This is a genomic window from Paenibacillus sp. ClWae2A, from assembly GCF_032452295.1.
Classification (GTDB): domain Bacteria; phylum Bacillota; class Bacilli; order Paenibacillales; family Paenibacillaceae; genus Paenibacillus.
In genome coordinates, this window is the sequence record NZ_JAULSQ010000002.1 from 173015 (window position 1) to 634387 (window position 461373).

Sequence of the window (461373 nt, forward strand, 5' to 3'; positions counted from 1 at the left end):
TACATGAGATTGTTATCATATATATATCCTTTCACAGTCTATTTCGTCTAACGTTCTTGTATTCACGAACCCGAGAACCTTAAACGACTATAGGGATTGGGTCGAAGACTTAGGCTTGCTTGCAGGGTTGTCTGACTGCATCTGCTTTCTGCTAAATCTCCAGTCAGACCAAGGGGCGAATACCACATTGCGTGAATATGTTGTTATACGATGATTTGGGCTACCACGATTACACTACAAAATTTTCTTGAATCCTAATTCCTTACATATGACAAATGACTTTCCTAATATTGCTACTTTTAATTCTTCATGATCTGATTCGAGTTGTATTATGTTTGGATTAAGATGATTACTTTCTAGCACTTCCTTGTATGTTTTAATAATTGTCTCTGGTCCTTTGGCCAGCAGTCCCTGTTGTTGGTTTAGGAGCCATTCAAGTGATCCATTCATAAAATGTTGAAATTCAATCCATTTGTCTGTCACTTTTTGATGTTCAATTAATAGTTCTCCAATGACTTTAAAAACTTCATTTGATACCCCTTTGAAATATAATTCATTCGTTGGTTCAAGATATTCGAGTAATAATGGATGATTAGTCTCGAGTTCTATATCTTCAATAAAATCTAAAGTAATTTTATAATCTCTAACTTGTTTAAATTCAACTTCCCATTTTTGAATGATCAAATCGGTAAAATATAAAAAAACATGGAACTCAACAATTAAGTCTTCACCCGTCTCTTTTGTGATGACTGGACGAAGATAAACGTCATCTTCAAATATCGCATTTTGAAACTCCTTTTGAAATATCTGATAAATGGTTCTTCACCAACTTTCCCAAATTGTCGTATAACATTCCTGTATTCAAGACGTCCGACGAAGTCGGATGTGTCTGCTGAAACGCTTCCACAAAATTCACCCAGCAGACCAAGGCTCCAAAGGAGCCGCAGCGTGAATATTATGTTATAAGACGGAATCACATCTTCGAGTTAACCAACATCCTCTTATATTCTATTCTTTCATTGGTCTGTTAGATGTTCCAAAAGATCTCCAGGTTGGCATTCCAATGCCGTACATAATTTATCAATGACTTCTAAAGATACATACTCATTCGTATTGAGTTTTGCCATCGTTGCCGATGAAATCCCCGTCATTTTCAATAAATCCTGCTTCTTAATCTCCCTGTCAATCAATAATTTTTGAAATGGTTTATAACTTATCATCTGGTACTCATTCCTATCTAAATTGAATTTTTCTTTAATTATATAAAAATATATTTCCCTAATCAAAAATATCTTTGATATGTCTTGACTATAATCTTCGTTATGATAAAATAATATTCAATAAGTTGAATTTTTATTCGTAAAATAAAATATAACGGACGGTGATCATTTATGCACAATTCTTTAGAAGTCTTACTTGATTCGTTGATTCGTAATCGAATTGAAGCCTTATATAGTGATTTTCTCAAGAATAACACCATTTATAATCAATTCTCATCTGATCGAAATCTTTACTTCAAACAGTTACATGAACTTCTACCTCAGAATATGCATAAAACTCTATTTCTTTACGATGATGCAGACCTCTCAGTTCAAACAATTCTAGAACGTGAAATCTACTTGCAAGGTTTTAAGGATGCTCTTCAATTACATAATGAATTAAATATAACTTCTAATTGAGAGCCAAACGGCTCTCTTTGCATTTGATTCTGTCGTATAACGTCTTTGTATTCACGAACCCTTACTGGCTCAAGGGCGTCAGCCCGGGTCGTCAGACTTAGTCAGTGCAGGGTTGTCCGGCTGATCCTACTTTCCTGAAATCCCCCTGCCGGACCAAGGGCGTATGACGGATGCGTGAAAATATTATTTGAGATACCCACACGTTCTTAAATTTACTGAAATATTAAATTAGCGATGTTTTTAGTAACATCGTCTACATCTGTGGTCGAGAGATTATTCAAAACAATAATACATACTTGTTCATCCAGATACCTGGTTATTCTATTTTTAAAGCCTACAATTCCACCTCCGTGGTAAACACTCTTACTAGCTTTATTATTAAATAGTTCTTCTTTAACAAACCAACCGTACCCATAACCAAATCCATAATCAGTAAACAGACGCTGCATTCCTTTATTTGAAACTAATTGGTTTAAAGATAGTGCAATTTCCCATTTGTACAAATCTTCTGTGGTCGATAAGAGATCTCCCCCACCTGATGCAATGGACATATCAATAAAATCAGAATTAACAATATCATTTTTATGATCGAACTCATACCCGGACGCTCTTTGTAATATAATCTCCTTATATTTATCCGATCCTGAACAATTCATAGATAAAGGGCGGAATATATTCTCTTTCAAAAACTCTTCATAGGACTGCCCTGTTACCATTTCAATTAAGTAAGCCAACAGTAAATAACCAGAATTCGAATATTTAAATTGAGTGCCAGGCTGAAAATCTAACGGGAGTTTCATTATTAACTCTGTACTTATAAGTAACGGAGTATATTCCTTCATTATTTTTTTGAAATCTTGGAGTTGAGTAATATTAGGGATTCCTGATGTATGAGTTAAAAGATGATGGATAGTTATACTTTCGCTGTAGGGACAATGAGGAAAGAACTTGGCTAGTCTATCACTCTCGCTAAGTAAACCTCTCTCAAAAAGAATCATAATGGCCATTGAAGTAAATTGTTTGGTTATCGAACCAATACGAAATCTAGTTTCGGTTGTACACTTAATTTGATGTTCTCTATTTGCTATCCCAACTCCAGCATTAAATAATATTCTGTTGTTCTTGGAAACCAGAACAGCACCGCTAAATTCTTCTCTCTGGTATTTATTCTCTAAATAATCATTTATCTCGATTGTTAATTCATTCACCAAATCACCACTTTCGGGAATAATAACGTTTCTTAAGGAAACGATCATCGAGCTTTCACCTAACGTTTTGTGTTCAAGAACTTGCGTAGCAAGTTGTCATATGAATCACTACTCTACCAATCCCCATCATTGTGACCAAGGCGTAGCCGATGCTTGAATATATTGTCATATAGATGTTGGCGCCTTCTTGACTTACTCACACGTACTATAAATTAAATCCATCTTTAATTAATCTTGCAACTTCATCTGCACTTAAATTTGTATTATTGATTCTCAGATAGTTCTCTCTAGTAATTTCTCCCTCTTTTGAATTGAGTCTATGTTTTTCCATCGTTTTGATTAAGTCCATTTCAGAATGTTCAATATTTCTTTTTGTTGGTTTTTGATCAAGTCTAAACGCCGTTGTATTTCGTTTTAATCTTTCTTCTATATTTGACTCTAATTCAACAAAATAAATTTCTGCTCCTTTCGATTCAAACATGTTACATGTTTGCTTGACGAATTCCCAGTCCTCCTGAAGATCAAACCCCCAAACGTAAGTGAAAATAAGTCCATACTGGTTGCTGCTTGCGAAAGATTCAAAAAGCTCTCTTCTTACGATACTTGATAACCTCCAAGTTTCAGTACCAAAACCAAAAAAGGGATGAAACAGCTCGATCGACATGTGATTGTGAAACAATTTCAATTCCGTTATTTTCGTTAATTCATGACCAACCGTCATCTTCCCGACAGCCTGTGGGCCAAATATCAGTATGAACTTAATAGTAATCACCCCTGTTCTTAATATCTTGTGCCAATTTCTTATAACGTTCTGTATTCACGAGCCCGAGAACCTTAAGGTAGCTTCAGCTGCCGACCGCGATGCGGTTAGGTCCGCAGTGTTGTTCGCCTGAACCCCACTTCTCTGAACTCCTTCGGGTGAACAGAGGACCGTCAGGTCCGATGCGTGGATATGATGTATATGCTGTACCGACTTCCTCAATCCACATCTACATTCTCATTTCATTGCACTCTACAAAACTGTTATTTTTCTTTATAGTCATTTGCTGCTTCTTTAATTTCTTCATTTTTAGAATTAATCCCCAATTCAATTCCCCAATCTAGCAATTTTGGAATTGCCTCTGAAAGTAGCTCTAACAATCTACGATACTCCCATTCATCGTCAAGACAAATTGCTGTTTTAGCTACATTAGGAAGATGTTCTATTAGCCAATCGGAAGGAATTGTTTTAACCTTTTTCCTCGCTATTTCAATTGGGTGGGTATTTTGTGGCTGGCAAGCCCATTCAATAAGGATCGTGAGTATTTTTATTCCAAGCCCCGTAGGGATACATTCAATATCTTCTAGTCTAGTTGATATATTGGGAGATATTTGATTAATTTCATAATCTATTTTCAGTTCTTGCCATGATGCCATACCATTATTCATCATCCTTCCCTCCTAATACATTCATCCTCAATTGGAACCTAAATCTCCGGGATTGCATATAACGTTCTCGCATTTACTAACCCTAAACAGCTAATGCGCGAATGCGCCGGGTCGCTTCGCCATTTAGCCTTGCAGGGTTCGCCTGATTTCATTCATTTCCCAGCTGCATCCGGCGAACCAAGGGACGAATGTCCCGCTTCGAAAATGTAATGTTATAAGATGTCCAGGGCCTCTTTGAGTTATCTAAACCTTGGTTTTAATATCTTTATTAATTTCTTAGAAAGTCAGGCGTTCGCCCCATAAATTTGCCGTTGTCCTTTGCAAATTCATAACCTTCATACAACCCATGTGCATCCCTTGTTCCAAGAATACCAAATAGATTCCTATATTCTTCTGCTGTTGTAATGCTTTCAATTAATTTCTTGCCGATCCCCTTACCTCTGTATTCCTCATCAATGAAAACATCGCATAACCAGTAAACGGTCGTGTAATCTGTAACCAATCTAGCTATCCCTATCTGTTTTTCACCCTTATAAACACCAATACATTCTGAGTTTTCAAATGATTTTCTAATTTTCTCTTTTGATCTTCTATTCGCCCAGTAGCTTCTTGACAAGAAGCTACTGATGGTTTCGATATCCAATAATTTTTTGTCATCCGTGATAAGATATTCATCAAATTCTATATGCATGTCCAATTCCCTCTTTCATATGTAATATGGTTTTCCAGGTCTTCCGTCGATTTCTTATAACATTGCGCATTTCTGACGTCCAAACGGCTTAAGGACCGGAGGCCCGGGTGGCTTTGCCACTTAGCCGGTTGGATGTGTCGCCTGATTCCACTTCTCCGAAATCCCTCTTGAAGACCGAGGAGCATCAGCGACGAAGCAAAAATGCATTGTTATACGCTGCCCCTTCTTCTTCGATTCCACATCCTTATATGTCTTGTGTGTTTTATGTATTTAATATGTCTTTACGTGTTTTATCTCTTGGTTCTATCTTTTGCTCCTATCAAATCCGTTTCCGCATAGGAAAGATCCCCTCATTTACTCTCGTACGCCTTCAGCAGTATCAACTTTGGTTTGTGTAGTAACTTCATCCAATGAACGCTAGCCTTATAAGAGGCTCGTGTTCCTCGGACCGGAGATTTGCCGATGGCTTCATTCAGATTCCTGCTCACGTTGGACACCCCTGCCTTAAGCTATGGCTGACTTCTAACCTCAACATTCGGGACTTAATCCTTGATATAGAATACATGCTGAACGCACAATCAAAATTTAAGAGGATTGTTGTCCTCCCTTTAATTCGCAATAGACAAATATGTATTAATGACATGCACAATACCAAAAAGTACTGTTGGTATAATAGCCAGATAATTTTGAAGCCAAATCTCAGCTAATATAAAATATATTACCGGGAGAACGGCCATCCCCAAAAAAATAATCGAGTTTGCGTTGCCTGTAAAATACAATATCCATAGCCCATAATAAAAAATCAACATTATTGCCATACCAATTATATACGGCCATCGCATTTCAGATACTTGTTTTCTTACAACAAATATCAGAAGAAAGAAAAATATCGCCTGACTTCCGTGCTCCAAAACATCTAAGATCAAATGGCTATTTGCATTGTTTCCTGATATATCTGACGCAGGAATTAAAAAATAAAATATATTTGGTATCATTGGCAATAAAAGGATGATCAGACCCTTCCATGAAAAACCAAAATGATAATTCATTTGATCCTCTCTCTCTCATAATAGAAATATTCTTTAGTTTGCACTTTATTATGAATCCGCTTCTCTGGTATTCCTCCTGATGACAAGGAGCATAACTAACGATGTGGAAATTTATTGTTATATGGTACACCTTCTAATATTCCGCTCATCCTGGTTTTCAACTGCTACGTTGTAAATTTATTCTTTCACCAATATTTATTATTGTTATTAATTGGTTGCATGGTTTAACATTCTTAAGGGGTTGCGTATAACGTTCTGTATTCACGAACTTGCGCAGCAAGTCGTAACATGAATCAACTCCCCTGCCAAAAACATCATTTTGAACAAAGGGTAACCGCAGCTTAAATATGATGTATAGGATTTCAGCGTCTTCTTCGATATAATTACAAAAGCATTCTATTTTCCCTGATGTTAAAATATATTTTTTAATTCAAGTAAGTCGTCAATAATAAAATCCGCTTGTGCCAGCTCCCCTTCTTGGGCAAAATCAAATCGACAACCAATAGCCTTCAACCCATTGTTTTTTGCGGCATTGAAATCAGAAATCCTGTCCCCAACTACAGTTGCATTGCTGATGTGATGTTTTTTAAGAATATGACCGACTAAGTCATCCTTATTTTGAGTTCCTATTTGTTGGATGCTATAAGTTTCTGCCACCCACTTATCTAATTTGTAGCAGTTAACGATGGCATTGAGGTATTCGTTTAATCCATTACTTGCAATAAAAATGAAATAGCCTTCATCTTTCAAGTAATTAAAAATTTCTTTGACATGCGGATATAGGGCGCCATTGCCATTATTAATATTTGCAATTAACTTCTCAAGGAAGATCTCATCCACAATTCGTCTGATTTCATTTGAATGGTTCGGCAATAACGTTTCCCAAACTACTGGTAGAGGAACACCCATTATTTCACGATATTTTTGAGTTGGAGTCTCACTCGACCATTCATTACGAGACCTCAAGACAGAAAACGTTTCTTCTAACGACAACTCTAAGATTTTGTTTGTTTGAAATAGTGTACCATCCATATCGAAAATAACCGCTTCCAGCATGATTTCACTCCTATTCAAAAATAAAATAATGAATTGTTATACTGTTTTTACGCTGATCACCTATAAAGTTCTGTATTCACGACGTCCCACCGAATTAAGACTCCGTCAAAAGACGGCCGCGATGCGGTTAGTCGGTGCGGATGTGTCCGCCAGATTCCACTTCCCTGCCAATTCCCTTCGGGCTGACCGAGGGAGCGTCAGGACCCAAAGCTTGGATATAATGTTATCTGACGTAAACCTCTACTGTGAATTAGCTATAATCTTCTTTGTTAAGTTAAACTCATGACGGCATTCATAGTAATAACTTTTGAGTTTATATCCCCCAGCTTTAAATACACTCTTATGTTGATACCACACTATAATTAGCGTTCCTTCAAAAAGGATTCTACGAAGGATATAAACTATTCTGTTAAAGAAAACGCTTCTATTTTGAGCAAATTTATGAAGTGTTTCAGATTGAAACTGAACATGTTTCTCCTCATCACTTAAAATTTGATTACATATATCTATTAATACTTCTGACTTTGTAGATTTTTGCAAGGCTTTATAGTACAACTTAGCAATGATCTCAGCAGTTAATAGAACAATGACTGATTGTTCTAGACTCGCATATAGACGTAATCTTCTAAATACATTGTCCACCCAATGTCTACGAAGGAGTGGGATTCCCTGTACCTTCATAAATCTGCCTAGATCTCTAGCGTGTCTCTGTTCTTCTTTAATGAATTCTATAAGTGCTTCATAGTAATCCTGATCTTGTGTCTGATGTACATATTCTTGCGCACGTTTAATTAGATGTTTACCTTCAGAGTTTTCTCCTAATTGAAACTGTTGAATTGACTTAATGATTATTTTTCTTTCATTAGTTGTTAATTTATAGTTGTCATCCCAATGAATATATTTGAGATTTTGATTATTTCTCCGATAATATTGAACCCATTTCGAGAAAGTGATCTTCATTATTTGCTCCTAAATGTAATAGGTTTATGTCAGATAACGTTCCTGCATTCACGAACCCGAGAGCCTTAAGTGGAGCGAAGCGCAACGGGTCGTCAGACTTAGGCTCGCAGGGTTGTCAGCAGGATCTACTTCTCTGCCAATACCTCTGCTGACCAAGGGACGGATGTCCCAATGCGTTAATGTTTTGTTATCCGATGGACTTGCCACCTTGAATTTACTTTCATTATCTATACTTTTATTTTCATTCATTTATATATTCAAGAGCTTTTGGAAAGTAATCTGCGATTGGTTTCGATGAATCTACTACTATATACTTCTCTTCTTCTGGTTTTTTACTGTTTTTTATAGTCCTATAAAATCCTTCTTCTGATGATGGTGCTTCGATTTGACTCAGAAGTCTTTCTCGATTTTTTAATCGATTTCGTATTATTTCAATGTCTTCTATATAACATTCCACATACTTATATCTCTTTTTGTGTTTTCTCGCTAATTCAAGTCCGGTTTCTAATAAATTTTTGTACAAACAAGGACTATCCATAATGACACTGTGTCCATTCGATAAATGAAAATCCACCAACGACCAATCTACATCATAGGATAGTTGTCCTATTGCTTTACCTTCCATCGTGTTTCCTTGTGATGATAACGATTTTAAAATTGCTGTTTTGGAAATGTCATGATCGACAATGACAGCTCCAGTTGCTTGGCTAATCTGTCTTGCTAATGTTGATTTTCCTGATCCTAGGAATCCTGACATCTGTAAAAAGAACATACTTACACCTCTATCCTCAAATGTAGTATTGTAAGTCTTTCGGATAACGTTCCTGTATTCACGAACCCCAGAGGGGTTGTCTGCCGAAACGCCTCCTCGAAATCCATCTAGCAGACCAAGGCTCCCTCGGAGTCACAGCATGAATATCATGTTATACGAAGCACTTCGCTTCATTGAACTGCATTCAAAATCTCAATGACTAAAATAGCTTCTTCTTTATAACCTTCAAGATCGTTTAGTTTAATCCATTCAGGTTCATGATCTCTAAATTGATAGAATCTAATTACCACATCTTCTCCTTCGATTGTAGAACTTAAAATTAAAATAAAGTCTTTTTCAGGATAGTTCCACTCTAAATTCTCTTTCCAATTCGATATGAGTTTTATTCCAGTGCTTAAATGCTCTAGATGGTAATGATTTATTGAGGCTTCTAGTTCCGTTCGATCCTGATACATGGATTCTTCAATAGAATCTATCTCTCTTAAACTTGAAGCATCAACTAAAATGCAATTCTCCCATTCATGAAAAGTAGGGTTAAATAAATTCGAACTGATCGATTTGTTTGATTGAGCAAGCTCATTCAATAAATTTCTCATCGCCTTATTTGTTCTCATGTTCTTCCTGCTTTCGAAGTGTTTCGTATAACGTTTCTGCATTCCTGACGTTCAAGCGGCTTAAGGCACGTAGTGCCGGGTCGCCAGACTTAACTGATTGGATGTGTCGCCTGATTCCACTTCTTCGATATCCATCTTGGCGACTTAGGAGCATCAGCGACGACGTAGGAATGTTATGTTAGAAGATGTCGTCGACTTCCTGAATTACTTTCAAATATGTCTATTCTTTGCTAGTCTTTCTATTAATTCATTTACCTGTTTTCTTGTTTTTATAATAATCACTTGTTGATGTTCTTTTACCTGCTCTAGTTCCTTTATTGTGTTCATTCGACTTCTTGTCCTATAATTCCAAACCCATTTAATAAATTCCCAATCTAATTTTTCTTTGCATCCTGCATTCATATCAGGTCTAGTTTTGTTATGATACATAATTCGCCGTTTAATAATTCGATAACTACATAGAAGTCTTGGCATGTCCAAAAAAATGATTAAATCCGCTTTCTTAATCCTGATATCCATCGTCCTTGAATAGTTACCATCAATTATCCAATGATCTCCATTAGTAAATTGTTCAACGATCTTATCCCACTCTTCATTTGGTTTAGGTACCCACTTAGGATTCCAAAAATAAGTATCCAAATGTATGACTGGGAGGTCAAGTATGTTACTGAGCTTTTGGGATAAGGTTGATTTGCCTGATCCACCTGATCCAATAACCAATATTCGGTTCATATTTTCTCCTTAGACTATGTTTTACGACGATTTCCTCTAACGTTCCTGTATCTACGAACCCGAAAGGCTTAAAGGAGCAAAGCGACTGGGTGGCTCCGCCACTTAGCCTTGCAGGGGTGTCTGCCTGAATCCACTTCTTCGAAAATCCTCGGGCAAACCAAGGAGCGATAGCGACGCAGCGTAGATATGTTGTTATAAGATGTATCCGCCTTCTTTGAATTACCTACAAGTATTTTCTTTACAACACTCAACTACTGTGTCCTGTTATCTTAACGCCGTCCCCATAGTGTGACTGTTTATATAGAGTACACTTCGTATTCTTTTTCCATTTTGTAACCTAATTTTTCTGCAAGAGCAACTGACTCTAAATTGGCTGCATCCCAGTTTGGGTGGATATTTCGGCTCATGCACTCAAGAATCAATCTTGATGCGCAAGCTAGTGCCAAACCTTGGCGCCTGTACAAGGGATGTGTCCCAATTGTAACTTCAATACACCCTTCATGATAAGTATAAGAAGAAGCACCAGTAATAATCTGATTATCCTTGAGGATAACAAATCCAATTCCATGCTGCATAAATTCTTCTAAGGAAGAGAAGAAACAACAAAAATCTGCCATAAAGGAATCTTGCAGTACCATTGGGTAAATATGTTCATCTATGGGTACGATTTTGAAAGCAGTATCTATCATTTTTATGTTCTCTTCTAACTGTTCTACTTGGAAAGTCGGTTCTTTCTTAAAGGAATACCGGCTAAACTTTTGAAATGAATCTGAGTAATGTTGAGATAAAAGGGATATCCAAGAAAACTCATTTGTAATTATGATTTTCCTCCTGCATTCTTCAAGAACAAACCGCAATGGAACATCTACTTCTTTCAATGCTTCGACACTTCCAAGTAAGAATGCGAAATCTCCTGCAATAATCACGGAGTAAGTGGGCTTCTTCTTACTATCAATCCATGTCCTTCCTATCTTTCCTTCTATATTTGCAAAAAGAACTGTATTACTTATACCGCTGCATAAAAAGCGAGCCGTCTCGAGCTCATTCATCGCTAATTCTAACACCAATTATCCCCTCCACATTCAAGCAAGTTGCCCTTAAAAATTACTGATAATCTTCACTTTACCATACAGATAGCTCGTTGAAGTTCAAAAATGTATTAAGTTGGTTTAACTTAAAGTACATCTGAGCTTTGATGAAAGGTTTTATTCTTTGCGGCTATTTCTTATAACGTTCTTGTATTCATGAGCCCCGAAGGGGTTGGCTGGTGAAATGCCTCCCCTTGAAATCCACCTCGCAGACCAAGGCTTCAACGGAGACGCTGCTTGAATATTTTGTTAAGTGATGTTCCTGTCTTCCTCGAATCCCCACTCAATCTCTTATGTCTTTTATCTCTTATGAACGAAGTAATTTAAATTCCTTTAGATCAATATCAAATTCTCCTTCCGTCAGTACATCTAGTCCCAAAAGTCCGTTAATGTTGTGATATTTAAATGAAGTAAAGTCTATGTATACATCCTTTAAAATAAAATCTCCTACCTGTATACCGTCGATTCGCTTACTGAAAGCAAGCTCTTTACCTCCAATTCCGTAGCTTGTTATAATTTCATCGTCCATACTCACTAGTATCCCAATCTCATCCACTTCATCTTGTGAAATCAAGCTATGACTGGCTCCTGTATCAATCGCGATGATCGATATCACTTTCTTCTGCTTATTAAAATGGACTGTTATTTCCGTGAATAACAGCCCATCTCTATATTCAATATTCATTTAAAGATTTCTCCTTAATCCTATATTTTTCCGAACCTTCACAACGATTTGATCTTTGGATGTATGGTAAACCAAGGTTTTGTCTCTACTGTTCAATAATTCGCGAGTCGCTTCTTCATCACTGATCGGGCCAATCACGGCCACATCATCAATGATCTTGTGATTGTCTGTTTCTTCAGAATGAAGAACTTCGAATTTTACGAATTGGTTCGGGAAAATCTGTTGAACTTCTTGCCATTTCATCATTGTCCCTCCTCTGTTTTGATGGTTATATTATACCATTTTACAAGCCTTTAGCTCTCACTGGAATTTCACTTAACGTTCCTGTATTCACGAACCCCAAAGGGGTTGTCTGCCTGAAACGCTTCGTTGAAAATCCCCCCCAGACCAAGGCTCCGAAGGAGACGTAGCTTGAATATTATGTTATGAGATGTTATTTCCATCTTTGAAATCTCTCTCAAGTTGGTTCCCATGAAATGCTTTTATCATAAACTCTCTGTCTGGAACTTTTAACTGCTCAAAAGACTCCAAAAATGCTTTATTATCATATGTGATTCCTATAAGTTGAATATTCACTGTTCTTTTTTTCAGTTCTACTACCGCGTATCTTGCAATCGCATGATCATTACAACCTAAAGCTCCAGGATTCAAATAAACTCTTTGATCTGTCTTGAAGTAATGGATTGGATGATGATGACCAAAACAAACGAGAGTATACGGTGAGCCTTCATACCTTGCGTCTAATTTTAATCCCGAAGGGGTTTCATCTATTATTTCTCTTTCTTCTTTCTTCATATGGTAATGCGTTATTAATATTTTTTTCCCTTCTATTTCAACTTCTAATGTCTGAGGGAGATTTTCTATAAACTTGATATTTTCTTTTTTTAGCTGCTTACCGACCCACTTATGATGTTCAGCAATCATTTCATGACCTGGCAAGGTATCTTTCCCTTGCAGTAGTTTTAAAACCGCTTCTTCATGATTACCTGAAACCGCCGATACATCCTTTCGATTCATTATCTCTTCAAGCACTTCGTTAGAGTTAGGGCCGATACCAATCATATCACCCAGACAATATGTATGTTCGATGTCCCCGCGGAAAACAATATCAGAGAATACGGCACTCAATGCCGGATAATTACCATGTATATCAGTTATAATTGCAATCTTCATTTAGGATTCTCCTTCAATCACTTTTATTTATCTTTGATATTTTTTCTTGCAATAATTTCTCATAACGTTCCTGTATTCATGACGTCCGACGAAGTCGGATGTGTCTGCTGAAACGCTTCCACAAAATTCATCCAGCAGACCAAGGCTCTGTTAAGAGCCGCTGCTTGAATACTATGTTATACGACGGAATCGCTTCTCGAAACGGCTCTCACTATTTATTCTCTTCTGGCACATATTCGATCAAATCAGACAACTTACAATTAAACGTATCACACAACTTGAATAGTGTTTCTAATTTTGTTGTTTCTATATTCGTCTCTCTATATAACTTGTTGATTGAGTTCCGACTTAGACCTGATTTCACCATCAATTCCGTTATATCATCTATTCGATGTTCTGCCATGAGTTCTCGTATATTACACTTGATTACTTTCATTTCTTCCCCTCCATAACTCTATCTTATCTTCCACATTAGTAATCATCAACGAAAAGCGAGTTTTTAACTCTATAAAATCAAATATTCACCTTGAAATTAACTTTATAAGGTTATATAATAACTCTATGGAGTTAATTGAAGGAGGAACATGATATGGCTAATACATTAGAATCGCTAACAGAACCGCTTATAAGAATACGTCTAGAATTACTCTATACTGAGCTTCTAGGATGTCATGCGGAATACAATCAACTTTCTGCGGAGACAGATCAATACTTTAAAACACTTCGTGATGCTTTGCCCGATCAACTTCAACATACGGTTTTTCTCTACGAAGACGCTCAAATTTCTCTTCAATCCATCTTAGAAAGAAGTATCTACATACAAGGTTTCAAAGACGCTCTACAACTCTTTAGTGAATTGCAAAACTCTAGCATTCAGAGGATCATATGATCCTCTTTTCTATTGTGTTTGATTCTATCGTGTAACGTTCCTGTATTCGCGACGCCCGGGTGTGTCCGGCTGTACCTACTTCCTAGAAACTCATCACTTCTTTTAAGGACTTACCATACTTAGCTTCTACTAGCTCTTTGTATTCTTTATTTGTCATCACGAGTTCCCTCCTTTAAATTCTATCATCGCACTGTCATATAACGTTCCTGTATTTACGACTCAGCCCATGCTGAGTGTCCGGCTGAATGTCGGACCAAGGGCGTATGCCCTCAGCGAGAATATTATGTTATACGGAGTCATCTTCTTCTCGAGAAACATGCACTAATGTCCATGCATTTCTTGAAAAAGCATTATCGATAGCTATGATATTTATTAAGTTATATATCTCCATCGGGGCAGAATATAATTCCATGAATTTATTAACTTTGACAGGCAAGAAATTCTTGGTCGAGGCGTGCCATGACCACATATTTCTATCTTTAAATTCTTTCATAATATTCAATTTAGTTTCAAAGATAAATCTATACGAGTTTCCTCTCCATTCTTCTGGGAGATGAGTTAATATTTCATTCAATCCAGCAGCAATCCAAATCAGAGCTTGTTTTTCATTATTTTCTTTGTTTTCCCATAACATTTCAGCAGTTCGGTTAAAACCTACTACCGTATCCCAATCAGCCCCTAGGATACCTCTATCATTTAACTTTTTTGTTCTATATTCAATTTCATTAGTCGGCCACCAATCTATTATTCCAGTTCCAATGTTAAGATTAGGATTCGATTGTGATTGTATTTGAACTTGTTTGAAGATCGGATCTTTAATAGATTTATAGCTATAATTTTCAACAAAATATTTCCAAGACGAGTAGACTTCTGTCCATGAAAAATTTTCAGAATTCATTTTTGATCTCCCTTTTATAAAATGCTTTTCTATGAGATTCTGTCGTATAACATCATATCTACGAACTTCGTAGATACCTCTCTTTTTAACGAATATCCGAACTACATATAATATAACCCAAATTAATCCATCTGCGAAGTCACGAAAGTACTCAAAAAAAAGCAGCCCCAGTGCGAACTGCTCCATTTGTTAGAAAAGACTAACCTGTTGGATGCAGTTTTACATTTGGGCTGCTCTTTCTTCACTCAACAAAAGAAGATTTACGGATAATCTATAGTAATCAACCTTTGCTCCCCTTCACCTAAAACATTTACTTCGCTCCGCTGCTCCACACCACGCGCTCGCTCATCGCTTTATGTTGTGCAATCAGACAGAGTTCTGCCGCTTTGAAGGCATGTTCCTGTGTCATGGCTGTCTCGGTGCGATCCAGGCAATCGCGAATGAGTTGGCCGAAGAACGGGTAACCAACCTTGCCTTTTACATTGTAGCGGTACTCCCCTTCATGATTGACCAGGTACACCTGATCCCCCTGAGGTTCCCTTGCGATGTCGATATACTTCCGCAGTTCGATATAACCGTCCGTTCCCAGAATAACTGTACGCCCATCGCCCCATGTGCCCAGACCATCCGGTGTGAACCAATCTACTCGGAAGTAACCGGAAGCTCCGTTATCACCAATCAGAGAAGCTTCGCCGAAGTCTTCCAGTTCCGGGAACTGTGGGTGATTGAAGTTATGCACACGACTGAACCCTACCTCAGCGTCCGTACATGATGCAAACGTCAGAAATTGTTCGATCTGGTGACTCCCGATATCACATAGAATGCCGCCATACTGCTCATGCTTGAAGAACCAGTCGGGTCTTCCTCCGGCATTTAAGCGATGCGGGCCTGTACCCATAACTTGCACTACTTTGCCGATTGCCCCCTGTTCAATGAGCTGCCCAGCATAGATCGCACTTTCTACATGCAGTCGTTCACTGTAATACACCATATACTTTTTGCCTGTTCGCTTCACTTCTTCTCGTGCAAGCTTTAATTGCTCCAGCGTGGTAAATGGGGCTTTGTCTGTAAAATAATCCTTGCCTGCGGCCAGAACTCTCATACCAAGCGGCGCACGATCTGAAGTGATCGCTGCACTTGCCACCAATAACACCTCATCATCGGCAAGCACCTCTGCTTCAGATCCAGCGACTTGAGCCTGCGGGAACTGCTTCCGAAATGCCTCTACCTTCGCCGGGTCCGGATCATACACCCACTTGAGAGTAGCTCCAGCCTCCAACAATGCCCCAACCATGCCGTAGATGTGTCCATGATCCAGTGCAACAGCAGCAATCGTGAACTCACCCGAACCACATACGACCTCTTTTGTAACACTTTTCGGTGCATAGAACATCCCGTCTTTAGCCATGTCATCCCATCCCTTTTATAAAATGTTGATTACAATGAATTCGTCTTACATGACATCTTCATTTAAACGTCTGACTCAGATCAGCAGGTTGACTGCCACTGAATGCCTTATCTTTCTTTGTCGTGGAACCAGCAATACGTTCTTGCAGATGCTCATAGAACAGATCCTCATCGATCGGCAGATCCACCCAGTTATCCGTCCAAGTGGACAGCAGCATCGCATTGGATAACGTCAATCCGTGTATACCATCTTTACCGGGAGCAATAAGTGATGCGCCTGTACGAATCGAGTCAACCCAGTTACGAATCAGGCCAGGGTGACCCGTTTCCACACCTGTAATCGGGATTTCACATTTCCAGCATTCTGGCTGTCCAAAACCTCCGGTAAACCGCTGATTGAATTCGGGCTCAGATTCCCGAAGTCGCCAGAACGTAAGCTTTCCATCTTCGATTACGATTTTACCTCGGTCTCCGTTGACCTCAAATCGGTTCGTACCCGGTGCTTCGCCAGTAGTCGTTACAAATACACCTGTTGCTCCATTTTCATACTCCACATAAGCCGTTACATCATCTTCCACTTCAATATTCCGATACTTGCCAAACGAACAGAAAGCACGCATGCGCACCGGCATCATGCCAATGGTCCACTGCCACAGATCCAGTTGATGCGGGTCCTGGTTAATCAGTACACCGCCACCTTCCCCTGCCCAAGTTGCCCGCCAGCCGCCGGAATCATAGTAACTTTGGGATCGATACCAGTTCGTAATAATCCAGTTGGTACGCCGTACCTCGCCCAGTTCTCCCGAAGCAATCAAGTCTCTCAGCTTAATGTAGAGTGGATTGGTCCGCTGGTTGTACATCATGGAAAAGACTTTGCCACTGGCTGCGGCCGCTTCATTCATCTTGCGTACCTGTTTCGTATATACACCGGCCGGCTTCTCGATCATGACATGCAAGCCATGCTGGAAAGCCTGAATGGCCTGTTCCGGATGGTCATAATGCGGCGTTGCAATAATGACTGCATCAATCGTACCCGAAGCCATCATCTGCTCAGCATCCTGCCAATAGGTGACCGTTGCCGGAAGATGACTGGATACCCAGCTCTCCATCTCTCTTCTTACATCACATACGGCGACCAATTCCGCACCGGGTACTTCTCCAGCCACCAACGTTCTGGCATGTGCTGCTCCCATGTTTCCAATACCAATCACCGCTACTCGTACGATACTCATGACTGCTCCTCCTCGTCCACACGTCGCTCAATTTCGGCGAAAATGTCTGCAAAATGCTGTAACATCGCCTTGGATTCCAAGGCACCACTAAAGTCCTCAATTCCGTAGTATCCGTCATACCCAACGGCACGAAGATCCCGCACCATCTGTACCCAATCGACCATACCTTCAGTCAGCGGCGTCCAGTGACATTTCCAGGCTGTATTCAGAGCCACTCCGTTGCTCTTCTCAGTCACATTAGCCTTTTGCAAATCTTTCCCTTCTGCTTCAAACCACCCGGCATTTTTTACATGTACATGAGCCAGATAAGGGCCCAGCAACTCAAGTCCCATCCGATGATTCTCATATCCTTCATGCACCATATTGCCTGGATCGTACAATACACCCACATGCTGCGGGTCGAGCGATTGCACAAGCCGATAGGCCAGCGATGCCGTCGGTGCAATCGTCTGGTGATGTGTCTCTACAATCGCCTTGATGTTGTACTGTTTGGCCAGATCTTGTACTTCACTCAGGTAATCAACGGCCTTACGATACAACTCAGGATAACTGGTCTTGCGATCATATCCAGGAACACCCACACGCATCATAGATGCTCCTAAACCAGCCGCAGCCTGAAACGCTTGCTTGGTGGCAGACAGATCTTCACAGTTCAGATACGGTACAAGTGCGATGGATTTTCTACCTTGCCCCAACGCTGCTTCACGAAAAACAGGAACCTGTTCCTCCCAGCGGCTCGGATCTACCGAGCATCGATTATTTCTCCAGTAAGAAGGCTCTTCAGACATAGCATCTTCAGGAATTCCACGGAATCTCCACTCAATCCCATCAATCCCCGCTGCTGCCGCAGCCGATGCCAATTCTTCTGCATTCAGATCAGGGGTAGCCACGGTGAATACAGACAGTTTCATCATGATCCATCTCCTTATGTAAACGTATTCATTTCATGTCGTAAAGGCATTGTATCACTCCACTTAACTTCACCATAGGGGAAAACGCCAACAGATGAATGACAGATAACGAACAGAGCACATTCCCCATTCAGAGATAACTTCCCGAGAGAATGATGTGATCTCAAATCAAAAAAGACATCCTTGGAACAGAGTTCAATTCTGTTCAAAGATGCCTTGTACAATAATTATATATAAGATGAAATTTAAAGAAAAGGTTCCCTGTCAGTTATCAAGTCGCGACTTCTGTAGCTGGCTTTGGTTCTTGTACTCGTCCAACTTGCAACCAGCGCATATCTCTCTAATCCCGATCAAAGAACACATGTTCAGCCTGTATTTTCCCCTGATCTATTGTCATGATGCCAAATGAGTATTGCTTCTGAAAACGCTTATCCGTAGGCGACCCCGGATTAAATACCAGTGTGTTATCCACGGTATGCATCACCGGGATGTGTGAGTGTCCGTAGATCACAGCATCCACATGCTGGCCTGCAAAGGTATGAATTGCATTTTGCTCCGTACCCTTTGATCCCAGATGACCGTGCACAAGCCCCAGACGAAGTCCTTCCACTTCAACAATACGGGAATACCCCAGTTTTTCAGCGATTTCGGACGGGTCCGTATTACCAGCTACCCCTTCAACAGGTGCATACTCGCTAAGCAATGGGTATACGCTCCAATCCGACCAGTCACCGGCATGAAGAATGAGATCGGCACTCGGCAGTACATCAAGGAGCCTAACCGGTAATTTCTGTGATTTACGTGAACAATGCGTGTCAGAGATTACTACAATTTTCATATAACAACCCACCTTTCCTTTAAGAGGTCGTTCAAAAAGTCCGCTTTTGATTACGAAGGATGCCTAACGGCATCGCAGCATCGAATATGGAATTCAGCCGAATTAAGCATATGCTTACGAAGGTTGTTTCCTTAGGAAACATTGTAGTTGCTCACGTAGTTTCCTACGCTCCGCTACTCCATTTCTAACTTCATCCCATCTTCTCGGTACTTAAAACCAACATGAACTTTTCGTCTTACTGCAATTTACTCTGTCTGTGATGGAACAGCTTGCATCTGAGTACAGGAGCGTTCCATATCTTCGAGCGTAATGGATGCAAAGAACTGCTCCACCTTCGCCTCGGCAACCTGATACAGATTAGTCAGCAAGCTGTCTATATGCAAGCCCACTTCACAATCCGGGTTACAATTGCCGTGAATCGGGAACAATGGACCTTCGTCCTTGGCAGCCTGATAGATCATCGCTAATGTGATTTCACTTGATGGCTTCGCTAAGTAGAAGCCTCTTGTTCCAGGAGAGGAGTTCACCAATCCTGCCTTTTTCAGCCCGCCCAGAATACGTCTGACGACGACAGGGTTGGTATTCACGCTACCTGCAATGTGTGCAGACGTGATTCGTTCAGGCGCGCTGAGTGACAATAACAACAAACAATGCACACTGACCGAAAAATGAGTACTCATGATTAACCACCTTTATTTAATATAATCCAGGACATGCTGACGTTATTCAGAGAACAGATCCTTTTCGGGACGTGCTCTGATCTTGAGCTGTCGCACACTGTATTCCAGTTGTTTCACAATATCATCCAGCTGTTTGCGATCAATCTTGGTCGGATCTTCAACCGGTTTCGCGGACGACTTGAGATCGCGGATCGTTAACTGCTGTTCTTGCCATTTGTCCATCAGATCTGCAATATTGGCATAGAAACGTTCGTAATCTTTGATGACCAGATCAAGATAAGCATCTACCTCATCCGGATCATAACCACGAAGTTTATAATTAAATTGTTTTTCATGAATCGATAACGCATCTAGCTGCACACCCAATTGTTTAAACAATTGTCTCTGTTTATCCAATCTTCGTTTCATATGTTCATCCATATTGACAACCTCCATTATAAGCCAAGCCGTGGTTCTATTTCCTGTAAATATCATACGGCATTTTCTCTCTCTATTTTTTATAACACATAATCCGTCAGATATAAAACGATACAGCCCTATTCCTCACGAAAATGATTGCTTTTCATCCAATTCGGGTAAAGACTCACTACACCCCACAACGGGAAAGGAGCATGTCCTTATGAGTACATTAACTAAAGATCAACATCAAATACTGAAAAACGCCCTTTTGGAGCAACGTGAAAACTTGCAGCGTCATTTTGAATCCAGCATGGAAGACGGTGCTCCAGTCGAGTCGCTGAAAGATTCAACCGGTGAGCTGTCCTCCTATGATAATCATCCAGCAGATGCCGGTACAGAAACATTTGAACGTAGCCGTGATCTGGCGATTGACGATACATTAACAGACGAATTCAATCAAGTGAACGATGCATTGGAACGTATGGAGCAAGGTACATATGGAACCTGTGTAACGTGCGGAGAAGATATTCCCTTCGAACGACTTGAGGCTATCCCTTATACCGCTTACTGTATTGACGACACACCTAATCGGGAGATCAGCAACGATCGGCCCGTTGAAGAGGAAGTAATGACCATGCCTCCGAGTGGTGCTGGAGAAGGAAGACAGCAGCGGGCTGGCAAGTTCGACAACGCAGATGCCTGGGAAGCGGTCGAAGAATATGGTACATCCAACTCCCCCGCAACCGCAGCCAAACGTGATGTGAAGGGCTATGATGAGAACATGTAACTTCGTTATGAACTGAAACGGTAAGCGAAAAAAATTGAATTGGATTCCATAGGCTGCTCCACCATTTGCCTTCCTTATCACGCATTAAAAAGCCGCCATTGGGCGGCTTTTTCTAGTTTTCTCCGAAGCAGTCTCTCACGTTTGCCGTTACTTGCTTCCAGCGATAACGCTGAACCCATGGATTCCATCCATTCATTTATTCTTTCGATTCACTATCAGATGATGCAGACTCCTGCCGCTTAGACACAGATCGAGACGTTTTCGGAGTTGATTTGCCCTTATTAGACGTAGCTTTCTTCTTCTCTTTTGCATCTGTCTTGGAAGCAGGTATTTTCACTATAGGTTTAGAGAGAGCAGAGAATAACTGAAAGACCTCATGTTCCCCCTGTCGATTCTCTTTTGTTGTATAGGGTTCACAGAGTTTTATGATGTTTTTATACAACTGCTCTACTTCCTCACGGGTTGCGTACAGCGTGATATCCGAGAGAAACATCCGATCTTCGTTTTCCGCCTGATGCATGAATCGCTGACGACTTTGTTCGAACATCTCATTTAATAATTTGAGCGTCTCGGACCGAAACACCTGTTTCAATGGAGAGTTTTCCTTGTCTTCATCTTCGTGACGGAGATGGATCTCTCCGGTGAATGGTTCGTAGTATTTTGCGATAATCCCATTAATCTCACGTGTGGAAACGATCGTCAGCAGACCGATTTTCTCCAGCTTTTTTACATGATAGTGAACTTTGGCTGGCACCTCACCCATCTGGTCGGCGATCTCTTTGACAGTGGATGGTCTGCCCTGCTTGTTAAACATATTCATAATCTGTATCCGATACGGATCGGAGTAGATTTTAATTTCTTCAATTGTTGAAAGAACCTTGTGCTCCATCCCTGTATCCTCATTTCCGGGGTACCTGTTGTCCATCGATGTCTCTATTATACCGCTGCGTCAGGACTTCGGTCAAAACGAGCCGGAAATGACTTGATACAGAAAATCGGCTAATGATCACATCTGGATATCTTCACAGAGCACTTCGAAAACTTTTGCTAAATAACAGCATACCTGCTGACATGGCAAGCATAATACCAAAAACGATAAAAAGAACAGGCATGGTCAGCCAATCTGCAAGTGCTCCCGAAGCCAGGCTCCCAAGGGGTGCAACACTCAAGACAAGCATAGTCTGAAGGGCATACACTCTGCCCAGCATCTCCGAAGGGGTAACTTCCATCAGATAGGTAGCCAGCGGTGTTGTAGCCAGCGGAATCCCCATACCCATCAGTAGACAAAAGGCCGCTGCAACCGACAGTTGGAAGGAAGTCATGTAAGCGGGTAGTGCCGTCATCGCATAACTGAGACCCAACATGACAATACCACTGATGACCAGCACACTTTTACGATAATTCGCTCCCCTTTGTGTCAACCATACACCACTAAGCAACATACCTCCCACCATCAGCCCACTGAGCAGACTTAATCCCCCAGCGCCAGCATGCAACGTTTCAATGACATAGGGTGTACGGAGAACATTGAACGGCATCAGGCAGAAATTAACGAAGGCAAACAGGATGGAGACAATTAACAATAAGGCATGTTTACGGAGAAAATGAAAAGCTTCCGCCATTTCGGAGAATATACTACTTTTTTCGGATGAAAGAGAATTCATTTCAGTTAATATTTTATCTTCATTGTTAGCAGATGTTGAGACTTCAGGGTAGCCTACTCGGCTCATAATTAAAGCACTTAGCGCAAACAACCCCGCATCAATCAGGATCGTCCAGGCAATGCCTATTGTAGCAATAAGGGCACCCGCCACTGCAAGTCCTGCGAGTTCGGCCACTCTGGTTGCGGAAGAGGACATCGCATTACCTGAAAGCAGCATTGATGGGGGAAGCAATCGGGGGACACTGGACACTTCCGCAGGAGTAGTGAAGCATTCCAGCAAAGAATTCAGAATTGTAATGACAAACAGATGCCAGACTTCAAGTTGGCCCAATCCAAACAGCAGAGCTGTAATCCCCACAAACAACCCGCGGCCCGTATTCGTAATCACAATCACTTTTTTGGGAGACATGCGATCAACCAAAGCCCCGGCGAACAGACCCAGAAGGATATTGGGCAAAAAATTCACCGCCAGCAACGTACCCATCAGCACTTTCGAACCGGTTAGAATGTACACCATCCAACTGTAAGCAATCGAATCAATCGAATCACCAAATCTGGAGACAACTTTACTAAGCATAAATTGCATGTATGGTCTGATTCGTATTAACTCACCCATACCTTGCTTGCCAACTGCTGTGTTATCGTTCATGACTTTCCACTCCCTAACGTTAAAATATTTTTCATGTTAATTTTATTTTAACGTAAGTTATGCAGAAATCAATACCTTCGTGAAAATAATTTTAACGACAAGTGAGCAAAGTAAAATCTCGCTCTACTTTCAGATGATTCGTAATCAACACAAGGACTTTTTGAACAACCTCCTATAACAAACAAAAAAAAACAGACCACATGTGGTCTGCTCGGCTGGACGGATTATATTTGAACTGCCTTTATTTGCTGCCTACTCCTCAACACGCAATTGAAATCCAGCCTGTTCAGCCTGTACCTCCAACATCAAATCACGTACCCGGCCTGCTTCATTCCCCAGTCGTTCTTCGCTGATTCGGTAGTTGGTCCATCTTAGCTCTACTGGAAGTTCAATCGTACCCGTCAGGCAATCCCATAGAGCGTCGAGATTACCCCCATAAAAATCCGGCAGCTTCAACTTATCCTTTAATTGCTGATGAAGTTCAGCGCTACTAGCAAAATCTTCTCCATCCAGAATCACGGTGTTCATGGCTGCTCCTTCCACCTATTTCATGCGTGTAAATGATGCATAGTGATCTGTCGTTTTGTAGATGAGTCCATCATTGGAGTACACAATCCGATCCGAATTACGGAAGCCGGAAGTATAGTTAATATCTGCTTCGCGCCATGTACGTCCACTTGCTGAAGGCAGAAGCCCCTCCCGATTGCCAAATACGTCTCCGCCGATGCTTTTCCCAGGAGCCACTACAGCCAAGTTTCCTTGTGAAGCTACCCAGCCGAGTCCTGTTGCCTGTGATTTGGTAATAAAGTTACATGGCAACGTTCCGTTTGCACTCAAATAGTTTGCTACACCCGTAAACGTATTGATGATGGTACATGTTGCAGCAGATGCCTTCTGCTGTCCGACTGGAGTGAACTGTGAACCTGTGAGGAAAACAAATGTTAACAACAATGCCAGTAATGCGGTGGATATCAACTTTTTCATCAATCCGGCCTCCCGATCCTTCAAAGTAGATGAACGTTGTCACGATATGCATAACTGCAAGCTGTAACTTTCTAGTTGTTCGTTCTGCTAGATTATAGTAAACAAGTCATCTCATGACTATTTATATCACATCAATTTGGTATAAATATCAAATTCAGACGTTTAAATTGTAAAATATTATAATTGTAACATTTTAAGACAGAAAAAAAGACTCTCATCCTAAAGATGGAGTCTGCGTTTTCTAGTATGTGTAAACTGACTTAATCTAATCGATCAGTTGCACACGTTGACGAGTTCGAGCCGATTCCAGGCACGCATCAATCACGCGCATGTTTTGAATGGTATTTTCCGGACTGAAAGGTAGAGCTGCTCCATCAAGCACAGCCGTTGCAAATGTCTCCACCTGAAGCACATAGGAATTCGACACGGATACACGTTCCTCACGGCTGACCGAATCAGTGTGCACAATAATCTGAGGTGGAATATCGCTGTTCTCCCAGCCAAATACTTTGGGAAGTTCAATCCGCCCTTCCGTCCCGAGAATCTCCATCTCCGCTCGACCTGAAGCCCACATGCCACAGTCAAAAGTTAAAGCTACCGAATTCGGAAATTCTACCAGTCCCGACGCCATCATATCCACGCCATCATGCTCGTCCGAGAATAGAGCGTGAACTGTCACCGCTTCCGGTTCCTGTCCCAGATACATCCGGGCCGCCGAGATCGGATACACGCCAAGATCAAATAATGATCCGCCGCCCATCTCTCTTTTGAACCTTACATTCTCCTTGTCATCAGCGGTATTACAGGTAAAGTTACCATGGATGGCTCTGACAATGCCAATCTCTCCACTAGCTATAATCTCTTGCACACGTCTGTGCTTGGGATGATATCGATACATAATCGCTTCTGCAAAAAGAATACCATGCTGCTCACACGCCTCAATCATTTCTGCTGATTCATCTGCATTCAGGGCAGCTGGTTTCTCACACAACACGTGTTTTCCAGCCTGTGCCGCTTTGATGGTCCATTCTTTGTGCATATGGTTAGGCAAAGGAATATAGACAGCTTCAATGTCTGGATCAGCGATGAGCTCTTCATAACTGCCATATGATCTGGCAATGCCGAGTTCTTCGGCAAGGGTTTCCGCTTTTTCCTTGCTGCGGCTGGCAATCGCCAACACCTCACCACGTTCAGACTGCTGGATTGCCGGAATGACTGCATTTTTGGCAATGGTTGACGTACCGAGTACCCCCCACTGTAACTGTCTGTTCATGCTCATCTTCCTTTCGTACCGTAATTGTCCTCTTCTGCCTTGTGTAACATGCCGAGACAACGATCCAGATCCGTTTTGACCTGTTTCTTGTATAACTCAGCTTTTTCCGCACCATCATCCGTAAAATGATATAGAACGATTTCCTGAAAATCGACCTTTGGATCATTGCCTTTCAGCTTCTTCGTGCGATAAAAAACTCCTTGCTGTACCAATTCATGCAGTGCCCGATATACCTCGCTCTGGGGTGGTACATAACCGTAGTCTTTGAATTCCTGCTTCATCGCCTCCAGCATCTCGTAACCATACCCTCTGTGCTGTTCAACCATCGTAATCAGATACAGCTTGATAAATGCCCGCTGTGCAATCATAAAAGCCACGTTCATTCCCCTCCTGTCAGAACCTATATATCTAGTATTATAAAACTTATGTTCGGGTTCTGCCATCTTTCTCCGCTTTGCCTCCCTTTTATCTATCTTTAAGGAAGGCAAGCAAGAAATAGTGTGAATACGCGTTAGCCTGGGTGAGCACAGAAAAAGGTTTACTTTTGTGAATTTTTCATGTAATGAAATTTAATTTATGTTCAAAAGTTTTTTATTTCAGGGTTCAGGGAGTCGTGAGATCGAATTTTAATGACAAGAAAGTCTGTGCAAAAGCTGTAATACCTGTGCTCCTGTATCTTGTGTTCGTATACTCTCGACTCTCGTACACCTGTTCATTCCTACACAGCTGTGATTCTGTTGTGAATTTTTCATATGTTGATATATTCATTCATTTCGAGCAGGCTTGGGTACAGTCCCCACAATCCATTTGCCCCAGCTTACACGAGAGATAAGCCATGTCACTACACAGGATAATGTAAGAGCCAACAACCAGGTGATGATCATTCGGATGACAGGGTTCCAGCCCATAGCAACGTAAAACAACTCATCCGGAATGTAGCTATACCGCAGCATCAACATATGCATCAGATAACCGCCATACGATACACCACCAATCCATCCCAGCAATCGTGTAGCCCTGAGGTTATGCAGTTTCCCGGCCAGCTGGTACATGACCATAATGGAAGCGATCAGAAAGAGTGCCATATCAGGGCGGATCAAGCTGACTGTGTAGAATGTAATTTTGATTCCTTCCGGCTTTTGAAACTCCAGCATTAATAAATAAGTAAACCGCAGACCCAGAACAATAAACACTGTCCAGTATATCCAGCGCAATCGATGAATCCATTCATTCCAGTGCTGGATGGATAACCCCGCTGCTGCACCTAGCACAAAATAAATAAAAAAATAAATGAAATTACGGTCTGCATACGTTGTAAAAGCATCTGTCAGCACTGGGATATTCAGCCGTTCCATAAACTTGGCGATGTTTCTTAATTGATCCGCAAGTACAAGATACACCACACCAGAAATCAATAATGCGATCAAGCGCCCCTTGGCCTCATATCGGTTATATACATAACGAATGGCTCGCAAAAAGAGCGGAAATAACAGATAAAACTGAATCAACATAATAATGTACCAAAAGTGTGAAGTCGTTTTGCCCGTAAGCAACTTCAGGCCTAGGTCTGGGATGTCATTCCATCCAAATCCGGTCCAGCCCCGCGGTGCAAGTGTAAAATAAATGAGTGACCAGATCAGGTAAGGAACGATCACGTCGTTTACTCTTTTTCTCATAAACTTGCCGTAATGCAGCTTGTCTCCCGTGTTATAGAAGAGCACCATACCTGTTATGAATATGAATAAAGGAACTGCAAATTTGGAGAGCATCAGCAGTATGGCCAGTAACACGCCATCCTCCAGTCTTGTTTCCGGGACTAATGAGTAATGTGCGATGGAATGCTGGAGAACCACCGCTCCAAAGGCAATTCCCCTTAAGCTCTCTATTTCTGTAATTCGTTCTTTGCGAGGCATACATTCAGCCATCCTTTCTTGGTTTTGCGATAAGAGATATAATGAAAATGAAGCCGTAGATTTAATGAACGGAGTTGATTCACATTTCTTCCACAGACAAAGACGTAACCACTACCGATTCCAAGTATGTCCAACAACATCTGGCTAACGAGCGAACTTTTCTGGCCTGGGTACGCACGGGTATTGCCATGGCGGGCATCGGCTTTCTTGCTGCCGGATTCGGCTTCAATTCCTCGGCGTATGATCGGCTTGCACATATTGCGGCGATTATTACCGGTATCACTTCTCTGATTGGCGGCATATCCATCATTGTGTATTCGGCAGCAGCGTATCATCGGAAGCGTACACAAATCAATGAGCAAACGTTTCAGGCATCGACCGGATTAATTCGGTTTCTCACTTTGATGCTACTGGTGATTGGACTCGCTTTGGCTGTACTGTTATATGTATTGTTATTCCCTGCTTGACTGGGTAAAAACACCATCCGACATTATTGACACCCACCCATATGCAACACAGGGACAAAAGCCGGCTTCCCTTAAGGAAACCGGCTAATGACCATCTGGTGGATCATATATGTCATTCCATTTTGCAGATAATAAGTCATTGGGTTTTATTTCATATCGATTAAATTCGCGGCAAGATTACAGGAATGTATTGTTACCGAATCGCGCTGCCTTGTTTTGAGCTTCCAATCTGCGTTCTTCCATATCCAGATCCGGACGATCGGCTGGCACATCTCCGCGATGAGTTGCTTCGGCTCTGTCTCGGTTAAGCTGGCTGTTGCCACTGAACACATCGTATACATCGGAGTCCCGATCCGTAGAATCTACGAGCAGCAGGATTTTACCATTCTGTACATACTCCTCATACTGTTTAGCGTCCTCTTCCGGAATACCAAGACCCACAAGTCCACCCACCAATCCGCCAGCTCCTGCACCCACAGCTGCACCGGTAAATGCTGCTGCGATAGGGCCTGCGGCCAGAATCGGTCCTATGCCGGGTATGGCTAGTGCACCGATACCTGCGAGCAGACCGGCTACGCCACCAAGGACACCACCTGTTGCTGCACCAGCAGCCACGCCTTCAGGGGCTTTGGTACCTGTCTCTTCCCGAATTGCCTTCAGTTCGTCCCGATCTTGTGTAACAACGGAGATTTCGTCTGAAGTGAAGCCTTGTGCCTTCAGACCCTCGATAGCCTGCGATGCTTCACGTTCTGTATTAAACACACCTACGATTTTCTTCTGCATAGTGAATCCCTCCTCATATTATTGAGTGGTTCGTTATGTTATTACCCGCCTTCGTTTCTTTCAAACGTTTGCAAGTCAATATCGTATGTGTTAATAGCAATGAATTGCTGGTTATTCAACTAAACGTGTTTCAGGATTCCTTAGAGTGCTGCGAGCGCTTCAAATTACTGAATAAGACTCACAGGTTTGTTAGCGCTCCGCTCTTTGGTCTGATCATACGTTTAAGAATATGTCAGGGGCCAAATCATATTGAAGTAGAGGCTGTGTAATCCTAGCGATTTTCCAGGAGATTTTCTAAGGAACCGAGGACGTCTTATTTTGCCTTCGGGTCCTCATTTTATTTTGTAAGGAACATGAGACACGTTATTTACCAAAATCACCTGACATACCCGTTGTAAACGGCTGGTTATTCAAATATAGCGTGTTTCAGATTCCTTAGATTGCTGCGGGCGCTTCAAATCGCTGAATAAGACGTCACAAGTTCGTTAGCGCTCCGCTCCATGGTTCTGCTCCATATTCAGCTCCCTAGGCACGTGCAGTTACGCTTCGGCTTCGGCAGGTTTGAAGATACGCTCTGGGGCGCGCCTTCCACCTCAAAAGAAGCAGATTTTGCCAAGTTATCGTTCCATGCCGGAAGTTTTCAGCAGGCGTGCCGGGGCACATCAAGGGAAGGTAACGCAGCATGGAGCGAAAAGGCAAAGTGACGTAACATTGGGCGAAAAGGCAGTGAAATATGCACTTCAGCGAGTTTTGAGACACGTCCTAGTTAATGAGTGATGCTTTAAGCTAGAGAATTATCGAACAGCTACAAAACCTACCGTTGTTCCAGCACAGTCTAAGCCTGATGAAGAGCGCCCTTTGGGAGCCAACTCTTGATATCTGAAAAAACGAAATAATTCATCTATTTCCCCCGTGGTTTGGCCCGATTAGTGGCGACCGCTTCAAGTGGATTATCCGGCCAGTAATGCTTCGGATAACGACCTTTCAGGTCTTTTTTGACGTCAAAGTACGTCTCTCGCCAGAAATTGGCCAAATCTCGTGTAACCTGTACAGGGCGCTGAGCCGGCGATAACAAGTGGATGGTCAACGGGACTCGCCCACCAGCTATACGCGGTGTCTCCTGTTGTCCAAACATCTCCTGTAATCTCACCGCCAGAGCAGGCGCCTCTGGACGGCTGTAGTCCACAGGAATACGTGAACCACTAGGCACCTGTATATGCGTCGGAGCTTCATCGTCCAGTTGTTGTCGTTGCGCCCAGCTCAGGCCACCAAGTAATACATCTTGCATCGACAATCTCTTCAGATCGGCTGCCGATCGCATGCCTGTCAGATAAGGGGTAAGATGTTCTGCCAACTCTTCGGTCAGATCATCTTCGATCAGGTCAGGCCACTCAGGTAAATGGAGATGCAGGAACCGCAGCCTGTCCGCAAGTTGTTTGGACGTTTTTGTCCAAGGCAGACAAACCAGCCCTTCCATTCGTATTCCGGTTAACAGTGCTTCCAGCACCTGATCTTCAGGCGGCTGTGCAATACTGCTCTCTTTAATCACAAGGGCTCCAATACGAAGTCTCTTATGTGCTCGCACGCTGCGGGTATTGGAATCCCAGGCCACTTGCACTTCATTGTGAAGCAAGTGCTGACCTGCCTGCAACAATGTCTGCTCCTGCAACGGCGCAGCCAGCAGGATGCGCGCATCTGCGCCCTGGTCGTCTGCCTCGGCTGCGACCAGATACGCTGAACGGCTCAGCGATTCTGTCGCTGCGAGCCGTACGCCGCGGCCGCTGCTCAGCAGGTAGCGGCCGTCCTCCCGGCGTTGCCCGATCCGGTCCGGATAGGCGAAGGACAGCAGCAATCCGCAGCTGTCCTCATCCGGCCGTACCGGATCGGCCGACGGGCCGAGCGCCGAGCGCAGCTGGCGGCTCTCCTGGAGCATGCGCCGCACGGCCGCACCGTCTGCGACAGCTGCTGCCGCTTGCGGCATACCGCTGCTGTCCGCGGTCAGCAGCGCTTCTACGCGCGGGCGGAGGTCCGTGCCCGCGCCTGCACTGCCACTGCTGCGGAGGCCCGCAGGCTCCTGCAGCAGTGCCGCCAGCATGCTGGCGTAGCTGGCCAGCCCAAGCTCCGCCGCGCGGAGCAGCATGCTGGCCAGTCGCGGATGCACGCCAAGCGTGTTCATCCGCCGCCCGAAGGGCGTGATGCGGCCTGCGTCGTCCAGGCCGCCCAGCTGGCGCAGGAGCGCCTGTGCCTGGCCGTAGGCGGCGTCAGGCGGAGTGTCCAGCCATTGCAGCTCTGCTGGGGACTGGGCACCCCAGACGGCAAGCTCCAGCGCCAGCGGCGCAAGGTCCGCGGAGGTGATCTCCGGGCGAGCTGCCTCAGGCAGTCCCCCATGAACCTCTTCGCTCCATAGCCGGTAACACACGCCCGGGGCAATTCGCCCTGCACGACCCCGCCGTTGATCAGCTGACGCCTTGGACACCGGCAGGGTAACAAGCCGGCTCATGCCCGTGCGCGGCGAGAATGCCGATGCTCGGCTCAGCCCCGCATCCACCACAATCTTAACTCCAGCAAGTGTGAGGCTGGATTCCGCAATGGAGGTGGACAGTACCACTTTGCGTGTGCCCTCAGCAGCCGGACGTATGGCCTCATCCTGTTGTTCCACAGGCATACTGCCATACAGAGAATGAACTTTCACATGTCCAGGAAGAGAACCGTTCGATAACTCCCGCTCTGTACGGTGTATCTCTCTTGCGCCAGGAAGGAAAACAAGCACGTCGCCCTCCTGTTCGGCTAATGCCCTCGTCACCGTCTGAGCCGTGAATTGTTCCAGCGGCATGGCTGCTGGTCTCGGCACATATCGTGTTTCCACCGGAAACGTGCGACCCGGACAATGTATTGATCCTGTACCTTCGCCAAGCAATGCACAGACAGGAACAGGATCAAGGGTAGCCGACATCACCAGCAATTTCAGATCTGGACGTAACATCGCTCGGGATTCCAATGCCAGAGCCAAGCCCAAATCCCCGTGTAGGTGACGCTCATGGAATTCATCAAATATAATCATCGCCGTATCCTCAAGACCCTGATCCTGCTGCAACATCCGGGTCAATACCCCTTCCGTCACAACTTCAATACGCGTCGCTTGACTCACCCTGGTATCCATGCGTACACGATATCCTACGGTCTGACCCGCTTTTTCCCCTAGTGTAGCCGCCAGTCTCGATGCAGCCGAACGCGCAGCCAGCCTTCGGGGTTCCAGCATTATGATTTTCCGTCCCGCAACCCACGGCTCCTCCAGCAAAGCCAGCGGTACAACAGTTGTTTTCCCCGCCCCCGGCTCTGCAATTAACACACCTGTATCTTGATCCCGAAATAACTGTCTTAACTCAGGAATAATCTCTTGTATCGGTAACTCTATATGCATATGATCGCTCCTAATGAATGTACCCTACTGCTCTTCAGTATCTCTATTCGAATGTTAGCATTATAACAAAAAAAGCCGTTCCAGAGGAACGACTATCGCAGACACACCCTAAGACACGCCTTAGCAAAAATGAAATTTATTCAAAACGCTCCCTTAACTGAGCAATGACTCGGCACCATCAATAACGATCTCTGCTCCGGTAATATGTCTGGATTCGGAAGATGCGAGGAAGCTTACCAGATCGGCAACATGTTCCGGCTGACCCGGACCGTCCGCAAGTGGTTGCTGCCCTTCCGGGAACTCCATCGGAATAATGATCTGTTGCAGATCATCCGTTTTGACCGTACTTTGATCGATATTTGTCGCAATCGCTCCTGGGCAGATCACGTTTACACGTATCTTGAACTTCGCCAGCTCAAGCGCAGCCATCTTCGCAAAAGCAACCTGCCCTGCCTTGGACGTGCTGTACGCCGACATGCCAAAGCTTGAGAAGCGTTGATTGCCATTAATCGAACTCGTGATGATGATACTGCCTCCACCCCGTTTTTTCACGTGAGGCAATGCATATTTAATGGTGAAAAATGTACCATTCAGGTTGGTTGTAATAATCTGCTGCCAATCTTCAACCTGAATCTCTTCAATGGGTGCCGATACACCGTTAATGCCCGCATTGGCAAAAACAATATCCAAACCGCCGAATAACTCAACCGTTTCCAGCACAGCCTTTTCCACACGTGCCGGGTCGGAAATGTCTACATCAAATGCTCTTGCCGCATCGGGGTGCAGCGCATTAATCTCTGCTTCCGTCTCCGAGATTCGATCATTCACCAGATCAAACAATGCAACATGTGCACCCTCTTTAGCCAGCTTGACCGCAGTGGCCTTCCCAATACCGGAGCCTGCTCCGGTAATAATCGCAACCTTGCCTTGAAACCGTGACTTGCCATTATGTTGTGTCATCATCCATTCCACTCCTTTGATTAGCAATTATGTAAGAATGTACGCTCAAGCTCATCGTTAAAGAGGTTGTTCAAAAAGTCCGCTTTTGATTACGAAAGGTGCCTAACGGCACCATCAGCATCGAATATGGAATTCAGCCGAAATAAGTGTGGGCTTACGAAGGTTGTTTCCTTCGGAAACATTGCGGTTGCTCACGTAGCTCTATCTACGCTCCGCTACTCCATTTCTAGCTTTATCCCATCTTCTTGGTACTGAAAACCGACCTTTTTGAACACACACTTAAAATCAATTCTTCACAAGATTACCCAAAAAGAGTGTCTTTTAAATCAACACCAACAAGTTTTTTCACGTTTGGACTGCACTAATGTCACAGCTTCATCTGGATCGATCCACAACTTGATAACCGGCGCTCACCATTCCAGCTCAATGAAAGCGGCATCATCTTCAAGACCGCCGGTATGTGTAGCATCCAGCAGTACCTGAATGTGTTCATCGGGGACATAGGCCTGAATCGCATCCAAGTCGTTCAATCCATCCGTATATAACTGAAGACGCAGTGAATCGTTTACAGACCCTTTTGTCTCATAGATGTGCGGCTTACCACCAACAGGTCCTTCAAGTGTAGACCAACGCTCATTGGTCTTGCAGTGAGTCTGAAATAATTCAGACTGCTCCTGGCCATTACGCCACAGACGAATGCGGGAATCTCCTTGCCACGCAAGCCACACCCGACTTTTGCGTCCGCCTCCCGTAAGCTCAATCCGTCCACATACATACATGGCTTGACTGCCCCGACTTCGCTTTTCCATCAACACTTCACGCAGCAGCAAAGGGGAACTTTCCAGTGGCTGTAATTTCTCCAGTTGCTCGGATGCCGGAAGGGTCAGGTCATGAAGAAAACGCTCCACGGCATCCTCCGTCGGATGCTGCGTCATCTCCAGCCAATCCAGCAAGGCATTCCCCAGAAAACGCGCTGCAAAATCTCCCAGGTAACTCATGCCTACCCCATCACACAATACAAAATTGCAGACATTTCCTTTCATACGTACCGCAGCAAAGTCCTGTCCGGTATCTCCCTGATGTACCGTCTCAGCCGCTCTGCCATAACCATATCTGCACTTAAATGTGCCCTGATAGCGGGTTAGTGGCTGTTCTCCCGTCTGTACACTCACATAGCGAAAGTTGCCATGCCGTTGCTCGGCATGGCCCCCCTTATCTCCAGCAGACAATGTTGCCAAACGCATCCCTCTCATGATTCCCCTCCTATCTCACAGGCGTAGCAGCGGACATCTGGAACCCAATCGATACCAATTCTGCGCAGGTACCTGGCAGCATCATGAGTGCACCGGGTGCAAGCAAATAATCAGCTTCAACAAGCATTTCCCGATAACTTTCGGGCAGGACGGATGACATATTCCGCAGCTTCTCTCCATGTTCATCCTGTAGATTTGTTTCCGAAGAGATTCCCTTCCATCTTCTAGGTTCAGCAATTGGCCCTTCCAACAGATGATCCGATATAAAAATATTCTCTACCAGCACATTGCCGTCAGGTACACTCATGCCCATGATTCTTTTCGCAATGGGCTCGGGATCTTCACCTGTGGCTACCCCATCGGTCATGTGGCACACAAGTGGTGCAGGACAATCCTGCATATTCGGAATTTCGGCCTGCAGAATCTTTTCCGCCTGCAGGAAAGCCTTCGCAGAATCCGAAAACCGTTTCGGTGTCAAGTCAGGCAGAGACCCAACTGCAGCGATCTCGTCAATTCCTTTGATACCGTTCAACAAGTCATATACATCATCGCTGTATGCCAATATGGCTATGCGATAGCGAGGTGTCAGACGATTACCCTTTGTAGAGCGAAATACCATTTGGCGGATCGCGAGAGATAAGGCATCATAGACGACGTCAATCCGTCGACGATTTTCCAGAACCATATTCATGGAGGCGCTAATATCAATTAAATATATAATAAGTGCAGGTGTACGCTGTGATGCTTGAATCGTGTAGTTCATCTAGGGTGAGTCACCTCCGTCATTCATTCACGTGTTATTTTATAAGTTGGGCAACGTATAACTGGTGTTGCTCAGAAATTTGTTAATGGCACTCATTCGAGCCGCCACTTTGCCGACCCCTTTGAAATAAGCAGCGTCGGTATTGTACAGATTTTTGAAATCACGGGCATACGCTTCCGCATTTTCAATCTTTCTGCCTTTTTGTGCGTTATACGTTTTATTGTAATGAGCAATCAGCGTGACCACATTCTGGGCACGTTTTTTCTTAAGCGCGGCTTTCCGAGCAATCTCCTGTTGACGTTTAACTTCAGCTGCCGCTTTACGCTCCGCTTCCTGTTTGGCAAGCTTGGCATCATTCTCTTTTTTCCAGACCAGATAAGCTTCATATTTTGCCTGTTTATCGTACTTTTCCTGCTGCGCTCTCTTGGCAGCTTCTTTTTTCTGCTGTTCCTGCTTCACCAGAAAAGCCTCATATTTCGCCTGTTTGTCGTACTTGGCCTGTAATGCCTTGCGTTCTTCTTCTTTTTTCTTTGCTTCCGCTTCCTTCTGTTTGGCTTCAGCGAGCTTTTTCTTTTCCTCTGCATCCAGTTTCGCAGCCTCAGCGGCCTTTTGCTTCTCTTGCTCTTCCTGCTGTTTGAGCGCAGCTGCCTTTGCAGCTTCAGCCTCTTCCGCAGCCTTGATCTCTGCCAGTCGTGTGGCTTCCTGCTGTTCTTTTTGCTTCACCTCTGCCTGATCGGCGAGTATTTTGACCGTTGGCACGCCACCTGCCAGCAACACAATAAGCACAGCGGAGGAAATCATGAACTTTTTGGATCTGTAGAATGGCACAGGTACAGGCTTGTCTGTGTCTTCTTTTGGATTAAGCTTGGCATCCAGTTCCTTAATTGCAGCCTCAACTTCCATCTGCATCGCGCTGTTATGAGGAATAAAATGATAAAGCGAGCGGTACACTTCCAGTGCTGCAGCCGGTTTATCTTCATCCTCCAGGGCTCTTGCTTGCAGGAACAGACGGTTCACAACCGCTTCCTGATCGGGAGAGTGTGGCGTTTGAGGAATGTTCCCGTCCTGCGTATTCACTGGCTCACTTACCGGTTCTGAGCTCTTTGTCAGATTCACGTCAGCTTCGGACGGATTGGTATCTTCATCTTCCGATGTCACAGCAGCAGCCGCATTGGCCTGATCCACGTCTACCGCAGCCAATGCAACATACCACTCACCAAACGTCGGACAGCTGCTCAGATCGTGACTTTCCCATGCTCGAATAAACAGATCGGACAGTTTAGAACCCCAACGTTTCTCAAGGGACTCTCGCATCGCATAATACCGTTCACTCACCGTTTGCATTTCATGCTGGTCAAAATAACTTTCGCCCCACGCTTTTTCTACAATCACAGGGTCCGACCAACTTAACATTTCAGCAATGATAACAGCTCCGGCAAATCGGTCAGCATATGAACTCCACAAACCGCTGTGCACTGTTCGATGGGCTGCATAACCGGGTGACCCGGCAAGCAGGGCATCCGGACGATCCATCTTGGAACCGTACATCTGCTCGACATCCACAAGTTCTACCGCAGACGTCTTCCCCAGCTTCTCCACTTCGGAAAAAAACGGAATCATTACATTGGGAGCGGACATATCGCAATGAGCCAGTCCACGTTGTTCCATAGCCGAACCCGTTCCAGCAAGCGCTCTGGCCAGCTTCAGACTCTCTTCAGCCGTCAACTGTCTCTGATCACTAATCACATCGAACCAGGTCTGACCTTGCACCCATGGCATCAACACCGCATATAACAGATCGGGATGTTTTCCAATGAGCGCTCCGTTTCTTTCCGGAGTGAGCACATCACGCTTGCATACCTGCAAACCTGGCAGTTCACTATAAGACTCCATATGCTCAGACTGATATACCATAGCCGGAATACGGAATTTAGGAAAAAAGACTTTTAGTGCTTTGGCCCCATGAATGGAACCATTTCGGGGTAACAACTGATAAACAATCCCCTGCCTTCCGGCTTGGGCATAAGCCAGACCCGGCGCAGCCGGATGTTGCCCAATCGTATAGACAATGTCGTTAATCACCACTTCATCCCCGGGATTTGGTTGAAAAGACATGCTTATCCCTCTCTCTGTCCTAGTGTCATAGTTGCAGCAAAAACCGGGTGTTGTGACAACGCCCGGTTTTTGCTGTAGTTGTACATCTTCAGCTTGCTATCCACCTATAATTCAGGACGAATTCAGACTTCACATCGGCCTGATCTATGTAAAGCAGATTAACGAGCTTGGTCAGCTGTACGGAATTTGTTAGCAATAGCTGTAAGTTCAGCGCTGATGCTGTTCAGCGTTTGAACGAATGATTGCATTTGTTTGCTAGCTTCTTGGAATTCCTGGAAGAAGCGTTGCTTTGTCATACCTTCCCATTGTCCTTCCATACTTGTGATGGATTGAGTCAATGTAGATACGATTTGCTGACTTTGCTCACCGCTTTGTTTAAATTGGTTGGAAACCTGATCAAGCTGCTCTGGGGTAACTAAAATACGTCCTGCCATTGGTAAATTCCTCCTTGGTTTGTGCAATAAATTTTTACTTGTTCAAATTGTACTATACCAGGATCGATCGGACAAAAGCCGAAGGACCTAATCCTATTTACCCCATTTTCAGCACTTGAAACTTCTCCTAACAGCCTATTTACAAAAAAAGATTCACTTTCTGCTGTTACTTTTATTCACCCTGTTCAGGAAACAACAGGCTCGGTCCCTCTTCTTCCCCGAAAGGAAGGATCTGTGAATCTCCATGCTACAGGCTCAGGCTGCATAGCCTGCACCAGTGTAGCCGGGGAGCCATCAGGCGGAGCGGCATCCTGTACACGATATACGGCCGCCATTGCGGAAAGGGGATCGGATACTACAGCTACAGTTGCAGAATGTGCAGGCATGATTTCTCCTGTACGATTGTTCTGAAGAACATTCAGCATATTGACCGCATTACCATAGGCTGTGTTCACATGACTCAGCACGGAACGATACTCCATGTCTGCCTGCTGGAATAACAACGCTTTGCGTCCCAGCTGTACGCTTAAGTCCATTAATCGACGAAGCGCATCCTCGCCCAGTCGTTTACTGTGATTCCATTCATTCATCACCGCTGCGCGGGATTCAACCTCCCACTCCAGCGAATGAATCGCCTGATCCAACACTGTCATCTTTTGCTGTATTTGCTCCGCTGCATACTGAATCTGCTTGCTCAGTGCCCGAAGCACATCCGGTTCCACACGAATGCGCATTTACCATCACCTTTCCTCTTCCCCTGCAGGCTGTTTAAGCCAGTCCAGCAGCATCTCGTGAAACTGTTCTCTAGTCGTCAGTGCTGCAACTAGCCAATCATCTGAAGCCGCAGTGCTCATCCGGAACAACCAGTTGGATACCGCACTTGCAGCAAAGGCTGCGGACTGCGACTTCCACCCATCTTCATTCCATACGAGCAACCTAAGCTCCCCGTCTGATTCCTTACCCACCAGACAGCGTGCCAGTGCAAGTGAGCCCTCAGGATCACTTGTCTCCTGTTCGAGTTCCTCTGCTACGGTCTGCACTCCGCTGTTTTCAAGCTCATTCATGACATCATAAAATTTTTTCTTGGAGCACATTAGGGCCGGTTTCTCCGCAGGAGAATGGCCGCTCCATTTCATCCGCTCTATCAGAACATCAATGGCTTCACGAACACTTCCTAGATCGCTGAGCCGGAACGAGTCCGGTACGTCGTCAACACGGGAAACTTCAACGACCCGCTCATCCGTGCAATGTATATAACTCTCATACGACTTGCCGTTGATCGTGTAGCGAATCCAACAAGCTCTGTCGGACAATCCGGCAATGGCTACCCTCGAGAAAACGGTCGGTGTCATGATCAGCTCATCGGTATCCTGATCCCGAATCAGATATCCTTTGTCAAGCAGGGAGGTTTTGACACGCTCCCACTCCATCGCGATATCCTCCGCCATATAGCCGCGAAACGGATCTTCCACACCAAGCAGTCGGTCTGAACCGAGAATGCCGGCTAGGAAAAAAAGTTCTTTTGTTTGTAACGTGACTACCTTTTGCTTAGAATCATGAACCGTCAACATTATGAGCCACCTCCCCTCAAACTACAACATGCCATCGGTCACGAATTTCAGAAATCCAATCGGTCATTTTCCAGCTGTCATCACATGGAACTGCACCTTTAACCCTGGAATATTTACGTTTTACATAATAACCTTGACCCGGAGGCAGTACCTTCAGCCCACCTGAACTACCTCCGGATTCGGAATAAGGTATACGGAAGAACGAGAGATCGTTAGGGTCTAAAGTCCCGAACAGCATTCCGCTCTGGGAAGCCTTCACATCCGTTACCCAGTCAGAACCAAAGGTCGGGAAGTCTGCCGGAACCCCGGATAAAATCACGTGTACACCGCGATCCCTTCCTTGACGAACAATCGCTCCCAATTGATCTTTTACATTAAAATCGTTTAGCTGCTTGGACAAGGTGTCCGCATCGTCGATGGCGAGCACAAGTTCCGGTCCACCGGAAATCTCGCCTCTTTTCAGAACTTCATCGTACAACTGTTGAATCACAGGTGCAAGCTGTTCTTCTCGCGATACATGTCCACGGACATGGGGCAAACTGCTGATTTCCCCCAGCCCACCTGAGCCATAACGCATATCTACTGTGTATATTTGCACATCTTCCGGAGAAGCATGATAAGCCAGTGATAACATCCATGTCAACAAAAATGTCGTTTTGCCGCCTTCCATCGGACTCGTTACCATGAAATGCGGACCTTCACGCAGATTAAGCTGGAATGGTTCCAGATCATCCGTAAGCAGTCCCACAGGGACAGTTACAGACGATGTATCCCAAGCCTGACCATATGATCCTGTCCGAATGAGCAGATCCTTGAGTTTGATCTCTTCCGGAAGCGGAGCAATCTGCGGCGCTTCTTCCCCTGCCCAGCCTTGGCGAATCTCAGCGATCGTGCGGCGCAATGCCGATGAACGTTTGCCCTCATCTGCCCCAGAAGAAGGTAATGCCGCCTGGAACATCAACGGAGGCACTTGCCCTTTGACCAGACCTCTTCCTGGGGGAAGTTGGCTTGGTGCCTTGGAAGGTCTTCCCACGGCATAATAATAATCACTTGGATCGGATAACTCAAATGAAACCGCATTGGGAATATTACTTCTGAATTTTTCAAATACATCGGTTACCCGATTCGCAGTAAGCACAAAGGTGATACCCAGACTTCCGCCTTCACGCAGGATCGTCTCCAGAAGTTCATTTTCTTCCGGATAGGCATTGCGGAATGAAAGATAACCATCGATAACGACCACAACCTGCGGGACAGCCGCGTGAGCTGTCCGGCGGTACGCCGAAATCGTTTTAACACCCGCCTCCGAGATGATATCTTTGCGCTGTGCTGACAGCTTGAGAATATAGCGGAATAACCGCTTGATCCGGTCTTCCTCTTCAGCCATCATCACGCCACCGATCTGAGGTAGTGCTGCGAAGTCTTTCATCATGCGACCCATATCGATAATGTAACCATGCCAAGGCTCAGTTCTGTGAGAACGGGCCAGAGACATAAGCAAGGTCTGAACAAATGTTGTTTTTCCGAGTCCCGGCATGCCGTAAACGACCAGATGGCCTTGATCCACAGGCAATGCGAGGGGTTGTTGGCGCTGATTAGGAAGATCATCCAGCAAACCAACCAGTGGTTTCAGACCACTGGCCCCGCCATCAAGCAGCAGATCCCGATTCTCTTCTTCCTGCCAATCCTGAAGACCTTCCCATTCCAGTGTTTCTGGCAAGGGTGGCAACCATGGGCCTGGCAAACGACGGATACCCGCATCCGCTGCAGACTGCGCAACATAATCAATAAATACCTGAAGCTGTTTCGGAACATCTTCACCTTTGAGAACAGCTCTTCGCTCTCCAGTTAACAGAGGCTCTCGTTTACCGTTAAGGCGCACCTCCATAACAGGCAATACCGTCGTTGAATCCTCCTGCTGGTTATACGGTGCACCACTCCAGGCGAATTGCATCTCTTCAAATACTTCATCACTACCAACCTGGAAATATCCACGACCCGGCTTCGTAATCCAGGCAGCATTTGGAATCTTGATCATGTCCCTGCTATCTCCCTCACTCTGTACGCGAAGGCAGATCCGGAAGCGTGAATTACTCCATATTTTATCGTCCACAACACCAGCTGGCTTTTGGGTTGCCAGAATTAGATGAACCCCAAGTGTCCGGCCAATGGCAGCGATACTGATCAATTCATCCATGAATTCCGGCTGATCTCGCTTCAATTGAGCAAACTCGTCAATGATAATAACCAGATGTGGAAGTGGCTGTTCATGTCTGGAACGCAGAATCTTGTAATATTCATCAATATGCTGGAGGTTTCCCGCATCATTTAATATTTTTTGCCTTCTGACCAGTTCCGCACGAAGTGAGATATTCGCCCGCTCGATCAGATTTCCATCCAGATTGGTGATCGTCCCCACCACATGAGGCAGATCAACAAATGTATTGGACATCCCGCCACCTTTATAGTCAATCAGCATGAAGGCCAGATCATGGGGATGGAATTCAGCAGCCAGTGAAGCTACGATGGATTGGATGACTTCACTTTTACCTGAACCGGTTGTACCTGCAATCAGACCATGGGGACCATGACCCTGACGTTCAATTTTGTCATGCAGGTTTATCGCAATTTTTTTGCCGCCAGCGCGTACACCCATTGGTACGGGCAGCGTATCAGGATATCTCGTCTGTCCCCACCTGGACACCACATCCAGATCTTCTACACGTGATGTGCTTAGCATATCTAATAACGGAAGCACTTGCGGGATATCTGAAGCAGATGACCGCTTTAAGCGGATCGGTGACATATAACGGGAAAGCGCCTCTGCCATCTCCTTAGAGATCACATCAGGCTTGTACGTTTGTTGAATAACATCTGCATCTTCCGTTTTTTTGATATACACCCCTTTGCCTTTGGAGGCGTCCATAATCAACTGACAATGCATCGGCAGAGACTCTTTGCGATTTGCCAGTATGATGGTACATACATCAATCTCATGAGCCGATTCCAGCAGCAGCGGAAGCAACGGTTCTTCTTCAATTAATTGCGTATCGGAAAGAATCACAACGTAACACGGCGTTTGCACGTTTTTCTTGTAACGGTCTTCCTTATTGTTACGACGCCGGTTCAACACGGAAAACAAGCTGTCCGCCAATTGATGCGCACCGCTGTGCCTGTCGGCCATATAGCGTTGTCCTTGGTCTTCATCCCAGATATGGGGCATCCAGCGAAGCCAATCCCATTCCTTGCTGTCCTTTTCTTCATAGAAAGCAGCAAGCTTCAATTCATCCGGGGAATGGCGTACCGTCAGCTGTGAGATGATGACTCGCAGGGAAGCAAGCACTTCCTCCCGATCACCGACAAGTCCCATAACCTTCGATTGGAACAAAGGCAATGTAATGGAAGCATCCGGTACCGTCTGGAATTCAGCCGCAAGTTCATGGGCGGCTTCAATCAACTCATCCTTCTCGTAACCGTCAATCCGCGGAACCTGAAGTTTGATGCGGAATGGAATCTCTCCCGTACCAATGCGCACCTGAAGGAAATCATCATCCTCTGGTGAACGCTCCCACAAGGAACTGTTCCGGTTCTTCACCACTTGAAGACACACACCCGGATCACCATGAATTTCGTACAGACTTTTCACTTGCTCCGCCTGAGCTTCCTTCAGTTCTTCCCGGTGTTTGTCCAGTTGGGCAAGATACATTGTTTTTCGTTCTTCCAATTTTTTGCGATATGATTTCTTGTTGCTCAGATACACGAAGAATGGAATGGTGTAAGAAGTAAGCATCATCATGACCGTCATCATCTGAAACATCATATAACTGCTGTTGTTCATTTTGCCGGTCATATTGATATATACGTAGAAACCAATGCTGACCATGGTCATCATGATCGGCACAATAATGGATATCATGGAAAACGTGGGTTTGCTCGGTTCTGTTGGAGGCCTGAGTATTTCGAGTCCTTCTTCCTTGAGAACCGGTGTCATTCTTGGAGAACGCTGATATAACACATTCACGAAGAGAAGACCTCCTTTAGAAGGTAATATGAAATTGATTCATTAACTAATGAATGTATACGTTCAAAAGCCCTATTCGTTGCTGTCCTGTTGAAACAATGAACGTCTTCCATATACAGGCGCTTCTTCCGAAGTCGTTGAAAAAGCCCGCTGGACACGTACGCAACTGCCTTGTCTCAGCCCTGTTTCCATTAACTGCTGTGCGTTCTGTGGAGAAAACCACAGACCTTCCGGAAACTTGGCTTCAAGGATGTACTGAATGCCGTCGCCCGGTGCCTGTCCAAAAATGCGAACGCCGAGTAATGTCTTCAAATGTTCAATGGTACATTCGTCCGGAACATCGATGTCGAACCATTCTCCTTCCTCGCGGCCGGAATACACGGTTAGAATCATCCGAATCCCTCCCATGGTCTCATATGTAAATTGTCCTAATGTCAGATTAAATCAAAAAAAAGAGAATGAATCGTTATATCAACCCTATTTTCTTACATAAACACCCTGTTTGCAATGTACCACCTGTAATTTTGTTACATATGACCCACGTATATATTAAAATATCGTACATTTGACTCAGAACTTTTGTGGCAGTTATGCATTTAAAACTTGCGAGGATACGAAACTTTTTATTTTTTGTTCCATTTAAATGGTAATTAATTTTCGTTTTTCAGGACTTTTATTCCTTCGCTCACAATTGAATTGTGAACACTTTTCAAACATTACCCACCTTTATGTTTTCATAAGCTGATTTTAAGGTAATTTTAAGCATTGGTATTTAATATTACCTGTATGAAATAACAACCGTGAGGTGATTTCAAGTGAGAACCCTAATAACCTTTCAAAACAAATCAATCCCTGTATATTTTAATCAAGAAAACAAACAACCTATGCAGAAGACATTAAGATTGCTTAGCAGTGCTCTGGAGCATAAGATTAGCAACGGTAAACGCGCCATTCAAAAATGTCTGCATTCTTTAATTAGTATTGAGATTGTGAATGGAGAAGCCATTCTCCACAGTCGAAGTGAAAACGACTCCCTTGCTTTATCGTTATATTAAAAGGAGTCCCTCAAGCCACTTTCATTACAAGACATGAAAAAGGAAGCTGTCGCTAAAGACAAGCTTCCTTTTTTGAGTTGTATGCTCTTGAACAGCCAATCGCAATCATGATCAGCCATCACTCAGTGCAGTTTGCTCAGGACATAGGCGGCATCATGTTCTTCCGCAATCTCAGCTTTACGAATACGAATGACAAACAGCCGAACCAAATTGGCACGTGTATGTTCTTCCTGACAGGTATTCAGTTTCCTCAGAATAAAGCGGTCAATGGACATGAATTTAAAGCCCCTTTGCCATTGGATTTACGGATCGATTCTCCCGTGTATCCATAAATAACCAGATAGCTTCAGCCCCAAACAGCTTTTCCGTTCTTATATTAAGCCGTATTTTGCTGCGGTGTAAAATTGTGCAAAAAGCCCGTCCCACCAAGCTGGAGAAGGACTTTCGCATGATTTGTCGATCTTTTTGCAGCCCATTCTAATCATTCATAAATGCCTCTGCCAGTTCACCCTTTTTCGACTTATTTCACTCCCGGATATTCCCGATATTGGTGCTGAATGCTGATCCAACGAGTACGTGTAAACTTCTCAATGGCCCAATCCCCACCGAAACGTCCAATCCCTGAAGCTTTTTCACCGCCAAACATCACATGCGCTTCATCGTTCACAGACTGATCATTTACATGCACCATACCCGATTCAATGCGCTGGGCAACCTCATATCCTCGATTCAGATCTTGGGTGAATACGGACCCACTAAGTCCATAAGGAGTATCATTCGCCAAACGTACAGCTTCCTGCTCATCTTGAGCCTTCATGATCACTGCCACGGGGCCAAATAATTCCTGCTGTACGATATCTTGTTCAGGTTTAACATCGACAAGTACAGTAGGAGACAGCACACTGCCTTTATTGGTCCCCCCGAGCAATAACCGTGCGCCTTCGGCCTTGGCTTTGTTCACAAGCTCCAGCAATCGTGTTACCTCTTTTTCCCGAATGAGAGGACCCACGAGTGTTTTGGCATCCGCCGGATCACCTGCCTGGACATTTTTTGTTTTGGCAACAAATGCATCGACGAATCTGTCGTAAATATCGGCGTGCACAATGATACGATTCAAAGCCATACAGATCTGTCCCTGATGCAGAAACTTGCCAAAGACCGCGGCTTCGGAAGCACGTTCAATGTCCGCATCTTCCAGCACAACCATCGCGTTGTTGCCGCCTAGTTCCAGTGCCGTTTCTTTTAAATGTTCACCCGCCAGTTTACCGATCCCCTGTCCAACTTCTGTGGAACCCGTAAATGAAATCACTTTGGGAACCGGATGAGCAACAAAGTAATCCCCGATCTCGCTGCCACTTCCGGCAACCACATTCAGCACGCCCTCAGGCAGACCCGCTTGTTCAAACAAATCAGCAATGAGCCAGCCTGCCGTAATTGGAGTGTCTGATGCTGGTTTAATCACTACACCATTACCAAGAGCAATCGCTGGAGCTACGGATCGAAGGCATAGATGTAATGGGAAGTTCCATGGCCCGATAACACCAATCACTCCCTTCGGCTCCCGAACCACACGGTTCTCTTTGCCAGGGGTATTGGACGGGATGATCTCACCCTTCATGCGATAAGGAAAAGATGCTGCTTCATCCACAATGCGTTTAGCGGCTGCAAACTCCGCCTCCGATTTGATTCGGGTACTTCCGGATTCCGTGATCAACAGTTGAATGATCTCCTCTTTTCGCTCTGCCATCAGGGATGAAACTTTACGCAATATCTCTTCTTTCGCAGCAGGTAATGACTTCGACCATTCAATCGAATTTTTCTGAGCTGACTCATAAGCCTTATCTATGTCTTTTTTATTGGAAGAGCGCCATGTGGCAATAACTTCTCCCGTGTAAGGGTTGATATTCTCCATTGTTTTCTCACCGGAGCCATCTACCCATTTGCCATTAATATATTGTTTCGTCCATGTTGTATGTTCAGTGTCCATTAAAGTCATCTGAATACGCCTCCTGATCAAGATTAAATGTCACACCTGCACAGCGGTGTAATACATCATTAACCTTGTTCAGAATTACGCAAACGTGCAGACCTGAATTAGCTCTTCCATTCTTTAAGCTTAAGGAAACAATACAACCCAGAGTATTCTGTCGCCATCTGCACGTCTTTCATCAGTCGGGCAGGCTCTTATCTCCAAAGAGGCTCAAGTCTTCCCATCCGTAGCCAACTTCGATTAGATCTTGACCAGCGATGCGGATAGACTGTGTATGGACTGGTGTGCCTCCCATCTTTTCATAGAAGCGACAAGCTGGATTACGCTCCAAAGCCCATATGATCAAACGTTTCATATTTTGGATTTGCAGATGATTAACAACATGTGTCGCCAGTTGCTGACCTATCCCCGCTTGTTGCACTTCCTTCAGCAAATATATAGCGTACAACTCTCCATCATAAGGTAATTTGCCTTCACGCTCCTTACCCCCACACGCAAATCCGACAATGTTCCCATCATCCTGTTCAGCTACCACCAGAATCTGATCCTTTTCGCCAGAACGAATGGTCTTCTCCCACTGAGACAATCTTGATTCTATAGTCAAATGATCCAAAAAATCTTCGGGCACAATTCCCCGATACGTTGTCTTCCAACTCTCTGTATGTACATGGGCTATACCTTGCGCATCCCCTTCACGCGCCGGCCTGATCAGCATAGCTATCACTCGCTTTCTCTCGTAACTGCCATAGTTTTACCATATTATATGTTCTTCTTTCTATAATTCCAAATTCATCCACTTTGGTCCCTCTTATAAAGTAAAATCCGGCCCTACGGCCGGATCGTTACTCTCGTACCTACAGATACCTTGGAAGACAGATCCAGTACATCCGAGTTGTACATGCGTATACAACCGTGGGAGACAGATTTGCCAATAGACCAAGGCTCATTGGTTCCGTGTATGCCATAATGGGGAGCAGACAGCCCCATCCACAACACGCCAAATGGCCCACCTGGATTAGATTGTTTGTTAACAATAGTGAACTCCCCGTTTGGAGTCTGTGTGAGCATCTTGCCGGTGGCCACAGGATAGCCCTTAATCACCTGATTGCCGTCTAGAAGATATAACATGTGGTCAGACAGATCTACAATAATCCTGTAATCTGGCATAATGACATCCCTCCTGACCTATCTTATGCAAGATACCGGATGATGCCCGCCTGATTTCAGGCTTCCTCCCACTCTTTCACACTACGGGAGTGCTTGGGTTTGCGACTATTGGCTGGTTTACTGGAAGCAGTACGCCTTCTGGATGCCACTTCTTCCTTGCGTTGCTGATATTGCAATTCCTTCTGCATTTTCAGATAATTATTCAGTCTTTTCTCATCCAATGAACCATCCTGTATGGCCTCTTTCACTGCACATCCAGCTTCCCGTGTATGACTGCAATCCAGAAATCGGCACGTGGCGGCAAGTTCTTCAATTTCTCCAAACGCATGCGACAGCCCATCATTGCCCTCATCCCAGAGATTAAGCTCGCGCATTCCTGGAGTATCGATCAATACGGCTCCCTGTGGAAGTACAAACATCTCTCGGTGTGTTGTCGTATGTCTCCCACGGCTGTCTCCCTCGCGGACGGATTGCGTAAGCTGCACATCCTCACCCATCATCCAGTTCACCAGCGTAGACTTGCCACTGCCAGAAGATCCCGTGAGCGCAACAGTCAACCCTGGTTGCAAATATCGTTCCAGTAACGATTTGCCTTGACCCTCCACTGCAGATATTGCAAGCACTTCAACACCTGGAGCTATTCCTTCTACACTTCGGATCTGTTCTTCCACATTGTTGCACAGATCACTTTTGCTCAAGACAATGACTGGCCTTACGCCACCATTCCAAGCCATCATCACGTACCTTTCGAGTCGTCTAAGGTTGAAATCATGATTAAGTGCAGCCACGATTAACAGTGTATCTACGTTGGCGGCGATTAATTGTTCCTTGGTCACTGGACCTGCCGCCTGTCTCGATACCCTGCTCTGACGTGGCACCAGATTGTGAATAATTGCTTCTTCACCTGCCTGACCTGTAATCGCCACCCAATCTCCAACCGCTGGTACCAGGCTGGTCTCCAGACTATCATGACGCATTCGGCCCGATATTCTTCCCCAGCATTCGCCCTCTTCTGTAATCAAACGTTGCAGATGTCCATGGTCTGCGACAATTCTGGCTGGCTTTTTCTCCTGCTCTTCCATTCCTGTCTCTTGCCACAGTTTCTGCCACTTTGCAGACCAGCCGTACTTCTCAATATGATTATCTAAAATAAAAATTCCTCCCAAAATAAGTTTGTTTACTTCATTCAAGCCGAGTGAACAATCATCTCCGGTTCAGATCAAAACAAAAAACCACGAGTAGAAATACACCCGCGGCAATAAGTAGTTAGCCGAATCAAAGATCATCCCTTCTCGTAGATATACCGGATAGCATACATAGCCATCCGCTATAAACAATCCAGGACCCCCTTTTATCGGCAAACAAAAAAGCCACGGGTGCGTCACCCGTGGCTTCATCTGAGCATGTGATACTTCACGTTAAAATGGATACTACTATCCAACTAACGCAAAATTACATGCTTTGATCCGTTCCGGAGACGCTGTTCATATTCAAATTAACGTATACTGCATTTAAGTTTGTCATAAACAATCGCCTCCCTTGTAGAATTATCCATTATGTTACACACTGAGCTTTGCAGTTGTCAAGCCCAAACTATTTTTACCCGTCTACTTTATTTGACCTGATCCCAGCGTGTCCACATCTCCTTCGGATTCAATTCATAGATCTCCTCTTCCCGATACATGAACTGATGCATGATAAATTCCCGCCGAATCGTGGCAAAGTCTTCATGGTATTGCTTTATAAATGTATTGATTTCTTTCTCCGTATACTTCCGACCAAATTCAAGCTGTTCGACCAGATGACCAAGTACAATCAGTTTTTTCTTGTATTGAGCCGGAATCTGACGCAGTCGCCCATCTTTGGAGAAAAAATTCCTCATGACCGACGCTTTCAATGTTTCGTTCACATCACTCATATCCGTAACCTCCTCTCGCTTAAAAATAAAATCAACCGAAGCCTGTGCATTCTCGCGGATAAACGAAGGATTGAGTGTGAAATACACTGTATTTTTCTCCCGTCGTTCCTTGATCAGCGCCGCCTCTCTCAGCTTGGATGCATGATGTGTCACGGTTGGCTGTGACAGATTCAGCCGCTCGGCAAGTGCCTGTCCGTGCAGTTCACCCTGTGCCAACAACAGCAGCATGCGAAGCCGGGTTGGGTCAGCCAATGCTTTATGATAAGCCACAATTTTCTCCAGCTGCATCATCGTTCATCTCGCTTTCATTTAGATATATATCTAATTTGATATTAGTCTTTTCTTCTTCCCACGTCAACTCCTTTGGATTCAAATAAGCTTGTCTGAGTTAAACTCATGCTTGAACTGGCATTGGCTCGTTATTTACGGTAGGATTATATTGCTTGAAATAAGGAGGATTAAGAACATGGAAGATGTTATTATTATCGGCGGAGGCCCATGCGGTCTGTCTGCTGCCATTGAATGTGAGCGGCTGGGACTGTCCGCTGTAATCGTTGAGAAATACAATATCGTTCAATCTATTTATCTGTATCCAACCCATATGCAGTTTTTCAGCACAGCCGAGCTGCTTGAGATCGGGAACGTTCCGTTCAGCACACCTAATGATAAACCGTTTCGTTATGAAGCACTTGCCTATTATCGCAGGGTAGCCGAACATTTTGGTCTGCGTGTTCATAACTATGAGGAAGCCCGTGAAATTAAACGCAAGGATGATGGCACGTTTGAGGTACATACGCTCAATCGCCGCGGGGAAGCCATCGTACATGTTGGACGCAATGTAGTTGTAGCTACCGGTTATTTTGACCATCCTAACTATCTGGGCATCCCTGGAGAAGATAAAGATAAAGTAACCCACTACTTCCGGGAAGCCCACCCTTATACCCGTACACGTGTCGCCATTATTGGCGGAAGCAACTCCGCCGTGGACGCGGCCATGGAACTGGTTCGGGTCGGAGCGCATATTGATATGGTTTATCGCGGCAGTGGTCTGTCCCAGCATATTAAACCATGGGTACGTCCGTTATTCGAGAGCATGGTGACAAAAGGTCGTATCACACTCCACCTGGAATCACGCGTGAATGAAATACTGGATGATTCGATTCGTCTGATACACACGGATGGTTCCACTCGTGAACTGGATAATGACTTTGTTCTGGCAATGACCGGTTTCCGTCCAGATCGTCAACTACTCACGTCAGTTGGTGTGGAGATGTCTGATGATATGGATAAACCTCTATATGATGCACAAACGATGGAAAGTAGCGTACCTGGTGTATATGTGGGCGGAGTCATCGCTTCGGGTCGTAATGCCAATGAAGTCTTTATTGAATCCGGGCGCTGGCATGGACGTTACATTGCGGAACATATCGTTAGCAAACAACGTGGACAGACCGAAGGGAAATGAAAACAATGGATATGACTTCCCTGCTGTTGCTCGTATTTGCGGCTCTCGGGATTATCAGCAGCAACACACCTGTGACCGTAGCGATGGTATTTCTGTTGTTGCTACGAGTCCTGAACCTGAATCAGGCATTTCCATGGCTTGAAAAATACGGACTTACATTGGGCATTATCATTCTGACCATTGGCGTGATGGCACCTCTTGCCAGTGGCAAGATGAGTCTGCAGACGATCGGTGAGTCTTTCCTGCACTGGAAATCACTGCTCGCCATTGGCGTAGGATTACTCGTGGCCTATCTCGGAGGACGTGGTGCTACGCTGATGGGTACACAGCCAACTGTCGTTGCAGGGCTGTTAATCGGAACGGTACTTGGCGTTGCCCTGTTCAAGGGTGTACCTGTGGGTCCATTGATTGCGGCGGGAATTTTATCATTGCTACTGGGCAAATCCTGATTCAAGTTGTGAGGGTTGTGACCTGACATGCTATGCAGATTGGCTGTATTTCCCACCGTTGTGTGATATACTTCTATTCATGCAAATCATGTACACGAGTCTACAGCAGAATAATGCATATTAGAGGTTGTTCAAAAAGTCCGCTTTTGATTACGAAGGATGCCTAGAGGCATCATCAGCATTGAATATGGAATTCAGCCGAAATGTCTTCTCGGTACTGAAAACCATCCTATTTGAACACGTACTATCATGGTTATGCTGTTGCATGAAATTATAGATTCACTTTGCAACTATTAATGGCGCAGGAGGATTAAGGAACCATGTCACGTCAGTTTATTACAGAAGCCGTGATGGTGGCCATTTACGGTCAATTGCTAGCGCCGCCCGCGCCTGTTGAATATATTGTTCCTTATACCACCATCCTTGAGCTATATGAATTCCAGACCAGTCCTGATCCCATGATGGATAACCCGGCAGATGATCAGCATGTGAAATCCAAAATCAATGAAATGATTTCTTATTTTGAGGAACCGCTGAATAAGAAAAAAATAGAGCGTGCGTTACTTGTTCCATGGGCCAAAAGCCCCTCCATTTTATTTGGTGACCAAGTATCCATTGCCATTATCAATGCAATAGATACGGCACAGTACGGGGAGTATTTCGATCCCATTGAGACAGAACTGCTGCTGACATCTCAGCGCCTGAGTATCCCGATTCTCACCGATCAGGTTGAACTGATTGCACGCATAATTGAGTCTGAATCACCTGTACAGGTATTCGATATTGATGATTTTGATTTTGCGATGGATGATGAACCTCTGGATCAGGTGTAATTCATGTTCTGAGCACATGATTCGGATTTTTTTAAAAAAATGACCTTGGCACCCACTTTATCGTGGATGCCAAGGTCATTTTTTGCGTCAACACTTATTTTATTCTGCAATATCCCGTGCTAACAGAATTCGGCTAATCTCATTCAGAGGTGGTAACGACTCCAGAGCAAAAAACTTCAGACCTGCATCACTATTTACACGCGACTCCACAAGGTCATCCTGAATGATCACTGTCCGGAACAGGGCAATGACATAATACTCTTCATCTCCGCTCGAATGCAAATACCGAAGATCAGGCCCCGAATAGAGACCTTCCAGAGTCATGGTATCAACAGTCCAACCTGTCTCTTCCCATAACTCCCGATGTGCAGCATCTTCAATGGCCTCCCCCGGGCGCATCTCACCGTCTGGCAACCGCCAATGACCGTGCCCCGCATGCTGAATCAGCAGTAATTCACCTTGTTCGTTCTCAGTCCGCACCGCTGCTTTTACAACAATATGAGAGCGTTTTGCGATATACTGGGCCAAATCTCGTGGTGGCAGATTCACTGCTTATCCCCTCCTCCTACTCGGAAGCCGGTGGCGACCTGAGATCCATCTATTGCTTAGCAATACTTCAAGAATTAGATTTCGGTATAACGATATTCGATATCCTGACCTTCATCAACGATATCCACATGCAGTTGGTGCCCTTTCAGATACCAATAATCGTGATCTTCCATAAAAAATTGAATCCCCGACACTTCGGTTTGATCTGCAGGATGTCTTGGTTTCTCCACAGCAATACCTAGCGAAAATCCAGGGTGAAGACCTCCGCCAGAGCTATAACGGGCAAAAAATCGAATGCTGTCTCCCTCGTTCAAATTCAGTTCTTCCTTGTACCAGCGAGCAGCTTGATCGGATACATGTATGGTACTCATTTGGTGTCAGCTCCTTCTGTATATATATGTTCCATCATATCTCGACAGGGACTTGAATACAAACCCGAGAGAGCATATGAAGACAAATTAAGTTGTGAAAAATGTTTGACAGATTGTAAAAGCTGGTGTTAAGATGCAAACATACGAGGTCTACATTGTATTTATTTCCAAAAAAGAAAGGGTGATTACGGTGTTTAACAAAGATATGATAGGTCAATTCAGCACACAATTAAATACCGGAGCACACACGAAATCATTATTCCGTTCATAAGTCGGCATGACAAGGCGTTCTTTCATTAGAACCTCTGTGATGTTTACTCACAATCGAACTTATGTATGGTGGCGGCTCTGTTCTCGGAGCCATGCTGCCGTATGATCATATGAAGACATACCGCCTGCGTGCGGTATGTCTTTTTTTGTGGGTACATTTCGGCATACATGAACGGAATCTGCATTTCTCGGACATCGAAAGGAAGGGATAACACTTGTTCTCTGTACTTAAAAACCTGGCCTGGTTCTTCCGGCTGGAACGCAAACGATACCTAACCGGTGTCATCTTGCTTATTCTGGTGGGCATTGCCGAACTGCTGCCCCCTCGTCTTCTTGGCAATGCCATCGACGAGATTGTGCGCGGTTCCATTACCGGCACCTCACTTACCCGTTATATTTTGCTTATTCTGGGAACGGTCATCATTATCTATCTGGTTACATACGTTTGGATGCACAAACTGTTTGGTGGTGCCAACCTGGTGGAGCGGCTGCTTCGTTCCCGCTTTATGGACCACTTGTTACGGATGACTCCTCCCTTTTTTGAGAAAAACAGAACAGGAGATCTGATGGCTCGGGCCACCAATGATCTTCGTTCCATTGCCACTACAGCAGGCTTCGGCATGCTGACCTTAACAGACTCTACAGCCTTTCTGGCCACCGTATTGTTCGCCATGGGTTTCCTGGTTAGTTGGAAACTGACCTTGGCGGCAATCCTGCCATTACCTTTTATCGCCATTGCCATGATGATCTATGGTAAAGCTGTACATCAACGTTACACCCTGGCACAGGATGCATTCGGAGATATGAATGACCAGGTGCTGGAATCCATTGCCGGTATCCGTGTCGTGCGCGCCTATGTGCAGGAACGTCTGGACGAGAAACGGTTCGCCGATGTGACCGAAGATGTGTATCGCAAAAATCTGGCTGTTGCCAGAATGGATGCCCTATTCGAACCCACCATCCGCCTCTTTGTAGGACTCAGTTATGTGATTGCACTTGCCTACGGCATATATCTTGTATTTCATAATGAAATTACCCTGGGGGATCTCGTATCGTTCAACATGTACCTGGGGATGATGATCTGGCCCATGTTTGCTATCGGCGAATTAATTAACCTGATGCAGCGCGGTAGCGCTTCACTTGATCGGGTCAACGAGACTTTGTCGGTAGAACCTGCTGTACAAGATGTGGAGCAACCTGCTCACGTTATGAATCCCGAAGAAATTGCGATGCAGGATGTTACATTCCGTTATCCCAGCTCCACTGTCGACAATCTCAGTCATATCAGCTTTTCGCTGCGGCGGGGGCAAACATTGGGTGTTGTGGGTCGTACGGGCAGCGGTAAGTCTACTTTGCTCAAACAACTGCTTCATGAATACCCTGCCGGTTCGGGCACTTTAAGCATCTCGGGGCATCCGATTCAGGATATCGCCAAAGATGACTTGCACAGCTGGATCGGGTACGTACCTCAGGAACAAGTTCTGTTCTCCAAATCAGTTCGTCAGAACATTCAATTCGGTAAACCTGGAGCCAGTGATGAAGTTATCATGGAAGCCATTCGTACCGCCGCTTTTGACGGGGATCTGGGAACCTTGTCCGATGGACTGGATACACTCGTTGGTGAAAAAGGAATCTCTCTGTCCGGTGGACAGAAACAACGGGTATCGCTAGCGCGTGCCTTTATTGCTAATCCTGATATTCTGATCCTGGATGATGCCTTATCTGCTGTCGATGCACGTACTGAAGCCAAAATTATTGAAAATATACGCAACAAACGCTCGGGCAAAACCACGCTGATCTCGACTCACCGCCTGTCTGCTATTGAACATGCTGACCGAATCATTGTACTGGAGCACGGGAAAATTACGGAAGAAGGCACTCACCAGGAATTGTTAGCCATGAACGGCTGGTACCGTGAACAGTATGAACGGCAACAGGTCGAGTCCAATCTGTCCACGTAGGAGGTCAATTCATTGAAGTCTAATACAGGCAAAAGGCTGCTTGATTACGCCTTGAAAGCCAAAGGAACATTTATCGCTGCATTAATTATGCTTACCATTGGTGTTGCGGCCGAGCTTGCCGGGCCGTTCATCGCCAAATCCATGATCGACAATCACTTGCTCGCGATTGAGCAGCCTTTCTATGAGACGACAGCTTCAGATGAAGCCGCAGTCTACAACGGTAAGAATTACAAACGCGAAGGCTTGTTCGAACCGGATGAAAACAAAGGTTCCGAAGTGCGGGTATTACAAGCCGGAAGAAGTTTTTATTTTGTAAATGAACCGGTCAATGCACCTGACGGGGACCGCACATATGCGGATGGAACCCTCACGGTTACACGCGCAGGTGAAGTGACAGGCCAATATGCGGCAGCACCCTTGTCCGCTGGTGAACTGTTTGCTTTTTACAAACCAGAGATGCCCAGCATCTATCAATTAATTGTGTATTACATGATCTTCCTCGTGATCTCGGTCATTATGGAGTTTGGTAAAACATTCTGGCTGCAGTCCTCGGCCAATAAAGTCATTCAAAGACTGCGCAACGATGTGTATGCCCACATTCAGCGACTGCCGGTACACTTTTTTGATAACCTGCCCGCAGGTAAAGTTGTATCTCGGGTCACAAACGATACAGAAGCCGTCAAGGATCTGTTCGTTGCCGTTCTTTCGAACTTTTTCTCAGGAATCATCACAATTACGGGTGTGTATGTCGCACTCTTCCTGCTTGATGTCCGCCTGGGTCTAATCTCATTATTCGTTGTGCCTATGCTCATTACATGGATTGTGCTCTATCGGAAATTCGCCACTCGTTACAACACGATCATTCGATCACGACTGAGTGAGATCAATGCAATCATTAACGAGTCCATTCAGGGGATGTCCATTATCCGCGTATTCCGCCATCAGAAACAAACCAAACAGGAATTCGAAGATCTGAATGATGACTATATGAAACACCAGAACAAAATGCTCAACCTGAATGCCTTCACCTCACACAACCTGGTTAACGTATTACGGAATATCGCCTTTGCGGTGGTCCTGTGGTACTTCGGTTCCAGTGTGCTGGATGGCACAAGTATTATCTCCCTGGGTGTTCTGTATGCCTTCGTTGATGTTCTGGGCCGTTTGTTCCAGCCAATCACCGGCATGGTGAACCAGCTCGCCAACCTGGACTCCTCCCTCGTATCTGCTGGTCGCGTCTTTGAGCTAATGGACGAAAAAGGAGAGCCCGTAACCGATGGCTCCATGCCAAGATACAAAGGGAATGTTGTCTTCGATGATGTATCCTTTGCCTATAAGAAGGACTTCGTACTCAACAATATCTCGTTCAAAGCATCCCAAGGTCAGACGGTCGCTCTGGTCGGTCACACCGGTTCGGGTAAAAGCTCAATCATCAACCTGCTGTTCCGGTTCTATGATCCGCAAAAAGGCAAGATCACGATCGATGGTGAGAACGTCAAAGATCTACCTAAACAGTGGATTCGCGAGCATATGGGGATTGTACTGCAGGACCCGTATCTGTTCACAGGCACCATTGCTTCCAACGTCAGTCTCGGCGATGAGAAGATCTCCCGTGAACGAATTGAACAGGCGCTGCGTGATGTAGGCGCGCAGCGTATACTGGCTCATTTGCCTCAAGGCTTTGACGAACCTGTCATCGAAAAAGGAAGCACATTGTCTGCTGGACAGCGTCAACTGATCTCCTTCGCTCGGGCACTGGCGTTTGATCCGGCCATCCTCATTCTGGATGAAGCTACAGCCAATATTGATACGGAAACGGAAGCACTAATTCAGAACGCACTCGAAGTCCTCAAAAAAGGACGTACGACCTTCATCATTGCTCACCGTCTCTCCACTATTCGTTCGGCAGATCAGATTCTGGTTCTGCATCGCGGGCGTATCGTTGAGCAAGGTGCACATGATGAACTGATGGAGCTTAAAGGCCGCTATTATAAGATGTATCAGCTCCAGCAAGGTGCGCAAGCAGTAGCGAGTGCAACCAGTGGGAATCCGTCGGGTGAGATCATTCCAACCTCAACCTCCTTTGCCGGAGGCAATGCATAACAGAGTAAAACAGAAAGCTCTTTAAGTAACCAGTCAAAAATGATGTACTTGACGGAAAACAAAAACCGATCTACACAGCTACCTCAGGGTTTGCGGTGTAGATCGGTTTTTTGTATTTTCATCGGGATTCATGTTCCGTTACTGTTTATTTCGTCCAGACAAAAAAATAATCCGCGTGCAACCTCATGGGCTACTGCGGATTGTCTATCCATCCTTTGATCGTATATCCCATGTACATCACGGTCTCTCTTGCGAGAAAAGGAAACTTGCTGCGCCAGGTTCGATACGCCGTAGTTCGTGTCGGAGAGGGTACGGCATCCATACCAAGTCCGGCAGCCAGCTTCATGGCCCGTTTCATATGTAACGGATCACTCACAATCGTATAGGTTTGATAACCGGCCTGTTCACCAATCGGAATTGAATTGATCAGATTCTCCTCGGTAATTCTGGATGTGGTCTCTATGCGAATGTCCGCAGGATCTACGCCATGTGCGATGGCATACTTCTGACCCACTTCAGCTTCCGTATGTTCTCCATCACCACTTGAGCCACCTGTGAAAAGCAAATTACGAACGGTACCCTGACGGTATAATTCAATCCCGTGTTCAATACGTTCGCGAAATACAGGTGAAGGGTTATCCCCCTCCACGGCTGCACCCAGAATAATGGCTGCGTCCGATATCCTGGACGAATCCTCATCCGTATATACAGATATTCGTACTGCCGTAACCACAGTCCACAGGATTCCCACTAATACTACAGCCAGAGCCGTCATTAATATCCAGCGTTTCGTTATCCGTTTGCTTGTCATTCATCCTCTTCCAAAGCCCTTGCTTGCATACTCTCGGTGTGCATCCGCTCCAGCGTTTGCAGAGCTGCTGCGGATTCGGCATCCAGACCAAGCTCTGCAATCCAGGCACCCGTATATTGCTGAAGACGGATCTCCAACTCCTGTGCACGGTCTTTGAAATCCTCCAATTCCTTAATCATACGTGAGCGTCCTTCCGGACTGAATGTCTCGTGAATTCGTTCCTTGAAATAATGATGTACGATACGGTTACGTTGCTGCCATAACTCATTCAACTGGCGAGTCTCTTCCTCAGAGAATGTAAAATGATGGCGCACTTCGTGAATGAGCTGCCCCAGTGAACTGCTCATCTTTCGTTCGTACAGATCTTCCAGATCCTCTTCAGACACGGCTTTGCCCTGAGACATTTTCATTAATAAAATCAGATTGACCAGCTGCTGTTCAAGCGCCTGCCCGTAGTACACTGCCAATCCGTAATAGGCAAACAATTCCCTGGAGTGTTCGCTGTCCAGCATGTCACCATTCTGGATATCTGTATTTTGCATATGCGAGCGCCCCCTTCAACCGTACAATGTTAACCATTCCATGTCCCTCTATCCTAACCAAACCAAGAGCAACATTCAAGTTATCGGGAAGCGCGTCTTCTAACTCCGTAGATCTCTTCTTCCGGACAGCCACACATGGATGATTAGTAACCCTAATGCATAGAGCACAGTCCACAGCATAACCGAAACAAAAGAGTCCATCTTTGATTCACCAAATAACATCATCTCACGAACCAGATAAAAAGCTGGCGGAAGAATGCGGCCAAGCCATTCTAACGATTCAGGCAAACGTTCACTTAAGGAACCTTGGATAAACGATAGTAATAATACAATAATGAGGGCAGGCATACTGCGACTAAGCAAGGGAATGTACGATTTTTGAAAGAATACACTGATGCCCAATCCCAGCAGCGATAACCCCAGATGTCCTAACCAAGTCATCATCCACTCCTCACCTGTGGGTTGTCTTTCGAACATTCCCGCGAACACGGGATACAGCACAGTGATTGCGGTGAGCATGAATTGCATTATCCAGGCACAGATGAGTTGACTTATTACAACCTTACGCCTGCTTCCTGTATGAAGGACCAGTAATTGATACTGCTTCGCAGGTTCGGTATTCATCACCATTACTCCGAGCCAAGCAGCTGCCAGAAATAACAGCATAGCCGTGACACTGTAACTGTCCGCAATAGGGTTGGGTTTGTAGGAATAGATCAGCAGCATGGCGATGATATAAAAGATAACCGGTGCAAAATATTTCTGAGAGCGAATGTGATGCCTTAACAAATATCGAGTCAGATAGATCATTTGGCTTCTCCCCCCGCATCAACCATGGAAAAGTTTAAGTCCACAGATTCTGTGACACCTCCACGACTCGCATGTACAGCTGGATGTTGTCCTTCCAGCAGACTTTCCATATGTAATTGACTTTCCTCCTGTTGTACAGACACAACCGAACCTCCGGATGCCAAAATCATTCTGAGGACATCATCTGTTGAATGTTGAACCACTTTCCAATCCCACAACCAAGCATTGGATATCCCTGAGCTTGTATTACGAACTAAAGACAGTACTCCTGGCTGTTGTACAACGGATAGATTGTTAGCCAGATCCTCTCCAGCTTCCGTCAGACTTTGTATACGTACAACTGGTTCGCCAGCTTGAAGTATATCTTCACGACTCCAGTAGCGGAGCACGCGGCCTTTCTTCAACACAATCACCTGGTCTGCCAAACGTTCAATAAGCAACGGTTCATGACAAGCTGTAACGATGGACGTTCCTTCAACCTTCCATTGCCCCAGGAAGGATACAACTGCCTCTTGAGCTGGAATATCCAAGCCTGACAACGGTTCATCCAACAGTAAAAGACCACCCGGTCCAGGTAACAGAGCCTGAATCAGATTCACTTTTTGCAGTGTGCCCTTGGACAGTAGGGGTAACTTCTGATCGATCGCGGTATCCAGATATAAAAGTTCACTAAGTTCTCTAATCCGCCCACGCAGTACTTCGGGGCGAATGCCCCGAATCCGTCCCATCTCCCACAAGTACTCTCCAGAGGTAAAGGGTAAACGTGGCAGCCCATCTACTGCATACCCATCAGAACCCTTCATTGTGCGCTGGATCGATCCTGTATCGGGTAACAAAATACCTGCCAACATACGTAGCAATGTGCTTTTGCCAGAACCGTTTCTGCCAACAAGCACAGCACATTCGCCTTGCTTCACTTCCAGATTAATTTGATTCAGTACCTGAGTATTACCTAATCGTTTGCTCACTTGTTGAAGCATTATCCCTCGACCTGTTGAGTCTAGTGCAGCTTGATCGGGCTTCTTGAAAAGACCACGTGTACTCCATGTCATTGTGATCACATCCGTTCTGGAGCCTGCACACCAAGCAAGTACAGACTGTACGCGAGACGTTCGGCAGTCCGTTGCGCCAAGGCTACCCGGAAGGACCTTACATCAGATGGCGCATCCGCAATCCGTTCGGCGTGATAGAAGCGGTTGAACGCTTGAGCGACATCTATTGTATATTTGGCAATGACCGAAGGCTCATTCCGATGAATTGCTTTTTCCAGATACTCGGGATATTCACCGAGCAGTTTCAGCAATGCCCATGAGGTATCTCCGATAATGTATGAAGTGGTCACTGTTTCATTATCACCATCCGCAAGGCTGGGGTTAGTCAGATGGTTTTCATTTTCCACGCAGATCGCCTCTTCTGCCTTGGCAAGCACACTTTGAATCCGGGCATGGGTATACTGCACATAAGGTCCGGTCTCCCCCTCAAAACTCACCGCATCTTCCAATGAGAAGTCCACATCGTTTAACCGATTATTACGCAGATCACCGAAGATAATGGCACCGACACCGACCGCCTCAGCCACCTTCTGAGGGTTCTCCAGATTCGGGTTTTTCTCTTGAATAATCTGCAAGGCACGAGCAACTGCCTCATCCAACACTTCCTGCAAGAAGACGACTTTACCGCGACGTGTAGACATTTTCCGTCCCTCAAAACGCATTAAGCCAAACGGGATATGTTCACACTTCGCAGACCATTCATGCCCCATCCGGGATAGGACCGCAAATACCTGCCGGAAATGTAGCTTCTGCTCGCCTCCGACCACGTATAACAACCGATCTGCCTTCATCACCTCATGACGATACACCGCCGTAGCCAAATCCCGTGTAGGATAGATTGTTGTTCCATCTTTTTTGATAATCAGGCATGGGGGCATGTTCTCGTCCTCCAGACGTATCACGAGTGCTCCATCACTCTCTTCAAGTAAACCTTTTGCCTTGAGTTCTTCAACCACCGCGCCCATCTTGTCATTGTAAAAGCTCTCTCCCAGCGTATGGTCGAACTGTACATTCAGACGTTCATACATCCGGTTGAATTCCTTCATGCTCACTTCCACAAAGAACGCCCATAACCGCTGTGCTTCATCATCCCCTTGCTCCAGCTTGCGGAACCACTCGCGTGCCTCAATCTCAAGAGAAGGATCGTTCTCCGCCTCATCGTGGAAGCGCACATACAGCTCCAGAGACGTACGGATGGGGTCTGCCTGCAACGCTTCATCATTGCCCCACCGTTTATATGCTGCGATCTGCTTGCCAAACTGGGTTCCCCAGTCTCCCAGATGATTCACACTTACGGAGGTATAACCCGCTTCGTTATACAACCGATACAGTGCTGCACCGATTACAGTAGAACGCAAATGTCCAATTCCGAAGGGTTTTGCGATGTTAGGGGAAGACATATCAATCACAACACGCGAACCTTGACCAAGCTGAAGCTTACCAAATCCGGCATTCCCCAGTTCTTTCAGCAGATTCGGCGCGAGCTTCTCCCGATTGAAACGGATATTTACATACGGACCGGCGGGAGTCGCTTCAATTCCAGATGCCTGCAATCCCGTTGCGAGCTCGGTCGCAATGACTGCCGGTGCTTTCTTTAATGACTTCGCCAATGCAAAACAAGGGAAGGCTGCATCACCCATCTCCGCCTGTGGTGGGACTTCCAGTAATCTCAGAACCTCTTCTTCATTTAACCCCGTTAAAGGGGCAATATCGGCCGCAGCCTGCTTCATCAACATGTCGAACACTCCTTATCCATTCATTATTGGCTGAAAATAAACATAAAAAAGCTCCCGTCTCTAAATAAGAGACGAGAGCTGACTTAACAGTTCCCGCGGTACCACTCTAGGTGAACAGCTGCTATTCATATGCATCAACATGCATACCAGTAGAACCTGTTCCGCTCGATGCGTATAACGGTCGCAAGCCGGATTACCCTCAGACAGATATAGTACATCCACGCTCAGGATGCATACATCTTTTCGGATAACCATCTCACGGGTGCGGTTCACTCAGGTCATGTCATACCGGCTTCCACCTCTCCCGGCTCGCTGTCATGTATGGATCTGGCTACTCTCCCGATCATTGATATTCTTCGTTTCAATTCATTGCCATCATTATACATACCACGATCAGACTTGGCAACCTGCATTAAAAATCCCCTACTGAAAGGCAACACATAGGCACATCGTCTCAGATGCTTGTGTTCACTGCCTTCCCTTAGGGGACAACGGTCATTATCGGTTTTAATTATATATCCAGCGAAATAATATTTACGCCACTGCTGCCATCAACCGGCATGCTTCTGCACATCTGCGGCAAGCCTCTGCACATGCTTGGCAGTGATCATGCTGGTGTTTGCCACACTCTGCGGCGCAAGCTTCACAAGCTTTCACACACAATTCGCATATTTCAGCAATGAAATCACTTCCACGTGTCATCGCTTGTGCAGCAAAACTGCAGATCTCCGCACATTCCCGATTCAAACGAATGCAATCACGCAACATCGCCAGATCATATTCTTTCAGACTCGATATGTAACATACGTTGCAAGCATTCATGCACTCCAGGCAAGCATCGATACATTGTTGATATTGTTGTTGTGTCATTTAAAGTTACCTCCCAGGCAAAGTTTGCTATGCATCTTAATACCCAGTTCGGAGGAATATTGAATCATCTAACCTACTTTATCGCTTCCAATTCCAGTAATTGGTCACGAATGACAGTTTGGTCAAAATGTTCACCTATAAACACTGCAACATTAGGGACATCTCCCTGAGGTGTAATCTTCATGTAATCCGATTCACGGTAGGCATACTGGAACCAGAAGCGGCTCGCCGTGTCACTAAACGATAAGATACCTTTTGCTCGATATACATCTCGTGGCAAAGCAGATACAAATTGTTCAAACGCCTCGCTGTTCACCGGATGACTAAAATAATGCGTATACACCATGACATGTTCGTGTGATGCATGAGGAGCGGAATGCTCGTGACTGTGGGCATGGACATGCCTATGGGATGCGTCAGTATTCGTATCATCGCCTTGGAGTGTATGATCTGTATGTTCATGACCATGATTGCAGCCATGTGTACCACAGGCTTCCGTATGCACATGATGCTCTTGGTGAGCCGGCTTACCTGCTTCAGAAGCTGAATCACGTACGTGCACGTCTGCCCCACTGCGAAGCAACAGATCCATCTCCACCTCACATTTGACCGTAGGAATTACAGGTGCGAAGCCATTCCATTTTGCCAAAAGCTGCTCCAGATCCTTCAGTTCCTGCGCACTCACCCGATCCGTTTTATTCAAGAGAAGCACAGACGCACAACGAATCTGCTCCTGCATCAGTTTGAACGTCTGCCCCTTCTGCTCCTGATACAGGCCAGACAGATGTGCTGCATCCACAACAGTAATGAGACTTTTCAGTTCCAGTCGCATGTAGAGTGAGGTCTCCGTTACCGCATCCAGAATCTCCATTGGATTCGCCGCACCGGTGGCTTCAATGATGATCACATCCGGTGATTCCTCTTGAACGAGATCAGCAAGTTGCAATCCCAAGTCACCACGTACGGTACAACAGATGCATCCACCTAACATCTCTGTCATCGGAACGGTGGAATCCACAATCTGTCCATCCAGATTGACTTCACCTAACTCATTCATCACTACTGCGGGACGCAAACCCCGCTGTTGCCAATGTTCGATCAACTGAACAAGCAGTGTTGTTTTGCCACTTCCCAAAAAACCTGACAGTATATATACAGGTATGGATTGTTCTTTTAAAATCGTTTCATTCATGCGTATACACCTCTCTGATTGTCCTTCTTGTAACCTGATCTATCTATATCTAGCGAGTGTACACCATCCCGCATTCGTTGTGCAATAATGTTCAACTCTTCCCCAGTACATTGCCTGTTTCTAACAGATGGTCTATGCTATGAGGACATGTTGATTGAAGGAGGAAGTTTCATGACTAATTCAGTGGAACAACATCGCCAGGAAGCTCCGACCACGGTATCGTGCATGATTGTTACAGTGTCTGACACGCGAACTAAAGACACTGATACCAGTGGCCAACTCATGCACCAGCTTCTGAGTGAAGCGGGTTATCCGATTGTTGAATACATCATTACACCTGATGAAACAGAGAACATTCGAAGCATCCTCCAAGAGGCAGCCGTTCGTGATGATATCGAAGCTGTGCTGCTTAGCGGCGGAACAGGAATTGCACCCCGAGATACAACCTACGAAGCGGTGTCCTCACTACTCGACAAGGAACTCCCGGGTTTTGGTGAGATCTTCCGTTTTCTCAGTTACACCGAAGATATCGGTTCCGCTGCCATCCTGAGCAGAGCTGTCGCTGGAACGATCGGACGCACAGCCGTATTCTCCATGCCGGGTTCCAAAGGAGCCGTCAAATTGGCCATGGAAAAACTCATTTTGCCCGAGCTGCGGCATGTCATGCGTGAAATATATAAACCCGTCTGAAAGATCAGACGGGTTTTTCGGCTTTATTTTCAACTGTATGGTAAATTACGAAGAATATCTCTCTACTTACCTTAGTTGCCCCAGCACATGTTGGAACACCTGCAACACATCCTGTTCATACTTGTCCTTTTCCCCACCCGAAGCTGTATATACGAGTGAGACGTATCCTTTGCTGCGAATCGTTGTCCGGCCAAGCGCATTCTCCAAGACAGCCTCATCACGATTCTCACTATACATTTGTTTCATGCTGGCAGCCCGGGTTGTCGCATCACTGAAAATATGGACTTTCACGATATGTCTGCCACTTCCATTCAACAAATACATATAAGAGATCCCACCATGGCCGTCATCGGCAGACATATTATTCATCAACTGAATGCCTTTTGCTTCAAAACTCTTACTGATCTCGCTCACCAATTCACCGTTTAATCCGTGTCCTTGACTCTGTGCCCGCACATTTCCTTCATCTGTCGCTTCGCGGGTGTAGACCTTCCGCTCCTGTTCAATGGACGATGCCGAACAAGCCACCAGGGACCAGATACTCGTGATCAACACTCCACTTACAAGTACCAACTTCATTGTTCTTCCAATCAGATTTCGCCCTTTTCTACCAATCCACATGCCAATCCTTCCTTTCCAGCCACGTGTACTGTGACCCAATCAGGTAGAATTAGCATGTCTAAGGACTTAGAATCTTATGCGGATGGCAGATCTGATATTGTTTTGACCACAGTCCGACCTACTGCACCACCTTGGAGTATCGTCTCCAGCGTATGAGGCAACTGATCCAAGGAAATTTCCCGGATTCCCAGTTCCAGCGCACGCTCCGGTTTCCATTCTCCGCCGAGCAGTTTCCACAATCGTTCCCGACGTTCCATCGGACAATATACAGAGTCAATACCAATAAGCTGGATGCCACGCAAAATAAACGGAAGTACCGTGGATTCAAAAGCTGTGCCTCCAGTTAACCCGGATACCGCTACCGCACCTCCGTATTGAATCTGTTTCAATCGCTCCGCAAGAGCCGGTCCTCCTGTTGGATCAACAACTCCCGCCCATAGCTGTTTCCCCATGGCTCCTTTAGCTGGAGCATCAGCTTCTTCACGAGTAATAACCTCTGAGGAGCCCAAGTTTCGGAGCAATGACTCCTCCTGATCCTTCTTGCCTGTGCTGGCTGTTACCTCGAAGCCAAGTTTCGCCAGAATCGCAACCGCCATACTGCCGACACCACCTGTTGCACCCGTAACCAGAATCTTGCCCATCTCCGGTTTCACTCCAGCCTGTAACAGCGCATCTACCGAAAGTGCAGCCGTAAATCCTGCGGTTCCAATCGCCATGGCTTCTTTCTCACTAAGGCCCGGTGGCAGAGGCACCAGCCATTCACTGCGCAGACGAGCATACTCGCTGTACCCCCCGTAATGGGATACGCCAGGTTCAAATCCTGTACTGATCACCCGATCTCCTGGTGCAAAACGTCCACTGACCGACTCCTCTACTGTTCCAGCCAGATCAATTCCCGGTACCATCGGATATTCACGAACGACACCACCCTTTTCAAGCGTCGCGAGTCCGTCTTTATAATTGACACTGGAATATTGCACCTTTACCGTAACATCTCCATTTGGCAGATCTTCCTTCTTCAGTTGCTCTATAGCAGCGTTCACTCCGCCCTGTTCTTCTTTACGGACAACGTATGCGTTAAATTGATTTTTCATTGATAGCCACTCCTTCTTTGAATTTTGTATATTTTTCCATTAAGCACATGAATTGTTCGTATTTCGGCTTAACGGTTACCTTTTACTTTTGGATTCTTCCTCATGTTAATGATCAAGCTCTGTCTCTCCTGAGCGTCAACAGATAGATTAGTGGACCCACAATAGGGATGATGCCTGCCGCGGTCCAAGCTGCTGAACGTCGACTCACTTCAGTATCCCTGTATATCGCAATCATGGAAAGTAAGGTCAGCAGTACAAAATCAATCGTCATGATATGTACAAAGGCAGATTGATTGAATGCTTCCATAAATACATCCGGATGACCTTGCGTCATGGCATAGAATGCCGTCCCCAGCGTCAACAGCAGAAGGATTACATGCGTCAACTTATGGGCTACTACCCGTCCAATTCCCGACTCCCGCTGACGACCAAAATGCAAGCTTGTGTAACCCGAAGATCTATTCGCGGATGACGACCATGCATAATAGGGAAGCAGCGCAAAAGCACCCAGTCCAAAAGAAAGTATGACAAAAGGCCAAGCCGGTACACGGCCACCTCGTTCTTTCACAGATGTTCTTAACAGCATACAGGCATAAACTGCCGGGAAAATACCTAACCACGAAAACACAGTAAGTAACCAAGGCTCTTTGCTTTGCATGGTGATCAGTTCTTTGAATATCGGATCACTTCCAGGTGACTGCCCCGGTGCCAAAAACAATGCATAGGCAATAAAAGCGATCCAGACCAGTCCTAATATCCATCTCATGTCTGCACCTCCTCTTACTTTCATCCCCTACAGCTGTGGGATTGAATCAATAGTTGCAGAATTTGGCGTCTCCTGCGCTTTCCCGAGAAATAATTACTGCTTTCCCCCTACAACCTCTTGAATTGGGCATGACCATTTCCAGTATAGCCTGTTACCTTGGCAGTCTGTCCATGAGATTTCTTACATCACTGGCCCATCTCATCGGGATCATATAAGAATAACGTCTATCAACTATCGGCGTACTTTCACAGAAGACAGAACCCGTATAGCGGAAATTTTGCTTGCGATCATCGAATCGTTCAACTCCGCTAAGAACGTATATATTTTATAGGCATCAAAAAGGCATAAGCCAGTATTCCTCACTGGTTATGCCTCTCTGTAATTCTTATGTGTAGATCATTCCTCTGTGGATTTCACATGTTCCGCAATGAGCTTCTGCTTCATATTCCATGCCGCAGGGCTGATATTCACACGGTAGATCTCGGGGTTGAGCTTCCGCTGGTATTCAGGCCAGAACAGATTCATCTGTTCCTTATGATAAGCACGAATCTCATCCAAATTAGGCAACTCATACACTTTGCGTCCGTTCACAAAGATCGGCTCCAGCATATTGATCGCTTCGTAGCGGGTAACCGTCTTTTTCAGGTAAGGGTGTAGCGGGTTGAACAGCTTGAGCGGTCCGCCCTGTAGTGGCTGCTCTTCTTCTGGATAGCAGATATAATCTGCAATCGCTTTGCCATGTTTCGGATCAATGATCCGGAACACTTCCTTTTTACCTGGAGTGGACACCTTTTCAGGATTGGCAGATATTTTGATCGTAGGCAGCATGGCACCGTCCACTTCACGCTCCACCAGTTTGTACACTCCACCCAAAGATGGCTGGTCAGAAGCGGTAATCAACTGTGTACCAACACCCCATGTATCGATCCGTGCTCCTTGAGCCTTCAGGTTGAAAATCGTATTTTCATCCAAATCATTGGATGCAACAATTTTCACATAATCCAGGCCAGCCTCATCCAACATCTGACGTGCCTGAATCGACAAGTACGCCAGGTCACCACTGTCCAGACGAATGGCATTCATCTTTTTGCCTTGGCTCTCCAACTTCTTGGCTGTCTTGATGGCGTGAGGTACTCCACTGTTCAACGTGTCAAAGGTATCAACCAGCAGTGTAACCTGATCAGGCAACACTTTGGCATACACATCAAACGCCTCCTGTTCGCTCATAAAGCTCTGTACCCAGGAATGGGCATGTGTACCTGCTGTTGGGATTCCGAAGCGCTCTCCGGCCAGCATGTTGGACGTTGCATGGAAGCCTGCTACATACGAGGCACGTGCACCCCAGATGGCAGCATCCGCTTCCTGTGCACGCCGTGTGCCGAATTCGAGCAACGTATCCTGCTGTGCTACCTGTTTGATCCGCGAAGCCTTGGTTGCGATCAACGTCTGATAATTCATGAAGTTAAGTATCGCCGTCTCCACCAATTGTGTCTCCATAATGGAGCCTTCTACCCGAATGAGCGGTTCGTCAGGGAAAACAATTGCACCCTCCTTCATGGAATGAATCGTCCCCTGAAATGAAAACTGGAGCAACTCTTCCAGAAAGACCGGATCGTAATTTTCCTCTTGTTTGGATAAAAATTTGATGTCGTCCATCGTAAACCGAAGCTGGCTGATATAGTTCACAATCCGTTCCAATCCGGCAAATACCGCATATCCGTTGCCAAAAGGAAGCTTACGGAAATACGCTTCAAATACCGCCTTCCGCTTGTGAGTACCATTCACCCAATGGGCGTACATCATGTTGATCTGATATTTATCCGTATGTAAAGCCAGGCTAGTTGTCTGCATTTGTCTCATCCTCTCTGACTTCCGCTCGTGCCCCCAGATTTCATCTGTGGACACGGGTTAACATATGGAGACTTATTCTTCATGATTCTGTTCATCCGTATTAAACAAACAAGTCTCCCGTAAAACTCTATACACCATTCACCACATTCATCCGGTTCCTAACATGAAGTCAACCAAACATGACTATGGAGCAAATTAAGCCAAGACCGTCTCACTCGCCTTAACCACCGAAGCACCAAGGCTGGAACGAAAATGTCCAAGTGCCCACTCATGCCCTGCCGGATTGAAGCTGGCAACAGCATCTTCATATACCGTAATATGAAAACCTTTATTGTAAGCGTCCACTGCGGTATGCAATATGCAAATATCCGTGCATACCCCAATTAGTGCAATATCCGTAATACCACGTGCACGCAGTCTGAGTTCCAAGTCTGTACCACAGAATGCGCTATATCTCGTCTTATCCATCCACTGTATATCTGTTTTCCGTTCTTCCATCACTTGGGCAAGACGACCATATAACTGTCTTCCCTCCGTATTTCGGATGTTATGAGGTGGGAAAAGTACAGTCTCCGGGTGATACGGATCATTTTCCTCGTGCAGATCCACGGCCATGATTACCTCATGTTTGTTCTTACAATAGGCCTCGGTTACAGCTGCAATCGTCTCTTCGATCTCTACTGCTGGCTGACCTACAGGCAAAGAACCTGTCACAAAATCCTTCGTAAAATCAATGACAATCAGTGCTTTCATCGTCAACACTCCCTTAGCCCAGAAATGGTTGATCCTGATTCAATCAGATTGACACATCCACACCTTATTACGTATAGATGGACAGGCGTGGTACAAGTTCTGTAAAACGATATAACTGCGCCGGTCGCTGCGAGTACTGGTTGGAACTCACCAGGTTCCCTTCTTCATCTCTTACTTCTTCCACAATGCCTTTACGGCTGCGGGTAGACGTAATCTTGCGAATGAAGTTTGGTTCTTCAAAATCCGGTACAACACTTTGAATAACCTGATATAATTCACTTAATGTAAAATCACGTGGCAGGAACTGACGAGCAATCGTCGTTTCCAGCATCTGCTGTTGAATACGTCGATAAGCATCTTCGATGATTGTTCTGTGATCAAAGGCCAGTTCCAGTTCTTGCAGCGCCTCCTGAATCGTGAACAATCCAACATCCTCAGCATCATCTGCTGCTTGGCGTTGATCCAGCATCCAATCTTCCACAAGCGCGAAAAATGCGTGAGAGATAATCCAGCCCCTTGGGTCACGACCCGGCTGACTATATACATTCAAGTACTCCAGATGTCCACCGTCTACACCTGTCTCTTCCATCAGCTCACGCTTTGCTGCACCGTAGATGGATTCATTCTCCTGACAAAATCCACCGGGTAATGCCCATCTGCCTGCAAAAGGCCAGCCTTTGCGCTTGATCAGCATCACTTTCAGTTCCCGAATGGGAAGTGTCTTCGTCACCGTCTTGCGCTCCCGCTTGGTTAAGGTGAACATAACGATATCCGCAGGAACACCATCGGGGGTACGATATTTTTGGGAACTATAAGCACGTGCTGCTTGTTCGTCGCTCTCTGCATTGAAGTGTTCGTAGTTTTCGCTCATGGGCACCACCGACTATTTTCATTTTGATATTTTCATTATGACATAATAATATCTTTTGTCAACCGCAGGATTCGTGCGTTACGTTCTAGGGCGTGCTATGCGGAATGTCGCCGTTGCCATACATCCCAACGTGCCCGATGCATCACGAACCTCCGATTGAGTCGTAACACTGCGTCCTGCTTGATGCAGTACCGTAGCTGTCACCGTTAACTCCCCTTGTTTCATCGGTGCAAGAAAATGCACGTTCAGATTCGTTGTCACACAGCCGTCCACTTCCATTGCTGCTGTTGCGACCATCCCCATCGCCTGATCCATCAGTGAAGTCAATACACCCCCATGAATAATCCCCATGGAGTTCGTATGATGTTCGCCTGCTGTCAACGCGATCTGTACTTCTTTGCCATCTCCTTTAATATATCGACAGCCTAGAAATCCCCAGAATCGTCCGTCTCCGTCTTCCACCATTTTGTCCAAAATACTCATGATTCATTTCTCCTTTATTCACTGTACGTATCAAGCTCTCTTGATGTCATGTGCCTTTATCATTAAAAATCAGTTGCGCCACACAAAATAACCCCACAGCGTGGAGCTTTGCTTGGAATTATATTCCGAGTACTTGGCGATAGCCACTCCACGTTAGCGGTTATGTAATGTAAGAAAAGCTTCTGATCGAAGCCTTATCGATGATGCCACATTCGTGGTTTAGCAGTTGCTTTTCTTGCGATTATCGAATCCTTCAGCTCCGCTGAAAACTTATAATTCTATAATCGTCAAAAAAGGCGCGGACAGCGTCCGCACCCTTCCGTCATTTAACCGCAACTGGTCGGAGGTGAATCCGTTCCAGCCTCCACGTTTACTTTTTCAGAAACCGTATCCCGGATTACAGAGATCACTAGTTGAAGCAAGTAGTTGATGTCGCTCTGGCTCTGCTGGAATTCCGTAACCAATGGAATACTGTCCAGTTCGCTTTGCAGATCGTCAATTTCCTGTTCAATTTTGCTGACCATCTCCACATTTTTGAAGCTTTCAAAAGCAACGATTTCTTTTTGTTTTTTCTTGATCGTTGCAATCAACTGCTGGATGCGCTCATGGTCACGAATTTTGGTTTCAGCCTGTTGAAACTGTCTAACTTCCTCACTCGTTCCGAGCATATCAGCCAATTCTTTGGCTTTTCCCATAATGTCGTCGCGTATGACCAGATTGCGCGTATCGTAGGTTGGCATTCCATAATGGTTGTACTGCACTTCTTCCTGCGCCACTGAAATCGCTCCATTCTATGAGATGATATAAGATGAATACTCGACGTTGCATTAAGCTCAGTTGACTGCTCAGTGACCGCTACGGTGCCGGATCGTTCTTTTGATCGCTGTTGTCTCCGAATTTTTTCGATTGAAATTGTTCAAGGTTAAAATTCGGAGACAAAGGCGAACGCTTCGCTTCTACAGAATCGATTCCGTCACCTTCGCTACGCTCGGCCGTAACCCGCTAATTGCAAAAAATATTCATCTTATTGGTGTGTGTATTACTGATTGGCAGCTACCGGCTCAGAGAGCAGGTTGCCCCGAATATAAAAAGTCATCGGATCGGTGATTTCCACTTGTACGAAAGTACCGATCAATTCTTTGGGTCCTTCAAAATGCACCAGCTTGTTGCTGCGCGTACGTCCTGCCAGAACTTCGGAATTCCGTTTGCTCTCGCCTTCAACGAGTACTTCAACGATTTTGCCGCGTTGCTCTTCATTGCTTCGGTGGCTGTATTCGTTGATCGTTTCGTTCAAGCGCTTCAAACGTTCCTTCTTCACTTCCATCGGTACGTTGTCTTCCATCACCGCAGCCGGTGTACCTTCCCGTGGGGAATAAATAAAGGTATAGGCAAAATCATACCCTACTTCACGGACAAGGGAAAGTGTATCTTCAAACTGTTCTTCCGTTTCCCCCGGAAAACCAACAATAATATCCGTTGTCAACACAACATCCGGGATGGCCTTTTTAATTTTGTCAGCCAGCTTCAGATAGTGTTCCCGGCTATACTTGCGGCTCATACGTTTGAGTACTTCCGAACTGCCAGATTGCACCGGAAGATGAATGTGCTCCACCAGATTTCCGCCCTTGGCCAGCACTTCAATCAAGCGGTCATCGAAATCACGTGGGTGACTGGTTGTAAACCTTACTCGCGGAATATCAATTTGGCGAATGGCGTCCATCAAGTCACCAAAGCTGTAGTTCAGGTCGGTGAAGTCCTTGCCGTACGCATTCACATTTTGACCAAGCAGCGTGATCTCCTTAAAGCCTTGTCGTGCCAAATCCCGAACTTCGGCAATGACATCTTCAGGACGACGGCTGCGTTCTTTGCCCCGCGTAAACGGAACGATGCAATATGTACAGAACTTGTCGCAGCCATACATAATGTTCACCCAGCCGCGCATACCCTCACGTTTCTTCGGCAGGTTCTCAATGATGTCGCCTTCCTTGGACCACACCTCAACAACCATTTCTTTGCTGAACAACGCTTCCTGGATTAGATGTGGCAGTCGATGCACATTATGTGTACCAAAGATCATATCCACAAAGCCATGCTTCTGCATGATTCGGTTAACGACGCCTTCTTCTTGGGACATACACCCGCATACGCCAAGTAACAATCCCGGACGTTCGAGTTTTAGCGTTTTCAGGTGACCCAGCTCACCAAATACTTTATCTTCCGCATTTTCTCGTATGGCACACGTATTGAGCAGAATAATATCCGCTTCTTTGCGATCCTCTGTAGCCTGATATCCCATAGACTCAAGCAGTCCTTTGATGGTCTCCGAGTCATGCTCGTTCATCTGACATCCATACGTATATACAATATAGTGTTTGCCTTTCCCTATGTTTTTCAGTTCATCGGGAACGGCATTTTCGTAAAGCACCTGGACGTCTTCCTTGCCCCGCTGTTTCTCCTGACGATGATTTGGTTCCGATTTGATGTTAATCTCACGGCCCCGGATTCTTATCTTTTTGCTGAATTCATCTTGCGAAATTACTTTGGCATCGGAGAAATCAAAATATTGGGAGTAATCCTTTTTTGAGTCTTTAGCCATTTCCTTCGGTCACTCCTTACAGCCTCTATTAATAAAAAATCGTTCATTCATCCCTGTTCCACGTGAATTTCTTGCTTGGAACATTAAAAGAGCATTACAGCAAATTATAGCATGAATTGGGCTGTAGTTCCACATCCAAACCGCATGTCCCTTCGTCTAATCCGAAACATGCCATGCTCAGAAAAACACTCAGAAAATACAAAAACCTGAGCCTTGCCATCAGGGCTGGAATTAACCGACCCCTCTTGGCTGTGCTCAGGTTTATATGTTATTCAGACCGCCATAATTAGGGGCTGAAGCTATTACATGTAATTAATCGATGATTTCAGCAGTGTCGCCATTACGAGCGCCAGCAGCGTTAGCTTCATCTGTATCAATATGCATGTCCAATGCGAAAGAATCGGATACACGAGCCAGTACATTTTCCAGTACCAGACCACGATCTCCGCCGAGGCGAACTTTCAGCATTTGTTTGTCCTCAATACCCCATTTAGCAGCATCAGAAGTATGGAAGTGAATGTGACGAGCAGCGACAATAACACCTTTATCAATCGTTACTTCGCCAGCAGGACCTTTAATTGTGATTCCTGGTGTACCTTCAATGCTTCCAGATTCACGTACAGGTGCTTTAACACCAATAGCAAATGAATCTGTCATAGAGATCTCCAGTTGTGTTTCAGGGCGAACAGGTCCAAGGATACGCACTTTATCAAACTGTCCTTTCGAACCAATTACCGCTACAGTTTCGTTAGCAGCGTATTGGCCAGGCTGGGACAGAGGTTTAAATTCAGTCAGTTCATAACCTTTGCCAAACAAAATTTCAACGTGCTCTTGGGATACATGAATGTGACGGGCAGATACGCCCACAGGTACTGTTTTACTCATTGTAAATTTCACTCCTTGTTTATCTATGGCCTGTACTCAGGCTCTTAACAATCCAATGGTATTATACCCCTTTTTGGAGTGAAATGAAAACGAACTGGTGAAAATTCATGAAATACACTTATTTCACCATCATTCCCGTCCTTTATTTGGAAAACTAGTTTCAATTCAACACATTCAACGCACACACCAGTTCACTATTTCACGGACGCCCCCTTTATCTTCGGATTGCTCTCTGGCAAGTGTTCCCCCAGATAACTCATTGCATTCCCCCACAACCAGCCACGAACCAGATGTTCCTCATAATGCTTGAGCAGGATTTCCGTCAGTCTCGGATAATGTCCTGAATGTTCAAGTTTCTGAATATACGTTGAAATCCCATCAAAATCAGATCCCATCATCAGATGGTGCTGCCCGCCGAGAGAACAGAATTGCTCAATATGAGGCAGCAGATCTTCTATACGTACCTCACCTTCCTGCTTTACAAACCAGGGTACAAACGTCAGTCCAATCCGCCCTTCCCGGGCAATGATAGCCTGAATCTGATCATCTTTCAGATTACGCACATGGGGACATACGCTATAACTGTTGGAATGGGAGGCGATAAAAGGACGTTTACTCAAGTCAGCCAGTTCCCAGAAACCTTTCTCCGTCAAATGTGACACATCTAACAGCATTCCGATTTCATTACACTGGCGAACCAGTTCTTTCCCTTTTTCGGTCAGACCCGCTCCACGCTTCTCCATTACTCCGTCAGCCGCCCAATTGGCATAATTCCACGTTAGTCCAATAATTCGAACGCCCATCTGATAACATAACTCCAGATAGAACAGGTTGCCCTCCAGGCCATCCACACCCTCCAGTGTGATTAATCCCCACGGACCCTCTGTTTGCCCCACCTGAGCCACCTGTTCACGCCATAACAACGTCTGTGTACCACCAAGCCGCTCCTGACTTCTCTCTACACGTCTACGATAAATCTCCAACTGCCCCATCACATGTTCAAACTTGCCTCTGCCCAGCACTTCGGGTAAATAGATGGCGAACGCCTGCAACCCTACATTCCCCTCTTTCAAACGTTGCAAATTCACATCCAGTTGTGGAGCATCTTGGAATGAAAGAGCAGGCTGCATCAAAATTTTGCTCAGTGCATCACAGTGAAAATCAGCTACACGCCAATCAGACATGGACATCTTAAACCCTCCTCAATATCCTATTGCAAAAAAAACGCAAAAAAACCTGTCTACATCGTAAACAGGTTCAATGCATACTGCATGTATTATCTGGGCTCCACAATCAGCTTAATGGCCGTTCGGTCCTCGCCGTCGATCACAATGTCTGTAAAAGCTGGAATACAAATCAGGTCAACTCCGCTTGGTGCTACAAATCCCCGGGCTATCGCTACCGCTTTAATGGCTTGGTTCAGTGCTCCCGCTCCAATTGCCTGCAGTTCAGCATTTCCACGTTCACGAAGAACCCCTGCAAGAGCGCCGGCTACAGAATTAGGATTGGACTTTGCTGAAACTTTTAATACATCCATGGTAAGTACCTCCCTGGGAATGTTGAAAGTTTGTTTCCACTTACTAGATGTTATTCGCGGGAGGCAAAAAAATTCCTTCTTTTTAGGCGGGTTTCCCTGCAAAATGGGACAATACCCCTATTCCATGCGCCACTCGTCCTCCATCAGACGAATTTTTTCGATGCGTGTTGCCGCACCTGTAGCTTCATCAATTTCAACAAAAACACCATGGAAGTGCCATTTGCCATCATCCACAACAAAACGTACAGGTAGCTGGGTGTAGAACTTACGCAGCACGGCCTCACGCTCCATACCCAATATGCCGTCACGAGGTCCTACCATGCCTGCATCCGTCAAGTAAGCTGTTCCTCCAGGCAAAATCCGATCATCGTTACTCTGTACATGCGTATGTGTACCTACAACGAGAGACGCACGTCCATCCAGATGCCATCCCATGGCAATCTTTTCTGACGTCGCTTCAGCATGCATATCGACCAGAATACATTTATAGTCTTGGCGCAGCTCGTCTACAATCTCATCAGCTACACGGAATGGACAATCCAGAGCAGGCAGGAACGTTCTTCCTTGAAGATTGACAATCGCTAGCTCTTTCCCTTCACCTTTGACAACCGTATACCCTCGTCCTGGTGTGCCTGGTGGAAAGTTCGCTGGACGAATCATGCGGGGCTCATCATCTATAAAATCAAAAATATCCTTATTGTCCCAAGTATGATTACCAAGTGTAATACCATGTACACCCCAGTTGAAAAACTCATTCGCGATTGCACCGGTAATGCCGCGACCTGCTGCCGCATTTTCACCATTCACAATCACTACATGTGGCTTATACTTCGATTTTAGGTACGGTAAATTTTCCTTTAATGCCTTACGTCCCACGTTACCTACAATGTCACCAATAAACAAAACTTTCATTGATTACTGCCTCCTCAATTCCTGCAAAGTCCTCTTGCTTCAAATGTTGAACCTTTGCAGGACTCTATCTCATGCTCCATGATGTGTAGTTGCCTTTTAACAGGCTATCAACAGGAAAAGTGGCCCACTACTGCGGCCACTTTTCCGTAATGCTCTATTTTGCGTATTCAACCGCACGGGTTTCCCGGATGACGGTGACTTTGATGTGACCCGGATAGTCGAGTTCATTCTCAATCATCTTCGTGATGTCACGGGCTAAGCGGAAGGCTTCAGCATCATCGATCTTCTCAGGCTGTACCATAACGCGAACTTCGCGTCCGGCCTGAATGGCGTACGATTTCTCGACACCTTCGAAGGATTCTGAAATTTCTTCCAGCTTCTCCAGTCGTTTGATATACGTTTCCAGCGTTTCGCGGCGTGCGCCTGGTCTTGCTGCGGAGAGCGCATCTGCTGCGCCAACCAACATGGCAATGACCGAAGTCGCTTCGCAATCTCCGTGATGGGACGCGATACTGTTGATTACAACCGGATGTTCTTTGTATTTCTTCGCCAGTTCCACGCCAATTTCGACGTGTGATCCTTCCACTTCGTGATCCAGCGCTTTACCGATGTCATGCAATAGACCTGCACGTCTTGCCAGAGTTACGTCTTCTCCGAGTTCGCCAGCCATCAATCCAGCCAGATAAGCGACTTCCATCGAATGTTTCAAGACGTTCTGACCGTAACTTGTACGGAACTTCAACCGGCCCAAAATTTTGATCAGATCCGGATGCAGACCATGCACGCCCACTTCAAAGGTAGCTTGCTCACCGTATTCACGGATGCGCTCATCCACTTCTTTGCGGGATTTCTCAACCATCTCTTCAATCCGTGCCGGGTGAATACGGCCGTCAGCCACCAGTTTCTCAAGGGCAGTACGGGCGATTTCACGGCGAATCGGGTCAAAGCCCGACAGAATAACAGCTTCTGGCGTATCATCGATAATGAGGTCAATCCCTGTAAGGGTTTCAAGCGCACGGATGTTACGTCCTTCACGACCGATAATCCGGCCTTTCATTTCTTCATTTGGCAGGGTAACAACAGATACCGTTGTTTCCGCTACGTGGTCAGCCGCACAACGTTGGATGGCGAGTGTAATAATCTCGCGGGACTTTTTGTCCGCTTCTTCCTTCGCTTGTTGTTCAATGTCCTTGATCATTTGAGCCGTCTCATGACGAACTTCCTGTTCTACGTTGGACAGTATGATACTGCGTGCGTCTTCCATGGTGAGGTTGGATATACGTTCCAACTCTGTCACCTGGTTTTTGTAAATCATTTCGATCTGCTGCTGAGTCTCATCAATTCGTTTCTCTTTGTTAGCCACTTGCTCTTCTTTACGTTCGAGTGATTCCAATTTTTTATCCAGCGACTCTTCTTTTTGCAACAATCGTCTTTCTTGTCGTTGAATTTCATTCCGACGTTCACGAGTGTCTTTTTCAGCTTCAGCGCGAATGCGATGGATTTCATCCTTCGCCTCCAGCACCGTTTCTTTCTTCAGTGCTTCTGCCTCTTTCTTCGCGTTCTCCACGATTTGTACGGCAGCTTGTTCCGCACTAGAGATTTTAGCCTCTGCAAGAGATTTGCGAATAAAATATCCTACTCCGAACCCAATGAATAGCGCGGCTGCAACGAGAGCGATCGTGATTGCAATTTCCATACTGTTCACCTCCTCGTTGGTTCCTCCAAGGCATTCCTTGGGTCAATTTGCAGTTTTCATACCTTACATATGTTTGGGAATAACGAATACTCACGGCGATCCCCCGCCGATTTTCATTTCACATGTACATGTTTCCACGTACTATTCACTGTTTCCAGTGAACCCATAATTAAGAATGGTATAAATCTTAAGAAACCGAAACCGCTTTTTTGGAAGGAAAAAGGGTTGTCCATTTCTTACAGACTCATGTCCATTTTAGTATTTGACGAAAGAAATTGTCAAGAGAATGCAGTATAGAGACTCCAGTCTGCTAATCCCATAACAACGCTTCCTCATCTTCAGGGTCCCCAGCCTCATCTTCTTCAATTAAACAATTCACGACCCGGCGCACCATATCCATTGAAAAACCACGTCTAATTAAGAAGGGAAGCGTTTTATTTTTCTTCTCTTTGACGTCCCCTTTGACCTGATTCCATTTTTTGCGTCCGGCACTCAAGGCAGTCTCAAATTCCGCATCTGTACTAATACCTTCTAGTGCCTCAACAATGAGATCATTGGCAATGCCCTTTTGACGCAACTCTTGCCTTATCCACAGTTTTCCCTTCCGCTTGCCCTCCATACGCTGTCTTGTCCATTCCTTCGCAAATAGATCGTCATCCACTAATTTCTCCTGCTCAAGTCGATCCAGCGTCTCTTCAATTAATGGTGCAGCAAACTCCTTCTGACGAAGTTTCTGACTTAATTCATGGCGCGTACGTGGCTTATGCTCCAAAAAGCGCAGAGACTGTGCATACGTCCGCTGTCGCTCGTCAGCTACAATGATTTCTTCCAGATCCTTCTTCATAAACGTATTGCCTTGAGTCATCCTGTATTTAATCATCACATCTTCAAGAACCGTAATGGAGTGGATTCCAAAAGTGATTCGATAACGAGCTTGCCTGCTCTTCGTTCGTTCTACACGTGTAATAATAAGTTCTTCGTTGTCCGGAAATTGGGATAGGCCGTCCTCTTCTGCTTCTTCATATAAATCCTCGTCATGTTGATCCATTCAGGTCTCCCCTTTCATAACATTTTCATTCTGACTAAGCCAAACACATCTTCACATAAGACAGAGAACACTAATAATACAAAAGACCGGGAACTCTGCCCGGCCTTTACTCCACAGTTAGCGTGCCAACAGCCCCTGTCCATTGGGACAGGGGCTGTTGGACAGAACGAGTACTCCCACTACAATCCATTATCCAGATTGATCCAAGCTCAATCAGATAAGTTTAAGGAGTCCAGTGGGGAACACCCTCAGGGTCCTCCCTACAAGGGAGGTTTTGAGAGATTACTCGTTGATTTCAAACAGTTCTTGTTCTTCTGCTGCTTCTTTTTGTTGCTCTTCACTAGTTGGCGCAGGAACTGCAGTAACCAAGTTACTGGCTACACGAATTTTTTGTTCAATGATGTCAGCAATATCTTTATGCTCTTTCATGAACTGCTTTGCGTTCTCACGACCTTGTCCTAAACGTTCGCCTTCGTAGGAGTACCATGCACCACTTTTATTAACGATGTCCAGCTCTGTACCAATGTCAATGATACTGCCCTCTCTCGAAATACCCTCGCCATACATGATATCCACTTCCGCTTGTTTAAACGGAGGTGCCACTTTGTTTTTCACAACTTTAATACGAGTACGGTTACCAATCATGTCATTGCCTGATTTGATACTCTCAATACGACGCACATCCAGACGTACTGTAGAATAAAACTTCAGAGCACGACCACCAGGTGTTGTTTCCGGGTTACCAAACATAACGCCGACTTTCTCACGAAGCTGGTTAATGAAGATTGCGATTGTTTTGGATTTGCTGATTGCACCAGACAGTTTACGCAGCGCCTGAGACATCAAACGCGCTTGCAAACCAACGTGTGAATCACCCATTTCGCCTTCAATCTCTGCTTTTGGAACCAATGCGGCTACAGAGTCAATAACGACGATATCTACTGCACCACTGCGTACAAGAGCTTCTGCAATTTCCAGCCCTTGCTCACCCGTATCTGGCTGAGACAGAAGCAATTCATCAATATTAACACCAAGTTTGCTTGCGTATTGTGGGTCAAGAGCATGCTCGGCATCGATAAATGCAGCTTGTCCACCCGCTCTTTGTACTTCAGCGATAGCATGCAATGCTACGGTTGTTTTACCTGAGGATTCAGGTCCATATATTTCAACAATACGGCCTTTAGGCAAGCCGCCTGTTCCTAATGCAATATCCAAAGCCAAGGAACCACTGGGAATAATTTCCACATTCATATGAGTGGACTCACCCAGTTTCATGATGGATCCTTTACCAAATTGCTTCTCTATTTGACGGAGCGCCATATCAAGCGCGGCACGACGGTCTGACAATAAGCTCACACCCTTTACTGTTTATAAGATAATGATACCTTGTTTTAACACGTTTGCCAAGCTTTTTTTCGAACATACATTCGTTTTTTTTGTAAAGGCCGAGGCGCCTCTTCCTCAAGGAAACTTTCCATTAAACAGAAAAAAGAACCGTAAACAAGGCTGTAAAGCCTAATTCTACGGTTCTTCCGTCTTCCTTAATTATACTTGCTTGGAACTGTAAATGCAATCGAAGCTATTAACTAATCAATCTATCGCCACAAGTTTTTGCCATAAGCGATAGAGAATCGTTTTGGCTGAACGAATGCGAACCGTCTCGCGATTACCATTAATACGCAGCTCATGAATTTCCGTCTCTTTTCCACGTTCAGCAAGAGCGATGAAGACAAGTCCGGGTGGCTTGCGTTCCGAATATCCCGGTCCAGCTACACCGGTAACAGCCAAGCCAAAATCAGCATCGCCAATCATGCGGATCTGCTCAGCAAGCACTTTTGCAACCTCAGGACTTACCGCCCCAGGTGCATCTTCACCTTCCAGATAATCATGAGGCACATTCAGCAGCTTTTCTTTAATTTCATTGGAGTAACAAACAATTCCACCTTTGAGCATTGAGGCACTTCCGGGTACAGAGGTCAGACTTTGCATGACAAGCCCTCCTGTACAGCTCTCAGCAGCGCTAAGCGTCAGCCCCATGTCAGACATAATGGTTACAATCGTATACTCTATAGGCACATCCTCGTTCGCGTAGAGATGTTCTGTCAAACGTTCCCGAATCTGAACTTCCATCGTATCCAGCTTCAGCTTCGCCTCTCCCTCACTCGCAGCCTTCGTGGAGACACGTACCGTAACTTCGCCTTCACTCGCGTAAGGAGCAATCGTAGGGTCTGTCTGCGCGTCAATCAGATCCAGTAGTCGATCTTCCAGAGCAGATTCACCAATACCTGCGAATTTGAGCATTCGGGAATAGATTGGCATTTCTTCTGTGAGTACATGCTGGAACAGCCAAGGCTTAACTTCCTGTTCAAACATTGGAATCAACTCTTTAGGCGGTCCAGGCATCACAACATAATGTTTATCATTATCAGAAATCGCATTTCCTGCTGCAAGGCCCGTTTCATTGGCCAGAGGTGTTCCGCCATCAATAACGATCGCCTGACGTCGGTTATTTTCTGTCATATCCACATTACGATCTCTGAAAAAGCTCTCAATTTTGTCCATAGCCATTCGATCTGTATGCAGTTTCCGGTTAAGAACAGCTGCGAGTGCATCCTTGGTCAGATCATCTTGGGTAGGTCCGATGCCACCGGAAAATAAAATAACGTCTGCACGGCTCTGCGCAATGCGAATAGCTTCACTAAGTCGGTTCAGGTTATCCCCAACCACCGTTTGGAAATATACATCGATCCCCATAGCAGCCAATTCACGGGATAGGTATCTGGCATTGGTATTGACGATTTGTCCAAGCAGTAGCTCTGTGCCAACTGCAATAATTTCTGCCTTCATTGAGCATCCTCCTGTACACGTGGTGAGTGATCAAAGGGCAATAGGATAATTTCCTATTGCCCCTGACCCAATGCTTCCTTCATGATTACCCATTTTAAGAACAAACCATTATGCTTTTGTTAAATGAAGCAGGTTTTTGTTTTTGATAAAGTAATCGATACCCGACCAGATGGTAATAAGCGCTGCTGCCCATACCGCGATAATATCGACGTGAATACCCGTGTATGAAAACGGGAAATTGTTCAACAGCAACAGCACAATCGCCACAATCTGCACTACAGTCTTCAGCTTGCCCCAAGCACTAGCGGCAACAACCGAACCATCCAGCAATGCGATTTGACGCAAGCCGGTAACTGCGAATTCACGACTAATAATAACAACTGCAATCCAGGAATCCAGCTTGCCCATCTCCACAAGCGAGATCAAAACTGCAGTAACCAGCAGCTTGTCTGCGAGTGGATCGAGCAGTTTTCCCAGATTGGTAACCATGTTATTTTTCCGCGCAAGGTATCCATCAATTCCATCTGTGCTTGCGGCGATGATAAAAATAACAGCAGCAATCAGTTGATTATACGGAAGCGATAAGCTTCCAAGCTGCAACGGCTCTGGATAAAATGGAAAATCCACGAGCAGGAACACCATCAAAAAAGGGATTAAGCAAATTCGTGCAAGCGTAATCCGGTTGGGTAAATTCACAAGACGCCCTCCCTCATATCCTCCATTACTCCAAACAATCATCATAATCCCGTTATCATCATCCGGAACATGAAATGTACAGTTTCAATGTCAATCCATATTAACATGATCCCACTATGTAGAAACGCAAAAAATAAAGTCAACCGCTCAAAAGCAAAACCGCTTTAAACGTTCCGGTGACTTCCAGAAGATGTACTGCTTTTCACAAAGTCAGCAAACGATGAGGACTGGACTTGATGCTTGACTGCCAGCAATGCACACTTAGTATAATATACGCCCAATACCGTGTCAAAAAACACTTTTGCTACAAAAAGGCCATATTACTTGAAATTTGTATATTGCAAATCCAGAGGCAGGTTAGCACCATTTAGCAGCTGCATGACTGCTTGCAAATCATTTTTACTCTTACCAGTTACCCGGAGTTGGTCTCCCTGAATCTGACTCTTCACCTTCAGCTTGGAATCCCTAATCAAGATATTGATTTTCTTGGCGATGTCCTGATCAATCCCCTGTTTAAAATTCAAACGCTGGCGGACTGTACCAGAAGACGCTGGCTCTACCTTTGCGTAATCAATGTTTTTCAATGGTAGACCACGCTTCGCCATTTTGGATTGCAGCACGTCAATAACAGCCTTGAGTTTGGTCTCATCATCAGATACGATCGTTAACGCATCCTTATCCAGTTTCAGACTGCTCTTGCTGCCCTTGAAGTCATAACGAGTGCCAATTTCCTTCTCGGTTTGTGTAACGGCATTTGTCAGTTCTTGCAAGTCCATTTTGGACACGATATCAAATGAATTTTCTGAACTCAAACCAGTCACCCTTTCAGTTAATCGTATGTTCTGTAACATTATAGAGGATACCTTAAGCAAAAGTCTAATTTCAAGCTGTTTTGCACAAAGAAAAAAGCATTTTTGGCTTCCACTTGAAGTGGCTGCCAAAAATGCTTGCTGGTCCAGCTTCCAACTAATAGCGGCTGCGGTTGGGCTGTCTGAACATATCGAGCACACCCAAAAGCACATGTGCAAGTCCAAAACCCAATATTCCGTAACCCCAAGCACTTGGAGTCAGGTAATAACCCAGGAGGCTGACAATGATCCCTAAACCCGTTACGATCCAGCTGACTGTCACAGCCATCCACCTCACTTCACCAAAAGTTAACTGCAAGTTAAGACACGATTATTGTCTCCTGCAGTTGACCCGGTTATTCGCTACCAGTGGTACCTCCTGAAGCGTCCGTTGATCCATTTTCAACACCTGTGGAAGAAGTAGCACTACTACTGTCTTCACCAAGCTTCAAACGGATCCGATTGGTCGCCTTGCCATCCGTTACAACTTGCCCGCCAACCTCAATCGTGGTCGCTGCAGCGTAACCGGACTTAATATACATGCCTGCACTATCAAGCTCAAAGGTGTAGCTGTCACCGTCGGCTGTGTTACCATACTCCAACTTTTCTCCGCTGGAGTTCTCGCCCTTATACACTTCCAGCCAGCTATGACCTGTGGCTTTGATCGTAACCGTTACAGGTTGCCCTGCACTTCCGTTAACTTTGAAGTTCGTAATATTTCCTGATTTCCCATCTTCTGCAACACTCACATTAGACGGTGAATTGTCAGTTGGTTCTTTCTCAGTTTCATCCGTCTGTCCGTCCGTTTGGCCATCAGTTTGACCGTCCGTCTGTCCTTCCGTGTCTGTACCGCCACCGTTACCACCAGCGTTGCCCTCACCAGTACCGTCAGTACCTGAATCTGTCGCAGGCGGATTAGATGCCTGTCCGTTGTCGGCAGGTTGATCCGGTTTGTCCTCAGGCTGTTGTTGACTGTCTGTAATTTTGACCTGATCAAGACCCGGATTATCTGATTCATCACCATTGTTATACACCACGTATACATACAACAGTACTACAATCAAAACAGGGAATGTCCACATCAGCGCGACAGACATCCACCGATTACTACGCTCAACCGGACGGCTGGAACGCTTCTGAATAACCGGTTCCATCGTTGCTTCCGTCTCTTCTGCCGGTACGTCTTTTTTGTGTCCCTCCAGCAGCTCATCAGGGTTCAGTCCCACGGTCTCCGCATAGGTTTTAATGAAAGCACGCACATAGAAGCTGCCCGGCAGCACTTTATAGTCTCCTGCTTCTATGGCCTCCAGATACCTCTTGCGAATTTTTGTCATTTCCTGTACATCGTCAAGACTCATCCCTTTTTGCAGCCGGGCCTCCCTTAACTGCTGACCCAGTTCAGACATGCCATCTCCTCCTTATGTTTATCTCTTGAGTTGTTTCTAATCTATTTCATGATTCCGTACGGTTCCTTACAATTCGTCGGTGTAGCTAGCCGTAAACGTATCATAAATAATTTCTTCATTGGGAATGTTACGCAATTCAATAATAATATCAAAATCATTAAAATCATATTCAGATTCCTGTACAAAAATATCCGGATGTTCGATAACCTTTGTACTTGGCATTGACATAATATCCTGCAACAAATTGTAATGTCGCTCACTGGAACGAATCGTACTTACAATTCCATCAATGATGAAAACATTGTTTGGGTTCAATTCATCTTCGGACATTTGACTCCTTATCGTCTGACGAAGAAGTGTGGAGGAAACAAAAGTCCATCGCTTCATCGCACATACGCTGCCCGCAATAATGGATTCCGTTTTGCCAACACGAGGCATTCCGCGCAAACCAATGACCTGATTGCCTTCCCTCTTAAATACTTCACCCAAAAAGTCCACAAGTAACCCAAGTTCATCTCGTGTGAAACGAAATGTCTTGCGATCATCCGAGTCACGGTCAATGTATCTGCCATGACGCACGGCCAAAATATCCACCAATTTAGGTTGACGCAAAGCCGATACGGTGATGCTGTTGACTTTGCCAAGCATTTCACCAAGCAAACGGATTTTCTCATCATCATCCGATTCAAGCAGCATACCACGAGTTTTGCCTTCCACACCGTTAATGGTCAATATATTCACTTCAAGCATCCCCAGCATAGAGGCGATATCGCCTAACAAACCGGGTCTGTTCTTATGTATTTTATATTCCATATACCATTGTTTAGATTCCATTTCAACACCCCGTAATGCATTATTCCACATTATTCGACAGCAACAGAACGTGTCCACTGGACAACAATCTGAGACATCTTCTAAAAATGGGTCACGTTAATGATATATAAAATGAAAATGAATTACAAGAACAGCTCTGTAATCCGTTTGTAATCATTAGAGAAAAGCCCCCTTGCGGGAGCTCTTCATCTGTAATCTTATGCGTTTTGTTTGGCCAATTTGACCATCAGGCACGCAATCGTACGACGCTCATCTGCATCGCCGACATCCCATAACTCTTTCAATGCCCGGTTGGAATGGTTCGCCGGATCGACTTTCTCATCAAGGAAGTCGCCGATTTCATACGCAAGTTTGTTGATGGTTTCTTCACTCATCCCCATCTTCTCTGCTTGCAGTACGCGGTCACCCAGGAACTTCTTCCATGTGTCAAAACTGGAGAGCACTGTTTTTTCTGTTGACATGATAAATCCTCCTTAGATGACGCATGAGATTTAAAATCAACAGTTGTAATATGTGCTTTCGAGACATTTTATATACGAGCATTTTGAAAATAATCGAGAAGACGGCTGCATCTCGGCGACTTTCACCTGTTTCGTTCATAGCCCGTCAAGTTTTTTGCTTTTTTACGTTAACCAACCGCCATTTGGACTGATAATCTGCCCATTGATATAACCCGATTCAGGGAGGGCCAGAAAATAAACCAGTGATGAGATTTCATCAGGTTGAGCAAGTCTTCCTGCCGGAATTTCCTCTTCCAGCATCTTCAGTTCACTCTGATCCAGATGGTTAAGCATGGATGTCTGAACGGCGCCAGGAGCAACGGCATTTACGGTTACTCCGGAAGGTGCGAGTTCTTTTGCAAGCGCTTTGGTGAATGCATTCACCCCACCCTTGGTTGTGGAATACAGCACCTCACAAGAAGCACCAGACAGTCCCCAGATCGACGATACATTAATGATTCGGCCATACCTTTGGGAGATCATGTGAGGCATCATTTCCTGTGTACACATAAACGTGCCTTTGAGGTTAATCGCCATCACTTCATCCCAGATCTCCTCTGTAACATCAGACAACATCCCATAGTGCGAGATTCCTGCATTGTTCACAAGGATATCTGGCATGAGATTGTGTGACTCCAGTTTCTCACGCATGCGCTCAATCTGTTCCCGGCTGCGAAGATCCGCAGACACGGTCATGATTTTCCCACTGCCCTGTTCCATGCACCGTCTGGCGGCTTCATTCGCTGCTTCATGCGATTTCATATAGTGTATAACAACATTCATTCCCACTCTGGCGAAGCGTTCTGCGATAGCCGCTCCGATGCCACCGCTTGCGCCAGTTACCAGTACAGTCATTTCCCCGATTGCCTTCAATTGTCCTGTTCCCCTCTCCATATCAAGGACTCACGACTAGCGATACAGCCAGTTGATCCCAGCGTATATGTTCTCTCAGTCTGAGATTAACATCTTCCAGTGTAATCGATTCATAGAGCGGGAGCATATTGAAAAAATCACCGCCACGGAATTGCTGACGTGTAAATTCATGCGCAATGTTCTCTGGTGAATTGAGCATACGCAAATATCCGCCTATTTTCTTTTTGCGTGCACGTTCAAAATCCGTAGATTCGAACCCTTGTTCTACAATGGCATCCACTTCTTCACGTATACGCGCGAGCAATTGATCCGGGTCTTTCGTATCGCCACCAATGGCTGAAAACGCGTATTGCGGCGAACTGTTATACTCATGTCCAAAGCTGTCCGAGATCAGATCTTCATCATAGAGTTTCTGAAATAATCGGGTGCTTGAGCCAAACAAAAGATCCATCATCAGCTGCGTTGTCATATCTCGCCGTAACAATTGTTCTCCAGTAAGTCCAAGGTCCGTCTCCTTGAATCCAAACAGACATTTGGGCAGTGAAACAGCCAGTTTTGCTTCCCGTCTGGCTTCTCCTACCTGCTCAGGCTCCGGTTCGAAGAAACGTTGAATACTCCCCTGTGGCTTATAATCCTTCTGTTTTTGGTTCGAACGAACCATATCAATCACTTCCTGTGGATCTACACCACCTACCACGAATAAAAGCATATTACTCGGGTGATAGAAGGTGTTATAACACTCATACAACATCTCTTTGGTAATCGTACGGATGGATTCCACCGTTCCTGCAATATCGATATGCACCGGATGTTTTTGATACATGGCTTCAATCAATCCAAAATAAACACGCCAGTCCGGATTATCAGCATACATGTCAATTTCCTGTCCAATAATGCCTTTTTCCTTTTCCACATTTTGATCCGTGAAGTAAGGATTTTGCACAAAGTCGACTAATGTTTGTATATTTTCATTCACATATTCGGTCGCTGAAAACAAATAAACCGTCTGATCAAAGCTCGTAAATGCATTAGCTGAGGCACCGTGAGACGCAAATGTTGCAAAAATATCGCCTGTTGGTTCTTCAAACATTTTATGCTCCAGGAAATGAGCAATCCCATCCGGAACCTTCACTGCTTCCTGTCCTTCAACCTGAAAATGATTATCCACCGATCCATACTTGGTTGCAAACGTAGCATACGTTTTCTGGAATCCCGGTTTAGGCAAAATATAGACATGCAGTCCGTTATCCATTACTTCGTAATATAGTGTCTCCTGCAAATGCTCATACCGAATGCTCTCCACCGATTATTCCTCCTTCTCGTCCCGCAAGAAATAAATCGTATCCAGGCGGAATTGTTCTGCCGCCTCACGCACATCTTCCTTGCTAATATGTTCTACTTGAGCCAACAGTTCTTCAGCCGTTCTTTCTTTGCCAGACAACTGTCGATTGAAGTCATAAGCGATCATCTCAAAAGCAGAATCCTGCATTTCCTTAAGCAGGTTACGAATCATCGCTTTGGTCTGGGACATTTCCAGGTCACTGATTGCACCGCTTTTCATTTCTTCCAACTGCTGCTTGATGATCGTGACGGCCTTCTCATAATTAGGGATTTCAATCCCGGATTGAATCGTTGCAATGCCCTTATGTCCGTCATATCGTGAAGACGCGTAATACGCCAGGCTTTCTTTTTCACGAACATTTACAAACAGTTTGGAATGAGGATAACCACCGAGAATCCCGTTGTACATTAGTGCTGCGGCATACTGAGGATCTCCATAAGTGATAGATGTGCGGAGTCCCATATTAAGTTTTCCCTGACTCACATTCAGTCGCTCAACAACGGTCTCTACTTCCTTATCTCCTCGAACCGCTGCCTGTGTCTGGTAATCGGAGGAGGACGTTCGATCTACATTGAAATGACGTTGAACAAGGTTCTCAACCTCTTCAAGTGTCGTATCCCCTACCACATACAGATCCATATTTGCCTGTTGCAGCCACTCCTGATAAGACGCAGTTAGTGTGTCAGGCTCAATCCCGGGCAGATCCTTTCGCTCACCCAGTGGGTGAAGACGGTACGGCTCGTTCTTGCACATCTCCTCAATACTGCGTTCAGCGGCATAGCGCATTTTATCATTCACGATGGATTCCAGCTTTTTACGAACAGTCTCTCGCTCCGCCTGCACATAAGACGTCCTGAAATGTCCATTTTCCTGTGCAGGTCGGGTAAGAACCTCTCCAAGAAAGGCAAATGAACGATCCAGTAGCTGCTCATCCCCTCCAACAAAGGAATCATTAATCGTATCCATCCGGAACTGTACAATCTGGTAATCCCCGCGTTTATAGACGTCAAAACCAAAACCTGCACCATACAGATGCTCCAGTTGCTCACGGAATTGCGTTGTTTCCGGATAGGACTCTGTGCCGCGTCGCAGAACAAAAGGTGTCAGCGCTACTTTGGTTACTGTATCTTCCCGTAAGGGAACTCCGGCATATAGCGATATAGCGAACGTTTTGAAACGTTTAGTCGGAAGCACATGTATACGAAACTCTCTCTTGCTACCTCGTTCGAATCCTGATGTATTCAAATGTCAAAACCCCTTTACGGCGTCATTTGTCATGCAATCGTATTAAACTAAACGTAACAACCATTTTAACCCATTCAAAAGGCAAGAAGCAACCGAAGTCACGCCTTCTGGTTGCTTCCAACATCATCACATACAAAAAATATGCTGTCCGATTGTTTTCACTTGTGGGCGGGTCCAGATCCATTTGGATGTTGCTGTCTTCGGGTTAAAATAATAGAGGCATCCACCGGACGGATCCCAACCATTCAGGGCCTGCTCAACTGCCTTTTTGGCTTGTGCGTTTGGTTCCAGATAGATCTGTCCATCCGCTACAGCCGTAAATGCCCCCGGCTGAAAAATTACACCAGAAGGTGTATTTGGAAAGCTTGGTGATTTTACGCGATTCAGTATCACGGCTGCTACTGCAACTTGACCTTCAAATGGCTCACCACGAGATTCCCCATATACAGCGTTAGCCATAATTTTGAGTTCATTCTCTGAGAGACCAAGTGCATTGGCAGATCCCATATTGTCTTGCTCTTTATCTGCCGTATTGTTGCCGCCTCCATCCCCACCTGAGGATTCCTTGTGTAGCGGCGGTTCTGTTGGCGACCATTTGGTTGACGCATTGTACAGCTTTAGCTTGGTCTCAGCTCCAACCACACCATCTGCCTTCATGCCAAACTCGGATTGAAACCATTTGACGGATTTCAGCGTGCTGCTGCCAAAATTACTGTCGATTTTACCATTGTAAAATCCCAGGTACTTCAGACGCCCCTGAAGCTCATATACATCCTGACCGTAACTTCCATATTTCACTGTATTGCTGCTAAACGTAGGCAAGGCCTTTTCTTCTACCTGCGGTGTACGCTCGGCTGAACTTTCAGTTGCTGTATTCCCAGGAAGCAAATAACGAATTCCCAATGCGGATATCAGCAAAATAGCAGTGAAAAGCCATAGGTTCATTTTTCGCATCGACTGTGCTCTACCTTTCTCTTGTGGGATTATCAGAATCGCTAAGGTTATTATGACAAGCCTGCTTGTTTCCTATGCACCAAATCATCCGATCTTTGGAGTAGATGGCAAAACTTCAGTCCGATGGGTTAGCAAAAAGCCCTCAACCAATAAGGTTGAGGGCTTCAACGATTCGTTATAACCATGTTACATGTTACACTACGAGCTTATTTTATTCTGTTGATACTGTTCAAGTGAGACCAATACTTCCCGTGGTTTACTACCCTCGTAAGGACCAATTACACCCCGGGCTTCCATGGAGTCAATTAAACGCGCTGCACGTGTGTAACCAACTCGCATGCGACGTTGCAACAGGGAGACTGAAGCTTGTTTTGCCTCCAAAATAATCTGTACAGCTTGCTCATATAACTCATCCTGTACTTCATCTGCTGCCTGAATGGAATCATCCACTTCGGGTACAATGGACTCATCATACTGCGCTTCACCTTGACCACGTACGTAGTTTACAATATTCTCGACTTCTTCATCGCTCATAAACGCACCTTGTACACGAACCGGTTTTGATGCGCCCATAGGCATGAACAACATGTCTCCACGACCCAGCAGCTTCTCAGCCCCACCCATATCCAGAATCGTTCGGGAATCAACTTGTGAGGATACGCCGAAGGCAATCCGCGATGGAATGTTAGCCTTGATTACCCCGGTAATAACGTCAACAGAAGGACGTTGTGTGGCAATAATCAGATGGATGCCGGCTGCACGAGCCATCTGAGCGAGTCGTGCAATGGCATCCTCCACATCTCCGGCTGCAACCATCATCAGATCTGCAAGCTCATCCACAATGACAACGATATAAGGTAGAACAGCTGCAGGATTATCTTTCATCAGATTATTGTAGCCCTCGACGTTACGCGTCCCTGATTTGGAGAACAGTTCATATCGTTTCTCCATCTCAACCACGATTTTTTTGAGAGCAAGTGACGCTCGTTTAGGATCAGTTACTACTGGTGCCATCAGATGCGGAATACCATTATATACGTTCAACTCAACCATCTTGGGATCGACCATCAGGAACTTCACTTCATCCGGCTTGGCCTTGTACAATATGCTGGTAATAATTCCATTAATACATACCGACTTACCGGAACCCGTAGCACCCGCGACCAGCAAATGGGGCATACGAGCCAAGTTACCAATAATCGTCTGTCCCGAGATATCTCGGCCAAATGCAATGGTCACTTTGGATTCTGCATCCTGGAACGTCGCTGTCTCCATTACCTCACGCATCGTTACAACTGACACCTCGCCATTAGGTACTTCGATACCAATAGCAGACTTTCCGGGAATCGGTGCTTCCATCCGAATATCTTTTGCCGCCAGAGCCAACGCGATATCATCAGTCAGGCTGACAATCCTGCTGACCTTGACACCAATATCAGGCTGGATTTCATACCTTGTAACAGCAGGCCCCCGAACCACTTCAAGTACTTTGGCACGAACACCGAAGCTTTCCAGTGTAGCTTCCAGCTTGCGTGCTGTCTGCATATAATCCTTCTGGTCACCCGCCTTGCCCCCATTGTTCGGCTTGGCAAGGAGACGGAATGATGGCAGCTTGTACGGCTTAGGAGGTGGCGGTGGTGGTTTCAACGGTTGTGCGTCCTGCCCTTCAGGAGTTGGAGTATCTGTTCCCTGCATTGCATCATTAGGTACTTCTTCTCCACTCTGAATCTCATCCGCAGCATTCATCCTGTCCGTACCCGCATCCGATGCAGACCACTCTGTTTCTACCAGTTCATCCGTTATTTTAATGGCATGCTCGCCCTGTTGCACTACGTTTGGATCGGCCAGATCATCCGGGAAAGGATAAGCATCGTCCAGATCATCGTCAATACTTGCCTCTTCTGCTCTGACGTGCTCAAAAAAGTCTCGAATGATCGGCGCTGAGTTAGGTTTAGCCTGAACAGGAACACGTGATGAAGTTGATTTGTTGGCTACGTCTTCGGTTGCATCCTGCCACGCCTCTACGTTGTGATCTTGTTCGGCACGGTATACAATCTGTTCTGTTTCTACCGAATCGACCTCATCCATTTCACGTCCAGATGTCGCCTGTTCCCGATTAGCTCCCCATTTTCCAAATAGTTGGAAGAATATTGGGGCTTTTCGTTTAGGCAGATGCTGTTCCTCTAATTCATCCTCATACTCGTCTTCATCATCTTCAACAGGAACAGGTACCGCTTTACGAGCGTTACCTTTTTTCCTGGCATCAGACGCTGAAGCAGAACGTACAGAGGGCCTCGACTCCAGCTTCTTGTACATCGAACTCCCGGCATCCCAAATCTTTGTACGGAATATTCGAATTAGATCCACATAAGATAGACTGGTAATCAGCATAAAACTGATGATAAACATAACAATCATGATGAGTCTCGCGCCAAGGCTGCCGAACAGCCACAGGAAAAGAGCAAATTGCCCAGCTCCGAGATAACCACCGCTGATATCCTTGTTAAGCATGGAGTCTCTCTCCCCTGGTGCAGCAGGGGTTAACAACTCGGTTTGCATATCATTATGTACCTGTGTAATCACAGCACCAGGCTCAAGCGCACCAACCGGAATGAGCTTCTGGTGCATTGCAGAGACGGTACTCATCAGGGTTAAGGCAAAGACCAGCAATACCAGTCCTGTTTTACGTGTGGTCCAACCACTCGGCCACTTCCGGTGAATCATCACCATGAGACCATAATAAATACCAACAAGTGGAATCGCAAAATAAAACTTACCAAGCATCAGTCCGAACATCTTGGAAAGCGAACGTCCAACGGTGGCTTCACCCGATAATGCAATTACAGCAAGGGTAATAAGCACAATCCCGTAAATTTCATATTTTAAAACGCCGCTAAAACCAGCGCCCTTTTTTTTCCTCTTTTTTCTTCTGGCCAAAATCAGGTCACCCCCAGAAGAATATTATACCATACAAATATAATCCGTACATATGTTCTTTTTCTGCTCAATTTGTCTGAATTCGTCGCGTTATGCTGATCCCAAGTTACCTGAAAGCGGAATGGTTGAACCGGGCATATTAGCAGGATTGAGATAGGCTTCAAGTGGACAATCCAGCAGGCGTACAATAACAGCTTCATTGTCATTTACAGGTCTCACCTGCATTAATAAACCATTCATCTTGATCTCCCTTGTATCTTCGCCCTCTTTCCACATTCCCGACCAGAGTTGTTCCGGGGGCATCACCGTATATAACGTCATTGGGTATAACCTCCCGCTTGCAGAGTCTGTCTCTTGTCTCCTATAAGCTGATTTAACTGAGCAATGGCTTGCCCAATTCCACCTACCGCATCCATCAATCCATATTTCACTGCATCTGCGCTTCCTACAGCTGTGCCGATGTCCCGATTCAACTCACCAGTCTTAAACATCAGTTCTTTGAACATCTCTTCAGAGATATTCGAATGAGAAGTCACGAACCGAACAACCCGTTCCTGCATTTTCTCCATATACTCAAACGTCTGAGGTACACCAATGACAAGGCCGTTCATACGAATCGGATGGATCGTCATCGTTGCACTTCCGGCAATCAGGGAATACGTTGAAGCTACAGCAATCGGTACTCCAATGCTATGCCCGCCTCCAATGACCACAGTAACCGTAGGTTTGCTCAGAGAAGCAATCATCTCTGCAATGGCCAGACCCGCTTCTACATCTCCACCTACCGTGTTCAAAATGATCAGAATACCTTCAATACGCTGATTCTGTTCTGCAGCCACCAGCTGTGGAATGATATGCTCATACTTTGTTGTTTTATTTTGTGGTGGCAAAATCAAATGCCCTTCGACCTGTCCAATAATGGTCATACAGAAAATATTCGATTCACCTGCCGGCGACTGTGTCTGCCCAAATTGCTGAATCGTCTCTGTCACGGGAGAGATGGCCTTTTCCTCCTGAATCGGGATCTCCGGTGCTTCAACCTCCGGTTGATTGGATCTTGATGCCTGCTTGCCATTCATACGTTCATTCATTTCATTAATCCCCTTCTCCAGAAACATTTAATGTATTTCCTTAGTATGGGGATTTTTCCAACCGCCTTATACCCGCTACATCAAATTGCTTCACATATTGATTCTATTGCCGATCTTCCTGAAAAACGCAAAAAAAGCCCCTTCTCTACGAGGAACCGTCCAATATTACTCGTAGAGAAGGGGCGACTGTGTGCCTGAATATATGTTTTTGTTTAGCCTATTTTAAACTTCCATAATGATTGGCAAAATCATCGGTCTACGACGAGTTTGCTCATACAGGAAGCGTCCAAGTGCATCTTTAACATTCGTTTTGAGTGAAGCCCACTCGTTAACGTTCTCACTCATCAACTTCTGCAATGTGCTGCTAACGATTCGGTTGGCCTCATCAAGAAGTCCTTCCGATTCACGTACATACACAAATCCACGAGAGATGATGTCAGGACCGGAAACAATTTTTCCATCCTGTTTGCTTAGTGTTACCACAACAACAAGGATACCATCTTGTGACAACAATTTGCGGTCACGCAGTACAATGTTACCCACATCGCCTACACCCAAGCCGTCGATCAACACGTTACCTGCAGTGACTTTACCTGCTCTACGTGCTGCTCCACCTTGAATTTCAATCACTTCACCGATGTCCGTGATGAAAATGTTTTCCGGTTCTACTCCTACAGATTCAGCAAGAACCGCGTGGCGACGCTGCATACGGAATTCACCGTGAATTGGCAAGAAGAATTTCGGTTTCATCAGGTTGAGCATCAGTTTCAGCTCTTCCTGGCTACCGTGACCAGATACGTGAACACCACTGTTAGCACCGCTGTAATGCACGTTAGCGCCCAGACGGAACAGTTCATCAATCGTACGGCCTACATATTTTTCATTACCTGGAACCGGTGTTGCTGCGATAATAACGGTGTCGCCTGGCAGGATGTCCACTTTACGGTGTGTGGAACGAGCCATACGTGTCAATGCTGACATCGGCTCGCCTTGACTTCCTGTGCAGAGAATCACGACACGATCAGCTGCCATCTTGCCTACTTCTTCAGGTTCAATGATCATGCCATCCGGAATCTCAAGGTAACCCAGTTCTGAAGCAATACCCACCACATTCACCATACTGCGTCCGATAACTGCAACTTTACGTCCAGTCACTTCTGCTGCGTTGATGACCTGTTGGATACGGTGTACGTTGGAAGCAAATGTCGCTACAACAACACGTTGACTAGCTTTACGGAAGATATCTTCCAGAACGATACCCACATTTTTCTCCGATGGTGTGAATCCAGGTTTCTCAGCGTTCGTACTGTCGGACAACAGCGCTAACACGCCATTTGTTCCGATCTGTGCCATACGCTGAAGATCTGCATATTGACCATTGACTGGAGTATGGTCGAATTTGAAGTCACCTGTGTGAACAACTGCACCTTCCGGTGTTTCGACACATACCCCAACAGAATCCGGAATACTATGGTTAGTAGCGAAAAACGATGCTTTCAATGCAGTTCCAAGTTGAATCTCGGAATCCGCATCAATCAGAATACGTTTTGTTTCACCCAGCAAATTCGCTTCTTTCAACTTGTTTTCTACAAGTCCAAGTGTAAGTCTTGTTCCGTATACAGGTACATTCAGATGTTTGAGAACATATGGCAGACCACCAATGTGATCCTCATGTCCGTGAGTAAGGATGATTCCTCTTACTTTGTCACGGTTCTCTGTCAGGTAAGAAATGTCAGGGATGACAATATCAATACCAAGCATATCTTCTTCCGGGAATTTAAGACCAGCATCTACGACTACAATGTCGTTGGCGTATTGGATGACGTACATATTTTTACCAATCTCGCCTACGCCGCCCAAAGCAAAAATCATCAGTTTATCGTTATTATTTTTCTTAGACAAATGAATCTAAACCTCCTATGGTAGTTGGACGTCGTACCTTATTATTTATTGTAAGTTAAGAAAAGTAGTCCATACATCACATACCCATCTATCGGGATGAATGCAAAAGAACACCTTTATTCACGATATTTGGAAGAAGTTCTTCGAAGTTATTCCCTTTTTACCAACAAGTTGGATTTGAAATTCCCTCTTAGCCGTTCCTTCCTTTTTCACCGCAAAGCTACACCACGAAACGATGTCGCTTTCAATTTCAAAAAAATACCGCACCCAGTCACTTGACATCATTATACATGATTAAAAACAAAAAAAACAAGTCACTCTCTCGTTAACCTGTAGGTTTCCCCTTAGCAGTGGAAAAGAAACCTCACATTACTCGTTAAAAAAAGAACCGCAACCTCTACGAAGAGGCGCGGTTCTTTTGCTGATCTGAAGGATATTCCCATGATTAATAAAATAGTGCCATATACAACCAAAATGATTACAAATTAAGCAGACCTTTGATATAATCCTGCTCCTCTTCCGTTGGAGGAATAAGGGGCAACCGTACGGAGCCAACGTCCAGACCACGCAATGTCAGCGCATATTTCACCGCTACCGGGTTCGGTAGAGGTTGTGGACAATCAAACAGGCCTTTAAACACAGGGAACAGCTGCTGATGAATCTGAGCAGCCTGAAGAGGTGCTCCGCCATAGAAGGCATCAATCATTTTCTTCATTTCTGCCCCTACGACATGACTGGCCACGCTGACAATTCCATGTGCTCCAACCGCAATCGCTGGTAAGCCTGAAGCATCATCACCGGAATAAACTCTGAAATGTTCTGGAGCACTTGCTGCAATCAGCGTAACCTGCTCCATAGACGCACATTCCTTCGTAGCGACGATATTAGGAATCTGTGCAAGACGAAGTGTTGTCGCTGCTGACAGGCTGGTTACTGTACGCCCAGGCACGTTATAGAGCATAATTGGCAGCTTGGTGGAGCCTGCAATCGCTTCAAAATGTCTGAACAAACCTTCTTGGCTTGGTTTGTTGTAATAAGGAACAACCAACAATATGCCATCCACTCCGGCACGTTCAGCTTCCTGTGTCAAATGGATGGAATGTGCCGTGTTATTGCTTCCCGTTCCGGCTATAATTTTGCACCGACCGGCCGCATGTTTCACTGCAAATTCGAATAATTGAACTTTCTCAGTATCACTAAGTGTTGGAGACTCCCCTGTTGTTCCGGAAACCACAAGCGTCTCCGACTTCTGATCTACAATTAGATAGTCGATTAGACGTGCCGTTTCCTCCCAATGAATCTCTCCTTGTTCATTGAACGGAGTGACCATTGCTGTAATCAATCTTCCAAAGTCCAATTCGATTCCTCCTTCAAAACAGGTTTGGCTCCTCTAACTTCAGTTAATTACAAATGAAGTTCGAATGAGGCATGAAGTGCCCTCAGGGCCTGAACCATATCTTCTTTTTTTACGAGTACCCAGATCGTTGTATTCGAATCTGCCGATTGCAGGATCTGAATGTCAGCCAGAGTCAAGGACTCGACGATTCGAGCCATAATTCCAGGTACACCATTAATACCTCCGCCAATGACGGACACTTTGGCACATCCGGAGAGGCTTTGTGGCTTGAGACCTATCTCCTGCAATACCTGTATGGCTTTCTCGGAATCACTGTCAAAAACCGTATAGACAACTCCCGAGGGGGTAACATTAATAAAATCAACGCTGATCGAATTCTCAGCCATGGTTTTGAACACTTTTAGTTGCAATCGATCTGCACCACCAGGCACATCCACCGTAATTTGCGTTACATTGCTCACGTAGGCGATACCTGTTACATAACGGTCAACAATGCCTGTCTGCACATCCCGAAATCCTTCCGGATGTGTAACCAGCGTTCCTTCCGTGTCTGCAAAAGTAGATCTCACCCGCACTGGAATCTGGGATTGCATGGCAATCTCGACCGCACGTGGATGAATTACCTTGGCCCCGTGGTGGGCCATATTACAGATCTCAGCATAACTCACAACAGTCAGCGGACGCGCATCCTCAACAATTCGTGGATCGGCAGTGAGTATCCCATTCACATCGGTGTAGATATCCACCATTTCAGCACGTAATGCTGCACCTAGAGCTGTTGCAGACGTATCACTTCCCCCACGACCCAATGTCGTGAAGTCTCCATTCTCCGTCTGACCCTGGAATCCGGTTACAATAACGACACGGCCGAGCTGAAGTTGCTCCAACACACGAACAGGACGGACATCCAATATCCGGGCATTCCCGAAATTGTCGTCCGTCACAAAACCTGCTTGTGCACCGGTCAGCACTGTAGTTGGAATGCCTTCATGTTCGAGTAAACTGCTTAAAGTTGTCGCAGATATGATTTCACCACAGCACAGCAGTAAATCCTTTTCGCGTGCGGATAGTGCGTTTCCGTTCTGTGCAGCCCAGTCCAGCAACGTATCGGTCGCATATGGCTCGCCGCGGCGCCCCATTGCAGACACAACGATGACTAGACTTAATCCTGCCTCAAGTTCACGTTTAACGTGACGGAGCACATGCTCTCTCGCCTGAACAGTGGAGAGAGACGTGCCTCCGAATTTCTGTACCATGATACGCATCTTTATTCCTCCATTTGTGTACGCAAGAAGACTGGACACGGGTCAAATCAACAAATGGATCACTCTAGGGAGCGTTCTGATGCGATAATTTCAGCATTTTATACGGCATTCCATGCCGCTCCTTGTTTTTTGTAATTGTCTGGGACAATCACAAATCAAAGGTGGCGGTTGTTATCGAGATCATGACGCATACATTCACAATAGACCTCTCCCGCTTGCTTAACCTTTACTGCCCGCAAGCAGGAATGCCTTATAGACAGGAACGTGGACACAAGTAGCTGTTCAATCCAGCATATCGTCCCCCATGATTTTCTTTGTCTCTCAAACCCCTTCATTTCTCCAAGCGCATAAACGTTGTCACCAAATTAATGATCCTTTAAGCTTGTGAAGAACGCTCCACAATCATCGGCTGCAACTGTTTGCCCTCAAGGGCACTCCAGCAAGCCTCAGGAATCAATTCCATTTTGGCAACTAACGAGTTTGGTTTCTTCACTGGATCGTCCTGCCCAAATGGCACAAAATACAAGTATTTGGCCACGAGCAATTTGGCGATATTCGCAGCATTCAAGCCCAGACCGTCATTCGTGGAAATCGCAAGCACAAGCGGACGCTGATTGCGCATCTGAGCTTTGGCTGCCATTAGCACTGGACTGTCGGTCATCGCATTAGCCAGCTTGCTTGTTGTATTCCCTGTGCATGGAGCAATCACCAGCACATCAAGCAGCTTGGAAGGCCCTAATGGCTCCGCTTCAACAATTGTAGAAATGATATCATTACCTGTTATATCTTTCAACTGTTTTTGCCAATTTTGCGCCGTACCGAAGCGTGTATCGGTCGTCAGAACCGAATTCGAAATAATCGGAATGACGTTGGCACCTTCAGCCACGAAGCGGCTAATAACCGGCATAACCTCTTCAAACGTACAATGAGAACCTGTAATTGCATAACCTACCGTTTTTCCCTGCCAGTTCATGATTTAACCTCCCGTGCGTTCTGTTCTTCCAAAAGCAAACGGATCAACGCGTCGGCAATAATGCCGCCAGCCGTTTTGGGAGCAACAATGCCGGGGAGGCCAGGCGCAAGTAGCGCTTTGATACCGCGTTTGTCGGCATACCTGAAATCACAGCCGCCAGGAGCAGATGCGAGGTCGATAATGACAGCCTTTTGCGGCATTCTGGACAGGATTTGTGCTGTGATTATCATAGTCGGTATCGTATTAAAAAGCAAGTCAACTTCCCCGGTTTGAGCGGCCAAATCCGTTGTCATGAAAGGCTTCCAGCCCATTATTGTAGCGCGGGCAGCATCCTCTTCCCGCCTGATTCCCACCCGTACATTTGCTCCAAGTCCCTGCAGTGTTTTGGCCATTGTAAATCCTGTTCGACCAATGCCAAGCACAATGCATTCCGAACCATGGATTGTGAAGTCCGTCTCCCGAATAGCTATAGCGATGGCTCCCTCAGCTGTTGGAATAGAGTTGTAAAGTGCAATATCATCACGATCAAGTACTTCAATAAGTCGCAGCCCATTTTCAAGACAAAGTTCGCGCAAGAACGGCTTTGCCATACCTGTGAACACAATACAATGCTCTGGTAATGCTGCAATATGTTCCTTTTTCAAATAGATCGGTGTATCACTGAATGAAGTACTTACTTTCCCCTGATCATCGCAACCGACGACAGGCAGTACCAGTACATCTGCGGAAGCAAACACTTCGTCCTCCAGTTCCTGGTGCTCAATCCCTGGAATGGAACGCTCTATTTTATCGAAACCCACCACACTTACCGTTGCATCCAGCTCAGCGCACTTTTGAATGACTTCAAGCTGCCGCGCATCTCCGCCCAGGACTACAATCCGGACTCCGGTCAGCATCGGGACGTCACTCCTTTCACCACATGTATGCCTTATCGTATGCAGGGGCCCACAGGGGGGTGAAAACAATAATTGCATTCCACCTTTCGTTTCTCAAATGTAAAAAAGAGCCGCCCCTGTCAGGGACGACTCTAAAAAATGGGTATATTTACGATGATTATTTCCCGGTATGACCGAATCCGCCTTCGCCACGTACCGTTTCCGAAAGTTCATTCACTTCCGTCAATTCAACCGCAGGCACGGTCTGGAAGACGATCTGTGCGATGCGCTCTCCCCGTACAATCGTGAACGGTTCCTGACCCAGATTGATCAACAGCACTTTAACTTCTCCGCGATAGTCCGCATCAATGGTACCCGGTGTGTTGAGGCAGGTAATTCCATGTTTGAAAGCCAGTCCGCTCCGAGGACGAATCTGTGCTTCCAATCCAGCTGGCATTGCCATTGCAAGTCCGGTAGGAATCAGCGTACGCTGACCCGGCTGCAAAACAACGTCTTCCTGAAGTGCAGCTACTACATCAAAGCCGGATGCCAGCTCCGACATTTTTTGGGGCAGTTTAATATCTTCATTGCCCGGCAGTTTCTGTATTTGAACGTAATGCAACAAAATCATCCCTTCTCAATCCAGCGATCGTCTTATCTGAAGCGCCAACCATAGCAAGTGCAAAAGGCTCAGCAAACATCAGATCAAGTACCGCGTTAATATCGTCCATGGTAACTTGCTCAATTTTGGTGATCATCTCATCCAGCGTATGGTGTCTGCCCAGCATCAGTTCATTTTTACCCAGACGGTTCATACGACTGCCTGTGCTTTCCAAACTTAGAATCAAGCTACCTTTCAGCTGTTCTTTTCCTTTACGAAGTTCATCTTCAGACAAGCCATTTACAGCCAGGTCGCGCAAAACCTCTTTGGTCAGGTCAAGCACTTCTTTGGTCTGTTTTGGTGCTGTACCCGCGTATATCGTGAAAAGTCCACTGTCCGCATGAGAGCTATGATAGGAATACACGGAGTACGCAAGACCCCGTTTCTCACGAATTTCCTGGAACAGTCTGGAGCTCATGCCTCCACCAATGGCGTTATTCAGAACAACCATAGCGAATTGCAGCGGATCTCCGATTTTACAGCCCGGGAACGAGATACAGATATGATTCTGTTCCGTTTTCTTTTTGTGAAAGAGCTGTCCGCTTTGGAAGGCTGGCATCGTGACTGCTTCCGTTACTCCATTTACATCAAAAGCACCAAAATGCTTCTCCATCAGATCAATTACACTGTCATCAATATTACCCGCGATACTAATGACCGTGTTCTCAATCGTGTAGTGCTCCTTCATATATGCACGCAGATGGCTGGAATCCATCGCTTTGAGGCGTTCTTCTGTACCCAGGATTGGGTATGCGAGTGGATGCTCACCATAGGCGGCCAAGGCCATCAGATCATGAACCATATCATCAGGCGTGTCTTCATACATCGAGATTTCTTCCAGAATGACGTTTTTCTCCTTGATCAATTCACCATCATCCATTTTGGAGCGGAAAAACATATCAGACAATACATCAACCGCAATCGGCAAATGTTCATCCAACACTTTAGCATAATAACACGTGTATTCTTTGGAGGTGAACGCGTTCACGTTACCACCGATCGCATCGAACTGCTCCGCAATCGCCTTGGCATCATAACGATCTGTTCCCTTGAACAACATGTGTTCAATAAAATGTGATACTCCGTTACTTGCAGGTTGCTCATTGCGCGAACCTGTCTTGACCCATATTCCGAAAGACACAGAACGGCAGGTCGGTATCTGTTCCATGACAACTCTGAGGCCATTGCCCAGCTGAATTTTTTTCATGGTTGGCCCTCCTACATCTCTATAATTGCCTTGATCTCAACCTTGAAATTGAAATCGACATTTGGTTCCAACTGTTTGATATTAACAAAAAAACAACGTTCACTCAACCGCAGACGTATTTACACGTTCCGAAGACAACGTCTCACTTACCGTTCCGAGCACGAGACCTTTGGCCCGAATGGATTGAATCATACCCTTTAAAGCTCCCGAAGAAGCAGCTGTAGGGTGCATTAGAATTAACGTGCCTGCCTCGGTATTTTTCGCAATTTTGGCAACAACAGCATCCGGGCTTGGCTTACGCCAATCCACCGTATCTACTGTCCATAACACGGTGTGCAGTCCCATGGATGAAGCAATGTCAACGGTCTTCTGATTAAAGTCACCGGAAGGCGGAGCAAACCAACGATTCTCTACGCCCAGCGTTTTATGGAGCAGATCCTGAGTTTTGCTAATTTCCAGCTTGGCCCGTTCTGCGCTCAATCGACTCATATTAGGGTGAGAATATGCATGGTTGGACATCTCATGCCCACGCTTCTGAATTTCTTTGGCCAGTTCAACATTTTTGCTTAACCAACTTCCATCCAGAAAAAAAGTAGCCTTCACTTTCTCGGCATCGAGCGTATCCAGCATCGGTATGATATATTCGTTCCCCCAGGCCACATTAATCATAAAAGAAACCATCGGTTTGTTTGCATTCCCCCGATAGATCGGATGTGCACCCAAATCTTTAAGCTGAATCTCCGGCTCAATCTGACGGTAGACATAAGCAATTTTGGTATTCAACGTTCCACTCAGCGCCTTACGGTATGTCGCTTCCACATCAATCTCCATGCCATTATAACCAGGAATCGCTTTCCATACCCGATCCACTCTGGCATTCACCGGAGCAATTTTCGTTTCAGCCGCTTTATCTCGAATCGCAGACAACAGCGCATCTTCTCCAGTTGCCTCCTTAAACATGTCAAAAGCATTTTGCGTACCTGGCCCATCACGGATCTCCGTAATGTATGTACGTACACTGCCAACTTGTCCGATCAATATGACCGCAGTCACACCCGCCAGAACAGCCGCCAGCTTTTTGGATTGGTTTCCCACAGCTCCATCCTCCCGCCGTCTTTGTCCCCATCATATGAGGACAAGGGCAAAAATATGAATGCCAAGCCATGGTTTCATCCTTGCTTTACATATTTAAACGTTAAAAAAAGAGCCAGAAATTCACATTCTGTCTCTTCATTCAATCTATCCATTTATAACCTGTCGCTTCGGTATCCTAGGATTGAGCCGGAGCTTCAGCAGTCAAAACTGCTTTACGGGACAAGTTGATTCGACCTTGTGGGTCAATTTCCGTTACTTTTACCGTAATGGAATCACCGATAGCTACAACATCTTCCACTTTGGCAACACGTTCAGTTGACAGTTGCGAGATGTGTACCAGACCTTCTTTGTTCGGAAGTACTTCAACAAATGCACCGAATTTCTCTACGCGTTTTACTTTGCCGACATAAATCTCGCCGACCAATACTTCGCGCACAATACCTTCGATGATCGCTTTGGCTTTATCATTCATCTCCTGGTTGGAAGAAGCGATAAAGACACGTCCATCCTGTTCAATATCAATTTTAACACCGGTTTCTTCGATGATTTTATTGATAATTTTACCACCTGCACCGATAACATCACGGATTTTGTCCGGATTGATATGCATCGTTGTAATTTTAGGCGCATATTGTGATAACTGCTCACGTGGAGTTTTCAAAATTTCGTTCATTTTGCCCAAAATGTGCATACGACCTTCTTTGGCTTGCGCCAATGCATCAGACAAAATTTGACGGTTAATACCGGCAATTTTAATGTCCATTTGAATCGCGGTTACGCCTTCAGGTGTTCCTGCTACCTTGAAGTCCATATCACCCAGATGATCTTCCATACCCTGAATATCACTCAGAATGGATACATGGTCACCATCTTTGATCAGACCCATAGCCACACCCGCAACCGGAGCTTTGATTGGAACACCTGCATCCATCATAGCTAAAGTGCTGGCACAGATACTTGCCTGAGATGATGAGCCGTTGGATTCCAGAACTTCAGATACCAAACGAATCGTGTACGGGAAATCCGTTTCGGAAGGGATCACTTTGGAAAGAGCGCGCTCACCCAGAGCACCATGTCCGATTTCGCGACGACCTGGAGCACGCAATGGACGCGCTTCGCCTACGCTGAATGGTGGGAAGTTATAGTGATGCATGAATCGTTTCGTTTCTTCAAGACTGATTCCGTCCAAAATCTGAACATCACCCAGTGCACCAAGTGTACAAACGCTAAGTGCTTGCGTTTGACCGCGCGTAAACAGTCCTGTACCATGTGCACGTGGCAGCAGAGATGTATCACATTCAATTGGGCGAATTTCAGCAAGTCCACGTCCATCCGGACGAACTTTATCATGCGTGATCAGACGACGCACTTCTTCTTTGACGATATCGTGCAGAACTTCCTTCACGTCTTTGAACAATTCCGGACTTTCAATATATTTCTCTTCAAAGTGAGCAACGGTTTCGTCATTCACTACATCGATTGCATCTTGACGAGCATGCTTCTCGGCGATTTTAACCGCTTCGACCAGACGAGCGCTGGCGAATTCACGCACACTGCTGTTAACTTCAGCATTAACAGTACGCAACTTAACAGCCATTTTTTCTTTTCCAGCAACTTGCACAAGTTGTTCGATTACAGCAATAATATTTTGGATCTCATCATGTCCAAACATGATTGCTTCGAGCATCACTTCTTCCGGCACTTCGTTTGCTTCGGCCTCAACCATCATGATGGCATTTTTGGTTCCTGCAACGACCAGTTCAATATCACTGACTTCAAGCTGTGCAATCGTTGGGTTAATGATGAACTCGCCATCAATACGTCCCACTTTCACGCCACCAATCGGTCCGCTGAATGGAACATCCGAAATGCTCAATGCTGCTGATGTACCAATCATTGCAGCGATTTGCGGTTCGCAATCCTGATCCACACTCATAACGATATTCAGAACTTGTACATCATTCCGGAAGCCTTCCGGGAACAAAGGACGAATTGGACGGTCTGTCAGACGGCTTGAAAGAATGGCTTTCTCACTCGGTCTGCCTTCACGTTTAATAAATCCTCCCGGGATTTTACCTACGGCGTACAATCTTTCTTCATAGTTCACCGTTAATGGGAAAAAGTCCAGATCTTTCGGCTCACTTGATGCTGTCACGGTACACAATACCACGGTATCCCCGTATGTTACCTTAACGGCAGCATTAGCCTGCTTGGCCAAACGCCCGGTCTCAAGCGTAAGCTTTCTTCCACCAAGCTGCATTTCAACACGCTGTTCCATGAAACCCCTCCTTTTATTCGTTCCTAATTCAATGGATTCTGCATATTCACAGTATTTCCTGCTTGTCCTGCATTCATTAGCTATGTATGGATCTTTCAACATGCTAACCTGCACAACAAAAGCTCCTCACGGAGCCCCATCTACAAATATATGGCAACATGTTCATCTACAAAACAACCCGGCTGTAAGTTCCGCTTGTCCTTTTAGACAAAAGAATGACGGATAACAGCCAGGTTGGTTTTGAAAACATGTACGATAATTAACGACGCAATCCGAGTTTTTCGATCAGTGCGCTGTAACGTTTAACATCTTTGTTTTTCACGTAAGCCAAAAGCTTACGACGTTGACCTACCATTTTCAAAAGTCCACGACGTGAGTGGTGGTCTTTCTTATGCGTACGCAAGTGGTCTGTCAAACTTCTGATGTTTTCCGTAAGGATAGCAACTTGCACCTCTGGAGATCCTGTATCGGACTCGTGAGTTTTGTGCTCGTCGATCAGTTGTTGTTTACGTTCTTGAGTCAATGCCATCCTGTTCACCTCCTTCAATATAATCGCCATTAGCCTCGTCACCGCCGGTGAGAGCAAGCAACCAAGCCAAGGTTAATGTTGTCTCAATCGACAACGTAGTACAGTATATCATAATTGCCTAGTTAAAGTAAATGTAAACATGCATTTAATCCTGAGCCTTTAAGATAACAGGCGGCCGGCAGTTAATGCATCTTCACGAATCTGGCTAATCAATGCATCAATGGAGTCAAACTTTCGTTCTGCACGAATATAGTGAACGAGCTCAACCTTTAGTTCCTGGTCATACAAGTGTCCATCAAAATCAAGCAGGTGTACTTCAAACGTAGGTTTCATCCCGCTTTCATGAAACGTAGGTTTCACACCGAGATTCATTACGCCACGCAGTTCCTGTTCGCCATACTGCACACGAACAGCGTAAACACCCTTCGACGGGGTAACGTAATGATCCGTGAGTTCAAGGTTGGCTGTAGGAAATCCAATCGTTCGTCCACGCTTCTCCCCGTGAATGACGGTTCCTCTGATGCTGTAAGGTCGGCCAAGCCATTGACTTGCCTCATCCATCTCCCCACGCTTCAACAGGCCACGAATGAGAGAGCTGCTCACTTTTTCACCATTTAACAAGAAAGGAGGAACGGTTTCCACCGTCATCTCTCCTTCTCCCAAAGTACGAAGAAGCTGTTCATCTCCTGCACCCTTGTGACCAAAACGGAAGTCAAAGCCCACCACTGCTGTTCGAGTCTGAAGAGGAATCAACAGGTCGTGTACGAATTGTTGCGGCGTCAGCCGTGAGAAGTCTTCATTGAACTCCACCACATAAAGCACATCAACGCCCATTCCTGCCAAGATCTCTTCTTTATCTCTCAAGGGAGTTAAATAACCCTCGTAATCCCCTTTGCGCATAACTTCCTTCGGATGTGGATGAAAGGTCATGACCGCTGCCTGCATGCCCGTTTCCCGCGCAATGCGGACAGCTGATAAAATGACACTTGCATGTCCGAGATGCAGTCCGTCGAATTGACCAATCGCAAGCACTTGGGGCAGTGTGCTCAGCTCAGTCGAATCTAACGTCTGCGGATAGGTTAGCATTACGGTTTTCACAATCATTCACCTGCATTTCACTAGATAGGCCAAGCTTGAGCATCACCACAACTCCAAGCTCGAAACCTCTTTATTCCGGCAAAAAGACTTTAACTGCCCTCACCGTTGGTTTTAGTTCATCCCGTTCAAATATCCCCAGAAACGTACCATCCTGAGCATACAACCGCAATAAACCAGGTTGCTCTACAGGCGGTTCCAGAAGACGTGCAGACAGTTTCTGACCTTGAAGTGCTCCTTTGGCTTGTTCTTCTCCAACCTTGTGGGATGGAATTGAAGCAATAGCCTCGTCAACAGGAATCAGCGCCTCCGCCAAAGTCCCGTCAGCCATAAGTTGTTCCACTTCTTCAATACGAAGACAACGATCTGCAGAGATACCTGCCGATATCGTACGCTCCAGTTGAACCATGGTCGATGGATATCCGAGTTGTCGGCCAATGTCTACACACAACGTCCGAATATAGGTACCTTTTGAACATAAGGCCCGGAAAGATATATCGGTCGTCTCGCCCTGAGTCTCAATCCCTGTAAGCTCAAGCTCATAGATTGTGACCTCACGGCTCTTACGCTCTACCGTTTTCCCTTCACGAGCAAGCTCATAAAGACGTTTGCCGTCTACCTTTACCGCAGAATACATGGGTGGTACCTGAGAGATCGTGCCCATAAACTGCTCAAACACCTGTTGAACCTGATCTTGTGTTACTTCCACGGTCGTTTCAGCCCGCTCAATAACTTCCCCTGTCATATCCTCTGTGTCAGTGGACAGTCCCAATCTAAGCGTAGCCAGATATTCCTTCGGAAGCTCCTGCATGTACTCCACCACACGTGTCGCACGTCCAAGACAGAGCGGCAGAACGCCTGTAACTTGTGGGTCCAGTGTGCCAGTATGCCCAATGCGCTTCATCTTGAGAATGCGACGCATCTTGGCTACAACATCATGAGAAGTAAATCCCGCCGGTTTATATACCGGAAGTACACCTTCAAATGGCTTTACCATTGTGAATTCACCTGCTTCAGTACTTTTGCAACAATATCATCAATTCTGCCTTCCAGACGACATCCGGCCGCGAGCACATGCCCGCCTCCGCCAAAGGTCTGTGCTAATGCAGCAACATCAATCTTGCCAGCCGAACGCAGAGAAACCTTGACGGCATTCTCGTTGATAACTTTGAAAAAGATGCCAACCTCCACACCCTGAATGTTGCGCGGATAGTTCACTACACCTTCAAGATCTTCATTAGCTGCTCCGCAAGCCACCATATCATCTGGTGTAATAACAACCCAGGCTATCTTGCCATCATCTGTCATCTGCAGGCTTGATAGGGCCTGATGCAAAATCCGAACTTGTGGAAGAGTCACCTGCTCCAACAAGGTCTGGGCGAGATAGGGTCCATCCACGCCATGTTCAAGCAGTCTGGAGGCCGTTGTCATTACATTTGGACTGGTGTTGGCATAGCGGAAACCACCTGTATCCGTAAGCAATCCTGTATAAACTGCCGTCGCAACATCTTTATCCCAGGTTATTTGGAACAGGTTAAGAAAATCGAACAAAATTTCAGCCGTTGCAGCAGCATCTGACTTAATGATGTTGACTGTACCATAACCGTCATTTGTAGGGTGATGATCAATATTTAAAATAACAGCATCGTCTTCGAAATAATGACGTGTCAAACCTACTCTGGCAAAGTCTGCACAATCCACACAGATAACAGCTTTATATTTTCGCTGCGGTGGTTGTTCGGTCATGTTCACAATGTTGCCTGCTTCCCACAAAAATTGCATGCGCCCGGGGATTTCACCTTCATTAATCATCGTGAATGTCTTACCCAGACATGACAGCAGCCAGCCCACCGTTACCGTCGAGCTGACTGCGTCACCGTCCGGCTGTACATGCGACACGACCAGGTAATCATCATGCTCCAGCAGAAATTGCTTTCCGGCCTGGAGCGCCTGTTCATAAGTGTGCATTGCCGTCTCCTCTATTCTGTTACTGGGATTCGTTCTTGTCGGAACCAATATCGCCAAGCAGCTTCTCAATTCGGCTACCATAAGCGATGGATTCGTCAATCTTGAATATCAACTCGGGAACATGCCGGAACCGGATACGTTTGCCCAGCTCGGAACGCAAAAATCCATTTGCTTTTGCCAGAGCTTTGAGCGTGTTATCTTTTTGTTCCTGTTCACCGAAGACACTCAGATAAACTTTGGCTTGCGACAAGTCTCCTGTCACTTCGACTCCCGTTACGGTAATAAAGCCGATACGTGGATCTTTCAGTTCAGACTGGATGAGCAGACTTATTTCTTTCTTGATCTGCTCGCCCACTCTACCTGTACGAATCTTAGCCATCGTTGTTCACCTCATGCTTCCTTGCTTATCGTTGTACTGTCTCCATAATGAAAGCTTCGATAACGTCGCCTTCTTTGAGATCATTATATTTATCAAGTGTGATACCACACTCGTAACCTTGTGCTACTTCTTTGGCATCATCTTTATAACGTTTCAGGGAATCCAGCTTACCTTCGTAAAGGACAATGCCATCACGAATCAGGCGTGCTTCCGCAGAACGCGTAATTTTACCCGAGGTAACCATACAACCAGCGATGGTACCCACTTTACTGATCGAGAACGTGCTACGAACTTCAGCATGACCGATAACTTTTTCTTTGTAGATCGGATCAAGCATACCTTTCATTGCTTGTTCAATTTCTTCGATAACACTGTAAATCACGCGATGCAGACGAACGTCTACTTGCTCTTGATCTGCAGTTGTTTTCGCCTGGTTATCAGGACGAACGTTGAAACCAATCACGATGGCATTGGATGCTGCAGCCAAAATGATATCGGACTCGGTGATTGCACCAGCGCCGCTATGAATGATTTTCACACGCACACCTTCAACTTCGATCTTCGCAAGGGAACCTTTCAATGCTTCAACCGAACCTTGTACGTCACCTTTGATGATTACGTTCAGATCTTTGATCTCGCCATCTTTGATGTGCTGGAACAGATCATCCAACGTTACGCGAGTATGTGTACCCAGATCGGATTCACGTTGCGTAATCGCACGTTTGTCAGCGATGGAACGCGCTTTGCGCTCATCTTCAAACACCATGAATGGATCTCCCGCACCTGGAACTTCAGTCAAACCTGTGATTTCTACAGGTGTTGAAGGTCCAGCCTCTTTCAAACGACGACCTTTGTCATTGACCATCGCACGGACACGACCGAAGCAGTTCCCTGCTACGAAAGCATCGCCGACTTTCAATGTACCGTGCTGTACGAGGATACGTGCAACTGGGCCACGTCCTTTATCCAGCTCGGCTTCAATCACTGTACCACGAGCACGTTTGTCCGGGTTCGCTTTGTATTCGTTCACTTCTGCAACCAGCAGAATCATTTCAAGCAGACCTTCCAGACCCATTCTTTGTTTCGCTGACACGTTAACAAAGATGGTATCTCCGCCCCACTCTTCAGGAACGAGTTCATAGCTGGTTAATTCTTGTTTCACTTTGTCTGGATCAGCGCCCGGCTTGTCAATTTTGTTGACAGCCACGATGATTGGTAGCCCAGCAGCTTTGGCATGGTTAATCGCCTCAATGGTCTGTGGCATAACACCGTCATCCGCAGCTACGACAATAATCGTCATATCCGTAACCTGTGCTCCACGTGCACGCATAGCGGTAAACGCTTCGTGACCCGGTGTATCCAGGAACGTAATTTTTTTGTTGTTGATTTCAACTTGATATGCACCAATATGCTGTGTGATTCCGCCTGCTTCTCCATCGGATACATTCGTGGAACGAATGGCATCCAGCAAAGTCGTTTTACCATGGTCAACGTGACCCATGATCGTAACTACTGGAGGACGAGCTTGCAAGTCAGCAGCATCATCATTCTCTTCCAGTGTTTCGAAACGGTCATCTTCAAGCACAATCTTCACTTCAACCTCAACACCGAATTCACCTGAAAGCAGAAGGATCGTTTCGATATCAAGCTCTTGGTTGATTGTTGCCATAACGCCCATAGCGATGAGCTTTTTGATAACTTCGGAAGCATCCTTATGAAGCAACTTCGCTGTTTCACCTACGGTCATATCACCACGAACGATGATTTTCTTAGGTGTGTTATCAATTTTCTCACGTTGTTGGTACTGTTGTTGATTTCTGTTGCGGTTGTTCTTACCACCACGGTTACCACGGAAGTTGCCACCACGATTGTCATCATAACGACGTCCACCGCCACCGCTGTTCGAACGGTTGCCACTATTATTGTTGTTGCCTGTAGTGCCACCTGGGCCGCTTCTGCGTTGGCCTTGTCCTTGGCTCTGACCTTGGCCACCGCTACGGTTGCCGCCAGTACCTGTATTACCACCGCTGTTAGGGCCTGAAGTTCTTACTTGACCGCCCCCGCTGTTATTCGGACGTTGGCCCGTTCCTTGCGGACGGGATGCAGTACTGCTTTGTCCACCTTGAGCCGGTCTTGGACGGTTAGTTGATTGTCCTCCTTGGCTTGAGCCTTGGGAAGAGTTCGTTCTGTTGCGGCTGTCTTGGCCGCTGGGTCTTGGGGTGCCATTGTTATTGTTGGAATTTGGTCTATTGTTCATACCTACCTGCTTTTCCTGTTGTATTTTTGTTTGTACGGGACTACCGGATGGGTTACTGCTATTCGGCGTGTTCACTCCGCCGGCCGGCTTGTTGCTGTCCACTGGTTTGTCACTGCGTACTGCCGAAGTAGCAACTGGTTTTGCTTCGTTGCCTTTTTTGGAAGCAGCAGTGGATTTTATATCTTTAAAAAATTGTTCCACCTTACCGACTGAACCATTCTCCATGACACTCATATGATTGTTTACGGGAATTTCCAGCTTTTTAAGAATGGTTATAATTTCTTTACTACTCATATTAAGGGACTTCGCATATTCATAAACCCGCAATTTATCCTTGTTTTCCTGTTTACTCAATATACTCCACCTCCGACATTATACCGACTTGCTTGGAGATCATTTTTGCAAACCCTCGATCCGTTACTGCAAGAACAACACGCGTGTCTTTACCGATACTTGAGCCCAGACTATCCCGGTCAAATCCGATCAACAGAGGAACCTTATAAGTTCCGCATTTATCGCGAAATTTCTTTTGTGTATTGGCTGAGGCGTCACCCGCAACAATAACCATTTTTGCTTCGGAAGATCGGATCGCTTTAAGTACAATTTCTTCACCTGTTACAAGTTTACCTGCACGCATAGAGAGTCCCAGATAAGACAGCGTTTTAATATTAGTCATGTTCACGCTCCTGTGCTGCTTTGAATTCATCCTCAACCGCGATGAAGTCAGCTGCTAATTGCTCGTAAATTTCAGGTGAGACTTTGCCTTTTAACGCCCGATCCAAAGCTCGGTTTTTGAGTGCGAGCTTAAAACAGGACTCTTTGCCGCATAAATAGGCACCACGTCCGGATTTTTTGCCAGTCAAATCGATCAGCACTTCATCCTCTGGCGTTTTAACGATGCGAATCAGCTGCTTTTTGGGCATCATTTCTTGGCATGCCACACATTTGCGCAGCGGCACTTTTTTTGGTTTCATACGTCAGCGCCCCCCGTACTTTACTTTAGTCGACGGAGACGGAATCCTGATGCATTTCAGAAGAAGAATCTTTTTCTCTGCCGAATTCCTGTTCCGCCTGGCTCTCGCTCTTAATGTCGATTTTCCAGCCGGTTAATTTGGCTGCCAATCTGGCATTTTGGCCTTTGATACCAATTGCGAGCGACAGTTGATAGTCCGGAACGATAACCCGAGCCATCTTTTCTTCCTCAAATACATGAACTTCCAATACTTTGGAAGGACTCAGTGCATTAGCAACATATTCGTCTACCTGATCGGAGAAACGAACGATGTCGATTTTTTCACCGCGCAGCTCACCCACAATGGTCTGCACGCGCATTCCCTTAGGACCTACACAAGATCCAACTGGATCAACTTCCTCATTGCGGGAATGAACGGCAATCTTGGAGCGGAACCCTGCTTCGCGAGCGACGGAGCGAATTTCAACTACGCCGTCAAAGATCTCAGGCACTTCCAGTTCAAAGAGACGTTTCAAGAGGCCCGGATGGGTACGGGACAAAATGATTTGCGGCCCTTTGGTCGTATTCTCGACCTTGGTGATATACGCCTTAATACGGTCACCATGAACAAACTTCTCGTTCGGCATCAATTCGGTCAGCGGTAAAGCCGCTTCGATTTTGCCCAGATCGATGTAGATATTGCGCAAATCCTGACGCTGCACCACTCCCGTAACGATATCTTCTTCCTTATCTACGAAAGCGTTGTAGATCAGGCCGCGTTCGGCTTCACGAATCCGCTGGGTCACTACCTGTTTGGCAGTCTGTGCGGCGATACGTCCGAAATCACGCGGCGTAACTTCAATCTCCGCAATATCTTCCAGCTGGAAGTGTGGGTTGATTTCTCGTGCAGCAGGCAATGAAATTTCGGTACGTGAATCAAGGACTTCTTCCACGATCAATTTACGGGCATACACCCGAATAACTCCCGTATTACGGTTCATGTCAACACGCACGTTCTGGGCCGTGTTGAAATTCCGCTTGTAGCTGGAAATTAGTGCAGCCTCGATCGCTTCAAACAGCACATCCTTGCTGATCCCTTTTTCCCGTTCCAATTCATTCATTGCTTCAATAAAATCCATACTCATGAATGTTGATCCCCCTTTCAAACATGGCATCTCATACGTAAAACGGCGAAAGGCTCTGAACTCATGAGCACCTTGCCGTTATCGTGAGATGTGTCTTTTTCATTAATAAAGTGAACAAGGCACTTAAAACAAAATAGCTAGGCGCGCACTGGCAACCTTATCATAAGAAATGGCATGCTGTTTTTTGCCTGCTTCGATCACGAGTTCCCCGTCATCAAAGGAAAGCAGCTTGCCTTCAAATTCCTTCAATCCGTTCACCGGCTCGTAGGTTGTAACAAAAACATTTTTGCCTACAGATTTGGTAACGTCCTCAGGTTTTTTCAGTGGACGCTCCGCACCGGGAGAAGACACTTCAAGGAAATAGATGGTTGGAATCGGATCGTTCTCATCCAGCTTGGCGCTCAGCTTTTCGCTGATCAAGACGCAATCGTCGATGTCGATGCCACCCTCTTTGTCGACATACACCCGTAAAAACCAGTTGCTGCCTTCTTTGACGTATTCGATGTCAACCAGCTCGAAGCCTTGTTCGTTCAAGTAGGGTTGGATCATTTCTTCCACGGTAGATTTAATGTTCGTTGTGCTCAAAACCAATAACCTCCAACTTAGGTTACACCAGCAAAAAAGCACTGGCAGATTATTCAATACCCAAGATTCTTGTATACCAAAGACTAAAGAGTGGGTTTCCCCACTCTTTAGAAATTCGTACTATCTCGTTCACTTCAAAAATTATAACATAGTCTGGTAATAGTGACAAGTAAGCGATGATTCAGTCGGTTTACTTACTAATGAAGGAAAAATTATGTTCCCTCCATCCATCACTATTTTAAGCTCCAAATTTAATCCTAGAAAAGGGAAAGCTGATTGCTCTCTGGCAAGCCGCGGAAACATCCCATATTCGACAGGAGTTCAACAATGGTCTTACTTGCTTTCGACTTCTGCTGGAAGTCCTCAACCGACAGAAACTCACCATGATCTCTCGCTGCAGCAATATTGCGAGCAGCATTATCCCCGATTCCTGCCAACGCAGAAAATGGAGGAATTAGTGATTTTCCATCAACGATGAACTTTGTCGCTTCCGAACGGTATAAGTCAATGGATTTCAGCGAGAATCCACGTGCTGCCATTTCCAGACCCATTTCCAGAACAGGCAACATGTTTTTCTCTTTCGGAGGTGCCTGGAAACCTAATTGCTCAATCTCCGTAATCTTCCGATAGATCGCGTCATACCCCTGACACATCAGTTCAATATCAATCTCATCCGCCCGAACGGTAAAGTAAGTTGCGTAATATTCAATCGGGTGATATAGCTTGAAGAATGCTGTACGTACTGCGGAAATAACATAAGCGGCCGCGTGAGCCTTCGGGAACATGTACTGGATTTTGAGACACGAATCAATGTACCATTGAGGCACTTTACAATTCTTCATCTCGTCAATCCATTCCTGGGGCAGACCCCGTCCCTTACGAACACTCTCGGTAATCTTAAAGGCAAGACTTGCGTCCATTCCCGTTTTATAAATCAGGAACAACATGATATCATCCCGACAACCAATTACTGTCTTAATGTTGCACGTTCCGTTCTTAATCAGATCCTGAGCGTTTCCGAGCCATACCCCTGTACCATGGGACAATCCGGAAATCTGCAGTAAATCGGCAAAAGATGTCGGTTGGGATTCAACAAGCATCTGACGAACAAACTTAGTTCCCATCTCCGGCACGCCAAATGTCGCGACTGGTGACCTAATCTGTTCCGGTGTAACACCCAGAGCTTCGGTTGAGTTAAACATGCTCATGACTTTGGGATCATTCATCGGAATGGTCGTTGGGTCGACCCCTGTCAGATCCTGCAACATCCGCATCATCGTCGGATCATCGTGCCCCAGAATATCAAGTTTCAGCAAGTTTTCTTCAAAAGCATGATAATCAAAGTGTGTTGTTTTCCACTCCGCATTAACGTCATCAGCAGGGAACTGAACTGGTGTAACGTCTTCGACTTCAATATAATCAGGTACTACGACAATACCGCCGGGGTGCTGTCCAGTGCTCCGTTTTACCCCTGTACACCCTGAAGCCAATCGATTCAATTCCGCTCCGCGCCATTTCTTGTGATGTTCTTCCTCATATTTCTTGGCAAAACCAAAAGCTGTTTTCTCAGCCACCGTACCAATGGTTCCCGCACGGAAAACACTTTTCTCACTAAATAGTACTTTCGTATAGTTATGAGCATGAGGCTGATAATCACCAGAGAAGTTCAAGTCAATATCGGGAACTTTATCTCCTTTAAATCCAAGGAAGGTCTCAAACGGAATATCTTGACCTTCTCCTTTAAGTGTGCCACCACAATCCGGGCACTCTTTCTCCGGAAGGTCAAATCCACTCCGAACACTGCCGTCCAGGAACCACTCGCTGTGTTTGCATTCCGAATTCACACAAATATAATGAGCAGGTAATGGATTAACCTCGGATATACCCAGGAATGTAGCAACAACAGAGGAGCCTACAGATCCCCGCGAACCTACGAGATAACCATCCTGATTCGATTTTTTAACCAAGCGTTCCGAGATCAGATAGTTGGCAGAAAAACCGTATTTAATAATTGGAATGAGTTCTTTCTCTAGTCGCGCCACAATTACTTCTGGTAATTCCTCGCCATAGATGGACTTGGCAGTGTTATAACAGGTATTACGGATTTCTTCGTCCGCACCTTCCAGAATCGGAGTAAACAGTTTGTCCGGGAATAACTTAATTTCCTCAAATCGATCAGACAACTCCACCGTATTTGTAACAACGACCTCGTATGCTTTGTCCTGACCCAGGAACTGGAACTCTTCCAGCATTTCCTCTGTCGTTCTAAAATGTGCATCCGGTTTACGCTGATCTTTCAGTGGACTAAATCCTGTAATTCCGTGAATGGTGATATCCCGATATAACTTGTCACGCGGTTCCAAATAGTGCACGTTACCTGTGGCTATGACCGGTTTATTAAGTTTTGCACCTATATCAATGACTTTACGGATCGCTGTTTTGATTTCTTCGGGTGTAGCCACCAACCCTTTATCCACTAAATGCATATACATGGTAAGTGGTTGGATCTCCAGTATGTCATAGAACTCAGCGATCTCTTCCGCTTCTTCGAGCGATTTGTTAAGAACCGCTTCGAAAAACTCACCTTTTTCACAGCCCGATATAACTACAAGGCCTTCACGCAAATTAATCAGTTTTGATTTGGGAATGCACGGTACCCGCTTGAAATGTTCCGTATGAGAGAGAGATACCAGCTTGTATAAATTTTTCTTACCAACATCATTCAGTGCATAGATTCCACAATGGAAAGGTCTTGTATTCGACAAGTCGACACCCACATAATCATTCAAGCGATCAAGCCTTGTCAAACCTTTCATCTGGGCAGCATCATTTAATAATCCGATCAGTATACCTGCGAGTGCAACCGTATCATCAATGGCACGGTGATGGCTTTCGAGTCCAACCTTATATTTATCCGCCATCGTATTCAGACGGTGGTTCTTATTTTTTGGAAATAACAATCGTGCCAGTTCCAACGTATCTAGAACCGGGTTAGGAAGCTCCGGCATTCCAATTTGCTTCAGGGAAGCCTGGATAAAGCCCATATCAAAACGTGCATTATGGGCAACAAGTACACCATCTCCCGCAAACTGTACAAAATCACGGATAACAGGCTCAAGCTCAGGTGCATCTTTTACCATTTCATCATTAATATTGGTCAATTGCTGAATGTTGTAGGGAATGCGTTCATGCGGATTCACAAACGTCGCAAACCGGTCGACTTCTTTACCATCTTGCATCTTCACGGCAGCAATCTCAATGATTTTGTTCTGCGTTACCGACAGACCCGTGGTCTCGATATCAAATACGATGTATGTCGCTGTTTGCAGATCCAAAGGCTGCGGAGCCATTACAACGGCAACAGAGTCATTGACGACATTGGCCTCAAGGCCGTAGATCATTTTGATCCCGTTTTTCTTAGCTGCCTTGGAAGCTTCGGGATATACCTGCACCCCACCATGATCACTGACAGCAATCGCCTTATGTCCCCACTCCGCTGCCATTTTCACGTATTTGTCGATTGAAGTTACAGCATCCATCGTACTCATCGTAGAGTGCAAATGGAACTCCACTCGTTTCTCTGGTGCATTATCTTTGCGAGACGGCGGTGCTTTAACTTCAATCAAATCCGAAGGAATCATGGCGAGTTCAGGAATTTGCATAAAACGGTCATACTCTACACGACCACGCACTTTCACCCATTTACCGTTAGCCAGCAAACTGAGAATTTTAACGTCCTCTTTGGTTTTGGCAAACATCTTCATTTGCATGGAGTCCGTGAAGTCGGTCAGGTAGAAGGTAAACAACGTATTTCCGTTTCGCAGTTCTTTACGATCCAGACCAAATACCGTACCTTGAAGCGTGACCTTTTTCTCCTCATCCTGGATTTCCTGCATAGGTACTGCTGGCTCTTTGATATCATAACCCATTTGCAAACGCAGATCGCCCTGCTCCTCATCCACCGGGATTTCTGTGTCCACTTCACTCATCATCTTTTCGATGACCTCAAGTTCCTCTACACGTTTTTGGGCCTGGAACTGTTCCATGGCCTCTTTATTGCTTCCCACTTCTCCCACTTGCATCTTGATGCGAAGAGATAGTTGAAAGTATTTTTCATAGAATTTTGTAATAGCCTGATCAATCTGTTTCTTGCGAGCCAATTCCATCGACGTTGCATCACTCATTGTCAGTTGCAGGAGATCCTCTTCACATTCAAAGGTTGTCCGGTTCATCCAACCATTTACAGATGGAATCTCACGGGTAACCCACTCCAGAAACAGATTCCAATATTCACTGACGATATCACCATTTTGTACCTGGTCCGTGTATTTGAAACCAAATGAAATTTTGGCGATATGATTCATCTTCTCTTGAATATGCAGGCAAAATGTGCGATAGATTGGAGCGGGTACCAGCGTATCCTTCGCAATCAGAATATTCCATTCCCGATTACTTCGATTGGTCTCTACTTGTTCAATCCATCCATCCAAAAAATAGGGCTCTAACAGACCAGACGGAAGCTCTGCCTGTTTCATCAACAACTCAAACCGTTTTCTCTTCTCCTCGAATCCGCTCATCGTGTTCCTCCTTGTACCCCCTTAAAGCATGAAAAGCCCCTGCATTCAAAAATGTCACCGATCCGAACTCGCACCGACTCATTTTATCCGACAGAAGCTCTTCATTCATTACTCTTACAGTCCGTACGTGTCATTATATACATTGAACAAAAAGATATTTACACTTACCACTCCGATAACAGAACAACCTTCCGATCACTGTTATCCCCAGATTTTTTGATTCCCTTTTAGAAAGGGGAAAATCCGGGGCTAAAGGCGCAGCGTATGCTTCCGATGTAGCTTTCTTTCAGAAAGCTTTTAGCTCCGCTTCTTCAGGTTATTTCTGTTCTCTACGTTCTCATGTACATGTTTAGTCCAGTGTATATAGTCAAGTGATCCTGACTTAATACGCTCTTGCAAACACAACCGTGTGTTGTGCCTGCTCACCACAAGCCAGGCACGTATGCTTTTCTTCCGCAGGCTGGAACGGAATGTTCCGGCTTGTTGCACCTGTGACTTCTCTTACTTTATCTTCACAAGCTTCTGAACCGCACCATCCAGCCAGTGTAAACCCGCGTTTATTTTCCATCAGTTCTTTCATCTCATCGAGTGTATCCACGGAGTAGAAGTTATCCGACATAAATGTGCGAGCACGTTCCAGCATATCTACCTGGATCTGTGTCAGCATAGCCTGGATTTCCTCTACCAGGTTTGCTTGTTCTACCACTTTCTTCTCACCTGTGATGCGTGATACGAGTACACAAACACCATTTTCCATATCACGTGGACCAATCTCCAGACGAATCGGAACACCGCGCATCTCGTATTCATTGAACTTCCAACCTGGGCGAACATCGCTGCGATCATCCATTTTCACACGGACTCCAGCTTTTTTCAACTCAGTGAACAACTCATCTGCACGCCCAACAACAGCATCACGCGTTTTCGGAGGTCCAATTGGAATCATAACCACTTGTGTCGGTGCCACTTTAGGAGGAAGTACGAGACCACGATCATCTCCGTGAACCATAATTAATGCACCGATCAAACGTGTGCTTACTCCCCAAGAAGTAGTGTAAGCTAGCTCCAACACATTATTGCGGCTAAGATACTGGATTTCAAATGCTTTTGCAAAGTTGGTGCCCATGTAGTGAGATGTACCTGCTTGTACAGCACGTCCATCCTTCATCATGGCTTCGATCGAGTACGTATCCACCGCACCCGCAAACTTCTCGGATTTGGTTTTCTGACCCACAATTACAGGAATAGCCAAGTACTCCTCAACTACTTCACGATAAATCTCAAGCATTTTCATCGTTTCTTCACGTGCTTCTTCTTCCGTCTCATGCGCAGTATGACCTTCCTGCCACAGGAACTCACTTGTGCGAAGGAACGGCAACGTTCTTTTTTCCCAACGAACTACGTTAGCCCACTGGTTGATCAGTACCGGAAGATCCCGATAAGATTGAATCCACTTGGAATACATGTGACCAATAATCGTTTCGGATGTAGGACGGATTGCCAGACGTTCTTCTAGCTTCTCTCCGCCAGCTTCCGTAACCCATGGTAATTCAGGGTTAAAACCTTCCACATGCTCTTTTTCCTTTTGAAAGAAGCTCTCAGGAATGAACATCGGGAAATAAGCATTGCGATGACCCGTTTCCCGGAAACGACGATCCAACTCATCCTTAATATGTTCCCAGATTTCAAATCCGTCTGGTTTGAACACAATACAACCGCGTACGGGTGCATAGTCCATGAGATCAGCTTTTTTGATAACATCAATATACCAGCGTGAGAAATCCTCACCCTGTGGTGTGATTTCAGTCACGAACTGTTTATCATTTTCCTTTGACATAAGACTCCCGCGTCCTCCCATAACGACTATCTCTGAATGTCCAGAGCATAGTCCAACCGTAATTATCCGTTAATTAAACGTAATATATCATTGTATGTTACTGCCAGCATCAACACAAACAACATCGCAAATCCGATGAAATGCACCATGCCTTCGCGATTGGGATCAACAGGTCTGCCGCGCAGTGCTTCAATTCCCAAAAATACCAGACGGCTGCCGTCCAGTGCAGGTATTGGTAGCAGGTTGAAAATTCCTAGATACAGACTCAAAATCGCTGCCCATCTCGTTAACTGCTCAATCCCTTGTTTAGCAATCTGCCCTGTCACTTCAAACGTACGAACTGGACCACCAATATCGTCCATGTTGAATTGATTGATCAGATGTTTAAAACCTTCAAATATCACTTTGGTTGTATCAACCATGGCCACGCCTGAGACTTTAAATGTCTCTACAAATCCAACAGATCGAGTTGGTAACGTAGGTACGATTCCCACTTTACCGCCCTCTTGTCCTTCTACAGCACGTGGAGTAATCGTTATATTAAACGTATCCGCCCCCCGGCGCAGCGTCCATTCCATCGGCTTGTCTTTGGAATCGGCAATCATCGACACCATTTTTTGTGAATCTGTACCAATAACAGTACCATTGATTGTCTCGATAATATCGCCCTTTTGCATGTTTGCCTGATCAGCTGCCCCACCTTCAAGCACTTCACCAATTTCAAGGTTTTTCGGATTTTCCACCGGAACCCCTGCCATCTGCGCATATACAGCAAACAACACAAAGGCCAAGATAAAGTTCATCAGCGGTCCCGCAAAAATAGCCAATGCACGCTGTCCAACAGTTTTGCTGCCGAATTGACGATCTTTCGGTGCAATCTGCGTTTGTTTGCCACGACTTACCAACATTGCTTGAGGATGTATACGATACGCCTGAATCTCACCATCTACATCCAGTTGAAGCTTCAGTGCATTCTCCATATCAATGGAGATGACTTCACCACGTATTACATTTTTACGGTTATCCAGCTGATCCAGATAGATCATCTTCACCTGGTCATCTGCAGATCTTACCGCAATGGTCTGTCCTTCCTGGATCTCAACCAGTTCCGGATCTTCCCCTGCCATCCGTGCATATCCACCAAAAGGCAACAAACGCAATGTAAACTGGGTCTCGTTTCTTTTATATGAGAACAATTTGGGACCAAAACCGATCGCAAATTCCCGTACAAGAATACCGGCGCGTTTGGCAAAATAATAATGCCCCCATTCATGAACCGTCACGATGACAAAGAACATGAGCACCGTTAGAAATACCACTTGTATGGTTTCCAATCCCTATCCATCCTCCTTCACGGCACATACCGCAGTCTGTCCCTCTAGATTATCATTATTCTCTGATGCCGCACAAGAGAATCACTTCTTCCAATTTGTTATGAAAAAAGAGATTACAGACTGGCCGCAAGCTTACGGCTCTCCTGATCACAACGGGCGATCTCCTGCAGATCAGGCTCGTCCACATTGTGGTGTGCTTCCAGCACAGAAGCAATAATATCTTCTATTTTAAGGAATGAAATCTCTTTACGCAAGAAACGAGCTACAGCAACCTCGTTGGCTGCATTAAACGCCGTTGTTGCGGTTCCTCCCATTTTACCACACTCATACGCCATTCTTAAACACGGGAACCGTTCCATATCCATCTCACGGAAATGTAATTTCCCAGCTTGAGCAAGAGACAGACGCTGTGCTGGTGATGGCAAGCGGTCAGGGTAAGTCAGTGCATATTGAATGGGAACTCGCATATCTGGATTCCCCAGTTGAGCGATGATGCTGGTGTCATCAAATTCCACATACGAATGAATAACGCTCTCTGGATGAAGCAATACATTAATCTGATCATATCGAAGACCAAATAACCAATGTGCTTCAATGACCTCAAGTCCCTTGTTAACCATCGTTGCCGAGTCTATCGTAATTTTGGACCCCATTGACCAATTTGGATGTTTAAGCGCATCCTCTATAGTCACGCTCTTCAACTGTTCACGGGTAAGATCACGGAATGACCCTCCTGAAGCAGTGAGCGTGATGCCTGTCAGGCGTTCTCTGTTTTCACCATTCAAGCATTGGTATATCGCAGAGTGCTCGCTATCGATAGGCAGTAAAGAGACTCCTTTGGCAGTCGCTCTAGTAGTAACAATATGCCCCGCCGTTACCAATGTCTCCTTGTTGGCCAAACCGATCTGTTTGCCTGCGTCTATGGCAGCAAGCGTTGACTCCAATCCAACACTCCCCACCACCGCTGTAACAACCGTATGCGCATCGGTTCCTGCCGCAACTTCTACGAGTCCTTCTGTGCCATAAAACAGTTGCGTTCCTGCAGGCAAATGTGGAGCTACCTTTTCCGCCAATTCTTTGGACCCCACCGATACCTTCTTCGGTCGGTAACGTTTGGTTTGTTCGATCAGCAGGTCTGTATTGCCTCCGGCAGCCAGTCCCTCCACTTGAAAGAGTTCTGGATGCATGTCAACTACATCCAGCGTCTGGGTTCCAATGGAACCGGTTGACCCGAGAATCGCAATTTTTTTCATGCTGCACCTCATCTTTAATTATCCAATGCCTACGGCGAACAATGCTGTTATCTCAGACTCATGTTCTTCTTTAGTAGGGCAGTAGCATTAGTATATGTACGAATGGAAAAACAACAATCCAGCTGTCGCACCGATCAAGAATGCCTCCATGCCCTGGGAGAAGACTGCCTGAATCCTTGATATTATATACACGTTTGTATGCAGACTGGATCAAATCACCCATCTGACCTACGACTGCACAGGCAATTCCGATCACAATTGCTCTCTGCCAGGAAAGCAAACCATCTGATACTAATGCAAAAATAACAGAAGTAACAATTGCAATCACGATGCCACCCAGTGCCCCCTCTATAGTCTTGTTTGGACTGATGGAAGGCCACAGTTTGTTTCTACCAATCAGTTTCCCTACAAAATAAGCTCCTGCATCACTGGCCCATATGGAGCCCAGCAACAGGAACGTCCAGAACAACCCATGATGCAGATGTCTGGATTCTGCAATGTAATAGAAACCGATCCCTATATACAACACGCCGAGGAAAAGCATGGCCACTGTATTCACGGGAACCTTATTCTTGGTGACAACTGAAGCTGTCATCAGTACCAGCATTACAATCCAGATGACCTGAAATAAAGATAGTGGTCTTGCCTCCCAAAGCATTTCCCAAGGAAACACAATGGCAAAAACACCAGCATATCCAATCAGGGCCACACCTGAAAAAGGCATCACCCCGGTCATTTTAACAAATTCATAATAACCGATGAGAGCCATAAGCAATACCAAACCATGGTACCAGGGTCCGCCCAGCATGCAAAAACCTAAAAACAACACACCTGCTATGATTCCTGTCGTTAATCGCTGTTTCAACGGCTTCATCCTCCATCTATTTCAAACCGCCGTAACGCCTTGTTCTGCGCTGATATTCGGCTACTGCTTCAAGCAAATGCTTTTTGCCAAATTCGGGCCAGTATATATCCGTAAACCATAATTCACTATATGCAAGCTGCCAAAGCATAAAGTTGCTTAATCTCAACTCTCCACTCGTCCGGATCAGCAGATCCGGATCGGGCATGTCAACCGTCAGCATATGTCTATCAATGAGTTCAGGTGTTATGTCCTCTGCCGATAGTTCCCCCGATTTCACCTGCAGAGCGATCTGTTTAACACAGTCCGTCATTTCACGACGACTTCCATAGTTCATTGCAAAGTTTAAAACGAGACCTGTATTATGTTCCGTAAGACGAATGGCTTCCCGCAAGGCATTGATGGTATGAGAAGGTAAATGTTCCTCTTGGCCCATCATGCGAATGCGCACATTTTTTTCTATAAGTTCATCCAGCTCTATGGCTAGAAATTCTTGCGGAAGTCGCATCAGAAAATCCACTTCTTCTTTTGGACGCGTCCAGTTTTCTGTCGAAAAAGCGTACATCGTCAGATATTTGATGCCCAGTTCATCCGCCGCGATGGTCGCACGTTTGACCGCCTTCATGCCATTTTGGTGCCCGGCTATACGCGGGAGTCCCAAACGTTTGGCCCATCGTCCATTGCCGTCCATGATGATGGCGACGTGCTGCGGGATATTGTCCTCGGATATAGTCAGCGTTTCCTGCTTGTCAGCCCCATTCCACCACGACCGAACCCGTTTGATCATTCCTGTTCCTCCAAAATCCCTGAAGTTTCTTTATCTGAAGCTTGGAAAAAGAGACAAAACCCCACCGTATTGGAGGGGCTGCGCTTGTCTTACACTTCCATGATTTCTTTTTCTTTGGCAGCGAGTACCTTATCGACCTCAGCAATAAACTTGTCGGTCGATTTTTGGATATCGTCCTGATGTCTCCGTGATTCGTCCTCGGAAATATCTGACTTCTCCATTTTCTTGATGTCATCATTCGCGTCACGGCGAATGTTACGAATCGCTACTTTACCTTCTTCACCGAACTTCTTCGTCAGCTTAACAAGTTCCGCTCTACGTTCTTCCGTCAATGCCGGAATAGACAAACGGATCATGCTACCATCATTGGCTGGAGTAAGACCCAGATCCGATTTCATGATGGCACGCTCGATGTCACCCATGGAGGATTTGTCCCAAGGCTGAATCATCAGTGTACGGGAATCCGGAGTACTGATATTAGCGAGTTGATTCAATGGCGTCATTGCTCCATAATACTCTACCTGAATTCGGTCCAGAAGAGCTGGAGTTGCGCGGCCTGCACGCAAAGTAGCCAGGTCACGACGCAATGCTTGAATTGCTTTTTCCATACGCTCTTCGGCATGTTGTTTAACCGCTTGTGGCATTAATCTACACTCCCTTTAACGATTGTTCCGATACGTTCGCCCAGAACAACACGTTTGATGTTACCTTGTTCCGTAATGGCAAATACGATCAACGGGATGTTGTTGTCCTTACAAAGCGAGGATGCCGTTGAATCCATTACACCAAGGTCTTTGTTAAGAATATCCATGTAAGTCAACTGATCAAATTTCACAGCTGTACTGTCCTTAAACGGATCTGCTGAGTATACACCATCAACTTTATTTTTGGCCATCAAGATAACTTCTGCTTCAATCTCCGCTGCGCGCAGTGCTGCTGTTGTATCCGTGGAAAAGAACGGGTTACCTGTACCTGCTGCAAAAATAACGACCCGGCCTTTCTCCAGATGGCGAATAGCTCTACGACGAATATAAGGCTCTGCAATCTGTTGCATTGCAATAGATGTTTGTACACGCGTAGGTACTTCAATCTGTTCCAAAGCATCCTGCAGTGCCAGCGAATTCATTACTGTCGCCAGCATCCCCATATAATCGGCAGTTGCACGATCGATGCCGTTTTCGCTACCGGCAATTCCACGCCAGATGTTTCCGCCGCCACATACAATAGCAACCTGTACACCAAGTGCAACAACCTCTTTTACCTGTTGGGCAATCGACGAGATCGTAGCTGCATCAATACCGTAGCCGTTTTGACCGGAAAGGGACTCTCCGCTGACCTTTAAGACAACACGTTTAAATACTGGCTGTTCCAATTATTCACCCTCCACTTTGAATTGAACACGTTCGGTGTTCAACCAACAAAACTTCTCGCGCATGGCCTCCTGCTTAAAAAGAAAGGAACACAGTTGTGTTCCGCTCTTTTAGGAAAAACGTTTGACCGGTAAGGCACTGTTTTCCTGAGATATAAGGGAGTTTACGCTTCGAAGTTTTATCATTCTTATATCTTCGAAAATCAATTCTGCTTACCGGTTTATAGAAACCGTCTTATTTGTTTACTTGGGACATTACTTCTTCTACGAAGTTGTCTACTTTTTTCTCAAGACCTTCACCCAGTTCGTAACGAACGAAACGACGGATGGAGATGTTTTCACCAATTTGGCTGATTTTTTCGTTCAGCAATTGGGAGATCGTTTTGTCTGGATCTTTAACGAAAGTTTGTTCCATCAGGCAGTACTCTTCGTAGTATTTACCGATACGGCCTTCAACCATTTTTTCAATGATTTTCTCTGGTTTGCCTTCGTTAAGAGCTTGAGCTTTCAGGATTTCTTTTTCTTTTTCCAGCTCATCTGTAGGAACTTCTTCGCGTTTAACGAATTTAGGATTAGCTGCAGCGATTTGCATAGCTACATCTTTAACGAAATCCTTAAATTGATCCGTTTTACCAACAAAGTCAGTTTCACAGTTAACTTCAACCAAGACACCAATGCGTCCACCAGCGTGGATGTAAGATTCTACAACGCCTTCAGTTGCTGCACGGCCTGCTTTGCTTGCTGCAGCAGAAAGACCTTTCTCACGCAACAATTCAGCTGCTTTTGTTACATCACCGTTTGCTTCTTCCAGTGCTTTTTTACAATCGAGCATACCAGCGCCCGTTCTTTCGCGAAGTTCTTTTACTGCACTCGCATTAACTGCCATTATAAATTCCCTCCAACATTAAGTATTGTACGTACACTCTAAAAAAAGGGCAGTGAGAGGTTATCCACCTGCCAACCACCCTTTTCATTTAGTTTATAACATATGTTCGAATCTATTAAGCGGAAGTTTCTTCGCCTTGGTTAGCTTCGATTACTGCGTCAGCCATTTTACCTGTCAGCAATTTAACAGCGCGGATCGCGTCGTCATTACCTGGGATAACATAATCGATCTCGTCCGGATCGCAGTTAGTATCAACGATACCTACAATTGGGATACCCAATTTGCGAGCTTCCGCAACAGCGATACGCTCTTTGCGTGGATCGATGATGAACAGGGCGCTTGGCAGGCCTTTCATATTTTTAATACCGCCCAAGAATTTCTCCAGACGATCTTTTTCTTTGCGAAGCAAGATAACTTCTTTTTTAGGCAATACAGCGAATGTACCGTCTTCTTCCCAAGCTTCCAACTGTTTCAAACGATCAATACGTTTTTGAATAGTTTGGAAGTTAGTCAGAGTACCGCCAAGCCAGCGTTGGTTAATGTAGAATTGACCAGCACGTTCAGCTTCTTCTTTAACGGAATCTTGAGCTTGTTTCTTAGTACCCACGAAAAGAATTTTACCATTCTCTCCTGCGATTCCTTTAACGAAGTTGTAAGCCTCTTCGACTTTTTTCACCGTTTTTTGCAAGTCGATGATATAAATTCCGTTTCTTTCAGTGAAGATATAACGATCCATTTTTGGGTTCCAACGACGAGTCTGGTGACCGAAGTGTACCCCAGCTTCGAGAAGCTGCTTCATGGAGATTACTGCCATCTTCACACACCTCCTAATATGGTTTTTATTGTGTCCTCCGCCGGCATCATTTTTCGCCAAGACTCTCCATAAGGAAAGCACCCTCAACAAAATTAGCACATGCGTGTGTTTTAACACCGTTATCTAATATAGCACAACTGACTGTCTGATGCAACAGTCTTTGAAGCTAAAAACTACTTTTTACTTTTTGCTAGTATCGAATCATTTTAAACTTGATATGTAACTCAAGCGCTAATTATTATCAAGCTTTGAAAATGTACCGTTTAATACGCAAAAACCGTCCTGTCCGAGCATGCTCAGTTTGACGGTTCTTTCGTAATTTTTGCGATAATGGATTTGAAACTTTCGCCTTTTTCAAGCGCATAGGTACCCACTTGGATTTTCGTATTGATTCGCGCAGCTTTGCCAGCCTTTATGAATGCTTGAGCATCATCTACGATTCCCGCGGTTTTTAGGTTTGCTGCAACAATCGCCAGACTATTTCCTGAACGTACTTTGAATGATACTGTTGCGCCTTTCGGATTGCTCGGCGTTACAGGTTCTGTTGTCTTCGGCTCAGTTATCTCTTTCTGCCCTTCACCTTCACTTGCAGCAGGCTCTTGTGGCTTATCAGGCTCTGCAGGTGTCTCCGTAGAGGTTACTGTCTCAGGCGGTGTTGCTGTATTCCCCTGCAACTTACTGCTCTCCTGCTTTTTCTTCGCCACCCACTCTGCTTCTGTGTACAGTTCCTCTTCAGAACCGACCAACTTCATATCCAGGCTTTTCGCGGCTGTTTCAAGCTGTTCTTTGGTCATATTGGCAGTCTGCTCGGGGTCCAGATTACTATCCGATAATGCATTTTGTCCAACTGTGGCCAGTTGAAGCAAAACTGCACCAATAATCATGCCGCTCCCCAGACCAATCCATAAGGATCGCTTGTCCATGACTTAGCTTTCCTCCCGTTCTGCCAGTTGCAGTATTAACTGTACCTCACCACGCTGAATGCCTGTCTGCTTGGATATGGCATCCATCGACTTACCTTCAGCATGTAGATTAAAGAGTTCTACATATCGATCTTTAATCGATTCACGTTGTGGCAAAGATTCGACTCTGCTGGTCTGTAGGTCTGCTTCTAACGCCTGCTGGGCCGCCTCTGCTTGTACACTTTTCACGAGTGCTTGAGCTTGCAAACCTTCGGAAGCTTGTACGGGTACATCACCTAAGTGTGGCACAGGTGACGCGACAGGTTCGTTCTTTTTGCTCTGTTCCAACTGATCCAACCGCTGCTGTAATTCCTGAAGTTGCAATTGCATACGCTGATCGGCTGCTGTCGCTTCTCCCTTCATTTCAGCCACACGTTGAATAAGAGCATCATTATCATTTTCGATCTCGGTCATGTAGTGTTCAAGCGTAGATTCCATCTCCTGCACCAGTTGATGCCCGGGCTCTTGCGCCTTGTTTTTACGAGGCATGATATAAGCGTAGGCGATGGCGCAGGCCCCTAATATGACAATAATGATCCATGGTGACAAATTGGGTTCTCTCCTTCTGATTCAACCATCGGTGCGCAAGACTGCATATCCATAACAACCATCTATTATAAAGACAGATCTATGTGTTTTCCTTTGTACGGGTGTTCTGCTGGTTTGACAGTTTCTTGAGCCTGAGCAGTGTCCTGTCCATCGGAACCACTCTGCTGATTCCCATCATGGGTATGACCATCACGCACCGAAGTCTGTGAAGTTTCGTCCATTGCTTCACTACGTTGCCTTGCTTCATTTGCTTCTTTCGACGTTTGCTCTGCCAAAAGATTCTGATCCGTAATCGGTCGCTGCTGGGCTTCACTTTGATAACGTCCCGCTTCGCTTGTTCGTGGTACCGCAATCTGCAACTCCACTGCTTTGAAACTCATACGCTCACCTCACGGTTTCGAATGGATTTCTTCCTGTGCCTGAATGCTGTACTTAAACGTATGGAACCATCGTAATATCGCCATCGTGATAATAAAATGAAATTCGACTCACTGGATCTTTAATAAATTTCGTGTATCTGCCGATAACTATTTTAGAGCCTCCATAAATCATCTTCAGAATATCAACACGAGCCTTACTTGTATCTTCAAGTGCCTTTTCAATTTCAAAGATACGCATTTTCGTTTCTTCACTTATACGAAGAGCAGATTTCTGCGTAGCATTCAGCTTGATCCGCATCGACATCTTATCTGGACTTAGTTGTCCAGCCGCAGCTAACTGGTCTAACAATGTCAAAGCCTTCTTTGTTTTGTCCAGCGAGTCCATCTGTTCTCTGGCTTCCTTGCGCAAATCATTCAGTTCGTTACGCAGCTTTGGCAGCACACCAACTTCAATGGAAGTGACCGTGGACATGCTGTTGCCCACAACACGCGCTGAGACGTTCTGACCCGCCTGGATCGAGCCACCAACGATAAGACCTTTAGTTCCTGCACAGATGACACCATGGCCAGCACGAATATTGGAATGCATAATACTTTGTGAAACCAAAACATCTTCACCGGCATCCACGTTGCCTTCTTGAATAAAGCTACATTTAACATTATGGCCTGCTTGTACCAGTCCTTTGTTATAACCAATAATACCACCGGTAATTTCGATTGAGCCGCCTGCTTCCAGTTCAGCTCCTTCGACACCTCCGACGACACGAATGTCACCTGCTGCTTTTACTTTAAATCCGGTAAGTACATTGCCTCGTATGACAACCGTGCCTACAAAGTCGATATTACCGTTATTGTAATCAACGTCACCATTGACTTCATAGACCGGAAACACATTCAGTTTGTTACCGTCCGTTTTGGTAACCAGCCCATCCAGTGCAGCATACATCGCAGAACCATCCGGGTTAATCACAACGTTTTTCCCAACTTTAAACCGAGCTTCTTTTCCCGGACGATAAGGAATTTCCTCACCCGTTACTGCCCTGCCTGGTATGCCCTCACAAGGAGCGATTCGCTCTGCAATGATCTGACCACTACGGACATTGTTTAACCGGGTCACTTCTTTGTAATCGACGGTTCCATCTTCCGATTCGAGCGGTCGCCGTTCGTTCGTATCGTCCATTCCAACCAGAATCTTGATGAAGCCATCTGTTCCCTGAATAGGAGCGATACCTTCGGCAATCTTGTATTTATCTTTTAAATAGGTTTCAGGGTTGCTCACAAAAAGTAATAATGCCTCTCGTGATACACCTTGTTTGATGCCCTTGTTCCCAACAAATTGTTCAAGTTCATCGATCGTGCAGGCAAAGCCTTCTTCCTCTTTGGAAAATTCAAGGTAGGCTGTGCATTTGTCGTCCGATAAAACAATGTTTAAACATTGTTCCAAAGCAGTCCGCTGTGTCACTCCAGTTCTTCCCCCTTTTAGACTTTCCACTCCCCAAACTCCAATGATATTACTTCTCTATATTAATCTTTACGCATCAACAAATCTTTCTGTTTGTCCAACGTGCCGCGTAATCGTAATATTGCCTTGGAATGTAACTGGGATATACGAGACGGAGAAAGAGACATAACCTCAGCAATTTCACTAAGAGAAAGATCTTCGTAATACAAGAGTGAAACAACCGTTCTCTCTTTTACCGTCAACTTGTCAAGCCCTTGCACCAAAGCTTCCTTCAAATAAAACTCATTCACTTTATAATCCGGATTTTTGGCTTTCTCATCCACCATCAAAGACAGACGAGTCTCAGACTCTTCTTCACGAATTGGGTCCTCCAGCGAGCAAAGTGACATGACTGCCACTTCCTGAAGCATATGTTGAAAATCTTTAGTGGACACGTCCAGATACTCGCTCATTTCCTCATCACTAACGGACCTGAGATAACTTTGTTCCAGCTGTTGATAGGCGTCTTCGATTCGCTTGGCCTTCTCCCGCACAGAACGCGGAACCCAATCACCTTGACGCAGACCGTCAAGAATGGCTCCGCGGACCCTCCATGATGCATAGGTTTCAAATTGCAGACCACGTTCATAGTCGAACTTCTCCAATGCATCAATTAACCCCATAACGCCATTGCTCTCCAAGTCATCCTTGGGAACATTTTTGGGCAAACCAACAGCCAGTCGACCGGATACATAATTTACAATATGAAGATACTTTTCAATCAAAGATTTCTTGGCTTCAAGATCTCCATGTTCTTTCCACTTTTCCCACAGATCAGAATGGTTCAAATGTGAAGCTTTACGCTCGTTCAATTGCTTTCACCCTCCTTATTTGTCTGTCAGGTGACGAACGGCCTGCGCCAATTCCTCCGGATCCTTGGTCCGGACAAGTTTAGGCGGATCCAAAGGGGCGAATCCCGTTGGAGCTTTCGTCTCAGATGGAGGAAGATCGTCCCCAGATGAAGCGTTCTGTCCACTTTTGAGCAAGTCATTCAGCTCTTGTCCATCGTCATCGATTTTAATGTCCACCTGTGAACCTCTTTGATCTTGAGCACTTGGTGAATCATAACCATACCCATTCCCCTCGATCTGAGGGTACAGCAGCAATCCCAATCCCCAGCGTAAACCATATGCAAGGACAAACCAGGCTACGAATCCGATCAATCCGCGAATTAAACTGGTCATCAGCACATTGCTGCTGTATGCTACAAAAAAAGTAAGAATAAATCCAACGATGCCTGCTCCAAGATTAATGCGGTAGTTTCCTATCATAGTCTTATAGTTCCTTTACACCCATTTGGACACTTCGAATAGTCAAAAGCCCAGTTTCACAATCCATCTCAATCGTTCGTCCATAATTCCCACCCGTATCTTCTGCTAGAAGAGGGATATTGAGTTTTTGAAGCCACTCTCGACAAGAATCTGCATTCCGTGGTCCAATGCGCATGGTATCCCCAGCGCCAGCAAAGGCAAACATCTGAGAGCCTCCGGCCATTTTAGAAACAATACGTGAGTGAGAAGCGCCTAGTTTTATCATCTTTTCCAAAAGCTCAGGCAACGCCGTATCCGCATATTTTGCAGTGTTCAGTTTCCCTTCACGGGCGATCTCTGAAGTAGGAAGCATGACATGCGCCATTCCAGCCAGCTTCAAATGTGGGTCATACATTGTTAATCCCACACACGAACCCAAGCCAGTCGTACGGATTACACCAGGAAGATGAGCGATGTTTAAATCCGCCATACCGACTTTAACGACGCTTTTGTCCTCAATCATGGCTCAGTGGCACCCCTAGCGATTCAAATATCTTTGCAAAGGATGGCGGATCCGGAATGAGGAAAAACTGACCCTCAACTTGATCTTCACCTTCAAAGAAAGATGTGTCAATCAATAATGCAGCGTCACCCATCTCGCCAAATTGCAGCAAGCCATAGCTTAGAATAGCACCCGCCATGTCGATGGCAAGTCCAGGAACAGTTGGATACATAGACAACTTCGTGAAATCCGCCAAAGAAGAAAGATAGGATCCAGCCAAAATATTTCCAATCTCGGAAAGCGCTGATTGTTCCATATCTGTAAAAGCAAGTCCTTCTTTCAGATCAAACCCGGCAAGTCTATTCAACAACATTTTAGCAGCCTCGGGTGTCATCATAAAGAAAAGATTTCCTGGTGCTTCCCCTTCTACACGAAGAAACACGGTAACCACGATGCGTTCATCTCCGCCCACTTTTTCGGCAACTTCTTCAAAAGGGAGCATTTGTACTGTAGGTACACCCATGTCAATCGGTCTGTTGAGGAGTTGAGACAACGCCGTTGCGGCGTTGCCTGCTCCAATGTTACCGACCTCTTTGAGCACATCCATCTGGAATACCTCAAATCGGTTGAACATCTCCACGGTACTAGCCCTCAACACTTTCCAGCTGTACAATCTCGCTTTTATTTAATACTTCATTCAAGTTAAGCATAATCAGCAAGCGTGAATCCTCCAATTTAGCAACACCTCGCAGGTATCTCGCTTTGACGCCGCCAACCACTTCTGGCGGGCTATCGATCGCACTGCTCTTGATATCAATAACATCATTAGCAGAATCTACGATAAAGCCAACTTGCATGTCGTCTACACCTACGATAACAATACGAGTCTGATCTGTGTACTCCGATTCCGGAAGGGAGAAACGACCGCGTAGATCAATAACCGGAATTACGACACCGCGTAGATTAATAACTCCTTTTACAAAGGAAAGTGTCTTGGGAACACGGGTAATTGGCATCATGCGCTCAATCGTCTGAACCTTGTCTACCTCAATACCATACTCTTCGGAACCCAATTTAAAGACGATGACTTTCAACTCTTCTTCCATGTAAAAAACCTCCCTATTAAATGTAAGACTTAGCTCTATGCTTATTTAATAAATGCATTAGGATCAAGAATCAGGGCTACTTGTCCATCTCCGAGAATGGTTGCTCCAGAGATTCCTTCAATAGCAGGAAGATAGGTTCCCATTGATTTGAGAACAATCTCACTTTGTCCAATAAACTCTTCGACAGCTACGGCTGCAAGACGGTCGCCTTTGCGAATCACGACAATTTCTGTCTCCTGCTCATCAGCGTCATTGAAATCCGGTACGGAGAAAACTTCGCTCAAGGACAAGTACGGAATCAGTGACTCACGGAACGTTATCATTTTATTACCGTGAATATTACGAACTTGCTCACGTTGTACAATGGCCGTCTCTACAATGGAGGATAACGGAACAGCGTATTTCTCTGAACCAAGTCGTACAAGCATTGCAGCAATAATGGATAGAGTCAACGGAAGCTGAACAGAGAAGTTCGTGCCTTTGCCTGGAGTTGAATGAATCGTTACATTACCGCCAAGCGAAGTGATCTTCGATTTTACTACATCCAAGCCAACGCCCCGGCCAGAGATATCCGAGATAATATCAGCAGTACTAAAACCAGGTGCGAACAACAGTTGATTCACTTCATCGTCACTCATCTTGGCACCTTGTTCTTCGGTTACAACACCACGTTTGATTGCGGTTTTCAAAAGCTTGTCGCGATAGATACCCTTACCATCATCTTCAATCTCGATAAATACGTGATTTCCACTGTGGAAGGCACGCAGGTTTACTGTACCCATCTCTGGTTTACCTGCAGCTACACGCTCTGCAATGGATTCCACACCATGGTCAACCGCGTTACGCAGTAAATGCACAAGCGGATCACCAATCTCATCAATTACCGTACGGTCCAGTTCCGTCTCAGCACCTGTAATGACCAGATCGATTTTTTTATCAAGTGTCTTAGCCAGATCACGGATCATACGCGGGAATCGGTTAAATACGGTATCTACCGGAACCATCCGCAATTTCAGTACAATATTTTGCAAATCTGTGCTAACTCGACTTAAATGTGCTACTGTATCGGATAAATCATTGTTGCCTGTCTCACTGGCCAGTTGCTCCAGACGTGAACGGTCAATCAACAATTCACTGAACAGGTTCATCAATACATCGAGACGTTCAATATCCACACGAATGGTACGTGAAGGTGCAGCAGCTTGCTTCGGTGCAGCTGTTTTAGCTGGTGCCGTCGTGGCTTCTTCTTTGGCTACAGAATTCTTATCCGGCGAAGCAACCTCAGCTACATCTGTTGGTGCGGGTGGCGCTTCAACTGTAGCTGCTACCTGATTGGCCATCTGCTGAAGAGTCTCCTGATCCAGTTGAATGAGCTTCGCACTTTCAATTTCAGAGATACTCATGATGCCTTCTTCCAGTTCGTGCGCCTCTTTAGTTGTTATGTAATACAACGAGAAACTGCGCTCAAACTTCTCCTGCTCAATATCCTGAACGGATGGGTAAGCCTTAACGACTTCACCTGAACGTTCCAGCATATCAAAGACCATATAAGCCCGTACACCTTTTAACTGGCTATGCTCGCTAACAAGCACATCCACGTAGAACACACGATGACCTTCGGCGATCGACTGATCCAGCACTGAATATTGGAATTCATCCAGCTCGACAGCCGAAGAGATTGAAGCGTTACCCGGCTTGTTTGTTTCCGTAGCAGGTCCATCTCCGCTTGTCATTTCACCATTTTCAATAGCCTGAAGTGAAGCTACGATTGACGACACATCTGCTTTACCTTGTCCACCTTCGGTAATATCCTGAACCATGGTTTCCAAAGCGTCCAGACTCTTGAACATGGTATCAAAAATGTAATCCTTCATTTTCAACTTCTCATTACGAACCAGATCCAACACATTTTCCATTTTATGTGTCAGTGATGCCAAATCTTCAAAGCCCATTGTTGCTGCCATACCCTTCAAGGTATGAGCAGAGCGGAATATAACCTGAACTATGCCCAGGTCTTCCGGATTGCCTTCAAGTTGAAGCATGTTTTCGTTAAGCGATTGCAGATGATCATTAGACTCATCAATAAACATGGATAAATATTGGTTCATGTCCATTGTGAGGCACCTCCTTCGTGAGTTACACTCCGTTATTTCACTGCTTGAACAAGTTTAGAAGCAATCTCCTGCAATGGCAGAAGATGACGAACGCATTGCAACTCTACAGCAGAACGCGGCATACCATATACAACACATGTTTCTTCATTCTCGGCAAAGGTTGATGTAACTCCAGCTTCGTATAATCTCTTCATCATACGTGCTCCATCACTTCCCATTCCCGTCAGCAAAACAAGATGCCTTTGTAAAGATGTAAACGGCAGAAGTGACTCAAACATCGTATCCACTGAAGGTCTATGTCCATTCACTGGTTGATCTTCAGTCAGCTTCACGATAAACTTCCCGTCTGCTGTTTTGTTAACTTTCACATGGAATCCGCCGGGTGCTATATAGGCGGTTCCTTTTTTCAGAACCATACCTTCTTCAGCTTCAACCACATGCAGTGGACTGAACGTATTCAATCGTTGAGCCAGAGAACGTGTGAAATTGGGCGGCATATGCTGCACAATAATGACCGGTGCCGGCAAATCAGCAGGCAACTGCTCGAGCAATGTCTTGAGAGCTCTCGGTCCACCCGTAGAACAACCTATTGCCACAAGCTTGTTGAATGTTCCTTCCAGCCCCACTGCACCTTTGGGGACAGGATTAGGCTTGATTACATCCTTCGCTTTTGCAGAGGCAGAGGTTGCCGCTATTTGATCAGCCGCCACTCTAGCTGCATTTGGTAGTCGAACTTCCTTTTGTGTCTGTAGTGGATTAGCTGACCGCACTGCTTTTTCTGCATTCGTCCCCGAATTACGCCCTACCTTCGGCAATGGCTCCGGTTTATTCTCTACTCGGCCTGGTTTCGGAGGTGATAATGGTTCAATTGGTTTCTTTGATTTAGCCTGAAAGACTTCAGTCCGCTCCCGAAGAGAGCGTTGACTCGTCTGGACAGGTTCGATCGTTTTTTTTACAGGCTCCGCTGGCTCCCTGGCCGGCATTTCTTTCTGCACTGGCTGAGTTGGGGGAGCAACTGCTCCTCGGAACATGTCTCTATTTTTCATGGATAACTCACGATCAGCTTTTCGTTTGATCTCATTCATCGCAGCACGCATGCGCTCAACCAAGGCTTTACCGACTTGAGCAATATCCTGGTCATGTGAAATAGATGGTTTGCGAATGAAGTCAAATGCCCCAGCTTCAAGTGCCATAATGGTTTCTTTCATGCCTTGTTCATTGATACCAGAGAGCATAATCACAGGAACGAAGGATTCCTTCATAATTGATTTTAATGCGTCCAACCCATTCATTTCGGGCATCTCAACGTCCATTGTAATAATATCGGGTTTCAATTCTAGTGATTTTTGAATCGCTTCTCTACCGTTTGATGCCGTTGCCGTGACCTTGAATTCCGGATCCGCTTGGATCAAATCCGTAACAATCTTACGCATAAAAGCGGAATCATCGACAACCAATACTTGATACACCGCCATGTTGTGTCACCCCTGTTTCCTTTATTCAGAAATCATGTTGTCCGTTTAAGCCACTTATTCATAAATCCCCTGATTCCTGTCAAGGTTCCGGATCCCGGAGTTGCAGGTACAGCCAAATAACGAAGAGCAAGTTTCTCTATATCTTTGGAGGCTTTGGCATTGGGATAAGCCAGACTATAGGGCATTTGCCTTTTAACCGCCTTGACTACCTGGGCGTCTTCTGAAATATACCCAAGCAGCGGAATATCCGTCTGCAAAAACCGCCTTGCCACTCCAGCTATTTTATCTGCCACCCGTTCCGCTTCTCGTTCGTCTTCCACCCGGTTAACGATCATCCGAAAGGGCGTAGCATTTTCCTGGCCGTGCATAACTTTGACTAAAGCATAAGCATCGGTTATTGAAGTCGGTTCAGGTGTGGTTATAATCAGGCATTCATCGGCAGCACCGATGAACTTCATATTCTCTCTGGAGAGTCCTGCCCCAGTGTCAAAGATGACATAGTCCATTTCCTGGGCAATATCCTCCACTTGACTGGCGAAGAACTCCAGATCACGATCAGACAATGAGAACAACTCTTTCATGCCCGATCCTCCAGCAATGTAAGGCAAGCCACTGGCACCCAGTTGTATGATTTCCCTTATAGATTTTTGTCGGTATAATAGGTGGTAAAGATTATAGGAAGAAGACGTACCCATAAGAACATCAATATTAGCCATTCCAATATCGGCATCAAACACAAGTACCTTTCTCCCCAAAGCCTGCAATGCCAAGGCAAAGTTCAGTGTAAAATTGGATTTACCAACACCTCCCTTACCACTGGCCACAGTAATGATTTTCGAGGATCGAATATCTCGCTCATTGCCTTCCAATTCCAATGGCGCGGTGACCATACTTCGAAGTGCAGCTGCCTGATCCTTCATTGTGACCATTCTCCCAGCAACTGTTTAGACAACGAATCTGCATCCGGCTTCAACAAATCGTCAGGAACATTTTGTCCATTTGCCACATATGCGAGCTTGAGTGGAAAACGGTGCAACAAGTTAAATAGCGGACCGCAGCTCCCAGTCTCATCCATTTTGGTGAAAATCACCTTATCCAGACCATATTTACTGAAATGTTCCGTAATCTGAACCATATCAGCACTTTTGGAAGTCATACTCATGACCAGAAAGGTTTCGCTATTCTCTACAGGAGCAAGCAAGCTTTGCAGTTCCGAAACAAGTAATTCATTTCTGTAATTTCTACCCGCTGTATCCATAAAGATCAAGTCACAATTCTCTAATCGAGAAATGGCACGTTGTGTATCACCGGGCGATTGCACCACCTCAAGTGGAACATTCAGTATAGATGCATATGTTCTAAGCTGTTCTACCGCCGAGATCCGATACGTGTCTGATGTAATGAATCCAACTTTACGCTGTTTTTTGAACATTTGTTCAGCAGCCAATTTTGCAATTGTCGTGGTTTTCCCTACACCGGTTGGTCCAGCTACATAGACGATTCGCGTGGTAGGAAGAATGCCTTCTTCAATACGTTGCTCCAAAAAATGCGTGACCTCAAGCTTCATTACTTGTTCTACATCCTGCTCTTTCAATTCATCCTCAGAGAATTTTGCTTGAATTGAATCAAACCAGGATTCCCATACTTCAGGCCATACATCTTGTTCTGTCAAACGTTCTCGGATCGTATGCAGTTCCTCTGGCACAGGGTCCGCAGAAGTACCTTGCTTTGAAAGCCTGGTCACCATCTGTTTAAGATCCTGCAATTCAGTCATCAACTTATCCTGCTGCAGGTCTGATCCTGTTGGCTTCGTGCCAGTTGTTGAACCCGAAAAATCCGCCCCTTGCGGTCGCGGTTTATGATCGGTGCTCGAAGAACCTGAGCCACTGTCCATGTCTGAACCGATATTCCGCGATTCAAACACAGACGGCGCAGCCGCAGATTTGTCCTGTACACTTTGATCTGCTGTATTCGTTGTAGCCGACTCATCATAAGCCGCAACAAACGAACGAGCTGTTTGCCGATAAGCCTCAGGTACATATGCACGAGGTACTGGTGTGAATTGATTTTGTACTGGCTTTGTTGTTTGCTTGTTTTCTTCCTTATCCACTGCAGCTACAACTTCGATCCGTTTTTTGCGAAACATTCCCATCACACCGCCCACCTTAATCTCTTTGGTCGACAGAATGACGGCATCACTTCCCAGGTCTTTGCGAATTTGAAGCATAGCTTCGGGCATGGTCTCAACAACGTATTGTTTTACTCTCATAAGTTCACCACCCCGATACTTTGAATTTCAACATTCGGCTCCAACTCGCTGTAGGAAAGCACTGGAATGTCCTGCATAGTACGTTCAATAACCTGACGCAGATACATCCGAATGGTTGGAGAAGTTAACACAACAGGTTGTTGACCCGATTGAATCAAACGGTTCACTTGTTCACTCAGCTTCTGATACACACTTTGTGTAGAAACAGGGTCTAGCGCAAGATAGCTGCCTTGATCCGATTGTTGCACACTTTCAGCAATTTTCTTCTCAAGACCAGGTCCAACCGTGATCACTCGAAGTGTTTCACCTTTCTGTGAGAACTGCTGAGTAATCTGACGTGAGAGGGATTGTCTGACGTATTCAGTCAGCACATCAGGATCCTTCGTATACGTACCATAGTCAGCCAGTGTCTCAAAGATCGTAACCATATCCCGAATAGATATTTTCTCACGCAATAACTTGGCAAGCACTTTCTGTACATCACCAATGGAAAGTAGAGAAGGGATCAGTTCATCCACAAGGGCAGAATAGTTCTCTCTAAGATTATCCACAAGTGCTTTTGTCTCTTGTCTTCCAAGTAACTCATGCGCATGCTTCTTAATCAGTTCTGTGAGATGTGTAGCTACAACGGAAGGCGGGTCTACGACTGTATATCCTGCAAGTTCCGCTCTGTCCTTGGTTACTTCATCAATCCAAAGTGCTGGAAGTCCAAAAGCCGGCTCTGTCGTTTCAATACCTGTCACGGACTCCTCATCATAGCCAGGACTCATGGCAAGGTAATGATTCAACAACAGCTCTCCTCCGCCTACCACATTACCCTTGATTTTGATAACATACTCATTGGGTCTGAGCTGGATATTATCTCGAATCCGTATGACCGGAACGACCAACCCCAGTTCAAGAGCACACTGCCTCCGAATCATAATGATCCGATCCAATAAGTCCCCACCCTGCTGATTATCAGCAAGCGGGATTAAACCATAACCAAATTCAAACTCAATAGGGTCCACCTGAAGCAGGTTAATTACACTTTCAGGACTTCTAACCTCTTCAATCTGCTGTTCTTCTTCCAACTGTTCTTCCGCTACTTGTTTCATATTCAGATTATTCTGCATACGCCACGCGGCATATGCCAACACACCTGCTAACGGAAGCGTAGTAATAACATGAATTGGTGTGAAGAAACCGAGCATGGCAATAACGAAAGCTACGATATAAATAAGTATTGGATATGTAAACAGTTGCCCCGTAATATCATCTGCCAAGTTTCCTTCTGATGACGCTCTGGTGACGATCAGTCCTGCTGCTGTGGAAATAAGGAGAGCAGGGATTTGGCTTACCAATCCATCTCCAATGGTCAATACAGAATACGTTGACATTGCATCTGCGAAAGCCATACCATGCACAGTCATACCGATAATAAATCCACCAATGAGATTGATCAGGAGGATGATAATACTTGCAATTGCGTCACCTTTTACGAATTTACTTGCTCCATCCATCGCTCCATAGAAGTCGGCTTCACGTTCAATTTTGGAACGACGCTCACGAGCTTGTTGCTCGTTGATCAGACCCGCATTCAGATCCGCATCAATACTCATTTGTTTACCAGGCATCGCATCGAGGGTGAATCGGGCAGCAACTTCAGCTACACGTTCAGACCCCTTTGTAATAACGATAAACTGAACGACAACGAGGATCAAAAATACGATAAATCCAATCGCAATTTGCCCTCCAGCAATCCAACTACCAAAGGTAGCAACTACGGCTCCGGCATCCCCTTCACCAAGGATTAGCTTGGTTGTCGAAATATTCAGTGCCAGTCGGAATAGTGTAGTGATCAACAGCAAAGCTGGAAAAATAGAAAACTGCAACGCTTCTTTGCTATTCATTGCAACGAGGAGTATCATCAGAGCAATTGAAATATTGACGACCAGCAACAAGTCTAACAGCCAGGTCGGGATCGGAAGAATCATCATCAACACAATGCCAATGATACCCGCAAGGACAGCTATATCTTTAATCTTCAATGAATGTACGGCCTCCGATCCCCTTTTATTTCGTTCTGCCCTTTAGTTTATATACATAAGCCAGCACTTCGGCTACCGCTTGAAACAAATCGGCCGGTATGGCGTCACCAATCTCGGCTCTCTGGAACAATGCCCGTGCTAACGGCTTGTTTTCCATCGTAATAACACCGTTTTCTTTGGCAATTTCCTTAATACGCAAGGCGACATAATCCTGACCTTTGGCAATAATCTGCGGTGCCTCCATCTCGGAACCTTCATACTTTAACGCAACCGCAAAGTGGGTCGGGTTTGTGATGATTACATCCGCATTCGGTACTTCCTGCATCATACGCTGCATAGCCATACGACGCTGGCGTTCCCGAATTTTACCTTTGATCAGCGGATCACCTTCCATTTTCTTATACTCATCCTTAATGTCTTGCTTGGACATACGGATCTTCTTCTCATGGTCATACTTCTGATACATGTAATCAAATATCGCAAGTATCATCAATGCCGCTGCAATCTTGATACCAAGACTTAAAGTGATCGACGCAGCGAAATGTAATATAGCATCCAATGAAAAATGAGAAAGTGAAGCAATATCTGACTGGTAGCCCTTAATTGTACTGTAAACGAGATAACCGATAATCGACATTTTCAAAATGGATTTAGCAAATTCCACTAATGAACGGAGAGAGAAAATATTTTTGAAACCTTTAATTGGGTCCAGTTTCTCAAGTTTTGGCTTCAAACCTTCCCCTACAAGAAGAAAACCAACTTGCATGTAGTTAACGATCAAAGCAACCAGTACCGCACCCAGCAAAACGGGAGCAATCAATAACAAAACTTCAATGCCATAGCGCATCATAAGCGCCATCACATTCTCTCCAGTGATTTCCATACTCAATCGATTGATGAAGATATCTGTGAACAGACGAACTATACGTTCTTTATAGAAATTGCTGAATACCATCATGATCAAAAACGCGAATAGAAGAATGGATGCGCCAGATAGTTCAGCGCTTTTGACAACCTGTCCTTTTTTTCGTGTATCCTGTCTCTTTTTCGGGGTAGCTTTCTCCGTCTTCTCCCCTGAAAACAACTGGAGGTCGAGTTGAAGTTTCATCCGTGTCTTTTCCTCCGTTTCACTCAGCCGGGCCTTTGTCCAATGGTTCCAAGCAATTTTTCCATGGATCTGAACATTACTTCGAACAATTGACTAAATACAAAGGAGAAACTGGGAACCAGCAAAAGCAAAATAGCAACCCCGACGAGTACCTTAAGTGGCATTCCGACAGCAAATACATTAAATTGAGGAGCAGTCTTCGCAAGAAACCCCAATCCCACATCCGTCAAAAACAAGGCAACTACAATCGGTGCAGACATCTGAAAAGCCAGCATAAATGATTCACCTAACGTCCGAACCAAAAATTCAGCAATACTTCCATCTGCCAACCGCAGGAAAAATGCGTTCGATAATGGAATCCACCGGTAACTGTATACGATGGCATCCAGCAGATGATGGTGTCCGTTCATTGTCAGAAACAGCAGCATAGCAAAGGCATACTTGAAGTTACCTGTAAGCGGGGCTGATGCACCTGTCATCGGATCATATACGTTAGCCATAGCGAATCCAATCTGAAGGTCAATAAAGGTACCTGCAGTCTGAACAGCCGTCATCAATAGATAAGCCACAAAACCTAAAAGCAGGCCAATAAGAATCTCTCTGATGATCAATAAAACATAGCTCAGATCGGTGGGTACGGTCTGGTCTACTCCATAAATCAGATAGACAGACAATGTGACAAATGCCGAGATGCCAATTTTAACTGAGGCCGGCACATTTCGAGCCGAAAAAACTGGCGCAGTTACAAAAAATGATGTGATTCGACAAAACATAAGCAGAGCGACAGGGAAACTTTGCAACAATGTCTCCATCTGCTAAAGCCTACCCTATGTATCTGTATAGATTATCGAGAATGTTGAACGTAAAATCGACCAAGATATTTAAGATCCAAGGTCCAAACAAAAGTACTGCCAGAAGTACGGCAACAATTTTGGGCACAAAAGCTAATGTTTGTTCCTGAATTTGAGTTGTCGCTTGAAAAATACTGATTGCAAGTCCTACAACCAGAGCTAGTATAAGCATGGGTGCACTGGCCAGCAATGACGTGTATACCGCTTTCCCGGCCAGACCGATAATAAATTCCGAAGTCATGACCGTCCTCCTTTAACTTTCCGGATCAAGTGTTAAAACTCAGCAACAGTGACTTGACAACCAGATACCACCCGTCCACAAGGACAAAAAGCAGTATTTTGAAAGGTAATGAGATCATGACCGGCGGAAGCATCATCATCCCCATTGCCATGAGTGTACTCGCGACAACAATGTCTATAACCAGAAACGGAATAAAAATCATAAACCCCATCTGGAATGCTGTCTTCAACTCACTGATTACATATGCCGGCACCATAACAGTAATTGGGATATCCTGGTAGGTCTTTGGTTGTTCAGTCTGATTGTACTTCATAAACAGCAACAGATCTTTTTCTCTGGTGTGACTAAACATAAATTTCTTTATCGGGTCCGCTGCTTTTTCAAGTGCCTCGGTTTGTGTAAGGTCTCCCTGAAGATAGGGCTGAAGCGCTACCTGATTTATGGAAGACAACGTCGGCGACATAATGAAAAGTGTCAGAAATAGTGCCAAGCCAACCAAAACCTGATTGGGTGGCATTTGTTGTGTACCCAAAGATGTACGTACAAAACCGAGCACAATCACAATCCGAGTAAAACTGGTCATCAGCACAAGCATTGCTGGTGCAATGCTAAGCACCGTAATTAACAGAATGATGGACAATGAACTCGTGCTTGGTGTCCCTCCGTCACCGTTTCCGATTTGAATATCAATATTCGGAATGGGCTCGGCAAAGGCAACCGTTACAGATGCCAGACTGATAAGTCCTAGCAAGCAACACGCTAACCAAATCTTTTTCTTCATGAATCCCTCGACCGATCTGTAGTATTGTCTTTATCCAGGAGTTTCTCCATCTTCTCTTTACGGTTAGGCATCTGCCGAAGTTTGGATTCAAACATTTCGTGAAAAGAAGTTGTGTCCTCTAGTTCCATTTCCCGCGGCGGTTCATCTTTACGGAAGCGTTTTGCGAGCTTGGCAATGAGAGGCGAAAAACTTCCTTGTTGTGCAGCAGCATCTCGTTCGAAGGAATCTATGATCCTTTGTGCCTCTTCCAGATCCGAAACCTTATCTATCAACTGGATGTCTTCACCTACACCAAGCAGATACACACTCCCACCAATTTCTATAATTTGCAGCGACTTGTTTTGTCCCAGTCCGACCCCGCCAAGGGTACGAATTGTGCCGTGCCGGAACATTTGCTGATTCCGTTTGTTTAAGAACCGGATCAGATAAACAATAAGGACCAGGATGACGGCCAGGACAACAATCACCCATACAAGCTGTAAATAATAATTGGCTCCCGCGCCAGCTGCTTCTGGAAAATCACCCTGAGCCATCATCATGTCTCTTAAACGCCCAGTGTCTTGCTAATCGCTTCGATAACCCGGTCAGATTGGAACGGTTTAACGATAAAGTCTTTAGCACCTGCTTGAATAGCGTCGATTACCATCGCTTGTTGACCCATCGCGGAGCACATAATTACTTTAGCGTTAGCATCAATCTTCTTGATTTCTTTCAAAGCCGCAATGCCATCCATCTCAGGCATCGTAATATCCATTGTGATCAGATCCGGACGAAGCTCTTTAAATTTCTCAATTGCTTGTGAGCCATCCTGTGCCTCACCAACAACCTCATATCCATTTTTGGACAAAATGTCCCGGATCATCATTCTCATAAATGCAGCGTCGTCTACGACTAAAATTCGGTTTGCCATCTTGATTCAAGTCCTCCCTAAATTGTGCTTATTGTAATTTCTGAATTCGGTCCCATTGGCTAACGATATCTATAACACGAACACCAAAGTTTTCGTCAATAACAACAACTTCTCCCTTGGCGATCAGTTTGTTATTCACCAAAATATCGACAGGCTCCCCGGCTAACTTATCCAGTTCGACAATCGAACCCTGTGACAGTTCCAAAATATCTTTAATTTGCTTCTGGGTCCTTCCTAATTCTACGGTGACTTTAAGGGGAATGTCCATCAATAAATTCAAATTGTTTTCGTCTACCTGACCATACGCCCCATTTTGTAAATTGGCGAATTGAACTGGTTGTACGTTAACATTCCTATTTGGCATTCCACCGTAATGTTGAGGTGCACCATAAGGTTGCTGTGGGGGCATGCCATACGGCTGCTGTGGCGGCATTCCTTGCGGCATCCCCATCGGTGCCTGTCCATATCCGTTATAGTCCTGAACAGGCTGCTGAGGAGCCTGTGGGGGCTGTTGGTGTTGAACGGGCGGCTGCTCCGCAACTGGTGGTGGCGTTGCTGGTACAGCTGCTGGCGCAGGTTCAGGTGTTGATGCCACTGGTGCGCTGGCAGTTGACTCCTGAGCGCCTCCAATCAGCATATCTACCATGTTTTTGGCAAAATGCACTGGAAGCAACTGCATCAGATTGGAATCGATCAGATCCCCGATTAACAAACGAAATGAAACTTGGATGAGGGTCTCATCTGCTGGAAGATTACTCACACCCTCTCCACTCTCCAGATTGAGAATATCGATTCCCGGAGGGGAAATATTCACAAAACGATTAAAAATCGTGGACATTGAGGTTGCAGAGGAACCCATCATCTGGTTCATCGCTTCCTGTACCGCACTAATATGGATTTCATTCAGTTCTTCATCGACCGGATTTCCTTCGCCACCCAGCATCAAATCAGCGATGACTTGAGCATCTCTCTTCTTGATAACAAGTGAGTTAATGCCTTCGAATCCATCCACGTAATTCACATGAACGGCAACATGCGGCTTAGGAAAAGCTTCTTCAAACTGCGTTCGACTAATGATAGAAACTTTAGGTGTTGTAATATCTACTTTGAGGCCTAATAGCGTGGATAAGGCTGTTGCCGCGCTACCAAATGTAATGTTACCAATCTCCCCCAAGGCATCCTGCTCCAACTCGGTCAAAAAATCATCAACCGTCTTTTCAGCGGGTTCCGAGCTGTTTATCGATTCCGATTGCCTGAGCAAAGCATCGATTTCTTCTTGGGATAAATAATCCTTACTCGTCAAATTCTTCAACTCCTTCGGTGACAATCTTGTCTATTTGCACAGCCACACGGTCTTTGATTGTCCCCGGACTGCCCATGTATTTCAGTTTGTCACCCACTTTAATGGAAAGTCCCTCATCAACCGGTTTGTTCAACGTAATGACATCACCAACGGACAGACCCAGAAATTCTGCAATTGAAATTCTCGATTCTCCCAATTCCGCAACGATTGGTAACTTGGCTTTGTTCACACGCTCTTTTAGAGCATCATACTCCTCCGGAGCTCTCGTTTTCTTCTCCGAAACAAACCACTGATGAGTTGACAACCGTGACATAATAGGTTCAAGAACGACATGCGGTATACATAGATTGATCATGCCTGTCGTGTCACCAATTTTGGTACTGAGCGAGATCAGAGCAATGGTCTCATTGGGAGATACAATCTGCATAAATTGCGGATTGGTCTCGAGCGCTTCCATCCTCGGGGTAATATCCAACACGGTCTTCCATGCTTCCTGCAAACTTTCAAACGCACGACTGAATATCCGCTCCATGATGGTCGTTTCAATCTCCGTCATCGATGCAATCTTTGTTGGAGCACTCCCGGTTCCACCGAGGAGGCGATCCAACATCGCATATCCCACGTTCGGATGGACTTCCATCACCATTCGTCCCTGTAGTGGCTCCGCTTCAAAAATGTTCAATATCGTCATCTTAGGAATAGAACGGATAAACTCATCATAAGGCAACTGTTCGACCTGAACGACATTGATTTGAACGAACGTCCGCAGTTGGGCTGAAAAATAAGTGGTGAGAAAGCGTGCAAAGTTTTCATGAATACGAGTCAAGCTTCTGATATGGTCTTTGGAAAAACGCACTGCCCGCTTAAAATCGTACGATCTGATTTTCTTCTGAGTTTCTTCCTTCTTCAATTCTTCTGCGTCCATTTCACCAGAAGAAAGGGCTGCTAATAGGGCGTCAATCTCATTTTGTGATAATACATCCACCATGTTCTCACCCCCTTACAGGTCTACAGCGTGTTCTGTTCATTACATTGGTGCTATAACAATGTCTGAAAAACTGGTGCTTTTCAATTTCGGCTCAGGCAATGCCTCATTAATTAGTCCTGTCAGTCTCTCATTGAATTGTTTCATACCCTTAGCCGAGCTCAGTTCCTCAGCCTTGGTGTCTGCAAGTGCCTGAATAATAATGGGCTTCACCGTAATGCTTTTAATTTTTTCAAAATCTTCTTTGGCTGTTTTGTCAGATAACCTGAAAGAAAAACTAACCATAATAATACGATCCGGATCGGCCAGATTCGTTTTAATCTGTGCAAGCTCTGATGATACCTCTACAATTTCATCCGCAGTCATTTTTTTTTCTTCAGTGGCTGCCGCCGTATGTGTGTCGTCCTTAGTCCCATTCGGTCCATTCATAAATACAATCACAACCACCACAATTAGTGTTATTGCAAGCAACATCGTTGCAAGCCAGGGCATCATTTTTTTCATCAGGATTCCTCCGTTTGCTGCACTTTAATAGTGGCTGCCTGGACCCCGATTTCACGGTTGTAATCTTTAATCTTGGAAATAACGTCAGCGGCTTTTTCAAGCACAATCAGTCTCTTTCCAGTTACCAGAGTAATATACGTATCCGGCGTCTCTTCCACAATTTCAACCATCAGCGCATTTAACCACATGGGAGAACCATTTAACCGCGTAACCGAAATCATGCTAAGCCCCCTTGATCAGAGTGGGAGGAGCAAGCTCCCCCACGTTTTAAAAATTCATTAATCAGCTATTAACGTTTCAGGTTAACAACTTCCTGAAGTATTTCATCCGACGTTGTAATGATCCGGGAGTTTGCCTGGAATCCACGCTGAGCAACGATCATCTCAGTAAACTCTCCTGTCAGATCCACATTAGACATTTCGAGCTGTCCAGCAATGATCGCTCCTGTTCCGTCCTCAGCACTGTTCGCTGTCAATGGTTCCAGTGCCCCGTCCGGATTCGCGTTGGCTGTCATACGGTACAGGTTACCGCCGATCTTCTCTAAACCTTCCGGATTGACCACTTTTCCGATACCAAGTTGTGCTCCAGCTTCGATAGTTCCGTCTGCCATGGTCTGGTTAATCGTTCCATCCTGACCAATCGTAAAGGAGACGACATCGTCTGGAATGGTAATATTTCCGCCACCGTTATCCAGAACGAACAATCCATCCGATGTCAGAAGGTTACGCGCAGCATCCACATGGAAATCTCCCGCACGAGTCAGGTAAGGTACTTCCTGATCTTCACTCAAACGTACCAAGAAGAATCCATCACCGTTAATCCGAAGATCTGTTGGATTGTTCGTTGTCATTGGGCTACCTGCCAGATGCAGCGTATCAATTGAACCTACGGATACACCAAGGCCGATTTGTTTCGCATTGACACCACCACTTGCATCGCCAGGGGCAGTTACGCCTGCCGTAGTTTGGCTCATAATATCTTTGAACATAACTCGACTACCTTTGAAGCCAACCGTGTTTACGTTCGCAATATTGTTACCAATTACGTCGAGTTTTGTTTGAAAACCCCGCATCCCGGAAACGCCTGAGTACATTGATTTCAACATTATTAAAAATCCTCCCAGTCTTCATTTGGTTACCGCATCAGTCGGTCAGCGGCATTCCGGCTCCCGAGAAGGGCCAGCCGGTCAAGAAATGATTACGGCACTATCAATTTGAGTGAACACATTATCCTTCATGCTCTCACTATCCATAGCTGTAACCACAGTACGATTTTTGACATTGACGATAAAAGCCATATCTTGCATTAGAATCAATGACTCTTTGGCTCCTTTGGCAGCAGCTTTGTCCAAAGCAGAACCAATCTGTTCCATTTGCTCGGTCTTGAGTTCAATACCACGCTGTTCCAATCGTTTGGCAGCATGATTGCTCAACTTCAGAAGATTATCTTCCAGCACCTTTGCAAAAGGTTTTTCGGGGGTAGCTGATGCTTCTCCCGTTTTGGGTCTTTGAAGCATATTCGGGGTAATCGGGCCTGCATATAATTGTCCAACCGTTATGCGATCACTCATATCGTTTTCCCGCTATCTTCCGTATCAGCCGGTTCAGCGGATGATTCAACTTCCTGGCTCTCGTTCGTTTCAGGGGCTACTCCCTGAACGTTCTGAACCGGAGTCTGACTCTCTTCTGCCTGTTTTGGATAATTTACCTGAATGATCTCATCCAGCTTAATTTCGTCTTTGCCCACTTTTGCGTATTGAACGCTATCTCTTACAATGATGGAATCTACAATACCCTGACGAAGAGTTCCGTTATCCTCTTTATTAGAAGAAAGCCAACTTACCTCCATGCCAATCATGCCGGATACAGCACCAAGTGACTGGTTCAATGTTTTAAGCTGTGTAGAAATATTGACCAGTTGTTCCACTGAGCTGAACTGTGCCATTTGAGCGATAAATTCCTTATCCTCCATCGGCTGCATCGGGTCTTGGTTTTGCAGCTGGGTAATCAGGATTTTTAGAAACTGATCTTTACCTAATTCTTTTGTTGCAGCACTTGTGGTTGCTTTATTAGCTGCCGAATAGTTCGGCCAAGTATTATTCGTTGAAACAATTTCATTAGCCATTTGCTCACCTCATTTCTGTTTAAGCCTTAGCACTGAATGTATCTCTCTGTAATTCATTTCCTTCAACTTGCTCGCTACGCCAGTTACGCAATTCTTCTTGAATCCCTGCTGTAGCTATAGCATCATCCGATTGTTCCTCACGCTCACGCGAACGGCGTTGTTGTTGAGAGTTACTTCCCGACTGACGGCCTCCGTCCTGATACATCTGTGATCCGATTGAACTGTTCTGGGTAACCTCAAGTCGTTCCACCTGAATTCCCTGGGCTTGAAGTGAAGAACGCAGCTGCGTCATTTGTTGTTCAAGCATGTCTTTAGCCATCGTATGCTCAGTCATAAACCGTGCAACCAATTGCCCGTTCTGCAAAGTAATTTGCACATCCAACTTACCTAGATGCTCAGGCCGAAGTGAGATGGTCGCCTCAGAAAATCCTTTTTGCTGTACAATATCCAGCTTGTTAACAACAAACTGTGTCATTTCTTTGGCAAACTGTGATGTTTGCATTACAGGTTCAGCCGGTTTTCCTGCTGTTGTACCTGATGAACGCAAGGACAGCTCTCCTGCAGTAATGATGGTTGAGTGTTCCACTTCTCCACCTGCATTTGAAGCAGATGTTGTCTCAGCCTCATCTTTCACTTGGGTTCCAGAATTCGTCACTGCTGCAACAAGAACTTGTGGTACGACAGAATCCTGTTTGGATGCTTGAAGCAAAGTACTTGGAGCGACTTGTGCAGTCTGATCCTTAACTACAGTCAATGTATCCAGTATGGATTTCAGTTCAGTCCACCCTTTGTTACTAGTTGTATCCACTCCAGCCTCTTGAAGCTGACTTTGCAGAGACTGTAGCAACTGCTTGAATTCCAGAGCATTCTTCGAAACGTTACTCTCTGGATCATTCATTCCGGCTACTAATTGTGTAAGCATATCTTGCAGAACAAAACGTACTGCTGCCGGATGCTGCGACAGTTCAATTGCAGGTACTGCATTTACGCTTTCGGCTCCGGTCGAAGACTCGTCTGAACCTTCTGCATTAGTATCTGAAGGATTACTTAATTGTGTATACATCTGTTGAATCAGAGTTTGCAAACCTGCAAGTAGAGCTGGGTCATTTTCCAAAGCTTCGTCAAGTGAATCCAAGTCCTTGAACAACGAATTCAGTATATCCTTGATTGATGTCGCTTCCCCTTCCTCACTTGTAGCAAAGGAAAACACCAACGGATTGGCAGTTAAGCTTCCAGTAGTGCTTGAACCATCACCTTCTGTAGCTCCTCCGGATAATGACTGTGCAAGAGTTTGGAGAAATTCACCGCTGGCACCTGCAGCTGAACCTTTCGATTGTGCTCCAGTCGTCTGACCTGTTCCCGTTGCTTTTGCAGATGCTGTGGATGCCATTTGATATACAATCGACATTTATTTTCACCTCCTCTCGGTTATACAGTGTAATCAGATCTACTTGTTACCCATTAATCTGTTCAAAATTTTTGCAGTTGCAACCGAATCCTCTGAAGACATGTTCTCAAGCAATTGAGAGCGTGTTGCATCATCTACCGAATTCAGGATGGTCAATGTTTTGTCAGGACTTAACTTATATGTTTCCAATAGTAACTTGGCACCACTTGAAGCAGACATCGAAGCAAATGTTTGACTAAGCTGGTTTTTATCCAGGTTTTTGCTTGTCGTTGTGGATGCAGTTGAAGTTGCTGCGGTTTCTTTCTTCAATCTGGATTGCAGTGCATCCAGTGCCAGATCCCCGGACGGTTTGGCATCCTTCATCATCATGGTGACATCGGCTGCTGTTTTCGGGTCCATCTTTTCAAGCACCTTGGTCCGAGCAGATGACTGCATGGCATTTAACAACAATACCATTTCCTCATTCGTCATATTTTGCAAAATCGGTGCAGCTTTGCTCGGGCTCATGTCAGCATACATTTTAGCCAAATCTTTGATTTGCTTTTGATAATCGGATTCCGTTTCCGGCGTTGCCGCTGCAGTCGTTTCAGCCGCTTTTTCCGCATCATCCAACTTCTTCTGAAGGTCCGTGGCTTTCTTCGCTTCGGTTGTTGTTGCTTCCTGTGCTACCTTGAGTTCTGTTTCTTTGGCAGTTACCTGGGATTTCAGCTTTTCGATTGTGGCTTCAGCACTTTCAACCTGCTGCTCACTCTTCTCCAGCTTCTTTTTCTCCGGATCCAGTACAGGATCAGGTACCCATTCCTTGACTACCGGTATCTTGTTGGCGAATTCGAACAAATTATTACGAATATCTACATTAAATAGCGTAAGTAATACACCTAGTAATACTACGGTGAATACAATCGGGATTGAAATCATGAGAAATTTCTCCCAACCGCCTCCCGACTCTTTTTCCATGTCGCTATCATCTTTAACAGCCATCGTTCATTCCTCCTTCACGAGACAACTTCGCATCCGGCTCACATCAATTCGCGCGTCCGGCTTTGGCAGCGAAGCGTACAGTAGCCATCTCGTCCAGATCGTTCTGTTCCCGGAGGAGCATCTCCTGCTGAAATTTGATTTTGGCCTTGTCTCTCGCTCCAACCCATACTTTTTCGTCAATCATCTTACCGTTGAGAACTGTCTGATTCCGCTGCACATTGACCTGAGCATGTTTAACATCACTGTTTTTGCGTGAAATGCACTCGTCAAGGTGATGTACATAACGCTGCATCTCCTGCAGACTGTTTACAGACGCTGTATTTTCCGTAGCAGATTGGATAATGCCGACCAGATTACTTCTATCATTAAGAAGTTGTATCAGATGTTCTTCCTCCGTCTGAAGTTTACCGATCGCTGTGGATAACATCCACTCTGCCTGTGTTTTTTCATTACTCTTCAGGTCAACAACTTTCTGGAAATGATATCGAAATTTCATCGTTTACCCATTCATCTCCTTGCAAATTCAAGAATCAAACGTTCCTGTACTTCACTTAAGGTGACTTTCTCGTCGACTTTCTGCTTGGTAAAGTTCCATATACTATCAATCTGATCTATCGATTCATCTATGGCTGCATTTGATCCCCGCTGGTAAGCCCCAATATTGATCAGATCTTCCGATTCTTTGTACACAGCCATCAAACGTTTCATATTATTAACGGCTTCCAACTGCTCTTCAGGAGCAATATCCTTCATAACACGACTTATGCTGGCTAACACATCAATCGCTGGAAAATGACCTTTATTCGCAATGGATCGATTTAACACAATGTGTCCATCCAGAATACCCCTTACCGCATCCGCGATCGGTTCATTCATGTCATCCCCATCGACCAGAACAGTGTAAAAGGCTGTAATCGAGCCCGTAGGTCCTGTACCCGCCCGTTCAAGCAGTTTGGGCAAACTTGCAAAAACCGATGGAGTATATCCTCTCATTGCCGGAGGTTCACCCACGGCCAGACCAACTTCCCTTTGTGCCATCGCATATCGAGTTACCGAATCCATCATAAGCATCACGTTCATTCCACGATCTCGGAAATACTCTGCAATCGTGGTCGCAATAACTGCTCCCTTGATCCGAATCAAAGCAGGCTGATCTGAAGTTGCAACAATGACTACGGAGCGTTCCAGTCCTTCTGGACCCAGGTCCCGTTCAATAAAGTCGCGTACCTCACGTCCACGCTCACCCACAAGCGCGATGACATTGACATCTGCTGCTGTATTACGAGCAATCATGCCCATCAGTGTACTCTTACCAACACCAGAACCGGCAAAAATACCTACACGCTGTCCCTTACCTACGGTCAGCAATCCATCGATAGCTCTTACACCAACACCCATCGTTTCAAGTACACGTGGACGATCCATTGGATTGACCGGCGTATTGGAGGTAGAGTACATCGGCATTCTTGATGGAAGGAGGGAACCGTCCAACGGTTGTCCAAGTCCGTCCAATACTTTACCGAGCAATTCGGATCCTACCTGAACACCGAGTGGTTTACCCGTACCTACTACATCGCAACCAGGACCGATGGATTGAAGTTCACCCAGTGGCATAAGCAGCACTTTGTTATCTCGAAACCCAACAACTTCGGCTTGAAGAGGCTTGGCCGATTTACCAGGATAGATATAACATACGTCACCGATACTTGCATCTGGCCCTTCTGACTCCACCATAAGACCAATGACCTGAGTAACTTTGCCGTTAATACGAACAGGATCGAACTGCCGCAAATGTTCCATGTATCGCTGTGAACTAAGAACCTTCATGTTGATTTCTTCGCTCCTCATCCTCAAGTGCTATGCGGACCAGTTCTTTTTTAATCTCGGCAAGCTGTGTATCAATTCTTGCATCTACACTTCCGAACGAAGAACGAATGACACATCCCTTATCTTTGACCGTCGAATCAGGCAAAATCTGCAGTTCTGCCTGTGAGTCAATGGACAGAGACAATTCTTCACGAGCTGCCTGTACAAATGTAAACTGATCAGGAGCAACACAAAGTGTGATTAAACCCTGCTCCCGTTTACGTGACAAACTCTGACGAATCAGTTCCAATGTATGATCGGGTTCAATGGTAAGTTGTTTATCAATGACCTTCTCAGCGATCCCGCAAGCGAGATCTACAAGAAACGGTTCGGCTTCCTGAATGATCTGATCTTTAGCTACATAAGCTTCCTTGAGCACTTCCTGGGCTTCAATCATCATCTTATCGATCTGCACCTGGAGATCCAGTTCAGCTTGTACTTTACCTTCTTCAAAACCCTGTTGGAAACCTTGTGAACGAAGCGCTTCAGTCAGATGTTCATCCTGTTGTCGTTGTTCCTGCCACCAGCTTTCGATCTGTTCACGGGCCTCTTGAAGCATGCGTTCTGCCTCTTCTGAAGCTTCACGTACTTGCTTTTCTGCAAACTCCTTGGCATCTTCCAGCATTTCTGCGGTAAGACGTTGTGTTTCTTCGTCCACGCGTGCTTGAAGTGTTTCTGCTTCAGAACCTTCAACACGATCACCGTATAATTCCGTTTCAGACTCCTCAGCACCACCATAATGATGATGATTTTCAAGTTTTTTGTGGTCATCAACGGGTACATACTGGAAAGATTTAATCAAATTAGACAATGATATCATCTCCTCCACCGCGTGCGATAATGATCTCACCGGCTTCTTCCAATCTGCGTATCGTTCCTACAATGCGTGTCTGAGCTTCCTCAACATCACGCAATCGCACAGGCCCCATGAACTCCATCTCTTCTTTGAATGTTTCGGACATCCGCTTCGACATGTTCCGGAACACAGCATCCCGAACCTCTTCGCTTGCCACCTTGAGTGCAAGTTGCAGATCTGCGTTGTCGATATCCCGAATAATACGCTGGATCGAACGATCATCCACATTGACGATATCTTCGAATACAAACATGCGTTTTTTGATTTCCTCTGCAAGCTCCGGATCCTGAATTTCAAGCGAGTCCAAAATGGTACGTTCTGTACCACGATCGACTCCGTTCAGAATCTGAACGATCGATTCGATACCACCCGCATTGGTGTAATCCTGCGTTACGGTAGAAGATAACTTCTGCTCCAGAACCCGCTCCACTTGAGAGATAACTTCTGGCGAAGTACTATCCATAACTGCCACCCGGCGAGCGACATCTGCCTGCTTCTCTTGTGGCAAGGATGACAGAATCGCTGCAGCCTGTTCGAACTGAAGATAAGACAGCACCAGCGCGATCGTTTGCGGACTTTCATTCTGAATAAAGTTCAAGATTTGATTTGGATCCGCTTTGCGTGCAAAGTCAAACGGTCTGACTTGCAGCGTAGCTGTCAAACGGTTAATAACTTCAAGTGCTTTTGAAGAACCCAGAGCTTTCTCCAGGATTTCTCTCGCATAATTGATACCGCCCTGAGAGATATATTCCTGCGCCAGACAGATCTGGTGAAACTCGGCCATGATCATGTCCTTTTCGGAAGAATCAACCTTGCGAACGTTGGCAATCTCCAACGTAAGTTGCTCAATCTCCTCATCACGCAGATGTTTGAAGATCTGAGCCGATACTTCCGGACCTAATGTAATCAACAAAATTGCTGCTTTTTGTCTGCCAGTCAAACCTTGACTGCTTGCCTTCGCCAATGCGTTCACCTCTATTCGTCAGCCAGCCATGTACGCAGCAGATTGACGAATTCGTCTGGCTTTTTCTTGGCCAAACTCTCCAATTGTTTGCGCACCTGACTTTCGTTCGTTACACTGTCCAGCGTAATGGACGGGAACTCTGTTGCTATTGGAAGAGGAATCTCTTCTTCTTCGACTTCGTTTTGTTTGCGGCGACGGCGTACTAACAAAATAACTACCGCTGCGATCAATGCCGCTATGAGTGCCCCTCCACCCCACATCATCGTTGAGGAAAGTTGGAAACCTGTATTGTCTGCAGAGGCAGTCTGGAATCCTTGTGACATGACTGAAACTTTCTTTGTCAGATCGGCGTCACTTATTACAGTGCCTGAGTCTGCCAGTGAAGCACGAACAATGTTAACCAAAATGTTCTCAATTGCGTCCTGAACCGGTCCCTGTAATTCTGTTTCTCCATTCGGTGGTTCAACTGCAACGTTAATGGTTAAGTCTTTTACAGTATATGGACTGGAAATAATATCCTTGGCGATTCGATTAACATCGTAGTTTATAGTGCTTGATGATTCTTCGGAGGTAGAGTTACCGTTTGCATCAGATGATGGATAACCCGGAACTTCCTCTTGTCCTGTGCCAGCAACTCCACCTGTTGGGTTGCTTGCGCCAGTGTAGCTCTTTTGAATCTCCTGCACACTGATCTCGATGCCTTTCATATTATCTACATCAACAGGTGTGACCAGATTTTCCTTACGTGTTTCTTTGTCAAAATTAAGCTTGGAGGCTACCAAAACATTAACTTTGTCTTCGCCTACAATCTGGGAAAGAAATTGCTTCACGTTATTGCGGACATCGTTTTCAAACTTTTTCTGTAATGCCATGTTTTCTTGAACTTCGGAAGACAACCCGCCACTGCCACCTCGGGCAGTTGGAATCAATTCTGCTTCATCTGTGTTCGTAATCGTGATGTTCTCAATAGGCAGATTAGGAATTGCAGTCTTAACCAAGTTAAAGTAGCCATCTACCGCTGCCTGATTGGGGTGATAACCCGGTTTGAATTGAAGAGCTACCGATGCTGATGCTTTGTCTTGTTCTTCTAAACCAGCAAAGATGTTATCTTTCGGCATATTGACCAGCACTTTAGCGTCCTGTATCCCTTGCATCCGCTGAAGCAACTGTTCAACTTCTCCGTTTATAGCGTTGTTGTACTTTACATCAAACTCTTTATCCGTCATCCCGATCGGGGATGATGACTCCTCGAATGACTTATACCCTAATGAACCATTCTGAATAATTCCTTGAGATCCGACATTCACCTTTGCAATTGCAACACTTGTACTCGGTACGGATATGCTCTTGCCATCTGAACTTAGTTTGTATGGAATGCTAGATGAATCGAGATAACTGATAACGCCCGCTGAATCACTTGCATTCAAATCTGTAAAAGCAACTTCATATTCGGTCTTGGACAATTGCATCGTGAGTACAACTGCAGCCAAAATCAGAAACAAGAAGGTCGATATAAATAATACTTTTTGCTTTTTGCTAAAACTATTCCAATACTGGGATGCCTTATCCCTGTACTGGGCAATTCTCTCATTCACTCTGTCACCCCATCCGAAACTTTGCTTAGTCTGTCCTTACTCAACCCTAGCCGTTTCATAGGTTGACGATCAGGAGCAGCATCGCAGCTGCTTTGTTGTAATGATCAGCGCTATTATCGAAGCGCAAGTAGGCTATTTTATAACTGCGTTCGCATAACTTCCTGATATGCTTCGACCACTTTGTTTCGGACTTGAGTTGTGAGTTGTAGGCTTAACAAGGCCTGTTCTGAAGCAATCATCACCTGATCCACATTCGCTTTGCCGACCAAAAATTGATTCGACATTTCATGCGATTGAGTCTCCTGAGCTGCGACGGACCCTAATGCATTCTGTAAGTATGTACCGAAGCTCTGAATGGTTTCGGCTGGTGTAGAAGGCTTACTTTCGGTTACACTCTTCATCTGTAGCGGTTGTATCCCCTGTGTGCTAAACATGTTGTTCTGAATCATTAATGTCCCTCCCCTTCATCCCTGGTTTGTATTTTTCTTATTTTCATTTCAAAGCAGATTATCTTCCAATCTCCAAGGCTTTGGAGATCATCGCTTTGGTTGAATTCAGTGCTGTTACGTTTGCTTCATAGGAACGCGAAGCAGAGATCATGTCGACCATTTCTTTCGCAATATCCACATTAGGCATATATACATATCCTTCTGCATTGGCATCCGGATGAGAAGGGTCATACACAGGCTTCAAAGGTGACTGATCCTCGCGAATCTCCGTTACTCTTACGCCATCTCCTGAACCGCTACCTCTCATCTGATTTTGCAGCATCGTACCAAATGACGTTTTATTCGGCTCAAGCACAACCATTTTACGTTTGTAAGGAACTGCTTCACCATTGGATACGCTCGCTCGCGTCGTCTCTGCGTTGGCAATGTTGGAAGATATAACGTCCATCCGCAACCGTTGGGCTGTCAGAGCTGAGCTACTGATGCTAAAACTATTACTAATGTTCAATTTAGGTTATCTCCCTTCCACGCCAACACGCATGATTTTAATTTGTTCGTTCACTTGCTGAATATAAGCGTTATAACGCAACTGATTCTCCGCCAGAAGACTCATTTCTCTGTCGATATCGACATTATTTTCGTTGTTATTCATGGAGGTTGACTGGTCCATATTAACTACTGGCGTTGGTACGGAAGAGGAAGGACCTATGACAAAATGCCTTGCATCAGTTACTTTACCTTTAAGAACAGGCATATCTCCATTCATTTGCCCTTGCAACATTTCTTCAAAAGAAACGTCCGAGCGCTTGAAATACGGGGTATCGGCGTTCGCGATGTTGTCAGCAATCGTTCGTTGTCTGATATTGGACGCATCGAGTGCACCTTGCAATCTTTTAAAGCTGATATCGTTTAAAAGATTCACAATCCCCCTCCTCTCTTTAGAAGTTATGGAAAAAGATTGAATCTTTCCCCTTAAAAATTCTTATGTTTTTTTCGACAAAAACATTCGTCTTTACACGGTTTTCTAGGACTTAAGTAGAATTAACTCTGATGTTGTCGTATAACATAAGTTTCTTCGAGTTTGGGATTTATTACAATAAGAAAAAAGCCCTATCTTTTCTGAAAGACAGGGCTTTTTGTGTATTTTCTGCAAATTATGAATTTTTTCGTAAATGTTCGGGCCCAAAACAAAAGTATGTTAATACTCTCCCTGATTGTTCTTAAACATTCTTAAAATAAAAAAAAACTTTCGAGTCTCAGCATGAACTTATAACGCCCGTAATTATGTATATTTCCGAATATTTCATAATTGATAATGTTAGAATTTTTTGCCGTTGTACTAAGGGTTTATGGACAATATGATAGGTATACATACAAAGCTATATATTAATCAATTGACAAGTTATCTTTCAATGATGAAGAAAACTAGTCCTTCCTACACAACACTTTCTTAACAATTAAGTGGAGCCTATATATTTTAATTTTAAGAAAACAATTAGTGGCTTCACACTTTTCTACAATTCATCATTTTGCGCATTTACGCAACATTTACCAACCTGTCGACTAAACCGATGACCAGACTTGGAATAAGAAAAATTCTTTTAATGGGAATCATTGGGTATGGAATGGAAGAATAACTACCACTCCGATATGTTTTAACTCCGTATACATGCGGCACAAGTCCTAGGTTTTGTCGATCCGTATAACATCCACACATCTTTTATCGGTTGTAACATCAAAATCCTTTAGATAGAAACAAAAATAAACGATATGCGTCAAGTAAGAGGGCCTTTGTGGATCACACAAATGTTCTCTACTTTCTTGCATACCGTTCATTTATAGCATCATTTTAACAACTACATTGCTAGTTCCATGTTACAGGATATACTGACTCAAATCACGATCAAGCGCAATATCATTTAATTTCTCCCGGACATACTCCGGAGTGATCACCATACGTTCCAGTGTAAGCTCAGGTGCCTCAAAGGATAAATCCTCCAAAAGCTTCTCAAGAATCGTATGCAATCGACGAGCACCTATATTTTCTGTATTTTGATTGACGGATTCAGCCAATTTGGCAATCTCGCGAATGGCCTCATCCGAGAACTCGATTTCAATATTTTCGGTACGCAGCAGATCAACATACTGCTTGGTCAGTGCATTTTGAGGCTCAGTCAGAATGGATACAAACTCCTCCAGTGTAAGACTGCTCAGTTCCACACGAATCGGGAAGCGCCCCTGAAGCTCAGGAATCAGATCAGAGGGTTTGGCGACGTGGAAAGCGCCAGCTGCCATAAACAGAATATAATCCGTTTTGACAGGACCATACTTCGTCATTACTGTAGAGCCCTCTACGATAGGCAGTATGTCACGTTGCACACCCTCACGGGATACATCGGGACCACTACCGCGCCCTTGACTGGCAACCTTGTCGATTTCATCTATGAAAATGATACCTGTCTGCTCCGCCCGACGAATGGACTCTTGTGTAACATCATCCATGTCGATCAATTTCCCTGCTTCTTCCTGGATCAACACTTTACGCGCTTCTTTAATAGCGAGTTTACGTTTTTTCGTACGACGAGGCAACAAGCTACCAAACATCTCCTGCATGTTCATGCCCATCTGATCATTACCTTGACCAGCAAACATGTCCATCATGTTAGGCGCAGTGTCCTCAACATCGATTTCAATGATGTCATCCTCCAACTTGCCAGATAACAGGTCAAACTTAATCTTACGTCGACGCTCCGCAACCCCTGTATCGGGTTCTGGCTCATCCTGCTCCTGAACGTTGTTACCATTATTACCAAAGATCATCTCAAAGGGATTACGCTGATTCTTGGACTTAGACTGTGAAGGAGCCAGAATATGTACAATTCGTTCGTTGGCAGCTTCTTCAGCTTTGTCTTTCACTTTTTCAGTCCGCTCCAGCTTCACCATCCGCAGTGATGTCTCAATCAGATCACGCACCATCGATTCAACGTCACGGCCAACGTAACCTACTTCGGTGAATTTGGTAGCTTCCACTTTCACAAATGGCGCACCTACCAGTTTAGCAAGGCGACGGGCGATTTCCGTTTTACCTACACCGGTAGGTCCAATCATCAAGATGTTTTTAGGCACAATGTCGTCCTGGGTGTGCTCAGGCAAAAGGCTACGCCGATAACGATTACGAAGGGCTACGGCTACCGATTTTTTAGCTTTCTTTTGACCTACAATATACTTGTCAAGCTCTGCAACAATCTGTCTCGGTGTTAACGCTTGAGTATTCATATTGCTTCCCTCCTACCAGTATGTTGAATTATTTTACCTAACAAGGACAAAGAATCCCCTAGACGTCCTGGAGCAGATTACAGAATCATGCTCCACTACGGGAGATTTCTTTGGCTTATAACTCTTCTACAATAATATTACTATTGGTATATACACATAACTCCGAAGCAATCTGAAGTGATTCACGCGCAATATCTTTCGCTTCCAGATTTACTGCATGACGTTTCAACGCACGCGCAGCAGATAAGGCAAAGTTTCCACCTGATCCGATAGCAATAACGTCATCATCCGGTTCGATAATCTCCCCGCCGCCTGAAATGAGCAGCATACCTGATTTGTCCATCACAATCAACAGTGCCTCAAGCTTACGCAAGATCCGATCCTGACGCCAATCCTTGGCAAGCTCTACAGCAGCACGCTGCAAGTTACCATGGTGCTCCTCCAGCTTGCCTTCGAATTTCTCAAACAGGGTGATCGCATCCGCCACAGAACCAGCAAAGCCAGCAACAACCTGTCCGCGGTACAAACGTCTTACTTTCTTGGCTGTATTCTTCATCACAACACTTTGGCCCATGGTCACCTGACCATCTCCTGCGATTGCAGCCTTACCATTATGACGAACAGCACAGATCGTTGTAGCATGAAATGACATATCCATGATATCAGCATCCTCCCACGAATAATTTATACGCGTTCTGGAACAGTTAGACCTTCTGCCGCAGCAAAACTAGTGATGCCATCCAGGGCACGCTGTGCAAGAGCTTCATTTTTTTCCTTTTTGTTACGAATCTTCGTTTCAAGCTTCGGCAACAAACCAAAGTTTGCGTTCATTGGTTGGAAGTGCTTGAAGTCAGCAGTTGTAATATACTGAGCCATACTGCCAAGTGTTGTTTCTACCGGCAATACTACCAGTTCCTGCCCAAGTGCTGCTTTGGCTGCGTTCATGCCGGCAATAAGCCCTGATGCAGCAGATTCCACATATCCTTCTACACCCGTCATCTGACCTGCAAAGAACAGGTTTGGACGCTCTTTAAACTGATACGTCGGAAGAAGTAGTTTAGGAGAGTTAATAAATGTATTACGGTGCATTACGCCATAACGAACGAACTCTGCATTTTCAAGTCCAGGAATAAGGGAAAAGACACGTTTCTGTTCTCCCCATTTCAGATGCGTCTGGAAGCCCACCAAGTTATACAGGGTTCCAGCTGCATTGTCCTGTCTAAGCTGAACGACCGCATGTGGCAACTCTCCTGTATGAGGGTTAACCAGACCTACCGGTTTCATTGGACCAAACAGAGCCGTCTGTTTTCCGCGTTTCATCATCACTTCGATTGGCATACAGCCTTCAAAGTAGATTTCTTTCTCAAACTCTTTCAATTGAGCGACCTCAGCAGTAATGAGAGCTTCATAGAAGACATCAAACTCTTCTTCTGTCATCGGACAGTTCAGATATGCCGCTTCACCCTTATCATAACGGGAGGCCAGGTACACCTTGTTCATATCAATCGAATCTTTTTCAATGATCGGTGCTGCTGCATCATAGAAGTAGAAATATTCCTCACCCATAAGTGCCTTGATTTGCTCAGACAATGCCGGTGAAGTCAAGGGACCCGTGGCAACAACAACGATGCCATCTTCCGGCAGGGAAGTTAGTTCTTCGTTCACTACTTCGATGAGTGGATGCTGATGCAACGTAGACGTAATCTCACCTGAGAAGCCATCACGGTCCACAGCAAGTGCCCCACCTGCGGGAACGGCATGCTTGTCTGCCGCAGACAATACGAGAGAATTAAGCATTCTCATTTCTTCTTTTAACACACCCACTGCATTGGTCAATCCATTCGCACGCAGCGAGTTGCTACATACCAGTTCTGCAAATTTATCTGTATGATGAGCTGGCGTTTTCACAACAGGTCTCATCTCGTATAATTTTACGCGTACGCCGCGACTTGCAATCTGCCAGGCCGCTTCTGTTCCTGCCAGCCCGGCACCAATAACGGTTACTTGTTGTTCATTCGTCAAAATCATTTACCCCCATAAAGCAATTTCATATTTCACTATAATTGATTCACATATATACTAATCTGCTGATTCGTCATCCGGTTCATCCACCGGCTCCTGATGATCACATGAAGTGCACTGCAATCGTGCTCCCTTTTTGTTCCGCTTTTCAATCATTAGCGATCCGCAACTTGGACATGGTTTGGCTGAAGGTCTGTCCCATGAGACAAAATCACATTCAGGATATTTGTCACAACCGTAGAAAATACGTCCCTTTTTACTACGACGCTCAACAACATGACCTTCCTTACATTTCGGACAAGTCACGCCTATATCCTTGATAATCGGTTTGGTATTCCGGCAATCAGGGAAGCCAGAGCACGCAAGAAACTTGCCAAAACGTCCGAGTTTATAAACCAGCGGTTTGCCGCACTTCTCACAGATCTCATCCGATACTTCGTCTTCAATCTCGATTTCTTTCATTTCTTCTTCCGCAAACTCAAGGCGTTTCTCAAAAGATTCATAGAATTCTGCGAGTACTTTGACCCAATCCTCGGAACCTTCCTCTACATGGTCAAGATCACCTTCCATGTTTGCGGTGAACTCTACATTCAGGATTTCCGGGAAAAACTCTTCCATCTGTTCGATGACCAGTTCGCCAAGCTCGGTCGGCATGAATTTCTTTTCCTCTATCGCAACATATCCGCGCTTCTGAATGGTCTCCAGCGTTGGCGCATATGTACTCGGACGCCCTATACCCAATTCCTCAAGCGTCTTAACCAACCTTGCCTCCGTATATCGGGGTGGCGGTTGTGTAAAATGCTGTTTTGGCTCAATCTCCTGCTTCTCAAGTACATCTCCACTTTTCAGCGGAGGCAGCAGACGATCTTCATCGGTGGTACCATCGTCGTTTCCTTCAACATATACCTTCATGAAACCTTGGAACCGTACCTTCGAACCTGCTGCACGGAAAATGGTGTCCCCCGCAGCAATATCTACAGAGAGTGTATCCAGGATAGCCGAAGACATCTGGCTCGCTACAAAACGTTCCCATACCAGTTTATACAACCGGAACTGATCGCGACTCATGAATGACTTGATTGAGTCAGGATCACGCAGAATTGAAGTTGGACGAATCGCTTCATGCGCATCCTGAGCATTAGCTGCTTTTTTAGAATAGTTTCGTGGAGTCTCAGGTGCAAATGGCTCACCATACTTACCAACGATATATTCTTTGGCTTCTTCTTGAGCAGATGCCGCAATTCGTGTGGAGTCCGTACGCATATACGTGATGAGACCTACTGTGCCTTCTTTTCCAAGGTCTACACCTTCATATAGTTGTTGGGCGACCGACATCGTCTTGGAAGCTCTGAAATTCAATTTACGCGCCGCTTCCTGTTGCAAAGAACTCGTCGTAAACGGGGCGGAAGGGTTACGGCTCCGTTCTTTCTCTTTAACTTCCTTGATCGTAAAGTCTGCACCTTCGATCTGTTTCAGGATCGCTTGCACTTCCGCTTCACTGCCCAGCTCTGTTTTGGCCCCGTTCAGTTTATGAAACTTGGCTTCAAACGGATTGCCGTCTGCTGTCAGTTTGGCGGTAATGCTCCAGTATTCTTCCGGCTCAAAATCATCAATTTCATTTTCACGATCTAAAATGATTTTAACAGCCACGGACTGAACCCGGCCTGCAGACAAACCTTTTTTCACTTTCTTCCATAATAACGGACTAATTTTATATCCAACGAGCCGATCCAGAATACGTCTTGCCTGCTGCGCGTTAACCAAATCCATATTGATTTTCCGCGGCGTTTTGAACGCATCTTTAACCGCCTGTTTTGTAATTTCATTAAATACAACCCGGCAATCTGCCGTATCGTCCAGTTCAAGGGCATGGGCCAAATGCCATGCGATAGCTTCACCTTCGCGATCCGGGTCAGCTGCGAGATACACTTTTTTCACTTTCTTCCGTGCATCCTTCAGTTCTTTCAAGATTGAACCTTTGCCGCGGATCGTAATATATTTCGGATTAAAATCATTCTCTACCTCAACGCCGATCTGACTCTTTGGCAAATCGCGAACATGCCCCATCGAAGCTTTTACGATGAACTTGCTGCCTAAATATTTGCCTATCGTCTTCGCCTTTGAGGGCGACTCCACGATTACGAGTGCATCCGCCATAGGTTCATCCTCCTCTCAGTCATGAAACTGTCATGAAACTGTTTCTGTAAGCTTATGCATAGTTAATAACTTCTGCTAATTATATATTTCCATGCACTACGTAGGTTGTAGCTTCGTCATACCCTCGCGTATTTAGTGCCTGGTAATTGGCTAATCTGCTTTTTTATGATTAAAGATAACAGAACTGAATGCAAATGTCCAAAATCCCAACCAAGCAGCTCAACCAGTTGATCCAATGATTGTTCTCCCTGTTCCAACAGATAAATCACGCGTTGTTCATCTGGAGAGAGCTTAACCTCAGCGAATATCCCTCGCCCGGAAGGCTCGGTTGTTTCGGTCGAACGTCCTCTATTGTAAGGAAGTTGTTCTGCATTTGGCAAGCCCAATCGATACTCTTCCAATACATCTGCTGCACAAGTGACCAATTTGGCCCCTTGACGGATAAGATTGTGTGCTCCCCGACTTTTCGGCGATGTAATAGGTCCAGGGACTGCAAATACATCCCTGCCTGCTTCAAGCGCAGCATCTGCTGTAATGAGTGAACCACTGCGAATGTCAGCCTCAACAACCAATGTTCCCAGTGTCAGACCGGCAATGATTCGATTCCGTTCCGGAAATAATCCCTGGCGCGCTCTCGTACCTGGTGGATATTCCGACAAAAGCAGACCCGTCTCCGCGATTCGCTCGGCGAGACTTGTATTTTCGGGTGGGTATATATTATCAATTCCGGTTCCGAATACTGCAATCGTTTTTCCTTTAGCATGTAGTACTGCCTCATGACACACGCTATCAATCCCGCGGGCAAGCCCGCTTACAATCGTCAGTCCTGCATTGCATAATTGCTCTGCCAGCTTTTCTCCAACTTTGCGGCCATACACAGTCGGCATACGAGTTCCCACCATGGCAAGGGACGAGTTGTGTAACAAACTTATATCCCCTCGACCATACATTACCCAGGGAGGCTGAACGGTTTCCTTCATTAATATGGGATAATTCTGATCCAGGTAAGTAATAACCTCTATCCCCTGATTGTAAAGGGATTCTCTTTTACTCTCAATCCAGTCGATATTAAATTGACTAGCCAAGCGGGCAGCCTGATCTTTGCGCAAACCTGCCGCAGTCCAGTCACCTTCCTCATAATTCAAAAGATCGGACATTTGATGTTGTCCCAGAATCAGTTTAGAGATTGTTTTCTTGCCAATACCCTCCATCTCATGCAACCCAAACAAGATCCATCGTTCTTCCATACCATAAACCTCCCAGAGCGGGAAGAGAATCTTCCCTCATATTGTGTGTTATGTGATCACGGAATGCAAGCGTTTACGCAGATGAGGGGCAATTCCTCCCCCTTTTCCCATAAAAAAACGCAAAAAAGCAACCCTTCGCCCTGTTCAAGGACAAAAGGTTGCTTACCTTTTCCGTAACCATAATAGTCGGTCTACCAGAAATAAATCATTTCCGAGCCGTTTCTTCTATTATAACGAAAAAGAATTAATGTGTCGTGCACAAATTCAAAATACCGCGTTCCTCAAGTACACTCACCAAAGTCGAACCCATCTCAGCAGGAGTTGGGGCTACTTTGATTCCACATGATTCCAGCTTCGCAATTTTCTCTTTGGCTGTACCTTTACCGCCAGAGATAATAGCGCCAGCATGGCCCATCCGTTTGCCTGGAGGCGCTGTTACGCCACCGATAAAGCCAACAACCGGTTTGGTCATGTTTTCACGTACCCAATCTGCAGCATCCTCTTCAGCAGTACCACCAATCTCACCAATCATGATGACCGCATGAGTCTGTGGATCTTCATTGAACCGTTTGAGGATATCAATGAACTCGGAGCCTTTTACAGGGTCTCCCCCGATTCCTACAGCAGAAGATTGTCCAATGCCACGTGTCGTCAGTTGATGAACGGCTTCATAGGTAAGTGTTCCACTACGGGAAACAACGCCTACGTGCCCTGCCATATGGATATAACCAGGCATGATACCAATTTTACATTCGCCTGGTGTAATGACACCTGGACAGTTTGGTCCGATCAGGACGGTATTTTTACCTTCCATGAAGCGATCAACCTTGATCATGTCAAGAACCGGAATACCTTCTGTAATACAGATTACGAGGTCCAATTCAGCATCAACAGCTTCCATAATGGAATCTGCTGCAAATGCAGGAGGAACGTAAATGACGCTCGCTGTTGCGCCTGTAGCTTCCTTCGCTTCCTGCACAGTGTTGAACACCGGAAGACTAGCTACTGTACCGTCTTCCAACGTGATATCCACATTAGTTCCGCCTTTACCCGGTGTAACTCCGCCTACCATCTGGGTTCCGTAGTCCAATGCGCCCTTCGTGTGGAACATTCCCGTTGAACCCGTAATGCCTTGCGTAATGACTTTTGTATTTTTATCGATCAAAATACTCACGTTGCTTCACATCCTTACGGTTATTTTTCAATTCCCGGACAGCTCCGGTACTAAGGAATGAACTTATTTTACGAGGGCAACAATTTTCTGTGCACCATCGGCCATGGAATCAGCAGGAACGATATTCAGGCCAGATTCACCCAGAATACGTTTGCCAAGCTCCACGTTAGTTCCTTCAAGACGAACAACCAGCGGTTTGGTCAGGCCAAGCTGCTTCGCGGCTTCAACAACACCATTGGCGATAACATCACAGCGCATGATGCCACCGAAAATGTTAACAAAGATCCCAGCTACTTTGGCATCTGACAAGATGATCTTAAATGCTTCAGTCACCTTCTCTGTTGTCGCACCGCCCCCAACGTCAAGGAAGTTGGCCGGGTCTCCACCGTAGTATTTGATAATGTCCATCGTTGCCATCGCAAGTCCCGCACCATTGACCATACAGCCGATGTTGCCATCAAGTGCTATGTAGCTGAGGTCGTATTTGGAAGCTTCGATTTCTTTTTCATCCTCTTCATCCAGGTCACGCAGTTCCAAAATGTCTTTGTGACGGAACAGTGCGTTGGAGTCAAAGTTCAATTTCGCATCTAGCGCGATAACGTTTCCATCTCCGGTAACAACGAGAGGATTGATCTCGGCAATAGAGCAATCTTTTTCGACAAATGCAGTGTACAGCGCAAGCATGAACTTAACGGCTTTGTTTACCAGTTCATTCGGAATCTTAATGCTGTAAGCCAGTTTACGGGCCTGGAACACTTGCAATCCAATAGCAGGGTCAATGATTTCTTTGAAAATTTTCTCAGGTGTAGCTTCAGCTACTTCTTCAATCTCAGTACCGCCTTCTTCGGAAGCCATCATAACTACACGGCCCGTGGCACGGTCCACAACAACACCCACATAATACTCTTTGCGGATATCGCATCCTTCTTCAATCAGAAGACGTTTCACTTCTTTGCCTTCTGGTCCAGTCTGGTGTGTTACCAATACTTTGCCCAGAATTTCTGAAGCATAGGCACGAACTTCCTCCGTACTCTTCGCCACTTTTACGCCGCCGGCTTTACCCCGGCCACCTGCGTGAATTTGCGCTTTAACAACAGTCACCGGACTGCCCAGTGCCTCTGCGGCCGCAACCGCTTCATCGACTGTATAAGCAACCTTTCCGTTTGGAACGGTAACTCCATACTGTTTCAGTACTTCTTTTCCTTGATATTCATGGATATTCATTCTCGAATCCTCCTATCAACATGACTGCAACAAGGCGGGTTGGTAGACTAACAAAAGACAAATGTTGACTATTTTCACTTAAACCCAATTCATTGTAACACGTTTTTAAAACGCTTTCCTTAAAAAATTAATGGTTAATAGACAGTATTTTGATATGAGTATGATCCCATATTGTGAATGCTTGGGTATATATGGAAAAAACCTCAGCTAAAAGCTAAGGTTTCCTTGATGTAAAACTACATTTTATTTTTTGGCTGCGTTAGTGTTGGTTTCGTGAACTTTCTCCAGCAATCCTTTGAACTGACCCAGCAATGTTTCAAACTCTGTACTGTTCAAACACGCATCTCCCTGAATGGATTCAGGTATAGATAATGCCTTGTTCCGCAACTCACGGCCCGAGTCGGTTAGTGTAATTAATACTTTTCGTTCGTCCTGAGCTGAGCGTTCGCGATTAATAAGTCCTGCTGACTGCAAACGTTTGAGAAGTGGTGTCAACGTTCCCGAATCGAGATAGAGAGCCTCCCCGATCTCCTTAACCGTACATTCTTCACGTTCCCACAAAACCATCAACACTAAATACTGGGAATACGTTACGCCAAGTACCTCCAGATAAGGCTGGTACATCTTAGTAATCTCACGTGAACAAGCATATATGGCAAAGCATAATTGGTTATCCAGCTTCAAACTGTCAGTCTGCATATGTCTTTCTCACCTACCTATTGTGCATTCTATTCCTTATAACACAGGAACTATAAATCTATCTTATCACAAATTAGAAAAAAAACAGAATAATTGAGCACAAATGATTTTACCATTCAATTTAATTATGTTAAATTAGATTGTGTAAAATATAATAACAAATAGATGACCAGCATTACATCCTCTTGATTTAACAACAATAATAGATAAGTCCAGCGAACAGATTCACGCTTTCTCAGGCCAAATTTAATAACCATAATGCAAGTTCATACTTAAAGCATTTTCACCAATGCTATCTAATGATTTCCTTCCAGAACTAAAATTCAGGGATCAGGAATGATGACTACAACAATGATAATGACAGGTTGACTCCATGATTCCTTTTATATAAAATGCTTAGTAGAAGCTGAGGAAGCACCTTAATTCGTAGACTGGCCCGTGATATGCGGAGTCAAGAATCGAGTGAGGTGTTTCTTTGTCATGTACGGGAAATTACACAGTGCGTGTTTGTACGGAATTGATGGCGTTCTAATCGAGGTGGAAACCGATTTATCCAATGGTCTGCCACAGACATCCATCATCGGTTTACCGGATTCAGCTATTCGTGAGGCCGTTGAACGTGTTCGTGCAGCGATCAAAAACTGCGGATATCAGTATCCTTTACAGCGGATCACAATCAATCTGGCCCCCGCTGATCTGCGCAAGGAAGGATCTTCCTTTGATCTAGCCATTGCTATTGGTTTACTTATGACAAGCGGCCAGCTTGCACTTCCTCCCCAGGAACGGACACTAGTGGTTGGCGAACTGGCGTTGGACGGTTCGATCAGGTCCGTGCCCGGCATTTTATCCATGGTGGATTTGGCCAAACGACAAGGCTTTACTTCCGTGCTTCTGCCTTTGGATAACGTGGAGGAAGCTTCACTGATTCGAGGCATCCAGGTGTTTGGCATTCGTCATTTACAAGATATTGCTCCAGAAAACCCAGATCAACCCGCTAGTTCAACGGGAATACCAAATAATTCAAATGCAGGACCAGTCGTGTTGAAAAATTATGCTCATCTCGTTGCTCCTATAACAGATAATACTCTCAAGATGGTGGATAAAAAGTCGAATCAAACACCATTATTGGCAGATGACTATAGTGATGTTCTGGGTCAGCATCATGTAAAACGCGCGCTTATGATTGCTGCAGCAGGCATGCATAATATACTGCTCGTTGGACCGCCAGGCACGGGCAAAACGATGTTAATCAAACGTTTGCCTACCATCCTTCCGCCTTTGTCAGAAGATGAAGCGTTAGAAGTAACTAAAGTATTAAGTGCCGCAGGCAAGTTAAAAGAAGCGCCTCAAGGCCTGATTGCAGACAGACCTTTTCGCTCGCCTCACCATACAATATCCACCTCCGGTCTGATTGGAGGCGGTGGTATCCCAAAACCGGGTGAAGTAAGCCTTGCCCACCGGGGCATATTGTTTCTGGATGAATTACCTGAATTCCAGCGCCAAGTGCTGGAGGTATTAAGACAGCCGTTAGAGGATCGCACAGTGACAATTAGCCGGGCACGGGCTGCATTCACCTTTCCGGCCCAGTTCATGCTTGCATGTTCCATGAATCCCTGTCCCTGCGGATATTTGTCCGCTCATTCGGAGGAGCAACGCTGCATATGTAGTCCAGCACGTGTTGCCGCGTACCGAGCTAAAATTTCAGGACCACTGCTGGACCGCATTGATCTTCAGGTTGAGGTTCCTCCACCAGGCGAGTGGCGCAAGTCTGCTGTTTCCCCTTCCTCCGAAGAAATGCAGGCAAAAGTGATCCATGCTCATCAAATTCAGGCTACACGTTATGCAAAAAGTTCGGTTCGTTGGAATAGCCAGCTTTCCGGTACGCTTTTGCGAAAAACGATCCATCTCCCTCAAGAGGCAGAGCAACTGTTAGAGCAAACGCTGCAAACGTTAAACCTGAGCATGCGTGCACATGATCGGATTATCAAAATGGCACAGACCATTGCCGATCTGGACCATGAGGGTGAAATTGTGACAGCTCATGTGGCTGAAGCCATCCAGTATCGTCAATTGGATCTGAATTTATTTTGAGAAGCATATGAAGGAAGGGAAGAACAGGTTTTCCTACCAAAAGGCAGTGAAATGGGCATGAGCCTGTAGACAACAGAGGAAGATCGAGAAGGATTTCTTATGCAGATTCTACACTACAAATGCGCCAACATGACAAAAAACGTACAAGCCCTCCTCTTCTGTGAAGAAAGGTACTTGTACGTAGATTTCCCTGAAACATAAGGGGATCGTATATAGCTAAGTTTACAATAATTTATTATTCGAAAAGAGTGAGTTTGTCCTTCGCTGGGGTGCGTTCTTTGGCAGAAGGAATAACATCAGGGTACCCCATATAAATCATGCCTACAATCTTCTCTCCCGCCTCTATTCCAAGTGGTTTGCGGAATTTGGGAGCGTACAAGAATGGCTTGGTCACCCAGAATGTACCAATGTCTTCACTCCAGGCTGCAAGCATAAAATTCTGAACCAATGCACTGACCGCAGCGAAGTCTTCGTCCCAGATATTCTGTCTTGGATCTTCTTCCAGCACGACAAGCATAACAGATGGAACTTGCATAATATTGGCTGAGAATTTGTTGTCTTCACCCATTTCTGCATCAATAGCCTCAGCCAGTTTCTTCCGTCCATTTCCGGTAAACAACAAAAATCTCCAAGGTTCACGCAGTTTATGGTTCGGAGCCCAGACTGCGGTGTCCAGCAACTCTATAATCTGCTGTGTCGGAACAGCTTCTTTTTTAAATTTTTTCACCGTACGACGGTTTTGAATCGCATTTCTGACTTCATTCGTTGTTTTCGTAGCTTTACTCATCGGCCGTACCTCCTGTTTATAAATAACATATGACATCACTACATCAATAGACCGTAGTAATACTCGCTTGACTACGATAAATCTTAAAGAATTATTTTATATATTCAAACTACATCCTTAATTATACACTCTTCTCAACTCGAGATTCAAAGCAGCTGAGTTATTTAACTGAAATAAAAAAAGCGACTCTTCATTGAATCCTCGGAAGGTCGATTGGAGTCGCTAGTTAACAGTATTCTAATTATAAATATTTCGAAAGATGCAATTATAAAAAAATAAGCATTTATGATTAAAATTCAATCTTTTCAATCTTTTCAACAAATTCACCCGATCCTTCAAACGTACCTTACTATAATATTCGACCGTTTTGACATCAGGTGCATAGAATTTTACAGGTTCGTTGTATGTGATCCATTTTCCTCCGTTGATACGATACTGTGTTGATTGGATCTCTGTCCCATTTAGTTTATCAGTTGAGCTATGTCGGGTGTATCCATCAGCTGTAACGAGAATTATAGCTGATGGATACACCCGCTTACCAGATAATCACCTCTCGCATCAGTCACTGCTTCTCCATTGACACTAACCTTGGCAGCAGCAATTGGCCTTCCATTCTCATCTACAACCTTCCCTCGAACATGTGCGGCTTTTTCCAATATCACATTCAATTTACGGGTTACTCCCGGACTAATCCCTAAACGATCCTGAACATATGGAACATACTCCTCTTTGTCTATCCATATTGCAATGTTTGGATTATAGTCATAATCAATACCCGTAACCGTGTATATGCCTCTTTGATTTGTTTTTACGGGCTTGTCGTACAGACCAGTTACTTTAACTACTGCGCCAGCCACAGGATTTCCTTCATCATCTGTGACTGTGCCCACCATTATGGATGGTTCATAAATATAAAAATCAAGGTGATCAGTACTTGATAGCTTAACAACAGTATTTTCTTTGGCCGCACTGGCAGTTCCAGTGTGCACGACACTAAACAATACAGAAACTAAAAAAAACATTACAAAACGAACCATCCATGGAGAACGATTAGACATCACTGATTTCTCTCCTCATCCAATTTATTTAGCAAGACGTTTAAGTACTTAAGCTACTCTTTGTCTAGCTCACAAGTAATTCAAGTTTCCAGAACTCCCCATCCCAGACATATTGCCAAATGCTTTATCCTCCGTTCATGGTTTTACTAATATCCAGCACTTCCATCCGAGGGCACTCCCATACTTGTTTTACTGTGTTTTTCGAAGTATTCTGAAGCTCTTTCATACAACTCACCAACCTCTCTTTAAATTTCAACTTTCTTAGTTCATTACAAATGATACATTTTGTATCTATAAATTTCTGAAATAAATGATTTTATTATTGATACTCTTGTCTTCTGTTTTGTGATTTCATAGTTAAATCAAAAAAACCGTAGCTCCTGTATGGCAAGGAACTGCGGCTTTATTATAGTAACTAATTTCAAAACTAAAACAAATGCAAAGATAAGACATAATTAAATTTGTACTTTGAAATAACTTATGGATTCATATCAAAATGTTACACTTCGTATCTCCCGATACATCAACGACTTTGAGTGTAATTCTTAAAAAGCATTAATAATATGATTCACAGAGACAGTCTCTCCTGCTCGGTCAAGCATTACGGCAATTACATCAAAACGGATCTGAAATTCCGTCTCTCCCGTCATTTGCAAATAAACGGATGCGGTTGAACGTACCTGCTGCATTTTACGCATATCAACCGATTCCTGAGGTGTACCGTACTGAGCGGCTCCACTTCTGCTTCTCACTTCTACGAAGACAATCAGCCCCTCGCAGGAAGCAATGATGTCAATTTCACCGCTACGGCAACGCCAGTTCTGTCTAATGATCCGATAATCATTCTCTCGCAACCATTGACAGGCAGCCTCTTCACCTAATCGGCCCTTCTGCTGTCGTGTGAGCTTCATTCCCGGCTCCTGGCCCAATCTACGTTCTACCATGACTCATGTTCCTCGCGTCCTGAGGCCATTCGATCTGCACGGTAGACATACGTTAGCACCTCCGCGACCAGTTGATACAGTTCAGCTGGAATCTGTTCATCCAGATCCAACTTAGAGAGCACCTCCACAAGTGCTGCATCCTCCTGAACAGCCACACCGTTTTCTCTGGCTTTATCCAAAATGGCTTCTGCCACTTTGCCGCGCCCCTTGGCTACAACAACAGGTGCTTCGCTCTCTCCAGGAACATATTTTAGGGCAACCGCCTTTTTGGAGAGCAGGTCCGGTTGTGACGACTCGTCTTTCATACCTTCAAGTCCACCCCTTTGTATCGTTCAGGACTATAGTCCGAGGCCCTCGTTTTTCGTTCCGCTCCCGCTTCCTGACCTACAGGCCACGGTTCCGCCTTGAAGGTCAGCAGTTGATAGCCCAACTTGTCCAATGCCTGATGGATTACCTCTCGTCCACTCTCCAGGAGCGGCCCCATTCCTTCGCGATCATTTAATACACGCAGACTGACAATGTTATTAACCACATGGACATCTACCAGAGTAGGCCCCAGACTTTTCATGTCCAGATCGAACCACAGACGGCAGTTGGACGCATCCAGCTCTCCACGTGGTCCACGACGTGACTGAATCTGAACAGACGCCGTTTCTTCCCCGTCCGGTCCGGTGATCGGAATAAACCAGTGCATCTGTGCAAATGTAGCACTGCGATCTGTCGTCAGCAATAACTGCTGCCCTGTCAGATATTGCACAGCCTGTCCCGCGGCATCCTTGAGCGCCGCTGGTGCACCTTCGCTGCTGGCAAGCTGCAGCAGCAAGCCCTTCAGCGTGTCCGTATTCGCCGGACTCGCCGCATCCCCCACGCGCGGCTGCGCTGCCGCGCCGTGAACGGCCTGCTGCTCGTGCTCCGCACCGAGCAGCTTCAGTACGCGCCCCACCCACGGGTCCCCCTCGTGGGTGACAGGCGCGTGCACTGCAGCAGCTCCCGCAGGTGCTGCGGCACTACCGCCAGCCGGCGGCGCATCAGCGCCGGCTGGCAACGGCTGCGGCACGCCTCCGGCAGCCGCAGCCGCCTGGCCGCCCTGCGATGCAGGGGCGGCCTGTGCTGCCGCACCAGGCTGTACCGGTGCGGCAGTGGACGCGCTGCGCAGGGCGTCCAGCAGCGCCAGCAGCTTGGGCGCCAGCTGCGCTGCCGTAGGCGCTGCTGGCGCCGCCTGGCCTGCTGCGGACGGCGTCCCCGCAGCAGCAGGCGTTTCAGCGCGGCCGTCAGTCCGGCCGACCGCTCCTGCTTCAGGCTGGCCTGCACTTGCACGGCCAGCCACAGATTCTGCGGCCACCCCTGGTGTACCCGGGCGGCTCCCAGCTTGGCCCGCGTCAGCCCCGCGCGGGCTCTCTCCAGGTATTCCGGTTCCAGACGGAATACCTGAGCCCCCTTTGCCAGCCGTTTCAACATTGCTGGCAACTGCCTTCGTCGCGGCTTCAGCATTTCCTGCGCCTCCACCGGTCTGCAAGTTTCCTTTCACCGCAGTACCTGCATCCTCTGTCCCGCCATCCGTCATGGATATAGACCCTGCTAATGCCGCTTGTCCTTGTTGCGTTGACAAAGCAGGTGTTGCGGTCCCAGTCACCTGACGACCATTGCCTAATGCAGCCAATCCTTCTTCCGTCTGTGATGCATTGGGTAATACAGGTGCGCCAGCCACGACTGCTGGTTTCAACGTAGCAGATTGTTCTCCAGGCAATAGCGGTTTACCTGTTGTTTGAGTCAGCATCGTTTCCAACTGATCAGCCAACCCGCTTAATAACTGGTGCAAAGGGGGGCCAAACACCGTCTGGTGTAATCCTTTTACTGTTTCCGCCGTAACCGGAAGGCCACGCTGAAAAGCAATCCCTGTCGCCTGCACCCATTCTTCCACAGGGACCTGTGCAGGTTTGGCAGTCATCATATTCTGGACCATAGCCACATTATCCTTCGTGAGCGGCACTCCGCTACGCTGCATGGCAAGCAACAGTTCCCGGTTCCCTTTTGTATCCGGCAGTCCTACATCCTTAAGCAGGTTGTTCAGCGAAGCTTGTGGCAGTTCAGCAAGTGTACCCGACATTGGCTTCATAACCGTTATGCCATTTTCACCTGGAGGTTGCACTTGAAGCAACGTGGTCTCACCCGGACGGAGTGGAGTCTCCAACTTGGCGCGCACCTGCACACCTTGAATCTGCAGAACTGCTTCTCCCCCATCATCGGATACACTAACGACGGAGCCACGAACCACCTGACCTTCCTTTAATTCAAGCGGTTTGGCATTGCCGGGCTTACTGTCTCCCATTAACCCCTTTATCATGGAACCGATATTCAAATCTCTCCCCTCCTTTCTTCAAACCTGTGTTAAAACAAAGATTGCTGCTCTCCAAGCAGATTGCCCAGAAAACTGCGCCGATGCATCGGGGTTGCCCCCAACGCCATAATTTGCTCCCGATGAACTTTTGTTGCATATCCTTTATGTATCGACAAACCATATTCCGGATATAACGTATCCCATTCTTCCTTACATAGTCGATCTCGCGTTACCTTGGCAATAATAGATGCCGCTGCGATCGATTGACTATTAGCGTCACCTTTAATGATGGACAGTTGAGGTACATTCACATCCACCTTCTCGGCATCCACCAGCATATAATCAGGAGTTTCTCCCAATGCTTCAACAGCACGTTTCATCGCGAGTCTCGCAGCCTGCTTGATGTTAAGCCGATCAATCGTCTCTGCATCTGCGTACCCGACACCTACCGCCAGCGCTTTTTCCATAATGACGTCATACAGTGCATCACGTTTTTTCTCCGTTAATTTCTTGGAGTCATTCACGCCTTCCAGGATGAGATCCTTCGGTAAAATAACCGCGGCTGCGACAACATCCCCAAACAAACATCCCCGCCCTACCTCATCAATACCAGCAATACGTTCAAATCCACTGTCCCAATACTCCCGCTCATAGAGCAACAGGTCTCGAGGTTCACTGGCTTCTTTTTTCTTCTTTGGTCCAATCGGGGTATCCAGTAGATTCAACCCGATTTCTTCATTTTTTTCAACCATAAAGCTCATCTCCTCTACCCACACTTTTTCAGCATGCGTATCACTTACAACTTTTTTTTATAATATAGACGTAGATCCTCTGTCTTTGTTCTGTACAACCTGTCTCTCTCAGCAAAACTTTTCCATGAGGTTTACAATAATAAAGATAGTGATGTCTTCATTTATCGGTATTTGATGGTTTAAATTGAATATATCAGACCTCGTGTATTCTAATTTGCACCACCATTCATCATAGCACGATTCAGACGCACCTGATATATAGGTCAGCCAATTCCATAAAGCGTACTGTTCATCAATCCTCTTCCATTTTATCGTTTTCGACGTATATTCCATCTCTACTTCCGCGTTTGTATACACAAAAAACGACCGCTCCCGGTAATCCGGTAACGGCCGCTTCTTTCGGCACTTGTATATATGAAATGAACAGATAATGATCTTCATCGTGTAAAGTCCATTTTTTTTAATAGGGAGCTTCCATAGAAAAACGTCCCATTTTACCCGCTCGCAGTTCACGCAGAAATGCTCGTGATGCCTTTTCCAGGTCAATGCGCCCACCGCTTACAACACAACCACGGATACGGCCGACTTGTTCCATAATCGCAATAACACTGTCTGAATCATCAGCATCCTTGGAGAACTCCTGAAGTCCGTATCTCTCTTCCAGAGCGTCCCAGTAATAACGCATCAGGTAACTGATTCCAAAAAAGGCGATATCCTCTGCATTCAGAATTTCCTCTTTGATTGCACCAGTTACGGCAAGACGATAACCTACATTCTGATCTTCGAACTTAGGCCACAGAATACCCGGAGTATCCAATAACTCCATTTCTTTGCCTACCTTGATCCACTGTTGCCCCTTCGTCACACCAGGACGATCTCCTGTTAACGCAATACTCCGTCCAGCCAGTCGGTTAATCAGTGTTGATTTACCTACATTGGGAATCCCTACGATCAACCCGCGAACCGCACGAGGATTAATCCCTTTAGCAATTTGACGGTCAATTTTTTCTTTAAGAAGAAGCTTGGCCTGCACGGGAATATCTTTAACATTGGTTCCCGTCGAAGCATCTACAGGAAAAGCGGTAATTCCTTCTTTTTTGAAATATTCAATCCACTCTTGCGTCACTTTAGCATCTGCCAAATCCGATTTGTTCAACAAAATCATCCGGGGTTTATCCAGCAATATTTCGTCAATCATCGGATTACGGCTGGAGACAGGCAGACGGGCATCCAATAGTTCGATGACCACGTCGATGAGCTTTAACTTATCCTGAATCTGGCGTCTGGCTCGAGTCATATGACCTGGAAACCATTGTATCGTCAACTTGTCTTCACCTCATTATTTACTTCTATTTCAGTGGTTGATCCACTTAATCTCACCGATCGGCCAGAAAATAACATCTGCACGACCAATAATATCTTTTAACGAAACATAACCGATCATACGGCTGTCTGTACTATTTGGACGGTTGTCTCCCATGACAAACACATGACCTGCCGGCACTTTGCCATCAGGGAACTGTTCATTCGGGAAATCCTTCACGTTATAGGTTCCACCATTTGCTTCAGCTGCATCAATGGCTCCTTGAATATATGTTTCATCAACCTTTTTACCGTTAACCATCACGGTATCGTCTTGAACCTCAACGGTATCACCTTCTACAGCAATAACACGCTTAATGAAATCTCGACCTTCTGATGGTACGTGGAAGACGATAACTTCACCGCGCTTCGGTTCTCTGATATCATATAAGATTTCGTTGACGATCACACGTTCACCCGTTTCAAAGTTCGGCTGCATGGACGGACCGTCCACAACAAACGGTTTGAAGAGCAACCACCGAATCAGAATGACGAGAACTAATGCGATAACAATGGCTTTAAGCCATTCAACAATTTCATTTTTGGCTTTTTTAGATCGACTGTTTTTCTCTTCGGCAGGATTGCCCTGGTCATGTTGAACTTCTTGTTCCATTCAAGATCTTCCTCTCTTCACAGTACATGTTTATAGCAGTACACACATCCAGCATTTTGTATCGTTCCAATAACTCAATGGATGGATACAAAACATATCACATCAGTTATGTAATCTTACACCAAGCATTACAGTACATTTAATCCACAATTCAAATGCCTTCAAGAGGTTGTTCAAAAAGTCGGTACTGAAACCGGTCTTTTGAACACGCACTTCAATAACTGATTTTACAAGCCTCCCGGACTATTCACCGCATGTGTTGCCATACCATTTTACTCGGAAGTGTACCTCCGGTTCAACTTTTCCCGGACAAAAACGAAAAGGGCTTGTCTCCAAGCCCTTCCCGGTATCCGTTATATTAACGAATTTCTTTAATTCTCGCTGCTTTACCGCGTAGTTCACGAAGATAATAAAGCTTCGCACGACGAACTTTACCACGGCGAGCCACTTCGATTCTATCGATTTTAGGGGAATGAAGCGGGAAAGCTCTTTCCACACCTACACCGTAAGAAATTTTACGAACTGTAAAAGTCTCACTGATTCCACCACCACGGCGTTTAATCACAACACCTTCGAACAATTGGATACGCTCACGAGTTCCCTCGATTACCTTAACGTGCACTTTCAAAGTGTCACCAGGACGAAAACTCGGAATATCCTTACGAAGTTGTTCTTGTGTAATCGCTTGAACGATATTCATCTATGACTCCCTCCTTCCGTACAGGCGTTCATACTTCTTCCAGAGATCACCTTGTCTCCTTCATTATCCATAGAGGACCGCCGTATTCCACATAACAGACTTATTGTATCACGCAGCATATCAAAACACAAGAGAAATTAAACAAAATGCCTATTGATCAATCAGCAACGCTGATACTCACCCATCACATGTTGACTTCATTCTAAAATACATTCTCCCATATGGACCGTGAATCAACGCTCTCATCCGCAAGTCAACCTGATACAGGAAAAAATACTGTAACTTCCCGTGTAGAAATATCGTCTATGATATAACTTATTGAACCACTTTAAAAGGAGAACCCTGAGACTTATGAAATATTGGAAAAAGATCACACTGGTTTTACTCGTCATGCTCACATGCTCCATTACACTGTATGCATATGCCGTAACCCATCCAACGAATGCACTGTCACACAAAGCCTGCACATCCTGGGACATCGTTAAACGCAAAGCATTCCAGCTGTCACACACTGATTTTTCCAGCCCATCTGCGCTGGATCGTTCTACCTTCAAGATTGAACAAGGTACCGCTACAGAAGTTCCTGTACTGATGTATCATTACATAGAGCCCAAACTGAATAATCACGAGACAGGTAACAAATCCATCATTAATCTGGAGGATTTCGAGCAAAATATGAAATACCTGCACGATGAAGGCTACCATACGATTACACTGGATCAGCTTGAGCAATATGTTAGCGGGAAGATTTCCCTGCCACAAAAAGCTATTGTGATTACCTTTGATGATGGATACCAGAACAATTATACATTAGCTTACCCTGTGCTTAAGAAATATAATTTCCACGCCTCGCTGTTTGTCATAGGCAGTAAAATTCAGGATCAACCTTCGGAATTTGACCCTGCCAAAAAAAGTTTCATCTCCAAGCCAGAGATGCAGGCGGCAACTGACGTATTTGAATTTAACAGCCATACCTATAACCTGCATCACAAGGGATTTATGCGCTGTGGTAACAGTGTGCCTGTCGGTCTGGACACCAGTCTTCTGGATGATGATATCCAGCATATGAAGCAAACCGGAATAGACACACCTTATCTGGCCTATCCTTTTGGTTATACCAGTACACAGATGATCTACAAGTTACAGCAACATGGATATCGCATGGCCTTTACCGTAAAGTCTGGATTTGTGCATCCAGGAGATCACCCCATGAAGCTGCCTCGCTTGACGGTCACGACAGGTACTGATTTGGCAACCTTGCTTCAACCCGAATCCAGTCCGCAGAGCGGATTACCTGCATCGGAGAATGACCAGTGAAACCTAAACTTTAACTTCACCGCCCGGATACAGAGTCGAGCTATACAGCCTTTTAAGCTGTGGCTTGGCTCTTTTTGCATCAGTAAGTGATAATGTCATCGGAGAACTGGAATAAATCACTGCTTCCTCTGCGTCATAGATGATGATCTGTTCATGTCCGGTCTGAACCAGATCTGCATGTACCACATATCCCTCTTTTGGGAATTCAGTAACCGTTTTCATATTTCCATCTACCAAAGAAGGCAACACATCTCCACCTCGGCGATACGCCAAAATATAATCGAGTCCACCTTCATCCCAGTTACATACAGGCTCTATAATGGTTAACCAGCCACGAGTCGTGCGATTTTCTTTCCATATTTCTTGCCCTGCACTATCCAGCATGAACATCCCATCCTTACCATTCTCATCCCCCCGGACAATCCGGTCCAGACCCGCAATCTGTAAACCTTCCATTCCAGTACAAAAATGACCTAACGCAATATGCTGTGATTCAATCGAATCTTCATAACGCCACTTCTCATTACCGTAGCGGTCCATCATGACCGTGACACTCCCACCGATAACAACCTCAACTTCCCCATCACCGTCAACGTCTCCAAACCATATACAGTCAGCATGATCATCGAGATTATGACAAGACCATAATAACGTGCCATCATGATCCAGCATGTCATATCCGGCCATCACTTCATCTTTCCCATCTCCATCGATATCATATACCCATGGAAAATGTCCCGGATTCCCTTCATGCATCCATAACAAATTAAAATCATGGTCGAGTGCCCATAACGTCTTATAGCGGTCTTTCAGAATAATGTCCATTCTCTGCTGGTTACCCGTCAGGTTGGCGAGAATAATGCAGTCATGTGCTTCATCACCTGGCAGATCACGTGTTTCTTTGATCTCTCCGGTCCGGCCATCCAACACGAGAAATTGTTTGTCCATGACACACAATACTTCATTATTTCCATCTCCATCCCAATCGGCGATCTGAGCGGGATAGTCTGAACCCGGACCACCTGCATCGGGATCAGGAGTTCCAACCTGCCAGAGTAATGTTCCTTGCAGATCAAACGCAGTCAAACAACATACCTGATGTGGGACATACCGATCGTCTATACCCCCATCTGCCTGTACCAGCAACATTTCAAGTCTGCCATCCCCGTTTAGATCTCCCAAAAGCATTTTGCAGCGTTCTCCGGCTTCGCTAATATCTACTCTGGCCATTTCATAAGGCTGATTGCTCATCATCTTCCTCCTCAGCTTATCGTTGTTATTCAAATCCAGCTGAGTTCACCATAAATAAAACCCCAGTTTTTCACAACCCTATTATGTGGTCATGCAAAAATGTTCAAAGCTGCAAAAAAGTGCCTACGTAATTAAACAATTTAAACAAATCATTTAAACCCACTCTAAAAACTCAAGACGATTGCCAAAAGGATCATTTATATAGAAACGTCTTACACCTTCATCTGCCCTTGCTTCGTCATCGACAATATGAATATGGTTATGAATCAGATGATCACGCAACTGATCCAAATGCTGTACATGAAATGCCGGATGAGCTTTTGTAGCGGGAACAAAATCTTTTTGTACGCCAATATGCACATGGTGTCTGCCACACTCGAACCATACACCACCCCGTTTTTTCAGAATTTCAGGTTTGGCAATCTCCATCCAGCCCAACACGTTATTGAAAAAATGACGTGCCTTCGCTTCACAACCTTCTGATGCTGCGAGCTGAATATGATCAAGACCAATAATATTGTAAGTCATTCATACACCGCCTTTTGTTTCACTTAATGAAACTTAGTTTTAAAATATACCTCCATTTTATAGAATAACCCAATGAATATCCAGCTTTATTTACAAAAAATATAATAAAAGCCAACCTTTGGTATCAAGGTTGGCTTTTTCAAACTCTCTAAAAAGATATATTTACGTGTTTATACGATACATATACTTACTTTGTGCTATGTTTACGATCTGAGCGTATCTTTTTCAGCCAAATTCGTTCTTTCTCCGTCAAGTCGGCCGTTTCCAACATCTCCGGTCTGCGGTCCAGTGTACGAAGCAACGACTGTTCCCTGCGCCACGCCTCAATGTTAAGGTGATGTCCAGACAACAGCATATCCGGTACTTTCATGCCCCTAAACTCGGGTGGACGGGTGTAGTGTGGGTATTCGAGGAGTCCAGTACTGAATGAATCCGTCACCGCACTTGTCTCATTGCCAAGCACACCGGGAATTAGGCGTACGATGCTGTCAATCGCAACCATAGCAGGTAACTCCCCACCAGTGAGTACGTAATCACCAATGGATAGTTCATCCGTTACGAGAAATTCGCGGATTCGCTCATCGTAACCTTCATAATGTCCACATATAAAAATCAGATGATCTTCCTGTACAAGTTCTTCTGCTTTTTTCTGTGTAAACGTCTCACCTTGCGGACACATTAGAATGATACGCGGAGCTTTCATCGATGCCGCAGCTTCTCCGCGTTGCTCCAGAACATCTTCTACAGCAGCAAAAATCGGATCTGGTTTTAATACCATACCCCCACCCCCACCGTAAGGAGCATCATCGACCGTATTATGTTTATTGGTCGCATAATTTCGGAAGTTGGTTGCACCGAGGGATACGAGACCCTTCGTTTGAGCTTTGCCCAGAATGCTTGCTCCGAACACACCGTCAAACATCTCCGGGAATAGCGTTAATACATCCACTTTCATGTTACAGCAGCCCTTCCATCAGGTGAATCTTCACTTGCTTCTGTTCGATGTCCACATCAAGTACTACATCATCAATAACGGGAATCAGCACCTCTTTGCCCGCTGGCGTTTTAACAACCCACACATCATTGGCACCCGGCGTCAAAATTTCAGAGATGGTTCCGAGCGTTTCACCCTCTTCGGTGATGACCGAACACCCAACGATTTGATGGAAGTAGTATTCACCTTCGTCCAGCTCAGCCAGGTTCTCTTTTAACACTTTGGCCATGCCGCCTTTAAACTTTTCTACTTCATTAATATTGCCGTACTCTTTCAGACGAAGAATATACATATTTTTATGCAAACGTGAAGATTCCACGTTAACCATGACGGGATGATTATCGGGTGTAAAGAAAAACAACTCTGCATTTTTCGCGAAACGCACTTCTGGGAAATCAGTTAAAGGCATGATTCTCACCTCACCACGAATTCCATGCGTATTGACGATTTTACCTACATTCATAAACTCTGCCATATTTCCTCCTACGAAATTAAATCAAACTAAACAGCTACTTCGACTCTCATACGGTCGTTCCGGCGACGATTCGTTCTTTCGATCGCTGTTACCCCCTCATTTTTCGAACTTACTTTAAAAGGTGAAAATGAGGTGATAAAGGCGAACGCTAACGCTTCTCCAGAATCGATCCCGTCCCCTGCACTGCTCCGAAGTCACTCATACCCCAAAATATTTTAATTCAATATCTAATTCAACATATTAAGTTCAGCATGCACGAAAAGGGGCTAGGACATGCATCCTAACCCCCTTTCGTATATCTTTAAGATATGATATCAACGGTAACCCGTTTATCCATCTTAACTGCTGCTGATGTGACGACCGTACGAAGTGATTTCGCGATTCGTCCCTGTTTACCAATTACCTTCCCGACATCGTCAGGATGAACGGTTAACTCATAAACGACAAGCCGGTCTTTCTCAACCGTCCGAACCGCCACATCTTCCGGATGATCGACTAAAGCCTTAGCAATTATGCTTACTAATTCTTCCATAGATGACCCTCCGAATCAGCACTTTATTTAGATAATTTAGACTCGTGGAACTTCTTCATCACGCCCGCTTTGCTAAGCAAGTTGCGGACAGTGTCAGATGCTTGTGCACCGTTTTGAAGCCATGCCAATGCTTTATCTTCATCGATCTTAACAACAGCCGGTTGTTCAACCGGGTTGTAGTAACCGATCTCCTCGATAAAACGACCGTCACGTGGGGAACGGGAATCCGATACCACTACGCGGTAGAAAGGAGCTTTGTGAGCACCCATACGTTTCAGACGAATACGAACTGCCATTTGAAAATTCACCTCCTTCAATGAAATCTGTATATGATCCAGCTTCGCTTAAATCAACGGAAAGGAAACTTCATTCCTTTACCCATACCTTTAAGCTGCTTCATCGCTTTATTTTTACCGCCTTTAGGTCCCATCATATCCGAGAACTGTTTCATCATGCGGCGCATCTCATCAAACTGTTTGATCAGACGATTAACTTCAGCCAGAGATGTTCCGCTTCCGGTAGCAATACGCTTCCGGCGGCTATGGTTGATCATGTCCGGGTTGCGTTTCTCTTCGGTCGTCATTGAGTAAACGATCGCTTCGATCCGGCCCATCTGTTTATCATCAACCTTCAGGTCCTTGGCTTGTTTCATCTTGCCCATGCCGGGGATCATATCCATGATCTGATCGATTGGTCCCAGCTTTTTCACCTGATCCATCTGCTCCAGGAAATCTTCAAACGTGAATTCTGCATTACGCATCTTCCGTTCCATTTCCTTGGCTTTATCGGTATCAATGTTTAATTGTGCTTTCTCAATCAGAGATAACATATCACCCATACCGAGGATCCGTGAAGCCATACGTTCCGGGTGGAACGGCTCCAAAGCGTCAAGTTTCTCTCCAAGGGAAGCAAACTTGATTGGACAACCCGTAACTGCTTTGACAGAAAGCGCAGCACCACCACGAGTATCTCCATCCAGCTTCGTCAGGACAACACCTGTCAGATTAAGCTGCTGGTTAAAGTGTTCTGCTACGTTAACCGCATCCTGACCCGTCATGCTGTCTACGACAAGCAGTACTTCATCCGGATTCACTACGCTGTGAATCTGGCGAAGTTCTTCCATCAGTTCTTCGTCAACATGCAGACGTCCAGCTGTATCGATAATAACATAGTCATTACCGTTATCTTTGGCATGTTGAAGACCTTGACGTGCGATCTCAACAGGGCTTGTCTGATCTCCCAGTGTGAATACCGGCGCTTTGATCTGCTCGCCAAGTACTTGCAACTGTTTGATCGCTGCCGGACGATAAATATCTCCTGCAACAAGCAATGGTCTGCTGTTTTGCTTTTGCAACATTTTAGCCAGTTTACCCGATGTGGTTGTTTTACCAGCACCCTGCAAACCAACCATCATCAGCACCGTAGGCGGTTTGTTCGCTTTAGCCAGTTTCGCTTGGCTTCCACCCATCAAATCCGTTAGTTCCTTGTTAACGATGTCGATGATGACCATTCCTGGCGTGAAGCTCTCCATCACTTCTTTGCCAACAGCCTTCTCTTTCACCTTGGCGATGAATTCCTTGACCACTTTGAAGTTTACATCCGCTTCGAGCAATGCCAGACGTACCTCGCGCATAGCCTCGGCTACATCTTCATCAGACACCTTGCCTTTGCCGCGCAGCTTGCTGAACACATTCTGTAATCGGGTCGTTAATCCTTCAAATGCCATGATCCCACCTCCTTAAGCTTTAATACTGTTTTCAAGACCGATACGTTCCGCTCAGCCAACTTTTCATTCACTAAGCTGAGCAACGATATCGTGTATTTGTTTGTTGTTATCAATGGAAACGCCTGCGCGTTCCAATGCATTTTGCAAATCTTCAAGATTGCGATTACGCCGTTCATGCTTTTCCAGCAAGCCCAGCTTGCTTTCGTAATTTTCCAGCACTTGTTCGGCACGCTTGATATGCTCGTATACCGCCTGGCGGCTGATCTCAAACTCGGCTGCAATTTCACCAAGTGAGAAATCGTCATGAAAGTAATACTTTAGAAAAGTCTGCTGTTTCTCGGTAAGTAACAATTCATAAAAAGCAAACAGCAAGTTAATCCGGTTTGTCTTCTCAAGCCGATTTTCTTGACTCACATCGGGGCACTCCCTTCGTCAAGGAAAAACACTTTACACTCTTGCAACGTTCCTAATAATACCTAAAACAAATCAGGTTGTCAAGCAAAAATACTTGTCACAATAAAAACAGCTCTGATGAGTTGTTATTTCGATGTTTAACGGGTGGTTTATACCCTTTTTTACAACAAGCAAATCCTATCTGTATCTCTGCAATCCACCTCTATGTAGAAGAAAAAACGAATGCGTCTCAGTTCGTGGAGATGCATCCGTTTTTGGTGTTCTATCGAAGTGGTGTCAGATACAGCAGCACCATAAAGAAATGAAGAATACTGCCTGCCAACACAAAGAGATGCCAAATCGCATGGTGGTAAGGAAATCCACGCCACATATAAAAAAGCGTACCCAGTGTATACATCAGGCCTCCAGCAACCAGCAGCACAATGCCGCCTGTAGGAATGGCAGCCATAAGCGGTTGCCAGGCAATTACAATGAGCCAGCCCATCGCAATATAGAAAATCGTGGACATGAATAGAAACTTTTTCGTGAAAAACGCCTTAAAGATCACGCCGAATAATGCGACTCCCCAGATTATACCGAACAGGGTCCATCCAAGTGTACCCCGAACAGCAATAAACAAAAGCGGAGTGTACGATCCCGCAATAAACAAATAAATGGATGAATGGTCGAAAATCTCAAATAAATCTTTCACTTTTCCATCTTTCCATGCATGCACGAGTGTAGAACTCGTATAGAGCAGCAGCATGGTGATCCCGTAGATCGTGAAACTGACCACATGCCAAGCTGTGCCTTTCATACTTGAAAATACAATCAATATCACCAGTGCAGCTACACTGAGTGCAGCGCCGATTCCATGTGTCACCGCATTGGCGACTTCTTCACGGCGAGAATAGGTATGAGTATTGGCCATTTTCAACCGTCCTTTCTAACCCTTTAGCATTGCCTGCTTTATTCTCATTATACACGTATTGCCAGTGACATTACACGTGACACTTATCACGTATATCACTGGCAATTACGTTTAATACTATTAAATTCAACCTATTTATTAATGCTTCTAGGAATTAGATTCCTCTTCTTCAGCACTTTCCGCTGGCTGTTCCTGGATTAATCCGGCGAATAAAGCATGCACAAATTGCTCCGAATCAAACGGCTGCAGATCATCAATTTTCTCACCCAGTCCCACGAGTTTCACTGGCAAGTCCAGCTCCTGACGAATCGCAACAACGATCCCCCCTTTGGCTGTTCCATCCAGCTTCGTCAGTACGAGGCCGGTTACGCCGCTTTTCTCTCCGAAGAGCTTGGCTTGGTTCAAGGCATTCTGACCTGTGGTCGCATCCAGTACCATCAGTACTTCATGTGGAGCTTCAGGAATCTCACGCTGAATGACACGATATATCTTGTTAAGCTCGTCCATCAGGTTCGATTTGTTTTGCAGACGACCTGCTGTATCACAGAGGAGAACATCCGCACCCCGTTGTTTCGCTGCCTGCACCGCATCATACATAACCGCTGCTGGATCAGAACCAGATTGCTGTTTGATAACATCGACACCAGCGCGTTGTCCCCATACTTCCAGCTGTTCGATGGCTCCGGCACGGAACGTATCTCCAGCTGCCATGATGACTTTTTTACCTTGCTGTTTAAATCGATGTGCCAGCTTGCCAATCGTTGTTGTTTTACCCACACCGTTAACACCAACGAACAAAATGACGGTAATGCCATCCGGGTTCATTTTCAATTCGTTATTCTGTTCACCGCGAAGAAGACCCGTCAGTTTCTCGGACAATACAGGCTGCAGCTCAGCCGCGTCCTCAATTTTGCGTTTTTTCACCTCAACGCGCAGGTCTTCGATCAGATTCATGACCGTATTCACACCAACGTCTGCTCCGATCAAAATCTCTTCCAGTTCTTCATAGAACTCTTCATCGATTTTTTTGCGGCGGATTACGAGATCCGACACTTTTTCCACTAACCCTTTACGTGTCTTTTCCAATCCATCCTTGAACTGTTTGGTGACCGACTCCGTTTTGCTTGCAATGCTGTCTCTAAGCTTTTTAAAAAAACTCATAAAGCCCCTCCATCGTGTACATAATCTAAGCGCTTTTGCAAAAATGCTCAATCTGAATGATTTTCAATGATTACAATGAGTTCATTGGTCTCGCAAGTTTGGACCAGATCAGGCAATTACTGCTTCCTCATCTTCCAGTTTAACCGAAACAAGCTTGGATACTCCGCCCTCTTCCATTGTAACACCGTACAGCACATCTGCCTCTTCCATCGTACCTTTACGATGGGTAACAACGATAAACTGTGTCTGTTCGGAGAATTCACGCAAGTACTGGGCAAAACGTACCACGTTAGCTTCATCCAGTGCTGCCTCTACTTCATCCAACACGCAGAATGGTACAGGTTTCACATGCAGAATAGCAAATAATAAAGCCATCGCCGTCAAAGCCCGCTCCCCACCGGATAACAGTTGCAGGTTTTGCAGTTTCTTGCCTGGTGGCTGAGCAACAATGTCTATTCCCGTTTCAAGCAAGCGCTCCGGGTCCATCAGAACAAGGTCAGCACGTCCCCCGCCAAACAGCTTGGTAAACACGGTACCGAACTCACGGCGGATGGCATCAAACGTGATCTTGAATCGCTTCGCCATCTCGTCTTCCATTTCCCGAATAACCTGATACAACGTTGTTTTGGCTTCCACCAGGTCATTCTTCTGTTCACTCAGGAACTCATATCGCTCATTGACCCGCTGGAACTCCTCAATCGCTCCCAGGTTCACATCACCCAGGGCGGATATACTGCGCTTCAGCTTCTGTACCTCTGCCTGTGTATGCTCCACATCTTCCGGCACAGGATAACGCTCTTTGGCCAGTTCATAGCCCAGTTCGTATTCATCCGTCAGCTTTCGCAGTATATTTTCCAGCTCAACATCCAGCCGGTTTACGGAAATTTCCGTCTGTCGCATCTGCTCTTCCACCGCTTTCAACTGCGTGCGCTGTTCCTTCGTTTCGCTCTCGGCAAGCTCAAGCTTTTTCGACAACTCACTTCGGGCAGCACGTTTGAAGTCCAGTTCCTGGGAAGCTTCCGCTTTTTTCAGCTTGTACTGGTTCAGATCTTCAATCTGCTTGACACTCTCGGTCTGTGTTTTCTTGAGATCTGCTTCCATTGAAGCCAGCAACGTGCGATTCTGACGCAGATCTTTGACCAGCGACTCCACTTCCCGCTCCAGACGTCGCAATTGTTCCCCATTGGAGAATCGTTCCTGATCAAGCTTGCCTTCGCGTACTTTCAATTCGGTGAGTTGGCTCTGCAATTCTTCCTTCGCAGATTCATTGGCTTTCCGAGCAAACTCAGCTGCATGAATGGCACGATGAGTGGCTTTTTCTTCCTCTTCAAGCTGCTCCAGCTTCTTCACAGCGACGATGCGAGCCGTATCCAGCTCTTTGATCTCTTCGGTGAACCCGCTCTTCTCCTGCCCAGCAACGGCAACCTGTTCAAGCACATGGCGAAGCTCATGCTCTACCTGCTTCATTTCCATCGAAGCCTGCTGTTCTGCATTTCGGGTGTCGTCACCGGACTGACGAAGTTCATCCAGTTTGTCCTGACACTGCTCCAGTTGAACTTTTACATCATCCACACTGCGATGCAGTTTCACGATCTGATTTTCGGTATCCAAAATATCCTGGTCGAGCTGATCCAGCTGCCGTTTCCGGCTGAGCAGACTCACATTTTTCTTGTGCTGGCTACCACCCGTCATGGAACCACCCGCATTGACCACGTCACCTTCAAGCGTCACAACCCGGAAACGATACTGGCAGCGAGCCGCAATTTTGTTGGCGACCTCCAACGTTTCGGCAATAATAACATTACCTAACAGACTGCCAATGATCGAAGCGTACTTGGATTCGAATTGTACGAGATCAGCACCAATCCCCACAAAGCCTTCCATACCTTCGATCATGGAACGTTCAGCCGCTCCAATGGCACGAGGACGAATGACATCCAGAGGCAGGAACGTTGCACGTCCCAACTGGCGCTGCTTCAGGAAAGCGATTGCCTGTCTGGAAACTGATTCATTTTCCATGACCACATGCTGCAAGGATGCTCCCATTGCTGTCTCTACCGCAAGTTCGATCTTCTCGGGAACTTTAACGAGTTCAGCCACAGCTCCATGAACACCGCTCAGCGTACCTTTACGTGAAGCCTTGAGGACTTCCTTGACACCCAGCATGAATCCGTCAAAATCATCCTGCATCTCTTTCATCGTATCGCGGCGGGAAACTTGAGCTTCACGCTTCTGTTCCCATTTACGGACCGTACCCCGACTTTCTTCGAGCAGCTTCTGCAGCGACTGGAGTCGTTCACTTTCCGTAATGTATCCACCACGTAGATCACTGATTTCTTTGCCCAAACGAACAACTTTTTTCTCAATGTCCGCTTTACGACTTTCCAGTATCTCTTTTTGATCTTCCCATTTGCCCGATTCCTCAGCCGCGCGATTCATTCTGCGCTCCAGCGTTTCTTTCTGCTGGTCCACGTAACGAATTTCATTGCGTGTCTGAGCCATCTGATTCATCAGTTCCAGCAAGTTGCCTTTGAGGCTTTCCTCTTGCTGCTGACTAATGCCACCTGTAACACCGATGAGTTTGGCTTCTTCCTGGGACAACTGATTTCTCACATCATTCAGTTCATGCTCAAGCTTGCCAAACTTCTCACGTAGTGCAAGCAGCTCGGTTTCCCGTTCGGAATGTCTCTCTTCACTGGCGGCAAGCGTTACTTTGAGCTGCTCCTGATTCGTTTGCAGATGGTGCGAGCGCTCCTTGAGCAATTCTCCAAGCCCTTCACTTTTCTCTGTCGCTTCACTGAATTGCAATAAAGCGGCTTGCAGTTGCTCTGTCTCTGTTTCCAGGATACGCAGCGCATTCCGATCATTTTCCAGCTTGGCATCATGCGTAGAGACAATCGCTGCGAGTCCAACCTCTTCCTGTTTTAGCGATTGCAGGCGCTCGTTTGCCTTACTCCAGGAAGCATGAATCTGTTCGATCTGGTACACATACATGGAGATCTCTTGCGATTTGAGCTGTGAACGAAGTTCCTTATAGTGGATCGCTTTCTCCGATTGTTCCTTTAGCGGTCCAATCTGATCTTCCAGTTCAGTCACCAGATCATGAATACGCAGCAAATTCTGCTCTGTCTCATCCAGTTTGCGCGTCGCATCCCGCTTGCGGGATTTATATTTAACGATACCTGAAGCTTCTTCAAAGATACCTCTGCGATCCTCTGAACGGGTACTCAGAATCTCTTCGATTCGCCCCTGTCCAATAATCGAGTAGGCTTCCTTACCGATGCCAGTATCCATAAACAATTCCGTGATATCCTTCAAGCGACAAGATTGCTTGTTAATAAAATATTCACTATCTCCGCTGCGATGTACACGACGAGTCACCGTCACCTCACCGAAATCCAATGCAAGTGCGTGATCCTCGTTATCGAGCGTTAGCGACACTTCTCCGAAATTAACGGCCTTCCGTGCATCACTGCCTGCAAAAATGATATCTTCCATTTTGCCACCACGCAGCGACTTGGCACTTTGTTCCCCCAGAACCCAACGGATTCCGTCCGATATATTACTCTTGCCACTTCCGTTCGGACCTACAACAGCCGTAATGCCACGAACGAACTCCATCTCCGTTTTGTCGGCGAATGACTTGAATCCACCCAATTCAATCCGTTTTAAAAACATAGGGTTTCTCGTCACCTCCTCTTGCAAATTTCAAGTATTGCATTCCAGCGCCTAAATAAATTGAACCAATTGCTATTACACATGACTACTCGATTGCAGTACCATCCTCCGATCGCCCTTATCCCCAGATTTTCTTGATTCCCTTATCCAAGGGAAAAATCCGTTGATAAATGCGGAGCATATGCTTCCGATGTAGCTTTCTTTCAGAAAACTTTTAGCTTTGCTTCTTCAGATTGGTTCTGCACTCTTCGTTTTGTGTAAAATAAAGTTCAACTTATTAGTTAAGATCAGGCAAACTCCCCCTGAACCTCTTTACAAAAAAAAGAGCAAAAAGCAGTCCGGCCGATTACTACCGCCGGGGCGGACCCGCGGGCTGCTCTTTGCTCTTCGTTTGTCTATGCGCTATCGGTTAAGCTCCGGCTTCCGGAAGCTTCAGTCGATCAAGTGCTGCAGATGCAGCCTGTTGTTCCGCTTCCTTTTTGGAACGTCCTGTACCTCTGCCAAGCCGTTCTTGACCCATATGGACCTCCGAGACAAACTCACGTTCATGGGCAGGTCCCCGTTCCTCAACGATACGGTATTCCAAAGCTCCCATATTGTGATGCTGAGTAAGTTCCTGCAGTTCCGTTTTGTAATCACTCATTTGCAGCTTGCTACCCAATACGATTAATGGGAAGACATGCTGGTCGAGAAATGCCCGGACAGGCGCAAGCCCCTGATCCAGATACAATGCACCAATGAAAGATTCAAACACATCTGCCAGCAGAGCCGGCCGTGTCCGTCCTCCAGTTAGTTCCTCACCTTTACCAAGAAGTACATACTGCCCAAAACCCAACGCTTCAGCAAATTTGACGAGGGAAGGCTCACAGACAATGGATGCCCGCAGCTTAGTTAATTCGCCTTCCGGACGGTTAGGATACAAATGATACAAGTATTCCGATACAGTCAGTTCCAGCACGGCATCGCCCAGAAATTCCAGACGCTCGTTGTCCTGATGCTGACTGAACCGGTGTTCGTTTACATAAGAAGCATGGGTAAACGCTTGTTTTAAAAGCTGCCTGTTGTCAAATTTGATTTGAAGTTTATGTTGTAACTGCTTCAGATCTTCACTCAAACGAACTAGCCCCTTATGCTTCAAATTTTTTGAGAATAATGGTGGCATTGTGACCGCCGAATCCAAATGAATTGGACATGGCAATATTAACTTTGGTTTGACGTGGAACATTTGGAACATAATCCAGATCACATTCCGGGTCCTGATTTTCCAGGTTAATCGTTGGAGCCAGTGTCTGATGTGTCAGTGACAATCCGCAGATGACCGCTTCTACACCACCAGCAGCGCCAAGCATGTGGCCCGTCATGGATTTAGTGGAACTCACGGCGAGCTTGTACGCATGATCACCAAACGCCTTTTTGATGGCAAGCGTTTCGGATCTGTCGCCTACAGGCGTCGAAGTTCCGTGTGCATTAATGTAGTCCACTTCTTCAGGCTCAATACCCGCATTACGAAGTGCCATCTTCATGCAACGTGCTGCTCCGTCCGGATCTGGTTCTGTCATGTGATGTGCATCACCTGTCAGACCGTAACCAATCACTTCACCATAAATGCGTGCACCACGTTTTTGAGCATGCTCCAGGGATTCCAGAATCAGAACACCAGCGCCTTCGCCCATAACAAAACCATCACGTTCTGTATCAAAAGGACGGCTTGACTTCGCAGGATCATCATTACGTGTAGACATTGCGCGCATCGCACAGAACCCTGCAAGACCCGTTGGTCTGATTGTTGCTTCCGCACCACCACAGATCATGGCATCTGCATCACCATTGGCAATCAGCTTGAAGGAATCTCCGATAGAGTGTGTACCTGTTGCACAAGCGGTAACAACGTTAATGTTAGGACCTTTCGCGCCAAGGGAAATGGACATTTGGCCTGAAGCCATATTGGAGATCATCATGGGAATAAAGAATGGGCTTACCCGTTTTGGACCTTTTTGCAACAATGCATTATGTTGGTCCTCCCACGTACCCAATCCACCAATACCTGATCCGATGGATACACCGAAACGCTCTGCATCAATATTCTCGTTAATTTTCAGACCACTGTCTTCAACGGCTTTGAAGCCTGCTGCCACAGCGAACTGTACAAAACGGTCCATTTTGCGAGCATCTTTGCGATCCATATATTCTTCCGGGTTGAAATCCTTGATCTCGGCTGCAATCTGTGTCGTGTATTCACTAACATCAAACGCCTCAATCTGAGAAATTCCGGACTTTCCTGCCATTAAACTGCCCCAGAACGTTTCCAAATCTTTTCCGAGCGATGTCATTACGCCCATTCCGGTAATTACTACTCTTTGTTTCAAACCGAGTCACCTCTATATCGACTGCATTACGCAAGTATTTTGTGGGAATATCCGCAAACAGACATCCATTCAACCAAGATAAGCCTGCTTGAGTAGAGCTGCTTGCGGAATGAGAAAAACCAATGAATGATGAGAAGTCCCGCCTGTTCGAAAACATGTGCGGGACTAAAAATGACTTTAGGTATGAGATTGTATGTAGTTTACAACTTCACCTACGGTCGTGATTTTTTCTGCATCTTCATCAGAGATTTCCAAATCAAATTCATCTTCCAATTCCATGACCAATTCCACTACATCCAAAGAATCAGCACCCAAATCTTCTTTGAAAGATGCTTCAAGTGTAACTTCAGCTTCGTCTGCGCCCAAGCGGTCGACGACGATGCGTTTTACACGCTCCAATACATCGGACATCCGGTTCACCTCCTTCTTTGGTATTATACGAGAATCGCAGGCAAAATGCCATAGAAGACATATGCGGCTCCCGGCCGGGGAACCCGGCCTTTTTCCGGCATTTCGGATCGTCCAGCGCCTGTTCCCCGACTATTGTTCAAGTCCGGGAAGAATTACATGTACATGCCACCATCAACATGCAGCGTCTGCCCTGTCATATAAGATGAAGCCTGTGAAGCCAGGAACGTGACTACACCGGCGATTTCATCCGGCTGACCCAAACGGGACAACGGAATACCACTTAGCATACCGTCCACCAGCTCCTGGGACAACTCTTTTGTCATATCTGTCTCAATGAAACCTGGTGCAACACAGTTAACTGTGATTCCACGAGAAGCCAGTTCACGAGCAGATGCCTTTGTCAGGCCAATAACTCCTGCTTTGGCAGCAACATAGTTCGCTTGTCCAGCATTACCGAGCACACCTACAACCGAGGAGATATTGATAATTCTTCCCGACCGTTGTTTCATCATTGGACGTGTAACCGCCTTAAGGCAATTAAACACACCTTTGAGATTGGTTTCAATAACCTGATCGAATTCTTCCTCTTTCATACGCATGATCAGATTATCACGGGTAATTCCAGCATTGTTCACCAGAATATCAACGTTGCCCCATGCTTCGAGTGTAGCTTTGACCATTTGTTCAGCTTCATCCATCAGGCCAACATTGGCTTGAAGTGTAATCGCCTTGACTCCTTTGGCACGAATCGCTTCCGCCACTTCCTCAGCTGCCGCTTGGCTGCCCGCATAATTCACGGCTACGTTCGCTCCAGCTTCTGCAAGTGCCAGTGCAATACTGCGCCCAATGCCTCGGGATGCCCCGGTAACGAGTGCATTTTTACCTTCTAATGGTTTAGACATAATCATTCCTCCTTTCCCCAAATCTATATCAGTTCAACCAAAGAATGTTTACACTTGCCACTCCGATGACAGAATAACCTTCCGATCGCTGTTATCCCCAGATTTTTTGATTCCCTTTTCTAAAGGGAAAATCCGGTGATAAAGGCGAACACTCCGCTTCTTCAGGTTTTTTCTGTCCTCTCCGTTCTCGTGTAAAAAGTTTAGTTTAACTCATATAATTCCTTCTAATTCACTTGCCGTTGCTTCGAGCGTTTCAAGACTGTTCACATTGTACAGTTTTACGGTTTTATCTGTTTTTTTAATCAAACCGGTCAATACACTGCCAGATCCAATCTCGATGAACGTATCCACTCCTTGCTCAATAAGCCATGTCACACTGTCTTCCCATAATACAGGAGAATAGACCTGAGCTGTCAACAAATCCTGAACCTGTCCATCCTCTGCAGGTCTTGCAGTCACATTAGCGACTACAGGGACCGCTGCCGGTGAGAACGTAACGGTTTTCAGTTTCTCTGCCAGCTTCTCAGCTGCACCCTTCATCAATGAAGAGTGGAACGGACCGCTTACTTCAAGTGTAATAGCGCGTTTACCGCCTGCTTCTTTCACTCGCTCCGCAACTGCAGCTACGCCTTCCTTTACACCAGAAATGACGATTTGTCCCGGACAATTCATGTTGGCAAGTTCAACCGCATGACCACTTTCAGATACGTCACGGCAAAGCACCCCCAGCGCTTCCCGATCCGCACCCAGCACAGCAGCCATCGCTCCTTGTCCACCCGGTACTGCCTGTTCCATATACTGACCACGTGCCCGTACAGTGCTCACTGCGTCAGCAAACGAAAGAACGCCCGCTGCCACCAATGCACTGTATTCTCCCAGACTGTGTCCAGCCGTATAGTCAGGCTGAATTCCTTTTTCTTTGAAAGCTTCAAGCAAGGCAATACTTGCCGTCAACAGAGCCGGTTGTGTATTTGATGTCTGTTTCAACTCGGTCTCCGGTCCTTCAAATACAAGGTTGCTCAGCGAGAAACCCAATGTTTCATCTGCTGTGCGAAAAATCTCGGTTGCCGCAGGCACGGACTCATACGCGTCCTTGGCCATGCCTACAGCCTGTGATCCCTGTCCGGGAAATACAAATGCTATTTTACCCATCTCATTCATCTCCCAGATGTCTATTTTACCAAACGAGTACCGATGCTCCCCATGTCAAACCGCCACCGAATCCAACCATCAGAACGGTATCTCCGGCTTTCATGCGACCTTCCTCCGCAGCTTCTACCAGAGCAAGCGGGATGGATGCAGCCGATGTGTTTGCATACTTATCCACGTTGACTACAACCTTTTCTTCAGGAAGTTCAAGGCGTTGCATCGCAGATTGGATAATCCGAATATTCGCTTGGTGAGGAACAAACAGATCCACATCCGTACGCTCCATACCAGCCTTGCGTAATACCTCAATGGTAGCTGTCCCCATGACACGTACCGCAAACTTGAACACTTCACGACCGTTCATGTTGATGTAATGCTTTTTATTTTCAACGGTCTCTGCAGTAGCAGGCAGACGGGAACCGCCGCCTTCCATCTGAAGAAGACTACCACCAGCACCTTCGGCGCCGAGATCAAATGCTTTGAATCCGCGACCTTCCGGAACTTCACCAACAACTACCGCCCCTGCTCCATCACCAAAGAGGACACAAGTGTTACGGTCTGTATAATCCGTAATACGAGACAAGCAGTCCGCACCAATAACAAGTGCATTGTTGTACATACCGCTTTGTATGAAGCTTGTAGCACTAGCCAAACCGTATACAAATCCGGAACAAGCAGCCGACAGATCAAATGCCGCGGCACCTTTCGCACCCAATTTGTCCTGCAAGATGCAGGCTGTCGATGGGAACGAAGAATCTGGAGTAATGGTTGCTACAATAATCAGATCGAGATCACTGCCTGTCATACCTGCAGATTCAAGGGCTTTAATAGCCGCTTCGTATGCCAGATCAGAAGTTGCCTGATCGGGTGCAGCGATGTGACGCTCTTTGATTCCTGTACGACTGACGATCCACTCGTCATTGGTATCGACCATTTTCTCCAGATCGCTATTTGTCAAAATTTTCTCAGGCACATATTTTCCTGTACCAATAATCCCTACTGGGCGCAAATTATTCATATCGTCACTCACTTCCCGCTAATTTCCTTAGATATGCTCTCTACCAGCTGATTCTGCACTGCGATCCGTGCTTGGCGCACAGCATTTTTGATGGCATTACCATCAGCAGATCCATGACTTTTCACAACCAGTCTGCTCAAACCGAGGAGTGGCGCTCCGCCATGCTCCGTATAATCCAGCTTCCGTTTCAACCCACGCAGCTCAGGCATCAGTACAGCCGCTGCCAGTTTACTTTTGAGAGAAGATGAGAATTGTTCCTTAAGCAAGGCGAAAATGGCACCTGCTGTGCCTTCCAGCGACTTCAGCAGTATATTTCCTGCAAAACCGTCACATACAAGCACATCACAAGCACCAGTCAGCACATCACGTGCCTCAACATTACCGACAAACCGAATTGGAAGTTGTTCAAGCAAAGGATATGCATGCTTGGTTAACTCATTTCCCTTGCCTGGCTCTGTTCCTACATTGAGCAAGCCCACTCGTGGGGACTCTATACCCTGTACTTTTTGCCGATACAAGCTGCCCATCAGGCCATATTGTGCAAGATGCTCCGGTTTGGCATCCATATTTGCTCCGAGATCCAGCGCAAGTACACCCACATCATCAATCGTTGGAATCATAGGCGCTAGCGCTGGACGTTCAATGCCTTCCATGCGACCTACAACAAGCAAACCCGCTGTCATCAGCGCTCCAGTATTGCCCGCCGAGATCATCGCGTCCGCTTCGCCCTCTTTCAGCATGCGACCTGCGACCACCATAGAGGCATCCTTCTTGCGACGCACTGCTTTGACGGGTTCATCATCCGAACCAATAACTTCGGAAGCATGCCGGACCGTAAGATTGGCAGGTCTCACACCTGACTGACTCAAAAGAGGCTCCAGCTTGGCTTCATCGCCGATCAGGACGATCTGTGTATCCGCCCATTCCGTGGCTGCGGCAATCGCACCTTCTACCGTTGATGCAGGTGCATTGTCGCCTCCCATGGCATCAATGACGATTTTCATTCCAAATGACCTCCTTCTCCGCTGTCTTCTCCACCTGAATGGTAGATTACAAAGTTGCCTTGAAACACCATTTCTTCACCTACATAAGTGAATACTTCCACTTTGGCTTTGCCCTTTTGACCCGGAATCGATCTCACATAAGCCTTCGCAATACATTTCTCACCCAAATGAACCGAACGGACAAAGCGAATGTCTGCTGATGCAGTCAACGCGATCTCGTCATTAATAATGGCTACAGCCAAGGAGTTAGCCTGCGCAAAGACATAGTGTCCACGTGCAATGCCTGTTCTTGAAAACACGTGTTCTTCCTTAATCTCAAACAGGGAAATCCCGCTCTTGTCCAGTTGTAGATCCACAATATCACCGATAATCTCATGCAAGGGCAACGAGCGTACCTGATCATACGAGCGCTCTGCCATCAGTTTCATCCGCTCCCGAAGTTCGGGTATTCCAAGTTCCAGTCTGTCAAGACGAATCGTTTGAATACTCACCTTCAATTGGCGTGTAAGTTCCTGATCCGTCACAAACGGGTTCTCTTCTATCATTTTGGTTAACTGCTGTTGCCTCTGTCTCTTCGGTACACGTTCGATGCCTGACACCCCCCGCTGTATCGTTTACGGAACCGTCCCATCCGGCCAGTTCAACCATTCTTTCGTGTTGCTTCTATAGTTGCATCCCTGGTCACCAGGGTCGTTCTCAAACGGATTATGGTTCTTCTATATGTAACGTCAAATCTTAGAACCTGGTACTAAACTATAGTATATCTCATCCCGTGTCAAAAAGAAAGACTGGCCTAACAAAAACAATTCACCCTTGTGGAGCAAGGATTTCATGCTAGTTAGCTCACTCTACCCACTCCCTCTAATCCAAAAAAAGTAGCACCTCATCGAAATGAAGTGCTACTTAGTGTCCAACTATTATTGAGAGATGATCTCTCTTGCTTTGTACGTTCCGCACACTTTGCACACGTGGTGACTAAGTTTAAGTTCGCCACATTGTTCACATTTCACCATGCCCGGTACAGCCAATTTAAAGTGAGTGCGACGTTTGTCGCGACGCGTCTTGGACGTTCTCCGTTGAGGTACTGCCATTATTCCCACCTCCTTATCAAAATCAACCTTTGCAGGTAGTTGTTACAATGTTCGATTTTCAATCATGCTCATTTAAAAAAATCCTTGAGCCCTGCAAGCCGCGGATCGATAACCTGGTTATCACAACCGCAGTCACCTTCGTTCAGCTCATGGCCACACTTAGGGCATAACCCTTTGCATGTATCGCTACATAGCGGTATAAACGGAAGATCCAGCAGAAAAGCTTCCTCGGCATAACCTTTCAGATCAACGCTATCCCCATCCACATAGAGCGTATCGTCGTCTTCGTGTAATTCCTCTGGCTGTTTTCCCTGCTTGAATTGCTCATGAAAATCAATATGAAAATGTTCATTGATCGGCTTAAGACAACGGGAGCACAACATGTCCATTCCTACTGTCAGCTTGCCATGAACATCCACAACGTCACCTTCTCTGATTTCTGCAGATAAATCCGCAGTCAGGGGGGTAACGGCTGTGATATCTTGTCGGTTAGAAACCAGTTCCTTGATATCCCACTGTTCGTTAAACTTCAGGGGACCATCACTGGTAGCCACTTTGCGAAATGGCATTAACATTTCCATCACTCCAAACGAAACCAATTTCATAATTCATGTCAAACGTATCACGACAGTTATACAGGTCAAGCCTGCTTTTGTAAAGCAATAAATCCTGACTGTATGTATTCTGACGATTCATCGTTAAAAGTATTATGAAATTGACTTAACAAACAAAAATCATTATACCGATTTTTCAAGACGTTTGTCAACACTTTTAACTTTACACCCTATTTTAAACCAATCGCTCAGAACCGTTTGCTCCATCTGATCTATTATAGACTCACATCACGATAAACTACAAGTCGTCATTTTAGTTGCAGTTCCTTGCAAACAGCGGTCACATTTCGTTAACGTTTAGTGTGATCTATATCACACAGCCCCTCTTTGCCCCTACCTATACTTGCTATAAACCAAAGCACGATCAACCCCATAACCGTTTATTATCCAACGATCTCATATCATATCTGGAGGGAAAATGTATGTTAAGCGAGCACACCATTAGAGTCATTAAATCTACAGTCCCCGTTCTTGAAGTCCACGGCGAAGCGATCACACGCCATTTCTATGAAACGATGTTTACAGCACATCCGGAACTGCTCAATATTTTTAATCACGCAAATCAGAAACAGGGACGGCAGCAAGCGGCTCTTGCCAATATGGTATACACTGCTGCCCTGCATATCGATAATCTGCCTTCCATCCTGCCTGCCGTTCGACAAGTTGCACACAAACATCGCAGCCTGAGTATCGTTCCGGAGCAATATGCGATTGTCGGCACCTATCTGCTTCAAGCCATCAAAGATGTACTTGGAGACGCGGCAACGGATGAAATTATCACGGCGTGGGGTGAAGCCTACAATGTCATTGCAAACGCCTTTATCGGGATCGAACAGGACATGTATGCGGAAGCGGAAAACCAGACGGGTGGCTGGGAAGGATTTCGTACCTTCAAGGTTGCCAAGAAAGAGCAGGAAAGTGAAGTCATCACGTCCTTTTACCTCGTTCCAGACGATGGTCAGCCTATCGCAACCTATGAACCAGGACAATACATCAGTATCAGAATCAAACCAGAGGCACAGTCATTTACCCAGATTCGTCAGTATAGCCTTTCAGATACCCCGGGTAAACCTTACTATCGCATTTCCGTTAAACGCGAGCGAGGTGTATTAGAACGTCCTGACGAAGTTATCTCTACGTATCTCCATGATCACATTGAAGAAGGTAGTCAAGTGGAACTATCCGCTCCTGCTGGTGACTTCACAATGAATGCAGACGATAAACGTCCTGTTGTTCTCCTGAGTGGTGGTGTCGGTCTAACGCCCATGATCAGCATGTTAAATACACTTGTTAATTTGAATGAAAATCGCACAATTACATTTTTGCATGCAAGTCCCAATGGGCGATCTCACGCGTTCCGTGATCATGTGAACAGTCTGGCCGAACTTAATGAGAGCGTTAAAGCTTATTATTGTTATACACAACCTGAGGATGCTGATCATACGAGCAGTCATTTTCATAAGGAAGGTTATATGGATGCGGTCTGGCTTCGCCAAGTGATTGAGGAACTGGATGCCACCTATTATCTGTGCGGACCCGTTTCGTTCATGCGGTCAGTGTATACGGAGCTTCTGGCGCTTGGAGTTGCAGCAGACAACATTCATTATGAATTTTTTGGGCCGAAAGCTAGTCTCTCTCCCGCGCTGGAAAGTGTCTAAGGGTTCTGAGATTGTAAGATGTGATTGGCCTAACTTCCTAATGTATAAGTGTATAGGTAAGTGTCCTATAAGTTGATTTATTAAGATGAAGAGGTCATTCTCCAATTATCGAAAAAGTAATATACAATAGATTTGCAGGCACAGGCTGGCATCCGTTGATGTTGGATTTGTGCCTTTTTCTTGTCTGAATTGGTGCATGATTTGATCTAATACATAACATCCCCTATGATGGAATGGATGTTATACATACTCGGTTATCCAATCGAAAGGAGTACCTCTAATCATGAAAGCCGTAGGCGTCATTGTTGAATATAACCCCTTGCACAATGGGCATGTTTATCATTTGCAAGAAGCTCGGCGGCTAAGCGGAGCAGACGCCGTTGTTGCCGTCATGAGCGGCCCTTTTCTCCAGCGTGGCGAACCCGCCATCGTGGGTAAAAGGGCGCGCACCGAGATGGCGCTGCACGCAGGCGCGGATCTCGTGCTTGAACTGCCGGTTGCGTACGCGGTCCAACCGGCGGAGTGGTTTGCCTTCGGTGCGGTATCCTTGCTGGACCGCACCGGCGTTGTGGACTCGCTCTGCTTTGGCAGCGAGTCCGGCGACCTGGACAGCCTGCAGCGCATTGCGCGCGTGCTGGCTGTGGAGCCCGCAGGGATGCGCGAGGACATCGCGCGCCGTCTGCGGGAAGGCGCCAGCTACCCCGCCGCGTACGCAGGCGCGGCGGCGGCGCTGGCGCCCGGCGGCGTCGATGCTCACGACGCCGCTGCACTGCTGGAGCAGCCCAACAATTCGCTTGGGCTGCACTACCTGATCGCGCTGCAACGACTTGGCAGCGCGATCCAGCCCTTTACGGCGGCGCGTACCGGTGCCGCGTATCATGAGGCGACGCCCGGCCCGGGGGCGATCGCCAGTGCCACAGCCGTCCGCCGCCTGCTGATGGCGGACGGGCCCAGCGCCGCCGCGCCATACGTGCCGGCGGCCACTCTTGCCATTCTGCATCGCGAATGGCAGGAAGGGCGCGCTCCCATACACTGGGAGCGCTTTGCACAGCCGCTGTTGCACCTTGCGGCCACCCGCCGTGCCTCCGAGCTGGAACGCATCGCCGAAGTCACGGAAGGCCTGGAACACCGGCTGATCCGTACACTCGCTCAGCTCCCGGAGCCTTCAGTCGAAGCACTCCTGAATGCACTGAAGACCAAACGATACACACGCACCAAACTCCAGCGTATGCTCACCCACCTGCTCCTGAATCACACCAAAGCGGAGTGTTCACCAGAGCAATTGGCTGCCGGACCCGGATATCTCCGAGTCCTCGGATTTAATACTCAAGGGCAGAGCCTGCTTAAACAAATGAAGAAGACTGCATCGCTTCCTGTTGTGCTGAAACCGTCGACGTTCACACACAATCAACTTGAACTGGATATCCAAGCTCAGGTTGCGTATGGGCTCGCTTGTGAGCATAGGGACACACGCAGGATGTTCAGTGACTACTATGAGTCGCCTGTGAGAGTGTAATCCGCTTTTGACCAAAAAACTTCATCTCATATGGAGCTTTTCATTCCACCATTTTCGTATCATTGATTTTCAATTATTCGACACTCAACTATATAAGTAAAAAAAATCCCCTTGCTGCGCGCCGCTCAGGCACATCGCAACAAGGGGATTCTCTCATTAACCTGATACGCTCATTTCTCTTGATCACACTTCATTCGCTGCAATCCATTCTTTCTGATATCAACCGTACTTATTCATCCGTTTCAACTCGACTCCATCTCTTCCCGCCCCATCATAATCCTATGATTTCACGGACAAGGTTTTCAAATACGCCAGCGCATCATCCACCGTGCTCACAGGCACAAGTTTCATTTTGGTGCCGATCTGTTCAGCCTTGGCTGCTGCTTCCTTATAGTTATCCTTCGGCACAAAGAAGATCTCCGCTTCTTTCCGGTCAGCAGCTACAATCTTGTGCACTACACCACCAATGGCACCCACCACACCGTCCTTCGTAATGGTACCTGTACCCGCAATTCGATGCCCCTTAGTCAGATCTCCAGGTGTTAACTGGTTGTAGATTTCCAACGTAAACATCAAGCCGGCAGACGGACCACCAACCTGAGTATCTGTGAAGGAAATCTGTTTGTTCGGATCTTCAGCTTTCACCTTCTGAACCGCACCAATCATTACTCCGAGTCCCGGGCGGGTTTCGCCCGTTTTATTGTCTTTTACCTGAATCAGTTTCACGTCCCGGCTAATGGTCTCTCCACCACGTTCCAGTTGCATTTCGACCGTATCTCCGACCTTTTTATCTTTTAACTGGGCAGAAAGCACCGTATTATCCGGCGTAGCTGTTCCGTTCACTCCCAGAATGATATCTCCTGGAGCAATATCTCCTTCCGGTTTTGGATCTTCGGACAGGCCAAATACAAAGATATGTTCAGGTACAATAGAGTAAGCCACACCAGCCTGTTCATATGCAGCCTCCATTGCGGAGGATTGTGAGTCACTCATGAACCACACCTGTTCGGCAGAGTATTCCGCTTCGCTTTTGCCGCGCAGTCGGTCTTCCTTTTTATCCACTTGAGCATTTTTATTGAACAGAGAGGTTCCTAGCAAAAACACATTGGCATATGTTGCCGACACGGTCGTCATCATGAACACACCGCGTTCTTCCCGGTCTCCGCCCTTAACGGTCACCATTGGTTTTACTTCATCTGCACTGCCAGGCATATATATGATATACGGCGTTGGCATGTACACGGCAACATAGACGACCAGAGCCACCACGATCACAAAGATCGAAGCTCTGAATCCGCCAGATTTCCGAATCCGATTCATCGCATGAGCCTCCGTTCTTTGTCTCTCTATATAAGCTGAACTCTACACTAAAAAGGGATCGTAATTCCACCTTGTGAATACTTTCATTCGTCGGTTAGATTCACGCTCTTTATCATGCAGATACTCAGCTCATCTTGTTTAATCATTTTTTTCAAGTCTAACACTCTGGTCCCTGTGCATACAATGGTACAGGCCGGATAGGCCGCTGTATACAATAGCCTGTCCGGTCAAGGCCGAACCGCCCTTCGGGCGTCATTCGGCCGTCCATAACGATTCAGATGCCAAATCGGCGTTATCTGATATGAGGTGAAACGATGACATTACAGAGCGAGGTTAGAGATTCTGGCCCGTTACGAACGATAATCCTAAGTACCGGCGCTTTAATGCTGGTCATTGCGGTAGTTGCTTCCCCAAAAGAAGCGTTTGATGCCTCTATTCAAGGTCTGGATATATGGTGGAAAATCATCTTTCCTGCCATGCTCCCGTTTCTCATGTTATCCCAAATGCTCACTGCGTTTGGCTTCACCCACGCGATCGGCGCCTTGCTCGGACCGTTAATGCAACGCTGGTTCAGACTCCCTGGCAACGCAGGTCTGGCAATTGCCGTTGGCATGTGCGGTGGATTCCCCGCAGGAGCAGATGCGGTGTCCCGTTTATTTCAGGATAGACAAATTACCGCCAAGCAGGCGGTTGTCCTTGCGGCGGCATCTCATTTTGCCAATCCAATGATGATCATACTGGTCGTTGGTGCTGCTTTTCTTCACCAGCCAGCGGCCGGATATTTTCTACTCTTGGTCCACTGGATCAGCGGCTGGATTGCGGCCATTCTTGCCACGCGTCTCCTGCCTACACCAGGTAACCAGACAAACAGGGTTGGCTCAACAGCTGTGCAAGCAGATAACAGCTCTCTTGGCACTCAGCCTGCAAGTCCTGCAAGTCCTGCAAATTCCACAAGTCGCTCATCTGCACCCCATCACTCTACGCTTAAACGACGCAATCTATGGTCGGAACTGATGATTGCAGCAAGAGAAGCCCATCGTCGTGATGGAAGAGGGTTTGGCAAACTGCTCGGTGACACCGTATCCCAAGCTGTGCAGACCTTGATGATGACTGGTGGATACATGATCGGTTTTGCCGTATTTATCCGGTTGGTCTCCCTATATCTGACTCCCGGGTCCTCTGCTGCGCTGTGGCCAGCCTTCTTTGAGCTTCACCTGGGCACCTATCATTTGAGCCAGACTTCAATTACACCCGCGCTGCTCATACCTCTACTTGCAGCCGTTCTGGGATGGGGTGGTTTATGCTCCCATCTGCAAGTCTCCGCTGTCCTGAAAACAACGGGTCCAAGCAGCAAATCGATGTTGTACTTTGCCGGAGTTCGTCTGACTCATGGATTAATCGCATTTTTCATCAGTCTGTTCCTATGGATGCCGTTCAGCCGTTATAGCACAGAAGTCTGGACCACTTTACAGACGAATGCAGAGAAGGACCTCTCGACACCATTCGGTTGGTTATTCATACATAGTCCAGGTAACACATACCCGATCAACACCATTTGGAGTGTCTTCCCTGCTGCATGTATAGGTCTTGCGTTACTTCTTGCATTGATGATTAGTCTGTCAGGTCTTACCTTCTGGTTTAACCGCCGGTTTTCTCGCTGATTTTCTGACGGAGGGCAGCTTCCACTTCAGGTGAGACAAGATCTGTAACATCTCCATGATAATGAGCGATTTCTTTGACGATGCTGGAACTTAAATAGGAATACTTCGGATTCGTCATCATAAATATCGTTTCCGCATCCGGATTCAACTTGCTGTTGGTCGATGCCAATTGCAATTCGTATTCAAAATCAGTTACCGAACGTATACCACGAACGATGACCTGAGCTTCCTTTTGCCGGACGTAATTGGCCGTCAGATCGCGGAAACTGTCCACCTCCACATTGGGTAGATGGCGGGTTACTTCCGTAATCAGTTCTTTGCGTTCCTCCACCGTAAACAGCGGATTTTTGCTCATATTGTTCAACACAGCCACAATGACGCGATCAAATTGCTTCGACGCTCTGGCGATAATATCGAGATGCCCCATCGTTACGGGATCAAAACTTCCAGGATATACGGCAATCCGTTCCTGTCGATGTATCATTTCAGTCATGAGGAGCCTCCTCTTCCGGTGTAATGGCTTCTCCATCTTCAACTGCTTCAGGCGCATAATAATAGATGGATACTGCCGTCTCCCCATACAAAGCCTTGCGCGTTTGTTCAAACGGGCCGAATTGCTCAGGGTAATCATGTTTGGATTCATATTCAAGCACGATGGTTGCTTCGGGTTCCAGAAGATCCAGTTCGTGCATGGTCAGCATCAACTCGTGCCCGTTCTTCATGCGATATGGCGGGTCGAGAAACACCAGATCAAACGTTGTGCCTCGCTTGGCGAGTGCCTTCAACGCACGACCTGCATCATTACGATATACAGCCGCCTGGTCTTCCAGCTTGGTCGCCTTCAGATTCATGCGGATGACTTCAATACTTTTTGATTCCAAATCAACAAAAACAGCCTTGTCCATGCCGCGGCTTAGTGCCTCAATACCGAGACCTCCACTGCCTGCAAACAGATCCAATGCTGTGCCGCCCTCAAAATAAGGACCAACCATGCTAAATAACGCTTCCTTCACCTTGTCGGTGGTCGGTCGCGTGCCTGTGCCAGGAACAGCCTTCAGCGGCCTGCCTTTTGCACTCCCAGATACCACTCTCACTGACGAGTCACCTTTTCTCTATGTAAGTTTATTGATACGGCTATCGTACCACACTCGGGTTCAGTTTGAAAAATGTGCAGTCTTCATTTCCCTTGGAAAATTGTTGACGAATTGTTGACGCATATGTATAAAAAGGAAACAATCGGGCGATTCTATAATTATCGACATCACAAGTGTCGTAGACAACCGCGGAGAAGACTTACGTTTCCCCATAAGCTCTTCGTCCGGTTTCTCCTCTCCCATGAAAAGTAGGCCCTCGAAAGAGGGCCTATTTTTGTTGTATAAGTTTTCATTTATTTTGTTAGTTATACTTTTCTTCAAAATCACTTATTTCGGCTTCCTCTTCGGTCTGCAACCATCCAATCTCCCTTAGCCACATCCCCATATCTGCGATAAATTCATTTGTGTTTAGATGTTCAATCTTGTATTTCTTGATCTTTTCACTTAAAAAAGAATAAAACTCATGGCTTAATACATACCGTTGTTTGCTTTTGCTTAATGTCTTATACCGATCCTCGCTGACCACCAGATCAAAATAGATGACATTCTCCTTCTTCACATGCCTGACCTTGGACCTTCTCTCGTATTCCTCAGGGAGACACCTGAAAACAAAGAATAGTTCAATATCAACGATTTGATATTTGCTTTCTGCTTGATCAAAAACAGACTGCAACTCATCCGAGAGATTGGCAACCTGCGTTAACCCTGACGTGTCCGTTGATTTGCCCAAGATCATGATTAAGCTCCTTCTTGTTTATTTTCCCAACTTAACAAGACCTTACGAGTTCAGCTCTCGATGTTTCCGATTGGAAAGTCGCAAATTGATCAATGGAATGATGAGTAAAACAACTGGCAAGAGAAGATTTATTGAACGTGTCTTAATCATCATGAAGGTAATAAACAGCACGGCGAGCCAGGTTATAATCTCCGTCATTTCATATTTGGTTAACGTCAGCTTGAATGCTTTTCTCGAAATGAAACGAACCAAGAAATAAGCGATTAGACTGTAGAACAGGATCATTCCCAAGATGGCAACAAGGATTATGAGGTACATATCCACCATAAAAATCTCACCCGACCCTTATATCTTTTCCTTAATTTTACCATATAAGCAATAGGGTGTCATTCCTAATTCCGAACCAGCGCTTCTTCAAGACTGGCAATCTACGCTTTACTTCTCTTCAACAACAATCGTTGCATTATAGATCACAACGCGTTTCCCATTAAGATCGAATAATACTTTATTTCCGTATTCCGTATCTTCCACGTCGATTTTGCCATCATAGGTCTGAATCAATTCACCATTATTGCTGTACACTTTAACAACCCTCTCCAGGCCGCCCGAGTTATTGGACCTCATCGTTTTGAGTGCACGTTCACCCGAAGCGGTATTGAAATACCATATGAAGCATCCAACAATGATGCCCAGAAAGACCAACACCGTCACCCATATACCTGTCTTTGCTTTTCTACTCATCTTGAACCCCCTCTTATGTTTCCTGTCTCGTACATTACGAGGCCGGAGAGAGAACGGTTTCATACAATGCCTCTCAAGCGGTTCGTTGACATAACAAAACAGAGGCCTCCGACGAGCGAAGACCTCTGTTCTTTATTTAATACATTCTTTATTCTGTACGATTCTTTTGCTTACAGTGCACGAATGACGAATTCAAATGTCAGTTCGCCGTCCGAAGGGATCAGGTATTCCGGATGAACTGGAGCACCCCAGCTGTCATCACCGCCAACACCCATTTGTTTACCCGCTACAGTCACAACCGTATAGTGCACAGGTGGCAATTCATACGCATGTTGTGCGTTCTCCAGCTCAAATGCCGTATATGGTGATACATTCAGCTCAACTGGAGTTCCGGATGCCTCAATTTTAAAGCCACGTCCCGCGTTGTCTGTCAATTTGGCCCAACGTACGCCCGTACGGTTGCCTGATTCCTGTGGTACAAGATATGGAGCCATGGTATCAGCTACCTTGCTGCCATGGATGCCCAGACGTGCGCCAAATGCGCGGTCTGCATAATTTTCTTCTGGTCCCATCGCGAGCCATTCCACGTTTTCGTAGTCAGGTGATGTTCTGAAGGACAATGCATGAATTGGCAGGTTTGGCAATCCGGCTGTACCTTTGTACGTATTATGCACGCGTACGCTTCCATCTGCATGAACGGTATAGACCACTTTCACTTGTACATCCTCCGAAATGTTGAGTTTGTACGTGAACTCGATCCGGTATTGATCCGGTTTCTGTTCCGCTTTCCACTCTACAGAACGTGGCATCAAGCTCGCTGCATACCAGGCACCCAGTTCGAAGCCCATCGCCATACCTTTGTCATTATCCGTCATTGCACGCCAGAAGAGCGGTGCAGGTGGTACGGCAATCGTCTCACGACCGGACAATTTCAGGGAAACCAGTGTCCCGAACTGTTTGGAGAACAGCGCATGCGTCTTGCCAGCACGAACACCAATGTTAACGTCACCTTCAACCACCTGTACATCACTTACATGGTTCAGGTCCGTCTGGGCTGCATCATTTACCTGATCCTGTGTGAAAATAAACTGTCCAAATGCCACTTCTTCGCCTTTGTCAGCCCACAGCGTAGCTTCTTTTAACACAAATGCAGTGTTCACAGCGTACTCGCCGCCCGCCAGAGATTCTGCGCCCAGCGGAAGTTTCACTACCGTCTCGCTTTGTGCATCCACGTTCACTTCCAATGTTCCACGCAGCACTTCATGTCCCTCGCGCTCCAGGCTGTATACCAGTTCCAACGCAGATGTATCTGCGAACAGGTTACCGTTCACGATTTTGACGCCTTCACGATCCGGGAACAGCTTGATGTTCTGATACAGGAATTTAACCTCCTGCATTTTTGCAGTTACTTTACGATCAGCATGAACGATACCGTTGCCACAGAACGAATAGTCAGATGGTCGATCACCGAAATCTCCGCCATAAGCGAGGAATTCTTTGCCGTAACGATCTTTTTTATAAATGGATTGGTCGATGTAATCCCAGATGAATCCACCTTGATACATCGGGTATTTGTCTTCCAACTCCGTATATTTGTGCATACCGCCAATAGAGTTACCCATAGCATGCATGTACTCACAGCTAATATAAGGTTTGGTCGGGTTGGCATTCAGGAATTCTTCAATGTCCGCCGGTTTGGCATACATGCGGGTCTCCATATCACTTGTCTCATCGAAACGACGATCATGGAATACACCTTCGTAATGTACCAGACGTGTTGGATCAGCTGATTTGAAGTATTGGGATACTTTGTAGATGACTTCACCGCCATGAGATTCATTACCACAAGACCAGATCAGAATGGACGGATGGTTTTTGTCACGCTCGACCATGGATACAGCGCGGTCCATAACGATATCATGCCATTCCGGTTTGTCCCCTGGAATAACCCATGAAGGCTCAACGGCACCAAGTTTCTGCCAAGATCCGTGTGTCTCCAGATTCATCTCATCAATAACATAGAGTCCATATTCATCGCACAGCTCATACCACAGACTTTGGTTTGGATAGTGTGACGTACGTACGGCATTCATATTGTTTTGTTTGATGGTACGAACATCCCACAGCATGTCTTCCTTCGTAACCGCACGTCCACGACGCGGGTTGAACTCATGACGATTCACACCTTTGAATACGATACGTTTACCATTAATGTGCATGACTTTGTCAATCATTTCAAATGTACGGAAACCAACGGCTTGAGGAACAACCTCAACAAGTGTACCCGCAGCATCATATACACGAATATAAAGGCGGTACAAGTATGGAATCTCTGCGCTCCACAGATTTACTGTACCGATATCTTCACGAAGACTTACTTGTCCATCGTTAACCTTGGATTCAAACGTTTTAACGGTATTGCCTTCACGATCACGAAGTTCAGCCTCTACATGTGCTCCAGCAACCGCTTTTCCTTCCAGTTTCAAATCTAGTTGCAATGTACCGTTCGTATAAGACTTGTCCAGATCTGTGCGAACATGAACATCACGTACGTGTGCAGCAGGGACCGTATACAGATACACATCTCTGAAAATACCGGAGAAACGCCAGAAATCCTGATCTTCCAGCCAGCTGCCTGTGCTTCGTTGATACACCTCAACTGCGAGCTTGTTCTCTCCATCCTGAAGGAATGGCGTCAGGTCAAAGTCAGATGGCGTAAAGCTGTCTTCCCCGTACCCTACGAATTGTCCGTTAAGCCATACATAAAATGCAGACTCTACACCTTGGAAAGAAATATATACCGGATTCGACTCCCAACCTGTTGGCAGGTGGAATGTGCGAATGTAACTTCCAACAGGGTTTTTATCCTGCGGCAATGCCGGCGGACGAATTTCGTTCAGACCATCCCAAGGGTATTGTGTATTTACATATTGAATCTGTCCGTATCCTTGAAGTTGGATATGCCCCGGAACTTCAATATCATCCCAGCCTTCACTGGAAAAATCGGATGTATAGAAAAACTCAGAACGGCTGTCTGGACGAATCGCATAGTTAAATTTCCACGTACCATTCAGATCATAACGCATGGACATCGCGCCTGAACCTACAGCCTCGTCCATTGTTTGGTAATAACGGTGATCGGAATAGGCATGAAGACGGTTCACCTCAAATACACTTACATCTCCCAACCAGTTGATATCTGCCTTTGTTGCTTTCATCGGCTCTCTCTCCCTTTAAAACGTTATAGTTTGACTTATTCAAGGTTTACTCTGGATTTCCTTTTTGCTTTACATAAACAAAAAAGACAGAGGTACGCCATAACAGCGCCCTCTCTTCTTTCCTGCACCCGTCATTTGCACGGATTATGCTGTTTTCATTACTTCACGGAACCTACCATACCTGCAACAAAATGTTTCTGCATGATGAAGAATACGATTGCTGTAGGCAGTGTTGCAATAACGATTGCTGTCATGATCACTCCATAATCCGGAGCATAACCAGCACCAAGATTTGAGATCAATAGCGGAATCGTTTGTTGGTCAGGCGTTTGCAATACAATGAGTGGCCACAGATAGTTGTTCCAGCTACTCATAAATGTAATGATTGCTGCCGCTGCATATGTTGTTTTCATTGTTGGCATATAGATCTTCAGGAAGATGCCGAGTTCACTCAAACCATCAATACGTCCAGCTTCCAGCAAGTCTTTCGGGAACATTTTGGTGTTCTGACGGAAGAAGAAGATCAGGAACGCTGTTGCAATGGTTGGCAAGATAACTGCTGCCATCGTATTGATTCCGATAACCGGTGCAACTCCCGAGATTGTTGCAAACATGCGATACAGTGGTACCATGATTGCTGCAAACGGGATCATCATGGACAACAACAGGATATTAAACACGATATCACGGGACTTCGTACGGAATACCTCGAAGCCATAACCTGCCATGGAACCAATCAACAGCGCCAGAGCAGTCGAGACCACCGAGATAATAGCCGAGTTCCCGAGAGCCTGCACGAGATTTGTCGAATCAAGCAGTTTGTTGAAGTTATCAATGAAAGCTGAACCCGGTAACAATCTGCCTTTGGTTACATCGACGGACGCATTCGTTGAACTGACCAACATCCAGAAGAATGGAAAAATGGATACAAAAGCGACGATGGACAGGAACACATAAGTGAAAACTCGTTTTGCTTTAAATTTAGCCATTTTTATTATCACCTGCCACTTTAAACTGGATGATGGACAATACAATAATCAAAATTACGATGGAATACGAAACGGTTGCTGCATAACCGAAGTCCGGTGAATATTTGAACGAAAGGTTGTAGATGTATTGTGAAATCGACATGGTCGCGTTACCCGGACCACCCTTCGTAATATTCATGATCTCATCGAAGATTTGCAATGTACCAATCGTTGATGTGATCGACGTAAAGAGGATAATCGGTTTGAGCAAAGGTACTGTGATTTTGAAGAATTGTGTAAAAGCATTCGCTCCGTCAATTCTTGCAGCTTCATAGATCGATTGATCGATGTTTTGCAGGGATGACAGATAGAAAATCATGTTATATCCGGTCCAACGCCAAGTAACGGCGATTATGATCGTAATTTTAGCCCAGAACGGGTCTGTGATCCATTGGATTGGGTCGCCTATAATGTGCAGACCCATCAGGAATTGATTCACCATTCCATCTGGTGCGAACAAATATTTAAATACAACAGAGTATGCTACCAATGAAGTTACACAAGGCAAGAAAATCGCTGTACGGAAGAAACTCCGGAACCGCAGTGTGCTGTCATTCAGCAATACGGAAATAAACAATCCGAGAATAATCATTACAGGCACTTGAATGATCAAGTAGATGAATGTGTTTGATAATGCTGTGCGGAACGTTGTATCAACTAACAATCTTTTGTAGTTCGCAAGGCCCGAAAATTCAAGATTGGCACCTTTGCCAGACTTGAATGATAAGAGCAGCGCTTGAATCATCGGATAGAAGTAAAAAGCTACAATTCCGATAACAGCCAGCAAAACAAAAGCCCATCCAGTCAAATTATTTTTCTTTTGGAGACTGTCTCCTGTATTTATGGCTTTCACAGTATGGCTCCTCTCTCTCCACGGAACATGGATAGAACCCACAGAGCCTCTCGCCTTATCCGGTTTGACTTGCGCCAGACAAGGGAGACGGCTCCGAGTTACCTAGGGTTCTATAAGTTACCTTGGGTGTCCTAGTTTAATTGTGCTTCAGCTTGTTTTTGTGCTTCGGCCAAAACTTCGTCAATTGATTTACCATTCAGATACGCTTGCATTTCAACAACCAAAATGTCTTCAATTGCATATGTGTTGCTACCATAGTTTACGTTTGGAATTTCTTTGGTCCAATTTGCAAAATCACTGAAGATTTTTTGACCGCTGAAGAACTCATCTGGCTTGTTGTACGCATCACCATCTGTAGCCGGTTTGTACGTACCAATCGCACCAATATTTGTCAACAAGTCTTGGTACAATTGTTTGTCAGAACCAAATGTTTTTGCCATGAAGTCAGCTGCTTGATCTGCACCAGGAACATTGTTCATAACATACCAGGAGCTGCCACCCAAGTTGGATGCATGTACAGAGTTAGGTTGACCAGCCATTTTCGGCATTGGAGCTACAGCCCATTTTCCGGATTGGGAAGCTTCTTGACGTACAGATGGTGAGAACCAGTTCCCTGTAGGAATTGTTGCTACGCTACCGTTATTGGCGTTGGCAACGAATTGACTCCAGTCAGAGTGCAATTTAACAATGTTGGCATCCATCATTTTTTTGTACGTTTCGAAAGCTTCTTTCAATGCAGGGTTAGTGCTAATGTCAGGTGTCTTGCCATCTTCTGCAGTGTACCATTTGCCTGCTGTTTGGATCATCATGCGAATGATTCCAAGATCATTCGGGTCAAGAGACAGCAGCTCTTTACCTGTTTTTGCTTTTACGTCTTTACCGATTTGGATGTAATCATCCCAAGTGATGTCTTGCAAGTCAGCAGCCTTGTAGCCCGCTTGTTCCAGCAAATCCGTTCTGTAGTACAAACCTGCTACGCCGGAGTCAAATGGAACTCCATATTGTTTGCCCTCATAGGATGTTGGTCCAATTTTGTAATCTGCAAAATCGGAAGCTTTAATCGTAGAAGACAAATCTTTGAACGCATCCGGATACGCACTCAGGAAGCTTTGTGCACGATAGTCTTCAATCAAAACAATGTTTGGAAGACCGCTGCTTGTTCCAGAGTTCAATCCTGTGTTCAGCTTCTGGATAATCGCATCTTGAGCATTCTCAATGATGTTGATCTTCAAATCAGGATTTTCTTTTTGATAAATTTCTTTTGCTTGTTCAAGAGCAGCGACGTTAAATGCTTTGTCCCAAGCCCAAATCGTAATTTCGTTTGTCTTTTCATCTCCACCACTGGCAGCTTTACCTCCACCACCGGATGAACATGCGGACAACAGCAGTACTGTAACGAGCATCAATACCCACATTTTTTTCAAAACATTCAACTCCCCTTCGACCTCTTTGTGTGTAACTTGTTTGCGTTTTCTGAAAGCGGTTGCTTTCGATGTATTCATCTTATCATTCCCATATCTCCATTCGTTAGTAATAATTTTGTGCGGATTTGTCATCTTATTGCCACAATGAAAACCTTTACAGAAACCGTTTGCATTAAATTTGTTTTTTTGTAATTTCTTTTGATTTTGTATTATCTTGATCTTGAAATCGTACAAATATGTGCGTTTACTTCAACTCTGACACAACAAAATCCCCCGTTGCTGTAGAAATACAGCGACGAGGGATCTCAAATTTTGATTGTATTCAATTGAAATAGGCTACCATTTAACTCGTGATTAATGGCAGTGTAACGGTGACTCTTGTCCCTTCCCCGACGGTACTCATAATGGTGACACCATAGGGTGAACCATATAATAACTCAATACGGTCATGCACGTTGCGAATACCGATACCGCTGAATAGTTGACGATTATTCTTCGGATTGGGCAACGTTTCTCCCATGACAAGCCCTTCAATTCCATCACCATTGTCCATGATCTCACAGATGAGTGATTCTCCCGCTCTGGAAACCATGACATGAATCGTGCCCGTCTCTTTTTTGATAAATCCATGGAAAAATGCGTTCTCGATAAACGGCTGGATCACCAGTTTGGGTACATGATAGTGTGTACAATCCGGAGCGACGTAGAAAGCAGCTTTAATCCGGCCACCATATCTGACGTGATTAATGAAGACATAATTTTTCAAATTCTCGACTTCTTGCTCCACTGTAACCGTCTGACTCACATCACTGATCGTATTTTGCAGCAATCCAATTAATGCATTAATGGTCTCCGCAGCCCTGTCTTTGTTGCCTTGTTGCACCAGAACTTTGACAGATGCAAGTGTATTGTACAAGAAATGAGGATTAATCTGACTCTGTAATGCCGCAAGCTCTGCGTTACGTTGTTCATGCTGCGTCTGTACTAATTGATCCACATAATCATGCAGTTCATCAAGCATATAGTTGTACGCATGGCCCAGTTGCCGACTCTCGTAACTGCCACTAACCGGTATATAGTTATCCAGATCACTTTTCGTGATATTAGACATCTGCTTCACCAGTCTGCGCAGTGATTTGGTGATTTGGCTGGTAATCAGAAACACCAGAACAAGCGCACCGATAACGATCGCTGTACAGATCAGCGCAACCGTCTTCATGTCAATGAGCTGTCCCATCGCCATATCTTTATCCACTACATTAATCAGGTAAAACCGATAAAAGGGCAAATACTCGGATAGAATAATGCTATCCTGCCCCATGACACGGGCATTAATACTTTTCGAAACGTCCACACTCAAATCCTTAGCATATGTGAGCAACTCCGGCTGAATTGTACCGATCCAGTCAAGACGGTTTGAAGATATAATTTCGCCCTTTTCATTCATAATAACAACATCATTACCTCGACTCGTGAAACTAGAATAGAACTGTTGGAACTCCACTTCTCTCATAGTAACGTAGAGTGTCCCGTATATGTGATTTCTTGTTCGATCCGTCAATGCCTTTGTTGCAGAGATCATCTGTAGCTCGCCTTCACTGGTATCACTGCGGTAATAGTCAAAGATTAGCCGACTCGGCGATTGAATTGCTGCTTTGGTAATAGGCTCCTGCTTCAATTCGTCCCCTGTCTTCTTAATGTAAGCCGGATTGGTGGAAAAACTTCGTCCGTTCACTCCCACAATGGTAATACCTACTTCATAAGACTCAATAATGGTTTGAACCCGATTCATTGTTTCACGCATATTATAGAAAGATTTGGCCGTTGAGACTGAGTCTGCATCCCCCTCAGACAGAAATCCCCGAATGGCACCACTTTGAGCTACATTATTGGTAACCGCAGCGATCGATTCATTAAAGGATTCAAAATTTGTCTTAATCTGATTTAGCACCTTGGAGTTTGTGATACTGAACGTCTCGGTAAAGAGATTGGTTGACATGTGAATAGTCGTCCACAAGATGAGTACAGAGACGAGAACAATACTGATGACCATAACCAGAAACAACTTGGGAAATAATCCGAGACGAGATAATCTGTTCATCCATTTCTTCATGATTTTATCCTTCTGACTTTATGCCCAGAATTTGCGCCGGTATCGGCTTGGTGATAGTCCGGTGAATTTTTTGAACACTTTGCAAAAGTAACTATGATCGGAATAGCCAACCATACTGCTAATCTCAGAGATTGTTACATCATCGGATCGGAGCAGTTCCTCGGCTTTTTCAATCCGAATTTTATTCAAATATTCATTAAATCCTTCTTTTTTGTGAGATGAGAAATAACTGGATAAATACGATGGGTTAAAATGAAAGTGCTTGGCTACTTCAGCAAGCCCGAGCGGCTGATCAAAGTGCTCATGCATATAATCCAGCAACATCTTCATGTTGGGATCACTTCGTTTTGCACCCGCACCAACGGTGCACTCCTGAACTTCCGTCATGAAATGGTCGAGCACATTCATGACTTCGTCCAGGCTCGAAGCCCCATCCACATTTTTAAAATACGTATATTTGCTCTCTTCCAGCCCCGCAGACTGAACATCCATATCCGCGAGGGTAATGGTCACGTTGAAGATCAAGTTACCAAGAAATGATTTGATCTCAAACACATCGGCAATATAATCCCGCCCAAGTGTGGTAGCATGATCTTGTAAATACTCCCTTGCCGCTTCGACCCGGTTACGCTTCACATGCTGCAAAAACATATTCACATTAAACTGGTAACCTGCGGGATGCATTGGAGGCAGTTCACCATACACCAGGATTGGTCGATCCTTATAATAGAAGCGATATTCCATTAGCTTAATCAGACGTTCCCGGTAGACAACACCCATCTGTTCAAATGAAGTAAAGCTTTCACTAAGCACCCAACCAGGACTGCCTTCTCCTGCTGCATTTTCACTGGCCAACTGTCTGATCCGTTCAAGCATCCATTGATCTCTCGCAGGATCGACATTAAGAAGCATCACAGGAAGTGTACCCTCTGCGGGAACCATTGCACATTCTACTTCAGGCAGATCACTGCGGAGCTTGGATTCAATCTGTTCCTTATCCAGCTTCAGTGGATTCCCTCCAGCACCCATGGGTTTATACACAAGCAAACGAAAGGATTCGTATGGAAAGGTATCTCGAATCATCGGCATTTCGCTATCTTCGTCCAGTGTAAATCCGGACAGCATCTTTTCCATCAGTTGTCCAAGTCTCCAGCCATCGTGCGACGGTTCGAACTGTAGCTCCGGAATTTTACCTGCGGTGCGTTGAAGGACCTGCAATAATTCATTCGTATCCAGCTTTGGTTTCAGTATATAATCGGCTGCCCCGTGCTGAAGCGTAGAACGTACATATTCGAACTCACTGAAGCTGCTAAGTACAATAACTTCAATCTGCGGATTACTGGCTTTTAGTGTACGGACAAACGTTTCACCATCCATGACAGGCATGACAATGTCGGTAATCACAATATCCGGTTTTAACAGATTCACCTGCTGTAATCCTTCTTCACCGTTGGAAGCTTCACCCACAATGATAAATCCTTCCGCTTCCCAGTTCATATGGTGCTTTATGCCCTGTCTTACCAGAAACTCATCGTCAACAATCAGCACCTTGCACAACCGGTTCATGATCGCGACCCCCTTGTCTAATCTTTCCTCTATATCTGTACAGGCTATACCAACTATTATATATCGGTTATAAACACTTTCCAGTGTTAGCGGTTACATTAATTTTAAATTGATTGTACATCTTTTTATATCCTAAAACGACCCTTTAAGCAATGGTAACTATCTATAGTTTACACTATATTTCGACAAAATAAGAAGTCCTGAATCGCCTTTCGAACATTTGGCGAATCAGGACCCCTATTTTCAATCCTTTATTTCGTTTAAATCACTCACTTATGGTTCAATACCCCACTGGAGACTTCCCGCGATATAACCGGTGACTTTGGTCCAGTCCGTATAGGAAGTCTGACTACCTGCAAAAGAATAATCATCCGTTTGCGTATAGTTGGTCCAATTGTTCTTGGAGATGCGAGTATGGATTTCTGTGCTTTGTCCCGCATTCAATGTTCCAGCCGAAGCCGTGAAACCGATCTCAAGCACGTGATCAGCACCTGTCCGTACTGGATTGAGCGCACTGAACGTGCCTGTTACATTCGCACTGCCAGCAGTCGCCCAGTCAGCAAAGAAGTTCTGAGGCTGTTCGCCGTCTATCGTGTAATAGTATCTGATTTTCACATCAGACAGATTCAATGCTGTAGTCCCCGTATTTGTCAGTTTGAATTTAGGGCTAATCGAACTGCCCGTCGCTGAAGTGTTGCTGTTAAACATCTCAATGCGTATGGTTCCAGCAGGTGCAGCTGTCGTGTCTTTAATGAGCAGATTCAAGGTCGCAGAAGCGCCTGCGCTGAATTGAAAGGTTATCGCCGCTGTGCCATTTGGCAGGGAAGCAAGATAGTTTTTACTTAATACGACCTCATTGCCTGTCAACGTGTAATCTGTACCTGAAACCAGCGTTGCATTCCCGTTACGAATGGATACAAGTGTATTGCCGTTCAGCGTTAACGTGATTGGAATATTAATCTGATTGCCTGCTTTACGATCAAATTCGGCTGTAGCCGGTGTAATCGCAGAGTTGGTCACTGGTGTACCCCCGCCATTGTTACCTCCAACACGGTCAGCATACAAAATTCCGCGGCCATTTGTTCCGAGATATACTCTTCCATACAGACGCGGATCACCCGTAATTGTGGTTACACGGGCATACTGATGCTGATCATCATTGATACGAACCCAATTGCCCCCACCGTCATCGGAGCGGAAGAATCCACGTGTTCCATCGATCTGTGCAACCGTGTATAACGCAACAACGTTCTGCCCAGGAGCCGCTTTACCAAAGCCGATACTGTCTGCTTCCTCTACATTGGCAAGCTTCGTGAATGTCGCCCCTGAATCCGTGGAATGCCATAATCCGTAAGGACCTTCTTCCTCACTACCACCTGCAAACCAGAGTTCACCTTCAACACCCGGAACGGCATCCAGATCGGCATTTCCTTCTATCGGAAGCCCAGTCGCAGGTGATGCTGTGAAGGTAGCACCACCATTCACACTCACATAGATTTTACCCGCTGCAAATCCATAGAATATGTTAGGATTGACACGATCAGAAATCACTTTCGCCTGTGCAGGTATCCCCGTACTTGCCGTCCATGAATTGCCGCCAGTCGAATAATGTACGCCTTTATCTGACGTGCTCCATACGAGTCGGTTACCATTCGCAGAGATGGCTACGGTCCCCCCTCCGGTTGTGCCGGCAGGTTCTGCATTGGCCTTATACCACGTAGTGCCTCCATCACTGGACAAACCAATGGATTTTGCATTTGGATCAGCAGCATAATCTGCTTTACCGACGCGAACCATCGTATTTGGACTTAACTCTGCAAAATCCAGACTTTCTGTGGAAGGATAGTTCGGGCTCGTAAATATGGTAGCTGGAGCCTGGTCCAGATTGTTATGACGGAATCCAGAGACATCCCCCAATCCGCTTATCAAATGTGCACCACTTGGCGGGCTGATCAGATCCAGCACAGCAATCTCCTCAACACCCTTCGCCATCACTGAAATATTGATTTTTTCGTCATCATCCCAGTCTGTCAGGTTCTTCGTTCCATAGATCGTAGCACCCGTTCCATACATCATGCGATCCGAATCAAACGGATCAATCTCCAGATCACCGATCATCCAGCCCAGTTTTGGGGTTGTTTCGGGTGGGGCAGGATTGGTGCCAAATGTGAGCCATGGCGCTGCCGAGATATCCTGTGTATAACGTAACTTCCGGTTCGGATATCCTTCAAATTCCCATATGCGTGTCCATGTCGCTCCGCCATCTGTACTGCGGAACAAGGTGGCATCCGGCCACCAGGAATTCAATGTCGCAACCATCAATGTACCTGGATTCTGTGCATCGACAGCCAACCCGCCATATCCAAAATAATTATCCGTGCTGCTGCTTGGAACAGGGCTGATGTTGGTCCATACACCTGTCGACGTGTTCAGTTTCCACACGTCACCTTTTTCCCCATCATAGGGTCCAACACCATCGCTGTACGTAATATAGAGGCTTCCGTCTGAATCAAGCACACCATGATGTGGGATATAACCTGTAGGTTGACCAGCAACCGCTGACCAGGTCATGCCACCATTTGTGCTGCGATACACGCTTTGATCTTTATCCGCAACACCCACATAGATTGTCTGGGTTGCCTGCCCTGGCGAACCTGTTGTTTTGTCAAACGTAATCCATGCCAGACCTACGATATCACTGGTATACTCATTCGAAGGGTCTTGCACATAATTTCCCGGATTCGGGAAGCTTGTGACTTCGTTCCAAGTCACACCGTAATCGGTACTTTTCCATAACCCATGACCACTTCGTGCACCGAAATACAGGATACTGTTATCATTCGGGTCTACGTTCAGGCGTTCTCCCATTGAACGTCCCGGCATGTTACCGCCCACTTTGAACGGAAGTGTTGTGGTCTGCCATGTATCTCCACGGTCCGTAGAGCGCAAGATGGAGCCATTATTTTTGTCCCACGAATTCGTATACGTCCCAACTGCCATATACACCCGATCGGGATCAACCGGGTCCGTAGCCAGTGCGTCCACACCATTCTTGTTCCAGTCATCCCAGCCGACGAAATCCGTTAAGGGTATCCACCTCTCGTCAGCCGCATTCCAGCGATAGGCTCCCCCGATATCCGTACGGGCGTAGATCAGATCCTTTTCCGACTCGTTGAAAATAATGCCCGGTACAAACCCGCCTCCTGCACCAGTCACCACATTTTTCCACTCATAGGCTTCACTCGGTGCCGCCGCTGTAGTTCCAGCAAGTCCTCCCAGCGAAGCGGTTACTACGGCAACCGTCAAGCTCATTATTCGTAATTTTCCCATAAACGTTCTCATATCAACTTATCCTCCTCTTCTACTTCGTTACTGCATTTCGGTCTATCCCCGCTGTCTCATCGTGCTGATGATGGCGTGCCAGACGAATCAATGCATCCCTTGATACAAGAAGCCTCACCCCCTTCCGGTCAGATTTTTAAGCGCTTACATAATTGTTCTTAATTCGCGGTTATCTGGATAATACTTTCAATAAATAACATTCGCTAGCAACCCCCAAACCCCTCTGTCGAAATTCCGATTTTTGTAAAATATTTTCAGTGTTTAAACTTGTTTATACACCAAAAAAAGATGCTGTTAGAACAGCACCTTTCGACATTTATATAAGAGTAAAAATGGAATTTTTTCTTACCTGGCATACCAGGAAGAGGTTCACTACATGACTGGCACCTGTTTATTTCTGGCTACCATAAGCGTGAGTCTCCTGCCCTTTAACCCCCGGTCTGATGACAAAAAGTGAGCCCGCATCCGGTGTCTCTTTCAGACGTTCTTCCTTAATCCCTATACGTGCTGTTGTAATGTATAACTCTTCGAGATCTGGTCCACCAAAACAGCAGGATGTTACCTGATCTGCTGGCACCTCGATCTGTTGCAACAGTTCTGATGTATGCGGGTTCCAGCGAGTGACTCTTCCTCCGCCCCAGTGCGCAACCCACAGCATGCCCTCACCATCAACCGTCATCCCGTCCGGAAAACCGAATTCCTCCGGTATGTGAATGACACTTGTCCGATTATGTATCGTACCTGCCGTCAGATCAAAATCAAACCGGTCAATAGAACGTGTCGGGGTATCAATGTAATACATGGTCTGCCGATCCGGACTCCAGCCCAGGCCGTTAGATGTAGACACACCTTGTACCATTGTGCGAACGGGTTGCCCTTGCTCCAAACAATACAACGAACCGGCTTTGCTCTCATTATTCATGCTCATCGTGCCTGCCCAGAAGCGGCCCTGCGCATCACATTTTCCATCATTAAAACGATTGGTATCCTTATTTTGTTCAGGGTCCTCAATGGCAAGCAACTCACCCGTATGCAAGTGATACGTATAGAATCCACTGCGTAAAGCAACCACAACTTCGTCACCACGATAAGGAACAACAGCCCCGACATGTTCACCGACATCATAAGCCTGATCCTGCCCTGTAGCCGGATCATACACATGCACCTTGAAGCTCTCAATATCTACCCACAATAATCGATTGTTCTCCGCATCCCAGCTTGGGCCTTCCCCCAGTAATGCCGGGGTTTGTACTGCTACAGTTACGTTGCTCATGCCATCACGTCCTTATTCAGATTTGACGCCGCCTGACCATTCGAATCCGATGGCATCCAAGAATGCTTTGGACAGTACCATATGACCCGTAGCATCCGGATGTACCCGGTCATAAGTCAGCACAGACGTATAGAAATGATCCCAAAATGGAGCAAATGCAGCCTGTGTATCCACATACACTGCATCATACTCACTAGCTACCCTGCGTACCGCTTCTCCGTAGATATCCATCGTTGCCCGCATCGGATCTTCCGGATTGGCCTCAAGATAATAAGGCGTCATCAGTACCAGACCTTTCAGGTTGGGACGAACCGAAGCCACCAGTTCACGTAATGTGGATTCGTATTCTTCAAGAAACACATGTGATTCTGTTGACAATGGGTTGTCGAATTGACGCCATACATCGTTAATGCCGATCATGATCGTCAGCCAGTCCGGTTTAAGGTCAAGCACATCACGATCCCAGCGCTGTTTCAGATCACGAATCGTATTCCCACCATTACCCACATTCTGGATACGCAACATCAATTCCGGATAGATGGACCGCAGCAGGGCATAAACTTGCGCAACATAACCGTGGCCCAGACCTGAACTGCCTTCGCCTACAGGATGTTCCCGACCACAATCTGTAATCGAATCGCCAATAAACAGAAGCTTGTCATTTTTCTGCAATTTCATCGTCATTTTCTCCTTCGCTCTAAAGCGCTAATATACTTACCAACCTTGATTCTTGAGCCATGTGAGACACAGATCTGACCATACCCGAATCGCATGGTTGTCCTCAGCCAATCCAAGTCCATGAGAGCCTTTCTCAAAAACGTGCAAGTCATAGGGAATACCATGCGCACCCAATGCAAGTGCGTAACGCAAGCTATTCTCTACAGGCACTGCCTGGTCATCGCTGGTGTGCCAGATGAACGCTTCAGGAGCATCCGCTCTCACCTGCTGCTCCGCACTGAAAGCCTTGATCTGCTCGGCAGACGCGTCAGACCCAAGCAAATTTTCACGGGAACCGGCATGTCCATAGGACTCCATCGTAATTACCGGATAACAGAGAATAACTCGGTCCGGGCGTGAACTTTGGCGTTCAATGAGGTCCTCATGATCCGGTTGTCCCTCATCATACAGCGTTCCCAGTGTTGCTGTGAGATGTCCGCCTGCGGAGAAACCAAGTACTGCAATCTTGGCAGGGTTGATGCCGTACTGCTCGGCATGCGCACGAACATAACGTATGGCACGCTGACCATCTGTTATCGGTGCAGGATGCTGGTGAGGCGCCACCCGATATTTCAGGACAAATGCACTGATGCCTGCACGATTCAACAATTCGGCTATTGGAGCACCTTCATGATCAGCCAAAAATCCATAGCCACCCCCTGGACATACAATGACAGCGCTCTCGGAACCAGGCTGAATAAAAGGAATCAAATGTGGCATTTCGTCTTCATGGCCCTGGGCTGCATAAGGTGCAGCATGATCCCATAAGGGTATAGTTGTTGTCATCTTCAATCATCCTCTCCAAGTAGAACGGAACCATGGGTCCGTTTAAACGTTTTCGAATCTCAGGAATCGATACCATCATAACGGTAATGACCCTAACGCATCAATACCTTCCTGGCATCACTTTTTGTTCAATTGGGTACATGTTAGTACAAATTACGGAACTGTTCAGGAGTCACCCCCTCAATCCTGCGAAAGGTGGCAACAAAATGACTTGCATCTCGAAACCCTACCCTAACTGCAGTTTCCCTAATCGTGGGTCTATGGTCTGCGGTCATGATTTCCTTGGCTTTGCGGATACGCAGCAAAATGAAATAACTATAGGCTGTCATGCCAAAGGACTGCTTGAACAAGGTGTTCAGATGTCTGGATGAGATCCCCGTTACGGCAGCCATATGTTCGAGCCCAATCTCGGGATTCGCATATTGCTGTTCCATGAATGCAATGAGCGGAGCGAGTCTCTCCACGGCATGTGAGATGGAAGAACGATTACCCGTCATGCCATGTTTTTTGAGCAAAATCAGAAATCGGTATATATCCGCTGATGCTTCGAGTCCCGACAAATCTTGATCACTGCTGATTGAATCCAGCACTTTCTGGCCGTAATCGTTAAATGGGCTGCTCTGCTCCCACTGATAGAACGCCGCTTCACCCAGACTAAGCGACTCCATGATTGCCGGACACTGGGAACCACCAAATGTAATGTAAAGTGTCTCCCACTCTCCTTGAGCGCGCACATATTCATGCGGTTCATTCGGCGGCAGCAAAATACCGGATGCTTCCCCCAGTATGACCGTGGACCCGGCAAATCTGAATTCACCGGCTCCCTTCACGGTCTGAAGCCAATGGTAACAGGGGTACCCCACAGGTCTGGACACTTTCTCCTGATTGCCGTTATAACCTAGGCTCTCAATATAAAGGGGCAGCGGCTGATCACGTGATGTCATGAAATATCGTTGATGTCGGGGTGAGATAAGCATGGGATGCCTCCTTGGGTATAAGCTGAAATACACTTCCGTATTCTTATATCAGTCATTACTTTTATTATATTTTAAAAGTCATATGTATCATATAGTATAGGATTATTCTTATACAAGAGGTGAACACATTGATTAGCAGCAAACTACCCAAAATGTTCTACGGCGGCGATTATAACCCGGAACAGTGGGACCACGAAACCCACCTTGAAGACCTGCGCATGTTCCAATTGGCAGGCATTGATATTGCCACAATCAACGTATTTTCATGGGCACTGATTCAGCCTGATGAAGTTACTTACCGTTTTGAAGAACTCGACCAACTGATTAATCGTTTATATGAGAATGGTGTCTATATATGCCTTGCAACGAGCACAGCTGCCCATCCGGCCTGGATGGCGAAGAAATATCCAGACGTGCTTCGTGTAGATGCCGATGGACGCAAACGCAAATTCGGTGGGCGCCATAATTCCTGTCCCAACAGCCCGACCTATCGCAAATACGCTGAGAAGATTGCTGATAAACTGGCTGAACGATACAAGGATCACCCCGCTGTTCTGGTATGGCACATCTCCAATGAATATGGCGGTGACTGTTACTGTGACAACTGTGAGAAAGCGTTCCGCGTGTATCTGAAAGAACGCTATCAGACTCTGGAACAGGTCAACAAAGCTTGGAACACCAATTTCTGGGGGCATACCTTCTACGATTGGGACGAAATTGTATTACCGAACAACCTGAGCGAACACTGGGGCAACAACAATTCAACGTTCCAGGGAATCTCACTGGACTACTCCCGATTTAACTCCGACAGCATGCTGGATTGTTATCTGTTGGAATACGATGCGATCAAAAAACACATCCCGGAATCCGTTGTGACTACCAATCTGATGGGATTCTTCAAGCAATTGGACTATTTCAAATGGGCAAAATATATGGATATCGTCTCCTGGGACAGCTATCCCGGTCTCGCAACCCCCGTCAGCTTCACGGCAATGGCTCATGACCTTATGCGCGGACTGAAAGATGGTCAACCGTTCATGCTGATGGAGCAAACACCAAGTCAGCAGAACTGGCAGCCGTATAACTCACTGAAACGTCCAGGTGTAATGCGTCTGTGGAGTTATCAATCTGTTGCGCACGGGGCCGATACGATCATGTTCTTCCAGCTTCGCCGCTCCATCGGTGCCTGTGAGAAGTATCATGGTGCAGTTATTGAGCATGCTGGGCATGAGAATACACGTGTATTCCGCGAAGTCGCTGAGCTGGGCAAGGAATTGCACATCCTTGGAGATACCACGCTGGATGCATCTGTTGAATCCAAAGTAGCGATTGTGTTCGACTGGGATAACTGGTGGGCCATCGAAAAATCAAGCGGACCTACGGTTGCCCTGAACTATGTGGATCAGATCCATAAATACTACGCAGCCTTCTTCCGCCGCAACATACAAGTAGATATCATCAGTGTGGATACGGATATGAGCAAATACGACATTGTCCTTGCCCCTGTTCTTTACATGGTTAAACCAGGGTTTGCCGCCAAACTGGAGAAGTACGTTGAAGCAGGTGGAACATTCCTGACAACCTTCTTCAGTGGCATTGTGAACGAGAACGATCTCGTGACCACAGGTGGATATCCGGGAGAGCTCCGTAAACTGCTCGGAATCTGGGTGGAAGAGATTGATGCCCTGCTGCCTGAGCAAAAAAATAGCATTGTCCTCAAAGAAGCCTACGGTGATCTTCAAGGAGAATATGGCTGCGGTATGCTGTGTGACCTGCTGCACAGTGAAGGAGCTGAAGTCATCGCGGAGTATGGAGACGACTTTTACAAAGGCATGCCTGTTGTGACACGTAATACCTTTGGTCAAGGTGAAGCCTGGTACGTTGCATCCGACCCGGATGAACGTTTCCTGGATGGTTTGCTGGGACAGCTTGCAGCAGCCAAGAACGTAGAGTCCCTGCTTGAGACACCAGATGGTGTTGAAGTAAGCGCAAGAACCAAAGACGACAAACCCTACCTGTTTGTCATGAACCATAACGCAACCACGCAATCCTATGATCTGGGAACAGCTAAAGCACGTGATCTGCTCACCAATCGCGAGCTTTCGGGAAATGTTGAGATTGAAGCCCGCGGGGTGCAATTGCTCGAAATGAAATAAGCGATTTCGCTTAATTGTAATAATTCGGAATAACACTATGCGATAAAAATGCCCGTGATACAAAGTGTCACATATTCATTCCTTTTGTACTTGTTATTGTCTTCAGCGAGGATATTGGTATAGATTTCAGACCTTTATCGTCTTCTTCAAGCCAAAAGCTGCTACTTCCCGTATCCGTCTACACCGGATGCGGGTTTTTGGCATTATATGTGGTCTTTTTGATAGAAGGAAATATCAGTATGCAAAGCGAATTGGACGAGACACACATTTTAACAATGCCTGCCGGAACATGCTTGTGAACCCTGTTGCTGATTAATTATAAAATTATGAACAGCTGAAATATTGGTGACACTTATGATGTCACTTATTCGTTGTTACAATAGATGTATAACTACGACATCACTTTCCGGCGGCGCAGATCGAAACGGAGTGGCTGACATGAACAGAACAAATCGGCTTGCTGCCATCGTAATGGCATTACAGCATGGTCACGAAACGGCACACTCATTAGGCGAGAAATTTGAAGTTTCCCGTCGCACGATTCTCCGGGATATTCAGTCCCTCTCCGAGATGAATGTGCCCATTATTGCCATTTCCGGTCCGGGAGGCGGTTTCAGACTTATGGAAGGTTACGTATTGCCCCCATTACAGCTGGACCCGGTAGAGGCAGCGACGCTCATATTCGCTCTTGAGGGTCTGAGTCACTACGCGGACACCCCCTTTCATGAGAAACGCTGGACCCTGATGAATAAAGTTAAGGCCATCATTCCGGATGATATCATGTCCCGAATTGATCCTATGCTCAAACAACTGCATCATCATATTCCAGACCGCAATTACATTCTTCCTCATCTGGACGCACTGCTGGCATGCCTACCCGAACACGGGTGGCTGAGTGTGCTGTACCGCTCCGTATCGCGTCAGCGATGGTTGCATATCTGTCCCACACGGGTGTATGCTTCCTCTGGTTTCTGGTACTGTGAAGCATATTCCCTCGAACATAGTGAACAGCGTCTGTTCCGGGTTGACCGAATTATCGAAGTCAAGGCGATCGAACCACAGGATGCACAGGTGCTTAACGAACAGGCGGAGCAACAGCAGAGTAAGCCGCTCCCTCCAGAACAGCCGCCAACCCTGATTAGGGCACATCTGAGTTATCGGGGAATGATTGAAGCCGAACAGGACGAGCACATCGGCGAAAAGATGACTGAAATTGCCCCGGATCTCTGGGAATTGTCATTCCTTTGTCCACCAGGGGAATGGGACTGGGCCGTCCGATTCTTTTACCGATTGGGACGTGAAGCTGAAGTGATTGAACCCCTCCAACTTCGCAGTGAGATTCGTCAGCATGCCGAGGAAGTGAGCCAAAAATACCTTGCTTCAACCAAGTCGTAGCCTGACTACACACAAAAAGGAGCCTACTGATATCATGACATATGAACCCGTTATAACGTACGAAGAAGCAGTACAGCGTATCCAGTCTATTGGGCTGCTGCCTCTGGCCCCCCTATTTGCCGAATATCCTTCTCTGTCATCGCTAACCCCCAAAGAACATTGGCACAAGGATGATGAACTCGATCCTTGGTTATGGCGTTCACGCTTGGCTGAAGAGGGCATTGCTGCATATGGAAAATTTGTCAAAAAGAAAGCGCTTCTTGTCTCATCTGAATACTTCCCTTGGGTACACAGACTGCTTGCCGACTCCAGAACCATCAAGGAACAGTATGAAGCGGGTCTGCTCTCCCGTGAAGCGTTCAAACTCCATGCGTTAGTTGCAGAACAGGAAGGCATCGATGGACGTGCTTTGCGATCACAAGCCGGTTTTGGGGCAAAAGAGGACAAAAAAGCATTTGACCGTGGGCTTCTGGACCTTCAGGGCTGTGCAGCCATTGTGATCAGTGGAACCAAAGAAAAAGAGGGGCTCGCAGAAGGCAAAGTCGCATGGAACAGCTCCGCATATGAGACCGCAGATCACTGGATGCAACGTCATGGCATTAAACCATTTGAAGGCAGCGTAGAAGAGGCACGTGAACTGCTGGTTACGCAACTACAGCAACATGCTTCACCCGCCGCATTATCAAGCATCACCAAAGCACTTGGCAGCCGATGAATCTAAAAAAAGCCAATCCCGGTTGTAGTGCAGATTTCAACCGGAATTGGCTGTGGTTCACCCTATAATGCAACCCAGACGATTAACAGCCTCCATCCTGAATGGATTTAGAGAATTACGCCATCCTTGAATATGGCAATCTCCCGGAATCCATGCTGCTCACTGAGTGTATGTGAACGTCCTGAAGCAATGTCAATCAGCTGGCTGAACAGCTGTACTTTGACCTCATCCATCTTCTGCCCCTCCAACAGCTGGCCTGCGTTGAAGTCAATCCAGTGTTTTTTGCGATTCGCCAGATCGGATTGAGTCGCAATCTTGACGGTAGGTACCGGACCTCCGAAGGGAGTGCCCCGCCCTGTTGTGAAGAGTACAATATGTGCGCCGGCCGCAGACAGTGCCGTAACAGATACCAGATCATTGCCAGGTGCTTCTACAATGTTCAGACCGGTTTGAGTTACACGTTTGCCATAGCGCAGAACGTCAACTACGGAAGAACGTCCTCCCTTTTGTGTACATCCAAGTGACTTTTCCTCCAGCGTTGTGATACCACCAGCCTTATTACCAGGTGAAGGATTCTCATAGATGTTCTGGCCATGGTTTACAAAATATTGCTTGAAGCCGTTCACTAAATCCACCAAATCGTGAAATACCTGCTTATTGGCAGCCCGGTTCATTAAGATCGTCTCCGCACCAAACATCTCAGGAACTTCAGTCAGAATAGCCGTACCGCCAGCAGCAACCAGCATATCAGCAACTGCACCGACCAGTGGATTGGCTGTAATGCCGGATAAACCATCGGAACCACCACACTTCAGTCCAATCTTGAGTTTGCTTAGCGGAAGCGGCTGCCGTTGTTCATGTTCGGCGATCTCCACAAGTTCTTCCATCAGCCGAAGCCCTTCCTCAAGCTCGTCATCTGTTTCCTGTGCTTTGAGAAACCGTACTTTACCTCGGTATTCCGGCGCGATACATTCACGGAACTCGTCAACCTGATTGTTCTCACAACCCAGACCAATCACCAGCACGCCTCCTGCATTCGGATGCTCCACCAAGGAGGCTAGCAGCTGTTGTGTATACTTCAGATCATCACCAAGCTGTGAACACCCCAATGGATGTGGAAAGTGAAACACACCATCTACCCGGCTTCCAAACTGGGACTGACCCATGCGTGCCAAAGCTTCACACACTTTATTGATACATCCAACCGTATTCACAATCCAGATTTCATTACGAATACCTGCTTCACCATTGGGGCGCAAATATCCATCGAATGAGCGTAGATGTTCCGGAGGCATGTCCGTCTGAACCTGGGCTCCCGGTTGGTACTCATATTCAAGCAATCCGTGCAGACCCGTCTTCAGGTTGTGACTATGAATCCAGCTTCCCTGCTCGATCTGCTCTTGGGCAATGCCGATGGAGAAACCATACTTCATCACATCATCCCCTGGCGCCAGGGTATGCACAGCAATCTTATGTCCCTTCGGTACGTCATCCAGCAGTGTAAAGGAAACACCGTCCGGCAGTGTAATACGTTCTCCTTTGACATAGTCCCGAAGCGCTATAATAACATCATCCTGCGGTTGAATGGCAATCCAGTCATTGATTGTAGTTGTTTTGTTCATTTCCCTTCACCTTCCAACAAACCGATTTCACGAACAAGTGCTGCACGCAGCCCTTCTCTTGCATCCAGATTTTCGCCCCAGATCAGGGTATCCGACAACACAGCCGCTACCCGGTTATCCAGTTGCTTCTGATCCCTGTTAAGCGTGTCATAACCGTCCCAGTGTGCAGCCAAAGCAGCCAGGACATCCGGGTCATCCCGCAGCAGAATGTCATCCCCATTCAGTCGTTGTGCCTTGTAACCTTCTGGCGTATTTACTGGACGATAGAGACACAATAATCCAGCAAACCCTTGAACTAAACGTTCTGGCCATCTTCCCTGATTTTGCTCGTAAGACAAAAGTGTAGGCAGCACACGCACCTTGAATTTTCCGATCGTATTCAAAGCAATATCTTGCAATTTGTGATCAATATACGGGTTAAGGAACCGTTCGAACACTTCTTCTGCATACTGGTCCAGCTGATGATCAGGCATATCCAGAGCAGGCAGGATCTCCTGATGCACAGCTTCCCTGATCCATGAGCCAAAATGCGGATCTTCCATCGTTTCTCTCACATGTTGCTTGCCTTGCAGAATGCCGAGGGATGACATTAAGGTATGTGCCCCATTCAAAATACGAACCTTGCGTACCTGAAAAGGCTTCAGATCTTTCACCCAATGTACATTCAGACCTGCCTGCTTGAGAGGAAGTTTTTTGTCCAATGATTCATCACCCTGAATGGCCCAGAAATGATATGGCTCTGCCGTATTAATCAGCTGGTCCTCATACCCCCAGCGATTCGTCAGGGAATCGGCTTCCTCCTGGGTCGGCGCACCTGTGACAATTCGATCTACCAGATTGTTCAGGAAGTGATTATGGTTCTCGATCCATGAGCGGAAACCATCTGAATACCCATAATCCTCACTGTGCCGGAGGACACAGCTGCGCAGGACATCACCATTGCCTTCAAGCAGCTCACATGGCAGATGAATCAAACCTCTGGATGGATCACCTTCAAATTTCAAATATCGCTGATGCAGGAAAACCGTTAATTTCCCTGGAAATGATTGAATGGGTTCACCCTCGATATAGTCCGCATACGTATATTTCAATCCTGATTCGGTTGTATTGGAAATAACGAACTCAAGTGAAGGCAGTTCCGCCAAGTTCAGAAAGGCATCCCATTCCTCATACGGATTGATACACTGTGAGAAAATGGAGATCAACTCTGTCCGCTCAACTGGCTTCCCTTGAGACAGACCTCGCGTAATCATCGTATATAATCCGTCCTGATCACGAATCTGCTCCAGCTTGCCTTTGCCTCCCGGACGTGGTTGGGTAACAGCTACACTTCCATGGAATTTGCCTTGTCTGGCACTCTCATGAAGCATCCAGTCTGCAAATCCCCGCAAGAAATTACCTTCTCCGATCTGCAAAACCTTCACGGGACGCTCCATAATCTCCTTGCACTTGCGCTGACCATCGCTCCCCAGTAAATTCAGCTTCAACCTTGGCCGTTTCGTGCTTGCCGACATGGACACTCACCTCATCGATTATTTGTACTATCGGAATGCAATGCAAAGGCTTCGCACCCTTTTATTGTAAACGCTTTAAATTCATTGTATCATCAATAAAAGGAAATTAAATTGCTTATATTGCGGTAAATATACTCTCTAATGACCAGATATAACATCTCGTTGAAGACGTTGGTCTGGAAAGGAGCATCCATGGAGCGTTCACCTGTTCGTACGACTATTCAGGCAGAATCAGGTATTCCGTTCCGCCTGGTGTACAGCGACACCAAATCCCCTCAGAACGAATTGCCAGATCACCTTCACGACTGGCATGAAATTATCTATGTATATCGTGGACAGGGAAGCATCTTTATTGATACGGGTCTTGAGAATATGCAGGAAGGAGATCTGTTCATTATACCTGGTAGCACGGTTCATCGAGCCTTGCCGGATGCGGGCAATCCTGTTACATCTTCCGCATTGTTCTTCAGCCCGGGATTGCTGGCATCCACCGCCGGAGGCGCTGCTTCTTCCTTGCTGAGTCTGTTTGAACGTTGTCGCAGACAACGCGTGTATAAGAGACATCTGAACACAGAGGAGCAATCTCAGGTAGCCGCCCTTATTGATGACATTCAGGCCGAATTTCAGCTCGGTCATCATCTAAGCGCACATGCGGCCCTGTTAAGGCTGCACCTATTGCTCATTTTTCTGGAACGTCTGGAAGCCGCGGGACCTGCGAATCCAGGTAAATCCGCTCCGGGTCCCTCATGGCTCTCTTCTACGATCTCTCATATTGACGATAACCTTCGGAATGGCCTTTCCCTGCATGAACTGGCTCAGTATGCCTCGGTATCCCCTGCCCATTTCAGTCGTGCCTTCAAACGATACACGGGAATGACTTTGACGGATTACGCATTAGCCCGAAGGGTCATTATGGCGAAAGAGCATCTGGTGCAAGGCGATGAGACGATGGCAGCCGTGGCCGATGCTTGCGGGTTCGACAGTCTGCCCCACTTTTACCGTCAATTCAAAAAATTAACCGGTACAACTCCCGCAGCTTATCGCAGAACCATGAACAGTTCACGTTAAAATAGAACCAGTCCAGAACATAGGTCCACGACTCTAGGGCGTGTCTGAAAACTCCGCTAGTTTGGGACACGCCCTAATCATATATATCCACATATTCTTTCATATGGAAGATGTGGTATGATAATCTCGGTTTGTATTACATCATAAATGGAGTTGAACCTGTGCTTATTAAATTTCTTATCTTTGGTCTTCTATGGCGGATTGTAGGTAATCCGTTCATTGCCATCCTCATTTTACTCGTTATACTGTATTTCCTGGATCGTCGTTACGTTGGGGTATTCCCAAGCTTCACAAAACCTCTCAAACGTATGCGTAACATCTCACGGCTTCGGCAGCAGCTAGCCATGAGTCCCAATGAAGTTTCTTCCAAGCTGGAACTGGCTCGCCTGTTAATTGAGCGCAAGCGTTACAATGAGGCACATGCCTTATTGCTTGAACTGGAGCGGCCTTACGAACAATCAGCTGAGTACTGGGAGGCACTGGGGACGACTGAGCTTCATCTGGGTAACATCGAAAAAGGCGAACGTCATATTTTGCAAGCCCTCGAGATCAACCCCAGAGTCAAGTACGGACGCCCGTACCTAACCCTTGCTGGAGCCTTCAAAGATACGCATGAGGACAAAGCGCTGGATTATGTGCATCAGTTTCAGGAGATTCATTCCTCTTCCAGTGAAGCTTATTATCTGCTCGGCTCGGTTCACCGTTCCCTCGGGCGCAATGCTGATGCAAAACAGGCTTACGAGCAATCGTTGAACGTTTATCGTTCGTTGCCCAAATACAAAAAACGTCAGGAGCGCCGCTGGGCTGTCCGCAGTTGGTTCCGCAAACGTGGATTGTAATGTCATCCGCTATACGCCGTAATCTTCATATATCACTTTTCTAACCAATAAAAGTGCACTGATCTCTGCCCTCATATGAGCAGAAACAGTGCACTTTATTCATAACAGCGATATTAATATACCAATATCTCACGCAATCGTTCTTCATGAACGGACATCCAGTCGATTCGCTGTTTGAGTTTCACAATTTGCTCCACAGCCACTTCCGGTTCATCTGTACCCTCGAACATCCGACTGATGAAATGCATGACCACATCCAGACTACGCAGCAGAATCAATCGAGGTATGGCCAGCAACTCTTCAGGTTCCAGGTTGACCTGTTCCCGAAATCCCCTGATCAGTCCCTCCTGTGCCTGCCACATCCAATCTTCACTCTTGTCCATGGTAAGGAGGTCAGACATCGGAACAGCCAGCTCCATTACCCGCAAATCCCATGTCGCAAATTCAAAATCCAAAATGGCACAGATTTCACCATCCTGCTGATCTGCCAATACATTCGAGGCATTCACGTCCCCATGAACCAATTGATGCGGCAACTGTTCCATCCCTCGCAGGGCTTCAAACAAATCTGGCAACGCATTCCTCAGTTCTTTCAACTCATTCGCACAGGCGACCAATTGCTCCGGCGGCGATGTGCATAGCTGTAATAATCGTTCTGGAGTACAGAGCGGATACGCATCCTGAATTCGATAGTATGGTGGATACACAGGTTCAAGTGATATATCCAGCGTAGCCATAACAGAAGACAGGGCACCCGCCGCTTTACCGAGCCCGATCAATTGATCTGGTGTATGCCAGGTGGGATTGACGCCTTCCCGATAATGAAACAGAGTCACTATTTTGGTATGACCTGTGAGGGTATCTTTTACAGGAAGGAACGTACCTCCCTCACCAGATAACCGCCTTACAGGTGAAGGTGTATCAAGCTTAAAGTTCGAACGTTGGAGGGCTTCCAGCACCTCGTGTTCAAAGGCGATTTTCATCGGATCATTATGTGTTTCATATTGTCTCATGACGTAATTAGTCCCGTCTACATGGAGCATGTAAGTAGAATTATTCATCCCACCCTTTCCACGCTCGCCTTTCCAGTCCGATGTGAAACCATATAAGGCCAACACTTCGGATATACGCTGCTGCTCTGAAGGATGGAGGGAACCGGAATCGATGTTTTGCACCAAAAATTAACCCCTTTATCTCACAAAATGGAACTGTCTTTTATTTATCTTAAAGGAAGTCCATCGCTCGGTCTAGTTCAGTTCCGAAACTATCAAGAGAATGGATAGTATCCAGTCCGATTAAGCTGCTCTGCAATGACACGATATCCTCTTGCATTGGGATGTACTCTGTCCCAGAACAACAGTTCACGCTCACGACCTTCAAACCTGTCATATACCTGAGCACACGCATAGTTGCCCGATCCCGCTCCATTCAGAAACGAATTATATTGGCGCACCCAGTACGCAGCTTCCGTCGCTTGTGGATACGGGTTGTACAATCCGATGGATCGGACCATATACTCACTGTTGCCCTTTAACTGCCGAATGTGCCGCATAATCTGGGATACATTACTACGGGTTTCTCCGAGCACCTGTGTCATTTTGCTGGCATTTGGAATGCCATTACTTGCTTTGAACGTACGAATCAGATCATTCCCGCCAATGGAGATGGTAATGATATCCGCTTCACGGAGCGATTGCCGCACTCGGGGATGCGAAGAGATCATCTGCAACATTTCCCCCGACGTCAGTCCATTCACGCCCATATTTTCCATGGATACAAACGTACGAACATTCATTTCTGCCATTCGCCGATATAAAGGAACAAAGCCGGTGCCCAGCAACGCTCCTGTACCTACCGTTAATGAATCCCCTATAGCCACATATCGATATACCATCCCGTCGCCCCTCTCTGCTGTGATTTCTCTGAACAATAATGAACTGCTCTATATCTTATGATGAGTGGCAAGACAAGGCGCGGGATGGTGTCCTTAGGCATGCACCTTTCTTTTGCATAAAACCATATTTCTTCTCTGTAAAGGTAAAAAAAGAAAAAAGCCCTACCGCATAACGCGGCAGAGCCTGATTCATTGCAATGCATTACATGCCTATAGTCCGATCCGAATCAACGGAATCTGATTGTTCCTTGTTCGGGAACGGCCACCAGTTGGCCCGGCCAAACATCTTCACCATCACTGGGACGAAGAATGGCAGGAACAACAGAGAATACAAGATCAATCCGCTAAGGACTACTGTGGCAATCTGCATCATCGAAAGAACACCGGATGGATACATGGCAGCAAATGTACCGCTCAGAATGACCGCTGCAGATAGAATAACGGTGCCCATGTTCTTCATCGCGTACAACATCGCATCCTGTACTTTCATGCCTTTGTTCTCATTGAAACGGTCCATCAGGAAGATGCTATAATCCACACCAAGTGCAATCAGCATAACAAATCCGAAGAACGGAGTAACCCAGCTGATGCCTGCGAATCCGAGGATATTAACAAAGATCACTTCGGTTAACGCCATCGATGTGAAATAAGCCAGTAATAAGGAAACGATCAGATACAATGGCATAATGACCGAGCGAAGCAGCACGACGAGAATAATGAATGTACCTGCCAGCATCAGCATTACAGTACGTGTATAGTCGTTATTGGAGATCTCCTGCAAATCTGCAAACGTACTCGTAACGCCACCTATGGCGATGTCTGCTTTTTCAAGCGTACTGCCTTGTACCGCACGATGTACTGCGGCCTCAATGTCAGGAACACGATCAATGGCTTCTGTTCCGTATGGATTTTCGGTGAAAATAACATCAATCGTCATCGTTTTCCGATCTTTGGACAAATACGTATCAAATACCTGTGTGAAGTCTTTGCTGTTCAGTGCTTCATCAGGAACGTACCAGCCTGCCAGATCGGAATCTGGTGAATTTTGCAATTGCGTCAGGTAGTCCTGGGCTGAATCCAGTCCCCCGGATACCTGTTTAATACCATCGACACTTTGATTCAAGCCATCTGTCAGTTGTTTCAGCTGACCACTCAGATCCGAGAAGCCTTGCTGAATTTTCTCCTGACCACCCTGAAGCTGGCCAAGTCCATCCTGAATGGAAGGAATTTCACTAATCACTTTGCCCTGACCATCCGCAGCCTGTTTGAGACCGGATTGCAACTGACCAATTCCCGTTACAATCTGGCCCAGACCATCGGCAAGCGCCTTTTGTCCGGCTGCTGCAGAGGCAAACCCTTCATTGGCCTGATTAATTCCAACAGCGGCTTCTCCCAGCTTGGTCTTAATCTGACCCAAACCTTGCGCAAGCTGCGCTGTGCCAGAACCTGTTTCACCAATCGTACCTTTGATACGCTGGTAATCAGCATCTTGCTGTAATTCAGGATACCGCTCTTCAAGTGCTGTGAAGGATTCGGACAGGCTGGTTAGAGCTGTTGAAACCCCGTTTAGCTGTTGTTCCAGTTCGCGGGTTCCATCCCCCAGTGCAGCGACCCCTGCTCCCGCCTGACGATAGGCTTCAAGCAACTGATTGTTCGCCTGCGCAAGCTGATCTGCACTCGTTTTGGCTTGCTGGAGCCCTGCTTTCAGATCCCCTGCACCTGCCGAGCCATCTCGAATGCCTTTTTCAATCTGCCCAAGTCCCTGACTGAGCTGCGTGATACCCGATTGCAGCTGGGAGGTTCCTTTGGTAAGTTCACCTGCTCCATCAGCAGCTTCTTTTAACTGTGGTTCATTTTTACTTAGCTGACTGCTGGCATCACTCAGGCCATCACGGATTTTGTCCAGACCCGTCTTGCCTTCACCCAGTCCATCCGATAATGTTCCGACTTGCTGTGTAACTTCAAAATCTTTAATCTCATCACCCGTAGGTCGTGTCATACTGCGGACACCAGAGACTCCAGCTACTTTCTCTACTTCTCGGCTAATTTTCTCGGCAACAGCCATATACTTCGCATTATCCATCGCTTCATCGTTCTGGATGACGATCTGACCCGGCAGCGATTCACCCGGACCGAAGCTGTCAGAGATAATGTTGAATGCTTTTACGGAATCATATTTCTCACCAATCTCATCGAGACTGTTGAACGACAGTTTGCCATCGTAGGTTGCCAGAAGTGGTGCACAGACAGCTGCAACGATGAGCAGCGCAGCCCATGGACGTTTTAGTGAAAAGCGACCAGCTGCACCATAGATCTTGCTCTCCGCATGTTCAAGTGAACCCTTTGACGGCCAGAATAACTTCTTGCCCAGCACCGCCATAAAGAATGGTACGATGGTCACCAAGGCAAGCATCATCACAGCAATACCCACAGCTACGGCAACCGCAGAGCGGTACAACATAAACTGGGCAAACCCGATCGCAATGAATCCAACCAGCACGGCTAGTGCTGAGAAGAGTACCGTTTTACCGGCAGTACGATAGGTGGCAATGATGGCATCCCACGTATTCTCATGATGAGCCAGTTCTTCCTTGAATCGACTGATCAGCAGGATGCAGTAATCCGTACCAATCCCAAACATGACGGCGACCATAAAGATCTGTGTAAACGTGGATATCGGGAAGTCCAGCCCATCCACCAGGAATGCAACAATCTGTTGCGATACAATGTAACTGATCCCCACCGTCAGCAGCGGGACAAACGGAGCTACAAACGAACGGAAGACCAGGAACAGAATGAGTAAAATAAAGACAACTGTAATATATTCCGATTTCTTAAGCCCCTCTTGTGAACTTTCAATGGTGTCCTCATCAATCAGACCTTTACCGGTTATGTAGTGCTCCACATTGACGGACTTCAATGCTTCATTCAGGTCTTCCCGCATTTCCTTGACCGTACGATCTCCCTGATCAATGGATAGCGATGTTAGAATCGTTTTGCCATCAGCCGAGATCATCTTCTCGGACAATTCAGGTTGAGAGAAAGGTTCCAGAATGGACAGAATGCCCAACTTCTCCTTGTCGGCCTCCAATTGCTTAACGGCCTTCTCTGCCTCTTGTTTCCCCGTGGTACCCAGACCTTCCGGATTATAAAATACAAGGGCAATCTGGCTGCCTTGCTGCTCTCCTTTTTGTGCTGCAGCTTCATTCAGAATCGCCGCTGCCTGTGTGGAAGAATAGCCTTCCGGAACCGAAAACTGTCCCTTTTCTCGAATCAGTTCACTCATGTTAGGGGCGGTAAACATCAACACGGCAGCTACAACAACCCATAGCCCCATTAACCACCATCTTGCTTTTAGTATCGTTCTCATTCGTTCTCCCGTCCTCCTTCATGCGATAGCAAAGCTGCAAGCTTCTCAAAAGATTCAATGAAAATTCGAACCTCTTCCGGTGTAAAATGAACCAGATACGGCTCCAGAATCTGCTGTATTTCCTGTTCAGTTTCCCTGTACACCTGTCTTCCGGTCTCTGTCAGCGTCAAATACACGACCCGACGGTCACGTTCATCTCCGGCCCGATGGACCAGATCGCGATCTACCAACTTGTTGACCAAAGCGGTAATGCTGCTCTTACCTATGCACAGAAGCTCTGCCAGATCAGAAGGTGTGCAAGACTGCTTCTCATTAATGAGTCGGAGTGAACAGAATTGATCCATCGTCAAAATCTGCCCTACACGTTCACGTATTCTGGTATCAAATCGTTTAGTCATCAGAAAAGATGCATCCAAATAGCGATTAATAAGACTTTTAGCATCCGGTGTGCTCATTCATCATTCTCCTTTCCGAATCAATATAGTTCACTTAACGAACTATTCTTCTGTGAAACTATTCTATAATGAAACAATCTTACAAAGCAATACTTTTTTCCTGCTTTTTTGATGAAAACGACAAAAAAACAGGACGTCCGACTCAGCTCATTGCCAAATCCAACATCCTGTAATGATTATAATCCATATATTTCTTAAAGTAATAAAAGGCCTCTGTGCTACTCTTCGTCTGTATCTTCCTCTTTTTCAAGCACGCAACGGAATCGCTCCACACCTGGGTATAATTCACCCAGACTATATACGACAAACCCCGTATTCCGATAAAACTCGACGGCTTCCAGGTCTGTCTCCGCAATCAGTCTATCAGGATTGTATGTTGCCAACAGTTGTGAGATCATACCACGTCCATAATTTTTAAAGCGGTTTTCAGGCAAAACCGAGATATGATGAATGGTAACCTCACTTGTTCCTGTCTTCTCATATCCAATCAGACCGATCAATTGTCCCTCATCTTCGTAACCGCCCATTTGCAATTCGTCTTTCTCTACATATTGTTGCAACGCACGGTTCAAATGATCCGGATCAGGAAAGACCGAGTAGGACAACAGTTCCTGTACTTCCGGCTCCTGTATGCGTGATTTCAGATTAATTAACACCTTGATTCCTCCTATACCTTGCTTGTTTCCGTTATCGTATTGTAGTCGTTAGCCTCTAAAAGTTCAAGTCGTGTGCCGATTCAGCTCTGATTGAAGCACAATTGGGATGTTATCCGATACGTTGATCTGCGCCAAATGATAGGCATCCAGCAGTGCGCCCCCAACTGCCGGCAAGTTACTGGGTATGTATTGAATTTTTTTGCCTTCGCGCATATTGGCAGCATCCAGTCCTTTCTGAACAGCCTCCACCATATATGGTGATTTCAGACAACTTCCGGTAAGCGTCATGGACACTGTGAACTGATCGAAACAGGATGCAAGCATCAGGATGCCCACAACAGCCGTGTCAGCAGCCGAGTCGCACACCCTAACTGCGAGGGGAATATTCCGATCAGCAGCTTCAGTCACCATAGATGCCATCTGACCAAATTTCCGGTTGGTCGCCTGTTTATTTTCGGCAAAACCCGCTATTCCCAGCGCAACGAGCTCTCGAATTGAGGCAACATTCCAATATTTCAACACCTGCTCAATCCATTCTTCATCCTGCAACTCATAACGTCCCGCGAGGATCGAATGAACTGTGTCGTAAGCTAAAAAACGTGCTGCTGTCGGCGCATAATGACCGAACTGATCGTTGCGGAGCCAAGCTCCCTGTTCGGTTCTGCCAAGGATCAGGGAGCCCGTACCTCCAATGGCCACAATGCCTGGCTCACCGTTGAAGGCCGCTGTATGCGCGATATGTGTATCATTTACCGCACTGATTCTGCCTGTAATCCCCGTACGAGCGAGTAATGCCTCCGCCCAAACTGTATCTTCAGGCCGATTCAGACCCGCCATTCCTGCCTGAATGGCAGCGATCTGATTTGATTGCACTCCAGCCTGAGTTATGGCTTCAGCGATACCCTCCAGCACATTTTGCTCAGCATTGGTATCGTGATAGCGGTTGCAACCATACTTTTGCACATAGGATAAAATCTTCCCGTTTTGATCTGCGACAGCCACACGCGTGTGGCTCCCTCCTCCATCCATCCCTATTACATATGTATTCATTCTTAACGATCTCCCTTCCGACCACACATTAAGAGTGCCGGGTCCATTGTCAGGTCCCGGCAGAGAGTTTATTGCTTTTGCACAGCGAAACGAAGCAGTTCACAACGAAATTGTGTCGGTTCATCATACTTTTCCTCTTCAATCGTCTGTGTAACATGTTCCTGAAGCAGAATATTCCAGCCTTTGTAGGCATCCTCCAGCAAAGCGATCGCTTCAACTGTCGACAAGTTCAGTTCAATTAATGGTTCAATATCCTTGCCTGTGTTAATTTCTTTCTCCTCCACATTGGTGCTCATCGTAATACAATGAATGCCACCTGTTCGAGTTCCCGCTTGTAATCGCTCTAGCGCTTCCATGAAAGCTTGCTTATTCGATACATGTTCCAGACATGAGCAAGCAGCTACATAGTCAAAATAATCCTTCTCAATTGCATAATGCTCAACGTCTGCTTTTACAGCCTTCACGAGATGATCAACCTGATATTCTTTCGCATACTTGCGAAGTCCATCTACAGCCTCGTCCAGCAAATCTACACCGATGACTTCACTATTCGTTTGTGCAAGACGCTGTGCAATCGGTATCGTATGCCTTCCTACACCGCACCCTAGATCGAGGACACGCAGTTCCTCCTTGTGAGCAAGTAAACGTTCCAGCATATCCATAACCATAGGCATTGGCCTGGACATCCAAGTACCAGAGGCGAATAATTCATTATTCTGATAGAAGTTGGAGTGATAACCTGCCTCTGCTTTTCGCGCAGCCTCAAATTGTTCATTTCTCATCAAGACACCCCCATAGTTTAGAAGTTATTTCTGTCCTATCAATGAATACCCACAATACAATATGGGAATCAATTGATTACGGATTCTGGTTGCGACAGATTTTTCTTCATAAAGGATTCCAGTGCCGCCTCATATCCGGTGCGATCGACTTGAAACGCTGTACCATGACCCGCACGGGGGACGGTCAGCAACTCCTTTTCGGTTGGGCAGGCTTCATACAACCTGTACACCATTTTCGTTGGTACAAACGTATCAGCCTCTCCATGGATGAATAACACGGGAACGTTAACTTTGGCAAGCTGCTTGAGAGCCGAAGCCTCTCTAAAGGAATATCCTGCTTTCCACCGGGAGATTAGACTTGTGACAGGTATAAACGGAAATGCAGGTAGCTTGTATAATTGCTTTAACTGGAACGTCAGTTCTTCTTCCACGGATGTATACGCACAATCAGAGACAATCGCTTTAACCTGAGTCGGCAGGGCTTCACCACCTGTCATCAGTACGGTTGCTCCTCCCATGGATATGCCGTGCAATATGATTTCCCCTTGTGTACCCACTTTTTCAAGCACCCAGTTGGTCCATTGGACATAATCCTTCCGATCTAACCAGCCAAAACCGATGATATTACCTTCACTCTGTCCATGACCTTGATCATCTGGCATCAGTACGTTATAACCGTGCTTTTCCGCATAAAACCGGGCAAATCCAGCCATTTCTCTGCCTCTACCCGAATAACCATGTGCCAGAATAACCGTCTGATCCGACCCTTTATTGGAACCGAGCCATGTACCATACAGTTTTAATCCATCATGTGATTGAATAGATATCTCTTCTGTAGGCTGAGCATCCAGCCACTTCAGGTCAGAAGCACTGCTAATGATTTCATTGTCCGGTTCAGGCATCAGATTCGGATTATCTACCAAAAACGTTTTTGGCGTACGGCGAATGGCCGTTTTGAAAAAATAAAGCCCACCTGTCCACAGAAGAGCAAGAACGATCAGTACCAATGCTGCAAGTACGTAGAATAACATGAACGGGTCCTACCCTCTTTCCTTATTAAGATATGTTCAATCCTTACTTACTCGTTGCAGTGACGCACATGCTGCTTGATAGGCGGGTAACAAAGCATCCAGCAAAGGTTCTGCTTTCCGTGACTGACCTTCCTTGGCAAACTGTTCTATCTGGGCAAACAAAGTTGATAAATAACGAATCCCCAGACTCAGACTCCCTGATTTCAAATCATGGGCTACCTCGGTTGCAGCAACATGGTCTCCCGACACAATATGTCTACGCAGCACCTCAATCTTGCCAGGTGTCTCGGTACGATACATGTCCAACAACATACCCAGGAGTGTACGATCGCCATCGGTGTTTAATTCCGCAATCTCATGTACAATGCTCATATTTAGTACCTCGGTCGGTTCGGAAGATTGCTGCCACTTCTGGATCATCTTACTCAGAATTTCCAGCGTGAAGGGTTTGCCAATAAAGTCATTCATCCCGGCTTCCATACACTTGTCTTTCTCTCCCTGCATGACATTACCTGTCATTGCAATGATTGGTGTGGTATGACGCATTTCATCCATTTCTATCGAGCGGATTTTGCGTGTTGCCTCCAAACCATCCATCACTGGCATCATATAGTCCATGAGAATCAAACTGTATTTTTTGCTGAGAAAAGCAGCTATTGCCTCTTCCCCATTCACTACAGCGTCCACTTGGGTTATTCCCAGTTTTTTGAGCTGCAACATAACAAGCTGCCGGTTGATGACATTATCATCGGCCAGCAATACAGATACAGAAGGAGCTTCATCATCCATATCCTGCCCCTGATGCTCTTGAGCGGAAGCAACAGACTGGTTACCGTCTTTCTTACCAAGTGTAAGTTCGAACCAGAATGTTGATCCTTCACCCTCCTGACTGTCTACTCCAATCTGACCTTCCATCAGTGTAACGAGCGACTTGCAGATCGATAATCCAAGGCCCGTTCCTCCATACTCACTTGAGCGTCCTCGTTCAGTCTGCACGTAGGGTTGAAATAACTGGTTCTGATCTTCTTCCGAGATACCAATCCCCGTGTCTTCGACTTCAAGTCGGATCATTTGTGTAGTCTCATCATCTTTCATAAGGGCGACTCGTATCCGCACCGTACCTTCTGATGTGAATTTGTTCGCATTCTGAATGAGATTGATCAGTATCTGTGTAATCCTCGTTGAATCCCCTTCAAGAAGAGTAGAGATTCTAGGGTCACAGTCTATCGATAACTGATTTCCGTTCTTTCTGACTTGGGGTTCGAGCAAACGAACAATATAGTTTATCGTCTCTTGAATATCCACTTCTCCCAGTTCAAGTCGCATCTGCCCCGCCTCAAGTTTGGACAGATCCAGAAGATCCTGAATCAGCTTAAGCAGCAGTTTGGCAGCATCCTGTATAACGGAAACGGAATTTTCCTGTTCTTCAGACAATGGAGACAACTTCAGCATCTCAGCCATCCCCAATATGCCATTTAATGGCGTACGAAAATCATGACTGATGCCTGCAATAAATGCGATTTTTGAATCACCTGCATCTACTGCTTGCTGACGTGCAGCTTCAAGACTGTTATTGTTCTTTGCAAGCAGACGCTGGAGTGTCACCATTTCATTATTCATATCTGAGAATTCCGTAAGTGTGCGTTCCTCTTGCTCTTTGCTCCGGATCATCTGATCCGATAACTGCTCAATCGTTCTGCGTAGTCTCTGTATCTCTCCGTTCTCATTAGACATTACATCATCCCTTTCTTAATCCCTAACCATATCAAGATGATTACATGTCGCTGGCTGAGCCAGTAATTGTTCTGCAACCGCTACCGCTTCATCGGCTCCTGGAGCATAACCGTCAGCTCCTATCGTTTTCCACAACTCCTGATCAATATTAAAGGGATATCCCCCAACCATAATCTTCACATGTGCCGTTGCCGGATGATGACGGATCAGATGAATCAACTCTTTGGCCAGATGAAGGTGATACGTCATCGTAACTGAAATCGCAACAACATCGCCCTGATGCCGCTCTATAGCCTCTATGACACTTCCATTGGGAACATTGGCTCCCAGATAGTGCGTATCCCAACCTTCCATCTCGAACACATCTGAGAGCATACGCAGTCCGATCTCATGTTGTTCACTGCCTACACAGGTAGCCACTAGTTTTTTATCCTGACCCGTATGAATCAACCAGCGGGAATAAAGACGTGATATGAATGACTGGGTCGCTGCCGTACAAAAGTGTTCTTGCCCCACACTGATACGATGGCATTGCCACAATCGTCCAATTTCATATTGGGTGGGCTGAAAGATATATCGATAAATATCACGAATCGTCACCCCGGCTTCTAACTGGGCTTCAATGATCTCAAAGGCTTCTTTCCGTTTATTCTCAAGCAAGCACTGCAAGTACGATTGCGCGGCATCTCCATATGGCATGGATTCGTTGATGTAACCCGCCTGTGACTCCATATGTGTTGTTCTATATATTCCCATCTCCAGATACTCGAGCAGAAGCGCCTTTGACGGATGGTCAAATTCTTCTTCCAATGTCTCTTTGATCAGATTGAGATTAATCGCCAGATCTTCTGGTGATACCTTATAACCCTCAAGTAGAACTTTCAGCCAGGCAATATAATGAGTAAACAGACCTTGACTCTGTACGAGCGCACTTTCTGCCAAATAGTTCAAGCTATACTCCGAATCCTGTTTGGTGCGCATTTTTCCATTCTCGCCAAATCGCTCAAATAAATCGGGCTGTCTGAGATACTGTTTCTCCGTTATTTTATCAGCTAAGTTCGCAGATTCCTGGAGCAAACGTTCTCCTGCTTCTTGATGACTCATAGATGCACCTCTCCTCTACCCGCATCACATCTCCATCATCATTCGTGACTACTCCAGAATGAGATCGATGTTAGCTAACTTGCAATCGGGATAGGTTCTTCTACTTGATCCAATCCATCCATTCCGCTCTTAATCGTTCTGTTCCATTATACATGAACTTTCGATGCTCATGTTTTACACACGATGAATGTATAGAACAATCTTCCTATATTATGGAGGGCCTTGCAAGCCAGTCAGCCAGTATTTTTCGAGTTCCACAAAAAAACTGACCTGCGTTATGAACGCAAGTCAGTTTTCCCTTCTGCCGCCAGTCCCAGCTTCTTCAACATCTTAATCGCATCCACTTTCTCGGAAGGGTCAAGTCCTTCCAAAGCATCAATGATGACCTGATGGTGTTGAGGAAATATCTGTGTGAACAATTCTCTTCCTTCATCCGTTAACTCAGCATAAATGACACGCCGATCTTCCTTGGATGGTCGACGAAACAGCAGATTTTTATTTTGCAACTTATCTACAACATACGTAATATTACCACTGGACATTAGCACCTTTTCACCAATCTTTTGCAATGCCTGCGGTCCCTTATGATATAACAAATCAAGCACACCAAATTCTGACGTATTCAGTCCGTTACTCTGGATATCCCGATTGGAACGTGAGGTCACAGAATTGTAGGCCCGAACAAGAACCACGAATAATTGTAAAGACAGTTCCCGGTTGTCCTCCGTGTTCAGCATTTCAATAATCCTCCATCAGTTGTTTACATTTCGGCTCGTATGAGGGGCCAGCTTCTGCTGCCACTCCTCACGGAGCATCCCCATACGAATTGAATCATAGTATTGCCCGCGAACGATACGACACTTCCGCATTCGCCCCTCCACCTGTAATCCGGCTTTTACAGCCGCACGCATCATTCGTTCATTACCGGACCAAGTAGTCAATCCAACCCGAACCAAAGGCAGCTGTTCGAACAAATGACTTGACCACATCACAAGTGAACGTGTCCCAACCCCGCGTCCCCACTGGGCAGATCTGTATATTACAATCCCCATTTCCAGCCACATGGATAACTCATCTTCTATGTAATAGCTGATTGTGCCCACAATTTGTCTGTCGGATTCAATGATACGGATCGATGCCGGTTTGGAATCACTTGGATCAACGTCCATACGTTTGAGCATACCTTGTTCGAAACTTTCATAACTTTCGTGTTTGAGTGGGTAATAGGGTGCATCCCACTGCTTCCATTCAGGTACGTCATCACTGTAGATCAATTCATAGAGTTCTTTCAGATCCTGTTTCTCCACACACCGGAGAACAAGTTCACCATCCACGATTGGTAGTTCTTTCATACGATGCAACGCACCCTCTTCCATATTAAGAACGATGAAGCTCTTCGATACTGCCGTCCGCATTGGCAAGAATGACTGTACTAGCCATATCAACAAATAGTCCGTTATCAACAACACCTGGTAGCATGTTCAATTGAACATTCAGGTCCGCAGCATGATCAATTGCTTCCAAGTGACAATCTGCTATCAGGTTTCCGTTGTCTGTCAGATAACGTTGCTGTCCATCCATACGCCACTGTGGTTGACACCCCAATTTTTCGAGCGCCTGGAAGGTCCACTCAGAAGCAAATGGAACAACCTCAACCGGAAGCGGAAATTTGCCCAACTTTTGCACGGCTTTGCTGCCATCCGCTACAATAATCAATTTGTCACTATTGGCCGCCACAATTTTCTCACGCAAAAGAGCCCCGCCCCCTCCTTTAATTAGGTTAAATTCGGGATCTACTTCATCAGCACCATCAATGGTCAGATCCAGACGTCCAATCTGGTCAAATGGGATGATGGGAATCCCCCATTCACGGGCAAGCTTGTCCGATGCCTCTGAAGTGGCAACCGCTTGAATGTTCAATCCATCACGTACCCGCTCACCGATTCGGCAGATGGCATAATAAGCTGTTGAACCTGTACCCAATCCAACCTTCATTCCATCTTCAACATATTCTGCCGCACGCTCTGCTGCTATCTGTTTAAGATTCATCTATAAACCCCCGCTGCTCATAATTTGAGAAATGCATATGTAGTTATTATAGATAAAACCGCTTCCGATGTATATCCGTGCCTTCTGTTGCATCTTTGCCATCTTATTTTTGTATTTGTTGAAGGATGTATTTTTACCCACCATGTTATAGAATACAGAATGAAGCTAAAAAATGGGAAATTTTAAAATAAACAGTTCTAAATACCTATAAACCATCTGATATGTCCATAAATACGTAAATTATTAAAAAAAATTTAACGATACTATTCAATTTAACGACATTTTATACGACATATTAATTATAGATGTGTTTTAATAATTAGACACCTATGGTTCATACGGTACATAAGTCTCTACGAAAGCGACTGATAAACCAAGACCATGGTCGCATAAATTTCCTTTGGAGGGGATCACGGAATGTTCTAGTTCACTGTACCAAATCAACCCTAAAGTTTCTTAATTTAAAGAAGATCAGGAGTGGAATTTAGTGAAATCATTAAGTTGGAAAAGCATGTCGTTTTTCTCCAAAAATTTGTTACTCTCATTTACCAATATCGTTATCATCGGGGTAGCACTTATCGCAAGCAGTTACTATTTTCAAAAAACAGTTCTTGTTGATCAGCTGCATGGACAGGTGGAACAAATTACCAAAAAGTGGGCTGAAGATATCAATCCTGCCGAGGTACAGGCCGCTATTGCAGAAGGTAGCTATGATGGAGCAACACAAACGAAATTACGAGCGTATTTCGATGAAATGCAAGAATATTATCCTAACATTGCACAAGCCTACATCTTCGGTGTTGAGCTCGGTGGCGATAACAAGAGATTAACTTCCCTTGTAGCGATGCCGACCAACCTAAGAGAGGCTTTTCAAAGTGAGAACGTAAATATCGGTGACATGTATGAGCAGCCAGTCGTTGTAGCCAATGCACTGAAAGAAATGCTGAATACGGATCGCCCAACATTCACAACATTCTATTCCGATGATTTCGGAACATGGACAACCATTGCATATCCAATTAAAGACAGCAACGGTAAGATTTTCTCATATTTTGCCATTGATGCAGATGCATCAGCCGTACCCGCAGGACTTAACTCCTTGCTTAAAAACGGAATTATCATCCTTGTGGCCTTCTTGCTGTTATTCCTGATTATCCAATACCTTGTAGTTAAAAACACACTTTCCCCTATCCGTCACTTGATCAAAGGAATTGATGACGTCAGTCGTGGTAATTTGAATGTCAACATTCCGACAGGCAAAGACGATCTGGGACTCGTTAACGAGAAGTTCAACACCATGGTTCGCAAAATCAACGATACTATCGTTAAAGTGCAAATCACATCACAAGAAGTAAATCAGTCTGCCAAAGAGCTATATGAAGTCTCCGAACGCAACAGTGAGAATGCAGATTCTATCAATAACAATGTGACTCAAATCACTTCCAACATTCGTTCACAGGAACAGGCAACCCGGGATAGTGCACGTGCCATGTCCGAGATGGCTACCGTAATCCAGACCATTGCCAGCAGTTCGGCAAGTGTAGCGGATGAAGCCTATGAAATGGAACGTCGATCGCAACAAGGTAACAGCGTTGTCCGTCAGGTATCTGAACAGATGAATCTGATTACGGAATCGGTTAAGAATACCGCTTCTGCCATTGAGGTTCTGGAGAGTCGTTCACAAGAAATCGGCGATATTCTCAATATCATCTCGGGAATCTCCAGCCAGACTAACTTGCTTGCGCTTAATGCCTCCATTGAAGCAGCACGTGTTGGTGAAGAAGGAAGAGGATTTGCAGTTGTTGCAGGTGAAGTACGCAAACTTGCCGAGCAGTCTGAACAAGCGACCAGCCAGGTTGGTGTATTGATCCAAGAGATCCAAGCTGGAATTAAACAAGCTGTACGTGCTATGGAACAAGGTACGTCAGAGGTAGATACAGGGCTCAGCGTAGCCGATCAAACAGGACAACTGTTCGAAGATATTTTAGAAGCAGCGAAAAAAGTATCCAATCAGATTCAGGAAGTATCAAGCGCGACGGAAGAAATCTCTGCGGGTACGGAGGAAATGACCGCTACAGCGGATGACTTGTCTTCAAGCGTAAGTAAAACAGCAAACAGCAGTGAACAAATCTCCTCATCTGTTGATGAGCAAAAAGCATCTTTGATTACACTGGTAGATTCCTCCACACGCCTTAACAGCATGTCTGAGGAACTCCAAGAACTTATCTCTCATTTCAATGTAAGCAAACAATAATTCAAATCCACAAACATTCGGTTTGAACCAAGGAGGATTAACTGAAGTGATTGAAAACCAACCATCTTCTTCCCAATCCATGGAATCTAGCTTTCCAGTTTTGCAGATTCCACTGGATTTTGGGCGACGTCAACAATCATTCTCTTATCAGTCTGCTCAAATCACATTACATGCTTCTCTGAGTCGTGATCTTAAACAGAAGTATGGAGAACAGATGGTGTACCCGGTACTCCTCTCAGCTTATGCAGCCTTGTTATTCCGATTGTCAGCTGAACAGGAACTTGCCATAGGTATACTTGCGCCCGATCAGGCAGCTTCCTATCTTTCATTACAGATTCAAGGCAAATTGACCTTCAGCCAACTATGTCATCAGGTATCAGAGCAGCTCAAGATTGAATACACGTTGCAAAACGGTGGATACCCTGAAACGTTTTTTATGCTGAATAGCGTGCAGTTGCCTCAAGCTCCTCAAATATTAAATTGGAATGTTCGAGATGATCAGAATATGCTCATCCTCGATCTGTTCTATGATAGTTCACTGTTGAAAGAGTCTACCGTGCTGAGATATGCAGAATATTATCAGACTCTTCTACTCGCCCTCTTGCGTGACGGTGAGAAAGCAATCGGTACGGTAGATATTCTTTCCGCCTCAGATCGATTGCTTTACCGTGAAATGAATGATACTTCCGTTCTCGAACCAGAGAATCAGACGGTTCATGGTTGGTTCGAAGCAACGGCAGCAGCATATCCGGATTCACCGGCGATAACATCGCCATCCAAAAGTTATACGTACAGAGAATTAAATGAACGAGCTAATCAGGTTGCACGTGTTCTGTTGTCCAATGGATTGCAGAAAGGTGAATTCGTCAGTATCTTTATGGATCGAAGTCTGGAGACCATCATCTCCCTGCTCGGTATTCTAAAGGCAGGTGGTGCATATGTTCCGATCGACCCTGAGCACCCACAAGAACGTAACAGTTATATTGTGGAAGATACAGCGTCCTCATTCGTGCTGACAACGGAAGCTTCCTTTGCCCAAGCTTCCAGCTTGTTCTCCAGTATAGCTACGGTCCGTCAAATTCTCGCTGTGGATGGTCGTTTAGCCGGATTTGCAGCAAGTAACCCCAATCTGGATATTCAGCCAGATGATCTTGCGTATATTATCTACACGTCAGGGTCGACCGGTAAGCCCAAAGGTGCACTGATTGCACACCGGGGCGTAACCAATCTTGGCAGTGTGGTTCAGCGTGATTGTGACATTCAACCAGGTGATGTATTAACCCAGTTTGCTACATACAGCTTCGATGCATCCGTGTGGGATACCATTGGCGCCTTGTTCTATGGAGCAGAATTATATCTGTTGTCTGCGGAAGAACGTGTATCCGTTGAAGAATTCGCAAGTGCAATTGAACGGACAGGAACAACGATCATTACGATACTGCCTACGATTTTCTTCAATCAGCTTGCTTCCTATTTATCCGATGAAGGTTTCCACAAGCTGGCCAAAGTCAGAATCATTACTGTAGCCGGGGAAGCGCTCTATGGTGAACAGGTTCGTGCCTTCCAGCGCAAATTCGGAAACCAGATTGATATCGTTAATGTGTACGGACCTACCGAATGTACAGTAGCCACAGCCACTCACCGCATCAGTGAGCAGGTTCCGGAACATGTGGTGAACATTCCCATTGGTAAACCGATTCATAACTATAAAGTATACATTGTGAATGAAGAACAACAACTCTGTCCGGCAGGTGTACCTGGTGAGGTATATATTGCTACCCCCGCACTGGCCAAAGGTTATCTGAATCAGCCAGAACGTACAGCGCAAGCATTCATTGAGAACCCGTTTGCGATAGGTGAGAAAATCTACAAGTCTGGCGATATTGCCAAATTGCTGGATAACGGATTGCTGGAATATGTTGGTCGCAGTGACTCTCAGCTAAAAATTCGTGGTCACCGGATTGAGATCGGGGAGATTGAAGATCACTTTGCACGGCTTGATCAGATCCAGAACGTTGCCGTCATTCCGAAGAAAGAATCTGACGGACAAAATATGCTGGTTGGTTACTTTACATCGAAGGATGGCAGTACCCTCTCTGTTCCGGACATCAAGGCAGAACTGACGGAGAAACTTCCTTCTTATTTTGTACCGAAGTGGATCTGTCAGCTGGATGAAATGCCGATTGCACCGACTGGGAAAATCAATCGCAAAGCGATGGTATCCCTGCCTCATGTGGAACGGCATGAAGATCGCCCTGACCGGGTCATGCCTGAGACGGAGACGGAATCCATTATCCTGGACGCATGGAAAGAAATCCTTCAGCACGATGACTTTGGTGTCGAAGACAGCTTCTTCAGTATCGGTGGTGATTCACTCCGGGTCATTCATGTACTGGTCATTCTGAAGCCATATTATCCGCAGCTGAAAATTGCCGACTTCTTTGCCGAGAAAACAGTCCGCGCTCTCGCTCGTCGCGTGGAAGTATTGTCTCTCAGTGCTGCAGAAGTTACGGATTCAGTGGTGACCGAAGGCATGATTACACAATTATCCGAACACCCTGTGGAGCTAACATCCCAGTTGGGTTATCCGCTCATTCGTGAACCTGAGCATGTGTTACTGACCGGAGCGACTGGTTATCTGGGCTCTCATGTGCTGCAACAGTTAATTCTGAATTCCAGTACACGAATCTACACCCTTGTTCGTCGTCCATCCAATGGAATAACTGCAATGGAGCGTTTGACTAAAGTGCTGGAAGGATATTTCGGCAAACAACTGACTGACCATCTCTCCGCTCGTGTGGAGATTATTGAAGGGGATCTCGAACAACCTAATCTCGGTCTGTCGGTTGAACAAATGGCTTATGTTCAGGAACGAATTGACCGTGTCATCCACTGCGCTGCAGACGTACGTCATTTCGGAGATGCCGATCAGTTCGCCAAAACAAACGTTGAAGGAACGGTCGCATTGTTAGACTTGATTCGCAGCAAACCAGGTGCTTCCTTCCACCATGTATCCACGATGGGTATTCCGGAAGATCTGGCACTCAGCGGACAATGGGAATCCTCTCTGCAATACGATCGTTTCCCGGCTGACTTGCATGTGGACAACCTGTATTCGGACAGTAAGCTTGAAGCTGAGAAAGTGCTCATGATTGCCGCACAGGAAGGTGTGCCTGTCAGCATCTATCGTGCAGGTAATCTCACTTGCCACTCCGAAACTGGACGCTTCCAGTCCAATATTGATAGCAACGCCTTCTATCGTATGATCAAAGCGATGTTATTGCTCGGCAAGGCTCCTGCGGCTGACTGGATGGTTGATTTTACACCAATCAACTATGCAAGTGAAGCCATAGTTCATCTGGCCTTACGTCAGGATACCGCCGGTCGTGTATTCCACATCTGTAATCCGGAGCCGATCCGCTATGATGAGCTGATCCGTTCTGTGAATCGGGCTGGTTATGAAGTCGAAACGCTACCTTTAGCGGATTATACACGTTGGTTGTTCGATGCGAGTATCAGCAAGGAGCCAGAAGCTCTTCAGTTGGCTATTGCGCAGCTTGAAGGCGACGGTGCGAAGGATTCAGCTTATGTCTATGCTTGCCCTGTCACAACTGCTTATGTGGAACCAGCCGGTATCTCATGTGCGAGAACAGATGATCGCTTCATCTCTGCCATGTTAGACTACGCTGTTCAGATTGGGTATTTCCCCGCCGCAATTCGGGACCATAAGGGCACTTCTACAGCAATGGAGTAAGTTCACTCTATCATCAGCATTTGTTAATAAATAAGGTCACACGAAGAGAAGCCATCTATCGTCATTCACTGACGATAAGATGGCTTCTTCACTTCGCATTTTTGGATCATTCTTTTAGACCCATCGGATGATTGCAATAATGGCGAGATGAGCTGGATAGAAATAGCGCCAGACCCAACGTGGCCCCTTCATACGGAATCCCGCTTGATAATACTGAGCAATAGCAATGCCGGCGGTTGCGAGCACACTATACATTTGCACAGAGCTGTTATGCAGCAGAAGATATAGTGCATTTAACAAGACATGTGCCACGACAAGTACAGGACCCTGGAAATAACGGAATAATAGAACCAATAACAACCCGTACATCCCGTAATCCATTTGGCTAATTTCCATGAACCAACCTGCTCCAATTACAATCGGAATACTCAGTAGTTTGGATGGCAATTTATCGATAACCAATAGTACCAACAGGGCTGACCACAACGTCCATACCACGTTCAGAGAATAATGATTAAACGCAGCCATGAACGGCACCTGTGATATGATCGCAATCCAGAACAGCCGCCATATGTATTTTTGCACGTCTCGTGTATGTTTATAACCGATATACACTGCAAAAGCATAGATTGGAAAAGCAATACGACCTATAATCCTCAGTTCTATAATATGTGGAAAAAAGACAGCCCCTATATGATCAATTAACATCGTGATCATGGCAATCCACTGCATCATGTTGCGACTCCCCTCCCTCGTTCCCTACTACAGATATGCCATTCATTTTTATAGTGCGTCTTTTTGAGCAACCTCTTATACATTAATTTCATAATACATGAATTTGGTATCCCGTGCATATCCTTCGGATTCATATAAAGCTTGCGCCTGCGTGTTACTTAACTCAGTAGAGAGTGATATACGGAGAACTCCACGCTCAGATGCCAATCGCTTGGCCGCTTGCAGCAGCTTCCTCGCAATGCCTTGCTGACGATAATCAGGATATACAAATAGATCATTAAGCACCCAGATAGGCCCCATCGATACCGAACTGAAACTGGGATACAGCTGAACGAATCCGGTGCAATTCTGGCCCTTCGAGTTTGGATCCGGTTCTGCTACCAAAATCACCGATTCATGGCGTTCCATTCGTTCTCTAATATACTGACGTGCTGCCTCAATGTCAGCATTTTGGTTGTAGAACATCCTGTACTCATTAAACAATCGTCCCACTTCATTACAATCAGGAAGATCCGCTTGTCTGATTCGGTGCTGCATTTCACTCAACTCCTCTGGGATGGAGACCATCGTCCCATCGTTTGTATTTCTTTTAATTGTAAAACAGTCCTTTCCTTTTCCCCATTCATCATCTGCATCAAAGTTTGTAGTATCTTGGCATTGAGCTGAATATTCATTCATACACGCTTCCAGTTTGCATCTTGCTATCGAGTCCATGCCAATTCTTTACGTTTTGTTATATTGACTTCGTATTGGCAAACATAAAAAGGCGACCAAAGCATCCGCTGCTCCGTCGCCGTAAATATTCAGTTCGATTCAGCATTATGTTGTTGCTGACCAGGATCAGCATCAGGGAAAATGACGCCTTTCTTCAAAATCAGATTGGCATATTGCGCGCGCTCACCTGTTGCAACAATCACATAGGCATTCGAAGCCCGTTTATAAAAATCAAATCGCTCTTCATGATCGAAAGCATCCGTAATGCCTTCGTATTCTTCAATCAACCGGCGATAGTCTTCCCATATGATCGGTACCACCTGATCCCCTTTCACAACCTGCATAACAGCAGCGGGGCGTTCGGCATAGGTATCCAGTGGATATAGTTGCAGGATGGCTTCAAGCAGTTCGACGACTCCCAGCGCATCACAGCGTACCAGTCGCTTGGCATGACTCGCTGCCGGGAAATTGCCATCAGCCAGAACCAGCTCGTCCCCATGCCCCATTTCAGACATGATTTTGAGCAATTCTGGAGGAATTATTGCGGGTATATTCTTTAGCATACACAGCTCTCCTTGGTCATCTCCAACATCAGTTAGAGCAAATTGGTTTTCTTCATTTTTCAAAAACTCTAGACATTGACTCCATAGAAGCGGTTTCATCTCCATTCTACCAGTATTTTTGGATCATTGCATAGCGTACACGTATGTTCAATATTTGCTTTTTTCATTTTGACAAAATTACTTGTCTAACATATACTTGTTATAACAAGTAATTGATTGGAACATTTTATTATGGGAAGCGAGGTCTAGTAATCATATGGACTATACACTAGAGCAATCTGTTGGATTCATGCTGGGTTTCACACATCGTAAGGCTGTGGCTTTACTTGCGACGCGATTCAAACCTTATGATATTACGACAGAACAATTTTCTGTCCTCTTTAATGTTGACCGCGGTGAAGGTGTGAATCAGAAGGAGCTCGCTGCACGTGTCTTCAAAGACCAACCCACCACGGCCCGGATCATTGATCTGCTTGAGAAAAAAGGCTGGGTAGAACGCCGGACCAGCGAACAGGATCGCAGAGCCTATCTGTTATATCTCACCAAGGAAGGCAAAGCGTTAATTGATATCCTCGTTCCGATTGAAAGAGAAATGAATAAAGAACTTGCTGAAGGTATATCTGAAGACCAGATGGAAGCATTTAAACATACTCTTTCCCTCATTAACCGCAACTTGTAATGAATCACAACTCAGGGGGAATACATCATCATGAAAGAACAATCTACACAACAAGTTAGACTCTGGACCACCGATTTTATTCTGCTGATGCTGTGCAACTTCTTGTTGTTCTTGCAACTGCACATGATCGTCTCACCACTTCCGTCTTACGTTCAGGAGCGATTTCACGCTAATGCGTTTGAGGTCAGCCTCTTCACCTGTCTGTTTGCACTAAGTGCCATTGCAGCCCGTCTCTATTCCGCGAAAGCATTGGAGAAGGGCCTTCGTAACGCCATGATCTATATAGGCCTGTCCGTAGCCCTGCTGGCAACGCTCGGCTATTATTTTGCTGCAGGCATAGCCGTGCTCTTGTTGCTGAGAATGTTATTTGGTATCGGGTTCGGTATGAGCAGTACCGCTTTTCCAACGATGGCCTCGGACATTGTGCCCGTCAAACGAATGGGTGAAGGTATGGGTTACTTTGGTCTTTCGACTAGTCTGGCTATGTCTATGGGCCCAATTATTGGGGTTACTCTGCTCCAGGGTGCTGGATTTGTAACCCTCATGTTATGTACTGCGGGTGTCCTCGCTGTGATCTATCCACTGAGTTATTCGCTGACACGCAAAAAAGCAGTCAGAACTGATAACAATGAAAATATCATGCCACAAGTTACAACAAGTGCTTCAGGATTTAACCCAAAACAGAAGACACCTTTCAACCGCAAGCTGATTCTGCCCAGTGTGCTGAATTGCCTGTTATCCATCACCTATGGCGGGCTTGTCGGATTCATCGTCTTGTATGGCAAGGAAGCCAATCTGGCCAATCCTGCGCTGTTCTTTTTGTTCAATGCACTCGCCGTGTTATTGGTTAGACCATTTGCAGGGCGAATCTATGACAATAAAGGTCCAAAAGCACTGCTCATTCCAGGGGCAATATTCATTGCTATCGGCCTCGTTCTGCTCTCATATGCAACCTCCATGTCGGTCCTGTTTATTGCTGCCTTTATCTACGGGATCGGTTATGGTTCCATGCAGTCGTCTCTGCAGACCTGGATGATTCAAGTTGTATCTCCTGCTCAACGGGGGATGGCTAATGGCATGTTTTTGAACTCGCTGGATCTGGGGATTGCAACCGGTGCCCTTCTTCTTGGCGCCATTGCGGCCATAACCAGTTATACCGATATGTACCGATATTCCGTGATGTTTATGATTCTGTTCTTGCTTATATATCTGATTCAGGGTAAACGAAGCGGCAGCTTCTCCATTGAAGCCCATGCTCTGCTTGCTCATACTCATATCAATGCAACGGACTCTGAATCAGATCAAGATCAATCCAAGAGTTCAGAATTTGTAGCCGGCAACACCGAAACTAGCCCGTCGAATAAAAGCAAACACGAATGATTGGTTAAAGTCATTCTGCTCATAGAAACGAGAAACGCGTTTACACCGAGAAAGCAAATTCATCCGCTTTCTTAGGCGTAAACGCGTTTTTTATTGGAACAGATCTGAATGTTAAACAAAATTAAGACTGCTTGAGAATGAACGCAACATACAGCACCGTCTATCTAAAATGGACTTTTCTTGCGACCTATGGGAGCATACCCTCTACTCGTCTCGATCACGTCCATAGATGTTTCATCCTTTTTCCGCTCGCTTCCTGAAGTAGGTTGGTCCCCCTTATCGGGCTTGACTGCGAATAATGTGAGCAATCCGCCCACTGCGCCAGAAGCGGCGAGCACACCAAAAAGCAGGAAATGATGAGAACCGATCAGCAAAGAGACGACAGGTGGACCCAGAGATACCCCAATGAATCGCATGCTGCTGAACAGTGCCGTGATTGTGCCCCGCTGTTTCTTGTCCACGCCTTCTGTAATCAAGGCATCCAGACAGGGTAACGTTGCGCCTATTCCGGCACTTCCCAATGTGAAAAGACCTACTACAACATAGATATTATCAAATAAACCTATAACGCCAAGGGATACCGTCAGAAGCGCAAGTCCTGTGAAGCCAAGCCATTTCATTCGCGTTTTGTTCTTCCCAATCCACTTCCCTGCCAGGAATGAAGACAGACATAACGCTGCCAGCGGAATCGCAAGGACAAGTCCTTTAAAAATACCTTTCAAGGCAAATTCGCTCTCCAGCGTCTCGGATAGATAATATAACACACCAAAAATGACAAACATGCAAATACCACCGATTGCAAACAACGCATACAACCAGCGTCCCTTTTCTTTCAACACGTCACGAATCGATGCAAAAAATTCAGGAAAGGTGGGGGGCTTTTCTTTTTTCCGAGGAGTCTTCACCAGGAAAATAACAAGGACCAGCGAAAGCACACAAAGTATAGGAATAGCCATGAATGGCGCATACCACAACCAGACGGCCAGCGCTGCACCCAGAATCGGACTTATAACTTTACCAAACGTATTCGAGGTTTCAATGATACCCAGACTTTTGCTTACTTCATTCTCATCATTGAACATGTCCCCAACCAATGGGATAACAATGGGAAATGCACCGGCAGCACCTATTCCCTGCAATAACCTGCCACCCAGAATGGTCCAGTAGGCTATGTTTCCGTTCAGCATCCATGCTGCCACACCAGCGACAGCACCTCCGACGGCTGCAATGACGAGGCTGGGAATGATAATTGCTTTTCTGCCAAAACGATCCGACAAGTACCCTGCAAGAGGAATAAGCAGGATGGCAACTACAGCGTAGACTGTAATGAGCATACTGACCTTAAATGCAGATACCTTCAACTCACGTTCAATCTGTGGCAGGATCGGTATAAGCATGGAGTTACCCAAGGTCATAATTAAAGGGATGGAAGCAAGTGCGACGAGGTCCCACTTTTTATCGTTCATACCACAACCACCTTTACAGATTCTACACACAACAGCATTATTGTGCTTGTTTCGGAGGTTGATTATTCAGGACATGTTGGATGTTACCGCTTGTTCACACAAAAAAAAGCTGACTGCACGTATTCGTGCAAGACAGCTTCTTTGGTTCAATGATGTCTACAACTATAACAATCTAAAGTGCCGTAACGCTGCTCCACCTTTGAAAACAAAATACATCTCATTCACCTTATGTGGCGCCTGCGAATTAGTTATGTCCAAGCTGCTTCCATTGCTCCAGTAAATCCAGCGTACGCTGGCGATACTTCTGACCATCTTCAGGTTGATTGACCTGATGTTCATGAACGTAGGCATTAAAATACGAAGACAGTATTCGGTACGCATGCCTGCGTGTCTGTCCTTCAGCAGACGAGTCCAGAGGACGATCATATCCTTCATGAAAAGCCGCTGATTCTGTCGACAATATGGCTTCAAACTCCCTGTCGGCAAACATGGAACGATCTCCGTCAATGATCGCCGCAATGTTCAGTTCACCATTTACCTGATGAACAAGTACATTTGCTTCCCACAGGTCATTATGAACCAGTACCGGACGGGTCACTTGATCAAATAAGTCTTTATTTTTGATGAAAATAGCAGCGATCTCTTCTCCCACACCTGACATATAATCGGCTCGTGCCGCTTTAAGTGCTGTTTCTTCTGCAAAAGAGTGTAGCACCTCGGACCATTGATCCGAGCCTTTAATCGTCCCATCTCCCTGCGGTCAGCCAAACGATGTACCCTCGATCTGATGCATGATGGCGGTATAGACGCCAAGCTGATGATACAATCGCTCTTTGTCTATGTCTGAAATCGATGCGTGATCCAGCTGCTTACTCGGGATAAACTCCATAAACATGTACGTTCTTGGAATGATGGATCCGCTGTCATCACAGGCGATAATGTTTGGAGCAGGAATGCCTGCCTTACGGTAATATTCATACACGATCGGTTCAGCCGCCATCATGGTGCGTTCGAACGAAAAAAGGGGATCACTCGCAGAACCCGCTACCATCTCTCCACGCTCTGGAGCCAAACGTAAAATCACATCCGTATATGTTGTATGTTCAAGTTGAATCCGATAGGTTGTATTAAAAAGTCCACCTTGCAGGAGACCAAACGCCTTCACTTTGGTATCGCTTCCAAAATTAATCTCTACCAGTTGATGTAGCATCTCTGCTGATATCGTACAGTGCAAACCCGAATTCATTGTACTCATTTCATTCAATCTCCTATCATCGTAGACAAACAGACGGCACCTTTCGGCACCGTCCTTTTCTTTTACTATATCATTTTACAGTTGGATTGTAAGCGCGCTTGCGCCTGTGGCTGCCGTAACAACGACACCATTGGCACCAGACACTTGGGAACCACCTTCAACGCTGGATACACTCTCAATGCCGCGAAGCACCAAGTTCCATGGTTTTCCTGCACCTTCAGCACGAACGTCCAGTACTGATCCATTACGTGTAACGTTAACTGTCAACTCCTGTTCAGCCGCTTGGTTCACAACGACCGCTTGAGCCGTTTGACCATCAGCCAGTTCGAACAAGTGCAAGGACACATCATTTGCAAAATCGTAATCCGGTTTACTATCCACCGCACCCACAGCGATCAGACTGTTTGGCTTAATCATCATTGGCAGTGTTTTGAAGTCATGGTTTTCACTGATCCAGCGTCCACCTTGTACTTTCGCTCCTGTCAGATAGTTCGTCCAAGTTCCTTCAGGCAGGTAATAACGCACATCGCCTTCTTTGTTAAAGATTGGAGCCACGAGAATCGAATCACCAAACATGTATTGGGTATCCAGACTATAGGTTGTTGGGTCCTCTGGGAAGTCCAGCAGCATAGCGCGCATCATCGGAATACCTTTTACCGTTGACTCCACCGCAGAATTGTACAGGTACGGCATCAGGCTGATTTTGAGTTTGGTAAAGTCACGGACAACGTCCACGGATTCCTCGTCAAACAACCAAGGCACACGATATGAAGTGCTTCCGTGCAAGCGGCTGTGTGAAGATAAAAGTCCGAATTGTACCCAGCGTTTGTATACGTCAGGGCTCGCTGTACTTTCAAAACCACTGATATCATGGCTCCAGAATCCGAAACCGGAAAGTCCGAGCGAGAGGCCACCGCGAAGCGATTCAGCCATGGATTCATACGTGGAAGAACAGTCACCGCCCCAGTGAACCGGGAATTGTTGCCCACCTGCTGTTGCAGAGCGCGCAAACAGGGCAGCTTCGTTTTTGCCAATCTTCTCTTCGAGCAATTCAAATACAGCTTTGTTATAGAGCTGTGTATAGTAGTTGTGCATTTTAACCGGATCAGAACCATCGAAGTACACAACATCTGTCGGAATTCTTTCACCGAAGTCGGTCTTGAAGGAATCTACACCTTGATCCAGCAGGACTTCCAGCTTGCTCTTATACCAGTTCACAGCATCCGGATTTGTGAAATCAACCAGAGCCATACCTGCTTGCCACATATCCCATTGCCATACGCTGCCATCGGCTGTTTTCACCAGATAACCGTTCTCCATACCTTCATCGAACAAATAGGATTTTTCTGCAATATATGGATTGATCCAAGCACAGATTTTAAGACCCTTTTCTTTCAGACGTGCAAGCATGCCTTCCGGATCCGGGAACATCGCTTCATCCCATACGAAATCAGACCATTGGTATTCCTTCATCCAGAAGCAGTCAAAATGGAATACAGACAGTGGAAGATCACGTTCAGCCATGCCATCTACGAAATGGTTAACCGTTGCTTCATCATAATCCGTTGTGAACGATGTTGTCAGCCACAGACCAAACGTCCATGCCGGTGGAAGCGCTGGTTTACCTGTTAATTTCGTATAATTATCAAGTACATCCTTTGGATTGTCGCCGCCGATAATGAAGTATTCCAACGTCTCGCCTTCTACGCTGAACTGCACTTTAGAAACATTCTCAGATGCAATCTCATACGACACGCGCTCCGGATGGTTTACAAATACACCATATCCTTTATTGGACAGGTAGAACGGAATGTTTTTATAGGACTGCTCACTGCTTGTACCCCCGTCCTCATTCCAGGTATCGACGATTTGGCCATTCTTAACAAACGGCGTGAAGCGCTCACCAAGTCCGTAAACGTATTCACCAATACCAAGATCCAGCTGTTCGCGGAAGTACGCTTCCTTGCTTGGACCTGTAATATAACCTGCCGCTCTTTGACCGCTACCTGTAATCCGTTTTCCTCCATACAGGAAGCTGACGTCCCAACCGTTTGTTTTATCGATTTGAACTTCCAGATTGCCGCTTTTCAAAACAGCCCCTTGTTCATTTTTCGAGATGTCAACGTTTGCATCTTGCGTGTTAAGCTCAAATACAGGCCCTTTTTTCACTCCGCCTTTATGGTGATTCAAGGTTACACGGATAACGTTAGGCAAAGGTGAGCTGTACGTTGCTTTCAGCAATGTACCATTCAATGTGTCGCCTTTGGTACGAATATATTTAGTTGCCGCATATACGGTCACAGAATTGTCTTTTTGCACAATATCACGAATGTCAGTCGGGTTTTGAATGTGGTACCCTTCACGAGTCATCCAGAATCCATCAGTAAATTTCATGTTTTCTTTCCCCCTTTGGTTATATTATAATAATATTGATATTAATAACGAATTTCTTCTCTTATTTTGACCAAATATATCACAATTTTGATAATAATCATCCGATTCTTGAACATCATCGCCAATCCATGGAAACGATTACATTAATAATGATACAAAAGGAGAAACTGATATGGAACGTGAACGATTACGGGAAGACCGGATTCACGGCAATGCCATGTATCCCGTCAGTGTGTACCCGGATATTCAGCAACTGAACGGAGATAGCATTCTGGATTGCCACTGGCATGATGAGATGGAGTTCACCATGGTGACCAAGGGCTGCGCCGTCTTTCAGATCGATATGAACACCGTCGAGGTCCAAGCTGGAGAAGCCATTTTCATCAATCGTGGCGAGATTCATGCGGGGTATCTGAAGGGTGATGTTCCCTGTATATTCTCTTCCATTGTATTTAATCCCGAGCTGCTTGGCAGCCGCACCTTCGATACGGTCCAAGAGAAATTCATCGGTCCACTGGTACGCAAAAGGGTGATTCCCCCCAGTCATATCAATGCAGATGAGGATTGGGGACAAGAAATTCTGGATCTCCTGAAACGTATCTTTGCGGACCATGCTACCCGAACCGAAACGTGTGAAATGTCAACAAAAGCGTACCTGTATCTCATATTTGCCCGTATGTTCGAACATATGAGACCTGCTCCCCTCAAAGGCACCGTGGCTACTGGGAGTCATGACAAGGTAGAGCGCCTGAAATCCGTGCTCGGGTATATCCACAAGCGTTATCCTGAACCATTAAAGCTGAAAGAACTGGCCGATGAAGCCAATATGAGCGAAGGGCACTTCTGCCGTTTCTTCAAACAGATGGTGCAGAAAACCCCGGTTGATTACATTAACTATTACCGCGTTCAACAGGCCTGCATTCAGCTTGAGAATACGGATCACAAAATTGTTGATATCGCCATGGATGTGGGTTTTGAGCATCTAAGCTACTTCATCACTACATTTAAAAAGCATAAAGCCACCACACCTTCACAGTATCGCAAAATGTTCTATGAGAACGTAGCTATGGAATCTGCCTTGGTTCAGGTGTAAAGAAGAAGGTGCTCACAGCTCATCAGCTGCAAACCCCTTCTTTATCTTCTTTATCAACTTTCCAGCCAACGAGTAAAATAACGATCTGATCTGAGCCACATTGTCTCAGTTAGAACTCATCTCACTCGCTGCTATCAGCCTTACGCTTTGAAGCTAAACATTGGCCTCACTTTTTCAGTGTCTTCCATGAAGTATACTCATGTACGGAGAACCCGTTAAAGGACGCATGTACTGAAGCCATTTTTTCGACCAACTTCAACTGTGCTTCCATATAAGCAGATCCCTCTTCATAAAAAGTAATGAAGTCGCCTTCTTTACTTTGCTTTGTTTCCACGGCGATCGAGATCGTCTTGCCGAGCAGAGCTGCTTCTGCAAGTTCATCCTTCGCTACACTATAGATTGCAGCAGCTGTATCGCGGTAAGCCATAATGGTGATGGAATCAAACTTGCGAATCATCCAACTGCTTACGGCCATCGTGGAACCCGGAATCTTGTAGTTATCGAGCCAAAAAGGCAGATCAGCCGCTACCGGCATCTTCATCCGTGATGCTCGCTCAACAATATACTCCACATTGCCTTGCCACTGGGTAATTACACTGGCCTGATTGGTTTTCCATTGCGGGTGCACATGCGGCTCAATATCCAGATGAATACCAGCAAATTTCTCATTGGACAACGCCTGCGCCTGATATGCCTCGATCCAGTCCAGGAAAGATGCAATCTGCTCCCGGCTTTCCGTCAACCCCCAGGCTGATCTTCCATCCATGACGTCAACCGCTATGTTCTTGGCTCTCGCCTGGCGGATAAAACTTTTATACTCAGGAATTTTTATATCCCGGTTCATCTGCAGATAGATCGTATTGATTTTGTTCGCTGTAGCGTAATTTAACACCTCTTGAGGATTACTTCGGATCTGGGTGGTATCCCATACCCAAGTCGCTCTCACTGGCACATCAAGTTTTCCATGAATCGTTGCATAACTGTCGACTGAACCATCCGCTATGGCTTTGGAAGAACAGGCTGTACTCGCACACAGGATCAAACAACTCAGTAATACGATAAAACGGTAACCCCTTTTGCTTTTCATATTTGTACACTCCCTCTGAAGTTATCAGCTCTGACGTGCAAATCTGGATGAAATTGTGTCGTTTCATATTCATTTAATGGATACTTATTAGGTACGACGAATTCGGATTGCTTTTATATGCAATATCATCTTTAAGACTTACGACGAAAGAATCATATAACTATATTTCGGGAATTCGTAGTTCTGTATGTATAGTTCAAAAGTCACAATTATTCATTATTTTCAAATTCAATCCTTATTCCAGCATGACTTCAGTCATTATTGCCATATGTGCACCAAGCTCCAGAAGACCTAGAAAGCGTTTTCTCTCAAAACACACCAAAAAACCGCCCTAAGGCGGCTTTATATGGAACCCTATTTAATGATGTCTAGTCGACATTTCCGTTCATTCATTACCCGATGGAGCTACCGGTGTATTGTCAACCACTTCATCGAAAAGAGACACCAGTTCAATACCTTCTGCCGAGATCCGCACAAGCCCCTTGTCGGACAAACGTAATTCTGGAATCACAACCAGCGCGAGCAACGAAAGCGTCATGAACGCATTATTCAACGTACATCCTGCGGACTGTAAAGCTTCACTGACTGCTGCCGATTGGGCTGCAACGACTTCGAATGGCTCGGTTGACATCAAACCTGCAATCCGCAGCGGGAATTCGGTTACACCTTCCGCCGTTACCACCGCGACCCCGCCCTGCATACGAATGACACGATTACCGGCTTCAGCCATTAGCGCATCATCATTACCGATAATCAACAGGTTGTGACTATCATGAGCAACTGTCATCGCAATCGCCGCAGGTGATGTGAAGCCGATGCCTCCAACAAGCGCTACCGCTCGGTTCCCGGTTTGTTTGTGACGCTCCAATACCGCAATTTTGCATACTTCCCCTGAAGTTGAAACCACAACCTTACCGTTCTCTACGGTAACAGGCAGATGTTTCTCCTTCGTATCCACATGGTTCTCTGTGACATGAATAATTTTGGCACCAATCGTACCCTCTGTAATCGGTGCAGCCAGTTCCAGATCTTCTGGCTGAATATTAGCTTCTAACTTCACCGTGTTCAGCGCTTCCTCCGGGTACGTGAAGCTGTCCCAAACCGCCGTCATTTTCCCGTTCTCCGCTACAACTTGCCCGGCAGCAATCGTCATGCCCACACGTACATCCGCCAACCGGCCGTCCAGCAGAATAATATCGGCTATGTTGCCCGGAATAATGGCACCAATGTCGCGCGCAACACCAAAGCGCTCAGCCGTGTTAATGGTGGCCATCTGGAAAGCCGTAACCGGCTTCACCCCTTGAGAGATTGCTAGACGAACAACAAAATCCATATGTCCTTCTTTGAGCAGCGATTCAGAACTTCGGTCATCGGTCACCAGCATCATCCGGCGTGTATCCAGTCCAAGCTCAGTGCAGGCTTTGATCGTTTCGGCCACATCATGCCACGCCGAACCTTGGCGCATCTTTGCGTACATTCCGAGTCGCAGACGTTCAACCACATCTTCCTTGGTCACACATTCATGATCACCTGTAACGCCACTCGCTGCATACGCTGGCAGACGCCAGTCATCTGCAGCCCAGGTAAAGTGACCGTCTGCTACTTTACCTGCCCGGAGCGTTGCCTGTATCTCACCAATCATCGTCTCATCCCCATAGACCACCCCAGGGAAGTTCATCACTTCACCAAGACCAATCATGTCCGGACCCCAGGAAAGAGCCTCAGCTACCTCTTCAGGCCCGATATAAGCACCCGTTGTCTCCAGTCCTGGATGGGTGGAAGGCACACAGGAAGCCACCTGCATATAAGCTGCCATCGGTGTGGTCCGCGCTTCATCCAGCATCAGTCTCAGACCTTTGAGACCAAGCACGTTAGAGATCTCATGTGGGTCAAAGAAACCTCCGGTCGTGCCTGAAGGCAATACCGCTCTCGCAAACTCGGTTACTTTCATCTGTGTACTTTCGATATGGCAGTGTCCATCCAGCAGACCAGGAGCGATATATTTACCGTTTGCTTCAATGATCCGGGTATGTTCTCCGATAGTGTGGCTTACATCTTTACCGACATAAGCGATTCGAGCTCCCTGTACAGCTATAGACATCTCAGGCAAAATCTCACCCGATATCACGTTTACCAGCGTACCTCCCCGAATGACCAAAGTCGCCGGCAAATCTCCCCGTGCTGTAGCGACCAGATCAGGTACACAATCGGCCATAAGTGGCCGTTCAAAAGATGATTTGTTCATATTGTTGCCTCCTTTAATAAACGAACCCAAAAAAAATATATTGTTACGATTATATGAGTCCGGACCTCATGTGTAAAGAAAAATCACATCCATTGTGCTTGAATACAAATTATCAAGTCATTTTTATCCACGGGACCCAATCCTTACGAATTCACGTTAGGTATTTTTATCAATACGATCACCTATATGGCTGTAACCTCATCACGTATAATTCCCTCGCTAAGCTAGCTTCTTCCCGATCTATGTATCATATACAGAAAGACTCCCGTTCCATTGAACGGAAGCCTTCTTCATGCACATGAACGTGTTATGTCAGTCCACTTGCGCAGCAGACACCTTGCCAAGATCATACCATTCTTCCGACTGGGCGGTAATGAACGGACTCGGTGTGCCCACACAATAGACATGCAACAAATGCATCGCTCGTGTACAAGCCGTGTAGAACAATTTGCGTTCATGCTCCTGGGCATACTGCTCTGCAGAGCCGTCATAGATCAGGACAGCATCGAATTCCACACCTTTGGCCAGATACGCCGGGATGACATGAACACCCCGCTCAAAAGCCAGCGTCGTTTTTTTGATTAACTTCGGTGCTGTGGGCAGTGCCTTGCTCAATGCAGCATGTACGTCTCTGCTCTCTTCGGCGGTCTTGCAGATAACTGCAACTGATTCATATCCTTCCTTAATCAAGTGCTGGAGGTCTGTCGTGATGACGTTCATATGACGCTCGGCATCAGAAGAAACGATCACTTTAGGCTTCTCACCGCTACGGTTAAATGGAATAATCTCTTCCCCACCAGGCACCATGCCACGGGTAAACTCCACGATCTCCCGAGTAGATCGATAACTTCTCGTCAGCTCAATGACCTCTGTATTGTCTGGACCGTACAGATTAGTCAAAGGTCCTGTTCCACTAAGCACTGAAGAGTGGGCATAGATGGCCTGATTAAAGTCACCAAGGGCTGTTATTTTCGCCCGTGGGAACAATCTCTTCATAAATGCCAACTGAAACGCAGAATAATCCTGGGCTTCATCAATGATGACATGGCGAATATTGGAGTTAATATGGAATCCAAGCATAAGCTCACGCAAGTACAAGTATGGCGTAATATCTTCATATGCCAACTCCTGAAGCTTCAATCTGCGTAAAGTCATCTTACAGATTTCATCCCATTGAGCAGGGAGCGCTTCGTCACCCAGCAATCGCTCCATCTGAGCCTGATCGCTGAACAGATGTGCATACAATTGTCTTATATCAACGAATCGTAAGGACTTGATCCATTTCCGCAACGGTTTGAGTCGGTCACTAACCACCATACGTGCCAGAATTTCTCTTTCCTGCTCGAAGTCATTAAACGTATGGGTCTTCCCTTTTTGCTTGCGCTTCAACCGTTGATAGGCACGTTGCAGATCCTCCGGCTCCATCAGATCAAGCTGCTGATCCACCCAAGGCGCATCCAGTTCACCTTTACCAAAGGCAGACAGTTCTTTCAGCATCCAGTCCCGCAACATCTCCAGTCGACTCACCAGCTTAACGGATGACTCGAAACTGTAGAATTTCTCAGCCATAGCCTCTGACGTGACAATCGCTCGGCCCTGGAAGCGAACCGGCTTGAATTTCATGCCACCTGATAACATGCTTTCCTTATAACGTGTAATGACTTTCAGGAAAGATTCGGATGACTTGAAGCGAATGCTGGACATGCGCACATCATAATCGGGATCTTCCGTCCCCGTAAGTACATATTCGAGCTGAATAAACGGATCTTCCAGTTGATATTCACGACCCAAACGGCGCTCCAGATACTCCTGGAAGGTCGTTTGCAACATGTTTTCCTCCCCAAGCTCAGGCAGTACCGTGGAGACATAACTGTTGAACATTGGATTCGGTGAAAAAAGAACCATCTGATCCGCTTGCAGATGCTCGCGGTATTTATAGAGAAGATATGCTACGCGCTGGAGCGCGGCGGATGTTTTGCCACTCCCGGCTGCGCCTTGCACAATGAGCATACGTGTCCGGTCATTGCGAATAATCCGGTTCTGCTCCTTCTGAATAGTCGCTACAATACTCTTCATCTGTGCATCCGAAGTTCGGCTTAGCACAGCCTGCAACAACTCATCACCAATCGTAACCCCCGTGTCAAACATAAAACGGATACGTCCGTCCCGAATGACAAACTGCCGCTTCATCTCTATATCACCGCTGATCTCCCCGCTTGGTGTATGATATGTGATCGGCCCCGGTGCTCCGTCATAATACAAGTTAGAGATTGGTGCACGCCAGTCATAGACCAGAAAGGATTCTTCCTTCTCATCCAGCAACGATGCAATACCTAGATAAATCTGCTCAGCATTTGGATAACCATCTTCCTTGAAATCAATGCGGCCAAAATACGGTGAATGATGCAGTCGTTTCATTTTGTCCAACGCAGCTGCAGTATTCAGATGGCTGCGCTCTCGATCGGACAGTACCTGTGACTGCTGCCGCATGCTGGTTGAAGTCTCCCCGACATCATCCGCTTCACTGAAGTTCATCGTAACTTCGTCCCAGAAGTCTTTTCTCATGCCAACTACTTCGTCACGGAAGGAGCCTACTTCATCTTCTAACGTTGTGATCTTGCGCTCAATCTGATCGGTCACGGTGTTGACCCGTTGTTGTTCCTCATTCCATTGCTGATCTGTACTCATATGTTAATAGCCCCTCTTTCCCCGGATTGTGTCCTCAAAATCCCATTTGACAAGCCCGAAAAGGCAATGGTATAATTATTAGAAAGTAAACATTTTAATTATATGTTAATTAGTTCTAATTTTCTGAAAACCATTTTTTATTGTACCAGTGACAACGTCCCGATGCAAGCGGAGGCGTTTTTTGTTGTTTTCTTCTTCATTATTACCCAATCACCGGGTCCTCAACTGACTTAGCTACTCCTGCCTACTTTCGTAATTCTTCAATTGTCTCTTTCCAGCGTGTAATTGCTCCAAGTTCATCTTTTAATTGAAAGGTTATTCCTGAAGTGATCTCCGCATATGGCGCGTGATCCACACGTACATGGAGCACTTGTGCTTCAAAACGATCTCTCGGATGAACAGCCCCCTTCATCTCAGGCAGCCGTTCTACTTCTATACGGATATGCAACAATCGATGTCCTTGAACCGCAATCAAGGTAGCCTTGCCTGTTTTGCTCATGTTCATACTGGTCTGTGTCCCTTGCCATAGAGCCAGTCTAAGCTGATGCGGATTTATCGCAATCACTTCCCCCATACTAATCATCGCCTGATGCGGCCATTGATCCTCAGATACGGTCAGCAGTTGCATGGCTTCATGCTGTTTATGCTCCAGATTGGTCCCACTCAACCATTCCATTAGTTCAGCGTCCAATTCTTCTAAAATCATATCTCTATCCCTCAGTTCGTTAATATTCATTCCTGCCATTCAGCCTTATGTATGACAAAACAACCCGGACACGATTGTCCGGGCAATGTTGTAGTTCCATTGTATCTGATCACGAAGCAGATACACAATTCGCACTTAGAGAGGTTGTTCAAAAAGTCTACTTTTGATTACGAATCATGCCTAAGGCCACTTAAGCCAATTCAAAATTTTGTCCTGTGATTCTTTGTCTTCACTGGCGCTATGCACATGTTCGGCAAGTCGATTCAGACGTTCCAACTGATATCCATAATCATAAATGGCAGCAGCCACGATGGACAATCGTAACATCCCTTCCTTGTCGAGATCAAACTGGGTGATCGCCTGCTCCATGAAACGGTCATTATCCAATACAAACTGTGCGGCCTCTTCCCCATTAGGTTTCAGCTTATCCTCGAACTTGAGCAGTGCATGCTCATGGAATTTGATAACCAGTTCAAGATGTGAGTCAAAAAACTGATCCATGGCCGTTGTCCGCGGTGCCTGGAAATAGTGGCGTTCCACCGAATCCAGCACCTCATATCCTTTTTGCAGACTCAGCAGCATTTGTTTATAGACCACCATCTGACGAGTTTCGCTGAATTTCGAACGTTTCATCTTTTTCTGTTCCTCTTCGAACAAGTTATACTTGTCGGACAGAGACTTAATGGAACCTCCCAGGTTGCTTTTCTCCTCCCGGAATACAACTTCCTTGATCTCATCCGAGATCGAAGTTCGCAGAAGCAACGACATACCGCTGAATACACTATGGATCTGCTTCACGAACTGAACCTTCGGTTTCGGAGGAAATACCGTAATGTTGATGAGAAACGCCGATACAATACCAACCAGTGTCAACAGAAAACGATTGAGTGCAAAATGCCAGTCACCCGAGGCTTCCATAATGGATACAACCGTGACCAGTGTCAGGCCAACCGTTTCACCCATATTCAATTTAAGACAGATCATGATGACAAGTACAATAATTAATCCAACGGCGATTGGCTCATTGGACAACACCATGCCCCCCACCAGGGCGACAATAGCTCCCAGCGTGGTCGTTTGCAACTGATCCAGGAAGTATTTCCAGGAACGATAGATGGAAGGCTGCATGGCGAATATAGCCGCGATTGCGGCAGGCACGGGAGATTGCGGGTTCAAGAACAGGCTGCTTAGGTACAAGGCAAGCGTGACCGCGATCCCCGTCTTAAGTACACGTGCACCAAACGACATGGTGGTGACCCCTCCTCTTTACCGAACCTGAAATTTTACATTTGATAATCATGTTCATTATTACCCCATATTTCTTTTTTTGCCTGAATTCATTCAGGAGAACGATTTATTGTACCATGTAAGGTCTTTCGTTGCCATGTCATAAGTCAGAGGTATTGTGAAATTGATTTCTTTATGTATGTTAATACACATTATTAACCCAAAAAGAAGCAAATCTTCAAAATGGATTTTCGCCACTTCAAAGATTCGCCTCTGTTACTTATGATACCTCTGTGGAATGCTCATGCTTATTATGCCTGCCTAACGGTCCGTGCCCTCCCACTCCCTTTTGAACTGGTCCACAAACTGCACCATATAATCATGACGCTGTTCCGCCAGCTCCTTGCCATAGGAGGTATTCATCAGATCCTTGAGCTTGAACAACTTCTCGTAAAAATGATTTATCGTTGTGCTGCGCCCATTGCGATATTCCTCACGGGTCATCTGCTCCCGTGGGGAAAGGGACGGATCGTACATCTCGCGCCCTCTGGCCCCTGAAAAGGCAAAGGTTCGCGCGATCCCAATCGCACCCAGCGCATCCAGACGATCTGCATCCTGTACAACCTGTGCTTCAAGCGAACTGACCGCAGGACGCTGGCCTCCTGCATATGAGATGGTGCTAATAATACCCACAACCTTATTACGTGTATCCGGGTCAAGAGGCTGGGTATCCAGCCAGTCATTCAGTTTGGTCATCCCGGCTTCCAAGCTCTCATTCAACTTCTCATCTGGTACATCATGTAATAATGCGGCCAGTTCGCAGATAAATGGATCTGCACCCATGCGGTGAGCGAGTTCGACCGCAAGTGCGGTTACCCGTTCAATGTGCGGCCAGTCATGACCATCACTATGTTTGGAAGAGTCACCTTGAACAAAAGATCTGGCGGCTCGCAGAACTGCCTCTCCTGCCGTTATTTCATCTAGATTATGCATGTGCCCTAATTCTTGCAGATTCGGGCCGGCAGGTTGATGGGGGTTCTCTGACATCTTACGATTCCCCGCCTTCACGGGCCTGTTCACGAGGAATACGTCGTGCCACACCCGTTTTAACAGCTGCTTCAATCACGCGACTGCGCATCGATTTGACCACTTTATCATTGAACACACTCGGAATAATGTAATAACGTGTACGCTCTTCGTCCGTAATGGCAGAAGCAATCGCTTGCGCGGCTGCCAGCTTCATTTCTTCATTAATTTCAGTGGCTCGGCAATCCAGAACTGCCCTGAAGATGCCTGGGAAACATAACACGTTGTTGATCTGATTCGGATAATCGGATCGTCCTGTTGCCATTACCGCTACAATATCTTCCACCAAGGCAGGCATGATTTCAGGTACCGGGTTTGCCATCGCAAACACGATTGGATCTTCTGCCATGGTCTGTACATCTTCACGAGTTAACAGATTCCCGCGGGACAGGCCAATGAACACGTCAGCTCCGCGAATGACATCACGCAGCGAGCCAGTCTCCAATTCCGGGTTAGTACGAGCTGCATAGTCGCTCCAGACTTCATTCTCATAGGTTTGTGTCCGTACTATTGCACCCTCACGATCGACACCTATAAGTCGACTGGCTCCTGCAGACAATAATATGTTGCTGCATGCTACACCTGCTGCACCGATACCACAGACAACAATTTTCACATCTTCAATGGACTTGCCCACCAGTTTGAGTGCATTGATCAGACCGGCATATAACACAACCGCTGTGCCATGCTGGTCATCATGAAATACCGGAATGTCCAATTCCTCATTCAGACGACGTTCAATTTCGAAACAACGCGGTGACGAGATATCCTCCAGATTAATGCCGCCAAAACCAGGTGATATCGCTTTCACAGTACGTATGATTTCCTCGGTATCCTGTGTGTCCAGGCAGATTGGGAAAGCATCCACACCTGCAAACTGTTTGAATAACATCGCTTTACCTTCCATGACAGGCATCGCTGCACGAGGACCAATATTACCAAGTCCAAGCACCGCACTGCCATCAGATATGACGGCCACTGTATTCCGTTTAATAGTCAATGAGAAGGCTTTGCCAGGTTCTTCTGAAATGGCTGAACATACACGAGCCACATCCGGGGTGTACACACGGGACAGATCTTCCCGGTTGTGAATCGGGGTCTTGGGTGTTACTTCAATCTTACCGCCCAGATGAAGCAGGAACGTCCGATCCGATACGTTTATAATGGACACACCTTTAAGCTGGCGCACCCCTTCTATAATTTTACTGTTATCTTGTGCATCTGTAACTGCGACCGTCAAGTCGCGCACGCTCACATCCTGATTGGTGGAAATCACGTCGATGGCAATGATGTCTCCCCCAGCTTCCGAGATGGCCGAAGCCACTTCGCCAAACTTGATATCCTTAGTTGTCATTTCCAGTCGAATAATAATGCTGTTACCATCCAGATTTCTTTGATTCATTTCCATTCCTCCCAGACTGAAAGTCTTGAGTTACATGTTACGTGTTTGTCTTCGCTGCGCGGACACGTTTATCCTTTATCTTGTCCAGAAAAAGTGGTTCAACAGCCAAATACATAAATAAAAAGATGCCCTGAACACCAATGTCAGGCGTTCAGGGCACTCTTTTTGTATCTTAACTCCGTTGATAAAGTAAGGATGGACCTATATTATTTCCGGACAGCAGGTCTGCGCAGAACACAAATGTCATATGGCTTCAAGCTGAGACTTGTTTCCACAGCATCACCACTGAGCAGATCGGTATAGGACTGTCCATCTAATTCAACCAGCTTCTCATCTGGTGTGTAGTTCTGTACAAACACATAATCTGCCGTACCATCTGTACGCGTATGTGCCGTTGTTCCGGCAGGCAGCTCTGTTTCAAGTCCACGCTCAATGTTCAGGTCAGCGATTAGTTTCGCATAGAAATCATCATAGAATGGTGCTTTCAGACGTGTCGCTACATAATATGCTTTTCCTGAACCCAACTGGTTAACCGTCAATGCCGGACGACCGGCATAGAAGTCAGAACGATACGTAGCCAGTGACTTCGCACCTTCCAGATGAATCAGATCACACAGTTCAATTGCATCATACGCTGTATTGAGCTGAAGCTCATTGCCCTTCTCCGGGATGATTCCGTTCAGATCACGATCATGTAATCCGTCAATTTCCTCAGACCAGATGCCAAGTGTCTTACGCAGTGGGCCTGGGAATCCACCCAGGAAACACAGATCGTTTTCGTTAACAATACCAGACCAGTAAGTTGCTACAAACGTACCGCCTTGTTCTACAAACTTCTCAATGCGTTCCCCGACACCTTCACGTACCAGATAGAGCATTGGAGCAATCAGCAACTTGTACTTGGAGAGATCTGCATCCATATCGATAACGTCTACAGCGACTCCCTTTTTCCAAAACGCTTCATAATGCTCTTCCACGGTCTGCTCATACTTCACACCGATATTGCGCGGCCCCTGTGAATCATTAACGGCCCAGCGGTTTTCCCAATCAAATATGATTGCAACTTCTGCCGGAACCGCTGTTCCTACAATGGCTTCCATGCCTTCAAGAGCCGTTCCTACGTCGGTAACATCTTGGAACACACGTGTGTGTTCTGTTCCAACGTGGTCTACCACCGCACCATGAAGTTTCTCACTGGACCCCCGGCTCTTTCTCCACTGGAAGTACTGAACACTATCGGAACCGTGTGCCACAGCCTGGAGAGAAGAGAGCAAATGCATACCCGGTTTTTTCAGCTTGCTGACATCTTGCCAATTCGTTGAACTTGGAGTACTCTCCATCAGCAAGAACGGCTGACCGCCTTTGATGGAACGAACGATGTCATGCATCATGGCGATACGGGATGCCTGTTTTGCGTCGTCATCTGCATCATGCCAAGTCGGATAACTGTCCCAAGAGAGGAAATCCAGAATATCGGCGAACTTCCAATAGTTCAGACCGCCATAGAATTCCATCAGGTTGGTTGTGACTGGCAGATCGGGATTCTGAGCTTTCAATGGTTTCGTTTCATGCACGATAAAATCAGCTGTCTGATCCGTAACGAAACGGCGCCAATCCAGATTCATCGCGTGTACCTGTGTCTCACCGTGCGGAGCTGGAGATTCCACTTGACTCCAGTCTGTAACCGTATGGCTCCAGAATGTCGTCCACCACGAATGATTGAGTTCATCAAGGGTTTGATACTTCTTCTGAACCCAACCACGGAATGCTTCCTGACAATAATCACAATGACAGTCGCCGCCGAACTCGTTTGAGATATGCCAGCCGATTACAGCAGGATGATCCGAATAACGTTCCGCCAGTCTTGTGTTGATCGCAGTAACCTTCTCACGGTATACCGGGGAAGTATAACAATGGTTGTGACGGAAACCATGCAGATTGCGAACACGCTTCTCGGATACGCGGAGCACCTCCGGGTACTTTGCGGACATCCAGGCAGGTCTGGCACCACTTGGTGTAGCGAGGAATGCATAGATGCCGTTTGCTGCGAAACGATCCAACACCTGATCCAGCCATTCAAACGTGTATACGCCCTCTTCCGGCTCAAGGGATACCCATGAGAAGATACCAATGGACATCACGTTACACTTGGCAAGCTTCATCAAGCGAATATCTTCTTCCAAAACTTCAGGATAGCGGAGCCACTGCTCCGGGTTATAGTCTGCGCCATGCAACATGTGCGGGGCTTTGGAACTTACAGGTGGAAATTTGTATGTCATAAGGACAACTCCCTTGCTTTTTGAATTACAATTTTTATTTAATACAACAATATTCAAGGCTCAAATTACCAAGCATCATCTGGCATGACTTCATGTTTTTTATCAGATACAACTTGCGAACCTGTATGATATTACACGCATGTCACGGTAGCTGATTCTTCTTCAGTAGCGAGTGCTGAAAACGATTCCAACTTCCGACCTTTAAAATCAAACATGGTGAGGTTGCCCCAGTTATTCGGATGTCCGACGGACCATTCTTCTTTACTTGGTATCCAGGCAGGTTCCCAATAATAGAATCCGTGCCCCAAACCACCAGGAACTTCGCGAATAATCTGCAATAGATCCTTCAGATATTTGGTCTGTCCCTCTACACTTGCAGGGTATCCTGGTAACAACATATCTTCCTGATTCAAAATCCATTCAATGCCTTCCGGCTGCTCCAGCGTCCATGGATAAGCGGTTTCAACTACATTGATCGGTTTGCCATAACGCTCAGCCAGATCATGAAGATTGTCACGTAACGCATCAAGTGTGCCATGCCACCAAGGGTAATACGAAAGACCAATGATATCAAACTCCACACCCAGTGCTTCAAAGCGATCGTAAAACTTACGGCTCTCGGCGTTATCTCCACCACGATCAATATGTATCATAATCTGAATATCCGCGTCAACGGATTTGACCGCAGCAATTCCGTACTTCACAAGACCTGCAAAACGCTCCCACTGTTCATCCGTATCATGCTCTTCTCCACCGACACGTCCCTCATTCCATAACATGCCTGGCGTAATCTCGTTGCCGACCTGCACCATGTCTGGAAGCGCATCATGTTCTTTCAACGTTCTCAGAACGTCAGCCGTATACATGCATACTGCACGTTGAAGCTCTTCATAGGACAGATTCTCCCATGCTTTCGGCTTCCATTGATTGGCTGGATCAGCCCAGCGATCAGAATAATGGAAATCAAGCAAAAATTTTAAGCCCTTTTCCTTAATACGTTTGGCGATCTCCACCGTCCGCTCCAGATTGCAGAATCCACCAACAGGATCATTCCAGATTCGAAGTCGTATCGCGTTAGCGTCATTAATCTTCAGGATGGACAGCAAGTCTTGTTGCTTGCCATCCACATCACTATAACTCCCGCCATGCTGTTCGATTTCATCCATAAAGGACACATCCATTCCCAGAATGAATGTCTTTTCCGTCAAGTTGCTCACTGTATCAACCTCCATTAATTTGGGGTACAGGCTCAGCCTTTAACTGAGCCCAACGTCATACCTTTGACAAAGAAACGTTGCAGGAAAGGATACACAATCAAGATCGGTGCACTTCCGATGAAGATCTGAGCTGCCCTTACCGTAGTTTGAGAGAGAGCTTCCATTTCTTTTGGATTCATGCTCATGCTACTCATATCACGTCCAATAATGACCGTTTGCATAAATGTAGCAAGTGGGTAATCCTTGGCGTTATTCATGTAGAGCAATCCATCAAACCAGGAATTCCAGTGGAACACCATACTGAACAATGCAATTGTTGCAATGGACGGCATCGAAATGGGAAGGAAGATACTGAACAATGTTCTGAAATGGTTAGCTCCATCCATCAGTGCCGCTTCCTCCAGTTCTTTCGGAATACCGCGGAAGAAGTTCAGCATAAGAATGACAAGGAATGTGTTAACTGCCCCTGGGAGTACCAGTACCCAGAAGGAATCCATCAACCCGATCTTCTGGATAACCATGTAGAACGGCACCAGTCCCCCGTTGAAAATCATACTGAATACAAAAATCCAGGAGTAGATCGTTCTGCCTTTGAATTCACTATTCTCTTTGGACAACGGATACGCCGCCAGGAACGTAATCAGCAAGGTAATAGCTGTACCAATCACTGTACGTAGAAGTGAGATCCAGAGCGAGTTCAAGAAAATTGGATTGTTCATCGTTTTTTTGTAAGCCTCAAGTGAAAAACCTACGGGCCAGAGATTGACCAGATTGGCGTCGGCAGCAGCCTTTGTACTAAAGGATACTGCCAGTACATGAATCATTGGTACGATACACATAATGGCGACCAAAATCAGAAAGCAGGTATTGACTATATTAAACACGCGATAAGGCAATGATTTATGATACATCGTGGTCCCTTCTTTCTCTGTTCATTCGTTTAGAATATGCGATATCCAGCGTATTTTTTGGCTAAGCTGTAAGATACAAGTATCAAGATCATACTAATAACCGATTTGAACAATCCGATCGCGGTTGCAAAGCCCATCTCACCATTTTGCATTGCGGAACGATATACGAATGTATCAATGATGTCACCCGTTTGATATACGAGCGGGTTATACAAGTTGAATATCTGGTCAAATCCGGCATTCAGTACGTTACCAAGCGCCAGTGTTCCTACAACCATCAGCATCGGCACAAGCGAAGGGATTGTAATGTGAAGTGTCTGTTTCCAGCGTCCTGCTCCGTCAATCTCCGCTGCTTCGTACAATGCTGGATTAATTCCGGCAAGGGCAGCCAGGAAGACAATCATGTTATAGCCAAATTCTTTCCACACATCTGTCAGAATGACCGTAGATCGGAACCAACTGTTGTCTCCCAGGAAGAAATATGGCCCAAGTCCGAAGGTTCCCAGAACCCGGTTAACCAAGCCGCCTGTTGACAAGAGATCTATCAAAATCCCGCCCAGAATGACCCAGGACAAGAAGTGAGGTAAATAGACAAGCGTTTGAATCGTTCGCTGTATAGCCATCTTGCGAACCTCATTCAAAAGAATGGCAAAAACAAATGGAACAAATAAATTAAAAATCAGTTTAAGTACAGCAATAATCAATGTGTTCCAGATGACCTGTAAGCTGTCTTCACGTTCAAACAGATATCTAAAGTTGTCCAGCCCAACCCATTCAGAACCGCTAATCCCAAGCCATGGCTTGTAGTTCTGGAACGCCATAATGATTCCGCCCATAGGCACATAACTGAAGATAATCAGAAAGATAATGGCTGGCAACAGCATAACGTGGAATGGCCAAGTGCGTTTCAAAGTTCTCATGATTGCTCCCCCTGTATTTCTTCCTACTCAAGTACTCCCTGAGTGGCTTATAATGCGATTATATCAACCTTTTACGGGGTCCAAACAGCACATAAAAGCAATATAAATGGCACAAATTCAACCACTTTGCCTTAGCTTGAATAAACAAAAAAAAGCGCCCAGACGTTAGTCGTCTGAGCGCTGCTTGTAACTATTTTTTCACACTGTCATACCATTCGTTAACCTCTTGCGTAATCTGGTCACCGCCACCCGATTTCCACGTTTGTACAAAGGTATCAAACGCATCAACCGGATTCTTGCCATAGATAATTTCGTTAAATGCCTGATTCTCGATTTTGTTCAGATAGTCAAGCTTCGATTTCATCGTCTGTGTTGTCGGACCTGTGAACATGTTCTTGAAGGAAATTTCTTCTTGGCTCAGCAACACTTTCGCTGCTGCTGGAGTCTCTTTACCGTAATTGACAGCAACATCTTTTTCAAGCTTGGTTTCAGGCTCTTTGCCATTGGCCAAATTCATCAGAGCTTTCATCTGTGCATCTGGAATACGAGCACCGTCACGAACAAGCAAATAACGTACAACGTTCACATATCCGCCTTCGATCTCGTCAATCGGCATTTGTTTTCCATTTGCATCCAGTTGATAATCATAGCCTGCAAACAGACCGTTATCATAAGGGCTGCCTGGTGCCGGGTCTGCATAATTGTCGAACAGGTAGTTCTGATACGTAAAGAATGCTTCTGGGTGTGCCATATCTTTTTTGATCAATGTAACACCATTAACGAACTGTGTTCCGTGACGCATCGCTTTGCCTTCAGGACCGGTAGGAATTTCAATCGGTTTCCATACCGCACTCGGTACATTTTTCACTGTATCAAGAAGTGGCCATCCACTCATCCAGTAAGGTCCTGGAATAATGCCGGCAGTTCCTGCAACTGCTGGTTCTGCTGTTTTGTTCTCATCCCATAGAGCTGCTTCCTGCGGGATATACCCTTTTTTAAGCCATTCGCTCAATTTGGTCAGACCTTGCTTCATACCCGGATTAATGGAGCCATACTCCAGCTTGCCATCTTCCCCCAGATTCCATTGGAACGGCAATGTTCCATATGCTCCAAAGATCCAAGATGGGTCTCCCATCCATGTATTCATGGAAGTTTTGAAACCAATGCTGAGCGGAGTGACTTTATCAGGAGCCAAGCCGTCCGGGTTATTGTTTTTGAATGCTTCCATAACGGTTTCAAGCTCATCGATTGTTTTTGGTGCTTTCAGATTCAGCTTGTCCAGCCAATCCTGGCGAATCCAGAGCAAGTAATCATTGTTGTATGCGTAGTCCAGAACAGGGATACCCATTCTTTTGCCATCACGACTATATTGGTTCCATACGTTTGGATCTTGTTCAATTGCTTTTTTCCATGTGTCTGAAGCATACTTATCGAACAGTGGACCTACTTCTTGATACATTCCAGAATCAATCAGATCCTGAGCAAGCAGATTGTCTCCCACGTTTACAATATCAGGCATTTCTTGTCCTGATGACATGGCAAGACGAAGTTTGGTTGCAAATGCTCCATTTGTGTCTGTTACTGACCACAACGATTTGATTTCAATACCGAATTGATCTTTGGCCCACTTGGTTGCCACGTTATTTTCCATGGATTCGCCATTTTTGAATTTCAGTTCTGGATCAATTCCCCAGGCTGTTGTAATCGTAACTGGCGGATCGTATTTCTCTTTGTATTCGTTTTCAGTTCCTGTTGTGTTTGACGCTGCATTATCTCCGCCTCCACTGCCGCCTGAACATCCTGCAAGAACGACAGTCAGACACAGCGTTGTAGCGAGAAGCGACAAGAATCTCTTTTTCGTTGATTGCGCTCTCATGTTGTTCCCCCTTAAATCGTTTTGGTTACCCTTTCATTATAGGCTGACCAGGCCCTTGAGCCTATGATACGAAATCAAGATTTCTGCACCTTTGCCAACCTATATTCTGGAATGTTGTTGTAATTATGCCTGATCCCGAAATTCATTTGGTGTCATACCATAATGTTTTTTGAACATTTTGCTGAAATATTGCGGATTTTGATAGCCAAGCTCACTTGTAATCTCGTATATTTTTTTGTTGCTATTCTTAAGCAGATACAGAGCACGTTCCATGCGCATACGAATCATGTAGTCCCCAAGACCTTCCCCTGTCTCTGCCTTGTAAATTTTTGATAGATATACGGGGTGTAGATATACCTTGTCCGCAATCATCTTCACCGACAGATCCTGTCCTGTATCTCTTGTCACCAGCTCCTGAACCTGTTTGATCACATGTCTGCGACTCTGCACACCTTCCTGATCGGACAACTCTTCCTGAAGCTTCGCCAGCATCTCGGTTGCCCAGCGCCGCAGCTTCTCGGGGGATTGAATCAACTGATGGGCAAGGAGCAGATCAAATCCCGCATGATCAATCTCATGCACCAGATGCCCCTGTTTATGGGCGATATACATGAATGCATTGGTTACCGACAGATACATCTCATACACATGTTCTCTGGACAATCGTACCTGTTCTGCCGCGTCAAAGACCGTGTTCAGCTTACGTGCCGCCGCTTCCCATTGCTTGGTCTCAAGCAATTGCGGAAGCACAGGCGGTTTGTACAGCTCTTCGAGCGCCTGCGTTGCATCATTCTCCGGTCTTTTGCTGAGTGCCTGATCCATGTCCATATATATAATCTTGTGTTCTTCCGGTCCTGAAAGGACAAGGGAACCCAGACTTTTTCGATAAGCTGCTGTCAACTCATTAAAGGGAAATGACGGTGTAACTACCATGGACAGATCTCCCTGTAAATATCGAATGACATGCTCACGGAAAGTTTCAGCTGAGATTCTCAACGTCTCCAAGTCCATCTGCGGAGCTTCGATCTGTTCTTGATTTTGCAAAAACATCACCAGACACTCATGGGGTCCGCGACCAAACCACACGTTAAATTGCTCGCCGAGTACTTCCTCTGCAATATTACCTACCGCAAAATCCATCAGATCCAAAGACTGCTGGTCCATTGATGAGAAGCGTCCTGTAAGGCGAATCAGCATCATCACAGCCGATTGTTCCGGGTCAATATGAATCTCATATTGTTGCAGTTGTTCCCGAAGTGCCCGCGCCGTGATCTCACGCCCCAGCAGCAGATCATGCATAAGATTTTCCCGTAAAATTTTATAATCCGACTTCCGACTGTATAAGAGCCGGTGATATTTATCGAATTCATCCCACTCATCGCGAAGAGATGTGATGGCTGCCGACACGGAACTCATAAATTCATCATCGTTTACAGGTTTCAGGATATAATCCGCTGCCTGCAATTGAATCGCTTTCTTCGCATAAGTAAAATCACTGTGACCGGTCAGCAAGATACAGCGAATGTGGGACCAACGTTTGCTCACCTCTGCAATCAGATCCAGTCCGGACATGCCAGGCATGCGAATATCGGTCACCACGATATCCACTGCATTTTCCTCCATAATCTCCAGCGCTTCTTTACCGGAAGCGGCACGAAGCACAGTCGTTACTCCAAGCTCTCCCCAGGGGATCGTAAGTTCCAGACTTTCTGTTACATACGTTTCATCATCTACTAGCAGTATATCTATCAAGCAAGTCACTCCCTATCTCGTTCGTTATACAATAAGTTGCATTTTCCATCATGCTCTTACATGTTCTCGATGTTATCTTGGCTATCCAGAAGAAACTCCCGCTCAGCAGGCCATGACAGTGTAACCCGTAATCCACCAAGTTCCGATTCCGTTATATCAAGCCCTGCCTGCTCCCCATATCGAAGCTGGAGTCTCTGATTCACATTCCACAGGCCACAGCCCATCTCCTGATCCATTGTTCCCCTTAGCTTATTGAGAAGCGCCTCACGTGCCTCCTGTGTCATGCCATGCCCATCATCTTCAACCACAAGAACCATGACACCGCCCTGTTTTTCCCCGGATACTCTTATTTCTCCGGCTTCCGCGTCCGCTTCGATACCATGAATCACCGCATTCTCCACTAGTGGTTGCACGATGAGTGGCGGTACCTCCTGTCTTAACATCTCATCTGACAGATCAATCTTGTAATGAATCCGGTCCATACGCATCCGTTGGATCTCCAGATAACAGCTGACAAATTCAATCTCTTCTGTCAACGGTACCACGTCCCGCTCCTGTCTTGTCGTATACCGATAATATCGCGATAGATTATGCGACATCGCTACAACCGCGTCCATACGCTTCAGCTTCGCCATACTCGTAATGAAAGAGAAACAATTATAGAAAAAGTGCGGGTTAATCTGCGATTGCAGCTGCTTCAACCGGGCTTCACGCACATGAATCTGTTCCAGGTAAACGTGTTCAAACAACTGCTGGATCTGCTCCACCATCAAGTTGAACCGTTCAGACAGGAAACTGAATTCATTGCGGCCCTTCGGCTTAATCCTCACTGAATAATCTTCCTGCTTCAACCGCTGGAACCCGCGAATGAGTTGTTTCACTGGTACCTGCACCTGTACATATAACAAATACGCCACACCAAAACTCATTAACAACAAACAAATCATGGAAGAATAGAACAGCATATTTGATTGATGAATGGGCTTCAGAATATCTGACAGGGGCATGTAGTCCACCAAATACCAGCCTGTTGTACTGGATTTCACGGTATTGACCATGTAAGGCTCGTTCCCGATCACTACTGTACGATTATCAACGTCCTGAAGTTTATGGACGGACAGTTCTTCCATCAACTGATTCGTTAATGAACGATCTGAAGTCCGATTATAGATAACCCCCGACTCTTCTCGGAAATAGAAGGGATCATGCCTGCCATCGTCTTTGAATTTGTCGAGCATATCCCGAATGTTGTCACTATCAAACTCCAGTTTAATAATCGTTTCCGCATTATTAGCCGGGTCTTTAATACCGTACGGAGATACCGTAATCCAGCTAAACATGAACCGATCATCTTCCCCATCCTGGATTTTGCGTACATCCCAGCCGGAACTTATATTCTCTCTTAGCGCTTGTTTATCGTAAGAACGTGCGTCCCTTTCGGAAACTACCCTGCCCAGCGAAGGAGAGTACAGATATAACTTTGTGGCCCAATTGGATGAGCTTTCCTGAATACTTAGCTTATTCTGAATACGTTTGACCAGGTTGATCGCATCCAGATCAAAGTAGTTACTATCCGCATAGATTCGCCGGAAGCTGGCAATATCCGGATCATGGATGAGCAGATTCGGCCATGAGGATAACAGTTCGATGTGTGTGTTCACTTGATTTTGGAAAAATTCAAGCTGGTTACTATTTGATCGATTCAACTCATCTCTGAGAACAGCTGTTGTTTTGTGATTGGAGTACCAGTACAGAAGCACTACAGGAATCAGCATAATCAGAATAAGAATGACCATTTTGGAAAACAGGTTTGTCCGATATGACATCTTTTCATCTCACCTTGTCTTAATTTGTCGTGACATTAATTGTAATGATGTAAGCGGTAAAGACAAACTATTTTTTTGAGACAAACCGATTCATTATCTAGCGTAAGCGTTACCAATTCAAGGGGAAAGGAGATAAAACCAATATTTCTGCACTAAATGCAACTTCCACGCACAAAAAGAGCCAGCGATTAGCCAGCTCTCTACCCTGATTTAAGTATATGTCTTTGATCTTTTTATTCAACTCAAACCTTATTTCACTTCTGTTTATGTAATTATTCTTTATTTCTATAAAAATATCAACTATGGAATATCGTAATCAAACACCGTATTCGCTCCATCCACGCCTACATCCAGCACAATATCCATAAGTTTCCCACTGACGAACAGAGGGGATTCCGCTTTCCCGTAAAACTCCAACTTCCCCGTAAACGTTCCATGACGTTCAATTCCAACATGTATTGGCTTTAATTGGACAGATTGTAAAGCTTCCAATAGTGGATCGTCCTTAAACTTATAACTGCGAGCGAGATCAGGCAATAACACGGCGGATACGGGATCTCTGCCATAATTTTTGAGTGTCAGATCACAGGTTGCTCGGGCCTCACCCGTTTTCAGCACGTTAAAGGTACAAGAACTTGCATTCTGCACATAGGATACCGCATCAATGCCTGTGGCTCCCCACTTGGCTATATACATGAATTTATCCGTCATATACGAATAACTGAGAACAAGAGCGAGAACGACAATCCACAACCCTTTCGCAAGTCCCGGAAACGACCGACCAATCTCTTTGCGAGTAAGATAAAAGCCACAGGCGAAGATCCCCAATCCGAGGAAAAGTGTGATATGTACACCACTTAAATAAGATGTAGTATACGGTGATATACCTATTGCTGACAGCATGGTATCTCCAACAGAAAAACCAAGGTGATGGTTACATGTAAAGATGATAGCAAAAAGCAATAAAGACCCAGAGAACACAAGCCTGGTTCTCGACACACGAACACCCCCTAATCAACCACCTTATTATATCATATTTTTCCTAATTATAATTAAAAATCCAAATCAAAAAAACAACAATAAAAAGAACGCCTTCGGTTGTTCACCGAAAACGTCCTTCATATTCGCACCGACGAGAGCTTGTAGAACACAAGTCTCTCTATCATAGCTGACGATCATTTATTTCTGAGCAAGGAATGCATCGAGTTGTTCCTGTTTGGCTGCAATAATTTTATCAATTCCCGCTGCTTTCAATTTCTCCAGATATTTCGGAATCATCTCATTTGGATCAACGGCACCCGATGTCATACCCGGCTTGAACTGTTTATTCACGTTGTTGACCGCAGCAATTTCATTTTTGACAGATTGACTGTTGAATGTAAAGCCCAGTGCTGGAGACTTCACACCTTTGGCGTTAAATTCTTTGAACTTTTCCCACTTCTGCGGATCTTCATTATCCCAGAGGAAGTTCAGGAACTGGTTACCAAGCTGCCATTGGGCACCTGGGTTGTAGGTCCGACTGTTGGCATCAACACCTTCAGGGAGAGTAATGATGTTATCCTGTCCGTCTTTTTTCACATAATGGGTGCCTTCAATTCCGAAGTTCAGCAAGTTGTTAATTTCCTTGTCGGAATGCAGCAGGTTAATGACCTGCATCGCTTTCTCCGGTTGCTCGGAAGAACGTGAGATCGCAAGCATCGCTCCAGATGCATCACCCGTCGTGATTGTCGGCTGTGTCATCTCAATCTGAGTCAGTGGGAAACCCACATACCCTTCTTCTTCTTTATCCTTGCCTGGCTTCATGCCATCTGTCCAGAGAAATGCTTTTCCAGCCTTCGCCTGATCTTTCGGGAACACATTGGATGTAGCAGCATCACTGTTGATATATCCTGCTTGATACCACTTGCGAGCGAGTTCAGCCGCTTCTTTGAATTCAGGGGTCTCCACTTCATTCAGAACTGTTGTTCCGCCTGCTGTTTTGGAGATCACTCCAGGTACGGAAGCATCACCGAGATAATCCCAATCCAGATTCTCCAACAGCCCGTTACCATTGGTGTTGGACATATAGAACGGTGTAATGCCTGGCTCGTTTTCCTTGATTGTTTTGAGCAGGGGCTCCAGATCAGCCCATGTCTTTACAGCTGTCAGGTCCAGCTTATACTTGTCAGCCAGATCTTTACGTACCAACACACCACGTGTGGCAGCGAGTTCCTTATTCGTAGGAACCCCGTAATTCACGCCGTCCACCTGGGAACCTTCCAGAAAGGCAGGGTCCAGGTTTTTCTTGATATCCTGACCATGTGCATCAAGCAGATCATTCAATGGCAAGAATGCGCCTTTAGCTACATTCACCGTATAGTTCTGCCAAGCTGCTGTGAAGATAATGTCTGATTTTTCACCTGAGGAGATCATGAGATTCAGCTTGTTATCCCACTGACCCCAGTCAATCGCATTAATCTTGAGCGTAGCCCCGATCTTCGGTTCCATCTTTTTGTTAATCTCGGCTTCCACCAGAGCGACATCCTTCTGTGGTGTCCCTGGGTAGAACAGTGTCACTTCATAGGGTTTGCCCCCGCCTTCACTTGCTCCTCCGCCTTCTGCGCCAGGTGTTGTTGTTCCACCCTTGTCTGATGAGCAAGCTGCCAGCACCAGGCTCAGCGCCATAACCGTTGCCATCATGCGTGACCATACCTTTAATGATCTAACCAATTGAACCCCTCCTGTCATGTGTTGAACCATACAACCGATTTCCCCAATTCACAAATAAACCGATAACTACTTCTGTATAGGCCCTTTCAGTCCATCTTCATTTACCTTGCCCACTCCGCTAACCGGTTCAGAGTTATCCCTTCACAGCGCCAACCGTAAGACCTTTGATGAAATAACGCTGGAAGAACGGATATGCCAGTACAATTGGACCAATACCGACTACAGCCATCGCCATTTGCAGAGTTTTGTTAGGCAGATTCAGCAATCCACCCTGCGACGAAATCTGTGAAGAGACGTTGGAGTTGGTTGTTAAATATTGAATATCGAGCAGCGTCCGGTACATAAGGTACTGAAGGCTGATCGTCCGGTTATCTGAGATAAAAATCATACTAAGGTACCAGTCATTCCAGTAATTCAGTGTACTGAACAACGCGACGGTTGCCATTACGGGAAGAGAGAGCGGAAGTACGATACGTGCAAACGTTCTCAATTCTCCTGCCCCATCAATCCGAGCCGATTCCAGAATGGATACCGGAATGGAGTTCGCGAAGAATGTACGCATAACCAGTACAAAGAATGGAGACAGCAGTAGTGGCAGAATGAGTGCCAGTATGGAGTTTTTCAGATCCAATACGTTGACATAGACCAGATACCAAGGTACCAGACCTCCATTGAACAACATCGTGAAAAAGATGAAAAAGGCGAACCAGCCCCGGTAAGGCAGATCTCTCCGTGAGAGCGGATAAGCATACAATGCGGTCAGCGCAACACTTGTAATGGTACCTACAACGGTAACGATAAAGGATATACCATACGAGTGAAGGATCTGATCCATATCTCTGAACAGAAAGTCATAAGCCGTCAGGCTGAACTTCTCTGGAATAAGCTTATATCCATTGGCAATTACGGTTGTCTCGTCCGAAAATGAGATGGCGAAGACAAGCAGGATCGGCACGATACAGGCAATGGCATAGAATAGAAACATCGCATGAATAACGGATGCGGAACGCTTTGATACGGCTAGTGGATCACGTGATTTCACAGCTGACTTGCCTCCTCTCAAAATAATGCATTATCTTTATCTATTCGCCTTACGATGGTATTGGATACAAGAACCAGCACGAATCCAACGATTGCTTGGTATAGACCGGCTGCTGATGACATCCCGATATCTCCACCGATAAGGAACGTACGATATACGTAGGTATCCAGTACATTTGTTACAGGGAACAGTGCTCCCGATTCCAATGGAACCTGGTAGAACAGACTGAAGTCTGCATAGAATATACGGCCAATCTGCAATAACGTCATAATGACGATCAATGGGACGAGAAACGGAATGGTGATGAAGCGTATCTGATGCCATTTGGTCGCTCCATCAAGCACAGCTGCTTCATAATATTCTTCATCGATACCCACGACAGCTGCCAGATAGATGACGGCATAATATCCAATATTCTTCCATGTGTTCACCAGTGGCAAAATATACGGCCAATACTTCGGCTCTGAATACCAGTCGATCGGCTGACCGCCGAACATCTGTAGAATCGTTGAGTTCATGAAACCTGAATCCTTGCCCAGGAAAGCCAGTACCAGATAACTGACCACAATCATGGACAGGAAATACGGTAATAGCATAAGGGATTGATATAACTTGGACATTGCCTTGTTCTTCACTTCATTGAGCAGAATAGCAAGCCCGACACCTACAAAGAGATTCAGTGCAATAAACACGGTGTTATACGCGAGTGTATTTCGGGTAATTTCCCATGCATCACTGGTTGAGAACAAATATTTGAAATTGTCCCACCCACTCCATGGGCTACCCCAAATACCATCAGCATAGTTTACATTTTTGAATGCGATCAGAACGCCGAACATCGGCATATAGTTGTTCACCAGCAGAAACAGGACCCCTGGCAAGAACATGAGATACAGCACCTTGAATTTGCCAAGATTGTACCATACAGACTTGCGCTTTCGGACTGATCCTTCCGGTATTTCCGATATCCGTACTCCCTTACCCGCCTGGGGTTGTGTCTTCATAACGTGTTCTCCCTCACTCCTCTTGAATTCTTCCTCAGGATGAAGCTCCGTTGCGGCTCCTGTGGTTCAAGTATACGGCGGGGCGAGTAAGACCTCTATCTGCTGTGGTGACCTGTTGACTTATCAAATTATGACTTTAGTACCAAAAAAAACAAAAGACGCAGCATGCTGCGCCCTGATTTATACGGTACGTGACTGTTTACGAAACTCCTGTGGCGTTATACCCGTGCACTTTTTGAACATTTTGGTGAAATGCGAGTAATTATAATACCCCACCTTGCCAGCGATATCGGTCACCTTGACGGTGGACTGGGACAGCAACGTCTTCGCTTTAGCTACTCTGCCCTGCAGGATAAACTCAGATAGGGACATCCCCTTCTCTTTCCGAAACAGACGCGATAGATAAGCGGGATTGAATCCGGCAAAAGCTGCAAGTTCCTCTCGCATAAGTTCTTCACCAATATGAGTTTCAATATAAACGCACAACTGATCCACAATGGTCATAGGGCTATGATCGTCCGGGTACAACACCGGGATAACGCGATCAATTAGATCCAACGTCCACTGCTTCAACTGTGGCAACGATCTTGTCACGACACTCTCTTCCGGCTCCCGTTCACCCGGATAAAGACTGCGTATTGACACGTTTTTCTGATGAAGCAGCGGATAGACCACATGCAGCATGGCATGATAATAGAGATGCAGCATCTCAGGAGACAATCCCTCCTGGGCAGCAAGTAACTCAAAAATCTCATCCACACGTTCTCGCAAATCCCCTACTTTACCCGTCTCAAAAAGAATAGATAATTCCGAAAACCATGGAATAGGCAAAAAGCGATCTTCCTGATCTCTTCCCCGCTCATCATAGACAAAAACTTCTTCAAGCTCCTTAATATTGCGCCGTTCCATATCCATCAGTTCATTTAACATACCTTGCAGCTCAGTTACAGTAACCGGGGCACCAACATAACAGGACAAGCGGCAGTAGAAATACGTTCCACATTCCTGAATATACCCCTGACAACGTTGTGCCACTTCGCTCGTACTCGGAATGATGCCGTCTTGCTCGTAAGCAAGCACAATATTCAATCCACTTTGATCCTGAAACACCTCACCCGGTTTGTTGCCAAGCAGGATCTCCCTGGCTGCATTACGAAGGGCATATTCCAGCACCTCTTCGTCGCGCAGGTCAAACTCACGCACCCACTCCTCTACCGAGATCACAATGGGTAATACACGGGCCTGGGGATCAATCTCGGCACCATATAATTCCGCGAGCTCTTGCAGCCGTTGTTTGGTTAATGTGATACGCTGAGAGATGGCATCTTTCCAGAAGCGTTCGGTCAGTAACGGTTTATGGGTTTTCCAGCGTTTGTATACGGTCTCATATACTTCGTTGGTACGGGTACGCTGCTCTCCATCCTTAATCTTCTCGACCGCCTGAGTTACTACCTTAATCAATTGATCGGCTGGAGCCGGCTTCAATACATAATCAAAGCTGTTTAGCTTGATGGCTGTCTGAGCATAATCGAATAAAGCATGCCCTGTCAGGAAAACGGTCAGTATGCCTGGATCATGTTTCAATACCCAGCTTTGCAGGTCAAGCCCTGTTTCACCAGGCATCTCGATATCACAGATCATGATATCGATAGCATTTGACTTTAAGATCTTTCTTGCCTCTTCGGCATCACAAGCACTGAATACCTGGTCGACGCCTGCTGCTTGCCAATTAACTCCTTCCACCATCGCTTGTAACGCATACACTTCATCATCCACGATCAACAGGTTCCGCATGGGCTCCCCCTTCTTCCTCTTCGGTCTGAGCGGGTAAATCAATAGTGACTTTGGCGCCATGATCCGCCTCATTTCCAAACTGCAAACTGGCTTGATCACCATACTTCACTAAAAGCCGATGAGCCACGTTCCATATACCGATATGCTGTCCACTCGGGTCTTCAGCGTATTGTCCATGTTGCAGACGCTCTAACAATTCTTCATCAAATCCAACACCATTATCGACAATCATCAGTTGAAGCACCATCCCATCGACCTGACCGGATGACTTCTCACTGAGGCGCGCCACGATCCGAATGACAAAGGCTTGCGTCCGGCGCTGAAATCCATGAATAATGGCGTTCTCCACAAAGGGTTGAATGGTTAATGGAGGAATCACATAATGTCCCAGATTCGGTTCAACATCCAGTTCAAAATCGAATCGGCTTGGAAACCTCAGCTTTTGGATTTCCAAGTAATGACGAATGTGCTCCAGCTCTTCATCCAGACGAATAACACGTTTGCCTGCACGCAGACTGAATCGAAAATAATCGGCCAGATGACCAGCCATCTGCTGTACCAACTCATGCTTTTGCAAGGAAGCCAGACTATGAATAATATTGAGTGAATTCAGGTAAAAGTGAGGATTGATTTGCATCTGTAGTTGTTTGAACTCTGCCTCCCGCGTCCGCAACTGTTCCTCATACACATCAATCTTGAGATGCCTGATCTCACTGGTCATTTGATTGAAACTTCGTGTCATAAATTCAAGTTCCGAAGAAGATGGCGGGTCCAGCTTCACATCGAGATCTCCGCGGCTCACCCTTCTCATACCTCGAATCAACGCATTCATCGGGCGGAATAACAGATGCCGCAAAAAGATCAGTGCAGTAACCAGAATTACTGCCGCACCAATGGGAAGCAGACGAATGATCTGCTGGAAAAACGGGAGGTTACGCATCATGTCTTCCTCAGGCAGCAGCACGATATAATTCATCTGGGACATGGCCGAGGCAATACCCAACATCAAATATTGACGTGCTTCTCCCTTGTTCACAACTTCAGAGATAACCTGATACGGATTTTCCAGGCCTGGAAGATGCGCTGCAGCCAGCTGAATCTGTGCAGTATTCAATGTGGAATCCGATAGTGCCCCACCGTCGGTTCCAACAATGACTGCGCCTCCCCGATCTCCAGATTCAGTGAATTGTTGTGTATGATTCAGTGCATTCATATCGACAAGTGCACCTGCATAGAACTGCTGGTTGATTCGCACCGTTTTCACCAGTGCATTCCACGTCCCGCCACGCACGATGCTCCATTCCGGCTTCTGGATATCCCCTTCCAATTGCTTCATCTGGACTGGCATACTCTCCTGCACAACCGACTTTTTGACATCATAATTGCCTGAAGTGGCGAGCAGCAAATCATCATTCACGGCATCGTATAGAAAAAAAGAATCGATTAGATTATAAAAACCGATATCTGTCATGAATTTGTTCATAATCCGTTGCTTTGCAATGATATAATCGCCACTGCCGTATTTCAGAAAAAACAGAGAGATAATATCCGGGTCCCGCTCCCCCAGACTATATAAATACCGATTCGTCTCCTGTAATACACGTTCATTCTGCTCTACACTCTTGGCGAGATGATTCATATTGGTGAGGGATACTTTGTCACGTACGACTTTCATGGCATAGACGTTGTTATAATAAAGCAGCATGAATAATGGCAGCATGATCAATGTAAGACCCACAATAAATTTAAAACGAAGTGAACGGATAAAATTCATGGATTATGGATTCCCGCCCTTTTAGTTCAACATATTTTTTCTATTTTCTTCCTTATGATGGCATGTTTATTGTAATCACCCCTGCTTGCCATTGTCTATGCGGTCCCGTGACCTGCAAATGTCAATTCTGGTGACTTCTATCCGCTCCAAGTTTGGATAACGCGCTTCATATTGTAATAAATTCTCCAGTTGTAAAAAAAATCCTTCATTATTACGCTGAAGCTTCTCCCTAAAAATAAATGCTGCGGCAAGCCCCGAACTCCACGAACGCCCGATCTTGACATGCATACGATATATCACTCCTCGGGTTTGTCACCAGGATGTAGGGAGGCCTGTTCGATGAATATTCAACTCACTGCGTTACATTATGTCTATCTGGCGTTTATCGTCTTGATCATCGCCGTAATGATCCGGCGCAGGGACACCACGATCATTTGTGTCGCGGGTATTATGACCATTGGACTTCTGGCAACCGAAACCTTAAGTGGGTCAGTTACTGGGATCTTCAGCAGTTTTATCTATGCAACAAAAGAATTGCTAAGTACGATCTTCATCATCTCGATTATTGTGGCGATGAGCCGTGTTCTGATCAGAACCGGAATTAATGAGGTCATGGTAACACCCGTCACCCGGTTTATCCGTTCTCCTCAGGTCGCATATTGGGGTATCGGATTGATCATGATGGTCGTATCGTTATTTTTCTGGCCATCCCCGGCCGTAGCACTCGTCGGTGCAGTACTGCTTCCTGTAGCCGTGCGTGTAGGTCTTCCTCCGATTGGAGCTGCCATTGCCATGAACCTGTTTGGGCATGGGATAGCACTGTCGGGAGATTATATTATTCAGGGAGCTCCCAAACTTACGGCTGATGCAGCGGGACTACCCGTTACTTCCGTCATGACGGCCAGCATTCCTTTAGTCATTGTCATGGGAACCGTATCTACACTTACAGCCTTCTGGATGCTGCGCAAAGAGATGAAATCAGGCTCACCTGTTCATTCCCCAAACACTATATCAGATACCGTGAGCACGGAACCTTCTTCCTCATCAGAGGCTGTGCCCACCACTCTACCCGCTAATCAGCCTGTTCAACGTCAAGTCATGTCACCCCGTCTGCAAAAGGTTTTCGCTCTGCTTATCCCTCTGTTATTCGCAGTTGATGTGATTCTGATGTTTGTATTGAAGTTGCAAGGCGGTGACGCAACAGCTCTGATTGGCGGGACCGCTGTGGTCATACTGATCGCTGTCACCCTTGCCGCACATCGACATGCGGGACCAGAGGAAACAACCAATTATTTAATTGAAGGATTTCAGTTTGGTTTCAAAGTGTTTGGACCGGTTATTCCCATAGCCGCGTTTTTTTATCTGGGGGATGCTGCAATTACGGAGTTGTTCATCAATCCTCTTCCTGAAGGTTCACACGGGATCGTGAATGATCTCGGGGTCGCACTTGCCGGGCTGGTACCATTGAATGATACGGTGGGCGCAATTACAATGACGGTGACCGGAGCAGTGACCGGAATGGATGGTTCGGGGTTCTCGGGGATTTCGCTGGTTGGCTCGATTGCGTCCATGTTTGCAGGTTCGGCAGATTCCGCACCTGTACTGACAGCATTAGGTCAGGTCGCAGCCATATGGGTAGGTGGTGGAACCTTGATTCCATGGGCATTGATTCCTGCTGCTGCAATCTGCGGAGTCAGTCCTTTTGAACTTGCAAGACGCAACCTGAAGCCTGTACTGTTGGGACTCACGGTAACGACAATTGTAGCCATCTTTCTGATCTGACCAAAGGTTATGTTAGACAGTTCAAAAAGAAGTTCGTGAACGCGCCCAGTTACAGAGATCTTCACGTTTCATCTCGGCCAGATGCAGCATTTCCACATATGGATCTCCCTGTAATCCAAGTACAGAAGCAAAAGCAGGCTCCGTCTTCCATCCTGCCTGTTTCAGTCTGCGGATCTCACGATGTCCCGCGTCTCCCCACAGTTGTAACAATCTCCACTCCACAATCATATGTAGGTATGCATTCTGCCTGTTAACTGGCACGGATTGGGCAAAAATCTCCACAGGCCAATGTCCCACTTGCAAATTACAAGTCACATAAGGACGTTGGTCTGGAAGATCCCCACCACGAACACATCGAAACTCACCAACGGCTCCGATCTGATCATGTATTTCAGCTTCAAAGGCATCCAGATCCTCTGCATAACACAGCAGATCCAGATCACTGCCTGGAACATCAATATCAATCGGTACAGTTCCTGCCGGATATGGGTGATAGTCAGCTAATATATCGAGCAATCCACTGCTCTGTAACACGCGATATGCGTCCTGCTGACGTGCATTACAAGCCAGATGTGCCAATACTTCTGCGGTAGTACTCATCTCCCCGCCTTGGGCCACTGTTAGTTCGATCCTCCTGTAATGACCTGTTTCACACGTCCCACTTGGCCGCTTGTCAGTCGTACTTTAATTCCGTGTGGATGTGTAGGGGACTTGGTTAATAGATCCTTCACAATGCCACGTGTCAGCTTACCCGTAGCTTGATCCTGCTTCAGTACAATATCCACTTCAAGACCAGGTTTAATATTTACTCGTTGTTGTCCATTCATCATACTCACTCTCCTCTATGTCGTAATTCATATCTTGGTTCAAGTAGCTCTTCATCACAAAGCTCCATCTATTGTAGACGTTTTGGTTTCAAAACAAAAGGGATACACACAACAACCTCCCGCTCCTGGTTTCATGTTCATATCGTGATCAATATAAAGAAACCGCAGGTCTCTACATACCGAGGCCTGCGGTTTTTAATTGATTGGCAATATTCAGGGATTCACGTGCTTCAACGAAGAAGAAGGTGAAGTCCCATCCTTCGCAGCTTCACGTGCCTTCACTGCAAGCAGCTCAGACACCGTCACGAATCGATATCCCTGCTGCTGTAACTTGGGCAGGATCGTTTGGAGTGCAGCTACCGTATGGGACTTGCCTTCCACCTTATCGTGAAAGAGTACAATATCCCCATTACGTGCGTTATTCAGTACTTTTTTAACAATGGCCGATACACCTGGAGAAGCCCAGTCCCGTGTATCCTGATGCCAGGACCAGAGTACAATGGTATACCCTTTTTGTTTGGCAGCCTGGATGACCATGTCATTGTAATAACCGCCCGGTGGCCTGAACAACAGGGGACGCTCCGCACCTGCTTTAATGATGGAACTTTCTGCTTCGTTCATATCCTTCATGTACTTGTCCGCACTAGTCGATCGAACTGCATACGTGTGCGCATACGTATGATTGGCGATTTCATGCCCTTCGAGCTGTTCCTGCTTAATCAGTTCAGGAAATTTGTCTGCCCATTTGCCAAGTACAAAAAAAGTTCCTTTGGCATGATACTGCTGTAGCAAAGCCAGAATCTGCGGAGTCTGAATCGGATCTGGTCCATCATCAAAGGTCAGGGCGATGAGTTTATCCTGTGTCGGAACTTCCCACACGATCTCTCCTCGTTCCTCATAATACTGACGGTTCTTCTGTAAAGGCTTCGCATAGGCAGAACTGCTACCCAGCAAAATAATTAGCGTGAACATTCCGATGACTCGGGCTGCCTTCAGGTTCATGTGGTGTCCTCACTTTGTCTTCATACGTAAACTCCCTGTTAGCATTTCCCGATTCACCCGAACTCATTAACGAAAGATCTGATCCACGACTGCAATTTCCTCAGCAGTTAATTCCACATTTAATGTTTGCAGATTGTTAATGACCTGCTCCGGTCGCTTGGCCCCCGGAATCAATGCATCAATGGAAGGCTGGGTCAGGTACCAGGCCAGAACCAGATGAGCGACCTCAACATCCTTGGATTGTGCTATGCTGCGCAGTTGTTCAACTTTATCGAGATTTTCAATGAAAGCTTCACCTGTGAACAGCGGGTTCTTCGCCCGTCCATCCGGAAAGGTTGTATTTCGATTATATTTACCGCCCAGCAGTCCCGCTGCCAGTGGGAAGTAGGGCACAAAAGAAATCTTATGCTCAGCCGTATACGGCAACAGTTCTTTCTCCGCTTCTCTTTTGAACAGATTATATTCAGATTGCAGTACGTCTACATGCCCGTCCTTGTTGGCTTCACGCAACTGATCAATGGAGAAATTAGATACGCCAATGGCACGAATTTTACCAGCGTCTTTTAATTGTTTTAACGCATCTACTGCTTCATCCTTAGGCGTATGTTCATCCGGAAAATGGATGTAGAACAGATCAATGTAATCGGTTTGCAGACGTTTTAATGCCTCATCCACAGCTGTTTTCAGAAAAGCAGGTGAGTTATCTATGACAATCTTTCCATCCACAAATTTATGAGCTGCCTTGGTCGCAATGATGGTATTCTGCCGCTGACCCGTTTCCTTCAATACTTCGCCGATCAGTCGTTCGGAATGCTCCGGTCCATAAATGTATGCCGTATCCACAAAGTTAATACCTTGTTTCAAAGCTGTACGAACCACTTCCTTACCCGTCTCATCATTCAGCATGTCCGGATAGATATTATGCCCTCCTACAGCATTTGCACCCAGTCCAATGGGATTTACGACCAGATCGGTCTTGCCCAACCTTATTTGCTGTTCTGCCATGTCTCCTCTCTCCCTCACTGATCAATATAAGTACATTTGGTAGTGACATGTTTCTTGTCCCATATTATATCAAACCGTTTAGCATATTTAAAATATCGGATTTATCGGATTAGGTGTTTTTCAACGCAGTCGCTTCCACGTCATTGATAAACCTGCGCAGCTTGGCAGCCACATCACGATTAATCTCACCATTTTCATACAATTGTTGCACTGTATTGCGCTGTTCCTGAATCGCCACCATCTGTAATTCAAGCTTCTCCTGATTAAACGGATCTTCCGTTTTCCCTTGGTTCCAGGTTCGCAATTTGGCAATCACACGCTCATACTTGGCGATGACTGACAGAGCTACGACTCGATTCCCATCGTTCATATGGGCACGTATAGCCTTAATTGCCGCTTCAGAGGTACGTAGCTTCACCTGACGGAACAGTTCTGCATTTTCAAGCATGAATGGTTGACTCGGCTTCTGGGATCGATTGGTGAACAGATGACCCAGCACACGCCCGATCTCGCTGATTGATGTCATAATCTGAGTGTCTGCGCGATTGGCCAACATCATTTCCTTGCGATCCAGCCAACTGTCACATTTGAAGGCCGCATCAGAAGCAATTGCATTTTCGTCCAGCATCGCTTCGATTTCTTTGCGTTCAGCACGGGTAGCAATCAGGTTAATAGCCGTTTCTTGTTTCTGGATATCTTTTCGTTTACCGGCGCTAAGCTGACCTGCAGCCTGCCTAATATATTTGGACAGGTCGGAGACAACCGCCAGTGCCGCAGCTTTGTTCTCATCGTTCATTTCGGATTTGACAGCTCGTATTGCCGCATTCAGCATAATGTCATGTGCTTTACGTTCTGACTTCTGCGGTGTTTCTTCTGTGGATTCCCCATCGTCCTTGGCCAGAACTGGAAGAAACACGCTCGCCGCAATCAGAGAGAAGAGGATGACCCCTGCCGCCAGGAAAATAATCAGATCCCGTTCAGGGAAAGGTGATCCATCCTGAAGCACATAAGGAATGGAGAAGGCACCTGCTAATGTCACAGCTCCCCTCACCCCGGAGAGAGAAATGATCGTAATATCCTTGAATCTGGGTCTGCCAATAGAGGATCTGGTACGCAGCAATTCATTCCCTTGCCAGAACAGATAGATCCAGAGAAAGCGCAGAACCAGCAGTAGCACCGAGATCACGCTTACATAGCCCAACACCTGCAGATTATTAAACGAAACATTTTCAAAAATGGTACTCAGCACATCCGGGACCTGCACACCCAGAATAACAAACACCAGGCCATTTAGTATAAATAAAATGACTGACCATGTGCTCGCAGATACCACCTGCATTTTCAACTGAACCGATTCAGCGCGGTCACGCTCAATGGCGTGGATAATACCGCCTGCCACTACCGCAAGAATACCGGATACCCCAATTTCTTCACTCACCAGATAGATGATAAATGGCGTCAGGATTTGCAGCAGCATATGAATGGTTACATCTTCCATGCCCAGCCTGCGAATCCACATCCCAAGCCTGATTAACAGAAAAGATAACAATGCCCCGACGAGAAGTCCGCCAATTGCAATCAGAATAAAACTGAAGGTTGCCTGCGCCAGGGAAAACACACCTGTAACCGTTGCTGCAATGGCAAATTTGAAGGCGACCAAGCCGGATGCATCATTCATTAATGCTTCACCTTCAAGAAGCCTATGTATACCTTTGGGCAAATGTACCCGCCCAGCCATCGCGCCCACGGCCACAGCGTCTGTCGGGGACAATATGGCTGCAAGAGCAAAAGCAGCGGGTAACGGTATCGTAGGAATCAACCAATGAATAGCATATCCCGCTACAACCACCGTCACGAACACAAGTCCCAGCGCAAGCAGAAGTATAGGTGCACGCAGATTCCATAATTCATTCCTTGGCGTTCGCTTACCATCGTTGTATAACAAAGGTGCGATGAAAAGTACAAAGAACAATTCCGGATTCAACGGCAAGTGTACGCCTGCAGGAAGTAAAGCTATGGCTACACCAAGCACGATTTGAATGAGCGGCACAGGAATAAAAGGTACAAACCGGTTCAGGATATTGGATAAACCGATAAGTACCAGTAAGACAAGTACGGCTATAAATATTTCCATAATGACAATCCCTTTCCGCTATAGATGTGGTGAAACCTTTGTTGTATAGGTTTATTTTAACATAATCCAGACTTTGTTATAAAAATGTTGTCATATTCATATACCCGCTTGACCGGCTTCAGACCAGTCTCAATGAAAGAATTCTGATGGATTCTGTATATAAGATGTTACAATATGCTCAGGACAATACCCGTTTGGAAAGGAACTTGCATCTATGGCATTTGGAATTAAACGACAAGAGCTTGCTGCGTGGAAGGAACAAGTGGCTCGTGGTGAGATTGCGTACCTCACTCATTTCTGGATTGACAACCGATTCCCCGGCATCACCAGTGTCACCAAAGTTGGCTGTGCAGATCTGGAACGCCTCGAACGTTGGTGTCACGATCATGGGCTGGACCCGCGATACATTCATCAGCGGCAGCCATTTCCCCACTTTGACCTGATGGGCCGCAAACAAAAAGAAGTTTTGATTCAGGAAGGCTTGATGGATCATGTGGTTCGCTTTCATTTGTAAACAAACTCAAAAACGCCAGTCTTCAAGGCTCATCCCCCCGCAATTAGGGACGAACTCATGAGGACTGACGTCTTCAAGGAATCCAGTCATATATGGATTATCGGTGGATCTGCTCAAACGACTTCATGTTCTCCAGCAGTTTCAGTTCAATTTTCTTCAACATACCGAACATCTGCTGTTGCTCCTCTTCGGAAAGTGCTTGCAACAACTCCCAAGTCATTCGGCCACGATTCGCATTAATCGTCTTGGCAAGCTGCGCCCCTTCATCCGTTAAGGACAGCCACACAATTCTCCGATCTTCTTCACTCCGCACCCGCTGGATCAACCCTTCTGTCTCCAGTTGGTTCAGTACAATGGTGGTTGCGCCGGAAGATAAACTGAGTTGTCTGGCTACATCAACTGCCATGCAGCGTTTTTCACGTAAAATCATGCCCAATATATGACTTTTTGTCGGATTTAGTTTACAGTTGGTTTCGGTCTTCTGCTGCTGATCCAATACTTTGTTTTTATATCTGAAGAAGGCCTCCAACAATTGATCTACATTTGCCAATTGAGAGTTTCGCTCCGTATCCGGGCTCATAAACGTTCCTCCTGCCTTTGTTCATAACCTACCTCATATTGTAACATATTTACACTATGATGTTTGTGAAAAATGCGCTTGTATCACATACCCTGTATTTGACTGCAAGACTCTTGTTTTATTTTAGGTTTCACCTATTGCATTATGGCAACGGGTTTGTTTATAATAACCTATATCTTTAAAGTTACTTTTAGTTACTTAATGATTTTAATAAATCTGTTGTTATAAAGTAAACAAGAGCCATCAATATATTGCAAGGGACTTATGCACATGAATCAGAATTTACAATCACCATTAAAAACGGATGTTTGCATTGTGGGCGCTGGGCCCGGCGGTGCCTTACTTTCTTATTTACTGAATCAAAAAGGAATATCCACGTTGCTCATAGAGCGGCAACCCCACCTGCACAAGTCGTTTCGCGGGGAGCTGCTTAATATGGACGGAGAAGCGATTCTTAATAAACATGGTCTATATTCACTCATTCAGGAACGCGGAGCACTGCCATTGGAACAGATACAGTATTGGGAGAACGGGAACATTATTCATACCGTTTTGCCAGGCAATGGAGAATCTCATGTGGGTATTCATGTCCCCCAAGATCATCTTCTGGAAGCCATCGTGTCGCATGCTCAGCAGCATAGTTCCTATGAACAAGTACTATTCAATACGATGATGACCGGTTTGCTACGAGACAAGAACGGCCAGATCGTTGGTATTAACATCCGGCAGAACGGCGTACCCGCCTCCATCGAAGCGTCTGTTATTGTTGGTGCTGATGGCAGATACTCTGCTGTACGCAAACATTCCGGTTTGACCCCCGAGATTCGCAAGCACGGGTATGATCTGTTATGGGCGCGCATTCCGGCACCTGTAGGTTGGGAACCCGCTGTTCGAATGGCCAGCATGGATGGTCAACAACTCGCACTGTTCTCACAATTCGGCGGTTATGTTCAGATCGGATGGAACATCCCCGAAGGAGCATACTCCAAGCTGCGAGAGCAGCCGATTGCTCCTTTTGTAGACAAACTTGTATCCGCCTTTCCTTGCCTGTCTGATTCTGTTGCTGCCAACATTCAGAGCTGGAGTGATTTTGTTCTGTTATCTGTCGAAAGCAGCTATAGCCAGTCGTGGGCACAAGACAATGTTGTACTCATCGGTGATGCCGCTCATACCATGACGCCAACCGGTGCATTTGGACTTAATGCCGCGCTCGAAGATGCGGATGTGCTCTCGGAAATACTTGTCCAAATGGCTGCAGATCAATTCAGTTCTACTGCACAACTTCAGGAACTTCAGACGATCCGCGGGGCAAAGGTACAGCAGCAACTTGCTCGGCAAGTGGAGATGGAATCCTCTTTCCAACAGCGTTATGAATCGTTTCTTTAAGGCCCGATAATGCGGAATTCTGCCGACATACACAAACAGCCGATCACTTCCTCATGAAGAAGAATCGGCTGTTTGGCTTGTTGGTTTATCTTTTTATGTAATTCCGCACCCTTCTTCATTTTCGTTTGCGTGGAGCAAACGTGTCTTCTCTGGGTGCTTCTTGTACAGTATCAACGTCCTTCGGATAGGATGAGATGTTATCTTTTTCATATACTGCTTTCTCCAGATTACTGACGCGGCGCAGTACTTGTTTGCTTTTACGAACAATATATACAATACCAATAATCAACAGGATCAGCATCAGCATGAATATAACCATCTCCGGATAAAAGACAAATGACATAAAATGACCTCCTTTTGAAAACGATTGCTTTCCATCATTCTAACCTTAATATGCCAACATGTGAACCCGATTGGACGTTTCGCTTGTGGAATAAGGACAGGATCACCTGACACAACGACATGAACTCACCTGCTGCAAAAGCAAAAAAAGGTGGCATCCCTGATCAGGATGACCACCTTGAACCTCGAATAAGATTCGAAGTCTATTATTATTATTTTATCCTTCTCTGCCGTTCATGGCACTGACCCGAAGTTCCGTCAGGGGCAGAGAAGACTGCTCTGGATGACGCAGTCTTACCGTCCGACTCTCGCCGGGGAGCAGATCAAAATAATTGTCGCTGAATCGGACACGCCCAAGGGGAAGCTCCAGCTTCACCAATCGTGCAATCGCCCCACTGGCCGTAACCGTTACAGCCTGTTCCTCTTCATTCACATGTACACTCAATTGAGATTTCGGCAATGCCACATCCTTAGGATCACGCAAGAAATACCGATTAATCGGCGCCGCAAATCCTTCGGATACCAGCTCAACCATTACTTCCTCCGCACGTCTGCCCTGTAGCACCTCTGCTTCAGTTAATTCAACAATACACAGTGAGGATTGTGATGTTACTTCAACAGCATGTGCGCTGGAATAGATCTTCTCTCCATGTAATGTATAAACATTGAACCGAAGCTCGCCATTCAGCACGTCCCGTGTATCGTTCACGACCCACAATGCAAGCGGCTCCCCCGGCTCATGCTCCAGTGACAACAGGACAGGATGAAAGAATATTTTCCCGTAATAAAAGGATGCCTTCGGTAGCAGTTCATAATCAATCATGGACCAGCTTGTTCCTGGCCAACTGTCGTTCAATTGCCACACGAGCGCACCGCTGTTACGGTGATTGATGCGGCGGAAATGTTCAACTCCATAGCGCAATCCTTCTGCTTGAGTCAGCATGGAATAATTCATGTACTCCTCTATATTTTGCGGAATGCCTGTGTAACCTTCCATCAACAAAATACCTTTTTGGTGATTGGTATCCTTGTTACGGTAGGCCATCTCTGGACTGCCCCAGTAAAACTGCCCTGTGGGCATATTTTTCTCCAGCGTGTAACGATTGGCAGAAGCATGCATACCAAATTCACTGCTGAACAACGCATGATCGTTTTTGTAATTTTTGAACGTCACACCTTCGATACTGTAGTCCAGCAGCGGTGGCTCTCCTTGCTTCCTTGGATAGACCGAGCCATGCCATACCTGCCAGTTGTGACGATCCCCGACATCGGGATCATTGGCGTCCTGACCGTTGCTGTCCCCGAACGGCGAAGAAGGCCAGTACGGACGTGACAGATCCAAGCGATCTAACACTTCAGGGATCAGCTCATGATAGATCAGTTCTCCATAGAATGGACTAGTAATATCTCCACTTGCAGACTTCATATCATAGAGCCAGTCTATTTCATTATTACCACACCAGATGGCAAGCGAGGCACGGTTACGCAGGCGCAGGACATTGTTTTCTACCTCTTGCCGTACATTATCCATGAAATCACGATTGAAATCCGGGAACAACGCGTTTGCGAATGCAAAATCCTGCCACACCAACACGCCTTGCCGATCACACTCATCGTAGAAGACATCCTTCTCATATATACCACCCGCCCAGACGCGCAGCATGTTCATATGTCCTTCTACCGATAGCTCGACAAGCTCCCGATACCGGGAGTTCGGGATGGCACCAATCAGATGATCAGCCGGAATCCAGTTGCCACCCTTGGCATATACTTTGACTCCGTTCAGAATAAAAGTAAATGCATCCTCACCCCGTTCATTGTGAAGAGCCAGTTCAATCGTTCGTAACCCATAAGGCTCGCTATAACGATCCACCTCAATGCCATCTGCGTACAATGTAACCTCAAGCGTATACAGATAAGGCTCACCCAGATCATGGGTCCACCATAACTGAGGTGATGTGACGTTCAACGTGATATCTGCCTTGCCACCTTCTACAGGTAGCTCAGTGGCATTTGCTGCCTCATGTCCGTTGCGATCCAGCAGACGAACATTACAGGACGCAACCACAGCCTGTTCACGTTTCTGTCTGCTACGGAAAGACAAGACGGATTTCACATCCGCCGTGACACGCAAAACAGCCATCTCAGTACTGACTGATTCCGTGCGAGCATACACATTTTCCAGCTTGGCGATTGTTCGTTTTTCCAGCCTTACCCCACCCCAAATGCCCACCGTAACCATACGTGGACCCCAGTCCCAGCCAAAGTTCATCGCTGCTTTGCGCAACCATGGCCGTTCCTTCGTATACGAGGACCAGTCAAAGGTTTCTTTGTCCCGGTGATGCAGGTGTAGCGGATCGAACTTGACAGCAATCGCATTCCAGCCGCTGCGTACCAGAGACGTGACGTTAAAAGTATGTGACATAAGCATATTTGCCGTTTTTCCAACTTCATGGCCATTCACATATACCGTTGCAAACGTATCCAATCCTTCAAACACCAATTCAAAGTGCTCTTCCGCCTCTGCATCTCTCACCAGATTGAAGGTTGTGCGGTACCACCATTCCTTTTGCTCAATCCAGCGACTTTTGGCATCATTATGACCGTAATAGGGCGGATCAATGATACTGCGCTCAACCAGTGCAGCGTGTACATCGCCAGGCACTTCAGCCCCAATCCAGAAACGGTCATCCAGCGCAGCATCTGCCACATCCATTGCCCGTTTCTCCCCAACTTCAAAATGTTGTATCTTCCATTGTCCCGATAAATCCTGACTTGAACTATGGGTCTTCATCAGTACGCCCTCACTCTCCAATAACCCTGAGTAATAAAATATCGAAAACGTTTGCAGAAATGCAAGACATGTTTCCTAATCTGCTCATTTCTAACTTCCCGAAGGTTTGAACGACAACGCCTCTTCGCGATATTCACTCGGGGTTTTGCCCGTATGTTTTTTGAACAGTCTGCTAAAATATTTCACGTCTTCATAGCCGCTGATTGCAGCGACTTCGCTGACCTTCGCTGGAGACACCGCGAGCATATCCATCGCTCTTCGTATACGCATATCGGTGACAAAATCTCCGAAGGTCACACCCATTTCTTTTTTAAACAATTCACTGAGGTGACCCGGATGCAAATGAACATGTCCAGCTACCAGCTGCAAATTAATATCCTGCGCCAATGAAGATTCAATATAACCGATAGCCTTCTGCACATGGGCAGCCTGTCCCTGACCCATTCGGCTATGATAGACATGCATCAGACCATACAGATGATGAAACAGCATATCCCCGAGCTCCGCAGCCTCGGCATCCGGTTCCGGCAACCAGGGCTCGAGCCTTGCGGGTTCTTCACGCCCTGTGGCTCGCATTGTGCGAGTCAGCCAGCGATGACCTGCAATAACGGCCGAGTGCAGACAAGCACTGAACGATTCTGGTGTGACCTCCGGTTCTGTAATCAGATTAGCCACAAGTTCCCGCGTCCATGTCGTTAACGTGACTGAATCATTATCCAGCAATATTGTTCCAAGTCTGGTCTCCTCTTCGTGCGTAAGTACCGTTTTACCACCTTGGCGATCCTGAACGTGCTTATAATGCCATACTTTATAATCCATCAATCCCCGATAGCGGAATGCAGCTGAAGCAGTTCTGTAACTTTCATGCAGATCTGCATATCCATGCACAGGCAGACCTACCGCTGCGCGCAGGGTGCACTTCAACAATTGTTCCACCCGACGTAATGCACTCTCCAGCCTGAACGGATATTCCTGATCCACAGGCGGCCATGAAACTACACAGATAATTTGCTGTTTCTCTACATGAGCAATGGCACCAGGTAGCATATCCTCCAGGGTATTCTGCACTGCAAATCGTAATAGCGCATCCGAGGATTGATCCCAACCCTCTGCTCGAAGAACAATGACTTGTCTGAGAATCTGTTCATCATCAAGGCCTTCAACCGCTGCCTCTAGTCCAGCATCAGATCGCAAAAATGAAGGGAAATGCCCCGAAGCGGTGTCACCATCAATGATCCACCCGGCAAATAACCTCTCTCGATTCTCCCGCATAAGCTGTCCCTCTCTGGACTTCTCTGCCCAACGTTCCGTGATTCGCTGTTTGGCCTGTAACACGGTTTTGATAATCTCTTCCGGCTTGCTTGTTTTGAGCAGATAATCTGTAACACCTTGGCGAATCGCCTGCTGCGCATAAGAAAAGTCATCGTATCCGGACAAAATAATGACCTCCAGTTCAGGTAGCAATCGCAGGCTCTCTTCAGCCAGTTCCAGTCCTGATCTGCCTGTCATCCGAATATCCGTCATCAGGATATGTGGACGTTCCTCAGCCAAACGTGTTAACGCCTCCTCTGTCGAGGCAGCAGGTTGAAGTAGTTCAATTCCGAGTTCATGCCAAGCGATAACGCTGGCAAGCCCTGTACGGATAATTACTTCATCATCAACAATTAATAGTCTCATGGCGACCCCTCCAAGATTGGAATGGAAAACGAAATCCGGGTACCTCCCCCAACCCTGCTGTCTACTTCAAGCTGTGCATCCGCTCCGTAATGGAGCAGCAGCCTCTCATTCACATTGCAGAGCCCATAACCGCCTTGGTTTAGCTTTTTATCCGGCTGTTTTCCCTTCCATTCCCTAATGCTTATCCTTAATTGCTCCAGCCTGTCCGGCTCCATGCCGACACCATCATCCAGCACCAGCACATTCATCCGTTCATTATCCGGGTCCTTGCGAATCATTATGGTGATGGTACCCACCCCTGCTTTGGGCTGAATGCCATGAATCATGGCGTTCTCAACGAGCGGTTGCAGTAACAACTTCAGCATCATTCGCTTCTCAAGCGCTGGATCTACGATGTAATGCAATACAAATTGATCAGGGAAACGAATCGACTGCACACGCACATAATGGCGAATATGAGCAATTTCCTGTTCCACAGGGCAGTAATCCTGACCATTGTTTAAGCTGATGCGCAGAAAATCACTCAGGCCCTCAACCATATCCGCGATCCTCTTTTCTTCAGACATCAAGGCAATCCAGTGAATCGAAGAGAGCGTGTTATACAGAAAGTGCGGGTTAATCTGCGCCTGAAGCACGCGAAGATCCGCCTCTTTTTTGCGAGCTTCACCCCGAATAACCTCTTCCTTCAATAACTGAATATGTGCACCGAGCAGATTGTAACTCTCCCCAAGCCTGCCGATCTCATCATCACTTTCAGATCGAAACAGCGGAAGAGGTCGTTCCGGATCAATTCGGGACAGATGTCTGGTAAGCACACGAAGCGGCCTCGTCACACGCCGCACAGTAAACCAGACCAAGCCAGCACTGATCGCAGCAGACATGGCAACGGCGCAGCCGGTCAGAATAAGGATATACCGATTCTCGGACTTGTACTGGTCAAATGGGACTGTTCCAACCAACGTCCAACCCGTTAATTCTTCAGGATAATAGAGCAGCGTCCGTTTATCGTCACCACTGCCATACGTGGTGGTTCCGCTACCGCCATCCTGAATCAACGTTGTGACCCCTGAATCGACATCCTCCAGCTTAAGTCCAAGCCGGGATTTGTCCATCGAAGACAGAATCTCTCCAGAACTGCCGATGAGTTCCAGTCTGCCTTCCCCTCTGCCTAATCCCAGAGCGGCCCATCCCTTGGATATGGCCTTCTCATCCAGACTTATGGCTAACCAGCCGATGGGCCGATAATCATGGATACTACGAATCGGCCGTACCAATGTGATCACATTTTGTATACCCGCGTAATTCTGCACCGGGTATACCCCCGTCCATTGTTTAACTGCTTCACCGCTTGGAACAGAGGGATACGAAAAGTTGGATTCATTGGATTCATACCAGGTAGCGGTCGACAATGTGGCATCGAAACGTCCCGGATATATGGCGATGTTGGCAATATATTTCTTGGAAGCAGCCAGATTGGTCATCCTGCCCAGGATATCCACCCGGTCCAGCTCGTGGTCCTCATTTTGGCTAAGATAGTGCTGGATATCCCGTTCTCCAATCAGGAAAATGGACAGGTTCTCGGCATCTTGCAGCATATAACGAAGATTCGCTTCCACCTGTTTTAGCGTATCCATGCCGGACAGTTTTGTTTTTTGCTCTGTAATGCGGGAAGAGATCAGAAAGGCGAACAGACCCAAGGCCAGCAATGGCACAATCATTGAAGCCGTCACGACGACCGATAGCTTCCTTTGTAACGAAGATGTGAGCCAGCGTGCCAAACGTTTCTCCTCCTCTGGATGCGCTTTCGCTTATCCTTTGACAGCTCCGGCTGTCATGCCTTTCATAACTTGTTCCTGGAATATGAGATACAAGATAATGGTTGGAATGACCGATAGTGTCATGGCGGCAAGTGTTAAGCCGTAATCGGTTTGATACCCATCCGCAAAGTTCGCAATGGCCAGCGGTAACGTTTTCAATCCGGTTTTGTTGATGAATACAAGCGCAAATGAAAAGTCATTCCACGCATGCAGGAAACTCAGGATCGTAACCGTAGACAACGCAGGTACGGACATCGGTAACATGATCCGGGTAAACAGCCCCCAAAGTCCTGTTCCATCAATAAAAGCTGCCTCTTCAATATCACGTGGAACACTTGTCAGATAAGCAGTAAGCACAAAAATAGCCGTAGGCAATGCAAAAGCCGTATAAGGTAATATTAAGGCCCAGTACGTATTTAACAGGGACATCTGTTTCATTAAAATAAATAAGGGGACAAGCGTACTATGGATCGGAATGAGCATGCCCACAACAAAGAAGGTCATAATTAACCCTTTCCAGCGAAACTGGAAACGGGCCAGGATGAAGGAAGCCAGCGCTGCAATAAACAGCGTCAGAATAAGTGATCCCACCGATACGATTAGTGAATTGCCAAAAGCAGTCCCCAGCCTGGAGCTTTCCCATGCATTGCTGAAATTGGCAACATTCCAGTTTTCCGGCAGTCCAAAGGGCCTGCTATAGAAATCTTCATTTGTTTTGAATGCACTAATCACGAGCCAGTAGAACGGATACAATGTTAAAATACCATAGACCGTTAGCAGCGTCCAAACAATTCCACTGCGGAGGCGGCGAATCGGATGGCCCGAGCCGCTTCGTGGTGATGGCATGGATACAGGTGTCACGCGCATGATACTCCTCCTCTCTATTGATTCTCTTTTCGTTTGCGACTGGTCGCCCACTGGCTTGTTCCGATCAGCAGCAGGGAGATCAGTACGATGGTTGTTGAGATCGCACTACCGAAACCATATCGGTATGTTGTAAAGGTTGAATTGTACATATACGTTGCAAGCAGTTCCGTCGCATGTGCCGGCCCCCCCTTGGTCATGATGTAGACCAGATCGAATGATTTCAGACTACCCGAAATACATAGAATGATCGCAACCTGAACCGTACCCCAGATCATGGGTAAAGAGACGGATACCAGCTTCCGGATTCCTGAAGCACCGTCTATTTTGGCAGCATCATGAATCTCGCCGGGAATATTCTGTAGTGCGGAGATAAAGATAATCAGATACAACCCGACAAAGCTCCAGAGCAGCGGAGGTACCAATGAGAAAATGGCAATCTTGTCATCGGAAAGCCATTGCAACTTCCAACTTTCCAGCCCCAGTGCGTCCAGCAGAAAGTTTAATATCCCGATCTGCGGATGATAGATATACTGCCAGATCATACCGATAACGACAGTGGATAACACCATCGGCAGAAATACGGCTGAACGCAGAAACCGCTGTAATGGATTGCTTTTGTGTAAGATGACCGCCAACATCAGCGCTAACGGAATTTGTCCAAATACCGATGCCAACACAAAAATAACGTTATTTTTCAGTGCCCGCCAAAATACAGGATCATGCCAGATCTCTACGTAATTATCCATACCAATATATTTGGAGGCCCCGATGCCGGACCAGTTGAAGAAACCGTAGTATGCCGACCATACGACAGGTACAAATACAAATAATGCATAAATAATGACTGCCGGGGCCAGCCCCAGCATAATAAAACGCCGACTGCGCAGTGCGTTCATCTGTTCACTTCCCTTCCATAAATGCCTTTACCAACTTAAACTGACCATGCCATCCATACTTAAAACCCCTCCCCTGCCGGGAAGGGGTTTTAACGAATCGTTACTGACTAACAGCATTGGCTTGAGCCGCCTGAATTTTGGCTGCAATGTCTTCGGCCTTACCGCCCATTAGCAACTCTTGCAAAGCATTGTTAATAACTTCAACCGTTGCCGATCCCAACTTGGAATCGTATACAGGCGTAATCTTTACTTCCTGCATCAGATCATATAATTCAACAAACAAAGGATGCGCCTTGGTTTTGTCCAGATCAATCTTGTAACTTACCAATGTGCTGCTATCCAATGTGGCCTTCTGACCATCTGGTCCTGCCAGTGCGTAGAACAGCTCCATCGCTGCCTCTTTTTGAGTACCGCTCAGCTTTTTGCTTACACCCAATCCGGTTCCCACAACACCGGATGTTGTTCTTGGTTCTCCCTGACCTCCGTCCACTGGAGGAAGAATCGTAATATGTGTGTTGTTCAACACCTCTTCAGGTGCATTGTTCACCAGATTCGCCAAGGCCCATCCGCCGTTCATGACCATCGCTGCCTTACCTTGAAAATAAAGCTGCATCATCTGTGTCTCGTCGATACTGTTGAATCCATCCTGGAATGCTTTGGTGTTGCCAAGCTCCTGCATCTTGTTCAGGGCTTCAACAAATTGTGGATCAGTGAAGCTTGCACTATCTTGTGCCGCCGCTTTCAGGAACCATTCTGTGCCGGTAATCCGGTCAGCCAGGGTACTGAATATGGTCGATTGTGCTACCCAGTTGGCCTTGTTGCCAAGCGCCATAGGAATGACTTTATTTTGATTAAAAGTAGCAATCGCTTGTTCCAGTTCCGCCCACGTCTCAGGCACTTTCACGTTGTACTGTTTGAACAAAGCTTCATTGTAATAAATGAAGGAACTCGGCGCCAGATTCATGGGCACGGAGTAGATATTCCCGTCCATGGTGTATCCGTCCAGTGCATTCGGGATGAAATTATCTTTCCACTCCGGCTTTGCATCCAGCTCTGCATTAATGGGCTGTAACAGATCTCCTTTTACAAATTCCTTAGTCATGGCATCCGGCCACATCACGAACAGGTCGGGCATCTCGTTGGCAGCTGCCACCGTGCGAAGCCGGGTTTTGAGACCATCTGTTGGCAGGCCTTCATCCACAACTTCAATATCGGGATGCGCCGCGCGAAAATCTTCAATAATTTTGCGCATCGCAACCGCCTTTGCATCCTGTCCGGTCCAGTTGTGCCAGAGAGTGACGGTTACTTTGTCATTGCCGCTGCCTCCTTCTGAAGTGTCCCCGCCAGCACAGCCAGCCAGAATAATGGAGAATAATGTTATTGCCAGGAAACCTGAAAGCCATTTTTTCAACATCTCTATAATCCCCCTCGGCGATTTGAATACACTTATTGTAAATGGTAACGCTATCATACCGTAAGGTGACGATCCACGGATGCAGGGGTGAAAAATATCGGTTCCCCTGTTTGGGATTTACTTTGCTGACTTATTTGTTCATAACATATAAAAAGAGCCCTCACAATGAGAACTCTTTCTTGTTGCAGCCGTCGGTAGCTTCACCCCAGGCTATATATAATGAATAAGTGCTAAATCGTATTAAACATGGATTGCGTATTATTGGATACTGTTCTTCACCAGTTCTGCAAAAGCTTCGGACCCTTGCGTAGTGAGATGAACGCCGTCTTTTTCAAAATATTCGTCATGTCCTTCACTTGCACTGTTCCAGTCAATCAATGAGACATTGCTGTATTTGGATGCAGCCTCATTCAACGCCCTGTTCACCGTTCGTTCCCATGGACGAGGTACGCGCACAGTAACCAGATATACCTGATCCTCATCCTTCAGATAATCAAGCACAGCATTCAAGTTTTTGGAGTTAAAGGAACCATTCGTCCCGAGCTCCAGCACCACCTTGCTGCCCATTTGGTTGTTTCGCTTCAGCCCTTCCAATACATCACCAGCCTGCCACATCTGACGGCCGACATGTCCGTCCACGTACACTCCAGATATACTTTGCTCCAGATACGGTTTTGCATCCAAAATCACCGAATCTCCAATGACGGTATAATGAACCTTGCCATCTTGGGCAGGAGACGCTGTTTCTTCATTGTCCTGAGATGAATCAGGTGCATCATCCGTATCATCGGATTGATTCGCTCCGGCGTCATTCGGTGTATCATTCTCGTTAGTCACGGAGTCATCAGCCGGCTTATCTTCAGACTGACCGTCCTTGCCAGGATTCACTGAATTGTCTTGGTCACCAGGTTTCGAGTCTGGAGCAGACTCTCCTGTTGGCTTCTCATTTTTCCCCGGATCATCTTTCGTGCCTGCTTCCGGTTTATGGGTATGAGCATCGTTCTTTTGCCCAGAGCCTGACGTCGCTGTAATAGCTGGCAACACATCCTGTCCCTGTTCCTCCGCTACGGAATTCTCTCCATTCAATGTGTTGGACATCGATACTGAATGGGAGTCGGAGTTCGCTGCATGTGAGACCATCATCTGAGATACCGTATAGGACAACAGCAGAATTGTCATCAACAGCCCTGCCCGCTTCCACCATATGTTACGTATACCGATCGATGACTGCCCTCTTCCCCATAATCGGGACCAAGAATCACGGAATCCATTGTACCGAATCGGATTTTCAATATATTTAAGGGACAATGAGGCCAGTACAACCGTTGCAGCAACCTGTAAAATGATTCGTACAGGATGTGCTCCTCCCGTATCCACCGTGGGATTGGTTAAAATAATAACAGGATAATGCCACAGATATAATCCGTAGGATCGCTCTCCGATCCAGCGTAATGGCTTCGCTCCAATGATACGTGCCAGGAAAGACGATGGGTGAGCCAACACCGCTACCAGCAACGTTGTTGCAATAGCCTGAAGCACCATACCCCCTTGATACAGAAACGGATCATATTCACTGCTATTCAGCATCATGTAGATTAATAAAGCGAGCGCAGCAAGTCCCGACACATCGAGCACAAGCCGGTTCATGCCAGGCAGAGAGTTCGATAGCTTGCGACTAGGCCACACCACGGCAAGCGCAGCACCAGCAAGCAGTGCAAATGCCCGCGTGTCTGTTCCATAATATACACGGCTCGGGTCCAAATCTGGATTATACATGATGGCCATTGCGCCAGCAGATAATTCAGCTGCGACAACAATGAAGACGACCAGCCATCCCTTTCTTTTGAACACGACGATTGCTGCGATCAGTAGAAGAGGCCATATAAGATAAAATTGCTCTTCCACAGCCAGTGACCAGAAATGTCCAAACGGTGATGGAGGGCCAAAACTTTCGAAATAGGAAACGTTGTGAAAGATATACCACCAATTGCTTATGTATAATACACCCGAAACGATATCACCACGAAGCGCAGCAAGCCGGGATGGGTCTGTACAAGCCAACCAGATCATCACCACAGCTGTCATGGTCAGCATGCCAGGAAGCAAACGCCTTACCCGTCTTACCCAAAAATCACCGAGAGAAATGCGTCCATGCTCCTGCCACTGTGACACGAGAATATCTGTAATTAAATATCCCGAGAGAACAAAGAATATCCCTACACCGAGCAGTCCGCCCGGAATAAAATCCAAATTCAGATGATACGCGATTACCGCAAGTACAGCGATGGCTCGCAAGCCGTCAAGTCCGTTCATATGTCTCTTACGATTTAACGATTGTGACATGCATGCCCCTCCTTGTTAATGTGAGTCAACAACATCGGTGTTGGGGGCATAAAGGAACTCCTGATCGTTCTGGTTGTCATTAACATACGTATTGCACCTTCCATCTTTCATTTACAACATAAGAAAAGCTCCTGTTCGAAGCACTATCCGATGATGCTACATTCTGTGTGGATTCTATAATCTTAAAGAAGACGTATTGCCTGTCCATTAAGTTTGATTATTAAAATATTCTTTATATTCATTCGTAAGTTCACGTTTAGCATTATACGCCCGTATTAAGCCTTATACTTTACAGGAATAGTTACAAACGATTAAACCGATGTAACCTTTCCTGCCAGCTCATATAGCTGTAAAATCATACTCTAATTTTGTCGTTAAATATAGTACTTTTCATCGAGTGGCTAAAATTACCTGTCCCGCTTGCGCAAACCAGCATACCCACGCACACATCGATTGAAACAATTGAATTCATAACAAAAGGCTGCCGACTTGCTCAGCAGCCAATATCCATTATAAACCTATGTCAGACCGGATTGAAAGTTTTGCTCATAATTGCTTCTTCTTGCCTAGGACCCTAGAGGTGGAACGGGTGAATCTTTTCTTCTGTCCTCGCATCCATGATCCGGTATGCTGAACGCCCTGTGTACATTGGGATTTGCAACTTCTCCAGATCAACCATTCCGTTCTCCAGAAAGTACTTCTGATCCTGATATCGCTGCAATACTTCGCCTGCAATCCATTCATGGTCACCATATGTTGTAATCTCCATAACCTTGCATTCATAAGCAAAATAAGCGTCTGTCAAAATGGGTACACTTACCTTGATTCCTTCCTCATACGGAATGCCGAATCTTGTGAATTTATCCGTATCTCTCCCACTGAACGTTCCTGCAGCTTGAATCCACTCCGATCGATGACCTGGTAGGAAATGAACACCGAATACGCCACTCTTCTCAATGAGTTCATAGGAGTATGTTTCCTTACGAAGTGAGATGCCATATACGCCTGGTGATGACCCGATGTATGTATGCCATCCGGACGCCATCACATTCTGGACTCCCTCATGACGTGAAGTCACCACCGCTACCATTCCAGGATAAGAATAAAATATGGGTTCTTCTATCGGCTGACGCATCTAATCCCCTCCTTTTTTCAATTTGGATGAGAAAAATAACTGGATAATAAAATATAGTTATTTTCATCTCTTGGTATAAAAATTAATTAAAATATTCATTATTCGACAATTAACCCACTGCTTTTAATATAATTATGCAGAATTTTCTCATCGTTAAACAAAAGACTAAGTCGATAATTCTTTCTCCGGATTACATTAATATCGTTTTGTGGCAGAGGTAATAACGCACGATATCCATCCACATAAACTAATGAAAAACTGTCTATATTTATTCCGTTGTTCACTATTGTATAATCAACTTTATATGCATTAGAATCAGGGTGCTTTGTTGCCCAAGGCTCATCAAATGGGTACTCTTTATCAAATTCGAACCAAATAATTTTGATATTTGGATTTTTAAGATAAATCATTTCTTGTTTCTCATCATGGGATATCCATTCAATTTTCTTACTATTGACAACTAAATTGATTATTTCAGATATTTCGTTTTCTTGAAGTTGATTAACTAAATAATAGTCTTTGTTAGGATATACTAGAGCCTTGCATAATAAAAATAATTGATGGATATATTTTCGAGCCAGATCATCTTTTCCAAGGATGGAAAATGCAGAAATCATATTGATTAGTCCATATCTTCCACCTTGTTTTAATATAAAAGTAATAATTTGCTCTTTTGTACTATCATCATCTAATAGTGTAGATGTGACTATGTGAAAATAGTTATTAATCTTACCACCATGTTGTTCAGGGAAAGACGCTTTTTTCAATACTTCAAAGATCTGTGTCAATTCACTATCCACAGATTTTTCGATCTCCACAAGTGTTTTCCATGTGTTAATTTTAGAATAATTTATCCCATGAATTTTACAACTATAGTACTCATTCAATTCAGTAGGCGAGATATTTTTCAAATCTACTGTAGGTGAATCTGTTTCAAAATTACTAAATATATCAACTGACATTTCGTTATAGATATCATTTAATATAGGCGAATCGGGAATACACAATTCTAAAACGTATTTAAAATATTCAAGATTTCCTCCTTGATCAGTTGTTGATTTCATAATGGTTAACATTGAATACGTTTCGTTTAGCAAAACTTTTAACTCAGACTCATCAAACCAATTACTTTGATGTCCTAAAAAAATACACCTTGGTAATAAATATGATATTATATCGTCTTTTCTGAAAGCAGGTCTGTAGATACTGTTATTGATTGCTTTTAGCAAAAACTCGTCAACTTTTGACATATCGAAGCAGGACATCATTGCTGCAAAAAGATAATTACTATCGGTGTTAGTATCATAATAGGATAGGTTCTTTAGTTCTTCTTCATTAATATTAACTAACATTTTTATGTTGGTTATACTTTTAAACAAGGTTTTATTCCTTAGAAATACATTGTATAGAACTGTTGTTATAGAAATCACACTTTTATAGTCCAGCAAATTTTTCAGGAATTTTTTAAGCTGATTCTCATCAAACTCAAATCTAGATATTATCTCTCCTATTAGTTGAGAATTGTTATACGAAAACCAATTATCATAAATGAAATTATATTTTTTCACACAATCTATGATTAATTCCAGAACACCCGATTTGTTTTTTTGAAAATCAATAATAGTTTTTCTGATCTCAACACCTAGAGCATATTCACGAGAACATAGTCTTTCCTCATTCTCTAACAAAATCGTAATATAGCTATTAGCCTCAAGATTACGTTCCCATGTTCCGTAATGATTTTTATTTACTTCATTGAATCTTTCCATCAAGAATTTTTTATCTTCAGTTCTACTTCCAGCTAACAAATTATGAACAATAATTGAGTTGAGCTTATAGATTGGTTTTGTAGAACTATTGAGTCTCTCTCTCAAAATATTCCTTAGTTTTTGAAGCGTTTCTCCAAATAAATAGTATATATTTTGGGTTCTTAGAAGTGTAAAGCATAATACCTCTAGAAGATCGTTACCCAGTTCAGGTATAATTTGCTCCAATTGATCCACGTAAAATTCGAGACCTATTTCGAAATAACCAGAAGTTTTCATCGCACTATTTTGTCTATATAGATAATTTAGCTCAGAGTCAACATTTTCAAGATTAAATTTACTAATCACATTAGTATATATTTTTTTAAATGAAGCTTTATCTTGTTTACATTTGTAAAACCAAAATGCACAAGGATTCAATTTATAAGCTTCTTCTTCAAAATCATCACTTAAATTGTATTCCGCTTTTAGGAATAAACGAATATCTACATTCTGACGAAGAATATATTTTTTAATGAAATCCCAATAATTATTTTGAGAAAGAAATGATTTAATCCCGATTCCTTGGTTATTCATAAATGATTTTAGATCTTTGTATTCTTTAGTACAAATGACATCTACTAATTTGTCTGATTGTAGATAGCTTTCATCACCAACACCATAATCACTCCTCTGGCCAATTAATCCATTTTTAAAATGGTACCAGTAATCTCTCCCTAAGTAAGCTTCGAAGAAACGTAGAGACAAGTTCTTAAGAATATCTCTATTTCTAATACTTTCTTTCAATTCTTGGAAAAGAAAAATATTGAGTACAAAATCTTTGTCTGGAAACAAACCCAATTCTCTCAATAAAAATGGATCATTATAAAAATTATGTTTTATTTTCTTATAAAGAAAGTACTCATCAAAACGTTTATGCTTATATGAGTATCTAACTTGAATTTTCTCTCCATGGGCTACATCAAAAAATAATTCAGATAGAGAATTAATTATCGAATCTATTTCATAGTAGGTGAGCTTGCTGTACAACGTACTAATAATATTCTGAAAATCATTTACGGTTAAATTGAGGCTGTTATTTAACTGTAAAAAATAGGAGACTTCTTGAAGTATTTCCTCTATACTAGTAATCTTTACTTCAGGCAAATTCAAATTTTTAATTTTTTCCGAGCTATTTAATAAGCTATAAAAAGTCTGAGAAATCAAATCAATTTTAGTTGTAGAGTCATCAACATTTTCAATATACTCCCATAATAAATTCACTGAAAATATGTCATCAATCTCTATTAGCAAACTCTTGATCTTACTTTTGACACTTTCATATTTTTCGCTCTTAGACTGTACTGCTTTAGCAACAAAGTATTTATCAATAAATTCATGATTTAAAGCATCAATTTGGTAAACTTTCGGATCAATTTCCCTATATAAGAACGTCAAGTTAGGAGAATTTAGTCGTGAAGACACAATGATATTTTCAGTATTTTTTCTTCTTTTTAGAATTTTTATAAAAGAAATAGTTTTATCAACATCTGAAATACTAATTTCATCTAGCCCATCAAAAATATATAAGCATTTTTGTCCATTATCACCAAAAGGAATTGAATAATCTTTCAATCTGTTTCTAATAAGTGATTCTAAATCACCCATTATACATTCTCTTAATCTAATATATATAGGTATAGGAATAGATTCATTTGAAACTTTATTAGTTTGGAAGTAGTTTTCTAAAAATTTTTCCGAACTATACACATAAATTTTCTTTAATATTTCTGTCTTTCCAGTACCGGCATATCCCAGAATTACACTGAAATTATTATTTAGAATTTCCTTCTCAATCTTTGTATACTCAAAGCCATTAATAGATATATCTAAAAAAGAGTTTGATTTCAAAAAAGTTTTTTCTTCTACTGTTACGGAAGAATCAATAAATGCAATTTCATTTTGCGAAGAAAAATACATACGATATATATCATGATTCTCAACTTCATTAAGTATATGGGTAAAGTTTTCTTCCTTAATCCAATGTATAGTTATATTCATTCTTCTAGCTTCTTTTTGAATCATAACTCTTGATGTTGTTAATTTATCATTTAACAGTTCTTCGCTTGTACATTCTGGTTTAATATTTAGATTTGAATAGATATAGATCTCATCTAGTTTTCCATTATAGAGAGTGAAAGCTTTTTTCAATGAATTATATACTTGGTCATAAAATAAAGTCGAATTATGACTTGTAGAATATTTACATTGAAATCCATAGAATTTTTCACCTGATTTTACAGGTTCTGTTTCAAGACCTGTCTGGTTATAATTCACAGAAAATTCATACCCGCTTATTTTAAATTCACGCATAAATAAGTGTCTACACATTCTTTCAAACGCCTCTTCTTTATCAGCATTTTTAATATTAAATTTGTTCCAGTTTACATCAAACATAAAATCCTCCTAAAACTTTTATATCAAACGAGCTTCATATTTAGATGGTTCATATAGAATATTTGTATCAACGTCATTTACAGAGTTAATGCACGAAGATAACTAAGTAAGTTGTATTTATCAAGTATTGGAGCTTAGCTATCCTTTATTTATAACCTAATAAAATATTAGACCATTGTAAAATATCAAGTTATGGTACTGTAGTTCGATTAATTACAATACTAAAGTACCATAACCAAAACAAAATATATGTCGTTAATTGTCGTTCTAATTGAGATTTAATTGCATTTACTGTACCCACAGTTACTGCATGTTCTGCATCCTTCCACATTCATCAGGGATGCCGAGCCACATGAAGGGCATAAATCTCTCGATTCGGTAAAGGTTTTCTGATCCTCCACATGTGGATAAGCGCTCTTCACTTGGTTCTGTTCTTTTGATGCTCCAGTTTCATTCTCCTGCAAATTGCTCTGTACATGACTTTCCAATGCTTTGGCGACTGCATCAGCAATTGATTCCACGCGGTTAGCTCCAAAGCCAATCGCGCCCGAACCACCGATTCCCTTGAGATGTTTGATCAACAGTTCAACCTTGTGCCCGTGATCTCCGTATCGAAGGAACAGAGAGCATACTCGACCGAGTGCTTCAGCCATCGCGAACACGTCCGATCCCGCTTTGCCCACGTTCAGGAAGATCTCACCCGGCGTTCCCTCCAGATCATTGATCGTAATGTAAGCCATGCCGAATGGCGTATTGATTTTGTATGTCGCACCGCGCAGTACTTGAGGACGGCTTCTGTATTGTTTATCCAGCACTGTAGTAGAGGAAGGGACTTCATCTAAAGAATGGATGTCAACATCAACCCCGCTATTGGAAGCTCCCACAGGTGACTGCCCTTGCTTCTCTTCCGCTTCCCCCGTGTTCTGATCTACAGTCTGGGACTCCTCTTCCTTCTTCGAAGTGGACAACACCTGCACATCTCTGCTGCCGTCACGGTATATGGTTACACCCTTGCAGCCAAGGTCGAAGGCAAGTTCGTACAACTCAACCGTATCCTCCACTGTAAAATCAGCCGGGCAGTTGGCCGTCTTCGAGATTGAGCTATCCACCCATTGCTGGATCGCAGCCTGCACCCGAATATGATTCTCAGCCGACAGATCCATCGCTGTCACATAATAGTCTGGTAAAGCTTCACCCGGATGCTCATCCAGCCAATCTTGTGCAATCGGTACGAACTGTTCATCATAACCCAGACGGCTTTGACGGAAATACTTGAAGGCGAAATACGGCTCAATACCTGTGGATGTACCCACCATCGTACCAGTACTTCCCGTTGGCGCCTGAGTGATCAGCGTGACATTTCGAATGCCCTGTTTGCGGATGGCCTCTCCCACTTCAGGGTACGTCGCAACCATGTTTTTCATGAATCCACTCTGTAAATACGATTCAGCTTCGAAAGCTGGGAAAGCTCCCTTCTCTGCTGCAATCTCTGCCGATGCCAGATAGGCCTCCTTCGCCATGAATCCATACAGTTTATCCAGAAATTCAAGAGATTCAGGACTGCCGTATCGAATACGCAGCTTAATCATCAACTCTGCCAGTCCCATTGTGCCAAGTCCAACCCGACGTTCACGCTGCTGATTCAGTCGATTTTCCTCAAAATGATATGGTGTTGCATCGATGACATTGTCCAAAAATCTAGCCGAGATACGAGTGGTTTCCGCCAGTTCATCCCATGCCACATCATGATTCATTTCATCGTAGAATTTGGACAGATTGATCGCTGACAGATTACATACACCCCAGCCAGGCAGGCCTTGTTCCCCGCAGTTATGAGCAACAATTCCACCAGCGATCAGGGAGTGAGTCACAGGCTCAGTTATGTCATATACAGTTACTTGCTCTCCCTTTTCTATTTTTTTAACTTTCGACATATACTTTTCTGATTTTCTAGAAGGTCTGGCGATTCGTTCTAAAGCATCCTGTTTTCTTGTTACATATTTAAAACCAATCTTCTCTTTAAACACAAGTAAATTGTTCCCTGACACGACCAATTCGTAGAAACCATTACTGGAATATGTCCTGTGATCTCCATCTTTTGTTGTGTATTTAAACATGGCTTGTGATGACTTAGGGCGTGCGTAAATAGAGCTGTTGATTCCATAGTTCAGCAAAAGTAGTTGAACGCCCTGCAATAGTTTTTTGGAAGATGAAGTCAATCTTGCGGTACGATGCATCTCATCTCTTTCGTATACAGTACCATCCGCACTAAATAAAGCCTGTAAAAAAGCCGTAATGGTTTTTTTAGATGAAGTAAATATCATTTCTGGAACTTCCTTCTCAGGTCCCTTAACTGCCTTCACACCTAATCTTACAATTTCTTCAATCAGCTTTTTGCGCCACCAATACACTTGTTTTGTTCCATTCGTTCTTTGATATACTTTTGCTCTTACGCCTGATATTTTTTCTCCAGCATCAATCAACCGTGGAATAACTTCCTCATCCTCTGCACCAAAAACCATACCAACCTCACCACGCTTAGAGACCCAGCCATCTCCGGTTAACCATCCCAGGAAAAGTCCCCATTCCTCTCCTAGCTGATCTTCCTTGGCAAAAGCTCCTTCGGCCGATTGGATATAGATATAGTCTTCGGAGGTCAAGTCTTTAGCTTGTTTCCAACCTGAATTAGTATATAACTGATGGTCAGATGTCACGCTAATTTCCAATCCATTTTGAAGGTGAATTCTTAACGTCTCTTTTATTCCGGTTGGATAAACGCTTGCTGTTCTCAAATGCAATCCCGGAATTTCATATGATCTGCCACCTACAATCTTTGCCTGCTCAACAAGACGATGATCTGTTCCAACTAGAAATGATTTGCCTGCTGTCCGGTTATATAGTTCTTCTATTGTTATAAGTCCGTATTCAGTTGTAATTCTGGTCTTTGGATGAAAACAAGGATTAGTACAGATGATCGGGTTAAAGTACCAGCTGTTGGACATCTGGTTATAGTACTCCATGAATACTACACCAGGCTCTGCTGATTTCCAGGCTGATTCAATAATGGTATGCCAGATTTCGCGCGCCTTCAGTGTACGATAGTGCACGACCGAATGACCTGCGGCTTTCCACTGCTGGATATCCCCGTTCCACTCGGTGTCGTAGTCCGGATCGTTCGTATCGGGGAAAACCAAATCCCAATCTCCGTCCTGCTTGACAGCCTCCATAAATGCGTTGCTCACACATACAGACAGATTGGCATTGGTCACCTGCCCCATCGTTTGTTTCACGGTAATAAAATCAAGCACATCCGGATGCCAATCATTCATCATCAGCATGAGCGCACCCCGGCGGCTTCCGCCCTGTTCAATCAGTCCCGTCGTATAACTGAACAATCCGCCCCACGATACGGAACCGCTGGATGATCCGTTGACACCTTTCACCACCGCTCGGCGAGGACGCAAAGAGGATAAATTAATGCCAACGCCTCCCCCTCGTGCCATAATCTCCGTCATCTCGGTCAAGGTTTTCATGATGCCTCCCCGACTGTCTTGCGGAGACGGAATGACATAACAATTGAAAAGTGTCAGCTCATCGCTTGCCCCCGCGCCCGCAGCAATGCGGCCTCCGGGTACTAACTTCCAATCTTCCAACACGGAGCGGAACTTGGACTCCCACGTTGCCCGCTGATCGGCTTTGGATTCGACAGAAGCCATCGCTTTGGCAAGACGGTCCCACAGCTCTTCCGGTGTTTTTTCTATGTTGAGTGTTAGTTTTTCCACGTTTGTCTCGATCATCTCTCCGCTTCGAGTCCTTACTTGTACGAGCTGACCCTGACGTTCAATGATTTCGCCCACTTCCTTGGTTGGGAACTTGGGATCATCCTTCGTTAATACCAATACCACATCTCCGACCTTGGCATGATTCGAATCAGCGTCCTTCCAGGCGTATCGGTCCAGAAATATTTTTTCGCTGAGTCCTTCTAATTGGTACGATCGTTGGTTCGATTTCATCGCTACGTTCAACCTCCCCTGAATAAGGCTCCATTTTCATTATAAGAGTAAATTATGATGAAACACCACATATAGTGATTTAAACTAAGTATAATACACCATATATTGATTTTCCATATGACTTTTATCACAGACCTTATTTTATAGACTCCCCTGCTCGGACAAACTTCTTCACACACCCTCATACGCATGAATACGATATCTGTGAATTTTTTGGGACAAAAAAAACACGTGCCTTTACTAAATTTCTGGGTTCAATATAAGTTAAACTAATCATTTGCACGTCAACGGAGAGGACAGAAAAAACCTGAAAAAGCGAAGCGTTCGCCTTTATCCCCGGATTTCCCCTCCAGAAAAGGGAATCAAAGAAATCTGGGGATAACAGCGATTGGAAGGTTATTCTGTCATCGTAGTGTTCGTGCAAATAAACTGTAGTTCAACTTATATAGTTATGAACTGACTCTCATTCGTCCATACTATTACCTACGAATAAAACGTCATCACGTATGGCAGGGGAGGAAGCACCATGAACCGGAAAAACCCGCACCACACGAATCAACCAGTAGCCGAACTGCCCGTTCCGTTGGAATTTGATCGGAGCTGGATCAATCAGTTGGAATCACGACTGGATAAAGGAGGTCCTTGGGGGGATTATCGACTCTTCCAACTGGGCATCCAAGCCGAAGAAACCAATCTGATTCCCAATTTTGACGAGATCCAGTGTTTGAAGCATCTACAAGGCCTTACTCCACTCCCTCACCAGATGGACACTGCACGCAGAGTATTATTTGAAATGTCAGGCCGGGCCATTCTCGCCGATGAGGTGGGTCTTGGCAAAACCATTGAAGCCGGTCTCATTCTTAAAGAATATATGGTTCGGGGTCTCGTATCCAAGGTACTTATTCTCGTGCCCGCTTCTCTTGTGCTGCAATGGGTACGGGAGTTGAATTCGAAATTCGGCATCCCTGCCATTGCCCAGAAAAAGGCCTATTCCTGGCAAAATGAAGTGGTTGTTGCTTCCATGGATACAGCCAAACGTGATCCGCATAAAGATATGCTGCTGAATACCGATTACGACATGATTATTATTGACGAGGCCCATAAGCTCAAAAACAAGAAAACAACCAACTATCAATTCATGCTGAAATTGCGCAAAAAGTATTGTCTGCTGCTCACAGCTACACCTGTGCAGAACGATATGAGCGAGTTGTTCAATCTCATCAACCTGCTGAAGCCCGGTCAACTGGGTCGTCAGGGTGACTTTGCGGCCAACTTTGTCGTTGACAAACGAGTTCCTAAAAATCAAGAGCAGCTCAAGAACGAGTTGTCCAAAGTCATGATTCGTAACCGCCGCGGTGAAGGCCCCGTTCAATTTACCAAACGGAACGTCTCCAACGTGAATCTGCAACTATCGCCCGAAGAACAGGCGCTTTATGATGGCGTGACTTCCTTTGTCAAAGACCAGTACCAGGAAGCTGGCGGCAATCTGAGCAGCATGCTCTCCCTTGTTACATTGCAGCGTGAAGTGTGCAGCAGTCGGGATGCTGTATTCGTGACGCTGGTTAATCTGTCGAAGAAACTTCCGCTGGACTCTCCCCTTCGGGACAAGATTTGGGAACTCGTTGCCCATATTAAAGCGATCAAGGAAAATACCAAAGCCGAGAAAACGATGGAACTGGTTCGGAACATGAATGAAAAAGTAATTATCTTCACCGAATATCGGGCCACGCAGGAATATCTGCTAAACTATTTCCGCAACAATGGGCTTACAGCTGTACCCTATCGGGGTGGCATGAATCGAGGCAAAAAAGACTGGATGATGGATCTCTTCCGCGGGCGTGTGCAGGCCATGATTGCAACCGAGGCAGGTGGCGAAGGCATTAATCTGCAATTTTGCCATCATATGATCAACTTTGATCTGCCTTGGAACCCTATGCGGGTAGAGCAGCGGATCGGTCGGGTACACCGGCTTGGACAGCAAAATGACGTGAACATCTTCAATTTATCCACGACCGGAACAATAGAAGAACATATTCTGAATCTGTTGCATGAGAAGATCAATATGTTTGAGATGGTGATTGGGGGGCTTGATGTCATTCTGGAACGACTGGAGAAGAAGGAGTCCATTGAGAAAAGTTTGTACAAAATCATGTTGGAGTCACAAACGGATGAAGATATTCGCCGTAAAATGGATTCACTTGGACAATCGCTGAACTCCATTCAACGTGAGGTTGCCGATGAAGGCCCTGCCGTATCCGGGTTGTTAGATCTTCGCAAAGGAGGTAGTTGACCCATGACCATGTCTCCCCATGAAGTGCAGGCATATGTTCTCACCTATCTGGAAGCACTCGATTGTCAGATTATGGAGCGTTCGCCTGCCCATGTTACTGTTAAACTTTCGCCTGAGGCAGACAAAGCGCTGACCAATCGCCCCTATTATTGGGGGTTCGTGGAGCGAACCGGAGCACCCGCTGAGACGATGTCCTTTACATTTATATTCGATCCTGACAGTTATCAGCAGGCCATTGAAGCAGCAGAAGCCAAAACAGCGCAAGCATCACCTGACCCTGCTCAAACGAATGGCGTAACCAACGGCATTCCTCAAGGCGAGCCACCGAAAGAAACCATTCTGGGCCGTTATTTCGGCATTACTCCATCCATGCCACTACTGGGACCAGGAAGGATATTGCGTGAAGAAGTGGTGTATGGCAGTCGCAGGCTCCAACAGATTTTCGGCGCAGCGCGTGAAGGCGGTGCCTTCGTAAACCTGTTCGAACAGGCTGCCAAACGGCAATTGCGCGCTACAGCGCCAGCCGTATATGAGCCTTGGCTCGGTGTCTGTTTCAAGGTGGAATTCGCCTGTGATTTGAAACGGGAGGAATTGCATTTTCTCGGCATCTCCCTTCGCTCGGGTGAAATTATAGAAAAATTCGGCACCAAGCTGAACCGACGTGATCTCAGTCCACGTCTCGCGGAGAACATGCATGTACAGACAGCTAAAGTTTCGTTATTTGATGCCGGAGCTGCTTTGGAATCTCATTTGACAAACCGCTTGCTGGAACTCGATTATAGCTGGGCAGAGAAAGCCCAAGAGCGGCTTGATCTGGAGCTGGACGTGCTGGACACCTATTATGAAGCGGTACTTCGAGAAGATACGCCTGAGGTAGAATCAACAGGTAACATAGCCTCAGGCACGGAGAATGTCCATTCTAACCGCACGCCACCTGTACCACTGAAAAACGTTCTGGATATAACTAACGCTAAACCCATTGGAGCAGATGTAGAACTGGCCGCAGAGGCCGTAGTACCGATCGACACCGAGACAGATACCGAAGAAGAGAAAGCAAAACAGGCGGTAATAGATCGTGAAGCTATGAAACTGCAGTATGAGACACGCCGGACCGAGATGATCTGGCAATATGAACCCAAAGTGAAAGTGACTGCCATTAGTAGCGGCATGTTTCACTTAAGATAGACGAAGACACTACTTTTCCTGCAAATGCTGGCAAAAGTAGTGTTTATTCATGATCAGTTGCCCGACAGGTTGCGGCAACCTTTGCATAGCCTGTCCCCTAGAATGAAACTAGGACCCGCTCAGGTAACGGATAAATGAAAAGTAGGTGTGAATTTGAAACGATTCTTTCATACGTGTTGGAACAACGCTCGGAAAACAACCTGTATGACCTTGGGCTTGCTCAGTTGTCTTGCCCTGTTCTCCTTCTGGTCGATAGCCAATGCTGAAGAACAACAAACGTCCTCACGATCTCTCGCATCATCAACAGAATATAGTCCAGAACATCATGCATTCCAGAATGACAAGCTAGCTCCCGCTGCTGTACAACGGTTTGCAGAGCAACAAGCTGTTACACTCGGTACGGCGAACGCCGAAGCAAATTGGACGAACGCCGATCTGGACTTCTACCCTCTGGGGCCGGGTACACATAGCTGGCTGGTGCAAGCTGCATTGGATGGGAAACCAATCGGATATATGATTATTACGGCCACAGAGCAGGGTCAGATGATGCTTAGTGAATATGGTCAAGGAGAACAGTCACCATACAACCATGATCTTCTTGGACAAGCCCTGAATCGACAACATGTGAACCTTGAGACATTACTTGCTGGCGGAGGAGAGCTTCATCTTGGTTATGCTCTTCCCCTGCTGGCTTATTGGAAAGTGGAACAACCTAACCATCCTGCACTTTATATTGATGCTACAAACGGAGATGTACTACCTTCAGAGTTTCTGAACATGCTGGAGGGTGATTCCAAACAAACCTCTGCCAGCATAGCTGATTTATCCACAACGCCATCTTTATCAGTCGATCCACTCCATCTGCGACCCGTCTTCAATCCGGCTGACAATCTGTTGTGGATTACCTCCAAAGCTGTTGCTGCCGACCGGGCACAAGATGTGATACAACACGGGGAGAATCAAAAGATTGTTTTCTCAGCGGATGATCGTAACGTCGTATACGGTGGTCCTCTACCCGTTAGCGGTTATCAGCTATGGCATACAGATCAGGAAGCAGAGTCCATTATATATGTAGCGCTAGGTGGAAAAACATCCATTCAACGCTTTGTCCCTTTGAGCACATTACAACAAGACGGTCAGTTTTACATCTTGAAGCCTTGACCATCAGCTAACTCTACAGATCATTCAGATAACGTTAAAACAATAAACATTCCACAACAAATAAGACGCCTTCCCATTTTATTATGGGATTGCGTCTTTTGGTTTTACATTATTGAAATAGGTAAGCGATAGTTACCCTTTGCCCGAAGAACTTTGTTTATGAGACTGTGTATCGAGTTCTTTTTCCTTTTTCCCCACCCACAAGGATACAGCGAACGGAATCATGCCAAACCACTTCATCGCCCACGGCTCTTTCCTTTTGGTGCGATCTTTCCGCTCATCCTTCGGCGTATCGATATAATGAACAACACGCTGCGTAATGTATTTTACCAATTCATCACTTTTGGCCATAACATCTGCCTCCTTCGCTCCTGCACATTCGCGGAGCTTACGATAGTTCTATTGTGTTCAAGATGTGTAATGGTTAAACATTTTTTTATTGAAAGTGGTATGAAAAACCTCAGAATGCACAGTCTAATGCCAAAGGTATCCAACCAGTCATTAATCTGCATTCGATACCTATTTCATGAAGGAGTGTGTATCCCATGTATAAGCTGCTGACCGCTTCGGTAGTCTTGCTAATCAGCTTCAATTGCCTTCCCATGCTGCCCCATGTCGCTTATGGAAAAGCAGCCTATCTTGATTTTGCCGTATCTCAAAGTTCAGATCATTCCACTCCATCCCAGGACAGTCCATCCATGCTGCCGGTGACCGATGGAGAGGCGTATCGCTCAAGTCATCATGCATTTGCAGCACCGGTTATCCTGCTCGATGTAGGCCATGGCGGTATTGACGGTGGTACGTCAGCCCAGGGTGTACTGGAAAAAGATATCAACCTCGCCATTAGCCAAAAGGTCTATCTCCTGCTTCGCAGCAAAGGGTATGCCGTTATCATCAATCGACTTGGTGATTATGCACTTAGTGATGAGAACCGCTGGCTGAAGAGCCGTTCGCGTCATACCAGAGATCTTGCCCAACGTAAGAGCCTTAGCGAAGAAGTAAGTACAGATATCGTGGTCAGCATCCATGCGAACTGGAGTCCCCGATCGGCTGCACACGGCCCGGTGGTACTGCACCAGAAGGAAGGCAGGAGTTATTTACTGGCTCAATCCATTCAGGACGCCATGAACAAGTTGTTCGGAACGGGGCACGGGGTCGTGTGGGGCAAGCCCTTTTATTTATTAAATTACGTGAAGCAACCTGCCGTCATTGTCGAAACCGGATTTTTGAGCAATGCCGAAGATCGAGCCAGAATGAGTGATCCCGCTGAGCAAAAACGAATCGCCCAATCTATTGCGAGCGGCATTATTTATTATCTGTCGGTAGTGTAGGAGCAGCACGCCAGTTCCACATATCCCGAACCAGATCACCAATTCCTACAAATTGAACCTGATTTTGCAGACGGGAGACGGATTCACGAATCACTGCGGATGTATTCATCCCCGAATGACCGACATGACCAATGACAACACAGATATCCTTGTCGATCGCACGCTGAGCTGCCAGATCCAATTGCTTGCGAATGTGTTGCTTGGAGTTTTGATCATCTAAGAAAATGTCATTACCTACAGGTGGCATATTTTTGGAAATGGCCAGTTCCCCCACTACGGTGCGAAAGTTCGTACGGCTGTCTACAAAGAAAAGGCCCCGCTCCTTGCATACATCGAGCACAATTGACATGATGCGTTTGTCCGAAGTAATTTTGGAACCCATATGATTGTTCATGCCAATGGCGTGAGGCACATCATCAATCGCTTTCTCCACGCGTGAGCGAACTTCTTCATCGGTTAGATTGGATGTGATTGCACCCGGGCCCAGCCATTCAGGTCTTCCTTTTTTGGGTTCCATGGGCATGTGCACAATCACATCCATCCCTTTTTCATGTGCAGCTATCGCATCTTTCTTCGTTGTTGGCAAAAAAGGCATGACTGCTACTGTTAGTTTAACTGGCATCGCCAGGATCTCTGCCGTACCCTTCATGTCATTCCCAACATCATCGATGATAATCGCTAACCGTTTGTGATTCGATGATGTGGACTCTGAAGCTGCCGGCTCAGCAAAAGCTGTTGCTGCTGTTCCTACAGAAAACATGTTTACAACACAAAAGATTATAAGCCATCGACATCCTGAACCTAATACATAGCTGCGGCCCATTTTTTTTCGAATCATAGATACTGCCCCCTTATTAACTTGGTGTTCTCATTGTTTGATTCAGACGGAACTTATATGTAAAGAAGCGTTTTCCCAATTCATTCTAAGACAACTGCAATGCGAAAAAGCCTGCACCCATGCAGACTTTACACGTACAGACCTTTATGATTTTAGTTCACAGATACAGGAAGGGTTCTTTGGCATCAATAAAATGTACCGGGATATTACCCACCAGCGGCTGCAGCCATTCTGTCATATGTTTCATGCCCCACTCTTCGCTTCGTTCATGACCAATCACCAGCATTGCCTTGTTCATTCCGAGCATCGTTGCATCGTTCACATATGCACAGAGCGTCCATTCTGTGATTTCACCACAGATCATAACGTCAAGCTGTTGTTCCCTCATCAATTCCATCGGCATGGATTCTTTGCCTAATCCCAGACTACCCCCTCCAACCAGAATGCCAATTCGAGAACAGGTCATGTCAGGTCGTCCCACAACTTGCAGTACATCCATCTTCAGCTTTTGCTTCAACATTTTAGCCAAATCACTCAGTTGCATCGGTTCAATCTCGTATATCCAAGGATGAGGATAGTCCACCTGTTTTGACTCCCAGCCAAGCTCCCGAAGCAGTCCTGTATAGATTCGATCCGGCTGAGCCATATGCATATAGTCGTGATATCTCCAAATGGCTATGCCGTAATTCTCAATAAGTTTACGCTTGGCTTCATACACCGAATCATGATGTATCCAATTCAATTGGTCCGCCCCGGTATAAAAGGTAGGCTCATGCGTAATAATCAGATTAGCCCCTGCGGCATGAGCCTGACGGATGACGTCGATGGTTGCCATATATGTTGTGACAATGCCAGTAACGACGCTGTCCCCTTGTCCAGTAATGAGTATATCCCCGGTTTCCGGCAATCGTTGACTCCCGCAGGAATCTTGTATGACGATCTCTATCACTTGCTGAACATTCATGATTGTTCCTCCTTTTTTTAACTTTTATGATCCAGCAATTAACCTTTCACTGCGCCAACAATGATCCCTTTTGTCAGATATTTCTGCAGGAAAGGGAAAACGACCAGAATGGGCAGGATTCCGATAATTGCCATGGCCATACGAACCGCTGTACTTGGAAGTTCGGCTACATTCGCTCCAAGCATGGTGCTTACCTGACTCGATTTCAGAAATTGGATATTATTCATTAATCGAATCAGCATGTTCTGTATCCCGTAGTATTGCGGTTTCGTAATAAAATAAAGCGCATTGATCCAGTCATTCCAATAGGCCAGACCCATAAATAGTCCGACGGTTGCCAGTACGGGCACGGACAAAGGCAGCATCATCCGATAGAAAATGCGGATTTCGGAGGCGCCATCGATCTGGGCAGATTCAATCAACTCAACAGGCACATTGTTTTTATAGAAATTTCGGATCAGCAGCACATAGAATCCGTTGGTGAGCAGATTGGGCACAATGAGTGCTGCCAGCGTATCTTTGATCTGAAAGTATTTGGTCCACAGAATGTAGGACGGTACAATTCCTCCGCTAAATAACATGGTGAAAAACACGATAAAGGCAAGCATATTGCGATATTTGAAATCCTGGCGAGACATTGGATAAGCTAGCATGCTCGTGATCAACAATCCCAGAGCTGTTCCCAGCGTAGTCACGAGAATGGATACACCATATGCCCGGACAAAGGTTGCAGCGGAAGACCACATGTATATATAAGCATCCAGACTCAATTTCTCCGGGAAGAAACTGTATCCGTTACGAATTAACGAAGTTTCGTCGGTCAATGACGCCATGAGAATCAGAATAAACGGCAGAAATGCAAGCAACGTAAATATTCCCATGGCGATAATGGAAAACACATGAAATATGCGTTCACCTTTGGTTTGTATCACAGTGCTTCCCCCTAAAATAGTGCGTTCTCAGGATTAACTTTTTTGACAATCGTATTTGCAACCATGACCAGAATGAATCCGACGATAGATTGGTACAATCCCGCAGCGGCTGACATGCCGATATCATTCACTTGCATCAGTGCCCGGTACACGTACGTATCAATCGTCTGGGTTGTGCTGTATAAAGCTCCTGCATTCATCGGCACCTGATAGAATAGGCCAAAATCGGAGTTAAAGATTCGTCCAATGGACATCAGGCCCAGAATAATAATGGTTGGTTTCAGCAAAGGTAGCGTAATCATGCGAATCTGCTTGAGCTTGCCTGCCCCGTCGATTTTCGCAGCTTCGTATATGCTCTTGTCAATACCGGATATAAAAGCAATGTACACGATAGAGCCGTACCCTGCCGTTTTCCACAATTGAATCAAGACCAGCAGATAGGGCCAATACTTGGCCTCCGAATACCAGTTAATCTCTGGAATACCGAGTGGTTTTAAGATGGAATTATTGATGAACCCGCTATCTGCATTCAGGAACGCATATACGATGTAAGAAAGGACAACCATCGAGATGAGATTTGGCAATACAAGTCCTGACTGGAACAGCTTCGACCATACGTTTTTCAACAGTTCTGACATCAGGATGGCAATAGCAATGGATAACAGGGTGCCAAGGATGATAAAGGCGATATTGTATAACAGCGTGTTACGTGTCATGATCCAGGCATCGCTGGTCTGAAACAGAAACCTGAAATTGTCGAAGCCTACCCAGTCACTCCCGAATATGCCTTTGGCATAATTCACATCCTTGAAAGCAATAAAGATGCCCGCCATCGGAAGATAGTTGTTAATCAGGAAATATAACAGACCAGGGGCAGCCAGCAGCAGTAAAGGGAGCGTTTTTCTAAGCCCTCCGGATTTGGTTTTCACAGTCATTGCTCCATTCTCCTCCTTAATGTTGAGCAGGTACATATTACACCCTGTACACCACTCAACATTAAACGTTAGTGCACATTTTATTTTTGCTCGGCAATCCACTGATCCAGCTGTTTTTGTTTGCTTGCGATAATATCGTCAGCACCCGCATCATTCAGTGCTTTCACGAATTGGGGAATGGTCGTATCCGGATCAAGCACACCCGTTACCAGTGCAGGCAGATATTGATTGACTACATTCGTTACCGCACTCATCTGTGTCTTCACTTCACTCGGGTCAAAGATAAAACCGAAATAAGGGGATCTCTCCGTCTCCTTGTTCTCCTTAAGCTTCAGTTCAACATCAGACCAATTCACACCTTCAAGCTGATATTGCAGCGATTCCGAACCTACGATGCCTGTACTCAGCATGGCTGTATACGGGACACTGGAGGCATCCATGCCATCAGGGAATTTCACGTGATGCTCATCCACCTTGACATAATCCTCACCTTCAATGCCGTACAAAATGGTATTGATCAGCTCCTGATCGGTATAGAGCATATTAAGAAACTTGACCGAACCCTCGGGGACTTTAGTTGTGCTGGATACCATCCAGCTCACCAGATTAACCGCGTTGGTATCGAAATAGTACGGTACCAAACGTTTCATTTCCAGATTTTTGCCCGTCTGTGCGCTCAGTGCCTTGGCTGCTTCCATGCCGCTGTATCCGCCGAGGAATGAAAATCCGCGTCCCGAAGCTATGGTATCCGAGAAGCCGATTGAAGTCGTTGCAGCATCCTTTTCGAGGAAGCCATTGTCGAACCAGTTTCTCATCATTTTTGCACCACTTTTGAACTCATCCGTATCATAGAAATTCCGGACTTTTCCATCATCACCAACAACAACACCTATACCGGTCGTATCAGACAGAAAGTCAATCTTGTGCAGCCCTTTCAGTGCAAGAACCAAATTGGTGTCACTTGGATTTACATTCACGGGCCCAAAAGGAATGACATCCGGATTATTGTGTTTAACCGCTTCAAAGATATCGGGAAGATCATCCAGAGAGGTGAGATCATCCACAGTAAAACCCGCATCCTTCAGCATGTCGGCATTGTAGACGATGTTGGTTGGAAGCGACATGCCTTTGTTAACCGGAATTCCGTAAATATGTCCGTTCATCGTTGTGGCATCGAGCAGATTTGGGCCAAAATCCTGCTCCAGAATCTGTGTTAGTTCCTTGCCGTACTCTGGCAGCAACTCATCGAGCGGATATACCTGATTTTTAGACACGTAATTCGTAAATTGTCCCAACGTTGTGAAAACATCCATTTGCTCACCGCTCTGCAAGGCAAGATTGACTTTCTGAGCATAATCGGCCGGGCCGTACAATCTGAAATCCACCTCCACTCCAATGTTCGGAACGGTAATCGCATTAATGGCAGCGGTAACCTTGCTGATATCATCCGGAATACGATTGAAGGAAGGCATTGCAAACACCACCTTGTCCACTTTTTGCGAACCTGCCGCTTCTTCAGCAGTTGAAGATGATGTATCTTCGCCGCATCCTGCCAACAGTGAACCGCATAACACCAATGACAGCAGGGTACCCCATATTCTCTTTGTTTTTGTCATCTTGCTTCAGACCTCCTCTTGTCGAACTTGTATTCGTTTTCATTTTATAAAATACAGAGGAGCACGGCTTTAACAAAAACGGACTGTTTTTTCATAAATACGGGTTCAATGTTCATGACAGCAGGTACAACAAAAACCCTGCTCCTGATGAAGCAGAGTCTCCGGGATTCATGCGATGCACTGCTTGTATTCAACCTTTCTTCTGCACAAGACGATGCCTCGACCTGTACGCATTCGGGGTTTCGCCTGCAAGCTTTTTGAATACGGTGGAAAAGTAGGAGATGTTCTCATACCCGGTCTCCATGGCAATCTGTCCAATACTTAAACGGCTGTCTATTAACATAAGCTTGGCGGCTGCAATCCGACACTCATTGAGGTATTCCTTCATGGTCATTCCTGTCTCTTGTTTAAATACTTTGGCTAGGTAATCCGGTGTCAGGAATACGCTGGCAGCGACATCCTCGCGGTTCAGGTCCTTGCTGTAATTCTCGTGAATATAACGTTTGGCCTTATCCGCAATACCTTCCGAACGTTGGGTTTCCTTCATAGTTTCGATGGTGCGTTCGGTGATCAGATGTGCCCATTTCATAAAATCAAAAATGCTGTGCTCCGACTTAAGATACAGCTGCTGGGCGAGCGAATCAGTGAAAAGCTGATGCGCCTGCACATTATTTCTGGCCAGTATGGCATACACGACCTGGAGAAAGTCTTCCCGAATGACATGTAACATTTCAGCATCCAGCTGATTTTTGGCAGCGAGCTGCTCCAGATCCTTTTTCAGCCGATTCACGATCTGAGCCTTCTCGCGCTCCACAAATAAACTTGTGTAACGCGGGGTATCGAGATCAAATCGCTCCATGCGCTCACGTGAGAAAACAGCATTCTGCCAATGCACCTTGCCTCTGAACATGATATTTGAACCGTCCATGCGTTCCAGCTTGGCCTTCAATTGGGCAAGTCCCTCAATATGTATGGGCTCGCTGATATAACAGGTACCCACACATTTCAAATACTCATTCATCAGTTGAATCAGACGTTTCCCCCGCTCTTCCAGCTGTATCCGGCCTATGTTACGCTCATCCACCACAACAGCAACATACAGCCTGTTGTTTTTCTGATAGGATACTACTCTGTCATAATGGAGACGCAACAAGATGATTTCCGAGCTGAGATTGGCAAAGGCATAACGAAATGTACTTTCGTTCCATCGCTGATCGATCTCTGACAAAAATACACTGACAAGCAGCAGTACATAGCTTTGTTCTGTCTCAATAGTTAATTCCCTTTTGTGAATCTCTCCCTGAATCAGATCCCGCCGCGGTGAGATGGATGCCATCAGAATATCTGTCCAGAAGCTGGACTCGACAAGTCCCTTGTTTTTCAGCCAGGCCATGCCAAATTTCTGATATTCCCCCAGTTTCCTTCTCCACTTCAACCCACCCACCGCCTTCAGCACAGCCGCTTCAAGCTTCTCCTGATTCAAAGGCTTCAGCAGATAAGAGTCTGCGTTATAGGATATCGCTGTTGAAGCAAAGTCAAAACTTTCGTGACACGTAAAAAAAATAAACGCACAATCATATCCCCGCTCTCTGATCCACTGGATCATCTCGATGCCCGAACCGCGCGGCATCTCAATATCGCATATGACCAGATCAGGAATACCTGCTGCAAACAGCATTTGTGCATCTTGAACACAGTGGGCCCGGGACACCTCTGAGAAACCATATTCTCCCCAAGGGATAATGTCTGTTAATACTTGAACTGTAGGAACATCATCATCAATAAGCATACATTTCATTATGCTCCCCCTCTTTCGGATCTGCTTACAGGAATAGATTCGGCTAAGACGGGTATCCGGATATCAATCTTGGCACCAGAGGATTCTGCGTTAGAGAGCATCACCAAATCATCCTGTTTGTACAGCAATTGTAATGTTTTCCGAATGGTTGCGACACCCACGTGTTCGCCTTCCCGCCCCTCAAGTGTACCCTCTTGTAATCCCTGAAGCCATGCGTTCGGGAACCCGTCTCCATTGTCTTCAATCACGATATGAACGTAAGTCTCGCCTGCAATCATCTCCATGTTCACTCGAATAAAAATGGATAACAGCTCCCCATATGTCAGCGCATGCTTGAAACAGTTCTCCACAAACGTCTGGATTAATAGCTGCGGGACACGAACAGCCTCAGCTCTCGGTTCCACATCCGTCATATAAAAAATCTGATCAGGATATCGAATTTCCTGCATTCGAATATAGTTTTCAACATGTCTCATCTCTTCATCGATACTAACAAGCATCAGCTCTGCCTTGAACATATACCGAAGATGCCCGGATAACATCTGGATCATCTGCCTAATCTCTTCATTCCTGTTCTGATACGTAAGGCTGGATATGGTCGATATGGCATTCAGGTAAAAGTGGGGTCTGATCTGCATCTGTAATACCTTCAGCTCCGCCCTGCTTTTCTCAATGCGTTCCTCATAGGATCGAATCTTCAAATGGGTGATCTCGTGCACCATCGACTGAAAAGCTTGGAACAGCTTCATAAATTCAAGTGAGTATTCTCTGGAAGGAGGGGGGAAGGACGGCTTTCCTTTCTCTACCTCTTTTGCAGACCGGACAAGCTCGAGAATAGGACGCAACATCTCTCTGGCAATAAATCTCATGACGAGTGGCACCACAATAATGGAGCTTGCTCCAAGAACAATGATTAGCCATTGAATAAGCTTTAAGCCGGAAAACACGCTTTGACTGGCAACCATGTGAGTTATTTCACCAAATTCGTCAACCGATTTGCTTACAAAAAGATATCGTTTTCCCAGTTGCTGCTCCGCAGTATCCAAATAACCTCCCGTAGTGATCTGCCCATTGCTGGTCGTTGTCAGAATGCGGCCATCCTGACCGCTCAGCACAAATGAACTGGCAGGTTCTCCTTCACTACTGGTCAGGGAAAGCAAACTACTCGCTTGAACACAGGTTCCAAAACTCACATCCCCGTACGTAATAAACTTGAATAGATAGAAGGTTCCGTTCACATTCATCGTGTTCCACTTCACATCCTGATCTCCCGACAGCTGGAGCGCTTGCCAGTTCTGTTGCTTCAAAAAATCGGACAACGCCACCTTATCCGCAGAGTGGATTCGATTGCCAAACAGCGTCAAGAGTCTTTCGCCACGAGCGATTTGAATAAACATGCCATCACTGGCGTAGTTATTGGACATCTTCGATTTCAGCGCGTTCATTAAACGCATATCCTTGAAGTAATCCCCTTTTTCAGAGTCTATGTATTGAGTGCCATAATCACGGGCAAAATCAGCTTGATTCTCAAAGACTTCCATCAGATCCTTAGCATAAATATCCAGATTATTGTGAATAGATTCAGTATAAATGGCCAGTGTGTGCTCCGAGTTGCTGACAATATGGTTCTGTACAACCTGAAGTGAATAGATGTTACTCAAGAGAAGTGCCGCAAAGAGAATAACTAGAATAACAGTGATCTGGGTGTACAATCGAACTACGATGCTTCTGCTTCTCGATAACCGTCTTCCCTTCATGGCTTTCCCTCTTCTCTTGTTTTATCGCATAATTCACACAGCCCCTGAACAATCGCTGCATTACTCGCGACCCTCAGAGGCTTGGCTTGATACAACTGTTATATTAACTTACGCTTTCAATCGACCGTCTCTCCCGCCCATTCCAGCGCACGGGCAATATAATCATTCCAGAAATCCCAGTTATGCAGCCCTGGGCCCTCCGTGTAGATCACGGGAACATTCTCAGTCCGCAGAAAATCCCGGAAGCGTTGATTAACATCCAGCAAAAAGTCCTCTGTTCCACAGGCCATATAGATTTGTGGGATGGGCATCCCTTTTTCCTTCAACTGCAAGACCAAAGCTTCCGGATCTTTATCACTGCCCTCAAGCTGATTCAGATCACCAAATACTCGCCGGAAATAGCTGTAATCGGCTATCCCATCATTATATCCAGGCTGTGCATTTGCTATTTTGTAGGAAATAAGGGCTGAAGATAACGCGATAATACCGCCGAAATGTTCGGCATATTTCAAGCCGTTTCGGATCGCCCCATACCCGCCCATGGATAAACCACCAATATAAGTGTCTTCCCGGCGTACGGAGAGCGGAAACAGTCCACGTGTGAATTCTACCAGTTCCTTGCCTACATATTGTCCATGCAGATCCCCCTTATCCTCATCATCCAGATAAAAATGATTTTCACCTGCCGGCATAAATATAGCCATCCGGTATCGGTCAGCAAGCTCACGTATACGCGAGAAAGTAATCCAGTCCCATTGACTTCCCGAGTATCCGTTCAGCAGATATAGGGATTTAAGGGGCTTCTGTCCGTTCATCGATTCAGACTGTCCCGGAATCATGGGTGAGTCCACTGGCAGAAGGGCGTTAAACGACACTTCTCTGCGCATGCTTTTTGAAAAGAAGTTTACCTGTACTGTGGCCATATATGCAACCTCCTGATTTGGGTCAAATCCGATATTCCGCGAACTCACCAGAATCTTCGGTATAACTCACGATGGATTGATACGTTTTGAGGTCAACTGTCAGTCGGCATTGCTGTTCACCCAGAATCCACGCCAGACAGATGATATCATCCGTTGATTCAAGCACACTGAACTGCCCTTGAAACGCCTGATGTGTATTCCGAAACCGGATTAACTCCGTAAGGCGAAGCACGACCTTTTTCTCCAGCTGCCGCTTAATTTCCTCCATCGTATAGTTCTGGCGATTAATCTCTCTTCCCTCACCGGTCAGTGCAACGCGCTCCAGATCATTTACCCCGGCGAAGAGTCCCACATAATAGACCTGGGGAATGCCCGGAACAAAAAACTGAATGGCTCGCGCCGCGAGGTAAGCATCGTCATCTTGATTTAAGGCACTGTAATACGTGCACCGGATCTGATGTACATCAAAGCCGTCTTCCGATTTGTGTTTATCCGATAAAATCAGACTGAGGTTGGCTCCACGCTCCAGACACGTATCCACTACCCGCTGTGCATCCTGCGTTTCGATTAATCCATCGAGATCCGGCTTGACGGGAATACCGTCATGACAATCCAGCATCGTAAACTGTTTGGCAGGTCTAGTCTCCAGATAACGGCACAATTCACCGCCAGAACGGTTAATCAATGCCTCCAGAACCCGGTATGGCAGTATAAAATCGTATATCCAGCAGCCGTATTCCGCCAGCTTGTACTGTATGCTGTAATGAGCATGTACCTCGGGCAGCAATTCAATCTCAAGCTCATCGGCTAACGCCTTCACCCAATCCAGGAAAACGTAAATATCCGGTTCAACAAAGAAACAACTGGTTCCCAACTTTTTAATTACGTAACCAACCGCATCCAGCCTTACAATTTTGACATTGTTCTGTTTGAAGTTCACAAAAAAGGAGCGAAGCAATTGTTGAGTGACAACAGCGCGAATATCAAGGTCAATCTGTTCCGACGGATCAGTTTTCCCAAAGGTGGTCCATACCTTCTCTTCCTGACCATTCTCCTGAATGACAAAACTGGAGTACGGGACTTCACGCCGTAAAAACATGTTGTCGATATGCTCTTGAACGGGATTGCCATCTTCCCACACCTTATCCAGCGTCAAGAACAAATCTGCATATTCAGATGCACGCCCTTTAACCAGAAAATCCTGAAAATAGGGGGACTGCTGTGAAATATGATTAACCATCAGATCCACTAGTACATCCGTATGCTCGCCAATGGAGCGAATGTCATCCCACGAACCAAACGCGGGATCAATCTCCAAATAGGTCAGTGGAGCAAATCCGCGGTCTCCCGAGGAAGGAAAGGGTGGCAATATATGAACTCCCCCCGGGAACAGATCGGCAAAATCCGTTCGCAGCAATTGGTCCAGCTTAGTCAGACTACCTCCAAGTGAATCTGGATATGTTATTAATTGAACCTGATTTTTAAGCATAGGATGCACCCTCTTCTATTCCAAACTCTTGTCTGATCATCTTGAGTGGTGGCAGATCCACGATGGCACCACTGTATCGTAATTTATAGGCACTGACAGCAAACCCCGACTTCAGTGCTTCGTGGAGCGTGTAACCCTCCACAAGTCCGGTATAAAAGCCTGACCAGAAGGCATCTCCGGCCCCCGTTGTATCCACGACCTCTGTTGCACAGGAAGCAAAAGTCACGATCTCTTTGCCATTCGAGACCATCGCTCCGTCTTCCCCCAACGTCAGAATCACCAACCGGGCCCCCAATGCCAAAAATCGTTGCATATGCTGCTCTGGCGTTGCTTCTCCAAACAGACGATCCGCATCATCCTTGGATGGTTTGATGAAATCCACCTGCGGGATCATCTCTTTGACATAAGCCACACCATCTTCTCCAGGCTGCCAAATCATTGAATGGAAGTTCGGATCAAATCCGATATATATCCCTTTCCTTCTCGCTTCAATCATAACTTTTTCCACCGTATCCCTGGCTGGCTGTCGCGATAAAGGCCAACAGGAAAAATGAATGATCTTGGAATTACCCAGCAACGACTCAAGTGATGCATCGTAATTCAGTTGATAATCAGCCGCCCGATAAAAAATTGGGACGGGAGTTCCCTTGCTTTTACTAACCACAACCATGCTAGTAGCTTCATTCACACGTTTAATGCTTTCTGTACTCATACCCGCCCGCTGAAGATGTTGCAGTAAAAATGTTCCAAATCCATCCTCTCCAACGGCTGAAACAATACGTGACCGTATCCCGAGCCGATTGACATTAATCGCGATGTTGGAAGGTGCACCTCCAACATAACGTGTATACCCGTCAGATCCTGCATGATCTCCGTATTCATTGGATATCAGATCCACCAGCAACTCACCGATAGCTAACAGATCATTGGAACGATTCTCAAAAGTAATTCTTTCATCCAGCTCAAACATAGTCTTCCCTCCTCAAAGCACTGCCAGCATCATCTAAAAAGTAACAGCATGACAGAACAACCTTATTGTAATAACGTTTCCTATCTGATGCTTTAATTAAGACGGGCTCTTTTTTTAAATATCAGGCTTCCTGTACGCTCGGACCAGACCCTGAATGTACTCCGACCGGATACGCTGGCTGATGTCCGCTTCGGGAACGACATGTTCAGAAGCATGGTAACAACCCGGGTACAGATGAAACTCAACCTCGACTCCAGCCCTTGCCAGCCGGGTGACATAATCTAACGTCTCGTCACGGAAGAGATCAAGTTCGCCAACACAGATATAGGCGGCTGGCAAATCCGTCAGATCGGTCGCAAGGCCAGGGCTGGCATAGATTGGAACGCCCTCGGTTAATTCCTGCCCCAAATACATGCGCCATGCTTCCAGATTGTTTGCACGATTCCACACCGACGGGTGCGTAATCTCATAACTGGACGGCGTCACATTGCGATGATCCAGCATCGGATAGAGTAGCATTTGAAACATGATCCCGGGACCATGACGATCTCTCGCCAAGAGTGTAAGAGCCGCTGCCAACCCACCACCCGCACTGGCCCCACCAACGGCAATGCGATGGCAATCCATTCCCCACACCTCAGTTGAAGCGGATATCCATTGCAGCGTGCTATAACAGTCTTCTAACCCTGCAGGATAAGGGAATTCAGGGGCCAAGCGATAATTCGGGGAAACCACAATACAGTCCGCAGCGGACACAAAGTCGATACAAAGCTGATCATCCGCTTCGGGGCTGCCTAGAATCAAACCACCGCCATGAATCCATAGTAGCGTCGGTCGTTTCCGGGTATCAGCAGAACGTGGCTTATAGAGTCTGAGCTGCAGCTCGTTCCCGTGTACCCCGTGGATCTGCAGGTACACAATCTCGACAGCTTGGGGTTGCTGTACCGCCTGAGGATGTATAGCACGTATTTGCATTAAATCTTCGGGAAGTCTGAACGGTTCCAGTATGGATAATCCTGCCCGTAATTCCGGAACCACACGCTTCTCAAACTCCATGGGTTATCCTCCATTCTCATAACTACCAAATACTGGGGCTTCGCACACTTCTTTGATACATTATCATCACATTTATTCCTACGTTGCATGGCCCTTCAAACGTTCTTCAATGCATTCAAAATTCAAATGAACATAATGCAGGTGGATGATCTGTCCTTCAAATACAAAATGAATGCGATCGTAATGCGGTGAATCAGGCATACAGATACAGATCTCCAAGGTGGACGAATGGATCCATGCCCCTTTGACAGATGCCAGCCTTCCTGAAGGCAATCGGGCCTCTCCCCATTCATAACGACCTGACAATCCTTGTGTACCCCCACCATCATCCTTCCATTCGAAATACCATGATTGGTCTGTCAGACTCAGGGCGATACACTTCAGATTTTGTTTGTTCGGCTCCAGCTTATAACGTCTGGTGCCTGTAACCGGCATAGACTCATGAATACTTGTCTTATGCCCCACTTCCAAGTTCGCGAGTCTCTCCGAAAGCTGCTGTTGTGAAGACAAATTCGGAGCCAGAGCAGCATCCTGCATCGCAGGTAGTACATGTGTCCATATTGCATCCAGTACACGCTGCATGTCGCTCAGTCCGGCTTGGATCGCAATCACCGCATTCCGCTCCGGGAGTACAATGCAGTACTGTCCAAATGCTCCGTCTGCCCTATATGCCTGATGACGACATTGCCAGAATTGATACCCATAGCCTTGTTGCCAGTCTATATTCGCATCCTCTTCACCAGATGAACTGATATTGACACTATTTACTTGACAGGAAGTGGCCTGCTGTATCCATGATGGCAACAACAGCGACTTACCGTTCCACTGCCCTTGATTTAGAAGAAATTGACCAAACTCAGCTACATCTCTCGTTCGAAGCGATAGCCCCCAGCCACCGATGTTTCCTCCTTCAGACGTTTGCTCCCACATGGGCCTCGGAATTCCCAAGGGCTGAAACAGTCTGGACTGCAGATAATCGGCAAGGCAAACACCCGCGACTCGTTCCACCAGGACACCGAGCACATAACTGGCTCCCGTGTTGTACAGAAAATGTGTCCCGGGTTCATGAACGAGAGGCTGGTCAAAGAATGCCTGGATTTCATCACCATCCGTTCGGTCACCAATCCGCAGTTCGGCACGGTAGTCCATAAATCTGCCTGTTGTACCCAATCTTGCGGTATCGGTATCATGACCTGTTGTCATGGTTAATAGATGGCGGATTCTCAGCTTCCCCATGTCTATAGATGATTGCGCTGGCTTAACCTCGGGAAAATAATTCAGGACCGGGTCCTCCACTGACAGCAAGCCTTCCTGCACGGCAAAGCCGGTTGCAATCGAAGTAAAACTCTTGGTGAGAGAATATACAGCATGCGGCATCTCCGGACGATAAGGCTTCCACCATCCTTCGGTAACAAGATGGTCATGTCTTTTCAGCACGAATCCATGAAGCTCAATGCTTTCGGCTTCAACCCATGCCAGAAAATCGTTGATACCTGCTGAAGTTATCCCCTGTTCTTCAGGTGTACTTGGTGGATAGAATGTATTCCGTTTCATTGTGTTCTCCTTCCTGTTCCTGCAGCATAACTCTTATGTCAACCGGTTGACATATTTAACACACAAAAAGTGTGCCCTTTCCAAAGCACTCCTTCTATGTGGTTTCCCGTTCAACCAACTGGACCGGAAATAGGTTCATATTTGGCACATCTTCTCCATTAATTTGCTTCACCACCAAATCGATAATCCGTTCGGACATCTCCTCTATGGGCTGTCTGACACTGCTTAGACGTGGACTTAACAAAGAAGCAATTTTGACATCATCATAACCAATGATTCGAATATCCTCGGGAATCCGTCTTCCTGCCTGACGAGAAGCCTGCACAACTTCGGCTGCAATCACATCACTGCTTGCAAATATAGCATCCACATGCGGATATTCGTGAAGGAAGCGAATGATCTCTTGTTCAATCTCCTGTTCATCCTTAACAGACGCATCCAGCTGCAAATGAATCGGGTCGTAGCCCGCCTGAGTCACGACTTCATCATAGCCTTGTGCTCTTCCGTTCGCCAGCAACGCCACATGATGTGGACCACCGATACCTCGATAGATAAATGCAGGCTGTCTGCATTTCTTATCAAGCAGCAACTGCGTCGCGAGTCTGCCCCCCATCTCGTTGTCCGAAGAAACCACCGGAATATTGTCTGCCACCTCGCGATCCAGAGAAACAATGGGCAGATTAAGATTCAGATAATGCTCGACATCAAGCACAGAGCTGCCTGTAATGATGGCGTCAACTTTGTTTTTTTTCAACATATCAATATACTTACTCTCTTTGACAATGTCACGATCCGAGTTACAGAGCAGTAACTTATACCCCTGTTTATCCGCATAATACTCGAGATAATACGTCAGCTCACTAAAAAACGGATGGGAGACATCAGGAATAATCAATCCAATCATATTCGATTTTCTCCGAAATAAAGCTCGTGCCATCTCATTGGGCTGATAATCAAGCTCTTTCATAACACGATATACATTCTCACGTGTTTTCTCGCTAATGTAACCTCTATTGTTTAACACACGCGATACGGTTGTGACAGACACTCCCGCCTTTTTGGCTACATCCTCGATCTTGGGCATATCCGTTAACCACCTTGCTTTTTTACTCATTATAGACTTTTCATTCTCCTATTTCATCCATCCCCCTCTACATACTATTTCAATGCACCTTCCGTAATGCCCTTGATGATCTGTTTCTGAAGCAGCAAATACATGATCAGCACAGGGATAATCGTCATAATCAATCCTGCCATCAGGGGTGCATAGTCAACGGAATACGAAGAGAAAAAGTTATAGGTGGATAGTGGTAACGTCTTGTGCGCGGGTGATAATAACACCAGACTTGGCAGCAGATAATCATTCCAGATCCACAAGACGTCCAGCACAATCAGCGTTACAAATACCGGCCTTAACAGGGGCAACACAATCTGGAAAAAGGTTCGAACCCGGGAACTTCCTTCAATAAACGCAGATTCTTCAAGCTCAAACGGAATGCCCTTGATGAACCCGTGGAACGTAAATACGCCGAACGGTACACCAAAGCCAAGATACATGAAGAGCAAAGTAACCTTGGAGTCGAGCAAGTTCAGGTTGCCATATAACATCACGAGAGGAATCATTAACACCTGAAACGGCAGTGCCAGTGAAGCCAGCATGGCATAGAAGAGAATACCGTTCACCCGCCACTTGAATCTTACAAACAGATACCCGGTCATGGATGAGAAAAAGAGAATCAGTAAAACCGCACCAACGGTGATGATGAAGGAATTCATGAATCCGTTCAGGAAATCCATATTATCAAACGCGCTCGCATAGTTGCCAAATTCAATCCCGGTAGGCAACGATAGTGGATTCTCCACAAATTGCTGGGTTGACTTGAACGAGTTCATAATGATTAGCAAAAACGGCGTCAAAAAAATAAACAATAGCCCATACAGCAGAGCGGTCTTCAGCTGCGGAAGAAATCGACGGGCATTCATCAGGACTCGACCTCCAATCTCTTAAGCAGATAAGATTGAGTTAACGCAATAATGGCGACCACAGCAAAGAGCACTACGGCCTCCGCCTGCCCCACTCCGTACTGGTTGGATAAAAATGCTTTTTGTACAATGTGATACGTTGCCAGTTCTGTGGAGTTAAATGGTCCTCCCTTGGTCAGAGCCAGGTTAATATCATAGGTCAAAAATGATCTGGAGATGGAAATGAATACGCAAATTACGATGGCAGGTATCGTTAACGGAAGCATAATTCTGCGGATGGTCGCCAATCGGCTCGCTCCGTCTATGCTCGCCGCTTCCAGCACATCATTCGGAACACCTGCAAAACCGGCAATATAAATAATCATCAAATAACCGATCAATTGCCAGGATGTTGTGATGACAAGTGCCCAAAATGCCGTATCCGTATTGGTTAACCATGATGTTTCAAACCAGGACCAACTATATTTGTCCCCTAAATACGGAAGAACCTGTGAGAACAACGTTTGCCAGAGATACCCGAGAATGATGCCTCCGATCAGGTTAGGAGTGAAAAATCCGGTTCGAAGCCATTGTTCGCCTCTGCCGCCGCCTGTCAAAACCAAAGCAATAAAAAAAGCAGCAGCGTTTGCAATAAGGACCGTAAAAAAGACGTACTTCAGGGTGAACCACAATTGTGTCCAAAACACGGTATCCTGCATAACTGCCGAATAATTCGCAAGACCGATAAAGGTGTTGTCTCCTGTACGAACATCCCAATTTGTGAAGGTAAGATATAAACCAACGATAAAAGGGACAACAACAACTGCTAGAAACGCAATAACGGAAGGACCTCCAAAAAGCAAAAATGTGCCTGCATTCCTTATCCGTATTTTTTTATCCATGATGACCTCCTGTGTCCCCCTAGTCGCTTTAGGAATGAAGGATGAACACACTGAGTTCATGCCCATCCTTCTGGTTACCTTGCCTGTTCATTCGTTATTTCCCTGCCTGAGTTCCCCAGTAGGCTTGAACCTCGTCAATCAGTCCTTTTCGATCGATCACATCCACCAAATATTTCTGCATCGATGCTCCGGTCTTGGCCCAGTAGTCTTGCGGCAGATAGTTAATGACACTGATATTCAGCACCTTGCCCTCATCTACGTACTGGTTAACCGCATCGGAGAGAATGTTAGTGCCTTTCACTTTGACATCTTTGTACGGCAACGCCAGACCCATCTGGCCTACAATCGCCTCTTGCCCTTCATCACTCGTTACAACCCATTCAATAAATGCTTTGGCAGCAGCCTGCTGTGCTTCGGTAGAACCTGAATTATCAATAGCAAACAGCTTTGGCTCACTATAAGCAACCTGTGTATTGCCATAATCATCCGGATTGTTGCTGATCGGTACAGGAACGATGCCGAACTCTTGATCACGACCTTCAAGGGTGCCAATTACAGCCCATGTCCAGTCACCCATGAAATAGAAAGCCGTTTCTCCTTTCGCAAAATCTGCGCTGTCCTTGTTGTAATCTGCCACAAGCGGATCCTTGCTGCGGGCATTATACTTTTTAAGCAGATCGAACGTGTCCATCAATCCGTTAAATGCAGCGTTGTCTGCAAGGGAAGCCGTCCCCTTTTCCAGATCCTCAACGAATTTACGGTTGTCATCTACATTGTTTGATTGAAGCGAGTACGTGAGTCCCAGATAATGCGCTCCAAGCGACCAGTCAGCACCATGAATCATAACCGGAGATTTGCCTGCGGCCTCCACTTTTTTGAAGACAGCCTCCAGATCATCCCGGGTCTGAATCGATTTGGGGTCAAATGTTCCGCCTATGGCTTCTTCAACCACACGTTTGTTATACAAGAGTCCGTATCCTTGCGCTGTCCAAGGTACACCCAGGAATTGGCCATCAAGCAAAGCACCTTCTACCGCACCGGGCTTCGTTAATCCCTCATACTTTGACTTTTCGGAATCCAGGTTCAGGAATTTATCTTTATATTGCAGAATCGTGCCCGCATCCAGATTGGCTATGGTCGCCGGATTTCCAGATGCGAGTAAAGATTGGAACTTCTCAAGCTGTGCTCCGCCAATCGGTGTAGGAATCAATTCAATAGTAACCTCGGGATTCAGCTCATGGTATTTCTTAAAAAGACTTTCAAAAACCGAATTAACCTCTGCAGATGTGTTGAAAAAGGTAAGCTTCACCTCTTTGGATGAATCACTTTCGCCGTTTGACACTGTCTGATTCGGTGAATCTGATTCCTTGCCTGATGAACAGGCCGTAATCAGTAATATAAGCAAAATTACGCCAACAAACGAAACCCATTTCTTTTTCATGCTTAACTTCCCCCCAGGTGTTTGTTATGAATGCGCATACATTTCTGATGCAGCTTTATCATAAGCGCTTGAGAAGCGATGTGTCAACCGGTTGACATAAAAAATAAATTGATGAAATATCCCTCTATTTTTGGAATAACTCATGGATTAGAAGACCCTTCCAATGAACGGTTTTTTATTCTTATTTTTTTGATAAAATAATGATGAATCTCTTAAAAAAAGATAATAATCTACAAATAACCTGTAATATGTCAGGTATTTTTCTATCAAAAGATATAGTAAAATTTACTATTGAAAACATTATTTTTCATTAAATTCACTTGAAAAGGATGTGATCACAACATTATCATCACTGCTTGGCTAGTTTTATGAACACGCTTTCATTAAATAAATTATTTCGAGGAGGTTGAATATTTTGAAGTTGAAATGGACATGGAAAAAATCAGTCAATGTTCTTTTGGCCTGTTTAACGGCTCTGCCTCTGATGTTAACCCCGACACACGTGTCAGCAGCCAGCGATGCCAACATTAATTTGTCCTCGGAAAAACAACTGATCAAGGGCTTTGGGGGCATTAACCTTCCTGCCTGGATTGGTGATCTGACTCCCGCTCAACGTGAAACTGCTTTCGGTAATGACCAGAATCAGTTAGGCTTTTCAATTCTCAGGATCTACGTCGATCCGGATTCCAATAACTGGTATCGTGAAGTTGCCACAGCCAAACGGGCTATTGAAAAGGGGGCTATCGTATTCGCATCCCCATGGAATCCTCCGAGCAGCATGGTTGAAACATTCAACCGCAATGGGGACACCAATGCCAAGCGTCTGAAATACGACAAATATGCCGCATATGCGCAACATCTGAACGACTTTGTAACCTACATGAAAAATAACGGCGTAGATCTGTATGCCATTTCTGTGCAAAATGAACCGGATTATGCTCATGACTGGACCTGGTGGACTCCACAAGAGATCCTTCGATTCATGAAAGAAAATGCCGGGTCCATCCAAGGTACCAAAGTTATGGCGCCTGAATCCTTCCAGTACTTAAAGAACATTTCCGACCCAATCCTAAATGATCCGCAGGCACTTGCCAACATGGACATTCTGGGAGCACATACGTATGGAACCCAGATTTCGAATTTTGCATACCCTCTCTTTAAGCAAAAAGGAGCCGGTAAAGAACTGTGGATGACTGAGGTGTATGTTCCGAACAGTGACAACAACTCAGCAGACCGCTGGCCTGAAGCACTAGACGTTTCCTATCACATGCACAATGCCATGGTAGAAGGTGATTTCCAAGCCTATGTGTGGTGGTACATCCGCAGACAGTATGGTCCAATGAAAGAGGACGGTACCATAAGCAAACGTGGTTATAATATGGCTCATTTCTCTAAATTCGTGCGTCCAGGCTACCTCCGAGTGGATGCAACGAAAAATCCGGATACGAACACATTTGTCTCAGCCTACAAAGGTGATAACAAAGTCGTCGTCGTGGCAATTAACCGTGGAACTTCGGCCACAAGCCAAAAATTCGTTCTGCAGAATGGTAATGCCTCCACTGTGTCCTCATGGGTTACGGACAGCAGTCGCAACCTGGCAAGCGGGGCTTCGCTTACCGTATCCAATGGAGCCTTCACGGCACAGCTCCCGGCTCAGAGCGTAACAACATTTGTTGCCAACATTACTGGCGGGAATAACGGCGGAAATACAGGCAGCGGTACTACTTATGAAGCAGAGACCGGAACGACACTTACGGAAGCTGCCATTGAAACGATCTATCCTGGTTACACTGGTTCCGGGTATGTCAACTTCAATGCGATGACTGGTTCAGCCATTCAATGGAACGCCATTAACAATACTACCACAGGTACCAAAAACGTAAAGTTTCGTTATGCACTGGAAAGCGGAACCCGTAACCTCGACATTTTTGTTAACGGAACCAAAGTCATCAGCAACGAGCCCTTTCCGGCAACGGGAAGCTGGTCCACTTGGGTTGAAAAAACAATACAGGTCCCCATGAACACGGGGACCAATACATTGAAAGTGGTTACCACCGGAACGGAAGGACCGAATATTGACAGCATTAATATTACCGCGGCGCAATAACCGTTCCGTTTGGCTGATGGAAGACCATTTGCTCTACTTGCAGCGAAGCACTAACCTCTTGGATACTCAAGTCTAATGTTAGTGTTATATCAAAAAATGCAATAAAAATACTCCTTAAGCGTTAGCTCAAGGAGTATTTTTATTAGATGCGGTCGAGAGGACTCGAACCTCCACGGGGGGTTAGCCCACACGGACCTGAACCGTGCGCGTCTGCCAATTCCGCCACGACCGCATATCGTATCTACCGTGATTAATCTCGGCGACAAGAAATAATATATCATGCGGAACCTATCATGTCAACACTGAAAATAATAACAATAAAGCACGAACCAGACGTCCATGTCGAATCGGGCTTTACCTTTAACTGCTAATAATTTGGTTCATTAAAACGGAGGCATACTACAAATTACAGCTTGGATGGCCAGTTGCCATACCAGGCATAACCGCCTCTTCTTTCTTTATCAATATCACTTAATTTGTATTTAACTACCCCGTCACGACCAATAAAGATTGGTTTATCCGTTCCTATTTCATAGAAGCGTGCCCAAATCGGAGCCGCATTGGAATCAGCGATAATTTTGCTGTCCCCATTTGCTCTTTCATACTTGTAACCCGTAATTTTCACCTTGTTAAACCAAGCCTCCGCTCCTTTAATGGATGCGGTAATTTTAGTGTTAGCAGGTCTGGTTTTCAGGAATTTAACAATCGTCACACTCTCTCCAGCTGTCAGCGATGGTACTTCGTAGATTCTTGCGCTCGCTGGTTTAAGGGAACTGGAATCATGTTGTTGTCCCCATGCTGTCAGCTTTCCCCCTGAAACAACTTGTGTATTCAGAATCGCCTCCACACCTTTGGCAACTGAATTTTTACTTCGGTTAGCAAGTGTGCTGTCGATAAACGAGAAATCACCTTTGCGTGCTGCTACTTCATCCAGCATGATCATTACGTTAATCATGGCATCATCATTGTAAGTAATGTGCTTGTGATATCCAGAGCTTTGGTAAACTTGTGGCCATCCGCCGTTTGAATACTGCATGTTGATCAAAAAGTTAATTCCTTTGATTGCAGCTGTGGAGTATCGCGGATCATTCGTCTTTTTAAATTCCTTCGCCAATCTTCTAATTTCTGAGTATGTAGCCTTGTTGTCTATCGTGGACTTCGCCCACTCTCCACTTGTCTGTTTATAATCCTTCCTCCAACCTCCATCCGGCAGCTGGTTCTTCAAAATATCAGAAATACTCGCTGTAGTACCCGATGCATCCGCAGCAGATACCGTCCCTATAGGGAGAACTGCCATTCCAATTGCTGAGAACACCATCGTACATGCCAGGACAAAAGTAATTATTTTCTTCGCTTTCAAATGTAACACTCTCCTAGGTTCGTTTTTATAAATCTCCCACTTCTACTTTACCTATGATACGTGTCCCCAACCCCCCCTTTTTTTGTATTTTCGCATAATAAAATCAATTTAAATCCAATATATGGATTGGATAATCAGATAATATGCAAAAAATCGATTTTTGTCAATATATGCAACTTAATGAATATAATCTCTCTAATCCTACATAACGGAATAGTTCTTTTAACTCATGACAAACCTATTTATTTATCCAAATTCATCTTAAACGAATCAATAATGACGTTTTTGTCATGAATGATACCCAAACTTGATCCCTTCTTTCATATAAAAACCTTAATTCCGCTAACATTGAGGTATTAAGAAAGGGTTTAAATGGGTTTGACAATTACGCATTTATGCAATATAGTTTCAAATAGTTACAAAAACTTAATTATTCATTGCCGAGTTTCATGTTTGAAAACGGGGGAACCATTTTGGGTGAATTATTCTTATACATAGGAAATATAGGGAACCTTCTACCGAACCCTTAGCTAACTCCGTAGGCATCGAAGGGAGAACATTGATTTTGAAAAAACTGATTATCTCCATTTTTGGAGCAGCTGTATTATTTACATCCGGGGCAACAAGCACAGAGGCAAGCAGTATCAACTCCGTAGTGAACAACATGACAGGTATACCTTACAAATGGGGTGGCACGACTGTAGCCGGCTTCGACTGTTCCGGGTTTATGAGATATATTTTCAACAAATACAGCATTGAATTGCCACGTACTTCGCAACAGCAAGCCAAAGCAGGTACTCCGGTAGCCAAAAGCAATGTTCGGACAGGTGATCTGGTGTTCTTTAATACAACAGGCAAAGGCATTTCACATACAGGTGTATATATCGGCGGCGGACAATTCGCTCACGCCTCCAGCAGCAAAGGTGTAAGCATCACGAAGTTATCGAATCCATACTTCAATGATCGTTACGTAACAGCACGTCGGGTAACTGGACAGTTTATGTACGATAAAATGTTGGGTAAAATGTAATTCACACACAAAAAGGCATCGGTTATTAACCGGATGCCTTTTTTGTACTTAAAAATGTATGTTGCATTGCTTACTAATGCAACGCCTTCTGCACTCGCATCGCACCCTGAGACAGGGCATGTCCTCCTCCAACAGCTCCGGCCACGGCTACGGTCTCCATGATCTCCTGATCTGTGGCACCCTTGGCACGGGCTTCTTCTACATGGTAGAAGGTACATACCTCATTGTTGGCAAACAATCCAATGCCGAGCGCAATTAATTGTTTTGTCTTCGCATCAATCACGCCAGGTTGGAAACATTCTCCGGTAAACTCATGATACGACTTCACCACACCTGGCAGTACATCGCTTAATGCTCCAATCTGATCCTTGTAGGCATAAACTTTATCATTCATCAATGTCATCGCTTGTAGCACACCCTCTCGGCTATAGTTACAGATCTTCCTCACTGTACCTATCTTCTCTCCCAAGTGAGTCAATTATGCCAACAAATCATGGTAATTCCAAACATTTAACGCTTATGGCTCTGCCATAATTATAAACTGTTACTCACTAAGTGGACTCTGGCGCGGCTCGCTGAACAGCTGATATCGGTAACTGCGATCCAGCTTGACGACACGTCTATTCTGACGACGGATAAGTACCTGCTCGCCATCCCAGGCAACAACAATCCCGGTTACATCGTTTGACTCCAGCTCGTCCCGTACTACTCTTACTTTCTCACCTGACAGACGCAGGGCGTCCAATTCTGTATCACTGATCATGTTCATGGCTCCTATATTCCAAATTTATTTACAAAAAGAGACCTAAATGAAATGTCATTTAGGTCTCACGTGACTGTATTGGACTGTCATGTCATTCGAAATTATGTCCCGACTGAAAGTTACCGCTGCGCGTGCTCTTTGCTGTCGTTCTTCTCGAACCAAAAATCAAGCACTTTGGCGGACATCACACGTTCTTCAAGGTACTCCACTTGATGCGGTGTAAATTGTTCTTTCCAAGAGAAGGACAACTCTTCGCACAAGCCTACAATCGTCAGTAATTCTGACCAGGCAACATAGCGTTTGTACCAGAAAAATTGAGGATGTTCAATCATATAGGGATAAAGGTCATCGAATTCCGTATGTTTACAATCCAGGGCACGTTCAAAATGAACTTTCGATTCCGCCAGCTTATCATTAAAAAATTGTTCTGTTGCCGGTTGGTTCCCCATGGTGTTGCCTCCTCTCCCTAACATAACCCCATTATAAATGAAATCCGCGGTCATGCAAAGGCATTGTTCAAAAAATAGGCCCTATTCCTTTAAAATGTCACATTTCGTTATCGTCAAATTGTACCGTACCATCGTTCAGGGAACGAATGCGTACCAAGGCTTCCACCGGAATACCCTGTTCACGAATCGTGCGTGCCCCTGCCTGGAAACTTTTCTCGACCACAACGCCGAATCCGACGAGTTCCGCACCGGAACGCTCGATAATTTTGATGACGCCACGAGCGGCATCTCCATTGGCAATGATATCATCGATGAACAAAATACGGTCATTCTCATGAATGAACTCACGGGATACCATAATGTCAGTTACAATTCCTTTGGTAAAGGACGGTACACGTTCGCAGTAAGCATCAGGATCAGCCAGAAGTGTTTTTTTGCGACGGGCGAATACAAGTGGTACCCCAAGTTCATAGGCCGCGGCAAACGCAACCGGAATCCCTGAGGATTCTACCGTGATTACACGAGTCACTCCACTTTCACGAAAACGGGCAGCGAACTCCCGTCCCATCTCCATCGTTAATGCAGGATCAATCTGGTGGTTCAACAGACCATCCAGCTTTAATACTTGATCCGAGATAACCACACCTTCTTGTAAAATTCGTTGTTTCAATAATTCCATGATTTGACCTCCCAAGCCTATCCTATGAGGTAAAAGTATCATATATCTATCTATAAGTTCAAGCGAAATTGCCTGGGCGCTGTCCTTGGGACGCATTTCAAGCCAAAGCTCATTATCAATTGTCATGACTTTCGTGGGTCAAGCATACCTTGTACCATGGTACCCGCATGTCCAAACTAAACAGGGGCCTGAGAGGGGAAACACATGAAACAGGCATTTCGGGTGCTGCAGATCGCATTTACATACATCGGAACGGTTGTCGGAGCCGGCTTCGCTACAGGACAGGAAATTTTGCAGTTTTTTACCCAGTATGGCAAATGGGCCACCGTCACCATAGGCTTATCCACCATGCTCTTTGTCTGGTTAGGTACCAAAATGATGCTGATCGCTCACGATACCGGGTCCCGCTCTTATGAGGATCTGAACAAACATTTATTCGGCCACAAGGCGGGCAAATGGATCACCTGGGTGACCCTTCTCATTCTCATTGGCGTGAACAGTGTCATGCTTGCCGGAGCAGGTTCCGTTTTTGTCGAACATCTGGGTTTGCATTATCAGACAGGTCTGATCGTCACACTTGTAGGGACATACCTGCTTCTCGGTCGAGGCATTCAGGCTATCCTTCAAATGAATAGCATCGTCGTGCCCATGATGCTCCTGTTATCCCTGCTCATGATTACCAGTACCATCCATCATCCAGGTGCTTCCCGATTCATCACACTGACGACAGACTCAAACCCTATTCAAGTATGGCTGTCTCCACTGTTGTATACTTCATTTAATCTGGTGTTGGCTCAAGCTGTTCTTGTGCCAGTAGGTAACCAGATCCGTAGTCGGAATGTGCTGAAGTGGGGTGGAGTATTGGGTGGAATTGGCGTTGGTTTCATGCTGATGGCAGCTCATTTTGCCATGTCAGCACAGATGCCCGGCATCATCCAATTCGAAATCCCGATGGGCAGCATTGCCTTTCAACTTGGATGGGCAGTGCAATCTGTATATGTATCCCTTATTTTCATGGAAATATTCAGTACCTTTGTAGCCGATATCTATGGGATGACCTTGCAACTCAGACAACATATACGTGTCCATCCCCGTTTCATTACATTAACCATTATGATGTTGTGTTACTCACTCAGTCAGTTTGGATTCAGTTCCCTGCTGTCAATCCTTTACCCTATCTTCGGAAGTATGGCATTAATCTGGGCTGCCAAATTGGTACTGAACCGCTGGGGCACCTTTCGTAAACGCAACAATATATAAATCTCACGGTCCATGTACTTCATGAATATGAGCATCCGTTTGCCTTCTAGCCACATTTCACCGCGGGTTTTCTTTCCTTAAACATGACAAAAAGCCGCTGTTTAGCACAGCGGCTCGCACTTTTCTCTCTCCATTTTAGGCTTTGCTGGGAAACTGAAGATACATCTTTTTCAGCTCATTGACCGATCTGCCGAGCGAGTAATGTGTTTTGGCTTTTTCGCACGCTGAACGGGCAAGTTCATAACGATAAGCCGGGTCCAGCATCACCTTCTCAAGCGCTTCAGCCAGTGCAGAAGGATCTTCTGCCGGTACAAGCAACCCATTGCTGCCGTTCTCGATCTGTTCCGGTATACCACCTACATCCGTACCCACAAGGGCAAGACAACTCAGCGCCGCTTCAGCGAAGACGGAACCAAATGCTTCTGCCCGTGAAGGAAGTACAAAAATATCAAAGAATGGCATGAATTCCTCAGGGTGCAGTGTGTAACCATAGAAAATGGTCTCATTATAGATCCCCAATCGCTGCGCCAATTCTTCCAGATCAGGACGAATCGGTCCATCTCCAATAATATGTAACACATAATCATGACCTCGGCCCTTCAGTTCCGCACAGGCTTTGAAAAGAATATCCAACCCTTTCGCCGGAACAAGCCGACATACCGTGACCAGCTGTGGTATGGCATTATCATGAGGGATCGGCTTAAACCGCTTCTCATCAAATCCATTGGGAATCACACCGATGACATCAGGTTCCTTCACGTAGGGAGCCAGATAACGACGGAACGAATCCGACACCGTCAAGAGACGCTCTGCCTGGTGTTCCAGCTCACCATATATCGCAAGAAGAAAACGATGCTCCGGTCCATCCGTTTCAATGCGTCCATTAAGGATTAATTCTCGTTCATAACTGGAGTGTATCGTCTGAATGAGAGGTGTATCCGGGAAAACCGTTTTCATCGCAAGTCCTGCAATTGGGTGGTGAGCATGGATCAGATCATAGGGCTTCTGAATACGCAGTTTGGTCCACCATAGATAATCACGATAAGTTTGAATATATTTTTGGACAACAGGACTATCCTGATATTCCGTCCAATCAAACGTTTCGAACTGAACTTCCTCTCTGCCCTTGTTGCGAATTCGCTTCGGCAACGAGAACAGATCCATTTCCCACCTTGGGGTTGTAAATCTCTCTTGCATATAAGGAATCATAGAGGATACACCTCCGGGCTGCTCCGGAGGAAAGAAAAGCGCCTGCAGCAATTTCACCGTTAGTTTCCCCCTTTCTAACTTACGTACTGCTCTAATATCCATTATGACATAGGGAAGCCGGAACATCTATATTACGATAACTCGTATATACAACATATTCATAAAACATTCCCCTCAGAAGCAAAAGCTTTATAATCCAGCAGTCAACCGCTCGCGCTTGTCGTCAACATATTCATTGGATAACCAGAATTTCAGCTCAGTAGCTCCACGGGCTTCTCATATGTACTGTAACCATCTGTCTCTCCCAAAAAAGTATACCCGTTCCGCGCGTAAAAGGAGTTCAACGTAGCATTGCTCGCTCCGCAGTCTAACCGAACCTTATGTTTGCTTTCAAAATGTATGCCGGTGCTGGACCATTGCAAAATGGACCGTCCCAGACCACTCTGAGCATATTTTCTTCGAATCGCTAGCCGGTGCAGATAAATTGCGCCATCCTCGGCATGAGCTTTTGGACCCCAAAGATGAATGTCCCACGGGCTGGGCTGAACCATAAGGATAACCATCCCCGCTACGTCCGCTCCTTTTTTAAACACAAACACATCCCCACGCCGAATCGCCCCTGCTGTATCGTGTGAATCTTCACCTTTAAGCAAAGCGTTCCATTGGGAAGAACCCTGGCTCTGTAACCATTTGGCTGTCTCCACCAACAGCGACATTACATCGTCCGTATCTTCGGGCTTCGCCTGAACCGCTTGAAAACCATCGTTAATATAATCGCTACTGATCCTGAATGAGTGCATCATTGTTCTCCTCCGCTTCCTGATCTCTGTTAAGCTAATGGTACTATACCGGGAAATGGATTTTTCGTCAAAAAGAGAACAAAAAAAGGTAAAAGGCAGCCGCCTTTTACCCATCTATTCTGGCTTCATCAATAATCTGATTTCGATACAACATCGTAAGGTGCAGGGTATCAAACTCCATTTCCTTGTCCAACTCCTGCATCAACACTTCGACCAGGCTCTTTCGCTGCACGCTGGTTCCAGGAACCTCGTAATCAATATATCCCGTCAGATCGGATTGAGAAGTGTCTATTGTTGCTGTTCCCACAGGCAATCCACCTCGTTCCTGAAGAAACAGCTCATATACCCGGAACTCCCGATCCTTACGCTTCAGCATGACATAACATGCTTCTTCAGCAGCTTCCAGCTCATCCAGATCCGATTCATCGGTATCCTCAAACTCCTCGGAGAAATCACGATGTATCCACTCTAACGTCTCGAGTTCGTTGCCCTGATGCCACATGCGGATCGTAATCGTATCGATGATATCCTCATCCAGCTCTCTGACCAGCAACTCTGCCGCGGCTTCCAATTGATTCTCTTCCGGCTCGTCATACCAGTGTATTTCACCTTGTACATCAGCGCCATATTGTTTTAAGGAAGCTTCTGCAAGTTCCTGTCCTTCGACATCATTGAATATATACGTCGATATGCTGCGTCCCGCGCTTACCATTTCCATCTCCAGAACCTGATCCCGATCTTCATATGTAAACGATTCGGCTTGTGAAACAGGGATTACCTTACTTTCACTGCTGTCTATATCGTCATAACTGCCTTCGACATGAATCGTATCTTCAGACGGCCACACTGTCTCTGACTCAGGCTTATGCAGAACCGAATGTAGTGAGCCACAACTGACCAGCACTTCATAATATGCAGCTTCCAACGCATCTGTAAGAGATCGGACATAGGCATGCACTTTCTCCACGATCCGTTGCTCTGTACCATCTGGCAGAGACTCCTGCTCAATCTGGAGACTACCTGATAAACGATCTCCTTCTCTATACACAAGGAAAAGTGAGCCTGTATATTGTCCATTAACCATCACGTCTTGTACTTCTCCACCTGATGTCCGCAGGTCTGCAACCAGTTCCACATCATATTTCACCACGTGTCCTCCTCCATTCCTAACGTTATTCTCTTAGGATGCCCCTGAGGACGGTAGATTATGAGGGAAGCGTGCATTTCAAATATAAGATGTAAGGTTAGACGGATAACACATATTTTTGGATTGCGTGTGCCACACCTTGCTCGTTATTCGAGAGTGTAACCTCGTCCGCAGCAGCTTTCACCTCGTCCGGTGAGTTATCCATGGCAATGCCTTTGCCCGCAAAGGTCAGCATCGTAATATCATTGAAGTAGTTACCAATCGCCATGATCTCCGAAGGCAAGATTCCCTTCGATTCGGCAAGCCTTTTAAGCGCAGCGCCTTTGGACGCTTCGGGATGCATCAGATCAATAAAAAAGTCACCACTCCGTGTCATATAATAAGGCAGATTCCAGGTAGACCATTCCTGAAGCACTGCATCCATCTGTTCAATCGGACCAAATGCAGTGAACTTCGCCAGCGGTTCTGTCATGTCAACCCACTTGGGTAACTTCAGTGGCTCGGCCATAAAGTTGTAATACATCTCACGCACCTGCAAACCCAAACCTTCCGGTTGATCCACATATAGACCAAATGCCGTATTGATGTCAAAATGTACTCCATTGGCTCGACAGTACGATATGATCGGCTCTAATCCTTGTCCATCTAATGCAAAATGATGAACCACCTCACGGGTATCCACTTGCGCCGTTACGGCACCATTATGTGTAATCACATATCCATCCAGTCCCATCTGCTCCATAAAAGGAATCGTGTTGGCAGGACCTCTACCTGAACACAGGACGATCTCTGCTCCCTGACGGGAAGCTTGGATCAAGGTCTCCTGAGTCCATTCGGTTAGTTCATGATGATCATTCAGCAGTGTTCCATCTACATCAAGTGCAATTAATTTATAGGTCATTCTGGCTTCATCCTCATCTCTGTAGTAATCGCACCCACCCAAACCCTCCCTTCCGAGGGAGGGCCCCAGAGGGCTCTGCCCTCTGGACTCCCGTCTTGCTCACCGGTGGTAGGTCGGGTCTTGCTATGTCACGGTTGTCGTAGGAACGCTTGTTGCCGGGCACACCGCTGGTCAGCGGCGGTCCCGCCCAAGCTTAACCGGGACCATTACGGGCAGGGCTTCGCTCTCGGCCCGGCTCCCATCCTCCGCTTCGCGAAGGACGGGAGCTTTCTCGCCTGCGGCGTTAGTATCGGGGCTTCGCCTCCCTCCACAACTCCCTGCTTCACTTCGTGAAGGACGGGAGCTTTCTCGCCTGCGGCGGTTAGTATCGGGGCTTCGCTTCCCTCCACGGCTCCCTGCTTCACTTCGTGAAGGACGGGAGCTTTTACTTCCGCAGAAGGTTCAACTCGTCTGCGGTTAGTTCACGATAGCTTCCGATAGCAAGATCGGAAGCTAGTTCCAGCTCACCCATGGCTACGCGTTTCAGATAGATCACTCGCTTGCCTACCGCTTGAAACATACGTTTTACCTGATGAAACTTACCTTCGTGAATAATAAGCGAGATCGATGAGATCGTGCCTTCTTCCGTTTCTTCCTGACCAAGTATAGTCAGTTCGGCTGGCAACGTCTCGTACCCGTCATCCAGCTGTACACCAGCTTTGAACCGTTGCACATCCGCATCATCCACGTTTCCCAGTACACGGGCTTCATAGGTTTTGGGCACATGCTTGCGTGGAGATAACAGATCATGCGCAAGTGGACCGTCATTCGTGAGAATGAGCAGTCCCTCCGTATCCTTATCCAGTCGTCCCACAGGAAACGGATTGAAGATCCGATCCTCTTTCCGCAACAGATCCAGTACCGTCTTATCTCTGTTGTCCTCCGTAGCAGACACAACACCCGGAGGTTTATGCAACATCAGATAGATCATCTCCCGATAAACAATCCGCTCGCCATCGGCTTCGATGACGTTAACCTCGGGATTCACCTGTACACCACTATCTTTCACCGCTTTGCCGTCCACACGGATTCTGCCTTGCTTCACCATCTTTTTGAGTTCACTTCGTGTTCCCACACCCATATGGCTTAATATTTTGTCCAGACGCAGCGTTTGTTTGCCTTTTCCACTCATACCGATGTCCACCTCCACCCTGCCGGATATTCATTCTTCAGTACACCATCCAGCCATTTTCCCCAGCCAGCGGCATAACCATCTACACATACAAGAACGTACCCTTTGGCAAACGTATCCGCCTTGAGAACCACTCGTTCTTGTTCAATATTTAATGTCTCACCCTTGAGGTATCTCACGGCTTCGCCATCAGCGGATGACAGATTCACGCTTCGCCGTGCCTCAGATGCATTCAGAGCGCACGCAAGCGGGTGTGACGGAACAAACCGTCCATTCTTGATCGTACCCATGAACCAGCCTGCACGAATGACTTTCAGTCCCTCCAATCGAGCTGCACCGACCAAGGATTGATACACACGATCTCCATAACATACCGTTTCTCCAGTTAAATCAATCTCCAATTGTTCTTTCATAAACTGACTGTAGATCGCAACAGGATCCATACTTGCCAGATCAGCTCCGCGTCCCTGACCCCGTTCCGATTTACGTCCACCGTGATCTTTACCTTTTTTGCTCTGTCTACCCGGATTCTTGCTGCCACCAGCCTGTCTGTCATGGGACTCTCGGGATTCGATTCGCAATAAACGTTCCTTTTTACGATCAGCCTTGGTCATAGCAATTGAAGAAGCAGCAATAGAGTGATCCTTGTTCCCCTCTACTTCAATCCTGGACACATCCACGACCTGTCCACACTCCATTGCTCCTTCTTTAACTACTCCAGATTGATCTGTTTCTAATCCTTGCCCTGCACGATGCTGTAACACAGCAACATAATGTCCTTCCCCTTCCAAAAGGTGAGGCCACAATCTCGCGGTACCACGCGTTTGATCCAGTACAGCTTCCGTCTCTTCTGCCTTCTCCGGCATCATCTGACGTACCCATTCCGGACGTCCTGGAGCAAACCCCGTCTCTTCAGGAATGTCCATTACTACGAAATCATGGTTTACATTCAGGAACTCCGCAATCATCGCTTCATTTTCCTCCGGCGCAAAGGTACATGTCGAATATACGATGGTTCCTCCCGGGGCCAGCAATCGTGCCGCAGTCTCCAAGATATCCCGCTGCATGAGCACACATTTTTCCACCGAATGATGTTCCCATGATTTCACCATGTCTTCATCTTTGCGGAACATCCCTTCACCTGAACAAGGCGCATCGATTAATACTTTGTCAAAATAATGAGGAAATGCATTCGCGATCCGCTCGGGCGACTCATTCAAAACAACGGCGTTACGAACCCCGTACAATTCCACGTTCTTGGCTAGCGCTTTTGTGCGTTCAGCATGGATATCGTTCGTGACAAGCACACCCTTGCCTTGCAGCTTTGCAGCAATCTGTGTTGTTTTCCCTCCCGGAGCAGCACACAGATCAAGCACGCGATCTCCAGGCTCCACCTGCAATAATTCAACGGGTGCCATAGCACTTGGTTCCTGTATATAATATAGACCTGCATGATAATAAGGGTGCAGCCCAGGTTTAACACCATGAGGTACATAGAATCCTGTCTCATACCAGGGAATAGGTCTTAGATCAAACGGAGCAATCTCATCGAATTGTTCCATCGATATTTTTAGCGTATTCACTCTCAGTCCCGCATGGGGAGACTGTTCATACGATTTCATAAATTGTTCAAACTCATCGCCCAGCAAACTTTTCATTCGCTCAGCAAATATCAAAGGTAACTTTACACCCATATTCCCACTCATCCTGTCTTGGTAAGATTGCAATATCGTTTTATTTTATCATATCCAAGCTTTGCTTTCCTATCATATCGTATCTATTCCACTACAGCGTGTAATGTAGTATAATGGCAAGTAGATTGATTCCTGAGCAAAAATCCGGGTGTTTATGCATATTATCCCAACCTTTATTTTTGCCCAAACTATATTTCGATATGATCGATGGGGGATGTCCAATGAAATCCAAGAAGAAAAAGAAAAGTGCTGCGATCCTTATATTCCTGGGTATTTTAATCATTATGATTGCAGCATTGGTTGTCGTAGACCAGAGTTCCAAGAAACAGATGGATTCAGTGGAAAATGCCTATGGCATCGCTGCTTCCAAGCTTAATCCAGCTACACGGGAGCTACTTAGTGATCCCAACTATCAACAAATTATTGTACCTGCTGATCTCAAAGCCAAAATCGATAACAAAGACAGCTTTTTTGTTTATTTCTTCGCTTCCGATTGCTCGCACTGCCGTGCCACAACACCTCAGTTGATGCCCCTGGTTGACAGTGAAGGTATTGAGCTTCCGCAGTTCAATCTGCGTGAATTCGAAGCAGGATGGACCGATTACAATATCGAGTTCACCCCTACACTCGTCTATTATGAGGCTGGTGTCGAGAAAGACCGTATGGTTGGCGGACTGCAAGAGAATGGCAGTGACCAAGGCTACACGCTGGATGATTACAAACAATTTTTCCAAAAATATAAAGGCAGTGCCACTCCTTCGGCAAGCTAAATGATAGATCCGTTTCCACAGTATCTACAATCAGGCACTTGTATCATCAGACACTGTTCTGTTGAAGGACAGGCTGTGCCACCTGCAATCATCTGAATATGACGCAACATTCAAAAACACCCCGACCTTTCCCTTTACAGGAATAGTCGGGGTGTTTCATATCCATGGAACTTCATATCCATGGGATGCTCATTTGAATGTTAACGCTGATTACAGTTCATCTTTTTCTCTGATCCATCGCCTTCATCTTCTCTTCGTATATTCGCCCTCTGGTAGGACTCCGGCGTTGCGGAATATTAGGTTTTAGTTCAAGCGATCTTCTAGATATCTCTTGTTCTAAGACCTCATCAACAATTCGTATGGACAAATCCCTGTAAGTCACAGACTGAGCATCTGATCCGGACAGTTGCTTCACGATTTCCTGTACATTTCGTACCAAAACCTCAAGGTCAATGCCCAGAACCGTAGCAGGATAAGGTTCCAGAAGATCAAGTGAGCTCTGTAACATCATCGTTCCTCCGCGAAGATTGCCATTCCTGAAGTGGTATAAACCAACCGCAATTTGCAACAATCCTTTATAGAGAGAATCCCGGTTCCGTTCAAGCCACAATTCTTCCAGCACCTCATGGCACTCGAAATAATCCTGATCCCGATTGAAGTAGATTAAGTAGTCAACGTACAGTGGCTCATAGATGCTCATCCGGGTTTTCGCCCTTTCTGGCGTTGTTCAGAAGTTTCTTCACGTCATCTAGCAAGTCTTTGAGCCCTTCCATATCATGTCGTTCCCAGTAATCGTTAAATCGCTTCTGTGCTTCAATCGCTTCACTGACAAGGTGGTAGAAGTATAATTGATGAATGATATTCAATGTTCTTGAAACGATATTCGAATCATCTTCAAAGGCCTTCTGTGCCTCCAGAATTTGCAGACGAATCGCAGACATCTCATTATCCAGTATAAACGCGGCCTCAGCCGTTTTTTTCAGCCTGGTTCTCATCTCATCAGGTAACCCTTCCCGAAATTTGTAACTCAGCGAATGTTCAATGGTAGCCCAGAAGTTCATGGCAAGCGTCCGGATCTGTATCTCAGCCAAAACTTTCTTTTGTCCCAGAGCCGTCTGAACGGGATACTCAATAATCATATGGAAGCTGCGATAGCCGCTCTCTTTGAAATTCGTAATATAATCTTTCTCAATGAGTACCGTGAGATCCTTGCGGCCTCGAATGTATTCGGCAACCCGACGGATATCATCTACGAACTGGCACATGATACGGATACCTGCAATATCCTCAATGCCTGTCTCCACGTCATCAAGCGACACATTCAGTCGTCTGGATTTCTCCAGAATACTGGATATTTTTTTGACACGACCGGTAACGAATTCAATCGGGGCATACTCTTCCCTTTTTTTCAACTCCGCCCGCATTGTCTTAAACTTGACTTTTAATTCCTCTACCGCTTGTTCATAAGGAAGTAAAAATGTACCCCAGTCTCTACCGTCCATGCTTATGCCTCCTGTCTCTATAGCTTCCCCTGTTCTATTCCATTATACATGATGTTTGGTGGGGGGAAGAGTCCCGAACCATTTTACACTCTTCCATGCTTCTATATTTTCATTCCGGGGATTCTCATTCCTTCTTAACGATGTTCTGCACCAACCGCTTCAGAGATATGACGATAACCGTCCTTGCGCAGCAACTCACGCAGTCCGGCATGAATGCGCCGATTCACCTCAGGTCCTTCGTAGATCAATGCTGTATATATTTCGACCAAGCTTGCTCCGGCTTTAATTTTCTCGTATGCATCCTCACTTGTGAAAATGCCACCTGAACCGATAATAGGAAGTTTTCCCTCAGTCTGGCGATAGATCTGGCGAATAATCTCCGTTGAACGGTCACGTAGAGGTTTACCGCTCAGACCACCTGTTTCCTTCGCATGTTGGTGAGAAAGTCCTGTACGACTGATGGTTGTGTTCGTTGCAATAATGCCAGCAACACCGCTGTCTGCAATTGTGCGAACCATATATTCAAGTTCCTGATCATTCACATCCGGCGCAATCTTCACCAGAACGGATTTGGTCGCTCCGCCCGCTCGTGCATGCTGCACGTTCATCTCGTTCATAACCGCAGCGAGCAGCTCTTTCAATTCATTCCCATGTTGCAGATTACGCAAATCCGGTGTATTTGGTGAACTGATATTAACCACGAACAGATCAGAATAATCGTATAGTGCCTGAATGCACTTCGAATAGTCCAAGTGAGCTTCCTCATTAGACGTTGCCTTATTCTTGCCGATGTTAACAGCCACTGGAATACGCCGATCCTGTAGACGTGCCAATTCACCTGCCATGGCTTCTGCACCAAGATTGTTGAAGCCCATTCGGTTCACCAAAGCCTCGTCTGGAGGCAAACGGAACAGCCGTGGTTGATCGTTACCTGGTTGTGCAAGTGGTGTCACGGTTCCCACTTCCATGAATCCAAATCCGATGGAAGAAAAGCCCGTTACGGCCTGGCCGTTTTTGTCCAGACCCGCAGCCAGACCAACAGGTGTAGGGAAATGACACCCAAACATGTCAACAGCCAGATCAGACGTTTCACGAACGCCGTACATCACACGCAGTCCGGAAGGAACCGGACGGATGCTACCCACGCCACTAAGGCCGCCAATAATCAGATGATGGGCCTGTTCAGGGTCCATTTTGAACAACAAAGGTTTAGCAAGACTTCTGTATAACAAATCACTCACTCCGTTCTGGTCCGGTACGCCAAAAAGCCGCTTTCCGTCTTTTCATATGTAAAAAACACTCTACACACAAGTCTATCTGTTTCTTATTAAAAAGGAAAGTAGTTTGCGCATAGACAGCACAAATCGAATAATACAAAATGCTCACAAGAAATCCACCCGCCCACTGGAAATGACGAGTTGAATTCTTTACAATGAGAGCATGGTTACTCTACACCAGTTCTATTCCAAATAAGGAGGAATAACTCATGGCTCCCAAACGTAAACCACCTGCATTACAGCAAAAGAAAGAAGAAGTGAATCGCAAAGCCATTGCATGGACTGCAGCAAGTGTAGGCGGCTTGATCATCATCATTGGTGCTCTTATCATTATTGCCAACATGTAGATGATTCAGGCTGAATCCAACTGATTCTACATATCCAACAGATCAATTCAGCCAGTGATACGTTTTGTTCGAATTATTCTGCTTTGGAACAAGCGTATGCTGATAACGCTGCTTTGCTTCTGGAACAAGTGTCAGATCCGGCAGTACATCTTCTCCTATGCGTACCGGAGTGCCTTGCGGAGCAAGAGCGAATAACTCTTCTACATCTCCTGTACGCATTCTCACACATCCAAGGGACTCATCCAGTCCGATGCTGTCTGGCTCGTTGGTCCCGTGGATGGCATAATTCGTATTCGAGAGCTGCATACCTCTGCTTCCAAACTCACCGTTCGAACGTCCATTCGGATTGACCACTTTATCTGTAATGATAAATGAACCCTCCGGTGTTCGATCACCGCCAAGTCCCACATCATACATACGAACAATGGTATCTCCACTGATTAATGCAAGTTTATGTTTATCCTTATCAATGACAATCTCCAGCGGTTCCTGCAAAAAAGGTTGACCTCCCAGCGTATCTGCAAAAGCGGCATTTTTGCCTTGAGACGAATTCGAAGTCGTTGAACCATTCTCTTTACCACTCGAATCGCTCTTCCCTGCCTGTGCCTTTCCTTGATGCAAAGCTAAGAGCTTCGGAAACATCTCGGTCATCCCTGGGGCAGTCTCGCCTAGAATATTATTCGGAAATGGCTGGGCCATTTGTGTTACACTCTTGGGCCATGCGTCATTTTTTTTGCGATAGGCAACGATTGCACTTGATAATGATGCAGCTGCTTCCTGCTTGGCGGTCCAAGCCATAGCCATCTTTTTGATTTTCGGTGTAATTTCAGGAGGTTCACAGTTACATTGCTTGGCATCATAACTCTGTGCAGTCAATTTCCCGCTTGTATTGGTTTGTACTATGTATTTCACAGGCATGTTTCGTTTCCATAAAGACCAGTCATCCGAGGTTTGCATACCCAGTACAGCAGAGGTCTCTACTTTCGGGCCAGACCCGGACCAGGCAACTGCGAGCGCAGCCTCGCCATGATTGCCTCCACCAAATGCCGCAGCGGTGAACACATTACTTGGTGGAATGGATACAGTCCCAGCCTGTTGATCCACTCCTACAGGGTCAGGGATCTCATCCGTGGATTCCAGTGCTGCTGACAGTGCGTCGGCCGCTTCACGACTGAAACCTGGAGCGTCCGCAGGTGGCAGACCTGCCAGCACAAGCAGCATGAACAACGTAAGCCACATTTTGCGTCTACGTTGTTTTTTCTCCTTTTGCTCAGACATTTCCACCAGTTTCTCCTGATAGTCCACCCAGATGTCAGCAGGAGCTTTACTGCGTTCAAATGCCTCGTAAACCTCGCCCGCTTGCTGAAAGCAATAGTTGGCTTTGGCCTCCTGTCCTTCGCCCAAGTACTCCTTTCCAAGCAAGTACCAAGCCATTTTATTGTCGGGATGTTTCTTGACATATGTTCTTAGATGAGTATTCTGCATCCGATCCTCCACTATTTCGCCTTTTTGCGTATATCATTATATATCGGCATAACCAGGCGTTGAATCCATAGGACTTGAGTACCCGGTGGGAAAAAGGCATTTCGACAATGTTCGTACTTGATCCACAGATCAGATAATCACAGTTGAATGAAGACAAAAAAGCACCTTCCCTTGTCGTTAAGACAAAAGAAAGTGCTCTGTGTTCATGTGAGAAATAATTAGCCCTCTTTATTGAAAGGCTCGTCCGCTACTTTGATTGAATCTGTAGGGCAGCCGTCGCATGCATCCTGCATATCGTCAAACAAGTCGTCTGGAATAGCTTTAATACCATGGTTAGCATCGCCGTCAAAGATAACTTCTGCCAAACCTTCATCATCGTAATCGTAGATGTCTGGAGCCGTTGCTCCACAAGCGCCACATGCGATGCAAGTATCTTTTTCAACCCAAGTATATTTACTCATTTACATTCTCTCCTCCTAAAATTCGAAACGTACAGTGTTTTTATCTAGAAACATATTAAACCAAAGTAAGAATAATTACAAATCATTTTGCAACCACAAGTCTCTATTATCCCCTATTTAATCAAGACTTTGCAAGTTATCTTTTTGCAAGGAAGTCCCCCGCACTTTATGATTACGAAGCAGTACGGAAGGATCGTCCCCAAGCATGCCTGCAGTCACAACAGCATTCTCACCAAATTTATCACGTAACTGATCCATAATCCGAATCAGATTGTCCTTTTTGGGCTTCTGCTCATATTCGAACAAGTCCATCTGCACAGCGGATTCTTCTCTTGGAATCAGGTTTTGAAGTGTCACACCCAGCATGCGTACAGGCTTGCCACTACCCCAATGCTTCTCAAATAGTTTACAGGCTTCACGATAGATGACCGTTGCATCCTCCGTAGGAACTTCCATTAGACGTGATCGGGTGATTGTCTTCATATCCGGTGTGCGGATCGTAATCTGAATCCCCTGGCTGAACATTTCGTGCTTGCGCAATCTTCTGGCTACCTGGTCACTTATATTGAGGAACACCCGGTGAATCTCATTCATATCCGATACATCCGCCGGTAAAGTGGTTGTATGCCCAATGGATTTATTGGCCTCACGTTCCGCGTGAACTGCGGAATGGTTAATGCCATTCGCGGAATTTTTGAGCCATGTTCCATTAACTCCGAATAGTTCGGTCAACATGTTCTCATCCGACTTGGCCAATTGACCAATCGTTTCAATACCCAGTTTTTTCAGCTTTTCAGCCGTTTTTTTGCCAATGCCAAACATCTCGTTGCATGGTCTGTGCCAAAGAATCCGGGGTACGTCTCTCATGCGTAAAATGGAGATACCATTCGGTTTTTTCAGATCCGAAGCCATTTTTGCCAATAATTTGTTGGGTGCAATACCAATGGAACATGGCAGCCCCAATTCATCCTTGATTCTACGCTGAATACTCTCCGCAATCTCCATTGGATTCCCGAATTGCCTTGAACCTGTAATATCAAGATAACATTCATCAATGGATGTAGCCTCAAGTTGAGGCGTATAACTATACGCAATCTGCATGAAGGCTCTTGAATATTGACGATATAAATGAAAATCAGGACGAATCACAATGAGATCAGGGCACTTTTTCATGGCTTGGTGCACGACCATACCTGTTGAGATGCCTCGATTACGAGCGGCATATGAGCAGGTTACAATTACACCCTTTCGCAGTTCACTGCTGCCCGCAACGGCCGTTGCTTTTCCTCTATATAAATCTGGTTCCTCGGCTTCATGTACAGAGCAGTAGAAAGCATTCATATCGACATGCAGAATCACCCGTCCGGCTGCAGGGTAATATTGATCCACATTTGCTGGAGGATTGCCGTCTGAAGACATCATGAACCCCCGCCCTTTCTTGCACACTAATTAATGAAACGAATTTCTTTCTTCTATAGTATATCAAACCCGTTATGTTAATTCAGTCACGTGCATTTATTTTCTGCGAGATCTGATCAGAGACCGAATAATTAACCAGCCTACACTCACAAAAAATATCAAAGTGATCAGAGCAATAACCGTATTTTCCCATACAAAACTCAAAATCAACCCTCCTTTTCTTCCATATATTCCAATTAAAACTCAATAATAGATTATAACATACATCCGGATTATGATTAACATCCTTCTTTTTTCTCTAAAATCCGTTAATTGTTACATGAAACTGCGATTTCTATGTAGCATTTGGCTATAATGGTGCTATAATAATTAATTATACAAATTGACGACTTTAGGACAAATCAGCGCATGGAGTTTAACACAGTGTAGCGTTGCCGAATCGAAGGATTCGTCCACTAACTTACTTAACAGATTTTCCCAACTTACAATCCAAACTTTTAAACGAACGCTTTATCTCAAAGGAGGATCTTCATGTCAAAGGCCATTTCCATCTTCGATACGACTTTACGTGACGGCACACAAGGGGAGGGTGTCAGCTTATCGGCAGACGACAAACTCAAAATTGCCAAGAAGCTTGATGACCTGGGTGTCCATTATATTGAAGGCGGAATTCCCGGCAGCAATACCAAGGACATTGAGTTTTTCAAAAGAGTCAAGGAATTAAACCTGAACGCAAAGGTTGTTGCTTTTGGCAGTACACGCCGTAAAGGCAGCGTCGCTAGTGAAGACGCCAACCTGAAGCGTATGATCGAATCCGGTGCTCAGGCTGCAACCTTGGTCGGTAAATCATGGGACTTCCATGTGCATACCGCTTTGCAGACTACATTGGAAGAAAATTTGTCCATGATCTATGATTCCATCGCCTATCTGAAACAGAATGGTATGGAAGTGATCTTTGATGCAGAACACTTCTTTGACGGATTCAAACATAACCCGGAGTATGCTCAAGCGGTCTTGACCAAAGCTCACGAAGCTGGAGCGGACTGGCTCGTTATGTGTGATACCAACGGCGGGACGATGCCAAACGAGGTGCACGAGATCGTATCCACACTGCATAGAAGCCTGCCTCACGCCCAGCTCGGCATCCATACACATAATGATTGTGAACTGGCTGTGGCCAACACACTCAGCGCTGTACAAGCCGGAGCCCGTCAGGTGCAAGGAACGATGAACGGTTATGGAGAGCGTTGCGGTAACGCCAATCTCGCATCCATTATCCCGAACCTGCAACTGAAACTTGGTTATGAATGTGTTACTGAAGATTCCATGAGACAACTTACAAACGTGGCTCGTTATGTTAGCGAGATTGCCAATGTGAATATGCCGATTAATCAGCCTTATGTTGGCAATGCTGCTTTTGCTCACAAAGGTGGAATTCACGTCTCTGCCATCCTGCGGGATTCACGTACCTATGAACACATCGTGCCTGAACTGGTTGGTAACAAACAACGTGTGCTGGTCTCTGAACTTGCCGGACAAAGTAACATTGTATCCAAAGCACAGGAACTGGGGCTTGAGTTCGATCCAAGCAGTGCCAATTCACGTCAGATTATCGAGAAGATCAAAGACCTGGAACATCAGGGTTACCAGTTCGAAGGCGCAGATGCTTCGCTTGAATTGTTAATTCGTGAAGCGAACGGTGACATGAAAGAATTGTTCACGTTTGAATCATTCAAAATGCTTGTGGAGAAAACAGCGGGCAAATCCGTTGTTTCTGAAGCTTTTGTCAAACTTAATGTAGCTGGAACAAGTGTCTATACGGCTGCTGAAGGTAACGGTCCGGTTAACGCACTCGATAACGCTCTTCGGAAAGCACTGGTGCAATACTTCCCTTCACTTGCCAATATGCACCTCTCGGACTACAAAGTACGTGTACTGGATGAGAAAGATGCCACAGCTGCCAAGGTTCGTGTATTGATCGAATCCAAAAATACGGAGAACACATGGAACACTGTTGGTGTATCCGAGAACGTAATTGAAGCAAGTTGGGAAGCTCTCGTGCACAGTTTCCGCTATGCGTTGCTTCAGGAAAAATTGCAGGATGAACCGGGCATACTCCCTATTCCTGCTCACGGGTTAAGTAACCACTAAAGTGTATGTTCAAAAAAGCGTTTTTTTTGGGATAACCTCTTAAAGCTTATTTCCCGGAAAATAAAAAGAAGCCTCTGTACCCATGATTCATGGATACAAAGGCTTCTTTCTTTGCAGAAAATTAATTCGCAATTAACTCTTTAATCTTACGTTCCAACTCTTTCTCGGGCAATATGCCCAGAACAATCTCCTGGATAACTCCTCTGGAGTCAATCAGAACATTTGTCGGAAAAGCCACCCCATTGTATTGAGCATACACTGTTCCCTTCTCGTCCAAGGGAATAGGGAACGTCAGTTGGTAATCATCCACAAAAGCTTTGGCATCTTTGAGTTTATCGTATGATGTTACATTAACCCCATACATGTCAAGCTTATCCTTGTATTTCGCAGCCATTCTATTCAGCTCTGGCGCTTCCTGCTTACACGGCTCACACCAGGATGCCCAGAAACTGACGAACGTGGCCTTATCTTTGGCACCACCTACACTGTACGTCCTCCCATCCATTGCTGTCAGAGAAAAAGCAGGCGCCAGAAGCCCCGCACGTGGTCCCGTCTCTGTAGGCATAGGTTCTTCCTGCTTAAAGACGGCTGCAATGCCGTCACCCGCATTCTGGGCCAGTGCAATACCAACCAGCAAGACAACACCAAAGAGTATGTATATGTTTCGTTTCATAACCAGCCACCCTTTTATATAATTAGCATATTTGAAACTGAAACCGTAATTTCTGCACATGCTAAATGTTTATCACGCTCTATCACAGTTCACCAGAACATGATTGCCAAATGTTCTCTTTATTATTGTACCCTTTTCCTTTAAAATTTTACAATCCGCATTACAGAAAATAAAATGAAAAAGGACTCCTGCCTAAGCAGGAGCCAAAGAGAGAGGGGTGAATACAAATGGCAGCACTTCACGGGCAGCAAAACGTCTTCTACATCCCTTCTTCCGTAGAGCAAGAGATGTCAAAGCACATGTTCATTTCGCTGCCGCAAGAAGCCTGCGGGGTTATGCTGGGTGAAACCGCAGCGGGCGGTATACGAATCAGTCGGTTTCAGCCCATTCGTAACGTAGCACCTGACCCGCTGCACCATTTTACTCTGGATGATGCCGAATGGATTCGGTGTGTATTCTCCGAGCCTAAGCTCATTGGTATCTTCCATTCTCATCCGCAGACCAGGCCTGTTCCTTCCTTAGAGGACTTGCAAGCTCTTCCGGCCTTCGCCGGTATGCTTCAGATGTACCTCATCGGCTCACCCGACCTAACAAGTGGGATGCAATCTCATATGCATCTGAACGGTTATCAGATTGTATCCTCGAAGGAATTGCAGGATCAGGCACACCACGTTGTGCCTTCATACAATCTGCTTCCCGTCCCATTACGCGTGACTTAGCTGGGTATACAAATCACCCAAGGTCTCCACATTTTTACGCATCATGTCCTCCAAATAACAGGACCATAACTGTGCAGTCATTTTCGAATCTTCTAGTGCATGGTGACGCCCATAGATCGGAATCCCTCTGGATTCCAGCAATTCATCCAGACCATACCCCGGCCTGCTTGGTTCAAGCCAACGGGCCAACATCATCGTATCGATTAAACGATGCGTCAGTCTTACTTTTGAAGTCCGCCACAGAGCAGCATTCAGAAAGGCTCGGTCGTGCGCACTGGCGTGTGCAATCAGAACATTTCCGCCTACAAAAGACATGAAATCATGCAGTCCCTCAAGCAAAGTTGGTGCGTCCAGCGTCATCTCCTGTGTAATACCTGTAAGTTCAGTAATATGTTCCGGAACCGCAGTCTTGGACTGCACAACCGTATAGAACTGCTCTCCTTCCAGCACCACACCACCATGTATACGGACCGCACCAAATGAGATAATCTCATCCCCATGCTGGGGAGAAAAACCCGTCGTTTCCAGATCAAATACAACTGCGTCCAGCTCATTTAGAGGCGTATGCAGAACCTCAGGTCTGCGCTGTTCTCTCATCATCGAACGGATAAACGCCATGTGTTGCGCCGTAGGGGCTCCCATAATGGAAGCGATGGCGGAAGGAACCCCTCCCTGACGCAGCGAATTCCAGAATCCTGTATTGCCCCTTGCCGGCTCTCTCATGGACGTCTCCTTTCTGCAAAACGCAACTGTCTTTGCAAAGCACGATGTACTCGCCTTACCAACCCGAGCGTATCCCTGAGCTCATAATGAATCTGTTTTTGTTTCATCTGTTTCTCATCCAGGAACCCACTGCTATGTTGCAAGTCCCCTTGGAGGACAACCGGTGTACTTCGTCGAAATTTCAAAGCAGCTAAAAAGGCCCGCTGGCATGCATCCAGTAATGTAAATGGAACAGCTTCAAGTGAAGTAAGTCTCTCCATTCTTTTTAACGTAGATGACTCCTTGATCCCATGTTGCAAAGCCAAATAACGGGCACTGTTCACCAGCGGAATGTACAAACCATACTTAACATCAAATCCACCTGCATGTTCACCAAATCGTTCTGTGACCACACGTCCAAGTACATTTAATGTAGCTTTATGTTTAACCGTATTGCGAAGAACTGCATCCGAAAGTTCAGGAACCAGTCTGAACTGTTCATAAAAACTCGTGATCCATTCCTCTGCCAGACTTTGCTCACCTGCAACAAAACGCATGTCTGAAGCAATAATCAGATTACGAACGGGCTCCCAATTCAGATCCAAGCTCCAATCTGCTAATTGTTGTTTCCATGACGCCAGTGTTTTTCTCCACAGCGGCTCTGAACACATGACTTTGCCTTCGCACTTGGCGTAACCAAGCCCTTCCAACATATCTGTCATTCGCTGTCCGAGGTCGGCAAAATACGCCTCTTTACCTTCGTATGGGGTATCACTAATGATCATGCCATTATCCTGATCACTCCATAACGTTGCTTCTTCCCTGCCCGAACTGCCAAATACGATAAAGGCATAGGGGACGGGAGGTTGGCCGTAGCCTTCCTCAACCATCCCCTGAATGCATAACTCTACTGCTTTCCGTGCAATCCGGTCATGCAGTTCATTTACCGTTTGGTACCACTCGATCGGCGACAAGGAAGCGGACAACAATTCCTGGAGTTCGTTCTGTAATATCACACGTGCCTGGCGCAGTTCTTGAGAAGACACCGCACCATCGATTCCCTGATAAGACCAGGAATAGTTTGTATACGAGATGGGTTCCATCATGTCCAGCCTCCTTGAAGCATGATTCAGCATCATTCACCTCAGGAGCTGAACGTACCACCATTGGATTTAGAATCTACATTTTTCATTTGTTCAGGGTATCCGTAAGTACCGTGCTCACTGATATCCAGACCCATTGTTTCTTCTTCTTCAGTAACACGGATGCCCATGATCGCTTTCATTCCGCCCAGAATAATGAAGGACATTACGAGTACGAAGGCAAAAGCACCTGCCAGACCTAGAAGTTGTACGCCCAATTGGTGGAATCCACCGCCATAGAACAGACCCGCCTGACCTACACCAGCATTCTCGGCAAGTTCAGGAGTAGCAAACAAACCTGTGGAGATCGCACCCCACATACCAGCAATACCATGTACGGAGAAAGCGTAGATTGGATCGTCAATTCCTTTACGATCGAAGTATTGTGCTGTGAAGAATGTGATGATACCCGCCAAAGCACCGATAACCAGCGCTGCCCAAGGTTCAACAAATGCACATGCTCCTGTAATCGCAACGAGTGCCGCAAGCACACCGTTTAACATGCTAGGAATATCAGACTTACCAAGTACTGCCCATGAGATCAACAGTGCAGCCACACCACCGGCTGCAGCAGCTACGTTAGTAGTTAATGCAACATAACCGAAGAACCCATCTCCCATGGCAGATAATGTACTACCTGGGTTGAATCCGAACCAACCAATCCAGAGGATAATAACACCGAGTACAGAATACACTTGGTTGTGACCTGGAATGATGTTAGGTTTGCCGTCTTTGTTATATTTACCAATACGTGGTTTCAACAAGATGGTAGCTACCAATGCTGCAGTCGCACCAGTCAAGTGAACAACCGTCGATCCTGCAAAGTCTTGCATACCCAGCTCAGCCAACCAGCCGCCGCCCCATACCCAGTGAGCAACAACCGGATACATGATAATGGTATACAGTGTACCGAAAACAATATATACGCTCATCTTTGCACGTTCAGCCATACCACCGCAGGCAATGGCCAGAGATACCGCCGCAAAGGCAAGGTGGAATACGAATTTAATAGTCAGTGGAACATCGGAGAAAGCCAGTGATTCGAAGGAAGCAGCCATCTTGTCACCACTCAGGAAGAATCCTGTTGTTCCAAAGAAGCTGTTACCATTACCGAAACCCAGACCGAAGCCCAAAGCCCAGAAGGCAATTACCGAAATTCCCAATGTCAGGATGGTTTTACCCGCAATGTGTCCTGCATTCTTCATTCGTGTTGAACCCGCTTCGAGTAAAGCAAATCCCCCTTGCATCAAGAACACCAGTACGACAGCCAGAAACGTAAAGGCTGAGTTCAAACCACTTTGAAGTTCAATGTTAGTCGGACCCTCCGCAGCCGCAAATGCGCTGACCGGAAAAGCGAACAAAGTAAGCATTACTAACATGGAAACCAACCATTTCTTTCTCATATACCCCACTCCCTCTTATGTTAAGTTTCTTCACATAACGTGAAACTCTTAATGTCATTATAAGCAGAAGAGAGGAAAGTTGACAAGAGTATTTTCATCAAAACTGAAAATTATTTCTGGGAATAAAGTCATACGTCTTTTTCTTGCACTCAAGTACATAATCACATTCTATGAGCACATAGATATAGAAATGCAGTATGCTGATTGCCAAAGCATAACGTTTGACTGTACGGTTAAAGATCATGTATCATACTTATTAGTAAGAAAATTGGGCGTAGTCTAGAAATTCACAAGTGGAAACTACAATTCCCTACATTTGAACTTGCAAGCGAGGTGAATATCATTGGGGATATGAAACTTTTTCGGATTGGCGAACTTGCCAAGACCGCTGGTGTTAGTGAACGGACGATTGATTATTACACAAAGCTTGGACTGATCGCTCCCGAAGAACGTACACAAAAAAATTATCGTCTCTATAGTAATGAAACTTTAACGAGGCTTGAACGTATTGTACAGATGAAACAAGAGAAGTATAGTCTCGACGAGATTAAGCAATCTCTTGAGAAGTGGCGTCTGGTTAGTACAGAAGAACAAGTTGCCAGCAAATTGACAACGTTAGAGCTTCATGTACAACAACTTGAGCGAGAGGTTAACGAACTCAAACCGCTACTTGGAGAGATGAAACCTGTACAAGCACGCAAAATGATGGCAGGACTTCTCACCAAAAGTGCCGGTACAATGGAGGCACTTAAAATCTTGCTTGAGAACACCATGATGTAGCTTATTTTTAGAAAGCGGAGGAATGAATATGAGTTTTAATAACGGTATGTTCGTATTGATCATTATCGCCTTTTTGCTCTCTTTATGGGCGCAATTTCGCGTTAAAGGTACGTTTAGACGTTGGTCGGAAGTACCGAACCAGAACGGAATGACTGGCTATGATGCCGCTCGCCAGATGCTTGATGCTAACGGCCTGCATGATGTTCCAATTGAACCTGTACGCGGCACGCTCTCTGATCACTATGATCCGATCAATCGGGTTGTACGTTTATCAGAACCAGTATATTATGAAAACTCAATCTCAGCTGTTTCGGTAGCGTGTCACGAAGTTGGCCACGCCATTCAGCATAAAGAAAGTTATCCGATGCTGGCACTGCGTCACCGGATCTTCCCAATTGTGAACTTTGCATCCGGATTAGCTCCATTCCTGTTAATTGCAGGATTCATCTTCAATGCCATGAACCTTGTAGGTATCGGTATCATCTTCTTCTCCGTAACTGTAGCATTCCAACTCATCACTTTACCGGTTGAGTTCAATGCAAGTAATCGCGCTAGAGAGATTATGGTATCCGAAGGGTACATCCGTAATGAAGAAGAAAAAGGTGTTGCAAAAGTTCTGAACGCCGCAGCTTTAACTTACGTCGCTGCAGCGCTGATCTCACTGCTTGAGTTGATTCGTTACATCGGAATCTTCAATAGCCGTGATTAATTGGATACCTAATACAACAAAAACAAAAAACAATACCCCACCGTTAATCGGATGGGGTATTGTTTTGTTGTAAACCGAAATAATCAAGCAAGAATGAACGAAAGGATTGAGCAACCAGCGGCAGTTTATCATGCGCACGATGAATTAACCCTATAGTTCGCGTTACTTTGGGATGGGAGATAGCCACATGTGCCGGCTGCAACGGGTTCGTCTGGAATAATGCCATTTCAGGCAATAGACTTACCCCCATGCCCGCAGCGACCAATCCACGAATGGTGTCGGTCTCTTCCCCTTCAAAAGCGATCTTAGGTGTAAAACCAGCTTCCAGACAGGCATGCCACACAATAGGACGAAGAGAATAACCTTTGCTGAACAATACGAACTTATCATCCTTAAGCTGTTCAAGCGCGATTGTGTCTTCACCAGCTAACGGATGATTCGGAGGAAGGATGGCATGTAACTCTTCCGTGAGTACAATATCACCATCTACTTGATCATGCTTCTCGGGAAAAGGAGAAATGAATGCCAAGTCTACCTCTCCGGATAACACATCACGAATCAGTGTAGGGAACATCCCCTGCTTGAATCTGAATTTCACGTTGGGGTAGCGCTGACGGAAAGCAGCCACAACGGAAGGAATGAGATGAATCCCCAGGCTATGCGGAAATCCAATTCGAATCTCTCCATGCTCCGGGTCCAGAAACTCATGAACTTCCCCGACTGCCTTGTCCAAATCTTTCAAAATGCCTTCAATTCGTTTGCAAAAAAGCTGTCCCACTGCAGTCAACTGCAGGTTTCGTCCCTTTTGCATAAAAAGGTCCACGCCCAGTTCTTCTTCCAGCTGATGAATCTGACGACTCACCGCCGACTGTGCCACATGCAACTCTTCAGCAGCCTGTGTTACATGTTCCTTCTGTGCCACTTTCAAAAAGTAATGCAACTGTCTTAATTCCACTCGCCTGATCGCTCCAATCTGTTATACCCTACTTATCCTTGATTGCATTCCATCTTGAGAACGTTCTGACTACCGCTTTAAGCTGCGGGGTTTCCACAATCTGATCAACAGTCCGTAAATAAAGAATCCACCCAACAATCCTCCGAGGTGTGCCATCCAATTGATGCCCGACATGGCGAAGGAGAATATGATCCCGAACAAAAGCAACGTGTACATCGTTTTGCGCGAAGCCTCGTCCATCATCGTTCGCTGGAACAGCGCTACATACAGGAATGCACCATAGACGGCATAGATCGCTCCTGAAGCACCTACCGAGATGGTAATACTCCCAATCGAGTTGTACCATGCAACAGCAAGAATATTACCCAATAAGCCGCCCCCCAAGTACAATACACCATACCTTACCGACCCGAGCAACCGTTCCATCGGAGGTGCAAATACGATTAACGCAAAGCTGTTAAACAATAAATGACTGAAGCCTGCATGCAGGAAGATGGATGTGATGTAACGCCACCATTCATGTGCGAACAGTTCATGATTCGTAAGTGCCCCAAATTTCAGCAGCACCATATTGTTCGTTGAGCCACCGTTCACCGTTAACACAATAAACATCACAACATTGGCAATTAAAAAAATCGACGTCAAAGGGAAATACTTCAAATAACCTTTCCAGTTCTCATAGCGAATAAATATCATAAATTTCTTCTTTCACTCCACCCTGTTCAGATCGGACTTACATCTCTGATCCATCGTAATGGTACATGTCCGAATTGGACAATGCCTTTCATAAAAGATTATAATGGATTTTGGCACGGATCACCAATTTATAAGGAGGAACATTATTATGACACAAGAACGTACAGGCGCAGCCACATTTAAAGGCAACCCTATTACATTGATCGGACCCGAACTGAAAGTGGGCGATCAAGCACCTGATTTTACACTGAGCAAAAACCTGGTTGAAGATGCATCCTTGAAAGACTTCGCAGGCAAAATCAAATTAATCAGCGTTGTTCCTTCCCTGGATACTGGCGTATGCGATGCGCAAACTCGTCGTTTCAACGTTGAAGCTGGAGAACTCGGAGACAATGTTGTTGTCTTGACAGTAAGCGTTGACCTTCCGTTCGCTCAAGCCCGTTGGTGTGGAGCAGCTGGTGTTGACCGCGTAGTTACATTGTCAGACTACAAAACACGTTCTTTTGGTGAAGACTACGGCGTTCTGATCAAAGAATTCCAACTCGACATGCGCTCCATTTTTGTTTTGGATGCCGAAGACCGGATTACATATGTGGAGTATTTGCCTGAAATGACAGACTCCCCTAACTTCGAACAAGCGATCGCTGCTGTAAAAGCTTTGCTGTAGAAGTTACCACACGTTCAAAACAAAAGCGAGGAAGGTTAACCTTCACTCGCTTTTTGTTATTTATCATCTATTTCAATCATTCGCTTTATACTTGCTTAGCTTCTTATCCAGTACAGAGAATAAGTTCATAATCGTGCGATAATTGGAACCCAAGTCTCCAAGTGAACCACGTGAAGCTGAATACATATCCACCGCACTACGAACAGGACTTACCGAGATAATGGAAACTGTAATATCCATCGTCCGTCCAAAGGTAGTCCGCTTCTCCAGAATAACTTCTCCAACAGAAGGCACTTCATGCAGCACTCTATAACCCGGAATCTTTTTGAGTGTCGAAGAGACCTCTTCCCAGGCTCTGTCTTTGGATAAGTTATAATACCGTGTTTTTAATTTGGGATCCTTGGCTCGATCGCTGGTCCCCTCCATGCTGCGGATGATACCGACGAGCGTTCTCTTTAAGGTCAAGACCCTTCCTCCTTTGAATGTAACCGTTCCATTTATGTATCTTAGTGTAACATTGTTCAAGTAGTAACAAAAGGGTAAGCATCATATTTATCATAAAACTGATCAAAACCATTCATCACAACTTAAAAACACCCTGAAATTCCTTCAGAAGAGGAAAAGTCAGGGTGTTGTACATGAAAATTTAGGAACCCGCCTATGCCGTCCGGCTACATTGTCTTATGAACCTGCTTGGCAGGTGGGTGACCGCAAAAATGCTTTTTGAAGTCCCCATGTCGTATAGACAGGGCTTTTCAGCAACATTCTGTGTTGATCTCCCGAAGACATCATCATTGGTTCAAAACAACGAATAACCGAAACGTACATCGCAGGATGTACAATTATTATATCCCTAACTGTGTAAAAAGTAAATGGCGATCCATCATGTTTTATTTTTGCAATGTAATGTTTTTGTCGTCTGATGTCTCAGATGTTTCACCATTCTCTGCTGATTGTTCAGCCAACGCAGCAGCTTCCTCTTCTTCCTTCTTCAACTGCATCTTCTCCATCTGCTCCTGCATCTTGTTGAAGGTTGCATAGAAGTTAAAGAACGCGAACCAAGCAATGATGCTGATAATGAAGAAAACGAACAAGACCGGATAACGGAAACCGATGTAGAACAACAATCCGCTTCCCAGCAATGTGGAAAATACACGGAATGGTCTGATCAGCGTAAGCAATACCGCGTTTTTGATAATGAGTCCGATGGACATATGATAGTGTACAACCATCGAGAAAAAGTTAAAGAGTGATACAAATAACAAGAGAAGCAGCACAAGCATAATAATTCCCACGAGCTGCATATTGCGGAACTGCGTCATGTACACTGTATAATCCAGATACATAATCGCGAACAGCAGTGTGTAAAAAATGCCCCCAATTAAACTTTGCTTATAGTTTTCCTTGTAACCAACAAAGAAAGTACGGAAGATCGGTACATCCGTATCGCCCATATTCCATTTACGAACAACCGTAAACAGCGCCGAAGTCGCCGGGAACAGTGTAAGCGGTGCCACAATAGCTATAGCCCAGTTCATTTGCAATGATTCGTTTGCGAGGTTCTGCTGCATCACGAGCAGTTTCATAATCAAGAAAAACAAGAACGGAGACGAACAAATAGCCCACAACAGATTGGTTGCGGCCAGTCTCGTAATCCACTCTGTAAGCCGGTAGATCCCACCCATAGCTCCTTTAAATTCCAAACATTTCTCCTCCTCTGCAGCCTTGCGTATTACCTGAAGTCTAATATTAATATACCTTATTATAGATAGGAAAAGCCAGTACTTCCCGAAAAGAGATCGTCATTATCCTTAACTAGCGCTTCTGGCAGTAAAGATACAGTAATTTTGAAAATAAAAAAATGGAGCAGTTGCCCGCTCCATTTATCAGATCATACGTTTATATTACTCGAAAGAAGAATCTTTCGCTGGACGACGTCCTTCGTTACTGCTTGGACGCGGTTTGCGGTCACGGTTGTAACCACCTTCTCTGCTTCCACCGCCAGTGCTGCTGCCGCTGTTACGATCACGGTTGTAACCGCCACGTCCGCTGCCACTGCTGTTGCGATCTCGGTTGTAACCACCACCACTGCCGCCGCTACCACTTGTGCGGTTACCGCTGTAACCCGATGGTTTACGTCCGCCAGAGCGAACATCCGGTTTACGACGTTTCGCACGAATTGGATCTTCAGGAGTCAGATCAACTTGAGCATCTTTCTTATCACCTGTCAGGAGCTTCAGTGCAGCCGACAACAGTTGAACAGAATCATATTGCTCAAGCATTTGAATCGCAATACCTTTGTATTCGTTCAGTTCGCCTGATTGTACGATTTCCAGCAAGCGCTCTGCTGTCAAACGTTGTTTACCTTCAACCGCTTCTGCCATTGTTGGCAGTGGTTTACGTGGAATACGGTGACGTGTTACACGCTCGATGAAGTGCAAGTGATCAATCTCACGCGGTGTAACGAAGGACCAAGCAGCACCCTCTTTACCCGCACGACCTGTACGACCGATACGGTGAACATAGCTCTCCGGATCTTGCGGAAGGTCAAAGTTAACAACGTGAGTTACGCCAGATACGTCGAGACCACGTGCAGCCACGTCTGTTGCAACGAGTACGTCAATGCTGCCGTCACGGAACTTACGCATTACCGCATCACGTTGATTCTGGGACAAGTCACCATGAAGACCGTCTGCAGAATATCCACGTTTTTGCAAAGCTTCAGCCAATTCGTCAACACGACGTTTTGTACGTCCGAATACGATCGCCAGTTCAGGAGATTCCATATCCAGCAAACGGCTCAATGCTTCGAATTTTTGACGCTCAGGTACTTCGATATAGGATTGGTCAATCAATGGTGCACTAACATGTTTCGGAATCACAGAAATGTGTTCAGGATTGTTCAAGAATTGTTGAGCCAATTTTTGAATGTTAGGAGGCATTGTTGCTGAGAACAGCATGGTTTGGCGCTCGTCTGGAACTTGTTTCAGGATGGATTGGATATCCTCCATGAAACCCATGTCGAGCATTTCATCTGCTTCATCCAGTACAACAGTTTGTACATCATCTAGTTTGATTGTTTTGCGGTTGATGTGGTCAAGGAGACGTCCAGGTGTACCAATGATGATCTGTGGTTTTCTTTTCAGTGCACGGATTTGACGCACGATATCTTGTCCGCCGTAGATTGGCAGGGAGCGCAGACCTTTGAAGCGAGTGAGTTTTTCGATCTCTTCAGCAACTTGAATTGCAAGTTCACGTGTAGGTGCCATAATAAGGGCGCGGATTTTCTCGTCACTTTTTGTGATTTTGCTGATCAACGGAATACCGAATGCAGCTGTTTTACCCGTACCTGTTTGAGCTTGACCAATCAAATCTCTGCCTTCGAGTGCCAAAGGAATCGCTTTGGATTGGATCGGTGTTGCTTCTTCAAACCCGAGCTCAGTGATGGCTTGCAGCACCAGTGGTTCAAGATTGAAATCTGTAAAGTTTAAATTTGTCAAAATTATTCATGCTCCTTTTATATGGTGGACATGGTGGACAATCCACTTTGTTGTCTGTATTCTTAAGTAGCGTTAATATTTATAGGGTATCCCAACGGGACGGATTATTTTCACTAACGAATATAATTCCATGAATGGGCCCCCAACATAAGACTAAAACTACATACATGTGTTTGAAACATTTCAAAATTTTATTGCTCCATTTAGGAAAAGTTTCCTACTCAAGAATATCCACAAATTATTATATCACAAAACAATTCAAGATTACCAGCAATCTGGTTTTAAATATAAATGAGGTGATTAAATTGCCCAAAATAATTTGGCACTCTTTAGTGATCATTTTGGGGGCCGCAGCTATTGCCTGCGGCTTTAACTGGTTTTTGGTCCCCCATCAGCTTTTAAGCGGCGGGGTGTCCGGTATTTCAATGCTTCTGGGTTATTTTACAACGTTGAATCTTAGTATAATGTATTTTGTTCTTAACATTCCCCTGCTTATTGCAGGTTGGTTTATTCTTGGACGACGCTTCATTACATTAAGTATTCTTTCGGTAGCAGCCACTTCCTGGTTCATTGCGCTTCTGCCTGTTTTTGCTGTGGCTACAGACCCTTTACTTAGTTCTGTATTTGGCGGTGTGCTTATTGGAATGGGCACTGGCGTTTCCTTCCGAGTTGGCGGCTCCACAGGAGGACTCGACATTGTTGGGTCCATTTTCACGCGTAAACGAGACTTTCCGATTGGTACAGTGATGGCCGGTATGAACGGTACGATCATTATGCTTGCAGGATACCTGAGTGACAATTGGAATACAGCCTTGGCCTCGATGGTATCCATCTACATTACAGGCAAAGTGCTTGATCTGATCCATATCAGTCACGTCAAAGTAACACTGTACATTATTACAAACGAAACCGAAGCCATGTTAAAAAAATTACTTGTTCGGCCTCGTGGAGTTACCAAAATTAAGACTCAGGGAGCATACACGGATATTGAGAAGGACATGCTCATGACCGTTACCACCCGCTACGAGTTGGTTGAAATTAAACGTATTATCAAGGATACAGATCCAAACGCTTTTGTTAACATTGTGGAAACGGTTGGTGTTATGGGTTCATTTCGCAGAAGTTAAGACACCTGTACGGTTAACAATTCACAACATTGTGGTATAATAACGGTGTACGGCTCCTAAATATGTTGTATAGCAGGTTCAACCCTTCAATTTCACAGGCCATATGCTTTCCCGAATTGCACCGAATGACTTACCATTTTGGAATTCGAGTAGGAAAGGGTGATTATTGTGGATATGGAAACGGTAAAACTGTTTGAAATTGTCAACAGATGGTGCCCGGAAATGCTCCCTTTCTTGAAACCGAATGAACTCGACTCACTGATTGTCCTCCGGGATGGGCTGGGCATCCTGGAACAGGGAGACGCAATGGAAATCATTCAGTACAGTATTTGTGAGCATCAAAATGAGATTTACATTCAATAATTTTTTTCAGATTGATCACGCCGCTTCTTGCAGGGGATTTCCTCAGCAGGAAGCGGTTTTCATTTTTTCCATGTGTTTCATTACTTGATTAATATGGTTAAAAGCCCAGAGGCTTTAATGTATAATTCATACATGGAATGCACACATAAGGGAGTGGAAATGAATGAACATGTTTTGGGCTTTACTGGCTATGGCCTTCGGAAGCTTTGGGAGTGCCCCCGTAGTGGCGGACCAGGGAAATCCTCAATTCCAATCGTTAACCAACAGTTTTAACACCGCAATTATCCAATCTCAAAAAGATCAGGTTGTTATTGATGCCGATAACCCACCTGCCAAAATTGATCCTCAACCTGACGCCCCAGTAGTCAAAGGGATTTATGTAACGGCTTATAGCGCTGGGGGCGCACGTATGAAAGAATTGCTGGAACTGACAGACAATACCGAACTGAATGCCATGGTCATTGATATCAAAGACGATCTCGGATACATAACTTATCCCACAGAAAACAAAGCGCTACAGAAAATGGGCAAATCCCAACCTTTTATCCGGGATATCGATGCTTTGATGAAACGATTGCAAAAACATGAGGTCTACCCGATCGCACGTGTCGTTGTATTCAAAGATACGATTCTTGCCAAGAAAAATCCGGAGCTCTCCTTCCGCAACAAGGATGGATCAGTATGGGCGAATGGCAAAGGCGACAGTTTCGTGAATCCGTACAGCAAGGAAGTATGGGATTATAATATTGAGATTGCAAAGGAAGCTGCCAAGCTTGGATTCAAAGAGATTCAATTTGACTACGTTCGTTTCCCGGAAGGTTTCGAAACTCGAGCCGATGTACTGAAATATACCAAATCTGACAAGTCACGAGTGGATGTTGTGGCTGAATTCGTGCAATATGCACGCAAGGAGTTGGCACCGCTAGGTGTTCGGGTATCGGTTGATATTTTCGGTTATGCCGCTTCTGTACCTGCGGCTGAAGGCATCGGACAGGATTTTGTTAAAATATCCGAAAATGTGGACGTAATCTCACCTATGGTATACCCTAGTCACTATTCAACTGGCTGGTATGGGGTCAAGGACCCTGACAAAGATCCTTATACAACCATCAAGGGTTCAATGGAAGATACGCATAAGAAACTGGACCCCACGAAGGAACTCAAACCCGTCATTCGTCCGTGGATCCAGGACTTCACAGCAAGCTGGCTGGGCAGTGGGCATTATGTCAAGTATGGCAAGAAACAAGTGGAAGATCAGATTAGAGCGATGAAGGACATGGATGTGCATGAATATCTACTCTGGAATGCGTCCAACCGTTATACATCAGGTGTACAATATAAGTAATCCGCACTCTTTCATACTTCTCATTTCATCCAACCTCGTTCTGCTTGAAGCAGAGCGAGGTTTTTTGATGTTTCTTTTTCTCGGTGTACCCCTCCTCTGCTTCTGTCCCTATTCAAAACGGACAAAATCCTCTACAATGAATAGCTGTCCATATATGACACTCGGATGACATCTCTTTAGAATAGCGAGGCACTGCCAGTGAACATGAACACAACAAGTTTTTCCCAAAAAGTGAAGCAATTCCTGATTATATTTTTGCCCATTTTCACCACTCAAATTGCCCTCTCTGCCATGTCGTTCTTCGACACGAATATGTCAGGCAAGTTTTCCCCGGCCGACCTTGCAGGAGTTGCGATCGGCACAAGTCTGTGGATGCCAGTTCAAACTGGACTAAGCGGGATTCTAATTGGCATAACACCCGTCGTATCCCATCTGTTAGGTTCCAAACGAAATGATCAGATCGGGTATAACGTCATTCAGGCGTTGTATCTCGGGATTGCAGTCAGTCTCGTCGTTATCGGAGCCGGGGCATTGTTACTTGGCCCTATACTGAACGGGATGCCTTTGGAGCCAAGAGTTGCCCAGGTTGCCTTCTATTTTCTGTGTGCACTCGCTTTTGGCATTATCCCGCTCTTCGGATATACCGTGCTGCGCAGCTTCATGGATGCACTAGGCCAGACCCGAACTACAATGTTCATTACATTGGTCTCCCTGCCCGTTAATATCTTGCTGAATTATCTGCTGATTTTTGGCCGCTGGGGCTTTCCACAATTGGGTGGCGTTGGTGCGGGAGTCGCTACAGCTTGTACATACTGGCTCATCTTTCTCATTAGTCTCTTTTTTGTCCATCGGGTTGAACCTTTCGCCCAATACGGCATTTTCCGTCAATGGACCCGTATATCATTATCCAAATGGAAAGAGTTACTCAAGATTGGAGTGCCCATCGGATTCGCAACTTTTTTCGAAACGTCCATCTTTGCTGCTGTAACTTTAATGATGAGCCGTTTTGACACCACAACGATCGCCGCCCATCAGGCGGCTCTGAACTTCGCTTCTACGCTCTACATGCTGCCTGTGAGCATATGTATGGCTCTTACAATCCTTGTGGGCTTTGAAGCAGGTGCAGGGCGTCTGAGAGATGCCAAACAATATAGTCTGCTCGGAATTGGTGGAGCCATCGGACTCTCACTGCTGACAGCCATCGTATTGATTGTGTTTGGCGAACAGATCGCTGGTGTGTATTCGAACGATCGAGAGGTTATTGCACTTACGCAGCATTTCCTCATCTACGCCATTTTCTTTCAGATCTCGGATGCAATTGCTACACCAACCCAGGGAGCATTACGTGGCTACAAAGATGTTAATCCGGCACTAATCATTACATTTGTAGCTTATTGGATTATTGGCTTGCCTGTAGGTTATCTAACTGCTACGTATACTTCACTCGGTGCCTTTGGATACTGGATCGGACTCATTGCCGGCCTTGCTGTAGGAGCAACAGCGCTTCTATGGAGGCTCTTCCTGGTACAAAAGCAAGCCGCACTGCGCAAGGCGTAACATCGATATGCGCACTGATGAAAACAAAAAAAAGAGCACAATCCTCGTTCATGCAGGATTGTGCTCTTTTTTTATGGATCGAATTATTGGGACAAACGTTGTGCAAGCTCGTAAGTCTCCATATCGAAATCTTTTTTCGTGTTAACCACTTTATCAATATCCGTCAGGGTAAGTTCACCCTTGATAATGCCACAACCTTTGTCTGTCTCGCCTGCAATCAGACTGCGAACAGCGAAGTCGCCCAGACGGCTTGCCAGGTTACGGTCGAAAGGTGTTGGCGTACCCCCACGCTGAATGTGACCCAGAACGGTTACACGTGGCTCATACGTTGGGCAACGTTCCATCAGTTCTTTTGCTACATCCTCACCCTTGCCTACGCCTTCTGCAACGATGATAATACTGTGACGTTTGCCATGTGCAAAGTTAGCTTTCATCCGATCTGCTACTTCGTCCATGTCAAACGGAACTTCGGGTACAAGAATCGTTTCAGCACCCGAAGCAAGTCCGGCATGCAGAGCGATATCCCCACAGTGACGACCCATAACTTCAACGATGGAAGAACGTTCGTGTGAAGACATCGTATCACGCAATTTGTTTACTGCATCAACCACTATGCTTACAGCTGTATCGAATCCGATGGTATAATCGGTGAATGAAACATCATTATCAATCGTTCCTGGAAGACCCATGGTGTTAATGCCCAGCTTGCTCAGTTTGTTTGCTCCGTTGTAGGAACCATCCCCACCGATAACAACCAGACCGTCAATGCCACGCGCACGCAGAATGTCCGCACCTTTTTGCTGACCTTCAGCGGTATAGAACTCCTTGCAACGTGCCGATTGAAGAACCGTTCCCCCACGTTGGATGATATCCCCTACACTCCGCAAATCCATTGGGAAAATGTCATTATTCAAAAGACCCTGGTATCCACGTTGAACTCCAAATACTTCGAGACCGTGAAACAGTCCGCTGCGAACAACCGCACGAACAGCCGCGTTCATCCCCTGTGAATCACCACCGCTCGTTAATACTGCGATTTTCTTTACTGCTGTCATGATGTTTCTTCCTCCTCTAGTTTCACTTCAGGCTCCGCAATATCACACCTGACTTACATATTTTTCCGTATCCATCGACTGAAAATGAAGAAAAATATTCTTGTGATCGGACTATTTTTCAGCAGACGTTTGGATACGACGCGAACTTCCTGCTGTTCGCTGACTTTGGGATCAGACAGGTAAATGGCAATCAGTCCTTCGATGATCATCCGGTGAAAGGAGCTTCCCGGAATCTTCTGTACATCACTGCGTGCCATCTCCACAATAAAAGCAATTCGGTCCAGCATTGTCTCTACATTCTCATAATAGTTGCAGAAGTTGAGATCTCCCCCGATGCGGTCCTCATCCTGATCAATTAAATAATCGAGCATAATGTGCAATGCGCATACATGTGGGAAATAGGCCGTGTGGATCGAGGCCGCTTGCTCTTCAGTCAACTGATCGTCACTCGCAGCCAGAAACAGCATGAAAACGCCCAGTGTAGAGCCAGTTGCAGCAGCAAATTCGTTCCAACGAAACTGAGGTGTGCGATGACGATGCTCCGACCACCATTCGAGCAGTGCCGTTTCTCTCAGTTCCGGCTTGATATGCTTATATACCTGCAGGTCCGTGTATAGGCCTGCCAGATCCTGAATTTGGGGCTTGGCGGACTCATAGCCTGGTAACTGACGGGTCAGTTCCTGACATGTGGTCACCAGATTCCGCAGATATCCGCCGTCATCCTGCTCCTCACGGAGGGCATAATAATTGACGGGAATTGCTTCGGGATCTACCGCATCAAGCATAGATTGATGGAGAAGACGAAAGTCAGCCGGGTCCATCGACGTGCTGCGGTCGCACAGATTGTCCAAATAATCACTAATAGTTTGATATGAAACGATCAGCGGAATCAGAATGTGTCTGTTGGGCAAATCAGCTAATGCATAGACGGTTCCGCCTTCACAGTGAAACTGTTTATCCCTCAGACTGGCGAGTGCTTGCGTACGCAATTCCTCATTCGGAATCGCTTCAGCTTGGGTACGCCATCCATTCAATGCCTTCCGTGTTTCCGGAATGGTGTATTTGTACACCCCTCTCATCAATGCCAGCGGTCCACGCGGATATTGATGACGTTTTCGATTTGATTGGCTCAAAATAAATGTGCCTCCACTTGGTTGAATACGTATTAGAGCGATTTTTAACCATTCCTATTATAATATGATCCCCTTAATTGTACAAATGATCTGCCGCATATTCCGCACAAAAATTCGCATCCGCGCCCAAAGCTTTGTGATATACTAGGCATATTTCATCCATTAAAGGAGTCGTTGACATGTCGTCAAGTGAATCACTTTCGTGGAGACGGTTATTTTCTTTTTTTGTGCCACTTGGCATTTCCGCCTCTCTCGTCACCATCTCTCACGTCATTATAAACAGCACATTAGCACGTTCCGCTCATCCCGAGACGGTTATTGCCAGCTATGCCATCGCCGGTAGCTTGTTAACCCTCACAGAACGCCCCTCCACCCTGCTGCGGCAAACCTGTTCCGCACTGGTTCGGGATCGCCTTTCCTTTCAGGCCCTCACGTTTGTGACCAAAATATTTCTTGCCTGTGTGCTTCTCATCGGGTTTCTCATCGTATACTCTCCCGTTGGTACCGGGGTGTTCAAATACCTGTTTGGTGTAAGTCCGGATCTGCTGAACAAAGTCATCGACGTATATGAAATTCTCATGTATGTGAGTATCTTTTCAGTGATCCGCAACATCTATCAAGGGATCATCATTACGAATAACCGCACTAAGTGGTTAACCATCGGCATGGTATTTCGTTTAGCCGGCATGTACGGCCTATCCCTCTATTTCATATACACAGACAGCATTGACAGTGGACGTGTAGGCGCTATCATTTTTGCTGCTGGCATGATGATTGAAGCGCTGGTCAGCTTTCTGGAGGGAAACAGCATCAAACGCAAAATGCCAGCCAAGCTTGAGGATCATCCCGTCGAGAGCAAGGGAGACGTATTTCGCTTTTATAAGCCGCTGCTGTTATCCAGCTTTGTAGCGCTGTTCATAGGACCGGTTATTAACATCGTACTTGGCAAAACGACCGGAATCGCACTAGCCATTTCGTCCTTTGCCATAGCAAGCAGTCTGATGCAGTTGATGCTAAGCTTCTTTACATACATCCATCAGATCGTGCTGAATTTCTACCTTGTGGATGCCAAACTGGTACGAAAATTCGCACTTGTCACCGGATTTATTCCGTTTGCGATGATGGTGTCGATTGCCTATACCCCCTTGGGACCATGGGTACTCGAAAATGTCATGAGCGTTCAAGGGGAACTGTTGGAACAAAGTCTGTGGACACTACGTGCGTTCGTCTTATTTCCGCTGATCTTCCCTTTTCTGGATTTCAGCAATGGCCTCATTCTGCTTCGCGGCCAGACGAAAACGATGTTTCGTTCGCAAACGGCGAATGCAATCTGCACGGTAATTGTGCTGCTTATACTGGTTAGTATTTTCCCTGCGTGGAACGGCATGATTGGCGCTGTAGCCCAATCACTTGGTCTGCTCGCCGAACTCATCATTGTCTGGCTTGTCATCAGGCGCACGCAGCAAGAACCTACGATGTCCGTGCCGAAAGCCCGTAAATCAACATCCCTGAAAGGGTAATAAAATCATTGAATTGTTATCAAGATTGGAGTCTCTCATCATGAAATTAAGTCACAACGCCCGCCCGGATCAGAACTGGCTGCGGGCTCTCATGTTCACCATCTTTGGTTCCACCGTTCTTGTGGTATCCTACTTCCAGCTTTACTTCAGTCATCTGGGCTTCAGTCGGGCTGAGATTGGATATCTCTACGGAATTGGCCCCCTCATCTCTGTGTTCTCCAATATGTTCTGGAGTATGGCCAGCGACCGCTACCAAACGGTACGCAAAGTGATGGTCATTCTGCTTGGTGGTCAATTAATCACAGGAATCATGCTCGCCAATGCAACAACTTTCGGTCAGGTATTTGTACTCGTAACCCTGTTTTACTTTTTCTATTATCCGGTCTATCCACTCTCCGATACGATGGCTATTACAACGGCCAGCAAGTACGGCCGAAATTTCACTTCCATTCGAGTCTTCGGATCGATCGGTTATGCCTTCTTTGCATTAAGTATCGGGTATTTCCTTGGATCTTTTGGTCCAGCATGGACGATTTGGGTCTGCGTTGGTCTTGCTGCAACTACACTATTGATCAGTTTTCAATTGAAGGATCAACCTTCGGGGAGCAGTAGCAAAATGGACCTATCGGGGTTATGGGCTATTTTGAAACGCAGAGATGTGCTCACCTTTTTTGGCTGTGTATTTTTGCTTGCCATGGGACATCGGATGAACGAAGCTTTTCTTACCATCACGCTAAAAGATCTGGGTGCCAGCGAAGGGCTAATCGGCTGGTCTTTGCTGATCTCTTCCGTAAGTGAAATCCCCATATTTCTACTGCTCAGCAAGTATGGAAACCGTTATAAAGAACTGCCGCTAATCGCTTTTGCTGCACTGATGTATACGGTTCGTTTGCTTCTCATGTCCATATCCGATACACCAGCAGCTGTCGTTGCAATTCAGACGATGCACAGTGTTACCTTTGGTATTTTCTACGTTACGGCGGTCCGCTATATTATTCGCCTAGTTCCGGATGGCTACAGAGCTACGGGTATGGCTTTGTTCACCATTGTCTGGTCCAGTGCTTCGGGACTGCTTAGTGGAACGTTGGGCGGACTGCTGCTGGAACATGCAGGCAGACAAACCTTCTATCTCACCGCTATGGCTTTCTCCCTGGCTGCACTGATCGGTTTCGGATTGAAGTTATGGTCCAGCATGACCAATCGTGTCTCCTGAACACACTGGGAACATACACCATATTCAACCGTTATTTACATTGAAAATTTTAGAATCAAAAAAAGCACAGCCTCCCATGGGGGACTGTGCTTAGGTTCTTAATATTCAGCTATAAATTTATCATATATAAGAAGTCCGTTGACCGGAAAAATTCTTACAGTTTGTTTACGTTAGCTGCTTGAGGACCACGGTTTCCATCAGTGATTTCGAATTCTACCGCTTGACCTTCTTCCAATGTTTTGAAGCCATCTCCTTGGATTGCGGAGAAATGTACGAATACGTCCTCGCCGCCTTCAACTGAAATAAAGCCATAGCCTTTTTCTGCGTTAAACCATTTAACTGTACCTTTCAAATGAAAAACCTCCTAAAAATATCGCCATCTATGGCGAATACCCTTATTATACTGTATGGGCTTCCATTTTGCAATTTATCTTTCCATAAATGTCGAAAAAATTTGCTTTGAATCGTAGGGTACGGTATCATTTTACCAAAACCGTTAGTTTGGAGACTACCTATGATAAAAAAACATGAAATATACAAAACAGACAAGTGGAATATGATGACCGTAGAAGTTCAAGGCAAATATCTCGTACTGCGAGAAATTTCGGAAGAGTGGGGCGAAGAATGCCATACTTTCCTTAGCCGTCCTGCATTAATGCACTGGGCTGAACGCCGTTTCCCAAAAGCAGATTTTGAGAACCGTGAGGATGAATGGCGTCAATTGATGGCTGCCTTCAAAGGGGTCTAACCCATGCAGCTTGACTCAAGCAATGTTGTCATTTTTATTATCCTTGCCTTCTCTCTTGGTATTGTGCTTATTCTCGGACGCAATTCCATCCCGGATCGACTGAGACGGGGAATGGCGCTTATTGCTACCCTGCTCATTTGTTTCGCCTTTTTCCTGATCGTTTATTTTCTGTATAACATGGGAACCTAATCACAAGGAACCGTGATACTCAAATATTTCAACGTGCCTAAGGTCATACTATACGAGATTATTCGTATCGTAAGGAGGAAGGCCGTTGAAATACCAGAAATCGCTATCTGTTATCCTGGTACTTAGTCTGATTCCTTCGTCTCTCTCCGCACAGGCAAGCGAGACGAAGGCAGCTTCGTCCATACATCCATCAGATCATCAAAGGAGGATTTCCATGAGTCAATTATTGAAACGTTCCGAGGTGCCGGCTGAGCATAGCTGGAAACTGGAAGATTTATTTGCCGATCAGAAAGCCTGGGATCAAGAATATGAAGAAGTATCGTCTTTGACCAAGAAGGCCTCCGAATTTCAAGGCAAACTGAATCAACCTGATGTACTCAAATCTTGCTTCGAATTCGAAGATGAGATCAGCCTCAAAATAGAACGCCTCTTTGTGTACGCACGTATGCATCAAGATGAAGACACAGCTAATCCTACATATCAAAACCTGTCCCAAAAAGCCCAGAAATTAGGCGTACGGGTTGGTGAAGCACTTTCTTTTGTCACACCGGAGATTCTATCCCTGCCAGATGACGAGTTGGACGCATTCATTGCGAACGAAAAACTCTCTGCGTATACATTTACGCTGGAAGAGATGAAACGCGAAAAAGCCCACGTTCTTAGCCAAGCAGAAGAAGCTTTGCTTGCACAGGTAGGCAACCTCTCACAAGCACCACAGACGATCTTTAGCATGCTGAACAACGCTGACCTAAAGTTCCCCCGAATCAAGGATGAACATGGTAATGAAGTTGAGCTGACTCACGGCAGCTACATTCAGTTCCTGGAGAACCCTAACCGTGAAGTTCGCGAACGTGCCTTCAAAGCGGTATACGAAACCTATGCCAAACAGAAGAACACAATTGCGGCTGCCTTGAATGCAAATGTAACCAAAAATATGTTCTATGCTAATGTTCGGAAGTATCCTTCCGTGATGGAAATGTCCCTATATGGAGATAACATCCCAACGGATGTGTATACGAATCTGGTGGACACGATTCACGAGAGCCTTCCGTTATTGCATCGTTATATGGACCTGCGCAAAAAGTTGCTGGGTGTGGATCAGTTGCACATGTACGATCTGTTCGCTCCACTCGTAGACGAGTACAAAATGGATATTACCTATGAGGAAGCGAAACAAACGGTCAAAGATGGTCTGAAACCACTCGGCAAGGATTATGCTGAGGCATTGCAGACTGGATATGATAACCGCTGGATCGATATATATGAGAATGAAAATAAACGTTCAGGTGCATATGCCTGGGGCGCTTACGGCACTCACCCATATGTCTTGCTGAATCACAAAGATAACCTGAACAGCATGTTCACACTCGCACATGAAATGGGTCACGCTCTGCATTCACATTACTCGGATACAACACTTCCGTATCGTGATGCCCAGTACACCATCTTCCTGGCTGAGGTTGCATCCACAACTAACGAAGCATTGCTGATGGATTATCTGCTTAACAAATCAACAGATCCAAAAGAAAAATTGTATCTGCTGACCTATTATGCCGACCAATTCCGTACAACGGTATTCCGTCAGACCATGTTTGCTGAATTCGAGAAAATCATTCATGAACGCGCGGAACAAGGTGACGCATTAACACCACAATTGTTATCCGAGATCTATTATGATCTGAACGTTAAATATCACGGTAAAGGCATGGTTGTTGACAAAGATATTGAGATGGAATGGGCTCGTATTCCCCACTTCTATAACAGCTTCTACGTTTACAAATATGCAACAGGCTTCTCCGCAGCGACCAGCTTCTCCAAGCAAATCCTGGAAGAGGGCCAACCGGCTGTTGACCGTTATCTCGGTTTCCTGAAGAGCGGTGGCAGTGATTACTCCATTAACATTCTGAAAAAAGCAGGTGTGGATATGTCTACACCACAGCCAATTCGTGAAGCTATGAGTGTCTTCAAGGAATTGATTGAACAGATGGAGCAACTAACCAAATAAGGTTGTCTTTCCATGTAACCTGCATCCCTTGCCCGTTAGGGCAGGGGATTTTATAATCAATGCAAGATGCAATATACCCGAATATGGGTAATGCATACTAGTTCTCAATTGTTCAACAAGGAGGCAACACCATGAAAATGCAATGGGCGCTCATAGCAGGTCTTGTTTTTGCACTGCTCACAGGAATCTTTGCGGTTATTAATGTAGACTCCGTACAAGTTAACCTGTTGTTTAACACCGTTCAAATCCCGCTGATTTTGCTGATTCTCGGTTGCACGCTGATCGGTGGAATTATTGTAGGTTCATATGGCATCTATCGCCAATACCGACTGCAACGCGAGAACAAGCATTTGAAATTGCGTGTATCTGAATTGGAAAGTTCAGCGGCAAGCAACTCTTCGTTCGATTCTTTCAAATCGATGGATTCGCTTGATTCAACTGAACAAGACAGCCTATTGGACAATGATTCGATCCAGAGTCAGCGCAAAGGAAACCCTACGGGGACATTGTAACCAACAGAATCAGCCTGCTGGCGAGTCAGGAATGGTAGTCTCACATTCACTCCCCCAGACAGGCTGTATTTTGTTTCATACCATACCCACGTTCCAAGGAGGAAATATACAATGAGTTTTACAATTGATGAATCTTACGTTCTGTCTTTTCTAAAAAAATTGCTGGATACACCAAGTCCAAGTGGCTACACCCATCATATTATCGAGATGATTCGCAAGGAAGCAGAATCACTGGGTATTGCTTGTGAGCTGAATAACAAGGGTGGTGCGGTACTTACATTGCCAGGGCAGGATTCGTCCAAGACGATTGCATTGAGCGCTCACGTGGATACGCTAGGGGCCATGGTACGCTCCATTACATCCTACGGCACATTGAAACTGACCTCTGTCGGTGGTTTTTCGATGCAAAGTATCGAAAATGAGTATTGCAGCGTCCATACTCGGGATGGAAAAACATACACAGGTACCATCCTCTCCCTTCATCCGTCTGTACATGTTTATCCGGATGCACGTACCTTTGAGCGTACCGAGAATCATATGGAAGTACGCATCGATGAAGTTGTCTCCTCCAAGGATGATGTGTTGAAACTCGGGATCGCTGTCGGCGACTTTATCTCCTTCGATGCTCGCGCAGTCATCACTCCGAGTGGTTATATCAAGTCACGTCATCTGGACGACAAAGCCAGCGTGGCTGCGCTATTCGGCATCCTTGAGTCTGCACATCGCGAGGGCTGGAAACCATTACATAACGTCTCTCTGCTCATCTCCAACTATGAAGAAGTCGGACATGGCGCATCGTATATCCCTGCGGAAATCAGTGAAATGATCGCTGTAGACATGGGTGCGATGGGTGACGATCTCAGTTGTAAAGAAACCGACGTTTCCATATGTGCCAAGGACTCTTCTGGCCCGTATGACTATGATATGACTAGCCGTCTCATTGAGCTGGCCAAACAAGATGGCATGGATTACGTCGTCGACATTTATCCTCACTATGGCTCAGATGGCAGTGCAGCATTACGCGGAGGAAACAATATCCGAGCAGCACTGATCGGTCCAGGAGTTCACGCATCTCATTCCATGGAGCGTACGCATAAGGATGCTGTCCTGAATACGGCACGATTGCTCGCTGCCTACATTACAACCAAGTAAAAAAGCATCATTTTTCTACGAAATCATCATGGTGACATCCATAAGTCTTGTCTAATCAAAAAGGACACTTCCAAGCACAGCAAATCGGTGCGCTATCGGAAGTGTCCTTTTTTGTCATATCTCTTAATCTGCCTGTTCCACATATGCATGATACTTACGATCCAAAATCTCTAACTCTGCCTTATGGTCACGGATTTCATTTCTTAACACATGCATGGTCTTCCGAACCGCGCTCAGTCCATCCTTCACCTGACGTTCGGCTTTGCGAATTTTGTCCTGAACCATCCAGTCCACAAAGAGGTTATCAAAGAAATAGTCTGCGAATGAAAGCAGACCTCCAAGATGCAGATCGGCATGTACGGCCATCTCTACATCCTCCAATTCCTTCTGAAAACGTCGTAGACGCTTACCTGCATCCATAATAGCGACCTGAGCGTCATCCATTCGTCCCCGCTTGATATGTGTGGAGATGACCCCACCGCCCATCATGTCATACACACCCCAATTACCTGCCGAAGACAAAGCCTTCTCCGCACGTTCAAGGGCATATAGCAGATATTCCCCCTCCCGAAAAGCTTCATCCAGTTCCTGAAGCTCACTCGCAAGATGTTCCCGATTCTCAGCCATGTGTTGCAATTCCGCATCCTGGTCCAGCAGACGACCTTCCTTCTTCCCCCACAGAGCGTTGTAGTCGCTCTGCCAGTACTGATACTGCCGCCCGCCCTCCAACTCCTGCTCCACATGAATTCGTTGCTCCTGTACGTCTTGTAACATGCGACAAGCGGTGTCGTATGCAGCCTTGCTCTCCAAGAGCTCCAGCTCTTCCTTCTCCAGCCGTTCTGTCTTCTTGCCAATCAGTTGATAAAAAAATGCTGACAATGTCATACTGTTCAGTCGATCAACATCCTTCTGTTCCTTCTGGAGATGCTCCAGACGACGCTTTACCTTTGCTTCCCATTCACTTTCCTCCGTTTGAAGCTTCTCCAGACGCTTGGTCCATTTCTCGTAAATTCTCCCCTTTTCCTTGAGCACTGCCAACTGTTGATTAATTTCCTTATACATAAGTGTGGTGTTCTCTCCCTTCTATGGAATTCTTTACTTATACAACGTAATGAACATACAGAACGTTTCACAAAAAAGCGCAAATTCGCAGACAAAAAATCGCCCTTTCCTCCAATGCGACATAAAGTCACTATGGAAAAAAGGGCGATGTTTAGTTATAAATCAAGACTTGCTCTGTTCAATCTGCTCTGCAAGTTCATTCAGAACGGTCCAACGTTCCATCAATTCATCCAGATGACGCTCAGCCTCAACCTGCTCAGCCATCAACTCCTGCAGACGGGCAGAATCACTAAATGACTCTTCCATCTCTTTGTTAATCCGGACAAGATTGGCTTCAGCCTTCTCAATATTCTCATCAATCTGGTCGTATTCACGTTGCTCCTTGAAACTGAATTTCAACTTCGGTTTAGCAGCTGAAACAGCGGGAGTTGTTTTGTCCGATGACTGCTTCACCTTCGCTGCTCCCGTGTCACTTTCTTGAGTAGTTCCAGGTGCATTTTTAAGCATCCATTCCGCATACTCACTGTAGTCGCCGACGTGTACACGTACAGCACCGTTGCCCTCAAAAGACAGCACTTTATCCACAGTACGATCAAGGAAATAGCGATCATGGGATACCACAAAGACAACACCAGGGAAATCATCCAGATAGTCTTCCAGTACAGCGAGTGTCTGGATGTCCAGATCATTCGTCGGCTCATCCAGCAGCAATACATTCGGCGCAGCCATCAGCACACGCAGCAGATACAGGCGACGCTTCTCTCCACCAGACAGACGGGAGATTGGCGTCCACTGGGATGCCGGGGTAAACAGGAACCGCTCCAGCATCTGGGATGCTGTAATCAGAGAGCCATCGGCTGTTTTCACATTCTCGGCCACTTCCTTGATGTACTCAATGACACGCAGAGATTCATCCATCTCCTGATGTTCCTGTGTGAAGTAGCCCAGATTGACCGTAGGACCAACGTCAACCACACCTGCATCGGGTTCCAGCTTGCCAGATATCATCTGTAACAGCGTGGACTTACCACTACCGTTCGGTCCGACAATCCCTACCCGATCTCCAGGTACGGCAATATAACTCAGATCTTCGATCAGCGTGCGGCCACCGACGGATTTGGAAAGATGCTCGATCTCCAGAATCTTTTTACCCAGACGCGTGGAGCCAACCGATACTTCCAATGAACCCGAGCGCTGGACTCCTTGTTGGTCTTTGAGTTGTTCGAAGCGATCAATTCTCGCTTTTTGTTTCGTTGTCCGTGCCTTGGCACCGCGACGAATCCACGCAAGCTCTGTCCGAAGCAAGTTCTTGCGCTTCTGTTCGGAAGAAGCTTCCCGTTCTTCACGCTCTGCCTTCAGTTCAAGAAAACGTGTATAGTTGGCTTCATAACGGAACAAACGACCATGATCTAATTCGAGCATGACATTCGCCACACGATCAAGGAAATACCGATCATGCGTAATCATAAGCAGTGCGCCGCGGCGCTTCTGCAAGTACTGCTCCAACCAAACGACCGAATCATTATCAATATGGTTCGTCGGCTCATCCAGAATGAGCAGTTCACAAGGATGAATCAGTGCAGCAGCAAGTGCTACCCTTTTGCGTTGTCCACCAGACAAAGTGCCCATCAGTGCATCGAATTGACGAATACCCAATTTGGACAAAATGCTCTTCGCTTCACTCTCCATCTGCCAGAGCTGAAGCTGCTCCATTTGTTGATTCAAACGTAATAATCGCTCTTGCAACGCTGGATCGGACGAATTCAGTTCCAATAATTCCATCGTTTCCGTATATTCACGCACGGTTTTCATTTCCATGCTGTCACCTTCGAATACTTGTTGCAGTACCGTATTATCCGGATTGAAGTCCGGATTCTGTGCCAGGAACTGAATACGTACGTCATTACCGATCGAGATCTGTCCCGCGTCTGCAGGTTCCATACCAGATATCACACGCAAAAACGTGGATTTACCGGTTCCATTTACCCCGACGACACCAATCTTGTCCTGATCAGCCATACCAAATGAAGCATCCTTGAACAATATTTTTTCGCCATAACTTTTTGCAATTTGCTCTACCGTCATTATGTTCATTGCTCGTACCCACTTCTCTGTGAATTAAAATTCAATGTTACGTACATCCGCGCACTCCCTTTAAACTTGTAAAAAAGAACGGCATCCGTCCAGAAACAATGCTGCTGCAAAGGCAATTCGTTTGTTCAGATGTTCCTCATTGAACTCCGGATTCAACATGATATCCATCTTCAGCCGGTCCAGAATTCCGATATATGCTTCAGCGAGCAATACAGGCTCAGGTACACTTGCACTTTCCAATACCTCACATACCATACTCATGTATTGATTCATGAATGCCTTCATGAATTTCATCAGATCCGGATCATTATTGGGTGCCATAAAAAAGAGCTTGGTATGATTGCGACGCTCATAATAATACGTAAGGTGGGTCTTGGCTATTGCTCCAAGTTTATCACCTGTGTTCTCATGCGAGTTCAAAGCATATTCAAGACGGCTGATAAAACTGTTACAATCCCGCTTGGATACTGCGATAAATAGTTGTTCCTTGCTTTTGAAATATAAATAAATGGTGCCTTTTGCGATGCCGGCTTCGTCTGCAATATCAGACATTTTGGTCTCATAAAAACCTTTCGAGCCAAAAATACCATAGGCCGCATCCAAAATAGCCTCCGATTTGTCTCCCTGTACCGTGCTCAAATGTACTCCCCCCTACAACGCCAAAATGTTACCTAAACCAATCGCCACACATCCACCGATCACCGAGCTAAGCACGTTCACCAGGTCGTTACTCATCCATGCCCAGCCACGAGCCCGAACCGTTGGATGCCCGCAATGTTCATGTACCTCAACTTCACGGCCACACACAGTGCAACGATACATCTTCTGCACCGTTGCGCCCAGATAGGAATCAGCAAAAGCACCCGCCACCCCGCCTACAAGGCCGACAAAAGTCCAACTAAACAGACTAAGCCCTTCTATCCCGGCGATCCAGGAAAACAAGAATGCTCCCGCACCAATCAGAGCCCCACCTACGGCTGCAGCCACCGTGCCGAGAAGTGAGACACCTCCTGAAGCACCTGGCGTAAGTATCTTCCAGGTGAGAACAGAGCGCGGTGGCTTGCGACTGAGACTCCCAAGTTCGGTTGCCCATGTATCCGATGTAACGGTAGCCATTACACCAATGAAAGCATATATCCATGCCGGATGTGGAAATATCCAGTATCCCAGACATAGAAACATGCCCATCCCACCATTAGCCATCACTTGTCCGGCATCCCGATTTCCTGACTTGGCATAGGATTTCTCCAGCTCCTGCTTCCGATCTTTACGAAACCTGGAGAGCAACGTTGAAGTAATGAAAAACAACAATAACGTGCCAAACCAGAACAGGTTACCCGCTCCGTAATATATCGTTCCCATCATGATGGCTGCCAGGCAACCAGACAGGGTTAGCGACTTTTTTGCATAGGCAGCACCTGCCACCATAGAAGCGCATACGGCGCCAATAATCCAATCCATAATGTCTCCTGCATGCAGCGTATGTACAGCCCGCATGACGTTTATTGTATTTTTGAAATTCAATTATACCACGGTTTGATGCCAATGCCGAAACTCCTTACGCCAGCACACAAAAAACCTGTTTCGGCCTCGTGTAGAAGTGCCAAAACAGGTTATTGATCAAACGTTAAAACAAGATAACTTCCCTTTTCAAGAAACGTCTGCAATTCGGCGGTGTTCCTATGTTCTATTTCAGGCCCGCTTCGCTCCGCCAATGACCCCATATCGGTAGAGTACTCTGCGACCAAACCAGTTGAACAATCGATCCGTCAGGAATCCCATAAAACCCAGGGAAATCAGCCCGACAAAGATCCAATCTGTTCGGAAAAAGAGTCTGGAATTCCAGATCAAGTAACCGACTCCCTCATTCGAGGCAATCATCTCAGCACCGATTATGGCCATATACGAGGTTCCCATCGCCAGTCGCACACCTGTAAAGATATACGGGGTTGTCGCCGGAACAATCACATGCAGCAGAATCTGCCGTTCATTGGCTCCCATACTGCGGGCCGACCGGATTTTGTCCTCTTCGACGGAGAGTACACCTGTCAGTGTATTCAATACAACAATGAAGAAGGTTGCGTACATAATAAGCGCGATCTTGGATTGCTCACCAATTCCGAACCACACCAGAAACAAAGTAATAAAGGCGATCGGCGGGATAAAACGTATAAAGTTAAGGAACGGTTCGGCGAACAGCCGGATGAGATGAACTTTGCCAATAATCAGCCCTACCGGAATAGCAATGATGCTTCCGAGTACCCAGCCCGCCAGTACACGAGTGAAGCTGATTCCGATATACTCCATCAGCGTACCGTCAGCAATCAGTTCGCGTGCTCCCAGGATCGTGTGCCACGGACCAGAGATTACGTCAGGCCCATAGATAAGGGCACCAAGCTGCCAGATTAAGATGACCGTTACCCATAGAAGCGGGATAGACACCCATTTTTTCTCCAACCATTTCATCTTGTATATCACCTCAGTTATTCTTCAAAGTGGCCTTGAATTCGGTCATACAGGGTGTTGAACTCAGACGAGGCGATGTTCCTCGGGTAAGGTAAAGTGTTGTGGTACATATCCGTGATATTCGAAGACGGACCTACAGACATAATGCCTATGCGCTCACCAAGCAATAACGCCTCCTGAATATCGTGTGTCACAAAGATAACGGTTTTATGTGTTTCTTTCCAAATATTCACCAGTTCCTTCTGCATGGTCCGTCTCGTCATCGCGTCCAGCGCACCGAATGGCTCATCCATCAGCAAGATCGCCGAGTCATTCGCAAGTACCCGGGCCAATTGAACACGCTGCTTCATGCCACCTGATAGCTCTTTTGGAAATTTGCCCTCATGAGCACTCAGTCCCACAAGCTGGATGTATCGATCAGAGATCTCACGCCGTTGCCTCTTAGGCACCTTGGACATTCGAAGTCCGAATTCAACATTCTCCCTCACGGTTAGCCATGGAAAGAGAGAAGAATCCGCCTGCTGGAATACCATTGCCCGATCCCTGCCTGGTCTGTCAATCTCCTTGTTATCCACCTTGAGCTGTCCACCCGACTTGGAGATAAACCCCGCGATCATGTTCAGCAGCGTTGACTTCCCGCACCCACTGGGACCAAGCAGGACAAAGAACTCTCCTCCCTTGATAACCAGATCGACATCCTTAATGATATAATGCACATCCCCATTGGTCGGGCCATGATACGTTTTCCGCAGCTGTTCAATATGAATGGTATGCTGAGTTGCAGGTAAGGACATAACGGACACCTCCCATTTGAATAAGAATTATTTAGTATATGTCACTTTTTCCGGCAGAGCCTGCTGAAGAGAAGTCAGATCGAGTTTGGTGTCGAGATCAAAATCCTGTTCGATGATTCCGGTGTCCACCATATATTGCTTCTGACCTGCCAAACTATCATAAGCAGCCTGCGTAAATCCAACTTCCCATGGATTGATCGGAAGGTCTTTCAACGTGGCATCTTTAGGCTGTTTGGTCTCTTGATACATCAGATCGGCAACCTCTTCAGGATGCGCTTGGGCATACGTGGATGCTTCATCCAGCGCCGCAAGAAAATCACTTACCGTTTCAGGGTTTGCCTGGATGAATTCATTACTTGATACCAGTCCCATACCAAGGCGTATAGGGGTCTGAGACATATCCGTCAACTGATGTACTCCTTCGAGTGCATCGAATTTATCGGTTAACGCGGAACCTATAACCCAAGCGGCATCAAGGTCTCCCTGTTTCAGTGCGATGTAGGCTTCATCAAAAGCCCCCTGACCAATTTGCGTCACATCACCCAACGCCACCCCCTGATCTTTCAAATATTCATCCCATAGATACGGAATAAATGTGCCTCGAATGAAACTCACTTTCTTGCCCTTCAAATCCGCTCCACTCTGAATATCCTCCCTTGCATACAGCTTCCAGGCGGCTGCCGCTTCATCCGTAGTCTGGCCTGCGGAAGCGACGACTGAATATTCCCCTTTAGACAAAGCATTTAATACAGGGAAGTCCGCACCGTAAGCAATATCAACCTGTTTGATAAATAGTGCATTTACACCTTCAGCCGGTGAGCCAAACGTAATACTCTCTGCATCAATGCCCCTGTTTTCAAAAAAACCTTTGGCAATGGCTACCCTGAACGTTGGGTTCGTACTTGTATCTGCGATTCGAATTTTTACATTATCGGCATTTTTGCCGGTTGCGTCTTTGACTCCAGATCCTGCTGCGTTTGAACTGCATCCGGATAATAGGAGTGCCGTAGCCAGGAATACTATCAATATGCCGGTTACTATGGATGGTTTTCTCACAATATACACCCCATTCGATCTAGTCATGATTCTTGACGCTTAACCGCCTGACTTGCCTTCATCCGACGTTGCCACACAGGCTGCACCCTCCACAAATGGAAGAGTTGTCTCTACGCTCACGATGGATGCAGAACCTTTGGGTGCTGCTCCCGGTACTCTGTAGTTGGAGACATCAATAGCTTCGATCGCAACTTCCTGCGGCTTCTCCAACTGTGGAACCCACTGATAAGGAACTCGATACGAGCGATAGACCATATTGGTATTCCGCCGATCGGTGTAAGGAGAGACATACTCCCATACCAGCTCATGCTCCGCTGTGACTTCGAACAATCTGCCATTGGAACCTTCGGTTATCAGGGTGTTGCCGTTAGGTAAACGCTGGGCGGAACTGATGTATGGGCTATAAAATTTATAAGAATCCGTTGGAACCGAGAAACCTGCTTCTGCCGAGGTATACTGCCAGACAATCTCCAGGGTGACCGGGTTAATCTCCAGTACACGGGAATGATCCCGAATCGCATGTTTCAATCCAAATGGAGAAGCCGGATTTGGAAGGCCGTAACCTGCCCAGCCGCCATTGTCGAATACGAGCAAGTTCCCTTCACCCGGTAGACCTTGGGGAATGATATGTGCATGATGCTGCCCGATAATTGTGCCAATGTGTTTTGCTTCAGTTGAAGTATAGTCTGGTCCTAGTCTCCACACGATCTTTCCGCTCTGTCTGTCTGTAATGGCGATAATGTTGGCCTCTCTTGCATCCCAGATAATATTGTCGGGGTGGAACCGTTCGTCTCCCTCTTCATAGAAACGGTTGGGTCCGACATAAGAGGCAGAATTAATATGTAACCAGTCACCAACACCACCACCCAAATGACCGAAAGAACGTGTATTCGGATCACGGAACAGGACATTTCGAGCTGCTTCATCAAAACCCAATTCTTCAAAGTGCTCGTTAGGCAGCCATTCCCAGAGTACCTTTCCCTCCCAATCCACTTCGATAATGGCATCATCCAGCAATGGCTTATCTGAAATTTGCGGGTTACTCACATTTTTGTGTGCCAGAATAAGTGTTTTGCCACTCTTCGTCTTTGGCGCAAGGCCAGGGGCATAATAACCTACCGGATTTCCCTCACGCTGATAATCATGATGCTGGCGGGCATACCATAATGGCTCATACCCCGGATCTTCGATGTGTTCGTAGCTATTGTATTTCCATACAATGTTGCCGTCCCAATCCACCTGAACCAGATCGACATTATCCTGAATACCGAACTTCGGATCTCTGCGACCCGTGCTGCCCAGCACGTAGCCGCCAGGCAATATTTTGGCCGGAAACCCTAACAATCCTTTCCACAGGTGAACCTCCTTGCCATTCATATCGATCAACACTACGCCTTCCTCACCTGCCTGATAGACGGTATAACCGCCCCAAGCCTTATCCGGATTGAATAGCGTGGCTCCAGTTGGATATATTGTTGAGTGTCCCATTGATCATCTCTCCCCTAGAATGTTTGTGGTATATCAAATGTCGTTACCTTGACTCAACCTCAATAACTGAGATAGTTACTCTTCTTCCCGGTATTGTCCCGGTGCTTCTGCTCAAGGTCACTTGTGGAGGACCGATCCTGTTCTTGTATCCCGTTGTTCTCTGCCAATTCCAGCACCGTGTCCGAGAATCCCTCCAGATTCGCTACTACCCGCTCGTAGAATTGACTTTGCTGCTCCAGTTCCTCCGTCGTAAAACCCTCAAACAGAAGCGTGATACATCGGGCACCGATATTGCTGTTTCTCGCATACATCTCCCGCCCGCTGGATGTGATGTCCAGTAAAACCGTCCGGCGATCGTCTTCCTTTCGTCTGCGGATGGTGAGTCCCTTTTTCTCCAACTTATCGGTCAGAGCTGTAATGGCACCCGATGTAAAGTCCAATTGTTCTGCCAAATCCCCAAGTCGCTGTTCTCCCTCACGAATGATCTTGTGCAGGATAAGCATGCCTGGCAGGCTGATACCTTCTACAGAGATGCGATCCCGCTCTTTGACAAATCGTCTGACCATTTTGCGAAATAACCAATCCGTCCGCTCCAACGCTTCCCAGTCTCTATCGCTCATTTCATAACCTCCTTGATCGTTTGAAGCTTCAATAAAGATACGAAAAAAGGCCCCCGAGGACATTCCTTAGAGGAGTAGTCCCGGGAGCCTTTGGTGGTCCAATCAGCTCAATGCAGTTTTCAGTTCAAATTAGTTCACTGTTCATTTAATGAGTATTAAAATAATTGAGATTATCATATAACCAACTAACCCAACCTGTCAAGTATGAATTTCGTTAGTGATCTTTTCTTTTTGCGTCATTCTACGCTAGGTTGAAATTACTTATCCTGTTTTAAGTTTCACTTCAGGTTTCCCGTTTACACTATTCTCAGATCGAAACATCAACAACTACATCTACGACAAGCTACGATTCAGTTCGTACTCAACTACAGAAATGAGGAATATCCATATGAATATGAAAAGAGTCATTATTATAGGCACAATGATTGTCACCATGTCCTTTGCCGGAACAGCATGGGGCCAATCCGCCATCTCTCCCATACCTACTGCTAAATGGTCCATCGTTGACTTGGACACTCGTGAGGGTAGCAGTGACGAGCTGCTCAGCGCTCTCAATCAGCCTTCAGAAGCGGATCTGTATCAGGAACTGTACAACGGGAAATCACTGAGGACAATTACGGAAGAAAATAACGGGGACTTGGATGAGGTCATTGCTATACAAGTAAGACAGCTCAGAGAGCAGTTGGATGAACGGCTCGCAAGTGGAAGTATCAGTTCAGAGCAACATGCTGCACAACAAGCTGAACTGGAAGAGTTGGTCACACAGAGCGCAAATACAGCATACAGTTTGGCGTAAATTAGTAGCGTATCCGTTCGATGAAGATATAAATATATATCCACGATAACACAGCAAAAAGGAGCGTATGCACGCCCCTTTCTTGTACTCTATTCATCTCAAGCAGGTGTGATGTGTAATCCTTATTGCGCTGACCCAATCGTGCAGGCACCCAAGGATTCGCCGTCCCATGCCAGTTCGAGCACATCTCCTGCTTGTGTTGGTCCAACACCTTCGGGTGTTCCTGTAAAAATGACATCTCCCGGCCCCAGGCCGTAATGGTGACCTACATACTCCACAATATCCTGTAAACTGAAGATCATGTTACGAATGTTACCACGCTGGACTTCCTCACCATTTTTGGTCAATGTAAAGTCTTTCTCCAGTAATGCTGCCGCACCCGGGAATGCCTGAAATGCAGTAACCGGAGCGGAATTTCTGAACCCTTTGGCCGCTGTCCACGGGTGGCCTTTTTTCTTAATCACGGTCTGTACGTCACGTAACGTAAAATCAATACCAAACGCATACGCATCCACCAGCTCATCTACCGCCATACCTGGCTCATAACTCCGGCCGATTTGCACGACCAATTCAGCTTCATAGTGAACTTCACCCTTGGTAGCAGGCAATTCAAGCATTTCACCATTCAGGGGCACGACTGCATGAGAAGGTTTCATAAAGATCATTGGTTCATCCGGAACCGCGTTACCCAATTCTTCCGCATGAAGTTTATAATTGCGTCCTACACAGTATACATTGCGAATGTTAGTTAACATGGGTATATTACCACCTTTATCGGATTGAATAGTGCATATAGGAAAGTTAGGGTCTGAAAAATCGGCTGCTCGTCTCCTGAAATGCCAGCTCCCATACGTCAGGACGGTTCGTACATAACATGAGTTCAGGATCAACCGCCGCCAGTTTCTTCATAATGGTCTTGTCATCCACTGTCCAAGCCATCACCCGAATGCCTGCACTCCGCATCTCGTTCATTAAGGATTTGTCTACATTGGTGTATCCAATCGAGAGGAATGTACAATTCATCTGCCGCAGCGCGGTTAACAGGTCACCTGGTCGTGCATCGATAATCAGCCCCGTCTGGATCTCCGGTGCAAGTTTCTTCACTTCGATCAGAGCGGTTGGTTCAAATGAGGTGATCACAACATCATTTTGCATATGTCTTTTTCTCACTTCATGTATAACAGCCGCAGGCAGACCCGGGTACATGTCTCCCTGCGTTTTCAGTTCAATGTTCAAACGTACTCTGCCGCACGAGCGATCTAACAATTCACTTAGCGCCGGAATCCGTTCGCCTTTGTAAGACTTGTTTTTCCATGCTCCGGCATCCAGACGTTGCAGATCAGTCCAATCGGTTTCCCGAACCAGGCCCTTGCCATTCGTCGTGCGATCCACTGTAAAATCATGAATGACCACTGGCACACCATCACGCGACAACTGCACATCCAGCTCCATCCACTGAACTTCAGGCCGTTCCATGGCCATCAGGAATGCAGACATCGTATTCTCTGGTGCAATAGAAGAAAATCCACGGTGTGCTACACAAAGGTTGTTCATTCGATTCCCTCCACAAAAAGGTTTTTAATTAGGTGAAGCGACTCCATTCCCATCATATCGAATGCCCGGGGAGAGCTTTGCCATCTGTTCCAACAGCAGTTTGTTCGCCTCATCGATCATCGGAATGGCCTGACCAAGCCCGGCCTCATAAGGGATGACTTTCATGCTACAAGCTGCATCGCGACTACAACGAGCCTGAAATACCGCCGTTTTCCATGTCTCTTCGGTTGTTGATCTGGAGAAAATGAAATTTCCCGTACTGTATGCAATCCACTTTCCCTTATAGTACTCCAACCCTTGCAACACATGAGGATGACCACCTATGACCAGATCTGCGCCAGCATCTACAAACTCATGAGCCAATCGGGTCTGGTCACTGTTTGGAGTACTTACACGTTCCTCTCCCCAGTGTGCAACCACGATCACCAGATCAGCCTTCTTACGGGCATCCTGGATCGCTTGCACTGCCCCTGTGGAATCATAGGCTTCAGCCACGCCAGCCCGATTACCTTCCGCCTTCCAACTCGTTTCCGGTACAACGCGGGAGAACCCAAGCAATGCAATCTTCATGCCTTTGCGTTCCAGATATGCTGGTGCATAGGCTTCATCCCTGTTCATGCCAGCCCCGGTATGAGCTATACCATATTCCTTGAGATAGGTTAACGTATCTACCAGACCTTCTACGCCCTGATCCAGAATATGATTGTTAGCCAAATTGACAGCATCAAAACCCGCAGAGGCCATTGCCGCCAATGCTTTGGGCGAAGATTTGTATACATATGTTTTGTTAGCCGCACCAGTACCACCCAGGGTTATCGGTGTCTCCAGGTTGCCGATGGTAAGATCATCATCCTTGAATAATCTGCCTAGTTTGGCAAAGGGATAGTCATAACCGTTCTTATCCAGCAGCTCAGCAACTTTGCCTGAAAACTGGATATCGCCAACAAAGTTAATCGTGACATCCTTCGCTGAATTGGAAGGTTTCGACGTCCCTGATTCGGTATCTACACCTGCATTTCCCTTGGTGCCGGACGGTGTCGAATCCGCCGCAGGTTTTTTAGTTCCAGATTCGGCTTTACCACTGTTGGTATTGCCTGAAGTATCAGGTGTCGCTACTCCGGATGTCTTATCTGCATCCGCTGTTGTCTCTTCATCCGTAACTTCGGGTTCTTCTTCCGGAGTCTCATCGGACTCCGAGTCAGGAGCACTTACTTGATCCCCACCTTTGGCATCGTCTCCAATGGAAGGCTGATCCTGATCAACAATTTCTTGCTTCACCGGCTGGTCTGCCTGTTGCTGACGGTTATTCATGACATAAAAAATGCCCACCAGACCAATTGCCATGATCAATACAATATTAACGGTCCAGATGATTGTGATTGTATTGCGGGTGCGTTTACTAATTTTCTTCTTTACACTTCGCTCTGATCTTGGGGGATACATAAGCAACTCCTCTTCTTCTTCACAGCCATACATACCATTATATCAGGCATATTCTGGATTTCCATCATTCCTTGGAACTGTATCGATTGAAAGGGTACGAACTCGGTTAGCTTCCATATTTTCATATAAAAAAAGCCATCTCTCCAGTAGATAATTCTACGTTTGAGACAGCTCTCTTGCTGTACTTAATCTGCTGCAAGCTCTTGTGTAGCCTGGACAGACATCTCTTTTGCTTGTCTGATGCAATCAGGCAAACCTACGCCCTCATAACCTGCACCTGCAATGTACACACCAGGTAACTTGCTACCAAGCTCCTCACGAAGGGCTGCAATATGTTGGAGGTGTCCCACCGGATACTGTGGCATGGATTTACGAAGCCTAGTAATCTCGGAGAAGATCGGCACTGCTTCGATCCCCATTGTCTCTCTAAGATCCTTGAGAACCAGATCCGTGAGCGCTTCATCCGGAAGCTCTACGTTCTGTTCGTCACCAGAGCGACCAACATAACAGCGAAGCAGTACTTTATCATCCGGACTGGTATGCAGCCATTTCGTCGATGTCCACGTGCAAGCGGTAATATTTCGACCCTCTTTCCGCGGAACAAGGAAACCCGATCCGTCGAATACATGCTCCACCTCTTTTTTCTCAAAAGCGAGCACTACATTGGCTACAGATACATAGTTAATTGCATCCAGGGCCGCTGTGTCCACGTGAGGTTTCAACAGTTCCGACGCGACATACGTAGGCACAGTAACCACTACATCATCAGCTTCAAGCATTTCGCCATTACCCAGTTCAACACGGTATCTGGTCTGCGCTCCATCAAGACGTTGCAGCGACTTCACCGCGGTGTTCAGACGTTGATCCACATCCTGCAACTCATGGACGAGTGCATGAACAAGGCTCTGAAGTCCCTGACGAAAGTTCAAAAAAGCACTTCGTTTTGTTCCGGTATGCGTCTCAGCGGGTTTGCGACCTGTCATCATGCCCCGGATCAAGCTGCCGTAATCGCGTTCTACTTCTCCGAACTGCGGGAAAGTAGCCTGGAGGCTTAATCGCCGCATGTCACCTGCATAGATTCCCGCGAGCAGTGGTTCCGTCAAGTTCTCCAGCACTTCTGCTCCAAGACGGCGTTCAATCATATAACCGAGCGATTCATCCTCTGTTGTACGACGCGGCGGGATGACAAAATCCATCAACGCCCGCAGTTTGCCTGCCGGAGAGACCAGACCACTTCTCAGGAACGGTTTTAGTTCTGTCGGGATACCGAGAACAAGCCCTGCTGGCATAGGATGAAGCTTACCACGCTGCATGATATACGTTTTCTTCGACTCCGGATTCTGACTGACCAGCTCATGATCAATCTCCAATTCTTTAGCCAGGTCAATCATTGCTGTTTTGCGAGCCAGGAAAGAATCGGGCCCTTTTTCAATCACAAATCCATCCCGGTGCAGTGTCTCAATCATGCCTCCCATGGACGAGCTTTTCTCGACCAAAGTAATCACAGGTTCAACTCCCGCTTCCCGGTAATGCTTTCGGATATAAAATGCCGCGCTGAGGCCGGTAAGGCCACCGCCGACGACAACAACACGGCGTTTCTTATCACCCATTACTCATCCGACCCTTGCTGCCATTGGCTTATAATAACGTCGCTTAACGTCTCCATGTATAGAGGATCGCTATTGAGAGAATCAATACGCATCAGGCGCATGTCGATCTCTTTGGCAATCGATTTGGCCTCAATATCGAGATCATAGAGCACTTCGAGATGGTCCGAGACAAACCCGATTGGTGCCACAAGTACATCCTCTACTTGTTCACGAGAAAGCTCCTGTAACGTATCCAGAATATCCGGCCCGAGCCAAGGCTCAGCTGTTCGTCCGGCACTCTGCCACGTAAATTGCCAATTGGTTATGCCTACACGAGAGGCAATCACTTCCGAAGTCTCCAGCAATTGTTGAGGGTATGGATCACCCATTTCCACAATACGTGCCGGCAGGCTGTGAGCACTGAACAACACCTTCACATCTCCGCGTTTTGCTCCAGCTTCCTCAAACGCATCCAATTTGGCACTGACACGTGTGGACAACGCCTGAATTAACTTCGGATGCAGATGATAACTCTCAATAAAGGTCATATGAACGCCCAGCTCTTCTGCTTTTTCACGCGCACGTTTGATATAACTGCCTACACTCATCGTGGAGAAATGAGGAGCCAGTACAATACCAATCGCTGTCTGAATTCCATCCTTCGCCATCTGTTCCACGCCGTCCTCAATAAACGGATAGGCATGCTTCAGTCCTTGATAACAACGGAATTCCACATCAGTGCCACGCTCATCGCGGTTTAACGTCTCCTGTAGGGCCTTGACCTGATTGTCTGTGTTCTCCCGAAGTGGGAAAACACCGCCAACAATGGCTTCATAACGATCCGTCAGTTCCTTCAATTGCTCCGGTTCAGGCGGACGTCCTCTGCGGATATGTGTGTAGTACGCTTCAACACTCTCCATATTTTCAGGTGTGCCATACGACATCACCAGTACACCTACAGTATTAGTCATTGGTTACCGTCACCCCAGTCTTCATTGCTTCGGCAGAATATTCATGAATATACGCCGTTAGTTCTCTGAGCTTCTCTAGCGATGCTTCAGGAAATAATCCGTGTCCGAGGTTGAAAATATAACCCGGCTCCTTGATTCCTTCGTCAATAATCACTTTGGCTTGCTCCTTAATCAGTTCCATCGGGGCAGTCAGCACATATGGGTCCAGGTTACCCTGTACTGCAAATTTGCCACCAAGACGTTGACGCCCTTCCGAAATGGATACTCTCCAGTCGAGTCCAATCACATCGGCTTGCAGATTATACAGTGCTGGCAACAACTCACCGGATGCAACACCAGGGAAATAAATCTTCGGTACATTCAAATCCGATAATTCGGTAAAGATACGGGTAATCGTAGGCAACACATATGTTCTGAAGTCTTTGGGAGAAAGTGCTCCAACCCAGCTGTCAAACAACTGGAATGCCTTACCGCCATTCGCAATATGCGCACGGACATATGTAATAACCATATCACCAAGCTTCTGCATCAGCTTATGCCACACCTCAGGCTCGCTGTACATCATCGTTTTGGTACGGATATAACCTTTTGAAGGTCGGCCTTCAATCAGATAACTCGCAATCGTGAATGGTGCGCCCGCAAACGTAATAAGAGGCACATCAAGCTCCTTATCCAGAATTCGGATGGTTTCCAGAATATGTGACAGATCTCCTTCTACGTCGATGGGACGCAGCCGATCCACATCTGCAGCAGACCGAATAGGATTATCAATAACTGGACCAATATTTTTTACAATGTCAAAATCAATGCCCAGAGAGGCAACCGGATTCATAATATCGGAATACAAAATAGCCGCATCTACACCAAGTTTGCGTACCGGCATGAGTGTAACTTCAGCCGCCAGCTCGGGTTGTTTGCAGATTTCTAGCAAGGAGTACTTTTCTTTAATTTTGCGATATTCAGGATCGTAACGTCCAGCTTGACGCATGTACCATACCGGGACACGGTCTACCTGTTGTTTGAAACTTGCCCGAATCAGTCGATCATTATAGCTCATGTAAGAAGCCTCCAATAGTTTTTGGACTCATAATTACCATTATGCCCTTTTTAAACAGCCGTAACAACCACATGCAGATGCGTTCTACGTGACAATACTATGACATTCCTTACACCCATCCCCCATATGCCAATTATGTTATAATGAAAGAATGGTGTTTTTTTGAGAATTACAGAAATATCTTTGAAAGGAAGTGAAAGCACTTTGAAAACGTGGAAAGTAAACCTCATTGTGCTTTGGTTTGGACAATTTTTGGTCAATTCGGGCATGACCATGATTACCCCATTTTTGTCTCTTTATCTCGCAAGAGATCTTGGCGTTGTTGGCGAACATGAAATTGGCATTTGGGCCGGATTTATTTTTGCAGCCAATTTCCTCACCTCATTTTTGTTCCAACCACTCTGGGGCAAGTTATCAGATAAGTATGGTCGAAAAGTTATGCTGCTGCGTTCGGGATTCGGGATGGCCATCGTAATTGCCCTTATGGGTCTGGCGCAGAATCCCTGGCAGCTTCTCTTATTGCGTTTGCTTAACGGTACAATCTCCGGTTTCAATCCAGCGGCTGTTGCGCTGATATCGGGTACCACCCCGAAAGACCGCATGGGTTTTGCCATGGGAATCAGTCAGTCCGGGCAGGTTGCCGGCACAATTCTGGGCCCACTCATTGGTGGCTTGTTAGCGGATGCGGTAGGCTTCCGCCCCATTTTCTATATTACAGGTGGACTGATCTTTGTTGCTTCCATGCTCGCCATGTTCCTGGTGAGAGAGAAATTTGACCGTCAAGAAGCAGCTAAACTACCGGCACAATCCGTATTGTCCGGTCTGAAGGAGCTGAACAAGTCACCTCAACTACCTGCACTGTTTGCTGTGACGTTTCTATTGCAGTTTGCGATGATTAGCCCCATGTCACTCTTGCCGTTGTATGTACAAAAATTGCATGGTTCGGATGTAAATGTGGCCTTCTGGGCAGGACTTGTCGGTGCAGTTACGGGACTATCCAATATGGCGATGTCTCCGATTCTCGGCAAGCTGAGTGACCGAATTGGTCCTCACAAGGTGCTGACGTTCTCCCTCATAGGAACAGGACTCATGCTTATTCCGCAGGCATTTGTTCAGACCGTGTGGCAGCTCATTCTTGTTCGATTCATGATGGGTGTGTTCATGGGTGGCCTGCTTCCAAGCGTTAATGCCTTGATCCGTTCCTATACGTCCGATAGCATGATCAGCCGTGCATTCAGTTTTAATACGAGTACTCTGGCGCTGGGCAACATGCTTGGAGCGATCATTGGAGGTTTCATGGCAGGATTCATCGGGATCGAAGGTCTGTTTATCGTCTCTGGCGGACTACTGCTGCTTAATATGGTTTGGGTCAGATTCAAATTGTATAACAAACCTGCTTCTATTCGGCAATCCTGAGTCCCTATCCATTTTTTAACTAGTCGATATAAACGTTTTATCAGAAAAAGCCGCTTCCAGCGCCTAATTGGCCTGAGAGCGGCTTCTGTCATTCATGTGCCATTCATTATTTATTTATTAGATTGTATTGTATCGGATAATGCTTCACACCAAACACAAAGGCACTTTGTATCGGTTGCAGAGCCGTTCCCGGCACAAGCTGGATGTTTCCCATGTGCTGAAGCAATGTATGAAGAACTACCCTTGCCTCCAAACGAGCGAGTGGTGCACCCAGACAAAAATGAATGCCAAAACCAAATCCCATATGCCTGTTCGGCTTGCGATCAGAGATGAACTCTTCCGGGTCTTCAAATTGGGCACTGTCCCGATTGGCTGCTCCAACCCAGGAAATCACTTGCTCTCCAGCTTGAATCGTCTGACCATTCAACTCTACAGTTTCCTTGGCGACCCGCCCAATCGCAACAATTGGCGGATAATATCTAAGCGTCTCTTCAATCGCAGAAGTAATCCGTTCAGGATGTTCGCGCAACTCCTGTTGCAGTTTGGGTTGTTCAGACAGAATACGAACCGCATTGGTAATCAGGTTGGTTGTTGTTTCATTACCGGCCGCAAGCAAGAGAATACAGAAGCCCACCACCTCATCTGCAGTCAACTTCTCACCATCAATCTCCGCAGCAAGCAATAACGAGATCAGATCATCCTCTGGCTGCAACCGACGTTCTTCCATAATGTCAGTGAAATAGATATGCAGCTCCTGCATATTTCTTTTCTTCTCCTCCAGTAACTCCTGAAAGGCCTGTTCACTATCATCACGCGCGCCTTTCACCAATACATCAGACCAGTCTTTGAATTTTTGACGATCCGCCGCAGGGACTCCGATCAATTCCGCAATCACAATGACGGGCAATGGTGTTGCAAGATCATCAATAAGTTCCATATGTCCTTCTGACAGATGTGGAGCAATTAACTCATCTGTGATTTCCTGAATACGGGGAGCCAACGCTTCAATTGCCTTGGGTGTAAACGCCTGGTTCACCAGATCACGCAGCTGTTTGTGTTTGGGAGGGTCTGTCGTCAACATGCTCGTATTGGCACGATCACGTGCAGAAGAGAACAGTTTCGGATTTTTCAGAACGTACTTCACATCTTCGTAACCGAAAACATCCCAACATTCTCGATGCTCATCATATCGGACTGGAGTGTTATCACGAAGTTCTGCATACACCTTGAAGGGAGATAACCTCTCTTCCAAAGTCTCCAGTTCCCGAATCGGAATGTAATTTGCATACTTTCTCGGTGCCTGTTTCATCGTTTCTCCTCCAATCAATATTATATATTTATTTACATATGTTGATCACCCCTATTATAAACATAACTCTATAACGAAACCAATCTTTAGACCGTAATTGAGCCCCATTACCTAATATGCGTTACTATCATCCTCTCATTCTGTTACCTACTTCTGATATGAGTCCCAATTCGACAATTTTTTATTAGAATACTTCGTTTTATCAGGACAAAAGACTCATTATGTAATATTAACTAACATTATAGGGACTTATTTTTCTTCAAAACTACTAAAAACAGCTTGTTTCTATCTCTACTAAAATGAATAATCTTTCATAATTCCTTATAAACAATCACTTTACTCTCATTATCTATGAATGTAAACGATTACTCTACCCTCATCTAAGTTTGTTATATTACTTAACATGAAATACAATCAATTTGAAATGGTATACATATTCTTCTTAACAAACTTAACATCACACTTACTTGAAGGAGAGTGCTATTCATGAGAAAAACATCAAATCTTCGTCCCTGGGCCGTATGGAGTACCGCAGCTTTAACAGCACTAACCATCTCGTTGTCCCCTATTGGAACCTACGCTGCGCACGCAGCTACGGTAGAGGTGAAAGGCACAACAGGCGCTGTTCAGACAGCAACAACTACTCCGGCTCGCAATACTTCCATCCCTGCAATACCAGACTCTTCCAAACAATCTGCACTTCCTAATGTATTGGTGATCGGAACTGGCGGAACGATTGCCGGTCAATCCGAGGATGCCACCAGCTTCCAGAATTACAAGGCAGGTACACTTCCCATTGGAGAGATGGTAGACGCCTTACCGGATAAACAGAAGATTGCTGATGTTAGCACGCTCCAATTCGGAAACTCAGGTTCAGGTTCCTATAGCATGGCCGACCTCTATGACTTGTCGCAGACGGTAGACAAAGCTCTGGCAATGTATGACAGTGTTGTCGTTACCACAGGTACAGATACAATGGAGGAAATCGCTTATTTCCTCGATATGACTGTTCAAAGTGACAAACCCGTCGTGATCACAGGCTCCATGCGTCCGTGGACCGTCATCGGCTCTGACGCTCAAGCCAATCTGTACAACGCAATCAAACTTGCAGGTAGTGGTCGTACCACTTCATTTGGCACAGTACTCATGTTGAATGACACAATACAGCTTGCTCGTGGTGTAACCAAGACAAATGATTATCGGACAGATACGTTTGAAACGCCGATGCTCGGCGCTGTAGGATATATTGATGAAGAAAACATTCGAATCTACCGCGCTCCTGCACGTGCCTTGAAACCTGAAGGCACAGCGAAGCCCGTATTTGATCTAAGTAAAATCACAAAGGCAGATCTGGCCAAAGTAGAAATTGCGATCTCGTATCAGGAAGCTGGCGGCGGAGCCATTGAAGGATTCGTGAGCAGCGGTGCCAAAGGAATTGTGACTTCCGGTACCGGAGCTGGCGGTATCTCCAGAGCTATGGGACAAGCTCGTACCAAAGCCATTGAAGAAGGTGTCATCTTTGTGACCACCACTCGGACGGGTTCAGGAAGTGTGTATGGCGGCGGCAAAGGTATCATTGCAGGCGACAACCTCAGTCCACAACAAGCTCGTGTATTATTGATGCTGGGTTTGTCCTTCAGTGATGATTTTGACACCATCAAAAAATGGTTTGAAACGTACGGAACACCTGAAGTATAAATAAAACTACTACAACGATATCTGTAAATACAAAGAAAGAGACGACACTCCCTGTGCTTCAAGGTGTGTCGTCTCTTTCTTTGTGTGTTTTCAGATTTTATGATTATTTTTTTAGTTAAATAAAACCTGAACAGATAAACAACAAAGAAAACTAGGGTTGCAATATGTAAAATATAAACTGGCAGTATTAAAAAGGGCGTGTATACGTTAAGAAAATGAAATACGAAACCCGAGATCAGAAGCAAAGAAAGAAAAATGAATAAAGGTCTCAATTTAACACCTCCATATATAGAAATTTATAACTTCTTATATATAATATTACCATAAAATTATCTGGAAGTTAGTTATGATCTCTCCTTCGCTAAAAAATCAATTCATTTTTAGATAAACTTCAATAAAAACTCATTCTCAACAATCAATATTTTTTACACTAAGAAAACTCCGTACAGAATCACGCCCCCCTCACAAACATAAGAGCGTGAGATCGTGTTCCGTCGGAGTTTTATCATTAGGGGATCTTCACTTCACCCAGGCAAGTACCAGCCCATCGTAATCGGGCAACATCGTCGTCACAAGACGCGGGTCACTTGCCATCTGTTCATTGAAGCGACGAACAGCAAGCACGGCCGGGCCCTGCTTGTCCGGATTCAGCGTACGACCACGCAGGAAACAATTATCACCTACAATGACAGCACCTGGCCGGGCCAGCTTAATGGCATAGTCAAGATATACCGGATAATTCTCCTTATCTGCGTCAATAAAGAAGAAATCGAATGTGCGACCTTCCTGCTCCAATTGCTCCAGGCTGTCTGCCGCCGGGCCAATGCGATATTCCACCTTTTCGCCAAAACCGCCTTCTTCCAGATGACCACGCGCCATTGCGGCATATTCCTCTTTCAGTTCCAGCGAAGTCAGGGTTCCATTCTCACGCAAACCGCGTGCAATGCAGATCCCGCTGTAACCGCCCAGCACACCGATTTCGAGCGCAGCTTCCGCTTTGGATGTCTTGGCCAGAAACGTGAGCAGACGTCCATACGCCGCCGCAACGGAAACTTCAGGCATACCGTTCGAACGGATGGCCTCTTTCACTTTTAGCAAAAGATCATCCTCTTGAAATAATTGATTTACATATTCATCAGGGGTCAGATTCACCACTAAAATCCTCCTTGGACACTTGGACTGCTTTCCATATGGATGCCAATGTTCTATAATAAATGTTTGTTATCAACACAGGCGGTTGACTGATGCATCACTTCGAAAGAGGAGTGCATACGTTCACCGCATTTCTCATTGTAAGTTTTTTCACGGAAAGCGGCAAGGCCGCACCGTTACTATACAGCAGAGAGAAGGATTTCCCTTCTCCGGCTTGAAATGGAGTTGAAATGAATCACATGGCTCAATTGCAATTGATTGCAACCTCGGCGATGGGACTCGAGGCTGTTGTTGCCCGGGAACTAAAGCAACTGGGGTATGAAGATGTTACGATCGACAACGGCCGGGTCTTCTTTACAGGAGATTATATTGATATTTGCCGTTGTAACCTGTGGCTGAGAAGTTCGGATCGTGTATTGGTGAAAATGGGTGAATTCCCTGCAACAACATTCGACGAATTGTTTGAAGGCACCAAAGCACTGCCTTGGGAAGAGTGGATTCCAGCCGACGGCGAATTCCCTGTAGAGGGTCGTTCTCAAAAATCCCAGTTAAGCAGTGTGCCTGCATCACAAGGGATCGTGAAAAAAGCAATCGTAGAGAAACTGAAGCTGACTTATGACACAGAGTGGTTCCCAGAGGATGGGTCTCGCTATGTGATTGAGGTCATTCTGCTGAACGATCGTGCCCTGCTTACTTTGGATACGACGGGACCAGGTCTGCATAAACGGGGTTATCGTAAACTCGTCACCGAAGCGCCACTCAAAGAAACACTTGCTGCAGCTCTTATTCAGCTCAGCCGCTGGAATGTATCCCGCCCATTCTATGACCCGTGCTGTGGATCAGGCACAATGCTGATCGAAGCCGCTATGATCGGCTGGAACATTGCACCAGGACTTCGTCGGACCTTCAACTCTGAGGACTGGGCTGTCATTCCTGAAGAATTGTGGGAACAGGCGCGCGAAGAAGCATTCGATGCTGTACGTGACGATGTCCCGTTACAGATTTCCGGTAGCGATATTGATCCTGAAGCGATTGAAGTTGCTATGGCAGCGATCAAAAGTGCTGGGTTCGCCAAAGATATTGAAGTCAGCGTCCTGCCCGCTCATCGCGCAAGACCACAGGGTGAATATGGTGTCATCATTACCAATCCCCCATATGGTGAACGTTTGAGTGAAGAAAAAGAAGTTCAGAAGTTGCTCCGCTCATTAGGGCGCAGTTACCTCGACATGCCAACATGGTCCTTTTTTGCAATCACGTCGACCAAAGCTTTTGAGGAGTATTTCGGCCATAAGGCAGACAAACGTCGCAAGTTGTTCAACGGACGAATTGAAACCCAGTACTATCAGTACTTGGGCCCACTGCCTCCACGAAATAAAACACCACAATCTTCATAATTGTTTCCAATACAAAGTGCTCCTGCCATCCATGGCCGGGGCGCTTTTTTTGTGCGCTTTTCTGGTCATATGAATTCACCGACTTCGGTCTTCGCTTCCGCAGAAATCAATTCTTCCTGAGGCATAGTTGAAAACCCTTGAGGCCACGCTATAATGGATGGAGCCCTATTTTACATTCCGATTACAAAACAACAAAAAGCAAGGGGGACATACATATGGTTGTCACTCGGCCTACGCGCAGCTCCATGCCACGCGGGCTTCTAAATCATCCACTAACGTTATATCTTATTTTTCTTGTGCTCATGCTGCTCAAACTCATGTGGCTCCATCACAATCTTCACGCTTATAACATTACGATGGGACTGCTGGATAAAGTCATTGCCATTGGATCATTACTACTCCTGTCCTTCTGGACCTGGTGGCTGCCACGTAGAGGCATGATCGTTTCTCTCGCCGCGCTTAACCTGCTGCTTACCGCACTAATCTACGCCGATATGGTGTATTATCGCTATTTCCAGGATTTCTTGACCATCCCGGTTTTGTTGCAGGCGAGACAAGTTGACGCATTGGGGGACAGCATCGCTACACTGATCTACACAAGTGATCTCTGGTTCTTTGCCGACTGGCTTGTCGTCATTCCGTTCGCAGCTATCGTACTGTTCAGCAGACGTTACCGTTCGAAGCACTCCAGTACGTCTGTTCATGGTTACGGGAGTTATTCGTATAACGATGGCAAGGCACGGTTACGCCGTCGTCTCACGGCTGGCAGCATCGCCCTTGTGCTGGGACTTGGCCTCGCTGTTGGCCCGATTTATTTTTATAGCAAAACATGGGCCAAAGGCCTGTTCGATAACAACTGGTGGAATGTATCCATGTACAATGTGACCGGACTGCTCGCTTTTCACGGTTATGATCTGTACAACTATGCCAAAGACCACATCGGCTCCGGGCCACAGGCTGAACCCGCTGATGTTGAGCAAGCAAAAGCGTTTTTCACTGAAAGGCAAGGAACTGCTCCGCAGAATGATGCCTTGTTTGGCAAATATAAAGACAGCAACGTCATCATTGTTCAGGGTGAGGCTTTTATGAACTTCATGATTGGTCAGAGCATTGGCGGTCAGGAGATCACACCCCATTTTAATGAACTAATGAAGGAAAGTCAGTATTACAGTCACTTTTACCACCAGACCGGTCAGGGCAGAACATCAGATGCCGATTTTGGAGCAAACATTTCCCTACATCCACTTCCGGTTGGATCAGCGTTTGTACGCTATGCAGACCATACGTATGATTCCCTTCCTTCCATTCTGAAGGATAACGGGTACAGCACCAACGTATTTCACGCTTATGAGAGTGGCTTCTGGAATCGGTATACGATGTATCAGAACATGAAGTACGACAAGTTTTATAGTAAAAATGATTTTGCACAGGATGACCCGCTTGGCTGGTCCCTGTCTGATGAATCCTTTTTCCGTCAATCCGTTGAGAAAATGAGTAGTGATGTGACCGAACCGTTCTATTCCTTCCTCATTACACTCAGCAGTCACCATCCATATGCCCTGCCTAAAGAGAAACAGCAGCTGGATGTAGGTGAGTTCCAGGGAACAATGTTCGGAAACTATCTGCAATCCGTTCATTATGTGGATTCGGCGCTCGGCAAGATGGTGGAGGATCTGAAAAATCGGGGATTATGGGAAAATACCATTTTTATGTTCTACGGAGACCACGACAACTCGATTAAGGAACAATCACAATACGAACAGTTTCTGGGACGTTCGCTGAACGAACTGGATATGGCACAGATCATGAACGAGGTTCCCCTGCTCGTGCATTTACCAGACGGAGCAGCTGCCGGAACCATCGCCGAACCTTCGGGACAACTGGACATCACGCCATCCGTGCTACATCTGCTCGGCGTGTCCGACCAGTCCTATTATCATATGGGCAACGACGTATACGATGGGTCTGCACGTACAGTTGTGCTGCGTAATGGTGCATTTTCGGATGGTTCTGTATTCTATATTCCATCGGATGATTATATCTACGAGAATGGCGCTTGTTATGACCTGTCAACACGTGACAAAACAGATATCAATGCTTGCCGTCCAGGTCATGATGAAGCAGCCAAGCGATTACATGTCTCGGACACCGTAATTACCTATGATTTGATTCAGCGCTTTCGAAAGGAAGACAGTGGAGCAGCAACATCTCAATGATTAATATCGTAATGACAAACTAAACAATACACGAAATGAATTGAATTTGTATTTGCATTTAAAAAGGGGAACTTGTATTACATGACATTACACACTGAACCACTTAATATGGAACAGAAATTGTTCGATGCAGCCGCAGAATTTGTGAAGCAACGTTATCCTCAGGGATGGGGTGGCGCAGGTGCCGTCTATACTGAAGCCGGTTCCCTGCTGATTAGCGTAGCGCCAGAGGTCATCAACGATGCCACACATCTATGTATGGAAACAGGGGCTTATCTGGAAGCCCACAAATTGAACGAACGCGTCACCCACTCCCTCTGTATCGCTCGTGATGACGAGGATTCAGAATTTAAGGTCCTTACACCTTGCGGTGTATGCCAGGAACGATTATTTTACTGGGGCGAAGAAGTCAAAGCTGCCGTATACGACCCTTCTGGTCAACTGGTCTTCAAGAGACTGGATGAGATTCAACCTTATCATTGGTCCAAAGCATATCGAGATAAAAAGTAATCTCCTTGCGAATTATAGAAAGTGGCTTTATAATTGTAACTATATCAGTTTCAACTATACGGATGATGGAGGTTTTCACATAATGAATATTGAGATATGGTCTGATTTTCTGTGCCCATTCTGTTATATCGGCAAACGCCGCCTAGAGAATGTACTACAACAGTTTCCACACCGTGATGAAGTGAAGCTGCAATTCAAAAGCTTCGAGCTTGATCCAAACGCTGCATTGAACCCAGGCAAAACCAATTCGGAATATCTGGCTGCCAAATATAATATGAGCGTGGAACAGGCCAAAGGTATGAATGCCCAGATGAATGCCAATGCTCGTACGGCAGGACTGGAATACAATATTGATGCCATGATCCCTACGAACTCCTTCTCAGCTCACCGCTTGACACACTGGGCAGATACACAAGGCAAAGCGCTTGAACTGAGTGAACGGATATTCCAAGCTGTGTTTATTGAAGGTAAACACTCCGGCGACCCTGAAGTGTTGGCTCAGTTAGCGGAGGAAGTCGGCTTGGATCGAAATGCAGCTACGGCAGTGCTGTCCAGTGATCAATTCACCGACAATGTCCGCGCTGACCAAGCGGAAGGCGAGCAACTTGGTATCCGCGGTGTACCTTTCTTCGTATTCGACCGCAAGTTCGCCGTATCTGGCGCTCAACCTGACGAGGTGTTCCTGGATGCCATTCAAAAAGCATGGGACGATCGTTCCCCTTTCACCATGGTTGAATCCAACACAACAGAAGCAGACGGCAGTGGCATCTGCACAGATGACGGTTGCGCAGTTCCCCCATCCGATTCAAATAAATAACACAAAAGCAGCAGGATTCAGGGATACTTCCCAATCCTGCTGCTTTTTTTATATGCTACACACCACTCAAGCTCATTGTATATACTTGTGTTTGATGAACAGTTACTGTGGAGGGGACGGAATCGATTCTGAAGAAGCGTAGCGTGCGCCTTTGTATCCAAATTTTATCCTCTGAAAAGAGGAATCAAAAAAATTTGGAGACAACAGCGATCGAAAGAACGATCTGTAACCGGAACCTCCACTAACTTATCATCAAACACTTATATTCAATTAGCGCCACCCACTCAATCCCAAAACAGTTGATCCGGATGTGGACCCGTCCGCTTATCCGAATCCAGTGCATCAATCTGTTTCAACTCATCCGGTGTCAATTCAAAGTCAAAGATGTCCGCATTCTCACGAATACGATCCGGGGTAACCGACTTCGGAATCGTCACAATCTGATTCTGGATGTCCCAGCGCAGAATGATCTGTGCTGGTGTTTTCCCATATTTCTGGGCCAGCGCTTTGAGGGTAGACTCTTGGTTCAGCTTGCCTTTCATGATCGGGCTCCAAGCCTCCAGTTGAATTCCCTGCGCCCCGCAGAAATCCTGAAGTTCCTGCTGGATCAGACCCGGATGCAGCTCTACCTGATTTACCGCAGGCACCGTTCCGCCCTCATCTATGATATCTTGCAAATGATGTACTTGAAAGTTACTCACACCAATCGCACGGATGCTTCCTTCGCTATATAGCCGTTCGAATGCTCTCCACGTCTCCTTGTACTGGTCTCTGCCAGGCCAGTGAATTAAGTAAAGATCAATCACATTCAGTCCAAGTGCCTTCTGACTGGCTTCAAATGCTCTTAACGTTGAATCAAATCCCTGATCCTCGTTCCAGAGCTTGGTCGTCACAAACAGTTCGTTACGGGCAACACCACTGCTTGCAATAGCTTGTCCCACTTCTTCTTCATTGCCATAGATGGACGCGGTATCAATACTTCGATATCCAACCTCCAAAGCCGTCTCGACCGCCTGTTGTACTTCCTTACCTTTTGCTTTATATGTTCCAAATCCTAGCCATGGCATCGTTACTCCGTTGTTCAGAATTGTACAATCTGTAATATGTTTTGTCATTCTGTACCTCCCGTATGGAATTTTGCCTGCTCTTGTTCTATTAACCTTCTCACAGAATTTTAAGCGACCATTCGACATACTGTCGGAGTAAACCCATGATCGAGAGTCTTTGCAAAAGATATGAAAAACCCGCAAAGCATTACTGCCCTGCGGGTTCTGATGTGACAGGAACGTTATAAATCCCCTTGACCGTGCTGACTCTGGATTGAATTCAATCTTCTCTTCTCCTCGATGAACATTTCCTCTGCCAACTCAACACCTTGCCCTCCGAGTGAAAGCTCTGCTTGTCGCATTGCCTGCTCCGTGTGTGCCAGACGACGTTCCGCCTGTACAATGGTCTGTGCCGTCGGATGAGACATGGCCTGAGATACAGCATAATGAAGCTTGTTCACCGCATTTTGCGCCTGAGATACGGTGGTATCGGCTTGCAAACTGGAATCATAACGCTTCGGCATGAGTATTCCTCCTTGGGATTATCATGTTCCTGTTACCCTTTTAGGATGGATAACACAAGCCTTCCTTATTCTTCTTTTGTGTTTTTATCGTAACATTAATTGATTACGCTACGTTTATTAGATAATCATGCCGAATCAGGAGGAATTCATTTGAAGAAAATAATACTGACACTTTGCATGTTGCCCTTGCTCATTTGGATACAAGGCTGCTCTCCTGCAACATACGAGATAGAAGGATATACAGCGTCATCCATGAACCCAGACATTCCTGTTCCAACCAATGCAAAGCTTATTGAAAACATAACTTACTCCGATGATCCCAACCTTAAAAAAGGCGTTAAGTATGAGCTGAAACATATTGGGAGTGAGCAAGGACTATACCCCCCAATGGATTATTTTCAGAAGTTAGCGGATACAGGTTGGGTCGAATTGGAGGAAAAACGACTCGGACATGTACATTTTCTGAAAAAGGATAATACCGTCATCGCCATTGAAATTCGAGAAGATTCCTTCCAAATTACTGAAATGATGGAGGATGCCGCATTTTGAAGCAGCCACTCACTATTATCCAAACGCAAAAAAGGAGAGGCACGTAGCCCCTCCTTTCTGATGTGTGGACAGTTTTCTCCACTCACCTTGTTATATCCTGTTACTTCACGAACTTTGCGACTTTGGCGAGCACTTCTTCTTCTGTCGGTGCACTGATATACCGACCGTTGATAAAGACAAACGCACGTTTCGCGCAAGGACCGCAATAGGATTTGCACCCAATCTTGATCTCCGTGTCTGGAGCCATTTTCTGCAACTTGGGCACAATCGATTTCAGTCGGACATGATTACACTTTTCGCATACGCGGATATCGTTAGCCATGAGTTCCCCTTCTTCGCGCCCTTAGTGGTCGCCGTGATTACCTTGGGACGGATTCGTAATAACAAATCCCTCTTCCGGGAAGTAGAGGTAGTCAATTTTAACACCGTTCAACAAAGGCTGATCATTCGCGAGAATGACATCAATCTCTTTATCCGTAGATACAACCGTATCATTTTCTTTAGGTGTGTCGAGATCAAGCCCGTAGTGAGCATGGTCACCATGTGCATGTGTAATGACAACGCGCAGTTTTTTTCCTTCGTTCTCCGGCTTGTCCAATTCAAGCTTCAATACTTTAGCAGCATTACGCGTAATTTTGCAGTTCATTCTCTTCATCTCCTATATTGTAATTGCTGGTTTCAACAATTTCAGCATTCTTAAACTACAGCATCTATTGTAAAGAAAGTTACCGCTCTTCGCAATAACATTGATGCGAATTCAATGTTAAAATGATCCATTGGGCTACAAACTAAGAAGGCGCCCCCTCCTGAAGCACAGGATATTTACGTTCTGCCCGGCTTACAAACCAGTTCATCAGAATCAAAGTGACCCCGATATCATCGATGGGCATAAACGGCATCACGTCAGGAAGTACCCAGTACAACAGCGCTGGAATAATAAACAACAGCTTTTCTCCCAAAGGAATCTGCGGAGCCCGGAGCAGCCGGGGGAGCCTTTTGAAAACTTGTGTCCATCGTTTGAACGACAGCAGTCTTCTCCACTTCATTTGAATCCCTCCGTAACATTATATATGTCGCCGAAACGGCACATCCACCATTACCCGTTCCAAAACCATTCAGAACGAATGACGCAACATGCCATTATAAAAAATAATAAAAACGGAACGTCGCTCATAGCGCCCGTTCCTGTTATACGAATGATCTGCTATTAAGTTTCACACCTTCATCATTCGGGGTCTTGCCTCATTGTCCATTGGATAACAGTTCAGCCAGCAACATTCCTACTTCGATACAGATATCATCAAACTGTTCTACGGGAAGCGGATTAACACCCAATCCAACTTCCACCGTGAAGCCCGGTCTACCGAAATCTTGAATAAACCAGTCCTTGTATCCGGCATCACTGCCACCGAGCTTCACCGCCTTGTAGCCTGAAGCTTTGGCGAGTCTACGCGACAGCGGTCCACTCTCTCTGGGTTCCAGATCACGGTAGTTCCAATAGATCTCCTGTCCCTGACTATGCAGGGATACAACCGCATCGAATGTGTGTTGCTGCGTCCACTGCGCAAGTGCCTGTGCCTCCGGTTCTGTCAATGGCGCTGTCCCTGCATAATCCCTGGGACCAGGTGAGGTTACACCTCTTCTCGCTGCCTCTTCATCCCAATGGGCTGGAAATTGATCATTCAGATCCACCCCTCTGATGTTAGCCTTCCAATGGGTGAAATGTGATCTGTCGGCATTCCAGGCCAACAACTGCTGTGCATGTGGATGCTGATTAACCACACCTTCCTGAACCAGTTCGACCCCGTCCGGATTAACCATCGGCACGGCCCAGAGTGTCGTCTCTTGCATCCAGCGTTCTGTCTGGTATTGATGCCATGTCCTATGCGCACTATACGCCTCGGCATACTCTTCGATAAACTTCATCAGAACTGCTGATGTCAGCCACTCATTCGCATGAACAGAAGCGTTAACATGGATATGTCTCGGCCCTTTCCCGATACGTAAATAAGGCAGCGACTTTCCCATGACACTTGTTCCAATGGACCCCGTCTCGATAAACGGGTATTGATTCTCCAACTTGTCTATATCCCTGATTAATTCTCGATAACCATACTCTCCCTGAATCTTCACAATAGTTTTTCCACTCGAAGCTGGAATATGAATACAACGACCAACCCAGTCGGTTATGTTGGTAATTTCGGGATTGGCCTGGCGCAACACCTCTTCGTCCAGACCAAATCTCCCTGCAATCTCCCCTACACTTCCTCCGGGCGGTACAGCGTATCTGCGACCTGTCCCAGGGACAATACGCAGCATCTGACCTGCCAGCAAGTATGGTTGGGAAGACACTTCCGGGTTCAGTGCAGCAAGTAACTCTTTGGTCATATGGTGTGCTGACGCAATTCGCGGCAACGTATCTCCCCGCTGAACGATAATCCACTGCAGATCCATGTTGTTCTCCTTTCCACAGGAAAAGACAGGTCTCCTGTCCGGTTCTGACCAATTTCGTGTCTATAACATATGTATGCAGGTCGGGTTGTCCGTCATGTGACATGAATCATGTTCATATCCTGTTAGTGCATAATGACGACAAAAAATCCCGGAACTTCACAGTTCCGGGATAGCTCACAAACAAAATACATTAATTAAAAGTCTTATTCATGCATATTTTGAGTATAACTATGATAATTGCGTAACCTGCCAGACAACAGGGGTCTTGGAGATCTGCTCTCCCAACCATCGACGGGTGATATTCTGGAACATGCGTGGGTCGCCAGTGCAGAAAAATTGATGCACCGGGGTCTCATCCCCACTGGCCAGCTTTCGTTTATCATATAAAATCGTACTGATTTCACGTGCCGTTTCATCTGCTGAACTGATTAACTTCACTTCCTGCCCCATAACTTCCTGAATCGTGTCCATGAGAAAAGGATAATGCGTACAACCCAGAATAAGACAATCGATTGGCTGTTGTTTGATCTCGCCCAATGATTGTTCCACCGTATGTGTCGTGTGCTCGGAACGAAATTCACCTTGTTCCACCAACGGCACCAGCGCCGGGCAAGCCTGACTGACCACATCAATATAGGGGGACAACTGTTTGAGTGCCGTTGTATAAGCCCCACTACCTATGGTACCCGTGGTACCAATCACACCAATACGTCCTGTACGTGTCGCTGTGATTGCGGCCCGCGCACCCGGATGTATAACACCAATGACAGGCATATTCACCTTGCCACGGATATACTCCAACGCGGCTGCTGTTGCTGTGTTACAGGCGATAACGATAACCTTCGGATTGAATTGGATCAAGAAATCAACGATTTGTTCCGTAAATTGTTTTACTTGTTCGGACGAACGGGGTCCGTACGGTGTCCGGGCAGTATCCCCAAAATAAATGATCTTTTCCCGCGGGAGCTGACGCATCACTTCCTTGGCGACGGTCAACCCCCCCACACCGGAGTCTAATATAGCGATTGCTTGCTGCACGAACACACCGCTTCCTTCTTCATTGAATTGGTTCTCAAAACGATTGTTTCTCAGAGCTTTCTTCCTACCGTATGAACATTCCGGCAAAAAGGTACCTACATCTTACCCGATTTCATCGCAGGGTTCAAATTAAATCCACGTGCTACGCCATCTATGTGTGGACACGCAACAAAGCAGGCTCTCCTCTAAATAGAGGAAAGCCTGCTTATCAAGCTTTGCTTAGTTGTCGTCCTTGGACTCATCCGCAGGAAGCTTCGCTACGATGTCAATTCCGGGTTCATCAACTGCTTTATCGATATCGTTATCCACAATGGCTGCCGATATGCGAATTTCTTTCCCTTCAGCGCAATTGCGCCAGGATTGAATATCCTGAATCACGACATCTGCGGTCTCTTTAACTTTGGATACGATCTGTGAACTTTGTTCTCCCACGATACCAGCCAGTTCCTGACCTTTCTCCGATACCTGACGAGCACCTTCTGTAATATCCTGACGAAGTTCACGTCCCGATTTCGGTGCCAGCAATAATGCCGTTACTGAACCAACCACGGAGCCAATAAGAGCTCCCCACAACAAACTTTTGTTAGAATCCTTCACGTCACATCTCTCCCTTTACTATTGTTTAAGTACCGGATCAGAAGCAACGGTCTGTCGCTCAGCCATCCGGGCGAATGCCTACTCTGTTGATGCATTATAAGCAGCACAGGCTTGACTTGACACTCCAGATGTTAAAAATAATCTGAACGCCCTTTTTGAATGGATGCAAATGACTTGGCTTAATTCAGTTCTGACGAGCCGGCTCGAGATCAGCCGCGGCATGTTCATCCCCCGGGTCCAAATCAATCACATATCGTCCAGGTGCAATCAATGCAGCCTGATGTTCACAACGCCAGCGACGTCCACCTGAAGAACCCAGCGTCTGTCCATCTTGCAGAACATCCCCCTGATCAAATATGTAATACGCTGCACCCAGTAAGGTCTGAGCCACCGTATCGGGATCAAGACCAACGAAATGACACTGGACATCAGGTACACCCAGCGCAGACAATCCTACCGTATCCATAACCAACCCGCGCTGTTCCTCTGTACCTCCGGCTTGATACATTCGAACGTTCATGGCTGCATACAGATGTTCCTCACGTTCCTGGGCTTGCGTATATGCTTCCGGTTCAACCAGCTTATCACTGCCATACCAATACAGCGCATCACAGGTCAAACTTTCCATGATTGCCAGTACAGTCTTCTGAAACAGCTCCAGGCGCTGTTTACGAGGCATGGCAGCCGTGAACATATCATGTATCCGGATGGAGTACCGCGAGGCTTCTACAACCTGTCCCACTTCCGGCCAATGCCATGCTTGTTGCAGAGCACCGCCAAAGCGAGAACGATCTGCGATTTCATTCACAGGAAGCATACAAGTCTGAGCAGGGATATCCCCTTCCTTAAAGGAAACCTTGTGGTCCAGATGATAGAAGACAAGCATCTCATGCTTTTGCCCTCCGCTCTCTTGTTTCACATCCAGTCGGACTTGTCCTGTATGGCGAATCATCGCTTCCTGCAAACGCAGGCGATCCACCTCTGGACGTTCCCGGAACAAAAGTTCAACCATATACACCGGATGGAATCCGGAAGGTGTTTCATTTGTTTCGATACTTTCAGTATTTACTTCATTGAATTCTTTTGATTCATTTGTCATGCGATTTCCCTCATTCCTTACGCTGTCCCTCGGCCTGTGCCGTATTGAAAGGACCAAGTTCTTTTTCCACGTAGGCGCTAACCTGAGTAGTAAAATGTTCAAGTATACTCGGCAGCTCTACGCTAAGCGGATGAAGCTCAGACCGCTCCCAACTGTAATAATCCTGCACCAGTGGCTTGCGTAACGTGACAAGCTGACGCAATATCTCATAGGTCGAATGATCAAAAACCTTTTCTTCATAATTAATCTGAATAATATCATCATAACTGCTTGCATCTCTCATGATGAAGCCGTCAATCAGATAACTTCCCACATCGGTAACAATCTCGATCGCCAGGTGAAGACAACGTTCCTGTACCATCCCCAGCATGAGACTGCCGTCCCAAGTCTCTGCTGCCCCACGAAGTCCTTCAGCTACTTCCGGTACAGCAGCAAGCCGGCGGGCAATCTGTTCTCTGTTCACATAATACATTCGTTCACTTCCCGTTCAGTGAGTTATCGGTTCCGTTTCCCTCTTCGCTTAAGCCAGAATATCATCACAGGACAAGCGATTAGAAACACAACAAAAATATATAGAAATTCCATAACGTCTCTTAAATCGCTCATGCAGAGTCCCCTTTATCTCAACGTAGTTTGAATGACAGATCAGATTTCGTAGTCCACTGCAATTGACTGTTCTCTGACTTCGTTCATGTACTTGATTACTTCCTGATGAAGCGGGTGCACCTGATACGCCTGAAGATCCTCCAGTGACGCAAACTCCGCCGTGAGTGAAATGTCGAATGATCTCTCCGAGCGAAGCACATCAATCCCGATTTCAAGTGAAACTAGGACATCAATTTTACCTTCCAGATTGCGAAGCACCTGTGCTGCAGCTTCAATACTTTCTGCTGAGCGATCTTTCATTTTGAACAGGACAATATGTTTTATCATCTGGGCAAACACCTCGTTTAATATAATAGTAGAAATGAATGAATTTTCATGTATCCAAAATATATCATAACGTTCTCTATTACGAAAGGATACTTGGAAACGTTCTCTTGATAAGAAAACTAATCCGAACCGTTTTCTTTCGATTCGGATTTCTTTTGCGATCCATCCTCCGTCTGTTTCGCGGATTCATCCTGCAGAGTTTGTCCTGTTTCAGCCTGCTGCTTGATGTTGTCCGGGGTTTGCTGCGGTTTGGACCATTCACGATTCATCAGATCCTCCTGATCCTCCTGTTTCTTCAACACTGCAATGGCCTGTCTGAGCTTTGCGGGCAATGGAAGACCGATTTTGGCATAATTCTCGGTAATCGAAATAAGTTCATTCACCAGATAGAAATAAATAGCTCCGCCTTTGATAAAATCGGTTCCCATGATCAGGTCAATTCGGTGAGCAAGCAAAACAACGGTCAGCATGAGCCCTTTGCGAGCAATCCCCCAGAATCCAATGTTGCTATTCAACCCGGTACCTGTTCTTACCGCCGCTGCCAAACCTGTTATATAATCCACAGCCATCGCGACCGCGAGCAGGCTCAACAATTGATCCCATCCGCCAAAAGCAAACGTAACAAATGCTCCCGAGATGACAGCAAAGGTATTCACAGATAGATGCACGTTCCTCACCTCTCCCTTACACTTGAGTATCATACAATATATGTAAAAGTAAGAGATTTGACAGGTCACATGTCATGCTGAACATGCGGATTTATCATTTCAGATTTGTGCACATCCTCTACGCAACAGCGGAACGAAAATCACATGCTTTTGGGGAATTCAGGGAAATAAACCGCATCATATCAACAAAAAACAGATAAAAGTTCTTTAGACCCAGTAATAAGCAATTAGAACTATATTATTTTTATTCCTGTTCAATTTCTCCCCTCATTTTTAGTGAAACATTGTAATCTAGGAATATACTAGGATGTGAATTGCGTATGGTCTAGTTCGTAGTTCCCTCTTTATCGTGAATTCACGCATTGACGCATTTGTAACCGGTAATCCTGGCACTTGAAAGTACCCCGTTGTTTATTGTAGTATTTGGTTAAAAAAAATCGGAGGAAATATGCCTAATCAACCAGAACAACATTCCATCCAGGCGTGGTCTCTGATCAACCGTAAATACTTGGGAAAAGGCGTCCGTGTTAAACGATTCCGAAAACCGACACGCTGTCAAATCCGCAATCGTGTTCTTCTTGCCGTGCTGATGGCCAATGATATCAAGTTGTCCCAGCTCGCTGAAGACCTCTCCATCTCTTCACGCAGTGTCAGTGCGTGGGTATATGAAGGACGGATACCCGGCAGTACCAATTTGGACAAGACTTGCCAATTACTCGGCTACCCGCGTCATATTCTCTTCAATGAAGAAGTTGTGCGTAATAGCCCTGTCATATGTCAACCCGAGTCATCTCGCTTCATGAAGCGTACGGTGACCCGTTCTCCGGTTAGTAACCGTATTTTGACAGGCTTGTGTATGGTCCATGATCTGTCGGTGACAGATGTCAGCCACTGGATCGGGGTTCATCCCGGCACTTTCCGCAAATGGCTGCATCAGGGAACACTGCCTTCTGCTGCATTTCAGGAACAAGCGGAGCAATTTTTCCGTATCCCGAAAACTATTTTGTTCGCAGATGTCATCTTGAAAGATCGTCGCAACAACTAAATAAGCGAACAGCCAAAAGGCTCTGATCTCCCCATAGGGAGGCCAGAGCCTTTTTTAAAATAAAATGCATGCCTTCTCTCTCGGACTTGAAGCACTGTTCTGGCTATTCCATCAGAAATGTCAGATAACCTACCCTTTTTCGCCTTTTGCTCCCATGGAGAGCCATCACAGTCCGTTACAAGCTAAGTTTATGCATTTCATCGTGACCATTCTCTCTAAAAGGTCATCCTGACCTCGTGTTTAACACTTCATTGATATATCTCAATCCGGTATATCGAGGACGAAGCGTATGCGCTGTGTTGAACGCATGTTCCACCATCTCCGGGGTTACACCGAGCTGCTCAGTAGTCACAGGTCCCCCTACTTGTTCCAACCATGCGATAAGCTGAGAAGCCTCCGGCAATTGGTCATATATCCCAAACACTGGTTCACCCGATGTCTGTACAAGTTCTTTATATTTCACTGTAAGCAATGCACAAGCTACGCCAACTTTGGCACCATGCAGAACCGGTCTTTCTCCCGCTTGCATCAGATCCATCTCCAAGATGTGGGACAGATGATGCTCACCTCCGGATGCCGGACGGGAATGGTCAATAATCAGCATGGAGAGGCCAGAAACAATCAATGCGTCCATTAATACAGCCACTCCTTCAGCCCGCCCCTCCGCAATAGCTTGTACATGATCAATGCAGGTATTCAGCGCTTCTTCTGTCATCCGATAAGCGACTGGACAGAACGGTTCTCCGCCCAGTTCACGAGAAACAACCCAGTCTGCAAGCGAAGTATATTTACCAAGCATATCTCCGAATCCGGCAGCCGTCATCACTTGGGGGGCTTGCTCCAGAATATCCAGATCGGCAAAGATAGCCTCAGGCGGAACAGCCTGAAACGTTTGTTTGACGCCGCTTACAATTAAGGGTGCACCCGCAGAGGTAAACCCATCCACTGAAGCCGCTGTCGGTATCGACAGAAAGGGCTTGTTCATTTTGGAACAAACAAATCTCACCAGATCATGAATGGTACCTGAACCCACCGCAATTACAGCCTGACTTTCGAGTCTCACACCCAACATAACCTGCACAATAGCCGCTTCGTCCGCAATGATATCACCTGTCCGATTCTCCGGCAGAGCGATCTCATCCACATGCATTCCCACTTCGCGAATACTACTCAGCACATCAGATCCTGCCGCCTGAAACGTATGTCGATCATAAACAACCGTCACCTGATGGTATCCTTGCTCAGACAAATAACCCGGTAACCTCTGAATGGCCCCAGCTTCCAGATGTATCAGCATATCCACCACTCGGTGTTGATGACCGCAAGCACACTGCTGTGCTTCCTCATTCCATGCTGCAATTCGTTCGTTCATATTCATTCGCTCTTACCCTCCCATATGAGATATCATGCATAATTAACGGGTTAAAACCACAAGATAAAAAAGGAAATAAAATGTGATGATTTTCCTGATCACACTTTACTGCCTGTACCCAATATTTGCAAATCCATATCTCACATTTCCAAGTAGGTGAAGCAATGAAATTAACCAAAGAATTAGGAATTTCGCTCGGATTTCTGGCCGGAACTACCTTTGGCAGCGGTATCGCTTTTTTGTTTCGTCTCCAGTCGGTTGAAGTGGTTGCCAGTGTTACGCTGTTCGGTATTGCAGGAGCCATTGCCGGGATCATCATGGCAGTCATTCTACGCCAGCGGCAACATTAGCATTAGCAAGCATGCTGGTAGCAAAATGTAGGCTTCACACGAATGATCCACAAAATAAAAAAAGGTTCGTGAATTGCCCTAGAGCAACTCACGAACCTTTCTTTGGTTAGATGCGGTCGAGAGGACTCGAACCTCCACGGGGGGTTAGCCCACACGGACCTGAACCGTGCGCGTCTGCCAATTCCGCCACGACCGCATAATATGTATCTCCTCATCCATCGATGAAAAATGTTCCGGTGAAGCAATTCCTTGTTTTACCGTAATTCAGAGTATACATGCTCCAAAATAAAAATGCAACTTCTTTTTTATTCATTCAGGAATAGGACATATGTCCTTTTTTATCATCACCAAACATCCTATCGTAACATTAAACAAATAATCCATCCATACGAATGCAAAAATGAAGGAGAGAATCTAATTTTGAAAACAACCCATCTGTGCTTTATCGGTGCCGGGTTTCATGCATCCACGAATATATATCCTTCTGTTGTTGAAGCCGGAGCGCAGATCCAGGCCATAGCCACTCGCAGTATGGAACGCTCTGAAGCAGCTCTGCTGCGATTTGGCAGCAACGGGAACGCGTATGACAATGCTCTGCTTATGTTACAGCAGGAAACTTGTGACGGAGTCGTTGTGGTCGCCCAGCCTGTAGATCAGACCGCTCTTGTCCTTGAATGCATTCGGGCTGGCAAGAATGTATACGTGGATAAGCCGCTCGGATGGAACGCAGCGGAAGCCGCTACTGTAGCAGAAGCTGCCGAGCAGGCTGGCGTCGTTGTCATGGTCGGTTTTATGAAACGTTATGCTCCGGTATATATGAAGCTGAAGGAACTCATTGATAGTAGTTCGCTAGGTAAAGTGCGTTCATTCCAGATGAAATTCGCTGTAGACAGTACCCCATTTTGCAAGGATGAGGAACAGTTCATGAAGCTCGCTGCCATTCATATGGTCGATCTGATGCGTTACTTATTCGGAGAAGCAATACGAGTTACAGGCACAGCCGTGAAAGATGGGGAACACATTAATCAAAGCATTTCCCTTGTATTTGAGAATAACGTAGTAGGCAGTGCTTATTTTACCGGCATGAGTGCTTGGTCACGGGAGAGTGAAAGTGTACTCGTCACCTTTGACAACGGATTTGCATCAGCTGAAGAGATCAATACACTTACTGTTCATCAATCCCGAAGCTCGACCAGCATTCCCTGGAAATCTCTCGAGGAACAAGATACCGTATATACACCTTCCGGGTCTCCCATGTCAGGAGCTTATCGCGACCTTTATCTACGCGGGTTTGTTGGTGAAATGGTGCACTTCATCAAGTGTTGCCAGAATCAGACCGTCCCATATTCCAGCGCCAAGGATAGTATTGCAACGATGGCTTTATGTGACTCCATTCTATCGTCACTGAAGTAGCGTATATACGCTCATTATCATATTTTAACATCCAGAGCCTTGGCAGTGTGTGCCGGACTTGCTGAACTGGTCGGTGGATTCCTGTTTGGAGCCGGTGCATATTCCCTCGATGCCCTGATATAATGTACAAAATTCATCACATGGAGCCTCAATGTTTCGCAAGACGAAACCGGGGCTCTTTTTTTTCTTATAGACATCATCTCATCTGCCTGAGCCTAGAATTAGGGTTTATAATCTGCATCATAAATGATATGCTCTTTCATGAACTATACGTACTTTATGTAATGTAACCACCCAAATGGATACTATAGAAAATCACCGTAAAGCGGAGGTGCACTTATAATGAAAAAGGACGCAACCAATCCATGTCCCACGCCATACGGCTGTTCCGTGGAAGTTACCCTTAGTGTGATCGGAGGCAAATGGAAAGGTGCCATTTTGTATCATTTATTCTCTGGTCCTTTGAGATTTAACGAGCTCCGAAAATTGTTTCCTGACATCACCCAGCGTATGCTCACCCTGCAACTTCGAGAGTTGGAAGGCAGTGGAATTGTTCATCGTGAAATATACCCCCAGATCCCACCTAAAGTGGAGTATTCCCTCACACCATTTGGTGAAACATTACGGCCGATCATCTTCAGCATGCGAGATTGGGGAGAAACGTATACAAATGAGGTTCTGGCCAGATCCTCACAAGAGGTATAAAACACAAAAGAAGCTGTCCCTTGTTTTTAGGGAACAGCTTCTTTGCTGCTTATTTAATAACCGTCTGGATCGTAACCGTACGGTTACGCCCCTCTTCCTTCGCTTGATACAATGCATTATCCGCCAAGTGAAACAGTTCTGTGGATGATGTGGAGTGCTTTGGATATTCAGCAATTCCAGCCGAGATGGTGACAGAACGTTCTATAGGCAATATGCTTTCCTCGACCGTTATTCGGATACGTTCAGCAATCTCAAAAGCCACGTTGGACTCGGAATTCCTTAACAAGACTACAAATTCCTCTCCACCAAACCGGGCACAGACATCTTCTGAGCGAACAGACAATTGAATGATATTGGCAATGTGTTTCAGTACTTCATCACCCGCATGATGCCCGAATGTATCATTAATGGATTTGAAACGGTCAATATCCAGAACAATAATGGAGAATGGCACTTCATCCTGAATCCATTCCTGGATGGCTTCTTCGAAGGTTCTGCGATTGTTCATGCCTGTTAAAACATCGGTTCTGGCATCATAGACAAGCTGGTTTGTCTGTTTCCTAAAGTTCACCAATGCGCCAACAACTGCTCTTGTGAGAAGGTCTGCCTCTCTATTCCAGTGAGGTTTTATCACCGGCAGATCCACTTGACCCTTATCGACCTGATTCACCAAATCAGCCAACATAGCAAAAGGACTGGCCAGCTTGCGTGCAACCCGAACCACAATAAGGGTCAGGATCAGGAAAGGCACTGAGGTGTACAGCAACAACATACGGATATGATGATTCAACTGATCGTACACCGTTTGGGTTGGAGACACGATTACGATACCCCAGTCTGTTGATGGAACTTTGTAATAACCTGCAAGTGAATCTACCCCTGCCAGGTTTTTGTATTGTTCTTTACCGTTTTCGTTTACTAGCAGCTTTTGCACCACTTCATTTTTACTGACATTTTCACCAATTCGGTTGGTGTTTGGGTGAAATAACAAAGTGCCCTTTTTATCCACAATAAAAAAGTAGGAACCATTACTTGTCTTGAGCTGACTGCCAAAAGACAGACTCAATATATTATTTTCCTGTAAAAAGATATTTCCACCAATCGTTCCTTGGTACGCCCCTGTCGAATCAAAGATCGGTTCACTGACAAATACAATTCTGCGTTTGGTTCTGGGTGTCTGGTACGCTTCGGAGATATACGAAGCCCGTAAATTAACCGCTTCTTTTGCTGCATTGGAACTAACATGGTGACCTACACTAGCCTCTGAGTAAGGTGAGGTAGATCTGACTACTCCCGCTTTATCTACCAAAGAAACGGAATTGAAAAAATTACTGCTATTGCGAACCAAATCCAATGTGGAATTCAATTCTTTTGTATTGGAGCGATCCATATCCGGGAAATATTTGGCTGCATATTTCAAGCTCTCCTGCATGGAATAAAAAAGCGAATCCAGAGTTTGGCTCATTTGCACAGCGCTTGCATAGTTTAGCGATAGGGTGTTATCAATGAGTGACTGTTTCTGAGATGTATAAGATGAGATGACCATGATGGTCAATGTCATTAAAACTGAAATGGTTACCAGCCCGCCGAGCAAAGCCGTAAGGCTGATCTTCTTGATGTTTTTTATTTTTTTTCGTAATCTAGATCTCTTGATCTGTGCAATCATCGTTTACTTCCCCCGGATTTTCATGAAAAGGCATATTCCTTCTATCTTATATGAAAGTTGTTAAAATCAAATAAAGAGTTTGAGAAATCTTAACAATTACATCGTAAGATTGACGATTTAATGACATTTTACTTTCCTGGAAGAATCACTGTTCAGGATCGCCCTAATCGACAATGATATATCCTTCTTCTGGCTCTTGTTCAACAAACCCTGCCATGTGTCGAACCTGAAATTCGATCGGGTGATGACTGCCCATTAAAATGCGATTTTGAACTTCATCCGCTGTTTCTGCAGGTAATGCGAATGCACGTGTATAGGCAAACTGTGCCTGAAGTGTCGTATAGATCGCATTGACAAGCCGGTCGTTGCCCGCACGCCCGAACACATTAAGAATCACAGATCCGTCCGAGTCCAGCTTGTCCTTGACCATGGCAAAAAAATCACTGGATATAAACTGCTCGGGTGTACCCGTTGCCGTAAAAGCATCAATAATAATATAATCATATGTCGCAGCGGACTCCTGGCCTAATAATTCACGACCATCCCCAATGAGCACTGGACTTCCCTCATATCCAAAAAAGGTTCGGCTTAACTCCACGACCTCTGCGTCCAGCTCAGCCACCTTTACCTGACGATCAGACAAGTAGGTTGGCAATGTGCCAATACCATGTCCCACCACAAATACGGTATCAAATTCAGGGTCATTCCGTTCCATTAGATGTACCATCGCTCTTGGATACTCCAATACCATCCGGGCAGGCTCATCCAGATCCATTGCACCCTGCACAGCTGCGTTGGAGAACTCTAATACACGAAATCGCCCCTTCTCTCCATACAGCTTTTTGGTATCATATACCGTCAGCTCATGCTGTTCACTTTTATTCCGATACAGAACTCTCACTAACCGTTCTCCCTTCAATCTGTTACACCTATTCGACATATACCTTCATTCTATTACACGGGATGACAACATACCACCCTATACTTGAATGTTCGTAGTACAACAAAAAAACCGTTCCGACTCAACCGGAAACGGCCTATTGATGAACCATTTAACACTACTAAGACCCTATGGCCTCATGAAGAGCTTGGACATATGCTACACCCAGATTAGAGAGAGAAGTACTCTTGTGGCTTATCCAGCCTACATTAATAGTTTCCTCACATTCCAGCGGTACAGGAATTATCTCGTTTCCGTTCAGATCGGCGCTAAGTACACCCGTGGAGATCGTATAACCATTCAAACCAATCAACAGGTTAAACAATGTTGCGCGGTCATTGACCTGTATGCTTTTGGGGTGAGATAACGTACTCAGGATCTCTTCGGAAAAATGAAAGGAATTGTACTCTCCCTGGTCAAATGACAAATACGGATAATCCTGCAGTTGCTCGATTGCAACCGACTCCTGCTTCGCCAGCGGGTTCTTCACACTGATAAAGATATGGGGTTTGGCTGTGAACAAACTCGTGAAAACCAGACCTGCATCTTTTAACAATTTGTTAATTACCTTGGCATTAAATTCATTCAAATACAGGATGCCAATTTCACTACGCAGGCTTTTCACGTCCTGAATAATCTCGTAGGTCTTTGTCTCCCGAAGCGCCAACTCGTATTCATCCTGACCATACTGCTGTACCAGACGAACAAAGGCATTCACCGCAAACGCATAATGTTGTGTCGATACAGAGAAGTGCTGCGGGGATGGCTTGGCGTTCAGATAACGATTCTCCAGCAGTTCAGCTTGTTCTACCACCTGACGTGCATAACTTAGAAACTCAACGCCTTCTTTAGACAGCGATATTCCCTTATTGGTACGTTCAAAAATGGTAATTCGCAGCTCCTGCTCCAGATCCCGAATGGCATTCGACAGGCTGGGCTGCGAGATAAATAGCCGTTTGGCCGCTTCATTCATGGAACCGCGCGTGGCAACTTCGATCACATATTTTAGTTGTTGTAATGTCAAGGTCTTATCCCTCTCTTTCTGGTTCAACAGGCAGACCAACGGTTGCTTCTTCCCACGGAAGTACATTCCATGGACTGTCTACCCGTTCGAACAAATGCTCTACAATCGAAAAGTGCTCCAGGGCTGACTCCGTCTCCAATTCTTCATAGCCATACTGACGTCCTATGAGGTAGGCAAGCCCGAATTCCGTCCAACTTGAATACGCCTTTTGAATTCGCTGCGCCATTTCATACATAAACGTCCATGCCGTCTTCTCATCTACATAACCGACCTGCATCGCCATCCGTGTAATTGATATGGCTCTTCCCCAGTCCCAGGCGCTGATACTTGCCGCATTCAGGCGACTGTCATAGAGTTGGATGACCCTCAATTGGGTTCTGATCGTCTCATCCTCCAAACCAAGGATGTAGTTTTCCTGCTCCTGATGAGTCATTACAGACAATAACGCCCTGCGTTGATCAAATTTATCATGGTGCCCGCTTCCTTCTCGAAAACTTTCCATTTGCTGATGAAATGACTGCTCGTCCCGAATACTCCATGCTCGACCAAACATTTCAATGATGCCTTCCCTTTTCCCATCCAATCGTTCAATATCATACCCTGTGGCGAATTCCAAAGCGTTTGCCTCAAGTAAAATAGCTCCCGCTGCCAGAGTCCACTGTTGTCTTGTATCAAGCAAAGAATGCATCGTTGAATACCTCCACGTTATAATACGGTCTGAGCTCTTCATCATTCAAAAGATCAGGGAATTGAAGTGGTACCGTTTGTTTCAATCCCATCTGGAATATATTGAACTTCAGCTTATTAAACCAGGCTCCCCGTTGACTCAGACGCTCTTCCATATCCTGCAGACGTGCAAGGTAATCCGGATGATCAGGTCGGTCTGCCACAGCCTCTCTGGCATACACAAGTGCCGACTCTCCTTGACCAAGATGCATATAGGATAAACTCAGTAAACTGCATGTATCCCCCCGCAAACCAAACTCGTAAGCCCGGGTCAACATTTTGCGAGCGACATCGTATTTACGTGCCTGATATAGATGTAAGCCCGCATAATAATAGCTGTAACCGTCAATCTTGGCAGGTTCTACTGTTTTATAATAATGCACCATAGCACTGTCCAACTCATCCCACTGCTTGAGTTCGGCAAAGATGCGAATCATCTGTAAAAGCGCCCACGGATTATTAGGCTCGTGATCCTGAATCTTCAGAATCCATTTTGCTGCCTCCTCAAACTTACGATCCGCAAGCAGGCAGACAGCAATCATTTTTGTTAATAAAGAAACCTCCGGTATCTTTTTGTGAAGCGCTAAGAAGAAATCATGAGCAGTGCTCCAGTTCTTTCTAGCAAAATGGAGATCCGCTGCTGCACCAAGAGATTCATCTTGATACGCAGTGTCCCCAGTCTCCAAATATTGTTCAATGGTAGACAACGTAAGATCAATCTTGGCTTGTCTTCTGTAGGCTGTAAATAGATGATACAGTGTGCTCGGATAACTCTCGATACGTAGACAAGCTTGGAAACACTGAACAGCATCCTCGAATCGCTCTACATTCATATACGAGATGCCAAGGTAGTGATAGAGATCAGCACTTTCATTACCTTCATTCATATAAGTCTCAAAGCACGTTATAGCCTTATCATACTTTTCTAAATGATAGTAACTGAAAGCTAACCCAAATTCGTAGCCTGCGCCACCATTTAATGTTTTTGCCTGCAAATAATTCAAGATAGCCTGTTCATATTTTTCAAGCATACGATAGGATTCCCCGAGATAAAAATAAACTCCCCGCTCTTCTGCCATGTGTTCTTTCAAAATAAGACCGTCTGAGATTACTGCCTCATAATGATCAAGATTATAATTGACCTTTATGCGTAAGTACAAAGCCTCTTGATGAACAAAGGCCTCTTCTTTAGCCCTTGCGACAGACTGATTAAGGTACTGTAAAGCAAGTTTTAGATCAACATCGTATGCCATTTGAGCAGCCAAAAACCAAGCATTACTGCTTAACAGTACTTCTGATCCAAATCCTTCAATCATGGATATTACCTTGTCTGATCGTTTCTTTATACGGTAAAGCTCCATCAGTTCCTCGATCTGTTTCGTTCCAGGAGGGCTGTCATTTTGAAGCTCCTCTTCCAAAATCGTCAAGCGTTCTTGCTCATATTCATGCCGTACATGCCATAGACGAGTTCGCAGTTCCAAGTCCGCTGGGAATCGTTCTAACGCTGCCTCATATACGGCTATGACTTCATTCTTTCTACCCAACTGGATTAGACACTGCGCTGCAGATGATAAAGCAGGGCTATAGATCACTGCTTCAGTTGCCTCCGACAACTGCATGTTGATGGATAACGCTTCTTCCGCATGTCCACACTTCAGTAACACGTCTGCCAAGTGACGGAGAATTTGAGGCTCATTTGGTAGTATAACTGCAAGCTTGGAGTACATGTGGAGCGCAGTCTCCCAATCCTCAACGTTCATCGAATATACCGCAATCAAGCGCAGTAACACAGGGTCTTGTTCATACATTGCGTAAGCTTTGCCCAACATCTCGTGCGCTGTGTCCAAGTCTTGATGAATGAGTGCACGTCTTGCGAATTCACGAAAATATAAATAATCGTCGATCTCCAAACCATCTGCTGCCGCTTGGTGTAAAAATTCAAGCTGCAAATCATATAGACTTTGACTTTGGTGACGAATGTGACTTAGAAACGAGGAAGAAAATCGCTCGCTTAACTCCAGTTCATTGTCCATCCAGCCAAACGTATCATCCAATAATTTCCATACCATACCAGGCAGCCAGCTTCGTTCTGTCAAAACATCTAACAATTCGATGTGTAGTCTTTCCCTAACCTGAATGCTCCAGAATTGCTCATCCTCTACAAGGTTCACCCATAGATCGTAACGAGTGCGTGAGTCGAAATCTTCATACAGTCTAATCGTTCTCTCCAGAAAATGATTTACAACTTCACGTAGCGGATCTTCCCGCTTAGGAGGAGTTATACGTAAGTCTTCGATATGTATACCTTGAGCTAAATCCTGCGTATCTTCCGTGAAGTGGTGTGTACGATCATCATCAAAATCAACATTTATCGGTTGGATCGAACCTGTTGATGCTATTTTTCTAGCTTGCTCGTAAGCTGCTCTAAGTTCCTTGAACCCTTCGGGATTCTCTTCTGGATGATTATGTTTTAACCGTAATGAATAAGCCCGTCGAATCGCATTTAAATCTTCAGTAGGCTCTATACCAAGTATTCCCCAGTAATCCATGCTGTCGTTCCTCTCTTATCTGGAATTCTTCTCAATCTACAGATGTAGTTGCTATATAAAAAAGTGTAACATTGCTCATTAATATATCATATCCCTGCTTCATTAAGCTTCTTTTCAGACAACCCTCTTCGTAAAAAGTGATATCTAACAACCTCGCCATACATTCGATATTAAATGCTAGTAACAGCAAAAAGACCCGCGTCATCATAACGTGGGTTTTCAGATTCAAATAGGCAGCAGCGCCATCAAGAGAATATGTTTTGTTTTTCAAAAACAGACATCTGGTTCTCCCCGGTAATAGTGCATTCATCAGGAAACATACTTCGTTTCTCCAACTTCTCATCTATAAAATCAACGACTTGCTGTAGCGAAGCAATCTGTGCTTCAACTTTCTTCCGGTAATTCACCAGCATCTCCCGTTCCTCCGGGAAATCTGCGAGATCGGAATCCATGGACATCTGTAAATAAGGCTTCATTTCCTCCAGAGACATTCCTGTTTTTTTCAGGCAAGTGATCAATTTCATCGTATGGATATCCTCCGGGCGATATACCCGATGGCGATTGGCCTTGCGTTCTGCTTGGGGAAGCAGCCCAATCTTCTCATAATAACGAATGGTATCTTCCGATAATCCGGCTTGTTCTGACGTTTCTTTAATGGAGAACACTTCATTCTCGCTCATCATATGGGCCTCCTCCACATTCATTTCTCTCCATATTACAACTTGGAGCTGACTCCAAGTCAAGCATGATCCGTTTCATTTCACCCTCTTGACTTGGAGTCGACTCCAAGTTATAGAATGAGCGCAGCATACAGATTCGTTCTGTAATCCCATTCTATCTGGAGGTATATATGAATATACAAAATCAGCTTCGCACCGCTCTCATCACAGGCTCAACGTCAGGAATTGGTCTTGAACTGACACGCAAGTTACTGGCTGAAGGATGGCAGGTAATCGGTCTCAACCGTTCTGCTTTCCCATCCGAGGATAAAGATATTCAGAACGCCTTACGTTCAGGAGAGCTTCGTTGGGTTCAGGCTAATCTGACCAACTACGACAGTCTGAGAACTGCACTGGATCAGATCAAATCCGATACCGATTCGATCGATGTCTTGTTTAACAATGCGGGGGGCAGCGCTTCGGAGCTTCGTTTCTCTGATCAGGGGCATGAACTGCACTTTGAACTTCAGACGGTAGTCCCTTACATCATTTATATGGAACTAGTTGAGCTATTGCTCAAAGGACAGATGAAAACAGTCATTAATACTTCCACCACCGCGTTCAGTATGGTCAAACAATTTGATCTGAACATCTTGGAACGTCCAGCTGAATTCAAAAAACTGTTTGGTCCTTATGCCACTTCGAAGCTCGGTCTATCTCTATGGACACGCGAGGTTGCCAAGTCTGCCGATGCGGATGGCATACAACTTCTAAGCGTAGATCCCGGTGGAAATAATACGCTAAGGGGCAAGAAAACATCCGGCCTGCCCTTCTACATCAAACCCATCATGAAATGGTTCTTTCCTCATCCAAGCCATGGCGCTTCATTGCTCTACAGTGCGGCTTTATCACCCACCAGACATGAATCCGGTACATTTCTGGTTAAAAACAAAGCAACAGCACTTCGTTTCACAGAGCAAGGCCCTGCCGTTCTCCACCGGGTAAACGAGATTTATGAGCAGCGTTTTCGTACAACGCAGTCGGGAAAGCCTGCAACCAACCTATCTTAATCATGATGGACTGTGAGTAGTAAAGATAACAAAAACACGCCAAAGCGGCGTGTTTTTAGGTTTATGGCATTATGAGCTTATGAGTATTATTGGCATTTCTTCATTGTCATAAAGTCCACAATTTTTTTCCAGTTAGATAAATACACTCAACAATAACACCATGCCAAAGGCGGCAAATCCGAGAATGGTCTCCATAACCGTCCATGTCTTGAGTGTCTGCGGCACAGACAGATTCAAATACTCTTTGACAATCCAGAACCCTGAATCATTCACATGAGACAAAATAATCGAACCCGCTCCCGTTGCGAGCACCAGCAATTCCGGGCTTACACCCGGCATCGTCATGGCGATTGGAGCCACAATACCTGCCGCTGTTGTCATAGCCACCGTAGCTGAACCTACCGCCGCACGAATCAATCCGGCAATGACAAAGGCTAACACAAGTGGCGACAGATGCGCACTTTGGGCAAATCCTGCGATCGCATCACCTACACCACTGGCTGTCAGGATGCGGTTGAATCCGCCCCCCGCACCAATCAGCAAGATGATGGAAGCAACTGGGCCCAGGCAATCATTTGTATATTTCAATATCTGCTGTTTGCTGAAACCACGTGCATATCCAAAGGAATAGAAGGCAAAGAGCAAAGCTAGCAGCAGTGCAATAATCGGACTACCAATGAAATCAACGACCTGACGGAACGCGTTCGTCTCTGGCAGCATCAGATCCACAATCGTTGCCAGCAACATCAGGATCACCGGAAGCAAAATCGTAAAGAGGGTGATGCCGAAACCAGGCAGTTCCCGATCTTTGGTCTCGGTAAACTGTTCCATCAGCTCACTTGAAGTCTCAACTTTGATCCGCTTGGAAATCCATGTTCCATAGAGCGGACCTGCAATCGCTGCGGCTGGAAGGGATACAATCAGCGCCAGGAAGATCGTTTTACCGATATCCGCATTGAAGATTCCTACAGCAAGCATCGCCGCCGGGTGAGGTGGGATCAGACTGTGCACCACAGCAAGACCCGCGACAAGTGAAAGTCCGATTTTGATGAGTGATGTCCCTGTATGCTTTGCAATAACAAACACTAGCGGGAAGAGCAGCACGATCCCGACCTGGATAAATACCGGAATACCACAGATCAGCGCAACAACCATCATCGCCCAGTGTACATTCTTCTCCCCGAAGACACGTACGAGTGTCTGGGCTATACGTTCGGCACCACCAGACTCAGCCATGAGTTTACCAAGCATCGTTCCAAGTCCCAGAACAATCGCGATAAATCCGAGAACGCTTGCAACACCTTCCTGATAGGACTTCACGATATCCGTGAACGGCATACCCGAGATCAATCCCATAAAGACAGCGCCCACGATCAGGGCAACAAAAGGATTCATTTTAAATTTGGCAATTAACAGAATCAATCCAAGAATGGATATCAGTGCGTAGAGCAGCAGACTTGCATCATGACTAAGACCGAATACGGAATACATCCGAATAGCCTCCCCCAAGTTGTTATGTTGTGTCAGCACGCAGTATTACGCTGGCCTAAACGACCTGAACACTGCGCGCCTTCGTAATAAGCTCAAGCTTCGATCTTCTCAACCGTTTCCAGAAGGGCTTTTTCCCCACCAACATTTCCCGGAAACACGATATATGGGATACCACTGAATTTGGCTTCTTCCCCTGTCAACCATACCGGTATACCCGCAGCCACCTGACCGAGCACCCTTGCTTTGCGTATGGCCAGACCTTTTGTTGCCACATCACTGGATGTAATGCCACCTTTGGCAATAATGAACTTTGGTACGACTTCAAGAGATTGCACAATCTCGACCAAAGCTGACGATACCGTCTGACTGATCTTGAAATTACCCTCATGTCCTTCGACGGTTATGAGCTTACGGCTGCTGTATACAACAACATTGCTCCCCTCCGCAAGCTGCCTGTTCGCTTCCCCAATGACTCGTCGAATCTCCTCGGTATATCCATCCGAAGTTAACACACGCTCCACATCGATCTCCAGACTTATGATACCCGGAAATGTAAGCAGTTGTTCCAATTGACGTGTCGTCTTCTGTACATAGGAACCAACAACAACAATACCGCCATGTTGTTCCTGTCCGCTTGCGATCAGCTGTTCTTTAGGCAGAAATGCCTGATCCGAGATGCCCGCATACGATTTGACAAAGGAGGCCGCCGTCCGGAAAATAAAAGCTTTTCCCTCATCCTCTGCTTGTAGCAAAGCCAGAGAAAGTACATCCATGTCTGCATAAGAGAGCGCATTCACAATGATCGGTACATTGCCTTCGGCTTTCAGCAAAATCGTTTTGACCACATCGACACCTTGACGGATCTCCTCCAGCGAAATGCTAAGGCAGCAACTAGCCTGAATACGGCCTGATGTCTTCTCCTCAACCCATGCTGGCAGATCTCCATGCTCATACCCGAATACTTTATCCTTGGCAAATTCCGTCTCATGAACTGGAATCAACTGTTCACCTTCGACCATATAATGCGTGTTGCCTATCGTAACCCGTCCTGCCTCAAAGAATGCTGGAATAATCAGTTGTCCGTCATATGCACGTCCGCTGACACGCGCCACTTCTTCGGCCAGTACATCCGTCTCCAGCGGATAATACCCACGCAGCATGGAGTCACTACGACTGACAAAGGTGAAGCTCGTTCCTTCCTCTGCTGCAACCTCTTGCACATTGCGGGCAATCTCCCGATTAATACGTTCCGCTGTATCCGCATCCAGCCCTCGGGTATTGGTCAAAATATAGAATAACGACTCAGAGGATCGAAATGCCTCCTGCAACAGTGGCTTGTCCCACTGCGTCAACACATCAATATCATAAACCGTCTGCACACCGGTTGGGTCATCATCCAGCACAATAATTTTGCGAGCCCTAGCATCCTGCAATTGTTTAATCTGTTCTCGCAATCCTTCAGAAGAGTTGTCCGTCCGAAGAGCTGCGAGGATATCTGATAACGTCTGATAGGTCATGTCTCTCCACCTCATATCTATATCTATTAAAATTGTTTTTTTCTTTTTTCTTTTTTCTTTTTTCTTTTTTCTTTTTTTTATTATTGGACCCGATTCACTTCTACACCTGCGAGTTTCTCAAAATACTGAACGATTCCGCCATGATCATCTGCGGCTTTACCATCAATCTTCAGTGCATGGAAGATCTCCAGCAACTGACTGCTAAGTGGTAAAGGAACTCCGATATCATGCGCCGTTTCCATCACATTGGTCATGTCTTTAAGATTAATATCGATCCGTCCCCCTGCGACAAAGTTACGATCCAGAATGAGTGGCACTTTTGCATCCAATACTGCACTTCCAGCAAGCCCGCTGCGGATCGCCTGATACATTTTCTCCACATCAATGCCGGCTTTGGCAGCAAATACAAGCGCTTCGGACATGGCGGCAATATTCAGGTTCACGATAATCTGATTTGCCAGCTTGGCTGTTGCACCTGAACCGTTATCCCCCACTCGCGTTACATCCTGTCCTACCACTTGCAGAACCTCTTTCACAGATTCAAAAATCATTTCATTACCACCCACCATAATGGCCAGTGTACCGTCTATTGCTTTGGATTCTCCTCCACTTACAGGTGCATCCAACATATATAATCCGGATTGGGATACAAGCTGAGCCAACTCTTTGGAAACAACCGGTGAGATGGAGCTCATATCGATAACGATACTTCCCTTATTGGCTCCTGCCAGCACACCTTGTTCGCCCGTGATAACGCTGCGGACATGCTCTGAGTTGGGCAGCATCGTGAAGATGACATCACTATGCTCAGCTACCTCTTTTGGGGATGCTGCTCCTCGCGCTCCCTCATCAGCCAATGACATCACAGCCGTTTGATTAATATCGTATACGCTTACATCATATCCCGCCCGGATCAGGTTCAATGACATAGGACGTCCCATAATACCAAGTCCAATAAATCCAATTCGTTTCTTCATTCTGTAATCCCTCCAGCCTAAATTCTTCGCTTTTCATCTTGTAATCGCTATCATTGCTGTTCACATTCGTTATTGTACACAACATTTCAATTTTTGTATACAATTTTATTATTTATGTATCCGAAAATTAAAATTCGGTTTTTTATCTGGTTGTTTATTGCCCTCATTTTCGCTAAAGTAAGGGTAGAGGTGAAATACAATGCAACCAAGTACGGACAAGTCCCGCCCAGCCTATCAGCAAGCCTATGAAGTGCTGCGGGACATGATTTTGCAAGGCACCCTTTCCCCCGGAACCAAACTTGTGGAAGAAAAGCTGGCGACCGATCTGAATGTCAGCCGAACCCCGATCCGAGAATCCATCCGCCGCCTGGAACAGGAAGGATTAGTCGTGAACAAACGGGTCGTCAAGCTAACCGAGACGGATCTGAGAAATACGTTTGAATTGCGGAAGTTACTGGAGGGACATGCGGCACAATCCGCTGCTACCTTCTTATCTGCACAGGAAGTGACGGCTCTTGAGCATTGCGTGCACGTGGGACATACCGGAAGCAAAGAAGAGATTATGGAAGCCAATAAAGAGTTTCACGAAATCATCATGCGCGCGAGTAATAATGCATTGATGATTGATCTGTTCGATAAAATGCAATCCGTCATTTATCTATTCCGTCAGACGGTTGTATATTATCAGCGCCCCTTCCTTATTGAAGAGCATCATCAGATTTGTGAAGCGATCAAGGCACATGACGGCCAGACTGCCGAACGATTAATGAAAGAACACCTGCAGTCCGATCTGGAATTCTGCCTTCATTTGATTCGATAATCGGATTCATGGATTGTTCGACTTTCTCACATACGTATAAAGACGTGACCACATGCGGTCACGTCTTTTTTGTCGTTTGTCCCTCATATTATCCAGGCCATGATTCATAGGTGTAAACATAACGATACAGTGTCGCGTGTGACATGTTATTGAATCTGGAGGGATTACGTAATGACCAAAGGACAGCAACCAAACGAAAAGCCGTTTATCATCCCGCAACCCATTCGCAGTGATGGCGCTGGTGGACCTGATCTGGGACCCAGAGATGTTATGAGAGATATACAGAACCCCGATATGCTGGTACCTCCGGCAACCGATAACGGGTTATTGCCCAATCTGAGAATGTCTTTTTCCGATACACATATGCAATTGAACCATGGGGGTTGGTCACGTGAAATCACCGTAAGGGATC

The 461373-nt window shown here is 45.8% G+C and carries 423 protein-coding genes, 2 tRNA genes, 1 other RNA gene, 1 pseudogene and 1 riboswitch (2 of these 428 only partly in view); of the genes and pseudogenes, 69 read left to right on the top strand and 358 right to left on the bottom strand.

Annotation, left to right across the window (positions count from 1 at the left end; genetic code table 11):
• The 3 genes from QVE09_RS06770 to QVE09_RS06780 all read right to left on the bottom strand — a co-directional run.
• Positions 1-19, bottom strand: partial view of a DUF6933 domain-containing protein gene (locus QVE09_RS06770; protein WP_315936244.1) — the start only. It extends 479 nt beyond the left edge of the window; only the first 19 of its 498 coding nucleotides appear in the window; its start codon is at positions 17-19; its stop codon lies off the left edge, out of view.
• Between the two features lie 215 nt (positions 20-234).
• On the bottom strand, positions 235-684 hold the full coding sequence (locus tag QVE09_RS06775) for a hypothetical protein (protein ID WP_315936245.1): 450 nt from the start codon (positions 682-684) through the stop codon (positions 235-237).
• 332 nt (positions 685-1016) lie between these two features.
• The gene (locus tag QVE09_RS06780) at positions 1017-1220 is read right to left on the bottom strand and encodes a helix-turn-helix domain-containing protein (protein WP_024629424.1); all 204 of its coding nucleotides are present in this window, start codon (positions 1218-1220) and stop codon (positions 1017-1019) included.
• Positions 1221-1391: 171 nt separating this feature from the next.
• On the opposite strand from QVE09_RS06780, the gene QVE09_RS06785 reads away from it, so the two are divergent.
• Positions 1392-1679: a hypothetical protein gene (locus tag QVE09_RS06785; RefSeq protein WP_315936246.1), complete on the top strand. Its 288-nt coding sequence runs from the start codon at positions 1392-1394 to the stop codon at positions 1677-1679.
• 212 nt (positions 1680-1891) lie between these two features.
• Here QVE09_RS06785 and QVE09_RS06790 read toward each other — a convergent pair whose 3' ends face one another.
• From QVE09_RS06790 to QVE09_RS06860, 15 genes are all read right to left on the bottom strand, one after another.
• Entirely contained in the window at positions 1892-2935 is a 1044-nt protein-coding gene (locus QVE09_RS06790; protein ID WP_315936247.1) for a serine hydrolase domain-containing protein, read from the bottom strand.
• Between the two features lie 157 nt (positions 2936-3092).
• Positions 3093-3650 carry a DEAD/DEAH box helicase family protein gene (locus tag QVE09_RS06795; RefSeq protein WP_315936874.1) on the bottom strand — a complete coding sequence of 186 codons (558 nt, stop codon included), beginning with the start codon at positions 3648-3650 and terminating at the stop codon, positions 3093-3095.
• 260 nt (positions 3651-3910) lie between these two features.
• On the bottom strand, positions 3911-4315 hold the full coding sequence (locus tag QVE09_RS06800; RefSeq protein WP_315936248.1) for a hypothetical protein: 405 nt from the start codon (positions 4313-4315) through the stop codon (positions 3911-3913).
• 268 nt (positions 4316-4583) lie between these two features.
• Entirely contained in the window at positions 4584-5006 is a 423-nt protein-coding gene (locus QVE09_RS06805) for a GNAT family N-acetyltransferase (RefSeq protein WP_315936249.1), read from the bottom strand.
• A 608-nt stretch (positions 5007-5614) separates the two neighbouring features.
• Entirely contained in the window at positions 5615-6055 is a 441-nt protein-coding gene (locus tag QVE09_RS06810; RefSeq protein ID WP_315936250.1) for a hypothetical protein, read from the bottom strand.
• Positions 6056-6466: 411 nt separating this feature from the next.
• Entirely contained in the window at positions 6467-7111 is a 645-nt protein-coding gene (locus QVE09_RS06815) for an HAD hydrolase-like protein (RefSeq protein ID WP_315936251.1), read from the bottom strand.
• Between the two features lie 240 nt (positions 7112-7351).
• Positions 7352-8071 carry a ferritin-like domain-containing protein gene (locus QVE09_RS06820; protein ID WP_315936252.1) on the bottom strand — a complete coding sequence of 240 codons (720 nt, stop codon included), beginning with the start codon at positions 8069-8071 and terminating at the stop codon, positions 7352-7354.
• A gap of 241 nt (positions 8072-8312) precedes the next feature.
• Positions 8313-8843, bottom strand: a complete 531-nt coding sequence (locus tag QVE09_RS06825; RefSeq protein WP_315936253.1) for a P-loop nucleotide/nucleoside kinase family protein — start codon at positions 8841-8843, stop codon at positions 8313-8315.
• A 170-nt stretch (positions 8844-9013) separates the two neighbouring features.
• On the bottom strand, positions 9014-9457 hold the full coding sequence (locus QVE09_RS06830) for a hypothetical protein (protein WP_315936254.1): 444 nt from the start codon (positions 9455-9457) through the stop codon (positions 9014-9016).
• Positions 9458-9667: 210 nt separating this feature from the next.
• Complete coding sequence (locus QVE09_RS06835) at positions 9668-10189, bottom strand: DNA topology modulation protein (RefSeq protein ID WP_315936255.1); 522 nt, start codon at positions 10187-10189, stop codon at positions 9668-9670.
• Positions 10190-10485: 296 nt separating this feature from the next.
• A complete protein-coding gene (locus tag QVE09_RS06840; RefSeq protein WP_315936256.1) occupies positions 10486-11253 on the bottom strand; it encodes a GNAT family N-acetyltransferase in 768 nt (255 codons plus the stop codon).
• Positions 11254-11584: 331 nt separating this feature from the next.
• A complete protein-coding gene (locus QVE09_RS06845) occupies positions 11585-11962 on the bottom strand; it encodes a retropepsin-like aspartic protease (RefSeq protein ID WP_315936257.1) in 378 nt (125 codons plus the stop codon).
• On the bottom strand, positions 11963-12205 hold the full coding sequence (locus tag QVE09_RS06850; RefSeq protein WP_315936258.1) for a hypothetical protein: 243 nt from the start codon (positions 12203-12205) through the stop codon (positions 11963-11965).
• Positions 12206-12385: 180 nt separating this feature from the next.
• Positions 12386-13135, bottom strand: a complete 750-nt coding sequence (locus tag QVE09_RS06855; protein WP_315936259.1) for a metallophosphoesterase family protein — start codon at positions 13133-13135, stop codon at positions 12386-12388.
• Between the two features lie 211 nt (positions 13136-13346).
• Positions 13347-13571: a helix-turn-helix domain-containing protein gene (locus tag QVE09_RS06860; protein ID WP_315936260.1), complete on the bottom strand. Its 225-nt coding sequence runs from the start codon at positions 13569-13571 to the stop codon at positions 13347-13349.
• Between the two features lie 153 nt (positions 13572-13724).
• Between QVE09_RS06860 and QVE09_RS06865 the strand changes: the two genes are divergently transcribed.
• Positions 13725-14024, top strand: coding sequence for a hypothetical protein (locus QVE09_RS06865; RefSeq protein ID WP_315936261.1), 300 nt, complete (start codon positions 13725-13727; stop codon positions 14022-14024).
• A gap of 286 nt (positions 14025-14310) precedes the next feature.
• Here the strand turns inward: QVE09_RS06865 and QVE09_RS06870 are convergent, their stop codons facing one another.
• The 7 genes from QVE09_RS06870 to QVE09_RS06900 all read right to left on the bottom strand — a co-directional run bounded on the left by QVE09_RS06870 (position 14311) and on the right by QVE09_RS06900 (position 20410).
• Positions 14311-14922, bottom strand: a complete 612-nt coding sequence (locus tag QVE09_RS06870) for a hypothetical protein (protein ID WP_090738642.1) — start codon at positions 14920-14922, stop codon at positions 14311-14313.
• 310 nt (positions 14923-15232) lie between these two features.
• Entirely contained in the window at positions 15233-16330 is a 1098-nt protein-coding gene (locus QVE09_RS06875) for a Gfo/Idh/MocA family protein (RefSeq protein WP_315936262.1), read from the bottom strand.
• Positions 16331-16388: 58 nt separating this feature from the next.
• Complete coding sequence (locus QVE09_RS06880; protein ID WP_315936263.1) at positions 16389-17561, bottom strand: Gfo/Idh/MocA family protein; 1173 nt, start codon at positions 17559-17561, stop codon at positions 16389-16391.
• The gene (locus QVE09_RS06885; RefSeq protein ID WP_315936875.1) at positions 17558-18472 is read right to left on the bottom strand and encodes a sugar phosphate isomerase/epimerase family protein; all 915 of its coding nucleotides are present in this window, start codon (positions 18470-18472) and stop codon (positions 17558-17560) included. Before QVE09_RS06885 ends, QVE09_RS06880 begins: the two co-directional genes overlap by 4 nt.
• 340 nt (positions 18473-18812) lie before the next feature.
• Positions 18813-19310 carry a metallophosphoesterase family protein gene (locus QVE09_RS06890; RefSeq protein ID WP_315936264.1) on the bottom strand — a complete coding sequence of 166 codons (498 nt, stop codon included), beginning with the start codon at positions 19308-19310 and terminating at the stop codon, positions 18813-18815.
• Positions 19311-19555: 245 nt separating this feature from the next.
• The gene (locus tag QVE09_RS06895; protein ID WP_017689053.1) at positions 19556-19990 is read right to left on the bottom strand and encodes an Rrf2 family transcriptional regulator; all 435 of its coding nucleotides are present in this window, start codon (positions 19988-19990) and stop codon (positions 19556-19558) included.
• Positions 19991-20032: 42 nt separating this feature from the next.
• Positions 20033-20410: a DivIVA domain-containing protein gene (locus QVE09_RS06900; RefSeq protein WP_017689054.1), complete on the bottom strand. Its 378-nt coding sequence runs from the start codon at positions 20408-20410 to the stop codon at positions 20033-20035.
• A 199-nt stretch (positions 20411-20609) separates the two neighbouring features.
• Here QVE09_RS06900 and QVE09_RS06905 point away from each other — a divergent pair, with 199 nt between their 5' ends.
• A complete protein-coding gene (locus QVE09_RS06905; protein WP_036609176.1) occupies positions 20610-21176 on the top strand; it encodes a TraR/DksA C4-type zinc finger protein in 567 nt (188 codons plus the stop codon).
• Between the two features lie 196 nt (positions 21177-21372).
• On the opposite strand, the gene QVE09_RS06910 is transcribed toward QVE09_RS06905, so the two are convergent.
• From QVE09_RS06910 to QVE09_RS06940, 7 genes are all read right to left on the bottom strand, one after another.
• On the bottom strand, positions 21373-22065 hold the full coding sequence (locus QVE09_RS06910; RefSeq protein ID WP_315936265.1) for an ArsR/SmtB family transcription factor: 693 nt from the start codon (positions 22063-22065) through the stop codon (positions 21373-21375).
• 133 nt (positions 22066-22198) lie between these two features.
• Positions 22199-23488 (bottom strand): MFS transporter, encoded by a 1290-nt coding sequence (locus QVE09_RS06915; protein WP_315936266.1) that lies wholly within the window; start codon positions 23486-23488, stop codon positions 22199-22201.
• 252 nt (positions 23489-23740) lie between these two features.
• Complete coding sequence (locus tag QVE09_RS06920) at positions 23741-24016, bottom strand: barstar family protein (RefSeq protein WP_315936267.1); 276 nt, start codon at positions 24014-24016, stop codon at positions 23741-23743.
• Between the two features lie 15 nt (positions 24017-24031).
• Entirely contained in the window at positions 24032-24472 is a 441-nt protein-coding gene (locus tag QVE09_RS06925) for a ribonuclease (protein ID WP_091031755.1), read from the bottom strand.
• 265 nt (positions 24473-24737) lie between these two features.
• Positions 24738-25745, bottom strand: coding sequence for a Gfo/Idh/MocA family protein (locus QVE09_RS06930; RefSeq protein WP_315936268.1), 1008 nt, complete (start codon positions 25743-25745; stop codon positions 24738-24740).
• Between the two features lie 2 nt (positions 25746-25747).
• Positions 25748-26122 (bottom strand): replication termination protein, encoded by a 375-nt coding sequence (locus tag QVE09_RS06935; protein ID WP_036609188.1) that lies wholly within the window; start codon positions 26120-26122, stop codon positions 25748-25750.
• Positions 26123-26509: 387 nt separating this feature from the next.
• Positions 26510-27658 (bottom strand): acyltransferase, encoded by a 1149-nt coding sequence (locus QVE09_RS06940; RefSeq protein WP_315936269.1) that lies wholly within the window; start codon positions 27656-27658, stop codon positions 26510-26512.
• A gap of 74 nt (positions 27659-27732) precedes the next feature.
• On the opposite strand from QVE09_RS06940, the gene QVE09_RS06945 reads away from it, so the two are divergent.
• Positions 27733-28125 (top strand): YidH family protein, encoded by a 393-nt coding sequence (locus tag QVE09_RS06945; protein WP_315936270.1) that lies wholly within the window; start codon positions 27733-27735, stop codon positions 28123-28125.
• Between the two features lie 177 nt (positions 28126-28302).
• Here the strand turns inward: QVE09_RS06945 and QVE09_RS06950 are convergent, their stop codons facing one another.
• The 11 genes from QVE09_RS06950 to QVE09_RS07000 form a co-directional block, all read right to left on the bottom strand.
• Positions 28303-28908: a general stress protein gene (locus QVE09_RS06950; RefSeq protein WP_315936271.1), complete on the bottom strand. Its 606-nt coding sequence runs from the start codon at positions 28906-28908 to the stop codon at positions 28303-28305.
• Between the two features lie 901 nt (positions 28909-29809).
• The gene (gene hrpB / locus QVE09_RS06955; RefSeq protein WP_315936272.1) at positions 29810-32329 is read right to left on the bottom strand and encodes an ATP-dependent helicase HrpB; all 2520 of its coding nucleotides are present in this window, start codon (positions 32327-32329) and stop codon (positions 29810-29812) included.
• 153 nt (positions 32330-32482) lie between these two features.
• Positions 32483-33289 carry an SDR family oxidoreductase gene (locus QVE09_RS06960; protein ID WP_315936876.1) on the bottom strand — a complete coding sequence of 269 codons (807 nt, stop codon included), beginning with the start codon at positions 33287-33289 and terminating at the stop codon, positions 32483-32485.
• Positions 33290-33699: 410 nt separating this feature from the next.
• Positions 33700-34542 carry a hypothetical protein gene (locus tag QVE09_RS06965; RefSeq protein ID WP_315936273.1) on the bottom strand — a complete coding sequence of 281 codons (843 nt, stop codon included), beginning with the start codon at positions 34540-34542 and terminating at the stop codon, positions 33700-33702.
• 10 nt (positions 34543-34552) lie between these two features.
• Complete coding sequence (locus QVE09_RS06970; protein ID WP_076330724.1) at positions 34553-35305, bottom strand: vWA domain-containing protein; 753 nt, start codon at positions 35303-35305, stop codon at positions 34553-34555.
• A gap of 39 nt (positions 35306-35344) precedes the next feature.
• Positions 35345-37420: a protein kinase family protein gene (locus tag QVE09_RS06975; protein ID WP_315936274.1), complete on the bottom strand. Its 2076-nt coding sequence runs from the start codon at positions 37418-37420 to the stop codon at positions 35345-35347.
• Positions 37421-37578: 158 nt separating this feature from the next.
• Positions 37579-37854, bottom strand: a complete 276-nt coding sequence (locus tag QVE09_RS06980; RefSeq protein WP_017689071.1) for a WXG100 family type VII secretion target — start codon at positions 37852-37854, stop codon at positions 37579-37581.
• A 185-nt stretch (positions 37855-38039) separates the two neighbouring features.
• The gene (locus QVE09_RS06985; RefSeq protein ID WP_017689072.1) at positions 38040-38588 is read right to left on the bottom strand and encodes a WXG100 family type VII secretion target; all 549 of its coding nucleotides are present in this window, start codon (positions 38586-38588) and stop codon (positions 38040-38042) included.
• Between the two features lie 6 nt (positions 38589-38594).
• Complete coding sequence (locus QVE09_RS06990; RefSeq protein WP_315936275.1) at positions 38595-39425, bottom strand: hypothetical protein; 831 nt, start codon at positions 39423-39425, stop codon at positions 38595-38597.
• A 16-nt stretch (positions 39426-39441) separates the two neighbouring features.
• Entirely contained in the window at positions 39442-43446 is a 4005-nt protein-coding gene (essC, locus tag QVE09_RS06995) for a type VII secretion protein EssC (protein WP_315936276.1), read from the bottom strand.
• Positions 43447-43518: 72 nt separating this feature from the next.
• Complete coding sequence (locus QVE09_RS07000; protein WP_074094613.1) at positions 43519-43839, bottom strand: hypothetical protein; 321 nt, start codon at positions 43837-43839, stop codon at positions 43519-43521.
• A 422-nt stretch (positions 43840-44261) separates the two neighbouring features.
• On the opposite strand from QVE09_RS07000, the gene QVE09_RS07005 reads away from it, so the two are divergent.
• Positions 44262-44501: a hypothetical protein gene (locus tag QVE09_RS07005; protein ID WP_074094612.1), complete on the top strand. Its 240-nt coding sequence runs from the start codon at positions 44262-44264 to the stop codon at positions 44499-44501.
• Between the two features lie 122 nt (positions 44502-44623).
• On the opposite strand, the gene QVE09_RS07010 is transcribed toward QVE09_RS07005, so the two are convergent.
• The 6 genes from QVE09_RS07010 to QVE09_RS07035 all read right to left on the bottom strand — a co-directional run bounded on the left by QVE09_RS07010 (position 44624) and on the right by QVE09_RS07035 (position 49864).
• Positions 44624-44776 (bottom strand): hypothetical protein, encoded by a 153-nt coding sequence (locus QVE09_RS07010; RefSeq protein WP_164783094.1) that lies wholly within the window; start codon positions 44774-44776, stop codon positions 44624-44626.
• A gap of 245 nt (positions 44777-45021) precedes the next feature.
• A complete protein-coding gene (locus QVE09_RS07015) occupies positions 45022-46497 on the bottom strand; it encodes an aldehyde dehydrogenase family protein (RefSeq protein WP_315936277.1) in 1476 nt (491 codons plus the stop codon).
• 172 nt (positions 46498-46669) lie between these two features.
• Positions 46670-47206, bottom strand: a complete 537-nt coding sequence (locus QVE09_RS07020) for a GNAT family N-acetyltransferase (protein WP_315936278.1) — start codon at positions 47204-47206, stop codon at positions 46670-46672.
• Positions 47207-47319: 113 nt separating this feature from the next.
• The gene (locus QVE09_RS07025) at positions 47320-47658 is read right to left on the bottom strand and encodes a L,D-transpeptidase (RefSeq protein ID WP_253507579.1); all 339 of its coding nucleotides are present in this window, start codon (positions 47656-47658) and stop codon (positions 47320-47322) included.
• Between the two features lie 56 nt (positions 47659-47714).
• A complete protein-coding gene (gene rsgA, locus QVE09_RS07030; protein WP_397387026.1) occupies positions 47715-48740 on the bottom strand; it encodes a ribosome small subunit-dependent GTPase A in 1026 nt (341 codons plus the stop codon).
• Between the two features lie 530 nt (positions 48741-49270).
• Positions 49271-49864, bottom strand: a complete 594-nt coding sequence (locus tag QVE09_RS07035) for a DUF2087 domain-containing protein (RefSeq protein ID WP_091034982.1) — start codon at positions 49862-49864, stop codon at positions 49271-49273.
• Positions 49865-50042: 178 nt separating this feature from the next.
• Between QVE09_RS07035 and QVE09_RS07040 the strand changes: the two genes are divergently transcribed.
• The 3 genes from QVE09_RS07040 to QVE09_RS07050 all read left to right on the top strand — a co-directional run bounded on the left by QVE09_RS07040 (position 50043) and on the right by QVE09_RS07050 (position 52323).
• Positions 50043-51041 (top strand): YpdA family putative bacillithiol disulfide reductase, encoded by a 999-nt coding sequence (locus QVE09_RS07040; protein WP_017689082.1) that lies wholly within the window; start codon positions 50043-50045, stop codon positions 51039-51041.
• A 5-nt stretch (positions 51042-51046) separates the two neighbouring features.
• Positions 51047-51490, top strand: coding sequence for a DUF441 domain-containing protein (locus QVE09_RS07045; RefSeq protein WP_036609212.1), 444 nt, complete (start codon positions 51047-51049; stop codon positions 51488-51490).
• Positions 51491-51810: 320 nt separating this feature from the next.
• Positions 51811-52323 (top strand): hypothetical protein, encoded by a 513-nt coding sequence (locus QVE09_RS07050; protein WP_036609214.1) that lies wholly within the window; start codon positions 51811-51813, stop codon positions 52321-52323.
• Between the two features lie 99 nt (positions 52324-52422).
• Here the strand turns inward: QVE09_RS07050 and QVE09_RS07055 are convergent, their stop codons facing one another.
• Both QVE09_RS07055 and QVE09_RS07060 read right to left on the bottom strand, forming a co-directional pair.
• Positions 52423-52872, bottom strand: coding sequence for an NUDIX domain-containing protein (locus QVE09_RS07055; RefSeq protein WP_315936280.1), 450 nt, complete (start codon positions 52870-52872; stop codon positions 52423-52425).
• Positions 52873-52946: 74 nt separating this feature from the next.
• A complete protein-coding gene (locus QVE09_RS07060) occupies positions 52947-53243 on the bottom strand; it encodes a HesB/YadR/YfhF family protein (RefSeq protein ID WP_017689086.1) in 297 nt (98 codons plus the stop codon).
• A 485-nt stretch (positions 53244-53728) separates the two neighbouring features.
• Here QVE09_RS07060 and QVE09_RS07065 point away from each other — a divergent pair, with 485 nt between their 5' ends.
• Both QVE09_RS07065 and QVE09_RS07070 read left to right on the top strand, forming a co-directional pair.
• Entirely contained in the window at positions 53729-55474 is a 1746-nt protein-coding gene (locus QVE09_RS07065; protein ID WP_315936281.1) for an ABC transporter ATP-binding protein, read from the top strand.
• 12 nt (positions 55475-55486) lie between these two features.
• Positions 55487-57577, top strand: a complete 2091-nt coding sequence (locus QVE09_RS07070; protein ID WP_315936282.1) for an ABC transporter ATP-binding protein — start codon at positions 55487-55489, stop codon at positions 57575-57577.
• Positions 57578-57767: 190 nt separating this feature from the next.
• Here the strand turns inward: QVE09_RS07070 and QVE09_RS07075 are convergent, their stop codons facing one another.
• From QVE09_RS07075 to QVE09_RS07110, 8 genes are all read right to left on the bottom strand, one after another.
• Positions 57768-58388: a YdcF family protein gene (locus tag QVE09_RS07075; protein ID WP_315936283.1), complete on the bottom strand. Its 621-nt coding sequence runs from the start codon at positions 58386-58388 to the stop codon at positions 57768-57770.
• Positions 58385-58930, bottom strand: a complete 546-nt coding sequence (locus QVE09_RS07080; RefSeq protein ID WP_053061520.1) for a hypothetical protein — start codon at positions 58928-58930, stop codon at positions 58385-58387. The genes QVE09_RS07075 and QVE09_RS07080 overlap by 4 nt, the downstream gene beginning before the upstream one ends.
• A gap of 99 nt (positions 58931-59029) precedes the next feature.
• On the bottom strand, positions 59030-59740 hold the full coding sequence (locus tag QVE09_RS07085; RefSeq protein ID WP_315936284.1) for a hypothetical protein: 711 nt from the start codon (positions 59738-59740) through the stop codon (positions 59030-59032).
• Positions 59737-60792 (bottom strand): ATP-binding cassette domain-containing protein, encoded by a 1056-nt coding sequence (locus tag QVE09_RS07090; RefSeq protein WP_315936285.1) that lies wholly within the window; start codon positions 60790-60792, stop codon positions 59737-59739. Before QVE09_RS07090 ends, QVE09_RS07085 begins: the two co-directional genes overlap by 4 nt.
• Positions 60793-60797: 5 nt before the next feature.
• The gene (gene argS / locus QVE09_RS07095) at positions 60798-62528 is read right to left on the bottom strand and encodes an arginine--tRNA ligase (RefSeq protein ID WP_315936286.1); all 1731 of its coding nucleotides are present in this window, start codon (positions 62526-62528) and stop codon (positions 60798-60800) included.
• Positions 62529-62806: 278 nt separating this feature from the next.
• Positions 62807-62941 carry a hypothetical protein gene (locus QVE09_RS07100; protein WP_256704105.1) on the bottom strand — a complete coding sequence of 45 codons (135 nt, stop codon included), beginning with the start codon at positions 62939-62941 and terminating at the stop codon, positions 62807-62809.
• A gap of 121 nt (positions 62942-63062) precedes the next feature.
• Entirely contained in the window at positions 63063-63398 is a 336-nt protein-coding gene (locus QVE09_RS07105) for a four-helix bundle copper-binding protein (protein ID WP_062833864.1), read from the bottom strand.
• A 73-nt stretch (positions 63399-63471) separates the two neighbouring features.
• Entirely contained in the window at positions 63472-64590 is a 1119-nt protein-coding gene (locus tag QVE09_RS07110) for a CobW family GTP-binding protein (protein ID WP_315936287.1), read from the bottom strand.
• 171 nt (positions 64591-64761) lie between these two features.
• Between QVE09_RS07110 and QVE09_RS07115 the strand changes: the two genes are divergently transcribed.
• Positions 64762-65280 carry a MogA/MoaB family molybdenum cofactor biosynthesis protein gene (locus QVE09_RS07115; RefSeq protein ID WP_315936288.1) on the top strand — a complete coding sequence of 173 codons (519 nt, stop codon included), beginning with the start codon at positions 64762-64764 and terminating at the stop codon, positions 65278-65280.
• Positions 65281-65346: 66 nt separating this feature from the next.
• Here the strand turns inward: QVE09_RS07115 and QVE09_RS07120 are convergent, their stop codons facing one another.
• The 104 genes from QVE09_RS07120 to QVE09_RS07635 all read right to left on the bottom strand — a co-directional run bounded on the left by QVE09_RS07120 (position 65347) and on the right by QVE09_RS07635 (position 173071).
• Positions 65347-65901, bottom strand: a complete 555-nt coding sequence (locus tag QVE09_RS07120) for a hypothetical protein (protein WP_315936289.1) — start codon at positions 65899-65901, stop codon at positions 65347-65349.
• 74 nt (positions 65902-65975) lie between these two features.
• Positions 65976-66995, bottom strand: a complete 1020-nt coding sequence (locus QVE09_RS07125) for an oxidoreductase (RefSeq protein WP_315936290.1) — start codon at positions 66993-66995, stop codon at positions 65976-65978.
• Between the two features lie 112 nt (positions 66996-67107).
• The gene (locus QVE09_RS07130; RefSeq protein ID WP_315936291.1) at positions 67108-67761 is read right to left on the bottom strand and encodes a hypothetical protein; all 654 of its coding nucleotides are present in this window, start codon (positions 67759-67761) and stop codon (positions 67108-67110) included.
• A gap of 396 nt (positions 67762-68157) precedes the next feature.
• On the bottom strand, positions 68158-69612 hold the full coding sequence (locus QVE09_RS07135; protein WP_315936292.1) for a nicotinate phosphoribosyltransferase: 1455 nt from the start codon (positions 69610-69612) through the stop codon (positions 68158-68160).
• 195 nt (positions 69613-69807) lie between these two features.
• A complete protein-coding gene (locus QVE09_RS07140) occupies positions 69808-70365 on the bottom strand; it encodes a cysteine hydrolase family protein (RefSeq protein ID WP_036609245.1) in 558 nt (185 codons plus the stop codon).
• Positions 70366-70432: 67 nt separating this feature from the next.
• On the bottom strand, positions 70433-71236 hold the full coding sequence (locus QVE09_RS07145; protein ID WP_315936293.1) for an NUDIX domain-containing protein: 804 nt from the start codon (positions 71234-71236) through the stop codon (positions 70433-70435).
• A 78-nt stretch (positions 71237-71314) separates the two neighbouring features.
• Positions 71315-71719: a PaaI family thioesterase gene (locus QVE09_RS07150; protein WP_036609249.1), complete on the bottom strand. Its 405-nt coding sequence runs from the start codon at positions 71717-71719 to the stop codon at positions 71315-71317.
• A gap of 326 nt (positions 71720-72045) precedes the next feature.
• The gene (locus QVE09_RS07155; RefSeq protein ID WP_272907590.1) at positions 72046-72459 is read right to left on the bottom strand and encodes a YlbF/YmcA family competence regulator; all 414 of its coding nucleotides are present in this window, start codon (positions 72457-72459) and stop codon (positions 72046-72048) included.
• Positions 72460-72758: 299 nt separating this feature from the next.
• Positions 72759-74315 carry a tRNA (N6-isopentenyl adenosine(37)-C2)-methylthiotransferase MiaB gene (gene miaB, locus QVE09_RS07160; protein WP_289392053.1) on the bottom strand — a complete coding sequence of 519 codons (1557 nt, stop codon included), beginning with the start codon at positions 74313-74315 and terminating at the stop codon, positions 72759-72761.
• Positions 74316-74627: 312 nt separating this feature from the next.
• Positions 74628-75200 (bottom strand): phosphate propanoyltransferase, encoded by a 573-nt coding sequence (gene pduL / locus QVE09_RS07165; RefSeq protein ID WP_017689107.1) that lies wholly within the window; start codon positions 75198-75200, stop codon positions 74628-74630.
• A 194-nt stretch (positions 75201-75394) separates the two neighbouring features.
• The gene (locus tag QVE09_RS07170) at positions 75395-76390 is read right to left on the bottom strand and encodes a dipeptidase (protein ID WP_397387015.1); all 996 of its coding nucleotides are present in this window, start codon (positions 76388-76390) and stop codon (positions 75395-75397) included.
• Between the two features lie 86 nt (positions 76391-76476).
• Positions 76477-76737, bottom strand: coding sequence for a stage V sporulation protein S (locus QVE09_RS07175; RefSeq protein ID WP_007430104.1), 261 nt, complete (start codon positions 76735-76737; stop codon positions 76477-76479).
• A 117-nt stretch (positions 76738-76854) separates the two neighbouring features.
• Entirely contained in the window at positions 76855-77649 is a 795-nt protein-coding gene (locus QVE09_RS07180; RefSeq protein ID WP_145146946.1) for a TIGR00282 family metallophosphoesterase, read from the bottom strand.
• 154 nt (positions 77650-77803) lie between these two features.
• Positions 77804-79345, bottom strand: a complete 1542-nt coding sequence (gene rny, locus QVE09_RS07185; RefSeq protein ID WP_036670418.1) for a ribonuclease Y — start codon at positions 79343-79345, stop codon at positions 77804-77806.
• A 310-nt stretch (positions 79346-79655) separates the two neighbouring features.
• Positions 79656-80393, bottom strand: a complete 738-nt coding sequence (locus tag QVE09_RS07190; protein ID WP_315936294.1) for a regulatory protein RecX — start codon at positions 80391-80393, stop codon at positions 79656-79658.
• 282 nt (positions 80394-80675) lie between these two features.
• Positions 80676-81740 (bottom strand): recombinase RecA, encoded by a 1065-nt coding sequence (gene recA, locus QVE09_RS07195; RefSeq protein WP_036609261.1) that lies wholly within the window; start codon positions 81738-81740, stop codon positions 80676-80678.
• A gap of 243 nt (positions 81741-81983) precedes the next feature.
• Positions 81984-83240 (bottom strand): competence/damage-inducible protein A, encoded by a 1257-nt coding sequence (locus QVE09_RS07200; protein ID WP_315936295.1) that lies wholly within the window; start codon positions 83238-83240, stop codon positions 81984-81986.
• Positions 83241-83348: 108 nt separating this feature from the next.
• Positions 83349-83936 carry a CDP-diacylglycerol--glycerol-3-phosphate 3-phosphatidyltransferase gene (gene pgsA / locus QVE09_RS07205; protein WP_017689114.1) on the bottom strand — a complete coding sequence of 196 codons (588 nt, stop codon included), beginning with the start codon at positions 83934-83936 and terminating at the stop codon, positions 83349-83351.
• A 320-nt stretch (positions 83937-84256) separates the two neighbouring features.
• Positions 84257-84748, bottom strand: a complete 492-nt coding sequence (locus tag QVE09_RS07210; protein WP_253433904.1) for a YajQ family cyclic di-GMP-binding protein — start codon at positions 84746-84748, stop codon at positions 84257-84259.
• A gap of 154 nt (positions 84749-84902) precedes the next feature.
• Positions 84903-85067, bottom strand: a complete 165-nt coding sequence (locus tag QVE09_RS07215) for a hypothetical protein (RefSeq protein WP_167350848.1) — start codon at positions 85065-85067, stop codon at positions 84903-84905.
• A gap of 73 nt (positions 85068-85140) precedes the next feature.
• A complete protein-coding gene (locus QVE09_RS07220) occupies positions 85141-86190 on the bottom strand; it encodes a helix-turn-helix domain-containing protein (protein ID WP_315936296.1) in 1050 nt (349 codons plus the stop codon).
• Between the two features lie 66 nt (positions 86191-86256).
• Complete coding sequence (locus QVE09_RS07225; RefSeq protein WP_036609270.1) at positions 86257-87024, bottom strand: DUF3388 domain-containing protein; 768 nt, start codon at positions 87022-87024, stop codon at positions 86257-86259.
• 197 nt (positions 87025-87221) lie between these two features.
• Positions 87222-87485, bottom strand: coding sequence for a DUF3243 domain-containing protein (locus QVE09_RS07230; protein ID WP_017689119.1), 264 nt, complete (start codon positions 87483-87485; stop codon positions 87222-87224).
• A gap of 162 nt (positions 87486-87647) precedes the next feature.
• Positions 87648-88418 (bottom strand): elongation factor P 5-aminopentanone reductase, encoded by a 771-nt coding sequence (gene ymfI / locus QVE09_RS07235; protein ID WP_026081137.1) that lies wholly within the window; start codon positions 88416-88418, stop codon positions 87648-87650.
• A 1-nt stretch (position 88419) separates the two neighbouring features.
• A complete protein-coding gene (yfmH, locus tag QVE09_RS07240; protein WP_315936297.1) occupies positions 88420-89700 on the bottom strand; it encodes an EF-P 5-aminopentanol modification-associated protein YfmH in 1281 nt (426 codons plus the stop codon).
• A gap of 3 nt (positions 89701-89703) precedes the next feature.
• Positions 89704-90984, bottom strand: a complete 1281-nt coding sequence (gene yfmF, locus QVE09_RS07245) for an EF-P 5-aminopentanol modification-associated protein YfmF (RefSeq protein ID WP_315936298.1) — start codon at positions 90982-90984, stop codon at positions 89704-89706.
• Between the two features lie 126 nt (positions 90985-91110).
• Positions 91111-91938: a spore cortex-lytic enzyme gene (gene sleB, locus QVE09_RS07250; protein WP_315936299.1), complete on the bottom strand. Its 828-nt coding sequence runs from the start codon at positions 91936-91938 to the stop codon at positions 91111-91113.
• A gap of 198 nt (positions 91939-92136) precedes the next feature.
• Positions 92137-94875: an FtsK/SpoIIIE family DNA translocase gene (locus tag QVE09_RS07255; RefSeq protein WP_315936300.1), complete on the bottom strand. Its 2739-nt coding sequence runs from the start codon at positions 94873-94875 to the stop codon at positions 92137-92139.
• 90 nt (positions 94876-94965) lie between these two features.
• Positions 94966-95196, bottom strand: coding sequence for a YlzJ-like family protein (locus QVE09_RS07260; protein WP_036609282.1), 231 nt, complete (start codon positions 95194-95196; stop codon positions 94966-94968).
• Positions 95193-95966, bottom strand: coding sequence for a ClpP family protease (locus QVE09_RS07265; RefSeq protein WP_315936301.1), 774 nt, complete (start codon positions 95964-95966; stop codon positions 95193-95195). The genes QVE09_RS07260 and QVE09_RS07265 overlap by 4 nt, the downstream gene beginning before the upstream one ends.
• 222 nt (positions 95967-96188) lie before the next feature.
• Positions 96189-97868: a ribonuclease J gene (locus QVE09_RS07270; protein WP_062833839.1), complete on the bottom strand. Its 1680-nt coding sequence runs from the start codon at positions 97866-97868 to the stop codon at positions 96189-96191.
• A 478-nt stretch (positions 97869-98346) separates the two neighbouring features.
• Positions 98347-99225: a 4-hydroxy-tetrahydrodipicolinate synthase gene (gene dapA / locus QVE09_RS07275; RefSeq protein WP_315936302.1), complete on the bottom strand. Its 879-nt coding sequence runs from the start codon at positions 99223-99225 to the stop codon at positions 98347-98349.
• Between the two features lie 47 nt (positions 99226-99272).
• The gene (gene dapG / locus QVE09_RS07280; RefSeq protein ID WP_253433880.1) at positions 99273-100490 is read right to left on the bottom strand and encodes an aspartate kinase; all 1218 of its coding nucleotides are present in this window, start codon (positions 100488-100490) and stop codon (positions 99273-99275) included.
• 376 nt (positions 100491-100866) lie between these two features.
• Positions 100867-101463, bottom strand: coding sequence for a dipicolinate synthase subunit B (locus QVE09_RS07285; RefSeq protein WP_062833836.1), 597 nt, complete (start codon positions 101461-101463; stop codon positions 100867-100869).
• Positions 101460-102359 carry a dipicolinate synthase subunit DpsA gene (dpsA, locus tag QVE09_RS07290; RefSeq protein ID WP_315936303.1) on the bottom strand — a complete coding sequence of 300 codons (900 nt, stop codon included), beginning with the start codon at positions 102357-102359 and terminating at the stop codon, positions 101460-101462. The genes QVE09_RS07285 and dpsA overlap by 4 nt, the downstream gene beginning before the upstream one ends.
• A gap of 157 nt (positions 102360-102516) precedes the next feature.
• A complete protein-coding gene (dut, locus tag QVE09_RS07295; RefSeq protein ID WP_017689132.1) occupies positions 102517-102963 on the bottom strand; it encodes a dUTP diphosphatase in 447 nt (148 codons plus the stop codon).
• Positions 102923-104206 (bottom strand): M16 family metallopeptidase, encoded by a 1284-nt coding sequence (locus QVE09_RS07300; protein WP_062833834.1) that lies wholly within the window; start codon positions 104204-104206, stop codon positions 102923-102925. The genes dut and QVE09_RS07300 overlap by 41 nt, the downstream gene beginning before the upstream one ends.
• Positions 104207-104305: 99 nt before the next feature.
• Positions 104306-105301 (bottom strand): polysaccharide deacetylase family protein, encoded by a 996-nt coding sequence (locus QVE09_RS07305; RefSeq protein ID WP_315936304.1) that lies wholly within the window; start codon positions 105299-105301, stop codon positions 104306-104308.
• A gap of 175 nt (positions 105302-105476) precedes the next feature.
• Positions 105477-107579: a polyribonucleotide nucleotidyltransferase gene (gene pnp, locus QVE09_RS07310; protein WP_315936305.1), complete on the bottom strand. Its 2103-nt coding sequence runs from the start codon at positions 107577-107579 to the stop codon at positions 105477-105479.
• 259 nt (positions 107580-107838) lie between these two features.
• Entirely contained in the window at positions 107839-108108 is a 270-nt protein-coding gene (gene rpsO / locus QVE09_RS07315; protein WP_056700672.1) for a 30S ribosomal protein S15, read from the bottom strand.
• Between the two features lie 159 nt (positions 108109-108267).
• The gene (locus QVE09_RS07320; protein WP_397387016.1) at positions 108268-109206 is read right to left on the bottom strand and encodes a bifunctional riboflavin kinase/FAD synthetase; all 939 of its coding nucleotides are present in this window, start codon (positions 109204-109206) and stop codon (positions 108268-108270) included.
• A 70-nt stretch (positions 109207-109276) separates the two neighbouring features.
• A complete protein-coding gene (gene truB / locus QVE09_RS07325) occupies positions 109277-110200 on the bottom strand; it encodes a tRNA pseudouridine(55) synthase TruB (protein ID WP_315936306.1) in 924 nt (307 codons plus the stop codon).
• Positions 110194-111171 carry a DHH family phosphoesterase gene (locus QVE09_RS07330; RefSeq protein ID WP_315936307.1) on the bottom strand — a complete coding sequence of 326 codons (978 nt, stop codon included), beginning with the start codon at positions 111169-111171 and terminating at the stop codon, positions 110194-110196. The genes truB and QVE09_RS07330 overlap by 7 nt, the downstream gene beginning before the upstream one ends.
• 19 nt (positions 111172-111190) lie before the next feature.
• Positions 111191-111550 carry a 30S ribosome-binding factor RbfA gene (gene rbfA / locus QVE09_RS07335; RefSeq protein WP_017689140.1) on the bottom strand — a complete coding sequence of 120 codons (360 nt, stop codon included), beginning with the start codon at positions 111548-111550 and terminating at the stop codon, positions 111191-111193.
• Between the two features lie 25 nt (positions 111551-111575).
• Entirely contained in the window at positions 111576-114161 is a 2586-nt protein-coding gene (gene infB / locus QVE09_RS07340; protein WP_315936308.1) for a translation initiation factor IF-2, read from the bottom strand.
• On the bottom strand, positions 114154-114483 hold the full coding sequence (locus QVE09_RS07345) for a L7Ae/L30e/S12e/Gadd45 family ribosomal protein (protein WP_017689142.1): 330 nt from the start codon (positions 114481-114483) through the stop codon (positions 114154-114156). Before QVE09_RS07345 ends, infB begins: the two co-directional genes overlap by 8 nt.
• Positions 114476-114781 carry an RNase P modulator RnpM gene (gene rnpM, locus QVE09_RS07350; RefSeq protein ID WP_017689143.1) on the bottom strand — a complete coding sequence of 102 codons (306 nt, stop codon included), beginning with the start codon at positions 114779-114781 and terminating at the stop codon, positions 114476-114478. Before rnpM ends, QVE09_RS07345 begins: the two co-directional genes overlap by 8 nt.
• A 25-nt stretch (positions 114782-114806) precedes the next feature.
• Complete coding sequence (nusA, locus tag QVE09_RS07355; protein WP_062833827.1) at positions 114807-115904, bottom strand: transcription termination factor NusA; 1098 nt, start codon at positions 115902-115904, stop codon at positions 114807-114809.
• 123 nt (positions 115905-116027) lie between these two features.
• Positions 116028-116489: a ribosome maturation factor RimP gene (rimP, locus tag QVE09_RS07360; RefSeq protein WP_091017262.1), complete on the bottom strand. Its 462-nt coding sequence runs from the start codon at positions 116487-116489 to the stop codon at positions 116028-116030.
• Positions 116490-116746: 257 nt separating this feature from the next.
• Positions 116747-121066: a PolC-type DNA polymerase III gene (locus QVE09_RS07365; protein ID WP_315936309.1), complete on the bottom strand. Its 4320-nt coding sequence runs from the start codon at positions 121064-121066 to the stop codon at positions 116747-116749.
• 382 nt (positions 121067-121448) lie between these two features.
• Positions 121449-122903 (bottom strand): proline--tRNA ligase, encoded by a 1455-nt coding sequence (gene proS / locus QVE09_RS07370; protein ID WP_315936310.1) that lies wholly within the window; start codon positions 122901-122903, stop codon positions 121449-121451.
• 62 nt (positions 122904-122965) lie between these two features.
• Positions 122966-124237 carry an RIP metalloprotease RseP gene (gene rseP / locus QVE09_RS07375; protein ID WP_315936311.1) on the bottom strand — a complete coding sequence of 424 codons (1272 nt, stop codon included), beginning with the start codon at positions 124235-124237 and terminating at the stop codon, positions 122966-122968.
• Positions 124238-124350: 113 nt separating this feature from the next.
• On the bottom strand, positions 124351-125490 hold the full coding sequence (locus QVE09_RS07380) for a 1-deoxy-D-xylulose-5-phosphate reductoisomerase (protein WP_315936312.1): 1140 nt from the start codon (positions 125488-125490) through the stop codon (positions 124351-124353).
• 70 nt (positions 125491-125560) lie between these two features.
• A complete protein-coding gene (locus tag QVE09_RS07385) occupies positions 125561-126355 on the bottom strand; it encodes a phosphatidate cytidylyltransferase (RefSeq protein WP_315936313.1) in 795 nt (264 codons plus the stop codon).
• Between the two features lie 16 nt (positions 126356-126371).
• On the bottom strand, positions 126372-127139 hold the full coding sequence (locus QVE09_RS07390; protein ID WP_017689151.1) for an undecaprenyl pyrophosphate synthase: 768 nt from the start codon (positions 127137-127139) through the stop codon (positions 126372-126374).
• 89 nt (positions 127140-127228) lie between these two features.
• The gene (gene frr / locus QVE09_RS07395) at positions 127229-127783 is read right to left on the bottom strand and encodes a ribosome recycling factor (protein WP_017689152.1); all 555 of its coding nucleotides are present in this window, start codon (positions 127781-127783) and stop codon (positions 127229-127231) included.
• Positions 127783-128511, bottom strand: coding sequence for a UMP kinase (pyrH, locus tag QVE09_RS07400; protein WP_211081635.1), 729 nt, complete (start codon positions 128509-128511; stop codon positions 127783-127785). The genes frr and pyrH overlap by 1 nt, the downstream gene beginning before the upstream one ends.
• A 232-nt stretch (positions 128512-128743) precedes the next feature.
• Positions 128744-129394 (bottom strand): translation elongation factor Ts, encoded by a 651-nt coding sequence (gene tsf / locus QVE09_RS07405; RefSeq protein WP_017689154.1) that lies wholly within the window; start codon positions 129392-129394, stop codon positions 128744-128746.
• A 115-nt stretch (positions 129395-129509) separates the two neighbouring features.
• Positions 129510-130208 carry a 30S ribosomal protein S2 gene (gene rpsB, locus QVE09_RS07410; protein ID WP_017689155.1) on the bottom strand — a complete coding sequence of 233 codons (699 nt, stop codon included), beginning with the start codon at positions 130206-130208 and terminating at the stop codon, positions 129510-129512.
• A gap of 296 nt (positions 130209-130504) precedes the next feature.
• The gene (locus tag QVE09_RS07415; protein WP_315936314.1) at positions 130505-131131 is read right to left on the bottom strand and encodes a hypothetical protein; all 627 of its coding nucleotides are present in this window, start codon (positions 131129-131131) and stop codon (positions 130505-130507) included.
• Positions 131132-131134: 3 nt separating this feature from the next.
• Positions 131135-131719 (bottom strand): hypothetical protein, encoded by a 585-nt coding sequence (locus QVE09_RS07420; RefSeq protein WP_315936315.1) that lies wholly within the window; start codon positions 131717-131719, stop codon positions 131135-131137.
• A 65-nt stretch (positions 131720-131784) separates the two neighbouring features.
• Positions 131785-132099, bottom strand: coding sequence for a hypothetical protein (locus QVE09_RS07425; RefSeq protein WP_315936316.1), 315 nt, complete (start codon positions 132097-132099; stop codon positions 131785-131787).
• Positions 132100-132151: 52 nt separating this feature from the next.
• On the bottom strand, positions 132152-133561 hold the full coding sequence (locus QVE09_RS07430; RefSeq protein ID WP_315936317.1) for a flagellar assembly protein A: 1410 nt from the start codon (positions 133559-133561) through the stop codon (positions 132152-132154).
• A 62-nt stretch (positions 133562-133623) separates the two neighbouring features.
• Complete coding sequence (locus tag QVE09_RS07435; RefSeq protein ID WP_315936318.1) at positions 133624-134412, bottom strand: FliA/WhiG family RNA polymerase sigma factor; 789 nt, start codon at positions 134410-134412, stop codon at positions 133624-133626.
• A 15-nt stretch (positions 134413-134427) separates the two neighbouring features.
• Positions 134428-134871: a hypothetical protein gene (locus tag QVE09_RS07440; RefSeq protein WP_315936319.1), complete on the bottom strand. Its 444-nt coding sequence runs from the start codon at positions 134869-134871 to the stop codon at positions 134428-134430.
• Positions 134872-134875: 4 nt separating this feature from the next.
• Positions 134876-135373, bottom strand: coding sequence for a chemotaxis protein CheD (locus QVE09_RS07445; RefSeq protein ID WP_017689162.1), 498 nt, complete (start codon positions 135371-135373; stop codon positions 134876-134878).
• Positions 135366-135986 carry a chemotaxis protein CheC gene (locus QVE09_RS07450; RefSeq protein ID WP_091034987.1) on the bottom strand — a complete coding sequence of 207 codons (621 nt, stop codon included), beginning with the start codon at positions 135984-135986 and terminating at the stop codon, positions 135366-135368. Before QVE09_RS07450 ends, QVE09_RS07445 begins: the two co-directional genes overlap by 8 nt.
• Positions 135987-135996: 10 nt before the next feature.
• Positions 135997-136458: a chemotaxis protein CheW gene (locus QVE09_RS07455; protein WP_145318865.1), complete on the bottom strand. Its 462-nt coding sequence runs from the start codon at positions 136456-136458 to the stop codon at positions 135997-135999.
• Between the two features lie 41 nt (positions 136459-136499).
• Positions 136500-138572 (bottom strand): chemotaxis protein CheW, encoded by a 2073-nt coding sequence (locus QVE09_RS07460; protein ID WP_315936320.1) that lies wholly within the window; start codon positions 138570-138572, stop codon positions 136500-136502.
• Between the two features lie 32 nt (positions 138573-138604).
• Positions 138605-140047 (bottom strand): chemotaxis protein CheB, encoded by a 1443-nt coding sequence (locus QVE09_RS07465; RefSeq protein WP_315936321.1) that lies wholly within the window; start codon positions 140045-140047, stop codon positions 138605-138607.
• 32 nt (positions 140048-140079) lie between these two features.
• Positions 140080-140967, bottom strand: coding sequence for a MinD/ParA family protein (locus QVE09_RS07470; RefSeq protein ID WP_315936322.1), 888 nt, complete (start codon positions 140965-140967; stop codon positions 140080-140082).
• Positions 140964-142316 carry a flagellar biosynthesis GTPase FlhF gene (gene flhF / locus QVE09_RS07475; RefSeq protein WP_315936323.1) on the bottom strand — a complete coding sequence of 451 codons (1353 nt, stop codon included), beginning with the start codon at positions 142314-142316 and terminating at the stop codon, positions 140964-140966. The genes QVE09_RS07470 and flhF overlap by 4 nt, the downstream gene beginning before the upstream one ends.
• Positions 142313-144346: a flagellar biosynthesis protein FlhA gene (gene flhA / locus QVE09_RS07480; RefSeq protein WP_133384326.1), complete on the bottom strand. Its 2034-nt coding sequence runs from the start codon at positions 144344-144346 to the stop codon at positions 142313-142315. The genes flhF and flhA overlap by 4 nt, the downstream gene beginning before the upstream one ends.
• Positions 144347-144371: 25 nt before the next feature.
• Positions 144372-145454, bottom strand: a complete 1083-nt coding sequence (flhB, locus tag QVE09_RS07485) for a flagellar biosynthesis protein FlhB (RefSeq protein WP_206105731.1) — start codon at positions 145452-145454, stop codon at positions 144372-144374.
• Positions 145455-145477: 23 nt separating this feature from the next.
• A complete protein-coding gene (fliR, locus tag QVE09_RS07490; RefSeq protein ID WP_315936324.1) occupies positions 145478-146266 on the bottom strand; it encodes a flagellar biosynthetic protein FliR in 789 nt (262 codons plus the stop codon).
• A 10-nt stretch (positions 146267-146276) separates the two neighbouring features.
• Positions 146277-146546 (bottom strand): flagellar biosynthesis protein FliQ, encoded by a 270-nt coding sequence (gene fliQ, locus QVE09_RS07495; protein WP_047842485.1) that lies wholly within the window; start codon positions 146544-146546, stop codon positions 146277-146279.
• Positions 146547-146571: 25 nt separating this feature from the next.
• Positions 146572-147327, bottom strand: coding sequence for a flagellar type III secretion system pore protein FliP (fliP, locus tag QVE09_RS07500; protein WP_315936325.1), 756 nt, complete (start codon positions 147325-147327; stop codon positions 146572-146574).
• Positions 147324-147860 carry a flagellar biosynthetic protein FliO gene (locus tag QVE09_RS07505; RefSeq protein WP_315936879.1) on the bottom strand — a complete coding sequence of 179 codons (537 nt, stop codon included), beginning with the start codon at positions 147858-147860 and terminating at the stop codon, positions 147324-147326. The genes fliP and QVE09_RS07505 overlap by 4 nt, the downstream gene beginning before the upstream one ends.
• Positions 147861-147871: 11 nt before the next feature.
• Complete coding sequence (locus QVE09_RS07510) at positions 147872-148237, bottom strand: response regulator (protein ID WP_017689175.1); 366 nt, start codon at positions 148235-148237, stop codon at positions 147872-147874.
• Between the two features lie 28 nt (positions 148238-148265).
• Positions 148266-149540, bottom strand: a complete 1275-nt coding sequence (fliY, locus tag QVE09_RS07515; protein ID WP_091031895.1) for a flagellar motor switch phosphatase FliY — start codon at positions 149538-149540, stop codon at positions 148266-148268.
• On the bottom strand, positions 149530-150528 hold the full coding sequence (fliM, locus tag QVE09_RS07520; RefSeq protein WP_017689177.1) for a flagellar motor switch protein FliM: 999 nt from the start codon (positions 150526-150528) through the stop codon (positions 149530-149532). Before fliM ends, fliY begins: the two co-directional genes overlap by 11 nt.
• Before the next feature lie 39 nt (positions 150529-150567).
• Positions 150568-151029 carry a flagellar basal body-associated FliL family protein gene (locus QVE09_RS07525; RefSeq protein ID WP_315936326.1) on the bottom strand — a complete coding sequence of 154 codons (462 nt, stop codon included), beginning with the start codon at positions 151027-151029 and terminating at the stop codon, positions 150568-150570.
• A complete protein-coding gene (locus QVE09_RS07530) occupies positions 151029-151250 on the bottom strand; it encodes a flagellar FlbD family protein (RefSeq protein ID WP_017689179.1) in 222 nt (73 codons plus the stop codon). Before QVE09_RS07530 ends, QVE09_RS07525 begins: the two co-directional genes overlap by 1 nt.
• 68 nt (positions 151251-151318) lie before the next feature.
• The gene (gene flgG, locus QVE09_RS07535; protein WP_315936327.1) at positions 151319-152134 is read right to left on the bottom strand and encodes a flagellar basal body rod protein FlgG; all 816 of its coding nucleotides are present in this window, start codon (positions 152132-152134) and stop codon (positions 151319-151321) included.
• Positions 152135-152215: 81 nt separating this feature from the next.
• On the bottom strand, positions 152216-152545 hold the full coding sequence (locus QVE09_RS07540; RefSeq protein ID WP_397387027.1) for a TIGR02530 family flagellar biosynthesis protein: 330 nt from the start codon (positions 152543-152545) through the stop codon (positions 152216-152218).
• Positions 152546-152595: 50 nt separating this feature from the next.
• Complete coding sequence (locus QVE09_RS07545) at positions 152596-153153, bottom strand: flagellar hook capping FlgD N-terminal domain-containing protein (RefSeq protein ID WP_315936329.1); 558 nt, start codon at positions 153151-153153, stop codon at positions 152596-152598.
• 19 nt (positions 153154-153172) lie between these two features.
• A complete protein-coding gene (locus QVE09_RS07550) occupies positions 153173-154561 on the bottom strand; it encodes a flagellar hook-length control protein FliK (RefSeq protein ID WP_315936330.1) in 1389 nt (462 codons plus the stop codon).
• Between the two features lie 39 nt (positions 154562-154600).
• On the bottom strand, positions 154601-155542 hold the full coding sequence (locus QVE09_RS07555; RefSeq protein ID WP_315936331.1) for a MotE family protein: 942 nt from the start codon (positions 155540-155542) through the stop codon (positions 154601-154603).
• Positions 155543-155585: 43 nt separating this feature from the next.
• On the bottom strand, positions 155586-156038 hold the full coding sequence (fliJ, locus tag QVE09_RS07560; protein WP_315936332.1) for a flagellar export protein FliJ: 453 nt from the start codon (positions 156036-156038) through the stop codon (positions 155586-155588).
• 11 nt (positions 156039-156049) lie between these two features.
• Positions 156050-157369 carry a flagellar protein export ATPase FliI gene (fliI, locus tag QVE09_RS07565; protein ID WP_036609365.1) on the bottom strand — a complete coding sequence of 440 codons (1320 nt, stop codon included), beginning with the start codon at positions 157367-157369 and terminating at the stop codon, positions 156050-156052.
• Positions 157356-158219, bottom strand: a complete 864-nt coding sequence (locus QVE09_RS07570; RefSeq protein WP_315936333.1) for a FliH/SctL family protein — start codon at positions 158217-158219, stop codon at positions 157356-157358. The genes fliI and QVE09_RS07570 overlap by 14 nt, the downstream gene beginning before the upstream one ends.
• Complete coding sequence (gene fliG, locus QVE09_RS07575; protein WP_047842476.1) at positions 158212-159228, bottom strand: flagellar motor switch protein FliG; 1017 nt, start codon at positions 159226-159228, stop codon at positions 158212-158214. Before fliG ends, QVE09_RS07570 begins: the two co-directional genes overlap by 8 nt.
• 11 nt (positions 159229-159239) lie before the next feature.
• The gene (gene fliF / locus QVE09_RS07580) at positions 159240-160823 is read right to left on the bottom strand and encodes a flagellar basal-body MS-ring/collar protein FliF (protein ID WP_315936334.1); all 1584 of its coding nucleotides are present in this window, start codon (positions 160821-160823) and stop codon (positions 159240-159242) included.
• Between the two features lie 137 nt (positions 160824-160960).
• On the bottom strand, positions 160961-161272 hold the full coding sequence (gene fliE, locus QVE09_RS07585; RefSeq protein ID WP_315936335.1) for a flagellar hook-basal body complex protein FliE: 312 nt from the start codon (positions 161270-161272) through the stop codon (positions 160961-160963).
• A 58-nt stretch (positions 161273-161330) separates the two neighbouring features.
• Entirely contained in the window at positions 161331-161780 is a 450-nt protein-coding gene (gene flgC, locus QVE09_RS07590; protein ID WP_211081655.1) for a flagellar basal body rod protein FlgC, read from the bottom strand.
• A 6-nt stretch (positions 161781-161786) separates the two neighbouring features.
• On the bottom strand, positions 161787-162194 hold the full coding sequence (gene flgB, locus QVE09_RS07595; protein WP_036670359.1) for a flagellar basal body rod protein FlgB: 408 nt from the start codon (positions 162192-162194) through the stop codon (positions 161787-161789).
• A gap of 953 nt (positions 162195-163147) precedes the next feature.
• Positions 163148-164548, bottom strand: coding sequence for an ATP-dependent protease ATPase subunit HslU (hslU, locus tag QVE09_RS07600; protein WP_076208906.1), 1401 nt, complete (start codon positions 164546-164548; stop codon positions 163148-163150).
• 115 nt (positions 164549-164663) lie between these two features.
• Positions 164664-165206, bottom strand: a complete 543-nt coding sequence (hslV, locus tag QVE09_RS07605) for an ATP-dependent protease subunit HslV (protein ID WP_076208907.1) — start codon at positions 165204-165206, stop codon at positions 164664-164666.
• A 26-nt stretch (positions 165207-165232) separates the two neighbouring features.
• Positions 165233-166576 carry an FADH(2)-oxidizing methylenetetrahydrofolate--tRNA-(uracil(54)-C(5))-methyltransferase TrmFO gene (gene trmFO, locus QVE09_RS07610; protein ID WP_370511405.1) on the bottom strand — a complete coding sequence of 448 codons (1344 nt, stop codon included), beginning with the start codon at positions 166574-166576 and terminating at the stop codon, positions 165233-165235.
• A 51-nt stretch (positions 166577-166627) separates the two neighbouring features.
• Positions 166628-168727 (bottom strand): type I DNA topoisomerase, encoded by a 2100-nt coding sequence (gene topA, locus QVE09_RS07615; RefSeq protein ID WP_124114065.1) that lies wholly within the window; start codon positions 168725-168727, stop codon positions 166628-166630.
• A 116-nt stretch (positions 168728-168843) separates the two neighbouring features.
• Positions 168844-169974 (bottom strand): DNA-processing protein DprA, encoded by a 1131-nt coding sequence (dprA, locus tag QVE09_RS07620; protein WP_315936336.1) that lies wholly within the window; start codon positions 169972-169974, stop codon positions 168844-168846.
• Positions 169975-170218: 244 nt separating this feature from the next.
• Positions 170219-171148: a succinate--CoA ligase subunit alpha gene (sucD, locus tag QVE09_RS07625; RefSeq protein WP_036609382.1), complete on the bottom strand. Its 930-nt coding sequence runs from the start codon at positions 171146-171148 to the stop codon at positions 170219-170221.
• A gap of 63 nt (positions 171149-171211) precedes the next feature.
• Entirely contained in the window at positions 171212-172372 is a 1161-nt protein-coding gene (sucC, locus tag QVE09_RS07630) for an ADP-forming succinate--CoA ligase subunit beta (RefSeq protein ID WP_253433745.1), read from the bottom strand.
• A gap of 243 nt (positions 172373-172615) precedes the next feature.
• Positions 172616-173071 carry a MarR family winged helix-turn-helix transcriptional regulator gene (locus QVE09_RS07635; RefSeq protein WP_036609387.1) on the bottom strand — a complete coding sequence of 152 codons (456 nt, stop codon included), beginning with the start codon at positions 173069-173071 and terminating at the stop codon, positions 172616-172618.
• 480 nt (positions 173072-173551) lie between these two features.
• Between QVE09_RS07635 and QVE09_RS07640 the strand changes: the two genes are divergently transcribed.
• Entirely contained in the window at positions 173552-175162 is a 1611-nt protein-coding gene (locus tag QVE09_RS07640) for a YifB family Mg chelatase-like AAA ATPase (protein WP_315936337.1), read from the top strand.
• 235 nt (positions 175163-175397) lie between these two features.
• Here the strand turns inward: QVE09_RS07640 and QVE09_RS07645 are convergent, their stop codons facing one another.
• The 9 genes from QVE09_RS07645 to rplS all read right to left on the bottom strand — a co-directional run bounded on the left by QVE09_RS07645 (position 175398) and on the right by rplS (position 183716).
• Entirely contained in the window at positions 175398-175949 is a 552-nt protein-coding gene (locus tag QVE09_RS07645) for a nitroreductase family protein (protein ID WP_074094554.1), read from the bottom strand.
• Between the two features lie 512 nt (positions 175950-176461).
• Complete coding sequence (locus QVE09_RS07650) at positions 176462-177007, bottom strand: carboxypeptidase-like regulatory domain-containing protein (protein WP_315936338.1); 546 nt, start codon at positions 177005-177007, stop codon at positions 176462-176464.
• A gap of 545 nt (positions 177008-177552) precedes the next feature.
• Positions 177553-177951, bottom strand: coding sequence for a YraN family protein (locus QVE09_RS07655; RefSeq protein ID WP_315936339.1), 399 nt, complete (start codon positions 177949-177951; stop codon positions 177553-177555).
• Positions 177945-178256, bottom strand: coding sequence for an EscU/YscU/HrcU family type III secretion system export apparatus switch protein (locus QVE09_RS07660; protein ID WP_315936340.1), 312 nt, complete (start codon positions 178254-178256; stop codon positions 177945-177947). The genes QVE09_RS07655 and QVE09_RS07660 overlap by 7 nt, the downstream gene beginning before the upstream one ends.
• Positions 178253-180310, bottom strand: coding sequence for a DNA ligase (locus QVE09_RS07665; RefSeq protein ID WP_315936341.1), 2058 nt, complete (start codon positions 180308-180310; stop codon positions 178253-178255). The genes QVE09_RS07660 and QVE09_RS07665 overlap by 4 nt, the downstream gene beginning before the upstream one ends.
• 29 nt (positions 180311-180339) lie before the next feature.
• Positions 180340-181041, bottom strand: coding sequence for a ribonuclease HII (locus tag QVE09_RS07670; RefSeq protein ID WP_315936342.1), 702 nt, complete (start codon positions 181039-181041; stop codon positions 180340-180342).
• A 460-nt stretch (positions 181042-181501) separates the two neighbouring features.
• Positions 181502-182365, bottom strand: coding sequence for a ribosome biogenesis GTPase YlqF (ylqF, locus tag QVE09_RS07675; protein WP_036670353.1), 864 nt, complete (start codon positions 182363-182365; stop codon positions 181502-181504).
• A 30-nt stretch (positions 182366-182395) separates the two neighbouring features.
• Complete coding sequence (gene lepB, locus QVE09_RS07680) at positions 182396-183016, bottom strand: signal peptidase I (protein ID WP_047842465.1); 621 nt, start codon at positions 183014-183016, stop codon at positions 182396-182398.
• Positions 183017-183374: 358 nt separating this feature from the next.
• Entirely contained in the window at positions 183375-183716 is a 342-nt protein-coding gene (gene rplS, locus QVE09_RS07685; protein ID WP_024630190.1) for a 50S ribosomal protein L19, read from the bottom strand.
• Between the two features lie 351 nt (positions 183717-184067).
• On the opposite strand from rplS, the gene QVE09_RS07690 reads away from it, so the two are divergent.
• Positions 184068-185033 carry a polysaccharide deacetylase family protein gene (locus tag QVE09_RS07690; RefSeq protein WP_315936343.1) on the top strand — a complete coding sequence of 322 codons (966 nt, stop codon included), beginning with the start codon at positions 184068-184070 and terminating at the stop codon, positions 185031-185033.
• A 3-nt stretch (positions 185034-185036) separates the two neighbouring features.
• Here the strand turns inward: QVE09_RS07690 and QVE09_RS07695 are convergent, their stop codons facing one another.
• The 21 genes from QVE09_RS07695 to QVE09_RS07795 form a co-directional block, all read right to left on the bottom strand.
• The gene (locus tag QVE09_RS07695) at positions 185037-186284 is read right to left on the bottom strand and encodes a hypothetical protein (RefSeq protein ID WP_315936344.1); all 1248 of its coding nucleotides are present in this window, start codon (positions 186282-186284) and stop codon (positions 185037-185039) included.
• 153 nt (positions 186285-186437) lie between these two features.
• Entirely contained in the window at positions 186438-186812 is a 375-nt protein-coding gene (locus QVE09_RS07700) for a VOC family protein (protein ID WP_315936345.1), read from the bottom strand.
• Positions 186813-186999: 187 nt separating this feature from the next.
• Entirely contained in the window at positions 187000-187767 is a 768-nt protein-coding gene (trmD, locus tag QVE09_RS07705; RefSeq protein WP_315936346.1) for a tRNA (guanosine(37)-N1)-methyltransferase TrmD, read from the bottom strand.
• A 1-nt stretch (position 187768) separates the two neighbouring features.
• Positions 187769-188281 (bottom strand): ribosome maturation factor RimM, encoded by a 513-nt coding sequence (rimM, locus tag QVE09_RS07710; protein WP_091031941.1) that lies wholly within the window; start codon positions 188279-188281, stop codon positions 187769-187771.
• A gap of 301 nt (positions 188282-188582) precedes the next feature.
• Positions 188583-188813, bottom strand: coding sequence for a KH domain-containing protein (locus QVE09_RS07715; protein ID WP_024630185.1), 231 nt, complete (start codon positions 188811-188813; stop codon positions 188583-188585).
• A 23-nt stretch (positions 188814-188836) separates the two neighbouring features.
• The gene (gene rpsP, locus QVE09_RS07720; protein ID WP_017689219.1) at positions 188837-189109 is read right to left on the bottom strand and encodes a 30S ribosomal protein S16; all 273 of its coding nucleotides are present in this window, start codon (positions 189107-189109) and stop codon (positions 188837-188839) included.
• Between the two features lie 53 nt (positions 189110-189162).
• Positions 189163-190539 carry a signal recognition particle protein gene (gene ffh / locus QVE09_RS07725; RefSeq protein WP_062833767.1) on the bottom strand — a complete coding sequence of 459 codons (1377 nt, stop codon included), beginning with the start codon at positions 190537-190539 and terminating at the stop codon, positions 189163-189165.
• A 63-nt stretch (positions 190540-190602) separates the two neighbouring features.
• Positions 190603-190953, bottom strand: coding sequence for a YlxM family DNA-binding protein (ylxM, locus tag QVE09_RS07730; RefSeq protein ID WP_017689221.1), 351 nt, complete (start codon positions 190951-190953; stop codon positions 190603-190605).
• A gap of 262 nt (positions 190954-191215) precedes the next feature.
• Entirely contained in the window at positions 191216-191863 is a 648-nt protein-coding gene (trhA, locus tag QVE09_RS07735) for a PAQR family membrane homeostasis protein TrhA (RefSeq protein ID WP_315936347.1), read from the bottom strand.
• 147 nt (positions 191864-192010) lie between these two features.
• On the bottom strand, positions 192011-193024 hold the full coding sequence (ftsY, locus tag QVE09_RS07740) for a signal recognition particle-docking protein FtsY (protein WP_315936348.1): 1014 nt from the start codon (positions 193022-193024) through the stop codon (positions 192011-192013).
• Positions 193025-193132: 108 nt separating this feature from the next.
• Entirely contained in the window at positions 193133-196702 is a 3570-nt protein-coding gene (gene smc, locus QVE09_RS07745) for a chromosome segregation protein SMC (RefSeq protein WP_315936349.1), read from the bottom strand.
• 409 nt (positions 196703-197111) lie between these two features.
• On the bottom strand, positions 197112-197816 hold the full coding sequence (gene rnc, locus QVE09_RS07750) for a ribonuclease III (RefSeq protein ID WP_091031948.1): 705 nt from the start codon (positions 197814-197816) through the stop codon (positions 197112-197114).
• A gap of 13 nt (positions 197817-197829) precedes the next feature.
• The gene (gene fabF / locus QVE09_RS07755) at positions 197830-199068 is read right to left on the bottom strand and encodes a beta-ketoacyl-ACP synthase II (protein WP_062833763.1); all 1239 of its coding nucleotides are present in this window, start codon (positions 199066-199068) and stop codon (positions 197830-197832) included.
• Positions 199069-199245: 177 nt separating this feature from the next.
• Positions 199246-199479, bottom strand: coding sequence for an acyl carrier protein (acpP, locus tag QVE09_RS07760; RefSeq protein WP_024630176.1), 234 nt, complete (start codon positions 199477-199479; stop codon positions 199246-199248).
• A gap of 152 nt (positions 199480-199631) precedes the next feature.
• Complete coding sequence (gene fabG / locus QVE09_RS07765; protein WP_017689228.1) at positions 199632-200381, bottom strand: 3-oxoacyl-[acyl-carrier-protein] reductase; 750 nt, start codon at positions 200379-200381, stop codon at positions 199632-199634.
• 210 nt (positions 200382-200591) lie between these two features.
• Complete coding sequence (gene fabD, locus QVE09_RS07770) at positions 200592-201533, bottom strand: ACP S-malonyltransferase (RefSeq protein WP_315936350.1); 942 nt, start codon at positions 201531-201533, stop codon at positions 200592-200594.
• Between the two features lie 25 nt (positions 201534-201558).
• The gene (locus QVE09_RS07775) at positions 201559-202548 is read right to left on the bottom strand and encodes a beta-ketoacyl-ACP synthase III (RefSeq protein WP_036610885.1); all 990 of its coding nucleotides are present in this window, start codon (positions 202546-202548) and stop codon (positions 201559-201561) included.
• 8 nt (positions 202549-202556) lie between these two features.
• The gene (plsX, locus tag QVE09_RS07780) at positions 202557-203552 is read right to left on the bottom strand and encodes a phosphate acyltransferase PlsX (RefSeq protein WP_017689231.1); all 996 of its coding nucleotides are present in this window, start codon (positions 203550-203552) and stop codon (positions 202557-202559) included.
• A complete protein-coding gene (gene fapR, locus QVE09_RS07785) occupies positions 203549-204097 on the bottom strand; it encodes a transcription factor FapR (protein WP_062833760.1) in 549 nt (182 codons plus the stop codon). Before fapR ends, plsX begins: the two co-directional genes overlap by 4 nt.
• Before the next feature lie 372 nt (positions 204098-204469).
• Positions 204470-204643 carry a 50S ribosomal protein L32 gene (gene rpmF, locus QVE09_RS07790; protein ID WP_017689233.1) on the bottom strand — a complete coding sequence of 58 codons (174 nt, stop codon included), beginning with the start codon at positions 204641-204643 and terminating at the stop codon, positions 204470-204472.
• A gap of 68 nt (positions 204644-204711) precedes the next feature.
• Positions 204712-205218 carry a YceD family protein gene (locus QVE09_RS07795; RefSeq protein WP_315936351.1) on the bottom strand — a complete coding sequence of 169 codons (507 nt, stop codon included), beginning with the start codon at positions 205216-205218 and terminating at the stop codon, positions 204712-204714.
• Between the two features lie 461 nt (positions 205219-205679).
• On the opposite strand from QVE09_RS07795, the gene hmpA reads away from it, so the two are divergent.
• Both hmpA and QVE09_RS07805 read left to right on the top strand, forming a co-directional pair.
• On the top strand, positions 205680-206915 hold the full coding sequence (gene hmpA, locus QVE09_RS07800; RefSeq protein WP_315936352.1) for an NO-inducible flavohemoprotein: 1236 nt from the start codon (positions 205680-205682) through the stop codon (positions 206913-206915).
• Positions 206916-207198: 283 nt separating this feature from the next.
• Entirely contained in the window at positions 207199-208431 is a 1233-nt protein-coding gene (locus QVE09_RS07805; protein WP_315936353.1) for a nucleotidyltransferase, read from the top strand.
• 279 nt (positions 208432-208710) lie between these two features.
• Here the strand turns inward: QVE09_RS07805 and QVE09_RS07810 are convergent, their stop codons facing one another.
• Complete coding sequence (locus QVE09_RS07810) at positions 208711-209751, bottom strand: SepM family pheromone-processing serine protease (protein WP_315936354.1); 1041 nt, start codon at positions 209749-209751, stop codon at positions 208711-208713.
• Between the two features lie 314 nt (positions 209752-210065).
• Here QVE09_RS07810 and QVE09_RS07815 point away from each other — a divergent pair, with 314 nt between their 5' ends.
• Entirely contained in the window at positions 210066-211412 is a 1347-nt protein-coding gene (locus QVE09_RS07815; RefSeq protein WP_315936355.1) for a nucleoside recognition domain-containing protein, read from the top strand.
• Here QVE09_RS07815 and coaD read toward each other — a convergent pair.
• The 16 genes from coaD to QVE09_RS07895 form a co-directional block, all read right to left on the bottom strand.
• Positions 211390-211896 carry a pantetheine-phosphate adenylyltransferase gene (gene coaD / locus QVE09_RS07820; RefSeq protein WP_085981453.1) on the bottom strand — a complete coding sequence of 169 codons (507 nt, stop codon included), beginning with the start codon at positions 211894-211896 and terminating at the stop codon, positions 211390-211392. The two genes, QVE09_RS07815 and coaD, sit on opposite strands and share 23 nt — an antisense overlap.
• Position 211897: 1 nt before the next feature.
• Positions 211898-212506: a 16S rRNA (guanine(966)-N(2))-methyltransferase RsmD gene (gene rsmD, locus QVE09_RS07825; protein WP_315936356.1), complete on the bottom strand. Its 609-nt coding sequence runs from the start codon at positions 212504-212506 to the stop codon at positions 211898-211900.
• 301 nt (positions 212507-212807) lie between these two features.
• The gene (locus QVE09_RS07830; RefSeq protein ID WP_315936357.1) at positions 212808-213242 is read right to left on the bottom strand and encodes a hypothetical protein; all 435 of its coding nucleotides are present in this window, start codon (positions 213240-213242) and stop codon (positions 212808-212810) included.
• A gap of 42 nt (positions 213243-213284) precedes the next feature.
• Positions 213285-213569 (bottom strand): hypothetical protein, encoded by a 285-nt coding sequence (locus QVE09_RS07835; protein ID WP_315936358.1) that lies wholly within the window; start codon positions 213567-213569, stop codon positions 213285-213287.
• Positions 213570-213677: 108 nt separating this feature from the next.
• Complete coding sequence (locus QVE09_RS07840; protein ID WP_062833752.1) at positions 213678-213983, bottom strand: hypothetical protein; 306 nt, start codon at positions 213981-213983, stop codon at positions 213678-213680.
• Between the two features lie 170 nt (positions 213984-214153).
• Positions 214154-217201, bottom strand: coding sequence for a beta-galactosidase, LacZ type (gene lacZ / locus QVE09_RS07845; RefSeq protein ID WP_315936359.1), 3048 nt, complete (start codon positions 217199-217201; stop codon positions 214154-214156).
• A gap of 158 nt (positions 217202-217359) precedes the next feature.
• A complete protein-coding gene (locus QVE09_RS07850; protein ID WP_315936360.1) occupies positions 217360-218190 on the bottom strand; it encodes a carbohydrate ABC transporter permease in 831 nt (276 codons plus the stop codon).
• Entirely contained in the window at positions 218183-219082 is a 900-nt protein-coding gene (locus QVE09_RS07855) for a carbohydrate ABC transporter permease (RefSeq protein WP_278295763.1), read from the bottom strand. The genes QVE09_RS07850 and QVE09_RS07855 overlap by 8 nt, the downstream gene beginning before the upstream one ends.
• A 131-nt stretch (positions 219083-219213) precedes the next feature.
• Entirely contained in the window at positions 219214-220506 is a 1293-nt protein-coding gene (locus tag QVE09_RS07860; RefSeq protein ID WP_315936361.1) for an extracellular solute-binding protein, read from the bottom strand.
• Positions 220507-220849: 343 nt separating this feature from the next.
• Entirely contained in the window at positions 220850-222619 is a 1770-nt protein-coding gene (locus QVE09_RS07865; protein WP_315936362.1) for a sensor histidine kinase, read from the bottom strand.
• Positions 222620-222637: 18 nt separating this feature from the next.
• Entirely contained in the window at positions 222638-224185 is a 1548-nt protein-coding gene (locus tag QVE09_RS07870) for a response regulator transcription factor (protein ID WP_315936363.1), read from the bottom strand.
• A 273-nt stretch (positions 224186-224458) separates the two neighbouring features.
• Positions 224459-227527: a X2-like carbohydrate binding domain-containing protein gene (locus QVE09_RS07875; RefSeq protein ID WP_397387017.1), complete on the bottom strand. Its 3069-nt coding sequence runs from the start codon at positions 227525-227527 to the stop codon at positions 224459-224461.
• A 391-nt stretch (positions 227528-227918) separates the two neighbouring features.
• Positions 227919-228800, bottom strand: coding sequence for an SMP-30/gluconolactonase/LRE family protein (locus QVE09_RS07880; RefSeq protein ID WP_315936364.1), 882 nt, complete (start codon positions 228798-228800; stop codon positions 227919-227921).
• A 12-nt stretch (positions 228801-228812) separates the two neighbouring features.
• Complete coding sequence (locus tag QVE09_RS07885; protein ID WP_315936365.1) at positions 228813-229478, bottom strand: SGNH/GDSL hydrolase family protein; 666 nt, start codon at positions 229476-229478, stop codon at positions 228813-228815.
• Positions 229479-229514: 36 nt separating this feature from the next.
• Entirely contained in the window at positions 229515-230303 is a 789-nt protein-coding gene (locus QVE09_RS07890; RefSeq protein ID WP_315936366.1) for an alpha/beta hydrolase, read from the bottom strand.
• A 143-nt stretch (positions 230304-230446) separates the two neighbouring features.
• Positions 230447-231280 carry an AraC family transcriptional regulator gene (locus QVE09_RS07895; protein WP_315936367.1) on the bottom strand — a complete coding sequence of 278 codons (834 nt, stop codon included), beginning with the start codon at positions 231278-231280 and terminating at the stop codon, positions 230447-230449.
• Positions 231281-231408: 128 nt separating this feature from the next.
• Here QVE09_RS07895 and QVE09_RS07900 point away from each other — a divergent pair, with 128 nt between their 5' ends.
• From QVE09_RS07900 to QVE09_RS07910, 3 genes are all read left to right on the top strand, one after another.
• On the top strand, positions 231409-233436 hold the full coding sequence (locus QVE09_RS07900; RefSeq protein ID WP_315936368.1) for a beta-galactosidase: 2028 nt from the start codon (positions 231409-231411) through the stop codon (positions 233434-233436).
• Positions 233437-233874: 438 nt separating this feature from the next.
• On the top strand, positions 233875-234831 hold the full coding sequence (locus tag QVE09_RS07905) for a helix-turn-helix transcriptional regulator (protein WP_315936369.1): 957 nt from the start codon (positions 233875-233877) through the stop codon (positions 234829-234831).
• A gap of 34 nt (positions 234832-234865) precedes the next feature.
• Positions 234866-235546 carry an AlkZ-related protein gene (locus QVE09_RS07910; protein WP_315936370.1) on the top strand — a complete coding sequence of 227 codons (681 nt, stop codon included), beginning with the start codon at positions 234866-234868 and terminating at the stop codon, positions 235544-235546.
• Between the two features lie 107 nt (positions 235547-235653).
• Here the strand turns inward: QVE09_RS07910 and QVE09_RS07915 are convergent, their stop codons facing one another.
• Both QVE09_RS07915 and QVE09_RS07920 read right to left on the bottom strand, forming a co-directional pair.
• On the bottom strand, positions 235654-237168 hold the full coding sequence (locus tag QVE09_RS07915; RefSeq protein ID WP_315936371.1) for a UxaA family hydrolase: 1515 nt from the start codon (positions 237166-237168) through the stop codon (positions 235654-235656).
• Positions 237165-238682: a tagaturonate reductase gene (locus QVE09_RS07920; protein WP_315936372.1), complete on the bottom strand. Its 1518-nt coding sequence runs from the start codon at positions 238680-238682 to the stop codon at positions 237165-237167. Before QVE09_RS07920 ends, QVE09_RS07915 begins: the two co-directional genes overlap by 4 nt.
• 192 nt (positions 238683-238874) lie before the next feature.
• On the opposite strand from QVE09_RS07920, the gene QVE09_RS07925 reads away from it, so the two are divergent.
• The gene (locus QVE09_RS07925; RefSeq protein WP_315936373.1) at positions 238875-239750 is read left to right on the top strand and encodes a helix-turn-helix domain-containing protein; all 876 of its coding nucleotides are present in this window, start codon (positions 238875-238877) and stop codon (positions 239748-239750) included.
• Positions 239751-239911: 161 nt separating this feature from the next.
• Complete coding sequence (locus QVE09_RS07930; RefSeq protein ID WP_311516946.1) at positions 239912-240589, top strand: tetratricopeptide repeat protein; 678 nt, start codon at positions 239912-239914, stop codon at positions 240587-240589.
• A gap of 113 nt (positions 240590-240702) precedes the next feature.
• Here the strand turns inward: QVE09_RS07930 and QVE09_RS07935 are convergent, their stop codons facing one another.
• The 13 genes from QVE09_RS07935 to rpiA all read right to left on the bottom strand — a co-directional run bounded on the left by QVE09_RS07935 (position 240703) and on the right by rpiA (position 254714).
• A complete protein-coding gene (locus QVE09_RS07935; protein WP_315936374.1) occupies positions 240703-241764 on the bottom strand; it encodes a phosphotransferase in 1062 nt (353 codons plus the stop codon).
• A 92-nt stretch (positions 241765-241856) separates the two neighbouring features.
• The gene (locus tag QVE09_RS07940) at positions 241857-242483 is read right to left on the bottom strand and encodes a GDSL-type esterase/lipase family protein (protein WP_062833735.1); all 627 of its coding nucleotides are present in this window, start codon (positions 242481-242483) and stop codon (positions 241857-241859) included.
• Positions 242484-242685: 202 nt separating this feature from the next.
• Positions 242686-245853 (bottom strand): MMPL/RND family transporter, encoded by a 3168-nt coding sequence (locus QVE09_RS07945; RefSeq protein ID WP_315936375.1) that lies wholly within the window; start codon positions 245851-245853, stop codon positions 242686-242688.
• Positions 245850-246308, bottom strand: a complete 459-nt coding sequence (locus QVE09_RS07950) for a MarR family winged helix-turn-helix transcriptional regulator (protein WP_315936376.1) — start codon at positions 246306-246308, stop codon at positions 245850-245852. Before QVE09_RS07950 ends, QVE09_RS07945 begins: the two co-directional genes overlap by 4 nt.
• A 218-nt stretch (positions 246309-246526) precedes the next feature.
• Entirely contained in the window at positions 246527-246964 is a 438-nt protein-coding gene (locus QVE09_RS07955; protein WP_315936377.1) for a GNAT family N-acetyltransferase, read from the bottom strand.
• Between the two features lie 63 nt (positions 246965-247027).
• The gene (locus tag QVE09_RS07960) at positions 247028-248014 is read right to left on the bottom strand and encodes a BadF/BadG/BcrA/BcrD ATPase family protein (RefSeq protein WP_315936378.1); all 987 of its coding nucleotides are present in this window, start codon (positions 248012-248014) and stop codon (positions 247028-247030) included.
• 68 nt (positions 248015-248082) lie between these two features.
• Positions 248083-248796 (bottom strand): class I SAM-dependent methyltransferase, encoded by a 714-nt coding sequence (locus QVE09_RS07965; RefSeq protein ID WP_315936379.1) that lies wholly within the window; start codon positions 248794-248796, stop codon positions 248083-248085.
• 68 nt (positions 248797-248864) lie between these two features.
• The gene (locus QVE09_RS07970; protein WP_315936380.1) at positions 248865-249827 is read right to left on the bottom strand and encodes an alpha/beta hydrolase; all 963 of its coding nucleotides are present in this window, start codon (positions 249825-249827) and stop codon (positions 248865-248867) included.
• A gap of 36 nt (positions 249828-249863) precedes the next feature.
• Entirely contained in the window at positions 249864-251561 is a 1698-nt protein-coding gene (locus QVE09_RS07975; protein ID WP_315936381.1) for an ATP-binding protein, read from the bottom strand.
• Positions 251562-251576: 15 nt separating this feature from the next.
• Positions 251577-252665: a cobalamin B12-binding domain-containing protein gene (locus QVE09_RS07980; RefSeq protein WP_315936382.1), complete on the bottom strand. Its 1089-nt coding sequence runs from the start codon at positions 252663-252665 to the stop codon at positions 251577-251579.
• A 275-nt stretch (positions 252666-252940) separates the two neighbouring features.
• Entirely contained in the window at positions 252941-253402 is a 462-nt protein-coding gene (locus tag QVE09_RS07985) for a MarR family winged helix-turn-helix transcriptional regulator (RefSeq protein ID WP_315936383.1), read from the bottom strand.
• A 15-nt stretch (positions 253403-253417) separates the two neighbouring features.
• Positions 253418-254017, bottom strand: coding sequence for a GNAT family N-acetyltransferase (locus tag QVE09_RS07990; protein WP_315936384.1), 600 nt, complete (start codon positions 254015-254017; stop codon positions 253418-253420).
• 25 nt (positions 254018-254042) lie between these two features.
• Positions 254043-254714: a ribose-5-phosphate isomerase RpiA gene (gene rpiA / locus QVE09_RS07995; protein ID WP_150364904.1), complete on the bottom strand. Its 672-nt coding sequence runs from the start codon at positions 254712-254714 to the stop codon at positions 254043-254045.
• A 511-nt stretch (positions 254715-255225) separates the two neighbouring features.
• On the opposite strand from rpiA, the gene QVE09_RS08000 reads away from it, so the two are divergent.
• Positions 255226-256968, top strand: coding sequence for a methyl-accepting chemotaxis protein (locus QVE09_RS08000; protein ID WP_315936881.1), 1743 nt, complete (start codon positions 255226-255228; stop codon positions 256966-256968).
• A gap of 46 nt (positions 256969-257014) precedes the next feature.
• Positions 257015-260722: a non-ribosomal peptide synthetase family protein gene (locus tag QVE09_RS08005; RefSeq protein ID WP_315936385.1), complete on the top strand. Its 3708-nt coding sequence runs from the start codon at positions 257015-257017 to the stop codon at positions 260720-260722.
• Positions 260723-260836: 114 nt separating this feature from the next.
• Here QVE09_RS08005 and QVE09_RS08010 read toward each other — a convergent pair whose 3' ends face one another.
• The 3 genes from QVE09_RS08010 to QVE09_RS08020 form a co-directional block, all read right to left on the bottom strand.
• Entirely contained in the window at positions 260837-261457 is a 621-nt protein-coding gene (locus tag QVE09_RS08010) for a TraX family protein (protein WP_315936386.1), read from the bottom strand.
• A gap of 75 nt (positions 261458-261532) precedes the next feature.
• A complete protein-coding gene (locus QVE09_RS08015) occupies positions 261533-261994 on the bottom strand; it encodes a GNAT family N-acetyltransferase (protein ID WP_315936387.1) in 462 nt (153 codons plus the stop codon).
• A 266-nt stretch (positions 261995-262260) separates the two neighbouring features.
• Positions 262261-262734 carry an RbsD/FucU family protein gene (locus tag QVE09_RS08020; protein ID WP_315936388.1) on the bottom strand — a complete coding sequence of 158 codons (474 nt, stop codon included), beginning with the start codon at positions 262732-262734 and terminating at the stop codon, positions 262261-262263.
• A gap of 256 nt (positions 262735-262990) precedes the next feature.
• Here QVE09_RS08020 and QVE09_RS08025 point away from each other — a divergent pair, with 256 nt between their 5' ends.
• A complete protein-coding gene (locus QVE09_RS08025) occupies positions 262991-263413 on the top strand; it encodes a MarR family winged helix-turn-helix transcriptional regulator (RefSeq protein WP_062833722.1) in 423 nt (140 codons plus the stop codon).
• Positions 263414-263443: 30 nt separating this feature from the next.
• Positions 263444-264793 (top strand): MFS transporter, encoded by a 1350-nt coding sequence (locus QVE09_RS08030; protein ID WP_315936389.1) that lies wholly within the window; start codon positions 263444-263446, stop codon positions 264791-264793.
• A 164-nt stretch (positions 264794-264957) separates the two neighbouring features.
• On the opposite strand, the gene bcbE is transcribed toward QVE09_RS08030, so the two are convergent.
• From bcbE to yicI, 4 genes are all read right to left on the bottom strand, one after another.
• Positions 264958-266259 (bottom strand): bacillibactin exporter BcbE, encoded by a 1302-nt coding sequence (gene bcbE, locus QVE09_RS08035; RefSeq protein WP_315936390.1) that lies wholly within the window; start codon positions 266257-266259, stop codon positions 264958-264960.
• A gap of 244 nt (positions 266260-266503) precedes the next feature.
• Positions 266504-266974 carry a fructosamine kinase family protein gene (locus tag QVE09_RS08040; RefSeq protein WP_315936391.1) on the bottom strand — a complete coding sequence of 157 codons (471 nt, stop codon included), beginning with the start codon at positions 266972-266974 and terminating at the stop codon, positions 266504-266506.
• A 45-nt stretch (positions 266975-267019) separates the two neighbouring features.
• Positions 267020-267514: a phosphotransferase family protein gene (locus tag QVE09_RS08045; RefSeq protein ID WP_315936392.1), complete on the bottom strand. Its 495-nt coding sequence runs from the start codon at positions 267512-267514 to the stop codon at positions 267020-267022.
• Positions 267515-267589: 75 nt separating this feature from the next.
• Positions 267590-269908, bottom strand: a complete 2319-nt coding sequence (yicI, locus tag QVE09_RS08050) for an alpha-xylosidase (protein WP_315936393.1) — start codon at positions 269906-269908, stop codon at positions 267590-267592.
• A 172-nt stretch (positions 269909-270080) separates the two neighbouring features.
• Here yicI and QVE09_RS08055 point away from each other — a divergent pair, with 172 nt between their 5' ends.
• Positions 270081-271001: a helix-turn-helix domain-containing protein gene (locus tag QVE09_RS08055; RefSeq protein WP_315936394.1), complete on the top strand. Its 921-nt coding sequence runs from the start codon at positions 270081-270083 to the stop codon at positions 270999-271001.
• Between the two features lie 166 nt (positions 271002-271167).
• Here QVE09_RS08055 and QVE09_RS08060 read toward each other — a convergent pair whose 3' ends face one another.
• The 21 genes from QVE09_RS08060 to QVE09_RS08160 all read right to left on the bottom strand — a co-directional run bounded on the left by QVE09_RS08060 (position 271168) and on the right by QVE09_RS08160 (position 300834).
• Positions 271168-272088, bottom strand: a complete 921-nt coding sequence (locus QVE09_RS08060; RefSeq protein ID WP_315936395.1) for a hypothetical protein — start codon at positions 272086-272088, stop codon at positions 271168-271170.
• A gap of 385 nt (positions 272089-272473) precedes the next feature.
• Positions 272474-274333: an adenine deaminase gene (locus QVE09_RS08065; RefSeq protein ID WP_315936396.1), complete on the bottom strand. Its 1860-nt coding sequence runs from the start codon at positions 274331-274333 to the stop codon at positions 272474-272476.
• A 312-nt stretch (positions 274334-274645) separates the two neighbouring features.
• The gene (gene helD, locus QVE09_RS08070; protein WP_315936397.1) at positions 274646-277021 is read right to left on the bottom strand and encodes an RNA polymerase recycling motor HelD; all 2376 of its coding nucleotides are present in this window, start codon (positions 277019-277021) and stop codon (positions 274646-274648) included.
• A gap of 244 nt (positions 277022-277265) precedes the next feature.
• Positions 277266-277727 carry a pyridoxamine 5'-phosphate oxidase family protein gene (locus QVE09_RS08075; protein ID WP_315936398.1) on the bottom strand — a complete coding sequence of 154 codons (462 nt, stop codon included), beginning with the start codon at positions 277725-277727 and terminating at the stop codon, positions 277266-277268.
• A 180-nt stretch (positions 277728-277907) separates the two neighbouring features.
• Positions 277908-278975, bottom strand: a complete 1068-nt coding sequence (locus QVE09_RS08080; protein ID WP_315936399.1) for an FUSC family protein — start codon at positions 278973-278975, stop codon at positions 277908-277910.
• A gap of 300 nt (positions 278976-279275) precedes the next feature.
• On the bottom strand, positions 279276-280001 hold the full coding sequence (locus QVE09_RS08085; RefSeq protein WP_315936400.1) for an HD domain-containing protein: 726 nt from the start codon (positions 279999-280001) through the stop codon (positions 279276-279278).
• A 1-nt stretch (position 280002) separates the two neighbouring features.
• Positions 280003-281442 carry an NAD-dependent malic enzyme gene (locus QVE09_RS08090; RefSeq protein WP_315936401.1) on the bottom strand — a complete coding sequence of 480 codons (1440 nt, stop codon included), beginning with the start codon at positions 281440-281442 and terminating at the stop codon, positions 280003-280005.
• Positions 281443-281648: 206 nt separating this feature from the next.
• On the bottom strand, positions 281649-283721 hold the full coding sequence (locus QVE09_RS08095; protein WP_315936402.1) for a beta-galactosidase: 2073 nt from the start codon (positions 283719-283721) through the stop codon (positions 281649-281651).
• 131 nt (positions 283722-283852) lie between these two features.
• Complete coding sequence (locus tag QVE09_RS08100) at positions 283853-284938, bottom strand: glycoside hydrolase family 53 protein (RefSeq protein ID WP_315936403.1); 1086 nt, start codon at positions 284936-284938, stop codon at positions 283853-283855.
• A gap of 32 nt (positions 284939-284970) precedes the next feature.
• On the bottom strand, positions 284971-285849 hold the full coding sequence (locus QVE09_RS08105) for a carbohydrate ABC transporter permease (protein WP_076326910.1): 879 nt from the start codon (positions 285847-285849) through the stop codon (positions 284971-284973).
• 29 nt (positions 285850-285878) lie between these two features.
• Complete coding sequence (locus tag QVE09_RS08110; RefSeq protein WP_074094500.1) at positions 285879-286769, bottom strand: ABC transporter permease; 891 nt, start codon at positions 286767-286769, stop codon at positions 285879-285881.
• Positions 286770-286959: 190 nt separating this feature from the next.
• Positions 286960-288645 carry a type 2 periplasmic-binding domain-containing protein gene (locus QVE09_RS08115; RefSeq protein WP_315936404.1) on the bottom strand — a complete coding sequence of 562 codons (1686 nt, stop codon included), beginning with the start codon at positions 288643-288645 and terminating at the stop codon, positions 286960-286962.
• A 123-nt stretch (positions 288646-288768) separates the two neighbouring features.
• Positions 288769-290397, bottom strand: coding sequence for a response regulator (locus QVE09_RS08120; protein ID WP_315936405.1), 1629 nt, complete (start codon positions 290395-290397; stop codon positions 288769-288771).
• 56 nt (positions 290398-290453) lie between these two features.
• A complete protein-coding gene (locus QVE09_RS08125) occupies positions 290454-292223 on the bottom strand; it encodes a sensor histidine kinase (protein ID WP_315936406.1) in 1770 nt (589 codons plus the stop codon).
• A 300-nt stretch (positions 292224-292523) separates the two neighbouring features.
• Positions 292524-293126, bottom strand: a complete 603-nt coding sequence (locus QVE09_RS08130) for a hypothetical protein (RefSeq protein ID WP_315936407.1) — start codon at positions 293124-293126, stop codon at positions 292524-292526.
• Between the two features lie 276 nt (positions 293127-293402).
• The gene (locus QVE09_RS08135; protein WP_315936408.1) at positions 293403-294932 is read right to left on the bottom strand and encodes an ABC transporter substrate-binding protein; all 1530 of its coding nucleotides are present in this window, start codon (positions 294930-294932) and stop codon (positions 293403-293405) included.
• Between the two features lie 133 nt (positions 294933-295065).
• Positions 295066-295974: a carbohydrate ABC transporter permease gene (locus tag QVE09_RS08140; protein ID WP_315936409.1), complete on the bottom strand. Its 909-nt coding sequence runs from the start codon at positions 295972-295974 to the stop codon at positions 295066-295068.
• A 17-nt stretch (positions 295975-295991) separates the two neighbouring features.
• Complete coding sequence (locus QVE09_RS08145; protein WP_315936410.1) at positions 295992-296978, bottom strand: ABC transporter permease; 987 nt, start codon at positions 296976-296978, stop codon at positions 295992-295994.
• A gap of 180 nt (positions 296979-297158) precedes the next feature.
• A complete protein-coding gene (locus QVE09_RS08150) occupies positions 297159-298772 on the bottom strand; it encodes a response regulator transcription factor (protein ID WP_315936411.1) in 1614 nt (537 codons plus the stop codon).
• Positions 298747-300546, bottom strand: coding sequence for a sensor histidine kinase (locus QVE09_RS08155; RefSeq protein WP_315936412.1), 1800 nt, complete (start codon positions 300544-300546; stop codon positions 298747-298749). The genes QVE09_RS08150 and QVE09_RS08155 overlap by 26 nt, the downstream gene beginning before the upstream one ends.
• A gap of 75 nt (positions 300547-300621) precedes the next feature.
• Complete coding sequence (locus QVE09_RS08160; protein ID WP_315936413.1) at positions 300622-300834, bottom strand: hypothetical protein; 213 nt, start codon at positions 300832-300834, stop codon at positions 300622-300624.
• Positions 300835-300885: 51 nt separating this feature from the next.
• Between QVE09_RS08160 and QVE09_RS08165 the strand changes: the two genes are divergently transcribed.
• A complete protein-coding gene (locus QVE09_RS08165; RefSeq protein WP_315936414.1) occupies positions 300886-302328 on the top strand; it encodes a hypothetical protein in 1443 nt (480 codons plus the stop codon).
• A gap of 21 nt (positions 302329-302349) precedes the next feature.
• Here QVE09_RS08165 and QVE09_RS08170 read toward each other — a convergent pair whose 3' ends face one another.
• From QVE09_RS08170 to QVE09_RS08190, 5 genes are all read right to left on the bottom strand, one after another.
• Positions 302350-302946, bottom strand: coding sequence for a DUF4269 domain-containing protein (locus QVE09_RS08170; RefSeq protein WP_315936415.1), 597 nt, complete (start codon positions 302944-302946; stop codon positions 302350-302352).
• A 2-nt stretch (positions 302947-302948) separates the two neighbouring features.
• Positions 302949-303155, bottom strand: a complete 207-nt coding sequence (locus QVE09_RS08175; RefSeq protein ID WP_026081155.1) for a YwbE family protein — start codon at positions 303153-303155, stop codon at positions 302949-302951.
• A gap of 213 nt (positions 303156-303368) precedes the next feature.
• Entirely contained in the window at positions 303369-304157 is a 789-nt protein-coding gene (locus tag QVE09_RS08180; protein ID WP_315936416.1) for a polysaccharide deacetylase family protein, read from the bottom strand.
• 66 nt (positions 304158-304223) lie between these two features.
• Positions 304224-305162 carry an aldo/keto reductase gene (locus QVE09_RS08185; protein WP_315936417.1) on the bottom strand — a complete coding sequence of 313 codons (939 nt, stop codon included), beginning with the start codon at positions 305160-305162 and terminating at the stop codon, positions 304224-304226.
• 109 nt (positions 305163-305271) lie between these two features.
• Positions 305272-307296: a Na+/H+ antiporter gene (locus tag QVE09_RS08190; RefSeq protein WP_315936418.1), complete on the bottom strand. Its 2025-nt coding sequence runs from the start codon at positions 307294-307296 to the stop codon at positions 305272-305274.
• A gap of 214 nt (positions 307297-307510) precedes the next feature.
• Between QVE09_RS08190 and QVE09_RS08195 the strand changes: the two genes are divergently transcribed.
• Complete coding sequence (locus QVE09_RS08195) at positions 307511-307810, top strand: hypothetical protein (protein WP_315936419.1); 300 nt, start codon at positions 307511-307513, stop codon at positions 307808-307810.
• Between the two features lie 97 nt (positions 307811-307907).
• Here the strand turns inward: QVE09_RS08195 and QVE09_RS08200 are convergent, their stop codons facing one another.
• On the bottom strand, positions 307908-308390 hold the full coding sequence (locus QVE09_RS08200) for a MarR family winged helix-turn-helix transcriptional regulator (RefSeq protein WP_315936420.1): 483 nt from the start codon (positions 308388-308390) through the stop codon (positions 307908-307910).
• Between the two features lie 270 nt (positions 308391-308660).
• Between QVE09_RS08200 and QVE09_RS08205 the strand changes: the two genes are divergently transcribed.
• Positions 308661-309776, top strand: coding sequence for an FAD-dependent monooxygenase (locus QVE09_RS08205; RefSeq protein ID WP_315936421.1), 1116 nt, complete (start codon positions 308661-308663; stop codon positions 309774-309776).
• A gap of 115 nt (positions 309777-309891) precedes the next feature.
• Here the strand turns inward: QVE09_RS08205 and QVE09_RS08210 are convergent, their stop codons facing one another.
• From QVE09_RS08210 to QVE09_RS08260, 11 genes are all read right to left on the bottom strand, one after another.
• The gene (locus QVE09_RS08210) at positions 309892-310119 is read right to left on the bottom strand and encodes a hypothetical protein (protein ID WP_315936422.1); all 228 of its coding nucleotides are present in this window, start codon (positions 310117-310119) and stop codon (positions 309892-309894) included.
• Positions 310120-310335: 216 nt separating this feature from the next.
• A complete protein-coding gene (locus tag QVE09_RS08215; protein ID WP_315936423.1) occupies positions 310336-312912 on the bottom strand; it encodes a beta-mannosidase in 2577 nt (858 codons plus the stop codon).
• Between the two features lie 90 nt (positions 312913-313002).
• A complete protein-coding gene (locus QVE09_RS08220; RefSeq protein WP_315936424.1) occupies positions 313003-314589 on the bottom strand; it encodes a helix-turn-helix domain-containing protein in 1587 nt (528 codons plus the stop codon).
• The gene (locus QVE09_RS08225; protein ID WP_315936425.1) at positions 314586-316367 is read right to left on the bottom strand and encodes a cache domain-containing sensor histidine kinase; all 1782 of its coding nucleotides are present in this window, start codon (positions 316365-316367) and stop codon (positions 314586-314588) included. Before QVE09_RS08225 ends, QVE09_RS08220 begins: the two co-directional genes overlap by 4 nt.
• 30 nt (positions 316368-316397) lie before the next feature.
• Positions 316398-317273, bottom strand: a complete 876-nt coding sequence (locus tag QVE09_RS08230; protein WP_397387018.1) for a carbohydrate ABC transporter permease — start codon at positions 317271-317273, stop codon at positions 316398-316400.
• A gap of 14 nt (positions 317274-317287) precedes the next feature.
• Entirely contained in the window at positions 317288-318169 is an 882-nt protein-coding gene (locus QVE09_RS08235) for a carbohydrate ABC transporter permease (protein ID WP_278295830.1), read from the bottom strand.
• A 100-nt stretch (positions 318170-318269) separates the two neighbouring features.
• The gene (locus tag QVE09_RS08240; protein ID WP_315936426.1) at positions 318270-319583 is read right to left on the bottom strand and encodes an extracellular solute-binding protein; all 1314 of its coding nucleotides are present in this window, start codon (positions 319581-319583) and stop codon (positions 318270-318272) included.
• Positions 319584-319841: 258 nt separating this feature from the next.
• A complete protein-coding gene (locus tag QVE09_RS08245) occupies positions 319842-321926 on the bottom strand; it encodes an acyltransferase family protein (protein ID WP_315936427.1) in 2085 nt (694 codons plus the stop codon).
• Positions 321927-322500: 574 nt separating this feature from the next.
• Positions 322501-323061 (bottom strand): flavin reductase family protein, encoded by a 561-nt coding sequence (locus QVE09_RS08250; protein ID WP_076318443.1) that lies wholly within the window; start codon positions 323059-323061, stop codon positions 322501-322503.
• 98 nt (positions 323062-323159) lie between these two features.
• Positions 323160-327263 carry an NACHT domain-containing protein gene (locus QVE09_RS08255; RefSeq protein WP_315936428.1) on the bottom strand — a complete coding sequence of 1368 codons (4104 nt, stop codon included), beginning with the start codon at positions 327261-327263 and terminating at the stop codon, positions 323160-323162.
• A gap of 278 nt (positions 327264-327541) precedes the next feature.
• Complete coding sequence (locus QVE09_RS08260; RefSeq protein WP_315936429.1) at positions 327542-331276, bottom strand: LAGLIDADG family homing endonuclease; 3735 nt, start codon at positions 331274-331276, stop codon at positions 327542-327544.
• 526 nt (positions 331277-331802) lie between these two features.
• On the opposite strand from QVE09_RS08260, the gene QVE09_RS08265 reads away from it, so the two are divergent.
• The 3 genes from QVE09_RS08265 to QVE09_RS08275 all read left to right on the top strand — a co-directional run bounded on the left by QVE09_RS08265 (position 331803) and on the right by QVE09_RS08275 (position 335912).
• The gene (locus QVE09_RS08265) at positions 331803-333566 is read left to right on the top strand and encodes a DEAD/DEAH box helicase (protein ID WP_315936430.1); all 1764 of its coding nucleotides are present in this window, start codon (positions 331803-331805) and stop codon (positions 333564-333566) included.
• 3 nt (positions 333567-333569) lie between these two features.
• A complete protein-coding gene (locus tag QVE09_RS08270; protein ID WP_315936431.1) occupies positions 333570-334751 on the top strand; it encodes a YqhG family protein in 1182 nt (393 codons plus the stop codon).
• Positions 334752-334955: 204 nt separating this feature from the next.
• Positions 334956-335912, top strand: coding sequence for a hypothetical protein (locus QVE09_RS08275; protein WP_315936432.1), 957 nt, complete (start codon positions 334956-334958; stop codon positions 335910-335912).
• Positions 335913-336044: 132 nt separating this feature from the next.
• Here QVE09_RS08275 and QVE09_RS08280 read toward each other — a convergent pair whose 3' ends face one another.
• The gene (locus tag QVE09_RS08280; protein WP_315936433.1) at positions 336045-336263 is read right to left on the bottom strand and encodes a YqzE family protein; all 219 of its coding nucleotides are present in this window, start codon (positions 336261-336263) and stop codon (positions 336045-336047) included.
• A 194-nt stretch (positions 336264-336457) separates the two neighbouring features.
• Between QVE09_RS08280 and QVE09_RS08285 the strand changes: the two genes are divergently transcribed.
• On the top strand, positions 336458-337243 hold the full coding sequence (locus QVE09_RS08285; RefSeq protein WP_315936434.1) for an N-acetylmuramoyl-L-alanine amidase family protein: 786 nt from the start codon (positions 336458-336460) through the stop codon (positions 337241-337243).
• Here QVE09_RS08285 and QVE09_RS08290 read toward each other — a convergent pair.
• From QVE09_RS08290 to QVE09_RS08365, 16 genes are all read right to left on the bottom strand, one after another.
• Entirely contained in the window at positions 337218-338081 is an 864-nt protein-coding gene (locus tag QVE09_RS08290) for a divergent polysaccharide deacetylase family protein (RefSeq protein WP_315936435.1), read from the bottom strand. The genes QVE09_RS08285 and QVE09_RS08290 overlap by 26 nt on opposite strands.
• Positions 338082-338238: 157 nt before the next feature.
• Positions 338239-339045: a Nif3-like dinuclear metal center hexameric protein gene (locus tag QVE09_RS08295; RefSeq protein WP_315936436.1), complete on the bottom strand. Its 807-nt coding sequence runs from the start codon at positions 339043-339045 to the stop codon at positions 338239-338241.
• Positions 339046-339083: 38 nt separating this feature from the next.
• On the bottom strand, positions 339084-339977 hold the full coding sequence (locus tag QVE09_RS08300) for a carbohydrate ABC transporter permease (protein ID WP_315936437.1): 894 nt from the start codon (positions 339975-339977) through the stop codon (positions 339084-339086).
• An 11-nt stretch (positions 339978-339988) separates the two neighbouring features.
• Positions 339989-340912, bottom strand: coding sequence for an ABC transporter permease (locus QVE09_RS08305; RefSeq protein ID WP_315936438.1), 924 nt, complete (start codon positions 340910-340912; stop codon positions 339989-339991).
• An 80-nt stretch (positions 340913-340992) separates the two neighbouring features.
• On the bottom strand, positions 340993-342528 hold the full coding sequence (locus QVE09_RS08310) for an ABC transporter substrate-binding protein (RefSeq protein WP_315936439.1): 1536 nt from the start codon (positions 342526-342528) through the stop codon (positions 340993-340995).
• A gap of 190 nt (positions 342529-342718) precedes the next feature.
• Positions 342719-344326, bottom strand: coding sequence for a response regulator transcription factor (locus QVE09_RS08315; protein ID WP_315936440.1), 1608 nt, complete (start codon positions 344324-344326; stop codon positions 342719-342721).
• Complete coding sequence (locus QVE09_RS08320; RefSeq protein ID WP_315936441.1) at positions 344326-346083, bottom strand: sensor histidine kinase; 1758 nt, start codon at positions 346081-346083, stop codon at positions 344326-344328. Before QVE09_RS08320 ends, QVE09_RS08315 begins: the two co-directional genes overlap by 1 nt.
• Before the next feature lie 116 nt (positions 346084-346199).
• Positions 346200-347006: an alpha/beta hydrolase gene (locus QVE09_RS08325; protein ID WP_315936442.1), complete on the bottom strand. Its 807-nt coding sequence runs from the start codon at positions 347004-347006 to the stop codon at positions 346200-346202.
• Between the two features lie 22 nt (positions 347007-347028).
• The gene (gene gtfA / locus QVE09_RS08330) at positions 347029-348495 is read right to left on the bottom strand and encodes a sucrose phosphorylase (RefSeq protein ID WP_315936443.1); all 1467 of its coding nucleotides are present in this window, start codon (positions 348493-348495) and stop codon (positions 347029-347031) included.
• On the bottom strand, positions 348488-349465 hold the full coding sequence (locus QVE09_RS08335; protein ID WP_315936444.1) for a carbohydrate kinase family protein: 978 nt from the start codon (positions 349463-349465) through the stop codon (positions 348488-348490). The genes gtfA and QVE09_RS08335 overlap by 8 nt, the downstream gene beginning before the upstream one ends.
• A 114-nt stretch (positions 349466-349579) precedes the next feature.
• A complete protein-coding gene (locus QVE09_RS08340; protein ID WP_315936445.1) occupies positions 349580-350521 on the bottom strand; it encodes an alpha/beta hydrolase in 942 nt (313 codons plus the stop codon).
• Positions 350522-350599: 78 nt separating this feature from the next.
• Complete coding sequence (locus QVE09_RS08345) at positions 350600-352075, bottom strand: serine hydrolase domain-containing protein (protein WP_315936446.1); 1476 nt, start codon at positions 352073-352075, stop codon at positions 350600-350602.
• A gap of 94 nt (positions 352076-352169) precedes the next feature.
• Positions 352170-353159 (bottom strand): LacI family DNA-binding transcriptional regulator, encoded by a 990-nt coding sequence (locus QVE09_RS08350; protein WP_315936883.1) that lies wholly within the window; start codon positions 353157-353159, stop codon positions 352170-352172.
• Between the two features lie 74 nt (positions 353160-353233).
• Positions 353234-354058 carry a carbohydrate ABC transporter permease gene (locus QVE09_RS08355; RefSeq protein WP_315936447.1) on the bottom strand — a complete coding sequence of 275 codons (825 nt, stop codon included), beginning with the start codon at positions 354056-354058 and terminating at the stop codon, positions 353234-353236.
• Positions 354058-354939 (bottom strand): carbohydrate ABC transporter permease, encoded by an 882-nt coding sequence (locus QVE09_RS08360; protein ID WP_315936448.1) that lies wholly within the window; start codon positions 354937-354939, stop codon positions 354058-354060. Before QVE09_RS08360 ends, QVE09_RS08355 begins: the two co-directional genes overlap by 1 nt.
• Before the next feature lie 94 nt (positions 354940-355033).
• The gene (locus QVE09_RS08365; protein ID WP_315936449.1) at positions 355034-356380 is read right to left on the bottom strand and encodes an ABC transporter substrate-binding protein; all 1347 of its coding nucleotides are present in this window, start codon (positions 356378-356380) and stop codon (positions 355034-355036) included.
• 421 nt (positions 356381-356801) lie between these two features.
• Here QVE09_RS08365 and xynC point away from each other — a divergent pair, with 421 nt between their 5' ends.
• Positions 356802-358487 (top strand): glucuronoarabinoxylan endo-1,4-beta-xylanase XynC, encoded by a 1686-nt coding sequence (gene xynC, locus QVE09_RS08370; protein WP_315936884.1) that lies wholly within the window; start codon positions 356802-356804, stop codon positions 358485-358487.
• Between the two features lie 147 nt (positions 358488-358634).
• Here xynC and QVE09_RS08375 read toward each other — a convergent pair.
• Both QVE09_RS08375 and pelA read right to left on the bottom strand, forming a co-directional pair.
• Positions 358635-358719, bottom strand: a tRNA-Leu gene (locus QVE09_RS08375).
• 174 nt (positions 358720-358893) lie between these two features.
• Positions 358894-359847: a pectate lyase gene (gene pelA, locus QVE09_RS08380; RefSeq protein WP_397387019.1), complete on the bottom strand. Its 954-nt coding sequence runs from the start codon at positions 359845-359847 to the stop codon at positions 358894-358896.
• Positions 359848-360275: 428 nt separating this feature from the next.
• Positions 360276-360407, top strand: a riboswitch (cyclic di-AMP (ydaO/yuaA leader).
• 5 nt (positions 360408-360412) lie between these two features.
• Between pelA and QVE09_RS08385 the strand changes: the two genes are divergently transcribed.
• Positions 360413-360877 (top strand): C40 family peptidase, encoded by a 465-nt coding sequence (locus QVE09_RS08385; protein WP_315936451.1) that lies wholly within the window; start codon positions 360413-360415, stop codon positions 360875-360877.
• A gap of 73 nt (positions 360878-360950) precedes the next feature.
• Here QVE09_RS08385 and QVE09_RS08390 read toward each other — a convergent pair whose 3' ends face one another.
• From QVE09_RS08390 to QVE09_RS08405, 4 genes are all read right to left on the bottom strand, one after another.
• Complete coding sequence (locus QVE09_RS08390; protein ID WP_315936452.1) at positions 360951-361280, bottom strand: carboxymuconolactone decarboxylase family protein; 330 nt, start codon at positions 361278-361280, stop codon at positions 360951-360953.
• 141 nt (positions 361281-361421) lie between these two features.
• On the bottom strand, positions 361422-361640 hold the full coding sequence (locus QVE09_RS08395) for a hypothetical protein (protein WP_056700334.1): 219 nt from the start codon (positions 361638-361640) through the stop codon (positions 361422-361424).
• Between the two features lie 119 nt (positions 361641-361759).
• The gene (locus tag QVE09_RS08400) at positions 361760-362089 is read right to left on the bottom strand and encodes a hypothetical protein (RefSeq protein WP_036609615.1); all 330 of its coding nucleotides are present in this window, start codon (positions 362087-362089) and stop codon (positions 361760-361762) included.
• A 97-nt stretch (positions 362090-362186) separates the two neighbouring features.
• Complete coding sequence (locus QVE09_RS08405) at positions 362187-362768, bottom strand: xanthine phosphoribosyltransferase (RefSeq protein ID WP_036609617.1); 582 nt, start codon at positions 362766-362768, stop codon at positions 362187-362189.
• A gap of 204 nt (positions 362769-362972) precedes the next feature.
• Here QVE09_RS08405 and QVE09_RS08410 point away from each other — a divergent pair, with 204 nt between their 5' ends.
• Entirely contained in the window at positions 362973-364028 is a 1056-nt protein-coding gene (locus QVE09_RS08410; RefSeq protein WP_315936453.1) for a YkvI family membrane protein, read from the top strand.
• A gap of 135 nt (positions 364029-364163) precedes the next feature.
• Here QVE09_RS08410 and QVE09_RS08415 read toward each other — a convergent pair whose 3' ends face one another.
• From QVE09_RS08415 to QVE09_RS08440, 6 genes are all read right to left on the bottom strand, one after another.
• A complete protein-coding gene (locus QVE09_RS08415) occupies positions 364164-365294 on the bottom strand; it encodes a glycosyltransferase family 4 protein (RefSeq protein ID WP_074094467.1) in 1131 nt (376 codons plus the stop codon).
• Positions 365295-365488: 194 nt separating this feature from the next.
• On the bottom strand, positions 365489-366037 hold the full coding sequence (locus tag QVE09_RS08420; protein WP_315936885.1) for a GNAT family N-acetyltransferase: 549 nt from the start codon (positions 366035-366037) through the stop codon (positions 365489-365491).
• A 106-nt stretch (positions 366038-366143) separates the two neighbouring features.
• On the bottom strand, positions 366144-367184 hold the full coding sequence (locus QVE09_RS08425) for a hypothetical protein (protein ID WP_315936454.1): 1041 nt from the start codon (positions 367182-367184) through the stop codon (positions 366144-366146).
• Positions 367185-367281: 97 nt separating this feature from the next.
• Positions 367282-368085 carry a Cof-type HAD-IIB family hydrolase gene (locus QVE09_RS08430; RefSeq protein ID WP_315936455.1) on the bottom strand — a complete coding sequence of 268 codons (804 nt, stop codon included), beginning with the start codon at positions 368083-368085 and terminating at the stop codon, positions 367282-367284.
• Positions 368086-368509: 424 nt separating this feature from the next.
• On the bottom strand, positions 368510-369256 hold the full coding sequence (locus QVE09_RS08435) for a pseudouridine synthase (protein WP_315936456.1): 747 nt from the start codon (positions 369254-369256) through the stop codon (positions 368510-368512).
• Positions 369253-370950 (bottom strand): RsmB/NOP family class I SAM-dependent RNA methyltransferase, encoded by a 1698-nt coding sequence (locus tag QVE09_RS08440; RefSeq protein ID WP_315936457.1) that lies wholly within the window; start codon positions 370948-370950, stop codon positions 369253-369255. The genes QVE09_RS08435 and QVE09_RS08440 overlap by 4 nt, the downstream gene beginning before the upstream one ends.
• Before the next feature lie 221 nt (positions 370951-371171).
• Here QVE09_RS08440 and QVE09_RS08445 point away from each other — a divergent pair, with 221 nt between their 5' ends.
• A complete protein-coding gene (locus QVE09_RS08445; protein WP_315936458.1) occupies positions 371172-371720 on the top strand; it encodes a thioredoxin family protein in 549 nt (182 codons plus the stop codon).
• Between the two features lie 217 nt (positions 371721-371937).
• On the opposite strand, the gene QVE09_RS08450 is transcribed toward QVE09_RS08445, so the two are convergent.
• The 3 genes from QVE09_RS08450 to QVE09_RS08460 form a co-directional block, all read right to left on the bottom strand.
• Positions 371938-372420: a DUF309 domain-containing protein gene (locus tag QVE09_RS08450; protein WP_315936459.1), complete on the bottom strand. Its 483-nt coding sequence runs from the start codon at positions 372418-372420 to the stop codon at positions 371938-371940.
• Complete coding sequence (yjbM, locus tag QVE09_RS08455) at positions 372407-373222, bottom strand: GTP diphosphokinase (protein WP_036609636.1); 816 nt, start codon at positions 373220-373222, stop codon at positions 372407-372409. The genes QVE09_RS08450 and yjbM overlap by 14 nt, the downstream gene beginning before the upstream one ends.
• Positions 373223-373356: 134 nt before the next feature.
• The gene (locus QVE09_RS08460; protein WP_315936460.1) at positions 373357-374454 is read right to left on the bottom strand and encodes a quinone-dependent dihydroorotate dehydrogenase; all 1098 of its coding nucleotides are present in this window, start codon (positions 374452-374454) and stop codon (positions 373357-373359) included.
• A 254-nt stretch (positions 374455-374708) separates the two neighbouring features.
• Here QVE09_RS08460 and QVE09_RS08465 point away from each other — a divergent pair, with 254 nt between their 5' ends.
• The gene (locus QVE09_RS08465) at positions 374709-374846 is read left to right on the top strand and encodes a hypothetical protein (protein WP_017689367.1); all 138 of its coding nucleotides are present in this window, start codon (positions 374709-374711) and stop codon (positions 374844-374846) included.
• Positions 374847-374888: 42 nt separating this feature from the next.
• Here the strand turns inward: QVE09_RS08465 and QVE09_RS08470 are convergent, their stop codons facing one another.
• The 3 genes from QVE09_RS08470 to QVE09_RS08480 form a co-directional block, all read right to left on the bottom strand.
• Positions 374889-376331, bottom strand: coding sequence for a L,D-transpeptidase family protein (locus tag QVE09_RS08470; RefSeq protein ID WP_315936461.1), 1443 nt, complete (start codon positions 376329-376331; stop codon positions 374889-374891).
• A 218-nt stretch (positions 376332-376549) separates the two neighbouring features.
• Entirely contained in the window at positions 376550-376792 is a 243-nt protein-coding gene (locus tag QVE09_RS08475; RefSeq protein ID WP_091032191.1) for a ferredoxin, read from the bottom strand.
• Positions 376793-376909: 117 nt separating this feature from the next.
• Positions 376910-378211 (bottom strand): DNA polymerase IV, encoded by a 1302-nt coding sequence (locus tag QVE09_RS08480; RefSeq protein WP_221823544.1) that lies wholly within the window; start codon positions 378209-378211, stop codon positions 376910-376912.
• A 531-nt stretch (positions 378212-378742) separates the two neighbouring features.
• Here QVE09_RS08480 and cimA point away from each other — a divergent pair.
• Positions 378743-380362, top strand: a complete 1620-nt coding sequence (gene cimA, locus QVE09_RS08485) for a citramalate synthase (protein ID WP_315936462.1) — start codon at positions 378743-378745, stop codon at positions 380360-380362.
• Positions 380363-380483: 121 nt separating this feature from the next.
• Here the strand turns inward: cimA and QVE09_RS08490 are convergent, their stop codons facing one another.
• Positions 380484-381035 (bottom strand): TlpA family protein disulfide reductase, encoded by a 552-nt coding sequence (locus QVE09_RS08490; RefSeq protein WP_315936463.1) that lies wholly within the window; start codon positions 381033-381035, stop codon positions 380484-380486.
• Positions 381036-381262: 227 nt separating this feature from the next.
• Between QVE09_RS08490 and QVE09_RS08495 the strand changes: the two genes are divergently transcribed.
• The gene (locus tag QVE09_RS08495; protein WP_315936464.1) at positions 381263-381754 is read left to right on the top strand and encodes a M67 family metallopeptidase; all 492 of its coding nucleotides are present in this window, start codon (positions 381263-381265) and stop codon (positions 381752-381754) included.
• Here QVE09_RS08495 and QVE09_RS08500 read toward each other — a convergent pair.
• Genes QVE09_RS08500 through QVE09_RS08510 form a run of 3 tightly spaced genes read right to left on the bottom strand, consistent with a single transcriptional unit; the run spans position 381740 to position 385001 of the window.
• Positions 381740-382477 (bottom strand): exonuclease domain-containing protein, encoded by a 738-nt coding sequence (locus QVE09_RS08500; protein ID WP_091032202.1) that lies wholly within the window; start codon positions 382475-382477, stop codon positions 381740-381742. The genes QVE09_RS08495 and QVE09_RS08500 overlap by 15 nt on opposite strands.
• Positions 382474-383559 (bottom strand): DUF294 nucleotidyltransferase-like domain-containing protein, encoded by a 1086-nt coding sequence (locus tag QVE09_RS08505; protein ID WP_397387028.1) that lies wholly within the window; start codon positions 383557-383559, stop codon positions 382474-382476. The genes QVE09_RS08500 and QVE09_RS08505 overlap by 4 nt, the downstream gene beginning before the upstream one ends.
• A 41-nt stretch (positions 383560-383600) precedes the next feature.
• Positions 383601-385001, bottom strand: a complete 1401-nt coding sequence (locus QVE09_RS08510) for an ammonium transporter (RefSeq protein ID WP_036609643.1) — start codon at positions 384999-385001, stop codon at positions 383601-383603.
• Positions 385002-385352: 351 nt separating this feature from the next.
• On the opposite strand from QVE09_RS08510, the gene QVE09_RS08515 reads away from it, so the two are divergent.
• Together QVE09_RS08515 and QVE09_RS08520 are read left to right on the top strand one after the other, a co-directional pair.
• Positions 385353-385781 (top strand): MerR family transcriptional regulator, encoded by a 429-nt coding sequence (locus QVE09_RS08515; RefSeq protein WP_017689377.1) that lies wholly within the window; start codon positions 385353-385355, stop codon positions 385779-385781.
• 28 nt (positions 385782-385809) lie between these two features.
• Complete coding sequence (locus QVE09_RS08520) at positions 385810-386490, top strand: zinc metallopeptidase (protein ID WP_036609646.1); 681 nt, start codon at positions 385810-385812, stop codon at positions 386488-386490.
• Between the two features lie 43 nt (positions 386491-386533).
• Here QVE09_RS08520 and gltC read toward each other — a convergent pair whose 3' ends face one another.
• Both gltC and QVE09_RS08530 read right to left on the bottom strand, forming a co-directional pair.
• A complete protein-coding gene (gltC, locus tag QVE09_RS08525; RefSeq protein WP_017689379.1) occupies positions 386534-387445 on the bottom strand; it encodes a glutamate biosynthesis transcriptional regulator GltC in 912 nt (303 codons plus the stop codon).
• 69 nt (positions 387446-387514) lie between these two features.
• Entirely contained in the window at positions 387515-388141 is a 627-nt protein-coding gene (locus QVE09_RS08530; RefSeq protein WP_315936466.1) for a rhomboid family intramembrane serine protease, read from the bottom strand.
• Positions 388142-388289: 148 nt separating this feature from the next.
• Between QVE09_RS08530 and tpx the strand changes: the two genes are divergently transcribed.
• On the top strand, positions 388290-388808 hold the full coding sequence (gene tpx / locus QVE09_RS08535) for a thiol peroxidase (protein ID WP_036609653.1): 519 nt from the start codon (positions 388290-388292) through the stop codon (positions 388806-388808).
• A 72-nt stretch (positions 388809-388880) separates the two neighbouring features.
• Here the strand turns inward: tpx and QVE09_RS08540 are convergent, their stop codons facing one another.
• The 4 genes from QVE09_RS08540 to cshA all read right to left on the bottom strand — a co-directional run bounded on the left by QVE09_RS08540 (position 388881) and on the right by cshA (position 392308).
• Positions 388881-389273, bottom strand: a complete 393-nt coding sequence (locus QVE09_RS08540) for a DUF1499 domain-containing protein (RefSeq protein WP_315936467.1) — start codon at positions 389271-389273, stop codon at positions 388881-388883.
• A gap of 182 nt (positions 389274-389455) precedes the next feature.
• Positions 389456-389647, bottom strand: a non-coding RNA gene (gene ssrS / locus QVE09_RS08545) — 6S RNA.
• A gap of 51 nt (positions 389648-389698) precedes the next feature.
• The gene (locus tag QVE09_RS08550) at positions 389699-390511 is read right to left on the bottom strand and encodes a YesL family protein (RefSeq protein ID WP_315936468.1); all 813 of its coding nucleotides are present in this window, start codon (positions 390509-390511) and stop codon (positions 389699-389701) included.
• A gap of 201 nt (positions 390512-390712) precedes the next feature.
• Entirely contained in the window at positions 390713-392308 is a 1596-nt protein-coding gene (cshA, locus tag QVE09_RS08555; protein WP_315936469.1) for a degradosome RNA helicase CshA, read from the bottom strand.
• Positions 392309-392613: 305 nt separating this feature from the next.
• Between cshA and QVE09_RS08560 the strand changes: the two genes are divergently transcribed.
• From QVE09_RS08560 to QVE09_RS08575, 4 genes are all read left to right on the top strand, one after another.
• On the top strand, positions 392614-393435 hold the full coding sequence (locus QVE09_RS08560) for a YitT family protein (protein ID WP_036609659.1): 822 nt from the start codon (positions 392614-392616) through the stop codon (positions 393433-393435).
• A gap of 174 nt (positions 393436-393609) precedes the next feature.
• Entirely contained in the window at positions 393610-393798 is a 189-nt protein-coding gene (locus tag QVE09_RS08565) for a hypothetical protein (protein ID WP_029880762.1), read from the top strand.
• Positions 393799-393961: 163 nt separating this feature from the next.
• A complete protein-coding gene (locus QVE09_RS08570) occupies positions 393962-395143 on the top strand; it encodes a putative glycoside hydrolase (RefSeq protein ID WP_315936470.1) in 1182 nt (393 codons plus the stop codon).
• A 204-nt stretch (positions 395144-395347) separates the two neighbouring features.
• Positions 395348-396700, top strand: coding sequence for an MATE family efflux transporter (locus QVE09_RS08575; protein ID WP_315936886.1), 1353 nt, complete (start codon positions 395348-395350; stop codon positions 396698-396700).
• 83 nt (positions 396701-396783) lie between these two features.
• Here the strand turns inward: QVE09_RS08575 and pfkA are convergent, their stop codons facing one another.
• Complete coding sequence (gene pfkA / locus QVE09_RS08580; protein WP_315936471.1) at positions 396784-397755, bottom strand: 6-phosphofructokinase; 972 nt, start codon at positions 397753-397755, stop codon at positions 396784-396786.
• Positions 397756-397808: 53 nt separating this feature from the next.
• Complete coding sequence (locus tag QVE09_RS08585; RefSeq protein ID WP_315936472.1) at positions 397809-398888, bottom strand: tetraprenyl-beta-curcumene synthase family protein; 1080 nt, start codon at positions 398886-398888, stop codon at positions 397809-397811.
• A gap of 179 nt (positions 398889-399067) precedes the next feature.
• Between QVE09_RS08585 and QVE09_RS08590 the strand changes: the two genes are divergently transcribed.
• Together QVE09_RS08590 and QVE09_RS08595 are read left to right on the top strand one after the other, a co-directional pair.
• Entirely contained in the window at positions 399068-400408 is a 1341-nt protein-coding gene (locus tag QVE09_RS08590; protein WP_315936473.1) for a polysaccharide biosynthesis protein, read from the top strand.
• Between the two features lie 40 nt (positions 400409-400448).
• On the top strand, positions 400449-401621 hold the full coding sequence (locus tag QVE09_RS08595) for an MFS transporter (RefSeq protein ID WP_315936474.1): 1173 nt from the start codon (positions 400449-400451) through the stop codon (positions 401619-401621).
• A gap of 154 nt (positions 401622-401775) precedes the next feature.
• Here the strand turns inward: QVE09_RS08595 and QVE09_RS08600 are convergent, their stop codons facing one another.
• The gene (locus QVE09_RS08600; RefSeq protein WP_017689394.1) at positions 401776-401973 is read right to left on the bottom strand and encodes a cold shock domain-containing protein; all 198 of its coding nucleotides are present in this window, start codon (positions 401971-401973) and stop codon (positions 401776-401778) included.
• A 162-nt stretch (positions 401974-402135) separates the two neighbouring features.
• Here QVE09_RS08600 and QVE09_RS08605 point away from each other — a divergent pair, with 162 nt between their 5' ends.
• From QVE09_RS08605 to QVE09_RS08625, 5 genes are all read left to right on the top strand, one after another.
• Positions 402136-402369, top strand: a complete 234-nt coding sequence (locus QVE09_RS08605; protein ID WP_017689395.1) for a hypothetical protein — start codon at positions 402136-402138, stop codon at positions 402367-402369.
• Between the two features lie 3 nt (positions 402370-402372).
• Positions 402373-402558: a hypothetical protein gene (locus QVE09_RS08610; RefSeq protein ID WP_047842378.1), complete on the top strand. Its 186-nt coding sequence runs from the start codon at positions 402373-402375 to the stop codon at positions 402556-402558.
• Positions 402559-402772: 214 nt separating this feature from the next.
• Positions 402773-404563, top strand: coding sequence for an oligoendopeptidase F (gene pepF / locus QVE09_RS08615; RefSeq protein WP_315936475.1), 1791 nt, complete (start codon positions 402773-402775; stop codon positions 404561-404563).
• Positions 404564-404694: 131 nt separating this feature from the next.
• Positions 404695-405075 carry a LapA family protein gene (locus tag QVE09_RS08620; RefSeq protein WP_315936476.1) on the top strand — a complete coding sequence of 127 codons (381 nt, stop codon included), beginning with the start codon at positions 404695-404697 and terminating at the stop codon, positions 405073-405075.
• A 111-nt stretch (positions 405076-405186) separates the two neighbouring features.
• A complete protein-coding gene (locus tag QVE09_RS08625) occupies positions 405187-406227 on the top strand; it encodes a M42 family metallopeptidase (protein WP_315936477.1) in 1041 nt (346 codons plus the stop codon).
• A 123-nt stretch (positions 406228-406350) separates the two neighbouring features.
• Here the strand turns inward: QVE09_RS08625 and QVE09_RS08630 are convergent, their stop codons facing one another.
• From QVE09_RS08630 to QVE09_RS08670, 9 genes are all read right to left on the bottom strand, one after another.
• Complete coding sequence (locus tag QVE09_RS08630) at positions 406351-407289, bottom strand: hypothetical protein (RefSeq protein ID WP_315936478.1); 939 nt, start codon at positions 407287-407289, stop codon at positions 406351-406353.
• A gap of 162 nt (positions 407290-407451) precedes the next feature.
• Positions 407452-409383, bottom strand: a complete 1932-nt coding sequence (locus QVE09_RS08635; protein ID WP_315936479.1) for an ABC-F family ATP-binding cassette domain-containing protein — start codon at positions 409381-409383, stop codon at positions 407452-407454.
• A 60-nt stretch (positions 409384-409443) separates the two neighbouring features.
• Complete coding sequence (locus QVE09_RS08640; protein ID WP_017689402.1) at positions 409444-410022, bottom strand: TetR/AcrR family transcriptional regulator; 579 nt, start codon at positions 410020-410022, stop codon at positions 409444-409446.
• A gap of 12 nt (positions 410023-410034) precedes the next feature.
• Positions 410035-410844 (bottom strand): DUF92 domain-containing protein, encoded by an 810-nt coding sequence (locus QVE09_RS08645; protein ID WP_315936480.1) that lies wholly within the window; start codon positions 410842-410844, stop codon positions 410035-410037.
• A 231-nt stretch (positions 410845-411075) separates the two neighbouring features.
• Positions 411076-411849 carry an ABC transporter permease gene (locus QVE09_RS08650; RefSeq protein ID WP_315936481.1) on the bottom strand — a complete coding sequence of 258 codons (774 nt, stop codon included), beginning with the start codon at positions 411847-411849 and terminating at the stop codon, positions 411076-411078.
• Positions 411850-411866: 17 nt separating this feature from the next.
• Positions 411867-412643 (bottom strand): ABC transporter ATP-binding protein, encoded by a 777-nt coding sequence (locus tag QVE09_RS08655; protein ID WP_315936482.1) that lies wholly within the window; start codon positions 412641-412643, stop codon positions 411867-411869.
• A gap of 27 nt (positions 412644-412670) precedes the next feature.
• A complete protein-coding gene (locus QVE09_RS08660; RefSeq protein WP_315936483.1) occupies positions 412671-413699 on the bottom strand; it encodes an ABC transporter substrate-binding protein in 1029 nt (342 codons plus the stop codon).
• A 39-nt stretch (positions 413700-413738) separates the two neighbouring features.
• Positions 413739-415187 (bottom strand): aryl-sulfate sulfotransferase, encoded by a 1449-nt coding sequence (locus QVE09_RS08665; protein ID WP_315936484.1) that lies wholly within the window; start codon positions 415185-415187, stop codon positions 413739-413741.
• A 59-nt stretch (positions 415188-415246) separates the two neighbouring features.
• Positions 415247-415807, bottom strand: coding sequence for a MarR family winged helix-turn-helix transcriptional regulator (locus tag QVE09_RS08670; protein WP_315936485.1), 561 nt, complete (start codon positions 415805-415807; stop codon positions 415247-415249).
• Positions 415808-416195: 388 nt separating this feature from the next.
• Between QVE09_RS08670 and QVE09_RS08675 the strand changes: the two genes are divergently transcribed.
• Entirely contained in the window at positions 416196-416603 is a 408-nt protein-coding gene (locus QVE09_RS08675) for a hypothetical protein (RefSeq protein WP_315936486.1), read from the top strand.
• A 122-nt stretch (positions 416604-416725) separates the two neighbouring features.
• Here QVE09_RS08675 and QVE09_RS08680 read toward each other — a convergent pair whose 3' ends face one another.
• From QVE09_RS08680 to hemE, 6 genes are all read right to left on the bottom strand, one after another.
• Entirely contained in the window at positions 416726-417358 is a 633-nt protein-coding gene (locus tag QVE09_RS08680; protein ID WP_315936487.1) for a fumarylacetoacetate hydrolase family protein, read from the bottom strand.
• A gap of 46 nt (positions 417359-417404) precedes the next feature.
• Positions 417405-418157: a glycerophosphodiester phosphodiesterase gene (locus tag QVE09_RS08685; RefSeq protein ID WP_315936488.1), complete on the bottom strand. Its 753-nt coding sequence runs from the start codon at positions 418155-418157 to the stop codon at positions 417405-417407.
• A 24-nt stretch (positions 418158-418181) separates the two neighbouring features.
• A complete protein-coding gene (locus QVE09_RS08690; RefSeq protein ID WP_315936489.1) occupies positions 418182-419600 on the bottom strand; it encodes a CapA family protein in 1419 nt (472 codons plus the stop codon).
• Positions 419601-419785: 185 nt separating this feature from the next.
• The gene (gene hemY / locus QVE09_RS08695; protein ID WP_315936490.1) at positions 419786-421210 is read right to left on the bottom strand and encodes a protoporphyrinogen oxidase; all 1425 of its coding nucleotides are present in this window, start codon (positions 421208-421210) and stop codon (positions 419786-419788) included.
• The gene (hemH, locus tag QVE09_RS08700) at positions 421210-422160 is read right to left on the bottom strand and encodes a ferrochelatase (protein WP_315936491.1); all 951 of its coding nucleotides are present in this window, start codon (positions 422158-422160) and stop codon (positions 421210-421212) included. Before hemH ends, hemY begins: the two co-directional genes overlap by 1 nt.
• The gene (hemE, locus tag QVE09_RS08705; protein ID WP_315936492.1) at positions 422153-423217 is read right to left on the bottom strand and encodes a uroporphyrinogen decarboxylase; all 1065 of its coding nucleotides are present in this window, start codon (positions 423215-423217) and stop codon (positions 422153-422155) included. Before hemE ends, hemH begins: the two co-directional genes overlap by 8 nt.
• Before the next feature lie 204 nt (positions 423218-423421).
• Between hemE and QVE09_RS08710 the strand changes: the two genes are divergently transcribed.
• Positions 423422-424633: an MFS transporter gene (locus QVE09_RS08710; protein ID WP_315936493.1), complete on the top strand. Its 1212-nt coding sequence runs from the start codon at positions 423422-423424 to the stop codon at positions 424631-424633.
• A 106-nt stretch (positions 424634-424739) separates the two neighbouring features.
• Here QVE09_RS08710 and QVE09_RS08715 read toward each other — a convergent pair whose 3' ends face one another.
• Complete coding sequence (locus tag QVE09_RS08715) at positions 424740-425942, bottom strand: cytochrome P450 (RefSeq protein WP_315936494.1); 1203 nt, start codon at positions 425940-425942, stop codon at positions 424740-424742.
• Positions 425943-426428: 486 nt separating this feature from the next.
• Between QVE09_RS08715 and QVE09_RS08720 the strand changes: the two genes are divergently transcribed.
• The gene (locus tag QVE09_RS08720) at positions 426429-427640 is read left to right on the top strand and encodes an asparaginase (RefSeq protein WP_315936495.1); all 1212 of its coding nucleotides are present in this window, start codon (positions 426429-426431) and stop codon (positions 427638-427640) included.
• Positions 427641-428159: 519 nt separating this feature from the next.
• On the opposite strand, the gene QVE09_RS08725 is transcribed toward QVE09_RS08720, so the two are convergent.
• Entirely contained in the window at positions 428160-428792 is a 633-nt protein-coding gene (locus QVE09_RS08725) for an O-methyltransferase (protein WP_036610944.1), read from the bottom strand.
• Positions 428793-429031: 239 nt separating this feature from the next.
• On the opposite strand from QVE09_RS08725, the gene QVE09_RS08730 reads away from it, so the two are divergent.
• The 4 genes from QVE09_RS08730 to QVE09_RS08745 all read left to right on the top strand — a co-directional run bounded on the left by QVE09_RS08730 (position 429032) and on the right by QVE09_RS08745 (position 433729).
• Positions 429032-430186 carry a THUMP domain-containing class I SAM-dependent RNA methyltransferase gene (locus QVE09_RS08730; RefSeq protein WP_036609715.1) on the top strand — a complete coding sequence of 385 codons (1155 nt, stop codon included), beginning with the start codon at positions 429032-429034 and terminating at the stop codon, positions 430184-430186.
• 215 nt (positions 430187-430401) lie between these two features.
• A complete protein-coding gene (locus tag QVE09_RS08735) occupies positions 430402-432402 on the top strand; it encodes an LTA synthase family protein (protein ID WP_315936496.1) in 2001 nt (666 codons plus the stop codon).
• Between the two features lie 81 nt (positions 432403-432483).
• Complete coding sequence (locus QVE09_RS08740; protein ID WP_315936497.1) at positions 432484-432912, top strand: cytidine deaminase; 429 nt, start codon at positions 432484-432486, stop codon at positions 432910-432912.
• A gap of 82 nt (positions 432913-432994) precedes the next feature.
• Positions 432995-433729, top strand: coding sequence for a DsbA family oxidoreductase (locus QVE09_RS08745; RefSeq protein ID WP_315936498.1), 735 nt, complete (start codon positions 432995-432997; stop codon positions 433727-433729).
• Positions 433730-434013: 284 nt separating this feature from the next.
• Here the strand turns inward: QVE09_RS08745 and QVE09_RS08750 are convergent, their stop codons facing one another.
• A complete protein-coding gene (locus QVE09_RS08750; protein WP_315936499.1) occupies positions 434014-434844 on the bottom strand; it encodes an aldo/keto reductase in 831 nt (276 codons plus the stop codon).
• A gap of 173 nt (positions 434845-435017) precedes the next feature.
• The gene (locus QVE09_RS08755) at positions 435018-435299 is read right to left on the bottom strand and encodes a hypothetical protein (protein WP_036609724.1); all 282 of its coding nucleotides are present in this window, start codon (positions 435297-435299) and stop codon (positions 435018-435020) included.
• A gap of 150 nt (positions 435300-435449) precedes the next feature.
• On the opposite strand from QVE09_RS08755, the gene QVE09_RS08760 reads away from it, so the two are divergent.
• The gene (locus QVE09_RS08760; protein ID WP_315936500.1) at positions 435450-435848 is read left to right on the top strand and encodes a hypothetical protein; all 399 of its coding nucleotides are present in this window, start codon (positions 435450-435452) and stop codon (positions 435846-435848) included.
• A gap of 100 nt (positions 435849-435948) precedes the next feature.
• On the opposite strand, the gene QVE09_RS08765 is transcribed toward QVE09_RS08760, so the two are convergent.
• The 10 genes and pseudogenes from QVE09_RS08765 to QVE09_RS08810 all read right to left on the bottom strand — a co-directional run.
• The gene (locus tag QVE09_RS08765; RefSeq protein ID WP_017689421.1) at positions 435949-436170 is read right to left on the bottom strand and encodes a YuzB family protein; all 222 of its coding nucleotides are present in this window, start codon (positions 436168-436170) and stop codon (positions 435949-435951) included.
• Positions 436171-436191: 21 nt separating this feature from the next.
• On the bottom strand, positions 436192-436494 hold the full coding sequence (locus tag QVE09_RS08770; RefSeq protein ID WP_036670085.1) for a heme biosynthesis protein HemY: 303 nt from the start codon (positions 436492-436494) through the stop codon (positions 436192-436194).
• A gap of 142 nt (positions 436495-436636) precedes the next feature.
• The gene (locus tag QVE09_RS08775; RefSeq protein WP_017689423.1) at positions 436637-436894 is read right to left on the bottom strand and encodes a hypothetical protein; all 258 of its coding nucleotides are present in this window, start codon (positions 436892-436894) and stop codon (positions 436637-436639) included.
• A 196-nt stretch (positions 436895-437090) separates the two neighbouring features.
• A complete protein-coding gene (locus tag QVE09_RS08780) occupies positions 437091-438302 on the bottom strand; it encodes a M14 family metallopeptidase (RefSeq protein WP_397387020.1) in 1212 nt (403 codons plus the stop codon).
• Between the two features lie 228 nt (positions 438303-438530).
• Positions 438531-439340, bottom strand: coding sequence for a glutamate racemase (gene racE / locus QVE09_RS08785; RefSeq protein ID WP_315936501.1), 810 nt, complete (start codon positions 439338-439340; stop codon positions 438531-438533).
• A 219-nt stretch (positions 439341-439559) separates the two neighbouring features.
• Positions 439560-439937: a YtxH domain-containing protein gene (locus QVE09_RS08790; protein WP_091032288.1), complete on the bottom strand. Its 378-nt coding sequence runs from the start codon at positions 439935-439937 to the stop codon at positions 439560-439562.
• Positions 439938-440121: 184 nt separating this feature from the next.
• Positions 440122-441036 (bottom strand): DUF4261 domain-containing protein, encoded by a 915-nt coding sequence (locus QVE09_RS08795; RefSeq protein ID WP_315936502.1) that lies wholly within the window; start codon positions 441034-441036, stop codon positions 440122-440124.
• A 10-nt stretch (positions 441037-441046) separates the two neighbouring features.
• Positions 441047-441508: a DUF86 domain-containing protein gene (locus QVE09_RS08800; protein ID WP_315936503.1), complete on the bottom strand. Its 462-nt coding sequence runs from the start codon at positions 441506-441508 to the stop codon at positions 441047-441049.
• 173 nt (positions 441509-441681) lie between these two features.
• Positions 441682-441969 (bottom strand): Dabb family protein, encoded by a 288-nt coding sequence (locus QVE09_RS08805; RefSeq protein WP_017689429.1) that lies wholly within the window; start codon positions 441967-441969, stop codon positions 441682-441684.
• 284 nt (positions 441970-442253) lie between these two features.
• Positions 442254-442637, bottom strand: a pseudogene (locus tag QVE09_RS08810) (phage holin family protein); the annotation flags it as partial.
• 448 nt (positions 442638-443085) lie between these two features.
• Here QVE09_RS08810 and QVE09_RS08815 point away from each other — a divergent pair.
• The gene (locus QVE09_RS08815; RefSeq protein WP_017689431.1) at positions 443086-443682 is read left to right on the top strand and encodes a helix-turn-helix domain-containing protein; all 597 of its coding nucleotides are present in this window, start codon (positions 443086-443088) and stop codon (positions 443680-443682) included.
• 223 nt (positions 443683-443905) lie between these two features.
• On the opposite strand, the gene QVE09_RS08820 is transcribed toward QVE09_RS08815, so the two are convergent.
• Complete coding sequence (locus QVE09_RS08820; RefSeq protein ID WP_315936504.1) at positions 443906-445060, bottom strand: sn-glycerol-1-phosphate dehydrogenase; 1155 nt, start codon at positions 445058-445060, stop codon at positions 443906-443908.
• Between the two features lie 158 nt (positions 445061-445218).
• On the opposite strand from QVE09_RS08820, the gene QVE09_RS08825 reads away from it, so the two are divergent.
• Positions 445219-445404, top strand: coding sequence for a hypothetical protein (locus QVE09_RS08825; RefSeq protein WP_076209053.1), 186 nt, complete (start codon positions 445219-445221; stop codon positions 445402-445404).
• A 111-nt stretch (positions 445405-445515) separates the two neighbouring features.
• Here QVE09_RS08825 and QVE09_RS08830 read toward each other — a convergent pair.
• Positions 445516-445600 (bottom strand) — tRNA-Leu (locus tag QVE09_RS08830).
• Positions 445601-445824: 224 nt separating this feature from the next.
• On the opposite strand from QVE09_RS08830, the gene QVE09_RS08835 reads away from it, so the two are divergent.
• Complete coding sequence (locus QVE09_RS08835) at positions 445825-446817, top strand: Gfo/Idh/MocA family protein (RefSeq protein WP_315936505.1); 993 nt, start codon at positions 445825-445827, stop codon at positions 446815-446817.
• Between the two features lie 342 nt (positions 446818-447159).
• Complete coding sequence (locus QVE09_RS08840) at positions 447160-447522, top strand: winged helix-turn-helix transcriptional regulator (protein ID WP_315936506.1); 363 nt, start codon at positions 447160-447162, stop codon at positions 447520-447522.
• 49 nt (positions 447523-447571) lie between these two features.
• Here the strand turns inward: QVE09_RS08840 and QVE09_RS08845 are convergent, their stop codons facing one another.
• The 6 genes from QVE09_RS08845 to QVE09_RS08870 form a co-directional block, all read right to left on the bottom strand.
• Positions 447572-449188: a sensor domain-containing diguanylate cyclase gene (locus QVE09_RS08845; RefSeq protein ID WP_315936507.1), complete on the bottom strand. Its 1617-nt coding sequence runs from the start codon at positions 449186-449188 to the stop codon at positions 447572-447574.
• A 163-nt stretch (positions 449189-449351) separates the two neighbouring features.
• Positions 449352-450089 (bottom strand): spermidine synthase, encoded by a 738-nt coding sequence (locus QVE09_RS08850; protein WP_315936508.1) that lies wholly within the window; start codon positions 450087-450089, stop codon positions 449352-449354.
• Positions 450090-450249: 160 nt separating this feature from the next.
• On the bottom strand, positions 450250-451152 hold the full coding sequence (locus QVE09_RS08855; protein ID WP_315936509.1) for a LysR family transcriptional regulator: 903 nt from the start codon (positions 451150-451152) through the stop codon (positions 450250-450252).
• 4 nt (positions 451153-451156) lie between these two features.
• Positions 451157-451840 (bottom strand): DUF1266 domain-containing protein, encoded by a 684-nt coding sequence (locus QVE09_RS08860; RefSeq protein ID WP_315936510.1) that lies wholly within the window; start codon positions 451838-451840, stop codon positions 451157-451159.
• A complete protein-coding gene (locus QVE09_RS08865; RefSeq protein WP_315936511.1) occupies positions 451824-454427 on the bottom strand; it encodes a hypothetical protein in 2604 nt (867 codons plus the stop codon). The genes QVE09_RS08860 and QVE09_RS08865 overlap by 17 nt, the downstream gene beginning before the upstream one ends.
• Positions 454428-454672: 245 nt before the next feature.
• On the bottom strand, positions 454673-455107 hold the full coding sequence (locus QVE09_RS08870; protein ID WP_315936512.1) for a MerR family transcriptional regulator: 435 nt from the start codon (positions 455105-455107) through the stop codon (positions 454673-454675).
• 170 nt (positions 455108-455277) lie between these two features.
• Here QVE09_RS08870 and QVE09_RS08875 point away from each other — a divergent pair, with 170 nt between their 5' ends.
• Positions 455278-456156, top strand: coding sequence for an SDR family NAD(P)-dependent oxidoreductase (locus QVE09_RS08875; RefSeq protein WP_315936513.1), 879 nt, complete (start codon positions 455278-455280; stop codon positions 456154-456156).
• A 132-nt stretch (positions 456157-456288) separates the two neighbouring features.
• Here the strand turns inward: QVE09_RS08875 and QVE09_RS08880 are convergent, their stop codons facing one another.
• The 3 genes from QVE09_RS08880 to garR all read right to left on the bottom strand — a co-directional run bounded on the left by QVE09_RS08880 (position 456289) and on the right by garR (position 460141).
• Entirely contained in the window at positions 456289-457647 is a 1359-nt protein-coding gene (locus tag QVE09_RS08880) for a GntP family permease (protein ID WP_315936514.1), read from the bottom strand.
• Between the two features lie 92 nt (positions 457648-457739).
• Positions 457740-459164, bottom strand: coding sequence for a four-carbon acid sugar kinase family protein (locus QVE09_RS08885; RefSeq protein WP_315936515.1), 1425 nt, complete (start codon positions 459162-459164; stop codon positions 457740-457742).
• 80 nt (positions 459165-459244) lie between these two features.
• Positions 459245-460141 carry a 2-hydroxy-3-oxopropionate reductase gene (gene garR, locus QVE09_RS08890; protein ID WP_315936516.1) on the bottom strand — a complete coding sequence of 299 codons (897 nt, stop codon included), beginning with the start codon at positions 460139-460141 and terminating at the stop codon, positions 459245-459247.
• A gap of 199 nt (positions 460142-460340) precedes the next feature.
• Between garR and QVE09_RS08895 the strand changes: the two genes are divergently transcribed.
• The gene (locus QVE09_RS08895) at positions 460341-460961 is read left to right on the top strand and encodes a GntR family transcriptional regulator (RefSeq protein WP_315936517.1); all 621 of its coding nucleotides are present in this window, start codon (positions 460341-460343) and stop codon (positions 460959-460961) included.
• Positions 460962-461132: 171 nt separating this feature from the next.
• On the top strand, positions 461133-461373 hold the beginning of the coding sequence (locus tag QVE09_RS08900) for an oxalate decarboxylase family bicupin (protein WP_315936518.1). The gene runs 923 nt beyond the window's last position; the window shows 241 of its 1164 coding nt (coding positions 1-241); its start codon is at positions 461133-461135; its stop codon lies off the right edge, out of view.

Coding starts and splice junctions, on each gene's coding strand:
- QVE09_RS07640 (WP_315936337.1), top strand. CDS start 173,552: ATGTACGGGAAATTACACAGTGCGTGTTTGTACGGAATTGATGGCGTT.
- QVE09_RS08185 (WP_315936417.1), bottom strand. CDS start 305,162: ATGGCAGAACAGCAAATAAGGTTGGGCAAGACCGATCTGGTCGTAAAT.
- QVE09_RS08365 (WP_315936449.1), bottom strand. CDS start 356,380: ATGAAAAAGAAATGGGTTTCGTTTGTTGGCGTAATTTTGCTTATATTA.
- lepB (WP_047842465.1), bottom strand. CDS start 183,016: ATGGAACAAGAAGTTCAACATGACCAGGGCAATCCTGCCGAAGAGAAA.
- QVE09_RS08160 (WP_315936413.1), bottom strand. CDS start 300,834: ATGCATGTCAAGATCGGGCGTTCGTGGAGTTCGGGGCTTGCCGCAGCA.
- rplS (WP_024630190.1), bottom strand. CDS start 183,716: ATGAATATCGTTCAAGCGATTACACAAGAACAACTTCGTAAGGATATT.
- QVE09_RS08780 (WP_397387020.1), bottom strand. CDS start 438,302: ATGGATCTGCAGTGGATTATCGTTCAGCGGGGAGATACGTTGCCGCGA.
- QVE09_RS08345 (WP_315936446.1), bottom strand. CDS start 352,075: ATGAAACGGAATACATTCTATCCACCAAGTACACCTGAAGAACAGGGG.
- rpsO (WP_056700672.1), bottom strand. CDS start 108,108: ATGGCATTGACTCAAGAACGTAAACAACAACTGATCGACGAGCACAAA.
- QVE09_RS06920 (WP_315936267.1), bottom strand. CDS start 24,016: ATGAACACCGTGATTCTGGATGGAGAAGATTTTGCTAGTAGCGCTGAA.
- QVE09_RS08110 (WP_074094500.1), bottom strand. CDS start 286,769: ATGAGAACTTTGAAACGCACTTGGCCATTCCACGTTATGCTGTTGCCA.
- QVE09_RS07920 (WP_315936372.1), bottom strand. CDS start 238,682: ATGTCGGCAAGCACGAAACGGCCAAGGTTGAAGCTGAATTTACTGGGG.
- QVE09_RS06825 (WP_315936253.1), bottom strand. CDS start 8,843: ATGTTCTTTTTACAGATGTCAGGATTCCTAGGATCAGGAAAATCAACA.
- hrpB (WP_315936272.1), bottom strand. CDS start 32,329: ATGCATATAGAGTTACCGATACAAGAGATTATTCCTGAGTTAAGACAG.
- rpsP (WP_017689219.1), bottom strand. CDS start 189,109: ATGGCAGTTCGTATTCGTCTGAAACGTATGGGTGCTCACAAAGCTCCT.
- tsf (WP_017689154.1), bottom strand. CDS start 129,394: ATGGCAGTTAATGCGAGTGCAGTAAAAGAACTTCGCGAAAGAACGGGC.
- QVE09_RS08510 (WP_036609643.1), bottom strand. CDS start 385,001: ATGAGAAAGAAATGGTTGGTTTCCATGTTAGTAATGCTTACTTTGTTC.
- QVE09_RS06970 (WP_076330724.1), bottom strand. CDS start 35,305: ATGAACTACACGATTCAAGCATCACAGCGTACACCTGCACTTATTATA.
- hemE (WP_315936492.1), bottom strand. CDS start 423,217: ATGAGCTATAATGATCGACTGATTCGGGCAAGTTTCAAACAACAGGTA.
- hmpA (WP_315936352.1), top strand. CDS start 205,680: ATGTTAAGCGAGCACACCATTAGAGTCATTAAATCTACAGTCCCCGTT.
- QVE09_RS07300 (WP_062833834.1), bottom strand. CDS start 104,206: ATGAAAAAAATTCAGCTGGGCAATGGCCTCAGAGTTGTCATGGAACAG.
- pepF (WP_315936475.1), top strand. CDS start 402,773: ATGAGTCAATTATTGAAACGTTCCGAGGTGCCGGCTGAGCATAGCTGG.
- QVE09_RS07885 (WP_315936365.1), bottom strand. CDS start 229,478: ATGAAATTGCAGAAAAATGACAAGCTTCTGTTTATTGGCGATTCGATT.
- QVE09_RS07775 (WP_036610885.1), bottom strand. CDS start 202,548: ATGAATAATTTGCGCCCAGTAGGGATTATTGGTACAGGAAAATATGTG.
- QVE09_RS07140 (WP_036609245.1), bottom strand. CDS start 70,365: ATGAAAGCACTGATTGTCATTGATTTTACGAAGGATTTTGTGACAGGT.
- nusA (WP_062833827.1), bottom strand. CDS start 115,904: ATGAGTATGGATTTTATTGAAGCAATGAATGAATTGGAACGGGAAAAA.
- QVE09_RS07695 (WP_315936344.1), bottom strand. CDS start 186,284: ATGAGCAATCAGCCTTATGAAATGGCCAGAGTAGATATTAGCGAAGCC.
- topA (WP_124114065.1), bottom strand. CDS start 168,727: ATGGCGGATGCACTCGTAATCGTGGAGTCGCCCTCAAAGGCGAAGACG.
- QVE09_RS06780 (WP_024629424.1), bottom strand. CDS start 1,220: ATGATAAGTTATAAACCATTTCAAAAATTATTGATTGACAGGGAGATT.
- QVE09_RS07285 (WP_062833836.1), bottom strand. CDS start 101,463: ATGAACTGGCAGGGAAAAACGGTAGGTTATGCAATTACAGGTTCTCAT.
- rpmF (WP_017689233.1), bottom strand. CDS start 204,643: ATGGCAGTACCTCAACGGAGAACGTCCAAGACGCGTCGCGACAAACGT.
- QVE09_RS08230 (WP_397387018.1), bottom strand. CDS start 317,273: ATGCGCGTGACACCTGTATCCATGCCATCACCACGAAGCGGCTCGGGC.
- QVE09_RS08235 (WP_278295830.1), bottom strand. CDS start 318,169: ATGAACGCACTGCGCAGTCGGCGTTTTATTATGCTGGGGCTGGCCCCG.
- QVE09_RS07965 (WP_315936379.1), bottom strand. CDS start 248,796: ATGAGAAATGAACAATTTGAGGCTGCGCGAAAAGCAGAGGCAGGTTAT.
- yicI (WP_315936393.1), bottom strand. CDS start 269,908: ATGAAATTTACTGATGGATTCTGGATGACTCGTGAAGGGTACCACATT.
- QVE09_RS07950 (WP_315936376.1), bottom strand. CDS start 246,308: ATGAGCACACCGGATGCTAAAAGTCTTATTAATCGCTATTTGGATGCA.
- fabG (WP_017689228.1), bottom strand. CDS start 200,381: ATGTCTAAACCATTAGAAGGTAAAAATGCACTCGTTACCGGGGCATCC.
- QVE09_RS08155 (WP_315936412.1), bottom strand. CDS start 300,546: ATGAATTTTATCCGTTCACTTCGTTTTAAATTTATTGTGGGTCTTACA.
- QVE09_RS06895 (WP_017689053.1), bottom strand. CDS start 19,990: ATGAGTACTCATTTTTCGGTCAGTGTGCATTGTTTGTTGTTATTGTCA.
- sucC (WP_253433745.1), bottom strand. CDS start 172,372: ATGAATATCCATGAATATCAAGGAAAAGAAGTACTGAAACAGTATGGA.
- QVE09_RS08045 (WP_315936392.1), bottom strand. CDS start 267,514: ATGAGTACAATGAATTCGGGTTTGCACTGTACGATATCAGCAGAGATG.
- QVE09_RS08315 (WP_315936440.1), bottom strand. CDS start 344,326: ATGAAATGTATGCTTATTGATGATGATGTTCCTACAGTTCAAGTATTA.
- QVE09_RS07975 (WP_315936381.1), bottom strand. CDS start 251,561: ATGTCTAATGAGAACGGAGAGATACAGAGACTACGCAGAACGATTGAG.
- QVE09_RS08650 (WP_315936481.1), bottom strand. CDS start 411,849: ATGAAATGGTTGGAGAAAAAATGGGTGTCTATCCCGCTTCTATGGGTA.
- QVE09_RS07220 (WP_315936296.1), bottom strand. CDS start 86,190: ATGTCTGAACTGGGTCAGCAGTTAAGGGAGGCCCGGCTGCAAAAAGGG.
- QVE09_RS07505 (WP_315936879.1), bottom strand. CDS start 147,860: ATGGCTCAGGGTGATTTTCCAGAAGCAGCTGGCGCGGGAGCCAATTAT.
- miaB (WP_289392053.1), bottom strand. CDS start 74,315: ATGGCTAAAGACTCAAAAAAGGATTACTCCCAATATTTTGATTTCTCC.
- QVE09_RS08075 (WP_315936398.1), bottom strand. CDS start 277,727: ATGATTTTAGAAGAATTGGACGCTGAACTAATGGAATGGTTGAGTGGG.
- QVE09_RS07905 (WP_315936369.1), top strand. CDS start 233,875: ATGAACAGAACAAATCGGCTTGCTGCCATCGTAATGGCATTACAGCAT.
- QVE09_RS08195 (WP_315936419.1), top strand. CDS start 307,511: ATGGCATTTGGAATTAAACGACAAGAGCTTGCTGCGTGGAAGGAACAA.
- QVE09_RS07805 (WP_315936353.1), top strand. CDS start 207,199: ATGAAAGCCGTAGGCGTCATTGTTGAATATAACCCCTTGCACAATGGG.
- QVE09_RS06990 (WP_315936275.1), bottom strand. CDS start 39,425: ATGTTGACGGTTCATGATTCTAAGCAAAAGGTAGTCACGTTACAAACA.
- QVE09_RS07510 (WP_017689175.1), bottom strand. CDS start 148,237: ATGGCAAACCGAATTTTAGTCGTAGACGACGCTGCATTTATGAGAATG.
- rny (WP_036670418.1), bottom strand. CDS start 79,345: ATGGAAATTGCAATCACGATCGCTCTCGTTGCAGCCGCGCTATTCATT.
- QVE09_RS07225 (WP_036609270.1), bottom strand. CDS start 87,024: ATGGAATCTAAACAATGGTATATGGAATATAAAATACATAAGAACAGA.
- QVE09_RS08885 (WP_315936515.1), bottom strand. CDS start 459,164: ATGACCTATCAGACGTTATCAGATATCCTCGCAGCTCTTCGGACGGAC.
- QVE09_RS06910 (WP_315936265.1), bottom strand. CDS start 22,065: ATGGAGCACAAGGTTCTTTCAACAATTGAAGAAATTAAAATCTACTCC.
- QVE09_RS07525 (WP_315936326.1), bottom strand. CDS start 151,029: ATGAAAAAAATGATGCCCTGGCTTGCAACGATGTTGCTTGCAATAACA.
- QVE09_RS08645 (WP_315936480.1), bottom strand. CDS start 410,844: ATGGATTGGATTATTGGCGCCGTATGCGCTTCTATGGTGGCAGGTGCT.
- cimA (WP_315936462.1), top strand. CDS start 378,743: ATGTCAAAGGCCATTTCCATCTTCGATACGACTTTACGTGACGGCACA.
- QVE09_RS08030 (WP_315936389.1), top strand. CDS start 263,444: ATGAAAGAACAATCTACACAACAAGTTAGACTCTGGACCACCGATTTT.
- QVE09_RS06850 (WP_315936258.1), bottom strand. CDS start 12,205: ATGAAATGGCAAGAAGTTCAACAGATTTTCCCGAACCAATTCGTAAAA.
- QVE09_RS08290 (WP_315936435.1), bottom strand. CDS start 338,081: ATGATTCGAAAAAAAATGGGCCGCAGCTATGTATTAGGTTCAGGATGT.
- QVE09_RS07810 (WP_315936354.1), bottom strand. CDS start 209,751: ATGAATCGGATTCGGAAATCTGGCGGATTCAGAGCTTCGATCTTTGTG.
- rbfA (WP_017689140.1), bottom strand. CDS start 111,550: ATGGCTAAGATTCGTACAGGTAGAGTGGGCGAGCAGATCAAGAAAGAA.
- QVE09_RS07840 (WP_062833752.1), bottom strand. CDS start 213,983: ATGAGTAGAAAAGCAAAGACAGGTATATGGGTGACGGTGTTGGTCTTT.
- QVE09_RS07445 (WP_017689162.1), bottom strand. CDS start 135,373: ATGATTGAGGACAAAAGCGTCGTTAAAGTCGGTATGGCGGATTTAAAC.
- QVE09_RS07545 (WP_315936329.1), bottom strand. CDS start 153,153: ATGGCTAATGAAATTGTTTCAACGAATAATACTTGGCCGAACTATTCG.
- QVE09_RS08020 (WP_315936388.1), bottom strand. CDS start 262,734: ATGCTAAAGAATATACCCGCAATAATTCCTCCAGAATTGCTCAAAATC.
- QVE09_RS08025 (WP_062833722.1), top strand. CDS start 262,991: ATGGACTATACACTAGAGCAATCTGTTGGATTCATGCTGGGTTTCACA.
- QVE09_RS07060 (WP_017689086.1), bottom strand. CDS start 53,243: ATGAGTACCATACATGTATCCGATCAAGCTGCTCGCTGGTACAAGGAA.
- QVE09_RS08805 (WP_017689429.1), bottom strand. CDS start 441,969: ATGATAAAACATATTGTCCTGTTCAAAATGAAAGATCGCTCAGCAGAA.
- QVE09_RS07945 (WP_315936375.1), bottom strand. CDS start 245,853: ATGAGAACGATACTAAAAGCAAGATGGTGGTTAATGGGGCTATGGGTT.
- QVE09_RS07190 (WP_315936294.1), bottom strand. CDS start 80,393: ATGGATCAACATGACGAGGATTTATATGAAGAAGCAGAAGAGGACGGC.
- QVE09_RS08190 (WP_315936418.1), bottom strand. CDS start 307,296: ATGGAAATATTTATAGCCGTACTTGTCTTACTGGTACTTATCGGTTTA.
- QVE09_RS07830 (WP_315936357.1), bottom strand. CDS start 213,242: ATGATCTTGGGCAAATCAACGGACACGTCAGGGTTAACGCAGGTTGCC.
- QVE09_RS08275 (WP_315936432.1), top strand. CDS start 334,956: ATGACCTTGGGCTTGCTCAGTTGTCTTGCCCTGTTCTCCTTCTGGTCG.
- trmFO (WP_370511405.1), bottom strand. CDS start 166,576: ATGATTTTGACGAATGAACAACAAGTAACCGTTATTGGTGCCGGGCTG.
- QVE09_RS08410 (WP_315936453.1), top strand. CDS start 362,973: ATGAAACAGGCATTTCGGGTGCTGCAGATCGCATTTACATACATCGGA.
- QVE09_RS07010 (WP_164783094.1), bottom strand. CDS start 44,776: ATGTCCATTGACCGCTTTATTCTGAGGAAACTGAATACCTGTCAGGAA.
- QVE09_RS07415 (WP_315936314.1), bottom strand. CDS start 131,131: ATGGACAAGCGATCCTTATGGATTGGTCTGGGGAGCGGCATGATTATT.
- QVE09_RS08060 (WP_315936395.1), bottom strand. CDS start 272,088: ATGAAAAGCAAAAGGGGTTACCGTTTTATCGTATTACTGAGTTGTTTG.
- QVE09_RS08200 (WP_315936420.1), bottom strand. CDS start 308,390: ATGAGCCCGGATACGGAGCGAAACTCTCAATTGGCAAATGTAGATCAA.
- QVE09_RS08350 (WP_315936883.1), bottom strand. CDS start 353,159: ATGCCCAAGATCGAGGATGTAGCCAAAAAGGCGGGAGTGTCTGTCACA.
- QVE09_RS06950 (WP_315936271.1), bottom strand. CDS start 28,908: ATGCAGAAGAAAATCGTAGGTGTGTTTAATACAGAACGTGAAGCATCG.
- QVE09_RS08820 (WP_315936504.1), bottom strand. CDS start 445,060: ATGAATATGAACGAACGAATTGCAGCATGGAATGAGGAAGCACAGCAG.
- QVE09_RS08565 (WP_029880762.1), top strand. CDS start 393,610: ATGGAAACGGTAAAACTGTTTGAAATTGTCAACAGATGGTGCCCGGAA.
- trhA (WP_315936347.1), bottom strand. CDS start 191,863: ATGGCCAATACTCATACCTATTCTCGCCGTGAAGAAGTCGCCAATGCG.
- QVE09_RS08720 (WP_315936495.1), top strand. CDS start 426,429: ATGAGAAAAACATCAAATCTTCGTCCCTGGGCCGTATGGAGTACCGCA.
- dprA (WP_315936336.1), bottom strand. CDS start 169,974: ATGGAAGAACGATGGATCTTGTTTGGGTTGCATGAGATGGAGGGTATT.
- rpiA (WP_150364904.1), bottom strand. CDS start 254,714: ATGAATCTTAAACAGATAGCAGCAGAGCGTGCGGCAGAATATGTTGAA.
- QVE09_RS06885 (WP_315936875.1), bottom strand. CDS start 18,472: ATGAAACTGTCTGTATTCACCGTGGCTACCCCTGATCTGAATGCAGAA.
- QVE09_RS08240 (WP_315936426.1), bottom strand. CDS start 319,583: ATGTTGAAAAAATGGCTTTCAGGTTTCCTGGCAATAACATTATTCTCC.
- QVE09_RS08490 (WP_315936463.1), bottom strand. CDS start 381,035: ATGAAACGAAACATATACATACTCTTTGGTGTTGTCTTGCTGGTTGGT.
- QVE09_RS08130 (WP_315936407.1), bottom strand. CDS start 293,126: ATGCTGTCAGCAATAGGTATATCACCGTATACTACATCTTATTTAAGT.
- flgG (WP_315936327.1), bottom strand. CDS start 152,134: ATGTTGAAATCAATGTACTCAGGCGTTTCCGGGATGCGGGGTTTTCAA.
- QVE09_RS06905 (WP_036609176.1), top strand. CDS start 20,610: ATGAGTACATTAACTAAAGATCAACATCAAATACTGAAAAACGCCCTT.
- fliM (WP_017689177.1), bottom strand. CDS start 150,528: ATGGTGGATGTATTATCACAAAATGAGATTGACGCCCTATTAGCAGCC.
- dapG (WP_253433880.1), bottom strand. CDS start 100,490: ATGCGTATCATGGTACAGAAATTCGGAGGCACGTCTCTCTCCACTGTT.
- QVE09_RS07870 (WP_315936363.1), bottom strand. CDS start 224,185: ATGAACCGGTTGTGCAAGGTGCTGATTGTTGACGATGAGTTTCTGGTA.
- QVE09_RS07635 (WP_036609387.1), bottom strand. CDS start 173,071: ATGCAGACTGACAGTTTGAAGCTGGATAACCAATTATGCTTTGCCATA.
- QVE09_RS08430 (WP_315936455.1), bottom strand. CDS start 368,085: ATGACCTATAAATTAATTGCACTTGATGTAGATGGAACACTGCTGAAT.
- QVE09_RS08730 (WP_036609715.1), top strand. CDS start 429,032: ATGGCTCAATTGCAATTGATTGCAACCTCGGCGATGGGACTCGAGGCT.
- QVE09_RS08815 (WP_017689431.1), top strand. CDS start 443,086: ATGCCTAATCAACCAGAACAACATTCCATCCAGGCGTGGTCTCTGATC.
- QVE09_RS08675 (WP_315936486.1), top strand. CDS start 416,196: ATGAATATGAAAAGAGTCATTATTATAGGCACAATGATTGTCACCATG.
- QVE09_RS07670 (WP_315936342.1), bottom strand. CDS start 181,041: ATGGTTGAAAAAAATGAAGAAATCGGGTTGAATCTACTGGATACCCCG.
- QVE09_RS08590 (WP_315936473.1), top strand. CDS start 399,068: ATGTCGTCAAGTGAATCACTTTCGTGGAGACGGTTATTTTCTTTTTTT.
- QVE09_RS06975 (WP_315936274.1), bottom strand. CDS start 37,420: ATGTCTTTTCAACCAAATCCCGGGGATGAAGTGGTGATTAACGACATT.
- QVE09_RS08690 (WP_315936489.1), bottom strand. CDS start 419,600: ATGTATCCCCCAAGATCAGAGCGAAGTGTAAAGAAGAAAATTAGTAAA.
- QVE09_RS08875 (WP_315936513.1), top strand. CDS start 455,278: ATGAATATACAAAATCAGCTTCGCACCGCTCTCATCACAGGCTCAACG.
- QVE09_RS06865 (WP_315936261.1), top strand. CDS start 13,725: ATGGCTAATACATTAGAATCGCTAACAGAACCGCTTATAAGAATACGT.
- QVE09_RS08205 (WP_315936421.1), top strand. CDS start 308,661: ATGAATCAGAATTTACAATCACCATTAAAAACGGATGTTTGCATTGTG.
- QVE09_RS06845 (WP_315936257.1), bottom strand. CDS start 11,962: ATGAATATTGAATATAGAGATGGGCTGTTATTCACGGAAATAACAGTC.
- QVE09_RS06810 (WP_315936250.1), bottom strand. CDS start 6,055: ATGAATTATCATTTTGGTTTTTCATGGAAGGGTCTGATCATCCTTTTA.
- QVE09_RS07015 (WP_315936277.1), bottom strand. CDS start 46,497: ATGACTTTAATGGACACTGAACATACAACATGGACGAAACAATATATT.
- QVE09_RS08405 (WP_036609617.1), bottom strand. CDS start 362,768: ATGGAATTATTGAAACAACGAATTTTACAAGAAGGTGTGGTTATCTCG.
- QVE09_RS08870 (WP_315936512.1), bottom strand. CDS start 455,107: ATGAGCGAGAATGAAGTGTTCTCCATTAAAGAAACGTCAGAACAAGCC.
- QVE09_RS07170 (WP_397387015.1), bottom strand. CDS start 76,390: ATGTCCATGTCTGATTGGCGTGTAGCTGATTTTCACTGTGATGCACTG.
- QVE09_RS08500 (WP_091032202.1), bottom strand. CDS start 382,477: ATGAGAGAGCCGGCAAGGGGCAATACAGGATTCTGGAATTCGCTGCGT.
- QVE09_RS06930 (WP_315936268.1), bottom strand. CDS start 25,745: ATGAACAGACAGTTACAGTGGGGGGTACTCGGTACGTCAACCATTGCC.
- QVE09_RS06870 (WP_090738642.1), bottom strand. CDS start 14,922: ATGAATTCTGAAAATTTTTCATGGACAGAAGTCTACTCGTCTTGGAAA.
- QVE09_RS08250 (WP_076318443.1), bottom strand. CDS start 323,061: ATGCGTCAGCCGATAGAAGAACCCATATTTTATTCTTATCCTGGAATG.
- QVE09_RS08735 (WP_315936496.1), top strand. CDS start 430,402: ATGGTTGTCACTCGGCCTACGCGCAGCTCCATGCCACGCGGGCTTCTA.
- QVE09_RS07650 (WP_315936338.1), bottom strand. CDS start 177,007: ATGTCTAATCGTTCTCCATGGATGGTTCGTTTTGTAATGTTTTTTTTA.
- QVE09_RS07815 (WP_315936355.1), top strand. CDS start 210,066: ATGACATTACAGAGCGAGGTTAGAGATTCTGGCCCGTTACGAACGATA.
- tpx (WP_036609653.1), top strand. CDS start 388,290: ATGACACAAGAACGTACAGGCGCAGCCACATTTAAAGGCAACCCTATT.
- rpsB (WP_017689155.1), bottom strand. CDS start 130,208: ATGGCAGTAATCTCCATGAAGCAGCTTCTCGAAGCTGGGGTACACTTC.
- fliI (WP_036609365.1), bottom strand. CDS start 157,369: ATGAAGGTTCTTAGTTCACAGCGATACATGGAACATTTGCGGCAGTTC.
- QVE09_RS07960 (WP_315936378.1), bottom strand. CDS start 248,014: ATGAATACATATGTAATAGGGATGGATGGAGGAGGGAGCCACACGCGT.
- QVE09_RS07180 (WP_145146946.1), bottom strand. CDS start 77,649: ATGAAAGTTTTGTTTATTGGTGACATTGTAGGTAACGTGGGACGTAAG.
- QVE09_RS08445 (WP_315936458.1), top strand. CDS start 371,172: ATGAAATCCAAGAAGAAAAAGAAAAGTGCTGCGATCCTTATATTCCTG.
- fliR (WP_315936324.1), bottom strand. CDS start 146,266: ATGGAGACATTGTTGCAAAGTTTCCCTGTCGCTCTGCTTATGTTTTGT.
- helD (WP_315936397.1), bottom strand. CDS start 277,021: ATGAGTACAGATCAGCAATGGAATGAGGAACAACAACGGGTCAACACC.
- QVE09_RS08145 (WP_315936410.1), bottom strand. CDS start 296,978: ATGAAGACACAACCCCAGGCGGGTAAGGGAGTACGGATATCGGAAATA.
- QVE09_RS07330 (WP_315936307.1), bottom strand. CDS start 111,171: ATGCACACTTATGAACAGGCGCTCCAGGCCGGAAAGCAATTTCTGCTG.
- QVE09_RS08080 (WP_315936399.1), bottom strand. CDS start 278,975: ATGTCGTTTGGTGCACGTGTACTTAAGACGGGGATCGCGGTCACGCTT.
- QVE09_RS06960 (WP_315936876.1), bottom strand. CDS start 33,289: ATGACACAACATAATGGCAAGTCACGGTTTCAAGGCAAGGTTGCGATT.
- QVE09_RS06890 (WP_315936264.1), bottom strand. CDS start 19,310: ATGAAAATTGTAGTAATCTCTGACACGCATTGTTCACGTAAATCACAG.
- QVE09_RS08515 (WP_017689377.1), top strand. CDS start 385,353: ATGAAACTTTTTCGGATTGGCGAACTTGCCAAGACCGCTGGTGTTAGT.
- QVE09_RS08685 (WP_315936488.1), bottom strand. CDS start 418,157: ATGAACAACCTTTGTGTAGCACACCGTGGATTTTCTTCTATTGCACCA.
- fabD (WP_315936350.1), bottom strand. CDS start 201,533: ATGGGTAAAATAGCATTTGTATTTCCCGGACAGGGATCACAGGCTGTA.
- QVE09_RS07690 (WP_315936343.1), top strand. CDS start 184,068: ATGAAATATTGGAAAAAGATCACACTGGTTTTACTCGTCATGCTCACA.
- QVE09_RS08825 (WP_076209053.1), top strand. CDS start 445,219: ATGAAATTAACCAAAGAATTAGGAATTTCGCTCGGATTTCTGGCCGGA.
- QVE09_RS07715 (WP_024630185.1), bottom strand. CDS start 188,813: ATGGAAGAATTAGTAAGCATAATTGCTAAGGCTTTAGTCGATCATCCG.
- QVE09_RS07655 (WP_315936339.1), bottom strand. CDS start 177,951: ATGGTAGAACGTAGATTGGGCCAGGAGCCGGGAATGAAGCTCACACGA.
- QVE09_RS08255 (WP_315936428.1), bottom strand. CDS start 327,263: ATGTTTGATGTAAACTGGAACAAATTTAATATTAAAAATGCTGATAAA.
- QVE09_RS07470 (WP_315936322.1), bottom strand. CDS start 140,967: ATGAAGGATCAGGCAGCTGCACTTCGAAGTATGGTCACCGCGCCATTG.
- frr (WP_017689152.1), bottom strand. CDS start 127,783: ATGCCACAAGCGGTTAAACAACATGCCGAAGAGCGTATGGAAAAAGCA.
- sleB (WP_315936299.1), bottom strand. CDS start 91,938: ATGCGAAAAATGAACCTATGGCTTTTCACTGCTATTTTGCTGATATCC.
- QVE09_RS07120 (WP_315936289.1), bottom strand. CDS start 65,901: ATGTGGATTGGTAGAAAAGGGCGAAATCTGATTGGAAGAACAATGAAG.
- QVE09_RS07085 (WP_315936284.1), bottom strand. CDS start 59,740: ATGATCTATCTGACTCGATATTTGTTAAGGCATCACATTCGCTCTCAG.
- QVE09_RS08655 (WP_315936482.1), bottom strand. CDS start 412,643: ATGTCCTTACCTGCAACTCAGCATACCATTCATATTGAACAGCTGCGG.
- QVE09_RS08800 (WP_315936503.1), bottom strand. CDS start 441,508: ATGTATTATGTGAACAGAGAACAGATTGCCCGCCGGCTTGCTGCTGTA.
- QVE09_RS06940 (WP_315936269.1), bottom strand. CDS start 27,658: ATGCCTCGCAAAGAACGAATTACAGAAATAGAGAGCTTAAGGGGAATT.
- hemH (WP_315936491.1), bottom strand. CDS start 422,160: ATGACTAATACTGTAGGTGTACTGGTGATGTCGTATGGCACACCTGAA.
- QVE09_RS07090 (WP_315936285.1), bottom strand. CDS start 60,792: ATGACATGGAGTACACGTGGTCTTTTCAAGAAGCCCGATCAAGCTGCA.
- QVE09_RS08165 (WP_315936414.1), top strand. CDS start 300,886: ATGAATATTCAACTCACTGCGTTACATTATGTCTATCTGGCGTTTATC.
- QVE09_RS07890 (WP_315936366.1), bottom strand. CDS start 230,303: ATGACAACAACTATACCCTTATGGGATCATGCTGCACCTTATGCAGCC.
- rimM (WP_091031941.1), bottom strand. CDS start 188,281: ATGGCAGAGTTTATGAATGTAGGTAAAATCGTCAATACGCATGGAATT.
- QVE09_RS08355 (WP_315936447.1), bottom strand. CDS start 354,058: ATGAATGCCCGTCGATTTCTTCCGCAGCTGAAGACCGCTCTGCTGTAT.
- ffh (WP_062833767.1), bottom strand. CDS start 190,539: ATGGCATTTGAAGGATTAACGACCCGATTACAGAATGTGTTCAGCAAG.
- QVE09_RS08435 (WP_315936456.1), bottom strand. CDS start 369,256: ATGAGTGGAAAAGGCAAACAAACGCTGCGTCTGGACAAAATATTAAGC.
- QVE09_RS07075 (WP_315936283.1), bottom strand. CDS start 58,388: ATGACAAGCAAACGGATAACGAAACGCTGGATATTAATGACGGCTCTG.
- QVE09_RS07125 (WP_315936290.1), bottom strand. CDS start 66,995: ATGAAAAATCAATTTAACGCATACGTTGTCCGTAAAGAAGAACAGGGC.
- rnpM (WP_017689143.1), bottom strand. CDS start 114,781: ATGAAACCAAAAAAAGTGCCGCTGCGCAAATGTGTGGCATGCCAAGAA.
- QVE09_RS07915 (WP_315936371.1), bottom strand. CDS start 237,168: ATGAACAAAACAACTACAATCAATGACTGGATTGCCATTCAACCGCAG.
- QVE09_RS07390 (WP_017689151.1), bottom strand. CDS start 127,139: ATGATCAAACGGGTTCGGTCGTGGTGGAATGGGGCTGACAAGCAGGAA.
- QVE09_RS08880 (WP_315936514.1), bottom strand. CDS start 457,647: ATGTATTCCGTATTCGGTCTTAGTCATGATGCAAGTCTGCTGCTCTAC.
- QVE09_RS08310 (WP_315936439.1), bottom strand. CDS start 342,528: ATGACAAAAACAAAGAGAATATGGGGTACCCTGCTGTCATTGGTGTTA.
- trmD (WP_315936346.1), bottom strand. CDS start 187,767: ATGAAAGTGGATGTATTAACGCTATTCCCGGAGATGTTTGACGGTGTG.
- QVE09_RS08680 (WP_315936487.1), bottom strand. CDS start 417,358: ATGTTAACTAACATTCGCAATGTATACTGTGTAGGACGCAATTATAAA.
- QVE09_RS08390 (WP_315936452.1), bottom strand. CDS start 361,280: ATGACATTGATGAATGATAAAGTTTATGCCTACAAGGATCAGATTGGA.
- QVE09_RS08335 (WP_315936444.1), bottom strand. CDS start 349,465: ATGTTTGAGCTGGATGAAAGAATTACTTTTGAGAATCGTTCCAATGAT.
- flhF (WP_315936323.1), bottom strand. CDS start 142,316: ATGAGAGTAAAACAATACGTTGTTGAGACCATGCCCGAAGCTATGCTT.
- QVE09_RS07465 (WP_315936321.1), bottom strand. CDS start 140,047: ATGGCGGTGTATCAAGTATTGGTTGTCGATGATTCCGCTTTTATGCGT.
- QVE09_RS07660 (WP_315936340.1), bottom strand. CDS start 178,256: ATGAAAGACGAGTCGTCACAACCGGACCTGCTCTCCAAAAAGGCGGTT.
- QVE09_RS08530 (WP_315936466.1), bottom strand. CDS start 388,141: ATGATATTTATTCGCTATGAGAACTGGAAAGGTTATTTGAAGTATTTC.
- QVE09_RS07530 (WP_017689179.1), bottom strand. CDS start 151,250: ATGATTTCGGTTACGCGGTTAAATGGTTCTCCCATGTGGTTAAATGCG.
- QVE09_RS06925 (WP_091031755.1), bottom strand. CDS start 24,472: ATGAAAAAGTTGATATCCACCGCATTACTGGCATTGTTGTTAACATTT.
- QVE09_RS08750 (WP_315936499.1), bottom strand. CDS start 434,844: ATGACAAAACATATTACAGATTGTACAATTCTGAACAACGGAGTAACG.
- QVE09_RS07200 (WP_315936295.1), bottom strand. CDS start 83,240: ATGAAGGCAGAAATTATTGCAGTTGGCACAGAGCTACTGCTTGGACAA.
- QVE09_RS08470 (WP_315936461.1), bottom strand. CDS start 376,331: ATGCAGAATACTCATCTAAGAACATATGTCAAGAAACATCCCGACAAT.
- QVE09_RS07040 (WP_017689082.1), top strand. CDS start 50,043: ATGGAAGATGTTATTATTATCGGCGGAGGCCCATGCGGTCTGTCTGCT.
- QVE09_RS08610 (WP_047842378.1), top strand. CDS start 402,373: ATGCAGCTTGACTCAAGCAATGTTGTCATTTTTATTATCCTTGCCTTC.
- QVE09_RS07425 (WP_315936316.1), bottom strand. CDS start 132,099: ATGAGTTTCAAAGCAGTGGAGTTGCAGATTGCGGTACCACGAACAAGC.
- fliP (WP_315936325.1), bottom strand. CDS start 147,327: ATGAAGAAAAAGATTTGGTTAGCGTGTTGCTTGCTAGGACTTATCAGT.
- QVE09_RS08150 (WP_315936411.1), bottom strand. CDS start 298,772: ATGCGGAACCTGTTGATCGTGGATGATGAAGTGTATGCGTTACAAGCG.
- QVE09_RS06805 (WP_315936249.1), bottom strand. CDS start 5,006: ATGCATATAGAATTTGATGAATATCTTATCACGGATGACAAAAAATTA.
- QVE09_RS07910 (WP_315936370.1), top strand. CDS start 234,866: ATGACATATGAACCCGTTATAACGTACGAAGAAGCAGTACAGCGTATC.
- QVE09_RS07150 (WP_036609249.1), bottom strand. CDS start 71,719: ATGAGTATTTTGGACAAAATGGTGGAAGACGGAGACGGACGATTCTGG.
- QVE09_RS07175 (WP_007430104.1), bottom strand. CDS start 76,737: ATGGATGTATTAAAAGTTTCAGCAAAGTCCAATCCTAATTCTGTAGCC.
- QVE09_RS07850 (WP_315936360.1), bottom strand. CDS start 218,190: ATGGCTAAATTTAAAGCAAAACGAGTTTTCACTTATGTGTTCCTGTCC.
- QVE09_RS06880 (WP_315936263.1), bottom strand. CDS start 17,561: ATGAGTATCGTACGAGTAGCGGTGATTGGTATTGGAAACATGGGAGCA.
- QVE09_RS08715 (WP_315936494.1), bottom strand. CDS start 425,942: ATGAAACAGGCACCGAGAAAGTATGCAAATTACATTCCGATTCGGGAA.
- QVE09_RS07130 (WP_315936291.1), bottom strand. CDS start 67,761: ATGAGATGGATATTAGGACTGGTCTGGATCGCTTTTATTGCCTATGCA.
- QVE09_RS06830 (WP_315936254.1), bottom strand. CDS start 9,457: ATGAGAACAAATAAGGCGATGAGAAATTTATTGAATGAGCTTGCTCAA.
- QVE09_RS08260 (WP_315936429.1), bottom strand. CDS start 331,276: ATGAAATCGAACCAACGATCGTACCAATTAGAAGGACTCAGCGAAAAA.
- QVE09_RS06965 (WP_315936273.1), bottom strand. CDS start 34,542: ATGAGAGGGATGCGTTTGGCAACATTGTCTGCTGGAGATAAGGGGGGC.
- QVE09_RS07260 (WP_036609282.1), bottom strand. CDS start 95,196: ATGACGTTATATACGGTGATGCCCCCGGAACAACTCTGGTCGGGAATG.
- QVE09_RS07555 (WP_315936331.1), bottom strand. CDS start 155,542: ATGGCTGTTAAAGATGATAGCGACATGGAAAAAGAGTCGGGAGGCGGT.
- QVE09_RS08860 (WP_315936510.1), bottom strand. CDS start 451,840: ATGCATTCTTTGCTTGATACAAGACAACAGTGGACTCTGGCAGCGGGA.
- QVE09_RS08480 (WP_221823544.1), bottom strand. CDS start 378,211: ATGTCTTCAGACGGCAATCCTCCAGCAAATGTGGATCAATATTACCCT.
- rsgA (WP_397387026.1), bottom strand. CDS start 48,740: ATGGAAGAGCAGGAGAAAAAGCCAGCCAGAATTGTCGCAGACCATGGA.
- QVE09_RS08420 (WP_315936885.1), bottom strand. CDS start 366,037: ATGCACTCATTCAGGATCAGTAGCGATTATATTAACGATGGTTTTCAA.
- QVE09_RS08340 (WP_315936445.1), bottom strand. CDS start 350,521: ATGGAGTTTGAGAAGCGTGTGGTTCCGGAATTACGGGCAGGATTATCC.
- QVE09_RS06985 (WP_017689072.1), bottom strand. CDS start 38,588: ATGCGCATTCGTGTGGAACCGGATGTGCTTCGGGCACTGAGCAAGCAG.
- acpP (WP_024630176.1), bottom strand. CDS start 199,479: ATGTCCGATGTATTGGAGCGTGTAAAACGCATCGTCGTCGACCGCTTG.
- QVE09_RS08395 (WP_056700334.1), bottom strand. CDS start 361,640: ATGATCAGTGATACAGAATTGGACGCCCTGCGTCTGTCAGGTGAGAAA.
- QVE09_RS07265 (WP_315936301.1), bottom strand. CDS start 95,966: ATGAATGAACGTATGAATGGCAAGCAGGCATCAAGATCCAATCAACCG.
- QVE09_RS07865 (WP_315936362.1), bottom strand. CDS start 222,619: ATGAAGAAATGGATGAACAGATTATCTCGTCTCGGATTATTTCCCAAG.
- QVE09_RS06835 (WP_315936255.1), bottom strand. CDS start 10,189: ATGAACCGAATATTGGTTATTGGATCAGGTGGATCAGGCAAATCAACC.
- plsX (WP_017689231.1), bottom strand. CDS start 203,552: ATGAAAATCGTCATTGATGCCATGGGAGGCGACAATGCACCTGCATCA.
- QVE09_RS06915 (WP_315936266.1), bottom strand. CDS start 23,488: ATGAACGATAACACAGCAGTTGGCAAGCAAGGTATGGGTGAGTTAATA.
- fapR (WP_062833760.1), bottom strand. CDS start 204,097: ATGATAGAAGAGAACCCGTTTGTGACGGATCAGGAACTTACACGCCAA.
- yjbM (WP_036609636.1), bottom strand. CDS start 373,222: ATGGACGGTAGAGACTGGGGTACATTTTTACTTCCTTATGAACAAGCG.
- QVE09_RS08595 (WP_315936474.1), top strand. CDS start 400,449: ATGAAATTAAGTCACAACGCCCGCCCGGATCAGAACTGGCTGCGGGCT.
- QVE09_RS08325 (WP_315936442.1), bottom strand. CDS start 347,006: ATGGCCACAGTACAGGTAAACTTCTTTTCAAAAAGCATGCGCAGAGAA.
- QVE09_RS07345 (WP_017689142.1), bottom strand. CDS start 114,483: ATGACTAATATTAAAACGCTGTCTTATCTGGGACTCTCTATGCGTGCA.
- QVE09_RS07645 (WP_074094554.1), bottom strand. CDS start 175,949: ATGAGTAAAGCTACGAAAACAACGAATGAAGTCAGAAATGCGATTCAA.
- QVE09_RS08605 (WP_017689395.1), top strand. CDS start 402,136: ATGATAAAAAAACATGAAATATACAAAACAGACAAGTGGAATATGATG.
- QVE09_RS07440 (WP_315936319.1), bottom strand. CDS start 134,871: ATGATAGGAAACTACCGCATTAATCTTGGAGCAGGCATCGTTGGATTT.
- smc (WP_315936349.1), bottom strand. CDS start 196,702: ATGTTTTTAAAACGGATTGAATTGGGTGGATTCAAGTCATTCGCCGAC.
- fliQ (WP_047842485.1), bottom strand. CDS start 146,546: ATGACTTCGGAATTTATTATCGGTCTGGCCGGGAAAGCGGTATACACG.
- QVE09_RS07990 (WP_315936384.1), bottom strand. CDS start 254,017: ATGAAAGAACTACCAATCGTGGATGGTGAACTTGTTCTCCGGTGTGTG.
- QVE09_RS08495 (WP_315936464.1), top strand. CDS start 381,263: ATGGCAGCACTTCACGGGCAGCAAAACGTCTTCTACATCCCTTCTTCC.
- QVE09_RS07365 (WP_315936309.1), bottom strand. CDS start 121,066: ATGAGCGGATTCGAGGAGAAGAGAAAACGGTTTGAGTTGTTGATGAAA.
- QVE09_RS07035 (WP_091034982.1), bottom strand. CDS start 49,864: ATGCAGCTGGAGAAAATTGTGGCTTATCATAAAGCATTGGCTGACCCA.
- QVE09_RS08010 (WP_315936386.1), bottom strand. CDS start 261,457: ATGATGCAGTGGATTGCCATGATCACGATGTTAATTGATCATATAGGG.
- QVE09_RS08055 (WP_315936394.1), top strand. CDS start 270,081: ATGGAACGTGAACGATTACGGGAAGACCGGATTCACGGCAATGCCATG.
- QVE09_RS07025 (WP_253507579.1), bottom strand. CDS start 47,658: ATGCCAGATTACAGGATTATTGTAGATCTGTCTGACCACATGTTATAT.
- QVE09_RS08765 (WP_017689421.1), bottom strand. CDS start 436,170: ATGGCTAACGATATCCGCGTATGCGAAAAGTGTAATCATGTCCGACTG.
- QVE09_RS08175 (WP_026081155.1), bottom strand. CDS start 303,155: ATGAATGGACAACAACGAGTAAATATTAAACCTGGTCTTGAAGTGGAT.
- QVE09_RS08630 (WP_315936478.1), bottom strand. CDS start 407,289: ATGTATAAGGAAATTAATCAACAGTTGGCAGTGCTCAAGGAAAAGGGG.
- QVE09_RS08795 (WP_315936502.1), bottom strand. CDS start 441,036: ATGACAAATGAATCAAAAGAATTCAATGAAGTAAATACTGAAAGTATC.
- QVE09_RS08245 (WP_315936427.1), bottom strand. CDS start 321,926: ATGTCACAATCGTTAAATCGTAAGAGACATATGAACGGACTTGACGGC.
- QVE09_RS07980 (WP_315936382.1), bottom strand. CDS start 252,665: ATGAGTCATCAAGAAGCAGGAGAACGTTTGCTCCAGGAATCTGCGAAC.
- gtfA (WP_315936443.1), bottom strand. CDS start 348,495: ATGCTTAAAAATCAGGTTCAATTAATAACATATCCAGATTCACTTGGA.
- QVE09_RS06855 (WP_315936259.1), bottom strand. CDS start 13,135: ATGAAGATTGCAATTATAACTGATATACATGGTAATTATCCGGCATTG.
- QVE09_RS08215 (WP_315936423.1), bottom strand. CDS start 312,912: ATGAAGACCCATAGTTCAAGTCAGGATTTATCGGGACAATGGAAGATA.
- QVE09_RS07145 (WP_315936293.1), bottom strand. CDS start 71,236: ATGAGCGAAAACTACGAACACTTCAATGCAGAGAGCGACGAACAAGCA.
- QVE09_RS08000 (WP_315936881.1), top strand. CDS start 255,226: ATGTCGTTTTTCTCCAAAAATTTGTTACTCTCATTTACCAATATCGTT.
- QVE09_RS07110 (WP_315936287.1), bottom strand. CDS start 64,590: ATGAATGAAACGATTTTAAAAGAACAATCCATACCTGTATATATACTG.
- QVE09_RS07450 (WP_091034987.1), bottom strand. CDS start 135,986: ATGTTCAACCGATTTGAGGTATTCCAGATGGATGTGCTCAAAGAGGTC.
- QVE09_RS08670 (WP_315936485.1), bottom strand. CDS start 415,807: ATGAGCGATAGAGACTGGGAAGCGTTGGAGCGGACGGATTGGTTATTT.
- QVE09_RS07135 (WP_315936292.1), bottom strand. CDS start 69,612: ATGCAGACAACTAGCCTGGCTTTACATACGGATAAATATCAGATCAAC.
- QVE09_RS08105 (WP_076326910.1), bottom strand. CDS start 285,849: ATGTATCATAAATCATTGCCTTATCGCGTGTTTAATATAGTCAATACC.
- QVE09_RS08305 (WP_315936438.1), bottom strand. CDS start 340,912: ATGACTGTGAAAACCAAATCCGGAGGGCTTAGAAAAACGCTCCCTTTA.
- QVE09_RS07940 (WP_062833735.1), bottom strand. CDS start 242,483: ATGGTATATCGATATGTGGCTATAGGGGATTCATTAACGGTAGGTACA.
- QVE09_RS08665 (WP_315936484.1), bottom strand. CDS start 415,187: ATGGGACACTCAACAATATATCCAACTGGAGCCACGCTATTCAATCCG.
- QVE09_RS08450 (WP_315936459.1), bottom strand. CDS start 372,420: ATGAGCATCTATGAGCCACTGTACGTTGACTACTTAATCTACTTCAAT.
- QVE09_RS07925 (WP_315936373.1), top strand. CDS start 238,875: ATGGAGCGTTCACCTGTTCGTACGACTATTCAGGCAGAATCAGGTATT.
- proS (WP_315936310.1), bottom strand. CDS start 122,903: ATGTCAAAGGAAAATGATAAACAGTTCGTGACTGAAATCACACCACAG.
- QVE09_RS08095 (WP_315936402.1), bottom strand. CDS start 283,721: ATGACATACAAATTTCCACCTGTAAGTTCCAAAGCCCCGCACATGTTG.
- QVE09_RS08465 (WP_017689367.1), top strand. CDS start 374,709: ATGGCTCCCAAACGTAAACCACCTGCATTACAGCAAAAGAAAGAAGAA.
- QVE09_RS06820 (WP_315936252.1), bottom strand. CDS start 8,071: ATGAAGATCACTTTCTCGAAATGGGTTCAATATTATCGGAGAAATAAT.
- QVE09_RS08840 (WP_315936506.1), top strand. CDS start 447,160: ATGAAAAAGGACGCAACCAATCCATGTCCCACGCCATACGGCTGTTCC.
- QVE09_RS07875 (WP_397387017.1), bottom strand. CDS start 227,527: ATGAGAACGTTTATGGGAAAATTACGAATAATGAGCTTGACGGTTGCC.
- ymfI (WP_026081137.1), bottom strand. CDS start 88,418: ATGGAGAGGGGAACAGGACAATTGAAGGCAATCGGGGAAATGACTGTA.
- truB (WP_315936306.1), bottom strand. CDS start 110,200: ATGGTAAAGCCATTTGAAGGTGTACTTCCGGTATATAAACCGGCGGGA.
- hemY (WP_315936490.1), bottom strand. CDS start 421,210: ATGGGTGATAAGAAACGCCGTGTTGTTGTCGTCGGCGGTGGCCTTACC.
- QVE09_RS08635 (WP_315936479.1), bottom strand. CDS start 409,383: ATGAACATAATGACGGTAGAGCAAATTGCAAAAAGTTATGGCGAAAAA.
- coaD (WP_085981453.1), bottom strand. CDS start 211,896: ATGATACATCGACAGGAACGGATTGCCGTATATCCTGGAAGTTTTGAT.
- QVE09_RS06800 (WP_315936248.1), bottom strand. CDS start 4,315: ATGAATAATGGTATGGCATCATGGCAAGAACTGAAAATAGATTATGAA.
- fliE (WP_315936335.1), bottom strand. CDS start 161,272: ATGATTCAGAACAACATGTTTAGCACACAGGGGATACAACCGCTACAG.
- QVE09_RS08220 (WP_315936424.1), bottom strand. CDS start 314,589: ATGAGACTATTAATTGTTGATGATGAAGTAATTATCCGTACAGGGCTT.
- QVE09_RS07155 (WP_272907590.1), bottom strand. CDS start 72,459: ATGCCAACCTACGATACGCGCAATCTGGTCATACGCGACGACATTATG.
- QVE09_RS07460 (WP_315936320.1), bottom strand. CDS start 138,572: ATGGACATGAACCAATATTTATCCATGTTTATTGATGAGTCTAATGAT.
- QVE09_RS08475 (WP_091032191.1), bottom strand. CDS start 376,792: ATGAGTAAATATACTTGGGTTGAAAAAGATACTTGCATCGCATGTGGC.
- QVE09_RS06900 (WP_017689054.1), bottom strand. CDS start 20,410: ATGGATGAACATATGAAACGAAGATTGGATAAACAGAGACAATTGTTT.
- QVE09_RS08440 (WP_315936457.1), bottom strand. CDS start 370,950: ATGGGTGTAAAGTTACCTTTGATATTTGCTGAGCGAATGAAAAGTTTG.
- QVE09_RS07835 (WP_315936358.1), bottom strand. CDS start 213,569: ATGGTGGATATGTACCTCATAATCCTTGTTGCCATCTTGGGAATGATC.
- QVE09_RS08270 (WP_315936431.1), top strand. CDS start 333,570: ATGACCATGTCTCCCCATGAAGTGCAGGCATATGTTCTCACCTATCTG.
- hslU (WP_076208906.1), bottom strand. CDS start 164,548: ATGAATACTCAAGCGTTAACACCGAGACAGATTGTTGCAGAGCTTGAC.
- QVE09_RS08505 (WP_397387028.1), bottom strand. CDS start 383,559: ATGGAACCCATCTCGTATACAAACTATTCCTGGTCTTATCAGGGAATC.
- QVE09_RS08400 (WP_036609615.1), bottom strand. CDS start 362,089: ATGGGGAACCAACCGGCAACAGAACAATTTTTTAATGATAAGCTGGCG.
- bcbE (WP_315936390.1), bottom strand. CDS start 266,259: ATGAACGATAAAAAGTGGGACCTCGTCGCACTTGCTTCCATCCCTTTA.
- QVE09_RS08575 (WP_315936886.1), top strand. CDS start 395,348: ATGAACACAACAAGTTTTTCCCAAAAAGTGAAGCAATTCCTGATTATA.
- QVE09_RS07550 (WP_315936330.1), bottom strand. CDS start 154,561: ATGTCGATTGTATATCAAATGGCATCCACAGCATCTGCAAAAGCAACG.
- QVE09_RS06790 (WP_315936247.1), bottom strand. CDS start 2,935: ATGATCGTTTCCTTAAGAAACGTTATTATTCCCGAAAGTGGTGATTTG.
- QVE09_RS08620 (WP_315936476.1), top strand. CDS start 404,695: ATGAAAATGCAATGGGCGCTCATAGCAGGTCTTGTTTTTGCACTGCTC.
- QVE09_RS08180 (WP_315936416.1), bottom strand. CDS start 304,157: ATGAACCTGAAGGCAGCCCGAGTCATCGGAATGTTCACGCTAATTATT.
- QVE09_RS08740 (WP_315936497.1), top strand. CDS start 432,484: ATGACATTACACACTGAACCACTTAATATGGAACAGAAATTGTTCGAT.
- QVE09_RS08115 (WP_315936404.1), bottom strand. CDS start 288,645: ATGAGAGCGCAATCAACGAAAAAGAGATTCTTGTCGCTTCTCGCTACA.
- QVE09_RS06980 (WP_017689071.1), bottom strand. CDS start 37,854: ATGGCAGGACGTATTTTAGTTACCCCAGAGCAGCTTGATCAGGTTTCC.
- QVE09_RS08295 (WP_315936436.1), bottom strand. CDS start 339,045: ATGAATGTTCAGCAAGTGATAGAGATCGTCATACAAGATTCCTGCGGG.
- QVE09_RS06815 (WP_315936251.1), bottom strand. CDS start 7,111: ATGCTGGAAGCGGTTATTTTCGATATGGATGGTACACTATTTCAAACA.
- flhB (WP_206105731.1), bottom strand. CDS start 145,454: ATGAAACTTCAACTCGACCTCCAGTTGTTTTCAGGGGAGAAGACGGAG.
- QVE09_RS08520 (WP_036609646.1), top strand. CDS start 385,810: ATGAGTTTTAATAACGGTATGTTCGTATTGATCATTATCGCCTTTTTG.
- QVE09_RS07045 (WP_036609212.1), top strand. CDS start 51,047: ATGGATATGACTTCCCTGCTGTTGCTCGTATTTGCGGCTCTCGGGATT.
- QVE09_RS08125 (WP_315936406.1), bottom strand. CDS start 292,223: ATGTCATATCGGACAAACCTGTTTTCCAAAATGGTCATTCTTATTCTG.
- QVE09_RS07020 (WP_315936278.1), bottom strand. CDS start 47,206: ATGCTGATCAGGCCGGCGCGTGAAGGGGATGCGCAAGGTATAGCCCAT.
- QVE09_RS07455 (WP_145318865.1), bottom strand. CDS start 136,458: ATGGAAGAAGAGTTGAAAGTCATCGTCTTTAAATTGGGTTCCGAAGAG.
- QVE09_RS07105 (WP_062833864.1), bottom strand. CDS start 63,398: ATGACACAACAACAATATCAACAATGTATCGATGCTTGCCTGGAGTGC.
- QVE09_RS08775 (WP_017689423.1), bottom strand. CDS start 436,894: ATGAAGTGGAGAAGACTGCTGTCGTTCAAACGATGGACACAAGTTTTC.
- QVE09_RS07795 (WP_315936351.1), bottom strand. CDS start 205,218: ATGTTAATGCCATTTCGCAAAGTGGCTACCAGTGATGGTCCCCTGAAG.
- QVE09_RS08265 (WP_315936430.1), top strand. CDS start 331,803: ATGAACCGGAAAAACCCGCACCACACGAATCAACCAGTAGCCGAACTG.
- ftsY (WP_315936348.1), bottom strand. CDS start 193,024: ATGAGTTTTTTTAAAAAGCTTAGAGACAGCATTGCAAGCAAAACGGAG.
- QVE09_RS08285 (WP_315936434.1), top strand. CDS start 336,458: ATGTATAAGCTGCTGACCGCTTCGGTAGTCTTGCTAATCAGCTTCAAT.
- QVE09_RS08280 (WP_315936433.1), bottom strand. CDS start 336,263: ATGGCCAAAAGTGATGAATTGGTAAAATACATTACGCAGCGTGTTGTT.
- QVE09_RS06860 (WP_315936260.1), bottom strand. CDS start 13,571: ATGAAAGTAATCAAGTGTAATATACGAGAACTCATGGCAGAACATCGA.
- fliJ (WP_315936332.1), bottom strand. CDS start 156,038: ATGAAATTTCGATATCATTTCCAGAAAGTTGTTGACCTGAAGAGTAAT.
- QVE09_RS08015 (WP_315936387.1), bottom strand. CDS start 261,994: ATGCAGCACCGAATCAGACAAGCGGATCTTCCTGATTGTAATGAAGTG.
- dpsA (WP_315936303.1), bottom strand. CDS start 102,359: ATGCTGACCGGAGTCCGGATTGTAGTCCTGGGCGGAGATGCGCGGCAG.
- QVE09_RS07700 (WP_315936345.1), bottom strand. CDS start 186,812: ATGACTTACAATATTATTGGTCTTGATCATATTCAGCTCGCAGCATCA.
- pnp (WP_315936305.1), bottom strand. CDS start 107,579: ATGGAACAGCGTGTTGAAATGCAGCTTGGTGGAAGAAAGCTTACGCTT.
- QVE09_RS06875 (WP_315936262.1), bottom strand. CDS start 16,330: ATGGCTAAAGACGGGATGTTCTATGCACCGAAAAGTGTTACAAAAGAG.
- QVE09_RS08090 (WP_315936401.1), bottom strand. CDS start 281,442: ATGAATCAAAGAAATCTGGATGGTAACAGCATTATTATTCGACTGGAA.
- argS (WP_315936286.1), bottom strand. CDS start 62,528: ATGTTGATGAAGCAGGCTGCGGCCGATATTGCCCCTTTAACGGGGTTA.
- QVE09_RS07115 (WP_315936288.1), top strand. CDS start 64,762: ATGACTAATTCAGTGGAACAACATCGCCAGGAAGCTCCGACCACGGTA.
- QVE09_RS08625 (WP_315936477.1), top strand. CDS start 405,187: ATGAGTTTTACAATTGATGAATCTTACGTTCTGTCTTTTCTAAAAAAA.
- QVE09_RS08570 (WP_315936470.1), top strand. CDS start 393,962: ATGAACATGTTTTGGGCTTTACTGGCTATGGCCTTCGGAAGCTTTGGG.
- QVE09_RS08745 (WP_315936498.1), top strand. CDS start 432,995: ATGAATATTGAGATATGGTCTGATTTTCTGTGCCCATTCTGTTATATC.
- QVE09_RS07880 (WP_315936364.1), bottom strand. CDS start 228,800: ATGAGCAACGTAACTGTAGCAGTACAAACCCCGGCATTACTGGGGGAA.
- QVE09_RS07985 (WP_315936383.1), bottom strand. CDS start 253,402: ATGCTGAACACGGAGGACAACCGGGAACTGTCTTTACAATTATTCGTG.
- QVE09_RS08845 (WP_315936507.1), bottom strand. CDS start 449,188: ATGATTGCACAGATCAAGAGATCTAGATTACGAAAAAAAATAAAAAAC.
- QVE09_RS07100 (WP_256704105.1), bottom strand. CDS start 62,941: ATGCAGGTTGCCAAGTCTGATCGTGGTATGTATAATGATGGCAATGAA.
- QVE09_RS08320 (WP_315936441.1), bottom strand. CDS start 346,083: ATGAAGGGAAGACGGTTATCGAGAAGCAGAAGCATCGTAGTTCGATTG.
- QVE09_RS07230 (WP_017689119.1), bottom strand. CDS start 87,485: ATGTCAACAGAAAAAACAGTGCTCTCCAGTTTTGACACATGGAAGAAG.
- QVE09_RS08360 (WP_315936448.1), bottom strand. CDS start 354,939: ATGGATAAAAAAATACGGATAAGGAATGCAGGCACATTTTTGCTTTTT.
- QVE09_RS08770 (WP_036670085.1), bottom strand. CDS start 436,494: ATGAACTGCAAAATTACGCGTAATGCTGCTAAAGTATTGAAGCTTGAA.
- QVE09_RS07540 (WP_397387027.1), bottom strand. CDS start 152,545: ATGCTTCAAAGACCCAAAACGGGAGAAGCATCAGCTACCCCCGAAAAA.
- pfkA (WP_315936471.1), bottom strand. CDS start 397,755: ATGACAGCAGTAAAGAAAATCGCAGTATTAACGAGCGGTGGTGATTCA.
- QVE09_RS07050 (WP_036609214.1), top strand. CDS start 51,811: ATGTCACGTCAGTTTATTACAGAAGCCGTGATGGTGGCCATTTACGGT.
- QVE09_RS08865 (WP_315936511.1), bottom strand. CDS start 454,427: ATGGATTACTGGGGAATACTTGGTATAGAGCCTACTGAAGATTTAAAT.
- QVE09_RS07380 (WP_315936312.1), bottom strand. CDS start 125,490: ATGAAAAAAATTGCGATTCTCGGGTCAACCGGTTCCATTGGAACCCAG.
- QVE09_RS08085 (WP_315936400.1), bottom strand. CDS start 280,001: ATGTCAGAGAACCCCCATCAACCTGCCGGCCCGAATCTGCAAGAATTA.
- QVE09_RS08895 (WP_315936517.1), top strand. CDS start 460,341: ATGCAACCAAGTACGGACAAGTCCCGCCCAGCCTATCAGCAAGCCTAT.
- garR (WP_315936516.1), bottom strand. CDS start 460,141: ATGAAGAAACGAATTGGATTTATTGGACTTGGTATTATGGGACGTCCT.
- QVE09_RS08755 (WP_036609724.1), bottom strand. CDS start 435,299: ATGCCGAAGCGTTATGATTCCAGTTTGCAAGCCGATACCACCGTATCT.
- QVE09_RS07080 (WP_053061520.1), bottom strand. CDS start 58,930: ATGCAAAATACAGATATCCAGAATGGTGACATGCTGGACAGCGAACAC.
- pduL (WP_017689107.1), bottom strand. CDS start 75,200: ATGAGTAAAACAGTACCTGTGGGCGTATCTGCCCGTCACATTCATGTA.
- QVE09_RS08210 (WP_315936422.1), bottom strand. CDS start 310,119: ATGTCATTTGTCTTTTATCCGGAGATGGTTATATTCATGCTGATGCTG.
- QVE09_RS07895 (WP_315936367.1), bottom strand. CDS start 231,280: ATGCTTATCTCACCCCGACATCAACGATATTTCATGACATCACGTGAT.
- hslV (WP_076208907.1), bottom strand. CDS start 165,206: ATGGATATGTCATTTCATGCTACAACGATCTGTGCTGTTCGTCATAAT.
- QVE09_RS08065 (WP_315936396.1), bottom strand. CDS start 274,333: ATGAACAAATCATCTTTTGAACGGCCACTTATGGCCGATTGTGTACCT.
- QVE09_RS07970 (WP_315936380.1), bottom strand. CDS start 249,827: ATGTTATTCTACGTACTTGCAGCATTGGTACTGATCGTTCTTGCTCTT.
- lacZ (WP_315936359.1), bottom strand. CDS start 217,201: ATGAAAGCAACAAAGGCAGATATCAACTGGTTGGGAGATGTAAGTGTA.
- QVE09_RS07000 (WP_074094613.1), bottom strand. CDS start 43,839: ATGATTCTAACCGTGTATTCCGGCCGCGAGGAAGGAGAATGGTTCGAC.
- QVE09_RS06785 (WP_315936246.1), top strand. CDS start 1,392: ATGCACAATTCTTTAGAAGTCTTACTTGATTCGTTGATTCGTAATCGA.